This is a genomic window from Novosphingobium sp. BL-A-41-Hi4B-X5A, assembly GCF_055521705.1.
The window spans coordinates 341,677-796,254 of the sequence record NZ_CM145500.1; the positions used below are offsets into that span (position 1 = coordinate 341,677).

General features: G+C 63.1%; 418 protein-coding genes, 15 tRNA genes and 1 pseudogene (2 of these 434 cut by a window edge). 197 read left to right on the forward strand and 237 right to left on the reverse strand.

Annotation, left to right across the window (positions count from 1 at the left end; all coding sequences use genetic code 11):
* Positions 1-135, forward strand: partial view of a lysine--tRNA ligase gene (locus ACZ1JY_RS01455; RefSeq protein WP_465130126.1) — the 3' portion only. It extends 1,488 nt beyond the left edge of the window; the window shows 135 of its 1,623 coding nt (coding positions 1,489-1,623); the start codon falls outside the window, past its left edge; it ends in the stop codon at positions 133-135.
* A 15-nt stretch (positions 136-150) separates the two neighbouring features.
* Here ACZ1JY_RS01455 and ACZ1JY_RS01460 read toward each other — a convergent pair whose 3' ends face one another.
* Complete coding sequence (locus ACZ1JY_RS01460; protein WP_118074119.1) at positions 151-2,013, reverse strand: DUF885 domain-containing protein; 1,863 nt, start codon at positions 2,011-2,013, stop codon at positions 151-153.
* The gene (locus ACZ1JY_RS01465) at positions 2,004-2,696 is read right to left on the reverse strand and encodes a prolyl hydroxylase family protein (RefSeq protein WP_465130127.1); all 693 of its coding nucleotides are present in this window, start codon (positions 2,694-2,696) and stop codon (positions 2,004-2,006) included. Before ACZ1JY_RS01465 ends, ACZ1JY_RS01460 begins: the two co-directional genes overlap by 10 nt.
* Positions 2,697-2,945: 249 nt before the next feature.
* Here ACZ1JY_RS01465 and ACZ1JY_RS01470 point away from each other — a divergent pair, with 249 nt between their 5' ends.
* Positions 2,946-3,314: a MarR family transcriptional regulator gene (locus tag ACZ1JY_RS01470; protein ID WP_168903148.1), complete on the forward strand. Its 369-nt coding sequence runs from the start codon at positions 2,946-2,948 to the stop codon at positions 3,312-3,314.
* 58 nt (positions 3,315-3,372) lie between these two features.
* Here the strand turns inward: ACZ1JY_RS01470 and ACZ1JY_RS01475 are convergent, their stop codons facing one another.
* Positions 3,373-4,314, reverse strand: coding sequence for an RcnB family protein (locus ACZ1JY_RS01475; protein ID WP_465130128.1), 942 nt, complete (start codon positions 4,312-4,314; stop codon positions 3,373-3,375).
* A 191-nt stretch (positions 4,315-4,505) separates the two neighbouring features.
* Between ACZ1JY_RS01475 and ACZ1JY_RS01480 the strand changes: the two genes are divergently transcribed.
* Both ACZ1JY_RS01480 and ACZ1JY_RS01485 read left to right on the forward strand, forming a co-directional pair.
* Entirely contained in the window at positions 4,506-5,093 is a 588-nt protein-coding gene (locus ACZ1JY_RS01480) for a flavin-binding protein (protein ID WP_465130129.1), read from the forward strand.
* A 29-nt stretch (positions 5,094-5,122) separates the two neighbouring features.
* Positions 5,123-5,596, forward strand: a complete 474-nt coding sequence (locus ACZ1JY_RS01485; RefSeq protein ID WP_465130130.1) for a DUF6265 family protein — start codon at positions 5,123-5,125, stop codon at positions 5,594-5,596.
* Positions 5,597-5,933: 337 nt separating this feature from the next.
* Here the strand turns inward: ACZ1JY_RS01485 and ettA are convergent, their stop codons facing one another.
* Positions 5,934-7,607: an energy-dependent translational throttle protein EttA gene (gene ettA, locus ACZ1JY_RS01490; RefSeq protein WP_039331432.1), complete on the reverse strand. Its 1,674-nt coding sequence runs from the start codon at positions 7,605-7,607 to the stop codon at positions 5,934-5,936.
* 136 nt (positions 7,608-7,743) lie between these two features.
* Here ettA and ACZ1JY_RS01495 point away from each other — a divergent pair, with 136 nt between their 5' ends.
* The gene (locus ACZ1JY_RS01495) at positions 7,744-9,072 is read left to right on the forward strand and encodes a M28 family peptidase (RefSeq protein WP_465130131.1); all 1,329 of its coding nucleotides are present in this window, start codon (positions 7,744-7,746) and stop codon (positions 9,070-9,072) included.
* Positions 9,073-9,178: 106 nt separating this feature from the next.
* On the opposite strand, the gene ACZ1JY_RS01500 is transcribed toward ACZ1JY_RS01495, so the two are convergent.
* Both ACZ1JY_RS01500 and ACZ1JY_RS01505 read right to left on the reverse strand, forming a co-directional pair.
* Entirely contained in the window at positions 9,179-10,183 is a 1,005-nt protein-coding gene (locus tag ACZ1JY_RS01500) for a sensor histidine kinase (RefSeq protein WP_465130132.1), read from the reverse strand.
* A 120-nt stretch (positions 10,184-10,303) separates the two neighbouring features.
* A complete protein-coding gene (locus ACZ1JY_RS01505) occupies positions 10,304-11,551 on the reverse strand; it encodes an acetyl-CoA C-acetyltransferase (RefSeq protein ID WP_465130133.1) in 1,248 nt (415 codons plus the stop codon).
* A gap of 136 nt (positions 11,552-11,687) precedes the next feature.
* Between ACZ1JY_RS01505 and ACZ1JY_RS01510 the strand changes: the two genes are divergently transcribed.
* From ACZ1JY_RS01510 to trxB, 6 genes are all read left to right on the forward strand, one after another.
* On the forward strand, positions 11,688-12,890 hold the full coding sequence (locus tag ACZ1JY_RS01510; RefSeq protein WP_465130134.1) for a M20 metallopeptidase family protein: 1,203 nt from the start codon (positions 11,688-11,690) through the stop codon (positions 12,888-12,890).
* On the forward strand, positions 12,887-13,321 hold the full coding sequence (locus ACZ1JY_RS01515) for a hotdog fold thioesterase (protein WP_118074109.1): 435 nt from the start codon (positions 12,887-12,889) through the stop codon (positions 13,319-13,321). Before ACZ1JY_RS01510 ends, ACZ1JY_RS01515 begins: the two co-directional genes overlap by 4 nt.
* Before the next feature lie 74 nt (positions 13,322-13,395).
* Positions 13,396-14,505 (forward strand): PAS domain-containing protein, encoded by a 1,110-nt coding sequence (locus ACZ1JY_RS01520; protein WP_465130135.1) that lies wholly within the window; start codon positions 13,396-13,398, stop codon positions 14,503-14,505.
* On the forward strand, positions 14,502-14,888 hold the full coding sequence (locus ACZ1JY_RS01525) for a response regulator (RefSeq protein WP_118074107.1): 387 nt from the start codon (positions 14,502-14,504) through the stop codon (positions 14,886-14,888). The genes ACZ1JY_RS01520 and ACZ1JY_RS01525 overlap by 4 nt, the downstream gene beginning before the upstream one ends.
* A gap of 39 nt (positions 14,889-14,927) precedes the next feature.
* Positions 14,928-15,794 (forward strand): tyrosine-protein phosphatase, encoded by an 867-nt coding sequence (locus ACZ1JY_RS01530; RefSeq protein WP_465130136.1) that lies wholly within the window; start codon positions 14,928-14,930, stop codon positions 15,792-15,794.
* Positions 15,795-15,891: 97 nt separating this feature from the next.
* Positions 15,892-16,866: a thioredoxin-disulfide reductase gene (gene trxB, locus ACZ1JY_RS01535; protein ID WP_465130137.1), complete on the forward strand. Its 975-nt coding sequence runs from the start codon at positions 15,892-15,894 to the stop codon at positions 16,864-16,866.
* Here the strand turns inward: trxB and ACZ1JY_RS01540 are convergent.
* The 4 genes from ACZ1JY_RS01540 to ACZ1JY_RS01555 are packed head-to-tail and all read right to left on the reverse strand — an operon-like array spanning position 16,863 to position 19,614.
* Complete coding sequence (locus ACZ1JY_RS01540; protein ID WP_465130138.1) at positions 16,863-17,651, reverse strand: hydrolase 1, exosortase A system-associated; 789 nt, start codon at positions 17,649-17,651, stop codon at positions 16,863-16,865. The two genes, trxB and ACZ1JY_RS01540, sit on opposite strands and share 4 nt — an antisense overlap.
* A complete protein-coding gene (locus ACZ1JY_RS01545; RefSeq protein WP_465130139.1) occupies positions 17,648-18,319 on the reverse strand; it encodes an alpha/beta hydrolase family protein in 672 nt (223 codons plus the stop codon). Before ACZ1JY_RS01545 ends, ACZ1JY_RS01540 begins: the two co-directional genes overlap by 4 nt.
* Positions 18,316-18,573, reverse strand: coding sequence for an acyl carrier protein (locus tag ACZ1JY_RS01550; RefSeq protein ID WP_465130140.1), 258 nt, complete (start codon positions 18,571-18,573; stop codon positions 18,316-18,318). The genes ACZ1JY_RS01545 and ACZ1JY_RS01550 overlap by 4 nt, the downstream gene beginning before the upstream one ends.
* Before the next feature lie 36 nt (positions 18,574-18,609).
* Entirely contained in the window at positions 18,610-19,614 is a 1,005-nt protein-coding gene (locus tag ACZ1JY_RS01555; protein WP_465130141.1) for a GNAT family N-acetyltransferase, read from the reverse strand.
* 17 nt (positions 19,615-19,631) lie between these two features.
* On the opposite strand from ACZ1JY_RS01555, the gene ACZ1JY_RS01560 reads away from it, so the two are divergent.
* The 13 genes from ACZ1JY_RS01560 to ACZ1JY_RS01620 all read left to right on the forward strand — a co-directional run bounded on the left by ACZ1JY_RS01560 (position 19,632) and on the right by ACZ1JY_RS01620 (position 37,701).
* Positions 19,632-21,158, forward strand: a complete 1,527-nt coding sequence (locus tag ACZ1JY_RS01560) for an acyl-CoA ligase (AMP-forming), exosortase A system-associated (protein WP_465130142.1) — start codon at positions 19,632-19,634, stop codon at positions 21,156-21,158.
* On the forward strand, positions 21,155-22,381 hold the full coding sequence (locus ACZ1JY_RS01565; protein WP_465130143.1) for a pyridoxal-dependent decarboxylase, exosortase A system-associated: 1,227 nt from the start codon (positions 21,155-21,157) through the stop codon (positions 22,379-22,381). The genes ACZ1JY_RS01560 and ACZ1JY_RS01565 overlap by 4 nt, the downstream gene beginning before the upstream one ends.
* Positions 22,382-22,590: 209 nt before the next feature.
* A complete protein-coding gene (locus ACZ1JY_RS01570; RefSeq protein WP_168903162.1) occupies positions 22,591-23,238 on the forward strand; it encodes an XrtA/PEP-CTERM system exopolysaccharide export protein in 648 nt (215 codons plus the stop codon).
* 10 nt (positions 23,239-23,248) lie between these two features.
* Positions 23,249-24,766 carry an XrtA system polysaccharide chain length determinant gene (locus tag ACZ1JY_RS01575; RefSeq protein ID WP_465130144.1) on the forward strand — a complete coding sequence of 506 codons (1,518 nt, stop codon included), beginning with the start codon at positions 23,249-23,251 and terminating at the stop codon, positions 24,764-24,766.
* An 11-nt stretch (positions 24,767-24,777) separates the two neighbouring features.
* Entirely contained in the window at positions 24,778-25,716 is a 939-nt protein-coding gene (locus tag ACZ1JY_RS01580) for an AAA family ATPase (protein ID WP_465130145.1), read from the forward strand.
* Positions 25,717-25,721: 5 nt separating this feature from the next.
* Complete coding sequence (locus ACZ1JY_RS01585) at positions 25,722-27,422, forward strand: porin family protein (protein ID WP_465130146.1); 1,701 nt, start codon at positions 25,722-25,724, stop codon at positions 27,420-27,422.
* A gap of 18 nt (positions 27,423-27,440) precedes the next feature.
* Complete coding sequence (locus tag ACZ1JY_RS01590; RefSeq protein ID WP_465130147.1) at positions 27,441-28,691, forward strand: XrtA/PEP-CTERM system-associated ATPase; 1,251 nt, start codon at positions 27,441-27,443, stop codon at positions 28,689-28,691.
* Positions 28,692-28,714: 23 nt separating this feature from the next.
* Entirely contained in the window at positions 28,715-29,602 is an 888-nt protein-coding gene (locus tag ACZ1JY_RS01595; RefSeq protein ID WP_465130148.1) for an XrtA system polysaccharide deacetylase, read from the forward strand.
* Positions 29,599-30,654, forward strand: coding sequence for a FemAB family XrtA/PEP-CTERM system-associated protein (locus ACZ1JY_RS01600; RefSeq protein WP_465130149.1), 1,056 nt, complete (start codon positions 29,599-29,601; stop codon positions 30,652-30,654). The genes ACZ1JY_RS01595 and ACZ1JY_RS01600 overlap by 4 nt, the downstream gene beginning before the upstream one ends.
* On the forward strand, positions 30,651-31,880 hold the full coding sequence (locus ACZ1JY_RS01605) for a TIGR03087 family PEP-CTERM/XrtA system glycosyltransferase (protein ID WP_465130150.1): 1,230 nt from the start codon (positions 30,651-30,653) through the stop codon (positions 31,878-31,880). The genes ACZ1JY_RS01600 and ACZ1JY_RS01605 overlap by 4 nt, the downstream gene beginning before the upstream one ends.
* Positions 31,867-33,435 (forward strand): exosortase A, encoded by a 1,569-nt coding sequence (gene xrtA, locus ACZ1JY_RS01610; RefSeq protein WP_465130151.1) that lies wholly within the window; start codon positions 31,867-31,869, stop codon positions 33,433-33,435. Before ACZ1JY_RS01605 ends, xrtA begins: the two co-directional genes overlap by 14 nt.
* An 11-nt stretch (positions 33,436-33,446) precedes the next feature.
* Positions 33,447-35,336: an XrtA/PEP-CTERM system amidotransferase gene (locus ACZ1JY_RS01615; RefSeq protein WP_465130152.1), complete on the forward strand. Its 1,890-nt coding sequence runs from the start codon at positions 33,447-33,449 to the stop codon at positions 35,334-35,336.
* 82 nt (positions 35,337-35,418) lie between these two features.
* Positions 35,419-37,701 (forward strand): EAL domain-containing protein, encoded by a 2,283-nt coding sequence (locus ACZ1JY_RS01620; protein ID WP_465130153.1) that lies wholly within the window; start codon positions 35,419-35,421, stop codon positions 37,699-37,701.
* 270 nt (positions 37,702-37,971) lie between these two features.
* On the opposite strand, the gene zapE is transcribed toward ACZ1JY_RS01620, so the two are convergent.
* The 3 genes from zapE to ACZ1JY_RS01635 are packed head-to-tail and all read right to left on the reverse strand — an operon-like array spanning position 37,972 to position 40,368.
* A complete protein-coding gene (gene zapE, locus ACZ1JY_RS01625; protein ID WP_465130154.1) occupies positions 37,972-39,105 on the reverse strand; it encodes a cell division protein ZapE in 1,134 nt (377 codons plus the stop codon).
* On the reverse strand, positions 39,102-39,581 hold the full coding sequence (locus ACZ1JY_RS01630) for a PaaI family thioesterase (protein ID WP_465130155.1): 480 nt from the start codon (positions 39,579-39,581) through the stop codon (positions 39,102-39,104). Before ACZ1JY_RS01630 ends, zapE begins: the two co-directional genes overlap by 4 nt.
* 4 nt (positions 39,582-39,585) lie before the next feature.
* Complete coding sequence (locus ACZ1JY_RS01635; protein WP_118074092.1) at positions 39,586-40,368, reverse strand: succinate dehydrogenase iron-sulfur subunit; 783 nt, start codon at positions 40,366-40,368, stop codon at positions 39,586-39,588.
* 520 nt (positions 40,369-40,888) lie between these two features.
* On the opposite strand from ACZ1JY_RS01635, the gene ACZ1JY_RS01640 reads away from it, so the two are divergent.
* Positions 40,889-42,544: a family 43 glycosylhydrolase gene (locus tag ACZ1JY_RS01640; protein WP_465130156.1), complete on the forward strand. Its 1,656-nt coding sequence runs from the start codon at positions 40,889-40,891 to the stop codon at positions 42,542-42,544.
* A gap of 274 nt (positions 42,545-42,818) precedes the next feature.
* On the opposite strand, the gene ACZ1JY_RS01645 is transcribed toward ACZ1JY_RS01640, so the two are convergent.
* The 3 genes from ACZ1JY_RS01645 to ACZ1JY_RS01655 all read right to left on the reverse strand — a co-directional run bounded on the left by ACZ1JY_RS01645 (position 42,819) and on the right by ACZ1JY_RS01655 (position 47,604).
* The gene (locus ACZ1JY_RS01645; RefSeq protein ID WP_465130157.1) at positions 42,819-43,451 is read right to left on the reverse strand and encodes a class I SAM-dependent methyltransferase; all 633 of its coding nucleotides are present in this window, start codon (positions 43,449-43,451) and stop codon (positions 42,819-42,821) included.
* A 74-nt stretch (positions 43,452-43,525) separates the two neighbouring features.
* Positions 43,526-44,662 (reverse strand): ThuA domain-containing protein, encoded by a 1,137-nt coding sequence (locus ACZ1JY_RS01650; protein WP_465130158.1) that lies wholly within the window; start codon positions 44,660-44,662, stop codon positions 43,526-43,528.
* Between the two features lie 140 nt (positions 44,663-44,802).
* Positions 44,803-47,604, reverse strand: a complete 2,802-nt coding sequence (locus ACZ1JY_RS01655; RefSeq protein WP_465130159.1) for an Rne/Rng family ribonuclease — start codon at positions 47,602-47,604, stop codon at positions 44,803-44,805.
* A gap of 543 nt (positions 47,605-48,147) precedes the next feature.
* On the opposite strand from ACZ1JY_RS01655, the gene ACZ1JY_RS01660 reads away from it, so the two are divergent.
* From ACZ1JY_RS01660 to ACZ1JY_RS01685, 6 genes are all read left to right on the forward strand, one after another.
* A complete protein-coding gene (locus ACZ1JY_RS01660) occupies positions 48,148-49,125 on the forward strand; it encodes an N-acetylmuramoyl-L-alanine amidase family protein (protein WP_465130160.1) in 978 nt (325 codons plus the stop codon).
* A gap of 62 nt (positions 49,126-49,187) precedes the next feature.
* Positions 49,188-51,722, forward strand: a complete 2,535-nt coding sequence (locus ACZ1JY_RS01665) for a penicillin-binding protein 1A (RefSeq protein ID WP_465130161.1) — start codon at positions 49,188-49,190, stop codon at positions 51,720-51,722.
* Positions 51,723-51,786: 64 nt separating this feature from the next.
* Complete coding sequence (locus ACZ1JY_RS01670) at positions 51,787-52,332, forward strand: peroxiredoxin (RefSeq protein ID WP_118074086.1); 546 nt, start codon at positions 51,787-51,789, stop codon at positions 52,330-52,332.
* A 110-nt stretch (positions 52,333-52,442) separates the two neighbouring features.
* Positions 52,443-53,570 carry a peptide chain release factor 2 gene (gene prfB / locus ACZ1JY_RS01675; RefSeq protein WP_465130162.1) on the forward strand — a complete coding sequence of 376 codons (1,128 nt, stop codon included), beginning with the start codon at positions 52,443-52,445 and terminating at the stop codon, positions 53,568-53,570.
* Entirely contained in the window at positions 53,570-54,340 is a 771-nt protein-coding gene (locus tag ACZ1JY_RS01680) for a class I SAM-dependent methyltransferase (protein ID WP_118074084.1), read from the forward strand. Before prfB ends, ACZ1JY_RS01680 begins: the two co-directional genes overlap by 1 nt.
* Entirely contained in the window at positions 54,340-55,749 is a 1,410-nt protein-coding gene (locus ACZ1JY_RS01685) for an NAD(P)H-dependent flavin oxidoreductase (RefSeq protein WP_118074083.1), read from the forward strand. The genes ACZ1JY_RS01680 and ACZ1JY_RS01685 overlap by 1 nt, the downstream gene beginning before the upstream one ends.
* Positions 55,750-55,799: 50 nt before the next feature.
* Here ACZ1JY_RS01685 and ACZ1JY_RS01690 read toward each other — a convergent pair whose 3' ends face one another.
* From ACZ1JY_RS01690 to ACZ1JY_RS01710, 5 genes are all read right to left on the reverse strand, one after another.
* Positions 55,800-56,348: a hypothetical protein gene (locus ACZ1JY_RS01690; protein WP_465130163.1), complete on the reverse strand. Its 549-nt coding sequence runs from the start codon at positions 56,346-56,348 to the stop codon at positions 55,800-55,802.
* 111 nt (positions 56,349-56,459) lie between these two features.
* On the reverse strand, positions 56,460-57,026 hold the full coding sequence (locus tag ACZ1JY_RS01695; protein ID WP_465130164.1) for a YkgJ family cysteine cluster protein: 567 nt from the start codon (positions 57,024-57,026) through the stop codon (positions 56,460-56,462).
* 384 nt (positions 57,027-57,410) lie between these two features.
* Positions 57,411-57,953, reverse strand: a complete 543-nt coding sequence (locus ACZ1JY_RS01700; RefSeq protein WP_118074080.1) for a YkgJ family cysteine cluster protein — start codon at positions 57,951-57,953, stop codon at positions 57,411-57,413.
* A 73-nt stretch (positions 57,954-58,026) separates the two neighbouring features.
* Positions 58,027-59,337 carry an ammonium transporter gene (locus tag ACZ1JY_RS01705; protein WP_465130165.1) on the reverse strand — a complete coding sequence of 437 codons (1,311 nt, stop codon included), beginning with the start codon at positions 59,335-59,337 and terminating at the stop codon, positions 58,027-58,029.
* 150 nt (positions 59,338-59,487) lie between these two features.
* On the reverse strand, positions 59,488-60,507 hold the full coding sequence (locus tag ACZ1JY_RS01710) for a 2-hydroxyacid dehydrogenase (RefSeq protein ID WP_465130166.1): 1,020 nt from the start codon (positions 60,505-60,507) through the stop codon (positions 59,488-59,490).
* Positions 60,508-60,622: 115 nt separating this feature from the next.
* On the opposite strand from ACZ1JY_RS01710, the gene ACZ1JY_RS01715 reads away from it, so the two are divergent.
* Entirely contained in the window at positions 60,623-61,111 is a 489-nt protein-coding gene (locus ACZ1JY_RS01715) for an SH3 domain-containing protein (protein WP_465130167.1), read from the forward strand.
* 89 nt (positions 61,112-61,200) lie between these two features.
* Here ACZ1JY_RS01715 and ACZ1JY_RS01720 read toward each other — a convergent pair whose 3' ends face one another.
* Positions 61,201-62,397, reverse strand: a complete 1,197-nt coding sequence (locus tag ACZ1JY_RS01720) for an acetyl-CoA C-acyltransferase (RefSeq protein WP_118074076.1) — start codon at positions 62,395-62,397, stop codon at positions 61,201-61,203.
* Positions 62,398-62,524: 127 nt separating this feature from the next.
* Between ACZ1JY_RS01720 and ACZ1JY_RS01725 the strand changes: the two genes are divergently transcribed.
* From ACZ1JY_RS01725 to ACZ1JY_RS01840, 24 genes are all read left to right on the forward strand, one after another.
* A complete protein-coding gene (locus ACZ1JY_RS01725; RefSeq protein WP_465130168.1) occupies positions 62,525-63,310 on the forward strand; it encodes a prepilin peptidase in 786 nt (261 codons plus the stop codon).
* Between the two features lie 24 nt (positions 63,311-63,334).
* A complete protein-coding gene (locus ACZ1JY_RS01730) occupies positions 63,335-64,768 on the forward strand; it encodes a coniferyl aldehyde dehydrogenase (RefSeq protein WP_465130169.1) in 1,434 nt (477 codons plus the stop codon).
* A 161-nt stretch (positions 64,769-64,929) separates the two neighbouring features.
* On the forward strand, positions 64,930-65,304 hold the full coding sequence (locus tag ACZ1JY_RS01735) for an NADH-quinone oxidoreductase subunit A (protein WP_039331365.1): 375 nt from the start codon (positions 64,930-64,932) through the stop codon (positions 65,302-65,304).
* Entirely contained in the window at positions 65,301-65,855 is a 555-nt protein-coding gene (locus ACZ1JY_RS01740; RefSeq protein WP_039331362.1) for a NuoB/complex I 20 kDa subunit family protein, read from the forward strand. The genes ACZ1JY_RS01735 and ACZ1JY_RS01740 overlap by 4 nt, the downstream gene beginning before the upstream one ends.
* Before the next feature lie 13 nt (positions 65,856-65,868).
* Entirely contained in the window at positions 65,869-66,741 is an 873-nt protein-coding gene (locus tag ACZ1JY_RS01745) for an NADH-quinone oxidoreductase subunit C (protein ID WP_465130170.1), read from the forward strand.
* Positions 66,738-67,949 (forward strand): NADH-quinone oxidoreductase subunit D, encoded by a 1,212-nt coding sequence (locus ACZ1JY_RS01750; protein WP_168903189.1) that lies wholly within the window; start codon positions 66,738-66,740, stop codon positions 67,947-67,949. The genes ACZ1JY_RS01745 and ACZ1JY_RS01750 overlap by 4 nt, the downstream gene beginning before the upstream one ends.
* Positions 67,946-68,296: a nuclear transport factor 2 family protein gene (locus ACZ1JY_RS01755; protein ID WP_465130171.1), complete on the forward strand. Its 351-nt coding sequence runs from the start codon at positions 67,946-67,948 to the stop codon at positions 68,294-68,296. The genes ACZ1JY_RS01750 and ACZ1JY_RS01755 overlap by 4 nt, the downstream gene beginning before the upstream one ends.
* Positions 68,293-68,490 (forward strand): hypothetical protein, encoded by a 198-nt coding sequence (locus ACZ1JY_RS01760; protein ID WP_465130172.1) that lies wholly within the window; start codon positions 68,293-68,295, stop codon positions 68,488-68,490. The genes ACZ1JY_RS01755 and ACZ1JY_RS01760 overlap by 4 nt, the downstream gene beginning before the upstream one ends.
* A complete protein-coding gene (locus ACZ1JY_RS01765) occupies positions 68,483-69,151 on the forward strand; it encodes a complex I 24 kDa subunit family protein (protein ID WP_465130173.1) in 669 nt (222 codons plus the stop codon). The genes ACZ1JY_RS01760 and ACZ1JY_RS01765 overlap by 8 nt, the downstream gene beginning before the upstream one ends.
* A gap of 1 nt (position 69,152) precedes the next feature.
* Complete coding sequence (gene nuoF, locus ACZ1JY_RS01770; RefSeq protein ID WP_465130174.1) at positions 69,153-70,448, forward strand: NADH-quinone oxidoreductase subunit NuoF; 1,296 nt, start codon at positions 69,153-69,155, stop codon at positions 70,446-70,448.
* Positions 70,448-72,457: an NADH-quinone oxidoreductase subunit NuoG gene (gene nuoG, locus ACZ1JY_RS01775; RefSeq protein WP_465130175.1), complete on the forward strand. Its 2,010-nt coding sequence runs from the start codon at positions 70,448-70,450 to the stop codon at positions 72,455-72,457. The genes nuoF and nuoG overlap by 1 nt, the downstream gene beginning before the upstream one ends.
* Positions 72,454-73,497: an NADH-quinone oxidoreductase subunit NuoH gene (gene nuoH / locus ACZ1JY_RS01780; protein WP_465130176.1), complete on the forward strand. Its 1,044-nt coding sequence runs from the start codon at positions 72,454-72,456 to the stop codon at positions 73,495-73,497. The genes nuoG and nuoH overlap by 4 nt, the downstream gene beginning before the upstream one ends.
* The gene (locus tag ACZ1JY_RS01785; protein WP_465130177.1) at positions 73,494-74,018 is read left to right on the forward strand and encodes a hypothetical protein; all 525 of its coding nucleotides are present in this window, start codon (positions 73,494-73,496) and stop codon (positions 74,016-74,018) included. Before nuoH ends, ACZ1JY_RS01785 begins: the two co-directional genes overlap by 4 nt.
* Complete coding sequence (gene nuoI, locus ACZ1JY_RS01790) at positions 74,015-74,500, forward strand: NADH-quinone oxidoreductase subunit NuoI (RefSeq protein WP_465130178.1); 486 nt, start codon at positions 74,015-74,017, stop codon at positions 74,498-74,500. Before ACZ1JY_RS01785 ends, nuoI begins: the two co-directional genes overlap by 4 nt.
* A gap of 12 nt (positions 74,501-74,512) precedes the next feature.
* A complete protein-coding gene (locus ACZ1JY_RS01795; protein WP_465130179.1) occupies positions 74,513-75,130 on the forward strand; it encodes an NADH-quinone oxidoreductase subunit J in 618 nt (205 codons plus the stop codon).
* Complete coding sequence (nuoK, locus tag ACZ1JY_RS01800; RefSeq protein ID WP_011445933.1) at positions 75,130-75,435, forward strand: NADH-quinone oxidoreductase subunit NuoK; 306 nt, start codon at positions 75,130-75,132, stop codon at positions 75,433-75,435. Before ACZ1JY_RS01795 ends, nuoK begins: the two co-directional genes overlap by 1 nt.
* Positions 75,436-75,439: 4 nt before the next feature.
* On the forward strand, positions 75,440-77,488 hold the full coding sequence (nuoL, locus tag ACZ1JY_RS01805; RefSeq protein ID WP_465130180.1) for an NADH-quinone oxidoreductase subunit L: 2,049 nt from the start codon (positions 75,440-75,442) through the stop codon (positions 77,486-77,488).
* Positions 77,485-79,032: an NADH-quinone oxidoreductase subunit M gene (locus tag ACZ1JY_RS01810; protein WP_168903196.1), complete on the forward strand. Its 1,548-nt coding sequence runs from the start codon at positions 77,485-77,487 to the stop codon at positions 79,030-79,032. Before nuoL ends, ACZ1JY_RS01810 begins: the two co-directional genes overlap by 4 nt.
* Positions 79,032-80,495: an NADH-quinone oxidoreductase subunit NuoN gene (gene nuoN, locus ACZ1JY_RS01815; RefSeq protein ID WP_465130181.1), complete on the forward strand. Its 1,464-nt coding sequence runs from the start codon at positions 79,032-79,034 to the stop codon at positions 80,493-80,495. Before ACZ1JY_RS01810 ends, nuoN begins: the two co-directional genes overlap by 1 nt.
* 4 nt (positions 80,496-80,499) lie before the next feature.
* Positions 80,500-81,231: a biotin--[acetyl-CoA-carboxylase] ligase gene (locus ACZ1JY_RS01820; protein WP_465130182.1), complete on the forward strand. Its 732-nt coding sequence runs from the start codon at positions 80,500-80,502 to the stop codon at positions 81,229-81,231.
* The gene (locus ACZ1JY_RS01825; protein WP_118074058.1) at positions 81,215-82,000 is read left to right on the forward strand and encodes a type III pantothenate kinase; all 786 of its coding nucleotides are present in this window, start codon (positions 81,215-81,217) and stop codon (positions 81,998-82,000) included. The genes ACZ1JY_RS01820 and ACZ1JY_RS01825 overlap by 17 nt, the downstream gene beginning before the upstream one ends.
* Entirely contained in the window at positions 81,997-83,649 is a 1,653-nt protein-coding gene (locus tag ACZ1JY_RS01830) for a ribonuclease J (RefSeq protein WP_465130183.1), read from the forward strand. Before ACZ1JY_RS01825 ends, ACZ1JY_RS01830 begins: the two co-directional genes overlap by 4 nt.
* 4 nt (positions 83,650-83,653) lie before the next feature.
* Entirely contained in the window at positions 83,654-83,926 is a 273-nt protein-coding gene (locus tag ACZ1JY_RS01835) for a DUF1467 family protein (RefSeq protein ID WP_465130184.1), read from the forward strand.
* Between the two features lie 2 nt (positions 83,927-83,928).
* A complete protein-coding gene (locus tag ACZ1JY_RS01840; RefSeq protein WP_465130185.1) occupies positions 83,929-85,434 on the forward strand; it encodes a glycosyltransferase family 39 protein in 1,506 nt (501 codons plus the stop codon).
* Between the two features lie 3 nt (positions 85,435-85,437).
* Here ACZ1JY_RS01840 and phoB read toward each other — a convergent pair whose 3' ends face one another.
* The 10 genes from phoB to recJ all read right to left on the reverse strand — a co-directional run bounded on the left by phoB (position 85,438) and on the right by recJ (position 94,942).
* On the reverse strand, positions 85,438-86,127 hold the full coding sequence (gene phoB / locus ACZ1JY_RS01845) for a phosphate regulon transcriptional regulator PhoB (RefSeq protein WP_118074054.1): 690 nt from the start codon (positions 86,125-86,127) through the stop codon (positions 85,438-85,440).
* A gap of 74 nt (positions 86,128-86,201) precedes the next feature.
* Positions 86,202-86,888, reverse strand: coding sequence for a phosphate signaling complex protein PhoU (phoU, locus tag ACZ1JY_RS01850; RefSeq protein WP_039331329.1), 687 nt, complete (start codon positions 86,886-86,888; stop codon positions 86,202-86,204).
* A 9-nt stretch (positions 86,889-86,897) separates the two neighbouring features.
* On the reverse strand, positions 86,898-87,713 hold the full coding sequence (gene pstB, locus ACZ1JY_RS01855; protein ID WP_062342130.1) for a phosphate ABC transporter ATP-binding protein PstB: 816 nt from the start codon (positions 87,711-87,713) through the stop codon (positions 86,898-86,900).
* Position 87,714: 1 nt separating this feature from the next.
* On the reverse strand, positions 87,715-88,971 hold the full coding sequence (gene pstA, locus ACZ1JY_RS01860) for a phosphate ABC transporter permease PstA (protein ID WP_465130186.1): 1,257 nt from the start codon (positions 88,969-88,971) through the stop codon (positions 87,715-87,717).
* Between the two features lie 7 nt (positions 88,972-88,978).
* Positions 88,979-90,361 carry a phosphate ABC transporter permease subunit PstC gene (gene pstC / locus ACZ1JY_RS01865; protein WP_168903202.1) on the reverse strand — a complete coding sequence of 461 codons (1,383 nt, stop codon included), beginning with the start codon at positions 90,359-90,361 and terminating at the stop codon, positions 88,979-88,981.
* Between the two features lie 22 nt (positions 90,362-90,383).
* On the reverse strand, positions 90,384-91,424 hold the full coding sequence (locus ACZ1JY_RS01870; protein ID WP_465130187.1) for a substrate-binding domain-containing protein: 1,041 nt from the start codon (positions 91,422-91,424) through the stop codon (positions 90,384-90,386).
* 89 nt (positions 91,425-91,513) lie between these two features.
* Positions 91,514-92,698, reverse strand: a complete 1,185-nt coding sequence (locus ACZ1JY_RS01875; RefSeq protein WP_118074050.1) for a sensor histidine kinase — start codon at positions 92,696-92,698, stop codon at positions 91,514-91,516.
* Between the two features lie 172 nt (positions 92,699-92,870).
* A tRNA-Glu gene (locus ACZ1JY_RS01880) sits at positions 92,871-92,945 on the reverse strand.
* A 60-nt stretch (positions 92,946-93,005) separates the two neighbouring features.
* Positions 93,006-93,080: transfer RNA gene (locus tag ACZ1JY_RS01885), tRNA-Glu, on the reverse strand.
* 80 nt (positions 93,081-93,160) lie between these two features.
* Positions 93,161-94,942, reverse strand: coding sequence for a single-stranded-DNA-specific exonuclease RecJ (gene recJ / locus ACZ1JY_RS01890; RefSeq protein WP_465130188.1), 1,782 nt, complete (start codon positions 94,940-94,942; stop codon positions 93,161-93,163).
* Between the two features lie 147 nt (positions 94,943-95,089).
* On the opposite strand from recJ, the gene ACZ1JY_RS01895 reads away from it, so the two are divergent.
* The 4 genes from ACZ1JY_RS01895 to ACZ1JY_RS01910 all read left to right on the forward strand — a co-directional run bounded on the left by ACZ1JY_RS01895 (position 95,090) and on the right by ACZ1JY_RS01910 (position 98,200).
* Positions 95,090-96,331 (forward strand): hypothetical protein, encoded by a 1,242-nt coding sequence (locus ACZ1JY_RS01895; RefSeq protein WP_465130189.1) that lies wholly within the window; start codon positions 95,090-95,092, stop codon positions 96,329-96,331.
* A gap of 3 nt (positions 96,332-96,334) precedes the next feature.
* The gene (locus tag ACZ1JY_RS01900; RefSeq protein ID WP_465130190.1) at positions 96,335-96,823 is read left to right on the forward strand and encodes a flavodoxin family protein; all 489 of its coding nucleotides are present in this window, start codon (positions 96,335-96,337) and stop codon (positions 96,821-96,823) included.
* Positions 96,824-96,926: 103 nt separating this feature from the next.
* A complete protein-coding gene (locus ACZ1JY_RS01905; RefSeq protein WP_465130191.1) occupies positions 96,927-97,667 on the forward strand; it encodes a hypothetical protein in 741 nt (246 codons plus the stop codon).
* A 53-nt stretch (positions 97,668-97,720) separates the two neighbouring features.
* Positions 97,721-98,200 carry an AHH domain-containing protein gene (locus ACZ1JY_RS01910; protein WP_465130192.1) on the forward strand — a complete coding sequence of 160 codons (480 nt, stop codon included), beginning with the start codon at positions 97,721-97,723 and terminating at the stop codon, positions 98,198-98,200.
* 7 nt (positions 98,201-98,207) lie between these two features.
* Here ACZ1JY_RS01910 and ACZ1JY_RS01915 read toward each other — a convergent pair whose 3' ends face one another.
* The 3 genes from ACZ1JY_RS01915 to leuA all read right to left on the reverse strand — a co-directional run bounded on the left by ACZ1JY_RS01915 (position 98,208) and on the right by leuA (position 102,100).
* Positions 98,208-99,188: an NAD(P)H-dependent flavin oxidoreductase gene (locus ACZ1JY_RS01915; protein ID WP_118074044.1), complete on the reverse strand. Its 981-nt coding sequence runs from the start codon at positions 99,186-99,188 to the stop codon at positions 98,208-98,210.
* Positions 99,189-99,256: 68 nt separating this feature from the next.
* Positions 99,257-100,303: an amidohydrolase family protein gene (locus ACZ1JY_RS01920; protein ID WP_118074043.1), complete on the reverse strand. Its 1,047-nt coding sequence runs from the start codon at positions 100,301-100,303 to the stop codon at positions 99,257-99,259.
* A gap of 126 nt (positions 100,304-100,429) precedes the next feature.
* A complete protein-coding gene (gene leuA, locus ACZ1JY_RS01925) occupies positions 100,430-102,100 on the reverse strand; it encodes a 2-isopropylmalate synthase (RefSeq protein ID WP_465130193.1) in 1,671 nt (556 codons plus the stop codon).
* A 208-nt stretch (positions 102,101-102,308) separates the two neighbouring features.
* Between leuA and ACZ1JY_RS01930 the strand changes: the two genes are divergently transcribed.
* Complete coding sequence (locus ACZ1JY_RS01930) at positions 102,309-103,442, forward strand: epoxide hydrolase family protein (RefSeq protein WP_465130194.1); 1,134 nt, start codon at positions 102,309-102,311, stop codon at positions 103,440-103,442.
* A 4-nt stretch (positions 103,443-103,446) separates the two neighbouring features.
* Here ACZ1JY_RS01930 and ACZ1JY_RS01935 read toward each other — a convergent pair whose 3' ends face one another.
* Positions 103,447-104,106, reverse strand: a complete 660-nt coding sequence (locus ACZ1JY_RS01935; protein ID WP_118074793.1) for a YceI family protein — start codon at positions 104,104-104,106, stop codon at positions 103,447-103,449.
* Positions 104,107-104,204: 98 nt separating this feature from the next.
* Positions 104,205-104,411 carry an I78 family peptidase inhibitor gene (locus tag ACZ1JY_RS01940; protein WP_465130936.1) on the reverse strand — a complete coding sequence of 69 codons (207 nt, stop codon included), beginning with the start codon at positions 104,409-104,411 and terminating at the stop codon, positions 104,205-104,207.
* Between ACZ1JY_RS01940 and ACZ1JY_RS01945 the strand changes: the two genes are divergently transcribed.
* The gene (locus tag ACZ1JY_RS01945; protein ID WP_465130949.1) at positions 104,319-104,528 is read left to right on the forward strand and encodes a hypothetical protein; all 210 of its coding nucleotides are present in this window, start codon (positions 104,319-104,321) and stop codon (positions 104,526-104,528) included. The genes ACZ1JY_RS01940 and ACZ1JY_RS01945 overlap by 93 nt on opposite strands.
* A gap of 152 nt (positions 104,529-104,680) precedes the next feature.
* Here the strand turns inward: ACZ1JY_RS01945 and ilvC are convergent, their stop codons facing one another.
* The 5 genes from ilvC to miaA all read right to left on the reverse strand — a co-directional run bounded on the left by ilvC (position 104,681) and on the right by miaA (position 109,332).
* Entirely contained in the window at positions 104,681-105,700 is a 1,020-nt protein-coding gene (ilvC, locus tag ACZ1JY_RS01950; protein WP_118074039.1) for a ketol-acid reductoisomerase, read from the reverse strand.
* Between the two features lie 47 nt (positions 105,701-105,747).
* On the reverse strand, positions 105,748-106,263 hold the full coding sequence (gene ilvN, locus ACZ1JY_RS01955) for an acetolactate synthase small subunit (protein WP_118074792.1): 516 nt from the start codon (positions 106,261-106,263) through the stop codon (positions 105,748-105,750).
* Between the two features lie 17 nt (positions 106,264-106,280).
* Positions 106,281-108,029 carry a biosynthetic-type acetolactate synthase large subunit gene (gene ilvB / locus ACZ1JY_RS01960; protein ID WP_465130195.1) on the reverse strand — a complete coding sequence of 583 codons (1,749 nt, stop codon included), beginning with the start codon at positions 108,027-108,029 and terminating at the stop codon, positions 106,281-106,283.
* Positions 108,030-108,097: 68 nt separating this feature from the next.
* Complete coding sequence (locus ACZ1JY_RS01965) at positions 108,098-108,310, reverse strand: hypothetical protein (RefSeq protein ID WP_465130196.1); 213 nt, start codon at positions 108,308-108,310, stop codon at positions 108,098-108,100.
* Between the two features lie 59 nt (positions 108,311-108,369).
* A complete protein-coding gene (gene miaA, locus ACZ1JY_RS01970) occupies positions 108,370-109,332 on the reverse strand; it encodes a tRNA (adenosine(37)-N6)-dimethylallyltransferase MiaA (protein WP_465130197.1) in 963 nt (320 codons plus the stop codon).
* Here miaA and serB point away from each other — a divergent pair.
* Positions 109,325-110,209 carry a phosphoserine phosphatase SerB gene (serB, locus tag ACZ1JY_RS01975; protein ID WP_118074790.1) on the forward strand — a complete coding sequence of 295 codons (885 nt, stop codon included), beginning with the start codon at positions 109,325-109,327 and terminating at the stop codon, positions 110,207-110,209. The genes miaA and serB overlap by 8 nt on opposite strands.
* Here serB and ACZ1JY_RS01980 read toward each other — a convergent pair.
* A complete protein-coding gene (locus ACZ1JY_RS01980; RefSeq protein WP_465130198.1) occupies positions 110,188-110,790 on the reverse strand; it encodes a hypothetical protein in 603 nt (200 codons plus the stop codon). The two genes, serB and ACZ1JY_RS01980, sit on opposite strands and share 22 nt — an antisense overlap.
* Before the next feature lie 147 nt (positions 110,791-110,937).
* Here ACZ1JY_RS01980 and ACZ1JY_RS01985 point away from each other — a divergent pair, with 147 nt between their 5' ends.
* A complete protein-coding gene (locus ACZ1JY_RS01985) occupies positions 110,938-111,744 on the forward strand; it encodes a Coq4 family protein (protein ID WP_118074789.1) in 807 nt (268 codons plus the stop codon).
* A 75-nt stretch (positions 111,745-111,819) separates the two neighbouring features.
* Here the strand turns inward: ACZ1JY_RS01985 and purL are convergent, their stop codons facing one another.
* Both purL and ACZ1JY_RS01995 read right to left on the reverse strand, forming a co-directional pair.
* Positions 111,820-113,979 carry a phosphoribosylformylglycinamidine synthase subunit PurL gene (gene purL, locus ACZ1JY_RS01990; RefSeq protein ID WP_168903214.1) on the reverse strand — a complete coding sequence of 720 codons (2,160 nt, stop codon included), beginning with the start codon at positions 113,977-113,979 and terminating at the stop codon, positions 111,820-111,822.
* 42 nt (positions 113,980-114,021) lie between these two features.
* Complete coding sequence (locus tag ACZ1JY_RS01995) at positions 114,022-114,417, reverse strand: DUF2177 family protein (protein WP_118074035.1); 396 nt, start codon at positions 114,415-114,417, stop codon at positions 114,022-114,024.
* A gap of 71 nt (positions 114,418-114,488) precedes the next feature.
* Here ACZ1JY_RS01995 and ACZ1JY_RS02000 point away from each other — a divergent pair, with 71 nt between their 5' ends.
* The 6 genes from ACZ1JY_RS02000 to ACZ1JY_RS02025 all read left to right on the forward strand — a co-directional run bounded on the left by ACZ1JY_RS02000 (position 114,489) and on the right by ACZ1JY_RS02025 (position 119,259).
* Entirely contained in the window at positions 114,489-114,752 is a 264-nt protein-coding gene (locus tag ACZ1JY_RS02000) for an exodeoxyribonuclease VII small subunit (protein WP_118074034.1), read from the forward strand.
* A gap of 14 nt (positions 114,753-114,766) precedes the next feature.
* On the forward strand, positions 114,767-115,663 hold the full coding sequence (locus ACZ1JY_RS02005) for a polyprenyl synthetase family protein (protein ID WP_465130199.1): 897 nt from the start codon (positions 114,767-114,769) through the stop codon (positions 115,661-115,663).
* Complete coding sequence (gene coaD, locus ACZ1JY_RS02010) at positions 115,663-116,175, forward strand: pantetheine-phosphate adenylyltransferase (protein ID WP_118074033.1); 513 nt, start codon at positions 115,663-115,665, stop codon at positions 116,173-116,175. The genes ACZ1JY_RS02005 and coaD overlap by 1 nt, the downstream gene beginning before the upstream one ends.
* An 80-nt stretch (positions 116,176-116,255) precedes the next feature.
* Positions 116,256-116,936, forward strand: a complete 681-nt coding sequence (locus tag ACZ1JY_RS02015; RefSeq protein WP_118074788.1) for a peptidylprolyl isomerase — start codon at positions 116,256-116,258, stop codon at positions 116,934-116,936.
* A 41-nt stretch (positions 116,937-116,977) separates the two neighbouring features.
* A complete protein-coding gene (queA, locus tag ACZ1JY_RS02020; protein WP_465130200.1) occupies positions 116,978-118,006 on the forward strand; it encodes a tRNA preQ1(34) S-adenosylmethionine ribosyltransferase-isomerase QueA in 1,029 nt (342 codons plus the stop codon).
* 62 nt (positions 118,007-118,068) lie between these two features.
* Positions 118,069-119,259, forward strand: coding sequence for a cytochrome P450 (locus ACZ1JY_RS02025; RefSeq protein ID WP_465130201.1), 1,191 nt, complete (start codon positions 118,069-118,071; stop codon positions 119,257-119,259).
* Here ACZ1JY_RS02025 and ACZ1JY_RS02030 read toward each other — a convergent pair.
* Positions 119,256-120,038, reverse strand: coding sequence for a TSUP family transporter (locus ACZ1JY_RS02030; protein ID WP_465130202.1), 783 nt, complete (start codon positions 120,036-120,038; stop codon positions 119,256-119,258). The two genes, ACZ1JY_RS02025 and ACZ1JY_RS02030, sit on opposite strands and share 4 nt — an antisense overlap.
* A gap of 62 nt (positions 120,039-120,100) precedes the next feature.
* Between ACZ1JY_RS02030 and tgt the strand changes: the two genes are divergently transcribed.
* Positions 120,101-121,225 (forward strand): tRNA guanosine(34) transglycosylase Tgt, encoded by a 1,125-nt coding sequence (tgt, locus tag ACZ1JY_RS02035; RefSeq protein ID WP_118074030.1) that lies wholly within the window; start codon positions 120,101-120,103, stop codon positions 121,223-121,225.
* Here tgt and ACZ1JY_RS02040 read toward each other — a convergent pair.
* Entirely contained in the window at positions 121,222-121,419 is a 198-nt protein-coding gene (locus ACZ1JY_RS02040; RefSeq protein ID WP_118074029.1) for a hypothetical protein, read from the reverse strand. The genes tgt and ACZ1JY_RS02040 overlap by 4 nt on opposite strands.
* Before the next feature lie 148 nt (positions 121,420-121,567).
* On the reverse strand, positions 121,568-122,179 hold the full coding sequence (gene rpsD / locus ACZ1JY_RS02045; RefSeq protein WP_118074028.1) for a 30S ribosomal protein S4: 612 nt from the start codon (positions 122,177-122,179) through the stop codon (positions 121,568-121,570).
* Between the two features lie 205 nt (positions 122,180-122,384).
* Between rpsD and ACZ1JY_RS02050 the strand changes: the two genes are divergently transcribed.
* Positions 122,385-122,687 carry a chorismate mutase gene (locus tag ACZ1JY_RS02050; protein WP_168903221.1) on the forward strand — a complete coding sequence of 101 codons (303 nt, stop codon included), beginning with the start codon at positions 122,385-122,387 and terminating at the stop codon, positions 122,685-122,687.
* Between the two features lie 3 nt (positions 122,688-122,690).
* Here ACZ1JY_RS02050 and ACZ1JY_RS02055 read toward each other — a convergent pair whose 3' ends face one another.
* Genes ACZ1JY_RS02055 through rpiB form a run of 5 tightly spaced genes read right to left on the reverse strand, consistent with a single transcriptional unit; the run spans position 122,691 to position 125,886 of the window.
* Complete coding sequence (locus tag ACZ1JY_RS02055) at positions 122,691-123,443, reverse strand: RNA methyltransferase (protein WP_465130203.1); 753 nt, start codon at positions 123,441-123,443, stop codon at positions 122,691-122,693.
* 2 nt (positions 123,444-123,445) lie between these two features.
* Entirely contained in the window at positions 123,446-123,910 is a 465-nt protein-coding gene (gene nrdR / locus ACZ1JY_RS02060; RefSeq protein WP_039331266.1) for a transcriptional regulator NrdR, read from the reverse strand.
* A 3-nt stretch (positions 123,911-123,913) separates the two neighbouring features.
* Complete coding sequence (locus ACZ1JY_RS02065; protein ID WP_118074025.1) at positions 123,914-124,120, reverse strand: hypothetical protein; 207 nt, start codon at positions 124,118-124,120, stop codon at positions 123,914-123,916.
* Between the two features lie 4 nt (positions 124,121-124,124).
* A complete protein-coding gene (gene glyA, locus ACZ1JY_RS02070; RefSeq protein ID WP_039331262.1) occupies positions 124,125-125,435 on the reverse strand; it encodes a serine hydroxymethyltransferase in 1,311 nt (436 codons plus the stop codon).
* 13 nt (positions 125,436-125,448) lie between these two features.
* On the reverse strand, positions 125,449-125,886 hold the full coding sequence (rpiB, locus tag ACZ1JY_RS02075) for a ribose 5-phosphate isomerase B (protein ID WP_039331261.1): 438 nt from the start codon (positions 125,884-125,886) through the stop codon (positions 125,449-125,451).
* 200 nt (positions 125,887-126,086) lie between these two features.
* On the opposite strand from rpiB, the gene ACZ1JY_RS02080 reads away from it, so the two are divergent.
* Positions 126,087-127,379: a flavin-dependent oxidoreductase gene (locus ACZ1JY_RS02080; protein WP_465130204.1), complete on the forward strand. Its 1,293-nt coding sequence runs from the start codon at positions 126,087-126,089 to the stop codon at positions 127,377-127,379.
* Positions 127,376-127,831, forward strand: a complete 456-nt coding sequence (locus ACZ1JY_RS02085; RefSeq protein ID WP_465130205.1) for a DUF3237 domain-containing protein — start codon at positions 127,376-127,378, stop codon at positions 127,829-127,831. The genes ACZ1JY_RS02080 and ACZ1JY_RS02085 overlap by 4 nt, the downstream gene beginning before the upstream one ends.
* Positions 127,832-127,855: 24 nt before the next feature.
* Here the strand turns inward: ACZ1JY_RS02085 and ACZ1JY_RS02090 are convergent, their stop codons facing one another.
* The 4 genes from ACZ1JY_RS02090 to ACZ1JY_RS02105 form a co-directional block, all read right to left on the reverse strand.
* The gene (locus tag ACZ1JY_RS02090; RefSeq protein WP_465130206.1) at positions 127,856-128,560 is read right to left on the reverse strand and encodes an FkbM family methyltransferase; all 705 of its coding nucleotides are present in this window, start codon (positions 128,558-128,560) and stop codon (positions 127,856-127,858) included.
* Between the two features lie 122 nt (positions 128,561-128,682).
* On the reverse strand, positions 128,683-130,686 hold the full coding sequence (gene rpoD / locus ACZ1JY_RS02095; RefSeq protein ID WP_465130207.1) for an RNA polymerase sigma factor RpoD: 2,004 nt from the start codon (positions 130,684-130,686) through the stop codon (positions 128,683-128,685).
* Between the two features lie 64 nt (positions 130,687-130,750).
* Positions 130,751-132,613 (reverse strand): DNA primase, encoded by a 1,863-nt coding sequence (dnaG, locus tag ACZ1JY_RS02100; protein WP_465130208.1) that lies wholly within the window; start codon positions 132,611-132,613, stop codon positions 130,751-130,753.
* A gap of 7 nt (positions 132,614-132,620) precedes the next feature.
* Positions 132,621-133,076 (reverse strand): GatB/YqeY domain-containing protein, encoded by a 456-nt coding sequence (locus ACZ1JY_RS02105; protein WP_465130937.1) that lies wholly within the window; start codon positions 133,074-133,076, stop codon positions 132,621-132,623.
* 159 nt (positions 133,077-133,235) lie between these two features.
* Between ACZ1JY_RS02105 and carA the strand changes: the two genes are divergently transcribed.
* From carA to greA, 3 genes are all read left to right on the forward strand, one after another.
* Complete coding sequence (carA, locus tag ACZ1JY_RS02110; protein ID WP_465130209.1) at positions 133,236-134,408, forward strand: glutamine-hydrolyzing carbamoyl-phosphate synthase small subunit; 1,173 nt, start codon at positions 133,236-133,238, stop codon at positions 134,406-134,408.
* Positions 134,409-134,648: 240 nt separating this feature from the next.
* Positions 134,649-137,972 carry a carbamoyl-phosphate synthase large subunit gene (gene carB / locus ACZ1JY_RS02115; RefSeq protein WP_465130210.1) on the forward strand — a complete coding sequence of 1,108 codons (3,324 nt, stop codon included), beginning with the start codon at positions 134,649-134,651 and terminating at the stop codon, positions 137,970-137,972.
* Between the two features lie 130 nt (positions 137,973-138,102).
* Positions 138,103-138,579, forward strand: coding sequence for a transcription elongation factor GreA (gene greA, locus ACZ1JY_RS02120; protein ID WP_011445873.1), 477 nt, complete (start codon positions 138,103-138,105; stop codon positions 138,577-138,579).
* A gap of 64 nt (positions 138,580-138,643) precedes the next feature.
* Here greA and ACZ1JY_RS02125 read toward each other — a convergent pair whose 3' ends face one another.
* From ACZ1JY_RS02125 to ACZ1JY_RS02145, 5 genes are all read right to left on the reverse strand, one after another.
* Positions 138,644-138,865, reverse strand: coding sequence for a DUF4170 domain-containing protein (locus ACZ1JY_RS02125; protein WP_196274563.1), 222 nt, complete (start codon positions 138,863-138,865; stop codon positions 138,644-138,646).
* Between the two features lie 91 nt (positions 138,866-138,956).
* The gene (locus ACZ1JY_RS02130; protein WP_465130211.1) at positions 138,957-139,469 is read right to left on the reverse strand and encodes a hypothetical protein; all 513 of its coding nucleotides are present in this window, start codon (positions 139,467-139,469) and stop codon (positions 138,957-138,959) included.
* A 1-nt stretch (position 139,470) separates the two neighbouring features.
* A complete protein-coding gene (locus ACZ1JY_RS02135; RefSeq protein ID WP_118074012.1) occupies positions 139,471-139,755 on the reverse strand; it encodes a hypothetical protein in 285 nt (94 codons plus the stop codon).
* Positions 139,752-140,132 carry a phage holin family protein gene (locus tag ACZ1JY_RS02140; RefSeq protein WP_465130212.1) on the reverse strand — a complete coding sequence of 127 codons (381 nt, stop codon included), beginning with the start codon at positions 140,130-140,132 and terminating at the stop codon, positions 139,752-139,754. The genes ACZ1JY_RS02135 and ACZ1JY_RS02140 overlap by 4 nt, the downstream gene beginning before the upstream one ends.
* Positions 140,133-140,160: 28 nt before the next feature.
* Complete coding sequence (locus tag ACZ1JY_RS02145) at positions 140,161-140,739, reverse strand: hypothetical protein (RefSeq protein ID WP_118074010.1); 579 nt, start codon at positions 140,737-140,739, stop codon at positions 140,161-140,163.
* 222 nt (positions 140,740-140,961) lie between these two features.
* Here ACZ1JY_RS02145 and eno point away from each other — a divergent pair, with 222 nt between their 5' ends.
* Positions 140,962-142,248, forward strand: coding sequence for a phosphopyruvate hydratase (eno, locus tag ACZ1JY_RS02150; RefSeq protein ID WP_168903235.1), 1,287 nt, complete (start codon positions 140,962-140,964; stop codon positions 142,246-142,248).
* Between the two features lie 63 nt (positions 142,249-142,311).
* Here eno and ACZ1JY_RS02155 read toward each other — a convergent pair whose 3' ends face one another.
* Complete coding sequence (locus tag ACZ1JY_RS02155; RefSeq protein ID WP_370073142.1) at positions 142,312-142,770, reverse strand: MarR family transcriptional regulator; 459 nt, start codon at positions 142,768-142,770, stop codon at positions 142,312-142,314.
* Between the two features lie 301 nt (positions 142,771-143,071).
* The gene (locus tag ACZ1JY_RS02160; protein ID WP_465130213.1) at positions 143,072-143,323 is read right to left on the reverse strand and encodes a hypothetical protein; all 252 of its coding nucleotides are present in this window, start codon (positions 143,321-143,323) and stop codon (positions 143,072-143,074) included.
* 23 nt (positions 143,324-143,346) lie between these two features.
* Here ACZ1JY_RS02160 and ACZ1JY_RS02165 point away from each other — a divergent pair, with 23 nt between their 5' ends.
* From ACZ1JY_RS02165 to ACZ1JY_RS02180, 4 genes are read left to right on the forward strand one after another with little or no spacing between them, the layout of a single operon-like run.
* The gene (locus ACZ1JY_RS02165; protein ID WP_465130214.1) at positions 143,347-144,555 is read left to right on the forward strand and encodes a phosphotransferase family protein; all 1,209 of its coding nucleotides are present in this window, start codon (positions 143,347-143,349) and stop codon (positions 144,553-144,555) included.
* A complete protein-coding gene (locus ACZ1JY_RS02170; protein WP_465130215.1) occupies positions 144,555-145,649 on the forward strand; it encodes an Rv3169 family protein in 1,095 nt (364 codons plus the stop codon). Before ACZ1JY_RS02165 ends, ACZ1JY_RS02170 begins: the two co-directional genes overlap by 1 nt.
* 19 nt (positions 145,650-145,668) lie before the next feature.
* Positions 145,669-146,235, forward strand: coding sequence for a DUF1214 domain-containing protein (locus ACZ1JY_RS02175; RefSeq protein ID WP_465130216.1), 567 nt, complete (start codon positions 145,669-145,671; stop codon positions 146,233-146,235).
* Entirely contained in the window at positions 146,232-146,759 is a 528-nt protein-coding gene (locus tag ACZ1JY_RS02180; protein WP_465130217.1) for a DUF1254 domain-containing protein, read from the forward strand. The genes ACZ1JY_RS02175 and ACZ1JY_RS02180 overlap by 4 nt, the downstream gene beginning before the upstream one ends.
* A gap of 4 nt (positions 146,760-146,763) precedes the next feature.
* Here the strand turns inward: ACZ1JY_RS02180 and ribH are convergent, their stop codons facing one another.
* On the reverse strand, positions 146,764-147,183 hold the full coding sequence (gene ribH / locus ACZ1JY_RS02185) for a 6,7-dimethyl-8-ribityllumazine synthase (RefSeq protein ID WP_118074004.1): 420 nt from the start codon (positions 147,181-147,183) through the stop codon (positions 146,764-146,766).
* A 365-nt stretch (positions 147,184-147,548) separates the two neighbouring features.
* Here ribH and ACZ1JY_RS02190 point away from each other — a divergent pair, with 365 nt between their 5' ends.
* Positions 147,549-150,479: a TonB-dependent receptor gene (locus tag ACZ1JY_RS02190; RefSeq protein ID WP_118074003.1), complete on the forward strand. Its 2,931-nt coding sequence runs from the start codon at positions 147,549-147,551 to the stop codon at positions 150,477-150,479.
* Positions 150,480-150,549: 70 nt separating this feature from the next.
* Here ACZ1JY_RS02190 and ACZ1JY_RS02195 read toward each other — a convergent pair whose 3' ends face one another.
* The 8 genes from ACZ1JY_RS02195 to ACZ1JY_RS02230 form a co-directional block, all read right to left on the reverse strand.
* A complete protein-coding gene (locus ACZ1JY_RS02195) occupies positions 150,550-150,891 on the reverse strand; it encodes a putative quinol monooxygenase (protein WP_162896066.1) in 342 nt (113 codons plus the stop codon).
* A 91-nt stretch (positions 150,892-150,982) separates the two neighbouring features.
* A tRNA-Lys gene (locus ACZ1JY_RS02200) sits at positions 150,983-151,058 on the reverse strand.
* A 46-nt stretch (positions 151,059-151,104) separates the two neighbouring features.
* Positions 151,105-151,180: transfer RNA gene (locus ACZ1JY_RS02205), tRNA-Lys, on the reverse strand.
* Positions 151,181-151,258: 78 nt separating this feature from the next.
* A complete protein-coding gene (gene rodA / locus ACZ1JY_RS02210) occupies positions 151,259-152,374 on the reverse strand; it encodes a rod shape-determining protein RodA (RefSeq protein WP_118074001.1) in 1,116 nt (371 codons plus the stop codon).
* Positions 152,374-154,455 (reverse strand): penicillin-binding protein 2, encoded by a 2,082-nt coding sequence (gene mrdA / locus ACZ1JY_RS02215; protein WP_465130218.1) that lies wholly within the window; start codon positions 154,453-154,455, stop codon positions 152,374-152,376. The genes rodA and mrdA overlap by 1 nt, the downstream gene beginning before the upstream one ends.
* A gap of 2 nt (positions 154,456-154,457) precedes the next feature.
* The gene (locus tag ACZ1JY_RS02220) at positions 154,458-155,009 is read right to left on the reverse strand and encodes a rod shape-determining protein MreD (RefSeq protein ID WP_240344675.1); all 552 of its coding nucleotides are present in this window, start codon (positions 155,007-155,009) and stop codon (positions 154,458-154,460) included.
* Positions 155,009-155,941: a rod shape-determining protein MreC gene (gene mreC, locus ACZ1JY_RS02225; protein WP_240946581.1), complete on the reverse strand. Its 933-nt coding sequence runs from the start codon at positions 155,939-155,941 to the stop codon at positions 155,009-155,011. Before mreC ends, ACZ1JY_RS02220 begins: the two co-directional genes overlap by 1 nt.
* 50 nt (positions 155,942-155,991) lie before the next feature.
* Positions 155,992-157,038 (reverse strand): rod shape-determining protein, encoded by a 1,047-nt coding sequence (locus tag ACZ1JY_RS02230; protein WP_039331208.1) that lies wholly within the window; start codon positions 157,036-157,038, stop codon positions 155,992-155,994.
* Positions 157,039-157,226: 188 nt separating this feature from the next.
* On the opposite strand from ACZ1JY_RS02230, the gene mutL reads away from it, so the two are divergent.
* Together mutL and ACZ1JY_RS02240 are read left to right on the forward strand one after the other, a co-directional pair.
* Positions 157,227-159,026, forward strand: coding sequence for a DNA mismatch repair endonuclease MutL (gene mutL / locus ACZ1JY_RS02235; RefSeq protein ID WP_465130219.1), 1,800 nt, complete (start codon positions 157,227-157,229; stop codon positions 159,024-159,026).
* Positions 159,026-159,520 (forward strand): hypothetical protein, encoded by a 495-nt coding sequence (locus tag ACZ1JY_RS02240; protein WP_465130220.1) that lies wholly within the window; start codon positions 159,026-159,028, stop codon positions 159,518-159,520. The genes mutL and ACZ1JY_RS02240 overlap by 1 nt, the downstream gene beginning before the upstream one ends.
* A gap of 4 nt (positions 159,521-159,524) precedes the next feature.
* On the opposite strand, the gene ACZ1JY_RS02245 is transcribed toward ACZ1JY_RS02240, so the two are convergent.
* The 3 genes from ACZ1JY_RS02245 to ACZ1JY_RS02255 are packed head-to-tail and all read right to left on the reverse strand — an operon-like array spanning position 159,525 to position 161,642.
* Positions 159,525-159,971 (reverse strand): MaoC family dehydratase, encoded by a 447-nt coding sequence (locus tag ACZ1JY_RS02245; RefSeq protein ID WP_118073997.1) that lies wholly within the window; start codon positions 159,969-159,971, stop codon positions 159,525-159,527.
* Between the two features lie 43 nt (positions 159,972-160,014).
* On the reverse strand, positions 160,015-160,911 hold the full coding sequence (locus tag ACZ1JY_RS02250; protein WP_465130221.1) for a DUF1206 domain-containing protein: 897 nt from the start codon (positions 160,909-160,911) through the stop codon (positions 160,015-160,017).
* Positions 160,881-161,642, reverse strand: coding sequence for a MauE/DoxX family redox-associated membrane protein (locus ACZ1JY_RS02255; protein WP_465130222.1), 762 nt, complete (start codon positions 161,640-161,642; stop codon positions 160,881-160,883). Before ACZ1JY_RS02255 ends, ACZ1JY_RS02250 begins: the two co-directional genes overlap by 31 nt.
* Before the next feature lie 44 nt (positions 161,643-161,686).
* Here ACZ1JY_RS02255 and ACZ1JY_RS02260 point away from each other — a divergent pair, with 44 nt between their 5' ends.
* Positions 161,687-162,082, forward strand: a complete 396-nt coding sequence (locus tag ACZ1JY_RS02260; RefSeq protein WP_465130223.1) for a MerR family transcriptional regulator — start codon at positions 161,687-161,689, stop codon at positions 162,080-162,082.
* Between the two features lie 3 nt (positions 162,083-162,085).
* Here ACZ1JY_RS02260 and ychF read toward each other — a convergent pair whose 3' ends face one another.
* A complete protein-coding gene (gene ychF / locus ACZ1JY_RS02265; protein WP_465130224.1) occupies positions 162,086-163,186 on the reverse strand; it encodes a redox-regulated ATPase YchF in 1,101 nt (366 codons plus the stop codon).
* 113 nt (positions 163,187-163,299) lie between these two features.
* Between ychF and ACZ1JY_RS02270 the strand changes: the two genes are divergently transcribed.
* Positions 163,300-164,805: a tetratricopeptide repeat protein gene (locus tag ACZ1JY_RS02270; protein ID WP_465130225.1), complete on the forward strand. Its 1,506-nt coding sequence runs from the start codon at positions 163,300-163,302 to the stop codon at positions 164,803-164,805.
* A gap of 58 nt (positions 164,806-164,863) precedes the next feature.
* Here the strand turns inward: ACZ1JY_RS02270 and ACZ1JY_RS02275 are convergent, their stop codons facing one another.
* Positions 164,864-165,580 carry a cistern family PEP-CTERM protein gene (locus tag ACZ1JY_RS02275; RefSeq protein WP_465130226.1) on the reverse strand — a complete coding sequence of 239 codons (717 nt, stop codon included), beginning with the start codon at positions 165,578-165,580 and terminating at the stop codon, positions 164,864-164,866.
* 252 nt (positions 165,581-165,832) lie between these two features.
* On the opposite strand from ACZ1JY_RS02275, the gene ACZ1JY_RS02280 reads away from it, so the two are divergent.
* On the forward strand, positions 165,833-167,278 hold the full coding sequence (locus ACZ1JY_RS02280; RefSeq protein ID WP_465130227.1) for a tetratricopeptide repeat protein: 1,446 nt from the start codon (positions 165,833-165,835) through the stop codon (positions 167,276-167,278).
* A 13-nt stretch (positions 167,279-167,291) separates the two neighbouring features.
* On the opposite strand, the gene ACZ1JY_RS02285 is transcribed toward ACZ1JY_RS02280, so the two are convergent.
* The 7 genes from ACZ1JY_RS02285 to ACZ1JY_RS02315 all read right to left on the reverse strand — a co-directional run bounded on the left by ACZ1JY_RS02285 (position 167,292) and on the right by ACZ1JY_RS02315 (position 172,138).
* Positions 167,292-167,651 (reverse strand): PEP-CTERM sorting domain-containing protein, encoded by a 360-nt coding sequence (locus ACZ1JY_RS02285; protein WP_168903251.1) that lies wholly within the window; start codon positions 167,649-167,651, stop codon positions 167,292-167,294.
* A 154-nt stretch (positions 167,652-167,805) separates the two neighbouring features.
* Entirely contained in the window at positions 167,806-168,375 is a 570-nt protein-coding gene (pth, locus tag ACZ1JY_RS02290; protein ID WP_168903252.1) for an aminoacyl-tRNA hydrolase, read from the reverse strand.
* A gap of 305 nt (positions 168,376-168,680) precedes the next feature.
* Entirely contained in the window at positions 168,681-169,286 is a 606-nt protein-coding gene (locus ACZ1JY_RS02295; RefSeq protein WP_118073987.1) for a 50S ribosomal protein L25/general stress protein Ctc, read from the reverse strand.
* A 119-nt stretch (positions 169,287-169,405) separates the two neighbouring features.
* Complete coding sequence (locus ACZ1JY_RS02300) at positions 169,406-170,323, reverse strand: TraB/GumN family protein (protein WP_465130228.1); 918 nt, start codon at positions 170,321-170,323, stop codon at positions 169,406-169,408.
* Complete coding sequence (locus tag ACZ1JY_RS02305) at positions 170,320-171,237, reverse strand: TraB/GumN family protein (RefSeq protein ID WP_465130229.1); 918 nt, start codon at positions 171,235-171,237, stop codon at positions 170,320-170,322. The genes ACZ1JY_RS02300 and ACZ1JY_RS02305 overlap by 4 nt, the downstream gene beginning before the upstream one ends.
* 60 nt (positions 171,238-171,297) lie before the next feature.
* A complete protein-coding gene (locus tag ACZ1JY_RS02310) occupies positions 171,298-171,957 on the reverse strand; it encodes a hypothetical protein (protein ID WP_465130230.1) in 660 nt (219 codons plus the stop codon).
* Complete coding sequence (locus tag ACZ1JY_RS02315) at positions 171,935-172,138, reverse strand: helix-turn-helix transcriptional regulator (protein WP_039331181.1); 204 nt, start codon at positions 172,136-172,138, stop codon at positions 171,935-171,937. The genes ACZ1JY_RS02310 and ACZ1JY_RS02315 overlap by 23 nt, the downstream gene beginning before the upstream one ends.
* A gap of 141 nt (positions 172,139-172,279) precedes the next feature.
* On the opposite strand from ACZ1JY_RS02315, the gene ACZ1JY_RS02320 reads away from it, so the two are divergent.
* The 3 genes from ACZ1JY_RS02320 (at position 172,280) to ppdK (ending at position 178,306) form a co-directional block, all read left to right on the forward strand.
* On the forward strand, positions 172,280-173,197 hold the full coding sequence (locus tag ACZ1JY_RS02320) for a glycine--tRNA ligase subunit alpha (protein ID WP_465130231.1): 918 nt from the start codon (positions 172,280-172,282) through the stop codon (positions 173,195-173,197).
* Positions 173,194-175,578, forward strand: coding sequence for a glycine--tRNA ligase subunit beta (glyS, locus tag ACZ1JY_RS02325; protein ID WP_465130232.1), 2,385 nt, complete (start codon positions 173,194-173,196; stop codon positions 175,576-175,578). The genes ACZ1JY_RS02320 and glyS overlap by 4 nt, the downstream gene beginning before the upstream one ends.
* A gap of 64 nt (positions 175,579-175,642) precedes the next feature.
* Positions 175,643-178,306, forward strand: a complete 2,664-nt coding sequence (gene ppdK / locus ACZ1JY_RS02330) for a pyruvate, phosphate dikinase (protein WP_465130233.1) — start codon at positions 175,643-175,645, stop codon at positions 178,304-178,306.
* A 68-nt stretch (positions 178,307-178,374) separates the two neighbouring features.
* Here ppdK and ACZ1JY_RS02335 read toward each other — a convergent pair whose 3' ends face one another.
* A complete protein-coding gene (locus ACZ1JY_RS02335; RefSeq protein WP_465130234.1) occupies positions 178,375-179,106 on the reverse strand; it encodes a class I SAM-dependent methyltransferase in 732 nt (243 codons plus the stop codon).
* A gap of 122 nt (positions 179,107-179,228) precedes the next feature.
* Here ACZ1JY_RS02335 and ACZ1JY_RS02340 point away from each other — a divergent pair, with 122 nt between their 5' ends.
* The 4 genes from ACZ1JY_RS02340 to ACZ1JY_RS02355 all read left to right on the forward strand — a co-directional run bounded on the left by ACZ1JY_RS02340 (position 179,229) and on the right by ACZ1JY_RS02355 (position 183,141).
* Positions 179,229-180,014 carry a double zinc ribbon domain-containing protein gene (locus ACZ1JY_RS02340; RefSeq protein WP_465130235.1) on the forward strand — a complete coding sequence of 262 codons (786 nt, stop codon included), beginning with the start codon at positions 179,229-179,231 and terminating at the stop codon, positions 180,012-180,014.
* Positions 180,015-180,442: 428 nt separating this feature from the next.
* Positions 180,443-180,802, forward strand: a complete 360-nt coding sequence (gene hisI / locus ACZ1JY_RS02345; protein WP_465130938.1) for a phosphoribosyl-AMP cyclohydrolase — start codon at positions 180,443-180,445, stop codon at positions 180,800-180,802.
* A gap of 31 nt (positions 180,803-180,833) precedes the next feature.
* Entirely contained in the window at positions 180,834-181,310 is a 477-nt protein-coding gene (locus ACZ1JY_RS02350) for a MerR family transcriptional regulator (RefSeq protein WP_205525190.1), read from the forward strand.
* Between the two features lie 28 nt (positions 181,311-181,338).
* Positions 181,339-183,141: an acyl-CoA dehydrogenase C-terminal domain-containing protein gene (locus tag ACZ1JY_RS02355; protein WP_465130236.1), complete on the forward strand. Its 1,803-nt coding sequence runs from the start codon at positions 181,339-181,341 to the stop codon at positions 183,139-183,141.
* On the opposite strand, the gene ACZ1JY_RS02360 is transcribed toward ACZ1JY_RS02355, so the two are convergent.
* The 7 genes from ACZ1JY_RS02360 to ACZ1JY_RS02390 form a co-directional block, all read right to left on the reverse strand.
* Positions 183,138-183,434 carry a hypothetical protein gene (locus ACZ1JY_RS02360; protein WP_465130237.1) on the reverse strand — a complete coding sequence of 99 codons (297 nt, stop codon included), beginning with the start codon at positions 183,432-183,434 and terminating at the stop codon, positions 183,138-183,140. The two genes, ACZ1JY_RS02355 and ACZ1JY_RS02360, sit on opposite strands and share 4 nt — an antisense overlap.
* Positions 183,431-184,138 carry a dienelactone hydrolase family protein gene (locus ACZ1JY_RS02365; RefSeq protein WP_465130238.1) on the reverse strand — a complete coding sequence of 236 codons (708 nt, stop codon included), beginning with the start codon at positions 184,136-184,138 and terminating at the stop codon, positions 183,431-183,433. Before ACZ1JY_RS02365 ends, ACZ1JY_RS02360 begins: the two co-directional genes overlap by 4 nt.
* A gap of 5 nt (positions 184,139-184,143) precedes the next feature.
* Complete coding sequence (gene cysK, locus ACZ1JY_RS02370; RefSeq protein WP_168903262.1) at positions 184,144-185,061, reverse strand: cysteine synthase A; 918 nt, start codon at positions 185,059-185,061, stop codon at positions 184,144-184,146.
* 55 nt (positions 185,062-185,116) lie between these two features.
* On the reverse strand, positions 185,117-186,412 hold the full coding sequence (locus ACZ1JY_RS02375; protein ID WP_465130239.1) for an MFS transporter: 1,296 nt from the start codon (positions 186,410-186,412) through the stop codon (positions 185,117-185,119).
* Between the two features lie 96 nt (positions 186,413-186,508).
* The gene (locus tag ACZ1JY_RS02380; RefSeq protein WP_465130240.1) at positions 186,509-186,847 is read right to left on the reverse strand and encodes a PilZ domain-containing protein; all 339 of its coding nucleotides are present in this window, start codon (positions 186,845-186,847) and stop codon (positions 186,509-186,511) included.
* Between the two features lie 143 nt (positions 186,848-186,990).
* Entirely contained in the window at positions 186,991-188,220 is a 1,230-nt protein-coding gene (gene tyrS / locus ACZ1JY_RS02385; protein ID WP_168903264.1) for a tyrosine--tRNA ligase, read from the reverse strand.
* A gap of 65 nt (positions 188,221-188,285) precedes the next feature.
* Positions 188,286-188,861, reverse strand: a complete 576-nt coding sequence (locus ACZ1JY_RS02390; protein ID WP_465130241.1) for a hypothetical protein — start codon at positions 188,859-188,861, stop codon at positions 188,286-188,288.
* 35 nt (positions 188,862-188,896) lie between these two features.
* Here ACZ1JY_RS02390 and ACZ1JY_RS02395 point away from each other — a divergent pair, with 35 nt between their 5' ends.
* Both ACZ1JY_RS02395 and ACZ1JY_RS02400 read left to right on the forward strand, forming a co-directional pair.
* Positions 188,897-189,427, forward strand: a complete 531-nt coding sequence (locus tag ACZ1JY_RS02395; protein ID WP_118073978.1) for a DOMON-like domain-containing protein — start codon at positions 188,897-188,899, stop codon at positions 189,425-189,427.
* A 2-nt stretch (positions 189,428-189,429) separates the two neighbouring features.
* A complete protein-coding gene (locus ACZ1JY_RS02400; RefSeq protein WP_465130242.1) occupies positions 189,430-190,626 on the forward strand; it encodes an exo-beta-N-acetylmuramidase NamZ family protein in 1,197 nt (398 codons plus the stop codon).
* Positions 190,627-190,642: 16 nt separating this feature from the next.
* Here ACZ1JY_RS02400 and ACZ1JY_RS02405 read toward each other — a convergent pair whose 3' ends face one another.
* Positions 190,643-191,917: an MFS transporter gene (locus ACZ1JY_RS02405; protein ID WP_465130243.1), complete on the reverse strand. Its 1,275-nt coding sequence runs from the start codon at positions 191,915-191,917 to the stop codon at positions 190,643-190,645.
* A gap of 75 nt (positions 191,918-191,992) precedes the next feature.
* Positions 191,993-192,484, reverse strand: coding sequence for a twin-arginine translocation pathway signal protein (locus tag ACZ1JY_RS02410; protein ID WP_465130244.1), 492 nt, complete (start codon positions 192,482-192,484; stop codon positions 191,993-191,995).
* A gap of 379 nt (positions 192,485-192,863) precedes the next feature.
* On the opposite strand from ACZ1JY_RS02410, the gene ACZ1JY_RS02415 reads away from it, so the two are divergent.
* The gene (locus tag ACZ1JY_RS02415) at positions 192,864-194,045 is read left to right on the forward strand and encodes a sulfotransferase family 2 domain-containing protein (RefSeq protein WP_465130245.1); all 1,182 of its coding nucleotides are present in this window, start codon (positions 192,864-192,866) and stop codon (positions 194,043-194,045) included.
* Between the two features lie 4 nt (positions 194,046-194,049).
* Here ACZ1JY_RS02415 and ACZ1JY_RS02420 read toward each other — a convergent pair whose 3' ends face one another.
* The 3 genes from ACZ1JY_RS02420 to ACZ1JY_RS02430 are packed head-to-tail and all read right to left on the reverse strand — an operon-like array spanning position 194,050 to position 196,247.
* A complete protein-coding gene (locus tag ACZ1JY_RS02420; protein WP_168903268.1) occupies positions 194,050-194,268 on the reverse strand; it encodes a hypothetical protein in 219 nt (72 codons plus the stop codon).
* Positions 194,269-195,048, reverse strand: coding sequence for an enoyl-CoA hydratase (locus ACZ1JY_RS02425; protein WP_465130246.1), 780 nt, complete (start codon positions 195,046-195,048; stop codon positions 194,269-194,271). It lies immediately after the preceding gene.
* Positions 195,049-195,065: 17 nt separating this feature from the next.
* Positions 195,066-196,247: a vWA domain-containing protein gene (locus ACZ1JY_RS02430; RefSeq protein ID WP_118074780.1), complete on the reverse strand. Its 1,182-nt coding sequence runs from the start codon at positions 196,245-196,247 to the stop codon at positions 195,066-195,068.
* A gap of 136 nt (positions 196,248-196,383) precedes the next feature.
* On the opposite strand from ACZ1JY_RS02430, the gene ACZ1JY_RS02435 reads away from it, so the two are divergent.
* On the forward strand, positions 196,384-197,259 hold the full coding sequence (locus ACZ1JY_RS02435) for a L,D-transpeptidase family protein (protein ID WP_168903270.1): 876 nt from the start codon (positions 196,384-196,386) through the stop codon (positions 197,257-197,259).
* 63 nt (positions 197,260-197,322) lie between these two features.
* On the opposite strand, the gene ACZ1JY_RS02440 is transcribed toward ACZ1JY_RS02435, so the two are convergent.
* On the reverse strand, positions 197,323-197,745 hold the full coding sequence (locus tag ACZ1JY_RS02440) for a GFA family protein (protein ID WP_465130247.1): 423 nt from the start codon (positions 197,743-197,745) through the stop codon (positions 197,323-197,325).
* Positions 197,746-197,837: 92 nt separating this feature from the next.
* Between ACZ1JY_RS02440 and ACZ1JY_RS02445 the strand changes: the two genes are divergently transcribed.
* A complete protein-coding gene (locus ACZ1JY_RS02445) occupies positions 197,838-198,581 on the forward strand; it encodes a glutathione S-transferase family protein (protein ID WP_162896062.1) in 744 nt (247 codons plus the stop codon).
* 30 nt (positions 198,582-198,611) lie between these two features.
* On the opposite strand, the gene ACZ1JY_RS02450 is transcribed toward ACZ1JY_RS02445, so the two are convergent.
* Positions 198,612-199,028, reverse strand: coding sequence for a GFA family protein (locus ACZ1JY_RS02450; protein WP_168903273.1), 417 nt, complete (start codon positions 199,026-199,028; stop codon positions 198,612-198,614).
* An 11-nt stretch (positions 199,029-199,039) separates the two neighbouring features.
* Positions 199,040-199,885: an AAA family ATPase gene (locus ACZ1JY_RS02455; RefSeq protein WP_039331145.1), complete on the reverse strand. Its 846-nt coding sequence runs from the start codon at positions 199,883-199,885 to the stop codon at positions 199,040-199,042.
* Positions 199,886-200,124: 239 nt separating this feature from the next.
* On the opposite strand from ACZ1JY_RS02455, the gene ACZ1JY_RS02460 reads away from it, so the two are divergent.
* Positions 200,125-200,904, forward strand: coding sequence for a hypothetical protein (locus tag ACZ1JY_RS02460; protein ID WP_465130248.1), 780 nt, complete (start codon positions 200,125-200,127; stop codon positions 200,902-200,904).
* Between the two features lie 49 nt (positions 200,905-200,953).
* The gene (locus ACZ1JY_RS02465; RefSeq protein ID WP_465130249.1) at positions 200,954-201,253 is read left to right on the forward strand and encodes a putative quinol monooxygenase; all 300 of its coding nucleotides are present in this window, start codon (positions 200,954-200,956) and stop codon (positions 201,251-201,253) included.
* 4 nt (positions 201,254-201,257) lie between these two features.
* Here ACZ1JY_RS02465 and parE read toward each other — a convergent pair whose 3' ends face one another.
* Positions 201,258-203,258, reverse strand: a complete 2,001-nt coding sequence (gene parE, locus ACZ1JY_RS02470; protein ID WP_465130250.1) for a DNA topoisomerase IV subunit B — start codon at positions 203,256-203,258, stop codon at positions 201,258-201,260.
* Positions 203,259-203,338: 80 nt separating this feature from the next.
* Complete coding sequence (locus ACZ1JY_RS02475) at positions 203,339-204,505, reverse strand: penicillin-binding protein activator (RefSeq protein WP_168903475.1); 1,167 nt, start codon at positions 204,503-204,505, stop codon at positions 203,339-203,341.
* A gap of 50 nt (positions 204,506-204,555) precedes the next feature.
* Between ACZ1JY_RS02475 and rsmI the strand changes: the two genes are divergently transcribed.
* Entirely contained in the window at positions 204,556-205,392 is an 837-nt protein-coding gene (gene rsmI, locus ACZ1JY_RS02480) for a 16S rRNA (cytidine(1402)-2'-O)-methyltransferase (protein ID WP_465130251.1), read from the forward strand.
* Positions 205,389-205,745, forward strand: coding sequence for a YraN family protein (locus ACZ1JY_RS02485; RefSeq protein ID WP_465130252.1), 357 nt, complete (start codon positions 205,389-205,391; stop codon positions 205,743-205,745). Before rsmI ends, ACZ1JY_RS02485 begins: the two co-directional genes overlap by 4 nt.
* A gap of 7 nt (positions 205,746-205,752) precedes the next feature.
* Here ACZ1JY_RS02485 and ACZ1JY_RS02490 read toward each other — a convergent pair whose 3' ends face one another.
* Positions 205,753-205,941 carry a hypothetical protein gene (locus tag ACZ1JY_RS02490; protein WP_118073964.1) on the reverse strand — a complete coding sequence of 63 codons (189 nt, stop codon included), beginning with the start codon at positions 205,939-205,941 and terminating at the stop codon, positions 205,753-205,755.
* A 113-nt stretch (positions 205,942-206,054) separates the two neighbouring features.
* Here ACZ1JY_RS02490 and gshB point away from each other — a divergent pair, with 113 nt between their 5' ends.
* The 3 genes from gshB to ACZ1JY_RS02505 all read left to right on the forward strand — a co-directional run bounded on the left by gshB (position 206,055) and on the right by ACZ1JY_RS02505 (position 207,964).
* Positions 206,055-207,002 (forward strand): glutathione synthase, encoded by a 948-nt coding sequence (gene gshB / locus ACZ1JY_RS02495; RefSeq protein WP_465130253.1) that lies wholly within the window; start codon positions 206,055-206,057, stop codon positions 207,000-207,002.
* A 60-nt stretch (positions 207,003-207,062) separates the two neighbouring features.
* Positions 207,063-207,665, forward strand: a complete 603-nt coding sequence (locus ACZ1JY_RS02500; RefSeq protein ID WP_465130254.1) for a DedA family protein — start codon at positions 207,063-207,065, stop codon at positions 207,663-207,665.
* A gap of 80 nt (positions 207,666-207,745) precedes the next feature.
* Positions 207,746-207,964, forward strand: coding sequence for a hypothetical protein (locus ACZ1JY_RS02505; RefSeq protein ID WP_162896061.1), 219 nt, complete (start codon positions 207,746-207,748; stop codon positions 207,962-207,964).
* A 55-nt stretch (positions 207,965-208,019) separates the two neighbouring features.
* On the opposite strand, the gene accC is transcribed toward ACZ1JY_RS02505, so the two are convergent.
* From accC to ACZ1JY_RS02535, 6 genes are all read right to left on the reverse strand, one after another.
* A complete protein-coding gene (gene accC / locus ACZ1JY_RS02510) occupies positions 208,020-209,366 on the reverse strand; it encodes an acetyl-CoA carboxylase biotin carboxylase subunit (RefSeq protein WP_118073960.1) in 1,347 nt (448 codons plus the stop codon).
* Between the two features lie 10 nt (positions 209,367-209,376).
* Positions 209,377-209,865, reverse strand: a complete 489-nt coding sequence (gene accB / locus ACZ1JY_RS02515) for an acetyl-CoA carboxylase biotin carboxyl carrier protein (RefSeq protein WP_465130255.1) — start codon at positions 209,863-209,865, stop codon at positions 209,377-209,379.
* Positions 209,866-209,966: 101 nt separating this feature from the next.
* Positions 209,967-210,419, reverse strand: a complete 453-nt coding sequence (gene aroQ / locus ACZ1JY_RS02520; RefSeq protein WP_062347933.1) for a type II 3-dehydroquinate dehydratase — start codon at positions 210,417-210,419, stop codon at positions 209,967-209,969.
* 75 nt (positions 210,420-210,494) lie between these two features.
* Positions 210,495-210,863: a hypothetical protein gene (locus ACZ1JY_RS02525; RefSeq protein ID WP_168903281.1), complete on the reverse strand. Its 369-nt coding sequence runs from the start codon at positions 210,861-210,863 to the stop codon at positions 210,495-210,497.
* Positions 210,864-210,917: 54 nt separating this feature from the next.
* Positions 210,918-211,331 (reverse strand): holin family protein, encoded by a 414-nt coding sequence (locus tag ACZ1JY_RS02530; protein ID WP_465130256.1) that lies wholly within the window; start codon positions 211,329-211,331, stop codon positions 210,918-210,920.
* A gap of 116 nt (positions 211,332-211,447) precedes the next feature.
* A tRNA-Pro gene (locus ACZ1JY_RS02535) sits at positions 211,448-211,524 on the reverse strand.
* Between the two features lie 228 nt (positions 211,525-211,752).
* Here ACZ1JY_RS02535 and yajC point away from each other — a divergent pair.
* Genes yajC through secF form a run of 3 tightly spaced genes read left to right on the forward strand, consistent with a single transcriptional unit; the run spans position 211,753 to position 214,710 of the window.
* On the forward strand, positions 211,753-212,082 hold the full coding sequence (gene yajC, locus ACZ1JY_RS02540; protein WP_118073955.1) for a preprotein translocase subunit YajC: 330 nt from the start codon (positions 211,753-211,755) through the stop codon (positions 212,080-212,082).
* A gap of 27 nt (positions 212,083-212,109) precedes the next feature.
* Positions 212,110-213,717, forward strand: a complete 1,608-nt coding sequence (secD, locus tag ACZ1JY_RS02545) for a protein translocase subunit SecD (protein WP_465130257.1) — start codon at positions 212,110-212,112, stop codon at positions 213,715-213,717.
* 15 nt (positions 213,718-213,732) lie between these two features.
* Positions 213,733-214,710, forward strand: coding sequence for a protein translocase subunit SecF (gene secF, locus ACZ1JY_RS02550; RefSeq protein WP_465130258.1), 978 nt, complete (start codon positions 213,733-213,735; stop codon positions 214,708-214,710).
* 35 nt (positions 214,711-214,745) lie between these two features.
* Here secF and ACZ1JY_RS02555 read toward each other — a convergent pair whose 3' ends face one another.
* From ACZ1JY_RS02555 to ACZ1JY_RS02565, 3 genes are all read right to left on the reverse strand, one after another.
* Complete coding sequence (locus ACZ1JY_RS02555) at positions 214,746-215,933, reverse strand: glycosyltransferase (protein ID WP_465130259.1); 1,188 nt, start codon at positions 215,931-215,933, stop codon at positions 214,746-214,748.
* Position 215,934: 1 nt separating this feature from the next.
* The gene (locus tag ACZ1JY_RS02560) at positions 215,935-216,507 is read right to left on the reverse strand and encodes a helix-turn-helix domain-containing protein (RefSeq protein ID WP_118073953.1); all 573 of its coding nucleotides are present in this window, start codon (positions 216,505-216,507) and stop codon (positions 215,935-215,937) included.
* Between the two features lie 97 nt (positions 216,508-216,604).
* The gene (locus tag ACZ1JY_RS02565) at positions 216,605-218,407 is read right to left on the reverse strand and encodes an ABC-F family ATP-binding cassette domain-containing protein (RefSeq protein WP_465130260.1); all 1,803 of its coding nucleotides are present in this window, start codon (positions 218,405-218,407) and stop codon (positions 216,605-216,607) included.
* 111 nt (positions 218,408-218,518) lie between these two features.
* Between ACZ1JY_RS02565 and ACZ1JY_RS02570 the strand changes: the two genes are divergently transcribed.
* The 3 genes from ACZ1JY_RS02570 to ACZ1JY_RS02580 all read left to right on the forward strand — a co-directional run bounded on the left by ACZ1JY_RS02570 (position 218,519) and on the right by ACZ1JY_RS02580 (position 221,016).
* Positions 218,519-218,815, forward strand: coding sequence for a PepSY domain-containing protein (locus tag ACZ1JY_RS02570; protein WP_062344478.1), 297 nt, complete (start codon positions 218,519-218,521; stop codon positions 218,813-218,815).
* Between the two features lie 115 nt (positions 218,816-218,930).
* Positions 218,931-219,608 carry a response regulator transcription factor gene (locus tag ACZ1JY_RS02575; protein WP_039331476.1) on the forward strand — a complete coding sequence of 226 codons (678 nt, stop codon included), beginning with the start codon at positions 218,931-218,933 and terminating at the stop codon, positions 219,606-219,608.
* 82 nt (positions 219,609-219,690) lie between these two features.
* A complete protein-coding gene (locus tag ACZ1JY_RS02580) occupies positions 219,691-221,016 on the forward strand; it encodes a sensor histidine kinase (protein WP_465130939.1) in 1,326 nt (441 codons plus the stop codon).
* A 4-nt stretch (positions 221,017-221,020) separates the two neighbouring features.
* On the opposite strand, the gene ACZ1JY_RS02585 is transcribed toward ACZ1JY_RS02580, so the two are convergent.
* Genes ACZ1JY_RS02585 through rph form a run of 4 tightly spaced genes read right to left on the reverse strand, consistent with a single transcriptional unit; the run spans position 221,021 to position 224,462 of the window.
* A complete protein-coding gene (locus ACZ1JY_RS02585; RefSeq protein ID WP_465130261.1) occupies positions 221,021-221,914 on the reverse strand; it encodes a tyrosine recombinase XerC in 894 nt (297 codons plus the stop codon).
* Complete coding sequence (gene hemW, locus ACZ1JY_RS02590; RefSeq protein ID WP_465130262.1) at positions 221,911-223,062, reverse strand: radical SAM family heme chaperone HemW; 1,152 nt, start codon at positions 223,060-223,062, stop codon at positions 221,911-221,913. Before hemW ends, ACZ1JY_RS02585 begins: the two co-directional genes overlap by 4 nt.
* Before the next feature lie 9 nt (positions 223,063-223,071).
* Positions 223,072-223,746 (reverse strand): RdgB/HAM1 family non-canonical purine NTP pyrophosphatase, encoded by a 675-nt coding sequence (rdgB, locus tag ACZ1JY_RS02595; RefSeq protein WP_465130263.1) that lies wholly within the window; start codon positions 223,744-223,746, stop codon positions 223,072-223,074.
* Positions 223,746-224,462, reverse strand: coding sequence for a ribonuclease PH (gene rph, locus ACZ1JY_RS02600; RefSeq protein ID WP_084276843.1), 717 nt, complete (start codon positions 224,460-224,462; stop codon positions 223,746-223,748). The genes rdgB and rph overlap by 1 nt, the downstream gene beginning before the upstream one ends.
* Positions 224,463-224,539: 77 nt before the next feature.
* Here rph and ACZ1JY_RS02605 point away from each other — a divergent pair, with 77 nt between their 5' ends.
* Genes ACZ1JY_RS02605 through grpE form a run of 3 tightly spaced genes read left to right on the forward strand, consistent with a single transcriptional unit; the run spans position 224,540 to position 226,829 of the window.
* Positions 224,540-225,211: a hypothetical protein gene (locus ACZ1JY_RS02605; RefSeq protein ID WP_465130264.1), complete on the forward strand. Its 672-nt coding sequence runs from the start codon at positions 224,540-224,542 to the stop codon at positions 225,209-225,211.
* Positions 225,208-226,272 carry a heat-inducible transcriptional repressor HrcA gene (gene hrcA / locus ACZ1JY_RS02610; protein ID WP_465130265.1) on the forward strand — a complete coding sequence of 355 codons (1,065 nt, stop codon included), beginning with the start codon at positions 225,208-225,210 and terminating at the stop codon, positions 226,270-226,272. The genes ACZ1JY_RS02605 and hrcA overlap by 4 nt, the downstream gene beginning before the upstream one ends.
* On the forward strand, positions 226,269-226,829 hold the full coding sequence (grpE, locus tag ACZ1JY_RS02615; RefSeq protein ID WP_118073946.1) for a nucleotide exchange factor GrpE: 561 nt from the start codon (positions 226,269-226,271) through the stop codon (positions 226,827-226,829). The genes hrcA and grpE overlap by 4 nt, the downstream gene beginning before the upstream one ends.
* A 143-nt stretch (positions 226,830-226,972) precedes the next feature.
* Here grpE and ACZ1JY_RS02620 read toward each other — a convergent pair.
* Positions 226,973-227,648: pseudogene (locus tag ACZ1JY_RS02620) on the reverse strand (cysteine hydrolase family protein).
* Between the two features lie 165 nt (positions 227,649-227,813).
* On the opposite strand from ACZ1JY_RS02620, the gene ACZ1JY_RS02625 reads away from it, so the two are divergent.
* Positions 227,814-228,074 carry a YMGG-like glycine zipper-containing protein gene (locus tag ACZ1JY_RS02625; protein ID WP_039331092.1) on the forward strand — a complete coding sequence of 87 codons (261 nt, stop codon included), beginning with the start codon at positions 227,814-227,816 and terminating at the stop codon, positions 228,072-228,074.
* Here the strand turns inward: ACZ1JY_RS02625 and ACZ1JY_RS02630 are convergent, their stop codons facing one another.
* Together ACZ1JY_RS02630 and ACZ1JY_RS02635 are read right to left on the reverse strand one after the other, a co-directional pair.
* Complete coding sequence (locus tag ACZ1JY_RS02630; protein WP_465130266.1) at positions 228,075-228,569, reverse strand: vgr related protein; 495 nt, start codon at positions 228,567-228,569, stop codon at positions 228,075-228,077.
* Positions 228,566-229,132 (reverse strand): copper chaperone PCu(A)C, encoded by a 567-nt coding sequence (locus ACZ1JY_RS02635; RefSeq protein WP_465130267.1) that lies wholly within the window; start codon positions 229,130-229,132, stop codon positions 228,566-228,568. The genes ACZ1JY_RS02630 and ACZ1JY_RS02635 overlap by 4 nt, the downstream gene beginning before the upstream one ends.
* A gap of 168 nt (positions 229,133-229,300) precedes the next feature.
* Between ACZ1JY_RS02635 and dnaK the strand changes: the two genes are divergently transcribed.
* Positions 229,301-231,208, forward strand: coding sequence for a molecular chaperone DnaK (gene dnaK, locus ACZ1JY_RS02640; RefSeq protein ID WP_465130268.1), 1,908 nt, complete (start codon positions 229,301-229,303; stop codon positions 231,206-231,208).
* Positions 231,209-231,278: 70 nt separating this feature from the next.
* Positions 231,279-232,409 carry a molecular chaperone DnaJ gene (dnaJ, locus tag ACZ1JY_RS02645; protein ID WP_118073942.1) on the forward strand — a complete coding sequence of 377 codons (1,131 nt, stop codon included), beginning with the start codon at positions 231,279-231,281 and terminating at the stop codon, positions 232,407-232,409.
* A 51-nt stretch (positions 232,410-232,460) separates the two neighbouring features.
* Here dnaJ and ACZ1JY_RS02650 read toward each other — a convergent pair whose 3' ends face one another.
* Positions 232,461-234,770: a patatin-like protein gene (locus ACZ1JY_RS02650; RefSeq protein ID WP_465130269.1), complete on the reverse strand. Its 2,310-nt coding sequence runs from the start codon at positions 234,768-234,770 to the stop codon at positions 232,461-232,463.
* Positions 234,771-234,898: 128 nt separating this feature from the next.
* Between ACZ1JY_RS02650 and ACZ1JY_RS02655 the strand changes: the two genes are divergently transcribed.
* The 6 genes from ACZ1JY_RS02655 to ACZ1JY_RS02680 all read left to right on the forward strand — a co-directional run bounded on the left by ACZ1JY_RS02655 (position 234,899) and on the right by ACZ1JY_RS02680 (position 242,983).
* Positions 234,899-235,171, forward strand: coding sequence for a hypothetical protein (locus tag ACZ1JY_RS02655; RefSeq protein ID WP_118073941.1), 273 nt, complete (start codon positions 234,899-234,901; stop codon positions 235,169-235,171).
* A gap of 201 nt (positions 235,172-235,372) precedes the next feature.
* On the forward strand, positions 235,373-236,758 hold the full coding sequence (locus tag ACZ1JY_RS02660) for a TIGR03013 family XrtA/PEP-CTERM system glycosyltransferase (RefSeq protein ID WP_168903297.1): 1,386 nt from the start codon (positions 235,373-235,375) through the stop codon (positions 236,756-236,758).
* Positions 236,759-236,770: 12 nt separating this feature from the next.
* Complete coding sequence (gene prsK, locus ACZ1JY_RS02665) at positions 236,771-238,906, forward strand: XrtA/PEP-CTERM system histidine kinase PrsK (RefSeq protein WP_465130270.1); 2,136 nt, start codon at positions 236,771-236,773, stop codon at positions 238,904-238,906.
* Complete coding sequence (gene prsR, locus ACZ1JY_RS02670; RefSeq protein WP_118074775.1) at positions 238,906-240,282, forward strand: PEP-CTERM-box response regulator transcription factor; 1,377 nt, start codon at positions 238,906-238,908, stop codon at positions 240,280-240,282. Before prsK ends, prsR begins: the two co-directional genes overlap by 1 nt.
* Positions 240,248-241,843: a tetratricopeptide repeat protein gene (locus ACZ1JY_RS02675; RefSeq protein WP_465130271.1), complete on the forward strand. Its 1,596-nt coding sequence runs from the start codon at positions 240,248-240,250 to the stop codon at positions 241,841-241,843. The genes prsR and ACZ1JY_RS02675 overlap by 35 nt, the downstream gene beginning before the upstream one ends.
* 72 nt (positions 241,844-241,915) lie before the next feature.
* Complete coding sequence (locus ACZ1JY_RS02680) at positions 241,916-242,983, forward strand: CaiB/BaiF CoA transferase family protein (RefSeq protein ID WP_465130272.1); 1,068 nt, start codon at positions 241,916-241,918, stop codon at positions 242,981-242,983.
* 4 nt (positions 242,984-242,987) lie between these two features.
* On the opposite strand, the gene ACZ1JY_RS02685 is transcribed toward ACZ1JY_RS02680, so the two are convergent.
* Positions 242,988-244,055, reverse strand: a complete 1,068-nt coding sequence (locus ACZ1JY_RS02685) for a DUF475 domain-containing protein (protein ID WP_168903301.1) — start codon at positions 244,053-244,055, stop codon at positions 242,988-242,990.
* Positions 244,056-244,096: 41 nt separating this feature from the next.
* Complete coding sequence (gene panB, locus ACZ1JY_RS02690; protein WP_465130273.1) at positions 244,097-244,966, reverse strand: 3-methyl-2-oxobutanoate hydroxymethyltransferase; 870 nt, start codon at positions 244,964-244,966, stop codon at positions 244,097-244,099.
* A 205-nt stretch (positions 244,967-245,171) separates the two neighbouring features.
* Here panB and ACZ1JY_RS02695 point away from each other — a divergent pair, with 205 nt between their 5' ends.
* Complete coding sequence (locus ACZ1JY_RS02695; protein ID WP_118073934.1) at positions 245,172-246,710, forward strand: amino acid permease; 1,539 nt, start codon at positions 245,172-245,174, stop codon at positions 246,708-246,710.
* Positions 246,711-246,786: 76 nt separating this feature from the next.
* Here the strand turns inward: ACZ1JY_RS02695 and ACZ1JY_RS02700 are convergent, their stop codons facing one another.
* Complete coding sequence (locus tag ACZ1JY_RS02700) at positions 246,787-247,269, reverse strand: pyridoxamine 5'-phosphate oxidase family protein (RefSeq protein WP_118073933.1); 483 nt, start codon at positions 247,267-247,269, stop codon at positions 246,787-246,789.
* A 161-nt stretch (positions 247,270-247,430) separates the two neighbouring features.
* Between ACZ1JY_RS02700 and ACZ1JY_RS02705 the strand changes: the two genes are divergently transcribed.
* Positions 247,431-248,201, forward strand: coding sequence for a hypothetical protein (locus ACZ1JY_RS02705; protein ID WP_240344658.1), 771 nt, complete (start codon positions 247,431-247,433; stop codon positions 248,199-248,201).
* Complete coding sequence (locus tag ACZ1JY_RS02710) at positions 248,095-249,687, forward strand: DUF6504 family protein (protein WP_465130274.1); 1,593 nt, start codon at positions 248,095-248,097, stop codon at positions 249,685-249,687. The genes ACZ1JY_RS02705 and ACZ1JY_RS02710 overlap by 107 nt, the downstream gene beginning before the upstream one ends.
* Before the next feature lie 4 nt (positions 249,688-249,691).
* On the opposite strand, the gene ACZ1JY_RS02715 is transcribed toward ACZ1JY_RS02710, so the two are convergent.
* Positions 249,692-250,588 carry an alpha/beta fold hydrolase gene (locus ACZ1JY_RS02715; RefSeq protein WP_465130275.1) on the reverse strand — a complete coding sequence of 299 codons (897 nt, stop codon included), beginning with the start codon at positions 250,586-250,588 and terminating at the stop codon, positions 249,692-249,694.
* Positions 250,589-250,713: 125 nt separating this feature from the next.
* On the opposite strand from ACZ1JY_RS02715, the gene ACZ1JY_RS02720 reads away from it, so the two are divergent.
* Genes ACZ1JY_RS02720 through ACZ1JY_RS02730 form a run of 3 tightly spaced genes read left to right on the forward strand, consistent with a single transcriptional unit; the run spans position 250,714 to position 256,828 of the window.
* Positions 250,714-251,976: a putative DNA modification/repair radical SAM protein gene (locus tag ACZ1JY_RS02720; protein WP_465130276.1), complete on the forward strand. Its 1,263-nt coding sequence runs from the start codon at positions 250,714-250,716 to the stop codon at positions 251,974-251,976.
* The gene (locus tag ACZ1JY_RS02725; protein ID WP_465130277.1) at positions 251,973-253,412 is read left to right on the forward strand and encodes a UdgX family uracil-DNA binding protein; all 1,440 of its coding nucleotides are present in this window, start codon (positions 251,973-251,975) and stop codon (positions 253,410-253,412) included. Before ACZ1JY_RS02720 ends, ACZ1JY_RS02725 begins: the two co-directional genes overlap by 4 nt.
* On the forward strand, positions 253,412-256,828 hold the full coding sequence (locus ACZ1JY_RS02730) for an error-prone DNA polymerase (RefSeq protein WP_465130278.1): 3,417 nt from the start codon (positions 253,412-253,414) through the stop codon (positions 256,826-256,828). Before ACZ1JY_RS02725 ends, ACZ1JY_RS02730 begins: the two co-directional genes overlap by 1 nt.
* Positions 256,829-256,837: 9 nt before the next feature.
* Here the strand turns inward: ACZ1JY_RS02730 and ACZ1JY_RS02735 are convergent, their stop codons facing one another.
* Positions 256,838-259,045, reverse strand: coding sequence for a coiled-coil domain-containing protein (locus ACZ1JY_RS02735; RefSeq protein ID WP_465130279.1), 2,208 nt, complete (start codon positions 259,043-259,045; stop codon positions 256,838-256,840).
* A 419-nt stretch (positions 259,046-259,464) separates the two neighbouring features.
* Here ACZ1JY_RS02735 and ACZ1JY_RS02740 point away from each other — a divergent pair, with 419 nt between their 5' ends.
* The 4 genes from ACZ1JY_RS02740 (at position 259,465) to ACZ1JY_RS02755 (ending at position 263,518) form a co-directional block, all read left to right on the forward strand.
* Entirely contained in the window at positions 259,465-259,770 is a 306-nt protein-coding gene (locus ACZ1JY_RS02740) for an Hpt domain-containing protein (RefSeq protein WP_465130280.1), read from the forward strand.
* A gap of 73 nt (positions 259,771-259,843) precedes the next feature.
* Positions 259,844-261,130 (forward strand): glycosyltransferase family protein, encoded by a 1,287-nt coding sequence (locus tag ACZ1JY_RS02745; RefSeq protein ID WP_465130281.1) that lies wholly within the window; start codon positions 259,844-259,846, stop codon positions 261,128-261,130.
* A gap of 9 nt (positions 261,131-261,139) precedes the next feature.
* Positions 261,140-262,114 (forward strand): hypothetical protein, encoded by a 975-nt coding sequence (locus ACZ1JY_RS02750; protein ID WP_465130282.1) that lies wholly within the window; start codon positions 261,140-261,142, stop codon positions 262,112-262,114.
* Positions 262,115-262,138: 24 nt separating this feature from the next.
* Positions 262,139-263,518 carry a sensor histidine kinase gene (locus ACZ1JY_RS02755; protein ID WP_465130283.1) on the forward strand — a complete coding sequence of 460 codons (1,380 nt, stop codon included), beginning with the start codon at positions 262,139-262,141 and terminating at the stop codon, positions 263,516-263,518.
* A gap of 3 nt (positions 263,519-263,521) precedes the next feature.
* On the opposite strand, the gene ACZ1JY_RS02760 is transcribed toward ACZ1JY_RS02755, so the two are convergent.
* The 3 genes from ACZ1JY_RS02760 to gltX are packed head-to-tail and all read right to left on the reverse strand — an operon-like array spanning position 263,522 to position 266,537.
* Complete coding sequence (locus ACZ1JY_RS02760) at positions 263,522-263,713, reverse strand: hypothetical protein (protein WP_118073927.1); 192 nt, start codon at positions 263,711-263,713, stop codon at positions 263,522-263,524.
* A gap of 27 nt (positions 263,714-263,740) precedes the next feature.
* Positions 263,741-265,027 carry a citrate synthase gene (locus tag ACZ1JY_RS02765; protein WP_168903311.1) on the reverse strand — a complete coding sequence of 429 codons (1,287 nt, stop codon included), beginning with the start codon at positions 265,025-265,027 and terminating at the stop codon, positions 263,741-263,743.
* A gap of 46 nt (positions 265,028-265,073) precedes the next feature.
* Positions 265,074-266,537, reverse strand: a complete 1,464-nt coding sequence (gene gltX / locus ACZ1JY_RS02770; protein ID WP_465130284.1) for a glutamate--tRNA ligase — start codon at positions 266,535-266,537, stop codon at positions 265,074-265,076.
* A 29-nt stretch (positions 266,538-266,566) separates the two neighbouring features.
* On the opposite strand from gltX, the gene ACZ1JY_RS02775 reads away from it, so the two are divergent.
* Entirely contained in the window at positions 266,567-268,867 is a 2,301-nt protein-coding gene (locus tag ACZ1JY_RS02775; RefSeq protein WP_465130285.1) for a ComEC/Rec2 family competence protein, read from the forward strand.
* Between the two features lie 194 nt (positions 268,868-269,061).
* On the opposite strand, the gene ACZ1JY_RS02780 is transcribed toward ACZ1JY_RS02775, so the two are convergent.
* From ACZ1JY_RS02780 to moaC, 4 genes are all read right to left on the reverse strand, one after another.
* Positions 269,062-269,730, reverse strand: coding sequence for an energy transducer TonB (locus tag ACZ1JY_RS02780; RefSeq protein ID WP_465130286.1), 669 nt, complete (start codon positions 269,728-269,730; stop codon positions 269,062-269,064).
* A 255-nt stretch (positions 269,731-269,985) separates the two neighbouring features.
* Positions 269,986-270,687, reverse strand: coding sequence for a transcriptional repressor LexA (lexA, locus tag ACZ1JY_RS02785; RefSeq protein WP_465130287.1), 702 nt, complete (start codon positions 270,685-270,687; stop codon positions 269,986-269,988).
* Positions 270,688-270,806: 119 nt separating this feature from the next.
* Positions 270,807-272,012 carry a molybdopterin molybdotransferase MoeA gene (locus ACZ1JY_RS02790; protein WP_465130288.1) on the reverse strand — a complete coding sequence of 402 codons (1,206 nt, stop codon included), beginning with the start codon at positions 272,010-272,012 and terminating at the stop codon, positions 270,807-270,809.
* Positions 272,009-272,482, reverse strand: a complete 474-nt coding sequence (gene moaC / locus ACZ1JY_RS02795) for a cyclic pyranopterin monophosphate synthase MoaC (RefSeq protein WP_118073921.1) — start codon at positions 272,480-272,482, stop codon at positions 272,009-272,011. Before moaC ends, ACZ1JY_RS02790 begins: the two co-directional genes overlap by 4 nt.
* Before the next feature lie 133 nt (positions 272,483-272,615).
* Here moaC and ACZ1JY_RS02800 point away from each other — a divergent pair, with 133 nt between their 5' ends.
* On the forward strand, positions 272,616-273,455 hold the full coding sequence (locus ACZ1JY_RS02800) for an NYN domain-containing protein (RefSeq protein ID WP_162896057.1): 840 nt from the start codon (positions 272,616-272,618) through the stop codon (positions 273,453-273,455).
* Between the two features lie 61 nt (positions 273,456-273,516).
* Entirely contained in the window at positions 273,517-274,698 is a 1,182-nt protein-coding gene (locus tag ACZ1JY_RS02805) for a serine hydrolase domain-containing protein (protein ID WP_118073920.1), read from the forward strand.
* Between the two features lie 10 nt (positions 274,699-274,708).
* Here ACZ1JY_RS02805 and ACZ1JY_RS02810 read toward each other — a convergent pair whose 3' ends face one another.
* Positions 274,709-275,062 (reverse strand): DUF952 domain-containing protein, encoded by a 354-nt coding sequence (locus ACZ1JY_RS02810; protein WP_118073919.1) that lies wholly within the window; start codon positions 275,060-275,062, stop codon positions 274,709-274,711.
* Positions 275,059-277,815: a DNA gyrase subunit A gene (gene gyrA, locus ACZ1JY_RS02815; RefSeq protein WP_465130289.1), complete on the reverse strand. Its 2,757-nt coding sequence runs from the start codon at positions 277,813-277,815 to the stop codon at positions 275,059-275,061. Before gyrA ends, ACZ1JY_RS02810 begins: the two co-directional genes overlap by 4 nt.
* Before the next feature lie 316 nt (positions 277,816-278,131).
* Here gyrA and ACZ1JY_RS02820 point away from each other — a divergent pair, with 316 nt between their 5' ends.
* Positions 278,132-279,442, forward strand: coding sequence for a tetratricopeptide repeat protein (locus ACZ1JY_RS02820; RefSeq protein ID WP_465130290.1), 1,311 nt, complete (start codon positions 278,132-278,134; stop codon positions 279,440-279,442).
* A gap of 74 nt (positions 279,443-279,516) precedes the next feature.
* On the opposite strand, the gene ACZ1JY_RS02825 is transcribed toward ACZ1JY_RS02820, so the two are convergent.
* On the reverse strand, positions 279,517-280,167 hold the full coding sequence (locus ACZ1JY_RS02825) for a carbonic anhydrase (RefSeq protein WP_465130291.1): 651 nt from the start codon (positions 280,165-280,167) through the stop codon (positions 279,517-279,519).
* Positions 280,168-280,233: 66 nt separating this feature from the next.
* On the opposite strand from ACZ1JY_RS02825, the gene lipA reads away from it, so the two are divergent.
* Together lipA and ACZ1JY_RS02835 are read left to right on the forward strand one after the other, a co-directional pair.
* Entirely contained in the window at positions 280,234-281,172 is a 939-nt protein-coding gene (lipA, locus tag ACZ1JY_RS02830; RefSeq protein WP_465130292.1) for a lipoyl synthase, read from the forward strand.
* Positions 281,173-281,179: 7 nt separating this feature from the next.
* Complete coding sequence (locus ACZ1JY_RS02835) at positions 281,180-281,641, forward strand: type II toxin-antitoxin system RatA family toxin (protein WP_465130293.1); 462 nt, start codon at positions 281,180-281,182, stop codon at positions 281,639-281,641.
* Here ACZ1JY_RS02835 and ACZ1JY_RS02840 read toward each other — a convergent pair.
* The 3 genes from ACZ1JY_RS02840 to ACZ1JY_RS02850 are packed head-to-tail and all read right to left on the reverse strand — an operon-like array spanning position 281,602 to position 283,847.
* Positions 281,602-282,105 (reverse strand): CinA family protein, encoded by a 504-nt coding sequence (locus ACZ1JY_RS02840; RefSeq protein ID WP_156135681.1) that lies wholly within the window; start codon positions 282,103-282,105, stop codon positions 281,602-281,604. The two genes, ACZ1JY_RS02835 and ACZ1JY_RS02840, sit on opposite strands and share 40 nt — an antisense overlap.
* Positions 282,106-282,114: 9 nt before the next feature.
* The gene (locus ACZ1JY_RS02845) at positions 282,115-282,666 is read right to left on the reverse strand and encodes a hypothetical protein (protein WP_465130294.1); all 552 of its coding nucleotides are present in this window, start codon (positions 282,664-282,666) and stop codon (positions 282,115-282,117) included.
* 20 nt (positions 282,667-282,686) lie between these two features.
* Complete coding sequence (locus tag ACZ1JY_RS02850; RefSeq protein ID WP_465130295.1) at positions 282,687-283,847, reverse strand: bifunctional 2-C-methyl-D-erythritol 4-phosphate cytidylyltransferase/2-C-methyl-D-erythritol 2,4-cyclodiphosphate synthase; 1,161 nt, start codon at positions 283,845-283,847, stop codon at positions 282,687-282,689.
* 103 nt (positions 283,848-283,950) lie between these two features.
* On the opposite strand from ACZ1JY_RS02850, the gene dusB reads away from it, so the two are divergent.
* The 7 genes from dusB to hflX all read left to right on the forward strand — a co-directional run bounded on the left by dusB (position 283,951) and on the right by hflX (position 293,370).
* Positions 283,951-284,994: a tRNA dihydrouridine synthase DusB gene (gene dusB, locus ACZ1JY_RS02855; protein WP_118073911.1), complete on the forward strand. Its 1,044-nt coding sequence runs from the start codon at positions 283,951-283,953 to the stop codon at positions 284,992-284,994.
* Positions 284,991-286,106, forward strand: a complete 1,116-nt coding sequence (locus tag ACZ1JY_RS02860) for a two-component system sensor histidine kinase NtrB (RefSeq protein WP_465130296.1) — start codon at positions 284,991-284,993, stop codon at positions 286,104-286,106. The genes dusB and ACZ1JY_RS02860 overlap by 4 nt, the downstream gene beginning before the upstream one ends.
* The gene (locus ACZ1JY_RS02865) at positions 286,106-287,545 is read left to right on the forward strand and encodes a sigma 54-interacting transcriptional regulator (RefSeq protein ID WP_465130297.1); all 1,440 of its coding nucleotides are present in this window, start codon (positions 286,106-286,108) and stop codon (positions 287,543-287,545) included. Before ACZ1JY_RS02860 ends, ACZ1JY_RS02865 begins: the two co-directional genes overlap by 1 nt.
* 140 nt (positions 287,546-287,685) lie before the next feature.
* Complete coding sequence (locus ACZ1JY_RS02870) at positions 287,686-289,860, forward strand: sensor histidine kinase (protein WP_168903329.1); 2,175 nt, start codon at positions 287,686-287,688, stop codon at positions 289,858-289,860.
* 13 nt (positions 289,861-289,873) lie between these two features.
* A complete protein-coding gene (gene ntrX / locus ACZ1JY_RS02875; protein ID WP_168903330.1) occupies positions 289,874-291,259 on the forward strand; it encodes a nitrogen assimilation response regulator NtrX in 1,386 nt (461 codons plus the stop codon).
* A 189-nt stretch (positions 291,260-291,448) separates the two neighbouring features.
* A complete protein-coding gene (gene hfq / locus ACZ1JY_RS02880; RefSeq protein WP_205525184.1) occupies positions 291,449-292,024 on the forward strand; it encodes an RNA chaperone Hfq in 576 nt (191 codons plus the stop codon).
* Positions 292,021-293,370, forward strand: coding sequence for a GTPase HflX (hflX, locus tag ACZ1JY_RS02885; RefSeq protein WP_465130940.1), 1,350 nt, complete (start codon positions 292,021-292,023; stop codon positions 293,368-293,370). The genes hfq and hflX overlap by 4 nt, the downstream gene beginning before the upstream one ends.
* Here the strand turns inward: hflX and mazG are convergent.
* Positions 293,347-294,132, reverse strand: a complete 786-nt coding sequence (mazG, locus tag ACZ1JY_RS02890) for a nucleoside triphosphate pyrophosphohydrolase (protein WP_465130298.1) — start codon at positions 294,130-294,132, stop codon at positions 293,347-293,349. The genes hflX and mazG overlap by 24 nt on opposite strands.
* Positions 294,133-294,303: 171 nt before the next feature.
* Between mazG and ACZ1JY_RS02895 the strand changes: the two genes are divergently transcribed.
* The 3 genes from ACZ1JY_RS02895 to ACZ1JY_RS02905 are packed head-to-tail and all read left to right on the forward strand — an operon-like array spanning position 294,304 to position 298,117.
* The gene (locus ACZ1JY_RS02895) at positions 294,304-295,518 is read left to right on the forward strand and encodes a tyrosine-type recombinase/integrase (RefSeq protein ID WP_010890944.1); all 1,215 of its coding nucleotides are present in this window, start codon (positions 294,304-294,306) and stop codon (positions 295,516-295,518) included.
* Complete coding sequence (locus ACZ1JY_RS02900; RefSeq protein ID WP_010890943.1) at positions 295,509-297,641, forward strand: tyrosine-type recombinase/integrase; 2,133 nt, start codon at positions 295,509-295,511, stop codon at positions 297,639-297,641. The genes ACZ1JY_RS02895 and ACZ1JY_RS02900 overlap by 10 nt, the downstream gene beginning before the upstream one ends.
* Positions 297,638-298,117, forward strand: coding sequence for a hypothetical protein (locus tag ACZ1JY_RS02905; protein ID WP_011445585.1), 480 nt, complete (start codon positions 297,638-297,640; stop codon positions 298,115-298,117). The genes ACZ1JY_RS02900 and ACZ1JY_RS02905 overlap by 4 nt, the downstream gene beginning before the upstream one ends.
* Before the next feature lie 202 nt (positions 298,118-298,319).
* Here ACZ1JY_RS02905 and ACZ1JY_RS02910 read toward each other — a convergent pair whose 3' ends face one another.
* The 9 genes from ACZ1JY_RS02910 to ACZ1JY_RS02950 are packed head-to-tail and all read right to left on the reverse strand — an operon-like array spanning position 298,320 to position 306,402.
* Positions 298,320-298,490: a hypothetical protein gene (locus ACZ1JY_RS02910; RefSeq protein WP_162896055.1), complete on the reverse strand. Its 171-nt coding sequence runs from the start codon at positions 298,488-298,490 to the stop codon at positions 298,320-298,322.
* Positions 298,491-298,501: 11 nt separating this feature from the next.
* The gene (locus ACZ1JY_RS02915; RefSeq protein WP_465130299.1) at positions 298,502-299,269 is read right to left on the reverse strand and encodes an MBL fold metallo-hydrolase; all 768 of its coding nucleotides are present in this window, start codon (positions 299,267-299,269) and stop codon (positions 298,502-298,504) included.
* On the reverse strand, positions 299,266-300,042 hold the full coding sequence (locus ACZ1JY_RS02920) for a TatD family hydrolase (RefSeq protein WP_465130300.1): 777 nt from the start codon (positions 300,040-300,042) through the stop codon (positions 299,266-299,268). The genes ACZ1JY_RS02915 and ACZ1JY_RS02920 overlap by 4 nt, the downstream gene beginning before the upstream one ends.
* Positions 300,042-301,607: a methionine--tRNA ligase gene (metG, locus tag ACZ1JY_RS02925; RefSeq protein WP_465130301.1), complete on the reverse strand. Its 1,566-nt coding sequence runs from the start codon at positions 301,605-301,607 to the stop codon at positions 300,042-300,044. The genes ACZ1JY_RS02920 and metG overlap by 1 nt, the downstream gene beginning before the upstream one ends.
* 36 nt (positions 301,608-301,643) lie before the next feature.
* A complete protein-coding gene (locus ACZ1JY_RS02930) occupies positions 301,644-302,612 on the reverse strand; it encodes a DNA polymerase III subunit delta' (protein WP_465130302.1) in 969 nt (322 codons plus the stop codon).
* Positions 302,609-303,244, reverse strand: a complete 636-nt coding sequence (gene tmk, locus ACZ1JY_RS02935) for a dTMP kinase (protein ID WP_465130303.1) — start codon at positions 303,242-303,244, stop codon at positions 302,609-302,611. The genes ACZ1JY_RS02930 and tmk overlap by 4 nt, the downstream gene beginning before the upstream one ends.
* Complete coding sequence (locus ACZ1JY_RS02940; RefSeq protein WP_465130304.1) at positions 303,241-304,434, reverse strand: D-alanyl-D-alanine carboxypeptidase family protein; 1,194 nt, start codon at positions 304,432-304,434, stop codon at positions 303,241-303,243. Before ACZ1JY_RS02940 ends, tmk begins: the two co-directional genes overlap by 4 nt.
* 35 nt (positions 304,435-304,469) lie before the next feature.
* Positions 304,470-305,375, reverse strand: coding sequence for an SPOR domain-containing protein (locus tag ACZ1JY_RS02945; RefSeq protein ID WP_465130305.1), 906 nt, complete (start codon positions 305,373-305,375; stop codon positions 304,470-304,472).
* Positions 305,359-306,402, reverse strand: coding sequence for a lytic murein transglycosylase (locus ACZ1JY_RS02950; RefSeq protein WP_465130941.1), 1,044 nt, complete (start codon positions 306,400-306,402; stop codon positions 305,359-305,361). Before ACZ1JY_RS02950 ends, ACZ1JY_RS02945 begins: the two co-directional genes overlap by 17 nt.
* Before the next feature lie 113 nt (positions 306,403-306,515).
* Between ACZ1JY_RS02950 and ACZ1JY_RS02955 the strand changes: the two genes are divergently transcribed.
* From ACZ1JY_RS02955 to ACZ1JY_RS02965, 3 genes are all read left to right on the forward strand, one after another.
* A tRNA-Ser gene (locus tag ACZ1JY_RS02955) sits at positions 306,516-306,605 on the forward strand.
* A 172-nt stretch (positions 306,606-306,777) separates the two neighbouring features.
* Positions 306,778-308,046 (forward strand): tyrosine-type recombinase/integrase, encoded by a 1,269-nt coding sequence (locus ACZ1JY_RS02960; RefSeq protein WP_465130306.1) that lies wholly within the window; start codon positions 306,778-306,780, stop codon positions 308,044-308,046.
* Positions 308,047-308,610: 564 nt separating this feature from the next.
* A complete protein-coding gene (locus ACZ1JY_RS02965) occupies positions 308,611-311,253 on the forward strand; it encodes a zinc dependent phospholipase C family protein (protein WP_465130307.1) in 2,643 nt (880 codons plus the stop codon).
* A gap of 550 nt (positions 311,254-311,803) precedes the next feature.
* Here the strand turns inward: ACZ1JY_RS02965 and ACZ1JY_RS02970 are convergent.
* From ACZ1JY_RS02970 to ACZ1JY_RS02980, 3 genes are all read right to left on the reverse strand, one after another.
* Complete coding sequence (locus tag ACZ1JY_RS02970; RefSeq protein ID WP_465130308.1) at positions 311,804-312,373, reverse strand: hypothetical protein; 570 nt, start codon at positions 312,371-312,373, stop codon at positions 311,804-311,806.
* A 180-nt stretch (positions 312,374-312,553) separates the two neighbouring features.
* Positions 312,554-312,742: a helix-turn-helix domain-containing protein gene (locus ACZ1JY_RS02975; RefSeq protein WP_465130309.1), complete on the reverse strand. Its 189-nt coding sequence runs from the start codon at positions 312,740-312,742 to the stop codon at positions 312,554-312,556.
* A 137-nt stretch (positions 312,743-312,879) separates the two neighbouring features.
* Positions 312,880-313,452 (reverse strand): hypothetical protein, encoded by a 573-nt coding sequence (locus ACZ1JY_RS02980; protein ID WP_465130310.1) that lies wholly within the window; start codon positions 313,450-313,452, stop codon positions 312,880-312,882.
* Positions 313,453-313,595: 143 nt separating this feature from the next.
* Here ACZ1JY_RS02980 and ACZ1JY_RS02985 point away from each other — a divergent pair, with 143 nt between their 5' ends.
* The 6 genes from ACZ1JY_RS02985 to ACZ1JY_RS03010 all read left to right on the forward strand — a co-directional run bounded on the left by ACZ1JY_RS02985 (position 313,596) and on the right by ACZ1JY_RS03010 (position 321,710).
* On the forward strand, positions 313,596-316,319 hold the full coding sequence (locus tag ACZ1JY_RS02985; protein WP_465130311.1) for a class I SAM-dependent DNA methyltransferase: 2,724 nt from the start codon (positions 313,596-313,598) through the stop codon (positions 316,317-316,319).
* Positions 316,316-317,464 (forward strand): hypothetical protein, encoded by a 1,149-nt coding sequence (locus ACZ1JY_RS02990; protein ID WP_465130312.1) that lies wholly within the window; start codon positions 316,316-316,318, stop codon positions 317,462-317,464. Before ACZ1JY_RS02985 ends, ACZ1JY_RS02990 begins: the two co-directional genes overlap by 4 nt.
* Positions 317,461-318,816 carry a DEAD/DEAH box helicase gene (locus ACZ1JY_RS02995; RefSeq protein WP_465130313.1) on the forward strand — a complete coding sequence of 452 codons (1,356 nt, stop codon included), beginning with the start codon at positions 317,461-317,463 and terminating at the stop codon, positions 318,814-318,816. Before ACZ1JY_RS02990 ends, ACZ1JY_RS02995 begins: the two co-directional genes overlap by 4 nt.
* 117 nt (positions 318,817-318,933) lie before the next feature.
* Positions 318,934-319,533 carry a pseudomurein-binding repeat-containing protein gene (locus tag ACZ1JY_RS03000; protein WP_465130314.1) on the forward strand — a complete coding sequence of 200 codons (600 nt, stop codon included), beginning with the start codon at positions 318,934-318,936 and terminating at the stop codon, positions 319,531-319,533.
* Positions 319,526-320,704 carry a GIY-YIG nuclease family protein gene (locus tag ACZ1JY_RS03005; RefSeq protein ID WP_465130315.1) on the forward strand — a complete coding sequence of 393 codons (1,179 nt, stop codon included), beginning with the start codon at positions 319,526-319,528 and terminating at the stop codon, positions 320,702-320,704. The genes ACZ1JY_RS03000 and ACZ1JY_RS03005 overlap by 8 nt, the downstream gene beginning before the upstream one ends.
* Before the next feature lie 415 nt (positions 320,705-321,119).
* The gene (locus tag ACZ1JY_RS03010; RefSeq protein WP_465130316.1) at positions 321,120-321,710 is read left to right on the forward strand and encodes a hypothetical protein; all 591 of its coding nucleotides are present in this window, start codon (positions 321,120-321,122) and stop codon (positions 321,708-321,710) included.
* 219 nt (positions 321,711-321,929) lie between these two features.
* Here the strand turns inward: ACZ1JY_RS03010 and lpdA are convergent, their stop codons facing one another.
* Genes lpdA through ACZ1JY_RS03025 form a run of 3 tightly spaced genes read right to left on the reverse strand, consistent with a single transcriptional unit; the run spans position 321,930 to position 325,065 of the window.
* Positions 321,930-323,342, reverse strand: coding sequence for a dihydrolipoyl dehydrogenase (gene lpdA, locus ACZ1JY_RS03015; RefSeq protein ID WP_465130317.1), 1,413 nt, complete (start codon positions 323,340-323,342; stop codon positions 321,930-321,932).
* Between the two features lie 13 nt (positions 323,343-323,355).
* Entirely contained in the window at positions 323,356-323,742 is a 387-nt protein-coding gene (locus tag ACZ1JY_RS03020) for an acyl-CoA thioesterase (RefSeq protein WP_039332329.1), read from the reverse strand.
* 36 nt (positions 323,743-323,778) lie between these two features.
* A complete protein-coding gene (locus tag ACZ1JY_RS03025; protein WP_465130318.1) occupies positions 323,779-325,065 on the reverse strand; it encodes a pyruvate dehydrogenase complex dihydrolipoamide acetyltransferase in 1,287 nt (428 codons plus the stop codon).
* A gap of 172 nt (positions 325,066-325,237) precedes the next feature.
* Between ACZ1JY_RS03025 and ACZ1JY_RS03030 the strand changes: the two genes are divergently transcribed.
* Complete coding sequence (locus tag ACZ1JY_RS03030; protein ID WP_039332326.1) at positions 325,238-325,696, forward strand: universal stress protein; 459 nt, start codon at positions 325,238-325,240, stop codon at positions 325,694-325,696.
* Here the strand turns inward: ACZ1JY_RS03030 and ACZ1JY_RS03035 are convergent, their stop codons facing one another.
* The 9 genes from ACZ1JY_RS03035 to radA all read right to left on the reverse strand — a co-directional run bounded on the left by ACZ1JY_RS03035 (position 325,697) and on the right by radA (position 336,791).
* Positions 325,697-327,976, reverse strand: a complete 2,280-nt coding sequence (locus tag ACZ1JY_RS03035) for a ribonuclease R family protein (protein ID WP_465130319.1) — start codon at positions 327,974-327,976, stop codon at positions 325,697-325,699.
* A 39-nt stretch (positions 327,977-328,015) separates the two neighbouring features.
* Positions 328,016-329,335: a M28 family peptidase gene (locus ACZ1JY_RS03040; RefSeq protein ID WP_465130320.1), complete on the reverse strand. Its 1,320-nt coding sequence runs from the start codon at positions 329,333-329,335 to the stop codon at positions 328,016-328,018.
* Positions 329,336-329,414: 79 nt separating this feature from the next.
* Positions 329,415-330,962, reverse strand: a complete 1,548-nt coding sequence (proS, locus tag ACZ1JY_RS03045) for a proline--tRNA ligase (protein ID WP_118073895.1) — start codon at positions 330,960-330,962, stop codon at positions 329,415-329,417.
* A 68-nt stretch (positions 330,963-331,030) separates the two neighbouring features.
* Positions 331,031-331,582: a polyhydroxyalkanoate synthesis repressor PhaR gene (gene phaR, locus ACZ1JY_RS03050; protein ID WP_118073894.1), complete on the reverse strand. Its 552-nt coding sequence runs from the start codon at positions 331,580-331,582 to the stop codon at positions 331,031-331,033.
* A gap of 79 nt (positions 331,583-331,661) precedes the next feature.
* Positions 331,662-332,720: an alanine racemase gene (gene alr / locus ACZ1JY_RS03055; RefSeq protein WP_465130942.1), complete on the reverse strand. Its 1,059-nt coding sequence runs from the start codon at positions 332,718-332,720 to the stop codon at positions 331,662-331,664.
* Between the two features lies 1 nt (position 332,721).
* Positions 332,722-334,338, reverse strand: a complete 1,617-nt coding sequence (locus tag ACZ1JY_RS03060; protein ID WP_465130943.1) for an MFS transporter — start codon at positions 334,336-334,338, stop codon at positions 332,722-332,724.
* 88 nt (positions 334,339-334,426) lie between these two features.
* A complete protein-coding gene (locus tag ACZ1JY_RS03065; RefSeq protein WP_465130321.1) occupies positions 334,427-334,855 on the reverse strand; it encodes an iron-sulfur cluster assembly scaffold protein in 429 nt (142 codons plus the stop codon).
* A gap of 1 nt (position 334,856) precedes the next feature.
* Complete coding sequence (locus ACZ1JY_RS03070; protein WP_465130322.1) at positions 334,857-335,411, reverse strand: CvpA family protein; 555 nt, start codon at positions 335,409-335,411, stop codon at positions 334,857-334,859.
* Positions 335,412-335,423: 12 nt separating this feature from the next.
* A complete protein-coding gene (radA, locus tag ACZ1JY_RS03075) occupies positions 335,424-336,791 on the reverse strand; it encodes a DNA repair protein RadA (protein ID WP_465130323.1) in 1,368 nt (455 codons plus the stop codon).
* A gap of 119 nt (positions 336,792-336,910) precedes the next feature.
* Here radA and ACZ1JY_RS03080 point away from each other — a divergent pair, with 119 nt between their 5' ends.
* A complete protein-coding gene (locus tag ACZ1JY_RS03080) occupies positions 336,911-337,432 on the forward strand; it encodes a hypothetical protein (RefSeq protein WP_465130324.1) in 522 nt (173 codons plus the stop codon).
* 4 nt (positions 337,433-337,436) lie between these two features.
* Here the strand turns inward: ACZ1JY_RS03080 and ACZ1JY_RS03085 are convergent.
* The 3 genes from ACZ1JY_RS03085 to efp all read right to left on the reverse strand — a co-directional run bounded on the left by ACZ1JY_RS03085 (position 337,437) and on the right by efp (position 338,952).
* Positions 337,437-337,520: transfer RNA gene (locus ACZ1JY_RS03085), tRNA-Leu, on the reverse strand.
* 40 nt (positions 337,521-337,560) lie between these two features.
* Complete coding sequence (locus ACZ1JY_RS03090) at positions 337,561-338,385, reverse strand: inositol monophosphatase family protein (RefSeq protein ID WP_118073889.1); 825 nt, start codon at positions 338,383-338,385, stop codon at positions 337,561-337,563.
* Positions 338,386-338,388: 3 nt separating this feature from the next.
* Positions 338,389-338,952 carry an elongation factor P gene (gene efp / locus ACZ1JY_RS03095; protein WP_039332301.1) on the reverse strand — a complete coding sequence of 188 codons (564 nt, stop codon included), beginning with the start codon at positions 338,950-338,952 and terminating at the stop codon, positions 338,389-338,391.
* 107 nt (positions 338,953-339,059) lie between these two features.
* Between efp and ACZ1JY_RS03100 the strand changes: the two genes are divergently transcribed.
* Positions 339,060-339,437: a hypothetical protein gene (locus ACZ1JY_RS03100; RefSeq protein ID WP_206065541.1), complete on the forward strand. Its 378-nt coding sequence runs from the start codon at positions 339,060-339,062 to the stop codon at positions 339,435-339,437.
* On the opposite strand, the gene ACZ1JY_RS03105 is transcribed toward ACZ1JY_RS03100, so the two are convergent.
* The 3 genes from ACZ1JY_RS03105 to thiE form a co-directional block, all read right to left on the reverse strand.
* A complete protein-coding gene (locus tag ACZ1JY_RS03105) occupies positions 339,429-341,381 on the reverse strand; it encodes an OPT family oligopeptide transporter (protein ID WP_465130325.1) in 1,953 nt (650 codons plus the stop codon). The two genes, ACZ1JY_RS03100 and ACZ1JY_RS03105, sit on opposite strands and share 9 nt — an antisense overlap.
* A gap of 64 nt (positions 341,382-341,445) precedes the next feature.
* Positions 341,446-342,618 (reverse strand): L,D-transpeptidase family protein, encoded by a 1,173-nt coding sequence (locus ACZ1JY_RS03110; protein WP_465130326.1) that lies wholly within the window; start codon positions 342,616-342,618, stop codon positions 341,446-341,448.
* A 55-nt stretch (positions 342,619-342,673) separates the two neighbouring features.
* The gene (gene thiE / locus ACZ1JY_RS03115) at positions 342,674-343,318 is read right to left on the reverse strand and encodes a thiamine phosphate synthase (protein ID WP_118073886.1); all 645 of its coding nucleotides are present in this window, start codon (positions 343,316-343,318) and stop codon (positions 342,674-342,676) included.
* Between the two features lie 80 nt (positions 343,319-343,398).
* Between thiE and ACZ1JY_RS03120 the strand changes: the two genes are divergently transcribed.
* Positions 343,399-343,761: a hypothetical protein gene (locus ACZ1JY_RS03120; protein WP_118073885.1), complete on the forward strand. Its 363-nt coding sequence runs from the start codon at positions 343,399-343,401 to the stop codon at positions 343,759-343,761.
* Between the two features lie 72 nt (positions 343,762-343,833).
* Here the strand turns inward: ACZ1JY_RS03120 and ACZ1JY_RS03125 are convergent, their stop codons facing one another.
* From ACZ1JY_RS03125 to tkt, 5 genes are all read right to left on the reverse strand, one after another.
* A complete protein-coding gene (locus tag ACZ1JY_RS03125; RefSeq protein WP_465130327.1) occupies positions 343,834-344,739 on the reverse strand; it encodes a fructose bisphosphate aldolase in 906 nt (301 codons plus the stop codon).
* A 175-nt stretch (positions 344,740-344,914) separates the two neighbouring features.
* Positions 344,915-346,102, reverse strand: a complete 1,188-nt coding sequence (locus ACZ1JY_RS03130) for a phosphoglycerate kinase (RefSeq protein WP_168903354.1) — start codon at positions 346,100-346,102, stop codon at positions 344,915-344,917.
* The gene (locus ACZ1JY_RS03135; RefSeq protein ID WP_465130328.1) at positions 346,099-346,569 is read right to left on the reverse strand and encodes an MOSC domain-containing protein; all 471 of its coding nucleotides are present in this window, start codon (positions 346,567-346,569) and stop codon (positions 346,099-346,101) included. Before ACZ1JY_RS03135 ends, ACZ1JY_RS03130 begins: the two co-directional genes overlap by 4 nt.
* Before the next feature lie 11 nt (positions 346,570-346,580).
* A complete protein-coding gene (gap, locus tag ACZ1JY_RS03140; RefSeq protein ID WP_168903356.1) occupies positions 346,581-347,588 on the reverse strand; it encodes a type I glyceraldehyde-3-phosphate dehydrogenase in 1,008 nt (335 codons plus the stop codon).
* 21 nt (positions 347,589-347,609) lie between these two features.
* Positions 347,610-349,577, reverse strand: coding sequence for a transketolase (gene tkt / locus ACZ1JY_RS03145; protein ID WP_465130329.1), 1,968 nt, complete (start codon positions 349,575-349,577; stop codon positions 347,610-347,612).
* Between the two features lie 220 nt (positions 349,578-349,797).
* Between tkt and ACZ1JY_RS03150 the strand changes: the two genes are divergently transcribed.
* The 5 genes from ACZ1JY_RS03150 to ACZ1JY_RS03170 all read left to right on the forward strand — a co-directional run bounded on the left by ACZ1JY_RS03150 (position 349,798) and on the right by ACZ1JY_RS03170 (position 351,833).
* The gene (locus tag ACZ1JY_RS03150; protein WP_162896051.1) at positions 349,798-350,004 is read left to right on the forward strand and encodes a hypothetical protein; all 207 of its coding nucleotides are present in this window, start codon (positions 349,798-349,800) and stop codon (positions 350,002-350,004) included.
* A 24-nt stretch (positions 350,005-350,028) separates the two neighbouring features.
* Complete coding sequence (locus tag ACZ1JY_RS03155) at positions 350,029-350,382, forward strand: cell division protein ZapA (protein WP_118073878.1); 354 nt, start codon at positions 350,029-350,031, stop codon at positions 350,380-350,382.
* A gap of 202 nt (positions 350,383-350,584) precedes the next feature.
* On the forward strand, positions 350,585-351,166 hold the full coding sequence (locus tag ACZ1JY_RS03160) for a 5-formyltetrahydrofolate cyclo-ligase (protein WP_465130330.1): 582 nt from the start codon (positions 350,585-350,587) through the stop codon (positions 351,164-351,166).
* Positions 351,167-351,168: 2 nt separating this feature from the next.
* Positions 351,169-351,387 carry a DUF2842 domain-containing protein gene (locus tag ACZ1JY_RS03165; RefSeq protein ID WP_465130331.1) on the forward strand — a complete coding sequence of 73 codons (219 nt, stop codon included), beginning with the start codon at positions 351,169-351,171 and terminating at the stop codon, positions 351,385-351,387.
* A 68-nt stretch (positions 351,388-351,455) separates the two neighbouring features.
* The gene (locus ACZ1JY_RS03170) at positions 351,456-351,833 is read left to right on the forward strand and encodes a limonene-1,2-epoxide hydrolase family protein (protein ID WP_118073875.1); all 378 of its coding nucleotides are present in this window, start codon (positions 351,456-351,458) and stop codon (positions 351,831-351,833) included.
* A gap of 55 nt (positions 351,834-351,888) precedes the next feature.
* Here ACZ1JY_RS03170 and ACZ1JY_RS03175 read toward each other — a convergent pair.
* The 9 genes from ACZ1JY_RS03175 to thyA form a co-directional block, all read right to left on the reverse strand.
* Positions 351,889-351,965: transfer RNA gene (locus ACZ1JY_RS03175), tRNA-Asp, on the reverse strand.
* Between the two features lie 42 nt (positions 351,966-352,007).
* Positions 352,008-352,084: transfer RNA gene (locus ACZ1JY_RS03180), tRNA-Asp, on the reverse strand.
* 138 nt (positions 352,085-352,222) lie between these two features.
* A tRNA-Asp gene (locus ACZ1JY_RS03185) sits at positions 352,223-352,299 on the reverse strand.
* A gap of 104 nt (positions 352,300-352,403) precedes the next feature.
* Positions 352,404-352,976 (reverse strand): YdeI/OmpD-associated family protein, encoded by a 573-nt coding sequence (locus ACZ1JY_RS03190; RefSeq protein WP_465130332.1) that lies wholly within the window; start codon positions 352,974-352,976, stop codon positions 352,404-352,406.
* A gap of 29 nt (positions 352,977-353,005) precedes the next feature.
* Positions 353,006-354,340: a dihydrolipoamide acetyltransferase family protein gene (locus ACZ1JY_RS03195; protein WP_465130333.1), complete on the reverse strand. Its 1,335-nt coding sequence runs from the start codon at positions 354,338-354,340 to the stop codon at positions 353,006-353,008.
* A 5-nt stretch (positions 354,341-354,345) separates the two neighbouring features.
* The gene (locus ACZ1JY_RS03200; RefSeq protein WP_465130334.1) at positions 354,346-355,401 is read right to left on the reverse strand and encodes an alpha-ketoacid dehydrogenase subunit beta; all 1,056 of its coding nucleotides are present in this window, start codon (positions 355,399-355,401) and stop codon (positions 354,346-354,348) included.
* Positions 355,398-356,693 (reverse strand): thiamine pyrophosphate-dependent enzyme, encoded by a 1,296-nt coding sequence (locus tag ACZ1JY_RS03205; protein WP_465130335.1) that lies wholly within the window; start codon positions 356,691-356,693, stop codon positions 355,398-355,400. The genes ACZ1JY_RS03200 and ACZ1JY_RS03205 overlap by 4 nt, the downstream gene beginning before the upstream one ends.
* Before the next feature lie 238 nt (positions 356,694-356,931).
* Entirely contained in the window at positions 356,932-357,954 is a 1,023-nt protein-coding gene (locus ACZ1JY_RS03210; RefSeq protein WP_465130336.1) for a VOC family protein, read from the reverse strand.
* A 145-nt stretch (positions 357,955-358,099) separates the two neighbouring features.
* Positions 358,100-359,044, reverse strand: coding sequence for a thymidylate synthase (gene thyA / locus ACZ1JY_RS03215; protein ID WP_465130337.1), 945 nt, complete (start codon positions 359,042-359,044; stop codon positions 358,100-358,102).
* A gap of 152 nt (positions 359,045-359,196) precedes the next feature.
* Here thyA and ACZ1JY_RS03220 point away from each other — a divergent pair.
* Positions 359,197-359,273: transfer RNA gene (locus ACZ1JY_RS03220), tRNA-Pro, on the forward strand.
* Between the two features lie 204 nt (positions 359,274-359,477).
* The gene (locus tag ACZ1JY_RS03225; protein ID WP_465130338.1) at positions 359,478-360,083 is read left to right on the forward strand and encodes a hypothetical protein; all 606 of its coding nucleotides are present in this window, start codon (positions 359,478-359,480) and stop codon (positions 360,081-360,083) included.
* A gap of 59 nt (positions 360,084-360,142) precedes the next feature.
* On the opposite strand, the gene recG is transcribed toward ACZ1JY_RS03225, so the two are convergent.
* Positions 360,143-362,200: an ATP-dependent DNA helicase RecG gene (recG, locus tag ACZ1JY_RS03230; protein ID WP_465130944.1), complete on the reverse strand. Its 2,058-nt coding sequence runs from the start codon at positions 362,198-362,200 to the stop codon at positions 360,143-360,145.
* A gap of 146 nt (positions 362,201-362,346) precedes the next feature.
* Between recG and ACZ1JY_RS03235 the strand changes: the two genes are divergently transcribed.
* From ACZ1JY_RS03235 to mfd, 3 genes are all read left to right on the forward strand, one after another.
* A complete protein-coding gene (locus tag ACZ1JY_RS03235; RefSeq protein ID WP_118073805.1) occupies positions 362,347-362,733 on the forward strand; it encodes a host attachment protein in 387 nt (128 codons plus the stop codon).
* 114 nt (positions 362,734-362,847) lie between these two features.
* Positions 362,848-363,129 carry an FAD assembly factor SdhE gene (locus ACZ1JY_RS03240; RefSeq protein ID WP_118073804.1) on the forward strand — a complete coding sequence of 94 codons (282 nt, stop codon included), beginning with the start codon at positions 362,848-362,850 and terminating at the stop codon, positions 363,127-363,129.
* A gap of 27 nt (positions 363,130-363,156) precedes the next feature.
* Positions 363,157-366,651 (forward strand): transcription-repair coupling factor, encoded by a 3,495-nt coding sequence (mfd, locus tag ACZ1JY_RS03245; RefSeq protein ID WP_465130339.1) that lies wholly within the window; start codon positions 363,157-363,159, stop codon positions 366,649-366,651.
* On the opposite strand, the gene ACZ1JY_RS03250 is transcribed toward mfd, so the two are convergent.
* On the reverse strand, positions 366,648-367,928 hold the full coding sequence (locus ACZ1JY_RS03250) for an EAL domain-containing protein (RefSeq protein ID WP_465130340.1): 1,281 nt from the start codon (positions 367,926-367,928) through the stop codon (positions 366,648-366,650). The genes mfd and ACZ1JY_RS03250 overlap by 4 nt on opposite strands.
* 151 nt (positions 367,929-368,079) lie before the next feature.
* On the opposite strand from ACZ1JY_RS03250, the gene ACZ1JY_RS03255 reads away from it, so the two are divergent.
* Positions 368,080-368,859, forward strand: coding sequence for an NAD kinase (locus ACZ1JY_RS03255; protein WP_465130341.1), 780 nt, complete (start codon positions 368,080-368,082; stop codon positions 368,857-368,859).
* An 80-nt stretch (positions 368,860-368,939) separates the two neighbouring features.
* Positions 368,940-369,014: transfer RNA gene (locus ACZ1JY_RS03260), tRNA-Asn, on the forward strand.
* A gap of 76 nt (positions 369,015-369,090) precedes the next feature.
* Here ACZ1JY_RS03260 and ACZ1JY_RS03265 read toward each other — a convergent pair.
* The 6 genes from ACZ1JY_RS03265 to ACZ1JY_RS03290 all read right to left on the reverse strand — a co-directional run bounded on the left by ACZ1JY_RS03265 (position 369,091) and on the right by ACZ1JY_RS03290 (position 386,003).
* Positions 369,091-369,414, reverse strand: coding sequence for a hypothetical protein (locus tag ACZ1JY_RS03265; RefSeq protein WP_118073800.1), 324 nt, complete (start codon positions 369,412-369,414; stop codon positions 369,091-369,093).
* 112 nt (positions 369,415-369,526) lie between these two features.
* Positions 369,527-372,610: a CHAT domain-containing protein gene (locus tag ACZ1JY_RS03270; protein WP_465130342.1), complete on the reverse strand. Its 3,084-nt coding sequence runs from the start codon at positions 372,608-372,610 to the stop codon at positions 369,527-369,529.
* Positions 372,607-380,943, reverse strand: coding sequence for a hypothetical protein (locus ACZ1JY_RS03275; RefSeq protein ID WP_465130343.1), 8,337 nt, complete (start codon positions 380,941-380,943; stop codon positions 372,607-372,609). The genes ACZ1JY_RS03270 and ACZ1JY_RS03275 overlap by 4 nt, the downstream gene beginning before the upstream one ends.
* Positions 380,943-382,640 (reverse strand): ShlB/FhaC/HecB family hemolysin secretion/activation protein, encoded by a 1,698-nt coding sequence (locus ACZ1JY_RS03280; RefSeq protein ID WP_465130344.1) that lies wholly within the window; start codon positions 382,638-382,640, stop codon positions 380,943-380,945. Before ACZ1JY_RS03280 ends, ACZ1JY_RS03275 begins: the two co-directional genes overlap by 1 nt.
* A 257-nt stretch (positions 382,641-382,897) precedes the next feature.
* A complete protein-coding gene (secA, locus tag ACZ1JY_RS03285) occupies positions 382,898-385,633 on the reverse strand; it encodes a preprotein translocase subunit SecA (RefSeq protein ID WP_168903383.1) in 2,736 nt (911 codons plus the stop codon).
* A 103-nt stretch (positions 385,634-385,736) separates the two neighbouring features.
* On the reverse strand, positions 385,737-386,003 hold the full coding sequence (locus ACZ1JY_RS03290) for a hypothetical protein (RefSeq protein ID WP_118073793.1): 267 nt from the start codon (positions 386,001-386,003) through the stop codon (positions 385,737-385,739).
* A 124-nt stretch (positions 386,004-386,127) separates the two neighbouring features.
* Here ACZ1JY_RS03290 and argJ point away from each other — a divergent pair, with 124 nt between their 5' ends.
* Positions 386,128-387,354, forward strand: coding sequence for a bifunctional glutamate N-acetyltransferase/amino-acid acetyltransferase ArgJ (gene argJ, locus ACZ1JY_RS03295; RefSeq protein WP_465130345.1), 1,227 nt, complete (start codon positions 386,128-386,130; stop codon positions 387,352-387,354).
* Between the two features lie 32 nt (positions 387,355-387,386).
* Positions 387,387-388,160, forward strand: coding sequence for an inositol monophosphatase family protein (locus tag ACZ1JY_RS03300; protein WP_465130945.1), 774 nt, complete (start codon positions 387,387-387,389; stop codon positions 388,158-388,160).
* Positions 388,161-388,200: 40 nt separating this feature from the next.
* Here the strand turns inward: ACZ1JY_RS03300 and trxA are convergent, their stop codons facing one another.
* From trxA to ahcY, 8 genes are all read right to left on the reverse strand, one after another.
* The gene (gene trxA / locus ACZ1JY_RS03305) at positions 388,201-388,521 is read right to left on the reverse strand and encodes a thioredoxin (protein WP_118073791.1); all 321 of its coding nucleotides are present in this window, start codon (positions 388,519-388,521) and stop codon (positions 388,201-388,203) included.
* A 60-nt stretch (positions 388,522-388,581) separates the two neighbouring features.
* The gene (gene addA / locus ACZ1JY_RS03310) at positions 388,582-392,130 is read right to left on the reverse strand and encodes a double-strand break repair helicase AddA (RefSeq protein ID WP_465130346.1); all 3,549 of its coding nucleotides are present in this window, start codon (positions 392,128-392,130) and stop codon (positions 388,582-388,584) included.
* Entirely contained in the window at positions 392,097-395,069 is a 2,973-nt protein-coding gene (locus ACZ1JY_RS03315; protein ID WP_465130347.1) for a PD-(D/E)XK nuclease family protein, read from the reverse strand. The genes addA and ACZ1JY_RS03315 overlap by 34 nt, the downstream gene beginning before the upstream one ends.
* A 1-nt stretch (position 395,070) precedes the next feature.
* A complete protein-coding gene (locus tag ACZ1JY_RS03320) occupies positions 395,071-395,793 on the reverse strand; it encodes a nucleotidyltransferase family protein (protein ID WP_465130348.1) in 723 nt (240 codons plus the stop codon).
* The gene (locus ACZ1JY_RS03325; protein ID WP_465130349.1) at positions 395,790-396,773 is read right to left on the reverse strand and encodes an aminoglycoside phosphotransferase family protein; all 984 of its coding nucleotides are present in this window, start codon (positions 396,771-396,773) and stop codon (positions 395,790-395,792) included. The genes ACZ1JY_RS03320 and ACZ1JY_RS03325 overlap by 4 nt, the downstream gene beginning before the upstream one ends.
* Entirely contained in the window at positions 396,764-397,213 is a 450-nt protein-coding gene (gene tsaE / locus ACZ1JY_RS03330) for a tRNA (adenosine(37)-N6)-threonylcarbamoyltransferase complex ATPase subunit type 1 TsaE (protein ID WP_168903389.1), read from the reverse strand. Before tsaE ends, ACZ1JY_RS03325 begins: the two co-directional genes overlap by 10 nt.
* Positions 397,210-399,558, reverse strand: coding sequence for a sensor histidine kinase (locus ACZ1JY_RS03335; protein WP_465130350.1), 2,349 nt, complete (start codon positions 399,556-399,558; stop codon positions 397,210-397,212). Before ACZ1JY_RS03335 ends, tsaE begins: the two co-directional genes overlap by 4 nt.
* A gap of 137 nt (positions 399,559-399,695) precedes the next feature.
* Entirely contained in the window at positions 399,696-401,105 is a 1,410-nt protein-coding gene (gene ahcY, locus ACZ1JY_RS03340) for an adenosylhomocysteinase (protein ID WP_465130351.1), read from the reverse strand.
* Between the two features lie 231 nt (positions 401,106-401,336).
* On the opposite strand from ahcY, the gene ACZ1JY_RS03345 reads away from it, so the two are divergent.
* Complete coding sequence (locus ACZ1JY_RS03345) at positions 401,337-401,816, forward strand: peroxiredoxin (protein WP_039332231.1); 480 nt, start codon at positions 401,337-401,339, stop codon at positions 401,814-401,816.
* A 47-nt stretch (positions 401,817-401,863) separates the two neighbouring features.
* Here the strand turns inward: ACZ1JY_RS03345 and ACZ1JY_RS03350 are convergent, their stop codons facing one another.
* From ACZ1JY_RS03350 to ACZ1JY_RS03365, 4 genes are all read right to left on the reverse strand, one after another.
* Positions 401,864-402,610, reverse strand: a complete 747-nt coding sequence (locus ACZ1JY_RS03350; protein ID WP_118073785.1) for a TorF family putative porin — start codon at positions 402,608-402,610, stop codon at positions 401,864-401,866.
* A gap of 14 nt (positions 402,611-402,624) precedes the next feature.
* Positions 402,625-403,074 carry a hypothetical protein gene (locus tag ACZ1JY_RS03355; RefSeq protein WP_465130352.1) on the reverse strand — a complete coding sequence of 150 codons (450 nt, stop codon included), beginning with the start codon at positions 403,072-403,074 and terminating at the stop codon, positions 402,625-402,627.
* Between the two features lie 114 nt (positions 403,075-403,188).
* On the reverse strand, positions 403,189-403,803 hold the full coding sequence (gene folE, locus ACZ1JY_RS03360) for a GTP cyclohydrolase I FolE (RefSeq protein ID WP_465130353.1): 615 nt from the start codon (positions 403,801-403,803) through the stop codon (positions 403,189-403,191).
* 12 nt (positions 403,804-403,815) lie between these two features.
* Positions 403,816-405,333 (reverse strand): phospholipase D-like domain-containing protein, encoded by a 1,518-nt coding sequence (locus ACZ1JY_RS03365; RefSeq protein WP_465130354.1) that lies wholly within the window; start codon positions 405,331-405,333, stop codon positions 403,816-403,818.
* A 139-nt stretch (positions 405,334-405,472) separates the two neighbouring features.
* Here ACZ1JY_RS03365 and ACZ1JY_RS03370 point away from each other — a divergent pair, with 139 nt between their 5' ends.
* On the forward strand, positions 405,473-406,219 hold the full coding sequence (locus ACZ1JY_RS03370) for a class I SAM-dependent methyltransferase (protein ID WP_118073782.1): 747 nt from the start codon (positions 405,473-405,475) through the stop codon (positions 406,217-406,219).
* A gap of 27 nt (positions 406,220-406,246) precedes the next feature.
* On the opposite strand, the gene ACZ1JY_RS03375 is transcribed toward ACZ1JY_RS03370, so the two are convergent.
* The 5 genes from ACZ1JY_RS03375 to grxC all read right to left on the reverse strand — a co-directional run bounded on the left by ACZ1JY_RS03375 (position 406,247) and on the right by grxC (position 409,266).
* Positions 406,247-406,555, reverse strand: a complete 309-nt coding sequence (locus ACZ1JY_RS03375) for an FtsB family cell division protein (protein ID WP_118073781.1) — start codon at positions 406,553-406,555, stop codon at positions 406,247-406,249.
* A gap of 1,010 nt (positions 406,556-407,565) precedes the next feature.
* Positions 407,566-407,642: transfer RNA gene (locus ACZ1JY_RS03380), tRNA-Arg, on the reverse strand.
* A 45-nt stretch (positions 407,643-407,687) separates the two neighbouring features.
* Positions 407,688-408,164 (reverse strand): DUF1178 family protein, encoded by a 477-nt coding sequence (locus ACZ1JY_RS03385; RefSeq protein WP_465130355.1) that lies wholly within the window; start codon positions 408,162-408,164, stop codon positions 407,688-407,690.
* Complete coding sequence (locus tag ACZ1JY_RS03390; RefSeq protein WP_255418776.1) at positions 408,161-409,003, reverse strand: carbon-nitrogen hydrolase family protein; 843 nt, start codon at positions 409,001-409,003, stop codon at positions 408,161-408,163. The genes ACZ1JY_RS03385 and ACZ1JY_RS03390 overlap by 4 nt, the downstream gene beginning before the upstream one ends.
* Positions 409,000-409,266, reverse strand: coding sequence for a glutaredoxin 3 (grxC, locus tag ACZ1JY_RS03395; protein WP_118073779.1), 267 nt, complete (start codon positions 409,264-409,266; stop codon positions 409,000-409,002). The genes ACZ1JY_RS03390 and grxC overlap by 4 nt, the downstream gene beginning before the upstream one ends.
* 172 nt (positions 409,267-409,438) lie before the next feature.
* Here grxC and ACZ1JY_RS03400 point away from each other — a divergent pair, with 172 nt between their 5' ends.
* Positions 409,439-409,900, forward strand: a complete 462-nt coding sequence (locus ACZ1JY_RS03400; protein WP_039332216.1) for an Hsp20 family protein — start codon at positions 409,439-409,441, stop codon at positions 409,898-409,900.
* 58 nt (positions 409,901-409,958) lie between these two features.
* On the opposite strand, the gene ACZ1JY_RS03405 is transcribed toward ACZ1JY_RS03400, so the two are convergent.
* The 4 genes from ACZ1JY_RS03405 to tpiA all read right to left on the reverse strand — a co-directional run bounded on the left by ACZ1JY_RS03405 (position 409,959) and on the right by tpiA (position 413,761).
* The gene (locus ACZ1JY_RS03405) at positions 409,959-410,648 is read right to left on the reverse strand and encodes a Crp/Fnr family transcriptional regulator (protein ID WP_118073778.1); all 690 of its coding nucleotides are present in this window, start codon (positions 410,646-410,648) and stop codon (positions 409,959-409,961) included.
* A 72-nt stretch (positions 410,649-410,720) separates the two neighbouring features.
* Entirely contained in the window at positions 410,721-412,352 is a 1,632-nt protein-coding gene (locus tag ACZ1JY_RS03410) for a CTP synthase (protein WP_168903395.1), read from the reverse strand.
* Positions 412,353-412,505: 153 nt separating this feature from the next.
* Complete coding sequence (gene secG, locus ACZ1JY_RS03415; RefSeq protein ID WP_465130356.1) at positions 412,506-412,901, reverse strand: preprotein translocase subunit SecG; 396 nt, start codon at positions 412,899-412,901, stop codon at positions 412,506-412,508.
* An 89-nt stretch (positions 412,902-412,990) separates the two neighbouring features.
* Positions 412,991-413,761 (reverse strand): triose-phosphate isomerase, encoded by a 771-nt coding sequence (gene tpiA / locus ACZ1JY_RS03420; protein ID WP_465130357.1) that lies wholly within the window; start codon positions 413,759-413,761, stop codon positions 412,991-412,993.
* A gap of 296 nt (positions 413,762-414,057) precedes the next feature.
* Here tpiA and ACZ1JY_RS03425 point away from each other — a divergent pair, with 296 nt between their 5' ends.
* From ACZ1JY_RS03425 to trpC, 5 genes are all read left to right on the forward strand, one after another.
* Entirely contained in the window at positions 414,058-415,998 is a 1,941-nt protein-coding gene (locus ACZ1JY_RS03425; protein ID WP_465130358.1) for a peptidylprolyl isomerase, read from the forward strand.
* 5 nt (positions 415,999-416,003) lie between these two features.
* On the forward strand, positions 416,004-417,542 hold the full coding sequence (locus ACZ1JY_RS03430) for an anthranilate synthase component I family protein (RefSeq protein ID WP_465130359.1): 1,539 nt from the start codon (positions 416,004-416,006) through the stop codon (positions 417,540-417,542).
* Positions 417,539-418,126 (forward strand): anthranilate synthase component II, encoded by a 588-nt coding sequence (locus tag ACZ1JY_RS03435; protein WP_465130360.1) that lies wholly within the window; start codon positions 417,539-417,541, stop codon positions 418,124-418,126. The genes ACZ1JY_RS03430 and ACZ1JY_RS03435 overlap by 4 nt, the downstream gene beginning before the upstream one ends.
* On the forward strand, positions 418,123-419,112 hold the full coding sequence (gene trpD / locus ACZ1JY_RS03440; protein ID WP_465130361.1) for an anthranilate phosphoribosyltransferase: 990 nt from the start codon (positions 418,123-418,125) through the stop codon (positions 419,110-419,112). The genes ACZ1JY_RS03435 and trpD overlap by 4 nt, the downstream gene beginning before the upstream one ends.
* 74 nt (positions 419,113-419,186) lie before the next feature.
* Entirely contained in the window at positions 419,187-419,975 is a 789-nt protein-coding gene (gene trpC, locus ACZ1JY_RS03445; RefSeq protein ID WP_118073774.1) for an indole-3-glycerol phosphate synthase TrpC, read from the forward strand.
* 3 nt (positions 419,976-419,978) lie between these two features.
* Here trpC and ACZ1JY_RS03450 read toward each other — a convergent pair whose 3' ends face one another.
* Positions 419,979-420,716: a lysoplasmalogenase gene (locus ACZ1JY_RS03450; RefSeq protein WP_465130362.1), complete on the reverse strand. Its 738-nt coding sequence runs from the start codon at positions 420,714-420,716 to the stop codon at positions 419,979-419,981.
* Here ACZ1JY_RS03450 and trmFO point away from each other — a divergent pair.
* Positions 420,708-422,075 carry a methylenetetrahydrofolate--tRNA-(uracil(54)-C(5))-methyltransferase (FADH(2)-oxidizing) TrmFO gene (trmFO, locus tag ACZ1JY_RS03455; protein ID WP_118073772.1) on the forward strand — a complete coding sequence of 456 codons (1,368 nt, stop codon included), beginning with the start codon at positions 420,708-420,710 and terminating at the stop codon, positions 422,073-422,075. The genes ACZ1JY_RS03450 and trmFO overlap by 9 nt on opposite strands.
* A 4-nt stretch (positions 422,076-422,079) precedes the next feature.
* On the opposite strand, the gene ACZ1JY_RS03460 is transcribed toward trmFO, so the two are convergent.
* Both ACZ1JY_RS03460 and ACZ1JY_RS03465 read right to left on the reverse strand, forming a co-directional pair.
* Positions 422,080-422,550: an EF-hand domain-containing protein gene (locus ACZ1JY_RS03460; protein WP_118073771.1), complete on the reverse strand. Its 471-nt coding sequence runs from the start codon at positions 422,548-422,550 to the stop codon at positions 422,080-422,082.
* 78 nt (positions 422,551-422,628) lie between these two features.
* Complete coding sequence (locus ACZ1JY_RS03465) at positions 422,629-423,216, reverse strand: hypothetical protein (RefSeq protein ID WP_465130363.1); 588 nt, start codon at positions 423,214-423,216, stop codon at positions 422,629-422,631.
* A gap of 174 nt (positions 423,217-423,390) precedes the next feature.
* On the opposite strand from ACZ1JY_RS03465, the gene ACZ1JY_RS03470 reads away from it, so the two are divergent.
* The 6 genes from ACZ1JY_RS03470 to ACZ1JY_RS03495 all read left to right on the forward strand — a co-directional run bounded on the left by ACZ1JY_RS03470 (position 423,391) and on the right by ACZ1JY_RS03495 (position 429,229).
* Entirely contained in the window at positions 423,391-424,980 is a 1,590-nt protein-coding gene (locus tag ACZ1JY_RS03470) for a pilus assembly protein TadG-related protein (protein ID WP_465130364.1), read from the forward strand.
* Positions 424,981-425,030: 50 nt separating this feature from the next.
* Positions 425,031-425,453, forward strand: coding sequence for a TadE/TadG family type IV pilus assembly protein (locus tag ACZ1JY_RS03475; RefSeq protein WP_465130365.1), 423 nt, complete (start codon positions 425,031-425,033; stop codon positions 425,451-425,453).
* A complete protein-coding gene (locus ACZ1JY_RS03480; protein ID WP_118073767.1) occupies positions 425,450-425,902 on the forward strand; it encodes a TadE/TadG family type IV pilus assembly protein in 453 nt (150 codons plus the stop codon). The genes ACZ1JY_RS03475 and ACZ1JY_RS03480 overlap by 4 nt, the downstream gene beginning before the upstream one ends.
* A gap of 146 nt (positions 425,903-426,048) precedes the next feature.
* Positions 426,049-427,968: a pilus assembly protein TadG-related protein gene (locus tag ACZ1JY_RS03485; protein ID WP_465130366.1), complete on the forward strand. Its 1,920-nt coding sequence runs from the start codon at positions 426,049-426,051 to the stop codon at positions 427,966-427,968.
* The gene (locus ACZ1JY_RS03490; protein WP_168903406.1) at positions 427,968-428,558 is read left to right on the forward strand and encodes a TadE/TadG family type IV pilus assembly protein; all 591 of its coding nucleotides are present in this window, start codon (positions 427,968-427,970) and stop codon (positions 428,556-428,558) included. Before ACZ1JY_RS03485 ends, ACZ1JY_RS03490 begins: the two co-directional genes overlap by 1 nt.
* Complete coding sequence (locus ACZ1JY_RS03495; protein ID WP_465130367.1) at positions 428,555-429,229, forward strand: TadE/TadG family type IV pilus assembly protein; 675 nt, start codon at positions 428,555-428,557, stop codon at positions 429,227-429,229. Before ACZ1JY_RS03490 ends, ACZ1JY_RS03495 begins: the two co-directional genes overlap by 4 nt.
* A gap of 57 nt (positions 429,230-429,286) precedes the next feature.
* Here ACZ1JY_RS03495 and ACZ1JY_RS03500 read toward each other — a convergent pair whose 3' ends face one another.
* The 5 genes from ACZ1JY_RS03500 to ACZ1JY_RS03520 all read right to left on the reverse strand — a co-directional run bounded on the left by ACZ1JY_RS03500 (position 429,287) and on the right by ACZ1JY_RS03520 (position 432,701).
* Entirely contained in the window at positions 429,287-430,675 is a 1,389-nt protein-coding gene (locus ACZ1JY_RS03500; RefSeq protein ID WP_465130368.1) for a pyruvate dehydrogenase complex E1 component subunit beta, read from the reverse strand.
* Position 430,676: 1 nt separating this feature from the next.
* Entirely contained in the window at positions 430,677-431,744 is a 1,068-nt protein-coding gene (gene pdhA / locus ACZ1JY_RS03505; protein WP_370073132.1) for a pyruvate dehydrogenase (acetyl-transferring) E1 component subunit alpha, read from the reverse strand.
* 305 nt (positions 431,745-432,049) lie between these two features.
* A tRNA-Arg gene (locus tag ACZ1JY_RS03510) sits at positions 432,050-432,126 on the reverse strand.
* Between the two features lie 62 nt (positions 432,127-432,188).
* Positions 432,189-432,265, reverse strand: a tRNA-Arg gene (locus tag ACZ1JY_RS03515).
* A 28-nt stretch (positions 432,266-432,293) separates the two neighbouring features.
* Positions 432,294-432,701 (reverse strand): (deoxy)nucleoside triphosphate pyrophosphohydrolase, encoded by a 408-nt coding sequence (locus ACZ1JY_RS03520; protein ID WP_465130946.1) that lies wholly within the window; start codon positions 432,699-432,701, stop codon positions 432,294-432,296.
* A gap of 99 nt (positions 432,702-432,800) precedes the next feature.
* Between ACZ1JY_RS03520 and ACZ1JY_RS03525 the strand changes: the two genes are divergently transcribed.
* Together ACZ1JY_RS03525 and ACZ1JY_RS03530 are read left to right on the forward strand one after the other, a co-directional pair.
* Positions 432,801-432,983: a Flp family type IVb pilin gene (locus ACZ1JY_RS03525; protein ID WP_465130369.1), complete on the forward strand. Its 183-nt coding sequence runs from the start codon at positions 432,801-432,803 to the stop codon at positions 432,981-432,983.
* A 100-nt stretch (positions 432,984-433,083) separates the two neighbouring features.
* Entirely contained in the window at positions 433,084-433,263 is a 180-nt protein-coding gene (locus tag ACZ1JY_RS03530) for a Flp family type IVb pilin (RefSeq protein WP_465130370.1), read from the forward strand.
* Between the two features lie 93 nt (positions 433,264-433,356).
* Here ACZ1JY_RS03530 and ACZ1JY_RS03535 read toward each other — a convergent pair whose 3' ends face one another.
* The 5 genes from ACZ1JY_RS03535 to ACZ1JY_RS03555 form a co-directional block, all read right to left on the reverse strand.
* Positions 433,357-434,838 carry a M48 family metalloprotease gene (locus ACZ1JY_RS03535; protein WP_465130371.1) on the reverse strand — a complete coding sequence of 494 codons (1,482 nt, stop codon included), beginning with the start codon at positions 434,836-434,838 and terminating at the stop codon, positions 433,357-433,359.
* 119 nt (positions 434,839-434,957) lie between these two features.
* The gene (locus tag ACZ1JY_RS03540) at positions 434,958-435,902 is read right to left on the reverse strand and encodes an acetyl-CoA carboxylase carboxyltransferase subunit alpha (protein ID WP_168903413.1); all 945 of its coding nucleotides are present in this window, start codon (positions 435,900-435,902) and stop codon (positions 434,958-434,960) included.
* Positions 435,903-435,934: 32 nt separating this feature from the next.
* Positions 435,935-436,774: a tyrosine recombinase gene (locus ACZ1JY_RS03545; RefSeq protein ID WP_465130947.1), complete on the reverse strand. Its 840-nt coding sequence runs from the start codon at positions 436,772-436,774 to the stop codon at positions 435,935-435,937.
* A 46-nt stretch (positions 436,775-436,820) separates the two neighbouring features.
* Positions 436,821-438,713: a hypothetical protein gene (locus ACZ1JY_RS03550; RefSeq protein WP_465130372.1), complete on the reverse strand. Its 1,893-nt coding sequence runs from the start codon at positions 438,711-438,713 to the stop codon at positions 436,821-436,823.
* A gap of 8 nt (positions 438,714-438,721) precedes the next feature.
* Complete coding sequence (locus ACZ1JY_RS03555) at positions 438,722-438,865, reverse strand: hypothetical protein (protein ID WP_168903414.1); 144 nt, start codon at positions 438,863-438,865, stop codon at positions 438,722-438,724.
* Positions 438,866-438,962: 97 nt separating this feature from the next.
* Here ACZ1JY_RS03555 and ACZ1JY_RS03560 point away from each other — a divergent pair, with 97 nt between their 5' ends.
* Complete coding sequence (locus ACZ1JY_RS03560; RefSeq protein WP_465130373.1) at positions 438,963-439,544, forward strand: shikimate kinase; 582 nt, start codon at positions 438,963-438,965, stop codon at positions 439,542-439,544.
* Positions 439,535-440,641 (forward strand): 3-dehydroquinate synthase, encoded by a 1,107-nt coding sequence (gene aroB / locus ACZ1JY_RS03565; RefSeq protein ID WP_465130374.1) that lies wholly within the window; start codon positions 439,535-439,537, stop codon positions 440,639-440,641. The genes ACZ1JY_RS03560 and aroB overlap by 10 nt, the downstream gene beginning before the upstream one ends.
* On the opposite strand, the gene ACZ1JY_RS03570 is transcribed toward aroB, so the two are convergent.
* The 11 genes from ACZ1JY_RS03570 to ACZ1JY_RS03620 all read right to left on the reverse strand — a co-directional run.
* Positions 440,638-441,084, reverse strand: a complete 447-nt coding sequence (locus ACZ1JY_RS03570; protein ID WP_465130375.1) for a DUF488 domain-containing protein — start codon at positions 441,082-441,084, stop codon at positions 440,638-440,640. The two genes, aroB and ACZ1JY_RS03570, sit on opposite strands and share 4 nt — an antisense overlap.
* A gap of 39 nt (positions 441,085-441,123) precedes the next feature.
* Positions 441,124-441,906, reverse strand: coding sequence for an enoyl-CoA hydratase-related protein (locus ACZ1JY_RS03575; protein WP_465130376.1), 783 nt, complete (start codon positions 441,904-441,906; stop codon positions 441,124-441,126).
* A gap of 165 nt (positions 441,907-442,071) precedes the next feature.
* Positions 442,072-443,040: a glucokinase gene (locus tag ACZ1JY_RS03580; RefSeq protein ID WP_465130377.1), complete on the reverse strand. Its 969-nt coding sequence runs from the start codon at positions 443,038-443,040 to the stop codon at positions 442,072-442,074.
* A gap of 25 nt (positions 443,041-443,065) precedes the next feature.
* Positions 443,066-444,889, reverse strand: a complete 1,824-nt coding sequence (edd, locus tag ACZ1JY_RS03585) for a phosphogluconate dehydratase (protein WP_465130378.1) — start codon at positions 444,887-444,889, stop codon at positions 443,066-443,068.
* Positions 444,886-445,512, reverse strand: coding sequence for a 6-phosphogluconolactonase (locus tag ACZ1JY_RS03590; protein WP_465130379.1), 627 nt, complete (start codon positions 445,510-445,512; stop codon positions 444,886-444,888). Before ACZ1JY_RS03590 ends, edd begins: the two co-directional genes overlap by 4 nt.
* Positions 445,505-446,953, reverse strand: a complete 1,449-nt coding sequence (zwf, locus tag ACZ1JY_RS03595) for a glucose-6-phosphate dehydrogenase (protein ID WP_118073753.1) — start codon at positions 446,951-446,953, stop codon at positions 445,505-445,507. The genes ACZ1JY_RS03590 and zwf overlap by 8 nt, the downstream gene beginning before the upstream one ends.
* A 191-nt stretch (positions 446,954-447,144) precedes the next feature.
* Positions 447,145-449,193, reverse strand: coding sequence for a glycoside hydrolase family 97 protein (locus tag ACZ1JY_RS03600; protein ID WP_465130380.1), 2,049 nt, complete (start codon positions 449,191-449,193; stop codon positions 447,145-447,147).
* Positions 449,193-450,827, reverse strand: coding sequence for an alpha-glucosidase (locus tag ACZ1JY_RS03605; RefSeq protein WP_465130381.1), 1,635 nt, complete (start codon positions 450,825-450,827; stop codon positions 449,193-449,195). The genes ACZ1JY_RS03600 and ACZ1JY_RS03605 overlap by 1 nt, the downstream gene beginning before the upstream one ends.
* On the reverse strand, positions 450,824-452,647 hold the full coding sequence (locus ACZ1JY_RS03610; protein WP_465130382.1) for an alpha-amylase family glycosyl hydrolase: 1,824 nt from the start codon (positions 452,645-452,647) through the stop codon (positions 450,824-450,826). Before ACZ1JY_RS03610 ends, ACZ1JY_RS03605 begins: the two co-directional genes overlap by 4 nt.
* Positions 452,640-454,166, reverse strand: a complete 1,527-nt coding sequence (locus ACZ1JY_RS03615) for a tryptophan halogenase family protein (RefSeq protein ID WP_465130383.1) — start codon at positions 454,164-454,166, stop codon at positions 452,640-452,642. The genes ACZ1JY_RS03610 and ACZ1JY_RS03615 overlap by 8 nt, the downstream gene beginning before the upstream one ends.
* A gap of 113 nt (positions 454,167-454,279) precedes the next feature.
* On the reverse strand, positions 454,280-454,578 hold the end of the coding sequence (locus ACZ1JY_RS03620; protein WP_465130384.1) for a TonB-dependent receptor. The gene runs 2,419 nt beyond the window's last position; 299 of the gene's 2,718 nt are visible here — the last part of the coding sequence; its start codon lies beyond the right edge, outside the window; its stop codon occupies positions 454,280-454,282.

Consider the following 454,578-nt stretch of genomic DNA (forward strand, 5'->3'; position numbering starts at 1 on the left):
CAACTCCGCGACTGGTTCAAGTGCCTCTATGAAACCCTGCTCGGCTCCAGCGCGGGCCCTCGCATGGGCAGCTTCATCGCACTCTATGGTGTCGGCAATACCCGCAAGCTGATCGCCGAAGCGCTGGGCGATTGATCTAGGGTCCTGACCCTAACGGGCAGCGCGGGTGCGAGCGATCCACCCGCGCACCTTGCCTTCCAGCACCTTCATCGGCAGCGCTCCCGATCCCAGCACCTGATCGTGGAATGCGCGAATGTCGAATTTGCGGCCAAGCGCGTTTTCGGCCTCCTTGCGCAGCCGCTGGATCGTAAGCGCTCCGATCTTGTACGATAGCGCTTGCCCCGGAATTGCTATGTAGCGGTCCACTTCCGCCTCGGCGTCGCTGCGGCCCATGCCCGAATTGGTCAGCATGTAATCCACCGCCTGATCGCGGGTCCACCCTTTCGCGTGCAGCCCGGTATCCACCACCAGCCGCATCGCACGCAGCATCTCGTCGTCCAGCGTGCCCCAATGCTGCATCGGGTCCTTGTAGAGGCCCATCTCGAACCCCAGCGTCTCGGCGTAGAGCGCCCAGCCTTCGATGTAGGCGTTGTTGCCGCCAAAGCGCTGGAAATCCGGCAGGGCTGTGTTCTCCTGCGCAAGGCTGATCTGGAAATGATGGCCCGGCGCGCCCTCGTGCAGGTAAAGCGTGGTCACGCCCGTCAGGTAGCGGCTCTTGAGGTCGTATGTGTTGAAGAAGAACGTTCCGGGCTGCACGCCATCGGGCGTCCCTTGCGCATAGCTGCCGCCGGCTTCGAACTTTGCGCGATAGGCAGGGTAGGGCTGGATCTGCAGAGGCGTGCGGGGCAGATGCAGGAAGTAGTGCGGCGCCAGCGCGTCAACCTTGCGGCCGACAGCGCGAAATCCATCCGCTAGCTGTTGCTCGGTCTTGGGGTGATAGCGCGGATTGGTCCGCAGATCGTCGAAAAACCCACGCAAGGGCCCGGTATAGCCCAGCTCCGTCTTGACCTGCTCCATCTCGGTCTGGATCCGCGACACTTCGCCCAGACCCATGGCGTGTACGGTCTCGGGATCAAGATCGAGCGTGGTATAGGCCCGGATCAGCTCGCGGTAGAGCGGGCCGCCTCCGCGCAAGGCCGAAAGGCCCACCTGCTCACGCGCTGCAGAGCGGTAATCGTCTGCCAGAAACCGGCGGAGCTTGCGGTAGGCCGGATAGATGTCGCGCCGGGTGACGGCGTACAGATCCTTGCGCAGTCGCAGCTTTTCCGCGTTCGAAAAGCTGCTCGGAAAGCTCCGCGCTGGACTGGTGAAGGGCGATCGCTCGACCGGCTGGGCCAGCAGCGCATCGATCTGCGCGATCATGTTGTCCACCGTCAGCCGGGGTTCAGTCACGCCGCTTGCCATTCCCTCGCGGAAACGCGCAGTAGCCTGATCGAAGACGCGCCCGAGCACGCGGTGCCGTGCGATCAGCAACTCGTAATCGCTTGTGGTCTCCAGGGCGATACCGCTGCCCGGCGATGAAAGTTCGGGGTAGGAAACGTGGAAACCGCCGAAGTGATTGAACGGGCGGACCTCGGTCAACGCCAGGAGGTCGGGTTGCAGCAGTGCGGCGTCGGCGCTTTTTGCATCGATCAGCACTTCGCGCGAAAGGCGGTGCGGCTCGTCCAGTTTGCCGGGGGTGATTTGCCGCAACCGTGCCAGCACTTGCGCATTTGCCTCGCGCCGCGCCCTTGCCAGTTCGGGCGAGAACAGCTGGAGGAAAGCCTCGACCGAAACGCGCTGGCCTTGCTGCAGGGCGCCAACCGGGTCGAGCGCGAAACCTTGCCGCATTTCATCGGCAAAGATCCGCTCCAGCTGGGCGTTTTCGGAAAGACCGCTTTGCGCCTGCGGGCCATTGTCGATCTGCGCCGCGACAACGGAAGGGGCTGCTGTCTCAGCTGCAGCATGGCTCATGCCCGGCTGCAGCAAAGCCAGAGCGATCAGGCCGTGCCAGGCCCCCCGTTTCAATGCCATGGGCGCGACCTGTACCACTTCGTCAGGACATACTTCTTTCCGCGCACGACCGGGGTTCCGGCGTGCAGGGCATCGGGATTTGGTGTGCCATCGGGCTTCATGTTGTTCCAGAGCAACAGCGCACCCGGTTGCGGCGGGATGGAAAGGTTGACGCGGGTGAAGTCGGTCGTCCCGCCTTCCTCCACGGCGTTGAGATACGCCATGGCCGTCCAACTACGCTGGCCGCCGCGTTTCTGTTCCGTATCCCAGAAATGCTGCGAAGGCAGAAAGTGGTCATAATGGCCACGGAACTCCTGTCCCGGTTCATACCGCTGCCCCTGGATCGTCTCGCCGAACGCCGGATCGATGCCAGTCAGGTCGTCGATGCGACGCTGCAGCATCAGGATGAAAGGGTCAAAGGGATCCACGTCCCCGGTATAGCTGGTTCGGCCGGTCGCGTCCGTGCCTTTGTAGGTGGGGGAAGGGCGCGCCACCTTGTCGACCATGGCGATCAGCCTTTCGCACTCGGCGGCTGAAAGGAAATCGGCCACGCCAAAGATCTCGAGCCCATCCACCGGGATACGATAGGCGCCAGAGTCGTTTGCGAGACGGTTGCGGACTGTCTCCCCGATCGAACGCAGCGCCGAGGTCTCTGCATATGACTGACTCTTCTTTGAAAACAATCCCATGTTGCGCGATCTCATGTTCGAATCGTCTCGTCACCGCCACCCAGTTCAATTGATCCGAACCGGACTAATACTATGGATTTGGCGAAGCTTTCTGCAGTCCTTTGCGTTAACCAAACTTCCTTATGAGGTCATCTCGGGTCACCAATAGATCATGAATGCTGTCAGACCTTCAAGGGTCGGGATCTGCACAGTCGCAATGCCATTTGTCGGCTTCGGGTGCCAGCATGCTTCTCGTGATTTCTTGTCGCTCGCATGGAGCATTGCTTGGACGCTTACGTAGATCCCAACGCCGAAACCCTTCGGCTCGCCAAAGCGCTCTACAACCTGCGGCGCAAGCGCGACGAGGCGAGCGGACGGCCCGGCCTGTTCGCAGAACCCGGCTGGGACATCCTCCTCGACCTGTTCATCGCCGATTGCCGCCGCACCGATATCCAGGTGTCGAGCGTGTGCCTCGATGCAGGCATCCCGTCGACCACGATCCTGCGCTGGATCGCCCGTCTCGAGGATGAAGGACTGATCTTCCGCGAACCCGATACGACCGACGCGCGCCGCCGCTACGTGCGGCTGACCGGGCAGGGTCGGGAAATGATGCTCAACGTGCTGCGCACACTGGCAGAGCACACACAGGCCTGACCGGCCAAGAAAAAGGCCCCCGCACCGCGTGGTGCAGGGGCCCGATGGGTTGGACGCCTTACCAGAAGAAATCGTGGATCACGTCCACCACTTCACCGGAATAGACGTCGACCAGTAGCACATCGTCCCAATAGCGCACCCAGCGATACGGACCGTATGCAGGCGGCAGGCGGTAGGCCCAGGGATCGTTGATCCAGTAGTTCTGGCCATAGAAGCCAGAGTTCAGGAAAATGCCGATCGACAGGCGGCTGTAATTGTACCCGCGATAGGGCGAGTAGTACCGTGGCATCCGATAGATCCCGCGGTTCACGCTGCGGTAGTGGTTCCAGTTATAACGGTTGTCCCGCCGCCAGTCGTTGCTCCACCGGCGATAGTCCCCGCGATAGCTGTTGCGCCAGTTGTCGCTGCGGCGATCGTCGCGCCGCCAGTTGTCGCGGTTCCAGTCACGACCGTCGCGGTTCCAGGTCCGGCCATCGCGATCGCGGCTCCAGTTGCGCCCGTCCCGATCCCGGTTCCAGTCACGACCGTCCCGATCCCGATCGCGGTTCCAATCCCGCCCGGCGTTCTGGTTGCCGGGGTTGGTCCCGTTCCACTGCCTGCCGTCCCAGCCGCGCTCGGGCACGGCGGGCCGGCCGGCGTTTTGTGCCGGTGCCGGACGGTTCACGGTGCCCGATTGCCAGTCGCGGCCCTGCGAGCGGCCCCAGTCCCGCTGCGAACCCTCGGTCCGCCCACGCCATGCCGGACGTGACTGATCTGGCCGTGCCTGCTCCGGCCGCGCCTGGGCCTGCGGATTGCTGCCGCCCCAGGCCGGCCGCTGCACTTGTGGAGTCTGCGGCCGCTGGACCTGCTGGTTGCGGAAATCGCCGCCACCGCGCCAGTTGCCACCACCACGGTTCTCGCCGCCGCCACGGCTTTCGCCACCGCGCTGCCAACCGCCGCCACGCTCTTCGCGCTGCGGCTGCTGGGCAAACGCCGTCGAGGGAATTGCTGTTGCGGTCATGGCCACAGCCAGTGCGTAAAGTGCACTGCTTCTGAAGATTGACTTGCCGGACATCGTGACCGACCCTTTCCCGATATGAAGAGCCGCGACACCCTTCGCAGCTTTAATACGATGGTAATAAACGATTCGCGCTGTCCGATATCTGAACCGGCTTGGTAGCCTTTCGTTCAGGTTCGCATGGGGAAAGATGAATGGAGTTGACGCTCGATAGCGTTCTTGCCGATGCCACCGATCGCCTCGCCAAGGCTGTGAAGCAGCGCCGCAGCGCGATGCATACGCCCGTCGTCGGCACCTCTGACGGCGATCTCAGGATCATGGTCCTGCGCGAGGCTACACCGGACCTGACCCTGCGTTTCCACACCGACCTGCGCAGTCCCAAGTGTGCCCTCATTGCAACTGGTGCCCCGGTCAGCGTCCTCGCTTACGATCCAGAAACCCGCATCCAGCTCCGCATGCGCGGAGAAGGGCGCATTGAACATCACGGCGCCGCCGCCGATGCCGCGTGGGAGCGCGCCACGGCCTCCAGCCGCCGCTGCTACCTCGCCGGCACCGGCCCCAGCGCTGAGGTGGAATCCGCCGGCCCGACCATTCCCGAACACCTCCGCCACCGCTCGCCGAGCATCGAGGAAACCTTGCCCGGCCGCGCCAACTTCGCCGTCTTGCTGGTCGAGGTGCGCTGCCTCGACTGGCTGCAACTCACCCACGAAGGTGGCACCCGCGCCCGCTTCACCCGCGCAGATGCAGCCTCGCCGTGGGAGGCGACTTGGCTCGCGCCGTGATGTAACCTGCGATCAAAGAGGGGACAGCCATGATCAGACCGCTCGTCACATTCGCCGCCGCCATCCTTACGATCACCGGCGCCATGGCCGCACCGCCCGCCACACTGGCCGACGTTGCCTGGCTGCAAGGCTCCTGGGAAGGCGAGGGTATCGAGGGCGCACCCGCGCTCGAAGCCTATGCCCCGCCGGCAGGCGGCCAGATGGTGGGCCACTTCCGCCAGCTGAACAAGGACGGCACGGTGATGTTCTACGAACTCATCACCATCGTCGAAGAGGGCGGCTCGCTCGCTTACCGCCTCAAGCACTTCAACGGCGATCTCACCGGCTGGGAAGAAAAGGACAAGGTCGTGTCCTTCCCCCTGACCGACCGCGAGGGCGACCGGCTGGATTTCTCCGGCCTCGTCTACGAACGCACCGGCGTCGATACGATGAAAGCCTCGGTCAAGGTCAGCGAAGGCGGCAAGACCGAAACCCTCGTCTTCCGCTTCCGCCGCAAGGGCTGATCCGAAAGCAGGATAGTTCACGCAGAGGCGCGGAGAAGAAAGGGAGACGCGGAGGATCAGCGCAGGCGACGAAGCCGCTCCGAAGGTTCAACGTTTCCGCAAACTGCCACGTGAGATTGTAAGATCGGCTTCGCCGCAATCGGGACCTCTCTGCGTCTCCCTTTCTTCTCCGCGCCTCTGCGTGAAACAGAAAACACCCCGCCAGCCGCATTGACCGACGGGGTGTCTCAATCACCAATCTGCGAAAAAATCAGCGCGTGCGCTTCTTGCCAAAGCGCGTCAGCGCGTCAGCTTCTTGCCAAAGCGCGTCAGCGCGTCAGCTTCTTGCCAAAGCGCGTCAGCGCGTCAGCTTCTTGTACGCCAGCGCAGTCGGACGATCCGCCGCATCGCCCAGACGGCGGCGCTTGTCCTCTTCATAGGCCGCGAAGTTGCCTTCGAACCATTCGACGTGGCTGTTGCCCTCGAACGCAAGGATGTGCGTCGCCAGACGATCAAGGAAGAAGCGGTCGTGCGAGATGACCACGGCGCAACCGGCAAAGTTCTCGATCGCGTCTTCCAGTGCCGCCAGCGTTTCGACGTCAAGGTCGTTGGTCGGCTCGTCCAGCAGCAGCACGTTGCCGCCGGCCTTGAGCATCTTGGCCATGTGCACGCGGTTGCGCTCACCGCCCGAAAGCTTGCCGACGTTCTTCTGCTGGTCCGGGCCCTTGAAGTTGAACGCGCCGACATAGGCACGCGTCGACATGTCCTGCCCGTTGACCTTCATGTAATCGAGGCCGTCCGAGATTTCCTGCCACACGTTGTTGGCCGGGTTCAGATCGTCGCGGCTCTGGTCGACATAGCCGAGGTGGACGGTCGAACCGATTTCCACGGTCCCGCTGTCGGGCGTTTCCTTGCCGGTCAGGATCTTGAACAGCGTGGACTTGCCCGCACCGTTCGGCCCGATAACGCCGACGATGCCACCGGGCGGCAGCATGAACGACAGGTCTTCGAACAGCAGCTTGTCGCCATAGGCCTTCGAGATGTTCTTCACCTCGATCACCTTGCCGCCAAGGCGCTCTGGCACTTGGATGACGATCTGCGCCTTGCCGACTGGGCGGTTGTCCTGGGCGTTCTGCAGTTCCTCGAACTTGCGGATACGCGCCTTTGACTTGGTCTGGCGCGCGGCCGGGGTCTGGCGGATCCACTCGAGTTCGCGCTGCAGCGCCTTCTGCTTGCCGCTTTCCTCGCGCTCTTCCTGGGCCATGCGCTTGGCCTTGGTCTCGAGGTAGGTCGAGTAGTTGCCCTCGTAGGGGAAGTACTTTCCGCGGTCGAGTTCGAGGATCCAGCCCACCACGTTGTCAAGGAAGTAGCGGTCGTGGGTGATCATCAGCACCGCGCCGGCATAATCCTTGAGGTGGTTTTCCAGCCATTCGACGGATTCTGCGTCAAGGTGGTTGGTCGGTTCGTCCAGCAGCAGGATCGAAGGCTTCTGGATCAGCAGGCGGGTCAGCGCGATACGGCGCTTTTCACCGCCCGAAAGGCTCGCCACCGACCAGTCGCCCGGCGGACAGCGCAGCGCTTCCATCGCGATTTCGAGCTGGTTGTCGAGCGTCCAGCCATCGACGGCGTCAATCTTGTCCTGCAGCTCGGCCATCTCGGCGCCCAGCGCGTCGAAATCGGCGTCTTCCTCGGCCATTTCCATGCCGATCTGGTTGAAGCGCTCGACCATGTCGGCGATTTCGCGCGCGCCGTCCTTGACGTTTTCAAGCACGGTCTTGCTCTCGTCGAGCTGCGGCTCCTGCTCAAGGTAGCCGACGGTGATGTTCTCGCCCGGCCACGCCTCGCCGGTAAAGTCCTTGTCGATCCCGGCCATGATCTTGATCAGAGTCGATTTACCGGCACCGTTCGGGCCGACGATGCCGATCTTTGCGCCCTGATAGAACTGCAGGTTGATATTGCTCAGCACCGGCTTTTGCGCGCCGGGGAAGGTCTTCGTCATGTCCTTCATGACGTAGGCGTATTGGGCAGCCATCTCGGGTCCTTGGGTAGAAGGCAAAAACTGTTGCGCGCCCTCTATCCGAGCGCGAAGGGTCGGGCAAGCGGGGCTTGTGCGACAAGGGCGGCGGGCAGGGCTTGGCAGGCGGTGGGCCGGGCGATAGCACGGTTGCATGAGAAACCAAGCTCGCGCCCTCGCGCTCACCGCCACCCTATTCGCTTCAACCGCTTACGCCCAGGATACGAATGGCGATGTCGCGTGGGACCTGCTCGCCGGGCTCACCAGCGAAGTCGGCCCGCGCATGCCCGGTTCCGAAGCGGAAGCCCGCGCCCGCGTCTGGGCCGAAGCGCGACTGAAGGCGCTGGGCTTCAGCAAGGTCGCCGTCGAACCCTTCAGGATCCGCGGCTATGTGCGCGGGCGTGACGAAGCCAGCCTCCTTGCGCCCATCCCGTTCAGGCTCGCGGTCACGGCGCTGGGCTACAGCGGCACCACGACTGAAAAGGGCATCGAAGGCGAAGTCGTCTATTTCCCCACGCTCGATGCCCTCAGGGCCGCGCCAGCAGGCTCGCTCAACGGCAAGATCGCCTTCATCGACCACGCCATGAAGCGCAACCAGGACGGCAGCGGTTACGGTCCTTACGGTCAGGTCCGCCGCGCCGGTCCCGCCATCGCCTCGGGCAAGGGCGCGCTGGGCGTCGTGATCCGCTCGATCGGCACCGACAACCACCGCAACCCGCACACCGGCGGCACCACGTTTCCCGACGGAGTAAAACCGATCCCGGCCGGCGCGGTTTCCAACCCCGATGCCGATCTGATCGCCCGCATCGCCCGCAGCGGCAAGCCGATCCGCCTGTCTTTGACGCTTACCGGCAAGACCACCGACAACTTGCCCTCGGGCAACGTCATCGGCGAACTTCCCGGCCGCGATCCCTCACTCCCGCCGATCCTGCTCGGCTGCCACCTCGATAGCTGGGACCTCGGCACCGGTGCGATCGATGATGCGGCCGGCTGCGCCATCATCACCGCTGCCGCGCTGAAGGCGCAGGAAGGCGGGGCGCCGTTGCGCACTATCCGCGTCCTCTGGGCGGGCTCGGAGGAACTCGGCGGCTTCGGGGGCAAGGCCTACGCCGAAAAGCACACCGAACCCCACGCCCTTGCCATGGAAAGCGACTTCGGCGCCGCCCGCGTCTGGCGCGTCCAGTTCAACATGGCTGACAAGGCGCTGACCGATCGCATCGCTGCCGTACTGTCACCGATGGGCATCGTTCGCGGAAGCGGCAAGGCCGATGGCGGGACCGACGTCGAACCGGTGATCGAAAGGCAGAAGCTCGCCGTCGTCGATCTCAACCAGGACGGCACCCACTACTTCGATCTCCATCACACCCCGGACGACACTCTAGACAAGGTCGATCCCGCCGAATTGGCGCAAAATGTCGCGGCTTGGACCGAAGTTCTCAAGGTCGTCGCCAACGAGGCGGGGCCGATCGCTGCGGCACCCTGAAGGTGCATGGGCTAAGCCTCGCCGAGTTGGGGCTTTGCCTGCACGAATGGAGGGAGAGTTGGGGTAGAGTTATGGGGGAGTTGGGGTAGAGTTGGAAATGCTCTCCTCAGCCCTCCGGGAACTCCACCACGGTGGTTACGCCGTTGCTGCCGTCGACGGAAATCGTCCCGCCCAGCTGGGTTGCAAAGCCCTTGGTGATCGCGGTGCCAAGGCCATTGTGACGCGCGGTTCCGGTAGCCTCAGGTGTCAGGCCTTTGCCGTTATCGGCAATCGTCAGACGCAGACGCCCCGCCGCGACGCGATCCAGCGTCAGCCGCACTTCACCGGCTGAACCCTCTGGAAAAGCGTGCTTTATCGAGTTGTTGAGGACCTCGGTGATGAGCAGCATCAGCGTCATCATCCGGTCAATCGCAAGGCGTGCATCGACGGCGCTGACGATCACCGTGACATGGCTGGCACCGGCAACGTCCTGCGCCTGCGCGACCACATTTTCGATCTGCTCGGGCAGGGCCAGCTCGCGCGCGGCCGGGTCGTAGAGCTGGCGGTGCACACGGCCCATCAGCTCGATCCGTTGATCGGCGCTCTCAAGCAGTGCCGGGGCGGTCTCCGGCGCGCGTTCTATTTGGCGCCGCTTGATGCGCAGCATGGCCGAAACCGAGGCAAGATTGTTGGCGACGCGGTGCTGAAGTTCCTGAAAAAGCAGGGTTTGCTGGTCGGCCATGGCGGCAAGCTGGCGCTGGCTTTCGACCAGTTTCTCCTGCCGCTGCTGCAACCCGTCGATCAGAAGGACATCCACAATCACCACTGCTGCGAAGAATAGCAGCGCGGTCGCCACTGGAGCAGAGAGCACAAAAGTATTCGCTGGCGGAATGAAAAAATACCATGAAGACAACAAACTAAGCACGCCACAGAGCGCGCCGGGGCCGCGTCCGGCAACAAATGCGGTGACGATCACGGCGGGAAAGAACGTCAGGAATGGGAAGCCGGGAGGTAGAAGATTGTCGGCTGCCTGCCTGAGTATCGTGGCGATTACCGCAAGGCCAATCGCTACGGCGTAGCCGGACAGCTTACCACGCAGGGGTCTGACAAGAGTTCGCGGAAATGCGGGCATATTAGCTCGACAAATGCCAGCGCTGGCGACGTATTGCAACGTAACATTTGCAACTTCTTGAAAAACAATGGCCCGGCATTCGATCGCCGGGCCACTAATTGTCTCGAGTATTTACTTTGGTTAAATGCGCTCGATAATGATCGCTGGCGCCATGCCGCCCGCAGCACACATCGTTACGAGGCCGTAGCGTCCGCCCGACCGCTCGAGTTCGTCGAGCGCGGTGCCGATCAGGATCGAACCGGTCGCGCCGATCGGATGGCCAAGCGCCATCGCGCCGCCGTTGATGTTCACCTTCTCGCGATCGAGTTCGAGATCACGGATGAACTTTTCGGCAACAACGGCAAAGGCTTCGTTGATTTCCCAGACGTCGATGTCCTCCTTGCTGAGGCCAGCCTTGGCGAGCACTTTCTTCGCCGCAGGCACCGGCGCGTTGAGCATCAGCGTCGGGTCGTCGCCCTGGTTGGCATAAGCGACGATGCGGGCGCGCGGCTTGAGGCCATGCTTTTCGGCATAGGCGGGCGAGACGATCAGCAGCGCCGCCGCGCCATCGACCACGCCCGAGGAATTGCCGGCATGGTGGAAGTGCTGGATTTCCACGTCCGGGTAGCGGCGGTTGATCTGCTTGCGGAAGCTCGTGCCGCCGAGATCGAAGTCGGCAAGACCGGCAAAGCTCGGCTTCAGCGCGGCGAGGCCTTCGGCAGTGGTTTCAGGACGGGGGAATTCCTCGCGGTCAAGCGCAACCGAACCGTCCTCGTTCAGGACCGGCACGACCGACTTGTTGAAGCGGCCTTCCTTGATTGCCTTGTCGGCGCGCTGCTGGCTGACGAGGGCAAGCGCGTCGAGCGCTTCGCGGCTGATGCCTTCGATGCTGGCGATGGCATCGCCGCACACGCCCTGGTGCGACTGCGGGTGGATTGCGTCGAGCGCCATGTTGCCCGAACCCATGCCCAGAGGCTTGATCCCGGCATTGGCCTGTTCCGCGCCATGGGCGCCGGTGAAGCTCATCATCTCGGTGCCACCGGCGATGACGCAGTCTTCCATGCCCGACATGACCGAGGCGCAGGCAAGGTTCACCGAGGTGATGCCACCCCCGCAGAAGCGGTCAAGCGTCGTGCCCGATGCCTTGATGTCATACCCCGCGGCCAGCGCCGCCATGCGGCCGAGGTCGCCGCCCTGCTTGCCGACCTGCGACGAGGTCGACCAGATGATGTCGTCGACCGTCGCGGTATCAAGGTTGTTGCGCTCCTTGAGCGCCTTGAACACCGTGGCGGCAAGATGCTGCGGGTGCAGGTGCGACAGCGCGCCCTTGCCGGGCTTGCCGACCCCGCGCGGAGTGCGAACGGCATCGATGATATAGGCTTCGGGCATCGGGACTCTCTCCGTCATTGGGCTATTTAATCGACCGATTAACGCGTCCTGCCCGCTGGTGCAAGTCCAAAGCGGAAGGCTCGACACAGGCGCGGCGACGTGTCAGCTTGGTCAGATTCCAGCCATAGAGGCCCAGATGCTCCACCACGAACTGCTCGAACAGGCGCGCGGCTATTCCGATGCGATCGTCACGCTGCGACGCGCGATCCATGCCGAACCCGAACTCGGCCTGCACACGCCCAAGACCCGGGACAAGGTCCGCGCCGCGCTCGCCCATCTGCCGCTGACATGGCGTGAGGGGCCGTCGACGACCGGGCTGGTGGCCACGCTGAAAGGCGGGGCCGGGCCAGGACGGCGCGTTCTGCTGCGCGGAGACATGGACGCGCTGCCCATGACCGAGGAGACCGGGCTCGACTTCTCCTCCACCATCCCGGGCGCAATGCACGCCTGCGGACATGACACGCACACCGCCATGCTGGCAGGTGCCGCCGAACTGCTTTGCGCCCGGGCTGATGACCTTGCAGGCGAGGTGCAGTTCATGTTCCAGCCGGGCGAGGAGGGCTTCCACGGCGCTCGCTTCATGCTCGATGACGGGCTGATCGATCCGCTGCCCGATGCTGCCTTTGCCCTGCACATCATGCCCAATAGCCCGCATGGCCTGGTGGCCGGTCGGGCAGGGCCGTTGCTCGCTTCGGCAGACCAGTTCGACATCGTCGTGCACGGCCGGGGCGGCCATGCCTCGATGCCGCACGACGCGCTGGATCCGGTGCCAGTGGCTTGCGATATCGTCACCGCGCTCCAGACGGTCGTCACGAGGAAGTTCCCGGTCAGCGATCCTGTCGTGGCCACCGTGGCGAAGATAGAGGCGGGAACGGCCCACAACGTGATCGCCGATCGGGTCGCCATGCGCGGCACGTTGCGCACGCTCTCTGCGGGCAATCGTGCGCGCCTGCATGAAGCGCTGCGGCTGGTGGCGACGAACATCGCCGCGGCCCACGGCATGACGGCCGAAGTGACGATCACACCGGGGTTCCCTGTCACCGTGTGTGATGGACGTGCTGTCGACCTCGGGGAGAAGGTTGTTCGCGATCTTACGGGCGATAGTGGCTTCCACCGGTTGGACGCCCCGATCATGGGGGCGGAAGACTTCTCCTATGTACTCGAGAAAGTGCCCGGAGCGATGTTCTTCCTGGGCGTGGCCCACGAAGGCGCAGACTGGCGCTCTTGCTGTTCGATCCACTCCACCAGGATGATGGTGGACGAAAGCGTGCTGCCGCTCGGCACTGCGGTTCTGGCAGGGTGCGCCGTGCGGTTCCTGGCTGAGGGATTTGCAGCTTGATCTGGTGGAATGGCGAAAGGCCCTCGATCGAGCGGCTGACGAAATTGGGCAGTTCCTCGATGCCGGCCCATCTCGGCATCGAGTTTCATGACTGCGGCGACGACTGGATATCGGCGCGCATGCCGGTCGACCACCGCACGCATCAGCCTTTCGGACGGTTGCATGGGGGCGCATCAGTTGCGCTGGCAGAAACGATCGGCTCGATGGCCGGAGCGATGGTGGTGGACCCTGACCGGTTCGCTTGCGTGGGCATGGAAATCAATGCCAACCACTTGCGACCGGTGCGCGACGGCTGGGTCTATGCGACCGCGCGGCCGGAGGCATTGGGGCGCAGCACCCACGTCTGGTCTATCCGCATCGTCGACGAATTGGACAAGCTGGTCTGTATATCCCGTCTGACACTCGCCGTCATTCCGCTGGAACGGAAATGACACCCATGAATTTATTACTTTTTTCCGGAACCAAGCAGTAGGAACTGCATTTTCGGTGGCAGGTAGCCACTGATATGAACCGTAACACTTCAGATGAAATTCCTGGGTCTGGTCCGATCGATCAGGCCCATACCGTGTTCGATCCGTCCGTAGCGCGCTTTCGGGCGCAACACCCCGAAGACACGTTCGCCGGGGCATCCGGCGTGCTGTTCGAGCAGGCCATGGCGCAGACGCGCATGGCAATCTGCCTGTGCGACCCTCATCAGACAGATATGCCCATCGTCTTTGCAAACCGGGCGTTCCGACATCTTACCGGATATGAAGAAGACGAGATCGTCGGTCGCAATTGCCGTTTCCTGCAGGGCCCCGAAAGCGACCGCTCTTCGCTGGGGAGGATCCGCAACGCGCTCCAGCGCGAGGATGTGACGGTGGTCGAACTGCTCAACTATCGCAAGGACGGCAGCTCGTTCTGGAACGCTCTCCATCTTGGCCCGGTCTATGACGCCGAAGGCAAACTGGTTTATTTCTTCGGCAGCCAATGGAACGTATCGGACGTGCGCGCGGCGCGTGCCGACGAATTGCACGCACGCGAACTGGCGCGCGAACTGTCCCATCGCATGAAGAACATGTTCGCCGTGATCGGCGGCATCGTGAACTTCACCGGCAGGGCGCGCGGCATCGAGGTCGAGGCGCGGGAAATCAACGATCGCATACAGGCGCTGGGCCGGGCCTATGAGACCACACTCGACGATTCACACCGGGGAACGGTCGAGGTGGGCCAGGCCATTCGTGCCGTGCTTGCACCTTACGATCCGGACGGAACGCGCATCCTGTTCGAGGGCAATGGGCTTCGATCGGATTTTGCGTCGGTCTCGGTGCTCGGATTGTCCCTGCACGAACTCGCGGTGAACGCCATCCGGCATGGCGCGCTCAGTCGGGACGACGGACGCGTTACGGTTGGCTGGCAGCGCAATGGGTCGGCAGAGAGCCCGGCGATACGGATTGATTGGGTAGAACATGGGCGCGGAACTGGCTCGCTGCTGGAAGCGGCGGCGAACTCGGGCGCGGCAGACGGCATCGTGGATCGCATGCTCGGCATGGCGAGGGGAGGAATCGTGAGAGAGTTGAAGCGCGAGGGGCTACATGCCCGTCTCAGCATTCCCTTGAGGGATGCCGCAGAATGAGCGGGATGCATCATGCTTCGTCCGAGCCGTGCCGGGTGCTCGTGCTCGACGATGAACCATTGATCCTGCTCGACCTGGAATTTGCGGTCGAAGATGCCGGGTGCAAGCCGTTGACTGCGCTTGATCTCATGGAAGCGCTGTCGATTGTGCAGAACAATGCGATTTCCGCAGCCATCCTCGATGTTTCGCTCGGCCAGGGGCAGACCTGTGAACAGGTGGCGCGGACGCTTGCGGCGATGGGTGTCCCCTATGTGCTGCACACCGGCGATCTCGATCGCATGGACGAGGCTGTCCGGCGGCTGGGCGGGACTCTTGTGCCCAAGCCGACACCTGCCGCGGTGGTCGTCGCCCGCGCGCTCGAACCGCTGGCCGTTCGGCAATAAACAGCTTTCGTTCTGCCGGTCCGGTGTTGCGGATACCACGTGAAACGTCAGGCGGACAGGCTTGCACGCTGGGACGAAGCTGCCATTGCTGTGCGCAGCAAGGACGGTGACATGAGCGAGCAGGAATACGCCCGGGTACTGGCGATGACGGGCATCCACAATTTTCGGGACTACGGCGGCTATGGCGCACGCAACGGGCAGTTGCGCAAGGGCGTGTTGTGGCGCTCGGGCCAGCATAGCGAGGCAACGACTGAGGATCTCGAAAAAGTCCACGCCTTGCAGATTGCCACCGTTATCGACCTGCGCGGCGACAGCGAGCGCGCTGCCAACCGTTGCCTCAGGCACCCAGAGTTCGAGGGCAGCGTGCTGTTCCATCCCGGCGAAACCGCAAGCGCGGCCGGGCGCGCGGCGCACGAAGAGATGGCCCGCGATGTGCGCACCGCCGACGATGCGCGGCAGGCCATGCTCGCTCTTTACGAGACGCTGCCGTACCGGCCGGTTCTCGTGGGCACTTATCGCCTCTACATGCGAACCCTGGCGGAGCAGCCGTCGCCAAGCTTGCTGCACTGTCTTGCCGGGAAGGATCGTACCGGCGTGGCGGCGGCGTTGGTTCACGCTCTGCTGGGCGTTCACCGTGATGACATCGTCGCGGATTACCTGCTTACCAACAGCGCCGGCAATGCCGAGGCTCGTATCGAGGCAGGAGCGCGGCACGTGCGGGAAGGGTTCGGCATCCGCATGGATGATGCTGCCGTCCGCGTGCTGATGGGGGTGGAAGCACCGTTTCTCGAGCGCGCCTTCGCCGCGATCGAGGCGCGCCACGGCTCGGTCGAGGCCTATGCCGAGGAAGTTCTGGGGGTGACGCCGCAGGTGCTCGCCGCGATGGAAGCCAACCTCGTCGAATAAAGAAAATCTGTCCGATAGCTGCGGAAAAAGCGGGGGGCGCGGACTGGCTTTTGGCCCGCGCGCTGCTTATCTCGCTGGCGACTGGAGGACTTTTCCCATGGCGACCACGCACAAGACCCGCATGCTCATCATCGGTTCCGGCCCGGCCGGGCTTTCTGCCGCGATCTATGGCGCGCGCGCAGGGATGCAGCCGATCGTGGTGCAGGGGCTGCAGCCCGGCGGCCAACTGACCATCACCACCGATGTCGAGAACTATCCCGGCTTCCGCGATGTGATCCAGGGGCCGTGGCTGATGCAGGAAATGCAGGCCCAGGCCGAACATGTCGGCACGCGGATGATGTGGGACACGATCCTCGAAGTGAACATGGACGGCAGTCCGTTCCGTGCCGTCGGCGACAGCGGCGACATCTATGAAGGCGATGTTCTGGTCATTGCCACCGGCGCGCAGGCCAAGTGGCTGGGCGTTCCGGGCGAGCAGGAGTTTTCTGGCAAAGGCGTTTCGGCCTGCGCTACCTGCGACGGGTTCTTCTATCGCGGCAAGAAGGTCGTGGTGATCGGCGGCGGCAACACCGCGGTCGAGGAAGCGCTCTACCTTACCAACCATTCGCCCGACGTGACGCTGATCCACCGCCGCGATTCCCTGCGCGCCGAGAGGATCCTGCAGGATCGCCTGTTCGCGCACCCCAACGTCAAGGTGTTGTGGAACGCCAAGGTCGACAGCTTCGTCGGCGAGGCGGGCAAGGGCCTGACCGGCTTGAAGGTAGTAGATACCGTTACGGGCGCGGAAAGCGTGGTCGAGACGGACGGCGCGTTCGTGGCGATCGGCCATGCTCCGGCGACCGAACTGTTCAAGGGCAAGCTGGAGCTCGACGAGAGCGGTTACATCGTGGTCGAACCCGGCACGCCGAAGACTGCCATCCCGGGCGTTTTTGCCTGCGGTGACGTGATGGACCACACCTACCGCCAAGCCGTGACGGCGGCGGGGACGGGTTGCATGGCCGCGCTCGATTCCGAGCGCTTCCTTGCCGAACTGGACTTCAAGGCCGCCCAGGCGGAAGTCGCAGCGGTTTAAGGCCTGAGCACTTCGATCAGCCGCGCGTGAAGCCATTCGCGCGCGGCTTTGTCTGAAAAGCTGTGTGACGCGCTGTCGATGCGCTGAATGCGCGGGTCTGCGTTGTCCCACACTTCGCTGAACATCTGCGCCGTACGGTCGCGGCTGGCGAGGAGGATCGTTGCAGGGCCGTTGAAAGCTGCCAAGCCGGTCTTCATCTCGTCGACAAGGCCAGCGGGCGCCGGGTCTGACGAGGCCGCAGTGCGCAATCCTTTGGCCAGCTTCCCGAGGTTCACCCCGCCGGTGAGCAGCCGCCAGACCTCACGCGGGTTGGCGAGCTTGGCGAGATAGCGGCTGCGGATGGCCGACGCGGGCATGGCGTTTGGCGCTTCCTCGCCATCTATCGTCCAAGGGTTGGCGAGAACGAGGGCATCAGCTGCCAGTGCAGGCGCATTGAGCATCAGCGCTGCGGCCGCATCGCAATTGCCGAACGCGACGATGCGCGAAACGTGCGGTGCCGCTGAACGGAATGCGGCCAGCGCTGCTGCAATATCCCGCCCGGAGTGGCGGAACGAACGATTCTCGCCCTGGCTGTCACCGACGCCGCGCCGGTCATAGCGAAACACCGGATAGCCTTCGCTGGCGATCCGGGCGGCCAGTTGCGCCTGTCCGCTCCAGGCGCCTGAGCGCAGTTCACTGCCGCCCGAGACGATCAGCAGACCGGTCGAGTGACTTGCGGCCTCGCGGTCCAGCGTGCCGATCAGCGTCGCGCCCTCGCAGGTGAAGGTGAGGTGGCGCCGGGTCACGCGTCGATCTCGGACAGGATCACGCGGGCGAGGGCGGCGGACTGTTCGGGCGCTGCTGCAGGCTCCGCGCGCAGCCACAGCCCACTACCGCCCAACTGGTTTTGCGCAATGAGGTGATGCCCTTCGACCTGCGGCAAGGCGTTCTCCAGCCCGGCGATAAGCGACGCACCGCAGCGCCACCCGGTGAGTTCCAGTCCTTCGCTGCGGCCGAGTTGGAGCAACGCCGCGCTGTCCTCATTCACGCCCGCTTCGCGTGAGGCAATTACGCGGGCGCGGATCATCTGGCGCAGGATCGTTGCGCCCTTCGCGGGTTCCAGCGCCCAGCCCGGCAGCGCATTGGGAAACACCAGCGCGCCGCCGCGCACCGCCAGCACGTCGGTCGCACGGAAGTGACTTGAAGCCAATTGCATCGCGCTGCGCCAGCCGTGGAGGCTCTGTGCCTCGAATTGCTGCAGGCTTTCATGGCAGCCGGGCAGGTCGGGCAGGAACGTGTCGACGCCTGCGTCATCCAGCAAGCGCATGGCATCGACCAGCATCCGCCGCATGCGGTTGGCTTCATCGAACAGGGGCGGGACGATCAGCAGCCGTTTCTCGCGGCCGCGATCGAAGGCAAGCGCATACTCCTCGCTCTGGCCTTCGGGGCCGGGGCAAGGCCAGCGCGCAATCACGCCGTGACTTTGGCGTCCAGGAAAGATCGCAGATTGCCGAAGGTCTCGAGCAGTTCGCCATCGACCTCGTCGTCCTCGATCACGATGTCGAGCCGGTCCTCGATCTCGGTAAGCAGGCCGGCCACGGCCATCGAATCAAGCTCGGGCAGTTCTCCGAACAGGCCGGTGGACGCATCGAAAGCGGCCACGCGCTCGGCCGTGAGGCCAAGAACGTCCTTGAGGATCGCGCGCAGGGTGCTGTCGGTGTCGCTCATCAGTGTCCAGCTGCCGTTATCAGTTTCATCGGGCCCTTAACCATGGTGGTTCCGGGAGACAAGGGGGCGCAGCCTTTGCGCTGCCAGAGCACGGATCAACGAAGGCCAATGACGGACCGACGACTTTCTCCATGCCCGAACCCGCCAGCGCACCCGCACAGCGTCCATCCAGTCGCGCTTGTACGGATCATCCCCTGTGCCGAAATCAATCAGCGACACGCCATCGCGGTCGATCACATGCTCGAACATGGCCGCGCTGAGCAGGGTCCCCGGCGATTGCTTGCGGAAGCGTTCATCATGCGCGAGCTTGTGAATGAACGCGGTGCCGCCCTCGACCGTCCAGAATTGCGCGGCAACTGGTTGGCCGGCAACCTCGGCAATGCCAAGTCGCAAGCGACCAGCCTTGCCTTCCATTTCGGCCCAGGCCCGCAGGAAATCCGGCGACCCTTCGCCAGGCTTCCAGCTCAACCTGTAGATTGCCTCGTAAGCATCCCAATCGGTTTGGGAAAATTGCGTGACGAGCCTCAGGTTCACTTCGCCCTTGCGGCTCTTGCGGCGGACGGTTTCGCGCAGCGCGCCGGGACGGTCGGTCCAGTATTCGGCGAAACTGCGACCATTGACTGCAAGGATGTGGTTGCTGTCGCAAGGCTCGACCAGTGCCATCCAGCCCGCCTTGCGGAATGCCTCAGCAAGGGCAGCGGCGTCATCCTCGGGCAAGGGGGCGAACAGCGCTCGGCCATGAGGCAGTCTTCGCACGATCTCCGAAAGACGAATCTCATCTCCCAGAAATCCAACGAAAAAGTTGTACCAATTGGCAAGCGCAGTGATCCGCCCTTTGCCTTCGAGCCAGGGCAGGGCGGTACATCCCTGCGCATCCGCAGCGATGGTGACCCGCGCTTTTGTCTCGTCGAGGCAATGCGATGTGAGCAAGGCCAGCCAGTCGAGCCGCTCGAACGGCGAAGCGCCTTGCACCGCGATCACGCGCGGGTCCGCTTGCGCTTCCTTAAGACTGGCGTGATAGACGTCCAACGCTTGTACCATTCCCTATCGAGAACCGAGTGCCCGAAACGCCCGATCCCACTGTGTATCCGCTCGACCACCTTGCCCTGCGCGGCGAGCGAAATGCCCCTGCACTGGTGCTCAAGGACCGCACGCTTAGCCATGAAGCGTTAAATGCGCGTGTAGGAACCCTTGCGAAGTGGTTGAAATCGCGCGTCGGCGAAACGGGCGCGCGGGTGGCGACGTGGCTGCCCAAGACCGAACTCGCCTGCCTGATGCCACTGGCAGCTGTGCGAGCAGGGTTGGTCCACGTACCGGTCAATCCGCTGCTGAAGCGCGCGCAGGTCGCGCATATTCTCGCCGACAGCGGAGCGGCGCTGCTGATTGCGAACAAGGGCCGGATCGATACGCTGGAAGAGTGCGACGCACCTTGCCCGGTGATCGAGGAAGCCGCGCTCTGGGCTGAAGTCGAAGCCGATGGTGGCGAGCTTCCGCCGTCCGGTGCAGAGCCCGATAGTCTTGCCGCCATCCTCTATACCAGTGGCTCTACAGGGCGTCCGAAGGGTGTGATGCTCAGCCAGGCCAACCTCTGGCTGGGGGCAGTGAGCGTTGCGCACTACCTGAAGGTCAGGCCGCAGGACCGCGTGCTCGCCGTGCTACCGCTGGCGTTTGATTACGGCCAGAACCAGTTGCTTTCCACATGGTACGCCGGGGGCAGCGTGGTGCCGCTGGATTACCTCACGCCGCGCGATGTGGTGAAGGCTGTGGCCCGGCACGGCATCACCACCATTGCTGCCGTGCCACCACTCTGGCTGCAACTGGTGGAACTGGACTGGCCGCGGGACGCCGCGCAATCGCTGAGGCGGCTGACAAACAGCGGCGGAGCATTGACGCCATCGCTGGTCCGAGCGTTGCGGGCGAAGTTTCCAGCGGCCGACCTCTATCCGATGTATGGGCTGACCGAAGCCTTCCGATCGACTTATCTCGATCCCGCGCTGGTGGACGAGCATCCAACCTCGATCGGTAGCGCAATCCCCTTTGCAGAAGTGCTGGTCGTCAATGACTTGGGGGACGAAGCTCATGCCGAGGAGGAAGGCGAATTGGTCCATGCCGGGCCGCTCGTCGCGCAAGGGTATTGGCAGGATGCTGAGCGCACGGCGGAGCGTTTCAAGCCCGCGCCTGCATGCTCCAAGCTTGGCGGCATGGCCGTCTGGTCGGGAGACCGGGTGAAGCGCGATCCCCAAGGACTGTTGCATTTCGTCGGGCGGCGCGACGCCATGATCAAAACCAGCGGCAATCGCGTGAGCCCGCAGGAAGTGGAAGAAGCCGCAGTTGCCACCGGGATCGTCGCTGAGGCCGTCGCGCTCGGCTTGCCGGATCCGCAACTTGGGCAAGCAATCCATCTCGTGGCGCGCGCGATGCCCGGTGCCGACAAGGATGGCCTGGTTCCGGCGCTGACCCGCGCCTTGCCGAACTTCATGGTGCCGCGTCACGTACATTGGCGCGAGGTAATGCCCGTCAGTCCCAATGGTAAGCTAGACCGAGTTGCACTGGCCGCTGAACTGGCCGAGGAGATGCAGCCATGAAGCCGCTTGGCCCCATTCCTTCGGGTTACACCTCTGTCGACGGGGTGCTGGCAGTCGCCGGGCGCAAGGTGACAGAGCTCGTCGCCGAAGCAGGCACGACGCCTCTGTTCGTGTATTCGCACGAGCTGTTGACGGCGCGGGTTGCGGCATTGCGCGCAGCGATGCCGGACCGGCTTTCCATTCATTATGCTGTCAAAGCAAATCCTTACGAACCTTTGCTAAAGCATATGCTCGGGTTGGTCGACGGCTTCGACATTGCATCGGGCGGCGAACTCGCAATCGTCCGGGAGGCGGGGATCGACCCGGCGCTGGTCAGCTTTGCCGGACCGGGAAAGCGTGACGCGGAGCTTGAAGCCGCTATCCTGGCAGGGGTGACGCTGAACCTCGAATCCGAGGGTGAGGCGAGCCGCGCGCTGGCCATTGCTGAGCGGTTGGGCCTTCGTCCGCGGCTTGCCATTCGGGTCAATCCGGATTTCGACCTCAAAGGGTCGGGCATGAAGATGGGCGGCGGGGCCAAGCCGTTTGGCATAGATGCGGCCCGAGTACCGGCGCTCGCACGCAAGCTGATCGCTGCGGGGGCGGACTGGCAAGGCTTTCACATCTTTGCCGGAAGTCAGGCGCTTTCGGCCGATGCGATCATCGAAACGCAGGGGCAGACCCTGGCACTGGCCGCGCGCCTGGCCGAGGAAACCGGGGTGACGCTGCCGAAGTGCAATCTCGGCGGGGGTTTTGGCATTCCCTATTTTCCGGGGGATGAGCCGCTTGATATCAACGCAGTCGGCGCCGCCTTGGCCGAGCGCTTTGCCGATCTGCCGGAAGTTCTGCGTGACACGGCATTCTGCATCGAGCTCGGTCGCTATCTTGTTGGCGAAGCGGGCGTTTACCTGGCGACCGTGGTTGATCGCAAGGAGAGCCATGGCGAGATCTACCTCGTCACCGATGGCGGACTGCACCATCAACTCGCCGCCTCGGGCAACTTCGGCACGGTGGTCCGGCGCAATTATCCCAGTGCCATCGCCACGCGCTTCGATGCGGCGGCGGATGAGGAGGCGAGCATCGTCGGATGCCTGTGCACGCCGCTCGACCGGCTGGCCGACAAGGGCGGTTTTCCGCGGGCTGACGTCGGCGATATTGTCGCCATATTCTGCGCCGGTGCCTATGGCGCGAGCGCCAGCCCGGCGATGTTCCTGGGCCAGGGTCCGGCTGCGGAAATGCTTGTCTGACAAGAGCATAGGTTCCGGCCGTTAACGGATGACGCCATGCCAGTCCCGTTACGGGACGGCGGCGAATGGGCGCTTGGCGTCACGCCTTCAAGCAATCAAGGCTAACGCAATCTTCACCCTTTTTGGCGATAGCCAGCGGTGATTTGCGGACCCGTGCCCGTTGCCGACAAGGCAGATGGGCGGGGGCACCGCAGCAAGAAGGACTGTCCATGCCGTTCAATTCCCGCCTGACCCGTATGCTTGCCGGAACGGCCATGTTGAGCCTTGCCCTGACGGGTTGCGGCGGGGTTGGGGCGGGGCCGCAGTTGCCGCCCGCCTCGTTCGTGGCGCTGCAGGAGGGGCCGGGCGAGGAATACGTGATCGGCCCGCTTGACGAGTTGACCATCTTCGTCTGGCGCAATCCTGAACTGGGCGCGAGCGTGCAGGTTCGGCCGGACGGGCGCATCACCACGCCGTTGATCACCGACATGCCGGCCGTCGGCAAGACGCCGTCAATGTTGGCCGAGGACATCAAGCTCCAGCTTTCGCAGTACATCCAGGAACCGATCGTCTCGGTCATCGTCAACAAGTTTGCCGGGACCTTCAGTCAGCAGGTGCGCATTGTCGGTGCCACCGAAAAGCCGGCCTCGATCCCGTTCCGCGCGAACATGACGCTGCTTGATGCGATGATCGCAGTGGGCGGCCTTTCGGAATACGCGGCCGGCAACAAGGCGCGGCTGGTGCGGTTCGACAAGCAGTCGGGCGCGCAGAAGGAATATGCGGTGCGCATCGGCGATCTGCTGCGCAAGGGCGATACCAAGGCCAACGTGCTGCTGATGCCCGGTGACGTGATCATCATCCCCGAGAGCACGTTCTGAGCGCGCCCCGATGACCAGCATCTACGAAGAAGTGCGCATAGCGCTCCACGGCATCTGGCATCGCCGCTGGATTGCGCTGGGAGTTGCCTGGGCGGTGTGCCTGCTTGGCTGGCTGGTTGTGGCGATGGTGCCCAACAGCTATGAATCCAAGGCCCGCATCTTCGTACAGATCGATGACGTGCTGGCCGACCAGATCGGCATCGGTGGTGACCGCAAGCGCGATATCGAGCGTGTGCGCCAGACCCTGACCAGCGCGGTCAACCTTGAGAAGGTGGTCCGCGCCACGCGGCTTGGCGACAAGGTCACTACCGACAAGCAGATGCAGTCTGCGGTCGAGAGCCTCGGCAAGCAGGTGACGGTGGTCAGCCAGCAGGACAACCTGTTCGAGATTACCGGCACGGCGGGTGGTGGCGGCCGCAACGACGCGGAGAATGCCAAGCTCGCGCAGGACGTTGTCCAGAAGATGATCGACATCTTCCGCGAGGAGAACCTTGCAGGCGGTCGTGGCGAAATGACCGACACGCTGGCCTTCATGGACCAGCAACTGGCCGACCGTAAGAAGGCGCTGGAAGAAGCCGAGCTCAAGCGCACCGAGTTCGAATCGAAGAACGCCGGCTTCATCCCCGGTGCCGGTTCGCTCACCACCCGGCTTGAAGCGGCGCGCAACCAGATGCGCGATGTCGAATCCAACCTGCTTGCGGCGCAGAGCGCGCTGGCCTCGATCAACGGCCAGCTTTCGGGCACGCCGCAGACCATTGCCATTCCCGGGGTTTCGGGCGGGGCCAAGGGCGCTCTGGCTCAGGCCATGTCGGATCTTGGATCGATGCGCGCGCGGGGGCTGACCGACAGCCACCCCGACGTGATTTCGGCCAAGGCGCAGATCGCCAACCTGCAGAAGGCAGCGGCGGGCGAGGGCGGTGGCGGCGGCGCGCCGAACCCGGCCTACAGCTCGCTGGTATCGATCAAGGCCGACCGCGAGGCCAGCCTCGTCTCCCTCCAATCGCGCCGCGCATCGCTGCAGGCCGAAATCTCGCAACTGACCGCGCAGCAGTACACCGAGCCGACCGTGGCTGCCGAAGCCGCGCGCATCAACCGCGATTACGATGTGCTCAAGGAGCAGTACGACAAGCTCCTGCGCGACCGTGAACAGCTGCGTCTGCGCGGCCAGGTCGAGACCGAGCGTGATGCTGTGAAGTTCGAGGTGATCGATCCGCCGACGATGCCGCGCGGCCCTGCGGCGCCAGACCGGCCGCTGCTGCTGTTCCTTGTGCTGATCGTCGGCATTGGCGCGGGCTGTGGCGGCGCGTTCGCGCTGGGCCAGCTCAAGTCCGCCTATTCGACCACCGGCCAGCTTGAGCGTGCCACCGGCCTGCCCGTGCTCGGCGCGATTTCCGAGGGGATCACGCGCGATATGCGGGCCCTGCGCGCCAAGCGCCTGAAATACTGGGCGGGCGGCGTGGCGGGCTTGTTCGTCGTCCTCTTCGTCCTGCTCGGCGTCGAGATGCTCAAGCGTGGCATGGTGGCCTGAGGAGAGATGCGATGACCGATCAGAGCAAGATCCCTCTCCCGGCAAGCGGCCCCTCGCTGATCGAGCGTGCCTCGGGGACGTTCGATTTCCGCACGCTGACGCGCCCGGTTGTGCCGGACCTGCCGCCTGCGCCGGTGCCGAAGGTCGTGCCAGTGGCCAAGCCGATGGCCGAACCTGTCATGCCGGAACCGGTCGTCAGGTCCGAACCACCGGTGCGCCCGTTCACCGGGGAGCGCCACGCGATCGACCGTGCGCATTTGCGCGAGCAGTGCCTGATCGAACCGGAGGGCGGTGTCACTGGCCTGCTCGAGGAATTCCGCATCGTGAAGCGCCAGCTGCTGCGCACCGCTGCGGATGAGCGTGTCGAGCACGGCGAGCGCATCCTCGTCGCGTCGGCCCATCCGGGCGAGGGCAAGACGTTCTGTGCGGTCAACCTCGCGCTCTCGATGGCGGCGGAGAAGGACACCGAAGTCCTGCTGGTCGATGCCGATTTCGCCAAGCCTTCGGTTCTCTCGACTCTCGGCCTGCCGGGCGGGAAGGGCCTGATGGACGCGCTGGCCGATCCGGACATTGCCGTGGAAGACTGCGTGATCGGCACCGACATCGCCGGGCTCTACGTCCTGCCTGCAGGCAATGCGACGGGGTCGGACACCGAGTACCTCGCGTCGGCTCGGACCGAGGATGTGCTGGCCCGGCTTACGGCCCACGCCCCCAACCGCGTGGTCATCTTCGATTCGCCGCCGGTGCTGGCCGCTTCGCCTGCCAGCGTTCTGGCCAACCATGTCGGGCAGACCGTCATGGTGGTGCGGGCCGATATGACCGGCGAGGCCGCGCTGCGCGATGCGGTGAGCCTGCTTTCGGCATGCGATGACATCAAGCTCCTGCTTAACGGCACCCGGTTCTCGACCACCGGGCGCCGCTTCGGCACTTACTACGGATACAAGGAATGACCCGGATGCGGCTTCCTGTGCGCCTGCTCGCGCTGGCCGGAGCCATGCTCGTGGCTGGCCCGCTTCAGGCGCAGTCGCTCGATTACGAGAGTGTCGATGGCGATGCGCCGTCGGGCAAGGCCGATGCTCCGCGAAAGGGTGGCGGCCTGACCTCGCGCGGGGCCGGGGGCGGCCCCCGCGCCACGATCACACCCTACATCGAAGCGACGCAGAACGTCCTGTGGGAACTCTCGCCCGGCGACGAAGTCCTGACCTACAGCACCATCGCGGCCGGCGTCGACATGACGCTCAGCGGTCGCCGCACCCAGGGCGCCGTGTCGGTCCGCTACGAGAGGCGCATCTCGCAGACTGATCGCGTGCGCGATGGCGATACGCTGTCCGGCCTTGCTCGCGTCAAGCATGACCTGATCCCGCGCACCCTCTCGGTCGAAGCTGGCGGGCTTGCCGCCCGTACCCGCGTCGAGGGCAGCGGCGCATCGACGCTCAATCCGATCGCCGCCAACGACGCGGTGAGCCAGGTCTACTCGCTCTACGCCGGACCCGCCGTTTCGACCCATGTGGGCGATGTCGCGCTCTCCGGCTCCTATATCCTCGGCTATACCAAGGTGCAGCAGAAGGACGCGCTGCAGCTGGCGACAGGGCAGGCACTGACCGACATCTTTGACGATTCCGTGTCGCAGTCCGCGCAAGTCTCGGCAGGCGTAGCACCTGATACCGTGCTGCCGGTCGGTATCACCGCCAGCGGATCGTACTATCAGGAAGACGTCACCAATCTCGACCAGCGCGTGCGCGACATGCGCGCCGGGGTACAGGTGACATATCCCGTCACCATGGAACTCGCACTGGTCGGGGCGGTCGGTTACGAGGACGTCGAAGTGTCGGCCCGTGACGCAGTGCGCGATGCCAATGGCGATCCGGTCATCGGCAGCAATGGCCGCTATGTCACCGACAAGTCGCAAGCGCGCAAGCTGGCTTACGACACTGAAGGTTTTACCTGGGATGCCGGCGTGATGTGGCGGCCGAGCCGTCGCACCGCGCTCTCTGCTTTCGTCGGTCGCCGCTATGACAGCACGACCTACTACGGCAGCTTTTCCTACAACCCGAACGTGCGCAGTTCGCTGACCGTTGCGGTTTACGACAACGTCTCGGGCTTCGGCGGGCAGGTGAACCGTGCACTGCGTGATCTGCCGACCGATTTCCAGGTCAACCGCGATCCGTTCAACGGCCAGATCAGCGGCTGCGCGATCGGTTCCGAATCCGGTGGCTGCGTCAACAACGCGCTGTCCTCGGTCGCGAGTTCGGTGTTCCGCGCGCGCGGCGTGAACGTCACCTATGCCCACCGCATCGGCCGCCTTCAGGCCGGGGTAGGCGCAGGCTACATCCGCCGGAAGTACATCGCGCGTGAGGACTCCGTTCTTGGCGCTGCAAACGGCGTGGTGGACGAAAGCTTCTATGTCGACGCCGGGCTCAACGGCCCGATCGACCGCCGGTCGAGCTTTGGCGTGTCGGCCTATGCCGCGTGGTTCCAATCGGGGGCGTCAAGCCTCGGTGACGTGACCACTGTCGGCGTCAACGCTGCCTACTTCCGCAACCTGACAGACCGCCTCGTGGCGACCGCAGCGGTCGGTTTGGACAGTGTTAACCGTAAAGTGATTGAAGACGAAGTAATCGCATCGGGCCTTGTTGGCCTGCGCTATTCCTTCTGATGCCCGGAGACGGCTTCGATGTACGATGAATTTTATGGACTTACCGGCCGTCCGTTCCAGCTTACGCCCGATCCGCGCTTCTATTTTGAGAGCGGAACGCACCGTAAGGCCTTGTCTTACCTCGGTTATGGCCTCGCCCAGGGGGAAGGCTTCATCGTCATTACCGGCGAGGTCGGCGCGGGCAAATCGACCCTCGCGGCGCACCTCATGGCGACGGTTGACCGCCAGCGACTCACCGCCGCCCAGATCGTAACTTCCGCGCTCGATGGCGAGGAACTGATTCATGTCGCCGCGCGCGCCTTCGGGCTGGAAGTGGCCGGCCATGACAAGGCCACCGCCCTCGCACAGATCGAGGCGTTCCTTCATCACGAAGCCCGCGAGGGCCGTCGCTGCCTGCTGGTGGTCGACGAATCGCAGAACCTTTCGGTCGAAGCGATCGAAGAGCTGCGCATGCTTTCCAACTTCCAGTTGGGCGCGCACCCGCTGCTGCAGATCCTGCTGCTCGGCCAGCCCGAATTCCGCATGCTGATCCAGACCTCGCCCGAGCTCGAGCAACTGCGCCAGCGCGTCATCGCCTCGCATCATCTTGACGCGATGGAGCCAGCCGAAGTCGGCAGCTATGTCGAGCATCGCCTTGCTCTGGTCGGCTGGCAGGGGCGTCCGCAGTTCGATGCGCGCGTCTATGCCGATCTTGCCAAGGCCAGCGGTGGCGTGCCCCGCCGGGTCAACCAGATCGTCAACCGTCTGATGCTGATGGGCGCGGTCGAACAGCGCGATCATATCGACGCGGCGATGCTGCAAGCCGTGCTGGCAGACCTTGCCGGCGATGGCGCATTCGGCAAGCCGCAAGTCTCGGTAACACCTGCTCCCTTGGCCGAAGTGCCACAGGTTGAACTTGCCGCTGCTCCTGCTGCCGTTGACGTGCCGGCCATCGACGAAAGCGCGTGGCGCGCGGCTTTGGCCGAGCGTGACGAACAGATTGCCGAATTGCAGCAAGCGATCATCGAACTGGCCGACATGCGCGCCGCGCCGGTCGCGCCACTGCCGGACTTCGATCTCGCCGCGCAGCTCGAGGAAGCCAACCGCCGTATTGCCGCTCTCGAAGCGCGTCCCGGCGATGAAGGCGTTCTGGCGGCGCTTGCCGAAGCGCAGCGCACGATTGCCGCGCTCGAATCGCGCACCAGCGAGCAGGAGCAGGCGATCCGCCATACGCTGACCATGCTGATCGAGTGGATCGAAGCTGAAGACTTCCATCGCGCCGCTGCTTGAGCGTTGCTGCAAGGGGTAGAGCAATGTCGTCCGGGGTGCTGAACGGCCGGGTACTCAACGGACTCTCGGTCGACGTCGAGGACTGGTTCCAGGTCGGCGCGTTCGAAACCGTGATCGATCGCAAGGACTGGGACGGGCTCGCTTGCCGCGTCGAGCGCAATTGCCAGCAGATCCTCGCGCTGTTCGACGAAGCTGGCGTGAAGGGCACATTCTTCACCCTCGGCTGGATTGCCGAGCGCTATCCCGCGATGATGCGCCGGATCGCTGGGGCAGGGCACGAGATCGCCAGCCATGGCTGGGATCACGAGCGCGTCTTCTCGCTGGGCCGCGAAGCTTTTGCCGCCGATATCGAGCGCGCGCGCAAGGTGCTGGAAGACACCACCGGGCAGCGCGTCACTGGCTATCGCGCGCCGAGTTTCTCCATCGATGCCCGCACCCCCTGGGCGCATGAAGTGCTGGCAGAGCAGGGCTACGCCTATTCCTCCTCGGTCGCGCCGATCGTGCATGACCACTATGGCTGGCGCGAGGCACCGCGCTTTGCCTTCCGTCCGGTCGCAGGCGCTGACCTGATCGAGATTCCGGTCACGACTGCCGAAGTCGCCGGCCGTCGCATGGCGGCGGGTGGTGGCGGTTTCTTCCGGCTGTTGCCTTATGCCGTTTCCCGGTGGGCGATCCGGCAGGTCAACGAACGCGATTGCCGCCCGGCGGTGTTCTATTTCCACCCCTGGGAAATCGATCCGGATCAGCCGCGTCCGCCGGTTGCGCCGCTCAAGTCGAAGCTGCGGCACTATACCAATCTCGACGTCATGGCCGCCAAGTTGGCGCGACTGGTGCGAGAGTTCCGCTGGGGTCGGATGGACGAGGTTGCGGCCAGCGAAGCTGCGCGCATTCCGGAAAGCCGCGCGGCATGAACGCGCCGTTCTTTCCTTCAAGTTCTGTCGTTCGCCTAGGCGATCCCGGTGACAGTGCGGCCATCGCCCGCTTTCTCGCGGACCATCCCGATACCACCGCGTTTCACCGGCCAGAATGGCTGGACGCGGTCGAGCATTCGACCGGTCACCGCACCCATACCCTGATTTCGGAACAGGACGCTGCGATCCGCGCCGTGCTGCCCATGCATGAAGTCCACTCGCCGTTGTTCGGTCGCGCGCTGGTCTCTACCGGCTTTGGTGTCGGCGGCGGCGTTGTCGGCGAGAGCGGCCCGGCGCTGTTCATCGCCGCGCAGGAACTGGCAGTACGGCTGAATTGCCCGACGCTGGAGCTTCGCGGGGGGCCTTTGCCGGAAGGTGAGGGCTGGCACGTCAAGACTGACAGCCACGCGGGCTTCGTTACCGCGCTCGCCTCCGACGATGAAGCGCAACTGCTCGCCATCCCGCGCAAGCAGCGCGCCGAAGTCCGGCGCGGCCTTGGCCACGGCATGGAAGTGCGGACGGGTAACAGCGCCGATGACCGCGCCATGCACTACGCGGTCTACGCGGAGTCTGTGCGCAATCTCGGTACGCCGGTCTTTCCGAAACGCCTGTTCGATGCGGTCATGGAAGCTTTCGCTGACGAGGCCGATATCCTGACCGTGCTTCACGAAGGGCAGCCGCTTGCCTCGGTCTTGAGCCTGTATCATCGCGGCGCAGTCATGCCCTATTGGGGCGGCGGCACTTTCGCGGCGCGGACGATGCGCGCCAATGACGTGATGTACTACGCGCTGATGAACCACGCCCGTGCGCGTGGGTGCGACCGGTTCGATTTCGGCAGGTCAAAGGTCGATACCGGCGCCTACCACTTCAAGCGCAACTGGGGCTTCACGCCAGAACCGCTGGCCTATGCGACGTGGACAGCCGACGGGCAGGCCCCGCGTGACGTCAACCCGCTTAGCCCGCGCTACAAGGCCAAGATCGCATTGTGGCAGAAGCTGCCACTTGGCTTCGCCAATCGTGTCGGCCCGCTGATCGCGCAAGGCCTGGCATGAGCGAGGTCCTGTTCCTCGCCCATCGCATCCCGTTTCCGCCCGATCGCGGTGACAAGATCCGCTCGTGCCATGTCCTGCGACACATTGCTGGCCTCGCACCGGCTCACGTCGCGTGCTTTGCCGATGACGAGGGCGACATGGGGCACGAGCCGGACCTTGCCACCGTCGCCGCTTCGTATTGCCTCGTCCGGCGGTCGCGCTCGCTGAAGATCGCTGCGCTTGAGGCGCTGGCGTCGGGCAAGCCGGTCAGCCTGACGGCCTTCGCGGACAAGCGCATTTCGGCTTACGTGGCGACAGTTCTTGCCGCCCGCCCGATCTCGGCGATCTACGTTTTTTCCAGCCAGATGGCGCAGTACGTCCCTGCGGACTTTCCGGGCCGCGTCGTGATGGACTTCGTTGACGTCGATTCGGCCAAATTCGAGGCCTACGCGCAGCAGGCACGCTTTCCGCTTGGCCTGCTCTACTCTCGCGAAGCCCGGCTACTGTCCCGCTTCGAAAGCGATGTTGCCCGCCGTGTCAGTGCAAGCCTGCTGGTGACGCCCGAGGAAGCCGCGCTGTTCCGCCAGCGTCTTTCGCCGGGTGCGAATCCAACGGTCCTCGCGCTGGGCAACGGCATTGATACCGATTTCTTCGATCCCGAAGGGATGCCAAAGGCGCCCGAGCTTGAAGGGCAGGGGCCGCAGCTGACCTTCACCGGCCAGATGGACTATCCGCCCAACGTCGCCGCCGTCGAAATGTTCGCCCGTGAAGTCATGCCGCAGATCCGCGCGGTCTTCCCGCAGGCCCGCTTCAATGTTGTAGGCCGCGCGCCGACCCTCGCCGTTCGCGCCCTTGAAGGCGTTCACGGCACTCGCGTGACCGGTGCAGTCATCGATGTGCGCCCGTGGCTTGCCGGAGCCGACCTCGTCGTTGCACCGCTGACCATCGCGCGCGGGGTACAGAACAAGGTCCTTGAAGCCATGGCCATGGCCCGCCCGGTGCTGGCCACGCCCGAAGCCGCTACCGGAATCCCTGCGCGCGATGGGCAGGAACTGGTCGTCGCCAATGGTGCCGACGCTTTGGCAAAGGCCGCGCTCAGCCTGCTTCACGACAAGGTTCGTGCCGGGACCATCGGCCAGTCCGCCCGCGCTTTCGTCGTGGAGAAGTGTGGCTGGGCAGGGGTCCTCGCCCCGCTCGCTGGATTGCTCGGCCTTGCGGGGCCTGAGGGTTCACGTGTCGCAGCCTGATCTGACCCTGAACGCCCCGCTCCAGCGCAGGTGGGCAAATCTGCCCGCAACGTGGCGGCGCGCGCTCGCTTGCCTTGCCATTGCCTGGGCCGGCAACGTCGCACTCTTCGCTTCCGACTGGCGCGAGATGTTCCTGCAGTGGTGGGACAGCTCGACCTATAATCACGTCCTCCTCATCCCCTTCATACTCGCGTGGCTGATCTCGCTGCGCTGGCGCGAGGTGGTGAAACTTGAGCCGCAGGGCTGGTGGCCCGGTCTGGTCTTCTTCGCAGGGTCGGCGTTCCTGTGGCTGCTCGGGACGTTTGCGGGCTTGTCACTAGCCACGCAGCTCGGCGTCGTCCTGATGGCGCAGGCGAGCGCTGTGGTGCTGCTCGGCCCGAGGGTCTGCGCGGGCCTGCTTTTTCCGATCGCCTACATTCTCTTTCTGGTCCCGGCCGGCGACGAGTTGATCCCATACCTGCAGACGATCACCGCACACATGACAATGGCTCTGCTCGACGCAAGCCAGGTCCCGGCGCACATCGAAGGCGTGTTCATCACCACGCCGGGCGGCTATTTCGAAGTGGCCGAGGCCTGCTCGGGCGTCAAATTCCTCATCGCGATGATCGCCTATGGCGCCTTGGTCGCCAACGTCTGCTTCGCTTCGTGGAGCCGACGCATCGCCTTCATGGCGCTGAGCATCGCCATGCCGATCCTGGCGAACGGGGTGCGGGCCTGGGGCACCATCTTCATCGCCGAACACCGCGGCATCGAATTTGCCGCCGGGTTCGATCATATCTTCTACGGCTGGATCTTCTTCGCGCTGGTCATGGTCATGGTCATGGTCATCGCCTGGCGCTTTTTTGATCGCGCGATCGACGACCGCATGATCGATGCCGAATCCATCAAGGCCAACCGTCTGCTGAGCGCGCTTTCCCAGTATCGGATCGGGCCGCAGAGAGCGTTGGCGGCGCTTGCTGCTCTGGCGCTGATCTTCACCGGGTGGAGCGCATGGGCCGGTCGGCTTGAGGCGACAATGCCCGCGCGCATAGAGTTTGCCCCGATCCCGGGCTGGCAGCAGATCGATTATTCACCTCAGGCGCCGTGGAAACCGCTGCACACCGGCGCATCGCACGTCCTCCTCGGCCGCTTCCGCGATGGTTCAGGCCATGTCGTAGACATCTCGTTCGCGCTCTACGCAGCGCAGGCAGATGGCCGCGAGGCGGGTGGCTTCGGTCAGGGCGCAATTCCTCTCGACAGCGGTTGGGCGTGGGAAAGGTCCGCCGTTCCGCTCGCCGGGGGCCATGCCGAGCGCATCCAGGCGGCAGGCCCGGTGCATCGCCTTGCCGAGACCTACTATCGCTCGGGTCCGCTGTTCACCGGCAGCAACACCCGCCTCAAGCTTGGCAACATCGCCGATCGCCTGCTGCTGCGGACCCGCAGCACGGCCGCGCTGATCCTGTCGGCGGAAGACGGGGTTCCCGGCCAGCCACCTGCCGAAGCCTCCCTCCGCGCAGCCATTGCCACGATCGGGCCGCTCGAAGCGTGGATGGACCGCACGGCCACAGGGCGCTAGGTCACGTTCGCATGTGCGGAATAGCCGGAATCATCCATACCGAAGGGCTCAAGCCTGTCGACCCGGAAAGGGTCCGGCGGATGTGCGATGCCATTGCCCACCGCGGGCCTGATGGCGAAGGCGTCTGGACGGCGCCGGGCGTGGGCCTCGGCCATCGCCGCCTGTCCATCATCGACCTCGCCGGATCGCCCCAGCCGATGCTTGCCGCTGAAGGCGATGCGGTCATCGTCTTCAATGGCGAAATCTACAACTACCGGGAACTTCGCGCAGATCTGACAGCGCTCGGCGCAAGCTTCCGCACCGATGGCGATACTGAGGTCATCCTCCAGGCGTGGCGGCATTGGGGCGTCGCTTGCCTCCCGCGTCTTCATGGCATGTTCGCCTTCGCGCTGCACGACTTGCGCCGGCGCAGCACCTTGCTGGCGCGGGACCGCTTCGGCGTAAAACCTCTGTTCACGGCGCGCCTGGCCGATGGCGCCGTCATCTTCGGTTCGGAACTCAAGGCGCTGCTCGCACATCCATCGCTGCGGCGCGAGATCGATCCGCTCGCTGTCGAAGATTACCTTGCCTGGGGCTATGTCCCCGATCACCGCTCGATCCTCAAGGGCGTGCAGAAGTTGGCTGCCGGGCATTACCAGTTGCTTCGAGCCGATGCGCCGCCGTCGCCGCCGGTTCAGTGGTGGGACGTGTCCTTTGCCGATCGTGCCACCGGCAGCCAGCAGGATCTCGAAGCCCATCTCCTTCACCATATGCGCGAGGCTGTCACGTCGCGCATGCTCGCCGACGTGCCCTTGGGCGCATTCCTTTCGGGCGGGGTAGACAGTTCGAGCGTCGTGGCGCTGATGGCCGAGGCAAGCACGGCACCGGTCAAGACCTGTTCGATTGGCTTCGATGTCGCCGCGCTCGATGAAACCGCCTATGCTGATCGCATCGCAGCGCAGTATCGCACCCAGCATTGGAAACGCACGGTTTCGCCCGAGGATTTCTCGCTGGTCGATCGGCTAGCGCAAATGTTCGACGAGCCTTTCGCCGATGCTTCGGCGCTGCCGACATTCCGGGTCTGCGAGCTGGCGCGCGAGCATGTGACAGTCGCCCTGTCCGGCGACGGCGCGGACGAGGCATTCGCCGGTTACCGCAGGCAGACGTTCCAGCACCGCGAGGAACAGGCGAGGGGCCTGTTGCCAGCGGCAGTACGACAGCCGGTGTTCGGGACCATGGGGCGCCTATGGCCGAAGGCCGATTGGGCGCCGCGCCCCTTTCGTGCAAAGACAACGCTGCTCAGCCTCGCCGGCAGCGGCGAAGAAGGTTACGCACGTGCTCTTGCGGTAACCTCGGCAGACCTGCGAGACACGCTGTATACCCCGGATTTCATGACACTGCGCGGCGAATACCGCGCCGAACAGCCGCTGATGGAATTGATGCGCAAGGCTCCCGCCCGCTCGGGCCTTGACCGCGCCCAGTATGCCGACCTCAAGTTCTACATGCCCGGCGACATCCTGACCAAGGTCGATCGCACCAGCATGGCGGTAAGTCTGGAAGCGCGCGAACCGTTGCTCGATCATCGGCTTGTGGAGTTCGGCGCACGCCTGCCGGAGCGAATGCGCGTGCGCGGCAGCACCGGCAAGTGGCTGATGAAGCAGACCATGCGCCGGTATCTGCCGCAGGACGTCCTGTTCCGCCCGAAAATGGGTTTCGTCACGCCGATTGCGCAGTGGCTGCGCGGCCCACTGGCGGGAGAAGCGCGCGGTCTTGCCGCCAGCGGTTCGCTGGCTGCCACGGGCTGGTTCAACAGCACGCGTATCGACGCGCTTGCCGAAGCCCATATTGCGGGCCGGGCGGATCACTGCCGATTGATCTGGCAACTTCTCATGCTGCGGAAATCGTTGGATCGCCTTGGTTGACCGGCCATTAAGTCTATTTGCTTGGTAAGGTGATCTTCACCATTGCGGACTAATCGGGTGTGGAAACAACGCCCGTGGGTCCATGCTGAAGAAACTGCGCACCCCCCTGTATCTCGCGCTGCTGATCCCGGCGTTGCTGGCGCTTACCGATTTTTTGACGCCAATTGATCACGGTTATTGGAACGTCAGGTACAAACTGAACCAACACCAAGCCAACGGCTCCACGGTCATCGTCGAACTTGAGAGTGACAGTGGCCACCCCGATTCTGATACGGTTGCTACCCCCAGGCTTGCCCGGGTACTTCAGCAACTTCGTCCCCAGATGCCCTATCGGGTCTATGTCGACGCACCAGTAAAGTACGGCACGGATGCTGCCGGCGATCGACTGTTGGCTGAAACAATCAGTTCGTTCGGGCCAGGGGTCTCGCTGGTGGCGCGTGGCCAGACGGTCGGGAGTCTCGGCCACCAGTTCACGCTCCGCGATGTGCGCATGCCGCCCAAGGCGCTGGCGGACGTGGCGCCAGTTGTTGTCTCTGTGTGGAACGGCAACTTTATCGATTATGCTGTGTCGTCTCCGTACTCGGTGAATATCGCCGGACGCGAATACCCCACGTTTGCGGCATCCCTTGCTGGCAAATACTCCGGGCTTCAGGACACATTCGAACCCGATTTCCTGGTCGAGCCGGACACGATCCCGAAAGTCAGCGAAAGGATGCTGCTCAGTGGTGCCTACACGCCTGGGCTGCTGACCGGTCGTACCATCGTGGTCACGCAGTCCCAGAATGTCCCGACAATCGGTTATTACGGCAAGGGACGCATTCACCCTCTGGCCGTCGATATCGCCGGGGCATCCGGGCTGGCCAAGCCGATCTCGCTTTCTCTCGGGCAACTTCCGCTGCTGGTCATCGTATGGTTGCTGATCAAAGCGGGATCTCGAGCAAGTTCACGCAAGTCGAAGTTCGCACTGCATGCTCTTGCAGCGCTGGCGCCTTTCGTAGTTGCTCCGGCTCTCCAGCTTATCGGTATCACTGTCGATACTGGCGCGGCGTTCTTGTCGCTCGTGATCTATGGCTGTGCTCGCGTCTGGCAATTGCGCGTGCGCCGCGTCCAGCATACCAGCACGTCGGGCCTGCCCAACCTTTTGGCGCTTAGCGCGCAGCCTTTCGAAGTCGGACGCGACGTCATCGTCGCTGTCATCGGTCGCTACGAGGAAATTCTCGCAACCTTGCCCCGCGATCTTCATGGAGAATGCGCTCGCCAGATTGCGAGGAGATTGTCAGTCGGCTCGGGCATCGAGACGATCTTCAACGGTGAAGGTGGTCATTTCGCGTGGACCGAGGAAGCGCGTCCACTCGAGATGCAGCTGAATCATCTTGAAGGTTTGCGAGCGCTTTTTTCGGCGCCTTTGCAGATCGGTACCTACACGTTTGACACCAACATCCATTTTGGCCTCGATCGAAATGAAGGGCTGGATGCTCAAACTCGCGTGAATTCGGCCCTCGCGAGTGCGAACGATGCGCTGAGTTCTGGCCGCTCTGTGGAACTGTTCGAAGCGGAACGGCTTGCCGAAGCGAGTTGGGAGCTTTCGCTCCATGCCCGCATCGATGAGGGACTGCGCAACGGCGAGATCTGGCTCGCGTATCAAAGCCAGTGGGACATGCGACTGGGTGGCCCTTGCGGTGCTGAGGCTCTGATTCGATGGAATCACCCCACCCGTGGTCCGATCGCGCCCGATGCGTTCATACTGCAAGCCGAGCGCGCCGGGCGAATTGATGCCCTGACCTATTGGGTGGTGGACGAGGCGATCACGGCTGCACTAGCTCTGAACGCAGCCGGTCGGCCTTTTCAGATGAGCATCAACCTGTCGGCGCAGATGGTGGACAAGCCGTCCCTTGTCTCGAACTTTGTCGAGATAGTCCGTCGTCGAAACATCGATGCCAGGCTTTTGACGATCGAAGTGACAGAAACGTCGAGCGTGCGGAATCGTCCCGCCGCAGTTCAGAACCTGTCCCAACTTCGGGCCATGGGCTTCCGCCTCTCGATTGACGATTTCGGGACCGGTGAGGCGAGCCTCGCGTACCTTGCAGATTTGCCGAGCGACGAACTCAAGCTTGATCGGCGCTTCGTCTCGCGCCTGCTGACTCACGATCGCGAACGCAGCATCATCAGCGCAACCATTGGTCTGGCACATGCTCTTGGCCAAACCGTCGTGGCAGAGGGAATCGAGGATGAAGCGACCTACCGCGCCCTCGTCGATCTGGGGTGTGACGTGGGGCAGGGCTACTTCCTTGGCCGGCCGCAAGCTTTTCCAGAGTTCTATCAGGGGCTTCTCAAAATGGGACAGCGCCGAATTGGTGTCGTTTAGAAGTTGTTAACCATCCAAGTCGGTGTTAACCATGTGTCTCCAATCGTGGATGGAGGCACGAATGTCCGCTGTAAACGCCGTTATCGAAATCCTGCGCTGGATCTTCCAGTAATGTAATTTCGGCCCTGGTTTTCTTTGAAAACAAGGGGTTAAACGAAAAGGCGCTGCCCGCTTCCTAAGCGGCAGCGCCTGTTTCATTTTAGCGACCGCGAAGTCTGAACCGATTCGTGGTTAACAGCCTGCGCGTCAATGGTTGACGCTGCCGACCCGTCAGCCTTCGCCGTGGCCTAGCGCCAAATAGTCCTGGCTCTGCATTTCGATCAGGCGGCTGACCGTGCGATCGAACATGAACCGGCCTTCGTCGTCGCCCTTTCCGCCCCAGTCGTAAAGCTCCGCCGGTTCGGCGTCGGCCGTGGCGATCAGCTTTACCTTATGCTCGTAAAGCGCGTCGATGAACGTGATGAAGCGCGCTGTCTCGTTGCGCAGTTCCGGGCCCAGACGCGGTATCGCAACAACGATCACGGTGTGGAAGTTGCGGGCGATTGTCAGATAATCCGCCGCTCCACGCGCTTCGCTGCACAATTTCTTGAAACTGAACACACCGACGCCCTTCAGGCTCTTCGGTACGTGCAGTTTGCGGCCGCCGCCGACGTCGAGGTCGCAAGACGGGACATGCTCGCTGTCCTCGGGCGGATAGTCCGTCAGCCGGAAGAATGCTTCGCGGACCTTTGCCGTCGATTCCGGACCCACCGGCACGTGCCAGGTGCCGACGCCCTTCATGCGTTCGAGCCGGTAGTCCGTAGGCCCGTTCAGGGTCAGCACGTCGAGCTTGCTCCCGATCAGTGCAATGAACGGCAGGAAGTGTTCGCGGTTGAGACCGTTCTTGTAGAGATCCTGCGGCGCGCGGTTGGAGGTGGTGACAACTGTTACACCGCCCTCGACCATCAGCGCGGTAAACAGGCGGCTCATGATCATGGCGTCGGCGCTGTTGTTGACGACCATTTCGTCGAAGCACAGCACGCGCGTTTCCGCGGCGATTGCCGCGGCCACGGGCAGGATCGGATCGCCGCCTTCCTTCTTGCGCTCCTCGCGCAGGCGGGCGTGGACGTCGAGCATGAACTCGTGAAAGTGCGCACGGCGCTTGGCGGGCAGGTTCAGGTTGTCGTGAAACAGGTCCATCAGCATGGACTTGCCTCGGCCGACGCCGCCCCACATGTATACCCCGCGCGGCGGCGGCGCGGGCTTTGCACCGAAGAGCTTGCCGAACAGGCTGGGCGCGGGCGGCGGCGTTTCCAATTCCTGCTGCAGCGCGTCTAGCCGAGCCGCAGCGGCGGCCTGCTCAGGGTCGGGCCGCAGTTCACCCGCGGCAACCAGCTCGCGGTAGCGGGACAGGACTGATGTCATCGTCCGATCGACTTTTTCGGACTCGGCTTGCGGATCGTGCCGTTGTAGGCGGCGATGGTGTCCTGGCCCTGGACGACGAGACCGCGCAAGAACACCAGGCGCCCGGTTTCGCGCAGCACTTCCGTTACCGCATCGAGAGGCTCGCCGATTCGGCCTGCGCCAATGAATTGGCTGGACAGGTCGAGAGTGACAGAGCCTGCAGCGTCGCCAGACAGGAGCGTGCGCATGGCGGCGAAGAGTGCGATGTCCATGAGAGCGAGCGTGACGCCGCCGTGGACGGCATCGAGCAGGTTGGAGTGCCGGCGCTCCGGGAACATGCGCAGGCGGGCGCGGCGGATGCCGTCGGCGCCTTCCTCGATCCGCGTCAGCATCCGGCCCATCGTCTGGGCGTTGAAGCGGGTCTCGTCGGTCAGGTTCCAGGTGAACCAGCCGGGGTGATCCTCGGCCGGTTCGTAACGGAAAGCTTGCGCACTCACCGGATCAGACGAGACGCTCGGCCTGCATCTTCTTGATTTCGGCGATGGCACGCGCGGGCGACAGACCCTTCGGGCAGACGTTCGCGCAGTTCATGATGGTGTGGCAGCGATAGAGACGGAAGGGATCTTCCAGCTCGTCAAGACGCTCACCGGTCATTTCATCGCGGCTGTCGGCCAGCCAGCGGTAGGCCTGGAGCAGGATGGCGGGGCCAAGGAACTTGTCGGAGTTCCACCAGTAGCTCGGGCAAGAGGTGCTGCAGCAGGCGCACAGGATGCACTCGTAGAGACCGTCGAGCTTTTCACGCTGTTCGGGCGACTGCAGGCGCTCCTTACCCGAAGGCGTGGGCGACACAGTCTGCAGCCACGGACGGATCGAAGCGTACTGCGCATAGAAGTGGGTGAAATCGGGGACGAGGTCCTTGATCACTTCCATGTGCGGCAGCGGGGTGATGCGGATTTCGCCCGAGAGGTCCTCGATCGCGGTGGTGCAGGCAAGGCCGTTGCGACCGTTCATGTTCATCGCACAAGAACCGCAGATGCCTTCGCGGCAGGAGCGGCGGAAGGTGAGGGTGGGGTCCTGTTCACCCTTCATCTTGATCAGCGCATCGAGCACCATCGGACCGCACTGGTCGAGATCGATGTCGAACGTGTCGTAACGCGGGTTTTCGCCGCTGTCGGGATCGTAACGATAGACCTTGAACTTGCGGATCTTGCCGTTGGTGGCCGACGCGTGGTGGCGGGCCTTGCCGGTGATCGTGGAGTTCTTCGGGAGCGAGAAGGTCGCCATCGTTCTGTCCTGTGTTGCGTGCTTTGCGGCTTGCTGAGTCGTCCTTAGCGATTGCAGCGCGGGGGGCAAGAGGCTCTGAACTGCCCGTTGGTAGAGGTGCGGCTCTTCATGGATGCGAAAAGGGGTTTACGGGGTTTACACTGTTCAGGGAAATTCGGTGTGGGCCGGTCCCGGGCGGTTTCGGGGGATTCCTGACGCGGCGTTCAGGTTTTGTTCGCATATGTGAAGTGGAGTTTGGGGTGGTCCCCCCCCGTCAGTCGCTGGGGCGACTGCCCCCCCCCATTTGTCCTTCGGAAAAATGGGGGGGATCCTTGCGAGAGGTTTCGGGCCGGAAGGCAGGCGGAGAGGGTTGGGCGCTCATTTCGCCACCATGCCATTTCGCCGTCGTGTAGGACAGCAAAGAGGGTCGGCTGTCTCCATTTGCAAAGACGCCGACCAGTTGTTCGAGGAATGTCCTTGTCGGATTGCAAGGCTCTCCACTATGAAATAGAATGTGCATCCTAATTTCTGGGAGTGGGTCGTGGAATCGCGCAGAACGTTGATAAAGCTTGCCGCAGCAGGTGTCTTGGGATCAATTGCAGGCTTGCCCGGGTCTCGCGCCAGCGCTTCCGCCAAGTCCGCGGGGGCATGTTCCGCTGGCAAATCCAAGCCTGCAGCCTCACCCGTGTGGCGAACTGGTATCGAAGGCCAGCGCATCGCAGACCTGGGTGATGGCCGTTATCTGAACCCGATCCTGTCGGGCGATTACGCCGATCCGTCCGTGCTCAAGGACGGCGACGACTACTACATGACGCATTCCTCGTTCGATTCCGCACCGGGGTTGCTGATCTGGCACTCGCGCGATCTGGTGAACTGGCGTCCGGTCGGCCCGGCTCTGGCCAAGCCACTGGGGACGGTATTCGCGGTCGACATCGCGAAGCATGACGGGCGCTATTTCATCTACATCCCTTTCATGAAAGCGCCATGGTCGCCCGATCTCCCAAGTTTCGCAAACACTTACGTGATTCATGCGCCTTCGATGGCCGGCCCTTGGAGCGATCCGATCGACCTCAAGGTTGGCGGACTGATCGACCCGGGCCACGTCGTCGGCGAGGACGGCCACCGCTACCTATTCTTCAACGATGGCAAGCGCGTTCGCCTCACCGCCGATGGCCTTGCCACGGCCGGCCCGGTCGAGACCGTCTACGAGGCCTGGCGATATCCCGATGACTGGATCACCGAGGCGTGGTCTCCTGAAGGCCCGAAGCTGTTCCGCAAGGGCGGCTATTTCTATCTGGTCAACGCGGTCGGCGGCACCAGCGGCCCGGCCACCGGTCACATGATCGTCGCGGCGCGGTCGCGCTCGATCAACGGACCGTGGGAGCATTGCCCGCACAATCCGATCCAGCGCACGCTTTCGAAGGATGAAATGTGGTGGTCACGCGGGCACGCCACGTGCGTCGAAGGGCCGGGCGGCAAGTGGTACATGATCTACCACGGCTATGAGAACGGCTATCACACGCTCGGCCGCCAGACCCTGCTCGAACCGATCGAATGGACTGCCGACGGATGGTTCCGCGCGACGGGCGGGGACCTTTCGAAGCCGCTGCCCAAGCCTGCGGCTGCGGCGCAAGTGCATGGGATGCCGCATTCCGACGCCTTCGAGAGCGACCGTTTCGGCACGCTGTGGAGCCTTTACGGTAGCACGCCTGCCGAGAAAGCCCGCATCGCCGTTGCCGATCGCACACTTTCGCTGACGGCCAAGGGCACCGGTCCGTCGAACGGCGTGGTCGTCACCCAGCAGGTCGGTGACCGCGCCTACGAGGTGACCGTGGATGTCGAACTTCAAGGCCAGGTCACCGGCGGCCTTCTGCTGTTCTTTGACGACCGGCTTTACCTCGGCATGGCCATCGATGGCACGCGGATGACCAGCTATCGCGGTGGCAAGGCGTCCTATTGGCCGGAGCCTGCACCACCGGCCCGCCGCATGTTCATGCGCATCACCAACCGCGATCAGGTGGTGACTTTCTACTATAGCCTCGATGGCAAGAACTGGACCCGCCACGGGGTACGCTCGGAAGTGACCGGTTATAACGCCAACACTGTCGACAACCTGCTGAGCCTGCGGCCTGCGCTTTTTGCAGCCGGCGACGGGCGCGTCCTGTTCCGCGACTTCCGTTACCGCGCGTTGGAGTGACGGACGTGCCAGCCTGTTGCGAGTTTCGGGCTGGCGCGCCCTGGATGTGCGGGAAATCTTCCGCCTAACAGACGTCGCATGATCCTTCGATAGGCGCAGGATTAGCGGGACGGGACGTGCGGGTGTGTGGTCTTGCGAGTGCCCCTCCACCACCTGCGGTGGTCCCACTCCCCGGGGCGGGGAGGAATTGAAGCGGGGTTGCCCCTCTACCATCTTCGATGGTCCCTCTTCCTCCCGGCCTCCGCAGGGACAGGCGCACCGGGGAGGAATGGGGTCAGCGCAGTTTGGTGGCGGCGCCCCATTCCATCCACGCCGCCCATTTCGGCATGCCGGGCATGTACTGGTGGCCGGGGTGTTCGAGCTGGAAGCCAGCGCCGAGGACCGGGGCGGTGACCGCGCGGGAGAGGTGGCAGCCGCCCATCAGGGGTTTCCAGACAGGCTCGACCCGGCGCTGCCATTTCGCCACGTCGGCATCGGGGCTGAGGCCGTGCTCGAGGAAAAGCAGGGTGCCGCCGGGCCTAAGGATGCGGCGCAGTTCGGACAGGACCTTGGCCGGATCATCGACCGAACAGAGCGTGTAAGTGCAGACGGCGGTGTCGAAGGTCTCGTCACCGAAGGGAATGTCCTCGCCCACGCCTTCGCGGATGTCGGCCTGCCAGCCCTTGCGGGCGGCGGCTTCGCGCGCATAGTCGAGCAGTTTGCCTGATGGGTCGATCCCGGCAAATCCGGTGACGCGGGCGGGATCATAGAACTGCTGGTTGAGTCCGCCACCGCAGCCGATCTCGAACACCCGGCCCTGCGCGCGGGGCACGACGCCGGCGCGAAGCTCCATGATGTTCGGCGAAGCACAGGCACACTTGATCATGCGCGGAACGACGTGCGCGTCCCAAACGGCTTTCAGTCCCATCCCGTTTCCCCGTCTGTTATCCGAGCAGACTGGCAAAGAGAGCGGCGCGGCGCAATTGGCCGCGCCCGGGGGTTTCACTTTGTGGTGCAGCCTTCCGTGCTGAGTCCCATGGCCCAGAGGATACCCTGATCGAGCAGTTGCAGGCTTTCGGGCTGGCTGTAGTTTTCGGGCCGGTGGCCGATGGCGGTGTAGAAACTGCGGCCACGGCCCAGGCAGCGGGTCCACGCGATGGGATGGTCACCCATGGCCATCTTGCGACCGAAGCCTTCGCCCGGGTTGTAGGTGCTTTCGTCGAGCGAGGCGAGGACGCGGGTGCGTGGCAGGGCACGCACGCTGCGATCGAAGGAATACCATTCCTCGGTCATGCGCCATTCGGCGGGCAGGGCATGGGCTGCCGGGTGGGCACGGTCTTCCATGACGACGCGGGCCTGCTGGAACTGCGGGGCCATGGGATGGCCGATGAAGCGCGCGCCGATCAGGGTATCGGCATACCAGTCCCAGAAGAACTGGGGATCGCCGCCCGAACCGTGGATGCCGGCGTAGCCGCCGCCGTTTTCGATATAGCGGCGGAAGGCAGCGCGCTGAGGCAAGGTCAAGGCATCGCCGCTGACGTTGTTCCACACCACGGCATCGAAGCGGGCAAGGTCGCCTGCGTTGAACACGCCGCCGCGGTCGGTGAAGACGATGCCCCAGCCATGGCGTGCGGCAATGCCCTTGAGCGCGGCCTCGGCAGCGTTGACCGAGGGAGAATCGCGAAAGCCGGTGATCTTGCCGAAGACGAGGATGGCCGGGCGAGGCAGGTCTGCGGGGATGGCGGGACGGTCATGATCGTAGGTACGGCAGCGGGCGGCGACGTCGGCCGTGGTCAGCCGCACTTTGGCAAGGTCCTTGTCGAGGCGGGCGGCAAGCGCGGTATCGCCTTTGCCGATCATGCTCAGGACCGATCGCGGCGTGACGATACGTTCGAAGCCGGGGGGCAGGGCGTTGCCGTTGAAGGGGTGCATCATGGCGTCGGACAGGCCGGGGGAAGCCGCCTCGACGACGGCCTTCGCTGCCGGGACGACCAGGACGTCACCCAAAGGGGACTGCGTCGACAATGGCTGCCGCCCCAGCGGGCAATCCAGCACCGGCGCGGCATGGGCCGTCGCGCTCAAGCCCAGTCCAAGGGCCAATTCGACAGCTGCCGCCGTGTGCAGGAATCCTTTGCGCATGTCCGTCTCCCGAATGCTGTTTGCGTTACCATGACGGGGCCGACAGCGCCGGTCAACAGCGTGAGGTGGTGCGCTTACCCGATAGCAAAAGGCCCCGCCAAGACTGGCGGGGCCTTTCGGTTTGGGGCCTTGGCTTGTTGTCAGGCGCCGAAGGTGCGCTGCCACCAGCCGCGACGCGGTGCAGACTGTTCGCCTGCCTCCGCTTCGGATGCGGCGTCTTCGGCAACCGGAGCTTCGGCGCTGACCGTTTCGGCCGGAGCAGCTTCGGAGGCGACAGCGTCGGCCTTCTTGCGGCGGGTGCGCTTGGGCTTTTCTGCCGGGACTTCAGCTTCGGCTGCAGGGGCTTCGGCGGGAGCAGCTTCAGCTTCAGGTGCAGGCGCTTCGGGAGCGGCTTCAACCTTCTTCTTGCGGGTCCGCTTGGGCTTTTCCGGCGCAGGTGCGGCGGCTTCCTCGACCGCTGGTGCAGCGACGGGAGCTTCTTCGGCTGCCGGGGCAGCTTCGGCTTCTACCGCGACGTCAGCCTTCTTCTTGCGGGTGCGCTTGGGCTTGGCCGGTGCTGCTTCTGCGGCAGGAGCGGCTTCGGCCTCGACTGGCGCTGCGACCGGTTCGGCGACGACCGGCTCGGCAACGACCGGCTCGGTAGGGGCGGGGTCTGCCGAGATTTCGGTAGGCTCGGCCTGCTCGGCACCATCTTCGGCCTGATCGCCTTCAGCGTGTTCGCCAGTGCCCTCGCCGTTTTCACGGCCACCGCGCCGACGACGACCGCGACGGCGGCGCTTGCGTGGACCACGCTCGTTGCCATCATCGCCTTCATCGGTGCGAGCGCCTTCGGTGCCTTCGGCTTCGCCGCCTTCAGCCTCTTCGCCTTCGGCATCGTCAGCTTCTTCGGCCGAGCCTTCGCTCTCCCCATTTTCCTCACGACGATCGCGGTTGCGACCACGGCGGCGCTTGCGGCGCTTGCGGCGGCCTTCGCGGTCACCTTCCTCACCATCGCGCGAGCGCTGGCGGGGCTGATCTTCGGCTTCTTCCTCGTCATCGAAGTCCTCTTCGACCAGATCGTCCTCTTCAGGTTCGATGATCGGTTCGAAGCGGGGGACGAATTCCGGCTTGGGCCCGCGCGAGGCGACGCGCATCTTGGCGCCTTCGTTCTCGCCTTCGGGGATCACTTCGACAGTGACGCCATAGCGCTCCTCGATCTCGGCCAGATCGCCGCGCTTGGCGTTGAGGACGTAGATCGCGGCTTCCTGCGACGCATAGAGGGTGACGACGTTGCCCTTGCCCTTGGCGGCTTCGTCCTCGATCAGGCGCAGCGCGGACAGGCCGGCGGACGAAGCGGTGCGGACGAGGCCCGAGCCATCGCAGTGCGGGCAGGCGCGGGTGGTCGCTTCGAGCACGCCGGTGCGCAGGCGCTGGCGGCTCATTTCCATCAGGCCGAAGCCCGAGATGCGGCCGACCTGGATGCGGGCGCGGTCGTTCTTGAGCGCGTCCTTCATCGCCTTTTCGACCTTACGGATGTTCGACCCGTATTCCATGTCGATGAAGTCGATCACGACGAGGCCGGCCATGTCACGCAGGCGCAGCTGGCGGGCAATCTCGCGCGCGGCTTCGAGGTTGGTGGCAACCGCGGTCTGCTCGATGCCGTGCTCCTTGGTGGAGCGGCCCGAGTTGATGTCGATCGAGACGAGGGCCTCGGTCGGGTTGATGACGAGGTAGCCGCCCGACTTGAGCTGCACGACCGGATCGTACATCGCGGTGAGCTGGTCTTCCGCGCCATAGCGCTGGAACAGCGGCACCGGATCGGCATAGGCCTTCACGCGCTTGGCGTGGCTCGGCATCAGGAGCTTCATGAAGTCCTTGGCGGCACGGTAGCCATGCTCGCCCTCGACCACGACTTCCTCGATCTCGCGATTGTAGATGTCGCGGATGGCGCGCTTGATCAGGTCGGAGTCCGAGTGGATCAGTGCGGGCGCGACCGAGCGCATCGTGCGTTCGCGGATCTCGTCCCACAGGCGGGCGAGGTAGTCGAAATCGCGCTTGATTTCGGGCTTGGTGCGCTGGAGGCCGGCCGTGCGAACGATGCAGGACATCGAGCGCGGCAGTTCCATTTCGGAAATGATCGTCTTCAGGCGCTTGCGATCAGCCGAGGAACTGATCTTGCGGCTGATGCCGCCGCCGTGGCTGCTGTTCGGCATGAGCACGCAGTAGCGGCCGGCGAGGCTGAGGTAGGTGGTGAGGGCGGCGCCCTTGTTGCCACGCTCTTCCTTGACGACCTGGACGAGCAGCACCTGGCGGCGCTGGATCACGTCCTGGATCTTGTAGCGACGGCGCAGTGCCATGCGCTTGGCGCGCAGCTCGTCGGCTTCCTTGCCCTGCGAGCGACCGCCCTGACGGCGACGGCCCTGACGGCCGCGGCGGCGGTTGCTGTCGGCCTCTTCGCCTTCGTCCGAAGCTTCCGAGGTTTCCTCGCCTTCGTCGCCCTCTTCGCCTTCGTGGTCGAAGCCGTTTTCGACGACGCCGCCTTCGATGGTGGCGACCTGGTCCTTCTCCGACGTGTCGACTTCGGTCACGCCCTCATCGGAGTCGTAGCCTTCGCCATCGGCGTAGTCTTCGTCCTCGGCGTCCTCGGCGGCGCGCAGGGCGGCCTCTTCCTCGGCGTGGGCGGCCTCTTCGGCCAGGAGGGCCTCGCGGTCCTCCTTGGGGATCTGGTAGTAGTCAGGGTGGATTTCGCTGAACGCGAGGAACCCGTGGCGATTGCCGCCGAAATCGACGAACGCCGCCTGAAGCGAAGGTTCTACGCGGGTTACCTTGGCGAGGTAGATATTGCCCTTGATCTGCTTGTGATCCGCAGATTCAAAGTCGAATTCCTCAATCCGATTGCCCTTCAGCACCGCCACCCGGGTTTCTTCCTGGTGGCGCGCATCGATCAGCATGCGCGTGGTCATTACAAATACTCCAGCCGCGCCGCCGCTGGATTGCCTCTGGGGCTACCAATGCGTTTCTGGCGCGGTTCGTTTGGGATGCACGAATGGCAGTTGCACGGATCGCTCCGTTGCCAATGCCATTCGCGAATGCGGGTTTGCCGGATCGGAGCGTTGTGGCGCGCAGCGTATCGACTGCCTTGCCCTGTCGCTCGCCGCCCGGCGGCGGTTGGTTTGTGTCTGCTGTGAAGACAACTCGCGGCGAAGTGCGCGTGCCGGCAAGCGTCCAAGCCGCGACCGCCCCGGTGGGGCAGCTAGGCAGGAACGAAACGCGGCTCATCATCACGGCATCAACCTTGTCGCGTGGAGGAGGGCGCTTGCGCTTCTTTCTCTCCACGTTGGCGGGATCTTCACCAGCGGGCCTTCCCTCGCCCACCGCGGCGCAAATGTGCGCTTTCCGGCGGTTTCGGCGTGGATGCGCCGGTGCTGGCTTGCCCCGGTAGATGGGTGCTAGCACCCCAATTGCAAACCGGCAATTAAAACAATGCCGGGAACGACCCGTTAACCATGCGCGCCTTTTCGGTCTGGACCGGCAGGGGTGGGGCGGGGCATAGACCGGAGAAGATGGAGAACAAGGGGGTCCTGATCGCGGTCTTTGCCGCGCCGGTTGCGGCGGCGGCGCTGATGTGGGCGGCGTTTTCATCGGGTCTTGCCGAGATCGAACCGCGTTCGGTGCTGCGGCTGGACATGCCGCCGAGCGGCGGGCGCGTCGGGCTTCCGCCGGTTGAAGGGCCGGCCGATGTCAGCCGGCCTCTGGTGGTGATCGACGCCGGGCATGGCGGCCATGATCCCGGCGCGAGCGGTTCGGCGGGAGAGCGTGAAAAGGACCTGACGCTGTTGCTGGCGCAATCCCTGCGCGATGCCCTGCTGGCCGAGGGCAAGGTGCGGGTGGCGATGACGCGGAACTCGGACCGGTTTCTGGTGCTGGAAGAGCGCGCCGACATCGCGCACCGCCTTGCCGCAGACCTGTTCATATCGGTCCATGCCGACGCTGCGCAGAATGACTCGGCGCAAGGGGCGACGGTCTACACGCTTTCGGACAAGGCATCGGACGGCGTTGCCGAGGCGCTGGCGGCGCGGGAGAACAAGGCTGATACCGTCAATGGCGTGAACCTCGACGGGCAGGGGGTGCAAGTATCCTCGATCCTTGTCGATCTGGCGCGGCGGGAAATGCGGGGACGGTCGTTGCGGTTCGGGCAACTGGTCGTCAGGGAAGGGCAGGACACGGTGCGCTTTCACCAGACGCCGCAACGCGAGGCGGCGTTTGTTGTCCTGAAGTCGTTGGACCTGCCATCAGCCCTGATCGAAGCAGGCTATATCAGCAACGTGGACGATGCCCAGAAAATGCGCGATCCGGCGTGGCGGCGGGTCTTTTCCGGTTCGGTAGCGCGCGCGATCGCGATTTTCCTTGCCGAGGGCCAGGCCGGTACTTCTCAGGCTAACGTGCCTCAGGCGGGCACATCTGAGGGTCCTGCCACTCGCTGAGCGGATTGGCGGCAGGTTGGCTCTGGCTTGGCAGGGCGCGAGCGTGCTAGAGGCCCTGCAACATGGCCGAAGAGACGTCCCAGCAATCCCGGTTCAAGCTCATCCGCGCGGAAGGCCGCGCCCGGTGGGGTAACCTGTCCCGGTGGTATCGCGCAAAGTGGGGCGCAAGCCGCCGCTTCCGCTTTCTGAACTATGCCGTCGGCGCGATTCTAGTCGGCTGGTTCGTGCTGTGGGCGGCGGTGATCCGCACGATGCCTTCGGCCGACATGCTGCTGACCTATCAGCCGCCGCTGCCGACGATGGTGCGCGGCAACGATGGCGAGATCGTCTCGAGCTATGCGCGCGAGCGGCGCGTGCAGCTGCGCTTCGTCGATTTCCCCGAGCCGCTGATCAACGCGTTCCTTTCCGCCGAGGACAAGACGTTCTGGACGCATGGCGGCATCGACTACCTCGGCTTTGCCGGGGCGGTGGTCGATTATGCGAGGAAGGCTGGCTCGGACGAGCGGGCCAAGGGCGGCTCGACCATCACGCAGCAGGTCGCCAAGAACATCCTGCTGGGCGACGAATACTCGATCACCCGCAAGCTCAAGGAAATGGTGCTGGCCCGCCGGATCGAGGGCGTGCTGACCAAGCAGCAGATCCTCGAACTCTATCTCAACGAAATTCCGCTGGGGCGGCAGAGCTTTGGCGTGCAGGCGGCGGCGCGGGCCTATTTCGACAAGGACGTGGGCGACCTGCAGCTGCACGAGGCGGCGTTCCTGGCGATCCTGCCCAAGGCGCCGGAACGCTATGGCCGCGCCAAGTTCGAGGACAAGGCAATCGAACGGCGCAACTGGGTGCTCGACCAGATGGTCAAGAACGGTTGGGCGACGCCGCAGCAGGCTGCCGCCGCGCAAGCCATGCCGCTGGGGCTCAAGCCGCGTCGCGCCGAGAATTACACAGCCGATGCGGGCTATTTCCTTGAAGAAGTGCGCCGCCAGCTGATCGAGAAGTTCGGCGAGAAGGCCGAGGATGGTCCGCACAGCGTCTATGCCGGTGGCTTGTGGGTGCGCACGTCGCTCGATACGCAATTGCAGACAGCTTCGCAGAATGCGCTGCGGGCGGCGCTGCTGCGCTATTCCGGGGGGCGGGCGTGGCATGGGCCGATTGCGCGGATCGATGTCGACGGCGATCGCTGGCAGACCGAGCTGATCACCAGCAATATTGCGATCAACTATCAGAACTGGCGGATCGGCGTGCTGCTGTCGCGCAGTGGTTCTTCGGGCAAGGTCGGTTTCTCCGATGGCAAGACTGCGAGCCTGATCGGGCTGCCGGACAGCATGAAGCCGGGTGACGTGACGGCGGTGGCGCCGGTCAATGGCTCGACTTACGCGGTGCGCACGGTGCCCGAGGTTTCGGGCGGGATGGTGGTGGAGGACCCGCAGAACGGGCGCGTTCTGGCGATGCAGGGCGGGTTCGACGCGCGGCTCGGCTCGTTCAACCGCGCGACGCAGGCCAACCGCCAGCCGGGCTCGACAATCAAGCCGTTCGTCTATGCCACTGCGCTGGACAACGGGATGACGCCGGCCTCGATGGTCGTCGATGGCACGTTCTGCGTCTATCAGGGCGCGGCACTGGGCGAGAAGTGCTTCCGCAACTTCGGCAACGAGGGCGGATCGGGCAGCCACACCATGCGCTGGGGGCTTGAGCAATCGCGTAACCTGATGACGGTGCGTGTGGCCAACGACGTGGGCATGGACAAGGTCGTGCGCACGATCCGGAATGTCGGGATCGGCGAGTACGAGCCTTACCTGTCGATGGCGCTGGGTGCGGGTGACACGACGGTGATCAAGATGGTCAACGCCTATGCGGCGCTGGCCAACCAGGGGCGCCAGCACAATCCGAGCCTGATCGACTATGTTCAGGACCGCAACGGCAAGGTGATCTGGCGCGCCGACAACCGCCGCTGCGACAACTGCGCGATGCCGCAGTGGGACGGCAAGCCGATGCCGCGCTTCAAGCCGACCGGCAAGCAGGTGATGGATGCGCGCACGGCCTATCAGGTGGTGCACATGCTCGAAGGCGTGGTGGTGCGCGGCACCGCGGTGACGCTGCGCGACCTGAACCTGCCGCTGTTCGGCAAGACGGGGACGACATCGGGCCCCACCAACGTGTGGTTCGTTGGAGGATCGCCAGACATCATCGCGGGCGTCTATATCGGTTACGACCAGCCGCGCAGCCTGGGTGGCTATGCGCAGGGCGGGCGCATTGCCGCGCCGGTGTTCAAGCAACTGGTACAGGAGACGCGCGCGCGCTGGAAGGACGTGCCCTTCGCGGTTCCCGAGGGCGTCCGCATGGTCAAGATCGACCGTGTTTCAGGCAAGCGCGTGTTCGGTGGAACGCCCGAGAACGACGTGGCCAAGGCTTCGGTGATCTGGGAAGCGTTCAAACCCGACACCGAACCGCGGCGCACGGCGCGCGAAGGCGAAGTCAGTGCCAATCAGGCGGTGATCGACGCCTTGCGCAAGGCGCGTGCCGCACGCGGCATCCCCGAAGGTGGCGCCGAGGAAGCGCCGGTCGAGCAGGACTTCCTGGAGGAACAGGGCGGGATCTACTGATCGTTGTGCGGCCTGTCCTCAAAGGCATTGGCTAGTTCGGAGAAGCTCTGTTAGCCTCCCTGCCATGACGATCCGCACCCTTGCCGCTGCCGCCGCAGCCATCGCCCTTTCCGTTTCCGCCCCGGCCTTTGCCGAATTGCCGACCGGTGCGCGCGCGCCGGATTTCGCAGCGTCAGGAGCGCTGGCGGGCAAGCCGTTCTCGTTCAAGCTGCAGCAGGCGCTGAAGAAGGGGCCGGTTGTGCTGTACTTCTACCCCAAGGCCTTCACGCAAGGTTGCACGCTGGAGGCCCACGCCTTTGCCGAAGCGACGGCGCAGTTCAAGGCGGCGGGCGCCACGGTCATCGGCATGTCGAACGACGACGTGGCGACGCTGCAAAAGTTCTCGACCGAGGCTTGCCGCGACAAGTTCGCGGTGGCCAGCGCCAGTCCCGCCGTGATCAAGGCCTACGATGTGGACCTGCGCAAGCCCGATGGCTCGTCGACCGGGCTGACCAAGCGCACCAGCTATGTCATTGCCCGGAACGGCAAGATCGTGATGGTTCATTCCGACATGGACTATCGCGACCACGTGAAGATGACGCTGGCCGCGGTGCGCAAGCTCAAGGGCTGAACGCGCACCCTGCTTAACCACTCGGCTTTTCACGCTTGGGCTTTACATGCCTGCCCGCTTCGCTAAGCGGCGCAGTTCGTTCTTGTTCGAATTGACCGGAGTTCAGCCCCATGCGTGCCGAAGGGCAGGCCCATATCGACCGCATCAACGCCGCGCTGGCGCTGGTGCGCAAGTTCCTCGACTGGGATCGCGCCGTGCGCCGTCTCGACGAGTTGAACGCCCGCGTCGAGGACCCGAAGCTGTGGGATGATCCCAAGAAAGCCGAAGAGGTGATGCGCGAGCGTCGGCGCCTCGAGGCGTCAGTCGGGACGGTGAACGAGATCGGGCAGGAAATGGCCGATGCCATCGAATTCATCGAGCTCGGCGAGATGGAAGACGACGAGGCCACGGTGAACGAAGGTCTTGCCACGCTGGCCGCGCTGGCCGACCGCGCCGACAACGACAAGGTTCAGGCCCTGTTGGCAGGCGAGGCCGACGCCAACAACTGCTTCCTCGAAGTTCACGCCGGCGCGGGCGGCACGGAAAGCCAGGACTGGGCGGAAATGCTGCAGCGCATGTACACGCGCTGGGCCGAGCGCCACGGGTACAAGGTCGATCTGGTCGATTACCACGCCGGCGAAGCGGCGGGCATCAAGTCTGCCACGCTGCTGATCAAGGGCGAAAACGCTTACGGCTATGCCAAGACCGAGAGCGGCGTGCACCGTCTGGTGCGCATCAGCCCCTATGACAGCTCGGCGCGGCGGCACACCTCGTTCAGCTCGGTCTGGGTCTATCCGGAGATCGACGACAACATCGAGGTCGAGATCAATCCGGCCGACCTGAAGATCGATACGTACCGTGCTTCGGGCGCGGGCGGGCAGCACGTCAATACCACGGACTCGGCAGTGCGCATCACCCACGTTCCGACCGGGATCATTGTTGCCAGCCAGAACGACCGCAGCCAGCACAAGAACCGTGCGACCGCTATGGGCATGCTGAAGGCGCGCATCTACGAGGCCGAACTGGCCAAGCGCGAGGCGGCGGCCAGCGGCGAATATGCCGCAAAGACCGAGATCGGCTGGGGCCACCAGATTCGCTCCTACGTGCTGCAGCCGTACCAGCAGGTGAAGGACCTGCGCACCGGCGTGGTCTCCACGAACCCGACCGAAGTGCTCGACGGTGCGCTCGATCCGTTCATGGCAGCGGCGCTGTCGCAGAAGGTGACCGGCGAGAAGGTGGCCGTCGAGGACGACGATTGATGCGGCGGGCTTCGGCCCATTGTTCAGTCGCTTTCGCCGTTCTGGCATTGCTGGCGCTTGGCGCTTGCAAGCCGCAGGTGGACGACAAGCGCCCTGAGACTGCGCGCGAGTTTCCGACCGCCGACCGTCCCGTTTCCGGCGTGGTCAGCAATGCCTTTTCCAACGAGCAGGAACGTGACCGCCTGGGCGAGGCGGACATGGTGATGAACCTTGCCGGGATAAAGCCCGGCATGAGCGTGGCCGACATCGGCGCAGGCGAGGGGTACTATACCGTTCGTCTTGCCGAGCGCGTCGGGGACAAGGGACGTGTGCTGGCGCAGGACATTGACGGCGATGCCTTGCGGCGGCTGGGATCGCGTGTGGAGCATGACCGGCTCGACAACGTCTCGATCAAGCCGGGCGGTGTTGACGATCCGCGCCTGCCCGAGCGCAGCTTCGACCGCGTGTTGCTGATCCACATGTATCACGAAGTGACCGAGCCTTACGCCTTCGCGTGGCGGATGTGGCCATCACTGAAGGCCGGAGGCAAGATCGTGGTGGTCGACCTCGATCGTTCGACTGATCGCCACGGCATTCCGCCGGCGCTGCTGATCTGCGAACTGGAAGCCGTGGGCTTTCGCTTGGATGAATTTCACCGTAAACCAGAGATTGCGGGATATTATGCCCAGTTCGTCGCGGCGAAGAGCCGTCCTGAGCCGGGCGAGATAAAGCCGTGCCGTCTGAAGACGGCCAAGGGTGCGAGCGCGACAAGCGCGTTGAAAGGAAATTGATGTCTGCGTTCAAGGGGTTGAAGCCGATTCTCTACGGTGGCCGCGAGGTTTGGCCACTGGTTGAGGGCGGCAAGGGTGTTGCGGCAACCAATCACATGAGTTCGGGCGCGTGGGCTGCTGCCGGGGGGATCGGCACGGTCAGCGCGGTCAATGCCGACAGCTACGATGCCGAAGGCAAGATAATTCCACAGGTTTATAACGCCCTCACCCGCAAGGAGCGCCACGAAGAGCTGATGCGCTATGCCATCGATGGCGCAGTCGAGCAGGTGAAGCGCGCGCACGACATTTCGGGCGGCAAGGGCGCCATCAACATCAACGTGCTGTGGGAAATGGGCGGGGCGCAGCCGATTCTGGAAGCGGTGCTGGAGAAGACGCCCGGTCTGGTGACCGGCGTGACCTGCGGCGCCGGAATGCCCTACAAGCTTTCCGAGATCGCCGCGCGCTTCAACGTGTATTATCTGCCAATCGTTTCGTCAGGCCGCGCGTTCCGTGCTCTGTGGAAGCGGGCCTACCACAAGGTCCCGCAGTTGCTGGGCGCCGTGGTTTACGAAGACCCCTGGCTGGCAGGCGGCCACAACGGGCTTTCCAACGCAGAAGATCCGCGCAAGCCGGAAGACCCGTTCCCGCGGGTGAAGGCACTTCGCGATGTCATGCGGGCAGAAGGCATCGCGGACTCGGTGCCGATCGTGATGGCCGGTGGCGTATGGTTCCTGCGCGAATGGAACGACTGGATCGACAATCCTGAACTGGGCGCGATTGCCTTCCAGTTCGGCACGCGCCCACTGCTGACCGAGGAAAGCCCGATCCCCCAGGGCTGGAAGGACCACCTGCGCACGCTTGAGCCGGGTGACGTGCTGCTGCACCGCTTCTCGCCCACGGGCTTCTATTCCTCGGCCGTGCGCAATCCTTTCCTGCGCTCGCTCGAAGCGCGGTCCGAGCGCCAGATTCCGTACTCGCGGGTCGAAGCGGGCGAGCATACCGCTCAGCTTGACGTTGGTGTGCGCGGCAAGAATTTCTGGGTGACGCCGAACGACCTTGCCCGCGCGCGCGAATGGCATGGCGCGGGGTTTGTCCATGCGCTGCGCACGCCGGATGACACGATGGTGTTCGTGACGCCGGAAGAGCGCGACGAGATCCAGCAGGACCAGAAGGACTGCATGGGGTGCCTTTCGCACTGCGGTTTCTCGTCGTGGAAGGACCATGACGATTACACCACCGGGCGCCTCGCCGATCCGCGCAGCTTCTGCATCCAGAAAACGCTGCAGGACATCGCGCACGGCGGCGACATCGACAAGAACCTGATGTTTGCAGGCCATGCCGCCTATCGCTTCAAGCAGGACCCGTTCTATTCGAACAACTTCACCCCGACGGTGAAGCAACTGGTCGACCGTATCCTTACCGGGGACTGACCGTTTCCGGCCAACGGGGCGTCCCGCGCTTTGCCAGCGCGGCGCTCCGGTCAGGCCGGGGTGCTGGATGTGCTGGCAGCGGGTAGATGCCCCTTGTCGGCCTTGCGGAATTCTAGATCCAGGAATCGTTCGAGCACGAACATCTTGACTGCGAAGCGGGCTTCGATCGGCGAAAGGTCGGGCTGCCTTGCCGCGATGCGCGTGAAATGGTGACGCGCTTCGACGATGGGCATGCCGTCGGGCAGCACTGCCTTGACCTCGGTGACCAGTTGGCGAGCCGCTGCAATCTTTTCGAGAGCCTGCCCTTCGGTCAATTCGCCTGCGCGCGCCCTTTGCTGGACCCTGCAGAAGAATTTTGAACAGACAGATGGGCGCCATTGCTCGTAGCGGGTGCAACAGGCGCCATCGAGGTAGTGGCAGGCAAATACGAACGTGGGATGGCCTTGCGCATTGCGCGAAGTTGTCAGGCCGATGCTTTCGACATCGCTGATTTCGTCTTCGCGGATCTTGGCATCCTCATAGAGGGTGCCGTCACAACACAGGCCGCATGCCAGGCAAAGCCTGCTTTCCAGCGTGAGATCAGGTGCGGCGGCAGACATTCCTGCTGGAATACAGGCGACGTCGGCGTGGCGCCACTTGTCGGAAGGCAAGCGCAGCGGGGAAATTAGTCACAAAGCCGGGATAACTTTCGGCAGGAATCGACCGCAAGTTCAACTTTGCAAGGCAGCGCCATGCTGGGACGCCTGCCGCTTTTCCGCGCCGCGAAGATGCGCACGTTTGGCTCCTCTGAACTCGCTGTCGAGAAAGCGTTCGAGCACGAACATCTTGACCAGGAAGGTGGCTTCATCTGGCGCAAGATCGGGCTGCTTTGCAGCGAGATCCTTGAAGAGCCGCCGCGCTTGCGAGATTGGCACTCCGGGGGGCAGCAAGGCCTTGATCTCATCGGTCATCTGCCTGGCCCGGGCAATCATGCTGAACGCTTTTTCCTCGGCGAGTTCGTGCTTGCGCACGCGCTTCTGGACCTGACAGTAGTAGTCGCCGCAGACCGACGGTCGCCAGGACTGGTAGCGCGTGCAGGCCGTGCCATCGAGATAGTGGCACCCTAGCCGGAATGCCGGCTCATCATTGGTCGTGCGGAAGGTTTGCAGACCGATCGCGGCCGTGTCCTCGACCTCGGATTCCTCGATCAGGGCAAAGCCGAAGACCGTGCCGTCGCAGCAAAGGCCACAAGCGAGACAGAGCTTGCTTGCGATGGAGAGTTCGTCAGTTTCGGCCATTTGACGGGATGATACCGGCGGCAAAGCAGCCTTGCTATCTACCGAAGGTCATGAGCTTCAGGAAATTTTAGCTAGGAACAGTTATAACCAAGGTTAGTGATTGGCGGCTTGCAACAGACTAGGCGGCGTGGACAAATTTCACAGCGCCACGGCTGGAGGCAAAAACCGCCAGTTCAAGGAGGCGAGGAAGCGCAATATCGGGAATATTGTGCGACGAGCCGACGCCGAAATGGCGGTTTTTGGTCCAGCCCCGCAGGGGTTGCCCTGTAAAAGGCCTTGGCAGCGTTGCTCGGCCTTGAAAGAGGCCCACTCTTCCTGCGCCCTCGCGCCTCGCCAAGGCCTTTTACAGGGCAACCGTGGCGTTGTGGAATTTGTCCACGCCGCCTAGGCCGCCGCCTGACCTGACGACCTTTGAAGAAACATCGCCTTGCGAGAATCCCGGAAGTAGCGGTCGAGCAGGAGGTCGAAGGCTGTCAGTTTAAGCAGGAAGGCCGTTTCGACCGCCGTGCGCTCGGGCTTGGCGGCGATGTGTGCGCGGCGATCGCGTGCGGCGTTGAGCGTTTCCCCTGCGATCAGGAATGGCTGCAACTGCTCACGCGCCTTCAGCATTTCGTCCACGCGCCGAAAGGCCTCGGCACTCTCGATCTCGCTGGCGCGCATGGCCTTCAGTGTCTTGCAACGGAAGGTGCGGCAGGTTTCGGGGCGCATCGCATAGATCTGGCAGCTCTGGCAAACAGAGTGCGGGCAGGGCTGAAAGAAGATCGCATCGGTTTCGCGCGATTGCATGGCGAAGCGATGGCCAAGTGCCTGCTCCTCGTCGCGGGTTACTTCGACATGGGTGAACAAGGTGCCGTCGCAGCATGCCGCGCAGCCCGTGCACAGATCCTGTTCGAGCAGGGGCGGGGCGTCGGCCTCAGGTACGGTCATGGCACCTGATTATGGCTGTGCGCTGGCCGGTGCAAGGCGCGACTTGACGAAGCCGCGCCTTGCCTGCGTCCGATCAGTCGAATTCCCAGGCGCGTTCGCCGTGGCTGGTGATGTCGAGGCCTTCGCGTTCCTCGTCTTCGCTGACGCGCATGGGGATGACCATGGAAACCATCAGCGAGCAGACGACGGTGGCGATGCCGCTCCATACCGCCACGATGCCGACGCCGGCAACCTGGGCCACGATCTGGCGGCCCAGTGTCATGCCCTCGGCAAAGCCAGTCCCGCCGAACGAAGGCGAGATGAACACGGCCAGCAGCAGGGACCCGATCATGCCGCCAACACCATGGACGGCGAAGACGTCGAGCGAGTCGTCGATCTGGAGCCGCTGCTTGACCAGCTGGATCATGGGATAGCAGACGGCCGCAGCGACTATGCCGAACAGCATGGCAGAACCCGGGGCGATGAACCCGGCGGCAGGCGTTACGGTGGCGAGGCCGGCAATGGCGCCGGTGGCAAAGCCGACCGAGGTGGCCTTCCCGACGCTGAGCTTTTCGATGCCGATCCAGACGAGCGCGGCGACGCAGGCGGCAAGGTGAGTGTTGATGATCGCCGAGGCGGCATCGTCATTGGCGGCGAGGGCAGAGCCTCCGTTGAAGCCGAACCAGCCGACCCAGAGCAGGGCGGCACCGGCCATGGTGAGGGCAGGGCTGTGTGGCAGCATCAGCGTCTTGGGAAAACCGGCGCGCTTGCCAAGCAACATCGCTACGATCAGCGCCGATACGCCTGCGGTGGTGTGGACGACGATCCCGCCGGCGAAATCCAGCGTGCCGAAGCGGGTTGCCAGCCAACCGCCGCCCCAGATCCAGTGCGCTACCGGTGCGTAGACCAGAAGGCTCCACAACGCGGTGAAGGCGACGACCCAACCGAAGCGCGCGCGATCGACCCATGCGCCGACCATCAGGGCGGGCGTGATCAGCGCGAAGCACATCTGGAACAGGGCAAAGGCGCTTTCCGGGATCGCGGTATTGGCGCGGACGTTGCCGAGGTTCAGGAGCATCCAGGCGTTGCCTGCGCCGAGCCAGCCGCCCGACACGTCGCCAAAGGCCATGGTGTAACCGACCATCACCCAAAGCACCGAGGCGACTGCCGCGATTGCACCCACCTGCACGAGCACGGCAAGGAAGCCCTTGGCGCGGACGAGACCGCCGTAGAACAGCGTCAGGCCCGGCATCGCCATCATCAGCACGAAGGCTGAAGACACCAGAATCCAGGCGGTGTCTCCGGTATCGGCAACATCCTCGACGCTGACGGCGCCTTGGGCATGGGCCAGTCCGGGCAGCAGAATCGCTCCTGCGGCGCAGGCCATCGCCAGTAGTTTACGCATGCGTGACTCTCCCCCTCGCGCAGTGGTGCTGCGCCAGATCCTCTCCGCGCGGGGCTTTAGAGCAACATTGCGGCAGCGCACAAGCGCGCCGACAACCGTTTGTTGTGCGAAACGCGACGAACGGTTCCAGTTTCGGACAGTGGCTTGGCGTTAAACGAGGCCTTCAAGCACCTGGTCTGGCGGGCGATGACCATCCGCCCAGAAGCGGATGTTGGCGATGACCTTGTCGCCCGAAGCAATGCGGCCCTCGAACGTGGCGCTGCCCATGTGCGGCAGGATCGCCACATTGTGATGGGCCAGCAAGCGCGCATCGACCTGCGGTTCGTGTTCGAACACGTCGAGCCCGGCGCCGCCAATGCGGCCATCGACCAAGGCTGCAATGAGGGCCTCTTCCTCGATCAACTGGCCGCGGGCGGTGTTCACGATGTAGGCGTGCGGTTTCATCAGGCCGATGCGTCGCGCGTCGATCATGTGATGCGTTTCCGGCGTGGCCGGGCAATGCAGCGTCAGAATGTCCGCCTCGGCGACCAGCCTGTCGAGATCTGGTTCGAAATTTGCGCCGAACATCGTCTCGAGCGCTTCGGGCAGGCGGTGGCGGCTGTTGTACAGGACATTGAGCCCGAAAGCCCTTGCCCGATGCGCGACGGCCTGGCCGATGCGACCCATGCCGATGATGCCCAGCGTCTTTCCGGCGAGGCGGTGGCCCAGCATCGTGGATGGTGCCCAGCCTTCCCATTTCCCGGCGCGCAGGGTGCGGCCACCATAGTTCAAGCGGCGGGCGACCGAGATGATCAGGGCGATCGTCATGTCCGCAGTGTCGTCGGTGAATACGCCGGGCGTGTTGGTGACGATGATCTTGCGGGCGCGCGCGGCGGCAAGGTCGATATGTTCGGTGCCCGCACCGAAGTTGGCGATCAAACCAAGTTGCGGACCAGCTTCGGCGATCATCGCCGCATCGATCCGATCCGTTACCGTGGGGACGAGGACATGGGCCGATTGCATCGCCGCGACAAGCTGGTCACGCGACATGGCGCGGTCTTCAGCGTTCAGGGAGACGTCGAAAAGCTCGGTCATCCGCGCTTCCGTTTCCGGGAGCAGGCGGCGGGTGACGGCGACGCGCGGGGTGCCATCGACGCGGCGGGTCGGGCGATAGTCGGCGGAACTCGGCATGGCTGCAAAGCTAGGCCGGGGGTGGGGCAGCGGTCAAGCGCGGTAAGGCCCTGCCATCGTGGACAGAGCGCTGTGCGGTGTTGCTCTTGCCGGTCATTTTTGCGACGGCTGGGACATGATCAAGAGCTACAGTCGTGCCCCTGCTGCCTTCCTTGCGTCAGTTGCCTGCACCCTGCTTGCGCCGACAGCCGTTGCGCAGGACGCAGACGCGGGTGTGCCGTACTGGGTATCGACCCGCAAGGACACTGCGAACATGCGCGTGGGCCCGGGTCGGGAATATCGGATCAACTGGACCTACACCCGCAAGGGCGTGCCCATGAAAGTGTTGCGCGTGATGGGGGGCTGGCGTCTGGTCGAGGATCCCGATGGCGCGCGGGGCTGGATGCTGGCGCAGTTCCTGAGCAGGGACCAGACCGGTATCGTCAAGGGCTCGATCACCGGCCTGCGCGAAAACAAAGACGGATCAGGGCGTCTGCTCTGGCGCGTGGCCCCCGGAGTCATGGGCAAGATCGGCGATTGCAAGGCCGGCTGGTGCAGCTTCGACGTTGACGGTCGCAAAGGCTTTATCAAGGCGACGGCGGTGTGGGGGGCGGGCAAGCCCTGACGGCGATGGCCGGTTCGTGATGCGAAAAGACCCCGGCCTTGCGGTCGGGGTCTTTCGTTGTTCCGGGCGTTGTGCCGGACTGTTGCGGTTCAGACCAGTTCGATGGCCAGGGCCGTCGCTTCACCGCCGCCGATGCAGAGGCTGGCAACGCCCTTGGTCTTGCCATGCTTCTTGAGCGCGGCGATCAGCGTGGTGACGATGCGGGTGCCCGACGCGCCAATGGGATGGCCGAGTGCCGTTGCGCCGCCATGGACGTTGATCTTCTCGTGCGGGATGCCGAGGTCGTGCATCGCGAACATGGCAACGCAGGCGAAGGCTTCGTTGACTTCGAACAGGTCGACATCGGCGATCGACCATCCGGCCTTGTCGAGAACCTTCTGGATCGCGCCGACCGGGGCAGTGGTGAAGTCCTTCGGTTCCTGCGCGTGGGCGGCAAGCGCGATGACCTTTGCGACAGGGGCGAGGCCTGCAGCCTTAGCAGTGCTCTCACGGGCGAGGACAACTGCTGCCGCACCGTCTGAGATCGACGAGGAGGTGGCGGCGGTGATCGTGCCGTCCTTGGCAAAGGCGGGCTTGAGCGACGGGATCTTGTCAGGACGGCCCTTGCCGGGTGCCTCGTCGGTGTCGACGATGACTTCACCGGCGCGCGTCTTCACGGTGACGGGGGCGATCTCGTCCTTGAAAGTCCCGTCCGCAACAGCCGTCTGGGCGCGGCGCAGGGACTCCACGGTGTAGGTGTCCTGCTGTTCGCGGGTGAGCTGATAGGCGTTGGCGGTGTCCTGCGCGAAGGTGCCCATGGCGCGGCCAGCCTCGTAGGCGTCTTCCAGACCGTCGAGGAACATGTGGTCATAGGCCGTGTCGTGGCCGATGCGCGCGCCCGAGCGGTGCTTCTTGAGAAGGTACGGCGCATTGGTCATCGATTCCATGCCGCCGGCGACGACGACATCGACGCTGCCCGCAGCCAGCGCTTCGGCGCCCATGATGATGGTCTGCATGCCCGAGCCGCAAACCTTGTTGACCGTGGTTGCCTGGACCGACTTGGGAAGACCGGCCTTGATGGCCGCCTGGCGGGCAGGAGCCTGACCAAGGCCTGCCGGAAGCACGCAGCCCATGTAGATACGGTCGATGCCATCGGGCGAGACGCCTGCGCGCTCGACCGCAGCCTTGACGGCGGTGGCGCCGAGATCGGTGGCAGAAACGTCTGCCAAGGCTCCCTGCATCGCGCCCATCGGGGTGCGGGCATAGGACAGGATGACGACGGGATCGGCTGACGAGAACTGTGCCATGTCTTGACTGACCTTTGCATTTGGCCCTTGTGTCTGGGCGCTGATGCGCGGGCTTGTGTGCTCCCGCGTTCATCTGCGTACATAGTGCTGCACTGCAGCGAACGCAAATGGGGCATTGGTCGAACAGATGCTGGAACCTGCATTTTCGAGCCTGCCTGCAGGCGTTCCGCTGGTCGGTTCGGCCATTCTGGGCGCAATTGTCGGGAGTTTTCTGGGCGCTGCTCTGGAACGGTTGCCGTCGGGCCGTTCGATCGTGAGCGGCCGGTCGGCTTGCGACGGGTGCGGCAAGGCTCTGACGGTGGTCGAGCTGGTTCCGGTCCTGTCGTGGCTGGTGCAGGCGGGGCGTTGCCGGACCTGCGGCTCTCGGATCGGCGGATGGCAACTGGCCTGCGAACTGGGCGGCGCGGGCATCGGCGTGGCATCACTAACGCTTGCGCGCGATGGGCTGGCGCTCGCCGCGATGCTGCTGGGATGGCAGCTGCTGCTGCTGGCTTTGCTCGACTTGAGGCACTTGTGGCTGCCGCGGCTGCTGGTCGGCTGGCTGGCGGCCAGCGGGCTGCTCGTTGCGTTCGCGCGGGCGAGGGTGACCGACGACGCCGGGGTGATCGGAACAGCCCTTGCCGGGGGCGTGCTGGGTTATGCAATGCTGTGGCTGATCGCGCGGTTCTATCTCAAGGCTCGTGGGCGCGAGGGGATGGGCTCGGGCGATCCGCCGCTGCTTGGCGCTATCGGGCTCTGGCTAGGGCCGCTCGGCGTGGTCGAGACCATGCTTGGCGCGAGCATCATCGGCATTGCGGCGGCTATTGTCATGCTTGTCAGCAAGCGTAAGATCGATGCCGACACGGCCCTGCCGCTGGGGACCTGCCTTGCCGCTACGGCATGGCTGCTCTTCCTGCTGCAGGGACCAGGCTGAGAACGATTCGGGGAGCGGGGCGACATGTTCAAGGAAACGGCGCGCGACGACATGATGACTGCGCTGGGCAAGCAGCGCGAGGCGTTCACGGCAGCGCGGCCCGAGCCGCTCTCGACGCGAAATGACCGTTTGGAGCGGTGCGCCAGAATGCTGCTGGCACATGGGGAGGACTTCGCCCGGGCTATGAGCGCCGACTTTGGCCATCGCAGCCACGAGCAGTCGATGCTGACCGACATCATGCCTTCGATCAGCCTGATCCGCTATTCGCAGAAGCGCATGAAGGCGTGGAGCAAGCCTGAGAAGCGCCACGTCAACTTCCCGCTGAACCTGCTTGGGGCGCGGGCCGAGGTGCGGTACGAGCCCAAGGGTGTGATCGGCATCGTCGCGCCGTGGAATTTTCCGGTGGGGCTGACGATGGGGCCGCTGGCGCAGGCCTTCGCGGCAGGCAACCGCGCAATGCTGAAGCCCAGCGAGTTTACCGAGCGGACCTCGGAACTGATGGCCGAGCTGTTTCCGAAGTTCTTCGGCGAGGAGGAGGTAGCGGTGATCCTTGGGGGACCGCAGACGGGGCAGGACTTCTGCTCGCTGCCGTTTGACCACCTGCTGTTCACCGGGGCGACCTCGATTGGAAAGCATGTGTTGCATGCGGCGGCCGACAATCTGGTGCCGGTGACGCTGGAATTGGGCGGCAAGTCGCCGACCATTCTCGGTCGCAGTGCCGACGTTGCCAAGGCGGCGGAGCGGATCGCGCTGGGCAAGATGATGAACGCCGGGCAGATCTGCCTTGCACCAGACTACATGCTTGTGCCCGAGGAACTCGAGCACAAGGCCATCGGCGCGGTGCAGGCAAGCGTGGCGCAGATGTACCCGACGCTTCTGGCGAATGATGACTACACCTCGGTGATCAACCGCCGCCACCGCGACCGGCTGGCGGGCCTTGTCGATGATGCCGTTGCCAAGGGCGCCGAGGCCATCGTCGTCAATCCGGGGAACGAGAACTTCGAGGGATCGAACGGCAACAAGATGCCGCTGACGATCCTGCGCAACGTCAACGATGACATGAAGGTCATGCAGGACGAGATCTTCGGGCCGGTGCTGCCGGTGAAGACCTACTCGCGGATCGAACAGGCCATCGACTATATCAATGCGCATGACCGTCCGCTGGGGCTCTACTACTTTGGCGAGGATGCGGCCGAGCGCGAGACGGTGCTGACCCGGACGATCTCGGGCGGGGTTACCGTCAATGATGTTATTTTTCATGTCTCGGCCGATGACCTGCCGTTCGGCGGGGTGGGGCCTTCGGGTATGGGCAGCTACCACGGTGTGGAAGGTTTCCGTTCGTTCAGTCATGCCCGCGCGGTCTACAGTCAGCCGAAAATCGACCTTGCCAAGATTGCGGGCCTCAAGCCGCCTTATGGTGCTGCCACGGCGCGCACGCTCAAGATGCAGCTGAAGTAAGCAAGGCATACGAATGGCAGGGCGGCGCATGTGCGTCGCCCCACGGTGCAAGACGGGGAAAAGGGCGGGCAATTCCGCCCTTAGTGCAATGCACCCCACTTGCGTACGGGCGCGGTCGGGACTAGGGCGCAGGCGAACCTGCAGCTTCGCGAGTCAGCCCTTTGGTCGATCTGTCTCAATACCTGCCGATCCTGATCTTCCTCGGGATCGCCTTGGCGCTTTCTTCCGCATTCGTGTTCCTGCCGATGGGCGTGTCGCGCCTGACCGGCGCTCACAATCCCACCGCGGAAAAGCTCAGCGAGTACGAATGCGGCTTCCCCGCGTTCGAGGATCCGCGCAGCCAGTTCGACGTACGGTTCTATCTCGTCGCGATCCTGTTCATCATCTTCGATCTCGAAGCCGCGTTCCTGTTTCCCTGGGCCGTCAGCCTGAAGGAAACCGGTTGGGCCGGGTGGACGACCATGATGGTCTTCCTCGGCGAACTGGTGATCGGCTTCATCTATGCCTGGAAGAAGGGCGCGCTGGACTGGGAATGAGCAATATGGCCACTAACCCGCTCGTTACTGCCAATGCCGGTGCCGTGACGGCGCCGGACCAGGCGTTTTTCGACAGCCTTAATGCCGAGGTGAATGACAAGGGCTTCCTCGTCACCAGCACCGAGGAACTGTTCCAGTGGGCCCGCACCGGCTCGCTGTGGTGGATGACCTTCGGCCTTGCCTGCTGCGCGGTCGAGATGATCCACGTCAACATGCCGCGCTATGACATGGAGCGCTTCGGCGTCGCCCCGCGTGCTTCGCCGCGCCAGTCGGACGTGATGATCGTGGCCGGCACGCTGTGCAACAAGATGGCCCCGGCGCTGCGCAAGGTCTACGACCAGATGTCGGACCCGAAGTACGTGATCTCGATGGGGTCGTGCGCCAATGGCGGCGGCTATTATCACTACAGCTATTCGGTGGTGCGTGGCTGTGACCGCATCGTGCCCGTGGACATCTATGTCCCCGGCTGCCCGCCGACCGCCGAGGCGCTGCTCTATGGCGTGATGCAGCTGCAGCGGAAGATCCGCCGCGCCGGCACGATCGAGCGCTGAGGAGCAAGGGATTATGACCGTTCTCCACTCCGCGCCGCGCTGGTCCTCGAACGAGAGTGTGAAGGATGCGCTGGCGGCTTCGCTGGGCGCGATGCTGGTCTCGGCTGACGAGGAGCATGGCGAAATCCTGCTCACGGTGGCGCGTGATAGTGTCGCCGATGCCATGCGCCTGCTGCGTGACGAACACGAATACCAGCAGCTGATGGACATCGCGGGCGTCGACTACCCGCAGCGGGCTGAGCGCTTCGACGTGTGCTATTGCCTGCTTTCGGTTACGAAGAACCACCGCGTGATCGTGAAGGTTTCGACCGACGAGGCGACGCCGGTGCCGACCGTGACGACGCTCTGGCCGAATGCCGGCTGGTACGAGCGTGAAGTCTACGACATGTTCGGCGTGTTGTTCGCGGGCAATTCGGACCTTCGCCGCATCCTCACCGACTATGGCTTCCAGGGGCATCCGTTCCGCAAGGACTTCCCGCTGACCGGCTATGTCGAGCTGCGCTATTCGGAAGAAGACAAGCGCGTGGTCTATGAGCCGGTGCAGCTGGCGCAGGACCTTCGCCAGTTCGACTTCATGAGCCCATGGGAAGGCGCGGACTACGTGCTGCCGGGTGACGAGAAGGCCGCGACGCCGCCGCCTGCTCCGGCTCCGGTCGCGACCAAGCCTGAGACCAAGGGCGATGCCAAGGCGGACGTGCCGAAGACGACCGATAGCAAGGCTGATACCGGCGCTGGCGAAAAGGCCAATGCCGAAGCGGCCAAGTCGGTTGCCGAGGCTGCGGCGCCTGTCGTGACCAAGGCGGAAGAGCCTGCCGCGCCCGAGCCGACCGAGGATCGTCCGGCCCGCAAGCCGCGCAAGAAGAAGACCGATGGAGAAGGCGCATGAGCCTGAGCCTCGAACAGTCGCCGACCACCGGCGACGAGGTCATCACCAACTACACGATCAACTTCGGGCCGCAGCACCCGGCGGCACACGGCGTGCTGCGCATGGTGATGGAGCTTGACGGCGAGATCATCGAGCGCATCGATCCGCACGTCGGCCTGCTCCATCGCGGCACCGAGAAGCTGATCGAGCACAAGACCTACCTGCAGGCGCTGCCGTATTTCGACCGGCTCGACTACTGCTCGCCGCTCGGCATGGAGCACTCCTACGTGCTCGCGGTAGAAAAGCTGCTGAACATCGAGGTTCCGCTGCGCGCCCAGTACCTGCGCGTGCTGTTTGCCGAGCTGACCCGCATCTGCAACCACATGCTCAACCTCGGGTCCCACGTCATGGACGTCGGCGCGATGACGCCGAACCTGTGGCTGTTCGAGATCCGCGAGGACTGCCTCAACTTCTTCGAGCGTGCATCGGGCGCGCGCATGCACTCGGCATGGTTCCGCCCCGGCGGCGTCCATCAGGACGTGCCGCTCAAGCTGCTGACCGACATCGCGGACTGGATCGACGAGCGTCTGTTCCCGCTGTTCGAAGACGCGATGAGCCTCGTCGTCGACAACCGCATCTTCAAGCAGCGCAATGTCGATATTGCCATCGTCTCCAAGGAAGATGCGCTGCGCTGGGGCTTCTCCGGCCCGATGATCCGTGGTTCGGGCATTCCGTGGGACTTGCGCAAGAGCCAGCCCTACGACGTCTATGACCGCATGGACTTCGCCGTGCCCGTGGGCACCAACGGCGATTGCTATGACCGCTTCATGGTCCGTGTCGAGGAAGTGCGCCAGTCGGCCCGCATCATGAAGCAGTGCATTGCGCAGATGCCCGAAGGCCCGGTGGCCAGCACCGACCGCAAGGTCGTGCCGCCCAAGCGCGCCGAGATGAAGCAGTCGATGGAAGCGCTGATCCATCACTTCAAGCTCTACACCGAAGGGTTCCACGTTCCGGCGGGCGAAGTCTACGTGGCAACCGAAAGCCCGAAGGGTGAATTCGGTGTCTATCTGATCTCGGACGGCTCGAACAAGCCGTACCGCTGCAAGATCCGCCCGACCGCGTTCAGCCATCTCCAGGCAATGGACTTCATGAGCGTCGGCCACATGCTGCCCGACGTGACCGCGATCATCGGCGCGATCGACGTGGTGTTCGGGGAGTGTGACCGGTGAGCAATCTCGAAACAGCCAAGGCCATGATCGCCGCCTACAATGCTCAGGACGTGGATACCTACGTCTCGTTCATGACCGACGATGCCTGCGAGGCGAACTATCGTGGGGATGTGGTGCGTGAGGGCAAGGAGGGCACGCGCTCGGGCCTTGCTGCCGCGTTTGCGCGCTGGCCGCAGAACCATGCCGAGATCAAGGAAGCGCAGGCCATCGGCAACTACGTGCTGATGCGCGAGCATGTGACACGCGGGCCCGCCACCGATGGTTCGGCACTGGTCGAGCCGTTCGACGTGATCGCAGTCTATTCTTTCGAGGGCGACAAGTGCTCTCGGGTGGAGTTTATCCGGTGAAGTCCACGTTTGACCTCATGCGCCTGTGGGCCATGCTGACGGGCCTCGTGCTCGCCGCGTGGTACTTCGGCGAACTCTGGCTCGGCGCGAAGGCGACCGAGTCGCTGCCCATGCTGATCGCCGCCATCGGTGGCTTCGAGCTGTTCCACTATGCGCAGGACATCCTGATCAAGCGGGGGCGGAGCAATGGCTGATCGCTATATCGAACCGGACAGCCCCGAACTGCGCGCCCGCTGGGGCGACTTCGCGTGGACTTCCGAGAATGCCGAGAAGGCCAAGCAGATCGTCGCGCGCTATCCGGCGGGGCGCCAGCGCTCGGCGGTGATGCCGCTGCTCGATCTGGCACAGCGCCAGGTGGGTGCCGAGCTGAACACGCAAGGCTGGTTGCCGATCCCGGTGATGGAATACGTGGCCAAGTACCTCGACATGCCGGTGATCCGCGTGGTCGAGGTGGCGACATTCTACACGATGTACAACATCGCCCCGATCGGCCGCTTCCACGTGCAGGTCTGCGGCACCACGCCGTGCATGCTGCGCGGGTCTGATGACATCCTCGCTGCCTGCAAGGGCAAGGGCCTGAAGAAGGGCCACACCACGCCGGACGGCATGTTCACGCTCACCGAAGTCGAGTGCATGGGCAACTGCGCTTCGGCCCCGATGGTCCAGATCAACGACGACAACTACGAAGACCTCACCGCCGCCGACATGGAGCGCATCCTTGACGAGCTGGCCGCGGGCAAGCAGCCCAAGACCGGCACGCAGCTTCCGGGCCGTCACACGGTGGAACCGGCAGGCGCGCTCAGCAACCTGACGGCGATGGTTGATGCCAACCACGACTATCGAGGGGAGTGGTAAGATGGCCCTTCAGGACAAGGACCGCATCTTCACCAACGTCTACGGCTTCCAGCCTTGGAACCTCGCCGCTGCGCGTGCGCGCGGGGATTGGGACAATACCAAGGCCCTGATGGAGCGCGGGCAGGACGCGATCATCGAGGAAGTCAAGGCGTCTGGCCTGCGCGGCCGTGGCGGTGCGGGCTTCCCCACCGGCATGAAGTGGTCGTTCATGCCCAAGGAGAGCAAGGACGGCCGTCCGAGCTTCCTGGTGATCAACGCCGACGAATCCGAGCCGGGTTCGTGCAAGGACCGTGAGATCATCCGCCACGATCCGCACAAGCTGATCGAGGGCGCGCTGATCGCGGGCTATGCGATGCGTGCGCGCGCCGCCTACATCTACATTCGCGGCGAATATATCCGCGAGGCCGAGACGCTGTTCGCCGCCGTGCAGGAGGCCTATGACGCCGGTCTGATCGGCAAGAACGCCTCCGGGTCAGGCTACGATTTCGACGTCTTCGTCCATCGCGGTGCGGGCGCCTACATCTGCGGCGAAGAGACCGCGATGATCGAGAGCCTCGAAGGCAAGAAGGGCCAGCCCCGCCTCAAGCCGCCGTTCCCGGCAGGCGCGGGCCTTTATGGCTGCCCGACCACGGTCAACAACGTGGAATCGATCGCGGTTGCGCCAACGATCCTGCGGCGCGGCGCTTCATGGTTCTCCTCGTTCGGGCGCGAGAACAACAAGGGCACCAAGCTCTTCCAGATCAGCGGCCATGTGAACCGGCCCTGCGTGGTCGAGGAAGAGATGAGCATCCCGTTCAGCGAGCTGATCGAGAAGCACTGCGGCGGCATCCGTGGCGGCAAGGACAACCTGCTCGCCGTCATCCCTGGTGGCTCGTCCGTTCCGCTGGTTCCGGCCGCCGAGATCTGGGACGCGCCGATGGACTTCGATGGCCTGCGCGCGCTGGGTTCGGGCCTTGGCACTGCCGCCGTCATCGTCATGGACAAGTCGACCGACATCGTCCGCGCGATCAGCCGCCTGTCGTACTTCTACAAGCACGAAAGCTGCGGCCAGTGCACGCCGTGCCGCGAAGGCACCGGCTGGATGTGGCGCGTGATGGAACGCCTGCGCACGGGCGATGCGGATGTCGAGGAAATCGACATGCTGTTCAACGTGACCAAGCAGGTCGAAGGCCACACCATCTGTGCCCTGGGTGACGCGGCCGCTTGGCCGATCCAGGGCCTGATCCGCCACTTCCGCCCCGAAATCGAACGTCGCATCGCCGAACGTGCGGGCGATGTCCGGGAGGCAGCAGAATAATGCCCAAGGTCAAAGTCGACGGCGTAGAACTCGAAGTCCCGGCAGGCGCTACCGTCCTGCAGGCGTGCGAGCTGGCCGGCAAGGAAATCCCGCGCTTCTGCTATCATGAGCGGCTGAGCATTGCCGGAAACTGCCGCATGTGCCTTGTCGAAGTGAAGCCGGGGCCGCCCAAGCCGCAGGCTTCGTGCGCTCTTCCGGCCAGCGAAGGCCAGGAAATCCGCACGGATTCCGAGATGGTCAAGAAGGCGCGGGAAGGGGTGATGGAGTTTCTCCTCATCAACCACCCGCTCGACTGCCCGATCTGCGATCAGGGCGGCGAATGCGACCTGCAGGACCAGTCGGTCGCCTATGGCCGTGGTGCCTCGCGCTATCACGAGAACAAGCGCGCGGTGACCGAGAAGTACATGGGCCCGCTCATCAAGACGACGATGACGCGCTGCATTCACTGCACCCGCTGCGTGCGATTCAGTGAAGAAGTGGCGGGCGTGGACGAAATCGGCGCGCTCTATCGCGGCGAAACGATGCAGATTTCCACCTATCTGGAAAAGGCTGCGGCGCACGAGCTTTCGGCCAACGTGATCGACCTTTGCCCGGTCGGCGCGCTGACCTCGCGTCCTTATGCGTTCGAAGCGCGTCCATGGGAGCTGAAGAAGACGCTGTCGATCGACGTTTCGGACGCACTGGGCTCGAACATCCGGCTCGACAGCCGTGGCCGCGAAGTGCTGCGCATCCTGCCGCGCGTCAACGATGACGTGAACGAGGAATGGCTGTCCGACCGTGGCCGCTACATGGTCGACGGCCTGACCCGCCGCCGCCTCGACAAGCCGTGGCTGCGCCGTGACGGCAAGCTGGTGGCGGCGACTTGGGCCGAGGCGTTCGAGGCTGTCGCGAAGATCAATCCGGGCTCATCGGTGGCGGTGATCGCGGGCGATCTGGTTGATTGCGAGACGATGTTTGCGGCCAGGAAGTTGGCGGGCGCCTTGGGTTCGTCGCTGCTCGAAGGTCGTCAGACCGGCTTGGCCTATGACACGTCGAACCTTGCGGCGGTGAACTTCAATTCGACGCTGGCGGGCATCGAAGATGCCGACGCCGTGCTGATCGTCGGCTCGATGATCCGCGACGAAGCGCCGTTGCTCAACACCCGCCTGCGCAAGGCGGTGAAGAAGGGCGCGAAGGTCTTCATCGTCGGCCCGCAGTGGGACCCGACCTATCCGGCGACCTTCCTCGGCGACGATCTGGCGGTGCTGGGCAACCTGCCTGCAGACGTCAGCGATGCGTTCGGCGCGGCGCAGAAGCCTGCAATCATCATCGGTGGTGCGGCTCTGGGCAAGGGCGCGCTGGGTGCGGGTCTCGCCTTTGCGGATCAGTTCAACCTCGTGCGCGAGGGCTGGAACGGCTTCAATGCGCTGCACATGGCGGCGAGCCGCATGGGCGGACTGATGCTCGGTTACGCTCAGGCCGGTGGCATTGCCGATCTGGTTGCGGCCAAGCCGAAGATGGTCATCTCGCTCGGCGCAGACGAGGTGGACTTCACCAGGTTTGCCGACAGCATGATCGTCCATATCGGTCACCATGGCGACAAGGCTGCACACGCTGCCGACGTGATCCTGCCGGCCGCCGCGTTCAGCGAGAAGGACGGCACTTACGTCAACACCGAAGGCCGCGTGCAGTACGCCGAGAAGGCCGTGTTCGCGCCCGGTGATGCCCGCGAGGACTGGACGATCCTGCGCGCCATGGCCGATGCGCTGGGCGTTTCGGTCGGGTTCGACAGCTTCGAGCAGCTTCGCGCGGCAATGGTTGCCGAAGTTCCGGCGCTGGGCGTGGAAGGCTTGGCCGATTACGGCGCGCTGCCTGCCGCTCCATCTGGTGCCAAGGCCGAGGGCGTTATCGCGGGCTATCCGATCAAGGACCGCTACCTGACCAACGCCATCGCCCGTTCCAGCCCGACGCTGCAGCGCTGCTCAGCGGAACTGCTCCACGGTGAAAGCTTCGCGGAGGCCGCGGAATGACCGAGTTCTTCATGGGTCTTGGCCTCTCGTACGAGTGGGCCTGGGGCATTGCCACCATCTGCGGGATCCTGCTGATCGCGTTTCCGCTGATGCTTGGCGTTGCCATGATCATCTATGCCGACCGCAAGATCTGGGCGGCGATGGCGCTGCGCAAGGGGCCGAACGTGGTGGGGCCGCTCGGCCTGCTGCAGTCGTTCGCCGACGGTCTGAAGGTGTTCCTGCAGGAAACCATCATCCCTTCGGCGGCGAACAAGGGCCTGTTCCTGATTGCGCCGATCATCACCTTCACCGTTGCACTGATGGCCTGGGCAGTGATCCCGTTCAACTCGGGCGCGGTGCTGGCCAACATCAACGTCGGCCTGCTCTACGTGCTCGCGATCTCGTCGCTCGGCGTTTACGGCGTGGTGATCGCGGGCTGGTCGTCGAACTCGAAGTATCCGTTCTTCTCGGCGATGCGCGCCTCGGCGCAGATGATCTCCTATGAAGTCTCGATCGGCTTCATCCTGATCTGCGTGGTGCTGTGGGCGGGGACGTTCAACCTGAACGACATCGTCAAGGCGCAGCAGAGCCACGTGTGGATCATCAACGGCTTCGTCGCGAACCCGCTGCTGTTCCCGATGTGGGTGATGTTCCTGATCTCGGGCATGGCCGAAACCGCACGCGCGCCGTTCGACCTGACCGAGGCGGAATCGGAACTGGTTGCGGGGTATCAGACCGAATACTCGTCGATGGCCTTCGCGCTCTACTGGCTCGGCGAATATGCCAACGTGCTGCTGATGTGCGCGCTGAACGCCGTGCTGTTCTGGGGCGGATACCTGCCACCGCTCGACATTCCGGTGCTCTACCTCGTGCCGGGCTTCGTGTGGCTGGTCTCCAAGATCCTGTTCTTCTTCTTCATATTCAGCTGGGTGAAGGCGACCGTCCCGCGCTATCGCTATGACCAGCTGATGCGCCTGGGCTGGAAGATCTTCCTGCCCGTATCGCTGCTGTTCGTGTTCCTCGTCAGCGGCTACCTCATGGCTACGAGGTACGGGGCATGAGTTTCGCCTTGGCCATCACGGTCGCTGCTCAGGCGAGCGTTGAACTCGCGCCGCCTTCATCTGTTACTGCAGGTGACATGACTCTCCCGGTTTCGATTTATGATTGCGAACTCGCAGACGTGAGGGGCGAGCACCGTTCGTTCTCCATCGAAATCAGAGGATGGCGCGCGTTTGAGACCGAAAGCGGTATCTATCACACGGACTCGCAAATTCGGGTTTTAGATGATCCCGGAAAGATTTTTGGAGGTTACGTGCTGGACACGTTTGATGGGCAAGAATTTCGAGGGGTTGCTAATTCAGGTAGCAGACCCTTCGGTAAAGCCTTTCAAGCAAGAATTCAGCAGGCTGATCAGACCCTGTCTAACGAATTCAAGGGTCGTGTTCTCATGACTATCGGAGAGTTCCGAGAGCCCAAACTCGGGCTCGATCCGTATTACACTAACGTGGGATTTTGCGACGTCGTTAGAACACCGCAAAGTCCGCTCTCGGACGATGAAGTTGCGGAGTTTACAAAGCAATGACCGCCGCCCAACTCATCAAGAGCTTCACCCTTTGGGAGTTCGTGAAGGCGCACTGGCTGACGTTGAAGTATCTCTTCAAGCCCAAGGCGACGATCAACTACCCGTTCGAGAAGAACCCGCTCTCGCCGCGCTTCCGTGGTGAGCATGCCCTGCGCCGTTATCCCAACGGCGAGGAGCGTTGCATCGCGTGCAAGCTGTGCGAGGCGGTGTGCCCGGCGCAGGCGATCACGATCGAAGCCGAACCGCGCGAGGACGGCAGCCGCCGCACCACGCGCTACGACATCGACATGACCAAGTGCATCTTCTGCGGCTTCTGCCAGGAAGCCTGCCCGGTCGATGCCATCGTCGAGGGGCCGAACTTCGAATATGCGACCGAAACGCGCGAAGAGCTGCTCTACGACAAGGCCAAGCTCCTTTCCAACGGGGACAAGTGGGAGCGGGCGATTGCCGCGAACCTTGAAGCCGATGCGCCGTATCGCTAGGGGGCCGCGCCAATGATTCAGGTATTTGCCTTCTATCTCTTCGCCACGCTCTGCATCTTCAGCGGTGCGGTGACGATCCTCGCGCGCAATCCGGTGCATTCGGTGCTCTGGCTGATCCTTGCGTTCTTCAACGCTGCCGGCCTGATGGTGCTGGTGGGTGCGGAGTTCATCGCGATGCTGCTCGTCATCGTCTATGTCGGCGCGGTCGCGGTGCTGTTCCTGTTCGTGGTGATGATGCTCGACATCGACTTTGCCGAATTGCGCGCCGGGTTCGTGAAGAACTTCCCGCTGGGCCTCGCGCTCGCAGCGGTGCTGTTCGTCGAACTGTTCGTCGGCCTGATCGTGCGCGGTGCAGGGTCGGTGGCGCTGGGCAAGGCGGATGGCTCGGCTGCGCAGGCAACTGATGCCTCGAACATCGAGGCGATCGGTGCGCTGCTCTACAGCCGCTACCTCTTCCTGTTCGAAGCGGCGGGTATCGTCCTGCTGGTTGCGATGATTGGCGCGATAGTGCTGACCCATCGCCAGCGCAGCGATACGCGCGGCCAGAACATCTCGAAGCAGAACGCGCGTCGTCCTGAAGAGGCGACCGTCAATCTCCAGCCGGAAGTGGGCAAGGGGGTCCAGATCTGATGATCGGCATCGAACACTATCTCGTCGTCAGCTCGATCCTGTTCGTGCTCGGCGTGCTCGGCATCTTCCTCAACCGGAAGAACGTGATCATCATCCTGATGGCGATCGAACTGATCCTGCTTTCGGTAAACCTCAACCTCGTCGCGTTCAGCGCGTTCCTGCACGACCTTGTCGGCCAGGTCTTCGCGATGTTCGTGCTGACGGTGGCTGCGGGCGAAGCGGCGATCGGGCTTGCCATTCTCGTCATCTATTTCCGTGGCCGCGGCACGATTGCCGTCGACGATGTCAACCGGATGAAGGGCTGAACACATGTCTTCCATCCTGATCATCGTATTTCTGCCGCTTCTGGCAGCGATCATCGCAGGGCTCGGCAACAAGAAGCTGGGTGCGGTTCCGGCCAAGGTCGTGACCACCGGCGCGTTGTTCATCTCCTGCGCGCTGTCCTGGCCGATCTTCCTCTCGTTCCTTGGCGGCACTGCCGAGGCGAGCGTGACGCCGGTGCTGCACTGGGTGAAGTCGGGTGCGCTCGACTTTTCGTGGGCGCTGCGGGTCGACACGCTGACCGCCGTCATGCTGGTGGTCATCACCAGCGTCTCGGCGCTCGTCCACCTCTACTCGTGGGGCTACATGAGCGAGGAGCCGGATTGCCCACGCTTCTTCGCCTACCTCTCGCTGTTCACCTTCGCCATGCTCATGCTGGTGACGGCGGACAATCTTGTGCAGATGTTCTTCGGTTGGGAAGGCGTAGGCCTTGCCTCGTACCTGCTGATCGGCTTCTGGTTCCGCAAGCCCTCGGCCAACGCTGCCGCGATGAAGGCCTTCGTGGTCAACCGCGTCGGTGACCTCGGCTTCATGATGGGCATTTTCGGGACTTTCCTGGTGTTCGGCACCGTGTCGATCCCGGCGATCCTCGAAGCCGCGCCCGGCATGGCCGGATCGACAATCGGGTTCCTTGGGGCTCGTTTCGACACGATGACTGTGCTGTGCCTGCTGCTGTTCATCGGCGCGATGGGCAAGTCGGCGCAGCTTGGCCTGCACACCTGGCTGCCCGACGCGATGGAAGGCCCGACCCCGGTGTCGGCGCTGATCCACGCAGCGACGATGGTGACGGCGGGCGTGTTCATGGTCTGCCGCCTCTCGCCTATGTTCGAGGTCAGCCCGACGGCGCTGTCGTTCGTGACCTTCATCGGGGCGATGACCTGCATCTTTGCGGCAACCGTCGGCACGACGCAGACCGACATCAAGCGCGTGATCGCCTATTCGACCTGTTCGCAGCTGGGCTACATGTTCTTCGCGGCGGGCGTCTCGGCCTATGGCGCGGCGATGTTCCACCTGTTCACGCACGCCTTCTTCAAGGCGCTGCTGTTCCTTGGTGCCGGATCGGTGATCCATGCGATGCACCACGAGCAGGACATGCGGTACTACGGAGGCCTGCGTAAGAGCATTCCGCTGACCTACTGGGCGATGATGATGGGCACGCTGGCGATCACCGGCGTCGGCATCGTCGACGTGTTCGGCTTCGCCGGGTTCTACTCGAAGGATGGGATCCTTGAGGCGGCCTATGGCAAGGGCACTGAACTTGGCCACTTCGCCTTCTTCCTCGGCATCTTCGCGGCGCTGCTGACCAGCTTCTATTCGTGGCGTCTGGTGTTCCTGACCTTCTTCGGCAAGCCGCGCTGGGAGCAGTCGGAGCACATCCAGCACGCGGTGCATGATGCGCACGGCCATGACGATCATGCCCATGGTCACGACGATCATGCGCACGCCGATCATCATGACGAGCACAGCGACGGCACGGCGGGCTATCACCCGCACGAAAGCCCGCTGAACATGCTGGTTCCGTTGGGCGTGCTGTCGCTGGGTGCGATCTTCGCGGGGTACGTGTTCCACCACGCCTTCATCAGCGAAGGCACGGGCGAGTTCTGGAAGGGTTCTCTGGTCTTTGCCGAGCATACGCTCCACGCGATGCACGGCGTGCCGACCTGGGTGAAGTGGGCGCCGTTCGCGGTCATGGCTACTGGCCTGCTGATTGCTTGGTATGCTTACATCAAGAACACGAAGTTCCCGGCGGCGTTCGTCGACCAGTTCGGGTTCCTCTACAAGTTCCTGCTCAACAAGTGGTACTTCGACGAACTCTACCACTATGTCTTCGTCGTCCCCGCGATGTGGCTGGGCCGCGTGTTCTGGAAGGTTGTCGACCAGGGCGTGATCGACCGGTTCGGACCGAACGGTGCCGCATGGGTCGTCGCCCAGGGCAGCCGCGCCGCCGCCAAGCTCCAGTCGGGGTATCTCTATAGCTATGCGCTGGTCATGCTCGTCGGCCTTGTCGGCGCGATCAGCTGGGTGATCGCACAATGACCGGTTTTCCGATCCTCTCGCTGATGCTGCTGGTGCCGCTGGTTGCGGCAGTGGCCTGCCTTGTCGTGCCGCGCGAACAGGCGCGCTCCGTTGCGCTCGTCGCCACGCTGATCGACTTCGTGCTGGGGGTGATCCTCTGGGCGAATTTCGACATCGGCGGCGCGCAGTGGCAGTTCACGGAAAGTGCTGCGGTGTTCTCGGGCTTCTCGTGGAAGCTCGGCATCGATGGCATTGCGCTGCTGCTGATCGCGCTGACGGTATTCCTGATGCCGATCTGCATCGGTGCCAGCTGGACCTCGATCGACAAGCGCCAAGGCGAATATTACGCGGCGTTCCTCCTGATGGAGACGCTGATGATCGGCGTCTTCGCAGCGCAGGACCTGTTCCTGTTCTACATCATGTTCGAAGCCGGCCTGATCCCGATGTACCTGATCATCGGCGTGTGGGGCGGTGCTGAACGCATCTACGCCAGCTACAAGTTCTTCCTCTACACGCTGCTCGGCTCGGTGTTGATGCTGATCGCGATGTTCTGGATGGTGAACGAGGCGGGCACGACCGACATCCCGACGCTGATGGCCTACAACTTCCCGGTTCAGGCGCAGACCTGGCTGTGGCTGGCTTTCTTCGCGAGCTTTGCGGTGAAGATGCCGATGTGGCCGGTTCACACCTGGCTGCCCGACGCACACGTTCAGGCACCAACCGGCGGTTCGGTCATCCTCGCAGGCGTGCTGCTGAAGATGGGCGGCTACGGCTTCATCCGCTTCTCGCTGCCGATGTTCCCCGAAGCCTCGGCGCAGTTCGCGCCGCTGATCTTCGGAATGTCGATGGCTGCGGTGGTGATCACCTCGCTGATCGCGCTGGTGCAGCACGACATGAAGAAGCTGATCGCCTATTCGTCGGTCGCCCATATGGCGATCGTGACGATCGGCCTGTTCGCGTTCAACCAGCAGGGTCTTGAAGGCTCGATGCTGATCATGCTGAGCCACGGCCTGGTCGCAGGCGCGCTGTTCCTCAGCGTCGGTGTGATCTACGACCGCCTGCATACGCGTGAAATCGCCCGTTACGGCGGTCTTTCGATCAACATGCCGTACTATGCAGTGTTCCTGCTGTTGTTCACGATGGCATCGATCGGCCTGCCGGGCACGAGTGGTTTCGTGGGCGAATTCCTGTCGCTGATGGGAGTCTACCAGATCTCGAGCTGGGTGGCGCTGATCTGCACCACCGGGATCATCCTCGGTGCGGCTTACATGCTCTACCTCTATCGCCGCATTGCCTATGGCGAACAGAAGAACGCCGATGCCGCCGCGATGCTCGATCTCGACAAGCGCGAATGGGCGATGATGGTGCCGCTGGCCGCCGTGGTGCTGTGGATGGGCGTGTACCCGGAAAGCTTCATCGCGCCGATGCGCAAGGACATTGCTGCGCTCGATGCGCGCCTGGCGCAGGCCAAGCCCAAGGGCGATGCGCAACCTACTGCTGGAAAGCCGATGGCTCCCGAACACGCTATGACTGAACATGCTGCCGCGCACGGGGAGGCACACTGATGGACTTCGCCCGTTCGCTCGCGCTCACTTCGCCCGAAATCCTGCTTTCGATCTCGGGCCTGGTGCTGCTGCTGATTGCCGCATGGGGCGGTGACAAGGCCTCGCGCCTGATCTCGATCCTTGCCGTTGCTGTCCTTACGGTCTGCGCGATCCTTACTGCGCCCGCGCTGTGGGGTCAGGCTATGGGGCCGGACGTGGCTGCGTTCGGTGGCCAGCATCGTGCGGATGCTTTCGCGGCATTCGGTAAGTTGCTGATCTACGCCAGCGCTGGCGTCACGCTGATCGTCGCGCAGTCGTTCTTCGACAAGTCGCGGGCGATGCGCGCCGAATTCCCGCTGCTGGTGTTGTTCGCCTCGCTCGGCATGGGCATGATGGTCTCGGCGGGCGACCTGCTGGCGCTTTACATCGGTCTCGAACTGAACAGCCTTGCGTCGTACGTCATGGCGTCGATGCTCCGCAATGACGAGCGTTCGGCGGAATCCGGCCTCAAGTACTTCGTGCTGGGTTCGCTGGCTTCGGGTATCCTGCTGTTCGGCATGAGCCTGACCTATGGCTTCACTGGTACGACGAGCTTTGCCGGGATCAACGCGGCGCTTTCGGGCGGTCTGTCGACCGGAGCAACTTTCGGCCTGATCTTTGTGCTGGCCGGCCTTGCCTTCAAGATCAGCGCCGCTCCGTTCCACATGTGGACGCCTGACGTCTATGAAGGTGCGCCGACCCCGGTGACGACCTTCTTTGCCACGGCCTCGAAGGTCTCGGCGCTCGGCTTGCTTATGCGCGTCAGCTTCGAGGCATTCGGCAGCCAGCCGCATGCCTGGCAGCAGGTGGTGATCTTTGCGTCGCTGCTTTCGATTGTGATCGGTGCGCTGGGGGCGATCGGCCAGAACAACATCAAGCGCCTGATGGCCTATTCGTCGATCAACAACGTCGGCTTCATCCTGATCGGCCTCGCCACGGCGACACGTGCAGGTGCGTCGGCGATGCTGGTATACATCGCGATTTATGTTGCCATGTCGGTGGCAGGCTTCGTTGCCGTCCTGCTGCTGCGTGACGAGAATGGCGAGCAGGTCGAGGCGATCTCGGACCTTGCGGGCCTTTCCAAGACCCGCCCGTGGATTGCTCTGGCGATGGCATCGGTGATGTTCAGCCTGGCTGGCATCCCGCCGCTGTTCGGCTTCTGGGGCAAGTTCGTGGTGTTTCAGGCAGCCGTGCAGGCCGACCTGATCGTGCTTGCCGCGATCGGTATTGCAGCTTCGGTTATCGGTGCGTTCTACTACCTCAAGGTCGTCAAGGTGATGTACTTCGACGAACCGGCCGACGTGGTGAAGGGGGCGGGCGAGACTTCGCACACCGTGCTTCTGGTGCTTTCCAGCCTTGCAATCTCGCCGCTGGGCTACCTTGGCACCAAGTGCCTCGGCACTCTGGCGAACTACGCTGCCGCAGCGCTTTTCCCGGTCGGCTGATCACTTGATCGAGACTGTCGCCGAAATTCCCTCGACCAATGGTGCGCTACTTGCGCGCCTTGGCGGGGAAGAGGCCTTGGCCGAGGGTGACTGGCTGATTGCTGATCGGCAGAGCGCCGGACGTGGGCGAGCAGGGCGTGCATGGAGCGACGGCTTCGGCAACTTCATGGGGTCGACCGTCATCAATCTGCGCGGTTCCGATCCCTTGCCGCAGACGCTGGCGCTGGTTGCTGGGCTGGCTGTGCACGAGACGGTTGGTGCCGTCGCCCCGGCATTGGCCGATCTCTATCTGAAGTGGCCGAACGACCTGCTTGTCGGTGAGGCCAAGTTGGCGGGCATCCTGCTCGAGCGCCAACGCGATGCCGTGGTTATCGGTATTGGCGTGAACCTCGCGCGAGCACCGCAAGTGCCTGACCGTACCACAGTTTCGCTGCGCGATCTGGACATCGTCATTTCTCGCGACCAGTTTGCCGCTGATCTTGCGGCCCGGCTGCGCGATGCGATCGACCGGTGGCACTTTGGCGAATGGCCGCTGTTGCGCCAGCAGTGGATTTCCCGAGCCTTGCCCACAGGGACGCTTGTCTCGGTCAAGGATAGCGACCACGGCACAATCATGGGGGCTTTTGCCGGAATCGATGATGACGGTGTTGCCCTTCTTCGCTTGGCGGACGGGGCGGTCCGTGCCATCCACGCGGGCGACATAGATATGGTGGGGTCCCATGCTTCTGGCGGTTGACGTCGGCAATACCAATATCGTCTTCGCACTGTTCGAAGGCCGCGAGATCAAGTCGCGCTGGCGCGTGGCGACCGATCCGCGCCGAACGGCCGATGAGTACGCGGTGTGGCTGCTGCAACTCATGCAGTTGCAAGGCTTTGACCGGAATGCGGTGAGCAAGATCATCATCTCGACTGTGGTGCCGCGCGCGCAGCACAACCTTGAGGTGCTCTCGCAGAAGTATTTCGGGCTTGATCCGCTGATCGCCGGACAGGCGCCGGTGGAGTGGGGTTTCGAGGCGGACGTCGATGAACCACGCTCGCTGGGGGCGGATCGCGCAGTTAACACTGTCGCGGCACATGCGAAGTATGCCGGGGACCTGATCGTGGTCGATTTCGGCACGGCCACGACCTTCGACGTGGTAGACTTCAACGGCGCCTACAAGGGCGGGATAATCGCGCCGGGGATCAACCTGTCGCTCGACGCGCTGGTCACGGCGGCGGCAAAACTGCCGCGCATCGCAATCGCGCCACCGCAGGGCAATGACCGCCGGGTCATCGGTCGCAATACCGAAGACCAGATGCAGATCGGCGTGTTCTGGGGCTATGTCGCGATGATGGAAGGCCTGATCGCGCGACTGCGATCCGAGATCGGTCGCCCTGCCCGGATCATCGCGACGGGCGGCCTTGCCGTGCTGTTCGATGAGCATACCGAGATTTTCGATCACGTTGACACCGACCTTACGCTCGATGGCCTCGCGATCCTTGCTGAAAGAGTGCCTGTTTCGTGAAGCCTGCCAAGGAACTCCTTTTCCTCGCGCTCGGCGGATCGGGCGAGATCGGGATGAACGTCAACCTCTATTGCTGTGACGGCAAGTGGCTGATGGTCGACCTCGGCATGACTTTCGCCGACCCCTATTATCCCGGGATCGATCTGGTATTTGCCGACCTCGATTTCATCGAGCAGCGGCTCGATGACCTGGTGGGTATCGTGCTGACGCACGCGCACGAAGACCATATTGGCGCCGTGCCGTACTTTGCGCAGGACCTCGGCGTGCCGCTTTATGCGACGCCTTTCACGGCCAAGCTGGTCCATGAGAAGCTGGTCGAAGCTGGGATCGATGACGAGGTCGAACTCAACGTCATCGACCATCTCGACAGGTTCGAACTCGGCCCCTTTGGCGTTCGCTACGTGCCGCTGGCGCACTCGATTGCTGAAGGCAATGCGCTGCTGATCGACACGCCGCACGGCCGTATCTTCCATACCGGCGACTGGAAGCTGGACGACGAGCCGCGCATCGGTACTCCGGCGACCGAAGAAGAGTTGACCGCCATCGGTGATGAGGGCGTTCTGGCGCTGGTCTGCGATTCCACTAACGTGTTCAATCCCAAGCCATCCGGTTCGGAAGGTGAAGTGCGGGCAGGGCTGCTCGAAGCCGTTGGTGCGCAGAAGGGGCGCCGTGTTGTCGTAACCACCTTCGCTTCCAACGTGGCGCGTCTGCAGACGCTGGGCGAAGTGGCGGAAGCGACCAATCGCAAGCTGTGCGTTGCAGGGCGGTCGCTCGATCGGATCATCCGCGTCGCGCAGTCCTGCGGTTATCTCAAGAACTTCCCTGACCTCGTCCACATGGATGATGCCATGGACGTGCCGCGCGGCGAACTGCTGGTGCTGGCGACTGGAGGACAGGGTGAGCCGCGCGCTGCTCTGGCACGCATTGCCGGCGATCAGCATCCGGTGCGGCTCGAGAAGGGCGATGTGGTGCTGTTCTCCAGCCGCCAGATCCCCGGAAACGAGCTCGCCATCGGGCGCATCCAGAATGCTCTGGTAGAGAAGGGCGTGCGGATAGTGACCGACAGGCAGTCGATGATCCACGTTTCCGGCCACCCCGGTCGCCCTGAACTGGTGGCGTTGTATAACTGGATCCGGCCGGAGATCCTTGTGCCGGTCCATGGCGAGATTCGCCACATGGCCGAGCAGGCGCAGCTTGGGCTGGATGAAGGGATTCCCAAAACGATCCTGCAGAAGAATGGCGATCTGATCCGGCTTGCACCGGATGGTCCAAAGAAACTGTCTGAAGAACGCTCCGGGCGGCTGGTGCTTGACGGCGACATTATCGCTCCCGCCGATGGCGAGGGCGTAGTCGCGCGGCGCAAGCTTTCGCAGAACGGGCTGATCACGGCGGCGCTGGCAGTGCGGCACGATGGGCAACTGGTTTCCGATGTCGAGATTGCCTCGATCGGCATCCCGCTGGACGAAGACATGGAAGCCTTCGTGGCCGAGGCCAAGGTCGAGGCGGCGCAGGCCGTGCGCAATCTCAAGGGCGATCGCAAGCGTGATCGGGTGGCCGTGGCGGAGACCGTGAGGCTGGCGGTGCGCCGCACCGGACAACGCTGGTCGGGCAAGAAGCCGGTCGTGCAAGTGCTCCTACGGGAAAGCTGATGCCATGAAGATCACGTCGATCATTGCGATTTACGGCCTGTTCTGGGTCATGGCGGCGTTCATCGTCCTGCCCTTCGGCGTGCGTACGCATGACGAGCTCGGGCAGGAGAAGGTGCTCGGCCAGGCTGACAGCGCGCCCGGCAACTTCGCCCCACGCAAGATCGCAATCCGTGCGACGATCCTATCGGCGGTGATGTTCGGGTTCTTCTATGCCAACTATTTCAATGGCTGGATCACCGTGGCCGACCTCGATTTGACGACATATTTCCCGCACTGACTGTGGCTGGGGGGGCTGGCGAGAGTGGGGAGATAAGGCAGCGTCGGATCGACCCGGCGCTGGCGTGGTTGCTGGTCCTCGCGCTTGGCTTCCGCATTCCGAACTCGCTGTTCACCGTCTATCACCACGCTGACGAGATCTGGCAATATATCGAGCCGGCTTACGGCCTGATCACCGGCGACTGGATCCGTACATGGGATATCCGGCTGGGTATTCGCAGCTGGTTGATCCCGCTGGTAATGGTCGGGCCGGTCTGGCTTGGCCATGCGCTCGATCCCGCGGGCGAATTGCATCTGGTGCTGCCGCGCCTGTGCATGGCTCTTGCATCGCTGGGAACGGTCTGGGCCGGGTGGTCGCTCGGCCTACGGATCAGTCGGACACATGCGATAACCGCTGCGTTCGTTGCCGCGGTCTGGGTGGACTTCGCTTACTTTGCCTCGCGCACGTCTAGCGATACCTTTTCCGTTCTCGCCATCCTTCCCGGTCTCGCCATGCTGGTGCGCTTTCGTGACCAAGGCAATCGCCGCGACGCGCTGATCGGCGGGTTCCTCCTGGGTCTTGGCTTCATTACGCGGTTTCCGCTTGGCCCGGCCTTGGCAATCCCTTTCCTTTGGACCGGCCGGACTGATTTCCGTCGCGCCTGGCCACCGCTTGTGCTCGGCGCGGCAGGAGGCATCTTGTGCGATGCCTTGGCCAACCTCGCGATGGGCGAAATTCCACTGGTGTGGATCTACAACAACGTCTTTGCCAACGTGGTGGCCAATCGCAGCCATGCCTATGGCGTAGAGGCGCCGGAGTGGTATCTTCAGGTGCTGATCTGGCAGTGGCAGTGGATTGCGGTGCTGCTCGTGCCGTCTGCGCTGCTGGGATTGAAGCGATATCCGATGCTTGGCGCGACGGCGATTGCCGTGATCGCAATACACTCGGCGATTGGCCACAAGGAGTATCGCTTCATTTTGCTTGCGGTTCTCTTGATCGTGCTGTTGTCGGCGATCGGCTCGGTGGATCTGGCGCGGCTGATCGCAACCTGGCGCAAGCGGGAGCTTGGCCGGATGGGCGTTGGTCTCATGCTCGGCCTGTGGCTGGCGGCATCGGTTCAAGTGGCCGCGACCGAGCCTTTCGTCATCAATTGGGGCGTTGGCAAGGCACCGCTCCGGGCGATGCGGACCGTGCGCGGCCAGCCGAACTTCTGCGGCCTTGCGACCTATCGCATCCGTGACGTCCCTTTCGTGTCGCGCGCGGTCCTCAACCGCAAGGGGCAGACGCTCCTGATCGAGGGTCGACAAGCGCCTCGTATCGCGGAGCAGGCGCAGGCGCGCTATAACGTCGCTGTGGCGCCGGCAGAGCACATGGGCGAGCTGCCCCCGGCCTATCGGTTCGTCGGCTGCATGTCTCCGAAGAAGCCGCTGTTCGAGCAGCAGTATTGCGTGTTCAGGCGGGAAGGGCCGTGTACCGAACCGGCGGGCGATCTCGATTACAACGCCGTGCTGATCCGCATCGACAAGTAGCGATCAGACGCCTTCCAGCGCATATCCTGCCGAGCGTACGGTGCGGACCGGATCGGCGGCACCGGGGATGGCGATGGCCTGACGCAACCGGCGGATGTGAACGTCCACCGTGCGCAGTTCGATGTCGCTGCCGCTGCCCCATACCGCGTCGAGCAACTGCCCGCGCGAGAACACGCGACCGGGATGTTCCATGAAGTGCTTCAGAAGGCGAAACTCGGTCGGACCGACCTTCATCGGCATGCCGCGACGCATCACGCGGTGAGCGGTCGGGTCAAGCGACAGGTCGCCGACAGTGATCGTCTCGCCGGCAAGGGCCGGGCGTACGCGGCGCAGTACCGCTCCGACGCGCGCGATCAGTTCGCGCGGGGAGAAGGGCTTGGTGACGTAATCGTCAGCGCCGATCTCCAGCCCCCGAATGCGGTCGTCCTCGTCCGAACGGGCGGTGAGCATGATGATCGGAACGTGCGCCGTTTCCTTGTTACGACGCAGGCGACGGCAAACTTCGATTCCGCTGGTGCCACCGATCATCCAATCGAGCAGCACGAGGTCGGGCGCATCTTCGGCGGCAAGGAGCAAGGCCTCGTCGCCATCATCGGTGGTGCGCACATCGTAGCCTTCGCCGCGGAACCGGTATTCGACCAGTTCGGCGAGGGCGGTGTCATCTTCAACCAGCAGCAACTTCGGAGCAGGCACGCAAACCTCCTTGACGGTCAGTTTGCCAAGACACGACCAATGTTACCGCCTTGTGACGAAACCCGAAAAGGGATTCACGCTGGCGGCAGCACTTCCTCACGGTCCGGCAGGTTCATGCCCGTTGCGGCGTAGTAGACCATTTCGGCGATATTGGTGGCATGGTCGCCAATGCGCTCGATATTGCGTGCGACGAACAGGAGCTGTGCGGCGCTGCTGATCGTGGCGGGGTTTTCGACCATGAACGAGACGAGGTTGCGGAAGATCGAATCGTAGAACGCATCGACCTTGGCATCACGCTGGACGATCTCCGCCGCGGCAACCGGATCACGCGCGGCGAACGCTGTCAGCACATCGTGGACCATTTCGGCCGCGAGGTCGTTCATGGCCGGGATCAGCGTCAGCGGCTCGAAGCGCTTGCGCCCTTCGATGATGCCGACGCGCTTGGCGATGTTCTTGGCGTAATCGCCGATGCGTTCGATCACGCCGGCGATCTTGAGTGCAGCGATCACTTCGCGCAGGTCGTCAGCCATGGGCGCGCGCAGGGCAAGGACGCGGATTGCAAGTTTGTCCACCTCGGCCTCGAGCTGGTCGATGCGCTTGTCACGGGCGATCACGCCAGCGGCAAGGTCATGGTCGCCGCGCAGCAGCGCATCCATGGCTTCTGACACGGACAATTCAGCGAGTCCGCCCATTTCCGCGACCAGGCCACGCAGCCGGGTGATGTCCTCGTCGAATGCCTTGACGGTATGTTCGGCCACCATGTCTTCCCCTTACCCGTAACGCCCGGTGATATAGTCCTTCGTCCGTTCCTCGCGCGGATTGGTGAAGATATCCGAAGTCTTGCCGTATTCGACGATCTTGCCAAGGTGGAAGAACGCCGTACGCTGCGATACGCGCGCGGCCTGCTGCATCGAGTGGGTGACGATGACGATGGCGTAGCGGCCGCGCAGTTCGTCGATCAGTTCCTCGATGCGCGCCGTGGCGATGGGGTCAAGCGCCGAGCAGGGTTCGTCCATCAGGATCACTTCGGGGTCCACCGCGATGGCGCGGGCGATGCACAGGCGCTGCTGCTGGCCACCGGAAAGCGCGGTGCCGCTGTCGTTCAGGCGATCCTTGACCTCGTCCCACAGGCCGGCCCGGCGCAGCGACTGCTCGACGATTTCGTCAAGTTCCGCCTTGCTGCCGGTGATGCCGTGGATCTTTGGGCCGTAGGCGATGTTCTCGTAGATCGACTTGGGGAAGGGGTTCGGCTTCTGGAACACCATGCCGACGCGCGCGCGGAGCTGCACCACGTCCATTCCCGACTTGTAGATGTCCTCGCCGTCGAGCAGGATGTCGCCTTCGACCCGTGCGCTGGCGATAGTGTCGTTCATCCGGTTGAGCGTGCGCAGGAAGGTTGATTTGCCGCAGCCCGAGGGGCCGATGAACGCGGTGACATAGCGCTGCGGGATCTCGATCGAGACGTCGTCAATCGCGCGCTTTTCGCCGTAGAACACCGAGACGTTCTTCGCGCTCATCTTCGACGGTGCGTCGAAGTAAGGCTTGTCGTCCTGCTTCACTGCAGTCTGGATCGCTTCAGCGTTCATTTTACCACCGCTTTTCGAAACGGTTGCGCAGGTAGATCGCAAGGCCGTTCATAAGGAGAAGGAAGACAAGCAGGACGACGATCGCGGCGCTGGTGCGCTCGACGAAGCCACGGTCAATCTCGTCGGACCACAGGAAGATCTGCACCGGCAGCACCGAAGACGGCGCGGTGAAGCCCGAGGGCGGACTGGCCACGAATGCGCGCATGCCAATCATCAGCAGCGGCGCGGTCTCGCCCAGCGCACGGGCCATCCCGATGATCGTACCGGTGAGGATGCCGGGCAGGGCAAGCGGCAGGACGTGGTTGAACACCACCTGCACCTTGCTCGCGCCGATCGCGAGCGCGGCATCATGGATAGAGGGCGGGACGGCCTTGATCGCGTTGCGACCCGAGATGACGATGACCGGCATGGTCATCAGCGCCAGCGTCATACCGCCGATCAGCGGGGCAGAGCGATAGTGCGGGAAGAGCGCGAGGAACACGGCGAGGCCAAGCAGACCGAATATGATCGAGGGCACGGCAGCGAGGTTGTTGATCGAAATCTCGATCCACTCCGTCCAACGGTTCTTCGGCGCATATTCTTCAAGATAAAGCGCCGAAAGCACGCCGACCGGGAAGGCCAGGATCAGCGTGATGAACATCGTCAGGATCGAGCCCTTGAGGGCGCCCCAGATGCCCACCGATTGCGGGCTTGTGGCATCCGACCGGCTGAGGAAGCCCTTGTCGAACGTGCGGACCAGTTTGCCTTCCGATACGAGCCTCTTCGCAAGCTGCTGCATGGCCGGCTCGCCTTCGCCACGCTGTGCTGCGGCAAGGTCATCGCTGGCTGGAAGCGAGGCGCTGTAGGTGCCACCCAGCAAAGAGGGGTCCTCGACAATGGCAGTGGCCACTTCGCGCCAGGCTCCTTGTCCGACAAGGTCATCGGCTTCGGGGCCGAGCGCCGCCTTCGCGGCGCCCTCGACCACCTTTTCGAGTCCGGCAAGTTCGAGGCCGCCCATGGGATCAGGCTGGGCTAGGCGCTTGGCATCGATCTGCATCGCGCCGGCTAGCGGAACGTCAAAGCGCACCTCGCTGCGCTGGAAACCGGCAATGCCGGCAGAGCTCATGTTGATCAACAGGAATGCCAGCATCAGCGCCGAAAAGGCGACTGCGGCAAACCCGAGCCAGCGGAAGCGCCTGTCAGCGGCGCGGCGGCGCGCCAGCCCCTTGTCCATCAGCGCCCGCCTGCGCGCCTGCACGTTAGAAGTGGTCTCGGTCATTGCAGGCTCACTCATAGGCTTCGCGGTAGCGCTTCACCACGCGCAGTGCGATGAAGTTCAGCGTCAGGGTGACAAGGAACAGGACCATGCCAAGCGCGAACGCGGAAAGCGTTGCGGGATGGTCGAAGCTGCCTTCGCCGGTCAGCATGGCGACGATCTGGAACGTCACCGTGGTCATGCTTTCGAACGGGTTGGCGGTCAGGTTGGCCGAGGCGCCTGCGGCCATGACAACGATCATCGTCTCGCCAATGGCGCGGCTGACCGCGAGCATCACACCTGCGACGATGCCGGGCAGGGCGGCCGGGATCAGCACCTTGCGGATCGTTTCCGAAGTGGTCGCGCCCATTGCAAGGCTGCCGTCGCGCATAGCCTGCGGCACGGCGGCGATGGAGTCATCCGCCATCGAGGAGACGAAGGGGATGATCATCACGCCCATGACGAGGCCTGCCGCCACCGCGCTTTCGGTCGATGCGCTGGATATGCCGATGGCCTGCGCGGCGTCGCGCACCATCGGAGCAACGGTGAGTGCCGCGAAATAGCCGTAGACCACCGTCGGCACGCCCGCGAGGATCTCGAGCAGGGGCTTCAGCACCTTGCGCACGCCATTGCTGGCATATTGCGTGAGGAAGATCGCGCTCATCAAGCCGAGCGGGATAGCGACGATCATGGCGATGATCGCGCCGATGTAGATCGTGCCCCAGAACAGCGGAATCGCGCCGTAGTCGGCTCCATCCGGCGTGCCCGAACTCATCGGGTCTGGCGACCAGTGCGTGCCGAACAGGAAGTCCAGCGGCGAGACCATGCCGAAGAAGCGCACGGTCTCGAACACGAGGCTGACGATAATGCCGATCGTGGTGAGGATCGCCACCAGCGAGGCGATCAGCAGCAAGCCCATGACCGCGCGTTCGACACGGGTGCGGGCGGTGAAATCGGGCTTGAGGCGCAGGAAAGCAAAGGCTCCGCCAGCAAACGCGACGAGGATCGTGACGACCAGGCCGATCGAATCATAAAACGTGATGGCTTCGCGGTATGGGGCGATGAGGCCCTGCGCTTCTTCATTGAAGACGCCGAAGGCCCGCCCTTCGGCAACGGCGCGGGCTTCAGCCAGCATCGTCTCGCGCTCGAAGCCGAAGCCCGGCAGCAGTGATGCAGCAGGGTCGGCCATGACCTGGCTGGTGATCAGCATCGGGCTGATCGCGTTCCACAGCACGGCGAAGAGCAGGGCTGGGACGCCGATCCAAAGGGCGACGTACCAGCCGTGAAAGTTGGGCAAGGAATGTAGGCGGACGCCGGGCGCAGACTTGCGGAACGCCCAGGCGCGGGAGCGTGCCGCCAGCCAACCGAACAGGCTCAGCCCGAAGGCGAGCAAAAGCAGGATGGATGGCGACATGACCCCCGACTTACTCCAATTCTTACTTCAGCTGCGAACCATCAAGAACGGGAAGGTCGTTAACAGCCTTCGCGCTCCCCGCAAGCACATCGTCAGGTGCAACCACCATGCCGAGCTTGGCAAGTGCGCCATCCTTGCCCCAAAGCTTTGACCATTCGGTGACAAAGCCCTGCAGGCCAGGAATTGCCTTGAGGTGTGCCTTCTTGACGTAGATGTAGAGCGGACGCGCACCCGGATAACTGAAATCCGAGATCGTGGCATAGGTCGGCTCGACCCCCTTCATCGTCAGGCCCTTGATGCGGCCCTTGTTCTCTTCGAGATAGGAATAGCCGAAGATGCCGATGGCCTTCGGGTTCGCCTCGATCTTCTGGACGATCAGGTTGTCGTTCTCGCCCGCGTCGACATAGGCGCCATCGTCACGCACTTCGCTGCAGACCTTGTCGTGCTTTTCCTTGTCGCTGTCCTTGAGCGCCTTCATTTCGGCGTTCTCGTCGCAGCCCTTGGTCAGGATCAGTTCCTTGAGCGCGTCGCGCGTGCCGGAAGTCGACGGCGGGCCGTAGACGAGGATTGGCTCGTTAGGGAGCGACGGATTGACGTCCTTCCACGTCTTGGCGGTGTTGGGCTTGCCATAGGGGTTCTTGGCGAGCGCCTTGTAGACGTCTTCCGGGGTCAGCGCGATGCCGGGGCCGCCCTGCGCCTCGGCGAAGGCCACGCCGTCGAGACCAACCTGGATCTCGACGATGTCCTTGACGCCGTTCTTTTGGCAGTCCTCGAACTCGGACTTCTTCATGCGGCGCGAGGCGTTCTCGATGTCGGGGTGCTGGGCGCCGACGCCGGCGCAGAACAGCTTCATGCCCGCGCCCGTGCCGGTCGATTCGATGATCGGCGACTTCAGCGACGGATCGGACTTGGCGAGCGATTCGGCGACGGCCTTCGCAAAGGGGTAGACGGTGGACGAGCCGACCGCGCGAACCTGGTCGCGGGTGGCCGCTTCCTGGCTGCCGCAACCGGCAAGAGCAATTGCGCCGAGAGCGGCGGCGGAAAGCGAAATGGTGCGAATCATCGACATTTGTCCTGAGCCTTCATCCGTGTTGGCAAGGGCCCAATGCGACGGTTCCGTGACAGGTTTATGACAAGGCTGGAAACGCGCGGTCAATCTGCAGAAACATTCGCCGCTGGCGCAAGCGGGATGCGCACCGTGACGGTCGTGCCGACACCCAAGGTCGAAGCAATATCCAGCTTGCCGCGATGGCGTTCGACAATGTGCTTGACGATGGCGAGGCCGAGGCCGGTGCCCCCTGCCGCCCGGCTGCGGCCGGGATCGGTGCGATAGAAGCGGCGAGTCAGGTAGGGCAGATGATCGGGGTGGATGCCTTCGCCGCTGTCGGTCACGACGAGTTCGACCTCGCTGCCATGGACGGCAAGATCGACACTGACCGGCTGCGCCGGGTCGCCATATTTCAGGGCGTTGTCGATCAGGTTGCGGACAAGCTGATCGAGTTGCTGACGATCGCCAAGGACCACACCTTCGTCGGCACGCACCACGACACGGCCTTCGCCGATGGTCATGGCCGTTTCGCTGGCGATGCTGCCGACCATCTGGCCCAGATCGATGCGGTCGCGCGGAAGTTCGTGCTTTTCGGCTTCGATTCGCGAGAGCGACATCAAATCTTCGACGAGGCTCTGCAGTCGGCGAGCCTCGCGCAGCACGGTCGCGTGGAATCTGGCGGCCGTCGCTTCGTCCACCTTCGCGTCCGGGTCGGCCAGTGTTTCGATGTAACCGATGATCGAGGCGAGCGGCGTGCGCAGCTCGTGGCTGGCGTTCGCGACGAAATCGGTGTGCGAGCGGCTGATGTCCGCTTCGGCAGTGCGGTTGACCATCTCGATCAGCGAGAACCGCTCGTCGATCGGCACGCGGCTGACCTGCCAGATCGAACGTGCGCCGGTCAGCCCCCGAACCAGCGCTCGCCCTTGTGGCTTCTTGAGCAGGTCGATGGCCTCGGGGTGGCGTAGCGCGACGCGCGCGTCCTGCCCGACGATGTGTGCGCCCAGTTCCTCGCGCGCGGCGGCATTGGCGGCTGCAATGCGCTGTCCATCAAGCATGAGGACGGGAAGGCCGAAGGGCTCGACCAGTTCCACCATGGCCTGGCGTGACACGCTACCATCGTCGCGGTCGAGCGTTTGGACCACGGGCTCGGGGCGCGCCAGCCACAGTGTTGCCAGCCAGACGACCAGCACGGCGAGCGACATCCAGAAGCCTGCCCCGCCCAGAAACATGACGACGCTCGCGCACAGGGCGACGAAAATGCTGGGAAGTGGCAGCGACAAACCCTTCATCGAATCATGCCGTGTGGATTGTTGTTGCCCGCGAATCGCCGATCCATGTGTCGGCTTCGTTGCAGCGCGGATAGGCGAGAGCAGGCAGGGCGCGCAAGCGCGGGGCGTGGTAAGTCACAATTGGTCTGTGAGATGTGCCTGCTGAGGAACTTCAAAATTCAACCACAAACGGTGGTGACCCCTACGGGAATCGAACCCGTGTTTCAGCCGTGAGAGGGCCGCGTCCTGACCGCTAGACGAAGGGGCCATTCCGCTGGAAGGCCTTTGCGTTGCGCCGCCGCTTCACCTCCCGAAGGAGGGAAGCAAGTGGTGACCCCTACGGGAATCGAACCCGTGTTTCAGCCGTGAAAGGGCCGCGTCCTGACCGCTAGACGAAGGGGCCACTGGGCTTGCGCCGCTGGGCAGGTCCGCGCCTCTAAGGGGAGGATGGCGGGGCGTCAAGCGGCGAATTGCAGAAAAATTTCAGTCGGCGAATGCGGCGTCCTCCACATGGAGTTCTGCAGCGGGGCGGCTGCCCCAGTCGTCGATCTTTGCACGCCCGGCCAGCCAGAACTGTCGGCCCCGCGAACCGTGCAGCAATGCCTGGCCCATTTCGCTCTGCGCGGCGCGAAATGCGATCGCCTTGAACGAGTGGCCATCCGCGCCTGCCGCCACCATGCGCACATGATCGGTGCCGACCAGATCGCATTTCACGAGCCTTACGGGACCAACGGCGACACGCGGGCCGGGCCAGCCTATTCCGAAGGGGCCAGCAGCGTCGAGCGTTTCGACCAGCGAGGGACGCAAGCCGCCGGGCGCCAGCGACAGGTCCAGCAGCAACGATTGCGCGCCTCGCGCCCCCGTCACGTCGCGCGCGAGTCGCTCGTCCAGCCAGTCCGCCAGCGCATTGAGCCGCGCCGGATCGATCGTCAGCCCGCAAGCCATGGCATGGCCGCCGCCTGCGACGAGCAGCCCGGCCTCGCGCGCTGCTATCACTGCAGCGCCCAGGTCGACCCCGGCGATGGAGCGGCCCGAGCCTTTGCCCATGCCTGCCTCGTCAGCATCGAGAGCGATCACCAGCGAAGGCTTGCCGGTCTTTTCCTTTATTCGCCCCGCCACGATGCCGATGACGCCCGGATGCCAGCCGCGCCCGGCCAGAACCATGACGGCACGGTTATGCTGCGCCGCGATCTGTGCCTCTGCCGCTTCCTGCACTTCCTGTTCGATCGCGCGCCGTTCATCGTTGAGGCGGGACAGCTGCGCCGCAATCTCCCGAGCCTCATCGGGGTCCTGGGTGGTCAGCAGGCGCACGCCAAGCGTGGCTTCACCCACGCGGCCGCCGGCGTTGATTCGCGGGCCTAAGGCAAAGCCGAGGTCGCTGCATGTCGGCGCGCGCGACAGGCGGCTGGCGTCGATCAATGCGGAAAGACCGATGTTTTCCCGGCGAGCCATGATCTTGAGGCCTTGCGATACCAGCGCGCGGTTAAGGCCCTTGAGTTGAGCCACGTCTGCCACGGTGCCGAGTGCCACAAGGTCGAGCAGGCCCATGAGGTCCGGCGCCTTGCGGCTGTCGAAGTATCCGCGTCCGCGCAGTTCGCGGACCAGGGCCACGGCCAGGAGAAAGGCCACGCCTACGGCAGCGAGATGGCCATGGGCAGCAGCCTCGTCGCATTCGTCGAGGCGATTCGGGTTCACCAGCGCAGCAGCCCGCGGCAGCTCAGGCGAGCATTTGTGGTGGTCGACAACGATGACGTCGACCCCAGCCTGCGCTGCCGCGTCAAGGGCTTCATGCGCCATTGCGCCGCAATCGACGGTAACGATCAGCTGGCTGCCCTGCTGGGCGAGACGGACGAGCGCTTCGCCTGAGGGGCCATAGCCTTCGAGCAGCCGGTCCGGGATATAGTGGCCGGCGCTAACACCAAGATCGCGCAGCAGCAGGATCAGCAGTGCTGCGCTTGTTGCGCCGTCTACGTCGTAGTCCCCGTAGATCGTGATCTTCTCGTTGCGCAGGATGGCGTCGGCCAAGCGCCCCGCAGCTGCGTCCATGTCCCGAAACAGCGAAGGGTCGGGCAGGAAATCACGCAGGGTAGGGCGGCGATGACGTTCGAGATCGTCGGGGGAGACACCACGCGAAAGCAGCAATTGCGTGACAATGGCTTCGTCGCCGTCTCGGCCACTGCCGCTCTGCCCGAAATCCATGTTGCCGCCGCGCCAGCGCCAGGCCTGGCCCGAAAGGGATCGTGTAATCGCAGTGACTGGAATCATCCGTTTGCGCTATACCATGGCGCTCTCTGCGGAAAGGGGAAGGGAGTGTGCGGTGCCGCACCGGCCTGTACGAATCCCCGACGCATAAGGTCGCATCGAATCCGTGGCGGCAGTTCTCTGTCGCAAGTCCTTGAGGAGGATGCAGGAATGCGTGTGATAACCGGTTCTGTGATGGCAAGCGGACTGATGCTTGCGGGCGTTGCTGCGGGAGTGGTGGCGCAACAGGCAACCGCCCCCGTCGCCAGGTACGAGATGCGCGCCGAGACGATGTCCGGTTTTGGCGGTATGGGTGGCGGTGGCGGCGTCGGCGCGGCCATGGCGATGGCCATGGGAGGCTCACCAAAGGCGCAGCACATGCTCTGGCTCGATCTCGGAACATCGCGTGCCGCGGCAGATGGCAAGCCGAAAGCCGAGCATTTCATGCCGGCAGGCGCAAAGCTCGGGAAATCGGTCCTGCTCAAGACACCGGTGAGCAAACCTGTCGAGCCGGGAACGACCGATTTCCAGCGGCCCAAGGGCCGAATGCTGATCTTCTGGGGGTGCGGGGAACACGCGCCGAAGGGGCAGCCCGTCGTCATTGATTTCAGCAAGCTCGCCGCAGGGCAAGTCCCGCCGGGCCTCTGGACCACCACCGTTCCCGTCGACCGCTGGGTCTCGCCTTCGTCTTCGCGGACCTACGGCACGTGGCCCAGCGATGACGGCAAGTCCGCCAAGCCGGATTCGTCGCTATTGGGCGCGCACCGTATCGTATCGAACTATTCGCCGGAGCTGTCGTTCAGCCTGGCCAAGGACTTCATGAGCCCGCTCAATGCGTCGAACAGTGCAATGGGCAGCGGCGCCACTGTGCTGCGCTGGGGCGCAATTCCCGACGCTACGGGTTACTATGCCATGATCATCGGCGGAAAGCAGGCGCCCAAGGGGCAGGATATGATGGACATCGTCTGGTGGTCATCGAGCGCTGCGCGTCAATTCGGCGGCGGACTGTCGGACTGGCTGGCTCCGCAAATGGTGGCGAAAATGGTGGCTGACAAGACGGTCATGTCTCCGCAGACCACAACCTGCACCGTTCCTGCAGAGGTAAAAGCGGCGGCGCCCGACTACATGTTCGGCACGCTCCATGCCTATGGGCCGGAAGAATCCTTTGCCTATCCTCCCCGCCCGGCGGACCCGAAAGTCAAATGGGTGCCGGAATGGACCGCACGTATGCGCCATCGTTCCACCACGGGCTTCCTCGTTGGAGTCGAAGGCTTTGGTGGCGCGTCCGCTGCGAGCCAGCAGGAAGCGCCCAAGCCGCAATGCAAGCCCAAGAAGAAAGGGCTGGGCGGATTGCTCGGAGGCGCAATCGGCGGCGCCATCGGCGTGCCGACGTCTGGCGGGGATGGCTGCTGAGGGATGGCAGGTGGCCTCGCCATCATCTGGCACAGTCGCACCGGCACAGCACGGGCGATGGCCGAAGCTGCTGCCGGTGGGGCCGAAGCCGAAGGTGCCTGCCGACTGATCGAAGCAGAGTTTGCGGTGCCTGAGGACTTGCTCGAGGCGGCGGGCTACCTGTTTTGCTGCCCTGAAAACCTTGGTTCGATGACCGGAGAGATGAAGGCGTTCTTCGATCGCTGCTATTACCCACTGCTCGGCCGGATCGAAGGTCGAGCCTATTCGGCGATGGTTGCGGCCGGCACGGATGGAAGCGGCGCGGAGCGTCAGCTTGACCGAATCGTCACCGGTTGGAGGCTCAGGCGGGCGGCAGCAACGCTGATCGTCAAAACAGGCGCGCAGACTCCCGAAGAGATCCTTGGCACCAAGCGCGTGCCGGAGGCACTTTTGCAGGATTGTCGAAATCTGGGACGGGCCATGGCGGCCGGTCTGGCGTTGGGAGTTTTCTAAAGCTTTCGAGCTTATGGACCAAAACCAAGCTTTCCCGGATGCAGCGTGACTCGACGCATCCTGAGGACTGTGCAAATTGGGGCCGTGGCTGAAAGGTGGGCAAGTGGACGCGAGTGACCGGTCTGCAGTTTGCGCACCCCTTGCAGCACTTCTCTACCGGGCCGAAGCGCTGCCAGCTCTGGCTGATGTCCTGAATGGGTCCAAGCGCGGCTTCGGATATTCGGTATCGCATGCGCCCGATGCTTCGGAAGGCTGGGTTGAACTGCTAGCCAGCGGACTGACATTCGATCTGCACGGGCTGAAGGACGGGCCTTCCGCACCAGCATCACCCATCGCCACTACGATCGGCCTGTCCCAACCAGATATCGGCGAGATGCGCTGGCTTACGCTTGCTCCAGGGCCGCATCTCGCCGGTGCCGGCGGCCTCTTGCCGGTTATCCGAGTCGCGGCGATGCTTCTGATCGAGCTTGCGGAAATGAGCCAAGCGGAAGGGATTTCGTGGATTCCCGCCCATCTGGTTCTAAAACCGGGATTATTCGGGCAGGCCGTGCTGCCGTGGCTGGAGGGCGGACCTTTCCCGGCTCCGGCATTTGTCGCGATGCATCGACTGGATGATGGCTCCATGGCTTCCAGAGGGCTTAATCTATTGATGGGGCAGGAGTTTATACTGCAGCCAGGCAAATCCGAAGATGCTTCGCTGCTGGCTCGCACCGCCGTTCGGCTGGTTGACTGGCTGGTTGCGCACGGCCCCGTCCTGCAACCGACGCGGGCAATTCTTGCCGGAACGGGGGCAGTCAGTCTTGAGGCGCAATTCGGGAGTCCTATCCTTGCGCGGTGCGACTGAAACGGAACCAATCTCAACCTGAAAGGGCCTGTCTGCCGTTCGGCAGCGTCAACGTGCCTGGCCAGGCAGGATATTGCCCGGACCAGCAGCGTCATCACCTCGTTCCTCGTCAGGTCCTGAGCTTTCCGGCTTTCCGGAAAATGATCGACACGCTTGGCCACGATCGGCTCGGGGTTCACGACTTTCGCCGCAACGGACAACTGTTGCCGGGGTCCGAGCATGCCGCGCTGCGTGCCGGTCTGCCCCTCCATCGCGGCCCTCACCGTGCCTACAACGAACTGGTTATCGAGCGAATCGGGCAGATCGAGGCGGACTGGTCCCAAGCGCGACGCAAGGGGTCGGTGACGGCCGATTTCACGGCCCTGATGCGCTTTGACTTGCTGCAGCGTGCCTTGCGCCGACGCTTTCTCGATCCACGCAATTGGTCGCGCTTGCCGTTGAACACACGCGACCCGTCGCTCGATTTCAGCCATCTCGATGACATGGCCGAGCTGTTCTGGACAGATACTGCGGCCGTGCAGCGGGCGAACTAAACCTGCGTCAGCGCAGGAACGATGCAGAATTCTCCGTCAGTCTTGCCGCTGCCTCACGATATTCGCGCTCGAGACGGTCCACTCGGCTCGCGACCGGTTCTACAGCAGTGACGGCGCCGATGCCTTGGCCGGAACCCCAGATATCCTTCCAGGCCTTGGCGTCAGTATTGCCGCCCGATCCAAAATTCATCTTGCTCGGATCACTTTCGGGAAGGTTGTCAGGATCGAGCCCTGCGTTGACGATCGAAGAGCGCAGATAGTTGCCGTGCACGCCGGTGAAGAGGTTCGAGTAGACAATATCGTCCGCGCGGCTGTCCACGATGGCCTGCTTGTAGGCAGCATTGGCATTGGCTTCTTCGGTCGCAATCCAGGCAGAGCCGATGTAGGCAAAGTCAGCGCCGAGCGCCTGTGCGGCAAGCACCGAACGTCCATGGGCAATCGCGCCCGACAGTGCGACGAGGCCGTCGAACCACTCGCGGATTTCCTGCATCAGCGCGAACGGGGATTGCGCCCCTGCATGGCCGCCTGCGCCGGCGGCAACCGGGATGAGGCCATCTGCGCCCTTTTCGATTGCCTTGCGGGCGAAGCGATCATTGATCACATCGTGCAGGACAATGCCACCCCAGCCATGGGCCGCGTTGTAGACATCCTCTCGCGCGCCCAGCGACGTGATGAGCATCGGCACCTGCCACTTCGCACAGAGCGCCATGTCTTCGTCGAGGCGGTTGTTGGTCTTGTGGACGATCTGGTTCACGGCAAACGGGGCAGCCGGGCGGTCGGGGTTAGCGCGGTTGTGGGCGGCCAGCTCCTCGGTAATCTGATGCAGCCATTCGTCGAGCTGGCTGATCGGGCGCGCATTGAGCGACGGGAACGACCCAACGATGCCTGCCTTGCACTGGGCAATGACCAGCTCCGGGCAGGAGATGATGAACAGGGGCGATGCAATAACAGGCAAGCGCAGGTTAGCGAACAGCGGAGGCAAGGGCATTCGGCTCGTGTCCTTCAACGGAGGCTTAATCGAACGGTTAAAGTGCTAGGTGATGACAAGCCGCCTGTCTAGGGGAGCATGTCCTCAATGCCGTAGAAGCGGGCCGCAGTGCCGGCAAATAGCGCGCGCTTCTCGCTCTCGGGCGCGCCTTGGGCCAGCCGCTTGAAGGCGTTCCACAGCACGGTATAGCTGGCACCCCATTTGTCGACGGGGTAATTGCTCTCGAACATCGCACGCTCCGGGCCGAATGCCTCGATGCAGGTCTCGATGTAAGGGCGCCACATGCCGGCCAGCGTCTCCGAAGACAGCCCCGCCATGGGACCCTGTTCCGGCAATGCGCAGAACGACATGGCAAGGCCGCCAAGCTTGATCGAAACATTCGGGCATTCGGCAATCTGCCGGATCATGTTGCGCCAGCCATCGAAGCGTTCGTGCAGTTTGCCGTGATAGCTCGCCGTGCCAAGCGGTGTGCCGCAGTGATCGAGGCAGATCGGCTGGTCCGGAAAGGCGCGGGCAAGGCTGAGCACGTCACCCAGTTGCGGCTCCAGCAGCCAGGCATCGAAAGTGAGGCCAAGCTCGCCGAGATGGCGGAAGCCCTCACGGAACTTGTCCGAGAGATAGAGTTCCGGCGGCGCGTGGAACGGCGGACCTAGCACGTCCGAATTCGCGTCCCAGGCACCTTGGTGGCGGATGCCGCGAAAGCGCCCGTTTCCTGCCTGCATGAGCGCTTCGAGGACAGGGCGCGCGGCATCGCCCAATTGCAAGTCGGCGTGGCCGATGATGGCGGCACAAGGACGGAAGTCTCCATAGAGACCGCTCGCACCCTGTGCGGCGACGCCGTTGACGTACTCGACTTCGCCCACCGGCTTCATCGCCGGTTCGGCACTGGCGCGGTAGAAGGCACCACATTCCATGTAGACGGTGGCCACCACGTTGTGCCCACCACGCGCATCGGCCAGCAGTTGGTCGAACGTGTAATAGGCCGAATGCGTCAGCGTTTCGATGAAGGGATGGCGGGGTTGCGGAAACGCTGCGATCAGCGGGCGCAAGTCCCACAAATGGTGATGCGGATCGATGATTGGCAGTTCGGGTTCGAGAATCGCTTCGTCGGCCATGCTGTCCTGTCCCGTTGCGCGCCTCTTGCGGGCACGGACGGAACTATGGCGCAAGGATTGCTGCGAGCAAGCTGGTATTTAAGCGATCGGTTGAACGGGCGGCTGCAGAGGCCGCCCGTATAACGATCATGCTGCAGCGTTTGCTGCGCTCAGAACTGCACGAACCGATGCGGTCGCCACGTCCTCGTCGATGCCAACGCCCCAGATGGTGCGGCCATCGGTGGTCTTGCATTCGACATAGGCCGCCGCGCGGGCGTTACTGCCGGCGCCCATGGCGTGTTCCGAATAGTCGGTGATGTCGATGTCGACGCCGAATCCATCCTTGAGCGTGGCGACGACCGAAGAGATCAGGCCGTTGCCGCGGCCCGAGACCGACTGGACCTTGCCATCGACTTCGATCTTGCCAGCGAAGATGCGCGTGCCATCCGGGCCGCGCGCTTCCTCGTAGTCGACCAGTTGCAAGTGCTGTGGTGCATCAAGGCGATAGGCCTTGCGGAACACGCCCCAGATATCTGCCGCCTGGAGTTCGCGACCGAGTTCGTCGGCCAGTTCCTGGACATGGCGGGAGAAATGCGCCTGCATCTTCTTGGGCAGCTTCAGGCCCTGGTCCTGTTCCAGCACCCAGGCAAAGCCGCCCTTGCCGGATTGCGAATTGACGCGGATCACCGCTTCGTAGCTGCGGCCGAGGTCAGCCGGATCGATCGGCAGGTAGGGGATCGCCCAGAGCTCGTCATTGCGCTGTTCCTGCGCGGCGAAACCCTTCTTGATCGCATCCTGGTGGCTGCCGGAAAACGCGGTGAAGACCAGTTCGCCGCCATAGGGGTGGCGGGGATGGACAGGCAGCTGGTTGCAGTATTCGACCGTCTGGATCACTTCGTCGATGTCCGAGAAGTCCAGCTCAGGGTCTATCCCCTGCGTGTACATGTTGAGGCCAACGGTGACGAGGCAGCAGTTGCCGGTACGCTCGCCATTGCCGAACAGGCAGCCCTCCACGCGATCGGCCCCGGCCATCAGGCCAAGTTCGGCCGCTGCGACGCCAGTGCCGCGATCGTTGTGGGTGTGCAGGCTGATCACCGCTCGATCGCGGTTCGGCAGGTTGCGACAGAAGTACTCGATCTGGTCGGCATAGATGTTGGGCGTTGCCGCCTCGACCGTGGCCGGCAGATTGAGGATGATCGGCTTGTCCGTCGTCGGCTGGAGAATCTCCATCACCGCCTCGCAGCACTCGATGCTGAAATCGAGTTCGGCGGTCGAGAAGGTCTCCGGGCTGTATTCGAAGTGCCAGTCGGTCTGCGGGAAGCGTGCGGCCTGATCGCGCAGGTGCTTGGCTCCGGCGATGGCGATCTCGCGCACGTCCTCGCGGTCCATGCCGAAAACCACGTTGCGCCACAGCGGCGATACCGCGTTGTAGACGTGGACGATTGCCTGCTTGGCTCCGGCCAGGCTTTCGAACGAGGTCTTGATCAGGTCCTCGCGCGATTGAGTCAGGACCTGGACGAAAACGTCATCTGGAATGCGGCCGGCATCGACGAGGCCACGGATGAAATCATACTCGGTGGCCCCGGCAGAGGGGAAGCCGACCTCGATTTCCTTAAGGCCAACCTTCAGCAGGAGATCGAAGAAGCGGCTCTTCTTTTCCGCATCCATCGGATCGATCAGCGACTGGTTGCCGTCGCGCATGTCGGTAGATAGCCAGCGCGGCGCCTTGGTGATCGTCTGGCTGGGCCATTGGCGATTGGGCAGGTCAATCTGCGGGAACGGACGGTACTTGGCCGAAGGGTTCTTGAGCATGGTCATGAAGGTGCACTCGAATTTTCTGGATTTTGGCGGTTGTGCTTCTGATCCCCTGGGCGCCGTGCGCGCCGGGAGATCCCGCGCGTCAGCTCACGCCCAAGGGCGGATAAGTCGCAGGGTAAGGTCCAGTCGAGCGGTCATGCCACAAGCCTATGGTGAATCGTGGGCCACTTGTCCAGAATGAATGCAAGCAGACAGGGAGAGGAAGGCCATGAATATTGCGCCGTTCACCGTCGAGATACCGCAATCCGCGATCGCAGACCTGAATCGGCGCATCGACATGACGCGGTGGCCCGAGAAGGAAACCGTCGACGACTGGTCGCAAGGTGTGCCGCTTGCCGCCCTGCAGGACTTCGTTGCCTACTGGCGGCATGGCTACGATTGGTACGCCTGCCAGCAGATGCTGAACTACTGGGGCATGTTTGAAACCGAGATTGATGGCCTGAAGATCCGGTTCATCCATGTACGCTCGTCCAACGCAGGCGCGCGGCCGCTGCTCCTGACCCATGGCTGGCCCGGCTCGATCCTCGAGTTTCGCCGCTGCATTGCCCCGCTGACTGAGCCGGAGCAGCATGGCGGTTCGGTGCAGGATGCCTTTCATGTCGTGATACCCTGCCTGCCCGGCTACGGGTTCTCTGGCAAACCCGTGACCAAGGGCTGGAGCGTCCAGAAGATCGCGCAAGGCTGGGGTGAATTGATGAAGCGGCTGGGCTATGACCGGTGGCTGGCGCAAGGTGGCGACTGGGGCTCGGCCGTGACGACTGCGCTCGGCGTGCTGAAGGTCGAAGGGTGCGCCGGCATCCATCTCAACATGCCGATTGCAAGACCGCTGCCCGAGGATATGGCCGCGCCGCAGCCCGACGAGGTGAAGGCGCTCGAGCGTTTGCAACATTACCAGGACTGGGATTCAGGCTACTCCAAGCAGCAATCCACGCGTCCACAGACGGTCGGCTACGGACTGGTGGATTCGCCTGTCGGCCTCGCTGGCTGGATTTACGAGAAGATGTGGGCCTGGACCGACAATGCCGGGCGTGCCGAGGACGCCCTCAGCCGCGACGACATGCTCGACAATCTCATGCTTTATTGGCTGCCGGCTGCCGGGGCATCATCAGCCCGTCTCTACTGGGAGAGCTTTGGCAGCTTTGCCCCCGCGCAGATCGACATCCCGGTCGCTGCTACGGCGTTTCCGAGGGAAATCATCCCCGCCCCGCGCAAGTGGTTCGAGCGTACATGTTCGAATCTGGTCTATTGGGGCGAGCAGGAGAAGGGCGGGCACTTCGCTGCCTGGGAGCAGCCCGAAACTTTCGTGAAAGAGCTTCGGGCTGCGTTTTCGCTGATGCCTTGAGAGTTTACTTCTTTTCGAAGGCAACGGTGATATCGAGCTTCACTTCATCCGAGACGAACGGAAGGCCGTACTTGACGTTGAAGTCCGAACGCTTGAGCGTTGCCTTGCCGTGGAAGCCCAGCGTGGCTGCCTTGCTGAAGGGGTTGGTTCCAGCACCGGCAAACGTTGCGTCAATGGTTACCGGCTTCGTGACGCCATTAAGGGTCAGGTCGCCGGTGATCTTCGCGCTCATGCCATCGGCGCCAGGTGCAACACTGGTCGAAACGAACGTGGCGTCGGCAGGGGCTGCACCGAAAAAGTCGGCGGGCTTGCCGTCAGCTGCCGGCTTGAGCAGGTGGGCGGTAAGTCCGGTGCTGGCAGTCATGACCTTGCTGACCGGAATCTTGACCGAAACCTTCGCAGCGGCGGGATTGGCCGGGTCGATGTCAAGCGTGCCCGAAACGTCGCCGAACAGGCCGAAGTAGTCGTTGAAGCCGAAATGGCTCACGCGCCACCCTACCAGCGAGTGGCCGGCATCGGCAGTGTAGGAGCCAGCCACGACACGCGCCTTGTCGGCCTTGCCGGGAACTTCGGGCATCTGCGCAACCATCGGCGCAGCCGCAGCGGCGAGAGCTAGAGGAAGGGCAAGCATGAGGGCACGCGGCATACGCGAGAGCTTCGGCATCGGGATCTCCTTGGGGAGGATGAGGAGCACCTTGGTTGCCAAAGTGCTACGACCGAAGCAAGCAAAACTCCGGCTATCGTAGGGTAAACCCGGCCGCTCTATCCGCAGCGCGCTGCCACGAGTCGTCCGGAATCGTCCACGATCAGGTTGAGGCGGTCCGGGCGCACGTCTTGCGTGATCACGGCGCCGGGGCGAACGATGCGCATGCGGTCATGCCTGATCGACTTCTGCAATTCGGTACGAGCTTGTGGCGTGACAACCAGGCCTATCAGGCGCTGTGCCGCTTGCTGACCGCACGTGTCCAGCTGCGCCCCATCATTGCGGTTGACTGGCTGCATTGGCCTGGACGCCATTTCCTTGCCGCCGGCAACCATGGCGGCTGGCGTCAGGCACAAGGCTGCCGTGTAAAGCAGCAGCCGTGACGAAGGGCGAGATAGTGTGATCATTGTCTCCGAAACGGAGTGATATAGATCACAATCTTTTCGTCTACTCCATTCGTCGACGGGATTGGTCTGTTAATGGAAAGGGCGGCCGCAGCCGCCCTTTCACGTTTTTGCAATCAAACCGACCGGGATCAGTTCTTCGACTGATCGACCAGCTTGTTGGCACCGATCCACGGCATCATCGCGCGCAGCTTGGCGCCGGTTTCCTCGATCTGGTGGCGCTTGGCGAGGCCGCGGGCGGCCTTCAGCTCAGGCTGGCCGGCGCGGTTGTCGAGCACGAAGTTCTTCACGAAGCGACCCGACTGGATATCTTCCAGCACGCGCTTCATTTCCTTCTTGGTCTCGGCGGTGATGATGCGCGGACCGGTCGTGATGTCACCGTATTCAGCCGTGTTCGAGATCGAATAACGCATGTTGGCGATGCCGCCTTCGTACATCAGGTCGACGATCAGCTTCAGTTCGTGAAGGCATTCGAAGTAGGCCATCTCAGGGGCGTAGCCAGCTTCGACCAGCGTTTCGAAACCGGCCTGGACGAGGTGCGTCGCACCACCGCAGAGAACGGCCTGCTCGCCGAACAGGTCGGTTTCGCATTCCTCGCGGAAGTTGGTTTCGATGATGCCGCTGCGGCCACCGCCAACGCCCGAGGCATATGCGAGGGCGACATCATGGGCGTTGCCCGTCACATTCTGGTGAACGGCAATCAGGCAGGGCACGCCGCCGCCACGCTGGTATTCGCTGCGCACGGTGTGGCCCGGGCCCTTCGGCGCGATCATGATCACGTCGATGTCGGCGCGCGCTTCGATCAGGCCGAAGTGGATGTTGAGGCCATGGGCGAATGCGAGCGCAGCACCCGGCTTCATGTTGGCGTGCAGGTCCTCGGCGTAGATCGCGGCCTGATGTTCATCGGGAGCAAGGATCATGAGCACGTCGGCCCATGCTGCCGCGTCGGCATTGGCAAGGACCTTGAAGCCGGCGGCTTCGGCCTTCTTCGCGCTGGCCGAACCCGGACGCAGCGCGATGGCCACTTCCTTGATGCCCGAATCGCGCAGGTTCTGCGCATGGGCGTGGCCCTGCGAACCGTAACCGAGGATCGCGATCTTCTTGTCCGTGATGAGGTTCAGATCGCAGTCTGCGTCGTAATAGACCTTCATGTCGTTCCCAATCTTTGATGAATTCGTGAAAGGATAAGCGGTGAAATTCAGGCGGCAGTGGCGCCGCGGATCATGCCGACGATGCCGGTGCGACCAACCTCGACCAAGCCAAGCTCCTTCATCAACGCGACGAAGCTGTCGATCTTGTCGGGAGCGCCGGTCAATTCGAAGACAAAGCTCGAGGTCGTGGTGTCGACCACCTTGGCGCGGAACACATCGGCCAGGCGCAGCGCCTCGACGCGGTTCTCGCCCTTGCCGGATACCTTGACCAGCGCCAGCTCGCGCTCCACGAACGGGCCCACTTCGGTAAGGTCGGTCACCTTGTGCACCGGCACCAGCCGCTCGAGCTGCGCGCGGATCTGGTCGATTACTGGCGGCGGACCGTGCGTCACGATGGTGATGCGGCTGACGTCGTGTCCGTCGGTGATGTCGGCCACGGTCAGGCTGTCGATGTTGTAGCCGCGCGCGGTGAACAGGCCGGCAATCTTGGCGAGAATGCCGGCTTCGTTATCGACCGTAATGGTGAGGACGTGGCGCTCCTGCGCCTCCTGAGCGATGTGCATCATTGTTCCAGTGTCCCTCAGACCAGCGCCTTGGCTTCGTCGTCCATCGTGCCGGCGACTTCGTCCCCGTAGAGAATCATGTCGGTATGCGCAGCCCCCGACGGGATCATCGGGAAGCAATTGGCTTCCTTGGCAACAAGGCAGTCGACGAAGACCGGGCCGTCATGGTCCATCATCGCCTGGATGCCTGCGTCCAGCTCGCTCTCGTCGGTGATGCGGATGCCCTTCCAGCCATAGGCTTCCGCCAGCCGCACGAAATCGGGCAGGCTGTCCGAATAGGAGTTGGAGTAGCGGCTCTCGTAGGTCAGCTCCTGCCACTGGCGGACCATGCCCATCCATTCGTTGTTGAGCACGAAGACCTTGACCGGCAGGCGATATTGCGTGGCCGTGCCCAGTTCCTGGATGTTCATCTGGATCGACGCATCGCCAGCGATGTCGATGACCAGCGTGTCGGGGAAGCCGGCCTGCGCGCCGATCGCGGCGGGGAGGCCGTAGCCCATCGTACCGAGACCGCCCGAGGTCAGCCACTTGTTGGGCTTCATGAAGTGGAAGTACTGCGCCGCCCACATCTGGTGCTGGCCGACCTCGGTCGAAATGATCGGCTCACGATGCTTGGTCAACTCGTAGAGGCGCTCGACCGCGTACTGCGGCATGATCGCCTTGGACTTGCGCGGGTAGGCGAGGCTCTTCTTGCCACGCCAGCCATCGATGCGCGCATACCAGCCCGTCAGGTCCTGCGCCTTGTAGCCGCGTTCCAGCCACGCTTCGATCAGCTGCCCGAGAACCTTGCCGCAATCGCCTATCACCGGCAGGTCGACCGCCACGGTCTTGTTGATCGAGGCGCGGTCGATATCGATGTGGATCTTCTTCGAATTCGGCGCGAAGGCATCGAGGCGGCCGGTCACGCGGTCATCGAAGCGCGCGCCCACACAGACGATCAGGTCCGCCTGGTTCATCGTCAGGTTGGCTTCGTAGGTGCCATGCATGCCAAGCATGCCGAGCCATGCCGGATGATCCGCCGGGAACGCGCCCAGACCCATCAGGGTCGAGGTGACCGGCGCGCCGGTCAGCGCTTGCAGCTCGCGCAGCAGGCGCGCAGCTTCCGGTCCGGAATTGATCACGCCGCCACCGGTGTAGAACACAGGCGCCTTGGCCTTGGCGATCATTTCGATCGCCTCGGCGATCTCGCTGGCGCCGCCTTCGGTCTGCGGAGCGTAGCGATTGCGCTGCTGCGGTGCCGCGCTGCTCCACGTCGCGGTTGCGATCTGAACGTCCTTGGGAATGTCGATCACGACCGGACCAGGACGCCCTTCGGTGGCGATGCGGAACGCCTCGTCCATCGTCGCTGCTAGCTGCGAGGGGTCCTTCACCAGATAGTTGTGCTTGGTGCAGTGGCGCGTGATGCCGACGGTATCGGCTTCCTGGAATGCGTCCGAGCCGATCAGGCCAGTCGGGACCTGCCCGGTGATCACGACCATCGGGATCGAATCCATGAAGGCATCGGCAATGCCGGTGACGGCATTGGTTGCGCCCGGACCAGATGTGACGAGCACGACGCCGGGCTTGCCGGTGGCGCGGGCGTAGCCTTCGGCGGCGTGCGCTGCGCCAGCTTCATGGCGGACGAGGATGTGGCGGATGCGTTCGTCGCCGAACAGCGCATCGTAGATCGGCAGTACCGCGCCGCCGGGATAGCCGAACACGAATTCGACGCCCTTGGCGACAAGGCTTTCGACCAGGATCTCGGCGCCGCTGCGCTCGCTTGTCACGTTACTTCATCCTTCTTCGCGTGGCCGGGCCGATAGACCCGATGCTTCGCTGAAAAAACAAAAAACCATCAAAAATTTCTGCCCGGCTGTAGCTTGGCTGCGCCGGCCAAAAACCATAAAAAGTTTCTGCCCGGCTGTAGCTTGGCTGCGCCGGCCAGAACCTTCAAAAATTTCGGCCCGGCTGCAGCTAGGCTGCGCCGGCCAAAGCCTTCAAAAATTTCGGCCCGGCTGCAGCTAGGCTGCGCCGGGCCGTCTCTCCCTCTCGAGTGCTTGATCGACATGCAACATGGATCAGGCAATTGACGGCCTGCTACTTGACATAAAATGTGGTGTCAAGCGGCTAAGTGCGCAATAAACTTGCTGCATAGTCGAAGTCAATGGAATTTTCGTACGCCAAGCGGGGCCAGTAGCCGGGATTCTGGTTCTTCAGCCAGGTGTACTGCCGCTTGGCGTAGTTGCGCGTCGCCTGCTGCCCCGCGGAAATGGCCTGGTCCCGAGACATTTCGGCACGCAGGAATGCCGCGATCTCCGGCACGCCGATGGCTCGCATGACCGGAGCCGATTCGGATAAGCCCCGCGCGAGAAGGGCTTTTACTTCGTCCAGCGCGCCACCTTGCCACATCAGTTCGAAACGCAGATCGCACCGGCGATAGAGCCACTGCCGCTCGGGCAGGAGAATGATCGGCGCGAGGTCTACCGTCTCGCCGATGCCGCCGACACGCTGTTGCTGCCAATGCGCCAGCGAATGCCCTGTCGAACGCACCACCTCCAGCGCGCGGGTCACCCGTTGCACATCGGCGGGGCCAAGCAGGGCAGCGCGCGCCGGGTCCTCTACGCGCAACGCAGCATAGGCCGTCTCGACAGGCAAGGCCCGCACTTCCGCGCGAACGATCGGGTCGATTTCCGGCACCGGCGCAATGCCGTGGAGCAGCGTATTGATGTACATGCCGGTCCCGCCGACCAGGACCGGCAGCGCATTCCGCGCATGTGCCGCAGCGATCTCGGCCTTGGCCGCATTCGCCCAGTCCGCCGCCGAACAGGCCTGCGCGCCATCCCACGCGCCGAACAGGACATGCGGCACGCCCTGCATCTCTTCCTCTGACGGCCGTGCACTCAGCACGCGCAGATCTGCATAGACCTGCGCGCTGTCGGCGTTGATAATCACCGCCTCCCTACCTTGCTCTCGCAGCCGGAGGGCGAGTTTCACTGCGAGATCGCTCTTGCCGCTTGCCGTCGGCCCTGCGATTAGCGCCACGCGCGGGCAGTGCCCCGCGCTTTCAGAAAAGGATTCCCCGTTGATCATCGCGCGCCTGATAGCAGACCCGGAGACGCTTGGTGACAATCTCTCGCTTGCGATGGAAATGATCGAGGCGCGCGATTGGGAAGTGGCAGGCGCCGGCATGCTCGACTTCTGTGAGGACGTGCTCGAACTCGAAGTGGTCGAGGGTAATCCTGCAGGCATCCGCAAGATCCTCGACCAATGCTTCCCCGATAGCGACCTGCTGCTCTCCAATGGCCTTATCGAAGTGCCCAACCTCTTCGTGTCCGACATGGATTCGACCATGATCGAGCAGGAGTGCATCGACGAACTGGCTGACTTCGCCGGGCTCAAGGACCGCATCGCTGCGATCACCGAACGCGCGATGCAGGGGGAACTCGATTTCGAATCCGCTCTGCGCGAACGCGTCGGCCTCCTGAAGGACTTGCCTGAGGCCGCAATCGCCCAGTGCCTTGATGAGCGCATCCGCCCGATGCCCGGCGCCCGTACGCTCGTCTCCACGCTCAAGTCCCGCGGCTGCCATACCGTGCTGGTCACCGGCGGCTTCCACTCCTTCGCCGATCCGGTGGCTGAACTGCTCGGGTTCGATCGCGTGGTCGGCAACCGCCTCGGCCTGCATGAAGGCATGCTGACCGGCGGCCTGGTTGGCGGGATCGTCGACAGTTCGGTGAAGAAGAAGGTCCTGCTCGAAGAGACCGAGCGGCTTGGCGCTGAGGTGTTCAGCCTTGCCACCGGCGATGGCGCCAATGACATTCCGATGATCGAAGCCGCAAGCTACGGCATCGCCTATCGCGCCAAGCCCAAGGCCCGTTCTGCGGCGGACGGCTGGATCGACCGGGGTGACCTGACCTCGATCCTGTCGCTGCTGGGCATTGCCCGTCAGGACTGGGTCTTCGACTGATCAGGCGAATGCATGCTGCGTCGTCTGTACGCCATCACGCGCAGCAGCAGCGCTGCCGAAGCGAAGGTCGTCATCGTCAGCCCGACGGCGCGTGTCTCCGGCACCGGAATACGCTTGGCATAGGCCAGCGTGAAGATCAGCCAGATCACGTGAATGCCCACCGTGTGCAGCCGCTTCCAGTTCCGGCCAAGCGCGCGCATCGCTGCGTTGCTCGATGTCAGCGCCATGGCAAGGATGAACAGGTAGGCGAGGCCGCCCGGCACCAGCGATGCCAACGTGCGTGGTTCCGGATCGAGGCTGACCGCCACGACCAGCGCCACGAGGTGGATGGAATGGCTTACCGCAAAGCCGAGGCCCCACCACCTGCGATCACGCGCCAGCGCCCGGCTCCATGGGGCAGGGGACAGGCGAAAGAGCGAGGAGGCGAGGTAAGTCAGCAGAAACACCGGGAAGCCCACGCGCGCGGTCCATCGTGCTGCCAGGTGCCAACTCTCCAGTTGAGTCGTCCCGGCCGCCAGACCCGCAGCCAGTGCCAGCAAGGAAAGCGCCAGCCCCAGCGCCATCGGCCACCTGCGTGCCATGTTTCCGTTCTCCCCCTGTGTTTTTGCAAGTCTGCACTGCACCGTCGCCGCTGGCAAGCAGTGCTCCGGGCAGGGCGATTGACGATCTATTTACAGTGCTGTTAGTATTTGCCGGACACGAAGACCGGGAGAATCGACGTGAACGCCATGACCGGTGCGTTGAGTGCCGACCTGCCAATCTACGACGAGCGCCGTCCGCAGATGCGGATGCAGCCGCTCAAGGCATGGCACCATTTCCAGAACCTCCTGAAGGACAAGGAAAACACCGAGGAGGTGTTCCACATCTTCGAGGCGCTGCCGTGGCGGAACCTGCGTGAGCGGGCAGAGGCTTTCCTGCGCAGTGAGCGCGGCCAGGCCCTACGTGTGACAGAGCCCTATCTCCCGGCGATTCTCGACGATCACGCTGCCCTGCGCCAGACGCCCAAGGGATCTCTGGCCCACGCCTACTGCGATTTCATGGAGAGCGAGGGCTTGACCGCCCAAGGTCTGGTCGACGAGTTCGATCGTTTCGCCGCCAAGCGTGAGCGTTTCGAGGACCAGTTCCTGTGGTACCTCAACCGCATGCGCGATGTGCACGATATGCTGCACGTGCTGACCGGCTACGGCCGCGATGCGCTGGGTGAGGCCTGCGTCCTCGCCTTCACCTACAGTCAGCAGCCAAGCCCGGCACATCTGTTCATCGGCTACATGGCTGGCATGAACATCAACCGTCAGACGAAGCGCAGCGCTCCGGTGCTGCGTGCGGTGCGGGAAGGCCAGCGCCTCGGCAAGGCCTGCCCGCGCCTGTGCGAGCAGTCGATCAGGGAACTCCTGCCGCTACCGATCGAAGAGGTCCGCGCGCGCCTGAACATCACCCCTGCCGCGCGCTACAAGCAGGCGCATGGCATCTGGCGCGGCATGGGCATCGACCCTTATGACCTGCTCGGCAAGAACGCCGCCAAGCTCGCGGCCTGAAAACATCTTGATCCTCCCCGTTTTTCCGTTGGACAAACGGGGAGGTGGGCTGCCGCAGGCAGGTCGGAGGGGCTGTTAAGCCTCCATCCAGTCCCGGAAGAACGCCTCGTTCGCTTCACGCAGCACGGCAAGTTCGACGCCCGCCACCTGTGAGCCACCGACCGTACCAAGCTTGGTCGCGCCTTCGAGCACTTCGCCGGCCTTGGTTGTGACCACATAGCGCGACTGGTCCTCGCCGAACGCCGCAGCCGTAGTCAGGCCCACGTCAAGCGTGCAACCCTTGCCTCCAGCCAGCGCCATCTCGGTCAGCGCCACCAGCAGGCCGCCATCCGAGATGTCATGGACAGCGGTCAGCATCCCGGCAGCGATCCAGTCGCGCACCTGCTCGCCATTCTTGCGTTCCACCGCCAGATCGACCGCGGGCGCCTCGCCGTCTTCGCGGCCAAGCACTTCGCGCAGGTACAGCGACTGGCCCAGATGCGAACCTTCGCCACCGACCAGCCAGATCACGTCGCCCTCGTTCTTGAATGCGACCGTGGCCATCACCTCGTGATCGAGCATCAGGCCGACGCCGCCAATCGCCGGCGTCGGCAGGATGGCCGAGCCACCACCGGTCGCCTTCGATTCGTTGTAGAGCGAGACGTTGCCCGAAACGATCGGGTAATCGAGCGCGCGGCACGCATCGCCCATGCCGTTCAGGGCCTGGACGATCTGCGCCATGATCTCGGGGCGCTGCGGGTTGGCGAAGTTGAGGCAGTTGGTGATCGCCAGCGGGCGCGCACCCACCGCGCAGATGTTGCGCCACGTCTCGGCCACGGCCTGCTTGCCGCCTTCATAGGGATCGGCATAGCAATAGCGCGGCGTGCAGTCGGTGCTGATGGCCAGCGCCTTCTTCGAACCATGGATGCGCACTACAGCAGCATCGCCACCAGACTTCTGCAGCGTATCGGCACCGACCTGCGAGTCGTATTGCTCGAAGATCCAGCGACGGTTGGCGAGGTCCGGGCAGCCAATCAGCTTGACCAGATCAGCGCCAATGTCCGCGCTCTCCGGTACCGATCCCAGTGGAGCGACATTCGCCCAGGCCTTGTAGTCTGCCAGCGACAGGGCAGGGCGGTCATAGAGCGGCGCGTCTTCGGCAAGCGGCCCGAGTGGAATATCGCAGACCGTCTCGCCCTTGAACTTCAGCACCATGTGGCCGGTGTCGGTCACTTCGCCGATCACGGCAAAGTCCAGCTCCCATTTGCGGAAGATCGCCTCGGCCATGGCTTCCTTGCCGGGCTTGAGCACCATGAGCATGCGCTCCTGGCTTTCCGAGAGCATCATCTCATAGGGCGTCATACCCTCTTCGCGGCACGGCACCTTGTCCATGTCGAGGATGATGCCGGCCTTGCCGTTGGTCGCCATTTCGACCGACGAGGAGGTCAGGCCCGCAGCGCCCATGTCCTGAATCGCGACGATGGCATCTGTGGCCATCAGCTCGAGGCAGGCCTCGATCAGCAGCTTTTCGGTGAAGGGATCGCCCACCTGCACGGTCGGGCGCTTCTCGTCCGACTTCTCGTCAAAGTCAGCCGAAGCCATGGTCGCGCCGTGGATGCCGTCACGGCCGGTCTTGGAGCCGACGTAGACGATCGGGTTGCCGAGGCCCGTGGCGGCCGAATAGAAGATCTTGTCGGTATCGGCCACGCCCACGGTCATCGCGTTGACGAGGATGTTGCCGTCATAGGCCTTGTGGAAGTTGGTCTCGCCACCCACCGTCGGCACGCCGACGCAGTTGCCATAGCCGCCGATGCCCGCGACCACGCCCTGCACGAGGTGCTTCATCTTCGGGTGATCCGGGCGGCCAAAGCGCAGCGCGTTCATGTTCGCCACCGGGCGCGCGCCCATGGTGAACACGTCGCGCAGGATGCCGCCAACGCCCGTCGCCGCGCCCTGATAGGGCTCGATGTAGGAGGGGTGGTTGTGGCTTTCCATCTTGAAGATGGCGGCCTGCCCGTCACCGATGTCGATCACGCCCGCATTCTCGCCAGGGCCACAGATCACCCAAGGCGCCGAAGTGGGCAGCTTCTTGAGGTGGATGCGGCTCGACTTGTAGGAGCAGTGCTCCGACCACATCACCGAGAAGATGCCGAGCTCGACAAGGTTCGGCTCGCGCCCGAGCGCGTTCAGGACGCGCTGGTACTCTTCCTCGGACAGCCCATGGGCGGCGACGACATCTGGCGTGATTTCGGACATGGCGCGCGCCTTAGCGATGTGGGCGCGTGTAGGCTAGTCCTGTCAGGCGAATTTGAGCGCAACCCATGTCGCCGCCGTAGCGGCCACCGTCGTCGCGAACGTCCCCCAGATCACGTCGATCACGGTAACGTGCACCGGCCAGCGTGCCAGCACGGCTTGGCTGGTCAGATCGTAGGTCATGTAGCACATCGCACCGAGGATCGCGGCGTTCAGCGCCGTGGCGCCCAGACCTTGCGACAGGCCCGGCCGCACCGCGAACCACATCATGCCGGCAAGGTAGAGCAGGTAGAACACGATCGCTGGCCCCGCCCGAAATTGCGGCGCCAGCAGATCGCCCAACGCCGGACGATAAAGCTTCGACCCGGCCCAGCCCAGCCACACGGCATCCATGGCGCCGAACACCACGGCGGCTGCCACATAGGCGATTACGTATTGCATGAAGTGCAGGTCCCCGGCTTGTTGCGGATCGAAGCTTGACCGCGCCCCATGGCCCCGTCAATGCTGCCCCAATGGGAACCGCACCTGATATCGCATCAAGCATCGCTGGCCTCAGCTTCGAAGAGGCTCTGAAGGAACTCGAAACAGTCGTGCGGCGGCTGGAAAGCGGCGATGCCCCGCTCGATGAATCGATCGATCTCTATGCGCGCGGCGATGCCCTGCGCGCCCACTGCCAGGCGCGGCTGGATGCCGCGCAGGCACGGATCGAGGCCATCGTGGCCGATCGTGACGGCAAACCGCAGGGCCTTCGCCCGTTCGACGAAACCCAGGGCTGATCGGAGCTTCCGCCATGGCCGATACCGGTCTGCTAAAGCCTGCGCTCAAGGCGATTGCCGAGGACATCGACAACAGCTTCGACCTGCTCCTGCCCATTCCCGGTGACCCGCGCGACAGGCTGGTGGAGGCCATGCGCTATGCCACCATCGGCGGTGGCAAGCGCGTCCGCCCACTGCTGGTCTGCGCAACGGCTGCACTGTTCGGCGTGTCACGTGAAGCGGCGGTCCGCGTCGGCACCGCGATCGAGGCAATCCACGTCTATTCGCTGATCCATGACGACTTGCCGTGCATGGACAATGACGCCTTGCGGCATGGCAAGCCCACCGTGCATCTCGCTTTTGACGATGCTGCGGCAGTGCTTGCTGGCGACGCACTCCACGATTTCGCGTTCGAGGTTCTGTCGGATCCTGCCACCAGCGGCGATCCATTCACCCGTATCGAACTCATCCGCACGCTTGCCACAGCCAGCGGCATGAACGGCATGTGCGGCGGGCAGATGATGGACATCGTCGCCGAAACTTCGAGCTTCGATCTGCCTACAGTCACGCGCCTGCAGCAGCTCAAGACGGGGGCGCTCCTGTCCGCCTCGGTCGAAATGGGCGCAATTCTCGGCAAGGTGCCGCCTGAAGGCCGCACGCATTTGCGCGGCTATGCCCGCGACATCGGCCTTGCATTCCAGATCGCCGACGATCTGCTGGATGCCGAGGGCGATGAAGCGGCTGCCGGCAAGGCGCTGCGCAAGGATGAGGCCCAGGGCAAGGAAACCTTCCTGTCGCTGCTGGGTGCAGACCGCGCTCGCGAACAGGCGCGCATTCTGGTCGATCAAGCGATCGAGTTTCTGGCGAGCTACGGCCCCGAAGCCGATCTTCTGCGCGAACTTGCGCGCTTCATTGTCGAGAGGAATCACTGATGGCGCAGCGTATCGGCGTCTATCCGGGCACGTTCGACCCGATCACGCTCGGCCACCTCGATATTATCCGGCGCGGGGCCAAGCTGGTCGACAAGCTGATCATCGGCGTCACCACCAATCCTTCGAAGAACCCGATGTTCACGCCGGATGAGCGCATGGCCATGGTCAGCCGCGAAGTTGCCGATCAAGGCATCGATAACGTCGAGGTCGTGGGCTTCAATGCGCTGCTGATGAAGTTCGCCCGTGCGCAAGGCGCTTCGGTGATCGTGCGCGGACTGCGCGCCGTGGCCGACTTCGAGTACGAATACCAGATGGCCGGCATGAACCAGCAGCTTGATGCCGAGATTGAAACGGTGTTCCTCATGGCCGACGTCAGCCTGCAACCGATCGCATCGAAACTGGTCAAGGAAATTGCCCTGTTCGGCGGCGAGATCGCCGATTTCGTGACTCCGATGATCCGCGACGAAGTTGTCGCCAGGGTCGAGGAGCGTGGTCGTCTGGGCGACTACTGAAACAGAACGGCAATCGTTCATTGCAGCGACAGCGCGAGAAGCCTATCGGCGCTGCAGGCTATCCGGAGTTCGACTGTTCCATGGTTTCGCGCTTTCTCACCGCACTTGCGCTTGGCGCTGCCCTGATTGCCTCGCCGGCGATGGCGAAGGACAAGCAGGAAGAAGCTGCCGCGCCCGCGCCAAAGCCCTTGAACTACGTCGTGAACGCCGACCAGACGGCGGATCGCGAGAACATCCTTTATCTCGATCTTTCCAATGGTGGTCGCGTTGCCATACGGCTCATGCCGGAGTGGGCGCCCAGCCACGTCGAGCGGATCAAGACGCTGGTCCGCGAGGGCTTTTACAACGGCGTTATCTTCCATCGCGTGATCGATGGCTTCATGGCGCAGACCGGCGATCCGACGGGCACAGGGCAGGGCGGTTCGCCACTTCCTGACCTCAAGGCCGAATTCAACGCGGTCCCGCACGTCCGCGGCACCGTGTCGATGGCCCGCACGAACGAGCCGGATACGGCGAACAGCCAGTTCTTCATCGTGTTCTATCCGCGCTTTGCGCTCGATCACAAGTACACCAACTTCGGTCGCGTGATCGCTGGCATGGACTATGTCGATGCGATCGTGCGCGGGGAACCGCCGCAGAACCCGACCAAGATCGTCCAGGCTTCGATTGCCGCCGACAACAAGGCGGCCCCGGCTCCGGTCGCGCCAGCAGCGCCGGCTGCGATCACGGCGGACATGCTCAGCAATTCTACGTCAAACTAAGAGGTCTCGAATCCTCGCCCGATTGCGGCTAGGGCGCGCCCATGCGCGTTGACCTCTTCGACTTCGAACTGCCTCAGGAAAACATTGCCCTGCGTCCGGCGCGGCCGCGTGATTCGGCGCGGCTGCTTGGCGTCGGCACAGACGGGCCGTTCCGCGACCTTACGGTGCTAGATCTGCCCACGCTGTTGAATCCCGGCGATGTGCTGGTGTTCAACGACACGCGTGTGATTCCGGCCCAGCTTGAAGGGCAACGCGGTGAAGCACGCATCGGCGCAACACTCCACAAGCGGATCGACCTGCGCCGCTGGCAGGCCTTTGTCCGCAACGGCAAGCGCTTGCGCGAGGGCGATGAAATCATGTTCGGCGCCGGCGTGACCGCCTTTGCCGAAAGCCGCTTTGCCGATGGCAGCTGGACGCTGTTCTTTCCCGGCGAAGAGCCTGTCGAGGTCCTTCTGGAGCGGGCAGGGCAGATGCCCCTGCCGCCCTATATTGCCGGCAAGCGCCCGACTGACGAGCAGGACCGCGAAGACTACCAGACCATGTTCGCTGCCAAGGACGGCGCTGTAGCGGCTCCCACTGCCGCACTGCACTTCACCTCGCGCCTGATGGATGCGATCGCCGCACGGGGTATTCGCACAGAAACGCTTACCCTCCATGTCGGCGCGGGCACGTTCCTGCCGGTCAAGGCCGACGACACGGCCGATCACCAGATGCACGCCGAATGGGGCACGATCGACGCTGCCACGGCAGACCGTCTCAATGCCGCCCGCGCTGCAGGCAACCGCGTGATTGCGGTGGGGACAACCTCGCTGCGACTGCTGGAAAGTGCGGCGGGCGAGGACAAACGCATCCGTCCGTTTGAAGGCGACACCGCAATTTTCATCACCCCCGGTTACACTTTCCGCGCCATCGACGGGTTGATGACCAACTTCCACCTGCCCAAGTCCACGCTGTTCATGCTGGTCTCCGCGCTGATGGGGTTGGAGCGGATGCAGGCGGCCTATGCCCATGCCATTGCCAGCGGCTACCGCTTCTATTCCTACGGCGATTCCAGCCTGCTCCTGCCATAAAGCGCAGTTTGCGCCGGCCTTCCTCGCGCTAGCCTTGCCTCCAACAAGATTGGGAGGATGACATGATTCCGGCGCACGTTCCGACCGACCGCGTGGTGGATTTCGATATCTTCAATCCGCCCGGCGTCGAGACCGACTACTTTGCTGCCTGGAAAACGCTGCTTGATGGCCCCGGTCTGGTCTGGACCACGGCCAATGGCGGCCATTGGATCGCTGCGCGGGGTGATATTGTCCGCCAGCTCTGGGGCGACGCCGAAAGGCTCTCCAATCAGTGCCTTGCCGTCACGCCGGGGCTTGGTGAAGTCATGCAGTTCATTCCGCTGCAGGAAGACGGCGCAGCGCACAAGGCCTATCGCATGCCCGTGATGAAGGGCCTCGCCTCCCGCTTCGTCGTCGCGCTTGAACCCAAGGTGCGCGAAGTGGCGCGCGAATTGATCGAGGGTCTGCGCCCGCGCGGCGAGTGCGATTTCGTGAGCGACTTTGCCGAAATACTCCCGCTCAACATCTTCCTCACCCTGATCGACGTCCCGCTGGAAGACCGTCCCAGCCTGCGCCAACTCGGCGTCCAGCTTACGCGCCCTGACGGCTCGATGACGGTGGAGCAGCTCAAGCAGGCGGCTGACGACTATCTCTGGCCGTTTATCGAGAAGCGCATGGCGCAGCCCGGCGACGATCTGTTCAGCCACATCCTGTCGGAACCGATCGACGGCAGGCCGTGGACAGTGGACGAAGCGCAGCGGATGTGTCGCAATCTTCTGTTCGGTGGGCTCGATACAGTGGCGGCGATGATCGGGATGGTTGCCTTGCATTTGGCGAGGCACCCCGAGGACCAGAAATGGATGCGCGACAACCCCCGGGAGTTGCCCGGAGTTGCCGATGAGTTGATGCGTCGCTACCCGACAGTCGCCGTGAGTCGCAATGCAGTTGGAGATATCCAAATTGACGGCGTGACCATACGCACGGGCGATCTCGTCTACCTTCCCAGCGTGCTGCATAACCTTGATCCGAAAAGCTTTTCTGCTCCGGAGGAGGTGCGGTTCGACCGTGGCATGGCGCCGATCCGGCATACCACGATGGGCGTCGGCGCCCACCGCTGCGTCGGTGCAGGCCTTGCTCGCATGGAAGTGATTGTTTTTCTTGAGGAATGGCTTGCGGGCATGCCCGAGGTGAGGCTCGATCCAACCAAGCCGGTCACCATGAAGGGCGGCAACGTTGGCGCCTGCACCGCAATTCCGCTGGTCTGGAATCCCTAGGAAAACCAACCCCATACAAGTCGAACCGTAAGCCCGATGCTAACTATGACGAGCAGCGGGCGAATGACTTTCGCCCCAAACTTGGTGGCATAGTGCGAGCCGATCCACGCGCCGGTCATGGCGCCCACGCCCATGCAAGCCCCAAGAATCCACATTGCCTGGCCGCCGATGCTGAACACGATCACACTGGCTATGTTGCTGGTGACGTTGAGAAATTTCGTCAGGCCGGTGGCGCGGGTGAGTCCCATGCCGCGCAATCCCACCAACGTCGTCGCGAAGAACTGCCCCGCGCCGGGACCGAAGAATCCATCGTAGAAGGCGACCCCGGCGCCCACAGGCATGTAGCCGCGCTCTGACAGGTGGCCGTGGCGATCCTCGTCGGTCATGCCCGGCGAAAAGACCGTGTACAGGGCTACCGAGATCAGCAGTACAGGCACGACCAGCTTCAGGACATCGGCGCTAAGATGTTGAATTGCCAGCGATCCCACCATCGCTCCCACAAAGACTATGGCCGCCGTTGGCGCGTTCTTGCGGAAGCTGAACAGGCCGGCCTTGTGATAGCGCCAAGTCGCCATCGAGGTGCCGCACATCGACTGGATCTTGTTGGTCCCGAGCACAACGTGCGGGGGCAGGGGAGTGGACAGCAGCACCGGCATCATCACCAGCCCGCCGCCGCCCGCCACGGCGTCGATAAAGCCTGAAAGCACCGCCACGCAGGTCAGCGCCGGATAGAACCAGAGGTCGAGGTGGGCAGGTTCAAACATCAGCAGGTCTGGCATTTGCGCGCTTTGGCGATTGCGCCTAAGGGCCGCAACACTCTTTTTGCCGAGATCTCCGCACGATGACCCGTTTTGCCTTCGATATCCACGCCACCGACGGAAAAGCGCGTACCGGCACGATCCGCATGATGCGCGGCGACATTCGCACGCCGGCGTTCATGCCGGTGGGTACTGCCGCGACGGTCAAGGCGATGAAGATGGAGGACGTGCGCGCCAGCGGAGCGGACATCATCCTTGGCAACACGTATCACCTGATGCTCCGGCCCGGAGCAGAGCGCGTCGCGCGGCTTGGTGGCCTGCACAAGTTCGGCGGCTGGGACCGTCCGATACTGACCGACAGTGGCGGTTACCAGGTCATGAGCCTGTCGGACTTGCGCAAGATCACCGAGGAAGGCGTGACTTTCGCCAGCCACCTCGATGGCTCGCGTCACCTGCTGAGCCCGGAACGATCGATGGAGATCCAGCGCCTGCTCGGGTCCGATATCGTGATGTGCTTCGATGAGTGCCCGCGCGCTGACCAGCCGCGCGATGTGATTGCCAAATCGATGGAAATGTCGATGCGTTGGGCAAGGCGCAGCCGTGACGCGTTCAATGCCGGCGGCGAACATGCCGAACGCTCGGCGCTATTCGGCATCCAGCAGGGTGCGCTTGACGAACGCTTGCGCAAGGACAGTGCTGACGCCCTGACCGATATCGGTTTCGACGGCTATGCCATCGGTGGCCTTGCCGTGGGCGAAGGGCAGGAAGCCATGTTCGCCACGCTCGAATTCGCGCCGCAGCAGTTGCCTGCAGATCGGCCGCGCTATCTGATGGGCGTTGGCAAGCCCGACGATCTTGTCGGCGCGGTCGAGCGCGGGGTCGACATGTTCGACTGCGTCCTGCCGACGCGTTCCGGTCGCAACGGGCAGGGCTTTACCTGGAATGGCCCGGTGAACATGCGCAACGCCCGACATGCGGAAGACACCGGCCCTCTCGACGAACGATGCCCGTGCCCGACCTGCACCAAGTACAGCCGCGCCTATCTGCACCACCTCCACAAGTCAGGCGAGATGCTGGGCGCCATTCTGCTGACCGAGCACAACCTCTGGTTTTACCAGCAGCTCATGGCAGGAATGCGTGCGGCGATTGCAGAGGGGCGCTTTACGGCCTTTGCGGCTGATTTCAGGCGGGACTACCTCGCGCGTTAGGCGGCAAGGTCCTCCGCACCGTTCTGCATCATCGGATCGTGCGTCTCCAACCGCGTGTCCTTGTAGGCGTAGAATTCGCCTGTTCGCTCATCGAGGAAGCCTGCTCCGATTGCGAAGGCCTGGCGCTGTGCGGTAAGGAGGTCCGGGTACCATTTGCCGATGCGATGGGGGGTGACGAAGCGATAGAGAGACATACTTTTCTAATCGCCACGGGCCTTCATAGTTCCCCGCGCAATCGCAAATTTTGCCCGCAAAACAGAACGCAACAGCCTGTTTAAAAACGCGAAAAAGGCGGAGCTTGCGCCCCGCCTTCGTCGTGTTCTGCAGTGGTTCTGAAACCGATCAGCGCGAATAGAATTCGACGACCAGGTTCGGCTCCATCTTCACCGGATAAGGCACTTCGTCCAGCGTCGGAACGCGGGTGAAGGTGGCCTTGTCGCCTTCGGTGGCGACATAGTCGGGAACTTCACGCTCGGGCAGCGACTGTGCTTCGGCGATGAGAGCCATTTCCTTGGCCTTCTTGCCGAGGCTGATCACGTCGCCGGGGCGAACGCGACGCGAAGCGATGTTGCACTTCACGCCGTTGACGTAGATGTGACCGTGCGAAACGACCTGACGGGCCGAGAAGATGGTCGGCGCGAACTTGGCGCGGTACACGACCATGTCGAGACGCTGTTCGAGCAGGCCGATCAGGTTCTGACCGGTGTCGCCCTTCATCTTCGACGCTTCCTGATAGGTGCGCTTGAACTGCTTCTCGGTCACGTCGCCGTAATAGCCCTTGAGCTTCTGCTTGGCGCGGAGCTGGATGCCGAAGTCCGAGACCTTGCTCTTGCGGCGCTGGCCGTGCTGGCCGGGGCCATACGAGCGGCGATTCACCGACGACTTGGGACGACCCCAGATGTTCTCGCCAAGACGGCGGTCAATTTTGTACTTGGATGCCTTGCGCTTGGACATGCGCTGCCTTTCAATTTGCAGTACACCGGCAAACGCGCCGATGCTTCAAGTCCCGGACACGCACCATTCCACCGATTGCGAAATGCGGCCGCCGCTTCACCGGGAGTGCGAGGCCAATTGCGAAGCGCGGCCAAGAACAGACAATTAGCGCTTTGTCAAGGGCAGCGGCCATAGACAGGGTAGTGATTTTAAGGTGCTATCGAAAATGATGCACGAAGGGCCGCCTCGTCCTGACCAGTCGCAGCCGTTGGAATGTGCTTCCGGCGGCCTGGAGGCGATCGACCTTCAAATACTTTCGCTTTTGTCTCAACGGTTTGGATTGGCTGCAAGCACTGCGGCCCAACGAGAGCTTTCTGATGATGAGCGCAAAGCCCAGCTCACGGTGATTCGTCGCCGCGCGTTCGAGCTCGGTATCCCGGTCGGGCTTGTGACCGATTTCTGGGACCGGCTGATCGACGCCGCAGATGCCATACAAGCCCAGCGCAGCAACCGAGCGATCAACGACTGAAGGTCAACTGCGCGGCTCGTCGCCCGGCTTCGAGCCTTCCTTGCGGCGAAGAGCGCTCAACACTCCGCGCATCGTGCGCACTTCGAGATGGTTCCAGCCCGGCTTGGTCAGCATCGTGCGCAATGTGCGCCGCGTGGCGGCCGCCCGAGCCTCAGGCTCGAAATAGCCACGCGGCTCAAGCATCGTGCAAAGCTGTTCGAACATGCCTTCAAACTCCTCCTGCGGAGCAGGGGGCAGCATGTCCTCTACAGTAGGCTGAACCAGATCGACGTGCTTGGACCACTCGTAGGCGCACAGGATGACAGCCTGCGCGAGGTTGAGCGATCCGAATTCGGGGTTGATCGGCACTGTGATGATGGCGCGGGCAAGTGCCACGTCGTCCGTTTCAAGGCCTGACCGTTCCGGCCCGAAGATGATCGCGCTGCGGCCCTGCGCGGCAATGATGTCCTTCGCGGCCTGCTCCGGCGTCAAAACCGGCTTGGTTACGCCACGTTTGCGCACGGTGGTGGCGTAGACGTGGCTGCAATCGCTGACGGCGTCGGCGAGTGTCTCGAAGACCTGTGCCTTCTCGAGAACCCTGTCGGCACCAGCGGCGGCGGGACCGGCGGATGGATTGGGCCAGCCATCGCGCGGAGATACGAGCCGCATCTCGGTGAGGCCGAAATTGAGCATGGCGCGGGCGGCCTTGCCGATGTTTTCGCCCAACTGAGGGCGGACCAGCACGATGACCGGTTGGCGCTGTTCTGTGTCACTCATGGTCAGGCGCGGCCGCTCATTTCCTGGACGCTCGAGGCGAATTCCTCAAAGTCGCGCGCTTCGGTGAAGTCGCGGTAGACGCTGGCAAAGCGGATGTAGGCCACGCTATCTAGCTGGCGCAGGCCTTCCATGACCATCTCGCCGATGACCTTGGACGGTACTTCTGAATCGCCCATGGTCTCGATCTGGCGCTGGATGCCCGAGACGAGCTGGTCGAGCCGTTCCTGCGCGACCGGACGCTTGCGGCAGGCGAGCGACACCGACTGTTCGATCTTGAAGCGGTCGAACGGTTCACGTCGCTCTCCGCTTTTCACCACGACGACCTCACGCAACTGCACGCGCTCGAACGTGGTGAAGCGCGCCCCACAGCCTTCACACTGACGGCGCCGGCGGATCGAGGTGTTGTCCTCGCTCGGCCGGCTGTCCTTTACCTGGCTGTTGTCATGGGCGCAGAACGGACAACGCACGGCTTAGCGCTTGATCCTCTGCCAGAAGGCAACGCCAGCACCCACGGCAAGGCCGAGTGGCAAGGAAACGACCGGGAGGAGAACGCCCGCGACCGCGCCGATTGCCGCACCGGTGAGCACCGGCTTGGTCGATGGGTGGGCAAGCCCCTGCTTGGCCATACCGGACAGTTCGTCCTTGGCGCGGGCGGCGAGATCGTTCTGGTCGTTCATAGGCTTACAGCTCCGGATAGATCGGGAACTGCGCGCAAAGCTCCGCGACGCGATCGCGCACGCGCTGTTCGACCTGACCATCGCCCTCATCGCCATTGCGCGCAAGGCCATCGACGACTTCGACGATCAGCTTGCCGATGGTGCGGAACTCTTCCTCGCGGAAACCGCGGGTGGTGCCGGCCGGCGTGCCGAGGCGGATGCCCGAAGTGACGAAAGGCGAGCGCTTGTCGAACGGAACGCCGTTCTTGTTGCAGGTCAGCCAGGCGCGATCGAGGCCCTTTTCGGCGGCCTTGCCGGTCACGTCCTTCGCGGTCAGGTCAACCAGCATGAGGTGGTTGTCGGTGCCGCCCGAAACGATGCCCAGGCCGGCGTCCTTGATGCTTTCGGCAAGCGCCTTGGCATTGGCGACGATCTGGTGGGCATAGGCCTTGAATTCAGGGCGCAGTGCTTCACCAAAGGCAACGGCCTTGCCTGCGATAACGTGGACCAGCGGACCACCCTGGAGGCCGGGGAACACGGCAGTGTTGAACTTCTTGGCCAGATCCTCGTCATTGGTGAGGATCACGCCGGAACGCGGGCCGCGCAGGCTCTTGTGCGTCGTGGTGGTGACGACGTGAGCGTGCGGGAAGGGCGAAGGATGCGCGCCACCGGCAACGAGACCCGAGATGTGCGACATGTCGACCAGCAGCCATGCGCCGATTTCGTCGGCGATGGCGCGGAAGGCAGCCCAGTCCCAAGTGCGCGAATAGGCGGTGCCACCGGCGATGATCAGCTTGGGCTTGTGCTCGCGGGCGAGGCGGGCAACCTCGTCCATGTCGATCATGTGATCGTCAGGGCGTACGCCGTAGGGGATCACATTGAACCACTTGCCGCTCATGTTGACTGGCGAGCCGTGGGTGAGGTGACCGCCCGAATTCAGGTCGAGGCCCATGAAGCTGTCGCCGGGCTGCAGCAGGGCGAGAAACACGGCCTGATTCATCTGGCTGCCCGAGTTGGGCTGGACGTTGGCGAAGTTGCAGCCGAACAGCTGCTTGGCACGCTCGATCGCCAGATTCTCGACGATGTCGGCGTACTCGCAGCCACCATAGTAGCGCTTGCCCGGATAGCCTTCGGCGTACTTGTTGGTGAAGACCGAACCGGTTGCCTCGAGCACGGCGCGGCTGGTGATGTTTTCAGATGCGATCAGCTCGATCTTGGTCTGCTGGCGGTGCAGTTCGCCCTTGATCGCGGCGAACACTTCGGCATCGGCCGTTTCCAGATGCTCGGTGAAGAAGCCGGCTTTGCGGATTTCCGGCGCTGCTGTGGCGGTGGTCATCTCTGGGGCTCCTTCAGATTGCGGGGTTGGAAAGCTTTTCGACGCGGCCGGCATGGCGGCCACCGCCGAATTCGGTGGAGAGAAATGCGTCGAGGCAGGCCTTGGCCATGTCCTCGCCAGTCAGGCGTGCGCCCATCGCGATGACGTTCGCGTCATTGTGTTCGCGTGCGAGCGCAGCAGAAAGCGGTTCGGAAACCAATGCGCAGCGGCAAGCCGGTTCGCGGTTTACCGCGATCGAGATGCCGATGCCTGATCCGCAAAGGGCAACGCCACGCTCGGCAATGCCCTCGGCGACTACCGAGGCCAGCTTGTAGCCATAGTCAGGATAATCGACGCGATCGGCCGTCTCGGGACCCAGGTCGGCAACTTCATGGCCGAGGCCGATGAGGTACTCACGCAGGGCGGCCTTCAGGTCGACAGCGGCATGATCGGAAGCGATGGCGATACGCATGGGGATCGTTACTCGACAACGGTATTCGGGGATTCGTTGGCGCGCCTTTAGGCTCTTGCAGCGCAACAAGCCACCGCAAATCGCTGCGGGAAATCTGCCCGATGGGGCTCATCCTAACAGCTGGGAGCGTCATCGCGGTTGCGACCGGATCGTGCGATGCGTAAAGGCCCGGCAATCAGGATCGGACGGGACGAACGGAAATGCCGCAGGAACACGTGCTCATCGCCGGGGGCGGCATTGGCGGACTCACGCTTGCACTGACCCTGCACCAGATCGGCGTCTCTTGCACGGTTTTCGAATCCGTTCGTGAGTTGAAGCCGCTTGGCGTCGGCATAAACCTCCAGCCCAACGCCGTTCGGGAACTCGAGGACCTCGGCATTGGTGAGGCGGAGATGGATGCAGTTGGCATCCCGGCGCGGGAGTGGGCTCTGGTCGGTCTCAATGGGCGAGAGATATATTCCGAGCCGCGTGGGAAGCTGGCGGGATACAACTGGCACCAGTATGCGGTGCATCGGGGCGAATTTCATTTGCTGCTCTACCGCAAGGTGATCGAGCGCATTGGCCCACAGGCGGTGAGACTGGGCAGCAAGGTTACCGGCTATCGCAAGGAAGCGGATGGATCGGTTACCGCGCTGGTCGAGGACCGTTCGGGCAAGGTCGAGGAGGTGGCGGGAACGCTGCTTTTCGGCGCCGATGGCATACATTCGGCGATCCGTGCGCAGATGCACCCCGATCAGCCGCCGATCCATTGGGGTGGGACGATCATGTGGCGCGGGACCGCCAAGGGCGTGCCGATCCGTTCGGGTTCCTCCTTTGTCGGCCTTGGCACGAGCCGGCATCGCGTGGTGATCTACCCGATCTCGCACCCGGATGCTGACGGCTTGTCCGATATCAACTGGATCGCCGAGCAGACTTACGACACCAGTCATGACTGGACCAAGTCGGGGTGGTTCAGGCCTGTCGAGATGGCGGAGTTCGCGCACGAATTCGACGGGTTCGTCTACGACTGGCTTGATCTGCCGGCGTTGCTGGCAAAGTCTGACATGGCTTACGAGAACCCGATGATCGATCGCGATCCCTTGCCGACCTGGGTCGATGGACCCGTTGCGCTGATCGGGGACGCGGCGCATCCGATGTATCCCACGGGGTCCAACGGCGCGTCTCAGGCAATTGTCGATGCTCGCCAGATCGGGCGCATCATGGTGGAGCGGGGCGTTACGCCCGATGCGCTTGCCCAGTTTGACGGCGAGTTCTGTGGCCCGATCGGGCAGGTGGCGATGCGCAACCGCGGGGCTGGGCCCTTTGGTTTGCTGAATATGGTGGACGAACGCTGCGGCGGACAGTTCGAAGATATCGACGATGTCATTCCGGCGGCGGAGCGCAGCGCGTTCATGCTGGCCTATCAGCAGGCTGCAGGCTTTGCCAAGGACCGCCTGAACGGTGCGCCAAGGACGATCCCTGAAGGTGCCCAAGTTGCCCGGGTGCCCGCGTGAGCATTGCGTTGACCCATGTGACCGATCTGGTTGTCGAACTGTCCAAGCCCCATGAGATGGGCGAATGTCCAATGGGTGCCCGGCGGATCATCCCGATTGTGGGGGGTAACGCGGAGGGTCCGCTGCTCCGCGGTCGCATTTTGCCGATCGGGGCCGACTGGCAGACCGTCTCTCGCGAAGGGATTGCAGAACTGGACGCGCGCTATGCGGTCGAGACCGAAGACGGCGCAGTGATCGAAGTCATCAGCCAGGGCATTCGGCATGCAACGGCAGAGGTGCATGCGCGCATCGCCGGGGGCGAGGAAGTCAACCCGGCCGAGTATTACATGCGCACAGCAATCCGGCTCGAGACCGGTCATGCCGGATACGATTGGGTGAATCGAGCCCTGTTCATCGCAAAGGGCGGGAAGGTCGGCAATACTGTGCGCCTTGCGGTCTACAGGATTGACTAGCAGCCTTGGCTACCGGTCCGGAAGTCAATCCAGCAAGGCGCTGTGTCGGCCGGAGAGGAAGGTCGCGTTTTTCCGGGTGAGATCGCCTGGCACGAGGCGTTTCCCGTTCCAGCCATAAGGCGCCAGGCCCAGCTTGCCGAGGACTGCGACAGCAGACGCCTCGGGCCGCTCGATGATGATCGCAGGCTGATGCGTGGCGATCGTCTTGAGGCCACCGCCGATGACTTGCGATTCGAAGCCCTGAACGTCGATCTTGATGAGATCAGGGGCCAGTTCCAGCACGTCGAGCGTCTCGATCCTTACCTTGTGGCTGTCGACCACAAGCCGATCTGGTGTGAACCGCGCCATCCGCCGCTCATCAAGCCAATGAAGCGCAGCTTCGCGGTCTAGCGAGGCAATGCCGTCATAGATGAAGTTGCGATAGCGCGGCACGTGGATGTGCTGTTCGCCGCTCGCCGGACCGAGCGCCATTTCCCGCACATCCACGCCGCTGTCCCGGGAAAACTGCTGGCGAAGTTGCTGCGCCAGCGTGGGGATCGGTTCGATGGTGATGATCTTTCGAGGCCGTGCATAGCGCTGCAAGGCGACGACGCTCTGCCCCCAATTGCCGCCTACGTCGATCGCGAGGCCCAACGGGGCAAGCTTGCGCAGCAGGCGAATCTCGGGGTCAACAAACAGGCCAAGGTGGCGCGTAGCCAGGTTATAGGCCGAGAACTTTGCGCGACGCATCGCGGGAAAATGCGTCTGCAGATCCCGCAACTGCCGCCGCAGCTCGCGCATTGGCCAACTTTCGGGACGATACCCCCATTCCAGAACCGGTCCGGGGGCAGCGCCTTCCATCAGCGGATTGCTTACTGGTCGAGGAACGAGCGCATCTTGCGCGAGCGCGACGGGTGTTTGAGCTTGCGCAGCGCCTTGGCCTCGATCTGGCGGATACGTTCGCGGGTGACCGAGAATTGCTGGCCCACTTCTTCCAGCGTGTGATCGGTGTTCATCCCGATGCCGAAGCGCATGCGCAGCACGCGTTCCTCGCGCGGCGTAAGGCTGGCCAGGACGCGCGTGACCGTTTCCTTGAGGTTGGCCTGGATCGCCGCGTCGACCGGGATGATGGCGTTCTTGTCTTCGATGAAATCGCCGAGGTGCGAATCTTCCTCGTCGCCGATCGGCGTTTCGAGCGAGATCGGCTCCTTGGCGATCTTCATCACCTTGCGAACCTTTTCCAGCGGCATCGAAAGGCGCTCGGCCATCTCTTCCGGGGTCGGTTCGCGGCCCTGTTCGTGGAGGAACTGGCGGCTGGTGCGCACAAGCTTGTTGATCGTCTCGATCATGTGAACCGGGATGCGGATGGTCCGCGCCTGATCCGCAATCGAGCGTGTGATCGCCTGCCTGATCCACCAGGTCGCGTAAGTCGAGAACTTGTAGCCGCGGCGGTACTCGAACTTGTCGACCGCCTTCATCAGGCCGATGTTGCCTTCCTGGATGAGGTCGAGGAACTGCAGGCCGCGGTTCGTGTACTTCTTGGCGATGGAGATCACGAGGCGCAGGTTAGCCTCGACCATTTCCTTCTTGGCAATGCGCGCTTCGCGCTCGCCCTTCTGGACCATGTTCACGATGCGGCGGAATTCGCCCAGCGACATGCCGGTGGCGGCTGCGATATCGGCGATCTCGGCGCGAATGCGTTCGACCGGAGTGGCTTCGTTTGCGGCAAACGCAGCCCACTTCTTGTCGCGACCAGCCAAGGCCTGCAGCCAGCCGTCGTCAAGCTCATGCCCGACGTACATGTCGAGGAAGTCCTTGCGCGAGACCTTGTGGCGCTCGGCAAGGCGCAGCATCTGGCCGCCCAGCGTCGTCAGGCGACGGTTGAAGGCGTAGAGATTGTCGACGAGGTATTCGATCTTCGAGGCGTGGAACTGCACCGATTCGACCTGCGCAGTCAGGTCTTCGCGCAGCTTCTGGTACTGCGCTTCCTTGGCGGCGGGGAAATCGTTGCCCATGCCGAGCGCGTCGAGACGCTCTGCCTGGACCTTTTCGAAGGCACGGAACAGCGAGGTGATTTCGGCAAAGCGTTCAAGCGCGGCCGGCTTCAGCTGTGCTTCCATCTGGGCGAGGCTGAGAGTGTTGTCTTCTTCCTCTTCCTCAGCCGGACGGGCACGGCGCTCGCGCAGTTCGTCGTCCTCGTCGTCGGAGGTTTCTTCCTCCTCGACGTCCTCTTCTTCCTTGAAGGTCGGACCGGCGGTAGCTTCGCTGATCTCGGGCTCGGCCTCTTCACCGTCCTCGGAAAGGTTTTCGGGCTGAGGCTCCTTCGAAAGCATCGCGTCGAGATCGAGGATCTCGCGCAGCTGCATTTCTCCGGCGTTGAGCGCGTCGGACCACTGGATGATGGCGTGGAAAGTGATCGGGCTTTCGCACAGGCCCATGATCATGGTGTCACGCCCTGCTTCGATGCGCTTGGCGATGGCGATTTCGCCTTCGCGGCTGAGCAGTTCGACGGCGCCCATTTCGCGCAGGTACATGCGCACAGGGTCGTCGGTCCGCTCGACCGTTTCCTTGCGCTTGATGACGTCGGGGCGATCTTCGACGGTCTCGGCTTCGTCGAGCTCGTCGTCCTGCGCCTTCTCTTCCGGATCGACGGCGTCCTCGTCACTCTCGACGATGTTGACGCCCATCTCGGAGATCGCCGCCATGATGTCCTCGATCTGCTCGGAAGACATCTGGTCCTGGGGGAGGGCCTCGTTCAGCTCGTCATACGTGATGATCCCGCGGCGCTTGGCGCGCGCGATCAGCTTCTTGATCGATGCATCGTTGAGGTCGATCAGCGGAGCGTCGCCGCTATCGGTCTTGTCGTTCGAAGCCATTTAACCCAGGTACCACCATCTGAGAGCCGGGCCTTGGCAGACCCGGTTGCGCCTATTGCTTTAATTATAACGCAGCACGAGCACGGCCCATTTGCCCCAAACGGGCACGCAACGCCATACTCCGCGCGATCAATCTTTGCTGTTCAGCGAAGTTTTCTTCCGAAAGTTCGGTTTCGACGCGCTTGTTTGCCTCTGCAAGCGCCTCTTCAACCGCCGGCCACTCGACCAGAATGGCAATTGCCTCGGCCAGTTCGTCTCCCGCCGAATCACCACCACTGACCAAAAAGCCGAATCGCATTCCGGCATAGTCCTGCGCTGACGGGGGCCGAAGCCCTCGTTCCAGCAATATGGTGCGCAGGGTCTTGCTTTCAAGCGGTTGCCCCGCATCGGACAAGACGAGCAGGGCATCAATAAGGGCGCAAGTATCTGGATTGTCTGGCTGAAGCCGCGCGAGCGCGTCCGCGTGGCGCGAAATGTGCTGGGGGTGGCAGATCAGGCCGTCCAGTACCGCAGCGAGCAGGCTGCTGCTGGGGCCGGTTCCGATCCGCAGCATCCGCGCCTTGTCCTGTTCCGCAAGGGGGGCGGGCGCAGGCTTCCACGGCTGGCCCTTGCCGCGTGGGCCGGTGCCTTGCCGCGACTGGAACGGCGCCCGCTCTTTCCGGGCAAATGCCAGTTCGCCAAATCGTTCGGTCAGCTCGCGGCGGTAGAGCAACTTGATGTCGGGGTGCTGGATCGTCTCGCAATGCGCGAGCAGCCGTGCCTTGAGGCCTGCCTTGTCTTCGGGAGTGGTGAGGGGCGCAGAGTTGCGTTCGGCTTCCCACAGGACATCGACCAGACTGCGCGCTTCGGCGAGAAGCTGTTCCATCGCTGCGGGGCCTTGCTTCTTGACGACATCGTCCGGGTCCATGCCGGCTGGCAGGGTGACAATGCGCAAGGAATGGCCGGGGCGCAGCAGGGGCAGGGCGCGGGTGATGGCGCGCATAGCCGCACGCTGCCCGGCGCTGTCCCCGTCGAAACACAGAGTGGGCGTTTCGACGAGGCGCCACAGACGCTCGATCTGATGCTCGGTAAGCGCGGTGCCGAGCGGGGCGACGGCCTCGCCGATGCCTGCCGCTGCCAGGGCGACGACGTCCATGTAGCCTTCGACCACCACGACGCGCCCGTTCTGGCGTGAGGCAGGGCCGGCACGGTGCAGGTTGTAGACGGTGCGGCCCTTGTCGAAGAGCGGGGTATCCGGCGAGTTAAGATACTTCGGCGCGTCAGTCTTTTCGGCTGTCAGGATGCGGCCGCCAAAGGCGATCACGCGTCCGCGCGGATCGAGAATTGGCAGCATGAGGCGTCCGCGAAAGCGATCGTAGGGTTCCTTACCCTCGACCACGATACGCAGGCCGGCTTCGATCAACATTTCGTCCGGAAACGCCGAGAGCGCTTCCTTGAGCGCTGTGCGGCTGTCTGGTGCAAACCCAAAGCCGAAATCGCGCACGATCTGCGCAGGAAACCCGCGCGAGGCGAGATAGCGCCGGGCCTCGCTGCCGCGATCCTCCGCAAGGCAGCGCACGAAGAAGTCTTGCGCCGCCTGCATCACGTCGTGCAGCGACTTCTGCTGCTCGGCTTTCTTGGCGGCGCGCGGATCGGGGGCAGGGACTTCCATGCCCGCCTGCAGCGCCAGCTCCTTCACCGCATCCAGGAAGGGCAGGCCCTGATGGTCGGTCATCCAGCGGATCACGTCGCCATGCGCACCGCAACCGAAGCAGTGGTAGAAGCCCTTTTCGTCGTTGATCGTGAAGCTGGGCGTCTTCTCGTTGTGGAACGGGCAGCACGCCTTGAACTCTCGCCCCGCCTTGGTCACGCGAACGCTCCGCCCGATCACGCCCGAAAGCGAGATGCGGGAGCGGAGTTCGTCCAGCCATTGCGGGGTGAGGCTCATGGCTGGGTCAGGCCGAAAGCGCCGCCTTCACCAGCCCGCTCGCCTTGCCCATGTCGAGCTGCGTCCCGTGCTTGGTTTTCAGCGCAGCAACCACTTTGCCCATATCCTTCATGCCTGCAGCGCCACTTTCGGCAATGATGGCGGCGATGGCCGCCCGAGTGTCGTCCTCGCTCATCTGCTGGGGCAGGAATTCCTCGATCACCGCGAGTTCGGCCTTCTCGACGTCAGCCAGTTCCTGCCTGCCGCCCTGTTCGTAGAGCGTGATCGATTCGCGGCGCTGCTTGGCCATCTTCTGGAGGACGTCTGTAACCAGCACGTCGTCTTCCGGCACTGCGGAGGCCGTGCGCAGTTCGATGTCCTTGTCCTTGAGCTTGGCGAGGATCAGGCGGACGGCGGCGAGGCGGGGCTTGTCGCCCGCTTTCATGGCAGAAACCTGCGTGGCCTTGATGGTATCGCGGATCATGTAATCGTATTTCCCGTGGAGTTGTCCGCCGTGATGGCGGAAACCTTCCATGTAGGCCAAACTTTCGGGAATCGCTAGGTTGACGCTGCGTCGAGTCGGGTCTAGCAGCCGCCCCTTAGCAACATCGCCAGAACACCTGCCAACGGAGCGCCCCATATCATGGCCGACCCCGCACTTTCGCACGCGCCTCAACCAGATGGCGCGACGGGAGTCCTCGTACTTGCCGATGGGTCTGTTGCCTGGGGACGTGGTTTCGGCGCAGCCGGTGCAGCCGTAGGCGAGGTGTGCTTCAACACCGCGATGACCGGCTATCAGGAAGTGATGACCGATCCGTCCTACGCGGCGCAGATCGTGACCTTCACCTTCCCGCATATCGGCAATGTCGGCACCAACCCCGAAGACATGGAAAGCCATGACACGCCGGGCGCCGTCGGCTGCGTGGTGCGCGAAGACGTGACCGCACCCGCCAACTTTCGCAGCGCCGGAACCTTCCAGCAGTGGATGGAAAAGCAGGGCAAGATCGGCATTGCCGGGCTCGATACCCGCGCGCTGACCCGCCGCATCCGCATGAGCGGCGCGCCCAACGCCGTGATCGCCCACGATCCCAAGGGCGAATTCGATATCCCCGCATTGATCGAGCGCGCCAAGACCTGGCCCGGCCTTGAAGGCATGGACCTCGCCCGCGTCGTCACGCGTGACGGGCAAGAGGCTTGGGAAGGCTCGGTCTGGCATCTCGGCAAGGGCTTCGGCCGCAGCCCCCATGACAAGCGCCCGCACGTCGTCGCCATGGACTTCGGCGCGAAGGACAACATCTTCCGCAACCTCGTGAAGGCAGGCGCGGCGGTGACGGTGGTTCCGGCCGAGACCTCGGTGGAGACGATCCTCGAACTCAAGCCCGATGGCGTGTTCCTGTCGAACGGTCCGGGCGATCCGGCGGCGACCGGAGCCTATGCCGTGCCGGTGATCCAGAAGCTGCTCGAGATGGACATGCCGATCTTCGGCATCTGTCTCGGCCACCAGATGCTGGCGCTCGCCGCCGGCGCCCGCACCACCAAGATGCACCAAGGCCACCGCGGCGCGAACCACCCGGTCAAGCGCATCGAGGACGGCGTCGTCGAGATCACCTCGATGAACCACGGCTTCGCGGTGGACAACGCGCCGGGCGCGCTGGGCGACAACGTCATCGAAACCCACGTCTCGCTGTTCGACGGCTCGAACTGCGGTATCGAGGTGAAGGGCAAGAAGGCCTTCGGTGTGCAGTATCACCCGGAGGCTTCGCCGGGACCGCAGGACAGTTTCTACCTGTTCGAGAAGTTTGTGGGGATGCTCTGAATCAACGGAGGAAAACATGGCTGTCGTTCGCGAATTCACTGAGAAAGAGTTGGATCGATCGAGCACCCATTCCGAAGTTGAAGCAACTATTTCGCTAGTCGAAGTGGACGGAGAAAAGTTCGTCCAAATCGACACATATGGATCAAAGAACCGAGCAATGCCTGGGAAAGTCTCCCAGAGCCTACGCCTATCCAAGTCGGCGTATGAACAGCTCCTGCAACTCGCGGAAAAGCACTTCTAATGCCCAAACGCACTGACATCTCCTCGATCCTGATCATCGGCGCCGGGCCGATCATCATCGGCCAGGCTTGCGAGTTCGATTATTCGGGCACGCAGGCGGTGAAGGCGCTCAAGGAAGAGGGCTATCGCATCATCCTGGTCAACTCGAACCCCGCGACGATCATGACCGATCCGGACATGGCGCACGCGACGTATGTCGAGCCGATCACGCCCGAAGTCGTCGCCAAGATCATCGAGAAGGAGCGCCCCGATGCGCTGCTCCCCACGATGGGCGGGCAGACCGCGCTCAACACCGCGCTGGCGCTGTTCAACGATGGCACGCTGGAGAAGTACGGCGTCCAGATGATCGGCGCCAATGCCGATGCGATCGACAAGGCCGAAGACCGCCAGCGCTTCCGCGAGGCGATGGACAAGATCGGCCTTGAATCCGCGCGCTCGGGCGTGGCGCACACCATCGACGAGGCGCTCGAAATCCTCGAGCGCACCGGCCTGCCTTCGATCATCCGCCCCAGCTTCACCATGGGCGGCACCGGCGGCGGCATTGCCTACAACAAGGAAGAGTTCGTCAAGATCGTGAAGGGCGGCCTCGAAGCTTCCCCCACGACCGAAGTCCTGATCGAGGAATCGCTCCTCGGCTGGAAAGAATACGAGATGGAGGTTGTCCGCGATAAAAAGGACAACTGCATCATCATCTGCTCGATCGAGAACGTCGATCCGATGGGCGTCCACACCGGCGATTCCATCACCGTCGCCCCGGCACTGACGCTGACCGACAAGGAATACCAGATCATGCGCAATGCATCGATCGCGGTCCTGCGGGAAATCGGCGTAGAGACCGGCGGTTCGAACGTGCAGTTCGCGGTCAATCCCAAGGACGGTCGCCTGATCGTCATCGAGATGAACCCGCGCGTCTCGCGCTCTTCGGCGCTGGCCTCGAAGGCCACCGGATTCCCGATCGCCAAGGTCGCGGCCAAGCTTGCGGTGGGCTACACACTCGACGAGATCATGAACGACATCACCGGGGCCACCCCGGCGGCGTTCGAGCCGACCATCGACTACGTCGTCACCAAGATCCCGCGCTTTGCCTTCGAAAAGTTCAAGGGTGCTGAGCCACTGCTCGGCACCGCCATGAAGTCGGTCGGCGAGGTCATGGCGATTGGCCGAAACATCAAGGAATCGATGCAGAAGGCCCTGCGCGGGCTGGAAACCGGCCTCGATGGCTTCAACCGCGTCGTCGGCCTTGAAGGTGCGAGCCGTGACGAGATCACCGCCGCGCTCGCCCGTGCCACGCCCGATCGCCTGCTGGTGATCGCACAGGCCTTCCGCGAGGGCCTCTCGGTCGACGAAGTCCACGCCGTCACCAAGTACGAGCCGTGGTTCCTGCGCCATATCCACGAGATCGTCGAGGCCGAGGGCGCCGTGCAGCGCGATGGCCTGCCCAACGATGCGGCTGGCCTGCGCCGCCTGAAGGCGATGGGCTTCTCCGACAAGCGCCTCGCCACTCTGGCCGTGCGCGGCATCGGCGTTGCGGGCGGTCTGGGCGAGACCCAGGCCAAGCGCTCGGGCCTGCTGCATGACGCCCTGCGCGCCATGGCCGGTGCCACCAGCGAAGCCGAAGTGCGCGCGCTGCGCCACAAGCTCGGCGTGCGTCCCGTTTTCAAGCGTATCGACAGCTGCGCCGCAGAGTTCGAGGCGGTCACGCCCTACATGTACTCGACCTACGAAGGTGCGTTGTTCGGTGAGCCGGAGAACGAGGCCGCGCCGACTGATGCCCGCAAGATCGTCATCCTCGGCGGCGGTCCGAACCGCATCGGGCAGGGCATCGAGTTCGACTACTGCTGCTGCCACGCCTGTTTCGCGCTGGGCGATGCCGGGTTCGAGACCATCATGGTCAACTGCAACCCGGAAACTGTCTCGACCGACTACGACACCTCGGATCGTCTCTACTTCGAACCGCTGACGGCCGAAGACGTGCTGGAGATCCTCGCGGTAGAGCAGTCGAAGGGTGAACTCGTCGGCGTGATCGTGCAGTTCGGCGGGCAGACCCCGCTGAAGCTGGCGCAGGCGCTGCAGGATGCGGGCATCCCGATCCTCGGTACCTCGCCGGATTCGATCGACCTTGCCGAAGACCGTGAGCGTTTTGCCGCACTGGTCGCCAAGCTTGGCCTCAAGCAGCCGCAGAACGGCATCGCCCGCAGCCGTGATGAGGCCGTCGCGGTCGCCAGCCGCATCGGCTACCCGGTGCTGATCCGCCCGAGCTACGTGCTTGGCGGGCGTGCCATGGAAATCGTCGACAGCCAGGCACAGCTTGATGACTACATCGCCACCGCCGTGCAGGTCTCCGGCGACAGCCCGGTGCTGATCGACCAGTACCTGCGCGATGCGATCGAGTGCGACGTCGATGCGCTGGCCGATGGTGACGACGTGACCGTTGCCGGCGTCATGCAGCACATCGAGGAAGCAGGCATCCACTCGGGCGACAGCGCCTGCACCCTGCCGCCCTACAGCCTTCCGCCTGAGATCATTGCTGAGATGGAGCGTCAGGCGGTCCTGCTCGCGCGTGGTCTCAACGTGCGCGGGTTGATGAACATCCAGTTCGCGATCAAGGACGGCGAGGTCTACCTCATCGAGGTCAACCCCCGCGCCAGCCGCACCGTGCCGTTCGTTGCCAAGGCTGTGGGCACTCCGATCGCCAAGCTCGCCGCGCGGGTGATGGCTGGCGAAAAGCTTGCCAACTTGCCCGCAATCAAGCGCGAGATCGATTACATGGCGGTCAAGGAAGCCGTGTTCCCGTTCGCACGCTTCCCCGGCATCGATCCGGTGCTTTCGCCGGAAATGAAGTCGACCGGTGAGGTCATGGGCGTCGACAAGACCTTCGCGGTCGCCTTCGCCAAGTCGCAACTGGGTGCTGGCACCAAGCTGCCGCAGGGCGGGACGATCTTCGTCTCGGTCAAGGACAGCGATAAGCCGGTGATTCTGCCCGCCGTGCGCAAGGCTATCAGCCTCGGCTTCAAGATCGTCGCGACCGGTGGCACGGCGCGCTATCTGCAGGATGCCGGTGTGATCGTCGAACGCGTGAACAAGGTGGCCGAGGGCCGTCCGCACATCGTTGACCGGATCATCGATGGCGACATCGCGCTGATCTTCAACACCACCGAAGGCTGGCAGAGCCACAAGGACTCGCAGTCGATCCGTGCTTCGGCGCTCAATTCGCGTGTTCCGTACTTCACTACAGCGGCGGCTTCTGTCGCGGCGGTGGAGGCGATCGAGGCGCTCCGCTCTGCCGAACTTGAAGTGCGTTCGTTGCAGGACTATTATGCTTGAACCTTATTAGTCCCCCGGCATTGTCATGAGACTGGTCCGGCTCGGCGCATTCGGCGCCGGTCGGCGAGGGCAGGTTTTCCCTCGGGTGCCGTAACGGCAACCGGGGTGTGACAGGAAAGTGAGTTTGCGAATGGCGAGTGTGGAAAAGCTGCCGATGCTTGCGGAAGGCTACGAAAAGCTGACTGCCGAGCTGAAAGCGCTGCGCGAGGAGCGGCCGCGGATCGTCGACGCGATCGAGGAAGCGCGCGCCCATGGCGACCTTTCGGAAAACGCGGAATATCATGCGGCCAAGGAGCGTCAGGGCCAGGTCGAAGCGACGATCGCCGATCTCGAGGATCGCGTCAGTCGCGCGCAAATCATCGACCCGACGACCCTTTCGGGCGACAAGATCATCTTCGGCGCCACTGTCACGCTGCTTGACGACGACGAGAAGCCGGTGAAGTACCAGATCGTCGGCCCTTATGAGGCGGACGCGAAGAAGGGCATGATCAGCTACAACTCGCCGCTGGGCAAGGCTCTGATCGGTCGCAAGGTCGATGAGGAAATCGAGGTGACCGTGCCCTCGGGCGACAAGTTCTATCTCGTCCAGAAGATCGAATTCATCTGAGGGATTGGTTGCGACAAACGAAAAAAGGCCCCGGAGCGATCCGGGGCCTTTTTTGTTAGCTTGCTCAGTCCTTCGGCAGTGCCGGTTCGAGCAAACGATGAAGATGCACGATCACGTAGCGCATCTCGGCATCGTCCACCGTCTTCTGGGCAGCCCCGCGCCAGGCTTCTTCAGCGCTGGCATAGTCGGGGAACACACCGACAACGTCGATAGCCTTGAGGTCTTGGAATTCGAGGCCCTGGGGGTCTTTGACCCGCCCGCCCATCACGAGGTGCAGCTTTTGCATTGGCGACTTTCCTTTGGGGAGGATTCGTGTGCGCCACTGACAAAAAGACGAGCCGCGCGCAAGTCATGCGAACGGCTCGCACGAGCCCTTTTTAAGGCTTGATGCGCGAAGTGAGCTCGTTCACCTTGCGCAAGGCCGCTTCGCTGGCCTCGATGGCGGCAGAGCGAACGATCTCGGACAAGTCGACAGCCTTGCGGCGGGCCTCGTCACTGCCGTCGGCAATTCTCTCGCCAACCGTGCCACTGAGTTCCTCGACCTTGTGCAGCCCGTCACGACCAGCTTCCCGCGCGCGGGTCGCATAGTCTATGGCCAGCTTGCCGGCGACTGCCGCCAGCCCTGAGGCACTCTTGCGCAGCGAACTGGCCGCATCCTCGGCCGCACCTTTGGTCTTGTTACTGCTCCGGCCCACAGAGGGCAGCGCCTTGGCAACGAGCGCGCCAAGAAGAATGCCCGCCGCGACGGAAGCCACCGGGTGTTCTTCAATTAGCCCCTTGACGGTCTGGACCGATTTGGAACTGGCAGTGCGTTCCGCCAGACGGGACTTGGCCGCGTCAACCTTTTCACGCAGGGTCTCTGCGCCGTTCACTTGCAGTTCTTCGCTCATCTCAATCTCCGGATCGGACTTTGTCGATCACGCGCTCGGCCAGTTGCTGGAGTGGCTCGCGGAAGAACCATCCAAAGAGTGCAGCGACGGTTACGCCGATGACCACCTTGTTCTCGTCGGCAACTGCACGAGCGCTGTCGAGCATTTCAACGGCTTCCTCCACCGCGCGTTCCTTCACGCGCCCTGGAGAAAGCTCCAGCTTGGCAATTTCCAAGTCGCCCTTGACCACAATCAACGCTTCATCACGAAGCGCCCTTGCGGCAGTCAGCTCGAGAGGAGCAGTCATGGCTTCCCTCCCGCGCTGAGCGCCGCCTTGGCAGCGCGGATGCGCTTGCTCGCTTGCGCCAGACACACGATGGCCAAAAGCGCCAGCGCCCCGCCGACGATGGCGAGTGCTCCCCACACGCCGACGTAGTGGGCAAGGGCAAGCAGCAGCCCGACGACGATTGCCAGCAGCGTGAAGAAGCCGAATGCCAATCCGAGAAGCAGAAAGACGATGATCGCCTTTGCTTCGGCCAAGCCATATGTAGCCTGGGCTTTCCTGTAAGCGATTTCGGCTTCGAGGAGAGTTTGCCCGTCTTCAATCAGGGCCTTGATGGCCGCGCCGATCCCCGCCTCAGACGGTGAGGGATCGGGCGTCCAGGTGGAGTTATGCTCGCTCATCGGGCCATTACCGCCGCGTTCTGCGCGGTCAGTCGTCCGATCCGCCCGACAACAAGCGCGCGATCGCAAAGCCGGCCACTGCGGCAACGCCGATCGCGACACCCGGGCTCTTGCGCACGAATTCCTTCACATCGTCGCCCAGCTCACCAAGGTCCTTGGCCTCAAGCTTTGCCGCGGTCTCCTGGATCGAACGCGCTGCGCTGCGGGCATAGTCGCCGTACTGCACGCCCAGCTTTTCATCGATGGTTGTCGCAGTGTCCGAAATGGTCTTGCCGAGCACTCCGAGTGCGTCGCTCGCGCGGGCCTTGCCTTCAACGGCAAGAGCAGCGCCTTTTTCCTTTGCCTGTCCGGCGTAAACCTTGGCTTCATCGACCCAGTCAGCGGTCGTACCGCTTACCTTGGCCTTGTAGGCAGCGCCCTTTTCCATTGCTTCACCCTTGAGCGCTTCAGCACCGGCCTTCGCTTCCTCGATCGCCTTGGTAAAGCGACCCTTCGCAGAATCTGAGGTGCTCTCGCTGGTTTCAGTTACTGTGGCGACGACATCGTCTGCCGCCTTCGAAGCGCGCTTCTTGGGGGCGTCGGCGGGGGTCATCGTTGTGTCGGCCATGTTTGTTTCCCTTCGGCAATTCGCGCGGGTTCTGGACCCTCGATATGGGCGGTCTTGCGCATCTTGCTAGACCCTCGTGGTTGAAAGCAAGAGCCTTGGCGCACAAGACCAGCCCGGATAGGTATGTTGCACTGCAAACGCGGCTTGCTTGCCACGGTTCCAGCCGATAGGAGCCGCGCCAACCTTGGCGCTCAATTCTCGCCGAACTGCAGGGAGCAGATTATGACCGCGATCATCGACATCCATGCGCGTGAAATTCTCGACAGCCGTGGCAATCCCACCGTTGAAGTAGACGTTCTGCTGGAAGACGGCAGCTTCGGTCGCGCCGCAGTTCCCTCGGGCGCTTCGACCGGCGCGCACGAAGCGGTCGAACTGCGTGACGGCGACAAGGCCCGCTACCTTGGCAAGGGCGTCACCAAGGCGGTCACCGCGGTCAACTCCGACATTGCGGAATGCATCCTCGGCATGGATGCCGAAGACCAGCGCGATATCGATCTCGCCATGATCGAGCTGGACGGTACCGAAAACAAGGGCCGCCTCGGCGCCAATGCGATCCTCGGCACCAGCCTTGCCGTTGCCAAGGCAGCTGCCGACGCACGTGGCCTGCCGCTGTACAGCTATGTCGGCGGTGTTGCTGCTCACGTGCTCCCGGTGCCCATGATGAATATCATCAACGGCGGCGAACACGCCGACAATCCGATCGACTTCCAGGAATTCATGATCATGCCGGTCGGCGCACCGTCGCTGGCCGAGGCCGTGCGCTGGGGAGCGGAAGTGTTCCACACCCTCAAGAAGGGTCTTCATGAAAAGGGCCTCGCCACGGCAGTCGGAGACGAGGGCGGGTTCGCTCCGAACCTCGCCAGCACGCGCGATGCGCTCGACTTCGTGATGGCCTCAATAGAGAAGGCAGGTTTCAAGCCTGGCGAAGACATGATGCTCGCACTCGACTGTGCCGCAACGGAATTCTTCAAGAACGGCAAGTACGAAATCAGCGGCGAAGGCCTTTCGCTCTCCCCCGAAGCCATGGCTGACTATCTCGCTGCGCTTTGCGATGCCTATCCGATCATCTCGATCGAAGACGGTATGAGCGAGGACGATTTCGAAGGTTGGGCCGCACTCACCGCCAAGGTCGGCAAGCGGGTCCAACTGGTTGGCGACGATCTGTTCGTGACCAATCCGAAGCGCCTGGAAATGGGCATCGGCAAGGGGCTGGCAAATTCACTGCTGGTGAAGGTCAACCAGATCGGCTCGCTCACCGAGACGCTGGAAGCCGTGTCGATTGCACAGCGTAACGGCTACACCGCTGTGATGTCGCACCGTTCGGGTGAGACCGAAGACGCCACCATCGCGGATCTCGCGGTTGCCACGAACTGCGGCCAGATCAAGACGGGATCGCTCGCCCGCTCGGATCGTCTCGCCAAGTACAACCAGTTGATCCGCATTGAAGAGGAACTGGGCATTTCGGCGCGTTATGCTGGAAAGGCTGCCTTCGGACGTCTTGGTGCCTGATTGCTGAGTTAGCGTGGAGGGAGGGGGAGCCTCAATATGCAGGCTGCGCCTCCCACACCTGAGTTATTGCGCTATTTTCAGTGAGCGCTGCACGATGTCCTCGTCACTCTGCATGTCGCCAGCGACATTCGAGAAATAGGCCACCATCTTTTCGTAACCATCGCTAGAAAGTCTTACGAACACCCGGCGAGCATCAGTCGAGTCGGCTTCACGGACGATTAGGCCTTTGTCTTCCAGCACGGTGAGCCAGCGCAATGCAGTGGTGGCAGGCACGGCAGCGCCGATGCAGGCGCTGGTCACGGGCAGGCGCTTGCGTTCTTTTGCTGCGATGAAAAGATCCAGCATGATGTCCCACGCCGGTTCACCGAACAGCGTCGCGTCTGCAAAGATATCCGACCGCCTGCGCCTGTCGCGATAGGCGCTTCGAGCCACTTCTGCCCACACATGACTGTCCTTCGGGATCGCGATTGGCTCCCGGTCGGACTGGGGATCACCCTCTTTCAATTCCAGTTCATGCGCCATCGCGAGCAATTCGTTGGCGACTGAAATCAGTCGTCTTGCCCGCGACCTCATTTGTTCTCTGCCCATCCCTTAACCCCTGTTGTGCGCCCCCAAAGCGCTTCACGGGACCGGTCCGCCATCGGTCTTGTTAGCGTACTGAAATGGCAGGCGCGCGTGGTGCGGCCATTCGGCGCTCCACTAAGGGTTTGCTCTTATCGGCTTGGTGAAGTCCGCAAGAATCAGGACGTTTCAATCACATGCCTCTGGGGACATGCCGATCATTCCTCCGTAGTCGAACCAGAATGGAGCAGGTTGATCGGGCTCATGACGACCGTTTGCGCGCGGGTGAGATCAGATAGCGCCAGACTCCCCAGGCGTTGATGATCAACAGGGCTCCGTTCTGTATGACAAGCGAGCTGGAATTGCCCTTCACGCCTGATATGATCCACGTGATGGCCACGGCCATGAACAGGACGAATCCCCAACCTGTCCAACGCCGCCCAAGGTCAGCGGCCACGAGACTTGCTGCGAGAATCGTGCCCATGGCTGCAAACCATTCGAGAGGGCCATCCACGTCTCTGTCCTTTCTGGTCCTTCTTGTGTCGGTTTGCCAAAGCAGGGAGTGGCAGGCCGTTCCCTCGCATTGATTTAATCGGTCATTTGAATTGCACTTCCAAAGTCATGCGGTCTCTGTCAGCCTTGCTGCGGGAGAACGAGATGGCTGATTTTCCGACGCGCGCGGACGAGGTCGATGCCGCATGGCTTGAGGTGCAACTCGCCCAGGCTGGCGTGCTGGGTGACGCTCGGATCGCGGAAATCGAGTGGCAGGCAATCGGCACAGGCCAGGTGGGTGATACTGCCCGTTTCTCACTGCGATACAAAAACGAAGCATCTGGAGCGCCTGCCACTGTAGCGGCCAAGTTTCCGTCGAGCGATGCCACGAGCCGCCAGACGGCGGCACTGTTCTCGCTCTATTCGCGCGAAGTCATGTTCTATCGAGAAGTCGCATGTCTCACGCAGATGCGGGTGCCGCAGGTTTATGCTGCCATGCTCGACGGCAACGGTTGCGATTTCGTGCTGCTCTTCGAAGACCTCGGTCCTTGCAGCGCTGGAAACCAGCTTGTGGGATGCACTTTGGCGCAAGCGCAAGCGGCCATGCGGCAGGCTGCGGCATTGCATGCGCCGACGCTGGACCATCCTGTGCTGGACGCCGCGTGGTTGCAGCCCGACCCGCAGGCGAGCCAGATGTTGCGGGACCTTTATCCGAAAGCCCAGGCAATCTTTCGTGAACGCTATGCCGATGCCCTCGCGCCTGATCTTATGGCGGTTTGCGAGGCGTTGAACGAAAATCTCGACCTGTGGTTCGAACGGAAGCATTCGCGCCGGTCCTTCCTTCACGGAGATTTCCGCCTGGACAACATGCTCTTCGGCATAAACGGCGGCCAGCAGCCGATCGCCTTGGTTGATTGGCAGACGGCGGCGGCAGGATGCGGTCTGACTGACGTCGGATACTTTCTGGGCTGCGGCATCGGCTCGGAATTGCGTCGTCCCAATGAGCGTGCCCTGCTCGACATCTACTGCGCCGAAATGTCCCGGCTTGGCGTGCCGCTCAATCTGGAAGATGTCTGGGATGACTACCGCATTGGAGCGCTTCACGGGGTGTCGACTGCCGTATTCAGTGCCGCATTCGTGGTGCGCACGGAACGCGGTGATGCCAACTTCCTGTCGATGGCACGCGGCGCCTGCGAACTCGCTCTTGAACATGACAGTCTGGGGGCGCTGAAGCGCCGGATGGAGCTTTGCTGATGTTGACCAAGGGAGATGACTTTCCGCTGCACCAGACGCCAGAACCGATTGCCTACGCTGGTACGGACCGCAACTTCTACGATCGCTATTTCTTCAACGGCTATGCACCCGACGGCTCCGGCTTCTTCGCCCTTGCGCTTGGCATCTATCCGCACCTGAATGTCGCCGATGCGCACTTCTCCTGCATCCGGGGTGGGGTGCAGTACAATCTCCATGCCTCGCGCGAACTGAACATGGAGCGGTTCGATCTTGCGGTCGGGCCGGTCAGCATTGAAATCGTCGAACCGCTGAAGGTTCTCAGGGTGCGAGTGCGCGGGGAAGGGCTGGCAGCCGAGCTTACCTTCACCGGCCGTGCCTTTCCGATTGAGGAGCCGCGGTTCGTCCATCGCATCGGCCCGCGGACGTTCATGGACTACACCCGCCTGACGCAGAACGGACATTACACGGGCTGGATTGAGGTCGATGGCGAAAGGATTGATCTGGCCGCTGGAACTTGCGGTACGCGTGATCGCAGTTGGGGGGTGCGCCCCGTTGGCGCGCCTGACGCGCAGCCTCATGGGCATGGCGTTGTCTCGTCCTTCTTCTGGCAATGGACGCCTGTTAATCTGCCCAACCGCAGCCTGTTCTTCCATATCAACGCTGATCGCCATGGCGCGCCGTGGAACACGCGGGCCGTTATCGCGCCTGACGGCGGTGACACGGAATCGTTCTTCGAAACCCCCTCTGCCGCTATGGTTTCGCCCATGCAGCCCGCCACGCGTTGGCCCGCCGGCGGGACTTTGACGATCCAGCGACCCGAAGGACCACTGGCGCTGACGTTTGAGCCGCTCGTGAGATTTCAGATGAGGGGGCTTGGCTACACCAGTCCCAAGTGGGGGCATGGCCTTTATCATGGGCCGCTCGCGGTCGAGCGGGAGGACCTTGTTCTGGCTGACCTTGACCCGATGGCTCGAACCCTCGACAATCTTCACGTCCAGATCATCTCCCGCGTGACCACCAGCGATGGCGAGACAGGGATAGGCGGGTTCGAGCAGCTTGTTATCGGGCCGTATGAGCCGTGGGGCCTCACCGAATACTTCGATGCCGGTGCGTAGTCCTGCAGGGATCTTCGGAATGATCGCCGTGGCCACGATCGGTCTTGCGGTCGGTGCTGCTTCGGCTGTTGTGTCGCTAAAGCACGTCGGCATGGGCGGCGAAGAGCACATGGGCTGGAGTGGCAGCCGCGTTACCGGATCGACCGAGGCGGGGCCCGTGCTGCGTGCGAGAGTCGCGTTGACCGGTCTGCTGGCGCTTAACCGCAGCCAGGCCATCTATTTTACTCGCACGGTCGATGATCTCGGTGAGCCTTTGCGGGAGGAATGCCATTACCGGCTGGTCGGCGGGCCGCTGCCGGGGAAATGGTGGTCGATCACTGCTTATGCTTCGGACGACTACCTTCCGCAAAACCAGGACGATGCCCTTTCCGTCGACGCTTCGGAAGTCACGCCGGACCCGCGCGGCCTATGGCAGGCTGAAGTTGCACCATCGCCCAATCCGGCCATGCCCTGGCTGTCGACCAGGCACGCGGGCAGTTTTGATCTCACCTTGCGAATCTACAATCCTTCTCAACAAGCGCAGCAGGACTTCGGCTCGATAGTCTTTCCCAAGGTCGAGCGCATTTCGTGCGGAGACAGCCGGTGAGGGGCGGCCTGCGCTACGCACTGGCCTTCGTCGGCGCAGCCGCCGTTGGTCATGTGGCAACGTTACTTTTGGCGCCGCAGGTCATCATGCACATCGCCATGAACAGACTCTCCGGCGACGGAGACGACGTAAACGTTTTCCGTTTCGCAGATCGCACGACAGCAGCTTCCAGGCAGATCGTCCGGCCATCGCCAGACCTCGCCTACGCCAGCTGTGTCTATGACTTGTCTGCTGGCCCCATACTTGTCGATGTTCCGCCGAGCCCGGACAAGGGCTACGTTTCGGTGTCTGTCTTCGCTGCGAATACCGACAACGTCGCGGTGATGGACTCATTGCGCAGCCCGGAAGGTATCCGTTTTATCCTTCAGCAGGAGCGCAAGCTTGTTCATCCCGGCGACCTGCCGGTCATCTACACGCCAACGGAACGGGGCATCATTCTCGATCGTAGGCTGGCGCCTACGCAGGCAGAATTCGATCGGGCCGACAAGGCGCGCCGCGGGGACCGCTGCGCGCCCGTTGGCTGATCGGTCAGGCCCAGCGCTCACGTAGCGCGAGCAAGGCGAGTGCAGCCTTCGCCGCTTCGCCGCCCTTGTCTTTCTGCGCAGGATCTGCGCGCACGATGGCCTGGGCTTCGTTTTCGACAGTGAGGATGCCGTTACCGATGGCGACGCCATCCATTGTCAGCGCCATGATGCCGCGTGCGCTTTCCCCGGCGACGATCTCGAAGTGATAGGTTTCGCCGCGAATGACCACACCGATGGCGACATAGCCGTCGAAATTGCCCGATTCGTCGGCCAAGGCGATCGCGCCGGGGATCTCGAGGGCTCCGGGCACGGTCAAGACTTCCGCCTCGTGACCAGCGGCCTTGAGCGCGGCCTTGGCGCCTTCAATGAGCATGTCGTTCAGGTGGTCATAAAACCGGGCTTCGACGATCAGAAACTTGGCCATTGGAACTGGATCCTTCAGTGTTTGCACATCTGCGGTGCGCTTGGGCCCGCCTTAATGCGAGCATCGTTCTAGCGCCACCGTCGCCATGCAACGGTTGGCGATTCTCTTTCTGATTCGCCGAGCAGGTCATTAGAGCCTAAAAGCGGCTTTCGCACATCATAATGTCGAGCTGCGCATAGTTTTCATCATCATAATGTCATGCATTTTCATGCAAAAGTCTCAAAATGGTCTCGACTGCAACGAGGTTCCCCTACGGAAACGCCCATTTTTAATTATCCGGTTGACAAAGAATTGCTGAAGTTATGTCCTGTCCACCAGGTCACCCGCGGTTAATGACGGGGGCCGCTGGAGAGAGAGGTCTGACTATGAGGGGCAAGCTTTCCCTGCTTGCGGGCGTGTGTGCCGCAGCCGTCGCAACACCGGTTTTCGCCCAGAATGCACCGCAGTCCGCCGATGAAGGCGTTGGTCTGCAGGAAATCATCGTTACTGCGCAACGCCAGGCCCAGTCGCTGCAGGATGTGCCGATCGCGGTCTCTGCATTCTCGGCCGAAAACCTGACCAAGCAGCAGATTCAGAACTCTTCTGACCTGCAGCTTTCGTTGCCCAACGTCACCTTCACCAAGACGAACTTCACCTCGTCCAGCTTCACGATCCGCGGCATCGGCGATCTTTGCGTCGGCGTCTCGTGTGACTCCGCTACCGGCATCCACCTGAACGATATGCCGATGGTGCAAAGCCGCCTGTTCGAAACCGAGTTCTTCGATCTTGAGCGCATCGAGGTCCTGCGTGGTCCGCAGGGCACTCTGTTCGGTCGCAACGCAACCTCTGGTGTGGTTAACATCATCACCGCCAAACCCGATCTTTCCGGGTTCGGCGCTGCCGGTGAGGCCGACTACGGCAAGTACAATTCTGTCCGCTTGAAGGGCATGGTCAACGTGCCGCTTGGCGAAACGCTCGGCGTTCGCGTGGCCGGCATGTACACGCGCCGCGACGGGTACACCTACAACCTCGGCACCAACAGCCGCATCGACGGGCGCGACATGTACGCGCTGCGCGGATCGCTCCGGTGGGAGCCGAGCCCAGACACCACGATCGATCTGTCCGCCTACTACTTCCGTGAAAACGACAGCCGCAGCCGCGTCCAGAAGCAGCTCTGTCATCGCGATCCAACGGGCATCCTGGGATGCTTGCCCGACAAGCTTGCCAACGAAACGACGAACGCAGACTCCACCTTGGCAGCGCTGCTGACCTCGCGTGAATTCTTCGGCATCGCGGTTTCACCGACATTCCGCCCACTCGGTCTCGGCAGCATCTACGCTGACGATGGCGACAACTTCTCGGGGGCGGTCAATCCGACCGATGTCCGCACTGTCAATATCGACTACCTGCCGACCTATTTCGCGGAAGAAGAAGTCTACCAGGGCAAGCTGCAGCAGGCTCTTGGCGACAGCCTTACGCTCAATGTTACCGCGGGCTATTCGCGAAACGAAGTTCGCAGCCGTACAGACTACAACCTTGCCGTCGAACGCAGCCTCGTTGGCAATCCAGGTTTGTTCGCCCTTGCTGCCTTTGCGCAGAACCCGGCGCTCGGATTCGCATTCGCACCAATTGCTGCTCGCCTGATCCCCAACGGTCCGACTGGCAAAATTTGCCAGTCCGATATCGATCCCAACAACGTTGGCGTTTACGGTGCTGGCAACAAGGCGATCTGCGCCAACACCTCACTCGACTTCGATGAATCGAGCCAGACCTACAAGCAATATGCTGCCGAAGCCCATATCGACTCCGACTTTGACGGGATGTTCAATTTCCTGATCGGTGCGAACTATCTTCGCGGCATCACCACGAACAACAGTTACTATGTGAACTCCTTCGGTCTGGATTACGCCTCCGGCCTTCTTGGAGCCGCTGCGGCTGCAAGTGGAGCGTTCGGTCCACGGGCCGTTTTCCGCCCGTCGCCGTTCTTCCGCAGCAATACCGACCGCGGCACACTCGACAGCTACGGAATCTTCGGTGAGACGTACTTCCAGTTCAACGACAAGGTGAAGCTGACCCTCGGCCTTCGTTACAACCACGACAAGAAGTTCACGCGCGCTCGCACGACCCTGCTTAGCGACGGACTTTCGAGCGAGTTCGCCGGCGGTAATGCGATCTATGCAGTAGTGGGGGCTGAATCACTCGAGAAGGCTTTGAATTTCGCTACGGCTGACTTTGACAAGGGCACCCCGCTTGTCCAACCGTTCCAGGAGCGTTCCGTCAGCTTCGGACGCTTCACCGGACGCGCCGTGCTTGATTACCAGATCAGTCCGGACAACCTCATCTACCTGTCGTACTCGCGCGGCTATAAGTCAGGTGGTATCAACCCGCCGCTTTCGGTCGGCTCGGTAAATGACTCGTTCAAGCCGGAATCGGTCGACTCCTTCGAAATCGGTTCGAAGAACCGGTTCGGCGCGCTGCAATTGAACCTCTCGGCGTTCTATTATCGCTACAAGGATCTGCAGCTCAGCCGCATCACAGCGCGTACATCGGTCAACGACAACATCGACGCCAACATTTACGGTCTAGAAGCCGAAGCTATCATGGCGCCAACGCGCAACTTGCTGGTCAACGTGTCGGCAAGCTACCTCAAGTCCAAGGTCGTTGGAGATCAGTTCTTCGTTGATACCCGCGATGTCTCGGCCGGCCGTTCCGATACGGTGATTATCAAGGACATTACGCTTGGTTCGAACTGTGCCGTTACCGGGGCTAGTGCAGCTGCCGCGAACGGCTTCGTCAATGCGGTCAACGCTGGCGTCGGTCTACGGCCTACAACACCTATACCGGGCACCAACACCACCGGTGCCTTCTCGATCTGCGGTGCTCTTGCGGGTGCGGCAGCCGGTCCGGCGGGCGCTGCTTTCGGCGGCATCCGCGTCAGCTCAGGCATCGAAAAGAATGTCCGTGGTAATCAGTTGCCGCAGGCGCCGGAGTTCAAGTGGTCGGCCGGTATCCAGTACACGATCGAGATGGGCGATATGTCGATCGTGCCCCGCTTCGACATCAACTACACCGGTGAGAGCTACGGCACGATCTTCAACGGCAACATCAACCGGATCAAGGGCTACGAGGTCATGAACGCCCAGATCCAGCTCAACGGCCGTGACGATCGCTGGTACCTGCGTGGCTACATCCAGAACATCACCAACAACAACGCGACTACCGGTCTCTACGTGACCGACCAGTCTTCCGGTCTGTTCACCAACATCTTCACGCTGGAACCGCGCCGCTACGGTGTGGCTGCCGGTTTCAAGTTCTAAGCTTCGACGTCGAACCAGACGCGAAAACCTTGCGCCGGGACCTGCGGGTTCCGGCGCTTTTTATTGAAAATCAGTCGAACGCCGCCTGCGGGACCCCGCTGCCGTCATACACCGGCTGCTTCTGGATCACGCGATACTTGTCGACTTCAGCGCCGGTCATCCCCGCTTCCGCAAGGTAGCCCGCCATGGAACGGTAGAGCGGCCCTTCAAGGTGCTCGGCAAGCGCATCGACGCTATCCCACTCCTCGAATACCCAGATACGATCAGGCTTCAGCGGATCGGCGTTCCAGACATAATGGATGCATCCGCGTTCTTCGTACGTCGGCAGTATGAACTGCGCGCCGCCCCGGACAATCGCTGCCGCATCCCGGCCTTCAAAGTCTATCCATCCCCACAGTGTCACCCGCTCCACGCTTGCTCTCCTTGTTCGTCATGACAAGAAGCTACGCGTACGCACGCCAAGGCGGAATTGGCGTTTCCAACAGGTTTGATTGGCTGGGAGGTGGTGGACGCACTAGGGCTCGAACCTAGGACCCGCTGATTAAGAGTCAGCTGCTCTACCAACTGAGCTATGCGTCCGTACCCGGCAAGAAACCGCTTGGTGGCGGCGAGGGGAAGGCGATGGTGGTGGACGCACTAGGGCTCGAACCTAGGACCCGCTGATTAAGAGTCAGCTGCTCTACCAACTGAGCTATGCGTCCATGCCATCAGGCATTCCCGTTCGGGAGCCGCCCCAATAACGATTTTCTCAGCCCTGCCAAGCCCCAAATTTGCGTTTTTCAGGACAGGCTTCGCGGACCCGACCGGCTCCAGCGTTCAACCGCCATGATCGATCCTATGCAGATCATGTTTGTCATCATGGACGACCCGCCATGGCTCATCCAGGGCAGCGGAATTCCGACCACCGGTGCCAGGCCCATGACCATCATCAAATTGATGCACATGTAAAAGAAGATCGTCATCGTCATGCCGGCAGCGAGCAGGCGCGAGAAGCGATCCGGCGCCCTGTTGGCAACCTTCAAGCCCCAGCGGAAAATCAGGCCAAACACGATGAGCACGAACAGGCCGCCCAGCATGCCCCACTCTTCCGCCATCGTCGCAAAGACGAAATCTGTGTGCGCTTCCGGCAGATAGTTCAGGTGGCTCTGCGATCCGTTGCCAAATCCCTTGCCGAAGATCCCGCCCGAACCAATCGCGATCTTCGACTGCGTGATGTGATATCCCGTGCCAAGCGGGTCACTTTCCGGATCAAGGAATACCAGCACGCGGTTGCGTTGATAATCGTGCAGCAGGAAAAAGAAGGCGATTGGCGCGGCAACAAGACCGGCCGCACCTGCGCCAAGGAACCAGCGCAACGGCAGGCCAGCCAGAAACATCACAATCACTGCGCCGAAACTGATCGCCAGGCCGGTACCAAGATCGGGCTGCAGCATGACAAGGCCTGCCGGGACAGCAAGCAGGATCACTGCGGGCAGGAGTCCCCGCCAGCCTTGGGTTTCGCCGATGGGCAGAACGGAATAGAACCACGCCAGAACCAGCACGATGCCGGGCTTCATCAGTTCCGAGGGTTGCAACGTCATGAAGCCAAGGTTCAGCCAGCGCTGGCTGCCACCGCCGACGCCGCCGATCAGTTCGACGAGAACCAGCAGCAGGCATAGGACCACGTAGACCGGCATGGCCATGCGCCTGAACAATTCCTGTGGCAGACGGGCGATGACCATCGCCATGATGAGGAAGACTGCAAAGCGCAGCAAGTGCGACATCGACCAGATTTCGAAGCGCCCTCCCGCTGCCGAATCCAGCACCGCCGCACCGAAGGTGACCAGAGCAATCAGGGGAAGCAGGACGCCCCATGGTTGCCTGGCAATCGCCGCCGGTACGTAAGCGCGAGGCATCACTGTCCCCCTGTCGTTACGGGGGGCCCAGCGGTCGGCGCTGCCGGTTGCATGACAATCATGGGCGCGGGCTGTTCAGGCTCCGGCCGGGGCGCCGCAGCGTCAGTCTGTGCCGTTGCGGGCTCTTCGGCTGTCTTGCGGCCATCCTCTACCTGTTCGGTCAAGGCCTCGTCGTCCGGGACGGTCTTCGGCGCGGTCTCACCATACTTGGCGGCAAACGCGTTGTATCGTGAAGCCATGCGCTGCTGGACGTTGCCACCCCACTGCTTCTCGAATTCCTCGAGCACGGCCATCGCCTTGTCCGGGGCGAAGATGTACGTCATTACGTCTCGTGCGATGGGATAGGCAGCCGCCGAACCGCCGCCGTGTTCGATCACCACTGCGCAGGCGTATTTCGGCTTGTCGAACGGTGCGAAGCAAATGAAGTGCCCATGGTCGCGGTACTTCCAGGCCCCGCTCTTCCCATTGGCGATGTTGAGACCGACGACCTGCGCTGTGCCGGTTTTGCCGGCAAGGAGCACATCGTCAACCGGCAGCCGTGCTCTGCCAGCCGTGCCACGGCCGTTGACTACTTCGCTCATGGCAGCGTGGATGTAATCGAGGTGCTCCTGCGAGAAACCCATTGACTTCACAGGTGGCGCATTACGATCCAGCAACAGCCGCGGCATGACCTCACGCCCTGATGCAATGCGCGAAGCCATGACGGCCTGCTGAAGCGGATTGACCAGCATATACCCTTGGCCGATCGTCGCGTTAACGGTGTCGTAGAGGGCCCATTCCTTCTTGTATTTGCGAAGCTTCCACGCGGGATCGGGAACCGTGCCATAGGATTGGCCGGGGTAGGGCATCGGGAACTCCTGCCCAAGTCCCAGCCTGCGTGCCATCGTGGCGATCTTGTCCATCCCGATCTGTTGGGCGAAATGGTAGAAGTACACGTCGCAGGACTGGTAGATGCCCTTGGCCATGTCGACCGTGCCGTGGCCGCGCCGGTTCCAGCAGTGGAACACGCGATTGCCGACGCGAAGGCCGCCACCGCACCCAACGCTCGCATTGGGATCCAGCCCGGCTTCGAGGAACGAGAGTGCCACCATCGGCTTGACGGTCGATCCCGGCGGGTACAGTCCGCGGAGCACCTTGTTGCGCAGCGGCACGTGGTCATCCTCGGACAGCATCTTCCATTCGACACGGCCGATGCCGTCAGAGAAGCTGTTGGGATCGAAGCTTGGCATCGATGCCATGGCAAGAATGTCGCCAGTCTCGCAATCCATGACCACGACCGATCCGGACTCCAGGCCGATGCGCCGGGCTGCGTAGTCCTGAAGGCCCGCGTTGATCGTCAGGGCTATCGGCTTGCCGGGCACATCTTCTCGCGTGCCGAGATCGCGTACGATGCGTCCTGAAGCGGTCGCTTCGACACGACGGGCTCCGGGGACACCGCGCAGCCTCGCCTCGAAGTGCTTTTCCAGACCATCCTTGCCGATCTTGAAGCCCGGAGTGATCAGGAGCGGATTGCGCTCCTTCTCGTAATCCTCTGCCGATGCGGCGCCCACATAGCCTACTAGGTGTCCTACCGAAGCGCCGGCGGGGTAATACCGGGAGTAGCCTCTCTGTGGGATGACGCCGGGCAGTTCCGGCAGACGGACCGAAACCGCTGCGAACTTGTCCCAATCAAGACTGGAGGCGACTTCGACGGGCTGGAACCCCCGCGCCTTGTCAAGCTTGTCGCGGATATCGCGCACCTTGTCAGGCGGGAGAGACAGCAAGCCGGCCAAGGTGGCCATTGTCTTGTCCGGATCGTCCACGCGGTCAGGAATGAGATCGACGCGAAAATCCGCGCGGTTGGCGGCAAGGGCCTTGCCGAACCGATCCAGCACCCAACCCCGGCGTGGTGGGATGAGCGTGAGGTTCACGCGGTTGCTCTCGGATGCGGCCTGATACTTCTCGTTCTGCGCCACGGCCAGATAGCCCAGCCGCGTCGCCAACAGCAGGCCCACGCCACCTTGCAGCGCACCCAGCACGAAGCTTCTTCTCTCGAACCGGTTGGCCAGGATCGCCGAGGTGACCGGCAGCTTTTGCCGCATGGTCAGATCCTCTTCAGCGGAAGCAGGCGGATGCGGTCTAGCAACGCCACCAGTCGCGTAATGACCGGATACAGCACCACCGAAATCAGCAACTGGGGCACGATCACGGTCGGCAGAGGATAAGCGACTGCAAGGCCTGCCAACGTGGATGTCAGGAACAGATATGCGGCGATCAACGCGCTCGCGGCCAGCCAGTCCTGCACAAAGCCACGCCACAGGAACTTTTCGTCAATCAGTTCCATGACGAGCATCGTCGCAGACCACAGAACGATGCCCGATCCGAACGGCATGCCCGAGTACAGATCATCGACAAGTCCCAGCGGCAGGCCGGCCCACAGTGGCAGCATGCCGGGGCGCATCATGCGCCAGGCAAGCAGCATCATGTAGGCGAATGGCGGCATTACCGGCGCTGAGGCTATAACTGGCGAAAAACTCGCCATCGAAGCCAGCATGATCGTGGCCCATGGAAGCCCAATTGCGAGGACCGGCCAAGGCTCGCGATTGATCCGCTTGCGCGCGATCTCTTCGGGCGTTCCGCGCAGCGGGCCGAGCACTATGGCTCCCCTGCGGCGCTCTTGGCGCCACGTTCCTCGATTGCTTCCATCTCTGCACGAGCAGCCGCGCTGTAGGCGGGCTCGACAATGACGAATTCGTTGTCCGCGGGATCTGCGGCAAGGTGCCCGATAGCGCCGTCGCGATGCGGCTCTGTTGCCACCGCCACCGGGATGCCGGGCGGATAAAGGCCGCCGGATCCCGACGTCACGAATACATCGCCAGCCTTGACCGGATTGATGCCCTGATTGATCAGGCGGATGTCTATCCGGCCGTTGGAGGCCCCCTGGACAAAGGCGGTCAACCCATCGCGGGCCCTCTTTACGGGAACGACGTTTTCGGGATCGGTGACGAGCAGAACGCGGGCCGTGCCCGGACCAGCTTCCACCACGCGGCCGATCAGGCCTGACGCCGCCCGTACCGGAAGCCCTGGGCGCACACCACTCGATGTTCCGGCATCGATGATGGCATAGCGCCGCGTGCTCGCCGCGGTCGATCCGATCAGCCGCACAGTCGCGACGGGTTTGCGTTGCGGATCGACGATACCAAGCAGTGACTTGAGCCTGCGGTTCTCATTCTGCAGCGATTGCATCGAAACCGCGTTTGCTCGTGCTTCCTCCACCTCCCGGCGCAGCTCGGCATTTTGGCGACCGGCATTGAAGTAGGCTCCAATCGCAGCGAACACGCCCTGACCGGTTGTGCGCCCGGTCGCGCCGGCCCTACCGACTGGCCGGGCGACTTCGGCAGCCGCGCTTCGTGCAAAGGAGAATGCATCCGGATTTACGAGCGAAGTGACTAGCACGGCAACACCCGCCACGACGCCAAGAATGGCGACAACGTAGCCGGTGAAGATTCCGTACTGCGCCCTGCGCGAATAGCCCGGGCGCCGGTCCTGCGACCGCGCCATCCGTTCAACCCCTTCAATCCGGCGCATGGAACCGCGCCGCGATGCAACCCATGTGTGTCAGCAATACCTGAATTGCCTCAGGCGGTCATCAGCACGCCGCGGTAGATCTGGTCTTCCATGGCGCGCCCGGTGCCGAGAGCCACGCACGACAGCGGATCTTCAGCGACGCTGACAGGCAGGCCGGTTTCCTCGCGCAGATGCTCATCGAGACCGCGGATCAGTGCACCGCCACCAGTGAGCACAATGCCTTGGTCGACAATGTCGGCGGCAAGTTCGGGCGCCGTGTTTTCGAGTGCGATGCGCACGCCTTCGACGATCGCGCCGATCGGTTCGGACAGCGCTTCGGCGATATTCGCCTGCGTTATCGTGATCTCCTTCGGCACGCCATTTACCAGATCTCGACCCTTGATGTGGATCGTCTCGCCGATTCCATCGGCCGGGGCCGTGGCGATGCCGTAGTCCTTCTTGATGCGCTCCGCCGTGGCTTCACCGATCAGCAAGTTGTGATGACGGCGGACGTAGGACACGATCGCTTCGTCCATCTTGTCGCCGCCCACGCGTACCGACGTCGTATAGGCAAGACCACGCAACGAAAGTACGGCAACCTCGGTGGTTCCACCGCCGATGTCGACAACCATCGAGCCGACTGGCTCGGTCACGGGCATGTCCGCGCCGATCGCAGCCGCCATTGGTTCAAGGATAAGGTAGACCTGGCTCGCACCGGCATTGCTGGCCGCGTCACGAATGGCGCGGCGTTCCACGCTGGTAGAACCCGATGGCACGCAGATCACGATTTCGGGGTAGCGCAGGAGGCTCTTGGATCCGTGCACCTTGCGGATGAAGTGCTTGATCATTTCCTCGGCGACTTCGATGTCGGCGATCACGCCGTCCCGAAGCGGGCGGATGGCTTCGATGTTGTCGGGTGTCTTGCCCATCATCATCTTGGCGTCGTCGCCCACGGCCTTGACCCGCTTGATCCCGTTGATCGTCTCGATGGCGACGACTGAAGGTTCGTTCAGCACGATGCCGCGATCCTGCACGTAAACCAGTGTGTTGGCCGTGCCGAGGTCGATCGCGATGTTCTGGGAACCGAACTTGAAGAATCGGGAAAAGATCGAAGCCATCTAAGAATCCGTGATAATCTGCGGTTTGGCGCACGGGCACGCGCCAGACCCCTCCAGAAAGTGCGCCCGGGAAGGCGGCTTCCTAGCAGGCGGTTGTCGCAAAGCCCATGGGTTTGTGCGGGATTGGACGGATAACTTCACCGCTTGTCTCGAAATAAATCGGCTTCGGCGCTAGTTGTGACAGGACCATGCGAGTCATCCGCCGCCTTCCCGAAACGCTCATCAACCGCATTGCTGCCGGAGAGGTGGTCGAGCGCCCCGCAAGCGCGCTCAAGGAGCTGGTTGAAAACGCCATCGACGCAGGCGCAAGCCATCTCCACGTGCGCTTGTCCGAAGGCGGATTGGCCTTGATCGAGGTGTCCGACGACGGGTGCGGCATGCGCCCCGACGAGATCGAGCTGGCACTCGAACGCCATGCCACGTCCAAGCTTCCGGACGAGGCGATCGAGATGGTCGAAACCCTCGGGTTTCGAGGAGAAGCCTTGCCGTCGATCGCCTCGGTCGCCCGCGTCACCATCGAATCCCGGCCGCAAGGCTGCGCCGAGGGCTGGAAGCGCGTGGTCGACAATGGCACGCTCGTGGCAGAAGGACCCGCGGCGCTTCCCCCGGGTACCCGAGTGCGCGTGGAGCAACTGTTCGAGAAGATTCCTGCCCGCCGCAAGTTCCTGCGCAGCCCGCGTTCGGAATGGGCGGCCGCGTCCGACGTTGTTCGTCGCCTCGCCATGGCCCGGCCCGATCTCGGCTTCACGCTCGAACACGATGGGCGCCGGGCGCTGCATGTGCAGGCCGGAGACACGCTCGAAGCGCGCGTGGCTCAACTTGTTGCCCGAGAGTTGTCCGGTAATTCCGTCGAGGTAGACCTGTACCGGGGCGACTACCACCTCACTGGCATTGCCGGGTTGCCGACCTACAATCGCGGTGTTGCCGATCACCAGTACCTGTTCGTCAATGGTCGCCCGGTGAAGGATCGCCTGCTGATCGGTGCAGTGCGCGGAGCCTATGCCGACATGCTCGCACGCGATCGCCACGCGGTGCTCGCACTGTTCCTGCAGGTCCCGGCGACCGAAGTCGACGTCAATGTCCATCCCGCCAAGTCCGAAGTCCGCTTCCGCGATCCGGCGCTGGTTCGCGGTATGGTGGTTTCAGGCCTGCGTCATGCCTTGTCGACTGGCGACCAGCGTAGTGCACAAGCCCCTGCGGCGAGCGCGATGGCGGCATGGCAGGCGGAGCCGATCGTGCCGTCACCATCACCTGGCTCCCAGGCAAGCATGTTCTCGCAACAATGGCATCCCGAGCTGCGCGTAAGCGAGGCTGGACAAGCGTGGCGTGGCTACGAGCAATCCGTTCTCGCGCCGCCACAGGCGCGAGCCGAAGTCGCCATCGAGCCGGTTACCGAATCCGCGCAGCACCCCCTTGGCGTTGCCCGGGGACAGATCTCCAACACTTATATCGTCGCAGAGGCGGAAGACGGTCTTGTAATTGTGGACCAGCACGCGGCGCATGAACGTCTCGTGCTCGAGCGGCTGCGCGCGGCCGGGGCGGGGCAGGGCACCGCGCCTGCCCAAGCGTTGTTGATCCCGGAAGTTGTGGAACTCGAAGAAGTCGCGTGCGACAGGCTGGAAGAAGCTGCTCCCAAGCTTGCCGAGTTCGGTCTCGCGCTGGAGCGCTTCGGGCCGAACGCCATGCTGGTCCGCGCGGTGCCTGCGGCTCTGGCAAAGGGCGATCCGGCCAAGCTTGTTGCCGACGTGGCTGACGATCTTGCGCATCATGGCGACGCATTGCTCCTGGGCGAAAAACTCGACTTGGTCCTCGCCACCATGGCTTGCCATGGCTCCGTCCGCGCAGGCCGCCAGCTTTCGGTTGCCGAAATGAACGCCCTGTTGCGCGAAATGGAAGTGACGCCGCGCTCCGGGCAATGCAACCATGGTCGCCCGACGTGGGTGAAGCTGGCGCACGGTGACATCGAGAAGCTGTTCGGGAGAAAGTGATGCTGCACCGACGTTTGGCCTTGATTTCGCTGTTGTTTCTCGGCTTGGCAGCCTGCTCCGAAAAGGAGCCGACCGACGCCGAAGCTATTGCCGCCGTCAACGCCGCGCAGGACGGTAAACCTCCAGTCAAGGCATTGGATCTGCAGCCGATCCTTTATCCTGACATCACCATCAACAAGCTCCACGGCACCGGCTGCGCTTTTGTCGCCGATGGTGGCGGTCTCGGCGCAGTGCTTCTGGCGCAGGACAAGCGAGGCGTGATCAAGTACGGCGATCACGTTCAGGTTCTCGCTCCGGATGCCGGTTCGGCGAAGCTGCCCAAAGGCAGTTTCTCCCGCTACACCGGCAAGGAGAACGCTGTCACACTGACCACGGTCGGGCCGGTCACGCCGGTCGGCACGACCGAGCAGTTCAAGGGAAAGATGGTCGTGACCGACGCCTTCGAGCGCCCGGTCTACGAGGCGACGGGGGACGTCCAGTGCAAGGCGATTTGAAGCCTCAGGCTTCTCTGGTGCGGATCAGGCCAATCGACTTCATAGTCATCACCACCACGCCGTCCTGATTATATACCCTGACGTTCGAGCGGAAGCTCCCCATTTCCGGCCTCGACGAGCTCCGCTTCTTGTCGACAATCTCGGTTTCGACGCTGAGCGTATCGCCGGGATAGACCGGCTTGAGCCAGCGGATCTCGTCGAGGCCCGGCGAGCCAAGCCCCGCCTGCTTGCGCTCCTTCAGGTTCTCCACCAGCATCGCCATCGTCATGGCGCAAGTATGCCAGCCGCTGGCAGACAGCCGACCGAAATGGGTCTCTGCTGCTGCCTCGTCGCTCAAGTGAAAAGGCTGCGGGTCATATTTTGACGCAAATTCGATTACTTCTTCGCGGTTGACGGCATAGCTTCCAAACCGCTGGACCGCGCCGGGTTCTATATCTTCGAAGTACATCATTCGACGAGGTTCGCTGCATGGAAGTCCAAAGTCAATCGCGCGCTTAAATCGTGATCGCCCGCAGACCCTTGGCAGGCGGGGTAGGGTCTGGGATGATCCGGTATCGCGCGGTGATGATGCTGAAGATGCCGAAGAGCAGAAGTCCTGCTGCCACGAACTGGAAGCCAGTCTCCATGTCTCGCAGATTGTTGATGGCTTTCCCCAGCGAGACGACTTCTTGGCTCTCGCCGAACCACGCGGTGCGCAGCAGTGACCACCCGATCAGGACCATAACCACAGCTCGCGCAGCATGCCCGGCACGGCCGATCCAGCATGTGAAGCTGGGCGCGTGTGGGGAAATGTGGCGCATAAAGCCCGCCGTCACGGCGCTGCGTGCCTGGAATATTGCTGCAATCAGGATACCCACGCCGATAATGCCCAAAAGAGTGCTGCCGAAGGGGAAATCAAGCACGCCACCAGCCATCTGTGCGGACGAATCTTCACCTGCGCCACGTGCGCCGCTGGCGATCCGTGCGGCTGTCCAGGCAAGACCGAGATGGATCACAGCGCTGGTGAGATAGCCCACTCTCGATGCACGCCCCTTCCAGGAAGTGCCCTTGCGCTCGATATCGAAGAGCGCCGCAGAAAGCCGATACATCGCGTAACCTAGCAGGCCTGCTGCTGCGACATACAGGACAACCGGGCCACCCGGGATCGCGTTCAGCACCCGAAAGATATCGCCGGCGCCATCATCGATGTCAGACTTTTCCGCTGTCAGCGCGAGATATCCCAACAGGACGTAGACGAGGCCGCGTGCGGCAAATCCCACTCGCGCCAGCCACACCACTTTCTCCGACTTGTCGACCACCAGCGCGTTCCTTTTTCCTGTTCGGGCATGGAACGCGCCGGAGGCCAACCGGTGCCGGGCAGTCAGCTCATCGTCGGCATGAACAGCATCCACAAAGCCATGCCAACCATCACCACATTTTCGGTGAGCGAAACAAACCCCAGCGGAACGCGCCCCGACCCGCCTACGCAGGCACACTTGAGCTCGCGCCGCTGGACATAGACTGCGTAGAAGACCGAGATGCCGCCGATGGTACCGATGAACAGGGCAATCGGAATGGACAGCCAGGGCAGTGCTCGCGCCGCCATCAGAACGCCAGCAAGCGCTTCCCCAAATGGATAGAGATAGGCGTAGGGCACCCATCGCCGCGCCAGCAAGTCGTAACCCAGGAACATCGTTGCAAACCGGTCGACGTCCTGCAGCTTGAGCATGGCGAGAAGGGCCATGGCGAAGGCAATGAACCATTCAATCGCCCTTTGTGTGAAGGGCGTGCCGAAAGTCGCATGACTGACGGCAAGAGCCAAGGCCCCAGCGATCGCGAAAACGGCCAGGACGGGAACGTAACTCGTCGCATCAGGATCGGCCACTTTCAGGCCAAGGAAGCGCTGCGTATCGTCGTGCCCGCCAATGCGTTGTCCGTTGATGAACACTTGCGGAGTAGTCTTGACGTCATGTGCCTGCTTGAAGGCATCGGTTTCTTCTCGTGTCCGCAGCCAGTGGTCTTCCACCTCATAACCTTGGCGCTCGAGCAGGTGCTTCACCTTCACGCCATAGGGGCAGATGTGTTTGGGCATGACCATGCGATAGAGCACGGCGGTTCGAGTCGGGGTCTGTGCGTTTGTCATGCAAGGACCTATAACCTGCGTACCATGGTACGGAGTCAAGCGATATGGCGATGACGATTTCCGAGCTCGCCAGAAGCGCCGCCGTCGGCGTCGAGACGGTACGCTTCTATCAACGCAAAGGCTTGCTGGACGATCCCCGGCCAACCCGCAGCGGCAGGGAAGGCCACAGGCATTACGGCGAGGACGATCTGCGGCGCCTCCGCTTTGTGCGCAGCGCCCAAGGCGCCGGCTTCACGCTGTCGGAGATCGCCGAATTGCTCGCTCTCGATGCCGGACACGACCGACCGCGCGCGCGACAGATGGCAAAAGCTCGTCTCGAGGCGATCGAGCATGAGATCGCGCGGCTGGAGGCAGCGCGACAATCGCTTCGCAAGCTTGCCCGCGAATGTGCGAAAGGCGGCGCCGGCCCCTGTCCGATCATCGCCGCCTTCGAAAATTGAGGCTTAGACGTTGAATTTGAAGTGGAGGACGTCACCGTCCTTCACCACGTATTCCTTGCCTTCCTGCCGCAGCTTGCCTGCGTCGCGCGCCGCACTTTCGCCCCCGAGGCTGACGAAATCGTCATAGGCGATGGTCTCGGCGCGGATGAAACCGCGCTGCATGTCGGAGTGAATTTCGCCCGCCGCTTCAGGAGCCTTGGCGCCGAGATGCACGGTCCAAGCGCGCGCCTCCTTGGGGCCGACGGTGAAGAAGGTGATCAGGTGCAGCAACTCATACCCGGCGCGGATCACGCGGGCGAGGCCGGTTTCGTGCAGGCCCATTTCCTCGAGAAACACCGACCGCTCTTCCGGATCCATTCCCACAAGTTCGGACTCGATCGCGGCCGAAACGATCACCGCATTGGCGCCCTCGGCCTTTGCCTTCTCGAACACCCGGGCGGAGAAAGCGTTGCCCTCCGCTGCGCTCTCTTCCTCGACGTTGCAGACATAAAGCACCGGCTTGGCGGTCAGCAGCTGGGCCTGCTTGAACACGCGGGCTTCCTCGTCATCCTTTGGCTGGGTCAGCCGGGCAGGCTTGCCTTCGCGCAGAAGTTCGAGCGCTTGACCCAGGACCGAGGCAATGACCTTCGATTCCTTGTCGCCCGCCTTGGCCTTCTTCTCGGCAGCTGGCACGCGCTTCTCAAGGCTCTCGAGGTCCGAAAGCATCAGCTCCGTCTCGACCGTTTCAGCGTCCGAGATCGGGTCGACCTTGTTGTCGACATGCTGGATGTCATCGTTCTCGAAACAGCGCAGCACGTGAACGATGGCGTCCACTTCACGAATGTTGCCGAGGAACTGGTTGCCAAGGCCTTCGCCCTTTGACGCGCCACGCACGAGGCCGGCAATATCCACAAAGCCCAGTTGCGTCGGAATGATCTTCTGGCTGCCCGCAATCTTGGCGAGAGTGTCAAGACGCTGGTCGGGGACGCCCACGTTGCCGACGTTCGGCTCGATCGTGCAGAACGGATAATTCGCCGCCTGCGCCGCCTGCGTTTCGGTCAGTGCGTTGAACAGCGTCGACTTGCCGACGTTGGGAAGGCCGACGATCCCGCAACGAAAACCCATCTTCAAACTCCTTGGCTGGCCGCGCCTTTAGCGGGGCGCGGCGGATTTGGAAACCTTCACGGAAATTTCAGGGATTGAGCGCAGTAAGCGCTTCAAGCGTGGAGAGATTTGCGATGAAGAAGCTGGCGTTCCTGACCTTGCCGCTGCTGCTGGCAGCCTGCACCGACAGTCCGCAAGAGCGAGCCGATCGCGCGCGCAAATCTTTCCAGGCCCATGACTATCGCGCCGCGCAGGTCGATCTGGCGGCTGCACTCGAAGCAAATCCACAGGATCCTGCGCTCCTTGAACTTCATGCCCGCAATGCCCTTGCCATGGGCGATGGCATTGCCGCTGGCGCTTCGTTGGGGAAACTCCCCGAGAGCCGGCGCCCCGCTGATTTTGCGCTGCTTATGGCCGAGGCGATGCTGCTGCGCGGTCTTCCGGATGAGGCAATGGCGGCTTTGGGTACGGACACTTCGGCTGCCGCTAACCGCATTCGCGCTCTTGCCCTGCTGGGTAAGGACGACCGGGAGGGGGCTGCGAAAGCCTTTGCAGCGGGGGCTGCGGGCAAGGCCGATGCGCGCCTGCTGGCAGATTATGCGCGCTTCAGCCTGATGGGCGGAGATATCAAGCAGGCTCGCTCATTGGTGGATCGCGCGAAGGCGGCGGACGGCGCGATGATCGATGTTCTTCTGGCAGAGGCTGAGGTGGCAACGGCCGAAGGCAGGCTGGCTGAAGCGCTGGCGGCATACGACACGGCAACCAAGGCTTACCCGGGCAATCTTGCCGCTCTTGCTGGCAAGGCCGCAGTCCTCGGCGATCTCGGGCGTGCGAAGGAAATGGACGAGGTCCTGAAGTCGCTGGCAGAAGTGAAAGGCGGGGGGCAGGTCGCCTACCTTCAGGCGCGTGCCGCCGCATCGCGCGGTGATTGGGGCGCTGTCCGAAGCATTCTCCAGGCAAATGAAAGCCAATTGGCCGACAAGGAAGAAGCGACTGTGCTTTACGCACAAGCACTCGTAGCCTTGAAGCAGCCCGAGCAGGCGCGGGCCAAGTTGCAGCCGTTGCTCAACCGCAATCCCGGCAGTGCAACACTCCGTCGTGAACTCGCCAAGGCGCAACTGGCTGCTGGCGACGCTCGTGGCGCAGTCGAGACGATGCGCCCCTTCGCCGAAATCCAGACAGCCGACGCCGAAGATCTGCGTCTTCTGGCGAAAGCTGCAGAGGCTTCGGGTGACCCGGCAGCGGCCAGGCTGGCGGAAAAGGCGAAGTTTCCGTCAGCACAGGCGCTGGCGGCAACGCTGGCTCAGGCCGACACGGCAATGAAGCAGTCCAACTGGGGCAATGCCATTGCCGCCTACGAGCGTCTGCTTGCCGTGACGGATGGGAAGAACCCGCTGATCCTCAACAATATGGCCTATGCCCAGGGGATGGTCGGCAACAAGGCCAAGGCGATAGAGTTTGCCGAGCGTGCCTACAAGGCCGCGCCGACGAGTGCATCGGTCCTCGATACGCTGGGCTGGCTTCTGGTCGAGAGCGGCAAGGACCGTTCTCGCGGGCTGACCCTTCTGCGCGAAGCCGCCGCCAAGGCTCCAGACAATGCCACCATTGCAGGGCACTTGCGCAGCGCCGAGAAGGGCTGAACGCAAACGAAAAGGGAGCCCGCGTCTGCAGGCTCCCTTCCGCGAATTTCCGCTGCTGTCAGGCTGCGAGCGCGAGACGGCGCGGCGCAGTCTGGCGACGGCGTGCCATGGCGAGGCCGACGAGTCCGATGCCAAACAGGCCCAGCATGCCCGGCTCGGGAACAGGTGTACCGCCCGTAGATCCGCCCGTGCTGCTCAGCGTGCCCGATCCGCTGGCCGAGCTGATGCCCGGTACGCCGCTGATCGACTGGTAGCGCACATAGAAGTCGCTGAGCGTCAGCGAGCTGACCGGCTGCGAGAAGCTCAGCGTGAACGAACCGGTGCCGGTTTCGCCAAGCGTCAGACCGCCGCTGCCGCCGCCGGCACAGCTACCGGTCTGGGCATCCTTGAAGCACACGTCGACGGTGCCAATGCCGTTCGGATAGTTCGAGTTCAGCGTTGTGTACGAGAATGCACCGGTGCTGGCGGCCGACGAGATGGTGGGATCGGTGTTGAACGCAAAGCTCGAGATGCGCGAATCCGTCACCGGCGATGAGCTGGTGTTGGAAACGCTGTAATCGAACGTGTAATCGTTGCCGGAGATGCCGGTCAGCTTGAACGTGGTCGAGCCGGTAAGGCCGTTGATCGTTGTCCCGCCGGAGAAACCGTCATAATTCAGCGTGAAGCTGTTGCCGATATCGCCCGAGCCGAGCGTAACGGAATCGGCAAAGGCAGGTGCGGCTGCCATCATTGCTGCGCTGGCAGCGAGGCCCGCGAGAACTTTTCTGAAGGTCATCGAAACTGCTCCCCTGAACCGAAATTCGGTTAATTGTCAGGAAAGCAATCACTGTGCCAATTACGGATTTCAGCCATTTGTAATGATTAACAACTACGTGGTCGTAAGATTTCTCGACAGGCGCGACCATCGAACCTCCTCCACTTTCACCAAAGATTCAGCGGTGCATGGCATCTAACGCTCATGACGTCCCGCCTCGCACTTGCCCTCCTTCTTGCCCTCACTGGTTGCGGCGATGATGTCGCTGATCGTTTGGCTCGCGCAGAACGTGAGATTGCGGGAATGGAACTGGGCGCAGCCAAGGTTGACCTCACGGCGGCTCTGGCCGAAGCTGGTGACGATCCGGCAATTCTTCGCATGCTGGCTTCAGTGCAGCTCCGGTTAGGCGATGGCGAGGGAGCAACCGCCACGGCCTCACGCTTGGAACGCTCGGGCGGATCACAGGCCGAATTGTCGCTGATCCGTGCCGAGGCGGCCGTCTTGCGTGGCAATGTGGACGAGGCGCTGGCACTTCTCGGGCAGGATGCGTCGTCTGCCGCAGAGCGGGTCAGGGCCGCCGCGTTGTCTGTCAAGGGAGACACAGCGGGCGCGTTCGCTGCTTTGCAGCGGGGCGCAGCAGCGGGGGGCGATGCGCTTCTCCTTCGCGACTATGCGCGCTTCCTCATCACAGCGCAGGATCTCGACGCGGCATCACGGCAGGTCGAAGCTCTGTCGAAGTTGGATGCAGGGGCATTCGATGCATCGCTGATCGGCGCTGACATCGCGGTAAGACGGGGCAAATTTGCAGAAGCGCACGCAGTTCTCGAACAGATGGCCGAGAAGTACCCGCGCGTGCCCGACCCATGGATTGCAAGGGCATACGCTTTCGATCTTCAGGGAAAGCTCGACGATGCGCTGGCCATGACTTCGCGGGCCGCTGCGATTGCGCCAGATGATCCGCGCGTGCGGGATCTGCAGGTGCAGTTTGCGTCGATGAAAGGCGAATGGGAAAAGGTTCGTTCGCTGCTGGCAAAGCAGGAGCGGGATCTTGATCCCCTGTCCGCCAACGGGCTCAGCTATGCCGAGGCGATGTTGCGGACCGGACATCCCGAACAGGCCAGAGCGATGTTCAAAAGGGCACTCACGCGGTCGCCGAACAATCCTTTTGCCCGCATCATGCTGGCCGAAGCGCAACTGGCGACCGGAGATTCGCTTGCCGCTTTCGGAACGGTACGGCCTCTTGCCGCCAGCCAGTTGGCTGGTCCGCGCGAGCTCGAGCTGGCGGCAAAGGCGGCCGAGGCAGCGGGTCTTGTTGATGCAGCGCTGCTGCGCGCGCGGTTGCGTGCCGCCCAGGCGGGACAGATCAAGACATTGGCAGCTGAGGGTCAGGCGGCATTGGCGCGTGAAGATTGGAGTGCCGCTGCGGAGGCCTATGCGCAGCTCGCGCATTCAGGTGACGACGCAGAAGTCCTCAAGCGACTGGCGCTTGCCCTCAGCCATGTCGGGAAAGGCGAGGAGGCGATCAAGGCTGCGGACAAGGCTCGCGCCTTGCGTCCCGATGATCCTGATACGTTGTACATGGCAGGCTTGGTCCGCGCCCGGGCTGGAAGGGATATGCCCACGGCAATCGACCTGCTTCGCAAGGCAAGTTCGGCCGAGCCGACCAACGCCGTATTTCGCAGCACTTTGGCCCGCTATCAGGCGCAGACCGGCACCTGATAGCGGGATAGCGTCAGGCGCGGGGCTTGTTCTTGCGCGAGCGTGCAAAACCGATGCCGAGCAGGCCGAGAGTCATCATGCCCAGCATGCCCGGCTCCGGCACTGCCGTACCGCCCGAAGTGGTGGTCGTGCCGCCCGAGGTCGTCGTGGTGCCACCGGACGTAGTGGTGGTGCCGCCCGAAGTCGTTGTGGTGCCCCCCGAAGTGGTGGTCGTACCACCTGAAGATGTCGTGCCCCCGCAGAGCGAGGAACCGCCGCTGTGCCCGCAGTTGCAATAGTGCTTGTGCGTAAGCCACCAGGTCGCGTTTGCCGGCGAAGCGGCAGACAGGCCCGCAGTTGCTGCAATGGCGATGGCGATTGAGCGAATGTTCATGTTAACCCCCGTTGGTTAATTGCAGTCTGCACCTTGCTAAGCAAAACCGGTGCCAACTTCATATTTACAGGGCGTGGCGTGGTTAACGGCCTTTGGGCCGACGGAAGATGTAAAGAGGGACGACGGAATGTGTTTCCCGTTTGTTTCCAGACAGTCACCCCTTCTGCCGCATGGCAACGTCGTTCATGAAACGAACGTCATCTTTCGAAGCAAGCCAGCCCGCTTCAGAAGCAATGGCTCCCAGCATCTCGATCAGGTCATCCTGCTCTGCCTTGGCAAATCCGCCCAGCACATACCCGGTTACGCGGTCCTTGTGCCCAGGATGGCCGATGCCGAGCCTTACGCGCCGGAAATCGGCCCCCAGATGCTGATCTATCGAGCGCAGGCCATTGTGGCCGGCCGTGCCGCCGCCCTGCTTCACCTTCACCTTGAATGGCGCAAGATCGAGCTCGTCATGAAACACCGTCAATGCGTCCATGCCCAGCTTGTAGAAGCGCATCGCTTCGCCCACGGATCGCCCGCTCTCGTTCATGAAGGTCGCGGGCTTGAGCAGCAGGACCTTGTGGTTGCCAATCCGGCCTTCCTGCAGCCAGCCCTGAAACTTCTTCTGCACCGGCCCGAAGTTGTGGACCTCGGCGATCGTGTCGAGCGCCATGAAGCCGACATTGTGGCGATGGAGCGCATATTGCGGTCCAGGATTACCGAGGCCAACCCAGAGTTGCATGTGCGTGGGGTTCCTTCGTTCGATAGTGCTTGAGCGGCGAGCATGCCCACCCCGTCCGACTAAGCCTTGCTGCGCAAGGCCAAGTCTCCCAGCCCTCCCGCTTGCGGGAGGGCGTATCGGCAGAGCACTTATACCCCTCCCGCAGGCGGCAGGGCACCATCTTCTTCACCCCTCCCGCAGGCGGGAGGGGTTGGGGGTGGGCATGGGCATAGCGCAAACCCGTCACCCAAAAAAGAACCCCTCCCGCGCGCAGCGAAAGGGGTATCTCTTTAGCGCGCCTGCCGGAGCAGGGCCAAGTCGGGCTATCAGCCTTCCTTCGTGGTGTCGCCTTCTTCGCTCTTCAGCGAGGAGGGGGCCACGATCGTCGCGATGGTGAAGTCGCGGTCCGAGATCGCGGGCTTCACGCCTGCGGGCAGGGTGACGGCGCTGATGTGGATCGAATCGCCAACTTCGTAGCCGGCAACGTCAACGATGATGTCGTCGGGGATCGCGTCAGGAGCGCAGATCATTTCCAGCTCGTGACGGACGACGTTGAGGATGCCGCCCTTCTTGAGGCCCGGCGACTTCTCTTCGTTGATGAAGGCCACCGGCACGTCCACGTGCACGACCGAGTCCTTCGAAACGCGCAGGAAGTCTGCGTGCTGCGGACGGTCGGTCACTGGGTGGAAGGCGACGTCCTTGGGGAGGGTGCGGATGGTCTTGCCACCGACAGTGAGCTCGACGACCGAGTTGAAGAAGTGGCCGGTGCCCAGCGCCTTGTTCAGCGCCTTTTCTTCAAGGTGGATCGCGATGGGTTCTTCGTTGCCGCCGTAGATCACGGCGGGGGTGCGGCCTTCGCGACGCAGAACACGGGAGGCTCCCTTGCCAGCCCGTTCGCGCGTCTCGGCCGACAGATGCAGCGTTTCGCTCATTGTCAGTACCTTCAGCTGAGTTAATCACACTTCCTCCGCCACGCCTCCAGGGATGACCATGACAGGGAAGCGGCGGCCCTTAGCGGGTTTGGGCGGAAATGCAAGGAATCAATGGAAGCTCAAGGCACCCGCCTGATCGTCCACCCACGCGCCATCATCAGGCGCTGCAAGCTGTCAGACCCCGCCAGATGCGCCGCGCCGACTGCCACGAAGGGCTTGGCACCCCCCTTCAACATCGCGTCCAGCTGATCGGCCCAGTCCCGGTTGCGATCGGTCAGCAGCGCCTGATGCAGGCCGGCATCCGCCAGAAACCCCTCGTTCGCTTCGCGCGCGATGCCAAGGTCGTCGCCCTTGAGCCAGAGCGCGACCATGTCGGCCTCCTCGTCCTTGTCGCTCGCCGCTTCGACCGTCACTTCCTGCAGCAGCACCTGTTGCTGACGCGCGGGCAGGGTGTCGAACACGCCGAACTGGCTGTGGATCGTCTCGAACCCTGCAACGGGCTTGTTTCCGGCCAGCTTGCGCAAGGCAGGTTCTGCCCCGCTGTCCGGATCGGCCCCGGCCTTCTGCCCGGCAATCGCCGCCAGTTGCAGCGCCACCGCCCAGCTTTCGGTATCGGCAAAGTCCGCATCCGACAGGCCCAGCTTGCGATAGACCTCGGCCAACTTGTCTCGGTACGCCGGGGCAAGCCGCTGCGAAGGCGGTGGCAGCCCCTCGGTCCCGGCAAGATCCGCCAGCGCCTCGCCCGCCACCGTCTGGTTCAGCGGCTCGGCAATTTCCAGCACCAGCCGGTCCGCCTTGGCCAACGCCTCGCCGATAGCAGGCCGCAGCCATTGCGTTTCCGGCGGCAGGGCATGGACGGTGCCGAACATATATCCGCGCACCGTCCCGGTCTTGTCCTCGATCTGCCACAGCGCCACGCGTGTGTCCGGCGCAGGCGCAGGCTTGCCACGCTCGATCCAGGCTACAGCCATGCCCAGCAGCAATGCCGGTATCACTGCCCACAACAGGCGCGGGACGTAGCGCAACAGCTGCATCATTGGACGCGGGTGCTGACCACGCCCTGCTGCTTCAGCACATCCTGCACGCTGTTCACACCGGCGAGATGCCCTGCGCCCACAGCGATGAACACGGTCCCAGGCTGTTCGAGCCGCTTGCGGACCCACGAGGCCCAGTTGCGGTTGCGCTGGTAGAGCAGGGCTTCAGCCAGCTCCGGATCGTCCATGTTCTCGTTCATCAGCTTGCCCAGACCTTCAGGGTCACCCGTGCCCCACTCGTCGGTCATCGAACCGATAATGGCAAAGCTCTTGTCGAAATCGCGTACCGCTTCGCCAAGAAACTTGAGCTGCGCCTCGCGCGGCAACTGGTCGAACAGGCCAAGTTGGAAGTCCACCGTTTCGAGCGCGCCGAGCTTTTTGCCCTTGGCCACTGCAGTCTTGCGCAGCACAGCCTCCGCGCCGCTGTCGGCGCCGTAACCCGCCATGGCATAGGGCATGACGCCCAGCGTGATCCCGGCAAGCCATGGCTCGAGCGGATCGAAGGCCTCCGCCGGTATCTTCAGCTTCGTCAGCAGCGCTTCATAGGCCGCACGGTCGTTATCGTTCATCAACGAACGGAGGGTTTCCCCCTTCAGCAGTCCGATGGCCATGACGGACTTCTGCTGTTCGGCTGCCGGAATCTCCGGAATCTCGGTGACGAGTTCTTCCGAGCCATCCAGCGCTTGCCCGATCGGCCCGTCCAGCCAGACCAGGCCCTTCGGCAGAGCATGGATCGTGCCGAACAGGTAGATGGTGGTGTCGGCATCGGCCACTTTCCACAACGCAGGCTTCAACTGCCTTGGCGCAGGTGCCTCCGCTGCAGGCTTGGCAGCAGGCGCCTCGGCTTGGACCGTTCCGGCAAAGGCGAAGGCGGCGAGGGCGACCGTGGCGGCGAATGTACGATGGGCGCGTTTCATCATCAGGCTCCTTGTGCCCGTAAACAGGTTGCAGGGAAATGAAGGTGTGAAGGTGCGGCGTCAGAGATGGCGCTGGCGGAACCAGACCACACCCCAAATCGACATGGTGGCAAGGTAGATCGCCATTCCATCAACCGGCGGCAGAAACCCGCCGCGATGGCCCAGCCACCAGATCGGCGCTGCGGCGCTGTAGAAGTAGAGCGCGATCAACGCCCCGGTGCGATAGGATTGCTCCTCGTGCTCGTCGATGTTGCGGTGCCAGAACCACGTGATCGGCGCGATCACTAGCACGATGATGGCGATAAGTGCGGCAGCAACGCTCGGCTGCAGAGGCCCGGCGGCCTCATCAAATGGCTGGCTGTTCACATCGCCCGCCACGCTCATCCACATCCCCAGGACGAGGCCGATACCGCTTGCCGCTATGGCGCTGATCGTTGCGCGACGGGCGCGAGGCGTGAGAGGACCATTCTCGCGATAATACCGGCGCGCACTGACCCAGGCGAACCAGAATGCGGCCACGGTCAGGGTGGCAAACACGCCCATGATCACCCATCCGATCGGCTTGACCGGCTCTTCCTTGCCAAGCGCGCCGATCAGGCCAGCCGCCGCGCCGGAGAAGAACACAGCCGCCACCGTCGCGCCGAACATGCGCATGGCAAGAGTGCCAAGGCTCATGGTCGGCGGGTCAGTCTGATCGTCAGTCATGTTGGAAACCATCATCGAAGATCTCCTCGATACGAAGTTGGAACAAGCGCGCGATGCGGAAGGCAAGGGGGAGCGAAGGATCGTGCTTGCCCGTCTCGATCGCGTTCACCGCCTGGCGTGACACGTCGAGTTTCAGGGCAAGATCAGCCTGGCTCCACTGTCGCTCGGCGCGCAAAACTCTCAATCGGTTGTTCATGTCATGCTGACCTGTCCATATGTCAGGTTAGGCTGACAATATGTCGTGATTCGCTGACTGTGTCAAGAAGACCTGACATAGCAGTTGGCGTGGCGCTTCCCGGTTGATTTGGGCGTGCGCATCGGCCAAAGCCGCGCGACCATGGCCGACACAAAACTCATGCCTCCCCGCGCCCCCCTGAGCCTGCAGGACATGATCCTGCGCCTTCATGCTTTCTGGAGCGAACAGGGCTGCCTGATCCTTCAGCCTTATGACATGCGCATGGGGGCAGGGACCTTCCACAGCGCCACCACCCTGCGCGCATTGGGCCCCGAGCCATGGAACGCGGCCTTCGTGCAGCCCTGCCGCCGCCCGACCGACGGCCGCTACGGAGAAAACCCCAATCGCCTGCAGCACTACTACCAGTATCAGGTGATCCTGAAGCCAAGCCCGGAGAACTTGCAGGAACTCTACCTGCAATCGCTGGTCGAGATCGGCATCGATCCCTTGGTCCACGACATCCGCTTCGTCGAGGACGACTGGGAATCCCCGACATTGGGCGCATGGGGCCTCGGCTGGGAAGTCTGGTGCGATGGCATGGAAGTCACCCAGTTCACCTATTTCCAGCAGATGGGCGGCTTCGATTGCAAGCCCGTCGCGGGCGAACTGACCTACGGCCTCGAACGCCTCGCCATGTACATCCAGGGCGTCGACAACGTCTACGACCTCAAGTTCAACAACCACGGCGTTACCTACGGCGATGTCTTCCTCGAAAACGAGAAGCAGATGTCGAAGTGGAACTTCGAAGTCGCAGATACCGACAGCCTGTTCGAAGGCTTCCGCCGCGCCGAGGAAGAGTGCAAGCGCAGCCTAGATGCCGGCGTTCCCATCGCCGCTTACGAGCAGGCGATCGAGGCCAGCCACCTGTTCAACCTGTTGCAGGCGCGCGGCGTGATCTCTGTGCAGGAGCGCGCCAGCTACATGGGCCGCGTTCGCGATCTCGCCCGCGGTTCGTGCGAGGCCTACATGGAAAAGAACGCCGATCAGTGGGCGGCCAAGTATCCGGAGTGGAGCAAGTGACCGATTTCCTTCTCGAACTGCGCAGCGAGGAAATCCCGGCCCGCATGCAGTTAGGCGCCCGCGCCGATCTCGAAAAGCTGTTCCGCAAGCAGTTGGACGCCGCTGGCCTCAAGGCAGGCGAAATCACCGTCTGGTCCACCCCACGCCGTCTCGCGCTGATCGCCCGCGATTTGCCATTGGCGACCGAGGCCGTATCCGAGGAAACCAAGGGTCCGAAGACTTCCGCGCCCGAACAGGCGCTCGAAGGCTTCCTGCGCAAGACCGGCTTGCCCCGCGACCAGCTGACCGAGCGCGATGGCGTCTGGTTTGCAGTGACCGAAAAGCCCGGCCGCGCCACCAAGGACGTGCTCGCCGAAGCCATCCCCGCGATCATTCGCGCTTTCCCCTGGCCCAAGAGCCAGCGCTGGGGCGCAGCCTCGCTCTCCACCGAGAGCTTGCGCTGGGTGCGCCCGCTCTCCGGCATCGTCGCCATCTTCGGCGAGGATCTGGTCGAGTGCGAGATCGGCAGCGTAAAGTCCGGCTACGCCACGCGCGGCCACCGCTTCCATTGCCCCGGTGAAATCACCATCGGAAGCGCCCATGACTACGCCGAAAAGCTCCGCGCCTGCCACGTCATCGTCGACCATGTCGAGCGCGAGGCGATGGTGCGTGAAAAGGCCAAGGCTGCCGCAGAGGCCGCCGGCCTCGCGCTGGTCGAGGACGAAGGTCTGGTGATCGAGAACGCCGGCCTCACCGAATGGCCGGTCCCGCTGCTCGGCCGCTTCGACGAGGCTTTCCTCGACGTTCCGCCCGAAGTCATTCAGCTCACCGCGCGCGTCAACCAGAAGTACTTCATCTGCCGCGACAGCGCAGGCAAGCTCGCCAACGCCTTCGTCTGCACCGCGAATATCGAGGCCAAGGACGGCGGCGCCGCCATCGTCGACGGCAACCGCAAGGTCCTCGCCGCGCGCCTGTCCGATGCCCGCCACTTTTGGCTCGGCGATCAATTTGAGCGTGGCTCTCGTGGCGAAATCGATCCAACCAAGCGCAGAACCTTGGCCAATCATGCAAAGGGTCTTGAGCGCATCACGTTCCACGAGAAGCTCGGCACGGTGGCCGACAAGGTCGAACGCGTCGCCAAACTGGCCCGCTGGCTGGTGGAAGAAGGCATCGTAAAGCCCTCTCCCCTTGAGGGGAGAGGGTTGGGAGAGGGGGAGGCGCGCGCCACCCTCGCCGACCAAGCCGAACTCGCCGCCCGCCTGTGCAAGGCCGACCTCGTCACCGAAATGGTCGGCGAATTCCCCGAACTCCAGGGCCTGATGGGCGGCTACTACGCCCGCGCCGAAGGCCTGCCGGATGCCGTAGCCGATGCCATCCGCGATCACTATAAGCCCGTGGGGCAGGGCGATGAAGTGCCCACCGCGCCGGTGACGGTGGCCGTGGCGCTGGCGGACAAGCTGGATACGCTGGTTGGCTTCTTTGTAGAGGGAATGGAGCCGACTGGATCGAAAGATCCGTTTGCACTTCGGCGGCAAGCTCTAGCAGTTATCAACCTAATCGTTAAAAACGGTTTGTCTGCAAAGTTGGCTTTCGTAATGATCGAGGCCGCGGGATATTATTCTGACAGGCAAGTTAGACTAGGCTTCGCGGGTGTACGGAACTTTTTGCATGAGTTGGTAAAAAGGGCGGGCGAAGTCACACCTGCACTCGTCGAAACGGTTCTGGAGAACACCAAGGCAGAGGTTGAAGTTCAGAAACTTGGCCAAAAGTACGGCCAAGGCATGATAAAGCTTTATGAGTTTTTCATTGACCGCCTCAAAGTCCAGCAACGCGAAGCAGGCGTCCGCCATGACCTGATCGACGCCGTGTTCGCGCTCGGTGGCGAGGACGATCTCGTTCGCCTGCTCGCCCGCGTCCACGCCCTGCAGGCCTTCGTCGGCACCGAGGACGGCACCAACCTGCTCGCTGGCTACAAGCGCGCCGCGAACATCCTCAAGAAGGAAGGCTTCGCCGCCAACCCCAACGCCGGGTCCGAAGGCGAGGGCGTCGTGCCCCCAACTGGCGAGGAAGACCCGCTTGTGCTGGTCGATGATCCCGCGCTCGAAGGTGTCGCGGCGCAGTTTGCGCATCCCGAATGCAACTATGCCCGCGAGCCTGCCGAACAGGCACTGGTCGATGCGCTGAACTCGGCGGAACCGCAGGCCACTGGCGCTATTGCTGCAGAAGATTTTACTGCAGCAATGGCGGCACTGGCCACCCTGCGCGGCCCGATCGATGCGTTTTTTGATCAGGTGACAGTCAATGATGCAGACGCGAACAAACGGGCAAGCCGTCTCGCGCTGCTTGACCGCTTCCGTGCTGCAGTGCACAAAGTTGCGGACTTTTCGCGCATAGAAGGCTAAGAGCGGGCCGACTCCGGGCCCGTTCCGGCAAGAACAAGCACACGCAGGGAGCCTCGTTGGCGGCATGAGCGCATACGTATTCCATTTCGGCGGCGGCGCATCGTCTTCGGACGCGCGGGCCAAGGACAAGACCATCGTTGGCGGCAAGGGCGCGAACCTCGCCGAGATGGCGGGCATCGGCCTGCCGGTACCCCCGGGCTTCACCATCAGCACCGAAGTCTGCACCGCCTACAATGCGAGCGGCAAGACTTTCGACGATGCCTTGCGTGCAGGCGTCGCCAATGGCGTTGCGCATATCGAGAAGGCCACCGGCCGCACCTTCGGCGATGCGACGAACCCGCTGCTCGTCTCGGTCCGCTCGGGCGCGCGCGTCTCGATGCCGGGCATGATGGACACCGTCCTCAACCTCGGCCTCAATGACCAGACCGTCGAAGGCCTCGCCGCAGGCTCCGGCGATCCGCGCTTTGCCTGGGACAGCTACCGCCGCTTCATCCAGATGTATTCCGACGTGGTGCTCGGCCTCGATCACCACCGCTTCGAGGACGCGCTGGAAATCGTCAAGGAAGACAACGGCTTCTTCAACGATGTCGAGCTGGGCGCAGAGCACTGGCAGGCGCTTGTCGGCGAATACAAGGCCATCGTTGCCGAACAGCTCGGCCGCCCGTTCCCGCAGGACGTCCACGAACAGCTCTGGGGTGCCATCGGCGCCGTGTTCGACTCCTGGGAGTCGGATCGCGCCAAGGTCTACCGCAAGCTCAACGACATCCCGCATGACTGGGGCACCGCCGTCAACGTGCAGGCGATGGTCTTCGGCAACATGGGTGATACCTCGGCCACCGGCGTCGCCTTCACCCGCGATCCCGCGACCGGCGAGAAGGCCTATTACGGCGAATGGCTGGTCAATGCCCAGGGCGAGGACGTCGTCGCCGGCATCCGTACCCCGCAGTACCTGACGCTCGCCGCGCGCGAACGGGCAGGGGCCAAGCCGCTGTCGATGGAAGAGGCGATGCCTGCGGCCTACGCCGAACTCGCCGCCGTCTTTGAACTGCTCGAAAAGCACTACAAGGACATGCAGGACATCGAGTTCACCGTCGAGCAGGGCAAGCTGTTCATGCTGCAGACCCGCTCAGGCAAGCGCACCGCCAAGGCCGCGCTCAAGATGGCGGTGGACATGGTGGCCGAGGGCCTGATCGACGAGGCGACCGCGATCAAGCGCATCGACCCGATGGCGCTCGACCAGCTGCTGCATCCCACGCTTGACCCGAAGGCTCCGCGCGATGTGCTGACCAAGGGCCTCCCCGCATCGCCGGGCGCGGCTTCGGGCGCAGTGGTGTTCGATGCCGATACCGCGCAGGCCCGCGCCGAGCGCGGCGACGCCGTCATCCTCGTCCGCGTCGAAACCTCGCCGGAAGACATCCATGGCATGCATGCCGCCAAGGGCATCCTCACCGCGCGTGGCGGCATGACCAGCCACGCCGCCGTGGTCGCGCGCGGCATGGGCCGTCCTTGCGTCTCGGGCGCCTCGGGCGTCTCGATCGACATGGCCAGCCGCACCGCCCGCATCGGCAACCGCGAGGTCAAGGAGGGCGACGTGATCACCCTCGATGGTTCGAACGGTGATGTCATGGCAGGCCTTGTGCCCACCGTGGAGCCCGAACTTGTCGGCGATTTCGGCACGCTGATGGTCTGGGCCGACAAGCACCGCCGCATGAAGGTGCGCACCAACGCGGAAACGCCGCTCGATTGCCAGGTCGCGCGCCAGTTCGGCGCCGAGGGCATCGGCCTGTGCCGCACCGAGCACATGTTCTTCGAAGCAGGTCGCATCAGCGCGGTGCGCCAGATGATCCTCGCCGAGGATGAGTCTGGCCGCCGCGCTGCCCTCGCCAAGCTGCTGCCCGAGCAGCGCAGCGACTTCCAGTCGATCTTCGAGGTCATGGCGGGCTTGCCCGTCACGATCCGCCTGCTCGATCCGCCGCTGCACGAATTCCTGCCCCACGCCGATGCCGAGTTTGCCGAACTTGCCGAAGCCACCGGGCTTGGCGTCGAGCACCTCAAGCGCCGCGCCGGGGAACTCCACGAATTCAACCCGATGCTCGGCCACCGCGGCTGCCGCCTCGGCATCACCTTCCCGGAAATCTACGAGATGCAGGCCCGCGCCATCTTCGAAGCGGCCTGCGACGTTGCCGAGAAGAGCGGCGACGCGCCAATCCCGGAAGTGATGATCCCGCTGGTCGCCACGCGCAAGGAGCTGGAAATACTGCGCGCGCTGGTTGACCGGGTCGCGCTTGAAGTCTTTGCCGAGAAGAGCCGGACTCTGGAGTATATGGTCGGCACCATGATCGAACTGCCGCGCGCTGCGCTGATGGCGGGCGAGATCGCCGAGGAGGCCAAGTTCTTCTCATTCGGTACCAATGACTTGACGCAGACGACCTTGGGCGTGAGCCGCGACGATGCCGCGCGCTTCCTCAACCCTTACGTCGACCAGGGCATCTACCCGCGTGACCCGTTCGTCAGCCTCGACATCGAAGGCGTCGGCCAACTCGTTGAATTGGCTGCAGAACGTGGCCGCAAGACGCGGCCTGACATCAAGCTCGGCATTTGTGGCGAACACGGCGGCGATCCGGCCTCGATCGCGTTTTGCGAGAAGACTGGCCTCGATTATGTCTCTGCCAGCCCCTATCGCGTGCCGATTGCACGGCTTGCAGCGGCGCAGGCGGCGTTGGGCTGATAACCTATCTGGAGTGTTTCCCCGGGGAAACACTCCAGCATGGCGTTCTCTTCAGTGGGTGGGCGCGCTCAAAACTTGGGCGGGCGTACCGCCTTTGCCCAGCCGCTCAGCGTCAAGATCTCGAACCGCTCGGTCACCTTGCCGTCCGCATCCCGGCGGGCATCGAAAGCCTCCTGCGCGCGAGCGCGAGCCGCTTTTCCCAGCGTGTTACCTGGGCGGGCGAGGCAATTGCCAAGGCCTTGCGCCCGCAAGTCTGCGATCATCCCGGCGAATGAGCGGAAGCGCACGTCGATGTGGTGGCTGTCGATCACCGGGTCGGCGAACCCGGCCCGCTGCAGCAGCTGCCCGCCGGCGCGGACATCGACTTGCGGATGGATGCGCGGGGAAGGGCGCTCGCCATCCGCTTCCAGCATGATCTGACGCAGAACCGGCAGCGATCCGGCGCCAAGGAAGCAGGCGATCATCAACCCGCCATCGGCAAGGGCACGGCGCAGGTGTACCAGTGCGCCCGGCAAGTCATTGACGGTATCGAGCGTGCCGAGGCTGGCGATGAAATCGTAACCGGCGGGCGCTGGGTAGGGCAGCTCTTCATCAACCAGGAGCTGTCCCAGCGCTGGATCGCGGCTGTCGACAGTCGCGCCCGCGGCCGCCAATGCCGCACTGATCGCGTTGGTCCAATCACCGATCATGAGCGCCCGACGGGGTTCGTGGCGGAGGAATGACAGGCGTTCGAGCACGTCCTCGACCATGTCGTCGATGACGTAGCGCGGTGCATCCGGAGCCGATTGCAGCTGGACCATGCGGCGGCGTACGGCATTCCGCCGATTTCGAGCAAAAATAACAGGGGGAGTAGTGGCCATTCCCGGGCAGTGCCCGTGTCCGCCGGTCTTGCCAAGAGGGGCGTTCGTGCGACGATGCAGTGATGCCAATGTCTGCCGCGCAGCTTTCCGCAGTGTTGACGCCAATCGTCGACTTCGTGTTCCCGCCGCGCTGCCCACTGTGTGGCAGCCCCGTCGCGGCGCATGGCGGGCTTTGCCTGGCATGTTGGGCCAAGATCGTCGTGCCCTCCGGCACCTGCTGCAAGCTGTGCCAGCGCCCGATGGGTGAACTTTATGGTGCAGAGGCAGAAATGGTCTGCGCGCCGTGCATGGCAGAGCCGCCCAAGCATTCCGGCATCGCCGCTGCCACGCTCTACAACGAACCTTCACGCGCGCTGGTGCTGGCTCTCAAGCATGGGCGGCGGATCGGGCTGGTGCCGATGATGGCGCGGATGATCCTGCCAAGGCTCGGCGGGCTTGAAGGAGACTGGCTCGTCGTGCCGGTGCCGCTCCACCGATGGCGGCTGATGCGGCGCGGGTTCAATCAGTCGGCCCTGCTGGCGCGGGAGCTGGCAAGGCTGACAGGCAAGCAACTGATGGTGGACGGACTTGTCCGCCCGAAGGCAACGCCGTCACTCGGCGGTCTCAATCGCAAGTCTCGCGCCCGGGTGTTGACCGGCGCAATCCAGCCAAATCCGCGCCTCGCACATCGCCTGACCGGAGCGCGTGTACTGTTGGTCGACGACGTGATGACCAGTGGCGCTACCACTGATGCCTGCATGTTGGCCCTGCGCCGTGCCAAGGTGGCAGAGGTACAGATAGCCTGCTTTTCGCGCGTGCTTGACGAAGCTCTCGATGGTCTGCGCGTTTCGCCGGAGCCGGACGCATAGACTGACGTGCGCCCGAAAAGGAAACGCCCGAAACCGAAGTTCCGGGCGCCCTCGTGACGAAATTGCGCGGAGTTCGCGTTGAGCGCGATACCGACGGCCCCCTGACCGTCCCGCTTTTTACCCTCACCATCCGGTCTCGCTTCGCGCGGCCCCTTTGGGCCTGCTGCGAGGCAGCCAACCGGCCCCTCATCAAGTGTCCCTGAACATTGGCGCTACGTCCACTGCCGCCCGGTTGCGGGCTGGCGGTTCAGTTCGCGGTTCCCTCAAACCGCTGAGCCTTAATCACCCATTCATGCTTCCGACGGAAGCGGATTGTGCGCGGTGTTATGGATTTTACCCGCCTGTGTGGTTATCCTGCAACAAATCCGCCACGAAGCGGCAATCCGGAAAAGGCAGCGACCACTTTGTCAACCACCAGCGACACCGCTTTGCGCGAGCAGGGCACTGAATTGATGCCGAAGTTCGACTCCAACGGGCTACTGACGGCTGTGGCGGTGGACCATGGCACGAATGCACTCCTGATGCTGGCGCACATGAATCGCGAAGCTCTGGATCAGACGCTGGAGACCGGCTTCGCGCACTTCTTCTCACGCTCGCGGGGGAAGCTGTGGATGAAGGGTGAAACTTCGGGGCACGTGCTAAAGATCGTCGAGATTCGCGTGGATTGCGATCAAGACGCGCTGGAACTGCGTGTCGAGCCCGCAGGTCCTGCCTGCCACACGCTGGCGCCGACCTGCTTCTATCGCCGCATTACAGCGGAAGGCTCTTTGCAACGCATCGTCGATTGACGCTTACGTAAAGGTTAGATAGCTTGGTGACATGTCACAGCATGCCGCCACAGCGACTCGCGATCCGTCTGCACAGAACGAGCACACCGGGCATCTCGATCAGCCCGATGCGCTCAAGCGTGACCAGTTCACCATTTCCGACCTCTCAGGCGAGTTCGGGGTGACGGCGCGCGCGTTGCGTTTCTACGAGGACGAAGGCCTGATTGCGCCCGAGCGTGTCGGTCTTTCGCGCATTTATTCCAAGCGGGACCGTGCGCGGCTCGCCTGGATCATGCGCGCCAAGAACGTGGGCTTCAGCCTCGCAGAAATCCGCGACATGATCGATCTTTACGACATGGGCGACGGCCGCGCGGAGCAGCGCCGCGTCACCATTGCCAAGTGTCGTGAGCGGATCGAGAACCTGCGTCGCCAACAGGCGGACATTGCTGCGACCATCGACGAACTGACCAGCTTCGTCGATCTCGTCATCGCCAAGGAGCGGTCCGAAGGCCGCGATCCAACGGCCTGAAGGCCGAACGCTTAAAGGGACAGGACAAATGCCGATCTATAACGCGCCGACCCGCGACACCCGTTTCGTCGTCAACGAACTGATCCGCCTTGAAAGCTACGGCAACCTGCCCGGCTTCGAAAGCGCTACGCCCGACATGACCGATGTGATCATCGAGGAAGCAGGGCGCTTTGTTTCAGAAGTCATCGCTCCGCTCAATCTCTCGGGTGACAAGGAAGGTTGCACGCGTCACGCCGATGGCAGCGTCACCACGCCGACCGGTTTCAAGGATGCCTACCGTCAGTATGTGGAAGGCGGTTGGGGCACGCTCTCTGCGCCCGAGGCATATGGCGGTCAGGGCCTGCCGCACGTGATGGGCTTCATCATGGAGAAGTACCTCGCCACCGCCAACCAGGCTTTCGCGATGTACCCGGGTCTTGCCAACGGAGCGATCTCGGCGATCATCGCCAAGGGTTCGCCCGAGCAGCAGGCGAAGTACCTGCCGAAGATGGTGACCGGCGAGTGGCTCGGCACCATGAACCTGACCGAGCCGCATTGCGGCACCGACCTCGGCATGATCCGCACCCGCGCCGAACCGCAGGCCGATGGGTCCTATGCGATCACCGGCACCAAGATCTTCATTTCGGCGGGCGACCATGACCTGACCGAGAACATCATCCATCTCGTGCTCGCCAAGACGCCGGGGGCGCCGGAATCGAGCAAGGGCATCTCGCTGTTCATTGTCCCTAAGTTCATCGTCAATGACGATGGCTCGTTGGGTGAGAAGAACGGCGTTTCGGTCGGCTCCATCGAAGAGAAGATGGGCATCCACGGCAACGCCACCTGCGTCATGAACTACGATGGCGCAAAGGGCTGGATGGTCGGCGAGGAAAACAAGGGTCTCGCTGCCATGTTCATCATGATGAACGCGGCGCGCCTTGGCGTGGGCATGCAGGGGCTGGCACAAGCCGAAGTCGCCTACCAGAACGGCCTCGCCTATGCGCTCGACCGCCGCCAAGGCCGCGCGCTGACCGGGCCGGTCGATCCGCAGGCCAAGGCCGATCCGATCATCGTCCATCCCGACGTGCGCCGCATGCTGATGGACGCCAAGACGTTCATCGAAGGCATGCGCGCGTTGTGCCTGTGGGGTGCCTTGCAGGTCGACCTGTCACACAAGGCGGCAACGGCGGAAGAGCGCCAGATGGCCGACGACCTGATCAGCCTGCTGACGCCGGTGATCAAGGGCTATGGCACCGACATGGGCTATAAGGTCGCCACCGACATGCAGCAGGTGTGGGGTGGCCACGGCTACATCGCCGAGAACGGCATGGATCAGTTCGTGCGCGATGCGCGCATCGCAATGATCTATGAAGGCACCAATGGCGTGCAGGCGATGGACCTCGTGGGCCGCAAGCTGGCGCAGAACGGCGGCCGTGCGATTCAGGCGCTGTTTGCGCTGATCGACGCGGAATGCGCCGAAGAGTCATCCGACGAGGCGGTGAAGCTCGTCGCCGAGCGTCTTGCCAAGGCCAACGGCGAACTGAAGGCCGCGACGATGTGGTTCATGCAGAACGCCATGGCCAATCCGAACAACCTCGGCGCCGGCGCCTATGCCTACATGACGCTGACCGGCATCGTGTCGCTTGGCCTGATGTGGCTGCGCATGGCCAAGGTTGCGGCTGCGGCCATTTCGGGCGGTGCCGAAGACAAGGCGTTCTACGAGGCGAAGCTGACGTGCGCGCGCCATTGGGCGACACGCTACACCACCGAAGCCGGGGCGCTGCGCCGTCAGGTGGAAGCCGGTGGCGAGACAATCATGGCGCTGACGCCGGAGCAGCTGGCCATCGCTTAATCCCGCTTTGGCGGGACAAGCAGCCAGCCAAGCAGGAAGATCAAGCTGCCAAGCAAGGCGGTGATGCAGAGGAACAGGATGAGGCCGAAGCCGTCCATCAGTCCTCCATCACCGCCAAGCATTGCGTATCCGCCGATCGTCAGAAGGCACCACGCCAGCCATGACAGGAACATCAGCGGAGGCTTCAGCCAGCCATTGCTGATGTCCCGCCAATGCCAAACGGCATAGGCACTGCCGAAAATGACCAAGCCTTGGACGCAGGCGATGGCAAGGGCGAGAAGTCCGAAGCTCAAGCTTCGAGCACTTCGTCCAGCATCTCCATCAGCGCTGCCCAGCTCTGGCGGTCGGCGCTGGCGTCGTAGCCGATTGCGGCCATGCCGCGCTCGTCGCTGCCCGGGTCGGTGAAGCCGTGCTTTACGCCACTGTAGCTGTGGAAGTGCCAGTTGGCTCCGGCGGCGTCCATCTCTTCCCAGAAGGCATTGACTTGCGAGCGCGGGACCATGGGGTCGGCATCGCCGTGGCAGACGAGGATACGTGCTTTCACTGCCCCGGGTGAGGCGGGGGCTTGCGTATCGAGCAGGCCGTGGAAGCTGGCTGCGAGGACAATGTCGGCCCCATCGCGCGCCAGTTCGAGTGCGGCTTGCCCGCCCATGCAGAAGCCGATGGCTGCAACCGGCAGGCCTTGTGCCTCAGGTAGTGCGGTCAGCGCAGCCAGGCCTGCGTGCAGGCGCTGGCGGTAGCCATCGGCGCTGGCGCGCAGAGGTCCAGCGAGTTCGCGCGCATGGTCGAAATCGCGGACCTGCACGCCGTAGAAATCGGCAATCATCGCCAGATAACCCGCCTGCGCCAGCATGTGGGCACGGCGGATCATCGGCGTGTTGCAGTTGGCGATCGTTGGCAGCACCAGCACTGCGGCGCGGGGGTGACCCTCAGGCTTTACGAGAAAGCCGGTGAGGGCCACGTCATCATCGGCGTAATCGAACTGTTCGACCGCCATCGCATTTACTCCGGCAGGAAGTCCGGCACCGAGAGATAGCGTTCGCCGGTGTCGTAGTTGAAGCCGAGCACGCGGCTGCCGACAGGCAGGGTTTCAAGCTTCTGGGCAATCGCTGCCAAGGTCGCGCCTGAAGAGATGCCGACAAGGATGCCCTCCTTGGCCGCGCACTGGCGAGCCATTTCCTTGGCGTCGGCCGGATCGACGGTGATGGCGCCGTCGATCGACTTGGTATGCAGGTTGCCCGGGATGAAGCCAGCGCCGATGCCCTGGATCGGGTGGGGGGCAGGCTGGCCGCCGGAGATGACCGGCGAAAGCGTCGGCTCGACAGCGTAGGCCTTCATCGAAGGCCAGTGCTTCTTCAGCTCCTCGGCGCAACCGGTGAGGTGGCCGCCCGTGCCGACGCCGGTGATCAGCGCGTCGATCGGTTCGCTGGCGAAGTCCTTGAGGATTTCCTGCGCGGTTGTCCGCACGTGGATGGCGACATTGGCAGGATTGTCGAACTGCTGGGGCATCCACGCGCCCTCGGTCGATTCGACGAGTTCGCGGGCACGTTCGATCGCGCCCTTCATGCCCTTTTCGCGAGGGGTGAGATCGAAGGTGGCGCCATAGGCGAGCATCAGGCGGCGCCGTTCGAGCGACATCGATTCGGGCATGACGAGCACGAGCTTGTAGCCCTTGACCGCCGCCGCCATGGCGAGGCCGATGCCGGTGTTGCCCGAGGTCGGCTCGATGATCGTGCCGCCGGGCTTGAGGCTGCCGTCAGCCTCCGCAGCCTCGATCATGGCGAGGCCGATCCTGTCCTTGATCGAGCCGCCGGGATTGGCGCGCTCGTTCTTCACCCATACCTCGTGGTCGGGAAACAGGCGGGACAGGCGAACATGCGGGGTGTTGCCGATAGTGGCGAGGATGGAATCCGCTCTCATGTCGCTTGCTCCTTGTGGTGAAGGGATTGGTTGGAGTCTTGAGGACAACCTAGGACTATCTGTACCGCGCTGCAAAGGTTCGCGCGTTCTTCAGTTCCGGGAAAAGGAAAAACCATGCCGCTGTCACGGCGATGGCGCTGATGCCGCCGAAGATCACGGCGCCGACAGCACCGATCAGGGCGGCAGCCACACCCGATTGCATCTCGCCCAGTTCGTTGGATGCGGAGATGGCGAGGCCGGAGATGGACGAGACTCGTCCACGAACGTCATCCGGGGTGTGCAGCTGCACGAGCGTGCTGCGGATGAATACCGAAACCATGTCTCCTGCGCCGATGCCGACGAGCATCAGCAGCGACAGGTAATAGTTCGTAGAGATGCCGAAGCCGATGGTGAACAGGCCGAAGATGACGACGCCCAAAAGCATCTTGTTGCCAACATTCTGGGTGATCGGCTTGCGCGCCAGGACGAACGCGACCAGCGCCGCGCCGAGACCCGGCATTGCGCGCATCAAGCCGAGACCATCGGCGCCAACTGGTTGCCCGTCGATGAAAAGAATGTCTCGGGCGAAGACTGGCAACAGGGCGGTGGCCCCGCCAAGGAGTACGGCAAAAAGATCAAGCGTGACGCAACCAAGCAGGAACCGGTCATTCCACACGAACGAGAGGCCTTGGAGAATCTGGCGCAAGGGATGCGTGTTGCGGTTGCTTTCCGGCGGCGGAATCCTGCGGATGCCGAAGATGCAAAAAGCGCCCAGCGCGAGGAGCCCGGTCGACAACCAATAGGGCAAGGACGGGTGCCCTGCAAAAAGCAGCCCTGCGATCGCCGGCCCGCCGACCGAGCCGGTCTGCCACGCCATTGAATTGATCGCCACGGCCTTTGGCATCAGTTCTGCAGGTACGACATTGGGGGCAATGGAGGACAGCGCAGGGCCGATAAAGACGCGCGCGGTTCCATGGAGAGCGCCAAGCCCGAACAGCAGCGGTAGCGACAGGACATCGGCATAAGCGCAGGTTGCGAGTGACAGGGCGACCATCAGGTCGATGCACATCGCAAGCCCGGCGACGTTGCGCCGGTCGAACCGGTCGGCAACCACTCCTGCCACGGGCGTCAGCAGAAACAGCGGCAGAAACTGCGCAAGTCCAAGCAAACCAAGCTGAAATGCGGCTTGGGCGATCGACATCCCGTATTGTCCGCGGGCGACGTCATAAAGCTGGTATCCCAGGATCACCACCATTCCCGATGTCGCAAGCACCGAGAAGAAGCGGGCGATCCAGAAGCGCCGGTAATCGGGAATGGCAAGCGGCGAGGATGGTGAAGCCGAAGTTGCGGAATCAGGAGAAGCTGTGGTCACGGCCGGTGCAATGCCAGCCGACCGTGAAGTTGCCAAGAAAGCAAAATTTGGGTCCGGCGCAGCAACTGGGCTGCGACGCGTCCCAAGGGCGCTACGTCAGCCCTGGCTGCGCGATCGGGGGCCGGGCTGCATGGCGCGGATCAGCTTGTTGAAATCATCAAGTCGGATGATTCGTTCGAACTGGAAACCGGCGCGATCGCCGTCGGTCCACACGAGAAAGGCCTCGATGCGTCCGATGACCGGGAGCCGCACCGTAACGCGTTCGCCCCGGCTAAGATCACTGCAGCCAGTGGCCATAAACCCGGTTGTCGAGATATTCGCGAGGTGAAGCATGATATCGCCGCGCGCGCGATGCTCGCCGATGATCGGCAGATTCACGGGGTGCCGGGTCGAACGACGCAGGTCGGTGACTGAAAGCTGTGCTCCGCCGCGCATCGTTCCTCCTGGCGCATGAGTGACTATGCCGGAAGATATAGAACCGAAATGGCGAACAATTCGTAAAGCCGCGGCAAAGGCTTGCCGGAACCGGCAAGCCTTTGCCGTTATTCATCCCGTAAGGTTGACGGCTGGGCGTGTTTTCAGGCGCGGCGAAGGATGCCGTGCTTCTTCTTGCCCGACGAAATGCGGATCTCTTCGGACGACAAGGCAATGCGATAGCTGTCGTCGGTCACAGACTCGCCTGCGACTTTCGCCCCGCCACCGGCGACAAGGCGCTTCGCTTCCCCTCGGCTGTTCGCAAAGCCAAGCCCCACAAGCGCGTCGATGATCCCGATGCTGTCTTCCGTTGTTGCGAAAACGGGAAGATCCTGGCCGAGTCCGCCGCCAGCGAAGGTTGCCGATGCGGTTGCTTCGGCGGCCTTCGCAGCTTCTTCGCCACGCACCAGACGGGTCACCTCGTTGGCCAGAACCACCTTCGCGGCATTGATCTCGCTGCCTTGGAGTGCCTCGAGCCGCTTGATTTCGTCGAGCGGAAGATCGGTGAACAGACGCAGGAACTTGCCGACATCGCGGTCATCCGTGTTGCGCCAGAACTGCCAGAAGTCCCAGGCGGGCAGGGCGTCCTCGTTAAGCCACACCGCGCCCGCCGCAGTCTTGCCCATCTTCTTGCCATCGGCAGTGGTGAGCAGCGGCGTCGTCAGGCCGAAGACTTCCTTGCCATCCTTGCGGCGCGTCAGTTCGATACCGTTGACGATATTGCCCCACTGGTCCGAGCCGCCCATCTGCAGGCGCACGCCCATGTCCTTGTTGAGGTGGCGGAAATCGTAGCCCTGCAGGATCATGTAGTTGAATTCGAGGAAGGTCATCGGCTGTTCGCGCTCAAGCCGCAGCTTGACCGAATCGAACGTCAGCATGCGGTTGACCGTGAAGTGCGTGCCAACTTCCTGGAGCAGCTCGATGTAGCCGAGCTTGCCCAGCCAATCGTGGTTGTTGACCATCACGGCGTCGGTCGGGCCATCGCCGAACTTGAGCAGCTTCGAAAAAACCGTGAAGATCGAGGCGATATTGTCCTCGATCGTCTGGTCGGACAGCATCTTGCGGCTCTCGTCACGTCCGGTGGGATCGCCAATGCGGGTTGTGCCGCCACCCATCAGCACCACCGGCTTGTGCCCGGCCTGCTGCAGGCGGCGCAGCATCATGATCTGCACGAGACTGCCGACATGAAGCGACGGCGCCGTCGCGTCGAAGCCGATATATCCCGGCACCACGCCCTCGTTGGCCAACTTGTCGAGCCCTTCGGCATCGGTCAGCTGATGGATGTAGCCGCGCTCGTCGAGCAGGCGAAGGAGGGTGGAGCTGTAGTTCGTCATAGTGCGGCGCGCCTAGCACGCCGGCACGAGCAAACAAAGTGCCTGGCTTGGGTTCGAGGCCCGGATTACTGGCCGCCAGCTTCGAAGATGGCGGCAACCGCTTGCTGATGACTGGCGCTCTCGCAGCTTTCAGAGGCGATCGAGACGTTGTGGATCGCCGCGCCGAGCCGGATGGTGCCGGTGGTGACGCAGCCTGTGGGGTAGCCTGGTGCGACGTTTAAACCCGCCCCAGGCCTGGGATGGAGCGTGACATAGGCCCGCACCGTATCACCCTTGCGATGGATCGTCGGAACAGGCTGTTCTTCAGCGGCCTGTGTCCCGTAGATCGTCTTGGCGGCTTTCACGACGTTGGCGCCGTCGTCGACCGCGATGTCCTTGGCTGGCTTGTCGGTCTTGAACTTCATGTAGGACACGAGCACCCCTGTGCCGGGTCTGCGCAGACGGCTTTCGGTGGCTTCGTCCATCAGGTCTTTCATGCCGCCGAACTTCATTGCCGGATTCTGCATGGAAGTTCCGGTCCACGTTTCGTCGAGTGTGACACTGATCCCGCCGCCGATGGAAAAATCGCGCGCGCTGGCCTTTCCTGCAACCAACAACACCGCGGCCATGCCGAGAATAGTGCTCCTGCGAAGTGCCGTCATTGCATTCCCTCCCGTGCAGCGGTTAGTCCGGCTTCATGCCGAACTTGTCTAGCCACCCCGCGCATCCCCCTGCAACCGTAACCTCCGTCGAGGCCCGAATCCTGTCGGTCGACAACGTCTGGATGACGCTGCGTTGGCGGGTGGAGGGCACGCAGCGGCTTGTCGTCCCACCCTTCGCGGGCAAGGTTCGCGCCGATGGGCTGTGGCAGACGACCTGTTTCGAGCTGTTCGTGAAGCCGGCCGGCGGCGATGCCTATGCCGAGTTCAACTTTTCACCGTCGCAGGCGTGGGCGGCCTACGATTTTTCCGGCTATCGCGACGGGATGATTGAGCGCGCCGTGCCCCGTCCACCGGTCTGCACGCCACGCCGGGGACAGTCAGTGCTGATCTTCGATGTCGCGCTGCCCACCGCGGCTTTGCCCGCGCTGCCGTTCGCCTATGGGTTGACCGCGGTGATCGACGAGGAAGGTGGGCACAAGTCCTACTGGGCCATCGCGCACCGCGAGGATCGACCAGACTTCCACCACGCATCTTGCTTCGCAGCCTCGCTTGAGGCACCGCGCTAACCATGAAATTCGGCATCGACCGGCTGCTCGCCGACCCCGCACTCAGAAAGCCACTCGAAGGCAAGCGCGTCGCGCTGGTCGCCCATCCCGCCTCGGTGACCGAGGGTCTGGTTCATTCGCTTGATGCGCTCGTTGCTGCCGGGGTGAACATCACCTCGGCATTCGGTCCGCAGCACGGCCTCAAGGGCGACAAGCAGGACAACATGGTCGAGACCGCCGACGAGCTCGACCCGACCTACGGCATCCCGGTGTTCAGCCTCTACGGCGAGGTGCGCCGCCCGACGGCAGCCATGATGGACACGGCAGACGTCTTTCTGTTCGACCTGCAGGACCTTGGCTGCCGCATCTACACCTTCGTGACCACGTTGCTCTATCTGCTTGAAGCCACCAGTGGCACCGGCAAGGCGGTGTGGGTGCTAGACCGACCCAATCCCGCCGGGCGCCCGGTCGAGGGCACCACTCTGCTGCCGGGTTGGGAGAGCTTCGTCGGTGCGGGGCCGATGCCAATGCGGCACGGCATGACGCTGGGCGAGATGGGCGCGTGGTTTGTCGATCACTTCAAGCTCGACGTCGACTACCGCGTGATCACGATGGAAGGGTGGGAGCCGGAAGGCCCCGGCTTTGGTTGGCCGCCGAGCCGGATCTGGATCAACCCTTCGCCCAACGCGGCCAGCCTCAATATGGCGCGAGCCTATGCCGGGACGGTGATGATCGAGGGCGCGACCTTGTCCGAAGGGCGCGGCACGACGCGGCCGCTGGAAGTGCTTTTCGGTTCGCCTGACATTGATGCCAAGGCTGTCCATGCCGAAATGCGCAGCTTCGCGCCGCAGTGGATGCAGGGCTGCGCGATCCGTGAATGCTGGTTCGAGCCGACATTCCACAAGCATGCCAAGAGCCTGTGCAGTGCGCTGATGATCCATGCCGAGGGCGCATTCTACGATCACCACGCGTTCCGTCCGTGGCGGCTGCAGGCGTTGGCGTTCAAGGCAATCCGCAGGCTCTATCCGGATTACCCGATCTGGCGCGATTTTCCCTACGAGTACGTGTTCGACAAGCTGGCGATCGACGTGATCAATGGGGGCACGGCGCTGCGCGAGTGGGTGGACGACGCGGCCAGCGCTGCGGGCGATCTCGACGCCTTGGCGGGAGCCGATGAAGCGGCGTGGATCGAAGAGCGGGCGCGCTTCCTGCTCTATTGATTGGTGGGGGGGCGGATCAGGCGGAGGCCGCCGCTGCTTTCCTCGGCGCGCTTTCGTGAATGAGGAACATCGCGAGCAGGGCCACCGCGGCGGCTGATACCATGTACCATGCGACCGCCATCGGTTCTCCGGTGACCTTCAGCAGCCAGGTGATCACCAGTTGAGTCGATCCGCCGAGGAACGTGACGGGCAGGGCATAGACCAGCGCAAAGGTGCGGGCGCGGCTTGCCTTGGGAAGGCTTTCGGCAACTGCGGCATAGACGGCCCCGCTGGGAAGGGTCGAGACGAAGGCGAGCAAGCCGTTGACGACGATGAACATCACCGGGTCATGCGCGCTGGTCAGGGTGATGTAGGCGGGAACGATGGCCAGGGTGAAGGCCAAGGTTGGCCAGATCATCAGCGGCCGCCGCCCGAACCGGTCGCTCATCCAGCCGCCGAGCAGGATCGAGAAGAACCGCGCAACATTGACCGCCAGCGTGCTGCCCAGCGAGATGCTGGCCGAATAGCCGAGCGTGTTCTGGCCATAGGTCGCCATATAGTTAAGCAGATAGGTGGCGATGGTCGCGCCCGAGATCATCATCGCGCCGAGGATGACGGTGCGCGACACCCCGGCAGGAACATGGCCGGCAGGCAAGTGGTCGGGCGCGTGGATCGTTTCTGGCAAGGACCGGCGGATCAGCAGCGAGAACGGCACGATCACCGTGCCCAGCAGCAGTGCCACTCTCCACCCCCAGTCGGTCAACTGGTCCGGCGTGAGGACAAGGCTGAGGCCAAGCCCGACGAGCGATCCGCCCGAGGATGCGATGGCCTGGCTGGCGCCCTGCCAGCTGATCGACCAGCCGCGCCGATGTGCTTGCGCGGTTTCGAGCATGTAGGTCGTGGCCGAGCCCACTTCGCCACCCAAGGCAAACCCCTGCAGCAGGCGCGCCAGCACGACGATCACCGGTGCAGTGGCGCCGATGGTGGCATAGGGCGGCGTGAGTGCGAGGACGGCGACCGAGACGCCCATCAGGGTCATGCTCAAAAGCATTGCGGGCTTGCGCCCGTGCCGGTCTGCCCATGCGCCGATCGCCCAAGCGCCAAGCGGGCGGCCGATAAAGCCGACGCCGAATGTCGCCAGAGAGGCCATCAGGCTGACGAATGGATCTTCCGTCGGGAAGAATACCTTGCCGATCTGGATGGCAAAGAAGCTGAACGTAATGAAGTCGTAGAATTCCAGCGCGTTGCCGGTTGTGGCGGCAATCACCGCGCGGCGGGCAAGCTTACGCTCTTCAACGGTATACCCTGCCACGATCACCCCCGCCGATCGGTTCCCGCTCAAACGCTGGCAGATGCGGGGCCGGTGTCAAGGATTTCGCAGACAACTTCAGTTTGCCTTGGCCGGGACAAGCGCGTCCCACTTTTCCCAACTGATCGTGCGGCCGGGGTAGGCCACCTTCTTGAATGGCCAATCACGGGCAATCCATTGCATGACCCACGCCTGCAGGTCCTTGTCGAAGCCGGCATCGTACTCTGTCTTGGTTACCCACATCAGAACGGCGGCATCATAACCCGCGACCGGGCTGGGCTGCACATAGACACACCCACGCTCGCGCTTGCCATCGGGCGTGAGCACGGCGTAGGCAAACGACTTGCGCTGCGCGAAACGGGCCTGCTCGGTCTGCATATCAGTCATCGCCTCGGCGTCGGTTATCCCGGCGTGCGGCCATGACGTGCTGCGCGTAAAGGTCTTCTGCAAATGCTCGATCGACGACATGTAAGCATCGTAGTCGATCTTCACGAGTTCGGGGCCGAGCGGAACGAGCTTGAAGTCTGACGTTTCGACCCGGAGCGGGGGCGCAACGCCTTCAGGTAGCAAGACAGTTGTCCGCGCTTCTATGGTCGTTTCTTGCGCGTTGGCACATGGCGAAAATCCAGCAGCTGCGATGAGGGCGGCCAAAACCAGCGATACCTTTTCAATGCGTGGCAAGGCTCGTCTCCATGTGGTGAATGCGCGCGATTCTCGTGCTTGATGCTCTGCGCGACGAAACTGGGAAATACGCTTTTCGCGTCAAAAGGAGCCGTGTGGAATCGATGCGTCCGCGCAGAGAAGCGTCTGGTCCGGATGTTATGCGGATCTATCGCGGCGAAGGTTATGTCCGCGTGCTAACAGAAGTTCGAAAGTCGGCGCGGCTGGCCATCTTGTCGAGACATTTCCGAACTGGCGCAGCTGACTGTGGTAAAACAGGGATTGCTGAATGGCGCTGCGCGGTTGGGTTTTGCAAATCGTACATTATGGGACCGTGCTGACGATCTTGAGCGTTCTAGTGATCGGTGGCTTCCTGACATTGCTGAAATTGGGCGGGCATCCGCAGATTGCTCTCCTGGCTAGCAGGCTGCTCGGACTGCCGTTCGACTTCGCGATGTGTCGCAAGGTTACTTTCGTCGACGGATCGTTTTCGAAGCGTCGTTATCTGCTCGCGTACGGGGGCACTTGCGCTGTCTCCGGTTTGGCGCTCGAAACCTTGGGGGGGGCTTTTGGCGACGTTCACCTCGTTGGCATGGCCTCGATTGTACTCGGACAAGGTCTGCATTTGCTTGCCATGCGCAAGGTTGTGGTGCGGGCAAGCTATCCCAGCATCGATCTTGATGCGTTCACCCCCTATCCCATCCACTGGCATGACAGCCCGGAGTGGGTGCTGTTTATCAAGGACATGATCCGGGACACCGTGCTCAGCCTTGGGCACCGGTTGGTTGAGCTTCCTCTGCTATGCAGTCTTTGGCGCGTCCTGTTCGGCCTGAAACTCGAAAGCAGCATTTTGCGCGCAGGGATGCTTTTCGTGCACATCCCAAAGGCGGCGGGGACATCGGTTTCGGCTTTGTTATATGGCCGCAATCTGCCGCACCTGCCGATGATATCGTTGCGTCGTCGGTTGCATCCGGACGTAACCGCGCTTCCAAGCTTTGCGATCGTCAGGGATCCGGTCGACAGGTTTCTCTCGGCCTACCACTTTACACTGATGGGCGGCACGGAGCTCATGCTGACCTCCCGATTTGAGCGTTGGCGCCTGGGGCGGATGATGCCGCTTGACCGTTTTCTCGACACGCTCGAGGCTTCACCGAAGCTTCTGCACACGGTCAAGCAATTCATTCCGCAAGTGGATTTCGTTCTCGACGCCACAGGCGAGCTCGCGGTTGACCGGCTGTTTGCGATCGGTCGCGATGGACAGTTGCCGGCAAGTCTGTGGACATGGCTTGAAGTGGACAAACTGCCCCGACTCAACAGTACTCCGCAGGCCATGCCTCGCCTGTCTGCTGCGACCCGCGAAAGAATAATCAGGCTCTATCGGGCCGATGTTGAGTTGTATGAACGGGTCTTGCGTTCGGGTTCGTACCTGACTGCCGGGAGCGGATCAGATTATCGTGCAGAGGTTGCCTGACAGCTTACTGGTACGCTGACAGACTTGAAAATCCGTGCTTCTGGCAGGTGATTTCGCGCATGACCCCGTCGATTCCTTCGAGAGTGAGGGAATACATGCTGCCACCGATCACGACGGTGATGGCCACCAACTGTGCAACCGTGCCCAAAGTCGCAGCCTTGTTGGGGAGAACGTCGCGGCGGACGAAAGCCGATGGACCAGCGGGCGCCTTGGCAACTGGCACTCAATTCCTTCGCCAGACTGGTCTACGCTTTTCGAGAAAAGCATTGATCCCCTCGTCGGTGTTTTCGTCCATCATGTTTTGCGCCATGACTTCGCAGGCGAGAGCATATGCTTCGGTGCGGGAACACTCGCGTTGGGCGTTGAACAGGGCTTTGCCACGGCGGATCGCATCGGGGTTCTTGGCGAGGATCGTGCCAACGAGATCGTCCGTGGCAGCATCAAGCGCCTCGGCTGGAACGACGGTGTTGACAAGGCCCCAGTCCGAGGCGGTTCGGGCATCGATGAACTTTCCTGTCACCAGCATCTCGAACGCACGCTTGGCAGGCACGTTGCGGCTGAGTGCCACGGCGGGGGTTGAGCAGAACAAGCCGACGTTGATGCCCGAAACGGCAAAGCGCGCGCTTTCGGAGGCGACGGCGAGGTCACAGGCCCCGACCAGTTGGCAACCTGCGGCGGTCGCAACGCCATGAACCTTGGCGATGACCGGCACGGGGAGGGCAGTGATGGCCTCCATCACTTCGGTGCAGGCGGCAAACAGCGCGCGGTAGACGGCGAGATTGCGGTCAGCCTGCATCTCGGCGAGATCATGTCCGGCGCAAAATGCCTTTCCGGTACCGGACAGCACGACGACGCGCGCGCCCCCGTCTGCCGCGATGCCCGAAAGCTCGGCCAGCAGTTCGGCAAGGAGGGCTTGCGACAGGGCATTGAACTTGTCGGGGCGATTCAGCACGAGGTCGTAGCGACCCTCTGCCGTCCGCTGCGCGAGGATCGTCTTGCCCATCGTCTGCCTCCTTGGAGTCAGTGCTTCTTGCGGGTGAGTTCGCGCATGGCCCCGTCGAGTCCCTCGAGAGTTAGGGGGTACATGCTGCCACCGATCAGGTCCTTGATCATCTTGGTGGATTGCGAATAGGTCCACTGCTTCTCGGGTACGGGATTGAGCCAGACCGTGGCGGGATAAGTCTGCGCCACGCGATGCATCCAGACAGCCCCCGCTTCCTCGTTGAAATGTTCGACGCTGCCGCCGGGGTGGCTGATCTCGTAGGGGCTCATTGCCGCGTCGCCAACGAATACCACTTTGTAATCGTGGCCGAACTTGTGGAGGATGTCCCAGGTCTTGGTGCGTTCCGACCAGCGGCGCTTGTTGTCCTTCCACACACCTTCATACAGGCAGTTGTGGAAATAGAAGAACTCCATGTTCTTGAATTCGGCGGTTGCCGCGCTGAACAGTTCCTCGACGAGCTTGATGAACGGGTCCATCGATCCGCCGACATCGAGGAATAGCAAGAGCTTGACCGCATTGCGCTTTTCCGGCCGCATCCGGATGTCCAGCCAGCCCTGGCGCGCAGTGCCTTCGATCGTGCCGTCGAGATCAAGTTCATCAGCCGCGCCTTCACGCGCAAAGCGGCGCAGGCGGCGCAAGGCGATCTTGATGTTGCGGGTGCCGAGTTCGCGGGTGTTGTCGAGGTTGGCGAATTCGCGCTTTTCCCAGACCTTTACCGCACGCTTGTGCTTGCTCTCGCCGCCGATGCGGACGCCTTCGGGGTTGTAGCCGGAATTGCCGAACGGGCTGGTGCCGCCCGTACCGATCCACTTGTTGCCGCCCTGGTGGCGCTTTTCCTGCTCTTCGAGACGCTTCTTCAGCGTCTCCATGATCTCCTCCCACGAACCGAGGGACTTGATCTTCTCCATTTCCTCTTCGGACAGGAACTTCTCGGCCACGGCCTTGAGCCAGTCCTCGGGGATATCAACCGGACGCTGTCCGTAGTCGGTGAGCAGGCCCTTGAAGACCTTGTTGAACACCTGGTCGAAGCGGTCGAGCAGCCCTTCGTCCTTCACGAACGTCGCGCGGCTCAAGTAATAGAAGGCCTCCGGGGTCTGCTCGATCACGTCCTTGTCGAGCGCTTCGAGCAGGACGAGGTGCTCCTTGAAGCTCGCCTGGATGCCTGCGGCACGCAACTCGTCGACGAAATTGAAAAACACGGGCCGCAGCTCCTCTGACTTAACCGAGTGATTAAGCGCTGTGGCAGCGATCGGCAAGGGCTGTTGCACGATAGGCGGTTGAGCGGAAGCGGCAAACGGGTAAGTCATGAAGAAACATGGTTAAGGGCAGTTTACCATGAGTCGCGTCACGAGTGCGCTTGCTATCCTTTTGCTTCTGCTGGGTGTGGCAGGTCTGGGCCTGACGTTGCTCGGCCGGGAGGCGCGGGCGGATGCGCAGGAGGCGGTGATCCAGCAGATCGCGCCACCGGCCATCTTCCAGCCAATTGTGCAGCCTGTCCGTCCACAATCGCCTCCGCCGGTGCCGGACGTACTGCAATCGGGCGTGCTTGTCGTGGTAAGCAAGGCGTCGCAGCGGATGCACGTGTTCAAGAACGGCGAACATTGGGGTTCCTCGCCGGTCTCCACCGGCAAGCGCGGGCATTCGACGCCGGCGGGGGTTTTCCCGATTCTGCAGAAGCGGGTGTTTCACCGCTCCAACATCTACAGCAACGCGCCGATGCCCTACATGCAGCGGCTGACCTGGCGCGGCATTGCGATCCATGCCGGCCATGTCCCGGGCTATCCGGCCTCGCACGGCTGCATTCGCTTGCCACGCAGCTTTGCCAAGGCGCTGTTCGACTTGACGCGGGCAGACCGGACGACGGTGGTGGTCACGAACGCGCCCCTTCGATCGGAGGAGGGAGCGGTGGCGCTGGCGCTCAATTCGCAAGCTCCGGCGGGACAGCCCGCAGCAGTCCCGAGCGTAGTGATGGCTGCAGCAGCACCGGTCCAGACGATCCAGCTCGCCGCAGCGCTAAGCCCTGCCGAGGCAGATGCGCATTGGCAGGGGGCGGTCGCGATGTACCCGCAACTGGCGAGCTTCCAGAAGGCCGTGGTTCCGGCAGTGGTCGGACAGCGTCGTTATTGGCGGTTGCGAGCCAGTGCTCCCGGCGCGCATGCGGTGTGCGGGTTGCTGAAGCGTGCGGGGCAGGACTGCTTCAACGTGATCTGACTTGAGCAGTTGTTGGCCTTGAACTGCCCTAAGACCATGCCAACCCCTGAAGGCGTTGATGCCTTAACCGACGGGCGGCGGGGCAGGGGGCTGTCGCGGCCAGCTTTCGAGCGAAGGGTCAAGCATGGCCCAGGGCGGCGCATCCTCGGTCCAGATGATCGCTTCGGGACGCAGGCCGTGGCCCGCGTCAAGGGCACCGAGGCGCACCGTCTTGAGGTGGAGGCGCGCTGAGCTTTGTGCAAGGATCTGCGTGCCGCAGGCGGGGCAGAAGTGAAACGTCAGGGTATTGCCACTGGCTGCCTTCCATTCGCAATGGGCGAGCGTTCCAGTGATGCTGACGTTTTCCGCCTTGAAAATTGCGTTGTTGGTCGGGCCTCCGGCGGCAATCTGCTGGCACTGGCGGCACCAGCATTGGCGCGTCGCAATGGGTTCCCCGGCGATCTTGATCAAGACGCAACCGCAAGCACATTGACCGGAATAGGGCATGGAGGTGTGCTTCCTTCTGGTTTTTCGCGATTGGGTATTGTTAGTGTTACATACAATTGTCTATGGTGCTTCCACTTGGAGAGGATAACGCCATGACACTCAAGCTCTACAGTTTTGGACCGGCTGCCAACTCGATGAAACCGCTGCTGACGGTGTTCGAAAAGGGTCTCGATGTCGAGAAGCATAGGCTCGATCCCGCCAAGTTCGAGCATCACACTGACTGGTTCAAGGCCATCAATCCGCGTGGTCAGGTTCCAGCGCTGGTGGATGGCGACAAGGTCGTCACGGAATCGACGGTCATCTGTGAATACCTCGAGGACGAATATCCGACCGAGGTGACACTGCGTCCGGCGGACAGCTTTGGTCGCGCGCAGATGCGGATCTGGACGAAGTGGGTAGACGAATATTTCTGCTGGTGCGTCTCGACCATTGGCTGGCACCGCTATGTCGGCAACATGGTCAAGGGCCTCAGCGACGCCGAGTTCGAGGAGAAGGTGAAGGCGATCCCGGTGGTCGAGCAACAGGTGAAGTGGCGGCGTGCCCGCGAAGGCTTCCCGCAGGACCTGCTCGACGAGGAAATGCGCAAGATCGGCTACTCAGTGCGAAAGCTGGACGACCATCTGGCCAATCACGAATGGCTGGTGCCGGGGCAATATACCCTCGCCGACATCTGCAATTTCGCCATCGCCAACGGCATGCCTTTTGGCTTCAAGGAATTGGTCAACAAGGAGGATACGCCTCATCTCGTGCGCTGGATCGACCAGATAAACGAGCGGCCGGCAGTAAAGGCGATGTTTGCGCAGGTGGAACTGGAGAAGCTGGGCCCGCGGGAGTGAAAGGCCCTGCCATCTGCAAGGTCTGCACGCTCAACTGACCGGCGGCGGACCTTTCGGGTGACGCGGGAGATCTTCAGGAATTGGCGCCCAACTCGGTGCGCTGTCGGCCCAGATGATTGCTGTCGGCGGCGCGAGTTCGGGGTCGTCGAGCGTGCCGGCACGGATGCGCATCGGCAGGCCGGTCGGCGAAACAGTGCGACTGTAGATTTGCGCGCCACAGGCCTTGCAAAAGCCGCGTTCCACAGTGTTGCCGCTGTCGGCAATCATCGAGAACGATTCGAGTTCGCCTTCGATCGCCACGGCGGCTTCCGGAAACAGCACGTTAACCGTAGCCGATCCGCTGGCGATCCGCTGGCAATCGCGACACCAGCACATGCGCGCGCCCAACGGGTCGGCGGAGATCGCATAGCGCACTGCGCCGCAGAGGCATCCGCCGACGTGGGGCATGGCAATCTTCCTCAGTTGCCCGGACGACGGGCCATGAATGCGAGGCGCTCGAACAGCATGATGTCCTGCTCGTTCTTGAGCAGGGCGCCGTGCAGTGGCGGAATGGCCTTGGTCGGGTCGCGGTTCTGGAGGACGTCCAGCGGCATGTCCTCGTTCAGCAGAAGCTTCAGCCAGTCGAGCAGTTCGGATGTGCTGGGCTTCTTCTTGAGGCCAGGCACTTCGCGGATTTCGTAGAACACTTCCATCGCCTTGCTCACCAGCGTCTTCTGGATGCCGGGGAAGTGGACGTCGATGATCGCCTGCATCGTGTCGCGATCGGGGAACTTGATGTAATGGAAGAAACAACGGCGCAGGAAGGCGTCGGGGAGTTCCTTCTCGTTGTTCGAGGTGATTACAACGATCGGGCGTTCCCGGGCTTCTATGCGCTCCTGCGTCTCGTATACGTCGAAGCTCATGCGATCGAGCTCCTGCAGGAGGTCGTTCGGGAATTCGATGTCGGCCTTGTCGATCTCGTCGATCAGCAGCACGGGCAGGGTCGGGCTGGTGAAGGCCTCCCACAATTTGCCCTTCTTGATGTAGTTGCGGATGTCGTGGACACGCTCATCGCCGAGCTGTCCGTCGCGTAGGCGGGCGACGGCGTCGTACTCGTAAAGGCCTTGCTGCGCCTTGGTCGTGGATTTCACGTTCCATTCGATGAGCGGCGCGTTCACCGCCTTGGCGATTTCATGCGCAAGCACGGTCTTGCCGGTGCCGGGCTCTCCCTTTACCAGAAGCGGACGGCGCAGCAGGACGGCTGCGTTGACGGCGACCTTGAGATCTTCGGTAGCGACGTAATTGCTGGTGCCTTCAAAGCGCATCGGCGGTTCCTGTGTGCTTAATCGTTCGGTTAAGCGATAAGGCTGTGGTGCGTTCGGCGCAAGGGGGTTGCTGAACTGACGCCTGCGTCACTTATCCCATGAATACTTGACGCGCTAGTCAGGTTGGCGGACAGTAGTTGACGCGGCGGTCAGGTATGTGGCGTGTCAAATTGTCGCTACTGCGTGGGCAATAATCTCGGCGATTGAAGTGCCAGTGGCCCCCGTGTAGCGAGGCGGGAATGGTCGCATCCCGCAATGTCATGGCGAAGCAAGGCTATCAGGCATCGCCGCGGGAGCGGGCCGGAGCGATGGCGTTTGCCGCCGTCACGACCTTGCTGGTGTTTTTGATCATGTGGCGCATGGGTGCCGTAACCGGCTTTGGCGATGGCAAGGGCACTCGTCTGACCGCGATCGACCTTTCCGCTGAAGGTCAGGACGAAAAGAAGGCACAGAAGCAGGACCAGAAACAGCAGAAACAGGCGCAATCGGCCGAGGCCGCAGCGAGCCAGCCGGTCACCGCGCCGCCTCCCGTGCCGGTGCCTGGCAAGGTCGAATGGCCGGAAGGATTCATCGAGCTTTCGCGCAACGACTATCGCTCGACCGACATAAGCAACATGAAGCGGGCGGAATCCGGTGGCGGGCAGCAGGCGAGTGCGGGAAGTCCTGGAGATTCGGCCAGCGTCGGGCAAGGTCCGGGCGGCGTGCGGCTCTACGCCGCACAATGGTATCGCGAACCCACCGATGCCGAAATTGGCCCCTATCTGCCACAGCGCAGGATGCAGGGCGATTGGGCAATGATCGCGTGCAAGACCATCGAGAAGTACCACGTCGAAGATTGCCAGGAGCTCGGCGAAAGTCCACCGGGATCAGGCCTGGCGCGCGCCATCCGGCAGGCCAGCTGGCAGTTTCTGGTACGGCCACCGCGCGTGAACGGAAAGCCGCAGATCGGAGAATGGGTGCGGATACGCTTTGATTTCAGGGCGAAGAAGAGTGACACAGCTGTCGAAGCGGCAGGCTGAGCTTGGGAGGCAATGGTCTGCCGCAAAGCCATTTTTCGGGGAGGGACGCATGATCATTGTCACCGGCAGCGCAGTTGTTCTGCCCGATCGGCTTGATGAGGCGCTTGCGGTTGGGATTGCGCATTCGGTCAGGTCACGGAGTGAGCCCGGCTGCCTGGATCACAACTGTCATGTGGATGCTGAGGACGAGAACCGGATCGTCTTCGTTGAATACTGGGCTGACATGGCGGCGCTCCAGGCGCATTTCGCCGTGCCGGAATCAAGTGCCTTCGTGCGCCAGATGACAGCTCTTGCGGTCGCACCACCGAAGATCCAGCTGTTCCAGGCTAAGGAAATACCGATGGGCTGACACCTCAGGCGTCAATCAATTCCGGATCGATCTCGCTCGCGCGGTTCTGGATGAACATGAAGCGCTGGGCGGGATCGCGGCCCATCAGGCGGTCGACGAGTTCCTTCACTGCCGCGCGGCCTTCGTATTCTGGGGGCAGCGTTATGCGGATCAGGCTGCGGGTGGCGGGCGCCATGGTGGTTTCGCGCAGCTGCTGCGGATTCATTTCGCCGAGGCCCTTGAAGCGGGCGACTTCAACCTTCTTGCCCTTGAACTTGGTGGCTTCCAGCTCGGCACGGTGGGCGTCGTCCTTGGCGTAGGCCGAGGTGCTGCCGCTGGTCAGCCGGTAAAGCGGAGGCTGGGCGAGGTAGAGGTGGCCGCGGCGGACGAGCTCGGGCATTTCCTGGAAGAAGAACGTCATCAGCAACGTGGCGATATGCGCACCGTCGACGTCGGCATCGGTCATGATGATCACGCGGTCATAACGCAGCGCATCGGGATTGCAGTCCTTGCGCATGCCGCAGCCCAGCGCAAGGGCGAGGTCGGCGATTTCCTGATTGGCGCGAATCTTGTCAGCCGTGGCGCTGGCGACGTTGAGGATCTTGCCGCGGATCGGCAGGATCGCCTGCGTCTTTCGATCGCGCGCCTGCTTGGCGCTGCCGCCTGCCGAATCACCCTCGACGATGAACAGTTCGGTCTCGCCTTCACCTTCGCCCGAGCAATCGGTGAGCTTGCCGGGAAGGCGCAACTTGCGGGCGTTGGTGGCGGTCTTGCGCTTCACTTCGCGCTCCGCCTTGCGGCGCAGGCGTTCGTCCATGCGCTCCATCACCGCGCCGAGCAGGGCCTTGCCGCGCTCCATATTGTCGGTGAGGAAATGGTCGAAATGGTCGCGCACGGCGGCCTCGACCATGCGCGCGGCCTCGGGGCTGGTGAGGCGGTCCTTGGTCTGGCTCTGGAACTGGGGATCGCGGATAAAGACCGAGAGCATGATCTCGCTACCGGTGATCATGTCCTCGGGCGCGATGTCCTTGGCCTTTTTCTGGCCGATAAGCTCGGCAAAGGCGCGGATGCCCTTGGTCAGCGCGGCGCGCAGGCCCTGTTCGTGGGTGCCGCCATCGGGCGTGGGGATGGTGTTGCAGTACCAGCTGTATGAACCGTCAGACCACAGGGGCCAGGCGATGGCCCATTCGACGCGGCCATTCTCTTCCCCGTTGGGGCCGAGCGGGAAGTCCTGTCGCCCGGCGAAAGGCACCGAGGTGACGCATTCACGGCCAGAGACCTGTTCGGCGAGGTGATCGGCAAGGCCGCCGGGGAACTGGAACACCGCTTCGGCCGGCACGTCCTCGCTGGCGAGTGACGGGGCGCACTTCCAGCGGATCTCTACACCTGCGAACAGGTAGGCCTTGGATCGGACCAGCCGGAACAGGCGGGCTGGCTTGAACTTCGCGTCCTCACCAAAGATTTCAAGATCCGGGATGAAGGTAACCTGCGTGCCGCGCCGGTTGGGGGCATTGCCGATCTTCATCAGCTTGGTCGTCGGGTTTCCGCGCGAGAACTCCTGCGCGTAAAGCTCCTTGTTGCGCGCGACTTCGATGCGGGTGAGCGAGGACAGCGCGTTGACCACCGAGACGCCGACACCGTGCAAACCGCCGCTGGTGGCATAGGCCTTGCCGGAGAACTTCCCGCCTGAGTGCAGCGTGGTGAGGATCACCTCGAGCGCGGACTTCCCGGGATACTTGGGATGCTCGTCCACTGGGATGCCGCGACCATTGTCCGAAATGGTCAGGCGGTTGCCTTCCTCCAGCTGCACTTCGATGCGGTTGGCGTGGCCGGCGACCGCCTCGTCCATCGCATTGTCGAGCACTTCGGCAGCGAGGTGGTGCAGCGCACGCTCGTCCGTGCCGCCGATGTACATGCCGGGGCGGCGGCGGACCGGTTCAAGGCCCTCGAGAACTTCGATGGCGGAGCCGTCATAAGCCTCGGCTGCGCTGGTGGCGGGGAGCTTGTCGAAAAGGTCGTCGGACATGCGAACGGGTATAGAACACGCGCTTGCCTGCGCAAGCGGGGATGGCGCCTTATCCGGCGAAATCCCCCGCTTTCAGGCGTTCAGAACTTGGGCGGCGCGGGTGATACGGTGGCGAAGGTGCCAGCGCCGACCTCGCGCACTTCCATTGCCCGCTCAGCCATGCCGCTTGCGGTGAAGCGGAACACACCGTCGAGCCCGATGAAGCCCTGCGGGTCGTAAAGCTTTGTGGTAGGGAAGGTCGTGCCCGGCTTCCATGTCCGCGCGATGTTGAGCGTCAGCAACACACTATCGTAGCCCAGGGTCGCGAGGCGCGATGGCGTTGCGCCAAACCGCGTGGCATAGCTCTTTTCAAATTGGCCGAAGCGCTGGTCGGAAACGGCAGCGAACCACGCGCCGCGCATGGCGGCAGATTTTGCGATTGCGCCTTCACCGCTCCACAATTCGGTGCCCAGAAGCTTGACGCCTTTTCCGGCGAGCGGACCTGCCTGAAGCGCGATGCGGCTACCATCCGCGATCAGCAGAGCATCGAAACGCCCCTTGTCCTTTGCCCGGCGTACGGCGCTGGCAACGGATGTATTGCCGCGATCATAGGTCTCGATGGCGGTGACGGTGACGCCGTTGGCCCGCGCTGCCTCGGTCAACCCTGCGGTGGCCCGCTGTCCGTAATCACCGGTCGGGATGATTGCGGCAACGGATTTGATACCACGCGACTTGGCGAAACCGAGAACGCGGGTGATCGATTGGCCGGGAGCCTGCCCCATGACGAAGACATCGCGCGAGGCGACGGCACTGTCGTTCGAATAGGTAATCATCGGGACTTTGGCCGGGCGTGCGACATTGGAGACCAGCACGACATCATCGGACAGCAGGGGGCCGAGGATCAGCTTGTTGCCATCGGCGATGGCGCGGGCCGCCGCGCTGCCAGCGCCCGTTGCAGTGTCATAAGTCGTGATGCGCAGGTTCGCCGCGCTTGTATCGAGCACGGCCATCGTTGCGGCATTGGCTATTGATTGACCGACGGATGCATTGGGCCCTGTCATTGGCACCAGCAATGCGACGCGGTGGCGACCGGCATCGGTAGGCAGGACGTTTGCGTCAGGCGCTTTTTCAGTCGGCTCGGCAATCGGGCCGGTGCCCTTGGGGATGACAGTGCAACCTGCCAGCAGGGCCAGCGTGCCGGTGACAAGCCATCTGCGGGAGCGGCGCAAGCCAGTTTCGCGCCAGTCGCCCGATTGTCCCTCGATCATTCCCTGCACACCCTCTTGTCGCTCTGTCATCGCCGGTCCATGGAAATGCCATGGATACGTCGCCTCTTGCACCCGGTCTCTATATTGTTGCCACGCCTATTGGCAATCTTGGTGACATGACCCGTCGCGCCACAGACACGCTTGGGCGCTGTGATCTGGTAGCCTGCGAAGATACGCGGGTGACAGGGAAATTGTTGAATCTGCTTGGCCTTCACAAGCCGATGCGGCGCTATGACGATCATGCCAGCGATGGCGCAAGGGAAGCGCTGCTGGCGGAAATGGCAATCAAGGCGGTTGCACTGGTGTCGGACGCAGGAACGCCGTTGATTTCCGATCCGGGGTACAAGCTGGTGCGAGAAGCGCGGGCGCGTGGTGTCACTGTCACCTCGCTGCCGGGCGCGAGCGCGGTCGTGACGGCATTGTCGATGGCGGGGCTGCCTACGGATCGGTTCCTGTTTGCGGGGTTCCTGCCGAACAAGGAGAAGGCGCGAGGCGATGTCCTGACCGAACTTTCCGGCGTTCCGGCTACGCTGGCGTTCTATGAGACGGGGCCGCGCCTTGTCGCTTCGCTAGAAGCAATCGCCGAGCGCTTGCCAAGGCGCGAAGTTGCCGTTGCACGAGAGCTGACCAAGCTGCACGAGGAGTGCCGGACCGGCTCTGCGGCGGAACTTGCGACGTATTATTCGGCACAGCCGCCGAAGGGTGAGATCGTGCTGCTCATTGCTCCGCCCGGTGAAGCCGAGGCGCCCGATGATGATGTCATCGACGCAGAGCTGCGTGCAGCGCTCACCGGGATGTCGACATCGCAGGCGGCGGGCAAAGTGGCCAAGGCGCACGGGCTGGACCGCAAGGCGCTTTACGCACGGGCCATGGCACTGAAGGAATGAAACGGGCCGAGGCCGAGCAGCGGGGGCGACGGGCGGAAGTGCTGGCGGCGTGGTGGCTGCGACTTCTCGGCTGGAGTATTCTGGCGCAGCGGGTGAAGCTCAAGGCAGGCGAGGTGGATCTGATCGCGCGAAAGGGGCGGACGGTTGCGTTCATCGAAGTTAAGTGGCGCAAGGACGCCTGGCAACTCGGCGCGTCGATTGATGCTCACCGCTTGCGCCGTGTGGCAAGGGCTGCGGAGGTGCTCGCCGCAAAGTATGCCGGGCCGGGGGACGATCTCCGGATTGACGTGATCCTGATGGCCCCGGGAAAGTGGCCGCGCCGGATTGCCAACGCCTGGCAACCCGGCGCCTGACCGATGCTTAGTGGGCGGGCTTGTGCTCTTCCTTGTGCTCGCCGTCCTTGTGCTCGTCGTGATGCTCGTCTTTCTTGTCTTTCTTGTGATCGTCATGCGGGGCCGAGGTCGGGTGCGGATCGGGGTTGGCGATGCCTTGCGACGACCAGCCGAGAACGGCGATTCCAGCAACGGCGACAGCGAACAGTTTGCGCATCAATGGCTCCTGAGTGGTGAGGCGCCCGGTTGGCGCGCAGTGAAAATGGTCGCGCAGCCGATAAAGTGGCTTTAAGGCGCTGGTGAGAGAAACCCCTGAGGATCGGTGCAAGCATGACACTCCGCGTCGCGGTTCAGATGGACCCGCTCCACTCCATTAATATTGCTGGAGATTCCAGCTTTGCACTGATGCTTTCGGCGCAGGAGCGCGGGCACGAGGTTTACCATTACGACGTTGGCTCACTGACGCTGGACGAAGATGACCGGCTGATTGCCCATGCCCGCCCGGTCACGGTGCAGCGCGTGGAAGGCGACCACTACAAGACCGGCGACCTGCGGCGGCTCGATCTTGGGCGCGATATCGATGTGGTCCTCATGCGGCAGGACCCGCCGTTCCATATGGGTTACATCACGGCGACGCATCTGCTTGAGCGGATCGAGGGCGAGACGCTGGTCGTCAACAACCCCCGCAGCGTTCGGAATGCGCCTGAAAAGGTCATGGTGCTGGACTACCGACGCTTCATGCCGCCGACCATCGTGACCCGCTCGGTCGAGGAAGTGCGGCTGTTCCAGAAGAAGCACGGCGCGATCGTGGTGAAGCCGATCCACGGCAATGGCGGCAAGGCGATCTTTCGCGTCGGACCTGAAGGGGAAAACCTCGGCGCGCTGTTCGAGGTGTTCAACCAGACCTGGCCCGAACCGCACATGGTGCAGGCATTCCTTCCCGAAGTTGCCAAGGGCGACAAGCGCATCGTCCTGGTCGATGGCGAGATTGCCGGCGCGATCAACCGCAAGCCGGGTGAGGGTGAGTTCCGCTCGAACCTTGCTGTCGGCGGCTATGCCGAAAAGACCGAACTGACGCCCGAAGAGCAGGAGATCTGCGCCGCACTCGGGCCGGAACTGAAGCGTCTCGGCCTGATATTCGTCGGCATCGATGTGATCGGCGGCAAGTACCTGACCGAGATCAACGTCACATCGCCGACCGGTATAGTCGCAATCGACAAGTTCAACTGCACCGATACGCCGGGAATGATCTGGGACGCGATCGAGGCGCGGCTCTAATCGGGAGGCATAGCGCTCCGGTGCAGGAGCTTTTGACCGCTTGCAGGCGTTACCCTTCTCATGAATGACTGGATCGTCCACCTGATCGAAGGCGGTGGCTATTGGGGCATCGCGTTCCTGATGGTCATTGAAAACGTGTTTCCGCCGATACCGTCCGAAGTGATTATGGGCCTGGGCGGCATTGCTGTTGCGCGGGGGCGGATGGAGTTCTGGCCGCTGATGCTGGCAGGAACGGTCGGCTCTACGTTGGGCAATTACTGCTGGTACCTGCTTGGCCGATCGCTTGGCTATCAAAGGTTGCAACCGTTCGTGAATCGGTTCGGGCGATGGCTTACCGTGGAGTGGGAGGATGTCGAGGCGATTGTCCGGTTCTTCCGGCGCCATGGCCAGTGGGTCGTGTTTGCTGTCCGGTTTGCGCCGTTCATGCGAACGATGATCTCCTTGCCAGCGGGCCTCACGCGCATGGGGCATACCCGTTTCCTGCTGTTCACTTTCGCAGGCGCGGCGATCTGGAACGCAATCCTCAGCGGTGCGGGCTATTACCTCGGCCGCAATTTTGGCGAGATCGAGAAGTACACCGGCCCGATTGCCACGGCGACACTGGTTATCGTGGCAATAGCCTATGTGTGGCGCGTGCTGACCTGGAAGCCGCGTGGGGGTTGACTAACCGCGGCGAGGCGGCTTGACCTTGCCCTCCGCTTCGTGCGGTCTGTGCTGTCAATCTATCAAACCAAGGTATTCCAATGGCTGTAAAAGCGATGTGCATTGTCACCAGAAGCGAGGAAGGGCGCGGTGCCTATGCCGTGCGCATGGACAACGACGAGAACGTCTATTTCCCGCTCAGCGTGACCGAAGCGCTCGAACTCGAAGAGTTCGACGAGGTGGAGGCGATACTGGTGAAGAACGATCGGCCCGAGCCGGCCTGGCGGGCTATTCGCGCGCGATTGCCGGTCGTTGACTGAGCAGAACTGAAAAGCCCCCGCACTGCGGGGGCTTTTTGTTTGTGCCGATGGTGGCTCAGGCGTCCTTCGCCAGCCACTCTTCCAGCCATTTGATGGTATAGTCGCCAGAAAGGAAATCCGGCTCGTTCAAAAGACGCTGGTGCAGCGGGATCGAAGTCTTTGGGCCTTCGATGACCATTTCCTCGAGCGCCCGCTTGAGGCGCATGATGCAACCCTCACGGGTGCGGCCGTAGACGATCAGCTTGGCGATCATCGAGTCATAGTAGGGCGGGATCTTGTACCCGGCATAGAGCCCGGAATCGACGCGAACGTGCATGCCGCCTGCCGCGTGATAGCTCTTCACTAAGCCGGGCGAGGGCGCGAACGTGAACGGGTCTTCCGCATTGATGCGGCACTCGATCGCGTGGCCCTTGAACTCGATCTCGTCCTGGCTGACCGACAGCGGCTTGCCATCGGCAATGCGGATCTGCTCGCGCACCAGATCGACGCCGGTGATAGCTTCGGTAACCGGGTGCTCCACCTGCAGGCGGGTGTTCATCTCGATGAAGTAGAACTCGCCGTTTTCCCAGAGGAACTCGATCGTGCCGGCGCCGCGATAGCCCATGTCGGCCATCGCCTTGGCAACGATGCCGCCCATGCGGTTGCGCTCTTCGGCCGAAATGACCGGCGAGGGCGCTTCTTCCAGCACCTTCTGGTGGCGGCGCTGCAGCGAGCAGTCACGCTCACCAAGGTGGATCGCGTTGCCATTGCCATCACCGAAGATCTGGAATTCGATGTGGCGCGGATTGCCGAGGTATTTCTCGATATAGACCGTGGCATCGCCAAACGCGGCCTTGGCCTCGCTACCGGCCTGCTGAATCAGCGTTTCGAGCTGCTCCGGACTGTTGCAGACCTTCATGCCGCGACCGCCACCGCCCGAAGCGGCCTTGATGATCACCGGATAGCCGGCCTTCTCGGCAATCGCCCTGGCTTCTTCGAGATCCGAAACCGCGCCGTCCGAGCCGGGCACGAGCGGCAGGCCGAGCGCGCCAGCAGTGCGCTTGGCCTCGATCTTGTCGCCCATCGTGCGGATGTGCTCGGGCTTGGGGCCGATCCAGGTGATGTCGTGCGCTTCGACGATCTCTGCGAACTTGGCATTTTCCGAAAGGAAGCCGTAGCCCGGGTGGATCGCGTCAGCGTGGGTGATTTCGGCTGCCGAAATGATCGCCGCGACGTTGAGGTAGCTGTCCTTGGCCGCGGGCGGACCGATGCACACCGCGTGGTCTGCCAGGCGAACGTGCATCGCGTCGGCATCGGCGGTGGAGTGCACCGCCACCGTCTCTATGCCCATTTCGTGCGCGGCGCGGTGGATGCGCAGCGCGATTTCGCCGCGGTTGGCGATGAGCAAGCGCTTGATGGCCATCAGCGGACCTTTACGCGATCACGACCAGCGGCTGGTCGAACTCGACCGGCTGCGCGTTCTCGACCAGGATCGCCTTGACCACGCCAGCGGCAGGGGCAGTGATCGGGTTCATCACCTTCATCGCCTCGATGATCAGCAGGGTGTCGCCTGCCTTCACAGTCTGGCCAACCGAGGCGAAGTTCGGTGCGCCCGGTTCGGCGGCGAGGTAGCAGGTGCCGACCATGGGCGACTTCACGGCGTTGGCATGGTCGTCTGCCGGAGCCGCGGCGGGCGCAGTGGGTGCCGCTGCCGCAGCAGGGGCAGCCGCCGGAGCCGGAGCCGCAACCGCAACCTGAGCGACAGGCGCAGCTGTCAGCTGACGGGCGACGCGGATCTTGCGCTCGCCATCCTCGACTTCGATTTCAGAAAGTCCGGTTTCGGCAAGAAGCTCTGCCAGTTCGCGCACAAGCTTGCCGTCGATCGCCATGTTTTCGGCCTTGTCGCCGCGTTCGTGACCCATTTGAATTTCCTCGCGGGGTAAGAATTCTGACCGCGCGCCATGCCCCCAAGACGATGGACTGGCAAGTGGCAGCGATCAGTGAAAGTGGAAAAACGCCCGTTTCAAAGGCGCGAAACGGCATCCAATGCCGCAAGGTAGCTGTTTGCGCCGAAGCCGCAGACAGTCCCAAGCGCTGCCATGCCGACATAGGAATGGTGGCGGAATGCCTCGCGCTTGTGCGGGTTGGACAAGTGAACCTCGATTACCGGCACCTTGATCGACTTGATCGCATCATGGATCGCCACGGAGGTATGGGTGTAGGCGCCGGCATTGAGCAGCACAGCCTTTACGCCTTCGGCCTGGGCCTCGTGCAGCCAGTCAATCAGGTGGCCTTCATGGTTTGACTGGCGCATGTCGATCTCCAGGCCGAGGTCACGACCACGGTCTTCCAGCATGCCCGCAATGTCATCCAGCGTCTGCGAACCGTAGATTTCCGGCTCGCGCAGGCCGAGCAGGTTGAGATTGGGGCCGTTGAGCACGTAAACGGTTGTGCCTTGGCCGGAAGCTTGTGTCATCAGATCCCCCGATCGCGAATGCCTGCCGTGATAGACGTTGCAGGCAAAGTCGCAAGGGCCAGAGGGGAATGCCCTTTAAAAGCCGGGAGCGATCGGTGGTCCGGCAGGTGCCTCGATGGTGTTTTCGTATATCGCGCTGTCAGCCGAGCCATCGGTGACTTCATCCGACGATGAAGGCTCGCCGAAGCTGTCGGTCGTCCCGCTCTCGACAACCGGGGCGGGATTGTTCGTCGCCGCCATGCTCAAAGCTTGCCGCGAGCGCTTTTCTGCCGCGTCTGCCTTGGCTTCGAGCGCTGCCAACCGTGCCTCAAGCTTTTCGTTGTCAGATGATCCGCATCCGCCAAGCGCAAGGATCAAGCCGAGCGGCGCGAGGCCGGCCACAAGCGGCGAGAGCCTGCCTGCGGCCAGCGATTGCGATGATAAGCGGTCCAACCTCGATCTCATGCCTGCTTTCATATCAGGCGGAGGTTACCAGAAACTAACCAAGGTGTTGCGCATTCAGCGGTCGGTTCCCCGGGCCTTTCCCCACTGCCGCGCAGCAGTATAGCCAAGGTAGCCGGTGCCGAACAAAGCGTAGAGCGGTTCGGGCAGTCCCTTGAGATAGGCGCTCGTCGCAGTCATGATCGCCTGTGCAGCTACTGGATTCAATCCGGCCAGCAGGCCCATGGGCAGGGCCCACAGGATCACCGCATACATCACATAGAGAAAGCCGGGGCGCGCTCTCCGAGTCCAGGGATCGTTAGCACTGGATTCTGCGAGAATCGCCGAAATGCGGGTCTTCAGCGGCTTGAATTCTCGTGCGCTCTCAAGGCGAAGCAGTTCGAGCTTTGCCTGATCGCGCAGGCCGGCATCGGGGATGATCTTGTCGATGATTGCGGAGACCGATGAAATCAGGGCTTCGGAGTTTGCCATGCTTGCGTCCTTCCGAGTTATGGGACGCAGGGACATATAACCACAAGGCGCGGTGTAGGAAAATGAACACAGCAAAAAGGCCCGCGAGCGCAAAGTGCTTCGCGGGCCTTTTGAATTGGTCGGGACGAGAGGATTCGAACCTCCGACCCCCACACCCCCAGTGTGATGCGCTACCAGGCTGCGCTACGTCCCGACCGGAAGCGCGCCTATAGGCAGCACTTTTCAGGATGGCAAGCGCGAGATTGGCGAAAGGTTCGGGGGACCGGCTGCGGCGTGCCGAGGCGCTCTGCCGGCGCCTCAGATTGCCTTGCGCAATTCAAACTGCTAACCGCGCCGCTTGTCCATGCCGGAGCAACGAAAAGCGGGTAAACCGCAGTCGCTCCGGTTGTAATCCCTGCCTTGCGATCCCAGAAACGGACCCATGATGCTGAGCACTCTTTCCGCCGCCGCCGCCAATGCCGGTCAGCCGCCTGCCTGGATGACCTTCATGCCGCTGGTGGCGATGGGCTTCATCTTCTGGTTCCTGATCCTGCGCCCGCAGATGCGCCAGCAGAAGGAGCACAAGGCCAAGATTGCCGCGATGAAGAAGGGCGACATGGTCGTTACTGCCGGTGGGCTGATCGGCAAGGTCATCAAGCTCGATGATCATTACGTGGAACTCGAACTCGGCCCGAACGTCCGCGTCAAGGCCGTGCGCGCCACCATCGGCGACATCGTGCCGCCTGTCGGCTCCTCGCCTGCGAACGACTGATCTCACTTTCCTGAAGGCTGAACGCCCATGCTCGAATTTCCGCGCTGGAAGGTGATCTGGCTTTGGCTGATAACGCTGGTTTGCGTTGCTGCCGCGATCCCGTCGCTTACTGCTACCATGGGCCTGAATTGGCCGACGTCGCTCCCCGAACCCAAGGTCAACCTCGGGCTCGACCTTGCGGGTGGCAGCCATATCCTGCTCGAAGCCGATCCTGCCCAGGTGCGCCAGCAGCGCATCGAAGGCATGGAGGAATCTGTCCGCAACAAGCTGAAGCAGGATGGAAAAGACATTCGCATCAGCGACATTTCAAACCGCGATGGCGCGCTGACGTTCGTTGTTGCCGATGCCTCGCAGGTCGATGCGGTGCGCGAAGCGGTCTTGCCACTGACCAACGGCGCCGGGCTTACCGGCCAGCGCGATTGGGACATCAACGTCGTCGATGGCAACCGCTTCGTCTTGAAGCCGACTGATGCCGGTGTCCAGCAGGCCGTTACGCAGGCGATGGACACAGCCGTCGAAGTCGTGCGCAAGCGTATCGACGCCCTCGGCACCAAGGAGCCGACGATCATCCGCTCCGGCCCGACGCGCATCGTCGTGCAGGTCCCCGGCCTGCAGGACCCGCAGGCGCTCAAGAACCTGCTGGGGCAGACCGCCAAGCTCGAGTTCAAGCTGGTAGACACTTCGGCGCTGCCTTCGGACGTGGCGCAAGGCATCGCGCCTCCGGGCAGCGAGATCGTGCCTTTTGTAAGCCCGGCAGAGGGGGGCGGCGTACCATCGATCGCTGTAAAGCGCCTAGGTGGCATCCGCGGCGATCAGCTGACCAACGCGCAGCAGACAAACAACCAGCAGACCAACGAGCCCGTCGTCAACATCACCTTCAACACTGATGGTGGCGCAAAGTTCGCGAAGCTGACCACGCAGAACGTCGGAAAGCAGTTTGCCATCATCCTCGACGGCAAGGTCCTTTCCGCGCCGACGATCAATGAACCGATCCTCGGGGGCAGCGCGATTATCTCGGGCCGCTTTACCACCGAAAGCGCCAATGCATTGGCCATCTCACTGCGTTCGGGCGCGCTGCCGGTGGATCTGAAGGTTGTGGAAGAGCGTACTGTCGGACCTGACCTCGGTGCGGATTCGATCCGCAAGGGCGCAATCGCGATGGGTGTCGGCACGCTGGCGCTCGCCGTTTTCATCCTCGTCACCTACGGCCGCTTTGGCGTCTATGCGAACCTCGCCGTGATCATCAACGTGATCATGATCCTCGGCATCATGGGCATCATTGGCACCACTCTGACGCTGCCGGGCATCGCCGGCTTCGTGCTGACCATCGGTGCCGCGGTAGACGCCAACGTGCTCATCAACGAACGCATCCGTGAAGAACGACACCGTGGGCGCAAGGTCGTCCAGGCGGTGGAGCTGGGCTACAAGGAAGCCAGCCGCGCGATCTTCGACGCCAATATCACCAACGTCATTGCCGCCGTGCTGATGTTTGCCTTCGGTTCGGGGCCGGTGAAGGGCTTTGCGGTGGTTCTGATGATCGGTATCGCGACATCGGTGTTCACCGCCGTCACCCTTACGCGCATGTGGGTTGCACAGTGGCTTCGCCGCGCCCGTCCCACCGACATAGCCCTTTAAGAGGAGGACAGACCGATGAAACTCCTCAAGCTCGTACCCGACAACACCAACATCCATTTCCTCAAGTGGCGCGTGCCGTTCTACGTCGTCAGCATTATCCTGATGGCGGCATCGTGGGGTCTGGTGCTGACCAAGGGTCTCAATCTCGGCGTCGATTTCATCGGCGGCCAGATGATCCGCGTGACGTTCGAACGCAGTGCCGAAGCTCCAGTCGGCGAATTGCGCGAGGAAGTCGCCAAGCTCGGATACGGTGAGCCGATCATCCAGCGCTACGGCAAGCCCAACGAAATCTCGATCCGCATGAAGCTGCCGGAAGGCGCAGGCCAGGAAGCGGCGCTTGCCGACAAGATGGCCCGCACCATCACTGCAGACATCAAGAAGAACCATGCCGACGCCCGCATCGATGGTGTCGATTCGGTTTCGGGGAAGGTCTCCAAGGAGCTTGGCTGGGACGCGTTCAAGGCGCTTGGCCTGGCATCGCTGGCAGTGGCAGCCTACATCTGGTTGCGCTTCGAATGGCAGTTCGGCGTGGGCGCACTGTTCGCGCTGGTTCACGACGTAACCTTGACGCTAGGCCTCTTTGCCGTGACCGGCATGGAGTTCGACCTGAACATCGTGGCCGCGCTCCTGACGCTGATCGGCTATTCGCTGAACGATACGATCGTGGTCTATGACCGCATCCGCGAGAACATGAAGAAGTATCGCCGGATGCCCATGCCGGAACTGCTCGACCTTTCGGTCAACGAGACGCTGCACCGCACGATCGTGACCTCGCTGTCGATGCTGATCACACTCGTGGCCTTGCTGCTGCTTGGCCCCGACGTGATCTTCGGCTTCACCGCGGCCATCACGCTCGGCATCTTCGTCGGCACCTACAGCTCGATCTACATGGCAGCGCCGATCCTGATCTGGCTGAAGGTCAACCCGAACAGCTTTGTGCCGACTGAAACGGCGCTGGAAAAGCAGGAGCGGATCGCGCGCGAAGGCGTTTGATCCAGCGCAGACCAACAATTCGGCGGCGGTGAAGCTTAGCGCTTCGCCGCCGCTTCTGCGTACATGGCGGCGAGCGCACTGGCATTGGCTTCCCAGCTGAACCGCGCAGCATTTGCCGCAACCGCATCCTGCGTTGGCGGAGATTGCAGCAGTTCGCTCACGGCTTCGGCGATGGCTTCCGGGGTGCGGTCCGCAATCCGACCGGCGCTGCTATCGGCGACCACCTCACGCGCGCCGCCGATGTCGGGGATCACGACAGGCGTTCCACATGCGAGCGATTCGATCCAGGCATTGGCCAGCCCTTCGCGTTCGGATGGCAGTACCATGGCATCGGCAGCGCACAGCAAATGCGGAAGGATGTCGTGTTCCACAGAACCGAGGAAATGGACCCGCGATTCGAGGCCGAGTTGCTGAACCAGCCGCTTCAGGACGGTTTCATCCGCGCCGGTGCCGGCAATGGCCAGTCGGACATCATCCGGCAGCAATGTCATCGCGCGGATTGCCAGGGCCTGTCCCTTGATCGCAATCAGCGCGCCAACGCACAGCAGCAGACGGCCCTCTGACCAGATCTGGAGGGACGGCAAGGCCGATACCAGTTGCCGCGCCGCCTGGCGCTCAAGCGGGCGGAAGCGCGATCGGTCGAGGCCCGTGTAGTGGACCTTGATACGGTCAGCCGGCATGCCCAGCGCGATCATGTCGTTTGCCAAAGCCTGGGAAACGGAAAGCAGGACGGACGATTGCCGTGCGGCTTCTATCATCTGGCGGCGCGGCCATGACCGCTGTCCCCACAGATGGATGTCCGATCCGCGCGCTTTTATGGCCAGCGGCACTTCAAGGGCGCGCGCGACTTTGGCTGCGGCAGGTCCGTCAGGATAGAAGAACTGCGCATCGATCATGTCGAAGGGCTGCTCGGCATGAAGTCGTTTTGCCAGCGGCAGGACCGCGTGGGCGATCAGCGCCGGGTTGATCGGTCCGGACAGGCCGGGAATCAGGAGAAACCGCGGGTGATGGATCGTGACCGCGCCCTGTTCCTGCACTTCCGGCACGCCTTTAAGCGTCGCGTGACGCTTCATCGGCACTGGTGGCATGCCAATCGGATTGACGACCGTGACCTCCCAGTCCCCCCGTTCGGCCAGGGCTTGCATCTGACGGCTGACAAAGCGGCCGAAGCCGGGACGGCCCGTTGCAGGATAGAGCGTGGAGATCGAGAGGAGGCGCCTCACGTCAAAGTTTGCGCACGAGCATTTCGGCAACGCCAAGCCATGCCGGCCGATCGATCACGACCTGTCTTTGGCCAGGCCCCGGCGGAAGCAGGGCAACCCGTCCGTCACGCTGATCGATCAAGCGGCCGAATGCGAACCTACCGGCAGTGCGTGGCGCGAGGACATCGCGGTTGAATGCGCGGGCGAAGTCGTCCGGATCGATCTGGCGCAGCCAGACCTGATCGCCTGCACGATACTCGCCAGCGCTCGCCTCAACGGACAGCGCGAGGAGGCGTGCAGAACCGTCGAGCGCTACCGGAAGGATGGCGTCCATCGGTTTGGCGAGGGCTTCGGCGCCATTGGGTCCAAGCCGGGCGACGAGATGGGTGGGGGTATCCTCCTCGGCCTTTACCAGCAATTGCGGCTCGACTCCGAGTGCGGCGCCGATGCGGTTCATCCACGTCAGCGACAGGCTGCGCGTGCCGGTCTCAAGGCGGCCGATCGTCTGCGCGGTGGTCGGTGGATCGCAGCGCGCAGCCACGTCGGCCAGCGTCATGCCCTTCTGTCGGCGAATATCGCGGATTCGGTTGATCATGCGCGCGACCCCTGTTCGTGACCGTCTTAACCGTAACGGTGATTTTTTGCTTACCTACAAACTGCAGGACGAAGCAAGGGCTTTGCGCGTAGGGACTTCACCCCTCGACCATCTCCGCCAGTTCCAGCCAACGCTCCTCGGCCGCATCCTTCTCCGCCCGGACCTTTTCCAGTGCAGCCATCAGGGCATCGAATTTCTTGGGGTCCTTGGCATAAAGATCGGGATCGGCCAGTTGCGCTTCGCCTCGCGCAATCGCCGCGTCGAGGTCCTCGATGCGCTTGGGCAGCAACTCGTAGTCGCGCTGATCCTTGTACGAAAGCTTGCCCTTTTTCGCAGGCTGGGCAGGCGGGGGTGGGGGCGCTGCCGCTTCCGGCTTGTCCGCCCCTGCGGACCGGGCAGCCGGCTTGCCCGCTTGCCTCTGCTTGCGGATCTTTTCCCAATCGGCATAGCCGCCGGCAACGATATCGACCTTGCCTGTACCATCCATGCCCAGCGTGATCGTCACGGTTCGGTCGAGGAAGTCACGATCATGGCTGACGATCAGCACCGTGCCGTCGTAGTCCGAAATCACTTCCTGCAAGAGATCGAGCGTCTCGAGGTCGAGATCGTTGGTCGGCTCGTCGAGAACCAGCAGGTTCGAAAAGCGCGCGAACTCACGAGCCAGCAGCAGGCGCGAGCGCTCACCGCCCGAAAGCGTGCCGATGCGCGCTTCGACCAGCCCCGGATCGAACAGGAAGTCCTTGAGATAGCCCTGAATGTGCTTGCGGACGCCGCGCACGTCGATCCAGTCGCTACCATCGGCCAGCACGTCGCGCACGCGCTTGTCCGGTGCCATCAGGCTACGCTGCTGGTCGATCATGATACCCTGCAGCGTCTTGGCAAGCGTGATCGTCCCGCTGTCCGGCTCCAGTTCACCGGTCAGCAGCTTGAGTAGCGTCGTCTTGCCCGCGCCGTTCGACCCGACCACGCCGATGCGGTCCTTGCGCGTGATGCGCAACGTGAAATCCTTGACGATGGCGCGATCGCCGAACGACTTGTTGACGTGGTCGGCAACGATCACCGCCTTGCTCTTGGCATCGTCACTGGCGATGGCCAGCTTCGCGGTGCCCTGCGGAGACAGCATCGCCGCCCGCTGTTCGCGCATCTCGTAGAGCTTTTCCAGCCGTCCCATGTTGCGCTTGCGCCGCGCCGTGACCCCGCGCTCCAGCCAATGCGCTTCGATCTTCAGCTTCGCGTCAAGCTTGTCGGCAGCGCGCGCTTCCTCGGCATAGACCTGTTCCATCCACGCCTCGTATCCGCCGAAGCCGATATCCTTCCGGCGTAGCGAGCCCCGGTCGAGCCACAGTGTTGCCTTGGTCAGCCGCTCAAGGAAAGTGCGGTCATGGCTGATGACCACGAAGGCCCCGCGATAGCGCTGCAGCCAGTCTTCCAGCCAGTCGATGGCGGCAAGATCAAGGTGGTTGGTCGGTTCGTCGAGCAGCAGGAGGTCCGGCTCACTCGCCAGTGCGCGGGCCAGCGCAGCGCGACGGCGTTCACCGCCGCTGGCGCTGTCGGCCTTGCGGGTCATGTCGATCCCGAGCTGCCCGGCAATCGATTCCACTTCATGCCGGGGCGGGGCGTCCTTACCCGAAAGGGCAAAGTCCATCAGCGTATCGAAGCCGGTGAAGAACGGGTCCTGCTCAAGCGTGACGATCTTCGTCCCCGGCTGGATCGAGCGCGTGCCCTTGTCGGCATCGACTTGTCCGCCCAACAGCTTGAGCAGCGTCGTCTTGCCCGCGCCGTTGCGCCCGATCAGCGCAAGCCGGTCACGCTGCTGGATATGGATGTCGAGATCCTGGAAGAGCCAGCCATTGCCCTGGACAAGGCCGAGGCCTTCCCAGCTGAGTATCGGTGCCGCCATGGCCTGCCGCTTAGCCGCACCGTTGCCCTCGCGCAACGCCCGACGCTGAACGATAACGCGGCTTCGCATTCACCGCTTGTTCAATGCCCTCGGCTTATGCATGCGCACATCATGAACCGCGCCATTGCCCTCCTTGCCGCATCGCTGGCCCTCCTGCCCGTAACGTCGCACGCCCAGCAGCGGCCTGACGAGCAGAACGAGGCGCGCCGCGATCTTCGCGCCGGCAACGTCCGCTCGCTGCGTGACATCGAACGCCGCGTGCTGCCGACCAAGCCGGGCATGCAGTACCTCGGCCCGGAGTACGATCCTTCGGCGATGGTCTATCGCCTGAAGTTCATCCGCGACGGTCGCGTTGTCTTCGTGGATGTCGATGCCCGCACAGGGCAGGTGCTTGGCGAGAGCCGCTAAGCGAAACAGCGGGTGAACGCAGGCTTTCTCGCCAGTTCCTTGACCGTTCAGGTTTCACGCCCCATCTAGCCGTTCAGGTTACCGCGCCGCAAACGCGCGCAACAAGGGGCAAGTGATGCGCATTCTGATCGTCGAGGACGAACCCACTCTCGGCAAGCAGCTCAAGAACACGCTCGAACAGAACGGCTATGCCGTCGATCTTTCGGTCGATGGCGAAGACGGGCATTTCATGGGCTCGACCGAAGAGTATGACGCGGTCATCCTCGACCTAGGCCTGCCCGAGATCGACGGCCTGACTGTGCTCGGCATGTGGCGCAAGGAGGGGCGCAAGTTCCCGGTGCTCGTCCTCACCGCCCGCGACAGCTGGTCCGACAAGGTCGCCGGCCTCGATGCCGGTGCCGATGACTACCTGGCCAAGCCCTTCCAGACCGAGGAACTGATCGCCCGCCTGCGCGCGCTGATCCGCCGTGCCTCGGGCAATTCCTCGTCTGAACTCACCGCCGGCGACGTGCGTCTCGATACGCGTTCGGGCCGCGTCACGCTCAACGGTGAGCCGGTCAAGCTGACGGCGCAGGAGTACAAGCTCCTGTCCTACCTGCTGCATCACAAAGGCAAGGTCGTCAGCCGTACCGAACTGATCGAACACATCTACGATCAGGATTTCGACCGCGATTCCAACACGATCGAAGTCTTCGTCACCCGCATCCGCAAGAAGCTTGGCCCCGACGTGATTACCACGATCCGCGGCCTTGGCTACAGCCTCGACGATCCGGCTGAACCCGGACGTGGGTAATCTGCGCAGGCAATAGGTGCCGGAGAAGGGTAGCAACGACACGCCGCAGCCAGCGCCGCATACCGGTTCGCTGGCGCGGCGCATGTTGCTCATCGCGGCAGGCTGGATCAGTGTCCTCCTGCTCGGCGGCGGTCTCGCGCTTGACCAGACACTGACCGGTCTCGTCACCCGCAATTTCGACGAGCAGCTTGGCTACATGTTGACCGCAATGGTCGCCTCGGCCGAGATCGGCCCTGACGGCGAGGTGTTTTTCAACCGCCCCCTCGGCGACCAGCGCTTCCTTGAACCGAACAGCGGCCTGTACTGGCAAATTTCCGGGCAGGGCCACGAAGACTTCCCCTCGCGCTCGCTGTGGGACCGTTCACTCCGCACCGATCCCGATCAGAACTACGTCGAACCGAAGATCGATGACAGCGACCAGTTCGAGGGTGAACGCCTGCGCATCATCAAGCGCTCCGTCATCCTACCGGGCGCCAATACGCTGTGGGAGTTTCAGGTCGCCGCCAGCCGAGGCGAGATCGACGCGCAGATTCGGCGCATCCGCTCGATCTTGATCTGGTCGTTCCTTGCGCTTGGCCTCGGGCTGTTCACGATGGCGGGCTTGCAGACCTTCTACGGCCTTGGCCCCTTGCGCCGCGTGCGCCTTGCCATTGCGCGGATGCGTGAGGGCGGGGCAAGCCGGGTGACGGACCCGTTGCCGCTTGAAGTCCAGCCGCTGGTGGTCGAACTCAATGCCCTGCTCGAACATTCCGAGCGGCAAGCCGAGGAAGCCCGCACCCACGCCGGCAATCTCGCCCATGCGCTGAAGACGCCGCTCACCGTGGTGATGAACGCGGCAACCGCCAAGGCCGATGATCTGGCCGATACAGTGATCCGCGAAGCTGCGGTCATGCGCCGCCAGGTTGACCACCACCTGGCCCGCGCCCGTGCTGTCGGTCGCCGCGCCGTCGGCATGTCGCGCGCACAGGTGTGGGAAAGCGCCGAGGCGGTGGAGCGCGCGGTCGTTCGGCTCTACCCGCAGGTGCGCTTCGACATGGACGGCAACCGCTCGGCCGAAGTATCGATCGAGCGGCAGGACCTTGACGAGATCCTCGGAAACCTGATCGAGAACGCAGCCAAGTATGGCGGCGGGTCCGTGTTCATCACCGTCGATGCCGCGCCGACGGATCCCAAATTCTGCGAGATCTGGGTGGAGGACGACGGCATGGGCATCCCCGAGGAGGCGCGCACCCGCATCTTCGACCGCGGTGCCCGGCTCGATACCGGCAAGCCCGGCACCGGCCTCGGGCTTGCCATCGTCCGGGACGTGGCCGAAATCTACGGCGGCAGCGTCGAGCTCATGGAAAGCGAAGACCTCGGCGGGTTGCTTTCGGTCCTGCGCTTGCCGCGTTCACCAACCGCAAAATAGCCCGTCACGCCCTCGGATGGGCATTCCTGTAAACGTCCAGCAGCGTTGCTGCATCGACGCGGGTGTAGATCTGCGTTGACGACAGGCTCGCGTGGCCGAGCAGTTCCTGCAATGAGCGCAAGTCTGCCCCGGCGCTCAGCAGGTGCGTGGCGAAGGAGTGGCGCAGGGCATGCGGTGTCGCCGTGGCGGGCAAGCCGAGCGCGGTGCGCGCCCTCGCTACCGCACGTTGCACCATGCCTTGCGCCAGCGGTCCGCCCTTGGCGCCGCGAAACAGCGGTTCATCCTTGGAAAGCGGCCAAGGGCATTGCGCCACGTAGTCGGCAACACCCTCGCGCACGATCGGGAGCAGCGGTACGACCCGCTGGCGGCCACCCTTGCCGGTGATCACGACAGTCTCGCCCAGCGGCAAGGCCGACGCGGGCAGCGCCAGCGCTTCGGCTATGCGCATTCCCGCACCATAGAGCAGGAGCAGGACGGCGCGGTCGCGCGCGGCGATCCACGGTACGCTGGCGTCGTCGGCAACCATTTCGGCAAGATTGACGGCTTCATCCGGCGTTACTGGGCGCGGCAAGCCCTTCTTGACGCGCGGACCGCGCAATCGCGGGCGGCTGGTGTCAGCTTCGCCAGCCTGCTCGCGGGCAAAGGCGATGAAGGACTTGAGCGCCGAGAGCTCGCGCGCCGCCGAGACATTGCCGAGGCCATCGGCACGGCGCTCCGCCAGATGGTTGCGCAAGGTCGTGGCGTCGATGCGGGCGAGCGTGGTCCAGCTTTGGCCTTCCGGCAGGGCATGGAGCAGGCGCGCGACGGTTGCGCCATAGGCGCGCACGGTATGGGGTGAACGCCGCCGGCCCAAGGCCAGGTGGTTGTGCCACGCCTCCAAGAACTCGGCCGTGATCATGCGCTTAGCAGCGTGGCGGGCACCAGCTCTGCCAGCAGCGCTTCGAGCAGTGGCGCCCCCTGTTCGGTCACGCGCAGACGGTCGCCATCCTGCGCGAGATGGCCGATCCGCAGGTAGAAGTCGCGCTTGGCAGGGTCGATCAGGTCGGTTGCAGCCAAGCCGAACCGACCAGCGAGGGCGGCCGGGGCAATGCCCTCTGTCAGGCGCAGGCCCATAAGCACCGCTTCCATCGCCTGATCAGAGGGGATCAACTGGCGTTCCTCGGCAATGCCATGGCCATGCCCGCTTACCGCGCGGAGGAAGTTCTCGGGCTTCTTGTGCCGCACCGTCGCAGCGCCGAGCCTGCGGCCATGCGCGCCGGGGCCGATGCCGACATAGTCCTGATAGCGCCAGTAAGTGAGGTTGTGGCGGCTTTCCTCGCCCGGGCGAGCGTGGTTGCTGGTCTCGTAGGCTGGAAGACCGGCGGCTGCCGTGATGTCACGGGTGAGGATGAACAGGTCTGCGGCCTGATCGTCGTCGAGCGGAGTCAATTTCCCTTCGCGCACCAGCGTGGCGAAGCGGGTGCCGGGCTCGATGGTCAACTGGTAGAGGCTGAGGTGTCCGGTGCCGAAGCCCAGCGCGCGTCGAAGTTCAGCCTCCCATTGCTCTGGCGTCTGTTCCGGCCGCGCATAGATCAGGTCGAAACTGACGCGGCTGAAATGCGACTGCGCAAGGTCCAGTGCAGCCAGACTTTCGGTGACGCCATGCAGGCGGCCAAGAAACTTCAGTGCCTTGTCGTCGAGCGCCTGCAGGCCGAGCGAAACACGGTTGATCCCGGCGCTTGCGAGCGCAGCAAAATTTGCCGCCTCGACCGAACTCGGGTTGGCCTCCAGCGTGATCTCGATACCGGGCGCAAAGCCCCACAGTGCTTCGGCCTCGCGCAGCAATCGTTCGACCAGCGACGGCGGCATCAACGAGGGTGTGCCCCCGCCGAAGAAGATCGAGGTCAGCTTCCGGCCCGGCGTCAACTGCGCTTCATGGCGCATGTCGGCCAGCAGCGCGGCTTCCCATGCGGACATGTCCGTGCGTTCGCGCACGTGGCTGTTGAAGTCGCAGTAGGGGCACTTTGCGAGGCAGAAAGGCCAGTGGATGTAGAGGGCTAGCGCCATGCGCCTGCCTTAGGCGGAAAACTGATCCGCCACCAGCTTGGCAAATGCATCGGCGCGGTGGCTGATCGCGTGCTTTTCGGCAGGATCGAATTCGGCAAAGGTGCGGGTATCGCCAACCGGCACGAACACCGGGTCATAGCCAAAGCCCAGCGTGCCGCGCGGAGGCCACGTCAAAGCGCCGTGTGCGCGGCCTTCGTAGACGGCGTGGGAGCCATCGGGCCAGGCGATGGCGAGCACGCAGGCGAAGTGGCAACTCCGATCCAACTCTCGCGGACTCTCCCCGGACTCTACCGCAACTCTCGCGAACTCGGCCTCGACTCCGGCAAGCTTTCCCTCAACCTTGCCCATCGCCATGTACCAGTCGCGACCGGGTCCGCCCTCGAACCTGTCCGCCTCGGCCCAGTCCGCCGTATAGACCCCCGGCGCACCGCCAAGAGCATCGACGCACAAGCCGGAGTCGTCCGCAAGGGCGGGGATCTGCGAAGCCTCCGCCGCCGCCCGCGCCTTGATCAGCGCGTTCTCGATGAAGGTCGTCCCCGTCTCGGCAGGCTCCGGCAGGCCGAGCGCGCCGGCGGACAGGCACTCGATCCCGTAAGGAGCGAGAAGGGCCTGAATTTCCTTGAGCTTTCCGGCGTTGTGCGTGGCGATGACTAGTTTGCCGGTGCCGAGACGGGGCGAAGTCATCAGCCGCGAACCGCCTTTTCCTGCGCCGCAAAGATTTCGTTGCAGCCGATGCGGGCGAGGCGGAGGAGGCGCAGGAGACCTTCCTCGTCGTAGGTCGCGCCTTCGGCGGTGGCCTGTGCCTCGGCGATCTTGCCGCCTTCGATCAGGACGAAGTTGGCGTCGGCATCGGCGGAGGAATCCTCGATGTAGTCAAGGTCGAGCACTGGCTGGCCATTGACGATGCCGCAGGAGATTGCGGCGACCTTTTCGGTCAGCGGGTCTTCCTTGATCGCGCCGCTGTCCATCAGCTTCTGCACGGCGAGGCGCAGGGCGACCCATGCCCCCGAGATCGAGGCGGTGCGGGTGCCGCCATCCGCCTGGATCACGTCGCAGTCCAGGGTGATCTGGCGCTCGCCCAGCTTCTTGAGATCGGTGACGGCACGCAGGGAGCGGCCGATCAGGCGCTGGATTTCCTGGGTGCGGCCCGACTGCTTGCCCTTGGCGGCTTCGCGGCTGCCGCGGGTGTGGGTGGCGCGGGGGAGCATCGAGTATTCCGCCGTGACCCAGCCTTCGCCCTTGCCGCGCAGGAACGGCGGAACGCGCTCTTCCACTGAGGCGGTGACGAGCACCTTGGTATCGCCGAAACAGATCAGCACCGAACCTTCGGCATGCTTGGTGAAGGCGGTTTCAATGACGATGGGGCGCATTTCATCGGGCGCACGGCCGGAAGGTCGCATGGATTTTCCCTCAAAAGTTTGGTCAGCCTCTGGCGCATCGGGCTTGCGCCCGCAAGGGGCGGGATTAGATTGGCGGCATGAAAGGCAGATACATCGCCGCTTTGTGCTCGTTGCTCTTCGTTGGAATTGCCGTTCTTGCTTATCATCCCGTCGCGGCACGAGCGTGCATCGTCGATCCGGCGGGCACCGTTCACTGGTCTGCAATTCGATTTACAGCCTTATCCAGATCGGACTGTGATCCTTGGCGCCTTGTGGAGGTTGAGAGGCAAATACAGTCGTTGAATGTTGTCTATACCAACGCAGGCTGGGGTTCGCGTTCCCGGCAATTGCTGGTGGAGCGCAACGGTCACGTTGCTCTGATGCGGGAAGAACGACCCATGTTGGGAGAATGGCGAGTTGATCGTGAAATCCAAGATCCGGCTCTAAGTCGACAATTCCTCGATCAGCTTGGCCCTCTCACCAGCTTTAACCGTTACGATCTTCAGAGCTTCGAGGCTAACCCTGATGCGCCTTATATGCCAGGTTCTCCTCGTATTCACTGCGACGGGAAGGCGTCAGACGGAGGCGGGTTTGACTTCGAAGTTGTGGCTGTCGGAGGTGGGAACTGGTGGAGTTCAATCAGCGGCGGCTGCGTATCAAGGTCAGTTGACGTTGCTAAAGAAAGACTGGCTGATGCATTTGCTTTGGCAGCAAAGCGCACCGGTGCCGGTCCTGCCAAGGGTGAAACCTTCTACATGCCATTGCCATGACAGGGCCCAACCTTTCCGATCTGACCGACCGCGCGCGCGAGATTTTTCGTCTCGTGGTGGAGGGGTATATCGCCAGCGGGCAGCCGATGGGGTCGAAATCGCTGGCGGGGCCGGGGGGCGTGAATCTTTCGCCCGCTTCGATCCGCTCAGTGCTGCAGGAGCTTCAGGACGCGGGGCTTCTCGCCGCGCCGCATACCAGCGCGGGGCGGATGCCCACCGAGGTGGGCTTGCGGCTCTTCGTCGACGGGATCATGCAGGTAGCAGAGCCGACCGTGGCGGAGCGCGCACAGATCGAGCGGGGGCTGGCGCATGGGGGAACCATCGAGAATGCGCTGGCGGCGGCGAGTTCGGCGTTGTCGGAGCTGTCGGCGGGGGCGGCGGTGGTGATGGTGCCCAAGCGCGAGCCTCGACTGGTGCAGATTTCGTTCGTTCCCTTGTCTCCGGTGCGGGCGCTGGCGGTGCTGGTCAGCGAGGATGGCGGGATCGAGAACCGGGTGATCGATCTGCCCGAGCCGGTCGGAGCTTCGGTGCTGGAGCAGGCTGGCAATTATCTGACGAGCCGCCTGCAGGGGCGCACTTTGGGCGAGGCGTCCGGCGTGGTGCGCGCCGAGATCGCGGGTGGGCGATCGGCGCTCGATGCGGCGAGTGCAGATCTGGTGCAGCGCGGGCTGGTGGTTTGGACGCAAGATGCGGCGGCACGGCCAGTGATGGTCGTGCGGGGGCAGGCCAACCTGCTCGACGAGGCCGCGCTAAGCGATATCGAGAGGGTCAGGCAGCTTCTGGAGGAGCTGGAAAGTGCCGAAGCGATCGCGCGGGTGCTGGATGCAGCGCGGGAGGCACAGGCTACGCGCATCTTCATCGGTAGCGAGAACCGTCTGTTCTCGCTTTCGGGCTCTTCGGTGATAGCCTCGCCATGGCGTGACAGCGAGGGGCGGGTGGTCGGCGTGGTCGGTGTGATCGGTCCAACGCGGTTGAATTATGCGCGCGTCGTCCCCATGGTTGATTTCACCGCCCAGACGCTGGGCAGATTCATCGGACAAGACGGATTTTCGAGAAAATGAGCGATAACGAGACGCGCCCCACTGACGCTGAAGTCGAGGCGGAACTGAAGGGTGTGCCCGAGGACATGATCGACCAGACTTCCGCCAGCGATGAAGCAGCCAAGCTGCGCGAAGAGCTTGAGGCGGCCAAGCAGGACGTACTTTATGCCAAGGCCGAGACGCAGAACGTCCGCCGCCGCATGGAGAAGGACGTGGCCGATGCCCGCGCCTATGCCGCGACCGGCTTTGCCCGCGATATCCTCTCGGTGGCCGACAATCTTGCGCGCGCTCTGGAATCGATCCCGGCGGACCTGCGCGAGGACGACAAGTTCAAGAACCTCGTCGCCGGCCTCGAAGCCACGGGGCGCGAGATCGAGAAGGTCTTCGGCAGCCACGGCATCACCCGCATCGCGGCGATGGGCCTGCCGCTCGACCCGCATCAGCACCAGGCGATGATCGAGATGCCCTCGGCCGACGCCGAGCCGGGCACAGTGATTTCGGAGCTGCAGGCCGGCTACATGATCAAGGACCGGCTGCTGCGTCCGGCGATGGTGGCGGTGGCGAAGAAGCCGGACTGATTTTGACGGTTCGGCGCTTTCGCGGGTAACGATGCGACGGCGATAGTTCATGGGCCCCGGCCTTCGCCGGGGCGACGAAGACCTATCGGGCAAATGATTGTCACCCCGGCGAAGGCCGGGGGACATTCGCGTGTGGACTGGTGCTACGCCTCCAGCAAATCGACGACCTCATCAGTCGAGTAAAGATCGGCAAACACGAACGCCATGTTGTGCAGGGTGGCGGCGTGTTCCTCGTCTGACAGGGCGGCGTTGGCATCTGCGATCATGATCACGCGGTAGTTGTGCTGCATCGCGTCGCGGGCGGTGCTTTCGCAGCAGCAGTTGGTGAGCGTGCCGGTGATCAGCACGATGTCGATGCCCTTTGCCTTCAGGGCTTCATTGAGCGTGCAGGTGCCGGGGGTGAAGCCGCTGAAGCGGTGCTTGTCGATTACGGTGTCTGCCTCGCTCACGTCGAGTGTCGGCCAGAGCTGCCAGCCGTGGTTGCGGCGTGAACGCCTCTTGGTGGCCTTGCGCACTGGCGCCCATGCGAACCATGAAGTTTGACCAGCTTGGGCCGCCATCGGGCGGGGTGGTGTAGCGCAGGAACACGTTGTGGCCGCCGCTGGTACGAACTGCGGTGCTGATGCGGTTGATGTTGTCGACGATGGTACGGGCCATCGGCACTTCCACCGGCGCGCCTTTCTCCATGAAACCGTTCTGCATGTCGACCACGATATGGGCGAGCCGGGTGGGATCGATATCGTGGAAGATATTGCCATCACCGCCGCGCGTGGCGGCGAAGCGGGCGAGGATGTCGCGATGATCTACGGCATGGGGCATGGCGGTCAGGTCTCCTGCTGCAGGCCATTCTGCCTGCTGTCCTCTTGACTGTCCTCAACAGGCTTTGAAGATTTCGGCAGGAGAAACGCTGGATCCAACGCTTCATCGCAAGGCGTGGAACGCGAAGATAACCGGCGCGTCGTCTCCGGGAAACGGAGATAGATTATGCGCAAGATCATCATTGCATCGCTTATCATGGGTTCGGCCGTCACGCTGGGCGGCTGCGCACGCAACTATGCGGGCGAGGGCGCTGCCGTTGGTGCCGCAGTTGGTGCGGGCATTGGCGCGGCGACCGGCGGCGACGTCGTGCAGGGTGCTGCCATCGGCGGTGCAGTTGGCGCGGTGGGCGGTTCGCAGATCAGGAAGCGTGACAACCGCTGCTATCAGGTCGACCGCTACGGTCGCGAATACGAAGTCCGCTGCTGATCAAGCGGGGCTGAACGGCACCAGCGCTTCGAGCGCTGGCAATGGCGGGGCGACCGGTGACGGTGCGCCCCGTTTTGCCATGAACCAGTGGCGGACAAGCTCGGCCTGCTGTTCGATACCGTAGCGCTCAAACGGGCGGCCGGGATCGTAGGTGTAGCTGTAGCGACAGAACGGGTGACGCATCAGCGGCAGCCACCAGCGGCCACGTTTCTGCGCTTGCCAGACATGAACCATCTCATGAATGAACAGGCTTTGCGCAGGCAGTGAAGCTTTAGCGAAATCGTGTTCGTAAAGCGGGCTGGTGGCAGCGAAGTGGAGGTGGCCCATCGGCGCCATGACCGTGCCTGTCGGCTGGAATGGAAACCAGCGGCGGCGGCGGATGCGTACCGGTGATGTGTCTATGGCCGCACCGAAAACTTCGGCGACGAGAGCGCATTCGTCCGCCGTCAGCGCGCGCTCCCCACCGGGCGGGCAGGGAGCGCTTTCACTTCTCACATCTTGCTCATGTCATGACCGCTCATGTCATGGCCGGAATGATCCATGCCTTCCATCGCGTCATCGTCGTTCGCTCCGCCAAGCGCTTCGACCTTGGCGGGCACGCTCACCTTGTCGCCATTGTCGAGCGTGATGGTGAGTTCCGTGGTGGTGCCAACCTTGAGCGTGTCTGACACGTCGAACAGCATCACGTGCAGGCCGCCCGGTTTGAATGCGGCGCTCTTGCCCGCTTGGAGTGCCACGTCCTTGACCTGCTGCATCGAGGAAATGTCATTTTTCGTAACGGTTTCGTGCATTTCGGCGCGCTGGGCGCCTTCGACATAGACCGAGACGATCTTGCGCGGGGCGCCGCTGCCCTGCGAAACGGTGAAGTAGGCCGCGCCCGGTGTACCCGGCACTGCGGGCAGGCGGACCATCGCGTCGGTCACGGTGACGCCGGGGGCGTTTTCCGGCCCGGCTGCGGCGCTGCTGCTGGCCTGAGCCGCCGGATCTTCCGCCTTCTGGCCGCAGGCGCCAAGCGACAGGGCGAGGGCGGAAAGTCCAATGATTGCAAGCTTGCGCATGAAGGGCGACTCCTGTTGCCAATATGTGTCCCGAGGTAAGCGCGCGGGGGCCTTGTGCCAAGAAGAAGCGCACCTATATCGCGGACAATCGAGCCGCACATGGCGGTCTGCCCGGCAGGGGGATCGCTTTCCCACGCGGTGTCTTGAATGGAAGGAACTGGGGAACTCATGGCTAAAGTTATCGGCATCGACCTTGGCACGACCAACAGCTGCGTTGCTGTAATGGACGGGGGCACGCCCAAGGTCATTGAAAACTCGGAAGGTGCGCGCACCACGCCGTCGATCGTCGCTTTCACCAAGGATGGTGAGCGCCTGATCGGCCAGCCGGCCAAGCGCCAGGCTGTCACCAACCCGGACAACACGATTTTCGCGGTCAAGCGCCTGATCGGCCGCCGCTTTGACGATCCGCTGACCCAGAAGGACACGGAACTCGTCCCCTACACGATCACCAAGGGCAAGAACGGCGATGCCTGGGTCAAGGCCGGTGGCCAGGACTACAGCCCGTCGCAGATCTCGGCCTTCACCCTGCAGAAGATGAAGGAAACCGCCGAGGCCTATCTTGGCGAGACCGTGACGCAGGCAGTGATCACCGTCCCCGCTTACTTCAACGACGCGCAGCGCCAGGCGACCAAGGATGCCGGGCAGATCGCGGGCCTTGAAGTGCTGCGCATTATTAACGAGCCGACTGCGGCGGCGCTGGCCTATGGGCTCGACAAGCAGGACGGCAAGACGATCGCGGTCTATGACCTTGGCGGCGGCACCTTCGACATCTCGATCCTTGAGATCGGTGATGGCGTATTCGAAGTGAAGTCGACCAACGGCGATACGTTCCTGGGCGGCGAGGACTTTGATACGGCGCTGGTGGAATTCCTGGCCGACAAGTTCAAGTCGAAGGAGAACATGGACCTGCGCGGCGACAAGCTCGCCCTGCAGCGCCTCAAGGAAGCCGCGGAAAAGGCCAAGATCGAGCTGTCGTCTGCCCAGACGACCGAGATCAACCTGCCGTTCATCACCGCCCGCATGGAAGGTGGCAGCACCACCCCGCTCCATCTGGTGGAGACGATCACCCGCGCCGATCTGGAAAAGCTGGTTGCCGGCCTGATCCAGCGCACGCTCGACCCTTGCAAGAAGGCTCTGGCTGATGCCGGTCTTTCGGCCAAGGACATCGATGACGTGGTGCTCGTCGGCGGCATGACCCGCATGCCCAAGGTCCGCGAAGTGGTGAAGGACTTCTTCGGCAAGGACCCGCACACCGGCGTGAATCCGGACGAAGTTGTCGCCATGGGCGCGGCAATCCAGGCCGGCGTGCTGCAGGGCGACGTCAAGGACGTGCTGTTGCTCGACGTCACCCCGCTTTCGCTGGGCATCGAGACGCTGGGCGGCATCATGACCAAGATGATCGACCGCAACACCACGATCCCGACCAAGAAGAGCCAGGTCTATTCGACTGCCGAGGACAACCAGCAGGCGGTGACGATCCGGGTCTTCCAGGGCGAGCGCGAGATGGCGCAGGACAACAAGCTCCTCGGCCAGTTCGACCTCGTCGGCATTCCGCCCGCACGGCGCGGCGTGCCGCAGATCGAGGTGACGTTCGACATCGACGCCAACGGTATCGTGAACGTGAGCGCTAAGGACAAGGGCACCGGCAAGGAGCAGCAGATCCGCATTCAGGCGTCTGGTGGTCTGTCGGACGCCGACATCGACCAGATGGTCCGCGATGCCGAGAAGTTCGCAGAAGAGGACAAGAAGCGTCGTGCCGAGGCGGAAGCCAAGAACAACGCCGAAAGCCTCATCCACGCGACCGAGCGCCAGCTTGAAGAGAACGGCGACAAGATCGACGCCTCGCTCAAGTCGGAGATCGAAGCTGCCATCGCCGAGGCCAAGACGGCTGTCGAAAGCGGCAACGCGGACGAGATGACCGCGAAGACGCAGGCGCTGACCGACAAGGCCATGAAGATGGGCCAGGCGATCTACGAGAAGGAGCAGGCTGCTGCTTCATCGCCGGGTGCGGACGCGCCGAAGGCCGATGACGATGTGGTCGACGCCGAATTCTCGGAAGTCGACGACAACAAGTGATGTTGCGATGAAACCGGCCCGCCGCTTGCGTTCATGCGCTGGCGGCGGGTCTTCGCGTTAGGGAAGCGCAATGTCGGCGGAAATCGATTTCTACGAACTGCTCGAGGTTGAGCGGACTGCGGACGAGAAGGTCCTCAAGTCTGCATACCGCAAACTCGCCATGAAGTTCCATCCGGACAAGAATCCGGGCTGTGCCGAAAGCGAGGCCAAGTTCAAGCAGATCAACGAGGCTTATGCCTGCCTGTCCGACCCGCAGAAGCGGGCGGCCTATGACCGCTATGGCCATGCCGCGTTCCAGCAGGGCGGCGGCGGTGGCCAAGGTGGTTTCGGTGGCGGAGACTTCGGCGATATCGGCGATATCTTCGAGACGATCTTCGGCGGCGCGTTCGGTGGCGGTGGCCGTCAGCAGGCGCGGCGTGGCGCGGACTTGCGCTACGACATGGAAATCAGCCTCGAGGATGCATTCCACGGCAAGGAGACCGAGATCGCGGTCGAGGTTTCGCAGAAGTGCGAGCCTTGCAGCGGATCGGGCGCCACGCCGGGCACTTCGGCGCGACGCTGCAACCTTTGCGGCGGGCACGGCAAGGTGCGGGCGCAGCAGGGCTTCTTCATGGTCGAGCGGGCCTGCCCGAACTGCCATGGCCGCGGCGAAGTGATCGAAAGCCCGTGCAAGAATTGCCGCGGTGAAGGCCGCGTCGACGCCGAGCAGCGGCTTCAGGTCAACATTCCCGCAGGCGTCGACAACGGCACGCGCATCCGCCTTGCCGGCAAGGGCGAGGCAGGTCCCTTCGGAGCGCCTCCGGGCGACCTTTACCTGTTCCTCCACATCCAGCGCCACAAGGTGTTCGAGCGCGAGGGCACGACGCTGCTGACGCGCTGCCCGATCAGCTTCACGACTGCCGCGCTTGGTGGCGAGATCGAGATTCCGGGGCTGGACGGAAAAGTCCACGCCATCGAGATTCCGGCCGGCATCCAGTCGGGCAAGCAGTTGCGCAAGCGCGGCGGCGGCATGCCCGTGCTGCAGGGGCGCGGGATTGGCGATCTGGTGGTGGAAATCCACGTGGAGACGCCGACGAAGCTTTCTTCGCGCCAGAAGGAACTCCTGCGGGAGTTTCAGTCTACCGAGACCGGCGAGGAGTGCCCGCAGTCGAAGGGCTTTTTCGAGCGCATCAAGGATGCTTGGACGGATCTGACGGAGTAAACTTGCTGTACCCCCGCGCAGGCGGGGGTGCAGTTGGTTTATATCGCGGCGCTATTCGAAGGCTGCGACGACTTCGGCGCGCACCCGCTCGACCAGTCCCGGTTCGGCGACCAGTCGGCCCTGTTCCTCTTCCAGTATCGCCAGGAAGGCGTCGCGCTTGAAGGCGGCGATCACTTCGGCGGGGAGCGTTTCCTCTACCGTCGAGCAGATCAGGTCGATCATGCGTTCGGCGCCGTGGAGGCGGCCCCACAGATAGTCGTTCTCGCGATAGGCGCGGCTGAAGAACGCGCCGAAGTTGAAGAATTCGACCCCGCGCAGGCAGGCGAACGTGCCGCCCTTGCGGATGGACGTGGCATCATCGGGTGAAATGCGATCGACCTTGACGGGGTCGAACTCGCCCATTCCTTCGCCCTGCAGCAGGGGGAGGGTGGCGGTATCGTAGAACGGGAAGCCGAGATAGGCGTGGAGGAACCGGCGGCGCAGCGGCTTGCCCATCCTCTCAAGCGCCGTCACGAGCATCGAATCGACCTGCAGGTCCAGCCCGACGAGATCGCGACGCGTGGCGATGGCGTTGAGCACCGCACCGGGATCGACCGTGGCAAGGGCTGCGGTTTCGGCAAAGCCGGGGCCGAGGCCCTCGAACGTCTCTCTACCCTGATAGAGCGCTTGGGCGCGGTAGACAGCATCACGTGCAGCTTCGCGGTCGGCAATGCTGACGCTTTCACCTTCCTCCCAATCGTGCGTCAGCCGGCGGGCCAGCAGCTTGAGGCGGCGGATGCGAAAAGACAGATCGTGGGTGCGGAAGAAGACGATGGCCTTGTCGGTTGCTCCGCCGCGCAGGGCCGAAAGCCGATCAAGCCCGGTGCTGGCGAGATGGTCCCACAGCGCAGCCTCGACCTTATCCAGCGAGGCGGCGGCAGGCGCCGCTTCGTGGATCAGCGCCGCAAGATCGGTGACGATCCCAGCCAGCTTGGTCTGGGCATAGCCGTGGAAAGCGTAGCCAGCGCGTTCAGCGGCGGCTTGCTGTGCCTTGTTGCGCCAGGCGGTGAGCCGTCGCTGGTTGGGGTGATCGAAAAACAGGGTTCGCCCGAACAGACCTTCGACGGTCTCCTCGATCTCGGGGCGCAGGGCATCGACGATGGTGCGGAGGCGATGCCGCTGCCGTGATTGCCGTTCGAGCGATTCCAGATTGTCGCGGATCGGCTGTTCGCGCGGGATCGATGAGAGCGAGCCGAATATGGCTGAAAAGAAGCCGATCGTGCGTCCCCCCTTGGGCGCAATGCGCATGTGATCGGGGCTGGGATCGACGTAGACGAAGCGGCGATCGACCTCACGCCGCGCCGGCCTGTCACGAAGGACACCGATAGCTTGGGCGAAAGGGCGATTGACGAGCACGGCGCCGTCGACGAGCGCCACGCCGTCAAGGTCTCCGCGCTTCCAGTGGCTGGGCATGATCCGCTGGAGAAACTGCGTGCGCCCCGGCCAGGCGGAGCGGCGCTCGGCAACAAGCTGATCGATCTCGTCGATGACAAGGGGCGGGAACGCGCCGGGGAAACTGGCCGTCGATCGCGCCGCAAGGACCAGTTCGGGGCAGGGTGCAAGTTCCCTGTTGCCATGCCTGCTGGTCGATCGGCGGAAGCCTATCGAAAGGCGGTGCTCGCTTTCGACGACAATTTCCGGGCTGTTGAGGCGCAGTTCTTCAAGGTGGCCGTTGAAGTCGGTCGCCGTGACCAGCAGGTCCATGGGGTGACCTTCGGGCAAAAGCGGATCGCCCATGGGGGTGGCTGCCATCGCGTCAAGCGCGTCGGCAATCATCCGCGAAAAGCCGATTCCGCTGAACGGCGGTGCGAACCAGCGCGCGCGGATCAGGCGCGAGACCTTGCGGCGCACTTCGGAGCGCGTCTCTGGCGCGACCGTACTGCTCACGACATTGCCCGGCCGCTTCAGCACGAACCAGACGAGAGGTTGCGCCCAGAACTTGGCGAAGCGGCTCCACGGCTTTGCGTCGGGATCGAGCAGCACGTCGATATCGGCGCGTTCGAGCCACATGGCCGTGAGCGGTTCAAGGCTTTGTCCGGTGGCAATGGCCTGCGCGAGGAACACGCCGTTTATTCCGCCGGCACTGGCCCCGGAGACGATATCTGGCAGAAGACGCAGCCGCAGGTCACGGGTAAGCGCAATCTCTTCGAACAATCTCAGGTAAACCGCCTCGACACCGCCGGGGCTCGGTTCGTCCGGGCAGTGAAAGGCCCGGCTGGCGCGGGTGGCGTGCCAGAGTTCTTTGGTTACTCCATGCATGTACACGGCAAGGCTGATGCCGCCGTAGCAGATGAGGGCGAGACGCAGTTCCTTCTGCCGCATGGTGGTATTTTGGCACGGCAACGCGTTGCGAGCCAGAGGCTTTGGCAGGAAGGTGCAGATGTGGATGAAAGGAACGTCATGTTTGCCTGCGCGTTGGACGGAAAAGTTTCATCAGAAGGGACGAAACCATGGTCGAGCAACGTACGGTCGAAGTGCGTGAACCTGACGGGTCCGCACACACGCACACGACAGTCTATGACGAACGCCCGCGCAGCGGTGGCAGTGGCTGGCTGATTGCCGTTATCCTTTTGATCGCGCTGGTCGTGGGCGGCTATTTCCTCATGCAGATGTCGGACAGCCGCGCGAGCCGCGACAACGCCATCGAGCGTGCCGCCGACAACGTGGGGAGCGCGGCCAAGGACATCGGAGACGCCGCAAAGGACGTTGCCGACGGCAAATAGATCGCTTCCGATAAGCCAAAAATGTAAACTCCGCCGACAGATTGATTTTGTGGGTGGAGTTTTTTCTATTTATATCAGATAGATGTGAACTCCGGAATATGAGCTTGCCGGTGTCAGAGTAACCGACGCTTTACTCTTTGCGGTGTAAGATTGCCCCATAGGGCCATTCCGTGCCCACGTGGGGTGACGAGTGCCGGGCATATGATCCGCCTGTTCAAGCATTACATACCGCATTCGGTTCTGCTGCTGGGCCTGCTGGACTTTGTCCTGCTTATCGGCGCCGGCGAACTGGGCTGGCAATTGCGCGCGCACCAGATCGGCATCGATCCGGGCATGGTGCCCATGCGGTTGACGCCCTTGCTGCTGTTTGCGGTGCTGGTGCAGACCGCGATGATCGCGGTCGGCGTCTACGGATCGGACGCGCTGCGTTCGATGCGTTATGCCACGGCACGGCTGATGGTGGCGGTAAGCCTCGGGATCATTGCCCTTTCTGTTGTCTACTTCATGCTGCCGGGGCGAACGCTGTGGCGGTCCAACCTGTTCTACGCGATGTTCATTGCCATGGCGTTCCTGGTGCTCATCCGGCTGCTGCTGGGTGGTCTTCTTGGGACATCCGCATTTCGGCGGCGCGTGCTGGTGCTGGGCGCTGGCGCGCGAGCTGACCGCCTGCGCAAGCTGGGCGAGCGGCCCGAGGCAGGTTTTGCCATTGTCGGATACATCGGCATGAGCAGCGCCGCGCCGGTTGTCGAAGAGGCAATCCATCGCGACGCGATCAACAACCTCACGCGCTATGTGGAAAATCTGGGTGTGAGCGAAGTGGTGCTGGCGCTGGAAGAGCGCCGCAACGCGCTGCCGCTGAAGGATCTGCTGCGGATCAAGACCACTGGCGTACACGTCAACGACTTCTCGACGTTCATGGAACGCGAAACGGGGCGTGTGGATCTCGACACGGTCAACCCGAGCTGGCTGATCTTCTCGGATGGGTTTTCATCGGGTCGTGCCCTGTCAAGCGCCGCCAAGCGCATCTTCGACATTACCGCGAGCCTGCTGTTGCTGGTACTTACCCTGCCGGTGATCGTGCTGTTCGCCCTGCTGGTAAAAATCGACAGCAAGGGGCCGGCCTTCTTCCGCCAGCGCCGCGTCGGCCTGTATGGCGAGCCGTTCGATGTGATCAAACTGCGTTCTATGCGCACCGATGCCGAGGTGAACGGGGCGCAGTTCGCGCAGGAGAACGACCCGCGCGTGACCCGGATCGGGCGCTTCATCCGCAAAGTGCGGATCGATGAGCTGCCGCAGACATGGTCGGTGCTGAAAGGCGAGATGAGCTTCGTCGGCCCCCGTCCCGAGCGCCCCGAGTTCGTCTCGGACCTCGAGGAAAAGCTGCCGTATTATGCCGAGCGCCACATGGTGAAGCCCGGCATCACGGGCTGGGCGCAGATCAATTACCCTTATGGGGCATCGATCGAGGATTCGCGGCACAAGCTCGAGTACGACCTGTACTACGCCAAGAACTACACCCCTTTCCTGGACTTGCTGATCCTGCTCCAGACCCTGCGCGTCGTGCTCTGGCACGAGGGTGCACGGTAAGGGGGCGTCGGCATGCAGACTCCCCTGTCATGGATGGGCTTCGGGCAATGGGCCTTTCTCATTGCCGCGTTCTGCTTCCTGATGCTCACGGGCTGGCGCTGGGAGCGTCGGCGTAACGCGCAGGAGGGCCCGGCCCGGGCCGAGCTTGGCGCATTCATCGTCAGTGGTGCCTGGGCGCTTGTGGTCGCCGGGACCGGATACGCGACACTGGTTGCGCAGGTGTTCGAAAGTTTCCGCACTTTCGCCTGGCTCAGCCTCGCGTTCGTGCTGTTCACCCGCGACGGGCGCCATACGAGCGTTGCACCGATCAGGCCGGTCATGGCGGCGCTGATCTTCGTCGAGACGCTGCAGTTCATCCTGCTCATGATGAACGTGCGGTATGGTGGCAACGCTGCGGCGCAGGCGATGATCTTCCAGATCTCGATGCTGTTCCGGCTGCTGGTTGCCACGGGCGCGCTGGTGCTGGTGCATAACCTCTACGCCGGGGCCATGGCGCAACAGCGCGTTGCGCTGCGCTGGACCTGCATCGCGATGGCGACAGTCTGGGGGTATGACCTCAACCTCTATACGATCGCCTATCTCGCGCGGGCCTTGCCGGTCGAACTCGAAGCCATGCGCGGCGTGGCGCAGATCGGCGTTGCCTTGCTGCTTGCCATCGGTGCGGTGCGAGGGCGGTCGGCTCTACGGTTCTCACCGTCACGCGCCGTCGCTTTCCAGTCGCTCTCACTTCTGGTGATCGGTGCCTACATGATCGTGATGGTCGGTGCGGCGCAATCGCTGGCGTGGCTTGGCGGCGATGCCGGGCAGCTAGCGCAGCTGGGCTTCGTGTTCGTGACGAGCGTGCTGGTGCTGGCCATTCTCCCGGCGGGACGCCTGCGTGGCTGGATGAAAGTCATGCTCGCAAAGCACTTCTTCCAGCATCGTTACGACTATCGCTCGGAGTGGCTGCGCTTCACCCGCACCATCGGCCGCGGCGGTACGCATGCGCCATCATTGCATGAGCGCGTGGTCCAGGCGGTCGCCGACATCACCGACAGCTCTGCCGGCCTGCTGCTGTGCCAAGGCGAGAATGGCGAGATGGTGCTATCGGCTCGCTGGCAATGGCCGACTGCCGATGTTCCAGCCGAAGCGCTGTCGATCGACCGGGTCGCCTTTTTCGAGAGGCGCGGCTTCATTGTCGATCTCGACGAACTGCGCGCCGGCGTGAACCATCAGGGCGAGGATGCTGCGGTACCGAAATGGCTGGTGGAAGAGCATTCCGCCTGGGCTCTGGTGCCTCTGCTGCACTTTGATCGCCTGGTCGGTCTGGTCGTGCTCGGGCGTCCGCAAGTGGCGCGAAAGCTCGATTGGGAGGATTTCGACCTGCTGCGCGTGGTGGGCATGCAGCTGGCAAGCTACCTTGCCGAGCATGCCGGCCAGTCGGCGCTGCTCGAAGCGAGCCGGTTCGAGGAATTCAACCGTCGCATGGCGTTTGTCATGCACGACATCAAGAACCTTGCCAGCCAGTTGAGCCTGCTTTCGCGCAATGCCGAGAAGCATGCGGAAAACCCGGCATTCCGGGCGGACATGCTGATCACGCTGCGCAATTCCGCCGACAAGCTCAACGCTTTGCTGGCGAGGCTTTCGCGTTATGGCGGCAATGCTGCAGAGCGCGTCGAGGACGTTGATGCGAGCGACGTGATCCGCGCCGTGGCCAATCGCTATAACGCTCCCGGACAGCTGCAGGTCCACGTGACGCACGATGCGCCCTGCCGCGTCTTTGCCAACCGTGAAGTGCTCGAACAGGTGGTTCTGCATCTGGTGCAGAACGCGATCGACGCCAGCGCCGAGGGCATGGCGGTGTTCCTGCAATGCAACGTGGATGGCCTCTACGGTACGATCGAAGTGATCGACACCGGTTGCGGAATGAGTGCGGAGTTTATCCGCAATCGCCTGTTCCGGCCGTTCGTATCGACCAAGCAAGGCGGTTTCGGCATCGGTGCATACGAGGCGCGCGAAATGGTGCGGGCCATGCGCGGCAAGCTTGAGGTTGAAAGCCGCGAAGGGCTGGGCAGCCGCTTTACGGTGCGCCTGCCGCTGGCAGCCGCGCAAGGATTGATCAGTTCGATTGAGGGGGAAAGCACCCCCCATGGGAAAAAGGTGGCATGATGAGTGATGCAAAGTCCGGACAGCGGCCGGTGCTGCTGATCGTCGAGGACGATCCGGGTCTGCAGGCTCAGCTCAAGTGGGCCTATGAGGATTTCGACGTCGTGATTGCGGGCGACCGGGCCACGGCGCTGACGCTGCTGCGGTCGGAAGAGCCGGCTGTGGTGACGCTCGATCTCGGCCTCCCGCCCGATCCGGATGGCACAACCGAAGGGTTCGCCGTGCTTGACGAGATCATGGCGCTGCGTCCCCAGACCAAGGTCATCGTCGCCAGCGGACACGGCGCGCGGGAATCCGCCCTGAAGGCGATCGAGAAGGGCGCCTACGATTTCTACCAGAAGCCGGTGGACATCGACGCGCTGGGCCTGATCGTGCGACGCGCGCTGCATCTTTCCCAGATCGAGGCTGAAAACCGTGTCCTGGCAACGCGGGCCTCGTCAGACAACAAGGTGCTCGGCCGCATGATCACGGCTGCGCCCGAGATGATCAAGGTCGCGCGCACGATCGAGCGCGTGGCCAACACCAATGTCTCGGTCATGCTGCTGGGTGCCAGCGGTACCGGCAAGGAGCTTCTGGCGCGCGGGCTGCACGATTGTTCAAGCCGGGCACAAGGCGCTTTCGTCGCGATCAATTGCGCGGCCATCCCCGAAAACCTGCTGGAAAGCGAATTGTTCGGGCACGAGAAGGGCGCGTTCACCGGCGCGGTCAAGACGACCGAGGGCAAGATCGAACTGGCGAGCGGTGGCACGCTGTTCCTCGACGAGGTTGGCGACATTCCGCTGCAACTGCAGGTGAAGCTGCTGCGCTTCCTGCAGGAGCGGACCATCGAGCGGATCGGCGGGCGGCGCTCGATCGAAGTCGACACGCGCATCGTCTGCGCAACGCACCAGAATCTCGAGGCCATGATTGCCGACGGTCGTTTCCGCGAGGACCTGTTCTATCGCCTTGCCGAAATCGTCGTGCGCATTCCGGGTCTGGCCGAGCGCCCGGGCGATGCGACGCTTCTCGCCAAATCGTTCCTGCTGCGCTTTGCCAAGGAGATGAATCCCTCGGTCAAGGGCTTCGCCCCCGATGCGCTTGCCGCCATCGACGGATGGAACTGGCCGGGCAACGTGCGCGAGCTTGAGAACCGGGTGAAGCGTGCGGTCATCATGGCCGACGGGAAGCTAGTCTCTGCGGCCGACCTTGATCTGCCGACGGGCGAGACGCAGGAAGCTTCGCCCCTTAACCTCAAGACCGCGCGCGAAGTGACCGATCGCAAGGTCATTCGCCATGCCCTTGCGCGAAGCGAGGGCAACATATCCAGTACCGCGCGACTGCTCGGCATAAGCAGGCCCACGCTATATGACCTGCTCAAGCAGTACGATCTCCATAACTAGGTTCACCGCAGCCGCGTTGGTCGCACTGGTCCTTGGCGGACCGGTGCGCGGCGACGTGCCAGCGGACCTCCTCGCCAAGGCGCGCGATGCCATAGCAAAGCGCGATGGCATCGCCGCCGAGGCACCGCTGCGCGCGGCGATGCGGAAGGGCGCGTCTGCGGACGACGTGAGGGCGGAACTTGGCGAAGCACTGCTCCTGCAGGGTGACCGACGCGAGGCGCGCAAGGTGCTTTATGGCGGGGACTTCCGGGCTGACAGCGCTGCGCACGGCTGGCAACTGCGCGGGCGCATCGAGCTTATGGATGGCCGGCTGGCAGCGGCTGGGCAAGCGCTGGACCAATCCTATCGCCTGTCACCGGACAACGCTTCGCTGTGGGTGGACATTGCGCGGCTGCGCTTCAGCGGCGGCGAACAGGCCCAGGCGATCGAGGCTGCAGAGCGTGCGGTAAAGCTGGCCCCGCAAGATCCGCGCGCGCTCGAATTGAGGGGGTTGCTGGTACGCGAACAGTTTGGCCTGCAAGCAGCCCTGCCTTGGTTCGAGGCCGGGCTTCGTGCTGCGCCAAACGACGTCGGGCTGCTGGGCGAGTATGCCGCGACGCTGGGCGACATGGGCCAATACCGGGCGATGCTGGTCGTCTGTCGCAAGCTGGCCAAGGTCGATCCCGGCAATGTCCGCGCGCTCTATCTTCAGGCGGTGCTGGCGGCGCGGGCGGGGCAGACCGATCTGGCCCGCAAGATCCTGCTGCAGTCCGGCACAGCCTTGCGCGATATGCCGGCAGCGATGCTGCTCAACGGCATTCTCGAATATCGCGCCGGGAACGCCAACCTTGCCGTCGGCCATTTTGACCGGCTGCTGCGCGTGCAGCCCGATAACCTGCAGGCACGCATGCTGCTGGTACGGGCTCTGGAACGCCAGGCGCTTCATCAGCAGGCGAGCGAGATTGCGGCAGCCTGGGCGAGGCAGGACTTCGCTCCGCCTTACCTTCTGGCCCTTGCCGCGAATGCCGAGGCGGGACTTGGGGACAAGCTCGCCGCCGCGACACTTCGGCAAAGATCGACCGCAGCAGGCCAACGCTCTGCGCTGGTCATTTCTGCCGACCAGCCATTGCCGGTTCTGGCGTTGGCCTATGGCGATGCGCCGAACTTCGCTGCGAACGCCGTGCCCTATATCCGCGGACTGATCGCGAGCGGTAATGCTGGTCAGGCCGTGGTAGTGGCGGACCGTCTGCGGCTTGCCAATCCGGGCGCAGCGGAAGCGTGGCTGCTGGCGGGCGACACCCGGCTCATGGCGGGGGACCGCGTCGGAGCGCTTGACCAGTATGGCCGAGCAGCGCTCATTCGCTTCAACCTGCCGACGCTGCAGAGAATAGACTACGCCTTGCGCGCACTGGGGAAGCCCGTGGAGGCAAACGGCGTTCTCGCCCGCTACCTGCGGCAGAACCCCGGCAGTCCTCAGGCATTGAAGCTGCTGTCTGCGGGACGCGCTGCATTGGGCGACAGTGTCGGACAGGCGGCGATCGAAGGCTTCCTGCAGCAGCGAGCCTTGCGCAATCCGTCATGAACTCTGTTCTCGACAGAGGAGCGCCGTCGCCTTAATCCGAATTCAATCGAACGATTAAATGCGGAGAAGGACATGGCAGGGGCGCTCGAAGGGCTGACGGTACTTGAATTCGCAGGGATCGGCCCCGGGCCGTTCGCCTGCATGATGCTTGCCGACCATGGTGCGCGCGTCATCCGTATCGACCGACCGGCCAAAGGCGACCGGGTTGGTGACAGCGGCAACCGCGACATCCTCAACCGAAATCGCGAACGGATCGAGCTCGATCTCAAGGACCCTGCCGCGATCGCCCGGATCCGCGAACTGGTGAAGGACGCCGATGCGATTGTCGAAGGCTATCGCCCCGGCGTGATGGAGCGGCTCGGTCTGGGGCCGGACGTACTGCTCGCCGACAATCCCAGGCTCGTCTACGGGCGCATGACCGGGTGGGGGCAGGAGGGGCCGATGGCTCCGCTTGCCGGGCATGACATCAATTACATTGCACTGGCCGGTGCCCTTCACAGCTTTGGGCAGGCGGGTGGAAAGCCACAAGTCCCGGTCAACCTAGTCGGAGACTTCGGCGGGGGCGGGATGCTCATGGCATTTGGCGTGATGGCGGCGGTGTTCTCGGCGCAGCGGACCGGAAAGGGCCAGGTCGTTGACTGCGCAATGGTGGATGGCGCGGCGATCCTTTCGGCGATGACCTACACTTTCCTCGGCCTTGGCCGCTGGAAGGACGAGCGCGGCGTCAACCTTCTGGATGGCGGTGCGCACTTCTATGACACCTATGAAACCAGCGACGGCAAGTGGATTTCGATCGGTTCGATCGAGCCGCAGTTCTACGCGCTGCTCCTGGAAAAGACCGGTTTGAAGGATGATCCCGCCTTTGCTCCGCAGATGGACCCACGCGTCTGGCCGGACCTGAAGGCGCGGCTGACCACCTTGTTCCTGACCAAGACCCGCGACGAATGGTGCGCGATCATGGACGGCACCGACATCTGCTTTGCGCCGGTGCTGAGCCTGCGCGAGGCGCCAAGGCATCCTCACAACACGGCGCGTGAAACCTTCGTTGAAGATGATGGGATGATCATGCCGGCGCCCGCGCCGCGCTTCGTTGGCACGCCCGCGCCCAAGCCATCGCTGGCCGGGCGCAGCGAGAGCTGAGGTTTCAGTCTGCCCGGACGGCGGCGTCGATCTCGCTGTCCGGGTACTTGCGCTTGTGGCGGACCGACCACCAAAGCGACAGTCCGATCAGCGCAGCGCCGATCAGGCCGGTGACGGTTTCGGGGATGTGGAACTTTGCCGACAGCAGCATGATCGCGCCAAGCGCGATGATGGCCCAGAACGCGCCATGCTCAAGGTAGCGGTATTCCGAGAGCGTGCCCTTCTTTACCAGCATGATCGTCATCGAACGGACGAACATCGCGCCGATCGACAGGCCAAGGGCGATGATCACCATGTTGTTGGACAGGGCAAATGCGCCAATCACGCCGTCGAAGCTGAATGAAGCGTCAAGCACGTTGAGGTAGAGGAAGCCGCCAAGGCCCGAGCGCACCACCACGCCTGCAGCCTTCTGTGCCTCGTCGCGCATCTCCAGAATCGTCCCCAGCGCTTCGACGGCGATAAAGGTGACCAGGCCAAGCACGCCCGAGACAATGAATGTCAGCGCTTCTGCATCCGACAGCAGCAACGATATGCCGTAGAGGCCAAGCAGCAGCACGGCGATTTCGGCTGCCTTGACGTTGGATACGACGGCCAGCTTTTCCTCGACCCAGCGGATCCAGTGAACTTCCTTTTCGCCGTCGAAGAAGAAGGACAGGCCCACCATTGCCAGGAACGCGCCGCCAAAGCCGGCGATGCCGACATGAGCGCTGCTGACGATCTCTTCGTAGCGCTTGGGATCGTTCAAGGAGAGGTTCAACGCCTCTACCGGCCCCAACCCCGCTGCAATCGCCACGATGGCCAGCGGAAAGACAATGCGCATGCCGAATACGGCAATGATCATGCCCCAGGTCAGGAAGCGCTTCTGCCAGATTTCGTCCATTTCCTCGAGCACGGCCGCATTGACCACCGCGTTGTCGAACGACAGCGAGATTTCGAGAATGGAAAGGACGAACACGATCCAGAGCAGTGACATGGTGCCACTGGCAGTGCCGGTCTGCATCCAGCCGTAGGCAACGGCCAGTGCCAGGCAGACCAGCGTAAAAAGGATCGAACCCTTGTAGAAGCGGAGCAAACGGAATTCCCTTGTTGGCGTGCCGTGCGTGTCGTGGCGCGTTACTTTGGCTGATAGGTCTGTTCAATACCGGGGAACGCACGAGAGCGCACTTCGGCAGCATAAGTGGCGGCAGCGCCGGAAATCGTGTCCGCAATGTTCTCGTAGATCTTCACGAAACGCGGCACACGCTCGAACATGCCGAGCATGTCCTCCGTCACCAGCACCTGCCCGTCGCACTGCGCCGATGCGCCGATGCCGATGGTGGGGCAGGGCACTGCTTGCGTGATGGCGATGGCGATGGGCTCCACTACCCCCTCGATCACGATGGCAAAGGCGCCGGCATCGGCCAGCGACTGCGCATCGCCGACAATCTTGGCAGCCTCGGCCTCGCTGCGGCCGCGCGCGTTGTAGCCGCCGAGCACGTTCACCGCTTGCGGAGTGAGGCCGACGTGGCCCATCACCGGAATGCCGCGCCGGGTGAGGAAAGCGACGGTTTCGGCCATCGCCTCGCCGCCTTCGAGCTTGACCGCTGCGCAGCCTGTTTCCTTGAGCAGGCGCGAGGCGCTCTCGAATGCCTGCTGCGGCGAGGCTTCGTAGGAGCCGAACGGCATGTCGACCACGACGGCGGCATGGTACGACCCGCGCACCACCGCCGCGCCATGCGCTGCCATCATGTCGAGCGTGACCGGCACGGAGGAGGGCAGGCCATAGATCACCTGACCCAGCGAATCCCCCACCAGCAGCAGGTCGCAATGGGCGTCGAGCAACTGCGCCTGCCGCGCGGTATAGGCGGTGAGCATCACCACCGGTTCCTGTGTCACGCCGTCCTTCTTGCGCTGGCGGATCGCCGGGATCGTCAGCCGCTTCATCGGTGCGGGCGTCGGGTTCGCGCGGCTGGTGGCGGTGTCGAGCTGGAAGGTCGTGGACATCGTTGCGCATCCTCTGAAGCGGGCAGACGCTTCTACTTGCTTGTCGAAAACCCGCAAGATGGCCCGATATTTGACAACCCTTTGATGCAAGTCTGGGGAAAAATGGCTTGCGCGTTAGGCCGTTCCCGCTAGCGTTGCGGCGCATAACCTGGTTTCCGGCGCAACCGTTTTGGTTTCAGGTGCCGGACCAAGGCGGGAGAATTTCATGTTCGGTCGCGTCAAACCGCTCGACGCCATTCTAGCAACTGCTGAAAAGAAATCGTTGCATCGCTCGCTGGGCCCGGTCCAGCTCACCCTGCTCGGCGTCGGCGCCATCATCGGCACCGGCATCTTCGTGCTTACGGCCGAAGCTGCGCAGAAGGCCGGGCCGGGCATGATCTGGAGCTTCATCATCGCCGGTTTTGTCTGCGCGGTGGCGGCACTGTGCTATTCGGAACTGGCATCGATGGTGCCTGTTTCGGGGTCAGCTTATACGTACACTTATGCCGTGATGGGTGAATTGCTGGCATGGATGGTCGGCTGGGCGCTGATCCTCGAATATGCGGTGGCAGCTTCAGCGGTCTGCGTGGGCTGGTCGGGCTATTTCGTCGGACTCTTGCGAGATTACATAGGGTTGGAGATACCAGCGACGCTGGCCAACGGTCCTTTCGCGGGCGGCGTGGTCAACCTGCCGGCGCTGGTTATCGGCCTGCTCGTTACCTGGCTGCTGATGATCGGCACCTCGGAAAGCGCCAAGGTCAACGCGGTGCTTGTTGCGATCAAGGTCGGCGCGCTGACCCTGTTCGTGTTCGCCACGTTCAAGTACCTGAACAACGGCCCGAACTTCACTCCATTCACGCCTAACGGCTGGGGCATCATCGGCGTTGGCGGTGCAGCGGCTTCGATCTTCTTCGCCTATGTCGGCTTTGATGCGGTCTCGACCGCGGCCGAGGAAACCAAGAACCCGCAGCGCAACGTGCCGATCGGGCTGATCGGCAGCCTTGCGATCTGTACGGTGTTCTACATCCTCGTCGCAGGCGGCGCGATTGGCTCGATCGGTGCGCAGCCCGTTTCAGGTCCTGCCGGTGAAGTCCTCGCTCCGGGCTCCAAGGCTCTGGCAGACCAGTGTGCGTCGCTCGCCGCGCTCGGCAAGGAGCCTCTGGCTTGCTCGAAGGAAGCCCTGGCCCACGTTCTCAAGGAGATCGGCTGGACCAAGCTTGGCGGTGTGATCGGCCTTGCTGCCGGTCTTGCCCTGCCGTCGGTCATCCTGATGATGCTGTTCGGTCAGACTCGCATCTTCTTCGTGATGGCGCGCGATGGTCTGCTGCCGGAAAAGCTCGCCACGATTCACCCCAAGTGGAAGACGCCGCACATCGTTACCGGCATTACCGGCGTGTTTGTCGCTGCAGCGGCTGCGTTTCTGCCGGTGGGCAAGCTGGCCGACATCTCGAACTCGGGTACGCTGTTCGCGTTCTTCATGGTGGCCATCGCGGTGCTGGTGCTTCGCCGGACCGAGCCGAACCGTCATCGTCCATTCCGCACGCCGCTGATCTGGCTGACGGCGCCGCTCGCCATTGTCGGGACTTTCGCGCTCTACCTGCTGCTGCCGTTCGACGCCAAGATGGTGCTGCCCGTGTGGGGTGCGCTGGGCCTGCTGATCTACTTCGGCTACAGCCGCAGCCGCAGCCATGTCGGCCGTGGCCTCGTGGAAGTGCATGAGGAAGACGCTGACGCGCCGCCGCAGCCGGTGCCGCCGATCAGCTGATCGGTTGCAAGGGTTGAATAAGAAGGGCCGCTCCTTTCGGGGCGGCCCTTTTCGTTTGGTTGGCGGGTGACAGTGCTTACAGCTTGGTGTCGGTGTAGCCGCCCTTGACGTCGTTGGTGACGTCCATACCCAGCGCCATCTTGGCCGTGCCGATCAGGCCGAGTTCACCCGCCCAGATCGAGGCATCGCCGAGGTTCATGCGCAAGAACAGCAGGTTGGGCGAATCCGGCCCGCCCGGAAACCAGGCTTCCACGAAGTTGTTCCAGTGCTCTTCCAGCACCGCGCGATCGGTTTCCTCGACCAGCACGCCATGGAAGCGGGCAAACACATCGTGCCCCTTGGAAGAGAACGTCGCGGTGGCTCCGCCCATCTTGGCAAAGCGGTTGTCACGGCTGGTGAAGAACCAGATCGCGCTGTTGGCGTCCTTGTCGAGCTGCGCGGTCATCGGCGCGGCCGAATCCGGATCATTGTCGAGCTGGAGCATGACGTAGGGCGATGAAGACATCGCCTTCCAGAATTTTTCGCGTAGCTCTTCGGGATTGCCCTGATCGTACTTCATTGCTCGAATGTCCTTTGCTTGTCGGCAGTTGCCTGATGAACGGGACGGAGCGGGTGAAGTTCCCCCCAGGTTTTTCCCCAAGGCTGTGCACATAAGGGAAACGACAGACGGATTGCGCGTTCCCTGAAATGGAACATAATAAGAACAAAGGAACGAATCGCATGATCGAACACGCCCCTATCCGTGATCCTGTCGCCTTGGCTCCAGGCCTTGCGCGCGGTATCGGCACCTCCGCCCGCACGCCCCGCTGGCAGCCGGGGCTGGCCCTCGATTGCGCTCATGCCGAGTTGTTCGCACCTGCGCGCGACGCCTGCGGAGCGGGAATGGCGCTGGCGCTGGCCCGCGATGCCTTGCGCCAGCAGCAAGTCGCAGAATTGCCCGATCGTCGCCCGTTCCTATGGGTGCAGGACAAGGCGGCACTGCGTCTTTCCGGCCGGCCTTACTTGCCAGGCCTGCCAGCCGACTTGCGCCATCGCCTCATCCACGTTGCCGCCGCCACGCCCGAAGATGCGCTGTTCGCGCTGGAAGAGGGATTGCGCTGTCGTGACATGGCTTTCGTGATGGGCGAGATCGGCGGCAATCCTCGCGCGCTCGATTTCACCGCCTCGCGCCGTCTCAGCCTTGCTGCAGAAAAGCACGGCGTGCCGTTGTGGCTCGTGCGGCTCGATGCCCGGCGCGATCTCGGCGCGGCGCGCATGCGCTGGGAGGTGGGACCCGCACCTTCACCCCGGCCGCGCTGGAATGCCCACGCCCCGGGCACGGCCACCTGGCGGGCCGATCTGTTTCGCGCCCATACCTTCCACCCCGGACAATGGACCTTGCGCGATGACGACGCTCTCCTCGTCGCCGAACCTGCTCTCCCAGAATCCCGGACGCCGGATCATGGCGATCTGGTGCACGGATCTGGCGATCGATCGCTGGCGACTGGTTGAAGGCCTGAAGTACGGGGAAGGGCTCGACGCCGCCCCGCTCGCGCTGATCGAGGACACCGCCCACGGCCCGCGCATTGTCGCCGCCAACGCTGCGGCCCGCGCGGCGGGGGCTGCGCCGTCGATGCGCCTCACCGATGCGCGCACGCTTTGCCCCGCGCTTGTCGTGCGCCCTGCCGATGCTGCGGGCGACCTTGCGTTCCTTGAGAACCTTGCCCTGTGGGCACAACGCTGGGGCCCTTGGAGCGCGCTCGATCCACCCGATGGACTGCTGGTGGATACCAGCGGCGTGGCGCACCTGTTCGGCGGCGAGCAAGCCCTGATCGCTGATGCGCTGGCCCTGCTGAACAAGCGTGGCTTGACGGCACGCGCTGCGCTTGCACCCACGGCAGGCGCGGCCTGGGCACTCGCCCGCCATGGACCGACAGCTGCAGTCCAGCCTGCGGAAGCGGACCCGCGCACCTTTCTCGCCGATCTCCCCGTCGCCGCGCTGCGTCTCGACGCCGATGTGATCCTGCTGCTGTGCCGCCTCGGCCTCAAGCGATTGGGCCAGATCGAAGGGCTGACGCGCGAGAACCTGGCGCGCCGCTTCCGCAATCATCGCTCGGCCGCCGCCAATCCGCTGCTGCGGCTCGACCAGATCTTCGGCCTGCGGCCCGAACCGCTGCTGCCCGTCGTGGGCGTGCCTGCCCCGCTGGTCCAGCGCCGACTGATGGAGCCGATCCGCCACCGCCCCCTTCTCGATCGCGTGGTCGAGGACCTCGCCGCCGACATGGCGCGCCTGCTCGAAGGGCTGGGGCAGGGGGCACGTCGCCTTGAGCTGGGGATGTGGAAGGTCGATGGCGAGGTGATTGTGCGGCGGCTCGAGATGGCTGCCGCCTCCCGCGATCCGGTCCATATCTGCCGTCTCTTTGCCGCACGGCTCGATGATCTCGATGCGGGGTTTGGCATAGAACTTGTGCGCCTGCGCGTGCCGTGGGCGGAACCCTTGCACCTGTCGCAGGCCGATCTCGACGCCGCGGCCGAGCGTCATGGGACCAGTCTGGCCGCCTGTATCGATCGCCTGACCGTGCGCCTTGGGCCAGAAGCGGTACAGCGTCCGGTCGCTCACGCCAGTCATCTGCCCGAACGCGCCCAACGCTGGCAGCCACCGCTGGCGGATATGCCCTCTTCACAGGAAGAATTGCGTTTCCATCACAGACCACTGAAACTTCTCGATAAACCGGAGTCTGTCGCGGTCATCTATGAAACCCCGGACGGCCTGCCACGTCAGTTCCAATGGCGCGGCCAGTTGCACAAGGTCGCCCGAGCCGAAGGGCCAGAGCGCATTGCCCCGGAATGGTGGCGCGAACGCTCCACCGTGCGCCTTCGCGATTATTACCGGATCGAGGACGAGACCGGTCGCCGCTACTGGATCTACCGCCACGGCGTGATCGGGGACGGGCGCGGTGGAGCCCCTGAATGGTTCATCCAGGGGCTCTTTGCCTGAAGCATCAGATCGATGGCGCTACAATGGTCTGTGCGGTCAGCGTGTCGATCACTTCCTGCGGCATCGTTTCGGCGGGACGGCCCGAGACAAAATCGAGCAGGTCCTTGGTCAGCCGCTCGGTCTGCGTTGCGAACACCCCGTGCGGCTCGCCATCGTACTCGATCAGCGTTGCGTGCGGCACGGCTCTGGCCACGGCGCGCCCGGTTGCCTCGATCGGCACAGTCGCATCGGAGGTGCCGTGGATTACCAAAGTCGGCACGCGGAACGAGGGCATGTCCCCGCGGAAATCGGTAGTGGCAAAAGCCTTCGCTGAGAGCAGCGTCGGCCTCAGGCCCGCCTGCATCGCTGTTGCCCAGGACAGCTTCAGCGTCTCGTCGCTCACCGGCCTGCTCAGCATCCCCACGCCATAAAAGTCGCGGAAGAAGCCGGTGAAGAACCTGGCCCGGTCCTCCAGCATGCCGCCGGTCATTTCATCGAACGTCGACTGCGGAACGCCGTCGGGATTGTCGTCGGTCTTGAGCATGTATGGCACGACTGATGACACCAGCGCCACCCGCGAAACCCCGCGACCGCTATGGCGCGACATGTAGCGCGCGATCTCGCCGCCGCCCATCGAGAAGCCGACCAAAGCCACGTTATCGCCCACACCCATTGCCGCCATGACGTCAGCCAGATCGTCGGCAAAGGTATCGTAATCATAGCCGCCCGAAGGCTGGTCCGAACGTCCGAAGCCGCGCCGGTCATAGGCAATTGCGCGGAAGCCCGCATCGGCCAGCGCATTGCTCACCGGGTCCCAACTGTCGCCGGAAAGCGGCCAGCCGTGGATCAGCACCACCGGCGGCCCATCACCCCACGACTTGGCATAAAGGCGGGTCCCGTCGCGGGTCTCGATCATCGGCATCAAATTGTCTCCTCAGGCCCCGCCCGTGTGGTGCCTGAACGGCTCGTCCCGTTTCGCGTTCCTTCCCTCGGCCTGTCCACAGGTACGGGCTGGCGCAGGATGCTGAAAGAACATATAAGGAACGAATGCCGCAACTTACCGTTCTCGAACGCCTCGAAATCCTGGCCGATGCTGCCAAGTACGATGCCTCCTGCGCTTCGTCGGGTACTACCAAGCGCAACAGCAAGGGCGGGCCAAATGGACCAGGGCGCGGCATCGGGTCGACCGAGGGCATGGGTATCTGCCATGCCTATGCGCCCGATGGCCGCTGCATCTCGCTGCTCAAGATCCTGCTGACCAACCACTGCGTGTTCGATTGCCACTACTGCGTGAACCGCAAGAGCTCGAACACTCGCCGTGCGCGCTTTACTCCGCAGGAAGTGGTGGACCTGACGCTGTCGTTCTACCGCCGAAACTATATCGAGGGGCTGTTCCTCTCCTCCGGCATCGTCAAAAGCTCCAGCCACACGATGGAGCAGTTGATAGAAGTCGCCCGTATCCTGCGGGAAGAACACGATTTTCGGGGGTACATCCACCTCAAGACAATCCCCGAGGCCGATCCCGAACTGGTTGCCCAGGCCGGGCTCTATGCCGATCGCGTCTCGATCAACGTCGAATTGCCCACGGTGGCCGGCCTCACTCGCCTTGCGCCCGACAAGTCCGCGCCGCAGATCGAAGGAGCGATGGGGTCGCTGAAAGAAGCGATTGTCGAGGCTAAGGACGCCCGCAAGCGCTTCCGCCATGCGCCGAAGTTTGCTCCCGCCGGCCAGTCCACCCAGATGATCGTCGGCGCCGATGCTGCGACCGATGCCGATATCGTCGGTCGCGCCAGCACGCTTTACGACCGCTTTCGCCTGCGCCGCGTCTATTACTCAGCCTTCAGCCCGATCCCCGATGCCAGCGCGGTCCTGCCGCTGAAGCGTCCGCCCTTGATGCGCGAACATCGGCTCTACCAGTCCGACTGGCTGATGCGCTTCTATGGCTTTGCCCCGCACGAGGTGCAGCAGGCAACCGGCAACGATGGCATGCTCCCGCTCGATATCGACCCCAAGCTCGCCTGGGCCCTGCGCTTTCGCGGGGACTTTCCGGTCGACGTCAACCGTGCCCCGCGCGAAAAGCTGTTGCGCGTGCCGGGGCTGGGGGTGAAGGCCGTCAACGCCCTGGTCGCCGCCCGCCGCCAACGCCGCCTGCGCCTGGCCGACGTTGGCAAACTGACCGTCTCTGTTGCCAAGGTGCGCCCGTTCATCGTCACCGAGGACTGGCGCCCCATACTTTTGACCGACCGGGCCGATCTGCAAAGCCTTCTGGCCCCCGCCGTCAAGCCCACCCAGATGGAACTCTTCGCATGAAGCCGTTCCGTGACATGCGCCTGGCCGAAGCGTTCCGCATCCAGCTTGCCGCGCCGGACGATTTCGAGGGGTGGCGTGATGCCGCGCGCCGCATGGTCCGCGCCGATGTGCCGCCAGACCGGGTCACCTGGGAATCCCCTGCCGATCAGGGCGCGGACCTGTTCGCGCATGGTGACCGCCGCCTGCCATCGCCGCCTGACGATGCCCCACAGCCCCGCGTTTCGCGAGACTTCTTGCAGCTTGCACAAAGCGTGATCCTTCATTCTGATTCTACGCGCTTTTCATTGCTCTATCGCACGTTGTGGCGTCTGCAGTCACGCCCCCGCCTGATGGAGGACAAGGCCGATCCCGACGTACGCGCCATGGAAGACCTCGCCCGGCAGGTCCGGCGGGACATTCACAAGATGCGCGCTTTCGTCCGCTTTCGCAGCGTGGAGAACGAAGAAGGCGAGCACTACGTCGCCTGGTTCGAGCCCGAGCACCATATCCTGCGCGCCAACGCCGGGTTTTTCGTGCGTCGCTTCACCACCATGCGCTGGTCGATTCTCACCCCGCGCGGGACCCTGCATTGGGATGGCGAGGCGCTGCAGGAAGGCCCGCCGGCCACCCGTGCAGATGCTCCTTCGGGCGATCCGGTCGAGGCGCTGTGGCGCAAGTATTATGCGTCGATCTTCAATCCCGCGCGTTTGAAGGTCGGGGCCATGCTCAAAGAAATGCCCCGCAAGTACTGGAAGAACATGCCCGAAGCGGCGCTCATCCCCGAGTTGATCGCAGGCGCACAGGCACGCGAGGCGCAGATGGTGAAGGCGGGCGAACAGGACTTCGGCGAACGGCCGCAAAGCCTTGGCGCGATTGGCGAGGCAATCCTCGGCTGCCGCCGTTGCGAGATCGGCTGCAACGGTACCCGTGCCGTCATGGGCGAAGGGCCTGCATCCGCCGCCTTGATGATCGTGGGCGAGCAGCCGGGCGATACCGAGGAGGAGCAGGGCCGTCCGTTCGTCGGCCCGGCCGGTCGCTTGCTGCGCTCGCATCTCGAAGAAGCGGGTATTTCGGACGAACGCACCTACGTGACCAACGCGGTCAAGCACTTCAAGTTCGTTCCCCGTGGCAAGCGCCGTCTCCACCAGAATCCCACCGCCAAGGAAATTGATATCTGCCGCTGGTGGCTTGATGGCGAACGCGCGCTGGTCCAGCCCCGGCTCATCCTCGCCTTGGGCGCAAGCGCGGCACGCAGCCTTCTGGGCAAGACGGTCAGCGTGCAAAAGGTGCGGGGCGAGCCACATTTGCTCGACGATGGCAGCGAACTGTGGATCACCACGCATCCCAGCTATCTGCTGCGTCTGCAAGATCACGGTCGCGCCGAGGAAGAAGACAAGTTTGCGAATGATTTACGCCGGGTAGCGGATAGACTTTCGGAACTTTCTGGCGCAGTCTGATGCCCGAACCTGCGCTGACGCCGCCGCGGCGCCATGTCGCGCCATTCGAAGGTCCGCCACATTCACCGGCGGCCTTTGTCGAACTGGGGCTGGCAACCTGCTTCTCGTTCCTGCGCGGTGCCTCGGACGCCCAGGATCTGGTCAGGACGGCACGCGAACTGGGCTACGATGCGCTGGGCATTGCCGATGCCAACACCCTGGCCGGTATTGTACGTCTGCACACCGAAGCCGATGGGGCGGGCATGCGTCCCGTTATCGGCTGCAGGATCGAAACCGTCGAGGGCCTGGCCTTTCTGGCCTATCCGCAGGACCGCGCCGCGTACGGTAGGCTGTGCCGCCTCATTTCGGCTGGGCGAATGCGCACGCTCACTGGAGAGTGGCAGGCCAAGGGCATCTGTGAGATCGATTTACCCATGCTGGCTGCCCATGCCGAGGGCATTCACCTGATCCTCGTTCCCCCAGCTGATCTGGATCAGATGTTTACGGCGGAAAGCGAAAGCAATGTCTATGCTTTTCCAAGTGGGGAATCCCCAGTTCTTCCACCGATTACGAACAGCCTTTCCCTGTCTTTTCCCGAGCTTCTCCTCAAGCTTGTCCACAGCCTGCCGACCATGCGCCATCTGGCCGCGAGCTACCTTTACGTCGGCGATGACATTGCCCGGATCGAACGGCTGAACGGTCTAGCTCGGAGCAATGGCCTTGGCCTGCTGGCTACCAACGAAGTGCTCTACGCGACGCCAGACCGCCGTCCGCTTCAGGACGTGATGACGGCAATCCGTCACAAGACCACCGTGGCCAAGGCCGGGCATTTGCTCGAACCCAATGCCGAACGGCATCTGAAATCCCCTGAAGAGATGGTCCGTCTGTTCGAGCGCTGGCCCCAGGCAATCAGTGCCACGCGCGAAGTGGCGGACTCCTGTCAGTTCAGCCTCAAGGAGCTAAGCTACGAATACCCTGAAGAAATCTGCCCCGAAGGCCACGATCCGCAATCCTGGCTCGAAATGCAGACGTGGGAAGGTGCACGGGGGCGCTATCCGGATGGCGTGCCGGAGAGCGTTGCCGATACTCTGCGCCGGGAACTCGACCTGATCGGCAAGCTGAACCTTGCAACCTACTTCCTGACCATCAAGGATATTGTTGATTTCGCACGTAATTGCGATCCTCCGATCCTGTGCCAAGGGCGTGGCTCAGCTGCCAATTCCGCGGTCTGCTTTTGCCTCGGGATAACCGCCGTTGATCCCGCCAAGCACGCACTGCTGTTCGATCGCTTCATCTCGGAGGAGCGCAAGGAGCCGCCCGACATCGACGTCGACTTCGAGCATGAACGGCGTGAGGAGGTCATTCAGTATATCTACCGCCGTTTTGGCCGTGCCCGTGCAGGGCTTTGCGCCACGGTCATCCACTACCGCCCGCGCATGGCGATCCGCGAAGTGGGCAAGGCCATGGGCCTGTCCGAAGACGTGACCGGCGCGCTCGCTCGCACCGTCTGGGGTAGTTGGGGCACCGAGGTGGGGGAGAAGAACGTCAACGAAAGCGGGTTGGACGGCACCGATCCTTACCTCAGGCGTGTTATCGCAATTGCCCAGCAAATGATTGGAATGCCGCGCCATCTTTCCCAGCACGTTGGCGGTTTCATTCTCACTCAAGGGCCGCTGACCGAAACCGTGCCGATCGGCAACGGCGCGATGGCCGATCGCAGCTTCATCGAATGGGACAAGGATGACATCGACGCGCTCGGCATCCTCAAGGTCGATGTGCTGGCGCTCGGAATGCTCACCTGCATCCGCAAGTGCCTTGATCTGCTGGGCTCGCACCACGGCCGCGAACTGACGCTGGCCACGGTCCCGCGCGAGGACCCGGCGGTCTACGACATGCTGTGCAAGGGCGATTCTCTCGGCGTGTTCCAGGTGGAAAGCCGCGCGCAGATGAACATGCTGCCGCGCCTGCGCCCCCGCCAGTTCTACGATCTGGTGATTCAGGTCGCCATCGTGCGTCCCGGCCCGATCCAGGGCGATATGGTCCACCCCTATCTCAAGCGCAGGCGGGGTGAGGAGGGGGTAGAGATCCCTGCGCCCGGACCCGAACATGGCCCCGCCGATGAGCTGAGCTCGATCCTCAACCGCACGCTGGGCGTGCCGATCTTTCAGGAGCAGGCGATGAAGATCGCGCTCGATGCGGCGCGGTTTTCCAGCCTCGAAGCCAATCGCCTGCGCAAGGCCATGGCCACGTTCCGCTCCCGCGGGATGGTGCACGAACTTGAGGACATGATGGTCGGCCGCATGGTCAAGCGCGGCTACGATCCGGATTTCGCCGAACGCTGTTTCAACCAGATCAAGGGTTTCGGCGAATACGGCTTTCCCGAAAGCCATGCCGCCAGCTTCGCCCACCTCGTCTATGTCTCGTCATGGCTGAAGTGCCACTATCCGGCGGCTTTCGCCTGCGCCTTGCTCAATTCGCAGCCGATGGGCTTCTATGCCCCTGCGCAGATCGTCGGCGATGCGGCGCGGCACGGCGTGCCGGTGCTGCCGGTCGATGTGAACCATTCGGACTGGGATTGCACGCTGGAGCAGGGCGGAGGCGCGCTCCGGCTTGGCCTCAGGCAGATCGATGGCTTTCCCGAACATGCGGCTGCCATGCTTGTTGCGGCGAGAGGCGAGGGTGGTGTCTTTACCGATGCCGCCAGCCTGAAGGAACGGGCAGGGCTGTCTCCGGCACTGGTCGAGCGGCTTGCCGCAGCCGATGCGCTCGGCTCGCTTGGTCTCTCGCGCAGGCAGGCGCTGTGGGATGCCCGCAGCCTTGTCGCGCCCAGGGAACTGCCGCTGTTTGCCGCCATGACGTCACGCTCGGAAGGCGAGGAGCGCAGTCGTGCCGTCCTGCCGATGATGCCGCTGTCGGAGGAGGTCGTGGCCGATTATCAGACGCATCGCCTGTCGCTGAAGGCCCATCCGTTGGCGTTTTTGCGGCCGATGCTGGGCGAACGCGGCTTTGTCCGGGCGGCAGACCTCAGGAGCCACAAGTATCGCGCCACGGTGCAGGTTGCCGGCGTGGTGCTGGTGCGTCAGCGCCCCGGCAGCGCCAAGGGTGTCTGTTTCATCACGCTCGAGGACGAGACTGGCGTGGTCAATCTGGTGATCTGGCCCGACCTGATGGAGAAGCAGCGCAAGATCATCATGGGCGCACGGCTGATGGAGGTGCGCGGGCGTGTCGAATACGACGACGAGGTCATCCATGTCATCGCCATGCACCTGACCGATGCCAGTGCGAGTCTGGATGCGCTGTCCGATGCCGACCGGCTTATGCCGCCGATTGCGCGGGCGGACGAGTGCAACAGGCCGATCCCCGAACGCGCCGGTCCCGGTGCCCGGACACACCCGCGTGACGTGAGGATCATCCCCAAGTCACGCGATTTTCATTAGGCCTCAAGCTCAGGTACGCAGGCGCTCGATCCCCTGCGCCAGTGCGACATAGAGCTTGCCCATGTCGGACGAGAGCAACGTAACGCCCAGAGCGTTACCGTCACGGGTCGAAAGCAACTGGCGCAGCATGGATTCGAAATCGTGGATGTAGCGGTTCACATGCTCGCGGAACTCGCTCTCAGCTTCGTAATGCGCCTGTACCGCCTTGGCCTCGGCACTTTCCAGCAGCGACACGGCGCGGCGGGTGAAGATGCCGCGGTCCCCGCGCAAGTACGATGCCCAAGCGGTTTCCGAAACATCCGTCGACAGCGCCTTGGCAATGTCGATGGCGGACGAGTTCAGCGATTCCGTGATCAGGGCCGCGCGACGGGCAAAGTCGTTATCGACCTTCTCCTCTGCCTTCTCGCGAACGCGATCGACCCGCGCCTCAAGATTGCCGGCCAGTTCATCGACCTTCGCCAACTGGTCACGCATCTGGATTGCGGTGTCGCGACTTGCTGCCGCTGCGGCATCGATGGCTTCCTCAAGACGCCCCACAAGTTCGGCCGCGCGCCCCTGAAGCACCCTCGCGATCGCGGCACTGCTCTGTTCGCCAAGCCTTTCGGCGAGGCTTTCGATTTCACCCGCAGTGCTGACGCGCAGGTCTTCACCAGCCTTGGTTGCAGCCTCGTTCAAGCCGCCAATTGCTCCTGACAGTCGGCTCTCGATATCCTGTGACAGTGCATCGCTTTCGGCGCGCACCCCGGCCAGCACGTCGCGCAGAGCCGAAAGTTGCTGCTCATGCTCTGCCGCCTGCTCGGACAGGGTCTTTTGCGCCTTCTGCAATTCCTTGATCGTGCTCGAAACTTCACTGCGAGCAGAACCAACCGTCTCGGCAAGGCTGCGCCCGCCATCGCCTGCTTCGCGCAAGGTATCGCGCAAGGTGAACACGCGATCCTCCAGACCCTTCAGCCCGGCTTCAGTACTGCGCAGGGCTTCCGGAATCTGGGTGCGCGTGTGGTCGCCACCGGCCTGGATCAGCTCGAGAAGCCGCACAGCAGAATCGGTCAATTCGCCGATCTGCAAGTCCGTGCCGGAAAGCGCGTGGCGCATTTCACCCAGTCGCGCGGTGAGATCGGCCATTGCCTTGTCAACCTGCGACGCTGTCTGTGCGCCTTGTTCGCCAGAGTTGCGAAGGACTTCGGAGAAGGCATTGACCTTGCCTCCGATTTCCTCACATCTGGAAGCAAGCTTCTCAGCCTCGACAATTTGCGTGCTGCGCTGCGCCTCGATCGCCTGATCAAGCTCGGCCAGCTTTGACGCCAAACCTTCGGCGGCAGAAGCGGCGGCGCGCTCCATCGCAGAGCGACGCTCGGCAACGGCCTCGTCGATTTCGGCAAGACGGTTTTCGAGAGCCGCGCGCTGTTCCGCGGCGCCAGCTTCGGCAGAGGCGCGCCTGCGCGCCAGTTGTTCGTCAAGATCGCGGCCCTGGATTTCGAGCATTGCCGTGAGCGAACGCGCGGCCTCCTCAAAGCGTGCCAGGCGTCCCGCCGAGTCCGCGATAAGTCCCTCGTGCGCCTCGCCGAGTTGGACGAGAGTTTCCTTGAGTGATGCCGCATGGGCATCGCTGCGCTTCCGCCAAGCCGCAAGCGCAGCCTCTTCCGCCTCGGCAGCCATTGCCGCCTGATCGACGCTGCGCTGCGTCAGGGCATCAAAGCGATTTTCGGCCAGAAGGCCGAGGTCTTCGGAAGCCTTGGCAAATCCCTCCAGCGCGCTCTCGACCCGGTCACGAAACGACACGACCTGCCGTTCACTGGCAAGGCCGAACTCGTTGAGGCGCTGAAAGCCCGAGACCAGCTCTTCAAGCTGCAGATGCGCGGTGCGTCCGGCATTGCCGATGTTGTTGGTCACGTCCTTGGCGGCATTGGCAATGACCGGCAATTGCCCCCGCAGCTTCTCCATGTTGTCGAGAGCGGCCGCTGAAACTTCAGCGATCCTGTCGATCTGCGTGCCGTTCCGGCTGATCAGCCCATCCAGCTGCGAGGCACTGCCCGAAAGCCGATCGACCGCAACCCGGCCCAACGATTCAAGATCGCGGCCTTGCGCGGCCATGAAGTCGCGGGCGAGCGCCAGTTCGGTGTTGATCGAAACAAGGCGCCGCTCAAGGTAAGCCGATTCGTTCGACAGCAGGCGTGCCGCCTCGGCGAAGCGGGCCGCTTCCCGCCGGCTTGTACGCATGACTACGAGCAGCAGAACAAGCACCAGCAAGACGGGCACGCTCCATTGCGTCAACCACCATGCCCATTGCTCTGCAGACGCGGGCGTTGGCTGTGCAAGGATCACAACCCAAACGAAGAATGCCGTCCAACCAGCAATCGCACCGCCAGCCAGCACAAGCGCGGGCCAGGATTTCTTGAGCGCAGGGATTTCTGCGCTATCCCAGTCGCTTGCCGATGCTTTCTCAAGGAAAGCTGGAGGCATATATGCCAGCTCGGCATCCTCAGACGCAGTTGGCCCGGCCATGCTTGCCTCACCGGCGTCCTCATTGGCGCCATCGATCGGAATGATCCGTCTTCCCCCGTTCATGACGCTGTCATATCACGATTTCGATCCATCCATAAACCCCGCCTTAACGCTTCGGCCCGTAGCGGTTTCATATGGCCTACGAAGGCGCCTCCCTTGATGCGAACCTTGCCGCTGCTGCCGGGCACGATCCCGAACTCGTGCGCGAATTGCGTGCGGCATTCATCGAAAGTGCCGAACGGCAGGTGGATCTGCTCGGCCGCGCTCGCTGCGATGGGAACTGGCACGTTGCAGCCTTGCGGTTGAAAGGTCTTGCGGCAAGCTTTCATGCCGAAGGCCTGATCGAACTTGCCGAGGAAGCGCTGGACGGCGCGCCCGGTGATCCGGCGATCCTTCGTCGCCTGCACCAGATGCTGGCCGATCTGGCGATAGACGCCTAATCCCCGACGCTACAGCGGTCCGCCTTGGCACGACCGTCGCCAGTCCCTACGATGGTGCGACAGGAGGCAATTCTTGCGGGTCGCAGTTCTTTCCCTGATTGAAACTTCCCATCCGGCACAGGCTGCGGGTGTGCCGGCAACGGTGCCTGCAGGACTTCGCGGGTATCTGCCGATCGGCGGACGTTCGCTGCTGCGCCATCAGATCGGGTTGGCCCTCTCGCTGGGCGCAAAGCGCGTCGTCGTGATGGCAGAGGGGATCAGCGGCGAGCTGGTCGCGCTCCAGCACGTTGTCGAGGCTGGCGGAGCCCAGTTTCATGTCGTGGCAACAGCGCGTGCACTTGTGCCCTTGCTTGCTCCTGAAGACGATGTGATCGTCGTGGGCGATGGCCTGATTGCCATGCCCGACGTGTTTCGGGATCTTATCGAGGCAGGTCCGTGCGTTCTCACGCTTCCGGCAGAAAACGCCTTGCCGCTCGGTTTCGAGCGCATCGATATCAACCATGCATTCGCCGGAGCAATGCGCTTCCAGGGACGGATCGCGGCTGGCCTTGCCGATTTGCCGCCCGAATGGAACGCGCAATCGGCGCTGCTGCGCCTCGCCGTACAGGCCCGCTTGCCATTGCGCGGCGTGTCTGCGGCCATGCTGGGTGATGGCCGTTGGACCATGGTCCGCAGCGAACAGGAAGCCCACACCGCAGAACGTCAGTGGCTGAGGCTGCATACTGCTAGCGGTGGATCGGCAGTAGGTTCTCCAGGGGTGCTGCTGGCCATGGCCTTTGTCCGCAGGTTCGGGCCGGCCATGCTTCATGCAGGAACCCGGCCTGCGCTGATCGGACTTGCTGCCGGGATACTGGGACTGCTCGGTCTAGGGCTTGGCTGGCTTGGCAATGCCGCCACGGGTTTTCTGCTGATCGGACTGTCCTGGCTGGTGGAGCGCGTGGCCAGTCTGATGGGGCAGGTGGAGCGTGATTCGCTCCTCGCCTCGGGCCTTGAGCGCAGGACCGTGGCCCTGTTCCATCTTCTCGTCGATGCTGGACTGATAGCGCTTGCCGCTTGGCGCAGCGAACTGCCTTACACCAGCGCAATTCCTTTTGGGCTCAATTGGTTCGCCCCGATTCTGCTTATCGGTGGAGCGCGCCTTGTGCGCCTTGCCCTGCCGCGTTTCCCCCGATCCGCCTGGCTGGAAGACCGATTGGCCTTCGGCCTTGTGCTCGCCATCGCCAGCATCACGCTGCCATTCGATGCAGCGATCGGCGTTGCGGTTCTGACGCTCCTTGGCACGTGCCTGCTGCTGCTCCAGTTCGGGACAACGCCGCCAACCGACAGATCGCCTAACCCGCAGTTAACCAGTCGGCCGTAAGAGCGACTTATGGCACTGACCGTACCTTTCCCCCCCGATCCCGGCGCGATCGAGGCGCTTCTGCGCGATGACCTGGTTCATGCCGATCAGGTCATGGTCCACATGGGGCCAATTCTCCGGCATCTTCTCCAGAACGACGATAACTCGATCTTCAGCGACGAGATCATCGCCCGCGTCCGAGGCATGCTGTCAGATATTGCCAGACAGCTTGTGCAGGCGGTTGGTGAAGCTGCCGGTCACGACAATTCTGCCGCCTGGGCGCGAGAGGCAGGCGATGGCCTGGCGGATTTGCTCGCCGGCAATCAGGCCCTGCTGAATCATCTGCACATGCTTGCGGTCGAGTGGCAACTTACCGAGAAGATGCAGGGCAGGCTGGGACTCGATCCCGTGCTCACCCCGCTTCTTCAAGACATCATTGCGTCGCGCGATCCCGATCTGGCCGCGCGTGGGATGAATTTGCTCGCCGCGCAGGCGCGATTCGGACAGTTGATGCGGCGCATGCAGATTCCACTTTCGGAACTGCCCGGCGATCTTCACCATATCGCTCTGATGACCATGCAGGCCTACGTTGCAGATGATCCGTCCGGACTGGCTGCTGCCGGCGCGGCGGAAAGTGCATTGCGCCAGCAACGCGTAGCCGCAGCATCGCGTCTGGAGCTACTCGACCACGTCATTCGGCAATTGGCAGGTGATTCGGCCCGGGGGCTGCAAATCGACTCCGCCGGGATTGCGCTTTTCCTGTCGAGCCTCGCCTCGGGGGCCGGAATGTCGCGCGAAATGGCGATCATGTGCACGACCGAGAGCCAGATGGCGCGATTGGCGCTTGCACTGTCGGCCGCAGGTGCTGACCGCACGAATCTGGTCACCACTTTCTCAGCCCTGCATCCGCAAACCAGCCTGCCAGAGGGCATTGATCAGCTCGTGCCCGATGCCGCAGCAGCGATGCTGGCCTCTTCCTTGATGCGCCGTGAGGCGTTCGGATAATGATCGGCCGATGAGGGCGCACCAGTGACCACCGCAGGCGTGATCCGCGCCCGCTGCGACAGCGCAGACCGGTTGGTCGAGTCCGATGAGACCCTGGCGGCGCTGCAGATACGGCTCGGCGGCGCATACCCCGGTGTGATCGCGCTGCCGGGTCTGTTGGCGCTGGTGCGCCGTGCGCGATTGGCGGGGGCTCCGCTATCCGCAGCCATGACCGTGACCGACGAAGGGCAACCGCTCTCGTTTTCGGCGCGCGCCATTCCCGATGGGTCCGGCACAAGGATCGAGATCAGCGACTGGAAAGTCGCCGCGGATGCCTGGCAGGGCGATGAAGCGGCAGCGACCGACGAAGCACTTATCCGACAGTTGGCCGAAGCACACATTGTTCTGGACGCCGAGCAGCGCATCGTCTCGGGTTCCGCCACGGCACGCGATCTTGTCGACCTGGCATCGAGCCTGCAGCAAGGCTTTGGCAGATACTGGACCGATCTCGTAACGCTTGAGGGCAGCGCGCACCGCCAACCTCTGCACTGGCGATTGCTCGACGAAGCCCAGGTGGCCGTGCCCGGCTCGTCCCGTGTGTGGAAAACGCGTATTCTGCCGTTGCGAGCAGGCGGGTTCGAACTGCTTCTGGTGGCGGAGTCCGTGCTAGCGGAAGCCCCGAGCATGACGGTTTCGGCTGTGCCGGAACCCCTTGCACATCCAGACTGGAAGGGCCTGCTGGGGCGCAAGCTGGCGCCGGCACTGCGTTTGCCGATCAACCGGATTGTCGCCAACGCCGAAACCATCCGGACACGCCTCGCCGGTCCCTTGGCTGAACAGTACGTAGGGTATGCCGGGGATATTGCGGAAGCCGGACGGCACCTGCTGTCGTTGGTCGAAGACCTGGCCGATCTTGAGACGGTGGAAGACGAAGGGTTTTCGCCTGCTTCCGATCACATCGATCTTGTCGATTGTGCCCGGCGTGCAGCAGGCATCCTGGGCGTCCGGGCGCAGGAACGACGCATTGCCTTCTTGCTCCCCGCGCTCGATGTGGCAGCGCCGGCCATCGCGGAATTCCGCCGCGTGCTGCAGATCCTCCTCAACCTCATCGGCAACGCCGTGAGATATTCGCCGGAAGATACCCGGATCGAGGTCGAATGCGGTATCGATGGCGAGTTCGCCTGGATCACCGTGCAGGATCAGGGGCAGGGCATTGCCCGGGATCAGGCCGAGAAGGTTTTCGAGAAGTTCGAGCGGCTCGGTCGCAGTGGCGATGGAGGAAGCGGACTGGGCCTCTATATCTCGCGCAGACTGGCGCGAGCGATGGGCGGGGATCTCACTGTCCAGCAGGCGCCAAAGGGCGGCGCGAAATTCGTGCTGTTGCTGCCGGCTGACAGAGCCGCGCAGGCGAGCGCAGCGGGCTGACGCTCAGCGACGTCGCGATGCGCGCCAGATCGCGATGGCGCCGATCAACATCAACCCCGCGCCGATATAGGCCCATTGCGTCTGGGCAAGCATGAAGCTCGATGAAGGCCACATGATCAGGCCCAACCCTTGGCCGACCCACAGGCCGCCCATCAAAAGGGCGACGATGCCGAAAATCCTGAGAACCATCGTCATCGTCGCCCTCCTCTGTCGTTCAATCGATCAGCGGTCGCTCAGCGGAATGTAATCGCGCTCGTTAGGACCAGTGTAGAGCTGGCGAGGACGCCCGATCTTCTGGCCAGGATCGCTGATCATTTCGTTCCACTGCGCCACCCAGCCGACGGTGCGAGCGAGGGCGAAGAGCACGGTGAACATCGTGGTCGGGAAGCCGATCGCCGAGAGGATGATACCCGAATAGAAGTCGACGTTCGGGAACAGCTTCTTCTCTGCGAAGTACGGATCGCTGAGCGCGATTTCCTCGAGGCGAAGGGCGGTCTCGAACAGCGGATCGTTGACCTTCAGCGCGTCGAACACTTCGCGCACGGTCTGCTGCATCACCGTCGCACGCGGATCGTAGTTCTTGTAGACGCGGTGACCGAAGCCCATCAGGCGGAACGGATCGTTCTTGTCCTTGGCGCGATCAATGTAGTGCTGGATGCGATCGGGGGTGCCGATCTCCTTGAGCATGTTGAGCGCTGCTTCGTTTGCGCCGCCATGCGCCGGGCCCCACAGGCAGGCGATGCCCGCTGCGATGCACGCGAACGGATTTGCGCCCGAGGAACCGGCCAGACGCACGGTCGAGGTCGAGGCGTTCTGCTCGTGATCGGCATGGAGGATGAAGATGCGGTCCATCGCCTTTTCGACGGCGGGGATAACTTCGTACTCTTCAGCCGGGACGCCGAAGGTCATCTTCAGGAAGTTGCCGGTGTAGGACAGCTTGTTGTCCGGATAGACGAAGGGCTGGCCGACGGAATACTTGTAGGCCATCGCCGCGATCGTCGGCATCTTGGCGATCAGGCGGTGCGAACTGATCTTGCGATGCGTCGGGTCAGCAATGTCGGTGCTGTCGTGATAGAATGCCGAAAGCGCGCCGACGACGCCGCACATGATCGCCATCGGGTGCGCATCGCGACGGAAGCCGCGATAGAACGTGGCGAGCTGCTCGTGCAACATGGTGTGGCGGGTGATCGTGCGGCTGAAGTCCGCAAGTTCCTGCTGGCTCGGCAGTTCGCCGTTGAGCAGCAGGTAGCTCACTTCCATGAACGACGAGTGCTCGGCCAGTTGGCCGATCGGGTAACCGCGGTGCAGCAGCACGCCTTCATCACCGTCGATGTAGGTGATCGCGCTGTCGCAGCTCGCAGTCGAAGTGAAGCCCGGGTCATAGGTGAACATGCCCGTCTGGCCATAGAGCTTGCGGATGTCGATGACGTCCGGCCCGATGGTGCCGCTCTTGATCGGCATGTCCACGCTGTTGCCGCCTGCGGTCAAAGAAGCCTGGTTTTCGCTCACGCCTAAGCCCTCCTGTTTCTTCTGTCTTTACGTTCTATGCCCGGGTTCAAGCCAACTGATCGCGGATACGCGCCAGCGACTCGTCCTTGCCGAGCAGTGCCAATACGTCGAATATTCCCGGCGAGGTAGTCTGTCCCGTCAGGCTCGCGCGCAACGGTTGGGCAATTTTGCCCAAGCCTATCCCAAGCTCCTCGGCCATTTGTTTCAAAGTGGCCTCCAGTCCCTCGATTGTCCAGCCGTTTTCAGCGTCGAGCGCAGCCACCACTTTGGCCAGTATCGCGCGCGAATCGTCGGTCAGCAGTGCCGCAGCCTTTTCCGCCATGGGCAGGGGACGCTGTGCAAACAGGAACACCGACGAAGCTGCCAGCTCATTGAGGTCGGCAGCGCGCACCTTGAGCACCGGCATCGCGCGGGTCAGCAGGTCCATGCCCGCTGCGCCATCGAAGCCCGGCTCCAGCACAGCCAGACGCGGTGCGACCAGCCCGGCGAGCCGTGCGTCGTCAGCCTCACGGATGTAGTGGCCGTTGAGGTTCAGCAGCTTCTTGAGATCAAAGCGCGATGCGCCCTTGTTGACGTTGCCGATGTCGAACCATTCCACCGCCTGGTCGCGGCTGATGATCTCCTCATCGCCATGACCCCAGCCGAGACGCAGCAGGTAATTGAACACCGCTTCAGGCAGCAGGCCCATCTCGTCGCGATAGGCATCGATGCCCAGCGCGCCATGACGCTTCGACAGCTTCGCGCCATCGGCCCCGTGAATCAGGGGGATATGTGCGTAGATCGGATCGGGCCAACCGCTCTCGATCTCGTTCATCGCACGGACAATCACGAGCTGGCGGAAGGCGTTGTTGATGTGATCGTCGCCGCGGATCACGTGCGTGACGCCCATGTCATGATCGTCGACCACGACCGCGAGCATGTAAGTCGGCGTGCCGTCCGAGCGCAGCACGATGAAGTCGTCGAGCTCGCTGTTCTGGACGGTGATCGAGCCCTGCACGCGGTCAGGAATCGTCGTCTCGCCCTCACGCGGGGCCTTCATGCGCACCACGTACGACTGGTCTACCGGCCACTGATCCGGCGTCGCATCGCGCCATTCGCTGTCAATGCGGAAGGGGCGGCGCTCGGCCTGTGCCTTCTCGCGACGTGTCGCAAGTTCTTCCTGCGTCAGATAGCAGCGGTAGGCGTGTCCGGCCTCCAGCATTTGGTGCGCCACCTGCGCGTGCCGTTCCGAGCGTGCAAACTGGAACACCGGCTCCTCGTCTCCGCCCAGACCCAGCCAGTTCAGCCCGTCGAAAATGGCTTCGATCGCCGCATCGGTCGACCGCGCACGGTCGGTGTCCTCGATCCGCAGCAGATACTTGCCGCCGTTGTGGCGAGCATAAAGCCAGTTGAACAGCGCCGTACGCGCGCCGCCAATGTGCAGGAACCCGGTGGGCGAAGGGGCGAAACGGGTGACGACCGGGGCGTCGCCGGGCGATCCTGCAGAAACGGTGTCAGTGGCGCTTGCCATCGGCCGCGCTTTCCTTTGCTTTGAATGTCATGGCGTCTCCGGCTGCAGATCGGCCAGCGGCAGACTATCCCGCCGCCGAACCGGTCCCTGAACCGGGTGAACGCGCGCGGCATTGGGACATCCGCGCGCGATTGTCCAGCATGCTTGATGGTCGGATCGACGCGGCAGAGCGCTTCCTCGATGCACACCCGTTCGAACGCGGGCTCTGGCTGGTGGTCGCCTTTGCCGCGGGCATTGTCCTGTGGGTGGCACTCCCCTCCCGCCCTGACTGGATCGCCGCACTGCTGGCACTCGGGGCAATCGCCATCCTCGGCTTGCTGACGGTCAATGCCGAGACGCGGCCCCACCTGCGCCTTGCTGTGGCAGGCGTGGCGATCATGGTGGCTGCGGGCGAGGTCACGATATGGACTCGCTCCACGCTTGTCGGCCAGCCAGGCATAGCAAGGCCGCAGGTTTCCGCTCTTTCAGGAGTAGTTCTGGAGCGAAGGGAAGAGCCGGCCAAAGCGCGCGCCCGCCTTGTCCTGCGCGTGGCGCTGGAGGCTTTGCCCGATCCTGTCCGCGTGCGGGTCAACCTGCCGTATGACAAGGATCCGGGCGAAGTGACGGAAGGCGCCCGGATCGCCCTGCGCGCCCGGCTCATGCCACCGGCGGCTCCCATGCTTCCGGGGGCGTACGATTTTGCTCGCAGGGCATGGTTTGATGGCCTTGCCGCGACGGGAACGGTGCTTGGCGATGTGCGGGTAATCGCAAGGTCGGATCGTGATACGACACTGCGCAGCCTGCAGAGGTCGCTGGCCGAGCACGTCCGCGCCCGGTTGGGCGGATCTTCAGGGACAATCGCCGCCGCATTTGCCAGCGGAGACCGCGGGGCGATCGCGACTGCTGATGAAGACGCCATGCGCGATGCGGGCCTGACGCACCTCCTGTCGATCAGCGGCCTGCATGTCAGCGCCCTGGTCGGGGCCGTTTACTGGCTGGTCGCGCGCCTGCTCGCGCTTGTTCCCTGGGTCGCACTCAGGATTCGGGTGCCTCTCGCGGCCGCCTTTGCAGGCGCCCTCGCAGGACTTGGCTATACCTTGCTGACCGGGGCGGAAGTGCCCACCATCCGGTCGTGCATCGGGGCATTGCTTGTTCTTGGCGCGCTGGCCTTGGGACGCGATCCCCTGTCGATGCGCATGGTGGCCGTGGGCGGCTTTATTGTCATGCTGTTCTGGCCCGATGCGGTCCTCGGCCCCAGCTTCCAGATGAGCTTTGCCGCCGTGATCGCGATCATCGCCTTTCATTCGGCAGGCCCCGTTCGCTCGTTCCTTGCCGGTGAACACCACGGGCCGGTCGTCCGCGCCGCTCGTAGCCTGATGATGTTGCTGGCCACCGGTGTGGTCATCGAACTCGCGCTCATGCCGATAGGCCTGTTCCATTTCCATCGCGCTGGCGTCTATGGCTCGCTCGCCAATGTCATCGCCATTCCGCTGACCACTTTCGTGACCATGCCACTGATAGGCATGGCCCTGCTGCTTGATCTGACGGGGCTTGGCGGACCGGTGTGGTGGCTTGTCGGCAAGTCGCTCGATCTGCTCCTGGCGCTGGCACACTTCGTGGCGTCGCAACCCGGAGCCGTCACGGCAATGCCTCCGTTCGAAGCGTGGAGCTACGTTCTGTTTGTCGGCGGCATGCTGTGGCTTGCGCTCTGGGCGGGCAAGGTGCGCCTTCTTGGCGTCCTGCCGGCCGGACTCGCGGTGACGGCCATGGTGCTGACCCCCACGCCCGATCTGCTGATCACGGGCGATGGACACCATGTCGGGATCGCAAACGAAGGTCCGGACCTGATTGTCCTGCGCATTGGCCGGGGCGATTACATGCGGGACAACCTGCTCGAACTGGCCGGTATGGAGGGCAACCTCCGCCGCCTTGATGAATGGCCAGGCGCCCGCTGCAATGACGATTTCTGCGCGGCCGTCGTGCAACGGGGCGATCGGCGCTTCACGCTCCTGATGGCCCGCAGCCGCAATTACATTGACGACATGGCACTTGCCGCAGCCTGCGAGCGGGCCGACATCGTCATCGCCGATCGACGCCTTCCTGCATCGTGCCGCCCCCGCATGCTCAAGGCAGATCGGTCCTACCTTGCCCAAACGGGCGGCATATCCGTTGATCTTGCCTCAGGCCGAACTCGCACCGTTGCGGAAACGCAAGGCCAGCATGGATGGTATCGCTGGCCGGAGCCCCATTTACGATCCCATGACATGCAACGCCGCGATGCCATTCGCACAGCGCCGGGATGGCAGAACTTAGTTGGAGAGGCACCGGCGCCGTCGGCTCAAGAGCGATAGGCATGGTCAATGCCGACCCGGGATTCATCGCGCACCGAGGCGTCTGATTTCCGCCGATCCTGAGAGTGGAGGATAGGGAGTTCGTCGTTCCGTCCGCAAGCGCCGGAAGCAGAACTGACGCTGCCGCGGAGGCTGCCTCAATCACACTGGGAGAGGCTGGCCGGGCGAGCCTGAGCGTCGACCGGCCAAATTCATCAGGGCAGGTCCCAGCGTACCGAACCTGAATAGCTTCCCACCGTCGGCATGCCGTCGCTGCCAAGCGCCGGGACGAACCGTGCTCGCGCGCTGACCTTCATGCATGTGGCGGCATCAAGGTCTGGCGATCCGCTCGAACTGGTTATCTCGCACCCCGTCACGCGCCCATCCACACCGATCGAAAGACGAAAACGGGTCAATCCTTCCCGTTCTTCCCTGATCGCGGCGGAGGGATAGTCGCGGTCCGAGACCCAGGAACCTGGCGATACCTTTGGCGATGCCGTGCGCACGGCGAAGCTGGGCGAGGGAGAAGGGCGAGGTTCGGGCAGGATGCCGGGAGCAGGTTCGACCGGCGTGATCGGCGTGATCTCGATATCGCGGACCGTGCTTGAAGGATCGGCGGGCGTGATGGCAATATCGGGACGTGGGGCAACCAGCGAACGGTTGTCCGGCTTGGGCGAGGGCTTCACGTCAGGGGGCGGAACAACCGGGGTTACCTTGACCTCTTCGTCTTCCCATTGCTTGGCGGGAAGACGGTCGGTCAGGATTGTGACCATGCTGTTGGCGAAACCTGAAGCGATCGCCCAGATCGCCACGCCATGAAGCAGTCCGACCGCGATGAAGGTCTGTGTCTGCCTGCGTCTCGTATTTTCGATTGCATAAGCCATTGGCAACACCTCTTCCGTTGCCGACGCCCCATGTTCTGGCGGGCCGTCCCGGAAAGGGGCGCCCCGTAGCGGGGCATTCGGTAACGGTGGATACTATACCTCTGCGGGGAGTAGCTCCAGAGAAATCTCAACCAAATCGATTGATATTTGCCATAACACGCTCTGACGGAAAAGGCCGCCGCGCAATTTCTGCGCGGCGGCCTTGCAATTCCAACGCAGGTCTGCCGAACAGGCAGAGCGCTGCTTGAACCGTCGTCAGTGATAGCGCCGCAGCAAACCCGCCAGCTTGCCCTGTACCGCAACCTCTTCGGGGCGATAGAACTGAGGATCGTACGCCGCGTTGGCGGGATCAAGGCGGATCATGCCCTTTTCACGATGCAGGTACTTGAGAGTCGCCTCTTCACCCCGCACCAGCGCAACGACGATCTCGCCATCACGGGCCACATCGGTCTTGCGGACCAGCGCGTAGTCTCCATCGAAGATGCCAGCTTCAACCATCGAGTCGCCAGAGACTTCAAGCGCATAGTGCTCACCAGCGCCGAGCAGGGCGGCAGGGACAGGCAACGTCGCTGCTGTTTCCATTGCCTCGATCGGCACACCTGCCGCGATCTTGCCGTGCAGTGGCAGTTCGATGACGTCGTTGGCAGGCGCCGGCGACGCCGCCTTGGCTGCAGTGCGGAGCGGTGTAATCACGGAATTGGTGTTTGCCGCTTCGCGCGCCGCCGCCGGCTTGCTTGCTGCACTGTCAGGCTGCTTCAGAACTTCGAGAGCGCGGGCGCGATTGGGCAGGCGGCGGATGAAGCCACGCTCTTCCAAGGCAGAGATCAGGCGGTGAACGCCAGACTTCGACTTGAGATCGAGCGCTTCCTTCATTTCCTCGAACGAGGGGGAGATCCCCGAACCCTCCAGGCGAGTCTGGATGAAGGTGAGCAGTTCGTGCTGCTTGCGCGTCAACATCGGCGGCCACTCCGCATTGCGCAGCTTCAAAGCAAAGCCGCTGATCTTTCATGGACCGGGGCGGGATGTTCCACACCGGCGAACGAATGCGGAACGGATAAGCAACCTTCAACGACTCGTCAAGCAATTCCGCCATTTTCGAGCAGGTAGACCGGAACATCCATTCCAGCTTGTCTGGCCTCCGCGCCTGCTTCCCGCACAACCAGCGCGTTTGCCCGCGAAAGCGGCGAGAGTGCTCCGGAATCCTGGAGCGGGTCGAGCCTGACCGACGCACCGTCCCAGACCGCGCGCAGGAACTCCATCCTGCTTCCGCCCCGTGCCAGCGGCTGCGCAAGCCTGGCTGGAATGGCTTTCGGCAAAGGCGCGCTGGCCCCGAGCATCGCCCGCAGCAGGGGGAGCATGAACAGGTAGGCCGTGACGAAGGCGGAGGCAGGATTGCCGGGCAGGCCGAGAATGATCTGTTCCCCGCGCGTGGCTACCAGCAGCGGCTTGCCCGGCTTGATGCCGACCCGCCAGAAGTCGATCGATGCGCCAACCGCTTCGAGCGCAGGGCGAACGAGGTCATGATCCCCCACCGACGCCCCGCCGCTGGTGACGATGATGTCGGAAGTGTCGGCTGCATCCAGCGCGCGAACCAGTTCATCGAGTTCATCCGCCACCGGACCGGCATGGCGAATCTGGACCGGCAGGGAAGCGGCCATCGCGCAAAGCATCGGGCCATTGCTGGCGGGAAGCTGGTGCAGGTCAGGCAGGTGGCCCGGAGGCACCAGCTCGTCGCCACTGTCGATGACGGTCAGGCTGACGCGGCGGCGCACGGGGAGATGGCTGTGGCCGCCGGCAATGGTGAGCGCGATCTGTGCAGGGCCGATGCGAGTGCCGGCAGCGATCAGGGTCTCTTGCGAACTGAAGTCCATGCCGGCGGGGCGCACATGGCGCGAAGGTGGCTGCGGTGGCTCGCCGGTCAGGCGCAGCTCGGCGCCCTCGCGGGCGCTGTCTTCCTGAAGCAGCACCATGTCCGCGCCTGAGGGCAGCATTGCCCCGGTGCTGATGCGGGTGGCTTCACCGGGGCCGACCTGCCCGGAGAAGGGGTGTCCGGCCGCGCTCTCGCCGATCACGCGCCATGGCCCCGGAAGATCGGCGCTGCGCAGGGCATAGCCGTCCATCGCCGACAGGGCTGCTGCTGGCTGCGTGCGCCGGGCGTGGAGGTCCTCGGCGAGGTAGTGGCCGAGGCATTCGGTGACCGAGCGATGCTCGACGGGCAGCGAAGGGGCCAGCGCGAGCAACCGGCTCTGCGCTTCGGCGAGCGGAAGGGGCGGCGCTTTCATTCCGGAGCGCGCCAGGTTCCGGACTTGCCGCCGCGCTTCTCGATCAGGCGGACGCTTTCGATCACCATGCCTTTGTCGAGGGCCTTTGCCATGTCGTAGATCGTCAGCAGCGCAAGGCTCACGGCGGTCAGCGCTTCCATCTCGACGCCGGTGCGGCCGCTGAGCGAGGCGGTTGCGGTGCATTCAATGCCGTCGGCTGCGAAAGCGAAGTCGACGTTGACGGCATCGAGCGCAAGCGGGTGGCACAGCGGGATCAAGTCGCCGGTCTTCTTCGCCGCCATGATCCCGGCAATGCGGGCGGGGCCGAGTACGTCGCCCTTTGGTGCATTGCCGCTGCGGATCGCTTCGAGCGTGGCGGCCGACATGCGGATCAAGCCCCGCGCAATCGCCACGCGATGCGTCTCGGTCTTGCCGCCGACGTCGACCATGCGGGCGGTGCCGGACGAATCGAGATGGGAAAGATCGTTCATCGTTCTCCCTGGAATCCTGAATGGGGGTTTACGGGGTTTACACTGTCCAGAGAGAACTGCGGAAAGGGGTTTCGGGCGTAGCTGTGGCGCGGTTTTGCGGGGCGTTCAAGGTGCTTTGCGGGCGAGTGCAACCATGGCGAAATCACGCAGTGTAGGAAAGCATTTCGATCCGATGTGGTGGCTTGTTGGGAAATCATTAGGCTTCATCCGCAATAGTCATTGGATGATTACTGAAGTGACCAAGAAGCGCGTGGCCATCATGATTGATGGAGAAAATTTGCCAGCGAGCGTTTTGCCGAAGATCGAGAGAGTTGCAATGGCGCTCGGCGATATTCAGGTGCGCCGGGTCTACGGAAACTTTGCTTCTGGCGCGCATTCTGAATGGATAGTCCACGCTCAAAACCATCCACTAGACGTGAGGCAGGTGACGCCCTCGAAGCATGGCAAAAATGCAACGGACATAACCTTGGCCGTAGAGGCGGTTGAAATCATGCTGCGCAAGGGGTTCGAGTGCTTGTGCATCGCGTCTGGAGACCGCGACTTCCAGCCTCTGGTCAGTTTTATCCGCTCAGAGGGCCGTGAGGTTCACGGTTTCGGCAGTGATGCTGCGGACCAGAAGCTGCGGAATAGTTGCACAAAATATCATGTTGTTCTTGCAGCAAGTAAGTCATCTGCGAATTCTTCAAAGGTTGGAACCAAGGTCAAAGCGACGCCCACCAAGCCAGAAGAAGCCCGCAATTTGCCAAGAACAGACGACGCGCACTGGTCCAAAGTCCGTGAAGCGCTGAGCGCGATCGCAAAGCAGCGGGAATGGGTCCCATTACCTGAACTCGCAACCGTTCTGGGCCAAGCGAAGCTGCAACCTGCTACATTCGGATCGAAAAGCTGGTTGCAGGTTTTCAAGAAGGACAGCCGCTTCGTCGTGGAAAAGATTGCGGGCTCAACGCAATCGCAGATTCGGATCGCGGCCTGACGTCTCTTGCCGCCCAGCCAGCGCTCGCTATTGTCCCGAGTGTCAATAACGGGAGCGATGGATGCGGAAGCGCTGGGTTTTGGTGGGGGCGGCGTTGCTGGCGGGGGGCGCCGGGTTTGCCTCGCTCGACAAGGAAACGCGCGGGATCCTGCTGGCTTTGCCGACCAATGCCGACGTGCTTTCATGGCGGGAAGGGCAGCGTGATGCGGCTTTCCGGGCGATGGACCGGCTGCCGTTTCTGGCCAAGGCCAACACGATCGCGCCTTCGGCTACGGCTTTGCCGCTCCCTGCCGGCAAGCCTCTGACAGTACCGGGGCTCGATGATTTCATGGACCACCAGCGCACGGCGGGGCTGGTCATTGTGCAGGACGGCAAGGTGCGGCTCGAACGCTACGGGCTGGACTTCGATGCGAAGGGCCGCTGGACGAGCTTTTCGGTGGCGAAATCCTTCACCTCGACGTTGGTCGGCGCGGCGTTGCAGGATGGAGCAATCAAGAGCCTCGACGACAAGGTCAGCCAGTATATCCCCGGCCTCAAGGGCAGCGCCTATGATGATGTGAGCGTGCGGCAATTGTTGACGATGTCATCTGGCGTGCGCTGGAACGAGGATTACGAAGATCCGAATTCGGACGTTGCCGAGTTCAACCGCGCCAAGCCGGAAAACGGGCTCGATGCGACCGTCAGCTATATGCGCAAGCTGCCGCGTGCCCATCCGCCCGGCGAGGTGTGGCATTACAATACCGGCGAGACCAACCTGATCGGCGTGCTGGTCAGTTCGGCCACGGGCAAATCGCTCTCAGCCTATCTGCAGGAGAAGGTGTGGCAGCCGGCGGGAATGGAGGCCGAGGCGACCTGGCTGCTGGGCAAGACGGGTCTCGAAATCGGAGGATGCTGCCTGCAGGCGGCGACGCGCGACTATGCCCGCTTCGGGATGTTCGTCATGGGCGGTGGCAAGGGGCGCGATGGCAGGCAGATCGTGCCGGCGGACTGGTTTGCGCAAGCCACGTCAAAGCAAAAGGACATTGGCCGAGCGGGAAGAGGCTATGGTTTCCAGTGGTGGACCAACGACGACGGCACTTTCGCCGCCCAAGGCATTTTCGGGCAGGGCATCTTCATCGATCCCAAGCGCAAGCTGGTGATTGCCACCAACTCCGACTGGCCGCGCGCCAGTGCCGGACCGCAGCCCGAGGAACGCGAAGCCTTCTATCGCAAGGTACAGGTGTTGATCGACGCGGGCGAGTGAGCCCGGAAGGTCAGCTTGCGATCGGCAACCTGACCGTTCCGTCCTCGTCCCGCTCCAGCGGAGAATAGGCGACGACCGCGTTCAACGGCAGATCGGCGTAGATGTGCGGGAACAACTGGCCGCCGCGTGACGGCTCCCACTTTACCGCAGCGCCAAGCGCGGCGAGATCGACGGCGGCGACGTGGAGATCGTCTTGCCCGGCGAAGTGCTTCTCGACCGTCTCGGTCAACTGCGCCTCGGTCGACAGATGGATGTAGCCATCCGCCAGATCGACCGGAGCACCCTTGAACACGCCATCCGCCTCGAGCTGCGCCATCTGCGGACCGGTCAGGACCTTGTAGGCGAGGAGGGGGAGGTCAGTCATTCGGCAGTGCCGCCTTCCCGTGCCGCGGGTGCTGCGCTTTCATTGCCGTTGCTGGCCTCGGTCGCCTCGGCATCGTCGCCTTCGCCCTCGGCAAGGCGGACAGCACTGACAACGTGCTCGTCACCCGAGACGTTGAACAGGCGCACGCCTGCCGAGCCGCGACCGATCACACGCAGGGAATCGAGCGGCAGGCGGATGAGCTTGGCCTGATCGGTGACGAGCATGAGCTGGTCGGCCTGAGTTGCCGGGAAGCTGGCGACGACCGGGCCGTTGCGGCCGATGTTGTCGATATTGGTGATGCCCTGACCGCCACGGCCGGTGCGGCGGTACTCGTAAGCCGAGGACATCTTGCCATAGCCGTTGGCACAGACGGTGAGGATGAACTGCTCGCGTGCCTGAAGTTCGGCGTAGCGCTCGGCCGACAGGGCAGGTTCGCCTTCCTTCTCGCCCTTCCACGGCGCGAAGCGGACGTAGTCCTCGCGCTCGTCAGGCGTGGTGCCAACGCGGTGCAGGATCGACAGCGAGATGACCTCGTCGTCACCCTTGAGCGTCATGCCGCGAACACCAGTCGAGGTGCGGCTGGTGAATTCGCGCACTTCGTCGCCGGCAAAGCGGATGGCCTTGCCCGAACGGGTGGCGAGCAGCACGTCGTCGCTGGCTTCGAGCAGGGCGACGCCGATCAGGCGATCCTGGCTGTCCTCTTCGAACTTCATCGCGAACTTGCCGTTCGACGGGATGTTGGCGAAGGCGTCCATCGAGTTGCGGCGGACGTTGCCCTTGGCCGTGGCGAAGACGACCGAGAGCTTGCCCCATTCTGCCTCGTCCTCGGGCAGGGGCAGGACGGTGGCGATGGTCTCGTCCTTGTCGAGCGCTGGGAGCATGTTGATGACCGGACGGCCGCGCGTGGTCGGCCCGCCTTCGGGAAGACGCCAGACCTTGAGGCGATAGACCTTCCCTGCGGTCGAGAAGAACAGCACCGGCGTGTGGGTGCTGGTGACGAACATCGTCGCCACGGCATCCTCGTCCTTCGTCGCCATGCCGGAGCGGCCCTTGCCGCCACGGTTCTGGGCGCGGAAGGTGGAGAGCGGGGTGCGCTTGATATAGCCGTCAAGCGTGATGGTGACGACCATGTCCTCGCGCTCGATCAGGTCCTCGTCCTCGATCCCGTCGGCAGGCGCGGTCAATTCCGAGCGGCGCGGCGTAGCGAAGGCCTGGCGGACTTCGAGCAGTTCCTGGCGCATGACGCCGTAGAGCTTCACGCGGTCTGCCAGGATCGAGAGGTATTCCGCGATGGCGGTGGCGAGGCCTTCGAGCTCCTCGCCGATCTCGTCACGGCCCAGCGCGGTGAGGCGGTGGAGCCGCAGGTCGAGAATAGCGCGGACCTGGATTTCGGACAGGCGATAAGTGGCGGCATCGGCGACGCCAGCGTCCTCGATTGCCTCGACCAGCTTGATGTAGGGCGCGATCTCACCCATCGGCCATTCGCGGGCGAGCAGGGTCTCGCGCGCGGTGGCGGGGTTGGGCGAGCCGCGGATGATGCGCACGACTTCATCGAGGTTGGTGACGGCAATGACGAGGCCGAGCAGGATATGCGCCCGGTCACGCGCCTTGTTCAGTTCGAACTTGGTGCGGCGGGTGATGACCTCCTCGCGGAAGCGGACGAATGCCTCGATGATGTCCTTGAGGTTGAGCACTTCCGGGCGGCCGCCACGGATGGCCAGCATGTTGGCCGGGAAGCTCGACTGCGCAGGGGTGTTGCGCCAGATCTGGTTGAGGACGACTTCGGGCGTGGCATCGCGTTTGAGATCGATGACGACGCGCACGCCTTCGCGGTTGGATTCGTCGCGAATGTCGGAGATGCCCTCGATCCGCTTGTCCTTGGCTGCTTCGGCGATCTTTTCGACAAGGCCGGACTTGCCGACCTGATAGGGGATGGAGGTGAGGACGATCGAGCGGCGATCGCCCCGGCCTTCCTCGATCTGGTGGCGTGCGCGCATGATGATCGAGCCGCGGCCTTCGTGATAGGCCTTGCGGGCACCAGCGGTGCCGAGGATCAGCGGGGCAGTGGGGAAATCGGGGCCGGGGATGATCTGGATCAGCTCGTCGATCGAGATCAGCGGGTTGTCCATGTAGGCAAGGCAGCCGTCGATCACTTCGCCCAGATTATGCGGCGGAATGTTCGTGGCCATGCCGACGGCGATGCCGCCTGCGCCGTTAACCAGCAGGTTGGGGAAGCGCGCGGGCAGGACCTGCGGTTCATGCTCCGAACCATCGTAATTCGGGATGAAGTCGACCGTGTCCTTGTCAATATCGGCGAGCAGCGAATCCGCGACCTTGGCAAGGCGCGCTTCGGTGTAGCGCATCGAGGCCGGCGGATCGGGGTCCATCGAGCCGAAGTTGCCCTGACCGTCGATCAGCGGCAGGCGCATCGACCAATCCTGCGTCATGCGCGCAAGGGCGTCATAGATCGCGGCGTCACCGTGCGGGTGATATTTGCCCATGCAATCGCCGACGATACGGGCGGACTTGCGATAGGCCTTGGTCGAGACGAAGCCGTTTTCATGGCTGGTCCACAGGATGCGACGATGGACCGGCTTCAGGCCGTCGCGCACATCGGGCAGCGCGCGGCTGACGATCACGCTCATCGCGTAATCGAGATAGCTGGTCTTCATTTCGTCGACGATGTCGATCCGCTGGAACTCGCCTTCCGGGGCGGGGACTGGGGGGTCGATGATCGTGGTGTCGTCGCTCACGGGAACTGCTTTTCGTTATAGCTACAAGGGATGAAAGATGGCCCTAGGCCAATTGCCGCACGATAGCCAGCAATCGGGCTGCCGTGGTCCCTAAACGACACCGGTTTTCCACACCTGCGACCAGATGCATGAATATTGGGACGAGGCGCCATTCAAATGGCGTTCACCGTGAAAAGGATAGTGCGCAAACCGTTGCCAAGGGCCCAATTCCGCGCCACTAGCGGGATCGACCAGAGGTGAGAGGACACCGGGGTGCGAAGGTGTCGGGGCAGGGTCGCTCCCGCTGATGCATCCGGTCGAACAGGAGACGATTTCTATGCGTGCTACTTTCGGACTGATTGGCAAGACGGCGATGGCCCTCGTGCTTTCGGCCGGCGCACTGTCGGTCACGTCGACCGCGGCATTCGCCAAGGAAAAGGAAGCCAAGGCCGAGAAGGCCAGCTATTCCAAGGAATTCGTGGCTGCTGCTGGCCCGATCCAGAAGACCGTGACCGCACTTGACGAAGCCAAGAAGAAGGGCGCCGATGCCGCTGCGCAGAAGGCGCTGCTGGCCAACGCTCCGGCTGAACTCGCTGCGGCTGAGGCTGCGATCAAGACCCCGCTCGACCGCATGGCGGCCGGTGGCTGGGCCGTCAGCATCGGCGGTACGCTGAATGACATCGCAATGCGCCAGCGCGGCATCCAGAACATGCTCGACAGCGGGCAGGTTCCGGCTGCGAACGTGACCGAGTACCAGTTCTACCTCGGCAACTTCGCCTATTCGAACAAGGACTACGCTACCGCCGTCAAGGCGCTGACCCCGGTCGTTCAGGCGAACTACAAGGACGACACCGCGGCAGAGCTGCTGGCAGACTCGTACTCGCAGCAGGGCCAGAATGCCGAGGCGCTGACCGCGCTGAAGATGGCGGTCGATGCGCGCAAGGCTGCCGGTGCCGAAGTGCCGGAAGGCTGGTTCAAGCGCGCCAACCTGATTGCCTACAAGAACAAGCTCGGGCCGCAGGCGATCGAATGGTCGACGCTGATGGTCGAGAACAACCCGACCCCGCTGAACTGGCTCGGCGCCGGCCAGCTGGTGCGCGAGTTCAGCCAGTTCACCAACCAGGAATCGCTGGACCTTGGCCGTCTTTTGATGCGTTCGGGAGGGTTCCAGAACGATCCGAAGTACGTCGAGCGTGAATACGTCGAGTACATCGAAGCGGCCGACCCGCGCCGCCTGCCGGGCGAAGTGCTGAAGGTTGCCAACATGGGCGTGCAGGCTGGCGTGCTGAAGGCCAACGACGCCTTCGTGAACGATGCTATCTCGCAGGCCAAGGGCCGCATTGCTCCTGACAAGGCTTCTCTGCCGGCGCTCGACAAGGAAGCGCGCGCTGCCAAGGACGGCAAGAGCCCGATGGCCATGGCTGACGCCTATCTTTCGTATGACGAAGCCGCCAAGGCGGAAGAGTTCTACAAGATGGCGATCGAGAAGGGCGGCATCGACAAGGACCGCGCGCTGACCCGCCTCGGCATCGCGCAGCTCGACCAGGACAAGTTCGCCGACGCCAAGGCGACCTTCGCTCAGGTCGGCGGTGCCCGTGCGACGCTCGGCCGCCTGTGGCTGGCTTTCGCCAACACCCAGGCCAAATAAGCCTGAGGCTTTCTGCAAACGAAAAGGGCGGCCATCGCAGGCCGCCCTTTTTGCATGTGGAGCGGTTCCCCCGATCAGTTGACCGGAGCAAATTCTCCGCTGGGTTCGTCCAGCACGTGCAGCACGCCGTCTAAAATGGCGAAGAATGCACCACGCAGCTTGAGCTCGCCACTCGCCTCCTTGCGGCGGACGCATGGGAACGTGCGCAGGTTGGCAAGGCTGGCGCGAACGCCGGCCTGCTCCATTGCGCGCTCGGCTTCATGTCCTTCGGTCCCGAAGTGGGAGACGACGTCCTCTCGCGCATCATCGAGCAGCGAAATCCAGTCTGCCACGAAGCCGCCTTCACCGGGTTCGGTGCCCTTGAGGCTTTGCGTCAGGGCGGCCTTGCAGCCGCCGCACATGCCGTGGCCCATGACCACGACTTCCTTGACCTTCAGTACCTGAATCGCAAATTCGAGCGCCGCCGAGACGCCGTGATGGCCGGGATTGGTTTCGAACGGTGGCACCATGGCCGCGACGTTGCGCACCACGAAGATTTCGCCCGGATCGACATCGAAGATCTGCGCCGGGTCGACCCGGCTATCGGAGCAGGCAATGATCATCACCTGCGGTTCCTGGCCTTCGCGCAATTCGCGCCAGCGCTCCAGCTTCGGAGTCCAGCCGCTTTCGCGGAAGCGGCGATAGCCTGCGATGAGGCGGTCTAGTTCGGGGGAAGCCTGGGTCATGGCCTGTGCTAATGACCACATAGATTGGGTCTTTCAAGTGCTGGCGTAACGGCCTATCTGGGCGGCATGACCGAACCGGCCCAGAACCTCCGCCCCGAACGTCAGCGCAAGCCCGACTGGATCCGCGTCAAGGCTCCGACCAGCAAGGGCTATGGCGAGACCCGCGCCCTGATGCGCGAGCTTGGCCTGAACACCGTATGCGAGGAAGCGGCCTGCCCCAACATCGGCGAATGCTGGACCAAGAAGCACGCCACGGTGATGATTCTCGGCGAGGTCTGCACCCGCGCCTGTGCGTTCTGCAACGTGAAGACCGGGATGCCCCGTGCCGTCGATCCGATGGAACCGATGAACGTGGCGACGGCGGCAGCGAAGATGGGCCTGGAGCACATCGTCATCACCTCGGTCGACCGTGACGACCTGCCGGACGGCGGCGCCAGCCACTTCGTCAAGGTCATCAAGGCCCTGCGCGAACTGACGCCCAATACCACGATCGAGATTCTGACGCCTGACTTCCGCAACAAGATGGAAGCCGCCGTCGAATCGATCGTCGAGGCAGGGCCGGACGTCTATAACCACAATCTCGAAACGGTGCCGCGTCTCTATCCGACGATCCGCCCCGGCGCGCGCTACTATGCTTCGCTGCGCCTGCTCGAACAGGTCAAGCGCCACGATCCGCGCATCTTTACCAAGTCGGGCATCATGCTTGGCCTTGGCGAAGAGCGCCTCGAGGTTCACCAGGTCATGGACGACATGCGCTCGGCGCAGATCGACTTCCTGACCATGGGGCAGTATCTGCAGCCGACGCCGAAGCACGCCAAGGTGATCGACTTCGTGACGCCCAAGGCGTTCGAAGCCTATGGCTCGATCGCGCGCGCCAAGGGCTTCCTGCAGGTGGCGGCGAGCCCGTTGACCCGATCCAGCTATCATGCTGGCGATGATTTCCGGGCCATGCGCGCCGCGCGCGATGCCCAGTTGGCAAAGGCCGCTGCCAAGGTCGGACTGTAGGCCCGACTTGCCGAGGATAACCGAAACCCGCACGCTGCAATGGTCGGCCGAACAGATGTTCGACCTTGTGGCCGACGTGCGCCGTTATGCGGAGTTCCTGCCGTGGGTGGTGGCCACCCGGATCAAGTCCGACAGTGAAGGCGAGATGATCGCCGACATGCTCGTCGGCTTCAGCGCGCTGCGCGAGAAGTTCACCTCGCGCGTGGTCAAGGACCGGCCACGGTCGATCAAGGTCGAATATATCGACGGTCCGCTCAAGCGGCTCGAGAACGACTGGACCTTTCGGGATGGACCCGACGGCGGCTGCGTGATCGACTTCTGCGTCGATTTCACTTTCCGCAGCGCGATCTTCGAAAAGCTCGCCGGCCAGTATCTCGACGCGGCATTCCGCAAGATGGTCGCCGCGTTCGAGAAGAGGGCCGAACAGCTTTACGGCAGCAAGAGCTCCAGCGCGGTCAGTGTCGCCTGAAAGCGCACTTCGGCGCGCGTGCTGGCGCTGTCGAACAGCTTGAGCTCGGCATTGGTTGCTTCCGGATCTTCGCCGCGCTTGGCGCAGGCGAAGACGACGGTGCCGACCGGCTTCTGTTCCGATCCGCCATCGGGGCCAGCGACGCCGGTGATGGCTACAGCAACATCGGCACCGGACTTCTTGAGCGCGCCTTGCGCCATTGACCACGCGACCGCGATCGATACCGCACCGAACGTATCGATGAGATCTTCCGACACGCCGAGAAGCTGGTTCTTGGCCTCGTTGGAATAAGTCACGAAGCCGCGATCGAGCACTGCGGAGCTGCCAGGAACTTCGGTAAGGGCGGCCGCAACAAGGCCACCGGTGCAGCTCTCGGCGACGGCGACCTTGCGGCCGAGGGCGGCATTTTCGGCAATCACGCGACGCGCAAGATCGCCAATCTCTTCAGGAAGCAGGCTTTCCATCGGCATTGATCAGGCCGCCGGCTTGCAGATTGGGAACGACGAGGCTTTGCCGGGCTTCGGCTTGTCGGCCATGACCAGGATGAAAGTCACCAGCTCTGCGGTGTTTTCCGGCGGAAGGGGCGCAAGAATGCGCACGCCGCGTTCGATCGCAGTGCACTGGTCAGGCTTGATCTCGCCGCTGACCATTTCGCTGACCATGGCCTCGACAAACGGCTGTACGGCGTTGTCCGGCAGGTTCTGCATCATGTCTGCCATCTTGGCGTCCTTCGAACCGCCAAGCTTGAGGAATGCGGATTTTGCGAGCGGCCAGTTCTGGTCCTTGCGCGCGGCATAGCGGTTCAGGAACTCGGTGCCGCGAGTGGCGAAGTAGCCGTTCGCGGACAAGTGCGGCTTGCAGCCCTTCATCGTGCCGTCGATGACCGAGGGCAGGGCGTAGCCGACCAGCGCGGTCACTTCGTTTTCACTGAGGCAGGGTGCCGTCGCAGTTGCCGCCTGGGCCATCTGGGCCTGCATGAGCGCTGCACCTGCAAGCGCGGCGAAAAGAACACGGGAAGAGACCATAACGTCTTTGCTCCTGCGGATCAGCGGGGGACGACCGTCGCCACCGCTTGTGCCGCGATACCTTCGCCCCGGCCGGTAAGGCCAAGGCGTTCCGTAGTCGTCGCCTTGACCGAGACCGCACCTGAGTCAATCCCGAGAATCCGGGCAAGGGCCTCGCGCATCGCGAACTTGTGCGGGCCAATCTTCGGGGCCTCGCAGATAATGGTGACATCCACGTTGCTGATCTCGTACCCGCCTTCCCGGACGAGATGTGCAGCGTGGGCGAGGAAGCGGTCGGACGATGCGCCCTTCCACTGCGGATCGGATGGCGGGAAGTGATCGCCGATATCGCCCATGGCGACGGCACCAAGCAGCGCATCGACCAGCGCGTGGATCGCAACGTCGGCGTCGGAATGGCCCGACAGACCCTTGCTGTGCGCGATCTTCACGCCGCACAGCCAGAGCTCTTCGCCCTCGACAAGGCGGTGCACGTCAAAGCCCATGCCGGTGCGGGGCAATCGGGTCATGTCCTGTTCCTCGAGGTCGGCGGCAAAAGTGATCTTGCGCAGCACTTCATCGCCATTGGCAAGAAGCACATTAATGCCCGCTGAGGCAGCAACCTGGGCATCGTCGCCCGCGTCGGGTTCGCCCGTCCACGCCCGGTGCGCGGCAAGGATTGCGGCGTAGTCGAAGGCTTGCGGAGTCTGGACGCGGAACAGCTCCTCGCGGTTGACCTTTTCGGCCATTGCGTCGTCGATGCCGCGGATCATGCTGTCGACGACCGGGAGCACCGGGATTGCCGCGAGGCCCCGGTCGAGAGCACCGAGCAGCGCGGCGATCACCGCCTGTGGCAGCGCGGGGCGGGCCGCGTCGTGGATCAGCACACGCGCAGGCGCATCATGCTCCAGCGCTTCCAGGGCAAGGCGGACGGAGTACTGCCGCGTTGCGCCGCCGTGGGTGAAGCGGATGCCAGGCAGGCCCGAGAGCGCCTGCGCGGCCTCGGCCTCGAACCCCTGCGGGATAGCCACGACAACAGGGGCAATGCCGGCCTCGACCAGTGCCTCGACCGAATGGCGCACGAGCGGCTTGCCGCGCCAGGCAACGAACTGCTTGGGCACTCTGCCGCCGGTGCGCAGCCCCTTGCCTGCGGCCACGACGACGGCGGCCACCGGCCCGGTGCGGGAGGGAAGGGGATCGCTCATTCGCGGCGCCTCTACCAGCGCTTGGGGGCCATGAGCAACCGTCTTGCCGTTTCACCTGTAATCGACTAAGCGCCTGCCTGTTTTTTAGGCAGATTTGATCCCGATGTCCGAAGCTCCCGTTCCGCCCGTGCTCAAGCCCATTCAGGTCGGCCCTGTCACGGTCGATTGCCCGGTCGTGCTTGCGCCGATGACCGGCGTTTCGGACCTGCCGTTCCGCACGATCGTGCGCCGGTTCGGCTCGGGCCTCAACGTGACCGAGATGATCGCCAGCCCGGCTGCCATCCGTGAGACGCGCCAGTCGATCCAGAAAGCGGCGTGGCACCCGATGGAGGAGCCGGTTTCGATGCAACTGGTCGGCTGCGATCCGGCGCAGATGGCCGAGGCAGCCAAGCTGGTCGAGCAGCAGGGCGCGGCGATCATCGACATCAACATGGGCTGCCCGGTGCGCAAGGTGGTAAACGGCGATGCCGGTTCTGCCCTGATGCGCGACATTCCGCTCGCCACGCGCCTGATCGAGGCGACGGTCAAGGCGGTTAAGGTGCCGGTGACCGTGAAGATGCGCATGGGTTGGTGCCATGACAGCCTCAACGCGCCGGAACTCGCGCGGATTGCCGAAGATATCGGTGCCAAGATGATCACGGTCCATGGCCGCACGCGCAATCAGATGTACAAGGGCAATGCCGACTGGGGCTTCGTGCGCAGCGTGAAGGACGCGGTATCGATTCCGGTCATCGTCAATGGCGATATCTGCGCGATCGAGGACGTTGCCGCCGCAGTGGAACAGAGCGGTGCCGATGGGGTGATGATCGGTCGTGGCTCCTATGGGCGGCCGTGGCTGCTCGGTCAGGTCATGCATTGGCTCGAAACGGGCGAGCGCCTGGCCGATCCGACCCTGCCCGAACAGTACGCGCTGATCGTCGAACATTATGAGGCGATGCAGGAGCATTACGGCACGGTCACCGGGGTCAACATGGCCCGCAAGCATATCGGGTGGTACACCAAGGGCCTCCACGGTTCGGCCGATTTCCGCAACAAGGTCAACTTCATCGACGACCCCAAGGCGGTGCTCGCCAACCTTGCCGATTTCTATAAGCGCGCGATCGAGCACAGCCTCTCGGCGCAAGTGGGGCAGCGCGCGGCGGCATGAGCTTGCTGCCCGACTGGCGCAGGACCGAGCCCGGGCAGAAGCCGGATCCCAAGCGCGTCGTCGCCAGCCTGCCGCTGGCGCTGCTGCAGCTTGATCCGGAACTGGTGGTGGCCTCGGTCAATCCGGCGGCCGAGCAGTTGATGGGCCAGAGCTATAGGCGGCTGGTGGGCAAGTCCGTGGCTGAACTGTTCGAGTTCGAGGAACCGCTGATCCTCGGGCGACTGGCAGATGGCGAGGCCAACCTGTTCGCACGCGGGGTAGGCGTGCGGATCATGGGGCAACCGGTCCGGACGTTCGACGTGATGACAAGCCCGGTAACCCACTGCCCGGGCTGGCAATTGCTGATGCTGCACGAAGGCGTGGGCGTCGAGGCGCTCACCGGCGACGGGCGAGGGGCTGGCGGTGGCGAGGGCGTTGCCCTGCGCGCGCCGGAGGTGCTGGCGCACGAGATCAAGAACCCGCTGGCCGGCATCCGTGGCGCGGCGCAACTGCTCGACCGCAAGCTGAGCGAGCGGGACCGGGCAATGACCGGGCTGATCACGGCTGAGGTCGACCGTATCGCCAAGCTGATCGACCAGATGCAGTCGCTCTCCCGCCGCAGTGCCGAGCCGGCGCAGGAGTGCAACCTGCATGAGGCAGTGCGCCGCGCCGAGGCGGTGCTGGTTGCGGGGCACCCCTCGAACGTGGTGATCGAAGAGGAGTTCGACCCTTCGCTGCCGCCGGTGACAGCCAATGCGGATTCGCTGGTACAGGTCCTGCTCAACCTGCTGAGCAACGCGCGGGAAGCCTGCCAGCAACAGTTGCAGCCACGCATTTCGGTGCGTACGCGCTTTGCCAGCGGTATCCAGCTGCATGTCGGGCCGGGCGGAAAGCCATTGCGCCTGCCGATCGAACTGCGCGTGTCCGACAATGGTCCGGGCATCGACCCCAAGCTGCGCGATCACATCTTCGAGCCGTTCGTGACCGGCAAGAAGAGCGGGCAGGGCCTTGGCCTTGCGCTGGTACAGAAGCTGGTGCGCGAGATGAACGGGCGCATCACGCATGACCGGGACGAGGCCAATGGCCTGACCCATTTCCGTATACACCTCCCCGTTGCCGGATCGGTGCCCTGATGACCAAGCGCGTTCTTCTGGTCGAGGACGATGCTTCGATCGCCCTCGTCATCACTGCTGCCCTTGAAGCCGAAGGCTTCGACGTGGATCACTGCGATTCGGTGGCCGGGCGTGACCGGCATCTTGCGGGCGCCGACTACCGCCTGTTGCTGACCGACGTGATGCTGACCGACGGCGACGGGATCGAGACGCTGGCATCGGTACGCGATGCGCATCCCTCGATGCCGATCATCATTCTTTCGGCACAGAACACGCTGGATACGGCCGTGCGTGCCAGCGAGACCGGGGCGTTCGAATACTTCCCCAAGCCATTCGACCTCGAGGAACTTGTCCGCACGGTCACGCAGGCCATCGGCAAGGCCGAGGCCGCCGAGATCGACGTGCCGCAGGACGTGACGCAGGGGCTGCCGCTGGTTGGCCGCAGCGCTGCAATGCAGGCGGTCTACCGCATGATCACGCGCGTCCTGCGCAACGATCTGACAGTGCTGATCCTGGGCGAATCCGGCACTGGCAAGGAGCTGGTGGCAGAAGCGATCCACCAGCTCGGCAACCGCCGGGCAGGACCGTTCATCGCCGTCAATACTGCTGCCATCCCCGCCGAGCTGATCGAGAGCGAGCTGTTCGGCCACGAGAAGGGCGCGTTCACCGGCGCCGTCGCTCGTTCGATCGGCAAGTTCGAACAGGCAAGCGGCGGCACCTTGTTCCTCGACGAAATCGGCGACATGCCCATGCAGGCCCAGACGCGCCTGCTGCGCGCGTTGCAGTCGGGACGGATCCGGCGCGTTGGCGGGCGTGACGAGATCACGCTGGATTGCCGGATCGTCGCCGCCACGAACCGCGATCTCCTGCCGATGATCGCCGCAGGCACGTTCCGCGAGGATCTCTACTACCGCCTTGCCGTCGTGCCGATCGAACTGCCGCCCTTGCGCGAACGGGCCGACGACATCGAAGCGCTGGCCCGCCACTTCCTCGCCAATGCCGCCGCCGAAGGCTTGCCACGCCGCCAATTGACCCAGTCCGGCGCCGAGCTGCTTTCGCGCCAGCCGTGGCGGGGCAACGTGCGCGAACTGCGCAATTTCATCTACCGGCTCGCCCTGCTCGCCCGTGATGAGATCATCGACGCCACGGCGATCGAACCCCTGCTGGTCCACGCGGAAGGCGGCTCTGCAACCCAGGAGCTGCAGGACACGACCGGCTCTGCACCAGGTGACCTCGCCTCGGCCGTCGAGCACTGGCTTTCGAGCAACAGCCCGGCACCGGGAGACGTCTATGACGCAGCGCTTGCAGCGTTCGAACGCCCCCTGTTCGCGGCGATCCTCAGCCAGACTGGTGGCAACCAGCTGCGCGCCGCACAGATCCTCGGCATAAATCGCAATACGTTGCGAAAGCGGCTTTCGGAGCTGGCCATCACCGCAGAGGACTTTGCCCTACGTGACTGACGGTAGGTGACGCTTGTCGCCTGCGGCCAGACACTCGTCGGTTTCCTCTTGCATTTCTGCAACAGTGGTGTTGTGACCATGCAACGATGACGCAGGAGCCAAGAGTCACGGTCCGCAGGATGCCGCGTTGGGTACGGCGAATGGCCGTCGGCCTGCGTCGGGCAAACGTGTTCTTCCTGCTCGAAGTTGCCGCCTCTACGGTCCTGGCGTTGATGCTGGCAGTTAGCTGGCTGACAGTCACCAGCAGCGGCAGCGAAGGCCAGATCCTGCCTTCGCGCCTCACATCGAGTCTGCTGATCGGAACGCTTGTTCCCGCAATGGCCCTGCAGATCCTGTGGGGCCGACGGCTTGCGATCAGACGCGCAGCACAAAGCGTGCTCGGCTCGAGCGGACGCTTGCACGTCCGGCTGGTCTGGTTGTTCTCGTTGATCGCGGCAATTCCGACTCTGCTGGTCGTGATCTTTGCCTCGTTCCTGTTCCAGTCCGGCGTGGAATTCTGGTTCTCGGACAATTCCCGCGGCATGCTGGAAAATGCGAACAAGCTGGCGCGGGGGTATTACGAGGACAAGTTGCGCGACGTCGGCAACGAGACGGTCACCATGGCCGGGGACATCCGTGACTACCTGGACCAGGCGCCGATCACCTCGACCGAATTTGCCGAAGGCTACTCCTTTCAGGTTCTCAGCCGCCAGCTCAACGAATCCGCCATTCTCGAACGCGCAGGCGACGGCACGCTTCGCACGGCCGCGATTGTCGATCCCGAAAAGACCGACCGCCAGCAGCGCGTCACGCAGGCAGACCTGAAACGGCTCGATGCCGGCGAGGCAGTGGTCGTGCGCGCATCGGCAGAACGGATCGAAGCGGTAACGCCCATCGACAAGGGCCGAGGCATCTATCTCTTCGCCGCGCGGACTTCGAACGCACTCGCGCTTCAGCAATGGGAGCGAGCGCAGACCGTGCTCAAATCCTATGACATGCTGACGACCCGGGCGAGGGCGCTGCAATTGCGCTTCAATCTCGCCCTGTTCGGCGTCAGCCTCGCGCTGGTTGGCGTAGCCGTCTGGGCGGCCTTGCGCTTTGCCGACAGGCAGGTGGCGCCACTCGCCGAACTCGTATCCGCCGCCCGCACGATCGGCAGCGGAAACTTTTCGATGCGCGTGGCCCAGAACAGCGGGACCGACGAGGTTGGCCTTCTGGCGCGTGCGTTCAACCGCATGACCCAGCAGCTGGAAGGTCAGACCCAGGCACTCGTTACCGCAAACGCGCAGCTCGAGGTGCGCCGCGCGTTCATCGAGGCGGTTCTTGAATCGATCACCGCGGGCATCGTGTCGATCGGGCGGGATGGCGCAGTTCAGTTGATTAACTCGTCCGCACAGCGCGTGCTTCTTGCAGACGCGGCGCATAACCCCATCGGCCGCCCTCTCGCGGATGTTTCGCCGGTTTTCGCGCAGCTGGTGACCTCGGGTCAGCCCAACAACGTCATCCAGTATCCGCTCGGCGGTGATCTGCGCACGCTGGCGGTGCGCGTCGTGCAGGACAGCAACGGGCATGTCATCACGTTCGAGGACATTACCCGGCAACTGCTCGACCAGCGCCGCGCCGCATGGTCGGACGTTGCCCGAAGAATTGCGCATGAGATCAAGAACCCGCTGACCCCGATCCAGCTGGCCACCGAACGGCTGCGTCGCCGCTATGGCCGCCAGATCGAGAACGATCCCGAACTGTTCGAAGAATTGACCAGCACCATCATCAGGCAGGTGGGCGATTTGCGGAAGATGGTGGACGAGTTTTCCTCATTTGCCCGGCTTCCCAAGCCGGTTTTCCGGGCCGAGGACGCCAGCGATCTCGTTCGGCAATCGCTATTCCTGCAGGAAGTGGCGCATACGGGAATCGACTTCAGCTTTGCCTGCGATGCTGCATCCATGCCCTTGCAGTGCGACCGCCATCAGTTCGGCCAGGTGATGACCAATGTGCTGAAGAACGCGGTCGAAGCTATTGAAACGCGGGCAAAGGGCGAGGAAGTCGACTATCGCGGGCGCATTGCGGTAACCTTGGCGGGAGACCACGACACGGTCACGGTAAGCGTCACCGACAATGGCATCGGTCTGCCGGCTGAGCGCGAGCGCATTCTCGAACCCTATATGACCACGCGGGAAAAGGGCACGGGCCTGGGCCTGGCCATCGTTCACAAGATCGTCGAGGAGCACGGCGGCGAGATGGCCTTCACCCCCGAACCCGGCGGAGGGACGCGCGTGACCATGCGCTTTGCCCGCGACCCGCTTTCCACTTCAAGCGCAATGGCCGAACAGGACTGACAGGACCCAAGCAATGGCACTCGATATCCTCATCGTAGACGACGAACGCGACATCCGCGAACTGGTCGCAGGCGTTCTCTCCGACGAAGGCTATGGCTGCCGGCTTGCGGCTGACAGCACTTCAGCCCTCGCCGCGATCGACGAGCGCCGTCCGAGCCTCGTTTTGCTGGACGTCTGGCTCCATGGCAGCCCGATGGACGGGCTGGAAGTCCTCGACGAAATCAAGAAGCGCGAGCCGGAACTGCCGGTCATCATCTTCTCAGGCCACGGCAACATCGACACCGCGGTTTCCGCGATCAGCCGCGGGGCCATGGATTTCCTCGAAAAGCCCTTTGAGGCAGAGCGTCTGTTGCTGTTGGTGGAACGGGCGACCGAGACCGAGCGCCTGCGCCGCGAGAATGCCCGCCTGCGCCAGGGATTTGCCATGGCCGAGGAGTTCACCGGCAACAGCTCGGCGATCAACCAGGTCCGCGCGACGCTCAAGCGCGTGGCCAATACCGGCAGCCGCCTGCTGATCACTGGCCCGGCCGGTTCCGGCAAGGAAGTTGCGGCGCGCCTGCTTCATTCATGGAGCCCGCGCGCGCAGAGCCCGTTCATCACGGTAAATTCAGCCCGCATCACGCCCGAGCGCTTCGAACAGGAGCTGTTCGGCGAGGAGATCGACGGCAAACTGGTGAGGGCGGGGCTGCTCGAGATGGCGGACGGGGGGACGCTGTTCCTCGACGAAGTGTCCGACATGCCCGCGTCGAGCCAGGCGCGAATCCTGCGCGTGTTGACCGAGCAGTCCTTTGCCCGCGTTGGCGGCCATCGCCAGTTGCGCGTGGACGTTCGCGTGGTCTCGTCCTCGTCGCGCCCGCTGGAAAAAGAAATCGCCGAACGCCGCTTCCGCGAAGATCTCTATTACCGGCTCAACGTGGTTCCGGTGGCGATCCCGTCGCTGACCGACCGGCGCGACGATATCCCGCCGCTGGTCGATCACTTCTTTGCCCGCTACGCCAGCGAGCAGGGCGTGGCGCCGCCTGCAATCTCGCCCGAGGCGATGGCGGCCCTGCAAAGCTATGACTGGCCCGGCAACGTGCGCCAGTTGCGCAATGTGGTCGAGCGGACGGTGATTCTGGCACCGCGTGACCGATTGGCGCGGATTGACTCCGACATGCTGCCGTCGGAGATCGTCAGCACTCCGATGGGCGGAGATTCCGCAGGTTCTGCCCTGATGGGCGTGCCGCTGCGCGAGGCGCGCGAGAACTTCGAGCGCGAGTATCTGAAGGTCCAGATCAGGCGGTTTTCCGGCAACATTTCAAAGACTGCAAGCTTCATCGGCATGGAACGCTCGGCCCTGCATCGAAAGCTCAAGCTGCTCGGCATGGCGGAACGGCGCGAGGATGAAGACGAGGATTGATCGCAAAAGATATTGAATTGGCGCCTGTGAATACGCATTAATTCGGAACCCTGTGCAAATTCCCATGTTTACGGAACGTGCGGGGGGACTTAAACTCGTCAATGAACCCGGCCGGAGTGTGATCCGCACGAAGGCCAGATCGCGAAAGCCCCCGCAGGGCTGAGCCAATAGAAAACGGAGTCACGTGAAATGACCGGAAAGACCTTGTCTGCCCGCCCTCGGCCCAAGCCCGAACCCGCTCCCGTTGTGGAGACTTCGGCGCCCGTAACCGGCCCGAGCGGTGGCAAGGGGCAGAACCTTCAGGACCTTTTCCTCAACCACCTACGCAAGAACAAGATTCCCGTCACGATGTTCCTCGTGAAGGGTGTCAAGCTGCAGGGCATCGTCACGTGGTTCGACAACTTCTCGATTCTGCTGCGCCGCGATGGCCAGTCGCAGCTGGTCTACAAGCACGCGATCTCGACGATCATGCCCGGGCAGCAGCTTTCGGTTGCGCACTTCCAGACAGGTGGTGAGGAAAACGGCAAGAAGGCCCGCCTGCTGCAGGAAGTGTTCCTGTCCAGCGTGCGCGATTCCGGCGTGCAGGTGACTATGTTCCTGGTGAACGGCGTCATGCTGCAGGGCAAGGTCGCGTCTTATGATCTCTTCTGCATGCTGCTCGAGCGCGAAGGCTACGTCCAGCTCGCCTACAAGCATGCCGTTTCGACAATTCAGCCTGCCGGTCATGTTGATCTCACCGGCGACTGGGATGGTGAGGATTCCTGAGTACTTTTGAATTTGGCAACAACACCGGCGAGATTGCCGGTGAAGTCACCCGTGGCGCGCGCGCCGTTGTCGTCCTCCCCGATATCAAGCAGCGGGGAGGGGGACTTGGTACCGATGCGGAAAGCCGCCTTGAAGAAGGGCAGGGCCTCGCTCGTGCCATCGGCATCGAAGTGGTCGATGCCTTCATCCTGCCGATCCGTGCCGTCCGTCCTGCGACCCTGTTCGGTGAAGGGCAGGTCGAACGCATCGGCGTGGCCTGCAACCTGTCAGACGCCGAGCTGGTCATCGTTGACGGTTCGCTTTCGGCGATCCAGCAGCGCAACCTCGAGGAAAAGCTCAAGCGCAAGGTCATCGACCGGACGGGCCTGATCCTCGAAATCTTTGGCGAGCGTGCGGCAACCGCCGAAGGCCGGCTGCAGGTCGAGCTGGCGCATCTCGATTACCAGGCGGGGCGGCTCGTGCGGTCATGGACCCACCTTGAGCGTCAGCGCGGTGGCTTCGGATTCCTGGGGGGGCCGGGTGAAACCCAGATCGAGGCGGACCGTCGCCAGATCCGCGGGCGCATGGCGCGGCTGCGCAAGGAGCTCGAACAGGTGCGGCGCACGCGCGGGCTCCATCGCGAGCGGCGCCAGCGCGCACCTTGGCCAGTGATTGCGCTGGTCGGCTACACCAACGCCGGGAAGTCCACGCTGTTCAACCGCCTGACCGGCGCTGACGTCATGGCGGAAGACCTCCTGTTCGCTACGCTTGACCCCACGATGCGGGCAATTCGTTTGCCGGGCGTCGAGAAGGCCATCCTTTCGGACACCGTGGGTTTCATTTCCGAACTGCCAACGCAGCTTGTGGCGGCTTTCCGCGCAACGCTTGAGGAAGTCACTGCGGCGGACGTTATTGTGCATGTGCGCGACGTGTCCAATCCGGCAACGGCGGATCAGAAGGCGGAGGTCGAGCAGATCCTCGCCGATCTTGATGTGATCGGGGAAGGGGGCTCGAAAATTCCCATCGTCGAGGCATGGAACAAATGGGACCTGCTCACCGATGAAGAGCAAGCTATGCGGCAGGACCTGATCTCGGCGCGGATTGCCGAGGTTCCGGTGGTGCCCATTTCCGCGCTGACTGGTGCGGGCGTCGAAGCCCTGCTTGAGCAACTCGGCCAGATGCTGACGGGCGGAGCGCAGACGCTGGAGTTCACCATTCCGCTGTCGGATGGACAGCGTCTGGCTTGGCTCCACGCCCATGGTGATATCCAGGACGAAGCCGAGGCGGAGACTGCCGAAGGCGAGCCGGCGCTGCGCATCAGGGTGCGATTGACCCAGCGTGAACTAGGCCGTTTCACCGCGCTCTGAGGCTTTTACGGACTGCCAGAGTTCTTCTTGCTGGTCGAGGGTCAGCTGCGCAAAGCGGCCCTCGGCCAGTTGCTCCATGCCCCTGAAGCGCCGCTCGAACTTGGCGTTCGCCTGGCGCAGCGCTTCCTCGGGTGCGACGCCATGCTTGCGCGCGAGGTTGACCGCAGCGAAAAGTAGGTCACCGGCTTCCGCAACGCGCTCTGCGTCTGAGGATGCATCGGCAAGTTCCTGTATTTCCTCATAAACCTTGGCGGCCGCGCCGGAGGGATCGGGCCAGTCGAAGCCTTGCCTGACAGCCCGCTTTTGCAGCTTTTCAGCCCGCATGAGTGCTGGAAGCGCCAGTGCAACGCCGTCCATGGCGCTGGTCGCACCCTTTGACGAACGTTCAGCGGCCTTGGCGCTTTCCCAGCGATCCTCACGCGATTGACCTTCGTCGCTTTCATCTCCGAAGACATGGGGATGCCGCGCTTCCATCTTTGCCGAAATCGCAGCGGCAACGTCGTCAAACGAGAACAGGCCGAGTTCTTCGGCCATCCGCGCGTGAAACACGACCTGGAGCAGCAGGTCGCCAAGTTCTTCCTTCAATCCAGCCATGTCGCCGCGGGCAATGGCGTCATCGACTTCGTAAGCTTCCTCAATCGTGTACGGTGCGATCGTTGCGAAAGTCTGCGCGCAATCCCATTCGCAACCGCGCGCAGGATCACGCAGGCGCGCCATGATGGCGAGGAGCCGCGAGAGATTGGGCGTGGAAGCTGCGCTCATGGTCATTTCCCGGTTATGTTGACTTGGGTTGGGACGGCGGCCGACCCGTCAGATCAGATTTGATAATAATGATTATGTAAATACCGATACCATAACTGTCCATGTAAACTGTGTCCAGTGTGATGGCGAAAGGCTTGCAGTCACGGGGGTCTTTCAACAGTATCAGCGACCGTGTCCACTCCGTTCGCTACGACGCCCTGGCAGGCTGCGCGCATCGAAATGCCCGGCGGTCGCCGGTCGTGGACGGTATTGGATGATGACGGCGATGTCGTCGAGTGCCTTCGTCACTGGATCGTCCATCTCGAACAGACCCATGCGTCACCAAACACGATCCGCGCTTATGTTCGCCACGTTGTGGACTTCGCTAGCTTCCTCGGCGCAAACGGCGCCGGCATCCATGAAGCCACGGTTGCGCTGTATGACAGCTTCCTTGCCTGGCGGCTTGCCCGCCGAAAGGATGCGCTGCCAAGTCCTCGGCTGATCCTGCTACGCAAGCAGGAAACGCGGATTCTGGCACCATCGACGCGCAACCAGATCCAGCTCGCGGTCAAATCGTTCTACCGCTTTTACAACGGCACTGACGACTTCGCGGTCGATACGACCGAGGTCACAAAGGCCTATGACGGCCACCGGATCTACAAGCCGTTCCTTGAGCATATCAGCCAGCGACGGACGACACGGCGCAAAGACCGTTATCTCTCGGGCGATCCCGGCCGGGTCCAGCAGCAGGTGCTCAAGAAGCGGCTGACGCCGAGCGAGGTTCTGCGGCTGATCGAGGCCTGCGGGCTCGCGCGCGACGCCTTCCTGGTCGTGCTGCTCTACAACACCGGCCTTAGGATCGGTGAAGCGCTGGGCCTGCGCCATGTCGATATCGATCTCGCCGAAAAGGTCATCTGGGTCGTTCCGCGCGAAGACAATGCCAATGAGGCCCGTGCGAAATCGGGCCGGACGCGCGGTGTGCCGGTGCACGACTACGTGCTCAACATGTACGTCGATTACATCACCAGCGACGAATATCTGCCAGCCTTCGAGTCCGGCGCCGAGTACGTCTTCACCAATGTCAAAGCCGGCGTCATCGGGCACGCCATGAGCCTGTCCTACGCGCAGAAGCTCGCGGGCCTGCTGGAGCAGCGCACCCATATCGCCTTCAGCTGGCACATGTTCCGCCACAGCCATGCATCCGAGGCGATCGCGGCGGGATACAGCCTGCTCGAAGTGGCCGACCGGCTCGGGCATGCCAGCCCGCAAACGACAGCGGCGTTCTATCAGCACCTGTTCGCCTCGGAAATCCGCAGGCTTTACCTCACAGGACCCGACGAGGTGCATGAAAGGCTTGAGAAACTTCGCGAGGCTGAGCTGCTCGGAAAGGATCTGCGATGGGCCTGACGCCGCTGGCGCTCGTCGGCGGCACGCCGCACGATACCGATCGCTACAACAACTGGCTTGAGGGGCGCCTCGCGGAGATATCCCCCCTCCTCGTCGCCAATCCCATTTGGTCGGACGCCATGATGGGTGAGGTGTTCGGCCATCCCTGGCTGAGCCAGACATACGCAAGCTTGCCGCTTCAGGCTGCGGTTCCGGTACTCACCAACGAGATCAAGGCTTACCTGGCGGTATCCGTTCTCGACGATCGCAAGGCGGACGCCCACTGGTTCCAGCGCCGGATCCCGGTGATCCGCTATCTGGTAGAGGAAGGCGCGGACCTGCTTGGTCACTTTGAGGCGGGCTGCCTTGCCGACATCCCTCACCCCGGCTTCGCGCCATCAGATGACGAGGGTGCGCGCAAACGGAACCACCACAACGATGCAGTGCTGGAGTGCTACGCCGCCTGGTATGGCGCGAATTATGGACGGCGCAGGCAAAGCCAGACCCGCCAGTGGATCCGGGGCGGCAAGATCGTCACCAGCGAGTTCCGCTCACCGGAAGTGCAGCTGTTCGGTGATATCCATCGCTTCGCGATCATCAACCGGGCGCAGATGGCACCGATGCATGACCGCGACATCATCCTGCTCAACGATCTCTACAGCGAGGAGGACACACGCTTCCGCGATCGGCAACGGCGAAGCGACACCTATATCAACTTCCTGAACTTCGAGCCGTGGCTGCGCCCGCTGATGCGCGGCTTCCTGCTCGACAAGGTCGCACATGGGGAATTTGCGCCAAGAACGGTGATCGCGATGCGATCTCGGTTACGGCTGTTTGCGCAGTTCCTCCACGAAGAATCCGTCGCTGGTCCTGCGAAGATCAACGAACTAACGATGGAGCGCTATCTTGCATGGGGAAACGCGCGCAATGCCGCCGGCAAGAACTGGTACACCGACATCGTCCAACTGATGCGGGCAGCACCGGTGCTACTGCCGGGGGAATGGCCGCGGATCGCGCTCGACAAGCGCGCGGCGCGGCGCATCCGTTACAAGCAGGCACCGGATGACCCGCGCAACCGGCTCTACGCTTCGCGAGAGGGCGCCAACCGGGCGGCGCCTCCTGAGGCCTTGGCCGCGATGATGGCCAGGCTCGATGAACTGCCTGCCCCTATCCCGGTAATCTTCATGATCGGGATCACCACCGGTGCGCGAGCCGAAGACCTGCATGCCTTGCTCTTCGACTGCCTGCGGCCCGATCCGCACGACAAGCGGTTCATGCTGTTCACGTTCTGGCAGAACAAGGTCAGCCGCTGGAACACCAAGCCCTTGCTGGCGACCGATCCCGCGCACCGGGCCATGATCGAGTTGATCGAAGCCCAGCAGGATCGCGTCCGGCAGCGTTACGGGCGCGCCACGAAATACCTGTTCCCCGTCTTTTACGGCAAGCGGGAATCGTTCCTCGGCTACAACTGGACCTTGCAGGAGCTCAGGATGCTGTGCCTCAGGCACGGGATCGTCGATGGCGAAGGCAAGCCGTTCGACTTCTCATGGCATCCGTTGCGCCACCATCGAGGGACACAAATGGCGGCCGAAGGCCACGACATCCTGAGCATCATGTTCGAGCTCGGCCATGCCTCGCCGGATATGGCGTCGATGTACGTCAACAAGCGTCTCGATCTCAAGAAGAACGCCTTGCTGCGAAAGGGTGGCGGCCAGTTCTTCACAATCGCGGGCAAGGTCGACGAAGCGGTCGGCGATCTCCTGCTGCGCAAGGAAACCATGCTGGCCACGCGGGTCTGCGGCGGCGCCTGCACGCTGCCAGGGCAACTCGGCGAATGGTGCGAGCACGCCCACGCCTGCCTGACCTGCCGGTTCTTCCGCGCCGATGGCGGCGACGTGGAGCACTTCCGCTGTGAACGGGCCGGACTTTACGCCGCGATCGAAGGGCTCGAGCAGGAAGCGCAGAACTACGAGGAAGGCGGACAGACCCGCATGGCCGACATCACGCGCAAGCGCCTGCAACGCAATAAGGATGCGGTCCACAACACCGACACCATCATCCGCTCCATCGAGGAGCACGGCCTCTACAAGGGTGAAAAGCAGCGCTACAGGCCGGCCACTGCTCGAGAGGAAGCGACGTCATGACCATGGGACCGGATCTGCGGATCGCAACACTCAACGATGCCCGCAGCCGTCGTAGCGCAGAGAAGCGCGCTGCAGTCGAGGATGCGATCATGCGGCTGCGCGACACCAGGCAGGCTGTGACGTTCGTCTCGGTGGCACGTGAAGCAAAGGTCAGCCGCCAGTACCTCTACAACAACTTCGCCGACGAGATCGGCGAGGAACGCGTCGAAACCCGCGCGGAAACCGAGGTGATAGACGGCAAGAAGGTCCCGCTGCGAACGCCCGAGGAATATCGGCACATCGAAGCGGCACTCCGCAACAAGATCGAGCGCCTTGAGACCGAGCTCCGGGATGCCCGTGCCGAAAGGGCTAAGGCGGACCGAACGGCCGAGCGTGAGCGCGGTAAGGCGGAACACTGGCGTCAGCTCTACACGGCTGTCCTAGCTCGCGTATCACCGGGACAGTCGCCCGAGCCGCTGCCCTCCTCTGAAGACTGAACCGTCACGCTGCGATCGGGTTACGATCAAGCGAGTAGGAAGTGAGCCGCCTACGGCGTCTTGCACTTCCAACTCCCTTGATCGTCCAAATTATGAGCGAAACACAATGGACAGGTTTATCGCCTGCAAACCATTGAAACTAGGACACAAGACACGAATTGGTGTTGATATATGTTAACTAAGGCTGCACTGGGTTGTGTCGTCACCACCTCAACACGGTAAATATCAGAGCCCCCACGATAAAGAGAAAGGCCCATAATGCCGCCATCCTCAGCCCGTCGGACAGTCCGATCTCACGGCCTTTGAAATTAGCAATGGCCAGGACCAGCGCCATGGATATGCCGATGATGCGCACTGTATCGTAACTGTCCATGCCGCACCGCCTTAGAGGTTTACTTCGAGCCCGTCGTAAGCAGGTTCGACGTGGTCAGGCGTTTCGGCACACAGTGTCCGGTAATCCATCGACTTGTCGAGATGTGTCAGGATGCCATGTCCGGCTCTGGTCGCTTCGATCAGTTCCAGAGCCATGCCGAGATGCGAATGCGTCGGATGCGGTTGCCGCCTCAGGCAATCGACGACCAGAATGTCGACCTTGTAGAACAGGTCGATCATCTCGCTGGTAATCTCGCTGAAGTCCGTGGCGTAACCGATTGTTTTGCCTGCCTGATCGAAGCGAAAGGCCGTAGATTGCGCCGGACCGTGCGGCATTTGGCAGTGTCCAATACCAATGCCGCTCAACATGCGAACCCGGTCAAGGTTATCGAGTTCGACAATGGTGTGATAGCCGTGCTGCCCGGCAAACACGTAACCGAAGCGCTGGCGCAGGCGGCGGACAGTCTCGCTTGCCGCATAGCCCGGAATGGGGCCGCCGCGACCGTAACGCAGCGGTCTGAGGTCATCGATACCGTGGCAGTGGTCGGCGTGGTCGTGGGTCCATAGCACGCCGTCAACGCGATCTATGCCGCAAGTCAGGAACTGCTGCCGCAGGTCGGTCGGCGTGTCGACCAGCAAGCGGCTACCGTCGTCGCCCTCGACGATGATGGCGACGCGAGTGCGCCGGTTTCTCGGCTCGTTCGGATCGCATTCGCCCCAATCGTTGCCGATGCGCGGCACGCCCGTCGATGTGCCGGACCCGAGGATCGTCAGCTTCACAGGCTGGCCTTGCTGAAAAGCTTGAAGAAGTTGGCACCGGTGCGATCCGCTAGGGCTTCCTGTGACGTGCCGCGCAGGCCGGCAACGAATGCGCATGTGTCGGAGACGAATGCCGGCTCGCAGGTCTTGCCCCGGTGCGGCACTGGCGCAAGGAACGGCGCATCGGTTTCGACCAGAACGCGATCTTCAGGCAGGTTGGCTGCAATCGCCTGCAAGTCCTTGGCATTCTTGAAAGTTACGATACCGGAAAGCGAGATCGACAGACCAAGTTCCAGCATTCTGGCGGCAAATGGCGCGGATGCGGTGAAGCAGTGGATCAGGGCGGGGAAGGCCCCCTTCCCCATTTCTTCCTCGATGATCCGCGTCGTGTCGTCCTCGGCATCGCGCGTGTGGATGATCAGTGGCAGGCCGGTTTCTCGGGACACGCGAATGTGGACCCGGAACAGGTCCTGCTGAACTTGCCGGTCCGAATGGTCGTAATAGTAGTCGAGCCCGGTCTCGCCGATACCGATCACGCGCGGGTGCGCAGCGGCTTCCAGAAGCGCGGCCTCGCCCAGATCGGCATGACCATCGGCCTCGTGCGGATGGATGCCGATACTGGCCCAGACATCGCTCTCACGCTCGGCCGTGGCGACGATGTCGGCCCATTCGCGCTGGCGGGTCGAGATGTTGAGAAATCCGCGCACGCCCGTCTCGCGCGCGCGCCCGAGAACCTCGGCCTGATCTTCGACCAGGCCCTTGTAGTTGAGATGGCAGTGTGAATCGATCAGCATCATGCCGAGGCAGGCTCTTCGGGCAATTCAAGGCGCGGGAACGCCGGCACCGGTTGTGCGAGCTTTTCACCTGTGGCTACGCGCGCCACGTACCAATCTGCGTCGGTCAGCGCTGCAAATCCACGAGCGTCACCGGGCACGCCAAGCTGGTCGAGGACCTTGGCAGCAGCGGCCGGGACGACCGGCGCAATCGCGATTGTGAGATCCCTGATGGCCATGAACAGGGTAAGCAGCACCGCCTTCATTCGTTCCGGATCGGTCTTGCGCAGAGCCCAAGGCGCTTGCTCGTCCACGTAGGCATTGCAGGCGAAGACGGCGCGCATCCACGCATCGATACCGGTCGAGAAGTTCAGCGCTTCGAATTCGCGCGGCAGTTCTTCGCGGCAGGCGGTGAACACTGTCGCGAGCAGGGCATCGTCTGCTTGGGCGCTCGCAAACTTTTCAAGCGTGCCGTCCATATTCTTGAAAATCATGGAAAGTGTGCGTTGCACGAGGTTGCCGTAGCTGTTGGCCAGTTCGGCGTTGCAACGCGTGACGATCGCTTCTGGTGAGTATGATCCGTCCTGCCCGAAGGCCACTTCGCGCATCAGGAAATAGCGCAGCGGATCGACGCCGAAACGCTCTGCCAGTTCGAGCGGATCGGTCACGTTGCCAAGCGACTTGGATTCCTTCTGCCCGCGATTGAGCAGGAAGCCATGGCCGAAGACCTGCCTGGGCAGGGCGATGTTCGCGCTCATCAGGAAAGCCGGCCAGTAGACCGTGTGAAACCGGACGATGTCCTTGCCGATCAGGTGGAGGTTTGCCGGCCAATACCTTGCGAAGTCGCCCGATTCCTCGGGGAAACCGAGGCCGGTGATGTAGTTGGTCAACGCATCAACCCATACGTACATGACGTGGCCGTCGCTGCCCGGCACCTTCACGCCCCAGTCGAAGCTGGTGCGCGAGACCGATAGATCGCGCAGGCCGCCTTCCACGAAGCGCATGACTTCGTTGCGACGGCTGTCCGGTTGGATGAACTGCGGGTTCTCGTTGTAGAGCTTCAGCAGCGGCTCGGCATACCTGGACAAGCGGAAGAACCAGGATTCCTCGACCGTCCATTCGACCGGTGTTCCCTGCGGCGAGAGCTTCTCGCCCCCTTCCCCTGCGACCAGTTCGCTCTCGTCGTAGAAAGCTTCGTCGCGGACCGAGTACCAGCCTTCGTAGCGATCAAGATAGAGATCGCCGCTGGCTTCCATGCGCCGCCACAAATCTTGCACGGAAGCGTGGTGGCGCTCTTCCGTGGTCCGGATAAAGACGTCATACGAAACGTTGAGTTCGTCACACATCTTGATGAAATGTGAAGACATTTCGTCAGAAAGCTCACGCGGCGTCACGCCCAGATCACGGGCCTTCTGCGCCATCTTCAGGCCGTGCTCGTCGGTGCCCGTCTGGAAGCGCACGTCACGCCCCATCGCCCGCTGGAAACGCGCGATGACGTCAGCGGCAATCGCTTCGTAAGCGTGGCCGATGTGCGGCTTGCCGTTGGGGTAGGAAATGGCGGTGGTGATGTAGAAGGGTTCGCCCATCGGGCCGGTCGCTTTCTCAAAAGGAATCTGAAAGGCTTATCGCGCGCCTTCCCTAGTCGGCGCGGCCGATGCCAGCAAGGAGCCGATTTCCATGGTAAGCATTGCCGGATCGAAGTTGTAGATTGGTGCTTCCCCGGCCAGCCTGACCAGACGCGCATGCGTTTCGACAAGGCGCACCTTCGCGGCATCGTCTGCGTGATCGAGCGCGCCGACGACGGTCATCCGCGCGGCCTCGATCGCAGCGGCAATCCGCTCACGATCGGGCCTTGTGCCCAAAGCACCTGCAAGCGCGCCCCGCAGCGAAAGGTCAGGATCGCCCTGTTCGACGATCCGCGCGAACAACGCCTGCGCCTTGCCCAGGTCCTGCGCGGCAAAGGCCAGTGCCGCACCGGGTGAGCCCCCCGCGACCGCCAGCGCACCTTTGCGGGTTTCAGCATCAAGCTCTGGCGCAGCGTCGTCCAGGGCACGGGCTACTTCGACCGGCGAAAGGGGATGGAACCGCACGACCGTGCAGCGCGACCGCACAGTTGGCAAAAGCCGTCCGAGCGCATGGACAACAAGCAGGAAGAAGGTGCCAACCGGCGGCTCTTCAAGGCTCTTGAGCAAGGCGTTGACGGCGCTCTTCTCGAGCAAGTCTGCCGAATCGATGATGACCGCGCGCCTGCGTCCCAGCGTCGGCCGGGTAGTCAGCCTGCGTTGCAGGCCGCGCACCTGATCAACCGAGATACTGCGTTTCAACTGGTAGGGCTTGCCCTCATCGCGCTTCTTGGCTTCGTCGTCGTTGGCCGGAAGCGGGGCAAGAGTCAGGATGTCGGGATGCGCTTCAACCGGCGGTTGCGGCACTCCGGGTTCGGCAACAAGCTCTGCAGCCGCTGCGCGCGCGAAGTTTGCCTTGCCGAGGCCCTCGCGCCCGGCGAGGATCCAGCCATGGTGCATACGTTCGCCGGAAATGGCCGCGCGCCAGATACGCCAAGGTCCGTCATGCCCGATCATGCGCTCGCTCATGGGAGCAAGCCTGCAAGCCGGGCCATGATCCGTGAATGGACGTCTGCGGGCGATCCCACGGCATCGATCTCGGCGAAGCGGTTCGGCGCCTGCGCGGCGAAGCTGCGGAACGCCTCGGCCACGCGTGCATGATAGGCCGCGCCGCGGCTTTCGATACGGTCGCCGACACCGCCATCGCGCATGGCGAGGCGCTGCGCCGACACCTCAGGCGGCACGGTGAGCAGGACGGTCAGGTCCGGCAACAGGCCCTCGCTGCCGATGCGGTGAAGGTCGAGAACTTCCGCGTCTGAAAGCCCGCCGCCTCCGCCCTGATAAGCGCGGCTGCTGTCGACGAAGCGGTCGCAGATCACCCACGCTCCGCGCGCGATGGCCGGGCGGATGAGCTTCTCGACGTGATCCGCGCGGGCGGCGGCAAAGAGGAGAGCCTCGGCGCGGGCGCCCCACCCCTCCCCTTCGGTGCTGAGCAGCATTGCGCGGATGGCCTCGGCGCCCGGCGTCCCTCCAGGCTCTCGCGTCGTCACGACCTCAAGCCCCCGGGCGCGCAAGGCATCGGCCAGCATGCGTCCTTGCGTCGATTTGCCGACGCCTTCGCCGCCTTCAAGGGCAATGAACTGTCCCGGCAGCCCGGTCACAGCCCAACCAGTCCCAGCGCACCATTACGCAGCCGCGCCAGCACGCCGCCGCGTGGCACATCCGATCCGGCAACAAGCGGCAGCACGTGCACCGCCTCGCCCGGTACGCGCACCAGCAGGCTGGCGACAGTCTCGCCTTTGCGGATCGGAGCCTTCAGAGGCCCCTTGTAGCGCACCGAGAGCGTGTAGTTACTCGTGGTCCCCTTGGGCATGGTCAGGCTGAGATCGTGCGGGGCGACCAGCGTGACCTCTCGTGCCTCCCCGCCCTGGACCACCGCCGTGCCAACATTGGCGCCGCGGCGATAGAGCGCCTTGGCGTCCCACGCTGCAAAGCCCCATTCGATGAAGGCGCGCGATTGGTTGGTGCGGTCAATCGGACGGTCATACCCTCCAAGCACCATCACCAGACGGCGCCCCTGACGCTGGGCGGAACCAACGAAGCCATAGCCCGCCTCGTTGGTGAAACCGGTCTTGACCCCGTCCGCCCCTTCGGTGTGGCCGTAGAGCGGATTGTGGTTGGGCTGCGTGATCCCGTTCCAGGTCATCTGGGAATGACCGTAGAAGCGACGATAGAGATCGGGAAAGCGCGTCATCAACGCGCCGCTCAGGGTGGCAAGATCGGCGGCGGTCACATAAGTCTCGCCTTCGTCCATCCAGCCATTGGGGGTGTTGAAGTGGCTGTCGCGCATGCCAAGTTCGGCTGCGGCTGCGTTCATCAGCGCTGTAAATGCCGGGACCGATCCCGTCGCGCCTTCTGCCAGGACGACACAGGCATCATTGGCCGAGACCGTAACGATGCCCTCGATCAGTTCGGCAACGGTCGGCTGTGCCTCGGCGGGCAGGAACATCGTGCTGCCAACGTTGCGCCACTTGCGGAATGTTTCCGGGCGGATCAGAATGCGCTGGTCGAGACGCAGTTTGCCCTTCGAAATCAGATCGAAAGCGACATAGCTGGTCATGATCTTGGTGATCGATGCCGGCACGAAGCGCCGGTGCGGATCACGGGCATAGAGCACGCGGCCAGAACCGACATCGAGCATCAGGGCGATCGGCGCATCGATCCGCGGCATTGTGGCAAGAGGATCGAGACTGACCGGTTTTGGGGCCGCCTTGGGGGCAGCGGCCTGCGCAGGCAAGCCCGCCAGCACCATCGACAAGCCAACCGTTACAACCTTCAAGCGCAAGTGCATTCCCCGGACTCTGCCGGTCGTCCCTGCGCCCGGGATCAAGGCGCGGTCACGACCCTTGCATCGGCATAGCCGCCCGCGCGAACCTTCGCCAGCGCCGCATCGGCTTGTCCACGATCCTTGTGCGGCCCTGTGCGTACGCGCCACAAGTTGCCGGTGGGAGAGGCCGCTCCGCCGGTGGCCTTGGCGGCCGCTTCGGCCCGGGCTTTCGTAGAATAGGCCCCGACCTGTATGTAATACGCCTTTGTCGGCCCGCGCGCCGCGATCTTCGGTGCCTCTTTGGGTGCCTCAGCTTTCGGTGCGGGTTTGGCTGGCGCTTTTACTTCCTTCGAAGCCGGTACGGGTGCGGCGACGGCAGCCGGCCCGGTCGGCACGGAAGGCCCGGCTGTCACCGGGGGGACGGGTGCGATACCCAATTTGCGCTTCAAGGCCGCGAGCAGGCCGGAGGGTGTGTCCATCCGGGCCGGAGCCTGGCCACCGGTACGGAGCAAGGCGCGTTCTGCTTCGGGCGGATTGACGCGCCTGACACGCACCGGCAGACGGCTGCCTGGCGCGGCGCCCAGTTGCGACCATGCTCCTGCGGACAGCGCGACCAGATCGCTGCCGGTCATCGGCCCGCGTTCGGTCAGGCGAACGAGGATGGTCCGGCCGGTTTCGAGCGAAGTCACTTCGACATAGCTCGGCAAAGGCAGCGTGCGGTGCGCGCCGGACACGCCATCCCCGCCAGACATCTGGGCATAACCCACCGAATCGTAGTTCAGCGTGTCTGCCGGGGTGTAGGTCACACCTTCAACCTCGAAAGGCGCGCCCAACACCATCGGGTAGTCGCCCGCCGGCCCGGCCATCGAAGCACCTGAAGCCGTTGAAACACCGGCATTCGCGCTACCGCAGGCGGTCAGCAGCAGCGTGGCGACAAGCGCGAAACGGTTAACGGGATATCTCATCTGCAAGAAGTCCTACGGACAGGGCGTAAAAGTTCGAGCAGTTGTAATCGAGGATAACCCTATAATTTCCGGTTAGCAGATAGGCCGTCCGCCCGCGCCCATCGGGTTCGAGCAAGCTGGCCATGACATTGTCGGCGGGCCAGTTTCCGGCGCGGGGCACTATGCCGAGCGCGCGCCATTCAGCCATTGTCTTCCATCCGGTGTGCCGATCGAACACGCGCGGGCAGCGCGGGCTTTTCAACGTGGTGCCGAGGCTGGCGCGATCAAGCCCATCCGGCACGCTTACGGCAACGCCCCAAGGCTGGCCCGGGCGCCAACCGGCATCGCGAAAGTAGTTCGCAATCGAAGCGAGCGTATCGGTGCGGTTGTTCCAGATGTCGGCAAAACCATCGCCATCGCCGTCTTGCGCCACGCGGAGATAGACCGACGGCAGGAACTGCGGATTGCCGAAAGCGCCAGCCCAGCTGCCGACCAGCTTCGAACGCGGGACGCCGCGATCGACCATCTTCATCGCCGCGACGAATTCGTCGGCAAACAGCTCCCGCCGCCGTCCTTCGTAAGCGAGACTTGCCAGCGCACGCGGCAAATCGAAATTGCCGGTATAACCGCCGTAGTCGGTTTCATGCCCCCAGATTGCCATGAGGACCGGACCGGGGACGCCGTATTGTCGTTCGATCCCGCCGATCTGACCGGCCGCGGCGGCGTACTGTCGCCGCCCGCGCATGATGCGTGCCGAATCGACATGCTGCCGACGGTAAGGCTCAAACGCCGGTATGGTGCCCGAGGAAGATCCCGGCTGCGCACGGTCAAGCTGGATCACACGCTGGTTGAGAGTGAGCCCGGAAGTCATTGCCGCAATTGTCGATTCGCGCACACCTTCGGCGCGTCCGCGCGCGGCAAGAAGCTGCAGATACCCCTGAAAGCCTGCCTCTTCCTCATCGACCTGCCCGGCAGCAGGGCCTGCCGCAAGCAGCGCCATGGCAGCCACGCCAAACGCCCGGATCGCCTTCGCATTCTTCAGAAACATCATGAAACCGATGTCGCACGGAACACCATGGATGGGAATCCCCTTTGCGACCGACGCCAAACCCGCTAACGGCGAGCCGAGCCAGCATCGCCATCAGGTAATGCTAGCCGTGCGGACAGGTGGCCGAGTGGTTTAAGGCAGCGGTCTTGAAAACCGCCGTGGGTGGAAGCTCACCGTGGGTTCGAATCCCACCCTGTCCGCCAATTTACCTTGCCACCTCATGCCATCCCATGCCAAAAACCCTAGGAATTGCTGGGGTTCTGTCTCATTGAGACGTGCGCGGTGTGCCATCGCGTGCCATCAATGGACCGGACCCAAGGGGGTAGTTAAGGGGGTACCGCTCTAGAACGATACCCCCAAGGCAGGGGTATCGCGATGCTCTCCGACACGAAGATCCGCAAAGCCGCACCAGCCGAGCGAGACTATAAGCTCGCTGACGAAAAGGGCTTGTTCCTACTCGTGCGCAAAAACGGCGGCAAGCTATGGCGCATGAAGTACCGCGTTGCCGGCAAGGAAAAGCTCCTCTCGTTCGGCCCCTATCCCGACGTCACCCTGATCCACGCACGCGAGAGACGCGACGCAGCCCGCCGCCTGTTGCGCCAAGGCATCGACCCGAGCGCCGAGAAGCAGCGCGAGGCCAAGGCCGCCAGATTGGAGGAGGCGCATTCGTTCGAATCGGTCGCGCGCGAATGGCACGATCTCAACAAGGGCCGTTGGACCGAGGTTCACCAAGCCGACGTCCTGCGCTCGCTTGAGCGCGACGTGTTCCCGACGCTGGGCAAGCGGCAGGTCAACGACATTGAGGCCCACGACGTCCTCGACATGCTCCGCAAGATCGAGAAGCGCGGTTCGGTCGAGACGGCCAAGCGCATCCGGCAGCGCGTCAGCGGTGTTTTCGTGCTGGCAATCTCCAAGCGCATCGCCCGCGACAATCCGGCCAAGGATCTGAATGCTGCGCTCTTGCCAAAGAAGAAGGCCAAGAAGCAGCCAGCCGTGCTCGATCTGGACGAGCTGCGCGACTTGCTGACCAAGACCGAGCAGTCGGGCGCGTCGCCGGTCACGCTGCTGGCGTCGCGCCTCCTCGCCCTCACCGCCGTTCGCCCTGGCGTTGTCCGCGGTGCGCGTTGGGACGAGCTCAAGGATCTCGAAGGCGAGGAGCCGTACTGGCACATTCCCGCCGAGCGCATGAAGCTCACCCTCGATCGCAAGGATGAGCAGGCTTTTGACCACGTCGTTCCCCTCGCCCCGCAAGCCGTCGACGTTCTGCGCGCCGTCCATCGCCTGACCGGGCGCGGCGAACTGGTATTCCCCGGTCAGCGCCACGCTCATATCTCTCTGTCCGAGAACGCGATCGGCTACCTCTACAACCGGGCAGGCTGGCACCGCCGGCACGTCCCGCATGGCTGGCGCGCGGCTTTCTCCACGATCATGAACGAGCGCGCCAAGCTCGCCGGGATAGCTGACGATCGCGCGGTGATCGACCTCATGCTGGCGCACGTCCCCGAGAACAAGGTGGAGAGCGCCTACAACCGCGCCGAGTTCATGCCGCGCCGGCGGGAGATCGCGTGCGAGTGGGCAGACCTGCTGCTTGAAGGCATGCGGCCCGCAGATGATCTGCTGACTGTTGCGAGGCGCCGCACCTAACGTTTCACTTCTCAGACAGGAGGCGAAGGAGCCTCGAGTGCTGCGAAGCTTTTGGTTACGCAAGCTCTAAAAGTCCTTGCGAGAACTAAGCATGACTATGCTGGCACGGATCGACGATCGATACCGGTGCTCTGAACGGCCGGCTCTGTCGGCGGCATTTGCCAGCCCGCTGGCCTTCTCCGCAGCGGTCGCTCCCGATCAGACCCGGTCGCTCAGATCAGTAGTCTCGAACGTCTTCTTTGACGAAAGCGGTCAGTCGGCGTGGGCCAAGCTGAAGGTCAGCAAAGCGCCCCATTTCGGCCACGCATCCAGGTTTGGGGTGTACCTGAAGGCGGACGCGGCTAATTCTCAGCATCTCCAAGATAAATTGGTAGTCCGATGCTTCACGGCTCGCCAATACGCCGTCCACCCCCAAGTATTGCTGTGACGCCAAGTAGCTATGTCGGTAGATCTCACCCTTACAGCGACGCACATTTCAAACATCTGCATGAGCGAGGGCGTGCGTCGAAAAAGTGATTGACTAATCCAACGAAGTCCGGGCACCTGACTTTGGGGGTATAGAAAATGCGATATTGGGCATGGATCGGCGGGAGCTTGCTTGGGTTATTGTCGCCACAAGATGCGCAGGCATTTGGGCTGAAGACCCATTTATGGATCGGCCAGCGGATTATCGAGGATCTAGAACGCGATTGCAAAGTGGAGGTCGCGGGCAATCGCGAGGCGGTGGATCCGGAGTTGTGCCGCAGCATCCTGGATAACCAGCAGAGCTTCCTGGCGGGCGTGATTGGGCCCGACGGTTTCCCCGACCTGATTACAGGCCAGACCACTACCCACCCGGGCATCGCGTCCGATTGGCAGACCAGCGACTGGCTCAGGCATCTTTACACGGACGCGCCGGCCGGTGAGCGCTTGGCGTTCGCGGCGGGCTATGTGGTCCACGCCGGCAGCGACACCTTCGCCCATTCCTACGTCAACGCCTATGCCGGCGACATATTCGTCCTGACCGACGAACGCGCCGTCGAACTGCGTCATTTCCTGCTCGAAAAATATATCGACGCGCGGTTGCCTGCGGGCACGCCCGATCCTGCGGCGCTGCGGGTACCGGCCGAGTTTGTGCGCGACCGGCTGATCTACAATGACGACGCGGCGCGTGTGTCGGGCAAGGCCGGCGCGCTGCACATACCGGCGATGCACGGGATGCGGCGCGGCGTTGCCGCGCTGACCAAGTCGCTCGACGATATCGAGGCAGAGGCGGGTCGGATTTTGGCCGACGTCGTGACTGAAGGCTTGGATCTGCAGGTCAAGCTGGCCGACGGCGAACTGGCGCTGACTGCCGCCGAAGTGTCGCTCAATGGGGCCGAAGCCAGCCTGACGGCACAACGCCAGGCACTCGACCTGGCCAAGCGCGCGCTCGACGGCGCGATCGACGCGGTCCGCCGTAACGACCTGCTGATCGTGAAAAGCGAGGCCGAGGCAAAGGCCGCGCGGGCGGCGATCGATGCAGCCGAGCGGGCCGCGAGCGATGCGTTGGGCAGGCTCGAGAAGCTGGAGGGATCAGTCGCGGACATCAGACGGCGCCTGCGGACCATACCTCGGACAGTGCCGCAACGCATTTGCCGTAATGTCACGCGCGAGGTTTGTCGCTGGGCTGGACCGTTGAGAAAGCTCTGTGACGACGTAACTGAAACGGTCTGTGCAATTGCCAACGTTCCCAATGAAGCATGGGGGCGAGTCAACGATGAGTTAGACCGCGCCGAAGGCCGGCTCCGAGACGCGAAATACACGATCGCCCAGCGAGCGGTCATCGTCGCCGCAGAGGGCGCGCGCGAGGCGAACGCGCTGCAGGCTAAATTGCGTGCAGAAGCGGCGCAGGCGCAGCTGAACGTGGCCCAAGCCGCGGTCCAGGCGGCCTATGATGTCGAAAATGCCAAATATGATGCGCAGCTGGCGGCAACCCAGACCGCGCGCGAAAAGGTCGTTGCGCTGCGCGCCGAGATCGAGCGCTTCCGCAATCGGATCGTCGACCTAAATGCAATCCGGACCGAAATCGCCAAGCTGGTCGCGCAGTCCAATGCCCTGTCCGCGTACTCCCGCAACTGGGAGAAGGGCCTGGACGTCGCCGGCGCCAAATACATCGAGGCCGGGCTCGACGCCGGACGCAAGATGGCGAACACGGAGAGCGGCCTGCTGGACGTCTACAGGCGTTGGCTGACGTGTTACGGCGGCGCCTTCACGCCGGTTCCCTATCAACTCGGCGAGTTTGGCTGTGCGGCCGAAGATTACTACAAGCAGGTCAACGACCAGGTGCGCGGGTTTGTCTTGCGCAACTTGCCCGAACCGTTCCGCAGCCTTTACGAGCGATACGGCGACATCCGCGCACTGATCCAGCAGCGGATCGATGCCGAAGCGCAAAGGGCCGTCATCGAGCTTGCCAAGCTGGCCTCGCCGGACGACAGCACCGACCTGTTCATTGAGCTTCTGATCGATCCACAGAGCGCCAACGCAGCCAAGCTGCGCGACGCCTATGCCCAGGTGGGCGATGCCGATGGCAAGGCACTGTTGACGTTTCCGGACGTCACGCAACAGATCGACAGCGACATCGGGCTGACAAACGGCACGCTGGTCCCGCAACGGTTCTACGCGATGGATTACGCTTTGCGGCTGTCCAAGCTGGCGCTTCTCGACCAGGCGGGCATGCGGCGGCTGGTTTGGCGGCTCGGCGGCGATCCGAACAGGGTTGGAGGAAGAGGCGCAGGCCGCTGGTCGATCCTGACCAGGAGCCTCCGCTCGATTGACGGCAACCAGCAGTGGCAGCCCTATGGCATCCCGTACGCGCGGAGCAATACGCCGCCCGAACCGGCCGACCCCGAAAAGCGCCGCTACGGATGGGGGCCGGCCGATGCAGCCGGCGGGCTGAGCCTTTTTGTGGACCCCAATCTACGTACTACGGTCTTTAGCCGGATATTCCCGAATCCGGTCGCGGGGGCCATTACGGCCAGGCCGGAACTTTCACCGCAGGCATTTCCGTTCGCTTCCTGCCCCGCAAATCCGTTTCCTGTTACCTTTGCTCCTAATGGTACTCCAGTAGCCGCTGACAATCGCTGTGCTCAGCCGAATTCGGAACGGCGCCATGCCGACTCTTTCGGACTCAAGCTCAAGAGGATCTTTCGCAGCATTATCGGTGCATTAGGTTTTGGACCCAAATGAATTCTGCAATGTTTCATTATGTATTTCAGCGTATCGCAGAGAGATTATATGCATGACAATCAGCCTGATCTGGAACGTTGCATACAGTCATTATAGTTTCACTACAGCGTGGTATAGTGATATTAGTCGGGTGTTGAACTCTATACGTCGCCGTTTCCACCTTAATTGTTAAGGTTAGCTTTGTGCAGCCATGTTCCGCAAACAGCCTGTAGGCTCACGGCCATTGCGGCCGTAATTCTTGGCCCGAAGACTGACTACTGAGTGTCGCATTTTGGTGATGAACCTGCCGCTGGACAGGTCACACAGGAATGACCGTAAAGTCCCAAGAGTGTTTGGACCAAAGTTCATATGAGGGAGCGCGCCCAATCGGGCGCGTCTCGATCTTGCTCCAAAATTTGTTTTCGCTTTGGCATCCGCCGGACCTGTAGCGAGGTGCACTCGGCAGTCTGCAAAATCCTGGCCAATTTCGCGACGGCGCTCGTGCACCCATGGTGCAGCTGTATGGTGGTGAAATTCCCCCATGATGCTTTTTCGCGGATTTTAGCCATTTTCAGAATTGGACATGGTGGATTCCACCATCGTTAACGTGGGTGTCAGGTGACAACATGGTGGAATCCACCATCGGCATTTTCCCTTCCGACTTCGCCTTCCTGAATTTTTTGAGTGCTCGCATGCCCCGTTCCATTCTCACTCGGGCCGTCGTTTTCGGCTGGGCCTCATGTGCCAGAAAATCCATGCTCGGCCCTCTTCTCCCCGGCCCTGCCTCCCAGTTTAGCCGCCACGTACGAGCACGAGAGGTCTCGGATGTCTTCACGTGGAAATGCGCCTCTGCAGTCTTGGTGATGAAGCCCAACTCCTGCAGTTCATTGAAAGCGGCTGTCACAGTGTGATGGTCACCCAGTCCGAGCCGGCATTTTGCATCTTCGACACTGAGGAAAATTCCCCCGTTGTTCGAGCCGTTGTAGAGCATGCCGAGTTCTACCAGCAGGCAGCGCGCTTTCAGGGACAGGCTGCGGTAGGCGCAGCTGTTCAGAATCAAATGCGGGAGCCGGACAAAGCGATCGGTGTTACTGCGTCCCGTAACATTGGGCTTCCGTCCCCGTGATTTCCTAGCAGGCATCCCCACCTCCTTGGCCAAACGCCAAAGCTGCGAACATTGCTGCCATTTCCGGTCTCACCTGGTGCGCGATGATCAGAAGTTGCAGCTGCAGTGCTTGGGAGATAACTTGCTGAGGAAGGCTGATGAGGCTTTTGCGTGGGGCCCGCGCTGCAACGCGGGCCTTGCTTTTCTCGTCCATCGTCAGGCGTCTCCCCGGATCAACGCGTGGAGACTTTCAGCCGGGATCACTGTCCGGCCGCCGATGCGAACTGCCTTCAGACGTCCGCTGGCTATGTGGTTGTAGATGGTGGACCGCGCGAGGCTCGTCGCACGGACGGCCTCCCTCACGCTGTAGGCAAGTTTGGTGGTGACGTCGGGCTTGGTTGACATTGGATGCCTCCGTTCTTGGCTGGAACGGGCATTCAGGTATCGAGGTAGTGCCGCTCAGGTTACCTAATTGGGCGGGCTGAATTAGGTTGCAGCGTTAGCGGGACGTTGCCGGTCGAGCATCCCAATGGGCAAACACGTTAACGGCTATGCGTGCCCTCCGCCTGCTGGTGCAGTTGGTCGAAGTAGCCAACCAGTTCCGCTAGCGCTGGCAGAGTATCATTCAGTAATTTCTCGGGCCTCTGCCTTTTCACCGCGGCATAGATGTATGCCAGTTCCAACATCTCGACCGTTAGCCCACGCGCTCGTTTTTGACCCTTCACTTTGGCAATCCAGGCATCGATTCGGCGTGCTTCGGTAACCGCAGCCTCAATGGTCTTTTCGCCAACCAGCGCCGATGCAGCCGCCCGCTGGATTGCTGATCTTATGTTCGAGCCCTTCGGCAGTCGGACGATGGGACGCACCAAGGCTATGCGCCGTCGTCTGAGCATGAAGCTCCTGAGAGCCTTGGTCGACTTCTTGGCGTCGGACTGAAGGGTGATGCCGTGGCCTGTGCCCAGAAGAGCTGCGGCCAAGGCAAGGCGCGTCTCTGGCTCGATCGGCTGGTGCGATGTCAATAACCGGGCAATATCGCGCTCCGGGGTGTCAGAGAATCCTCCAAGCGCAAGTCGCGCTTTCAAGTTCAGATCGATCTGGGTAAGGCCATGGCGCATGTCGGAGCTCCCACGTATCGGGCAAGAGCTTACCCATGGTTCCAACTCCGTCCAGCCGGGGTCAGCGCTATCCACAACGGCTACTTGATAATAGCATTCCCAAGCACTTCCCCTTTGCGCTGCCCTTGGCATAGGGTGCGGTCATGAACCCCGTAGAGATCGAAGAAGCCGTATCCGCCCTCGCGCTCGAGCCGTTTGATCGGGCGGAGTTTCCCTTCCAGTTTCTGCGTGCCTTCGGGAACAAGGATACCGCGATCCAGCGCCTGCGGGCGGGCAATACGAACCAGTCCGATGTTCCCGGCGCCGTGCTGCAGCGTGGGCACATCCACATTGCCACCTGCGATCAGGGTGCGGTGGACGAGATGCTCGTCGCCCTGCGGCAAAGCCCGAAGACGGCATCGCAGAAGGCCAAGTTCATCCTTGCGACCGATGGCGTGGCCTTCCAGGCAGAGGACATGGCCAGTGGCGAGACGGTCGCCTGCGATTACGCCACGTTCCCGGACAAGTTCGCCTTCTTCCTGCCGCTGGCTGGCATCACCACGGTTCAGCAGATCCGTGAGAGCAGCTTTGACATCAAGGCGACTGGCCGGCTCAACAAGCTTTATGTCGAGCTGCTGAAGGACAACCCTGACTGGGCCAGCAGGCGCGAGGACATGAACCACTTCATGGCCCGCCTGATCTTTTGCTTCTTTGCCGAGGATACCGACATTTTCGTCGGCGAAGGCCTGTTCAGCCGCACGGTCGAGCAGATGAGCGCGCGCGATGCGTCTGACACGCATGTGGTCATAGCCGAGATCTTCCGGGCGATGGACACCAGGCTGGCCGATCGCGCCGCTGCCGGGATCAAGAGCTGGGCCGATGTCTTTCCCTATGTGAACGGGCAGCTCTTCTCGGGATCGACCGAATGCCCGCGCTTCAGCAAGATCGCGCGGTCCTACCTGCTGCACATCGGCAGTCTCGATTGGCAGAAGATCAACCCGGACATCTTCGGCTCGATGATCCAGGCCGTGGCCGACGACGAGGAGCGCGGCGCGCTCGGCATGCACTACACCAGCGTGCCGAACATCCTGAAAGTGCTGAATCCGCTGTTTCTGGATGACCTGCGGACGAAGTTGGAGGAAGCGGGCGACAACAGCCGCAAGCTGCTCAACCTGCGCAACCGCATGGCCAGGATCCGGGTGTTCGATCCCGCCTGCGGATCGGGCAACTTCCTCGTCATCGCCTACAAGCAGATGCGCGAGCTTGAGGCCGAAATCAACCGGCGGCGCGGCGAGCCCGACCGGCGTAGCGACATTCCGCTGACCAACTTCCGCGGCATCGAACTGCGCAATTTCCCCGCCGAAATCGCGCGGCTGGCGCTGATCATCGCGGAGTACCAGTGCGATGTGCTCTATCGGGGGCAGAAGGAGGCGCTAGCGGAGTTCCTGCCGCTGGATAGCCAGAACTGGATTACTTGCGGGAATGCGTTGCGGCTGGATTGGCTCAGCATCTGCCCGCCGACCGGCACCGGAGTAAAGGTACAGGCAGATGACCTGTTCAGCACGCCGCTGGATCAGGCGGAGATTGATTTTGAGAATGAGGGCGGGGAGACGTATATTTGCGGAAATCCCCCCTTTACTGGTGCGCGCGAGCAATCAAAGGAGCAAAAAGAAGATTTTCGTCACGCGATGGCAGGTTTTTCCGGTGCAAATAGCTTGGATTATGTATGCGGATGGGTATGGAAAGCTGTTCAATTTAGTAAATCAGTCGCATCATCCTCGGCGTTTGTTGCTACTAATTCACTATGCCAAGGCCAATCTATCCCTCTGTTCTGGGGACGAGCCTTGCAGTACTCAAAGATCGCCTTCGCCCATCGGACGTTCCAATGGCAGAATAACGCCACCAATAATGCCGCAGTTCATTGTGTCATTGTAGGCTTAAGCCAGAGTGAACGCGTCAAAAAGATGATATATGACTCGGGAGTGGCCGTCGAAGTCAATAACATTTCCCCCTATCTTACCAATAATCAAGATGTGATTGTCGAAAAGAGAATGACTCCTATCGATGGACGACCTGAACTTGTTATGGGAAATCAGGCTATTGAAGGCGGAAATCTCATTGTTGAAAAAGATAAAAAGGACATAATCTGCTCAAATTATCAAAATGCACAAAAATTTTTCCGCCCTTTGTATGGAGCCGAGGATTTTGTTAGGAATACTCCACGTTATTGTATTTGGGTCAATGAATTACAGCTTGGAGAGGCGTTGGGAATACCGGAATTCAGGGAAAGGTTTGAAAGGGTAAAGTCCTACAGGTCCGGCGCTGGCGAAGTCGCAAGTAGTCTCGTCAATGTGCCGTATCGATTTCGATATACTCACGAACCCAAGAAGTTCATGATTATTATTCCGAGAACTACCACCGAGCGCCGTGAATTTCTTCCAGTTGGAATGTTAAGTGCGCCTTCAATCGTAACCGACGCGGTACAGGTCATTTATGATCCAGAGATTTACATATTAGGCGTGCTCGCTTCTCGGCTGCACATGAGCTGGATTAAGGCGGTTGCTGGTCGATTAAAGTCGGACCCCCGCTACTCTGGCACACTCGTGTACAACACCTTCCCAGTCCCCACTCTGACCGACCAGCACAAGGCCGACCTCACTCGCTGCGCCGAGGACATCCTCCTCGCTCGCGAGGCGCATTTCCCGGCGACTATCGCAGACCTCTATGATCCCGACACCATGCCTGAAAACCTGCGCGCCGCGCACGACCGCAATGACGAAGTCCTCGAACGCATCTACATCGGCCGCCGCTTCCGCAACGACACCGAACGCCTCGAAAAGCTCTTCGAACTCTACACCAAGATGACCTCGAAGGGGAAAGCGGCATGAGCGAAAGGGATCGGTCCCCCGGATGGGACAAACGCGCGATCAACAGGATCGCGGCGCAGTGTTATGGCGGACTGCTACCAATGTTTGCCGCGCATGGATGGTCTACGGATGGCAGAGTTGTCAGTCAGGTTGCCCCGACCCACGTCAAAAAGACGTACGGCAGCGTAGCAGCGTTTGAGAAGTGCCATGATCATGGCGTCGAAGGGAACGCGCTACTCGATCCTCGGGTCGCCATCACAGGAGTCGAATCAGACGTCTGGCTGAGCGAATTTATCGACTTTTCGCCGGAAACGCAGGGTTACGACGCCTACATGGAGAAGTCGTGGCGCGACCATTTCATTGAGCGTAGCCAACCAGGCGCTCTGATGGTCGCCTACCACCAGTCTCGGGGCAAAAGCCGGATTTGCGGAGTACTTCAGCTCACTCACGTCACGGGTGGGAAGCAGGAGTTTGCTACAGGGAACTCAGCCACCGCTGAAGATGGGTGGGAGTTCGCTGTTAAAGCAATTAGGGCTTGGAAGGTTGAAGAGGATGCTCAGCCAGCTGTCGAGGACTTCGCACCGGACACTTTCACTGAAGAAAACAGGGCGCAAATTGATTGGCAGGGCATGAAGCTGACAAGACAGGAGGCGCTTAAGGTGCTCGACCTGCCATTGCGCGAGGTCGACGTTGCTGGCGACAAGCTCATTTCAGCGGCGCTTCCCGGTCTCTGCGATGAGGTATTGCGCCCTTCACGGCCTGGTCCAGTGTCGCAATCCCCACGTGTCGTGATGGAAGCGGAAGGCCCTAAGCACCTTTACATCTTGCAGCTTGAAGGAGATGCAGACGCCTTCCTCGGCAAGAATGCTAACGGCGGCAAAATTGTCAAAGTGGGTTTCTCGGTCAGCCCCGTAACTCGACGCAACGCGCATAACAGAGCTTTGCCGAAGTGCGCATTCAAGTGGACGCTCTTACATTCGACCTACGACGAAGGAATGGAACCCTTTCAATCTTCCAAGCATGCTTTAGCGGGCGAAGATTCGATGAAGAGTTATCTAGATGCCCATGGCAAGTCATTGAGTGGCGAGTTTTTTCTGGCCCCTGATGAAGCCGTCAAATCAGCCTGGCGTAATGCAATTACCGCGGCAAAAAGCTGGAAAGCATGACCACCGCAAAGCCCATCCCCGCAGTCAGCTTCAAGACCGCCCGCACTGGCGCCTCGGCCAAGGCCAATGCGCTCGGCATGCGCGTGATGCAGGAACGTGCCTACAACAAGCGGGGCGAGCAGTACCTGCTGATCAAGTCACCGCCGGCCTCGGGCAAGAGCCGCGCGCTGATGTTTATCGCGCTCGACAAGCTGCACAACCAGGGGCTGAAACAGGCAATCATCGCAGTGCCGGAAAAGTCGATCGGCAGCAGCTTTGCCGACGAGCCGCTGAGCGCCCACGGCTTCTGGGCGGACTGGACGGTCAAGCCGCAATGGAACCTGTGCAATGCGCCCGGCGCTGACGAGGAGCGGGTGGATTCCTCGAAGGTCAAGGCGGTCGGCCAGTTCCTTGAAAGTGGCGATCCGGTGCTGGTCTGCACCCACGCCACGTTCCGTTTCGCGGTCGAGGCCTATGGCATCGAGGCGTTCGACGACCGGCTGATCGCGGTGGACGAGTTCCACCACGTCTCCGCGAGCCCGGACAACCGTCTGGGCAGCCAGCTTGCCGCGTTCATCGCGCGCGACAAGGTGCACATCGTCGCCATGACCGGCAGCTATTTCCGGGGCGACGCCGCGCCCGTCCTCACGCCCGAGGACGAGGCGAAGTTCGAGACGGTGAGCTTCACCTACTTCGAGCAGCTCAACGGGTACGAGCACCTCAAGGCGCTCGACATCGGGTATTACTTCTACACCGGGCGCTATCTCGAGGCGATCGAGCATTGCCTCGATCCCTCACGCAAGACGATCGTGCACATCCCCTCGGTCAACGCGCGGGAGAGCACGAAGGACAAGATTGCCGAGGTCAACGAGATCCTGCACTACCTTGGCAAGTGGCAGGGGGCCGATCCCGTAACCGGCTTCGAACTTGTCGCTTTGCCCGATGGCCGCGTGCTGAAGATCGCCGACCTTGTCGACGACAGCGATCCTGCGCGCCGGGCGAAGGTTCTGGCGGCGCTGAAGGACCCTGCGCACAAGAACGATCGCGACCATGTCGACATCATCATCGCGCTGGGCATGGCCAAGGAAGGCTTCGACTGGATCTGGTGCGAACACGCGCTGACCGTCGGCTACCGGTCGAGCCTGACCGAGATCATCCAGATCATCGGCCGCGCCACGCGCGATGCGCCGGGCAAGTCCGTTGCCACCTTTACCAACCTTATCGCTGAACCAGATGCTTCCGAAGCAGCCGTGGCCGATGCGATCAACGATACGCTGAAGGCCATTGCTGCCAGCCTGCTGATGGAACAGGTGCTCGCGCCCCGCTTCACCTTCAGCCCGAAGAACAACGGGCCGCTGCCGAACTTCGACTAAGGCGAAGGGGGATACAAGGAAGGGCAAACCAACGTCGGCTTCAACGAGGAGCGCGGGCAGTATCACTTCGAGATAGCGGGCCTCGTCACGCCCAAGAGCCCTGAGGCGACCCGCATCGTGCAGGAGGACCTCAACGAGGTCATCGCCGCATTTGTGCAGACCAAGACCGTGGCCGAACGCGGCATGTTCGACGAGGAAACCCCGGCGCAGGAACTCACCCAAGTCGCCATGGGCAAGATAGTGCGCGATCGTTACCCCGACCTTTCCGCCGAGGATCAGGAGTCTGTCCGCCAGCACGCGATCGCGGCGCTGAACCTGACGCAGAAGGCGAAGTCTCTAGCCATGGGAGTCGCTGACACTACCGATGGTGAGCAGCGCGCAAATACGGCGCTGCTGGATGGCGTGCGCCAGTTTGCCATGGATGTCCGCGAACTCGACATCGACCTTATCGACAGCATCAACCCCTGGCAGGCAGCTTATGCCGTGCTGGCCAAGTCGATGAGCGAAAGCACGCTCAAGCAGGTTCAGGCGGCAATCACCGCCAAGCGCACCAAGATCACCCCCGAGGATGCCAAGGACCTCGCTGCCCGCGCAGTCCGCTTCAAGAAGGAACGGGGACGGCTGCCGTCGATCACATCCGCCGATGCCTGGGAACAGCGCCTCGCCGAAGGGGCCGCCGCATTCATGCGCTTCCGCGAGGAGGGTCGCTATGAGTGACTTCAACCTCGACGATCTGGCCGACGAACTTGCGGACTTCGCGCCGGCCAAGAAAAAGCAGGCCACCTATACGGCGCGCGAGGAACGGATCATCGCCGGGTTTGAGGACATCGAGCGCTTCTTCGACGAGCATGGTCGCCTGCCCCAGCATGGCGAGGACCGTGATATCTTCGAACGCCTCTATGCCGTGCGGCTGGATCGCTTGCGTGCGCAGGAAGACTGCCGGACCCTGCTGGCAGACTTCGACAAGCACGGACTGCTTGATCGCGTAGAAGCTGATCTCGTGGACGCAGACGAGCTTGATCTGGACCATCTGGCCGCTGAGCTAGGCGGGCTTGGCGAGGGTGGCGACATCACCCAACTCCGACACGTTCGTTCAACTGAGGAAAAGCGTGCTGCCGACGAAATTGCCCGCCGCGAGAAGTGCCCTGACTTCGAAAAGTTCGCCGGGCTATTCAAGCAGGTCAAGGACGACCTTGCCAGCGGCGCACGCGTGACTCGCCCATTCGAACTCAAAGCCGAAATCCGCCCCGGCGCCTTCTTCATCGTCGGTGGCCTGATCAGCTATGTGGCAGAGATGGACGAGGTCTTCGTCAACGCGCAGGGCCGCACCGATGCGCGCCTCCGCGTGATCTTCGACAACGGCACGCAAAGCGGGATGCTGATGCGATCGCTACAGCGCCAGCTCAATGAAGATGATGCCGGGCGGCGCATTACCGACCCCGCGCCTGGCCCCCTGTTCGCCGACAAGGCGGAGGACGGCGAAGCCGAAACGGGCACCATCTATGTGCTACGGAGCAAGTCGGATCATCCATTCGTCACGGAGCACCGGGACGTAATCCATAAGATCGGCGTGACCAGCGGCTCGGTCGAAACACGCATCTCCGGAGCGGAGAAGAGCTCGACTTATCTGCTTGCCGGCGTGGACATAGTGGCGACCTACAAGATTTACGGCGTGAACTGCCAGAAGCTCGAAAGCTTGATACACAAGGTTTTCGCTGCTGCGCAGCTCGATCTGACCATACCTGATCGCTTCGGTCACTTGGTCAAACCTCGGGAGTGGTTTGTCGTGCCGCTGCAGGTGATTGACGAAGCGGTCGAACGAATCAGAGACAGAACCATAACCGAGTTCCGCTATCAGGCTGCCGAAGGCCGTCTGATCCGAACCTGATGCGAGGACAGCGCAGGGCAAAGAAGTCTCGGTTCAAGAAAATTGTGGGCACTTGGGGGTAACATTGGGAGTATCGTTTCTGGCAAAGATTAGGAAAATGGCTTAAATCGCCCATTTTTACGGCATTGTTCGACGGCCACCCTGTCCGCCAATACTTTTCGTTGCCAAACGAAATGAGAGCACTACGGATTGCCTATGATGTTTCGCCGGTAGTTGTCGGCGCGATCGCCCCTTCGTTGTATGATCTAATGGTAACTATTTCCCCTTCATTCTAAATCTAGAAACGAGCGATTCGATTTGCTCAGAAACAGGGGAACAAGACATGCGGACCTTAGCTCTCGTGGCCTTCTTGGCTGCGCCATCAATGCTGCTAGCACAAAGTACTTCGGCCCCTCCGACTACCGCGCCTGCACCCATGGTGCTTTCACTCCCGCAGACTCAGAGCAATATTGCGGTGCTACCTGCTAATACCGAGATTACGGTTGCGCTCAACGACACTATCACAACCAAAGGAAAGCGCTGGAACGAAGGGGATACCTTTAATCTGACCGTAACCCATGACGTACTACTTGGCCAATACGTCGTCATACCAAAGGGCGCACGCGGCGTGGGACGTATCAGCTGGCTGACCAACAAGGGTGCCTTTGGAAAGTCAGGAAAGATGGAAATTGATCTTGAGTACGTTGAGGTAAGTGGCAGGCGTATTCCAATTAGCGGGCACTACCGTCAGGAGGGTGAAGGAAACACCGTAGGAACAGTCGCAGGTGTCGTTGCTGCAGGGGTTTTTGCGGGTTTCGTAACCGGAAAGTCTGGAGTAATTCCAGCAGGAAGAGAGTTGGTTGCCCATACGAAAGACGATTTACCTGTAGCGTTCGCCGGACCTCCGCCAAGCAACGCCCCGGCTCCTCTCGTCGTTGGTCAGGCACCCTCACCTACGACGGCAATTTTGCCCCTCGCGGCACCGGCGGGCGGTGTCGCAAGCGGTACAACCACGACAATCCAGTAACCCTACGCTAGCAGGCTGGCCTTGCTGGCCTGCTAACTATTGTATGACCTTCTCTGACCTCCGTCCTCCAAGGTCCTATTTGACACCGCAGATCGGTAAGCAACGCTCGCACCATAACAAGCCTCGCAAACTCAAGGTTTGCGATGTGCTGCGCAAATGAAAAGGTGCGGACAGTTTAGCCCGCACCCTTTCTAACTGACAGTTCGACGATGGACTTGATCAGATGTGGATAGCGCGCCCGTAAGCCGCCAGGACGCTTTCGTGCATCGATTCGCTGATCGTCGGGTGCGGGAAGACGGTGTGCATCAGTTCGGCTTCGGTCGTCTCGAGCGTCTTGCCGACGACGTAGCCCTGGATCATCTCGGTCACTTCCGCGCCGATCATGTGGGCGCCGAGCAGCTCGCCGGTCTTGGCGTCGAACACGGTCTTCACGAAGCCTTCCGGCTCGCCCAGCGCAATAGCCTTGCCGTTGCCGATGAACGGGAAAGTCCCGACCTTCAGTTCGTAACCGGCTTCCTTGGCCTTCGCCTCGGTCAGGCCGACGCTGGCGATCTGGGGGTGGCAGTAGGTGCAGCCCGGAATGTTGGCGCGGTCCATCGGATGGGGATGGACGTCCTTGTTGCCGAGTTCGGCGGCAATGGCTTCGGCGGCGATCACGCCTTCGTGGCTCGCCTTGTGCGCCAGCCATGGACCCGGCGTTACGTCGCCGATGGCCCACAGGCCCTTCACATTGGTGCGGCCATAGCCGTCGATGGCGATGATGCCGCGCTCGGCCTTCACGCCCAGCGCTTCAAGTCCTATGTTTTCGGTGTTCGGCACGATGCCGACGGCGACGATGACATGGCTGTAGTCGGCCTCGGCAACCTTGCCGTCCTTGCCCTTGATCTTCGCCTTGACGCCCGATCCTGAGACGGCAAGGCTCTCGACGCCCGCGCCGGTCATGATCTTCATGCCCTGCTTGGTCAGCGCCTTTTCGAGGAAGGCCGAAACGTCAGCATCTTCCACGGGAACCACGCGGTCCATCATCTCGACGACCGTAACTTCGGCACCCATGTCATTGTAGAAGCTGGCAAATTCGATGCCAATGGCGCCCGACCCGATGACCAGCAGCTTGGTCGGCATCTGCTTGGGCGTCATCGCGTGGCGATAGGTCCATACGCGCTCGCCATCGGCCTTGGCGAACGGCAAATCGCGCGCGCGGGCGCCGGTGGCGACGATCACATGCTTGGCCGAGATTACTTCCGTGCCCTTCTCACCGGTAACCTCGACCGAGGTTGCCGACTTCAGGACACCATTGCCCATGTGCACGGTGATCTTGTTCTTCTTCATCAGGTGCGTCACGCCCTGATTGAGCTGCTTGGCCACGCCGCGCGAGCGCTTGACCACCGCATCGAGATCGGCGCGAATATTGTCGGCAGCGAGACCATAGGCAGCGGCGTGCTTCATGTGATTGAGCACTTCGGCCGAACGCAGCAGCGCCTTGGTCGGGATGCACCCCCAGTTAAGGCAGATGCCGCCGAGGTTCTCGCGTTCGACAATGGCGGTTTTCAGGCCGAGCTGCGCGCAGCGGATCGCCGCGACATAGCCGCCGGGGCCCGATCCGAGGACGATGACGTCGTATTGGTCAGCCACGCAAATGCTCCTGTCAGTCTGTCTGCGGCAAAGGCCGCGGTTTGCGTTCGTCGTCGATGGCGACGAAGAAGAATCGTGCTTGGGTCACCTTCTGGCGGTCTTCGCCGGTCCGCGCGCGGCGCCAGGTTTCCACATCGATGGTCATCGAAGTGCGTCCCGCCTTGGCAAGAGAGGCATAGACCGAGACCTCGTCACCCACATGGACCGGGTGATGGAAAGTCATGCCCTCCACGGCAATCGTGGCAGCGCGGCCCTTGGCCCTTCGTGCCGCGACAATGCCTGCCGCCATGTCCATCTGCGCCATGAGCCATCCGCCAAAGATATCGCCGGCGGGGTTCGCATCAGCTGGCATCGCCGTGATGCGGATGGCCGGTTCGCCCTGTGGTAGCGGATCGGCCATCATTGCACCCCTGCGACTTGTTTCAGGCGATCAGGCTCAGGCCACCAGACCCAGCGGGTTCTCGATCAGGTTCTTGAACGCCTGCATCAGCTCGGCACCGTCGGCACCATCGATGGCACGATGGTCGAAGCTGCCGGTGGCCGACATGACCGTGGCGATGCCCAGCGCGCCGTCGATCACGTAAGGGCGCTGTTCGCCCGCGCCGATAGCCATGATCATCGCCTGCGGCGGGTTGATCACCGCATCGAAGCTCTTGATCCCGAACATGCCGAGGTTGGACAGCGAAGCCGTGCCGCCTTGATACTCGTGCGGCTGCAGCTTGCCTTCACGCGCCTTGCCGGCCAGGGTCTTCATTTCCGTGGCGATGGCCGAGATCGACTTGTTGCCGGCATCGACGATGATCGGCGTGATCAGGCCCGAAGGCGCAGCGACGGCAACCGAGATATCGGCACGGCTGTAAGTGCGCAGTTCGTCGCCCGCGAAGCTGACGTTGCACTTGGGCACCTGCACCAGCGCCTTGGCCAGAGCCTTGATGATCAGGTCGTTGACCGAGAGCTTCACGCCCTGCACCTCGAGCGCCTTGTTGAGCTGGCCGCGCAACTTGAGCAGGGCATCGAGCTGGATGTCGACGGTGAGGTAGATGTGCGGGATCGTCTGCTTTGCCTCAGTCAGGCGGCGAGCGATCGTCTTGCGCACGTTGTTGAGCTTGGTTGCCTCGTACGGAATGCCGAAATCGGGCACGGCTGCAGGAGCCGGAGCCGCGGCAGGCGCTGCTGCCGGTGCTGCAGCGGCGGCGGGTGCAGCGGTAGCAGGCGCGGCTGCGGCGGGCTTCGCACCTTCGACGTCGGCGCGAACAATGCGGCCGTTGGGGCCCGAACCGGCCACACCGGCAAGATCGATGCCCTTGTCCGCGGCGATGCGCTTGGCCAGCGGGCTGGCGATCACGCGGTCACCTTTCGGAGCGGGCGCTGCGGCAACGACCGGAGCAGGCGCCGCTGCTGGCGCAGATGCTGCTTCGGCCTTGGCAGCAGGTGCTGGTTCGGCAGGCTTTGCAACCGGCGCGGGCGCGCTGGCGTCTTCGTCCTCGCCCGCGATCATCGCGATCACGGTGCCGACCTTCACGCCTTCGGCACCTTCGGCAACGTCGATCGAAACGATCGTGCCTTCATCGACAGCCTCGAACTCCATCGTGGCCTTGTCGGTCTCGATCTCGGCCATGATGTCGCCAGAGGAAACCTTGTCACCCACCTTGACCAGCCACTTGGAAAGCGTCCCCTCTTCCATGGTGGGGGAGAGGGCGGGCATCTTGATGGCGATGGGCATGGGCGTGTTTTTCCGTGTCCTGATGGCAATAAAGCGAAGGGGTCGTAGCGGAAACCACCCCTGCATCTTTTGTCAGGCCCATTTCACCAGTCTGGCGCGTCGGGTCAAGTGGCTTGCCGCTTGCGCCGCATACGAATTTGCCGATACGTGTGCGTCGAGAGGACAATTCGCCATGTCGCAGCGCATATATCTGGTCATCATGGACGAGACTGACGAAGCCAAGGGCGCCTTGCGCTTCGCGGCAAGGCGCGCGGTGCGCACCGATGGCACTGTCCACATTCTTGCCCTGGTGCCGCAGCAGCAGTTCGTTGCGTTCGGCGGGGTCCAGGCCACGATCGAGGAGGAAGCGCGCGATCGCGCCGAAGTCCTCGCCATGACCGCTGCCGGAAGTCTTGCCAGCGAGTCAGGCCTTTCTCCGCAAATCTCGGTACGCATGGGCGATGGCCCGAAAGTGGTGCGCGAATACCTGGGCGAGCACCCGGAAGTCTCCGCGCTGGTGCTGGGCGCAGCCGGAGGCGGCAATCCCGGGCCTCTGGTCAGCCACTTCGCCGGAATTGCCGGCCAGCTGCCCTGCCCGCTGATGATCGTCCCCGGCGCGATCTCGGACGAGGAAATCGACCGCTTCAGCTGATCATTTGCGCTTGCCCTGGTGCCGGATGTTCGATGGGCGGCCGCGCTTGCCGGCGATGTAGTTTCCCTGCCGCTTGGGCTTGTGTTCCATCTTGCCCCCGCGACGTTCGATCCGCTGCACGCCCTCGGCCACGTCCACCGGCTCGAACTTGAGCGCGCCGGTCAGCGGGTTGGCCTCGGCAAGGCGCAGCTTGAGGATCTGGCCCATGGCAAATTCCTCGCCGCTCAACTCCCCGATCAGGCGTTGCGCCTTCTCGTCATAGTTGAAGCGCTCCGCCCCCAGCGTGGAGACTGGCACGAGGCCATCGCCACCTAGGCCGATGATCGTGGCGAACAGGCCAAACTTCTGGACGCCAGTGATTCGCGTATCGAAGACCTCACCGACCTTGCCCGAAAGCCAGGCCGCGACGTAGCGGTCAATGGTGTCGCGCTCGGCCTCCATCGCACGGCGTTCGGCATTGCTGATGGCTTCGGACACGCGCGCCAGGTCGCCCCGGTCGCGGTCGGACAAGCCCGACGTCGGCGGCAGGTCGGCCTTGGGCCGCGGCTGCTCCAGCCCATAAGCATCAACCAGCGCGCGATGCACCAGCAGGTCGGAATACCGCCGGATCGGCGAGGTGAAGTGAGCGTAAGACCCGAGACTGAGGCCGAAGTGCCCGGCATTGCGCGGGCCATAATAAGCCTGCGTCTGGCTGCGCAGCACCGCCTCCATGATCAGCGCCTTCTCCGCCTCGTCAGCGATGTCCTTGAGCATGCGGTTGAATAGCGAAGGCGTGATGACCTGCCCCAGCGAAAACTTGCGATCGAATGTCGCCAGATAGTCCTTCAGCGCCACCAGCTTTTCCCGGCTCGGCGGTTCGTGAATGCGATAGACCACCGGCGCGACCTTCGCCTCCAGCGCCTTGGCCGCCGCAACGTTGGCCGCGATCATGAAGTCCTCGACGACGCGGTGCGCATCGAGCCGTTCGCGAATTGCGATCTCTGCAATCTTGCCCTGTTCGTCGAGCACCACGCGGCGCTCGGGCAGTTCGAGGTTCAGCGGATCGCGCGCATTCCGCGCCTTTTCCAGCAGTCGCCACGCGTCCCACAAGTTGGCAAGATGCGCCTCGGCTTCACCCGCATCGATGCGCCGCTGCGCTTCTTCGTAGGCGATCACTTCGGCGATCCGCACGATCGCACGGGTAAAGCGCCAGTCCTTGATCCGGCCCTCGCTGTCGATCGACATGTGGCAGGCCATTGCCGCGCGGTCAGCGCCCGATTTCAGCGAACAGACGTCCGCCGACAGCACTTCGGGCAGCATCGGCACGACGCGGTCGGGGAAGTAGACCGAGTTGCCGCGCTTGCGCGCCTCGCGGTCGGTCTGCCCGCCTGGGCGGACATAAAAGCTGACGTCAGCAATCGCGACGAGAGCGTTGAAGCCGCCCTGCCCGTCCGGCTCGGCCCAGATGGCGTCGTCATGGTCGCGCGCATCGGCCGGGTCGATCGCCACGATCGGCAGGTGCCGCAGGTCCTCGCGCTTGTCTTCGCTCAGCGGCAATTTCGCTGCGTCCTCGGCCTCGCGGATCGCGGCTTCGGGGAACACGAACGGAATGCCGTGCTTGTGGATCGCGATCAGGCTGAACGCACGCGGCGCCAGAGGATCGCCGAGCACGGCCACAACCTTCATGCCCGAGCGCGGCGAACGCCCGGCAGGCTCGGCCAGCACCAGTTGCCCCGCCTCGGCCCCGCCAAGGTCCGAGATCGGCACGGCATTGCGCACGCGCTTGTCGACCGGCGCGAGCCAGCCCTTGCCAGCGCCGTCCAGTTCGACGACGCCCATCAACTGCTCTTCGCCGCCCTGGAGCTTCTTCATCGGATGGGCGAGCCAGCCCTTCCCCGCTTCCTCGGTGCGCGCCAGAATGCGATCGCCGACGCGCAGCGCCGGGCCGCGCTCCCGCGCCTTGCCCCGGGGCTCCACCACGCGCAGGCGCGGCGGCGGGCTTGCGTCCTCAGGCTGCCAGCTGTCGGGGATGGCGACCGGTTCGCCCTCGTCGATTTCGACAATGCGCAGCACTGTAACGCGCGGCACGCCGCCCATCGCGTGGAAGGCGCTGCGGTTGCCATCGATCAGGCCTTCCTCGGCCATGTCCTTGAGCAGCGTCTTCAGCGCGATCTTCTCGGTGCCTTTCAGGCCAAAAGCCTTGGCAATCTCGCGCTTGCCCGCAGGCTCGTCCGATTGTGCGATAAAGTCCAGCACCTGCTGGCGCGTCGGGAGCCCTTGCGGAAACTTGTTCTTGGCCATTGGCGGCATGTGGTCGTTATGGTCGCGTATGGCAAGAATTTAAGGCTTCGGAAGCGGGGCGAACTGACCGCCTGGCACCGCCGAAGCGATCGGGCTTTCATTGCCATCTGCTGCCACTGCACTGACGCCGAACAACCAGTCGTCCGCGCGCACACCCGGCAGGCTTGCTTTGACGTCCGAGGTTTCGAGCAACCGCGTCTCCCACATCGGCGCATCGGTACGGCGCTGCCACAGCACATAGCGCGCTGCCCCCGCCACAGGCTGCCACGCGATGTCCGTGCTCGCCTGCACTGCGCCCTTGACGACGGGAACTGGCGGCATTGGTGTCCGTGCCAGCTTCGCCAGCGCGCGCACGTTCAGTCGCGTCACCTTGGCGAGGTAGGGAAAGTCCATTTCGTCGATAGTATCTCCGAACTTCACGCCGCCCTCGGTGCGCAGGTCCTGATGCTGGTGTTCGTAATCCTCGACCGCCACGGTGAAGCGGATCGCGGGGTAGCCCTTGTCCGAGAACGGCAACTGATCACCGCCACGGCCGAGCCGATCAGCGCGCCAGATCTGGCGCACGGCAAGCCCGGCGGCGTCCCTCTCGGCAAGCTTGGCAACCCAGCGGGAGATGTTGCGCGACGGGCTGTCATTCTCACCGCCATAGCGGCGCATCTGGGCGCGCAGGGCATCGGTGGCATCGGCGCGCGGGCCTTCGGACAGGACGCGAACGTGCGCGTCGTCCTTGTAACCGTCTGATCCGGTCGAGCCGCCGACGATATCGTTGTTGAGCACTCCCTTCACCGTCCAGCCCTGCTGTGCCGCATAATCGGCAAGCAGCTTGCCGCCGAGCAATCCCTGCTCTTCACCGGAAAGCACAGCGTAGACGATGGTGGTCGGAAACTTCTCCCTCGACAGCACCCGCGCGGCCTCGATCACCAGGGCGGTGCCCGAGCCGTCATCGTTCGCGCCCGGCGCATCCTTCGTCGCATCGAGCACGTCCGATACGCGACTGTCGATGTGGCCCTGCACGATCACGACCTCGTTGGGGCGTTCCGCGCCGCGCTGGATCGCTACCACATCGACAAGGCGCGTCGGCACCGGCACCCGATCGCCGCTTACCACCGTTTCCGGCAGCACGATCTCCAGGCAGTTGCCGCAGGCGGCCGTGCTCTTGCGAAACTCCGCTTCGGCCCATTTGCGCGCCGCACCGATCCCCCGCTTCGGGTCGGTCTGCGAAGACAGCGTGTGGCGCGTGCCGAAGCCGACCAGCTTTTCGACATCGGCGCGAAGCCGTGCCTCGGAGATGGCGTCCTCGGGCGCGGCCAGGGCGGCGGTCGAACAAAGCAACGGAGCCAGGTAAAGCGCGTATCTCATCCTGCCGAGACTAGCGCCAAGGCCGGCAACGCCAAGGCCCCTTGCAAAAAGGGTGGCAGTTGCCTGCCACCCCCTTCGATCAGTAAGCCCGTGCGATCAGGATCTTCTCGATCGCCGGCTCGCCCGTGAACGGGCACATCCCGTCCGGCTTTGCAGCATCCAGCGGCGTGTTGCGGATCGTCAGCTTGAGCGCCTTGAGCTGCTCGACCACCTTGTCAAGCGCCGCGCCGGTAGGCTTGCTCCAGCCCATTTCCACCCAACCGGGGTACTTGTTGCCCTCGGCGAAGTAGGTCTTCAGGCCGTCAAGGTCGGTCACGTCACGCACGATCTGCGCATCGCGGCGTTGGCGCGCTTCTTCGTAGAGCGAATTCTGTATAGCCTCGAGTTCCGCTGCAGCCGAGGCAATGAAGTCGTCCTTGGCCTGCCCGATGAAGTTGGGCTTGGCATCCTCGCGCCACAGCCTGTCGCGACGCAGCGCCGAAACCTGCCCGCCTTCGGCATCGCGGCCGCCGATCTCGAGGATCAGCGGCACGCCGCGCTTCACCCAGGCCCAGCGCTTCTGCGTGGCCTTGCCCGGACGCTTGTCGAGCAGGACGCGCACGCGCTCGCCAAAGGCGCTCTGCTTGGCCAAGGCCTTGCGGATGTCTTCGCAGTACGCCAGCAGCGCCTCGTCGCCGTCGTTGTCGCGCAGCATCGGCAGGATCACGATCTGCTGGGGCGCCACCTGAGGCGGCACGCGAAGGCCGTCGTCGTCGCCGTGGGTCATGATCACGCCACCGATCAGGCGCGTCGAAACGCCCCACGATGTGGTGTGCGCCAGCGCTTGCTGGCCTTCCTTGTCCTGATAACGGATGCCCGCAGCCTGGGCGAATGTGGTGCCAAGGTAATGCGAAGTGCCGGCCTGAAGCGCCTTGCCGTCCTGCATCATGGCTTCGATCGAGAAAGTCTCGACCGCGCCGGGGAAGCGTTCGTTCTCGGGCTTGGGCCCAGCGATCACCGGCATCGCCAGCGGGCCTTCGGCAAAGGCGCGATACATTTCGAGAGCGCGCAGCGTCTCGTTCATCGCATCGGCTTCGTCGGCGTGCGCGGTGTGGCCTTCCTGCCAGAGGAACTCGCTGGTGCGCAGGAACATGCGGGTGCGCATTTCCCAGCGCACGACGTTCGCCCACTGGTTGACCATCAGCGGCAGGTCGCGCCACGACTGGACCCAGCGCGCCATTGCCGCACCGATCACCGTTTCCGAGGTCGGGCGAACGACCAGCGGCTCTTCCAGCTTGGCCTCGGGATCGGGCGTCAGTCCGCCCTTGCCGTCAGAGATCAGGCGGTGGTGGGTGACGACCGCCATCTCCTTGGCAAAGCCTTCGACGTGCTCGGCTTCCTTGGCGAAGTAGGACAGCGGGATGAACAGCGGGAAGTAGCAGTTCTCGACGCCCGCTTCCTTGATCTCCGCGTCCATCAGCTTCTGGATGCGCTCCCAGATGCCATAGCCCCACGGCTTGATCACCATGCAGCCGCGCACGCCGGATTCCTCGGCAAGCTCGGCCTCCGAAATCACGGCCTGATACCATTGGGCGAAGTCGTCAGCGCGCTTGACGTTGAGCGCGTGCTTGATTGCGGGCTTGTTCATGAGGGCGCGTTAAAGCGCAAAAGCGCTTCCCGCAATGCCGTCATAGGCATCACGGGAAGGAAAGCTGCTTACTTGGAAAGCTCGTCGAGCTTCTTCTGCATGTCTGCCATCTGCTTGCGCAGGACATCAAGGTCATCGCCTTCGGCAGCAGGAGCAGTCTCGTCCTTGGCCGTCGCGCCCGGAACGAAGGCGGCGGCCGCAGCCTTGAACATTTCCATGTTGCGCTGCGCGATCTGGGCGAGCGGATTGGCGCCGATGCTTTCCTCGATCGCCTTGCGCATCTTGGCCTGGTTCTCGCGGAAGTGCTCCATCGAAGCTTCCAGATAGCCCGGCAGGAATGCCTGCATCGAATTGCCGTACATCGAGATCAGCTGTCGCAGGAAATTGGTCGGCAGCATCTGCTCGCCGGCGGATTCCTCCTCCATGATGATCTGCGTCAGGATCGCGTGCGTCAGATCCGCACCCGTCTTGGCATCGATCACCTGAAAGTCGACATTGTCCTTAACCATCTGTGCAAGATGGTCGAGCGTGATGTAGCTTGAGGTACTGGTATTGTAGAGGCGACGGTTTGCGTACTTCTTGATTATAACCGTGCCGCTGGACTTGGATTCACTGGCCATGGTTTGGGCCCCCACTGCGACGTGCCGATAGTATTAGCATGTGCAGCATGTGCGGCGCAACAAATCTTAACAACCCCCGTCAGAATCCATTTTGGCGAGAGAAGCGCTTGCCCATCAGAGTCAGCAATTCGTACTGCGAAAGCCCGCTTTGTGCGGCTGCGTCCGGAAGCCGGTAGTCCGCCGTTAACCAGTCGCCCTCGTGGCAATCGGGCATTTCCGCCAGATCGACGATCGTCAGGTCCATCGACACCCGCCCCAAGACCTGCGCCTTTCGTCCCTGCCAAAGAAACGTGCCGATGCCGGACCAGCATCGCAGGTATCCGTCAGCATAACCGAGTGAAATGATCCCGATCCGCATCGCGCGATCGGCGGTGAACAGTGCATTGTATCCCACCCGGTCACCCGCCTGCAGCGTGCGAGTCTGCAACAGCGCCGCTTCGGGCCGAACCACCGGGCGGATGTGCGGCACCAGTTCGGACCGGGCAATGCCGCCATAAAGGGCGAGGCCGGGCCGCGTCAGATCGGCATGATAGGCCTCGCCAAGCGCAATGCCCGCGCTGTTGGCGAGGCTGTAACGCCGGGCTGGAATGCTGCGGCGGACCGCATCGAACAGCCGCAGCTGCGATTCGTTCTGCGGGACGTCTTCGTCCGCACTCGCCAGATGGCTCATGCACAGGTCGATCTGGAGCGCGCCGATTTCGGGATCGCCAAGGCAGTCAGGCGGCACGCCGAGACGGTTCATCCCGGTATCGACCATCAGGTGGCAAGGACCTCCTCCGCCACTGCTCCAACGCCGCGCCTGCTCCATGCTGTTGATGACAGGGCGGACACCTGTTGCTCGGGCAAATTCGCTTTCCTCGCAGGTCAACGGTCCATGCAGGACTGCAATGGATGCGGCAGGCACAAGAGGCAGAATCTCTGCCGCTTCTGTCCAATGCGCCACGAAGAAGGTGTCACATCCCGCCGCAGCAAGCACCGGAACAACCCGCGCCGCACCCACGCCATAAGCATCGGCTTTCACCGCAGCCCCGGCGCGCGCCCGGCCGGACAGGGCATCGAGCGCGCGCCAGTTGGCGGCGAGCGCCTCGGCATCGAAGCCGAGGCGGAGCGTCGGGGCTGGCGGGGCAGGAAAGGTGATGTCAGTCGTCCGTGAAATCAGCGGGCAGTCCTGGCTTCAAGCCCCACAGCGAGACCAGAAACGCAACGAGGACGATTACCCAAGTGTACCACAAGCCAGCGTAGGGATCGCCGGTCCGGGCGACGATGTAGCTTGAAATCAGTGGCAGGAAACCCCCGAAATACCCGGTGCCCAGATGATAGGGGATCGACATCGAACTATAACGTATCCGCGGCGGGAACATCTCGGAAAGCAGCGCGGCGACAGGGCCATACGTCGCGCCCGACATGGCCATGAGCAGCAGCAGCGCGCCGAGGATCAGGGCAAGGCGCAGCGGCGAAGGCTTCACCTTGGCAAAATCATAGCCGAAGAGTGCCAGTTCGGTCTGGAGCGCCTGCGCCCGGACGGACGCCTTTTCTGTCCATGGATAGTTTGCCAGAGTCAGCACCTGGCCCCCGACAGTTACGGCGAAGTTGCCCTTCTGCTTCAGAGAGTAGGAAATCCCGGAAGCCGACAGATCGGACAGGAGCTTGCCGCACTTGCTCGCCTGCTCGCCCTTGAATGGACTGTAATCGCACTCTGCTCCGGAAACGACGACAGGATTTCTTTGCGCGGCCGCAGCAAGCTCGGGATTGGCTGCGGAACCCAGAAGCCAGAACGTGGGGAACAGCAACAGGAGCGTGAGCGCATATCCGATCACGATGGGCTTCTTGCGCCCGATCCGGTCCGAAAGTGCGCCTGCCATCAGGTAGAACATCATGCCGATCGCGCCGCCGATGCCGACGATGATCTCGGCCCAGGTATCGTCAAGCCGCATGGCAGACTTGAGGAACGCGAGGCTCGAGAACATCGCGGTGTACCAGATCACGGTCAGCCCAGCAGCGATGCCGAACAGCGCGATGAAGATCCGGCGCTTGTTGCCCGGATAGGTAAAGCTCTCGACAAAGGGATTGCTTGCGAGCTCACCCTGTTCCTTCATCGCCTTGAAAACCGGGCTTTCCGACAGCTTCAGGCGCATCCACAACGACACCGCCAGAAGAGCGAGGCTGACCAGGAATGGCACGCGCCAGCCCCACGTATTCCAAACCGCCTCGCTCATCACGCTCTTGCTGGTCAGGACCACGATGAGGCTCAGCACGAAACCGCCGACCACGCTCGCCTGGATATAGCTGGTGTAGTAACCCCGCCGTCCGCCGGGCGCATGTTCCGCCACGTAGACCGCAGCGCCGCCGTATTCGCCGCCGAGCGCAAGGCCCTGCAAAATCCGCAGAAGAATGACGATGGCGGGCGCGACAAGACCGATGCTGTCAGCCGAGGGAATAAGGCCAACACCTGCCGTCGCGATGCCCATGAGCGTTACGGTAACGAGGAACGTGTACTTCCGGCCGAGCTTGTCGCCCAGGAAACCGAACAGCACAGCGCCCAGAGGACGAAAGCCGAAGCCCACAGCAAACCCTGCCCATACCAGCAGCAACTGAAGCGTTGCGTTGTCGGACGGGAAGAACGTCTTGCCGATGATCGCGGCAAGTGTGCCGTAGATGAAGAAATCATACCATTCGAACACGGTACCCGCTGAACTTGCGGCGATGACGAGCCGGATGTCGGAAGCGCTCGGCTCCACGGCTCCCCCGTGCTTCATGGTATCTGGCACTCGATTTCCCCCGCGTCACTCTTATCGAACGGTGCTGTAGCCAAGCGGCATCGCCTGCGGCAAGCCCCGCATTCGATCAGGGGCAGACTTGCTCTGGCAGAGCGTCCAGCGCAGCATCCCACGCCAGCAGGATCGCTGCATGCCGGGCGGGATAGGCGAGCGCCGGTTCCAGCAGACCAACGCCCGGCCACGCGGGCAGCTTGCCCTCTCCCGCCAACCATGTCGCCAGAGAGGCGCGTGCCATCGCAATGTCAGATCGCGAGCAGCCAAAGGCATGCTCGGCAAACACTGCGGCCGCAGCCTGACCCACGGCGCAGGCGTGGGGGCGAACGCCGATTGTTTGAATTGCGCCCGCAGCGTCGGTGCCGAGCGAAAGCTCGATCGAGCTACCACAACTGCGTGACCGCGCCGCGCCGTGATACGGCGCATCCGACACCCACGGATATCGGGCCAAGGCCATGGCCTGCCCGAGGACTTCGGGCGTGTAGAGCCCGCGCCCGGACATCCTATTCGCCCAGCAATTGCTTGCGCGCCTTGCGCTTGGCAACCTCACGTGCCTGATCGGCGGCCTGTTCACGACGCTCGGAGATCAGTGTCAGCAATTCTTCACTGGCAGCATTGAGGAAGGGATAGGCGCGCGATTGCACGATCCACTGCGGCCGCCCGTCCTCGCCCCAGACCAGATCATAGCCGAAGACGATGATCGAATAGCCCAATACGACGATGATGAAGCCCTTGACGGCTCCGAACCCGAATCCAAGCACGCGATCAATCGGTCCGATCGCCGAATCCCGACTGGCCGAGCCCATCCGACGGGCAATCATGCGGGTCAGAAAATAAGGGAGCAGCAGCAACAGGAAGAAGGCGAGGACCCCAGCCCCGGTCTCGGTCGGTAAATGTCCTGCCAGCCAAATCGTCAGCGGTGCGTGGAAATAATGCACTGCCAGCAAGGCAATGCACCAAGCGGCCAGTGAAAGCACTTCCTCGATGAAGCCACGCATGAATCCGCCGACGGCACCGATGCCGAGGAAGATCAGAACGACATAATCAAGACCGGTCATTGTGCCGGGAACCTATGAGGCGCCCATTATGCGGTCAATGAGATTTGGCAGCAGCTTGAGCGGAGAGTAGCGCAGGCCGTCGACCTTTTCGGCGCCAGCTTCGGGTCCGCAGCCGAGGCTGAAGCCCAGTTTGGCCGCTTCGCGCAGGCGGACGGGCGTGTGAGCCACCGGTCGGACTTCGCCAGCCAGCGAAACTTCCCCGAACCAGATCGAAGCGGCAGGCAGCGGACGGTCCGACAAGGCCGAGATCAGGGCTGCGGCTACGGCAAGATCGGCGGCAGGGTCGGTCAGGCGGTAACCGCCGGCGACATTGAGATAGACTTCCGCGGTGGAGAAACTGAGCCCGCATCGAGCCTCGAGCACCGCCAGCAACATGGCAAGTCGGCCGCTGTCCCACCCGACCACGGCGCGCCGCGGGGTGGCCCCGCTCGCCAGCCTGACTGTCAGCGCCTGAATTTCGACCAGAACGGGCCTGGTGCCTTCGAGGGCCGGGAACACGGCGCTGCCAGCAACCTGATCCTCGTGCCCCGAAAGGAACAGCATCGAGGGATTGCCGACTTCTTCGAGCCCTGCCCCGGCCATGGCGAAGACGCCGATCTCGTCCACAGCGCCGAAGCGGTTCTTGATCGCGCGAAGGATGCGGTACTGGTGGCTGCGCTCCCCTTCGAAGCTCATGACCACGTCGACCATATGTTCGAGCACGCGGGGGCCGGCGATCGAGCCATCCTTGGTCACGTGGCCGACCAACACCAGCGAGACGCCGGTTTCCTTGGCATAACGGATAAGTTCGAACGCGCAGCCGCGGACCTGGCTGACCGTCCCGGGCGCACCTTCGATCTGGTCGGAATGCATCGTCTGGATCGAATCGATCACCAGCAGCGATGGCGGGTTCATCGAGCCAAGCGTGGTCAGGATATCTCGCACTGACGTCGCCGAAGCCAACTGGATTGGTGCTTTGCCGAGGCCGAGGCGGTCAGCCCGCAGGCGAACCTGGTCCGACGCTTCTTCGCCGCTGATATAGACAGCCTCGCCGCCTGCCATCGCGATCTTCGCCGCGGCCTGGAGGAGCAAGGTCGACTTGCCGATGCCGGGATCACCGCCCATCAGCACAGCACAACCGGGAACGAGCCCGCCGCCCAGCGCCCGGTCGAACTCGGCAATGCCAGTGGATCGCCGCACGGGAAGCGCGACGGGCGCATCAAGCGGAACGAACGCAACGCGGCGTCCCCCGCTCGACAAGTCATGCTTGGCCGAGAAGATCGTTTCCGGAGCTTCTTCCGTCAGCGTATTCCATTCGCTGCAATCGACACATTGCCCCTGCCAGCGGGTGGTGACGCTGCCACAGGCCTGGCAGACGAAGCGACGTTTGGGTTTGGCCATGCCATGCGATTACCAGAACATAGGCGGAACGCAAGCGCATCCCCGCCATTTCCGTAGCACTTTGCTAACCACGATGTAGGGCAGCATCCTTAACGGCAGATCAGGTATGTCCCTTAGCCATGGCCGCGCCGTCCGATCATTTTCTTGGTATCCAGCCCAAGATGTACCGCCACTTTGCGGTCATCACCGTTGCCCTGTCGACCGTCATCGCCGTGTTCGCGAACGGCGATGCGCAAGAGGCGATGGCGCAGGCCGACAACCATGCCGAGCGCCAGGCCGCCAAGGTGCGGAGCGGCAAGGCCAAGCTGGTCGATAACCGCTCAAGCCAGCGAAGATCGTCGTCTGGACAGGGTGGCTACACCGGTCAATTCGGCGCACCCATGGATGGCAGCGGGGGATCAGGCGGCAACAGCGGTATCATTCCCGAAGGAATGACGACCGGGCCGAGCGCAATCATCATAGAAGTTGACCAGGCGGCGCTCGCCCGAATGACGCCCGCACAACGCGCGGCCTATCTGCGCAAGCTTGAGGAAGAACGGAAGAAGCGCCTGGAACAAGGGCAGATAACGCCGACGCCCGAGCAGATCAGCGCACTTGCGGCGCAATCGGCGCTACGATCCGGCTCGGATGCTGTCGATTAGGGAATGGTGCCCCTGGCCCGACTCGAACGGGCACGTATTTCTACAAACGATTTTGAGTCGTTCGCGTCTACCATTCCGCCACAGGGGCACTGGACGGCACCGGCCTTAGCCAGCGCCGTCCCGAAAGGTCAAGCGTTACGGAGCGCGCCGGCAAGAAGCTTGTGGAGCTTCGAGTGCAGCGCATCGTTACCGGCGAGAATCGTCTCGTCGCAGATCGGCTGCGAGCGGCCCTTGTAATCGGACACGAAACCGCCAGCTTCGCGCACGAGCAGGCACCCAGCTGCCGTATCCCAGGGATAGAGACCGGATTCCCAGAACCCGTCAAAACGGCCTGCGGCGACCCAGGCAAGATCGAGCGAGGCGACGCCGAAGCGGCGGATGCCGGCAATGCGGGGGCCGAGTTCGCTGTAGATGCGAATCCATTCGCCCATGTCGCCCCGACCGGAGAACGGGATGCCGGTGGCGATCAGCGCCTCGTCGAGATGACGGCGTGCCGAAACGCGCAGGCGGCGGTCCTGCAACCATGTGCCTTGCGACTTTTCGGCCCAGAAGCTCTCGTCGGTGATCGGCTGATAGACCAGCGCAGCGGTGACTTCGCCCCAGCCCTTCCCGTCCAGCGTCGGTTCCTGCACGGCGATCGAGATCGCGAAGTGCGGAATGCCGTGGAGGAAATTGCTGGTGCCGTCGAGCGGATCGATGATGAAGCGCGGCTTGCCCGGCTCACCGGCGATCTCGCCACCTTCTTCCATGAGGAAGCCCCAGCCCGGACGCGCTGCACGGAGTTCATCCCACAGCGTGCGTTCGGAGTGCTGGTCTGCCTTGGAGACGAAGTCTGCCGGGCCCTTCTTGCTGACCTGAAGATGCTCGATCTCGCCGAAGTCGCGGCGGAGGCGGCCACCCGCCTTGCGCGCCGCGCGCTCCATCACGCGCATCAGGCCGGAAATGGCTGCCATCGATCAGTTCGCCTTGCCGACGTAGCTGCGCTCATACACGTCGACGACGATGCGCGTGCCGCTTTCGATATGCGGCGGCACCATCACGCGCACGCCATTGTCGAGGATGGCGGGCTTGTACGACGAAGAGGCGGTCTGGCCCTTCACCACGGCGTCGGCTTCGACGATGGTGGCTTCGACCTGTTCCGGCAGCTGCACCGAAATCGGGCGCTCGTCATACATTTCGAGGAGCACGGTCATGCCATCCTGCAGGAACGCGGCGGCATCGCCGAGCAGGTCCTTGGGCAGGTTGATCTGGTCGTAGGTTTCGACGTCCATGAACACCAGGTCCTCGCCCTCGGCGTAGAGGAACTGGAAGTCCTTGGTGTCGAGACGGACGCGCTCGACAGTGTCGGCGCTGCGGAAGCGGACGTTGGTCTTGCGGCCGTCGATGAGGTTCTTCATCTCGACCTGCATGAAGGCGCCGCCCTTGCCGGGCTGGGTATGCTGGGTCTTTGCGACCTTCCAGATGCCCTTTTCGTATTCCAGGATATTGCCCGGACGGATGTCCACGCCGCTGATCTTCATGATGGAAAGAGCCTTACCGTGAGTAGGGAAGCGCGGCCCTTAGCGGTTCAGGCCCAAAGCTTCAAGCGCGATTGCCCAACGCGGCCGCCACGTGCTAGCGCAGGGGCATGAAGCGCATGGTTGTTTTCGCAGTCGGAGTTCTCGGTCTTGCCGGCGTTGCCCAAGCGGTGCCGGGTGGCAGGCTCATGGTCCTGCCCAAGGGCGGCTGGACTTGCGAAGTGCCGGGCGATGCTGCGGTGATGCCGGTCGTGAAGCCTGAACTGGGGTTCGAAACGATCCCGGATTCGAGCTACATCGCGCCAGATGGCTCACGCGGGACCTATCTGCGCCTGGCAGACAAGGTGACGATGACGAGCGGCGTGTTCGCCGGCCGCCGGTTCCAGATGGACGGCGAGGAAATCATGCGCGAACTGGCGACGGACGACAAGCCGTTGAACCTGCGTTGCGTCCACGCCGGGCCGGTCAACCTTTCGGCCTCAGGCTAATCCTACCGCGCTGTCACGGCGCATGCGCCAGTAGGCGTAGGCGATGATACCGCCGAACGCGATCACACCAAACGGCAGCGCCGCCGGGAAATCCTCGACCACGGCCAAGGCATCCGGATTGTCGGTCGCCGCGACGATTGCGGCGTAGGCAATGTTGAACAGGCTATCGCCGACGATCAGGCCGGTGGCGGTAAGGACTCCCATGCGCTCGGCAAATTCGGGCGCGGACTGACGCGCGGCCCAGCCATTGTAAAGGTGGCCGAGGACCGCGCCGACGATGACCATGATCGTTACCGAAGTTGGCAAATACATGCCCATGCCGACGGCAAGCGGCGGGAGCGAGCGGTTGCCGTTACGCTTCAGGATCTCGTCGACGAAGATAACGCCCACGCCGATCGCTGCGCCGAGACCGACGAGGTTCCAATCGAGATTGCCGCCCAGTACGCCTTGGGCAATGGCGGAGATCAACGAGGCCTGCGGGGCCGAAAGCGCGTTCTCGCCTGCGCCGGGCGCTCCTTGGAAGCCGAAAGTGGAGTTGAGCAAGTCGAGGATCGGCGGGATCACTAGCGCGCCGAACAGCACACCCAGGACGAGAGCGACCTGCTGACGCCACGGCGTTGCCCCGACGAGCTGGCCGGTCTTGAGGTCCTGAAGGTTGTCGTTCGAGATCGTTGCGACGCCGAACACGATGGCGGTGACGAACAGTGCGAAGGCGACGAGCGCCTTGGTGTCGTCCTCGCCCAGCCCGCGCCCGAACAGCCCGAGCAGAAGGAGCGAGATGCCGAGCGCGGCGAGGATGCCGACGCCGGAGATCGGACTGTTGGATGCGCCGATCAGGCCGGCCATGTAACCGCACACTGATGCGATGATGATGCCGGCGACAAGGACATAGAGCACCGACGCGACCAGCGACAGGCCAAGAGCGCCAGCAACCGGGCCTCCGGTAGCAAAGTCTGCCAGCAGCAAGGCAATCGGGATCATCGCCGCAAGTATGGTGCCGCCGACGATGCCGATGGGAATGTCTCGCTCGGTCAGGTCGAGGCTGTCCATCCCGGCTCCGCTGCGGGCGCGATTGGCAGCGATGGCCGCCGTCACGCCCTTCACGATCGGGCCGATCACCCGGAGCAGGGTCCAGATCGCCGCGACGCCGATCGTGCCCGCGCCGATGAAGCGGATCTTCTGGCGGAACACGGTGCCAACGAAATCGGCAAGCTCGGTGCCGGCTGGCACTCCGCCTTCAGTAAGTTGTGGGAGCAGGATGCCGAAACTGATGACGATGCCGACGAGCATGGCGATACCCACAGCGAGGCCGACAAGATGACCAACGCCGACGAGTGCAAGCGACAGTCCGCCAGTCAACATCGAACCGCCGGTGCCGACCTTGAACGCGCCGCCCACTTCTTCAACCGCCAGCTTCATCTTGGCGAGCAAGGGGTAGAGCGCAGCTAGAAGGCCGCCCGCGGTTACTGCAGCAAGGCCCTTCCGGTTCTCTTCCGCACCACCAACCCCTGCCCCAACCTTGAGAACTTCAGCAGCGGCGACACCTTCGGGATAGGGAAGGTCGGAGCCGGTCACCAGAGCGCGACGCAGCGGCACGGAATACATCACGCCAAGGATACCGCCGACGGCAATGACCGCGACCGACTCCCAGTAAGGGAAGTCCGCCCACCATCCGACCATGACGAGGCCGGGCAGCACGAACACGATTGCAGACAGCGTGCCTGCCGAACTGGCGATCGTCTGGACAATGTTGTTTTCCTGGATCGTCGCGCCCGAAAACGCGCGCAGAACCGCCATGGAGATGACAGCCGCCGGGATCGATGTCGCGAAAGTCAGGCCGATGCGCAAGCCAAGGTAGACGTTGGCGGCCGTGAACACGATCGTCAGGATCGCGCCCAGCACCACGCCGCGAATTGTCAGTTCCCTTGGGGCCATGCCGCTCATTTCTGCTCCATCCGGTGTAAACGGTGGACTGTCTTGCACGACGAAGCACGCATGGGAAGCGGCATCAGCTTACAAACGAAACCTTCGTCGCGCCCGTTACCATCTGTGCAAGCCGCGCTGCGTCCCAGTTCGTCAGGCGCACGCAGCCATGACTTTCGGCGCGTCCAATGGTCTGTGGCTCGGGCGTTCCATGGATGCCGTAGTGTTCCTTGGAAAGGTCGATCCATACCACACCGACGGGGCCATTCGGGCCGGGCGGCAGGAGATGTTCGCCCTTGCTGTCGGGCACGTCCCAGAACAGGCTGGCGTCATAGGAGAACTCGGGGTTGTAGGATTTTCCGTTGATCTTCCAGTCGCCGAGCGGCAGCGGATCGTGGGATGATCCGGTGGTGACGGTGAAGACGGCCACCAGCTTCTCGGACTTGTCGTAAGCTTCAAGGATTCCCTTGGACTTGCTGACGACGATGCGGGCCGCTTCGGGCTGGGCGTCGCTTACACCCAGGTTCGCCAGTGTCGAGAGCCAGCCCTTGTTGTCGACCTTGTCTGGATCGATCCGGTCGCCGCCAATGTTGGGCACGCGAAGCTGCATTCCGGCGCGATACGCTTCGACCGGGGGCGTGTCGGCCGTTGGCGGATTGCGGGTCTGCCGTTCCTTCATGGCGGCTTCTCGCGCTGCGGCAACTTGTGCCAGAGAGGGGTTCAATCCGCGCAGAACCTCGGGCGTAGTATGAAAGCGCTCGGCAAGCTTCTCCTCCAGCGAGGTGTAGCCCATTGCCGGAAGCTTGGCCTGCTGCGCCGGGTCTTTCGGCAGCGGTTCGTAGTGGCCTGCTGCAAACTCTTCGGGAATCGTGACGACGCGTGTTGCGGCAATGTTCGACCAGCGCGACAGCGCCTTCATCGTCACATCGTCAAACTTGCCGGTAACGGGCAGGCCGTTGGCCTTCTGGAAGCCGCTCACGGCATTCGTGGTTGATAGGCCGGTCTTGCCGTCGATGATGCCGGCAGAGAACCCGAGCCGTTCCAACACCACTTGCGCCTGCATCACCGGGCGCGCCGCGTCTTCCTGCTGAGGCGGCTGCCCCGGCGCAGGATCATTTGACGCCATCGGCACCGTGAACGCGGGTGCGCTTGCCACGGTCTCGCTGGGGGTTGGCTCAGGCTTGTTCGAATTGCAGGCGCTGAGGCCCACCACGCCGAGAATAAGGAAAGACGATGCGGCTAGATTGAAACGGGACATTGGCGCTCCGGAGACATTGCCTCTCCAGAACCCCCTGCCCTCGCCGCCGGTTCCGTCAGGAGTCCTCGTTCAGTCGCGGATTTGCGCGGATTGCGTCAAAGAAGGCCGCCACATTGGCCGCCTCGTCGCCACTCCACACGGCATTGCTGACGGCCAGAAAGTCGGCGCCGGCCTGGATCAGCGGCGCGCAGTTCTGCGGCGTGATGCCCCCGATCGCAACGCAGGGCAGTTCAAAGATCGACTGCCACCATTCAAGCAGGTCCAGCCCCGCGACGTGCTTGGTGTCCTTGGTGCTGGACGGGAAGAAGGCGCCGAACGCAACGTAGTCGGCCCCCGCCTCGCCTGCATCCATGGCGAGGTGGCGGCTGTCATGACAGGTAACGCCGATCTGCGCGTTGCGGCCAAGACGGTCACGCGCGTCCTTAACGTCGCCATCGTCCTGCCCGAGGTGCACGCCATCGGCGCCAAGGCGCCTGGCCAGGCTGATCGAATCGTTGACGATGAAGGCGACCTCGCGGTCCGCGCAGATGCGCTGAAGCGGTTCGGCAAGACGCGCAGCCTCATGCTCGTCCACGCCCTTCACCCGGAACTGGAATGCTGCCACGGGCCCTGCATCGAGCGCGCGGGCGAGCCGTTCGGGAAAGGTGCCTGCAACATCGAGCGGCGAGATCAGGTAGAGTTCGGAGGAAAGCTTTGCCATGCCGGGCGCCTTATCGGTAAGCCGCCGCCGCTGCAACTTCGGTTCCGGAACGGTTCATCCGGCGAGAGCATTGTCGAGGGATGACCAAAGCCTTCCTTGCCCTCATCCCGGCGGTTGCTCTTGCCGCTTGTGCAACAACCACGAAACCCGAACGCACTGATGGCCACGCGATGGTTGGCCAGACAACGCTTGTCGGTGCTGACAAGGTGCGTGTCGATTCGCTGATTGAAGACAGCCGCTGCCCGATGAATGCGCGCTGCGTGTGGGCCGGTCGCGTGATTGTCGAAGCAACGCTGCAACGCGGCGGCATGTTCGAGACCAGACGTTTCACGCTGGGTGAGCCGAGTGAAGGTATCATGCTCGATAGAGTCGAGCCCGGGCGCCTTGCCGGCAAGAAGCTCAAGCCGTCGGACTACCTGTTCCACTTCAGCGTCGCGCAATAACCCCGCACAATAAAACACCCCGCCCCGGCTGTGCCGGTGACGGGGTGGCCTTTCCGTCCTCTCAAACGGGGATCAGGCGGCGACGAGAGTCTTCTGCGTCGAACCCGTGTAGATTTCGTCGATTGCCGCGGCCAGCGAGGCATCGAATTCCGCATCGGTCATCTGGTGACGCAGGTCTTCGAGCAGGGCGCGGCTGAAGCTGGCGATGATGCCGGTATTCTTGGCCAGCTCGACGCAAGCCTCGGGACGCTTGTAGCCACCCGACAGGGCGACGACACGCAGAACCTTCGGATGGTTGACCAGCGGGTCAAACGTGCACGGCACGATCGGCAGCGAAAGCTTGAGCATGACCTGCACACCGTCTGCCAGCGCGTCGAGGTTCTTGAGGGTTTCCTCGAGCAGGATCGCGTCGCACTCGGCGCGGGTCTCGCTCTTGATGTTCACTTCGGGCTCGATGATCGGCATCATGCCGTGGCTGAGGACCTGCTTGCCGACTTCGAACTGCTGCGCCACCACGGCCGCAATGCCTTCACGGTTGGCCGAGTTGATTACCGAACGTTCCTTGGTGCCATAGACACCCATCGCCTTCGAACGGGCCAGCAGATCGTCCAGCGTCGGCATCGGCTTCATCAGCTGAACGCCATTGGCTTCGTCTTCCAGACCCTTGTCGATCTTGATGAAGGGGACCACGCCCTTCTCGATCAGCGCCTGTGGGACAGGCTTGCCATCAACCTTGCCATCCATCGTACGCTCGAACAGGATGGCGCCGATGACCTTTTCGCCGGAGAATGCGTCCGAACGGATGATGCGGGCGCGCATTTCGTGGATCAGGCCGAACATTTCCTCTTCCGAGGCCCACGCACCCTCTTCGATGCCATAGCCCTTGAGAGCCTTCGGCGTCGAACCGCCCGACTGGTCAAGTGCGGCAATGAAGCCGTTGCCGGAGGCCATCTTCGCGGTCATTTCGGTCGTGTTCATCTGCGGGTCCTGTTCTGCGCAGAAACGGCGGAATTCCGTCTCCGCATACCTATGCGTAAAAGCGCTTTTGAAAGACGCTCCCGAAATTCGAAGAGCGTCTGAAAGGGCGCATACCTATGCGGATATGCGCCATAAAGGAGCGCGTGCCGCAGTGCAACACGCGCTCCTGAATTTTTTAGCCTTCGAGGGCTGCCACGCCCGGCAGTTCCTTGCCTTCCATCCATTCGAGGAAGGCACCGCCCGCCGTCGAAATGTAGGTGAAATCGGCAGCAACGCCCGCGTGGTTGAGCGCGGCGACGGTGTCGCCACCGCCCGCCACCGAAACCAGCGAACCTTCCTTGGTCAGGGCAGCGGCCGTCTTTGCCAGGGCGACCGTGGCCGCATCGAACGGTTCGGTCTCGAAAGCACCCATCGGGCCGTTCCACACCAAAGTACGGCAGGTCTTCAGCGCATCGCCCAAAGCTTCGACCGCTGCTGGCCCCACGTCGAGGATCATCTCGTCCTCGGCGACCTCATGGACGTTGCAGGTGCGCAAGCTGGGCGGATTGGCTGCAAATTCCTTGGACACGACCACATCGTAAGGCAGGTGCACGGTGCAGCCGGCCTTGTCGGCATTGTCGAGGATTTCCTCGGCGGTTGCCTTGAGATCATGCTCGCACAGAGACTTGCCAACGTTGACGCCACGCGCCGCTAGGAACGTGTTAGCCATGCCGCCACCGATGATCAGGTGATCGACCTTGGTCACAAGATGCTTTAGCACGTCGAGCTTGGTCGAGACCTTTGCGCCGCCGACAACCGCCGCGACCGGACGTTCCGGCTCGCCCAGAGCCTTCTGCAAGGCTTTGAGTTCGGCCTCCATCGCGCGGCCAGCGAAGGCTGGCAGCACATGGGCGAGACCCTCGGTCGACGCATGTGCGCGGTGGGCGGCCGAGAAGGCGTCGTTGACGTAGATATCGCCGAGGCTGGCGAAGCGCTCGATCACGGCCGGATCGTTCTTTTCCTCGCCGCCAAAGAAGCGGGTGTTTTCGAGCACCGCGATGGCGCCCGGTGCCAATGCCGCAACCGCAGCCTTGTCGCCTTCCCAGTCAATATAACTGACGGGACGGCCAAGCACGTGCGAGAGCGGTGCAGCGAGCTTCTTCAGCGAGAACTCTTCCGAAGGCTGCCCCTTGGGACGGCCGAAATGGGCCAGAACCAGAACCTTGGCCCCCTTGTCCGACAGTTCGTTCAGAGTCGCGACGGTAGCACGTAGGCGGGTGTCATCGGAAACGGCGCCGTCGGCCATCGGCACGTTGAGGTCTTCTCGCACGAGCACGGTCTTGCCGGTCAGGTCGCCGATATCGTCCAGAGTCTTGAAGCTCATTCCTCGATCCTCACTTCGTCGCCGATCGCGATTTCGCCATCGGTCAGCACCCGGCCGAGCACCCCGCCGCGCCAGTCTGGCATCAGCGCGAGTTTCAGGCCGGGCAGGATTTGGTCCATGCGGCTGCACGGGTCGCATTCGCAGGTGGTCTCGATCCGCAGGCTCTTGCCGATGGCGATGATCTTGCCCGCCTCGCGGGGCAAGCGGATACCGTGGACCAGCAGGTTTGCCCGGCGGACGTGCCACGGCAAATCATGATCTGGCGCAGGGCGTAGTTCTGCGACAGCAGCAGCCCAGCTTTCCGCCTCGATAAGCGAAATCTGTCTGCGGCCGGATTTGCCGGGGCGCACCGCACCGCGCAAGTCGCCACGGACCCCAAGCTCGCGGGTAACCGAAACGTGATCGAGCGTCTCAATGGCCCCGCGCGGCCGATCATGCCGTGCAATGCCTCCGAGACGCCCGCTCACTTCAGCGTACCTTAGAGAAACTTCGCCATCGCGCCCGCAGTGTCGAGCATGCGGTTGGAGAAGCCCCACTCGTTGTCGTACCACGACAGGACGCGGACCAGCTTGCCCTCGAGCACGGCGGTCTCGAGGCTGTCGATGGTCGACGAATGCGGGTCGTGGTTGAAGTCGATCGAGACCAGCGGCTCTTCGGTGTAGCCGAGCACGCCCTTCAGCGCGCCTTCGGCCGCAGCCTTGAGCAGGCCGTTGACTTCTTCAACGGTCGTGTCGCGCTTGGGCGTGAAGGTCAGGTCGACGACCGAGACGTTCGGGGTCGGCACGCGGATCGACGATCCATCGAGCTTGCCCTTGAGGTCGGGCAGAACTTCCCCGACGGCAACGGCAGCGCCGGTGCTGGTCGGGATCATGTTCATCGCAGCGGCGCGGGCGCGGCGCGGATCCTTGTGGATCTGGTCAAGGATCTTCTGGTCGTTGGTGTACGAGTGGATCGTGGTCATCAGGCCACGCTCGATCCCGATCGATTCATGCAAGACCTTGGCCATCGGCGCGAGGCAATTGGTGGTGCATGAAGCGTTCGAGACGATCAGGTGATCACCCGTCAGCTTGTCGTGGTTCACGCCGAAGACGACAGTGAGATCGACACCCTTGGCCGGAGCCGAGATGAGCACGCGCTTGGCGCCTGCATCGAGGTGCTTCTGGCCGCCCGCACGGTCGGTAAAGAAGCCGGTGCATTCCAGCGCAATGTCGATGCCATTGGCGGCGTGCGGCAGGTTGGCCGGATCCTTTTCGGCCGTGACCTGGATGCGCTTGCCGTCAACGATCAGGTCATTGCCATCGACCGAAACTTCGCCCGCGAATGCGCCGTGGACGCTGTCGCGCTTGAACAGCAGGGCGTTCGCCTTGGCATCGGCCAGGTCGTTGATCGAGACCAGCTCAAGGCCGCAATCGGGCCGTTCGAGGATGGCGCGGGCGACGTTACGCCCGATGCGTCCGAAACCGTTGATTGCAACCTTGATCGCCATGTCAGGTATCTCCTGTTTGAATTACGAAACCCGCGAGAGGATCTGCGGGACAATCTTTTCGGCGGTGAGGCCGAAGTGATCATAAAGGGCGTCGATCGGAGCCGATGCGCCGAACGTGTCGATGCCGATCGACAGCCCATCGCCGACATACTTCTGCCAGCCCAGGGTTACGCCAGCCTCGATCGAGACCTTGAGCGCGTCGGCTGGCAGCAGGTCTGCCTTGTAGGCCGCGTCCTGCTCGTCGAACAGTTCCCAGCACGGAACCGAGACGACGTCGGCGCCAAGGCCCTTCTCTTCAAGCGCTGCAGCGACCTTCATCGCCACTTCCACTTCGGAGCCGGTTGCCAGAAGCACGACCTTGCGGGCCGAGGACGACGCGACGAGACGGTAGGCGCCCCTGGCGCTCTTCATCTCGGCGTCGAAACGGACTGGTGGCAGGTTCTGGCGAGTGAGCGCGAGGACCGACGGACGGTCCTTGTTGGCCAGAGCGAGCGCCCAGGCTTCCGCTGTTTCGATGGCGTCGGCCGGGCGGAACACCAGCAGGTTCGGGATCATGCGCAGGGACATGACATGCTCGACCGGCTGATGGGTCGGGCCGTCTTCGCCAAGGCCGATCGAATCGTGGGTGAACACGTAGATCGCACGGACATGCTGCAGGGCCGACATGCGCACGGCATTGCGGCAATAGTCGGAGAAAACCAGGAAGGTGCCACCGTAGGGGATGATCCCGCCGTGCAGCGCCATGCCATTCATCGCGGCGGCCATGCCGAATTCGCGGATGCCGTAGTAGACATACCGCCCGTCATAGCTTTCCGGCGTGAACGGTGCGGTCGACTTGGTCTTGGTGTTGTTCGAACCGGTAAGGTCGGCCGAACCACCCACCATCTCGGGCACGTTGGCGGTGAACGCTTCCAGTGCCATTTCGCTCGACTTGCGGGTCGCAACCTTGGGCGGCGTGGCGATCAGCGACTGGATGTAGGCATCGAAACCGGTTTCGGCCGGAAGGTCGCCATCCATGCGGCGAGCGAGTTCGGCAGCCTGCGGGTTGGCAGCGGCGCGCTTTTCCCACTCGGCGCGAGCGGCCTTGCCGGCTTCCGAAGACGAGCGCCAGTTGGCGAGAATGTCAGCCGGGATTTCGAACGGAGCCGAAGTCCAGCCCAGATATTCGCGCGCAGCGGCGATTTCGTCAGCGCCAAGCGGCGCGCCATGGACGTTGTGGCCACCCTGTTTGTTCGGCGCGCCCTTGCCGATCACCGTGCGGCAGGCGACCAGCGACGGACGCGGATCGGCCTTGGCCTCGGCCAGAGCGCGAGCGATATCGGCGAAGTCATGACCGTCGCACGACGTCACGTGCCAGCCCGACGCGGTGTAGCGGCCGAGAATGTCCTCGGTGGTCGAAAGCGAGGTATCGCCGTCGATGGTGATCTTGTTGTCGTCCCATAGGACGTTGAGGCGCCCGAGCTTGAGCGTTCCGGCAAGGCCCACGGCTTCATGGTTGATGCCTTCCATCAGGCACCCGTCGCCGGCGACAACCCAGGTGTGGTGATCGACCAGGTCGTCACCGAACTGCGCGTTGAGGTGACGCTCGGCCATGGCGAAGCCGACGGCCATGGCAAGGCCCTGACCCAGCGGGCCGGTGGTGCATTCCACGCCCGGGATCAGGAAGTTCTCGGGGTGACCGGCGCAGACGCTGTCGATCTGGCGGAACTTGCGGATGTCTTCCATCGTCGGGCTTTCGTAGCCCGTCAGGTGAAGCAGCGCATAGATCAGCATCGAGCCGTGGCCGGCCGACAGGATGAATCGGTCACGGTCGGACCACTTGGGCGCCGCAGGATCATGCTTCAGGAACTGCGTCCACAGCACCGTTGCCACGTCGGCCATGCCCATGGGCATGCCGGGGTGACCGGAATTGGCTGCCTGAACCGCGTCCATGGCAAGCGCACGGATCGCGTTGGCCATGGGAGCCAGCGCGGTGGAATCGCGTGTCATGCTGAAAAAGCCCTTCCCTGCGAGCGGCCGAACGGCTGTGGCCGCATGAATCCGGTGATTCGGAGCGGGGTCTCTTTGGTCACCATGGGGCCGAGGGTCAAGGCTGGCGCGGCGGCTTCTTTATTGCAGGTGCACAATATGAGCTTCTGCGCCCGACTTTCCCCGGCGCAGACGTGCCACGGTGTTGCGCGCCCTTGCGATTGTGCTAGCGTGCCATGCCATGGCGACGGAAGCACTCGGCGCCGCTCTGGACCGGCTTGAGCAGGCGCTCGCGCGGGTCGAAGGAGCGGTCGCGCAACAGGGAACCCCAGGGGCTGCAGCGGGCGAGGAGCTGGCGCTGCTCAAGGTCCGTCATCGGCGCCTGAAGGACACGGTCGCCCAGGAATTGCGCCAGCTCGATCTGCTGCTGGCAGGCCTGCCGAAATGAGCCTCCGAACATGAGCCCCCTGGCATGAGCAACGTCAGCCTTCCGATCGGCGGCCGGAACTTCGCCGTCTCCTGCGCCGATGGCGAGGAAGCCCACATCGAGATGCTTGGTCGCATGGTCGACGAGCGCGCCCGCAAGATTGGCGGCCAGCAAAGCGAGACGCGGATGCTGCTGTTCGCGGCATTGATGATGGCAGACGAGTTGCACGAAGCGCACAAGGTTGCCCCTGCCCCTGATGCAGCACCGGCAATCGCGCCCGCTCCTGCGCAGATCGATAGCGCCGAAATTGACCCTGCCTTGGTCGATCGGGTCAACGCACTGGCAGAACGCATCGAAAAACTCGCTGCCGCCCTTGAGCAAGGGCCGGTCAGCGCCTAACTAGGGCGTGACGGGATCTGCCCGGCACGAGCCGCATGAACATCCCTGAGGCTATAAGCAATCCAAGGGGGCTGCCCCTGCCTGGGACCCTGGTCCCGGGTAAGCGGTCCCCACCTGACGTCGAGGCGTCAGAGGATTTTCCGAGCAACCGACCCATGGTGGGCCCGTCACCCCCTTCACTTTCCTGATTCCGGAGCACCTCGTGGAAGCCAAGAATGCGCTGCGCACCGAATTGAGAGCGCGGCGCAATGCTCACGTCGCAGCGCTTGATCCCCGCGTGAAGGCCCTGATGTTCCGCCGCCCGCCCTCGCCGGTTCTGGCGATGATCCCCGAAGGTGCGACCGTCGGGCTCTATCTCGCCGGCCCGGCAGAGGCTCCGGCTACCGCCTATGCACAGGTCCTGCATGAGGCAGGGCACAAGATAGCACTGCCGTGGTTTGCCGACCGCTCATCGCCGATGGTATTTCGCGAATGGGCATCACCGTGGGTGGATGAACTGCTCAAGCCCGGCCCTTGGAAGGGCATCGTGCAGCCGGCACCAGAGGCCGCCGAGGTCGTGCCTGAGGTGCTGTTCGTTCCCCTCGTCGGTTTCAGCGCCGATGGCGCGCGTCTCGGCCAAGGTGGCGGTCATTACGACCGCTGGCTCGAGGCGCATCCATCTACCCTGCCGATCGGCCTTGCCTGGGACTGCCAGCTTGTCGAGCACCTGCCCCGTGAGGCGCATGACGCCCCGCTGCATGCCGTGGTAACCCCGACACGAATCTACGGTCCCTGGGAGCGCTGAGGGTGAAGGAAGATTACAAGCCGACCTGGCGCAAACCGATTGGCATTCTTGGTCTGGTCGTGGGGCTGGTCATCTATGCGCTGGGCGTCGCAGCATTATCCGGCGTCATCGGGCAATGGCATGTCCTGCTGCAAACTGTAGCCTATGTCGTGCTCGGGACGATCTGGCTCCTCCCGCTGCGACGCTTCCTGATCTGGATGGAAACCGGCCGCTGGGGCTGAGCGCTAACGGTATTGGACAGCCCCGTCTAATCGCTTACCCTTTTGCCCAAAGCAATGGGGAGAGTGCGATGCCTGGTCCAATTGAAACCGTCGAAACCTTCTGCGCGATGTGGGAGCAGCCCGGCGGATTTGCCGCCTCGATCCGCGAGTACTTCACCGAGCAGACCGATTACGAGAACGTGGGCATGACCCATACCATCGGCATCGAGCAGGGCCTTGCACTGGTCGCGGGGTTCGAGAACGACATGGGGATTGCACGCATCAAGGTCGACATGCTGGCGATTGCCGCCAATGGTGACACGGTCCTGACGGAACGGGTGGATCACATGATCAACGCCGCTGGCGAGACTTTCGTGTCATTGCGGCTGATGGGCATCTTCGAACTGAAGGATGGCAAGATCGCAAAGTGGCGGGATTACTTCGACACCGCACCGTTCAAAGGATGACGTTGCCCTGAACGCGAAAGGGCGCCCTGTGGCGCCCTTTGCATTGCATCTGACGTGGCGCGAGTGACGGGGCTCGAACCCGCGACCTCCGGCGTGACAGGCCGGCACTCTAACCAACTGAGCTACACCCGCGTAACGTCAAAAGGTGTGCCGCGAAGACACTTTCCCAAGTGGTGGCGCGAGTGACGGGGCTCGAACCCGCGACCTCCGGCGTGACAGGCCGGCACTCTAACCAACTGAGCTACACCCGCGTACCTCTTGGAAGCCGCGCCTCTATGGCAGGCGGTGTGGACTGTCAACGGGCTTGGAAACGGGAATTTTTCCACAACGGGGCGCAGCATTGCGCGCAAAGAAAAAGGCGCCCGGAGGCGCCTTTTTCGTCATCCCAATGGCGCGAGTGACGGGGCTCGAACCCGCGACCTCCGGCGTGACAGGCCGGCACTCTAACCAACTGAGCTACACCCGCTCGCCGTTGGGAGCGCCGCCTCTATGGCAGGTTTTGCAGGCTGTCAACGCTCAACCGCGCGCATTTAAGCCCGATCACCATTTTCTTGGGCCATGCCCGAGCCCTCAGCAATTCTGGTACTTCCAGCTGCGGCTCTTGCCTTCGCCGATCCACTCCACCGCCTGTGCGGTGCGTTTGTCCCGTGTGGGCTGCGTCTTTGCCTCGACGATCCATTCGATGTACTCCCGGCGCTTGCCCGGAGGCATCGCTGCGAAGCGCTCGGAATGCCCTGCGGCTTCCAGAGCAGCGCTGAAGGGCTCGGGCAATTCGGGCACTGGCTTCCGGGAAGCGAGCGGCACTTTCGCCTTCGGCGCGGCAAGCCGCGCGATGGCCGAGCGCAACCTTTCGACGATGACGGCCTCGTCCGGAAACTCGTCGAGCGAGGCGATCTTGCGAAACGGCCCGGTCCCGCCTGCTTGCTCGTTATTATGGAAGAAGATCGAGACATGCGCCTTGAACGCCGCCATGCCGGCCAGATTCTTACCGCCCACCGTAAAGTGCGGCATGCCCCACTTGATCGCTTCGACGCAGGCGGGCACTTCGCGATGGACGAGCGCCCGGAAGCGATCGAGGATCGGACGGGCAAACTCGCCAGCGTTCGCGATATGCTGATCGATGCGCGGATCGGTAGTCGGCATGGGCACCTCCGATCCGCACATCTATCACATCAGTCGGCCAACAGCAGCACCGGCGTTTCGATCAGCTTCTTGATCGCCTGAACAAAGCTGGCGGCATCGTGGCCGTCGACCACGCGATGGTCGCAGCTGATCGAGATATTCATCAGCTTGCGCTTCTCGATCCGCTCGCCACCCATGCCGTCAGGCACGAACATGGGACGCTCGATGATCCGGTTCGGGCCGATAATCGCCACTTCCGGACGGTTGATCACCGGGGTCGTCGCCACGCCGCCCAGGGGGCCGAGCGAAGTGACGGTGAGCGTCGACCCCGAAAGCTCTTCCGACTTCGCGCTGCCGCTGCGCGCGGCTTCCGCAAGACGGCCGATCTCGCGCGCCAACTGCCACAGATTGAGGCTCTGCGCGTTGCGGATTACCGGTACCATCAGCCCGGCAGGAGTCTGCGCCGCCATGCCGAGATGGACCGCGCCATAGCGGGTCACCACCCCTGCTTCGTCATCATACCGGGCATTGATCATCGGGAACTTCGGCAAGGTGCGGCAGATCGCGGTGATCAGCAGCGGCAGCATCGTCAGCTTCGGCTTGTCGCCACGGCTGCTGTTGAGCTGTTCGCGCATGACTTCGAGTGCAGTGACATCGCATTCCTCGACATAGGAGAAGTGCGGGATGTGGCGCTTCGACGCCGCCATGTTCTCGGCAATGCGGCGGCGCATGCCGATAACCTTGATCACCTCGTCGCCGCGCTCCGCACCCGCCGAGCGGTAACCGCCAGTGGCGTTGTAGGCGAGGAACTGGTCAAGGTCGGCATGACGCACGCGGCCCTCCTCGGAAGGGCGCACTTCCGACAGGTCGATGCCGAGGTCCCGCGCACGCTGACGCACGGCCGGGCTGGCGAGGACCTTGGCGTCAAAGCCGCGCCGGACTTGCTCTGCCGCTTGTGCTGGAGCAGGCTTGGTGGCTACCGGCGGTGGCGGTGGCGGTGGCGAAGGAGGAGGTGCAGCAGCCTCTACCCGCGCCACATCCGCCTCGTCGGGTGTCTCGACCTCGATCCGCTCCTCAACAACCTCTGCCGTCGGAGCAGGCGCCTCAACTGGCGCCGCAGCAGGCGCGTGCGCCTCCCCTTCCCCGTCGGTTTCGATCACGACCAGCGCCGACCCGATCGCCACGACATCGCCGACTTCGCCAGCGATCGAAACGACCTTGCCCGCAACCGGGCTTTCCATCTCGACAGTGGCCTTGTCGGTCATCATGTCGGCCAGACGCCCGTCTTCCTCGACCATGTCGCCCACGGCGACGTGCCAAGCGACGATTTCAGCCTCGGCGATACCTTCACCGATATCGGGCAGGCGGAATGTATAGGTTCCCATGGTGCTCAGGCTTTCGTCAGGCGGTCGATGGCCTCGCCGATGCGGACCGGGCCGGGGAAGTAGGCCCATTCGAGGCTGTGGGGATAGGGGGTGTCAAAGCCGGTCACGCGTTCGATCGGGGCTTCGAGGTGGTAGAAGCAACGCTCCTGCACCAGCGCCGAAAGCTCGGCACCAAAGCCGGAAGTGCGCGTCGCTTCGTGGACGATCAGGCATTTGCCGGTCTTTTCCACCGACTTTTCCACCGTCTCGATGTCGAGCGGGACCAGCGTGCGCAGGTCGAGGATCTCCGCATCCACGCCCTTCTCGGCGCAGACAGCGGCTGCGACGTGGACCATCGTTCCATAGGCCAGCACAGTGAAGGCATTGCCGGGGCGGACGATGCGCGCCTTGCCCAACGGAATCGAATAGTACCCTTCCGGCACCGCGCTGTCGGCATGCTTCGACCACGGCTCCACCGGCTTGTCGTAGTAGCCGTTGAAGGGGCCGTTGTAGATGCGCTTTGGTTCGAAGAAGATGACGGGATCATTGTCTTCGATGGCCGAGATCAGCAGGCCTTTGGCGTCATGCGGATTGCTGGGCACGACCGTTTTCAGACCGGCAACGTGCGTGAACAGAGCCTCGGGGCTCTGGCTATGCGTCTGTCCGCCAAAGATGCCGCCACCAAAGGGCGAACGTACCGTCATCGGCGCGATGAATTCTCCCGCCGATCGATAGCGCAGGCGTGCCGCCTCTGACACGAGCTGGTCGAGCCCCGGATAGATGTAATCGGCAAACTGGATCTCGGGCACAGGCCGCAGGCCATAGGCACCCATGCCGACAGCCACGCCAATGATCCCGCATTCGCTGATCGGCGTATCGAACACGCGGGTCTTGCCATGCTTCTTCTGCAGGCCCGCCGTGGCGCGGAACACGCCGCCAAAGTAGCCCACGTCCTCGCCCATCACGACAACATTGGGATCGCGCTCCATCATGATGTCGAGCGCATCGTTGATGGCCTCGATCATGTTGAGGCGGCGGGTCGGAGCCTCGGCGAGGCTGACCGGTGATTCTTCGTGGGTCATGGCTGCTTCCCCTCTTCCGACCACTCTGGCCACTTGACCCGACGCTCGTGGATTGCCTGCTCGCTCTGTTCCCGAAGGTGCCAGGGCAGGTCTTCGAACACGTCCTCGAACATGGTGTGGAACGGGTGATGCAGGCCGTGGCCGAGGATGCCGTTCTTTTCGGCTTCCTTGGTCGCCGACTTGACCGTCTCCATCAGTTCGCGGTCCATCTCGGCGTGCTGGTCTTCTGACCATTCGCCAAGCGCGATCAGGTGCTGCTTGAGCCGGTTGATCGGATCACCGAGCGGCCATTCCTCACGCTCGTGCGCCGAACGGTACTGGCCCGGATCGTCCGAGGTCGAATGCCCCTCGGCGCGATAGGTGAAGTGCTCGATCAATGTTGGTCCAGCGTTGGAACGAGCGCGATCCGCTGCCCACTTGGTTGCCGCATAGACGGCCAGCGGATCGTTGCCGTCCACCCGCAGGCCGGCCATGCCGTAACCAATGGCGCGGGCGGCAAACGTGGTTCGCTCGGCCCCGGCAAAGCCCGAAAAGCTCGAGATCGCCCACTGGTTGTTGACGACGTTGAAGATGACCGGTGCGTTATAGACGGTCGCAAAGGTCATTGCCGAATGGAAGTCGCCCTCGGCCGTCGATCCTTCGCCGATCCAGGTCGCGGCAATCCGGGTGTCCCCCTTGATCGCGCTGGCCATCGCCCAGCCCACCGCCTGCGGATACTGCGTGGCAAGGTTGCCGCTGATCGTGAAGAACGATGCTTCGCGCGCCGAATACATGATCGGCAGCTGACGGCCCTTCAGCTTGTCCGCCCGGTTAGAGTAGATCTGGTTGATCATCTCGACGATCGGGTATCCGCGCGAAATCAGGATGCCCTGCTGGCGGTAGCTCGGGAACACCATGTCGTCCGCGGCCAGGGCCATCGCCGGGGCAACCGAAGTTGCCTCTTCCCCGGTACACTTCATGTAGAAGCTGGTCTTGCCCTGCCGTTGCCCGCGATACATGCGGTCGTCAAACGCGCGGGTCAGCGCCATGGTGCGAAGCATCCGCCGCAGGGTTTCGGCATCGAGCTTCGGATCCCACGGCCCGACCGCGCGATGGTCCTCGCCCAGCACGCGAACCAGGTCGAAGCACAGGCCCTGCGTTTCCGCGGCAGGGCACTGCTCGTCAGGGCGCGGCTGCGCACCAGCAGGCGGGATCTCGAGGTGCGAATAATCGACCGCATCACCCGGCCGAAACTTCGGTTCCGGCACATGCAGCGCCAACGGCGGCATGTTGCCGCGCACGCTTCCGCTCATGCTGCAAACACCTGCATCTGAACTCTCCCACATCGAATCACGCTTTCCATATGGAAAAGCATGACTGACGCAAAGTTATATACGCTTGTTATTTTATTTCACAGAGCTTTTCTCGCTCCCTTGTCCTGGCCCGAGGATCATCTCCAGACCCCAGGGTCAGGCTAACGTTTGCTCCAGATAGCACAAGGCGCTGGAACCAAAGCGGTTCCAGCGCCCTGCCTTGCAGCGTTCTGCGACCTTACTCGGCAGCCTCGGCCAGTTGCCGAGGTTCAGCCGGGTGGTAGTGCAACTCGTCCGGGCCGGCGTACCGAACATCCCAGTTGGGCTCGCCTTTCATGAAGTCCGGCAGGTTGGTCATGTAGATCGCCGTTCCGAACGCACCGTCCCAGATGCGGGGCTTCCAGCTGTCATCCACGCAATCGCAATCTGCGCCGTATTCCGCCTCGCCACCTGCCGGACACGGCACGTACAGGAACGCAGCCGACGTCAGCCGGTGCCGTCCGAAACCCCAGTTCCAATCACCATAGGCATAGCCGCGCCGGTCAAGATAGTTCTTGGCTACCATCAGTTCGTCGATGTCCTCGACTTCCCAGTTGGCGTGGTGGAACTTCAGCGTCCCGTTGAAGCCCGGCATCGGCGCATGCGCGTCGGCCAGAAACACGTTGTGATGTTCGTAGCAGCCGTCCGCCCGCATGTAGACGCCGAAACCCTTCTGGATGTCGGTGATGCGGAAGCCAAGGACGTCACGATAAAAGGTGACCGCCTCCTGCACGTCCGGAAAAGTCCAGACGCAATGGTGCGTGCGCTTCGGCACGGCCCGATCGATCCATTTGCGTGGCTGGTTGAGGCGGGCAATCCGGCCGACCGTGTTCTGCGGGGTCGGCGCGCCAAACACGGCGCGCGGTTGCCACACTTGCAGCCCGATCGCCTGCCCGAACGGCGTAACGAGGTGAACCACGCCCTCAGCATCAGTGGTCAGTTCCGCGAGGCCGTTCAAGCGCGCCTTCAAGCGTTCCAGCCCCACCGCGTTGTCGACCGCCCAGACGCATTCATGGACGCCTTTGGTCGTTTGCGCCGTCCCCTTGGGCAGTTCGGGGTGGCCACGTTTCAGGAACAATGACTGTGAGCCGTCGGCCGCTTCGAAAAGCGCCGAGACATCGTTATGCTCGATCAAAGTCAGCCCGAAGTCGCGGAAGAAGCGAACACAAGGTTCGACCTCTTCTACCATCCATGTCAGCCGCCTGATGCCAATGATCGCCACGTCAATTCTCCTGCCTTGCTGGCAGGGGAATGGCGGCGTTCTCACCAAAGGATATTGCGCCAGATCAAATCTGGTTCATGAATTGTTTAAAGGCGATGCATCAATTTCATAAATAAAAACTGGCAAAGCTTCGCCCAGTGCCACTTCAGACCGCAACCTCGGCCTTGATAACGCCCTGCGGGGCATAACCGGTCACTTCAAAATCCTCGATCCGGTAATCGAAGATCGAGTCCGGTCGGCGCAGGATGGCAAGTCGGGGCTCACCCTCCGGCGTGCGGGCCAGCTGGGTTTCAACCAACTCGGCGTGGTTGAGATAGAGATGCGTGTCGCCCCCCATCCACACCAGTTCACCCGGCTCCAGATCGCACTGCTGCGCCAGCAGACGGATGAACAGCGCCGCGCCCCACAAGTTGAATGGCAATCCGAGCGCAACGTCACAGCTGCGTTGATAGAGCAGTCCGTTCAAGCGATTGCCGCTGACGTGGAACTGGTAGGTCTTGTGGCAGGGCGGCAGCGCCATCGCGTCAAGCTCGGCCACGTTCCAGCCTTCAACAATATGGCGCCGACTGCCGGGATTGGTCCTCAGCGAGCGGACCACGTCGGCTACCTGGTTCACGCCCTGATCGCGCTGGCGAAACAGGCCATCGCCTGCCGGTTCATAGACCGGCCAGTCCACCCACTGCTTGCCGTAGACTGGACCAAGATCACCCCATTCACGAGCGAACGCCTCGTCCGCGATAATACGCGCGGAAAAATCGGCGCGGGAAATGTCGTCGCCGGAAGCCTTGCGATATTTCTCCAGCGGCCAGTCGGTCCAGATCTCGACACCCTGCGCGCATAGCTTGCGGATGTTGGTATCGCCCGTCAGGAACCACAGGAACTCGCGGGTCGCCGTTTTCCAGTAGACACGCTTGGTCGTCAGCAAGGGCATGCGCCCGTCGGCAAGGTCGAAGCGCAATTGCGCGCCGAAGACAGAACGGGTGCCAACACCGGTACGATCGACCCGCTCGTCGCCGCACTCCCAGATCTCGCGCATGAGGTCGAGATACTGCTGTTCGAAATGGCGGGCGGAATCGGCGCGTTCAGGCATGGCTCCGCTTCTAGCTGCGCAGACGGGCGTGAGCAAAATCGCCGCCGAAATTTCCCGGCGAAAAAACTTGGCGTTACCCGCTTGCCAGCCTCGGAACTGCCTCGTATAGGGCGCCCCTGCCTCGCAGCCGGGTCACCGGTTGGCGGATCGGTCGGGGAATAGCTCAGCCTGGTAGAGCACTGTCTTCGGGAGGCAGGGGCCGGAGGTTCGAATCCTCTTTCCCCGACCATTTCACCTTCAAAAGGTGATCGAAAGGGCGGCCTTCGGGTCGCCCTTTTCGTTTGTTCAAGCAGCTCAGTTCGTCGCTCGCCTGCCACAACTCCTTCATTTCGCCCGCAATTCCGTCTCGCAAAGTCGCAAGACGGGTTCCGCTGGGGAACAACAACGACGACCTTGTCCGGGTTAGCCAATCAACTGGACAGGAACTTTACTCGTGACAATCCGCAAGCTGACCGTTGCCCTTCTCGTCGCCACAGTCCCCCTTGCCACCGCAGCAAGCGCACAAGACGCAGCCGCTGGCACCGAAACCACCGCCGGAGCCGCCTCGGCAGCGCCGACGGCGGCCACGCCGACCGTCGGCGCCGTAGTCTACGACGCCGCAGGAGCCGAAGTCGGCAAGATCAAGAGCGTAAACGCGCCCAACTTCGTGATCGACACCGGCAAGAACACTGCCACCTTGGCGCTGACTGCACTCGGCACCGGCCCCAAGGGTCCGGTCCTCGGCATGACCAAGGTTGAACTCGACGCCGCTGCCGAAAAGGCTGCCGCAGCCGCAAAGGCTGATACGGCTGCCGCAATCGTCGTCGATGCCCCGGTCTATGCGTCCGACGGCACCACCCAGCTCGGCAAGGTTGCTGAAGTGACCGATACCGAGTTCGTGCTCGACGCTGGCGCAGTTCGCGTCAAGCTGCCGAAGACTTCCGTCGCCAAGGGCGCCTCCGGCCTGATGATCGGCATGACCGCCCAAGCCTTCGCTGACGCTACCAAGAGCGCGGGCCAGAGCGCGGATGCAGCGGCCGCGAAGCCCGCTGGCAAGTAAGCCATTCAGGGAGCGGGCGGCGTGTTTCCCCCTTTTTCGCGCCGCCCCAACCCGTTCCCTCAACCGCCCCTGAGCAGCTGCACGCCCCAATCGCGCTCGAACAGATAGAGCAACACACGGGCCGCTTCGCCTCTTGGCGACGACAGCCCGCCATCGCGCTCCATCAGCAATCGGGCGTCGTCATGCGCCAGCGGCAGCAACCGCGAGATCTGTTCGAAGTCCGCCACTTTGAACGGCGTGTCGCCCGATTGCCGGGTGCCGAGCAGCTCCCCACCGCCACGCAACCGCAAGTCTTCCTCGGCCAGGCGAAACCCGTCCTGAGTCTCCCGCATCAGCGCGAGTCGCTCGCGCCCCGTCTCCGACAGAGCCTCGCCCCGCAGCAGCAGGCAGGTCGATTGCTGGCTGCCGCGCCCGACGCGCCCGCGCAGTTGGTGCAACTGGGCAAGACCGAAGCGCTCGGCCTGCTCGATCACCATCAGCGTCGCGTTCGGCACGTCGACGCCGACCTCGATCACCGTCGTCGCCACCAGCAACTGCGCGTCCCCGCGGGCAAACTGCTCCATCGCCGCGTCCTTGGCTTCGGGCCGCAACTGGCCGTGGACCATGACCACGGTATCCCCGAACCGCTCTTTCAGCGCAGCATAGCGTGCCTCTGCTGCGGCTATGTCCTCGGTTTCCAGCTCGCGCACCATCGGACAGACCCAATAGGCCTGCGCCCCCTTCGCAATGTGCCGCGCAACCCCCTCGACCACATCGGCAAGACGCTCGGTGGAAATCACGCGGGTGTCGATGGCCTGGCGCCCGGGCGGCATTTCATCAAGCCGCGAGACGTCCATCTCTCCATATTGCGCCAATGTCAGCGTGCGCGGAATCGGCGTTGCCGTCATGGCAAGGCAGTGCGGCGTGCGCCGTGCTTTCTGCGTCAGCATGAGCCGCTGCCCAACACCGAAGCGGTGCTGTTCATCGATCACCACCAGCGCCAGATTGCGATAGGCCACAGCGTCCTGAAAGATCGCGTGAGTGCCGACGCAAATGTCGATCGATCCATCGAGCAAGCCCATCAGGATCGATTCGCGCGCCTTGCCTTTGTCGCGTCCTGTCAACAGCGCGATGTTCACGCCTGTGCCCGCTGCCATCCGCGTCAGGGTCTCGGCATGCTGGCGCGCCAGGATCTCGGTCGGCGCCAGCAGCGCCGCCTGTCCGCCCGCCTCCACCGCGATCAGCATGGCGTTGAGCGCCACTGCAGTCTTGCCCGATCCGACATCGCCTTGCAGCAATCGCAGCATCGGCGCGCCTTGCGCCATGTCGTTTTCGATCTCGGCAATTGAGCGCTTCTGCGCGCCGGTCAGTTCGAACGGCAGATTGAGCATTGCCCGCAGCCGCCCGTCGCCATGCAGCGGCGTGCCCTTCTTCGCGCGATTGCTCTCCCGCACCAGCATCAGGGCAAGGCTGTTGGCCAGCAGTTCGTCATAGGCGAGCCGGTCCTTTGCCAGCTTGTCCTCGGCCTTGTGTGCAGCCTGAAGCGCTGCGTCCCACGTTGGCCAGTCCATCCGCGCCATAAGGCCCGGCTCGATCCATTCCGGAAGCCTGGGCAGGTGCGCCAGCGACTGCGCCACCAAGGCTTGAACCCGCCCCTGCGTCAGCCCTTCCGAAAGCGGGTAAACCGGCTCGTTCAGCTGGCCGAGCATGCCCGCACTGTCCTCGCTGACATGATCGGGATGGACGATCTGCCACGTCTGCCCGAACTGGTCGAGCCTGCCCGCCACCCAGCGCTTCTCACCCAACGGCAGCTGCTTCTTGGCGGTGTAGGCCGCTCGCCCGAAGTAGGTAAGCGCGACATAGTTGCCCACGGCATCCTCGGCCATGACCCTGAACGGCCCGCGTCCGGCCGACTGCCGGTAGTCCCGAACCGTCAGCGGCAGCACGATCTGCTCCCCCACCCCGGCCTCGTCGAGATTGGCGACCGCCCGCCGCAACACCCAGCGATCGGGCAGATGGTAAGCGATATCCTTGACGCGGGTCAGCCCCAGCTTCTCGAGCGGGCGTGCCAGACCAGGCCCCACGCCTTTGAGGCTGGAGCTTTCCGCGAACAGGGGATTGAGCAGGTCAGGACGCATCGCCCGCTCGACATAGGCTGCAAGACCATGTTTCGCCAATGCCGCCCAAAGCGAAATTCACGGCCATTTTTGACCCAGCGCATGGTTGAGGCCCGGCGCTGGTGCTTGAGTCGCTTGCGAAGACAACGAAAGCAGGAGCACAACAGATGCTGATCCCTCATGGAGCCGTCATTGCCGTCGTTGATGGCAAGGCTTGGGAGCTCTACCGCAACGCCGGAACCGACGCCGCCCCCGACCTCGCGGCCATGGAAACGCCCGCGCTCGTGGAGCACAACCACTCGAGTGGCGGCAGCCACGCATCGCCGCACCAGCAGGATGAGACCGCCCACTGCGCTGCCGTGGCAGATTGGCTCAACCGGCAGGTCCAGAGCCACAAGATCGCCCAGCTCGTGCTGATCGCCCCGCCGCGCGCCTTGGGCGAACTGCGCCACCAGATCGGCAAGGGCACCCAGAACGCCATAATCAAGGAATTGGCCAAGGACCTGGTCGGTCGCCAGCCCACCGAGATCATCGCCGCGCTGCGGGGCAAGTAACGCGCGCGGCCAAGCGATGGGGCATTCCGGCGCGGGGAAGGACGGCGCCGGGATGCCCTTTCGCATGGGGCTTGCACCCTTGTTTCGCCGGGCTGATCGGCCTAACGGCAAAGCATGACCGAGCCTGCTGCCATCGCCCCCGAAAGCCTTCGCCGCCTGCACTTCCGCGCCTGGCACCGCGGCACGCGCGAAGCTGACTACATGATCGGCTGCTACTTCGACCGCTACCACGCCAGTTGGACGGCCGAGCAGGTCGCCTGGTTCGAAGACCTGATCGAGGAAGACGACGTCGAGATCATGGCATGGGCCCTCGGCACGCAGCCCGTGCCCGAAAAGTATGCCGGTGCGATGATGGATGCCATGCGCAAGCTGGACTACGTCGAGATCCCGCGCTGATTTCGCCTCTCGCGCGTTAAGCCTGCCATGTCCGATCTGACCCGCATCCTCTCGGCCAATACGCCGCTCACGCTTTCGTCCGTCGCGCGTGGTGCGCAGCCCCTCGTTCTGGCCGATCTTGCCCGCGCCGCCAAAGGCCGCGCCGTTTTCATCGCGCCCGACGAGGCCGCGATGCGCGCCATTGTCGAAAGCGCCGCATTCTTTGCGCCGGACCTCGAGGTCATTGACTTTCCGGCATGGGACTGCCTGCCGTTTGACCGTGCCTCCCCGGCGCTGTCTGTCAGTTCCCGCCGCCTCGCCGCGCTACAGCGGCTGCAACGCAAGCGCAGCGGCCCGCAACTGCTTGTCACGACGATCAACGCTGCGCTCCAGCGTGTCCTCACGCCGTTCCGCATCCGCGAATCCACCCGCCTGCTTTCGCCGGGCACCGAAATCGGTCGCGAGAGCCTGATCGCACTCCTCCAGCGTCAGGGCTATTCGCGCACCGATACGGTCGTCGACGCGGGCGAATACGCCGTGCGCGGCTCGGTCTTCGACATCTATCCTTCGGGGCTCGACCACGGCCTCCGTCTGGACTTCTTCGGCGACGAGCTTGAAACCCTGCGCCTGTTCGATCCGAACACGCAGCGCTCGGTGCAGCCGGTCGAAACGCATCTCCTGCTGCCGGCGAGCGAAGCCCTGCTTGACGACGACAGCATCAAGCGCTTCCGCAGCCGCTACCGCGAACTGTTCGGCGCCAACGCCACCGGCGATCCGCTCTATCAGGCTATCACCGACGGCCGTCGCCTCGCCGGCATGGAGCACTGGCTCCCGCTGTTCGAGGACCGGTTGGTCACGCTGTTCGACCACTTGGCCGAGGGCGACCTCGTCCTGATCGACACGACAGCGATCAAGGCTGCCGAACAACGCTTTGCCGACATTGCCGACTATCATCAGTCGCGCCTCGATTCCTCGTCCAAGGCTCCCGGCAGCTACCGCCCTCTGGCAGAAACCGCGCTTTATCTTTCGCGTGATGAGCTGGACCGGGCGCTTGCCGGTTGGCCCGTGCACCGCACCACGATCTTTGCTGAACCGGAATCGAAGCAGGTTGTCGATTTCGGCTTCAGCTCTGCCCACGATTTCACGCCGGAACGCGCTGCCGCCACTTCAGGCGGCACCAACATCTACGAAGCGGCCGCCAAGTACATTGCGGCGCTGGGCACGCGCGGCAAGAAGCCGATCATCGCGGCCTATACCGCCGGCTCCCGCTCGCGCCTCGCCTCACTACTGGCCGAAGCCGGCAAGTTCACGCCGCAGATGGCCGATTCCTGGCAGGAAGCGCTCGGCCTTGCCGCCACGGGCAAGCCTGCTGCCGTGGTCCTGCCGCTGGAGCAAGGCTTTGCCAGCGACGATCTGGAACTGCTGACCGAGCAGGACATCCTTGGCGACCGTCTCGTCCGCCGCAAGAAGAAGCGCAAGGACGCCGACGCGTTCCTGGCCGAATTGTCCGCGCTCACGCCGGGCGACCTCGTCGTCCACATGGACCACGGCATCGGTCGCTACCTCGGCCTCGAAGCCATCGGCGTCGGCGACAGCCCGCACGATTGCGTCCAGCTCGAATACTCCGGCGGCGACAAGCTCTATATCCCGGTCGAGAATCTCGACGTCCTCTCGCGCTATGGCTCCGATGCCGATGGCGTCGCGCTCGACAAGCTAGGCGGTGAGGCGTGGCAGCGTCGCAAGGCCCGGATGCGGGAACGCATCCTTGAAATGGCGGGCCACCTCATGGCCACGGCCGCCCAGCGCGCCCTGCGCCAAGGCACGGTGCTTCCCGTCGACCCCGCCAGCTACGGCCCCTTCGTCGATCGCTTCCCATGGGACGAAACCGAGGATCAGGAACGCGCAATCGGCGATGTCCTCGGCGACATGGCCGAAGGCAAGCCGATGGACCGCCTCGTCTGCGGCGACGTCGGCTTCGGGAAGACCGAGGTTGCCCTGCGCGCGGCATTCGTCGCGGCCATGCAGGGCGTGCAGGTTGCGGTCATCGCGCCGACGACCCTGCTCGCACGCCAGCACTATTCGAACTTCGTCGAGCGGTTCAAAGGCTTCCCGCTGGAAATCGGTCGCCTTTCGCGCCTCGTCCCCGCCAAGGAGGCAAGCGAGACCAAGGCCGGGCTTGCCAGCGGACAGGTCGACATCGTCATCGGCACCCATGCGCTCCTGTCCAAGTCGGTGGAGTTCAAGCGTCTTGGCCTTGTCATCGTTGACGAGGAACAGCGCTTCGGCGTCACCCACAAGGAAAAGCTCAAGGAACTGAAGGCGGACGTTCACGTCCTTACCCTCACCGCCACGCCAATCCCGCGCACGCTGCAGATGGCCATGTCAGGCCTGCGCGAGCTGTCCACGATCCAGACCCCGCCGGTCGACCGCCTTGCCGTGCGTACCTATGTCATGCCGTGGGACGACATGGTCATGCGCGAAGCCTTGCTGCGCGAACACCAGCGCGGCGGACAAAGCTTCATCGTCGTGCCGCGCATTGCCGATATGCCCGAACTCGAAGAGTGGCTGCGCCTGAACGTCCCCGAGGTCCGCTTCGTGACGGCCCACGGCCAGATGAGCCCGACCGAGGTCGAGGACCGCATGGGCGCGTTCTACGAAAAGAAGTACGAAGTCCTGCTTTCCACCACGATCGTCGAGAGCGGCATCGACATTCCCTCGGCCAACACGATCGTTATCCACCGCGCCGACCGCTTCGGGCTCGCCCAGCTCTACCAGCTGCGCGGACGTGTCGGTCGGGGCAAGATCCGTGCTTACGCCTATCTCACCGTGCCAGAGGACATGGCCCTGTCTGAAGTCGCTGAAAAGCGGCTCAAGGTCCTCGGCGATCTCGACAGCCTCGGCGCCGGCTTCCAGCTTGCCAGCCACGACCTCGACATTCGCGGCGCCGGCAACCTGTTGGGCGACGAACAGTCTGGCCACATCAAGGAAGTCGGCTTCGAACTTTATCAGTCGATGCTCGAGGATGCGATCCTTGCCGCCAAGGCTGGCGACATCGGCCTTGCCCGCGAACGCGAGGCGCTGAGCCCGCAGATCACGCTCGACGCACCGATCATGATCCCGGAGGATTACGTCCCCGACCTTGCCGTGCGCATGGCCCTGTACCGCCGCATGAACGACGCCGAAGGCCCGGACGCCGTCGAGGCCCTCGCCGCCGAAATGATCGACCGCTTCGGCCCCCTGCCCGCCCCGACGCAGAACCTGCTGCGCCTGATCGAGGTCAAGCGCCAGGCCATCGCCGCCAACATCGCCAAGATCGACGTCGGCCCCAAGGGCGCGCTGGTCAGCTTCCACAAGGATACCTTCCCCGACCCGGTCGGCCTCATCGGCTATGTCGAGCGGCTCAATGGCGTTGCCAAGCTGCGTCCCGACAACAAGCTGGTCATCACTCGCGCATGGGGCACCGCAGAAGGTCGGCTCAACGGTCTGGTGCAGATGACCAAGGGTCTGGCTGCGATCGTGAAGCGGGCCAAGAAGGCGGCCTAAAGCAGCGCACTGACCTCTGCGGCACTGATTGGCCCTGATCGCAGGAAACCCTGGAACGTGTCGCAGCCCTCTTGCTGCAGCACCGCCAGCTGGCTCTCACGCTCGACGCCTTCGCACACGATCTTGAGCCCGAGCGCACGCGCCATCGCAACGATCGCCGTCAGGATCGCCCTGTCGCGCGGATCGCTGTCCACGTCTCGGACCATGGATGCGTCGAGCTTGATCGTATCGAGCGGCAACGACTTCAGCGTGCGGAAGTTTGCATAGCCCGTCCCGAAATCATCGAGCGCGATGCGCACGCCCGCGGAAGCCAGCTCCGCCAGTGCCGCTGCCGATTGGGCGAAGTCCGCCACCAGCGCATGCTCGGTCACTTCCAGTGTAAGCCTCGTCGGCACGAACCCGGTTCCGGTCAGCAACTCGCGAAAGTCCACCGCGAACGCGTCGCTTGCGAGATCCTCTGCGGTTACGTTGAGCGACAACGCCAGCGTGTCCCAATCCACCGCCGCCGCCAATGCCTTGCCCGCGATATGCCGGGAGAGCTGCGCCACATGATCGCCACGCTCGGCAATGGCGAACAGCGTCTCCGCTCCGATCCGGCCAAGCTGGGCATGGTCCCACCGCGCCAGGGCCTCAACGCCAACAAGCGCACCGTCAGCCACCCGATACTGTGGCTGGAACACAATCCCGATCTCGTCCCGCGCCATGGCCCCGATCAGATCGGCTTCAAGCCGCGCCGCGCTCCGCCCCCGCGCCCGATGGGAGCCATCGGCCCAGAGAATGCGGCGTCCCGCTTGCTGCTGCACTGCGCCGAGCGCCTGATCCAACCGGTCGATCATCGCCGCGCCGGCCTCGCCCGGGACTCCGCGCAGCAGCGCTGTGCGCGGAACCAGATGCAGCACCTCGCCCCGCACCGGCAGACCGCGCGAGATGCGGCGCGTCAACGCTTCGGCCAGCCATTGCCAGCGCTCGCGACTGATAGTGCCGTCGCTGGCAATCAGGAACTCCCCGCCCCCCACACGTGCTACCATTGATCCCGGGTCCAGTTCCTCGACTGCAAAATCGGCGATTCGTCGCCCTATTTCAGCCAGCGCGATGTCTCCGCCCGCATGGCCATAAGCCAGGTTGACCGAACTCAGGCGGTGCAGACCGACCAGCATGGCATGGACAAAGTCCGGCTCATGCCGCGCCAGCCACGATCTCGCCGCAGCCAGTCCCGGCAAGCCGGTGAGGGCATCCCGGCCAGCATCGGCATCCGGCAAGGTCAGGCGGTGAGGCATCCGGCATCGAATAGCAGCGGAACCTTGCCAAAGCGTTCCCCGTTCGCGGCGGGCCGCCGCTCCAGTGCTTTTGTGCATTGCGCGGCCAAGGTTCGCCCCATATCCCCACTGCGGTACGATGCAGTCGCGTCAGATAGGGGCTTTGATACTGATGCCGGACTTCACCCGCCTAGCGCTTGTGGCCTCGCCCAGCGAGCGCGCCCAGGACGCCTATGATGGCCTGCTCAAGAGCCGAAGCTGGGTTCCTCTCGATCAGGCCGAGGCAGCCGTGGTGATCGGCGGCGATGGCTTCATGCTGCAGACCTTGCACCACATGCTCGATATCGATCACGTCGTGCCGGCCTTCGGGCTCAACCTTGGCACGGTCGGCTTCCTGATGAACAAGTACCGGTCGAGCCGCGGCATCGAAGAGCGGCTGGCGAAGGCCACCCAGATCTCGGTCTCGCCCTTGCGCATGACCGCCATAACCAATTCCGACGAAGAACATTCCGTCTGCGCGATCAATGAAGTCTCGATCCTGCGCGAAACCCGCCAGACCGCCAAGCTCGAGGTCAGCGTCAACGGCAAGGTGCGCATGCCCGAACTCGCCTGCGACGGCGTGCTCGTTGCCACGCCCGCCGGCTCCACCGCCTACAACCTGTCGGCCAATGGCCCGATCCTGCCATTGTCGTCCAGCATGCTGGCGCTCACGCCGATCAGCCCTTTCCGTCCCCGTCGCTGGCGCGGCGCGATTCTGCCCGACACTTACGAGATCGTGTTCAAGGCGCTCGAATCGGTGAAGCGGCCGGTGCTGGTCGTGGCCGACCAGAAGGAAGTGCGCGACGTGCGCGAAGTGCGCGTGAAGGCCTGGCCCGAACACCGCCTGACCCTGATGTTCGACCGCGGGCAGAGCCTCGAAGACCGCATCTTCGCCGAGCAATTCATGGTCTGAGCAAAAATCTCGAAACAGGTGCTTGCCAAACCGGAATCGCCTGTTATTAGCGCGCTCCTGCCCCGGGGAACTGGGGCTGCTCCCTGATAGCTCAGCGGTAGAGCTCTCGACTGTTAATCGAGCGGCCGTAGGTTCGAATCCTACTCAGGGAGCCATTTTCCTCCAGACAATTCAGCGGCATGGCTCACCCCTCCATCGGGGCGCCGGACGTGTGTCGGCTTTGCCTTTGCCTCAGTGGAAAGCGCCCAATCGGCCCTGCAGGATGGCATCGAGCACTGCGGGATGAAATGGTTCGACGAACCGCAGCCTGATCCGGAACGCTGCACTTTCCTCCACGATCGCCGCCCGTGATTCGAGACCCGTGAAAGTCAGCCAAACCATGGTGCCCGGGCTCGGATTCTCCAGGCATTCGATCTGCGCGTGCGTGCTGGTCAATTCGTGGGCGTTAACCTTGGCCCTGAAGATGCCGCGGCGATAGGCCGCCGGGATCGGGCTTTCAGGAACGGCCGGAGACCACGGAGAGCGGCGTGCCGTGCCGTTGTTCTCAAGCCACATTGCGCATCTCCGATCCTGTGTTTCCGACAGGATTGAGGACGGCCCGTTAACCGCAAAGTTCAGCCCGCAGGATCACCTGCGGGCCTTTACGTAGCGGAAATGAAAGCTGCACTTATCGCGAGGCTTGCGTCGCCATCGGTGCATTGCCGGTTACCAGCGGCTTAGCGCCGTCGCCCACGATGATGAATGCAGCCCAGTAGAATGGATGGGAAGTGTTCGGATCGTCCATCAGCTTTTCCTGAGCTCCCTCCAGAGCACTGGCGAGCTCCTGTCCGGGCTTTGAATCGATCACACCGCCGATCAGGCGCTTCGTGGCGTCGAAGTCGTCCGGCACCGGCCAGTGGCTGGCAATCACCGAACGCGCACCCGCGCCGACGAAAGCGCGCACCAGGCCGTCGAGCGCATAATTGCCGCCCGTGGTGACGCCTGCTTCCCGGCTGGCGGCAACCGTTGCCATCCCGGCCGTATCGCAGGCAGACAGGATCACAAGATCGGCATTCAGCTTCAGGTCGAAGATTTCCCGGAAGCTGAGCAAGCCATCGGAGCCCATGTCCCCGAAACTGGTCACCAGAGCCGGGCGTGCCGGACAATCCGCGCGCGGAGCCGTTACCAAGCCGTGCGTTGCAAAGTGCAGCACGCGATACTGATCGAGGTCACTTTCGCTCAGCAGGGCACTGTCGCTGAACTGCGCATCGGTCTTCACCGCGCTACCGCCAAGGCTGAGCTTCTTTTGCGCGAAGAACAGCTCGTCGGCAGAGATCGGGTTCTGCCACGTGGCCAGTGGCCAGTCGCACTCGTCCGCGACCGCTGCCATCGGCCGCTGCGCCGGCTTGGCATTATGCCCCAGCCCCAGATAATTGCGCGGCGCCCCGGAGGCTGCGAGCTTGCGAATGTCGAGAAATCCGCGTGGGCTCACCGCAATCGAAACCTCGCGGCCACGGCCCAGCCATTCAACCCCGGTAAAGTCGAAGGGATCGCCATCCGGGCTCTCCATTCGCTTCTTGTAGGCCTCGATGCCCTTGTCGCCGGTTACCAGAACCGTAGGCGGAAGCTGCAGCATCGCACCATCTGGTTCGAAGATCAGATGACGCGTGCCGGGCAGCAGATCCTCAACCTGTCCGAACACCGCCTTGTAGAGCGCGCGGGACTTGTCGAGGTCGAAGGGATAGTTGACCTGCTGGCCGTTCTCGACCTTCACGATCGTATCGCGAATGTCCTGAACCTGCTTGGCCAAGGCCGCTGGCGTCAGGCCAAGGTCCACGACGCGGGCATCGCCGCTCGTCGCAAACAGACCATAAGCGCGGTCCCCCACCAGCATCAGCTTGTAGTAGGATTCTCCGGGCTTGAGCGCGGCCTGCAGTTCCGCCAGTTCAACGCCACGCGGGGCCAGCACGTTGTAGCGAGGAAACGCCGCCAAGCGGCTCACCAGCGCCGTCTGATCCCGCCGCAACGAGGCAAGGTTGTCCTGCGCGGAAACCAGCTGCGCCTTCTGCGCTTCGTCAGGCATGGCGACCGCTGAAAGCTGTTCGACCAGAGCCTCGGTACGAGCGATATCGCGGGTGCGAACCAGCGACAGGCGGAACAGAGCCGCCGCCTCGTCATTGCCTTCGGACATCTGGCGCGCCAACACGGCCTGCGTCTGCGCAACGCCCGGACGCTGCAGAACTTGCGAGGCCGCGAAGGTCGCCTTGGCTGCGTCTGGTCCGTTGCTCTTTGCCAGCAACCCGAAATAGGGGCCAAGCAGATCGCGCAGTGACGTGCCGGCGTCAGGCACGGACAGGCTGTCCTCGACGACCTTGCCATAAAGTGCCAGGGCCCCGGCCTCATCGCCGCTGCGGCCAAGCCACGCCGCCTTCCGCGCCTGCGTCGCCAGCAAGGCAGGTGATTGCGGGAAGGATGCGCCGATCAGGGAAATTGCCCGGTCGAAAGCCGCACCGCTGTCCGCCTTGCGCCCCTGCGCTTCTGCCAGAAGGGCCAGTTCGATCTGGATTTCCGCACGCAGCCACCCGGCCGATGCCACGCGCCCTCCCCTGACCGCCTCGAGCCTGCGGCCAGCGCCTTCGAACCCCGCCACGGCTTCATCCAGCCGGCCTTGCACGCGCGCTGCCGTTGCCTTCAGGGCGTCGGCTTGCGCATCGAGGATCTCTGCGCGCTCGAGGTCTGTCAGGCCGGGATCGACCGCCCCCAGCCGCTTGAGCGACGAACTCTCGCGGTTGATCTGTTCAGCCAGCGGGGCATTGATCAACCCGGCCTGCAGGCTGGGCCGGTCATAGACGTCGCCAACTGCGGTCACGGGCGCGGCAAGTTCCTTCAACGCAGCCGTTGCCTTCCGCTGGTTGAGCCGGTTGATTGCGCGATAGTTGCGGATCAGGCGCTGCGTCACGCCATCGCCGCGCGAAAGTGCTCCCACGGCTTGTGAAAGCAGGCGATCAGCCGCCGTGAAGTTGCCAAGGTTCGATTGTTGCAGGCCCTGGTTGGCCAGGGCCTCTGCCAGCCCGGCCCCACCGGTAGAGCGATCGCGACTGGCCAGCGCCTCGAAAAACTCCGAGGATTCGGCAAAGCGACCGCCATTGTTGCGCAAATAGCCTTCGTCGCGCGCACCCAGACGGTCGAGTTGCCCCGCCTGCACGCGCGCGAAGGCCGCTGGATCGCTGACCTCCGTTGTCGCCACACGGATTTCGCCCAGCACCGGACTGTCACTGACAATGCTTGCAAGCGCCAGTCGCAGCGCCGGATCATAGCCAGCCAGCCCTTCGACGAAGAAGGTCGTCCCACCGCGCTTCACCGCATAGCGCTTGTACTCCACATTCGCGTTCTGGTCGCGGCAGTTCACTGCGCTGACCCGGCCCAGCGTTTCGATTGCAACGCTGCCCTCGCCTCCGCAGGCCAAGGTCACACCGGGAAGGCCGGTCGGCTCGCTGCCCATGGCAATGTCGCGCCTGACAGCGATGAGACTGCCCACTGCGCCAGCAGCGTCGCGACAGCTGACCCGGTAACCACGATCGAAGATCCCGCCCAGTCGCTTGTCCAGCGGAGCATTCTGCGCGGTGCAGGTGACACCGGAACTTCCGACGCGGAACGAGTTGCGGATCGAAAGCGGCTGCTGCCGTTCTGCCGCCTGCACCGGTGCCGCCACCGACGCCATGAGTGCCGCCACCATGGCGCTGCTGCGAATTGCCTTGATGCGCGCGTTCACTGGGCCTCTCCTTCCGCGCTGTTTTCGTTCACGATCGACCCGATCAGGGCCGGATTGCCACTGCCGGCCACCGGTTGTTCGATTTGCCCCACGGGATCGAGAGGCTTGCTGTCGATCAGCTGTGGTGGCGGAGCGATGGGGCTGGAGGCCGCATCTTCCCCTTCGGTCGCCCGCTCCTCCTGCTGTTGCTCTTCCTGCGCGGGATCATCGCTTTCCGCATCGGAAGTCGGCGCAGATGGTTCCTCGACAAAGGCCGGCGTGCTGCCCAGCGTTTCGGTAGAGATAATCGCGATCTGGCCCGAAATGGCCCCAATGGTGTCGGGGCCTTCCATGGCAGAAGCGCATGACGCCACAGAGAACAGGCAGCCGTTGATCTGACTGTCAGTCGTGAAAGGCGTGAAGTCGGCGTCGGGCGAATTGACGACAAGTCCGTGCGCCGCCGCTCCGGAAACGATCCCTCCGGGAGTCTGGAAAGCACCGTTGACGACAACCGAAATCGATCCGGCCGCAGCGCTTGCCGGCGCCGTCACATCCGTCAGGTCGGCGTCTGCAAGGAACCCTGCGGGATTGAGCGCCGTGCCGGTGTTCTGGATATAGAGCGTGCCGGTAGGATAAAGATCCAGCCCCAGACTGCGCAGCACCCCTTCCGGCCTTTGAACCGAAGCTGGCGCATTCAGTTCGGCTATCCGGCCTTCGTAGAGTGGGTCAGCCGCAAGCTTCTCGAGAATGCTTCCCGACGCCACGTGGATATGGTCTGCATTGATCTCCAGCACGCCCCCCAGCGGGGCAGTGGCGCCGGCCTGGCTGGCCGAGGTGAGGTTGATCGCCCCCGTTGAAGCATCAAGCTCGAAACGACCGGTGGTGAACTCAAGAATGTTCGACTGGGCAAAACCGGTGCCGGAAATCGTGCCGACCACACGGATCGCCCCGCCAGGCGTCTCGGTCAGAAGGTCGCCCGAGGCAAAGACGATCTTGCCGGCCGTGCCAGCCGCATTGGTCGACCCGATGGCGCCGCCCGCTACCAGCGAGACATTCCCGATCAGCATGTCGGTGGCATTGGCAGAGCGATCCACCGCAGCGATGAGCAACTCGCCGGTCGAGACAAGCCCGATCTCGGCATTGCTGAGCGCGTACCCGCCATTCGCCGTCAGCCCGTCCCCGATCAGCGCGGTTCTGGTCGAGTTGGAGATGAGATCGACAAAGCCGGTATCCGTCGTCTGGATCCCCGAAAGGATCGTCTGGCCGGTCGGAAGCGTCGCATTCCCGTTGTCGATGATCGAAATATCGCTGGAAACGATGCGCACCTGATTGGCCAACCAGCGCCGTCCAACGGTGACGGTGCCGACCGCTTCGATCTTGATATCACCAAACGCGCGCATGCCGGCGCCGAAGAAGTCACCATCGGTTGCAACGGCTATCCGGCCGGCAATCGCGGCATTGCCAATGGTCACATCGCTACCGGTGATGATCGGAGTTGCCGCAAAGATCGCCGCATAATCGATGCTTCCGGGCTGAGCCGTGACTGGGAGCATCGAGTTGTCAGCAATCAGCAGGCGCCCGACAGCGTTGGTGATCTGACCTGTTGCCGTGAAGATGGCCCCGGCCAGAACCGTCTGCACCGACACGGTACCGCCCGAAAGAAGCACCACATCCCTGCCCCTGACCGTGCCGAGATTGAGCGACGAGGTTCCGCTCGCGAGAATGTCACTTCCCGAAATAAGCGATGCCGCCGTTATCGACTGGCTTCGCGTGATCAGTTCGATGCGATCGGTCTGGGCCTGAAGGTTGCCAAAACTCATCGCCCCATTGGCCGTTATACCGATGCGCCCACCAGAAAACACGTTGGCGGTCGTCACACCGGTTCCAGCGGCGATCCGCAGCGAGCCGACGCTCGAGTTATTGGAAATCGTCACCGACCCGGACAGCGCCACTGGCGTCGCGCCGAACACCAGTTCCTTGTCGAACCCATTTGTCGTCTGCCCCAGCGCCTGCATCGACCGGTCAGCAATGAGCACGCGGTTGACGACATTGAGACCGCTCACGGAAACGTCGCCGACGGAACCGAGCAGGACATCATATCCAACTACGGTACCGGTGCTCAGGCCACCTCCGGACGCGACCCGGACGTCGCCACTCGAGGTCAGGTTGCCGGTGCTGACATTGCCGTCGGACGCGATCGAAATCAGGCCGCTCCCGCTGGCAGTTGGCGTACCCGAACCTGCCGAGAGTTGCCCCAGAGTTACGCTTCCGCCCGCTGCAAGTCTCAGAGAGTTGGAAAGCGACAGGTTGCCGGTTGTCAGATCGCCGCCCGCAGCGACCGTAAGGCTGCCGGAGCCGGATGCGTTGGTGATCTGGACCGGTCCTCCGGTCGCGACGGGTGCGGCTGCAAAGACGAGCTCCTTGTCGAACCCGTTCCCCGTCTGACCAAGCGTGGCCATCGAAGCGTTTGCGATCAGCGTGCGATTGATGACCGAAAGGCTGTCAACCGTGACACCAGAACCCGCCAGCAGAAGGGTGTCAAACGCGCGGACAAATCCCGTTGAAATGCTGCCAACGGCACTGATCCCAGCGTCCGAAGCGGCAAAGATCGAGCCTGTCTGGACGCTGCCCCCGGAAGTTATCCCGACCGAATAGAGATCGCCATTGCTGCCATTCGGCGTGCCCGTTCCGGCCGAGATATTGCCGGTCGTCACGCTGCCTGCCGACTGCACCGTAACGGACGTTCCCGCCACCATGTTGCCGGTCACGGTGACGCCCAGGGTCTCGAGATCGATAGAGTCGCTCGATGCCAGGTCGCCAAGACTGATGTCCCCGCCCGCCGTCACATCAATCGCGCCGACGGCGAACAAGGAACCCAGATCGATCCGTCCCAGTGCCTGCAGCGTGAGCGAGCCCTGAGTCGAAAGGTTGGCATAGCCAACGATGTCTTGGGCCGAAGAAAGGCTCAGCGAATTCGTGCCGGTCAAAGTCCCGACGCTTGCCGGAGCTGTCCCCGGAAGCACCCAGTTGCCTGCGTCAATCGCCACATTGGCGGCAGTCAAGGTGGACTGATCGAGCAGAATCGAGAAGGCGTTGGGCGTTGAAAAGAAAAGGCTGCCCGAAAGGTTCGCCGTCGAATTGGTCAACGAAACATAGTCTGCAAGCGCATTTGCAGCGACATTATCGGCAATAGCAACGAATGAAGCATTCGTGCCAGTGAAGCTGCCACCAACCATCTCCAGATCGATGGCGTCGCCGATGATGGTGCCAATTCCATTCGTCGCGCCCGCGCCGCCAGAGGCAATTGCACTGAAGTTCAAGTCGCCGGCACTAAGGCTGCCCGTTTGGCTTGGCTGCTGGAAACGGTTGGTAACCGCCAAGGCGACACCCGAAACCAGGTTGGTCGCGCTATTGTTACCTACCGTCGCGTTACCACCGGTACCTCCGGTTGCGCCGTCACCACCGTTGCCGCCTGTTCCATGGGCGTTGAAACTGCCGATGCCGGTGATGGTCACCTGGCTGCCGCGCACGAGCAAGGTCGATCCACCTGCTGCCCCAAGGCCACCATTGCCGCCCGTTCCGAACGAAAGATCACCCGCACCGCCGTCCCCGCCGCCGCCCGAAGCGCTGGTGAGCACAGAACCGAAGGTTGCCGATCCGGTGTTGATCGCCCCTGTATCAAGGCCACTGCTGGTTCCAAGCTGGACGCCACCGCCTGTGCCGTCTCCGCCTGCTCCGCCAGTCAGTCCATCACCGCCGCCGCCGCCGAAGCCACCGGCGGAGGCGTTGACGGAAGTGATCTGCAACTGGCCATTGCCTGCAGTGCCAAATATCAGAACCGTGCCGCCAGCAGCATCGCCACCGGCGCCACCATTGCCGGTCGGTGACGACGCCAAACCGCCGAAGCCCCCGAATGCCGACGAATCCGCATTGAGATTGCTGATGGTGACGGAACTTGCGCCTTCGAGCGCGCTGTTGGCGAACACCTCGATTTCGCCACCTTGCGCAGCGCCGCCCGCTCCGCCGAACTGGCCGAAGCCGCCGAATCCGTCAACTGTTGCGAATGTCTGGCCGAGGGCAAGCGTTCCCTGCCTTGCCGAGATGCCCACAAAACCGCCGGTACCGATGCCACCTGCAAAACTGTCGCCACCGGTGCCTTCCGACGTGACGAACGTGAATCCGCCGATGTCGATGCTGCCGTTGTTGCCAATGGCGTCAGGCGTACCGACCGTAAGCAAAGCAGTGCCGCCAGCGCCTGCACCGCCAAGGCCGCTAGGTCCGTTGAGGAACCCGGCACCACCAAAGCCGCTCGCTTCGATCGTTGCCCCTCCTGCAATGGTTATGGTGCCGCCATCGCTGTAGAGGCGGCTGGTGCCACCCGTTCCGATACCACCGTTGGCTCCAACATCCCGGCCATCGCCACCCGTGCCGTCCGAGTAGATTGCCAGCGTGCCCGAGATCGTGGCAGTGCTCGTCCCCGAGGCAATGAAGGATGCGTTGCCACCCGTGCCATTGCCACCGCCGAGGGACGTGAACTGATCGCCGCCCTCGCCCGTTACCGAAATCGTCACATCGTCGGCAGCGAAGGACAGACCCGATCCAAGCCGGGCGACGACGTTACCGCCCGCTCCATCGCCACCTGCCGCACCGTACGATCCGCCACCGCTGCCGAACGCTGAAAGATTGAGGCCTCCGGTGAACGATACTGCGTTGTCGCTGGTCGCGCCGTTCGAGACCAGATTGATGGAGCCGCCCACTGCGGCTCCGCCAGCGGCGCTGCAAGTGATGCCGCAACTTCCGCTGTTGCCGCCGGTGGCATCAGCAAGCGCATTGAACCCATCAGTGGACGAGAGGAGACTGCCGCCACGGTCGAACAACAGGTTGATCGTCCCCCCTGTCGCAGAGCCGCCACTGCCGCCAGCACCCGGCGTCGGGCCTTCGCCCCCGTTTCCGCCTGCGCCGCCAAGCGCCCCCGCGTTGAGGACGGCAAAACCGAGATCGTAGCCACCTGCTCCACTTCCGCCTGAAGCTGCGACGGAATTGAGATTGATCTGTCCGCCAAGCGCAGCGCCGCCGTTTCCACCGCTATCGCCGTTGGGAGAATTCATCGTCCCCAAAGCGCCGCTGCCGCCAACGCCGGACGCATTAGCAAAGATCTGGCTGGTACTGATCAAGCCACCATCGACAGCCGCATTCAGATTGATCGTGCCACCCTGCCCAAGGCCACCGTCACCGCCGGGGTTTCCGATCGTGGGGGCAGTTCCCCCCGCTCCGCCACGGCCGACGGTGCTGATCGAGATTGACGGCGCTGAAACAAGAGTAGGGGCAGTCAGCGCCGCATTGGCATTGACGGTGATCGTTCCGCCGCGTCCGGCTCCACCGGTTCCGCCAGCCCTGCTCGTGCTGCCGAACCCTTCGGAAAACAGGTTCAAGCCATCAAAGGAATCGACCGTAGAGCTTCCGGCCGTGAAGCTGATGGTTCCACCTTGCCCCACGGCGCTGGACTGGCCACCACCGGCAAACCCGGTTGCCTCGAAGGAGACGCTGCCGGTCTGGCTGAGGTGGACCGTGCTGCGGTTGGCATTGAACGTGATCGTCCCGCCTGTCGCCCCGCCAGCACTGCCACCGGAACCGAAGCTGGTATCGTCGCCGCCCGATCCGATCGCGCCGATATAAGAGATGCCATTGGTCACGAAACTGGCGTCAGAGATCGCAATATCGACCACGCCACCCTGACCGGAACCGGCAAACGTCCCGCCACCGCCGTAACCTTCGGCGACAAACGAGAACGCAGCACCGCCGGACAACTGTCCACCCGTCATGACAATCTGCGCAGTACCGCCAGTGCCCGAGCCGCCCGCTCCCGTCCCATCTGACGCATCACCGCCGCGCCCTGTGGCCGCAACGGAGATATCCCCGCTCGCCGCAAGTACCCCTCCGGGCGACACGCGCAGCCGAGCAAGGCCACCGGTTCCATCCCCAGACGGTCCGAAGCCAAACTGAGTGCCACCGCTGCCATTGGCAGACACGAACAGGTCGGTAGTCTGCACAGTGCCGCCGTTGGCGAAGACATCGACAGTACCACCGGTCGCATCGCCTGCGTCGGCTGTGTCCCCGGTTACAGCGCCGGTCGCGTTCGCGGTGAGGGAGATACCCGCAGACGCTGAAAGAGTCGCCCCGTTGCGCGCCTCGGCGGTGACAAACCCGCCCGTTACCGGCGATGCCAGGCCTGTGGCGGAGGCGCCCGAAGCAGCTGCCGTTACGTCGAGCAGGTCCGTGATCGTTATGCTTGTGGTGTTGGCAAACAGATTGACCGAACCGCCGGTTGCACTGCCCGACGATCCAACCGATCCGAAGCCATTGCCGCCGAAAGCCGAAGCGTCGAGACGTGCCTGCCCGTTGATGACTACACCGGGTCCGCTGGTTGCGCTGGTGGAGAGCGAAACATTGCCGCCAAGCGCCGAACCCCCGGCAGTCGTACCATCTCCCGCGATCGCGTTTGCAAATCCACTGATGGCGTGAAGCGACAGTGACGCGGTATCGAGTGCAAAAACGCTGATCTGGCCACCCGTGGCGTTGCCGCCAGAGACATTCGCCGAACTGCCGGCCTGCGCTTGGGCCGTGAGGTTCGACGAGCCGCCAATCGCAATCGCAGAATCGCCATTGGCGCGGATTGCCGCAAGCCCGCCAAAAGCGCTGCCGCCATCAAGGGTGCAGGTGACGCAGCCATTGCCGTCGTATCCCCGGCCCGAGGCGTCAAGTAGCGCTGCCCCCTGGATGTTGACTTGCGATCCGCCAGTCCTGGTTGAAAGGATCCATGCGGTGCCGCCCGTCCCTGTACCGGCACCGGTATTGACGCTCTGCGTCTGTCCGCCAAAGCCGATGGCATCGAGTTGCACATCGCCGCTGATGGTGATGGCACCGCCGTTGTTGGACTGGACTTTTGCGAATCCGCCCTGCCCATTCCCGGCGCTGGTACCGGGGGAGATCGCTGCAGCACCATAGCCATTGGCGCTGAGGTGAACGTCACCCGCGACGTCGATGGTGCCGCCATCGGTGGCGTAGAGTTCCGCCTGACCGCCAACAGCCGCTACCGCAGGATTGCCCGAACTGCGGTCCGCATAGAACTCGACATTGGCGGCGAAGTTTACCTGTCCCCCCGCATTCGCGAATATGCTGACATCGCCACCGCTCGAACTGACGAAGACATTCGAGGCGAAGTTCAGACCCGCGCTCGTGCCCGATCCGAGCTGAAACTGCCCAGTCAGACGGGCTTCGAGGTTCGACGTGACATCAGCATCCCCGCCCGAGATGCCTGCCAGCCCGGTCCCGCCTCCGCTCGACGCGAAATTCTGTGCGCTGCCGCCGACCACGTTATTGCCGGCAGACAGCACGATCGTATTGCCGCTGACATCGGCAGCCCCCGCGATGTCAAAGCCCAGCGAACTGCCGGCGCCGATTGCCATCGTGATCGCATCGTTCTTCGGAACGGCAACCATGTAGATGCGATGGAGAAACGACGGGTCCGTCGCCGCAGGGCCGGTGATGGTCCCGTTGTTCGCTGCGACAGTACCGGTTGCGCTTGTGCCGGAATCGACCTGAATGTCGAACAGGCCGCTCGGCGAGAAGGTGATCGTCGCAGCATCGGCCGCAACAAGTGCTGCCGAACCATTGACGGTAATCGTGCCGTTGTTGACCACCGATGGCGCGACCATGGCGATGTATGAGCCGTCGGTCGTTGCGCCAAGCTGCGCCCCGGCGCTTACGACGATCTGGGAACCGGCCACGCTGGCTGGCTGGAAGACATAGGCGCCGCTGGTGTCGAAACTGCCGTCGGTCGTATTGTAATTGAGGTCGGAGGTGGTCAGCACCAGATTGCCGACATCGAACACCGATGATGCACCGATCAGGATGCCGCCGGGGCTGTAGAAGAACACCGTCCCGCCTGCAGCAGAGCCACCCGCCGCTGATTGAAGACGCGAAACGACCGTACCATCGAACTGGATCGGCCGCGTCGAGCCGGACGGGATGATGCGGTTGAGCACCGCAAAGTCGCTGTTCGATGCAGGGTTGTTGCTGAATGTCGCCGTTGTGCCGGCCGACTGGAATATGATCGGCCCGCCTGTGGTTGCGGTATCGGTCGGCGTCCAGTTGATGACGGCGCTGGGGCTGGACACGACGATATCCGTCGTGCCCGAACCCTGGTTGATCGAGACAGAGCCGAACGTCGAGGTCGGTGTCGCCTGGAACGATTGCGCCTGAACGGCAGAGCCCGATGCAGCAAGAGCGGCAGCAAGCGCAATGCCGGATGCCGAAAGCAGTTGCTTGCGGGGAGCCTTTACAAGAGCGCGCATCAGAAGTTCCTCCACGGCAGCAGTCGCGTGGTCAAAGTCATGAGAAAGCGGGGTTTTGAACGGCTGGCCTGCAGCCCGACCTTCTCAAGCGGCACGGCCAGCGTCGCCTCCAGACGGAAGCGGGAGCCGATGTCTGACCGGAACCCGCCACCGGCAGAGGTCAGGCGATCTGATCCGGATATACCCTTGTTCCAGACCCACGCGGCATCGGCGAAGACGAACGGCTGAACGCGGATTTCCCGGCTGCTGCCGATCGGCAGGCGCGGCCCCCTGAGTTCCGCCGTGGTGCCGACGGCGCTGTCCCCGATCAGCTCGCCAGGATCGAAGCCGCGACCGATCGTGAAATTGCCGGTCGAGAATTCCTCGAACGCAAACAGCGGCTTGAAAGCGTATTGGGCACGAGGGGCGAGCAGGAAGGACAGCTTGCCAAACGCGCGCTCGTATTCGCCCTGCCAGCGCACGACCGTTGCGGTTGGCGAGGCGTCGGCACGGCTGGCGGGTAGTGCCGTGGCGCAGGCAGCGCCCGCGCATGGCCGCGTTGCATCAAGGATGGCGAGGCCCTGGCGCGCTTCAAACGAAGACGCGAGCCGCCATTTCGGCTGGGTGTGGGACGTGTCGACGGCGTCCACGTCCAGTCGCCCCCATGCCACGCGGATCTTGTCCTGCGTGAGTAGCACGATCAGGTCGACGTCCTGGTTTACCAGATCGAAGCCCCCGCTGAGCCAGATGTTTCGGGCAAGCGAGCGCTGGAGAGGGTAGCGGGCATGGAGGCTGGCGTAGAGCGTTCGCGCATCGAGCGAGACATTGGCCGGAAGCCCCGGAACATCGGGTTTGGTCCAGGCATAGGTGAACTGACCGCCAACCACCAACCCACGAGAACCGGGGCGGAATTCGTGACTGCCCTGCAGGATATGCTGCTCTGAAAAATCCGACGTCGCATAGTAGGACAGCGTCGTGACATCGCCCATGCCCGTCAGCCCGTAGAACTGGCCGCGAAGCTGTCCGCCGAACCGACCGGTGGCTTCGGACGAAAGGTTCTGGATCGTCAGGTCGAGAGCATAGGGTTCGCGCAATACGCTGACTTCGGCCACGAGATCGCCCGCGCCAGTGCCGGCGGGCTTGAGCGTCAGCTGAACGTTGTACCCCGGCAGATCGCGGGCAAGCAGAAGATAGCGTTCGGCGCGGCGCTGATTGAACACTTCCTCGCCGGTCAACGCGCCCAGATACTGCTGCAGCTTCTTCTCGGCTCCTTCCGTCTCACCACGGGCCCTGACAGTGGTGATCCGGGCGTAGATCACTTCCATCCGAACCTGGCCGTTCTCGATCTTCTGGGTCGGCACCTGAACGGCGGCAAGGTAGCCCTTGTTGCGCAGCATGGTTCCGGCAGCGTCGCGGATCTGGCACAGGACAGAGACCGGCTGCGGCGTCCCCGCAAGCGGCTTCCACGTTTCGGAAAGCTCGTCCGGTGCGATCTCCTTCAGGTTGTTGAAGGTCACTTCGCTCAAGGTGACCTTGATGTCCGCATATTGCGCGTCTTCGAGCGGACAGGGCGAACGCTCGATCTCGTTCCTGACGGAAAGGCGCGGTGCAGATTCGGGAGGCCGCCCGGTAATACCGCGAAGTTCATCTCGCGATGGCGGAGTGGTGACTTGGCCGGGTGCCGATTGCGCGAGCGCCGGAAATGGAGTGGATGCCATCGCTGCCAAGGCAAGAATGCCTCCGCCAGCCAGCAAGCCCCGCTTGCGCATCTCCCTGAACGTCATGCTGTAAGTGCCCCCGTCGGATAACTCGTCGACGCGGCCCGTTCTGTTCTGTTTATCGCTAGTTCATGTTTAGCAACAAATGCGGATCGTGCAATCGCCGAGGACCGGCGATTGCACAATAACATTTGTTTCAAGCATTTGAATCAAATCGACTTGACCGAGGTAGCCTCGGTCAAGTCCGAAGGCTGCGGTCAGGCCGCAACGCCGTGGCAGTGCTTGTACTTCTGGCCCGAGCCACATGGGCAGGGCGCATTGCGGCTGATCCCTTGGCCGGCATAGGGATCCACCGCCGACGACCCGAGGGTCAGCCCGCCGCCCGCTTGTGGCGGCAGCGCACCGAACATCGCCGGCGCAGGCGCCAGCGGGGCCGCGTCGTTCTCCCCCGTGAAGGGATCGATATGGCTGGTCAGGAAGTCCGGCAGTTCGGGAAGCTGGAATTCCTCGGACGGACGGAGGCGGATCTCGCTGGTGGTGAGAATCCGGGTTACGTCCTCGCGGATGGCGTCGAGCATCTTCTCGAACAGGCCGAAGGCTTCCTGCTTGTACTCGTTGATCGGCGTCTTCTGTGCGTAAGCGCGCAGGAAGACGACCTGCCGCAGCGCATCGAGCGTTGCAAGGTGCTCCTTCCAGTGGTGGTCGAGCCGCTCGAGCAGGATCGACTTCTCGAGGCTGCGCCACGCTGTGGGATCGATCTCGGCGATCTTGCGGTCCATATGCTCGTCGGCAAGCGTCTGGATACGCTCCTCGATGGTATCCGGCTCGATCGCCTCTTCCTGCATCCAGTCCTCGATCGGGATCTCAAGCCCGATCACGTCCCGCACGCGGGCCTTGAGGCCTTCCACGTCCCACTGTTCCGGGTAAGAACCCGGAGGGCAGGCATCGCCGACGATGGCATTGACCGAGTCATGCCGCATGTCGGTGACGACATCGCCCACGGCTTCGGCGTCCATGATGTCGGCGCGCTGCTCGTAGATGACCTTGCGCTGGTCGTTCATCACGTCGTCATATTCGACGACCTGCTTGCGGATGTCGTAGTTGCGCGCCTCGACCTTCTTCTGCGCAGTCTCGATCGCCTTCGACAGCCACTTCGAACCGATCGCCTCGCCATCGGCAAGATTGTTGTTCATCATCTTGGCGAACAGCGTGTCGGGGCCGAAGATGCGCAGCAGATCGTCCTCAAGGCAGAGGTAGAACTTGCTCATGCCCGGGTCACCCTGACGCCCCGAACGACCGCGCAGCTGGTTATCGATGCGGCGGCTTTCGTGGCGTTCGGTGCCGATCACGCAAAGGCCGCCAGCGGCAAGCACCTTGGCCTTCTCCTCGGCCACTTCGGCCTTGATCCGGGCAATCCCGGCATCGCGCTCCGGGCCTTCCGGCAGATCGCGCAACTCGTCTTCGATGCGAAACTCGACATTGCCGCCAAGCTGGATGTCGGTGCCGCGGCCCGCCATGTTGGTGGCAATCGTCACCGCGCCAAGACGGCCCGCCTGCGCCACGATGTGCGCCTCCATCTCGTGGAAGCGGGCGTTCAGGACGTTGTGCTTCACGCCTTCCTTGGTCAGGAACTCGGACAGCAGCTCCGACTTTTCGATCGATACGGTGCCGACCAGCACCGGCTGCCCGTTCTCGTACTTGTCGCGGATCAGCTTTGCGATGGCCGCGAACTTGTCCATCGTGTTCTTGTAGAACTCGTCCTCGTCGTCGATGCGCTGCACCGGCACGTTGGTCGGGATCGAGACGACGTTCATCTTGTAGATGTCGAAGAATTCCGGCGCTTCGGTGGCAGCCGTGCCGGTCATGCCCGAAATCTTCGGGTACATGCGGAAGTAGTTCTGGAACGTGATCGAGGCCATCGTCTGGTTCTCGGGCTCGATCCGCACGCCTTCCTTGGCCTCTACCGCCTGGTGCAGGCCGTTCGACCAGCGCCGACCGTCCATCATGCGGCCGGTGAACTCGTCGATGATCACGACCTTGTCGTCCTTGACGATATAGTCGATGTCGCGCTTGAACATGACGTTTGCCTTGAGCGCCTGGTCAAGGTGATGGACCACCATCGTGTTCTCGACGTCATAGAGGTTCGAACCGACCAGCAGCCCTGCTTCCTCGAACGCGCGTTCGACCCACTCGACGCCATCTTCGGTCAGCGTGATGTTCTTGGTCTTCTCGTCGGCCTCGTAGAGATCGGGCTGGATCTGCTTCACGATGGCATCGACCGAGATGTAGAGATCGCTCTTGTCGTCGGTCGGCCCCGAAATGATCAGCGGCGTGCGCGCCTCGTCGATCAGGATCGAGTCCACTTCGTCGACGATCGCGAAGTTGAACGGACGGTGCACCATCTGCGTCCGCTCGTGCTTCATGTTGTCGCGCAGGTAATCGAACCCGAGTTCGTTGTTCGTCGCGTAAGTGATGTCGGAGTTGTAGGCCTCGCGGCGCTGCTCCTCGTTGAGGTTCGGCACGATTACGCCAACCGTCAGCCCGAGGAACTTGTAGAGCACGCCCATCGTCTCGGCGTCGCGCCGCGCGAGGTAGTCGTTCACGGTAACGACGTGAACGCCCTTGCCCTCAAGCGCATTCAGATAGACCGCGAGTGTTGCGACGAGGGTCTTGCCTTCGCCAGTGCGCATCTCGGCGATCTCGCCGCGGTGGAGCACGATGCCGCCGATCATCTGCACGTCGAAGTGACGCATGCCGAGCGTGCGAACCGATGCCTCGCGGACCGTGGCAAAGGCTTCGGGCAGGATGTCGTCGAGCGTCTTGCCCTCGGCCAGCATCTGGCGGAACTTCGGCGTCTGGGCGGCCAGTTCCTCGTCCGACAGAGCCTGAACATGCGGTTCAAACGCTGCGATCTGGCGGACAGTCTTGTCGAGGGACTTGACGTAACGGTCGTTGGACGAGCCGAACAGGGCCTTTGCAATGGAGCCGAACATGGGCGGATTTTCCTGTTGAATCTGTGATTTAGATGGCCGTGCGCGTCATCGGCGCGCAGCGTCGGGCAGTATTCGTGCCGGTAAGGGTATGCTGTCCGTGGCGCTATTCGCGCGCGCGGTCAGTCAGTTCAATGCCGCAAGGCCGGATCAGTGCCGGGGCGGGCAGCCACACCGTCTTGCGGCGGGCATTCGTGCGCTTTTGCGGAACTGCGCCACCGCGAGCCGCGCAGCGCTGCTGGCGCTGCTCGACAGAGGTTGTAGCGCCAGTCGCCATGCCCGCTTCGGCCACTTCCGTGCGCGAGACGGCAAGCGCCACCTCGGGCAAGGAGAGCCCCGTAATCAGGGCCAGAAGGGCAAGCAGCATGCGCATTGCCGCAACAGATAGGCATTCTGTCGCGGTTCGTCCATCTTGAAAACGAACCCTTTTGCCGCAAGCCCTGCCAAGGCCAGTGTGCGGTTGAACCGCAGGCCCCGGCGCGCTAGGCGCTTGCGCCATGTCCGACGCCGTTTCCCCGCTCGCCTCGCCCTTCCCCGCCCTGCCGCACATTGCAGGCGTCACTCCGCGCGTCGCGCGCGCCGGGTACAAGGACTGGGGCCGCTGCGACCTTACTTACGTCGAACTGGACGAGGACACGGCGGTTGCCGGCGTGTTCACGCGCAACGTCTGCTGCTCGTCGGAAGTGGAACTCGGTCGCCAGAACGTGCAGCAGGGCCGCGCCCGGGCACTGGTGGTGAACGCCGGGAATTCCAATGCTTTCACCGGCTATCGCGGGCGCGAGGCGGTCGAACAGATCATGGCACAAGTGGCCGAACATCTCCGCTGCCCCAAGGAAGAGGTTTTCGTTTCCTCAACCGGCGTCATCGGCGTGCCCCTGCCCAAGGACAAGGCGCACGCGGGCATCGAAGCCGCGTTGCAGGCCGAAACTTGCACATGGGAGGACGCCGCCCGCACCATCGGCACCACCGATACCTTTGCCAAGGGCGCGACTGCTTCGGCGATGATCGGCAAGACCCGCGTGACGTTCAGCGCCATCATCAAGGGCAGCGGCATGATCGCGCCCGACATGGCGACCATGCTCGGCTACATCTTCACCGACGCCGCCGTCAGTCCGGCATTCCTGCAGGAGTGCCTCTCTGCCGCCAACCGCCGGACCTTCTCCTGCATCACCGTCGACAGCGACACTTCCACCAGCGACACCGTCCTCGCCTTCGCCACCGGCAAGGCCGGGAACGCCGAACTGACTGGCTTCGACAGCCCCGGCGCCGATGCCTTTGCCGCCGCGCTCGAACAGGTCTGCCGTGAACTCTCGCAGCTCGTCGTCAAGGATGGCGAAGGCGCGCAGAAGTTCATCGCCGTGTCCGTAACCGGCGCTGTGTCGGACGAAAGCGCCCGCAAGGTCGGCCTTGCCATCGCCAATTCGCCGCTGGTCAAGACCGCCATCGCCGGTGAAGACGCCAACTGGGGCCGCGTCGTGATGGCCGTGGGCAAGGCTGGCGAACCAGCCGACCGCGATCGCCTGTCCATCGGCTTCGGCGGCATCTGGGCGGCGCGCGATGGGCAACCGCTGGCAGACTATGACGAAGCTCCAGTCGCGGCGCACCTGAAGGGTCGCGAGATTTCCATCGAGGTCGATCTCGGCCTGGGTGAAGGCTCGGCCACCGTGTGGACTTGCGATCTGACCCACGGCTACATCTCGATCAATGCGGATTACCGGTCTTGAGCCGCGCGCTTGATGCCGCTGTTGCCGCACTGATGCGGGAGACGGCGGAAAAAACGCTGCTCAAGCACTATCAGCGGCTCGGCGCGGACGAGGTCAGCAACAAGGCCGCGGACGACGTCGTCACCATTGCCGACACGGAAAGCGAGATCATGCTGGCGGAAGGGCTGGCGAAGATCCTGCCGGAGGCGGCGATCGTCGGCGAAGAGGCTGCCCATGCCGATCCCGCCATTTTCGAGCGCCTGTCCGACAAGCTGTGCTGGATCATCGACCCGCTCGACGGCACCAACAATTATGCGGTCGGCAAGCCGCCGTTCGGCATCCTGATTGCTCTTGCGCAGGGCGGGGAGACAGTCGCAGGCTGGATCTACGACCCGCTCTCGGGCCGTCTGTGCACCGCGCATCGCGGCCAGGGCGCCTGGGTCAACGGCGAGAAGCTCTCCGCACAGGGCAGCGGTAACGACACCCCAATTGCCGCGATCTCGCTGGTTTTCGTCGACAAGAGCAAGCGGGCGTCACTGATGGAGCATATCGCTCCGCACTACACGCTGGTCGACATCCCCCGCTGCGCCGCCGAGCAGTACCCCCGCATTGCGCTGGGCCAGAACGACGTCTCCCTCTTCGAAAAGACGCTGGCGTGGGACCACGCCGCAGGCGTGCTGTTCCTGAACGAGGCTGGTGGCAGGGCGGCACGACCTGACGGTTCAGCCTACCGCGTCGATCGCCATCTTGAGCCGGGCCTGATCGGCGCTGCCAGCCCCAGGCTGTTCGACGAATTGGCCGAGCGTCTTTCGCGCATGCCGGCCTGATACAAGAACCCCCGCTTTCGCGGGGGCAATTGCTTCGAAATCAGAGAACGCTCTCGAGCCAACCCTTGATCTGGCTCTTGGGCGCCGCCCCCAGCTTCTGGGCAACCGGCTGACCGTCCTTGAACAGGATCAGCAGCGGGATCGACTGGACGCCGAACTGGCTGGCGATGTCGGTGTTCTCCATGATGTCGACCTTGGCGATCTCGACCTTGTCGGCCAGCTCTTCCGAGATCTCTTCGAGTGCGGGGGCGATCATCTTGCACGGACCACACCAATCCGCCCAGAAGTCGACGAGGACAGGCTTGCTGCTGCCCAGAACTTCGGAGGCAAAAGTGGCGTCGGAAACGGCCTTGGTCGACATTGCGTGAAACTCCTGTGTGGTTGATGGCAATCTAGGCACTCGCGCGCGCGGTGCAACAGATCAGCCGGACAAGGATTCCTGAACCCCGGCAATGCGCAGCTTTTGCGCTGCGATCAGGCCATCGGGAATAACGAACAATTGCGGCGTGTGCGTATAGAGCAGCGCCGCTTCGACCGGCAATCCGGGGTGGATAGCCTCAAGCGCAGCAACATAGGCCGCCATCTGCCGGATATAGGCCGAAGGAATCTCCTCGAGCGTGGCCGGAGGGCGCCGCGCCGTCTTGAAATCGACGATCCTTATGCCCTTGTCCGAGATGACCAGGCGGTCGACCGTGCCACTCACCACCCGGCCGCCGACAACCGCTGCGAGCGGCACTTCGGCGAGGGAATCCGGGCCGAACACATCGTTCCAGCCTGGCTGGTCAAGCACCGCGATGGCGTCCGACACCATGCCCACGTGGTCCGACCTGTCGAAATCGCTCGCCATCCGGGCAAGCCAGGCAAGACCGGCGTCATGTCGCTGCTCGACCGGCAATTCCGGCAAACGCTCGATCAGACGGTGCAGCAGCGTTCCGCGTCTTGCCGCCAGCATCGCATGCGGTCCGGGTGGCGCCGGCGGATCCGGGGCCTCGTCCTCGCCCAACGATGAAGGTGCGAGCGGGCGCGGTGGGCGCGGTTCAGGGCCGACTGCGGTGCGCAAGACCTGCGGAACCGCAATTCGCACAGAAGATTCGGACCGTTCGGCCGGCGCCTTGGTCAGGCTGGCAGGACCGCCAATCTGCTTGACCGCACCCCACAGCGGATTGCTGCGCCAATCGTCCGCAAACAGCGGCTCGAGTTGTGCATACCAGCTGTCTTCGGGAAGCTCGCCTGCCCCCTTCCGGCGCTTCTTGCCCTTGGCCCCGGCGATGAACAGGGCTTCCTCGGCGCGGGTCATCGCCACATAGAGCAGGCGCCAATGCTCCTCGCGTTCGGCGCGCTTGGCTTCGGCCTCGGCCTCGAGAACAGCCGGTGCCTTCTCCTCCTTGCGAAGCGGCGGGAGCGGGACCTTGCGCACGGACCCCAGAACGTCTTCGACAAGCTCAAGCCCGCGGGGCGGGGACAGGTCCGGATCATCCGCCGCATCGGCAAGGATCACGATCGGCGCCTGCAGCCCTTTCGATCCATGCACGGTCATCACCCGCACCAGCCCGTCGGCCTTGCCTGCCTCGCGCTTCAACTCGCCCTCGCCCGCATCGAACCACTGCAGGAACCCGATCAGGCTAGGCACATTGGCGCTGGAAAACGCGATCGCTGCATTGAGCAGTTCGTCGATGGGATCGTTGGCCTCGCGACCAAGCCGCGCCACCAGCCGGCCACGGCCATCCCACGGACCGACCAGCAGCCAATGCAGCAGGACGTGCGGAGGATCGTAATCGGCCCGGGCCAGCAGGCTGCGCAGTCGGTCCATCGTGGCGAAAGTCTGCGGCCCTTCATTCTGCCGCAGCCAGTCCCACAGACGGACGCCCTGCTTGCGGTAACCATGCTCCAGCAGGTCTTCCTGGCTCCATCCGATCAGGGGAGAAACCAGCAGGGCAGCCAGGTTCAGGTCATCCAGCGGCTGCGCGGCAAACCGCAGGGCCGCAACAAGATCCTTCACGGCAAGCGGCGCCCCCAGACGCAGCCGGTCCACGCCCGCGACGGGCACGCCGCGCGCATGGAGTCTGGCCACGATCAGCCCCGCCAGTTCCTTGCGCTTGCGGACAAGAACCATGACATCGCCGGCATCGGCATGGCGCTGCGTCTTGCCAAGGGGAAAACCGCTGTCGAGCCACGCCTTCACCTGCAGGGCGATCTGGTCGGCCAGCTTGCGATCCGGGCGCGACAGCCAGGCTTCCGCGCCTTCGTCGCCCCGCCCCCCCCCGCTCCCGGCACTTTCGTTTCCGGCTCCTTCGCCGTCCTCCTCGTCGCCATCCTCGGCCAGATCATCGCTCACGACCTTCCACAGGCCGATGGTGCCGGGAATGTCCAGTCCGACGTGGCGCTCAGGCTTCTGCTCCAGCCCCAGCCTGTCCCATCCCAGATGGTCGATCGCGCGGTCGACGAAATCGAGGATCGGTCTTGACGTGCGGAACGACTGGCCAAGCCCCAGATCCAGAAGTTCGCGATCAGGGTCGTTCAGAACGGCCGCCATCCGGGCAAGTTGGGCCTGAACTGTCAGCTTGGCTGCGGCGAAGTTCTCGGGACTTGTTCCCTGAAAGCCGAAGATGGCCTGTTTGTAGTCACCAACCACGAATAGCGTCCGGGCAACCTGTCCCCGTTGCCCCTCACCGGTGAAGAAATCTTCGACCAACCCTTTCAGCACGATCTCCCACTGTGCGGCGTTGGTGTCCTGCGCTTCATCGACAAGGATGTGATCAAACTGGCGATCGAGCTTGAAGCGGATCCATTCGGCGCTGGTGCGCTTGGTCAGGAGGTCGGCGGCAGTGCGGATCTGGTCATCGAAATCGATGAAGCCCTCACGCGCCTTGGCATCGCTCCATGCCAGGGCAAAACGGCGCCCGATGGTAAGCGCCGTTTCGAGCAAGTCAGCCAGATCGAGCTGTGCCTTGCGCGCCTTCACCGCCTCGATGCAGGCAATGACCCGGGCGGCATAGCCGGCATAGCCGGGCTGCTTCTTCTCGATATTCGTCGTCGACCTCGGTTCATCCTTGGACGTGAGGAACTGGCTTTTCAGCGCGGCAAAGGCATTCAGGCGCGCTTCGGGGCTGGCCGCCAGCCAATCGCCGAGTGCATTTGCCGCATCGATACCGCCCTTCGTCCCCCAGGCGCTGTTCATCTCCATGCAACGCCGGACGGACTCGCAATCGAACCCATCGTCGGCGCACATGGCGGCAAGGCTGTCAGGCCCATCACTTTCGCCAAGGCCGATAACGCGATTGATACGAGGCCGTAGTGGCGGTTGCCACGCCCCTGGCCCGGTCCACAGCTCCAGCGCCCCTGCACAACGCAGCAGGAAGGCCTCGACCTGATCCTCGCTCATCCGGCGCGAGAGCGAGGCGAGCCCGTCGATCAGTGCCTCGTCGCCGTCGAGTTCGGCCGACACCAGCAGTTCGGCCAGCACTTGCCGGACCAGCAAGGCCCGGTCGCGGTCTTCCATCGCCCGCGTGCCCGGTCGCAGGCCTGCCTCCACGGGAAACGACGCAAGCAGCCACTGGCAGAAAGCGTGAATGGTCTCGATCCTGAGCCCACCCCCCGGGCAATCGAGCACGGCGGCAAAGCGGCTGCGCGCGCGGGCCACGGTTTCGGGGCCAAACGGCGCGCCGATCGCCTTCAACTGCGCGGCAAGCTCTATCTCGGGAAGGCGCACCCAACTGGCGAGCACCTCGTTCACGCGGGTCGCCATTTCGGCAGCGCCCGCCTTGGTGAAGGTGAGGCAGAGGATCTGTTCCGGCTCCACGCCCTCTTGCAGCAGCAAGCGCAGCACACGCGCCGAAAGCACCTGCGTCTTGCCGGTCCCTGCCGATGCCGAGAGCCAGACGGTGCGCTGGGGATGGACGGCGTGCGCCTGATTGTCCCTGAGCGGATAGACCTTGCTCACTGACTGCCTTCCTCTTCGCGGCCTTGCCATTCGTCGAGGCGCATCAACTGGTCGAAATCACTGTATCCCGGGAGGTCGGGATTGAGCCGCGCCGTGAATGGCTCGCTGCCCAGCAGCCAGCGCGCAATCGCTTCACGCAGGAAACGCTCGGTTTCGGGCAAGAAGTCTTCAAGCAACAGGCCGGTCTGCCGCGCCGTTTCCTTGACCGGCGACTTCATGTAGCCAAAGCCGCGATCCTTGTTGCGGCCAAGCGACCAGTACTCGAACTTAGCCGGCTCGCCCGCGACGCCCTCCATGCCGCCACCCCGGGCAATCATGCCGATGAGGCCAAGCTGAAGGGCGTACCCTTGCGCCACCATCTTGCCCGATGGCGGCGTCCCGGTCTTGTAATCGACTACGGCCAGCGTTCCGTCGGCCAGCCTGTCGATACGGTCGGCCCGGCCATGAATGCGGATGCCGTCGACGATGATTTCGCCCTTGCGCTCGATCGCCAGAACGTCGCGCCCCTCCCCGGCCAGCCGGTCCGTTTCCTCCTCGATCCACAGCAAGGCATCGATCAGGCGCGGCTTCCACATCGCGCGCATGAAGGGGTGTGCGCTCATCTCGTCGAACATGCGTTCGGCAAGCGGCACCAATTCGCCGGGACGCCCGCCGCCATCGTGCCAGGCTTTCAGCACGTCGTGAACCGCGGTGCCTTTCCAGGCTGGCGACGGATCGGCATCGACCGGATCGAGGCGACGCAGGCCAAGGATTGCCGAGGCGTAGAACTGGTACGGATCGCCGCGCAGCCGATCCAGCGCCGTTACCGCAATCGGCACGCGCCGCTGCTCCGCGCTCGGCATCGGGTGTGGGCGTGGGTGTGGCAGCTCCGGTTCCGGGTCGGCCAGCGCCCGCGCCAGGTTGACCGCGCGCGTCTCGCGCCGCAACTGCTCGCCAAGCATGGCGTGAATGCGCAGCAGGAAGCGCGAAGGAATGACCGGGCCGGTCGCGTCGCGGTGCGCATGGCTGAGCACAACCTCTGGCGCTCCCAAGGCAGCGGCAAGATCGTGTGCAGAAAGGCCGATGCGGAAATCGGCACCGGGGATGCCCAATGCGCGGAGAATGGGCGGTGCCAGCAGCGGATCAGTCGCCGGGCTTCCGGGCCAGGAGCCTTCTGTCAGGCCTGCGCAGATGACGAGATCGGCCCGGCTCATCCGCGCTTCGAGCAAGCCGTAGATCGCCAGACGCGGATGCCCGCCGTAGGGCGGACGCACGGAGACTTCCTCCATGGCATCGCGCAACACTGCCGGCAGTTCTTCCGGCGGCAGCAGGCCCGGATGCTCCGAAGCAGCTTCGCGCCAGCTTTCGACGAACTGGGCAAGGCAGCGCCCATCGGCCTGCGCCCACAGCCCCTGTCCGCACAGCGCCTCACCCACTTCGGACAGCGCGATCAGTGCCGCATCCAGTGACACTTGGCCATCAAGCGACAGCAGCGGAAACAGCAGGTCCTCGACCCCCGACCACCAGTCGGCAAGCCCGGGATGGCGCTTGTCCTGCTCCTGCGCCTTGCCCCGCACGGCGGCCAGTCCGGGGCCGGGTCGCGGACCACGCAGCACCAGGTCCAGCTGTCGCACCCGCTCGAGCCACTGCGCCCTGCCCTCGCCTGCCCGAACCAGCGGGTGGCCGAGCAGGGCGAGCAGCGGAACCGGCGCGGCCCGCTCGGCAACGACTTCGGCCAGTTGCAGGATGATCCTGCCGGCCGCCGTCTGCGGCAATGGCCGACCGGCCGTATCGTCCGCGCCGATGTTCCAGCGGCCAAGATGCGCCACGACCCGCGCCGCCAGACTGCGATCGGGCGTGATCACCGCCACGCGGCGTTCCGGCTCGTCGAGCGCTTCGCGGACCAGCACGGCAATCGCCTGCGCTTCCTCCTCGGGGTTGGCGCTCTCCATGATGCGTACGCCGGAAAGGCGACGCTCCCTCGCTTCGAGCGAAGCCCACGCCGCACTGGCTTCCGGCGGCAGGAACAGGTTCGAGATGGCGCGGCTGCGTTCCGGCGGCGCGGGTGCCAGGCCGGAGCGGTGCCACGGTTCGACCTCGCCCCGTCCGATGCCCATGCGGTTCAGCAGCAGCTTCAGGTGATATTGGGGATGCGTGACGACATCCCCTCGCTCAAACACCTTGCCGTCTGGCCCGCCGGCAAACCCGAGCGCGTCCCAGACCGAAGCCTCCATGGCAAGATCGAGATCTGGCAGGATGACGCCGCCATCCGGCAGATCCGCAATCACCCGCAGCAGGTTGGCGACGGCCGGCGATGCCGAGGTGACGCCCGCAGCGATCACCGGATGGGCTGGTGGCGCTTCACGCCATACCTGCGCGGCATGCGCCAGCAACAGATTGCGCCGTTCGGGCGCATCGATCCTGCCCAGCCGCGCCAGTTCGTCCTGCCACTTGAAGAACACCGTGGCGAACAGCTTCGTGCTTTCCCGCCAGTGCTCCGACAGTTCCGACGACAGGCCGAGGACGCCCTCATCAAGCATGTCCTCGGGACGCACACCCTCGACAAGTAGCCGGTCGATGCTCTGGCCCAGGCTTCTGGCCTGTCGCAGCAAGGCCGCCTCGCCGGGGGCTTCGGCACCAAGCTCGTCAAGGATCAGCGCTGAAAGTTTCAGCAGCCGGTGCACCGGATCGACAGCCTCGGGAATCCCAGCTCCGGCGCCGATCGGGTCGAGCAGTGGCCCAAGCGTCTCGTCGAGATCCAAGTCGCCCACCACCGCCATGCGTGGCAGCAGCAGACCCTGCCCGCTGACCCGCACGAAAGCTTCGGTTACCGTGCGGATTGCGCGCTGGCTCGGCAGCAGCAGCGTCAGGCGCGCAAGGCCGAACCGATCCTCGCGGTAACGCGGGATCAGGCCCGCAACCAGGGCGTCGGCAAAACCCCGGTGCGCCGCGATCGACCAGACACGCGGGCGGGTGGAGCGCTCGGCCATGTCAGTCGCGCTTCAGCGCAGCCTCGGTCGGGGCGATCATCTGCGGTTCGCCCACTTCGTACCACAACCCCAGGTGCGACAGGCCGTAGAGCCGCCCTTCCTCGATGGCCCTTTGCCACAGCAGCATGGTCCCGAACGGTCCCTCGGGTGCGTCGCGCAGCAGGCGGTGCGAAACGATCTGGATGCCGCTGTAGATGAACGGCGCGACACGGCCGGTCCGGCGCCGCGAAATGCGGCCCATGGCGTCCATGTGGAAATCGCCCTTGCCGCGATAGTTGAACGCCCGCGCATGGGGCACGAGCAGCAGCAGCGCATCCATCCTGTCGGCATCCCAGTGATCCGAAAGATGCGCGAAGACGTTGCGTGGCCCGTCGAGCCAGATATTGTCGGAGTTGAGGCAGAAGAACGGATCGGTGCCGATCAGCGGCAGCGCCTTGACCATCCCGCCACCGGTTTCCAGCAACTGATCGCGTTCGTCCGAAATCGCGATGGCCGGGCTTTTCCGCTGCGCAAGGTAAGCCTCCATCGCATCGGCAAGGTAATGGACGTTGACGACCGCGCGGGCCACGCCGGCTTCATCAAGCTTGTCCAGCGCATGGTCGATCAGCGGCTTGCCCGCCACCTGCACCAGCGGCTTCGGGCGCGTTGCCGTGAGCGGACGCATCCGCTTGCCCAGTCCTGCCGAGAGTACCATGGCCACGTCGCTGACAAGGGGCTTGGTCATACCGTAAACGATCCGCCCATGCTGGCCCGCAGTTCGGCCGGGATATTGGCATCGAACCACGCGGCCACCGGAGCCAGCGCCGGATGCGCCAGATCGCGTTCCAGCAGAGCCCAGACGCGCGGGATGTAATCGAGGTATCGCGGTTTGCCATCACGCTTCCACAGCCGCACGAAGATGCCCACGATCTTGGCATTCCGCTGCGCGCCAAGCCGGGCGTAATCGGCCAGGAACTCGTCACCTTCGCCGGTCTTCTGCAGGTAATAGTCCAGCATGCGCGCTTCGAGTTCCGGCGAGACATCCCTGCGCGCATCCTGCAGCAGCGAGACCAGATCGTATGCCGGGTGGCCGTTCAAGGCATCCTGAAAGTCCAGCAGCCCCTGCCGATCGAGGCCGTTGAGCAACATGATGTTCTCGGCATGATAATCGCGCAGGACAGTAACCCCGGGGCGCTGGCGCGGCAGCAGGTGCGACAGGACCTCTTCCCAAGCCGCGTTCCAGCCCCGCCCGTCGACATAGAGCGACTGGGTCGGCACGTACCACTCGATGAACAGCCGCGCCTCGCGCTGATACTCGGCGAGCGTGTATCCCGTGAATGGCCCTGCCGGCAGCTTGCGCAGCTGCAGCAGGGCGTCGATGGCATGGCGATAGACCTCTTCCTCGTCCTGCGGCCAGGCATCGAGGTATTCGCGCATGCGCACCTCACCGAAATCTTCCAGCAGAACAAAGCCCTGCTCCGGGTCCTCGGCAAGGACATGGGGCGCGCGCAGCCCATTCGCGTCGAGCCACTTGGCAGCTCGCAGGAACGGCTCAGGGTCTTCATTGGGCGGCGGCGCGTGCATCAGCATGGCATTGCCCGCTGTCCGGCGAATGCGGAAATAGCGGCGGAACGATGCATCGCCAGGCAGTGGCTCGACAGTAGCGCCGATCCAGCCCGCCTTGTTCAGGAAGGCATCGAAGCTCGGAGGGATAGTCAGGTCCATGGCACTCGCTCTATCCAATCGCGCCCCGGCGTTACAATGGCCCGCCTGCCGTTTTCCGTGGATTCCAGCAGGATCGAGAGGCACCCCGGCTCATGCGCAAAGCCCCCGGCGTGTTCCGGCCACTCCGCCAGAAGCGCCGCACCTTCGCGGTAATCATCCAGCCCGATCTCCTCGGCCTCGGACGGGTCGTCCAGACGATAGAAATCGGCATGAACCAGCGGTAGCCGCACCGCCGGCGGATCGTAAATCTCGATTATGGCAAAGCTGGGACTGGGCACTTCGCCAGTGTGCCCAAGTGCGGCGATGATCGACCGCGCGAGCGTTGTCTTGCCCGCGCCCAAGCCGCCGGACAGCGCAATCACGTCGCCCGGACGCAGCTTCGCCGCGATCTCGCGGGCAAGGACAGCCGAACTGTCCATGTCTGGCAATTCGAAGATCACGGCAGCACCACGATGGCACTGGTGCCAAGGCCGGTCTCGGACACCAGCTCCAGCGTTCCGCCATGCGCTTCGACCAGTTGGCGAACCAGCGGCAGGCCCAAGCCCTGTCTGCGCTCCACCGCCTTGCCTTCGGCATCGAGCTTCAGCCCATCCAGCGCGCGGGCGAGGACGGCAGGCTCCATGCCGCGGCCATTGTCGGACACGACCACCTGAACCGGCCCGCCCTTGCTGCGCGAAGCCACGACGAGGATGCGGCCGCCCTCGGGCGTGGCGGCCACGGCATTGTCCAACAGTTGCCCGAAGGCGCGGCGCAACCTGCGTGCATCGCCAATCACGGTTCCCGCGCTCCTGTCCCCGCGCAGATCGAGCGCAAGCCCCGCAGCCGTGATCCGTTCCTCGCGTTCCTTGACGACTTCGGTCAGCAACGGGAAAATCTCCACCGGCTCCTGTTCCAATGGCAGCGTTCCGGCCTCGCTCTGCGACAGGTCGAGCACGTTCTCGATCTGCTCGCCAAGCCGGTCGACCGACGTGAGGATTGCCGAGACATACTCGTCCTGCTGCGGCGTCAGTTCACCGGCAATGCCACTTTGCAGAAGCTCGGCAAAGCCCCCGATAGACGTCAGCGGCGTGCGGAATTCGTAGCTCATGTTGGCGATGAACCGCGTCTTCACCGCGTCAGCCTCGACCAGCGCGGCATTGCGCTCGCGCAGTGCCGCCTCGGCCTTCTGGCTGTCGGTGATGTCCAGAACCGTCAACATGCCGTTGCCGTCCGGGAGCGGCACGCCAGCGAGGGCAAAATGGCGCCCATCGGAAAGCGTCAAGCGGCCGGAACGCTGCTTGCGCTCAAGTGTCGCGGCCTGGATGACCTGCGCGATCGTGCCGATCTGCGCGGGACGTTTCAGTTGCCCCGCCAACCTGTTCAACAGAACGTCGACCCGCGGATGGGTGGTAAGGAACTCTTCCTCAAGCCCCCAGTCGGCCGCAAACCGGCGGTTCCACAGCTGCAACTTGCCATCGGGCGCAAACACCGCGAGCGATTCGAACAGATTGTCGAAGGTCGCCGTTCGCGTTCGCAGCAGGGTGTCGCGGGTTGCCGAGAGCTGGAGCTGTTCGGTGCGATCCTCGAAGATCATCAGCAGCCCGCCATCGGGCATCGGCTGACCGACCACGCGCAGATGCGTCCCCCCGGAAAGATGCCACGATTCCTCGATCGGCACGCGGGCGAGGAACCAGGCCTGCCGTTCGCGGCGCCATTCGGGGAAATCGCGGACTTCCGGCAAGCGACCGGCATCGCGCATCCGGTCTATCACGCGGTCGAACGGCGGGGTGTCAACGACCCAGGCCTTGGGCACACCGAAGATGCGCAGGAAAGGCTGGTTGGCGAACACAAGGTTCCGCTTCTCGTCAAACTGCGCGATGCCTGCCGAGAGCGTATCGAGCATTTCGCGCTGCGCTTCGCGGAAGCGGCGGAACTGGCGGATAAGCTCCTCCATTTCCTCTATATCGACGACGTATCCGGCAATCCCGTCCTCGCCCAGCGGCAGGTCCGTCACTCGCACCGCACGGCGCTGCCCCTTGATCGTTGCCAGCAGCGAACGTTCGATCGGCACCTTGCGCGACTGTGCCTGACGGGCCACTTGGGGCGCGCTTAGACCGTCAACCGGTTCGATCAGTTCGATGCCTTGCGCGATCACTACATCGGCATTCGCGGCGCCAACGGCTTTCACATAGGCGCTGTTGACAAGGCGCAGCCGCAGGTCCGGCCCACGGAACCACATGGGCAAGGGCGCTGCTTCGATCAGGCCTGAAAGCCCGGCAAAATCGGCCCGTGCCGCGGTCGTCTCGCTGCGCAGCCGGACAAGCTCTTCCTGGCTTTCCGAAAAGTCGAAAAACCACACAAGTGCCGCACCCCCCGGAGAAATCTGCGGGTCCGCCAGGTGCCCTTGCGCAGAAAGCGCGCGCTTGCCGTCCTTGGGCGTGAGCGCCAACCTGAAGGACGCGCCGGTCTTTTGCGCCTTGCGCACAGCGTCGCTCAACTGCGAAAGCTGCACCTCGTCAAAGCCTGCACCCTCTGCATCCAGTTCGGTCAGGTAGCCGGGCATTGTCTCGAAGCCGAACCATCCGGCAAGCCGCGCAGGGCCTTCGATCCGGCCATCGGCGCGCACCAGCAACGGCAGGGCGGGCGACTCATCCACCATCTTGGCCAGGCGGCGCGCTTGCCGTTGCACCGCCTCCCCCTTGCGCGCGCGCCCTCTGGCGACAAGCACGAGCCAGCCTGCCCCTGCCGTCCAGGTGGCAAGCAACAATCCGATCAACACCATGATGGTCTGGTTGAGCAGCGGCATCATCCTCTCGCTAGGGCCTACCCCGGTGAAATACAATCCGGCGCTCTACAAACCGGCATCGAGCGGCCCGATCCGGAAAGGAAAAGGGCGGCGTGGCATCCCACACCGCCCCATTTCCAGTTTGATCGCGCCGAGGATCAGTAGCGATAATGATCCGGCTTGAACGGACCTGATTCCGGCACGCCGATGTAGTCGGCCTGCTTCTTGCTGAGCTTGGTCAGCTGCACGCCCAGCTTCTCGAGGTGAAGCGCAGCCACCTTTTCGTCGAGGTGCTTGGGCAGGACATAGACCTCGTTCTTGTAGTTCTCGGCCTTGGTGAACAGCTCGATTTGCGCCAGCGTCTGGTTGGTGAAGCTTGCGCTCATCACGAAGCTCGGGTGGCCGGTGGCGCAGCCCAGGTTCACGAGGCGGCCCTTGGCAAGGATGATGATCTGCTTGCCATCAGGGAATTCGACGAGGTCGGTGCCCGGCTTCACTTCGGTCCAGTTGTAGTTGTCGAGCGCGGCGATCTGGATCTCGCTGTCGAAGTGGCCGATGTTGCAGACGATCGACATCGGCTTCATCGCCTTCATGTGCTCGGCGGTGATCACGTCCTCGTTGCCGGTCGCGGTCACGAAGATGTCGCAGCGCTTGACCGCTTCTTCCATCGTGACAACTTCATAGCCTTCCATCGCCGCCTGCAGAGCGCAGATCGGATCGACTTCGGTGACCATGACGCGCGCGCCACCCTGGCGCAGCGACGCTGCCGAACCCTTGCCGACGTCGCCGAAGCCGGCAACGCAGGCAACCTTGCCGGCAAGCATGACGTCGGTGGCGCGACGGATCGCGTCGACCAGCGATTCCTTGCAGCCATAGAGATTGTCGAACTTCGACTTGGTAACGCTGTCGTTCACGTTGATCGCCGGGAAAGGCAGCTTGCCGTCCTTGGCGATCTGATACAGGCGGTGGACGCCGGTGGTCGTCTCTTCCGAAACGCCCTTGATGTTCTTGACCGACTGCGTGAGGTAGCCCGGCTTCTTCTTGAGGAAGGCGTTGAGCGCGCGGACGAACTCGATTTCCTCGGCGTTCGAAGGTTCGAACAGCTTCTCGCCCGCTTCCACGCGCGCACCCCACAGCGCGAACATCGTGGCATCGCCGCCATCGTCGAGGATCATGTTGGCGGTCTGGTCGTCACCCCAGTCGAAGATCGAACCGACATAGTCCCAGTATTCAGCCAGGCTTTCGCCCTTGATCGCGAAAACCGGGATGCCGGCCGCAGCGATTGCGGCGGCAGCGTGGTCCTGCGTCGAGAAGATGTTACAGGTGGCCCAGCGCACTTCGGCGCCGAGGGCAACCAGCGTCTCGATCAGCACCGCAGTCTGGATCGTCATGTGCAGCGAGCCGGTGATGCGTGCGCCCTTGAGGGGCTGCGCAGCGCCGAATTCCTCGCGCAGGGCCATGAGGCCGGGCATTTCGGTCTCGGCGATCCTGATTTCGGCGCGACCGAAGTCGGCAAGGCCGATATCGGCGATCACGTAGTCGTTCTTGGCGTCAAGCACGCTGGCCACGAAGCTTTCTCCTGAAAAATCAACTGCGCGGCAGACCATAGTACCGGCGCGCCTCCTGAGGCCCCATAGCGTGCCCGACCCCACTCTGCAAACTTAATATAAAGATGTCTTTATATCGCCATTCGGGAATACCCTAGCGCCGGACAGTTGCAGACCACCGCGGCGCACCTATATCCAACGCGCCATACTCGACCGGGCCCCCTCGCCCGGCGCAACGAAAGGAAGATGGGGATGACAATCGCTGTTGGAGACAAGCTGCCCGACGTCAAGATCGTCAAGGCGACTGCCGAAGGTCCGGAAGCCGTGCAGTCGGCCGATTACTTCAAGGGCAAGCGCGTGGCGCTGTTCTCCGTCCCCGGTGCCTTCACCCCGACCTGCTCGGCCAAGCACCTCCCCGGCTACGTTGAAAAGGCCGCTGACCTGAAGGCCAAGGGCATCGACGAGATCGCCTGCACCGCCGTCAACGATCCCTTCGTGATGAAGGCCTGGGGCGCAGCTTCGGGCTCGAGCGACGTGACCATGCTGGCAGACGGCAACGGCGACCTCGCCGAAGCGCTCGGCCTTACGATGGACGGTTCGGGCTTCGGCCTCGGCAAGCGCGGCCAGCGTTTCTCGATGGTCGTCAACGATGGCGTCGTCGAACAGCTGTTCGTCGAAGCTCCGGGTGACTTCAAGGTCAGCTCCGCCGAGCACATGATCGAGAACATCTGATCGATCGAAAGGCCCCCGTATCTCCGGGGGCCTTTTTCATGGTGCTTTCAGAACGAAAGACGCACGCGCCCCAGTACCCGGTCGCCAGCATGCTTGAGATCGGCATAGGGCGAAACCGAGACGCCCGATGTGTCGATATCGGTGCCCGCATAGTCGAGCCCGATGGTGAACGGAAACTGGTTGTATTCCACGCCCAGCCGCCAGTCGGCATAATCCCCGGCTGGTCGCAGCCGGGCCGAGCGTGCATCCTTCGTGTCTCCGGTGGTATAGCCCAGCGAAGCGGAGAGACTGATCGGCAGCGCCGGCACGCCAAAGTTCGCTGATCCTCTCAGGTAAAGATTGTCCCCGCCGATCGCGTCCTGCTTTGGCGCATAGAAGGCATCGGCCCGCACTTGCAGCGGCCCGATCGAATACCGCGCACCAAGGCCCACCTCGCCATAATCGGCACCGATGTCGGCGCCGCCGAAGAAGTGCCCGATGGCCTCCGTCCGCAGCGTGATCGCCCCGGCTTCCCAATCCTTGCCGATCGCCACGTCGCCCACGACATCGGCATTGGCATGACGGTCAGACTTGCGCAGCGCCGCCATTCGCACCGAGGCATCCAGCCCGGCAAAGCCGACGCTGGCATCAGCCGAGGCGGAGATTTCACCGTCACTCCAGCTGAGCCCGCGCCGGACTTCGTCCGTGGTTGCCTCCACACCCGCATCCACCGATTGAGCCATCGCTTGTGGCGCCTGCACCGCTGCGATCGCGCCAAGAACTGCCAGGCCATTCAGATAGTGGATGCGGGTCATGTACTCATTTCTCCTCAGCCCTCGCGCTGCCTGGCGTGGGCTCCTTCTGCTTCAACGAGGATCACTTCGCGATCCTGCGCAACCATGGCCATCATCGCACTGCGCAAGTCGTCACGTCGCGCCTCGATCACGCGGTCGATGCCATTGCCGCGCTCCGAGCACCAGCCCGGCGATGACCCCGTAAGCACGTCATCGCGCAGCATCGAACGCCTTGCCTGCATGTTTGCGCCGACCTGTGCCTGCCGCTCGACCGAAAGCGACACAGACCACTGGCAGCGCAACGAGGAAGCCCGCCCCGCTCCGCCGGCCGAGCCGATCTGCTTCATCTCGACCCGTGTCTTTCCACTGTAATCGGCGGTGATCGGGCCGGCCGCATGCTCGATGACGGTCGAGTGCTCCATGCCCATTGCCGGGGCGCTGAACCCCAGCGCAACGGCAAGACCTGCAAAGCCAAGCGTCTTCATGTTGTGTCTCCTGCAAACGTCCCGGCTTTTTTCCGGTGACATGAGCAAGATAGAACCCCGATTGTGTGCAACCAACCGACGGACTTGTAATGTTTCTTTGCTGGGGCGCTGCCCTCAGTAGCCCATCAGGCTGAGCACTTCCTTGCGGCTTCGCGTATCGTCGAGGAACGTGCCCATCATCCGGCTCGTCACCATGCCCACGCCAGGCGTCCGCACGCCGCGCGCGGTCATGCAGGAATGGCTCGCCTCGATGACCACCGCCACCCCATGCGGCTTGAGGTTGTCCCAGATGCATTGTGCCACCTCGGCGGTCAGGCGCTCCTGGATCTGCAGGCGACGCGCAAACCCCTGAAGGACCCGCGCCAGCTTGGAGATGCCGACGACCTTGTGCCGCGGCAAATAGGCAATCGCCGCCTTGCCGATGATCGGTGCCATGTGATGCTCGCAATGGCTCTGGAAAGGAATGTCCTTCAGCAGCACGATCTCGTCATAGCCGCCCACTTCCTCGAACTGTCGCGACAGATGGCTCGCCGGGTCCTCGCCATAGCCGAGGCAATATTCCTTCCAGGCACGCGCGACGCGCTTGGGCGTATCAAGCAGTCCCTCGCGTGATGGATCGTCGCCCGACCACCGGATCAGCGTGCGAATAGCGTCCTGAACGTCTTCGGGAACAGGTGGCTTGCCCCGGGCCAGATCGTCGTCTTCATCGGGCCCTACCAGACTGCTCATCACGTTCCTCCGCTACCTTGCAGGCCGTCGCAGGAAGCGACTCCTGAACAGACCCCGGCGATAGAAGGACAGCATTTCCTCCGGACGCTCTGGGTCGAGTACCTCGTTGTCGGCCAGCGCCTTCTCCGCATCGGTAAGGTCGTGCGGCACGAACCGCCCCAGTCTCTTGCCCTCCTGCGGAGCAGCAGCGATGGCCGCAGCCATCGAACCGTGCTGGTCCAGAAGTTCCGCTACCCGCTCCGGCCCGATACCGCAATGCTCGGCCAGAAGGGAAACGCGCAACCGACGGATTGCCTCGCCACAGTGGCCATTGGCAGGCCTTGCACAGTCGATGAACACATCGCACTCGCTGTCGAGGCCCATCGAGCGGTTGTTCAGGTTCGCCGACCCGATCCTCAGGATCTCGTCATCCACGATGGTCAGCTTGGAATGCACGTAGATCGGCGTGCCTTTCGCCGTGAAGGGATGCCAGACCGAGAAGCGACCTGCGTGATCGACCTGCTCGATCGCTCGCACCAACCGGATGCGCGCCCCGTCCATCGCGGTCTGCTCCAGCCAGCCATCGGAACTTTGCGGATTGATCAGCACGATCTCGGGAGGATCGGGCTCTTCCATCCGCCTGACGATGGCTTCTGCAATCTTGCGCGATGCAAAATACTGGTTCTCGAAGTAGATGAACTTCTTCGCCCGCGCGATATGCTCGAGAAACAGCGCTTCCACTTCGCGCACCTCGCGTGCCTCGGCAAAGTGTGATCGCGTGCGCGCGATGCCGATCTCGACATTGCGGAATTCGGCCTCGACGCTCGTGGGCCAGGGCGATGCCCTTTGCGGTTCGCAAGGCTCGAACGGCTTTCCCTTCGCCTGTTCCCACCGCTTTCGGCCGAACGCCCCGAGCACTGCGGCCGCCTCGCCTTCCATCAGCATCGTACAGTCGTGCCACGGGCCATAGAGCTTGCCGCCGGGCCGCCTGCGCCGCTTGTCGTCGTCGAGGTGCTGGCGCGTGTCCCAGCGGTCGCCGGCCATGTCGATACCGCCGCACACGGCAAAACGATCGTCGATCACTGCAATCTTCTGGTGGTGGCTGCACCCCAGCGGATGCGCGCTGTCGAGCTTGAACACGATCCGCGGATGCCGCCACCACCGCAACAGATCGAGCATCATCGAGCCGCGAAAGACGGCCTTCAAGGCGCCGAAGTTCCACTTGAGCACCCTGACATCAAGCTGCTTGCGACGATTGGCCAGCCACACGACGAAAGGACCAAGCCGCGCCGGCGAAACACGCTTTCGCGGCAAGTTCCACCACCGCCGACCTCCGCCGATGATGATCCGGGTGTCGAAATCCCACCCTATCAGGAAGATCCGCTGCTGCGCCCGCATCATCGCTTCGCGCATCAGGGCGAAGTAATCGGCAGCATCGATCACCGCATGCGCCCTGTCGGCCATCGCATAACGCCAGACCGATTCGGATTCGGACTGAATCCGGGCGAGGTCTCCGGCCTGTTGCTCGGTCACCGCTTCGGGTTCAGCCACAAAAACTTACTTCCATTATGGTACCAGCACACACCACCGACATTCCCCTGCCTACCGATAGATTGCTATCTTATTGTCACTTGTAAGGAAAAGTCCGTTTTGGCTTTACCGTGGCGGATTCAACCGCAATCCCGACACCATGGCAAGCGGTTCAACCCTGATATCGTCCCTACGCACCGGGCTGCTTGCAGTTCCACAGGTGCGTTCGGCGATCGACCGGATCAGGGACCTGGCAGACCCTGATCGCCGCGCCATCGCCCGCATGAAGCGCACCCATTCCAACGCCATCCTGCAACCATGGCCAACCACCTGCGAGGATCGCTACCCCGAAATATTCACCGCGCTCGACGCGCATCTGTGGACTCTCGATGCCCCCCGCATCCTCTCCTTCGGATGCAGCGATGGCAGCGAAGTTCGCAGTCTGCGGCGGTGGTTCCCCAAGGCCCGCATTGTCGGGCTGGACCCCAATCCGGCGATGATCCGCATCGCCAGGGCCCATCTTGCGCTGCATCCCGATCCCAACATTTCCTACATCGAGGCCGCCGACGTCGGGATGCTTGAAGGCCATACATTCGACGCCATCCTGGCCATGGCGGTGTTTCGGCACGGCACCCTCGAAAGCCAGGCACCCGCGTCCTGCTCCACCCTGCTGCCGTTTGCCCGCTTTGCGCAGACGGTTTCCGCACTGGACCGCCATCTCGCCCCGGGTGGTTGGCTGACGATCTGGAACGCGCACTTCCGCTTCTGCGATACGCCCGTCGCTGCGCGCTACCATGCACGATCCCTGCGCTTCACCCGCGCCGATCCGATGACCCTGCTCTACGGGCCTGACAATGCGCGCATGGAAGGCAGCTACAGCGACGCAATGTTCCTCAAGCAGCGGTAAACTTCCGCCGCCAAGGCAAGGATCGGCTCAATCCTTGAGCTGCATCACCACGTCGTCAGGATGCGTCACGTTGAGATTGCTGTGCAGCAATTCCCCCACAAGATCGGGGTCAGCGTGGCGAGGATCGAGCAGATCGACCCGGTTCTTCATCCGGTCCCGCTCAGCCGTCAGCGAAGCGATCTCCTTCTGCCGCTGTTCGAGCACCCGTGCATTCTCGCCCCAGGCCAGCAGACCGCTTGGGCCTGCCACGCCGACCGCAGCAAGCACAAGCAGCACGACCAGCGCCATGGACTGCGCAAGGCTGTCTTTCGGAAGAAGGGGACGACGGCTTTTCATGTCATGACTGAATCACAAATCCCACGCCGTTTCAAGAACCTTCACCTCCACCCGCAGCACAATCGGCAAAACCGCACAGACAAAAACGCCATCTGCCCACCACCCACTAACCACCAACCCAAACACCCCCGTCGCCCCGGGCTTGACCCGGGGGCCCGCTTTTCTTCCTGCACGGTCTCGCAACAAGGAAGCGGGTTCCCGGGCCAAGCCCGGGATGACGGAAGGATGGGACGGCGAGCACTTGACAAAACGAACCATATAGGTTATACGCCCCGCCCACAGGTCAGGAGAGGGCAAAAGGCCAACCCGCTCCTCTCCCTTCGGAAGCTGATGCTGTGTGCAAAGGCTTCCGGCGCGATCGGTGCGGCAGGTGCGCGTGGGTTCAACGAGGGGCGTAAAGCCCAAGACCCACCGGGCAATCCTTCGTCGTTACCCAAGGACAGACAGGACACCCCAGGGCTGATAGCACGGCGCCGAACCCTGAGCGACGCTGCGGATGCGGAACCCGCCTGACTTGCGTGACAGTGTCTGCGCAAACGACAGGTTCTTTTCACGCAGCCGCTTGCCAGAAGCCAAGGCAGCCCGCGAGCCGCTGCCAACGCTTCGTCCCGTCAAACATGTCCGCCCTCAGGCTGAGCCGACAAGGGGCACGGAACCGCCCCCCGGCCACTCGCAACCGGTCCCGCGCCCCATCCCTTGCGTGCCGCAACGGCACCGCACCGGTCGCGCGATCTGTGCTTTCCCACCGGCGTTACCGTCCGCATTCGCCAGCGGATGATCTTCTGTATCAAAGCGTGGAATGGTTCACGCAGAGACGCAGAGGAAGAAGGAGAGACGCAGAGCTAATAAGAGCGCCTGCGGCCCAGCCGCCTCAAACTCTCTTCTCTCCTCCGCGTCTCCCCTTTCTTCTCCGCGTCTCTGCGTGAAACAAAAAAGGGCCGCGTCGCCGCGTAGGCAGGGACCTCGAAATCCTTGCGAACTACGGGCATACCGCCAATGCTATCGAAAAATGGTGCGCCCGACGGGATTCGAACCCATGGCCCCCAGATTAGGAATCTGGTGCTCTATCCTGCTGAGCTACGGGCGCCCGCGCATTCCTTTAGGCAGGGGCGTGGGCGCTGGCAACGCTCTTTCAGTTGGCTTCTTCCGGGGGCACCACGGGAATGAGCAAGGGGGCGACCGCAATGCCCTCGTCAAGCAGTTCGCGCGCCTCATCGGGCGTCGCGCGGCCGTGGATGGCGCCTGCATCCTTTTCGCCGTAGTGCATCGCGCGGGCATCTTCGGCGAACTTGTCGCCCACCCAGGTCGATGACTTGATCGCCTCGGCCTGAATCGCAGCGACGGCCTTGAGCATGGCCACGGCCTCTGGCGGCAACGGGACATTGGCGACGGGCGCGGATTCTGCAGGCTTTGCCAGTGCGGGTGCCGCAAGCTGGTTGCCCTTGCGGCCAACATTGGGCGCCATCACTGCCTTGCTGACATCAGGCGATCCGCATGAGGGACAAGATACCAGCCCCCTCGCCTGTTGACTTTCATAGTCCTGCGAGGAGCCGAACCAGCCCTCGAAGCGGTGTCCGTTCGGCCCGCATTGCAGATCAAAGACAATCATGCCGCCGATCTAGGGATTTCGCGCTTGTTGGCAAGACTGGGAAGCTGCGCTCGAACCTCGCCCGTTCGGGCAGGATCGATAATGGCGAAGCCCAGCGAACTGCCCTCTCCGCCATCGTAGACAACCTCGCCCCAAGGATCGACCACGAGCGAGTGCCCAAAGGTCTCGCGGCCGTCCTGATGCTCACCGCCCTGTGCTGCCGAAATGACCCAGGCGCTGGCTTCCACGGCGCGGGCGCGCTGCAGGAGGTGCCAATGCGCCTTGCCGGTCGGCACGGTGAATGCAGCCGGAATGCGGATCGCGTCGCAACGGCGGCGGCCCAGTTCCTCGAACAGGGCCGGAAAGCGGATGTCGTAGCATATGGCGAGTCCGAGGCGGCCAAGCGGTGTCTCGACCGTCACCACCGCATCGCCCGGCGTGTAAGCGGCAGATTCGCGCCAGGTCTCGCCCGTTGCAAGATCGACATCGAACATGTGGATCTTGTCATAGCGCGCCGAAATCTCACCGTCGGAATCGATGATGAAGGCGCGATTGGCCCACTTGCCGTCATCGCGCAGCACCGCCAGCGACCCGAGATCGATCCACAGCCCCAGATCACGTGCAGCAGACCGCGCGGCGGCAAGGACCGGGTTGTCCGCTTCGGGCACGATGTGCCGGGTTGCCCTTGACCGGTCACGATCGAGCAGCCCGCACATCTCGGGGGTGAACACCATCGCCGCCCCCTCGTCCGCCGCCTTTCGCGCGGCGCCCGCTATCGCGTCTGCATTGGCCAGCGGATCGATCCCGCTGGTCATCTGGAACAGCGCGATCTTTACCGGCCGGACTTCCGCGGCACTCACTTTCCGAGCATCATGTCCAGCTTGCCTTGCGCGTTGAGCGCGGCAAGATCGTCGGAACCGCCAACGTGAATGCCGTCGATGAAGATCGAGGGCACGGTGGTATGGCCGGGAGCACGATCGAGCATTTCGGCCTTCTTCGGTCCGCCCATCGTCACGTCGAACTCTTCGTAGGACACGCCCTTGCTGTCCAGCAACTGCTTGGCACGCATGCAGTAGGGGCAGCCCCACTTTGTATAGACTTCGACCTTGGGCGTATCGGACATCGGTACCTCTTTCTGGGTCTTGAAAAGCGGTTTTCGCTAACACACATGGGTTTTCGTGTCATGCGCCGCAAGTCGGGCGTGATCACGAATACGAGTGTAAAACCGCCAATGCGGGTGCCGGGTTCCGGGTTCGCAAAGGCAAGTGCAGATTGCTCAATCAGAGGATATTGCCATGAACCGTTTTGACTTTACCCCCTATCGCCGCACCACCGTGGGCTTCGACCGCCTGTTCGACCTGCTCGAACGCCAGGCCCGCGCCAATGCCGGCGACAATTATCCGCCCTTCAATATCGAGCGTAGCGGCGAGGATGCCTACCGCATCACGCTGGCAGTCGCCGGGTTCAAGGCCGAAGACATCGACATCACCGCCCAGCAGAACCTGCTGGTGGTCAAGGGCCAGCGCCCCGAACCGCAGGATCGCGAATTCCTGCATGTCGGCATCGCCAACCGCGGGTTCGAGCGTCGCTTCGAACTGGCCGATTTCGTCCGGGTAGAAGCGGCAGACCTTGCCGACGGCCTGCTGACCATCGATCTCGTACGCGAAGTGCCCGAGGCGATGAAGCCCAAGAAGGTCCTGATCGGCGCGCAGAACCAGCTCAAGGTGATCGAAGGCGACAACACCGCCGCCGCCTGATCTCTCTCGGTAAAGAAAAGCATGGAAGAGCGGACCACATCGGTCCGCTCTTTCCGCATCACCAGGCTTCGGCCACGTCGATCAGCGCCTCGCGATCAAGAATGGTCACACGCCCGCCTTTCAGGGCAATGATGCCATTGTCGACCCACGCGGAAAGCTGGCGATTGATCTGTTCGCGCGACATGCCGGCAAAGTTGCCGAGTTCGCCCTGGCTCAGCGCAATCTTGAGCTGATTGCCGGCGTCGGATGTATCGCCCATCATCAGCCGCAGCAGGAAACGGGCCAGCCTCGGCCCCGATGTGTAAGCGCGGTCGGCCTCGATCACGGCGTTGTTCTGCCGCAGCCGGCGCGCCATCGCCTTGAGCAGGCGCAGGGCCAGTCCCTTGTGCTTGTCGATGATATCGGCAAAGGCTCCCCGGGTAAGGATCAGCGCCTCGACCGGTTCGATCGCTTCCACCGTGGCCGTTCGATCCCCGCCATCGAGAAATGCGATCTCGCCCAGGACATGGCCGGGCTCGGCATAGTCAAGAATGATCTCGCGCCCGTTTGCCGCCAGCATGCTGACCCGCGCGAGGCCCTTGAGCACGATGAACAGGGTCTTGCCCTCTTCACCCTGCGCCATGAGTTCCTGCCCCGGCTTGAACTGGCGAACCTGGCCACGCGCGATGATATCGGACAGCTCGGCCGGTTCGCAGTCCGCGAAAAGACTTTGTGCCGTCAGCGCTTCAGCCAGCTTGGCCGCATCCATGTCGAGGTCCCCCAGATTGCTGCCGCGCAGATAATCAGGGAAACCTCGCAATTGCCAGCCCTTTAAGGACCTTTAAACCAGACGCGCCTGCTTGACCGCCGCAGCGATGAAGCCCGCAAACAGCGGATGGGGTTCGAACGGACGGCTCTTGAGCTCCGGATGGAACTGCACGCCGATGAACCAGGGGTGATCGGGGCGCTCGACGATTTCCGGCAGGAGACCATCGGGAGACATGCCCGAGAAGACCAGACCGCCCTTCTCGAGCCGCTCCTTGTAGGCGACGTTCACTTCGTAGCGATGGCGATGGCGCTCGCTGATTTCGCTTGCACCATAGATGTTGGCGACATGGCTGTTGCCGGCAAGCTTCGCCTCGTAGGCGCCAAGCCGCATGGTGCCGCCCAGATCGCCGCCTTCGGAACGCTTCTCGAGGCCCTCGGCAGTCATCCATTCGGTGATGATGCCGACCACAGGTTCATCGGTCGGCCCGAATTCGGTGGACGAAGCGCCGGCAATCCCGGCCGTGTTGCGCGCACCTTCGATGCAGGCCATCTGCATGCCGAGACAGATGCCGAAGAACGGCACCTTGCGTTCTCGCGCGAAACGGACGGACGCGATCTTGCCTTCGGTGCCACGCTCGCCAAAGCCACCCGGCACGAGGATGCCGTGCATCGGTTCGAGATGCGCTGCGATTTCCGCATCGTCCTTCTCGAACAGCTCGGCGTCGAGCCACTTGATCCGCACCTTGACCCGGTTGGCCATGCCGCCATGGACCAGCGCTTCGTTGAGCGACTTGTAGGCATCCTGAAGGCCGACATACTTGCCGACGACGCCGATGGTCACTTCGCCCTCGGGGTTCTGGTGCCGATCGACGATGTCGTCCCACCGCGTCAGGTCAGGCTCGGGCGCGGTCAGGCCGAAGTGGCGCAGCACTTCACTGTCGAGGCCCTCGGCGTGATACTGCAGCGGCACGGCATAGATGCTCGAAGCATCGAGCGCCGGGATGACTGCAGACTTCCGCACGTTGCAGAACTGCGCGATCTTGGCGCGCTCGCTCTCGGGCAGCGGCTTCTCGCAGCGGCACAGGAGAATGTCGGGCTGAATGCCAAGTCCGGTGAGTTCGCGCACCGAATGCTGCGTCGGCTTGGTCTTCAGTTCACCGGCCGCTGCGATGTAGGGCACCAGCGTGACGTGGACGAAGCAGGTATCGTTGCGGTCGAGTTCGTTGTGCATCTGGCGCAACGCCTCGATGAAAGGCAGGCCTTCGATGTCGCCCACCGTCCCGCCGATCTCGCACAGCACGAAATCCAGATCCTCGGTTTCGGCCTGCGCAAAGTCCTTGATCGCGTCGGTCACGTGCGGGATCACCTGCACCGTCGCGCCAAGGTAGTCGCCGCGGCGCTCCTTTGCGATGATATCGCGGTAGATGCGTCCCGAGGTGATGTTGTCCGCCTGGCGTGCCGAAACGCCGGTAAAGCGTTCGTAGTGACCAAGGTCGAGATCGGTTTCCGCGCCGTCGTCAGTCACGTAGACTTCGCCGTGCTGATAGGGGCTCATCGTCCCCGGATCGACGTTCAGATAGGGATCGAACTTGCGGATGCGCACGCGAAAACCGCGTGCCTGCAGCAAAGCCGCCAAGCTTGCTGCCATGAGTCCCTTGCCGAGCGAGGAAACCACGCCGCCGGTGATAAAAATGTACCGCGCCATGGGATTCGGGCCTTAGCGTCAGAAGTTGCAATTAGGCAAGCGGTTGCGGCTGCAATCTTCGCCGCAATCCACAAGCCGTGGACGAAAGCAAAACGACAGCCGACCCGCGACCTGTCCGGTCGCGGGGCGGCGGGCCGCTTTTTAGTATTCGAGTTACTGGCCGGCGGCGCCGTTCAGCGGATCGTTGGCCGGGGCCGGAACCTGCTGGGCGGGAGCCGCGCCAGGCTGCGCGCCTTGGGCCGGAGCCAGCGGGTCATTGGCCGGCGCGTTCTGCACGGGCGTGTTACGCTCAAGCGAGGTATCGATCTCACGGCTCGAGTTCGTGCCAACCGCGAGCGCTGCCAGAGCAATGCTGAGCACGACGAACGCCGTTGCGAGAATCGTCGTCAACCGGGTCATGAAGTCAGCCGCGCCGCGCGCCGACATGAAGCCAGCTGGGCTTCCGCCCACGCCAAGCCCGCCGCCTTCCGACTTCTGCATCAGGATCACGACCACCAGCAACGCGGCGACAATGGCCTGGACCACGGTAAGAAAAATGAACAACGACATGAATCACACCTCGTGCGCGATACCGCGCGGGAACCTTGGGCGGCATGTAGGCTTGCTACGGCGTCCGCGCAACCCGCGCGTTGCCGCGCTCAAGCCTCTCCGTTATCGGCGGCGGCCACGATCGGCAGGAAAGCTTCAGCCGTAAGGCTCGCCCCGCCGACAAGCGCACCGCCCACGCCTTCTGCCGCCAGCAGGTCGCGTGCGTTGCCGGCGTTGACGGAACCGCCGTAAAGGATGCGCACCTTCGCACCGGCATCGCCGTAGAGAGCAAGCAGTTGCTGGCGAATCTGCGCATGCATGGCGATAACGTCGGCCACTTCGGCGACGCGTCCGGTACCGATCGCCCACACCGGTTCATAGGCAACCGCCACCTTGCCCGACGCTACCGCGTCCGCCGCAGCATCGCTATCGGGCATCGAGGCAGTGACCTGCGCGGAAACGACTGCTTCCGCCTTCCCGCCATCGCGCTCTTCAAGCGTTTCGCCCACGCAAACGATGATCCCGAGGCCGGCCGCCAGCGCAGCTTCGGCCTTCGCCTTGATCAGGACGTCGCTTTCGCCGTGGTCCTTGCGGCGCTCGCTGTGCCCGACGATCACGAAGTCGGCGCCGGTATCGACCAGCATCTGCGCCGATACGTCGCCGGTGTGCGCGCCCTTTGCGTTGACATGGCAATCCTGCCCGCCAACCCCCATTGCGCTCACTGCCTCGCGAAGGGCGCCGATCAGAGTAAAGGGAGGAGCGATGGCGACCTGAACGTCAGGATAGCGCCCCGCCGCACGGTCTATCGCCCGCGCTTCGGCGAGCATGGCGCGCGTCCCGTTCATTTTCCAGTTGCCTACAATATAAGGACGGTGCGGCATGATCGGCGCGTTCCCCTGAATTTCGCAAATACAATTCGCAGATACAATCGGTCTGTCAGGGCATCCATCGCCCTGCTTCGTCGGCGCGGCTATCAAACCCGGACTGATTCTGCAAAACACCTGATCGCATAAGCGGGCATAGACCCACTTGCCGCAGGCGCGCGTGGCGCAGGCGGCCTGTTGCGCGACGATCGTTGGCATGGAGCCATTGCGAGAATTGCGTTTGCCTCCTAAGGCAACCGCTAACCGAACCTTCGGGTGCGTTGCCGTGCCCAGACGAGAGACGAACTACACAAATGCTCGGCTTTTTCCGCTCGTTCCTCAAGTCGCGCATCGGCGTCGCCGTTGCCCTGATCTTTCTTGGCCTGATCGCTCTTGCTTTCGCCAGCGCCGATGTCACCGGCAGTGGCTTTGGCGGAATCGCCGGTGGCGATCGCGCTGCCAAGGTCGGCTCCAATCGCCTCGGCACAGCTGAACTCGGCAAGGCGCTGACCAATGCGTTCGAGCAGGAGCGGCAGAAGCAGCCCGGCCTGACGATGAAGCAGTTCCTTGATGCCGGCGGCATGGAAACCGTGCTCACTGGGCTGACCGACCGGCTGGCCATAGCCGAATGGGGCCGCGAACATGGCCTGGTGGCCGGTGATCGCCTGATCGACAGCGAGATCACCAAGATCCCGGCATTCCAGGGTCCTGACGGCAAGTTCAGCCAGTCGGCCTATGAACAGCTGCTCGCCCAGCGCGGCCTGACCGACAAGGACGTGCGCAAGGACCTCGGTCAGGGCCTGCTGGCGCGGCAGATGCTCTTGCCGGCAGCGTTCGGCGCCCAGATGCCTGACGAGGCCGTGCAGCGCTATGCCGCTCTGCTGACGGAAAAGCGCGTCGGCACGATCATCTCGGTGCCATCGCTGGCCTTTGCGCCGACTTCCCCTCCGGCTGACAGCACTCTTGCGACGTTCTACAACGCGAACAAGAGCCGCTACATGCAGCCCGAACGCCGCACGATCCGCTACGCCATCGTCGACGAGGCGAGCCTGAAGACCGTGGCAGCGCCCAGCGACGCCGAAGTGGCGCAGCGCTACAAGCTCAATACCGCAGTCTACTCGGCGTCCGAGCAACGCTCGGTAACGCAGGTCATCGTCCCGACCGAGGCCGCCGCAAAGGCGCTGGCCGCAGAAGTCGGCACCAGCGGATCGCTTGACAATGCCGCGCGCACCAAGGGTCTGGTCGCCAGCAAGCTTGCCGATCAGACGCGTGAGACCCTCGCCAACCAGACGTCACGTGCCGTCGCGGACGCCGCATTCGCCGCAGCTTCGGGCACTCTGGCAACGCCTGCAAAGTCGGGCCTGGGATGGCACGTTCTGAAGGTCGACGCAGTCAAGCGTAACGCCGGAAAGACTCTCGAACAGGCGCGCCCCGAAATCGTCGCGGCCCTGACCCTCGAGAAGCGCCGTGCCGCGCTGTCCGACCTTGCAGCGCAAGTCGAGCAGGAAATCGACAATGGCACCGGCCTTGCCGATATTGCCAAGTCGCTCAACCTGACCGTCTCGACCACGCCGCCGCTGACCGCGAATGGCAGCGTTTTCGGAAAGCAGGACGAGAAGGTCGCTGCCGATATCGCGCCTCTGGTCCAGGCAGCGTTTTCGATGGAGCGCGAAGGCGAAGCCCAGCTCGCAGAGATCAAGCCCGGCGAGAAGTTCGCCGTCTATGATGTCGGGCAGCTCGTTGCCGCAACGCCCGCCCCGCTCGATCAGATCAAGAGCGTCGTTGCCCGGGACTGGGCCGTCCAGCAGGGCGCAGCCAAGGCCAAGGCCGCCAGCGACAAGATCCTGGCCGCCTTGAACAAGGGCACGCCGCTGGCCGAAGCTCTCAAGCTCGCCGGCGCCGCCCTGCCCGCTCCCCAGGCCGTTGACCTGCCGCGTCAGGCGCTCACCCAGATGCAGGGGCAGGTTCCGGCTCCGCTCGCGCTGATGTTTGCCATGGCCAAGGGCAGCAACAAGCGGCTCGAGGGGCCGAACAACGGCGGCTGGTATGTCGTTTCGCTCAAGGACATCGTCCTCGGTCAAGTCAAGCGCGGCGATCAGATCTTCCAGCAGGCCGCCCGTTCCTTCGGTCAGGATGCTGGCGGCGAATATGCCGAGCAGCTCCGCCTCGCGATCCGCAAGGATGTCGGGGTGGAACGCAACGATGCCGGGATCAAGGCCGTGCGTGACCAGCTGACCGGCAGCAACGCCCAGTAAATCCCATGACCAGCGACCTCGCAGAACCCGCCTTCGCGCTCCCCGAGAACCACGAGGCTGCGCTTGCGCAGCTGTCTGCCGGAAAGCCCGCGCTGATCTGGCGCAAGCTGATTGTCGATACCGAGACTCCCGTGGGCGCCGCGCTGAAGCTCATGGAAAACGGTCGGGGCGATTTCCTGCTCGAATCCGTGCAGGGCGGCGAAGTGCGGGGACGGTACAGCCTGCTCGGCATCGATCCTGACCTCGTCTTCCGCGCCACCGGCACACGCGCCGAGATCAATCGCATCTGGCGGCACGACAAGGCCGCCTTCGCTCCGCTTCCCGGCGACGCGCTGGCTGAGCTGAGGGCGCTTGTCGCTGCCTGCCGGATTGATGTTCCTGCCGCGCTTCCGTCGGCGCTGGCCTGTCTGGTCGGGTATTTCGGCTACGAGACGATCGGCCTTGTCGAGAAGCTGCCGCGCGCGCCGCAGAGCGACCTCGTCCTGCCCGACATGTTGTTCACCCGGCCGACCGTGGTGCTGGTGTTTGACCGCCTGTCCGACGAATTGTTCGCCATCGCCCCGGTCTGGGCCGAAGGCGGCGCTCCAGAACGCCTGCTCGAAGCCGCAGCCGAACGCATCGACAATGCCTTGCGCAAGCTGGCGGAGCCTGTCCCGGCAGATGCGCGCCTGGCCGAGGCCGTGGACGTTACCCCCCAGCCCGTCATGCCCGCTGCCAACTACGCGCAGATGGTCACCCGGGCGAAGGACTACATCGAGGCGGGCGACATCTTTCAGGTTGTGCTGGCCCAGCGCTTCACCGCGCCCTTCCCGCTGCCGCCGATTGCGCTCTACCGCGCCCTGCGCCGCATCAACCCCTCGCCGTTCCTCTATTTCCTCGACATGCCGGGCTTCGCGCTGACCGGATCGAGCCCGGAAATCCTCGTGCGCATCCGCGATGGCGAAGTCACCATCCGTCCCATCGCCGGCACCCGCCCGCGCGGCAAGACTCCGGAAGAAGACCGCGCCAACGAACTCAGCCTGCTCGACGATCCCAAGGAGCGCGCCGAACACCTCATGCTGCTCGATCTCGGCCGCAACGATGTCGGCCGCGTGGCCAAGGCAGGCACGGTCAAGGTCACCGAGAGCTACACCGTCGAGCGCTACAGTCACGTCATGCACATCGTCTCTAACGTGGTCGGCCAGCTTGACACGAACCGCGCCGACAGCGTCGATGCCCTGTTCGCCGGCTTCCCCGCAGGCACGGTCAGTGGCGCGCCCAAGGTCCGCGCGTGCGAGATCATCACCGAACTCGAACCCGAAACCCGCGGTGCCTATGCCGGCGGCGTCGGCTACTTCGCCCCCGATGGCTCGGTCGACAGCTGCATCGTCCTGCGCACCGGCGTGATCAAGGACGGCGTCCTCCACGCACAGGCGGGCGCCGGGATCGTGGCCGACAGCAACCCCGAATACGAACAGCGCGAATGCGAGCTGAAGTCAGGCGCCTTGTTCGCAGCGGCGCGTGAAGCTGTGCGGGTGGCAACAGAAGCGAAATTTGGCCAATGATCCTCGTCATCGACAACTACGACAGCTTCACCTGGAACCTCGTCCACTACCTGATGGAGATGGGCGCGGAGGTTGAAGTCGTGCGCAACGACGCGCTCACCGCCGAGCAAGCGATCAGGACCGGCGCGCAGGGGTTCCTGCTTTCGCCCGGCCCTTGCACGCCGAATGAGGCGGGGGTGAGCCTTGATCTGGTCGGCGCTGCGGCGGATGCCACGCTGCCGCTGCTCGGGGTGTGCCTCGGCCACCAGTCGATCGGGCAGTATTTCGGCGGCAAGGTCGTGCGCGGCGGGCTGATGCATGGCAAGACCTCGCCGGTCACGCATGATGGCACCGGCGTGTTCGAGGGCCTGCCCTCGCCCTTCATCGCTACCCGCTATCACTCACTGATCGTGACCGACATTCCTGACTGCCTCGCGGTCAACGCGCAGTCGGACGACACGCACGTCATGGGCTTCCGCCACACCGCGCTGCCGATCCACGGCGTGCAGTTCCACCCGGAAAGCATCGCCACCGAGCACGGGCACGCCATGGTCGCGAATTTCCTCAAGCTGTGCGGCATCAAGACCAACCCGCTGCCAGCATGAGCCTGCCCGACATTTCCCATCCGCTTGAGGAAGCCGAGGCCGAAGCCGCGTTTGCCGCAATCCTCGACGGCACCGTGGCGGACGACGCCATCGCGCAGTTCCTTTCCGCCCTGTCCGACCGGGGCGAGACGGCGAGCGAAATCGCGGGAGCTGCACGTGCAATGCGGGCGCGGATGATCCCGGTCAACGCGCCAGCCAACGCCATCGACGTCTGCGGCACCGGCGGCGATGGCCACCACACGCTCAACGTCTCGACGGCGGTCAGCCTCGTTGTTGCGGCCTGCGGCGTGCCCGTTGCCAAGCATGGCAATCGCGCGGCGAGTTCGAAGGCAGGCGCGGCCGATACGCTCGAAGCATTGGGCCTCAATCTCGATCGCGCAGGAGAAACGGCTGAGGCCACGCTCAACGATCTTGGCATCTGCTTCCTCTTTGCCGCGCGCCACCATCCGTCGATGGGCAGAATCATGCCGATCCGCAAGGCGCTGGGCCGCCGCACGATCTTCAACCTGATGGGGCCGCTGGCCAATCCCGCAGGCGTTCGCCGTCAACTCGTCGGCATCGCCAGGCCTGCCTACGTTCCAATCTATGCCGAAGCGATCCGCCGCCTCGGCACCGATCACAGCATGGTCATCTCTGGTGACGAGGGCCTCGACGAGCTGAGCCTTGCCGGTGGCAATGAATTGGCCGAGGTGCTGGGCGACGAAGTTTCGATGCGCCGCGTCTCCCCTGACGACATCGGCTTGCCACTGGCGCCGGTCGACGCCATCCGCGGCGGAGACGCAGCCTTCAACGCCGCCGCGCTGCGCGCCTTGTTGCAAGGCGAGGAAGGCCCCTACCGCAACGCCGTGCTGTTCAACGCGGCCGCTGCGCTGATCGTCGCCGGTGAAGCGCGCGACTGGCATGAGGGCATCGAGGAAGCCGCAGAGGCACTCGACAAGGGCCTCGCCAATGCCCTGCTAGACTGCTGGATCGCCGCGCTGAAGTAGCGCGCTTTGCGGGGCATGCGTATCGAAGGACACACTTGCCCCCATGCGTCCAAACTCGCTAAGGCGCCCCTGCCATGACCGACAAGCTCACTGAAATCTGCGACACCAAGCGCAGCGAAGTCGCCGCCCGCAAGGCCGCTGTCAGCACCAGCGAACTGGCGGCGCGCGCCGCAAAGCAGAGCGCCCCGCGCGGGTTCGAAGCGGCGCTGCGTGTCCGCGCGGAGACCGGTTATGCCCTGATTGCCGAGATCAAGAAGGCCAGCCCGTCCAAGGGCCTGATCCGTGCCGATTTCGCACCTGCCGACCATGCCCGCGCCTATCAGGCCGGGGGCGCGGCTTGCCTCTCGATCCTGACAGACGCGCCCTACTTTCAGGGCCATGAGGACTATCTGGTCGCGGCCCGCGCTGCCTGCACGCTGCCGGTGATCCGCAAGGACTTCATGGTCGATCCGTGGCAGTGCCTTGAGGCGCGCGCCATCGGCGCCGATGCCATCCTGATCATCGCCGCCTGCCTTTCCGACAGCCAGATGGCCGAGATCGAAGCGGCTGCCCGCGAACAGGGCATGGATGCGCTGGTTGAAGTCCACAACGAAGCGGAAATGGAGCGGGCCGCGCGGCTGAAGTCGCGCCTGATCGGCGTCAACAACCGCGATCTCAAGCGCTTCGTCACCGATCTCGGCACGACCGAGCGCCTTGCACCCCTAGCTCCGGAAGGCACCTTGCTTGTTGCCGAAAGCGGCATCAACACCCACGCAGACATCCTTCGCCTCGAAAAGTGCGGCGCACGCACCTTCCTGGTGGGCGAAAGCCTGATGCGGCAGCATGATGTCGAGGCGGCGACCCGCGCTCTGCTGCAGGGCTGAACCTTACCGGACGGCCCGGAACTCGCCCCTCGTCCGCAAAGCCGCGATCACGCCGGTGCAGATCATGAACTGGCCGAAGTAGTAGAGCGGCCAGATCAGCAGCCCCGGGACCGCGCTCTGCGCCAGCGGTCCCATCCGCGCGAAGATCAGCAGGTCCGATGCGACGAACATCGCCGCGCCTAGCGCCACGCGGCTGCGCGGAAAGTCACTGGCAAATGCGGCCATCGCCATGCCGCCAAGCATCAGCGCATAGCCGGCAACGTCTGTCCGGCCGGAAAGCGCCCACGACAACGCGGGAACGCCGAGGAGACAGACCACCGCCACAGCCTTGTCTGATCCTGAAAGGCTGGCGCGCGGATGGCGCAGATATAGCGCGATTGCGGCAATGTGGCCGGCGAAGAAGGCCGCGGCACCGCCGGTGAAGTCCACTTCCAGCACCATGTCGCCAATCGCGCCCAGAGCCATGACGAGCGCAAGCAGGTGGGCACTGCGCGAGGGATGATGCGCCCAGGCATAGGCCGCGAGCAGGGCAACGCCGGCGCCTTTCCAGACGATCAGCCAAAGGCCCGGCACCTGCCCCTTTGCGGCCAGCCAGTAGCTCGTTCCGGCAATCAGACTGGCGACGAGCCAAGGCCGTTTCTCGATCAATGCGCGTCCCGGCACCCGGCGTCTTCTCCCTTTGCCCTGCGGACGGTCTTGCCGCAGCGGCGCGGCAATGCCAAGGGCAAGCGCATGACGCATCAGGTCCATATCATCGGCGGCGGCATGGCCGGAAGCGAAGCCGCCTGGCAGCTTGCCCGTCGCGGCGTTCGCGTGCGCCTGTCCGAAATGCGCGGCAGCGGCGACACCACCCCTGCCCACAACGGCGACGGTCTTGCCGAACTGGTCTGCTCCAATTCCTTCCGTTCGGATGATGACGAGAAGAACGCGGTTGGCCTGCTGCATCACGAAATGCGCCAGTGCGACAGCCTGCTCATGGCCGCGGCCGCCAAGGCGCGCGTGCCCGCTGGCTCTGCGTTGGCCGTGGACAGGGATGTGTTCTCGGCGGAAGTCGAAGCCGCCTTGCGCGCGCAGCCGACGCTGGAGATCGTGCGCGAGCGGGTCGATACGCTCCCCGTCGAGGGACTGACGATCGTCGCGACCGGCCCCCTCACCGCCCCCTCGCTTGCCGAAAGCATCGGCGGTGCAACCGGCGCCGACAGCCTTGCCTTCTTCGACGCCATTGCGCCGATCGTCTATCGCGATTCTATCGATATGGGCGTGGCGTGGATGGCCTCGCGCTGGGACAAGGGCGCCGAGGCCTCGCTGGCCATGGGTGGCGACGGGCGCGACTACATCAACTGCCCGATGACGCGCGACCAGTACCTTGCCTTCCGCGAGGAACTGCTGGCAGGCGAAAAGACCGAATTCAAGGAGTGGGAAGCCAACACGCCCTACTTCGATGGTTGCATGCCGATCGAGGTGATGGCGGCGCGGGGTGAGGAAACCTTGCGTTTCGGGCCGATGAAGCCGGTCGGGCTCGACAATCCGCATTGGGCCACGCCCGAACATCCCAACGGCCGCTGGCCCTACGCGGTCGTCCAGCTGCGGCAGGACAACAAGCTCGGCACGCTGTGGAACATGGTCGGTTTCCAGACCAAGCTGAAGCATGCCGAGCAGGTCCGCGTGTTCCGCACCATCCCCGGTCTTGAGAACGCCGAGTTTGCGCGGCTGGGTGGCTTGCATCGCAACACCTTCCTCAACTCGCCAACGCTGCTCGATCGGCAACTGCGCTTGAGATCGGCGCCGCACATCCGCTTTGCCGGCCAGATCACCGGCTGCGAAGGCTATGTCGAGAGCGGCTCGGTCGGCATGCTGGCCGGGTTGATGACCGCTGCCGAAATCGCCGGACGTACCTGGACGCCGCCTCCGCAAACCACGGCGCTGGGATCGCTGTTGTCGCACATAACCGGCGATGCCGATGCCGAGAGCTTTCAGCCCATGAATGTCAACTTCGGCCTCTTCCCGCCCCTGCACGACGTGAAGAAGAAGGCGCGCAAGGAAGCCTATACCGAACGGGCCAAGGCGGACATCGCGCCCTGGATCAGCGCGCTGGCTTGAGAGTCTATTTGCACGAGCATTTCTGCTTTGGCTTGGGCTTCACCTTGGGACGCGTCGTGGCGAACTCCTCGCGCGTGAGGAACAGGTCTCCGTTTCCGTCGGCAGACTTGAACTTGTCGACGGTGACATAGGCCCATTCTTCGAACGTCAGCAGGTTGTTGCCGTCCTTGTCGAGCTTGCGAAAGGCCGATGCGCGCAGGCTCAGCATTTCGGTGCGGCTGATCCGGTTGTCCCTGTCCTTGTCGACAAGATTGAACCGGCGGGTCTCCTTGCCGACAGAGGTTGCCTCTGGCGGGGCGACACCGGTGAGCCCTTCGATATCGGCGCTCGGCAGGCTCTCCGGAGCGACGGCGGCTTCGGCAACCGGCAGTGGCGGGGCAGCTCCTCCCCGTGTCTCAGCGCGCCCCTGCCACCAGAATATGCCTGCAGCGCAAAGCATCAGCGCAGCCAGTCCACCGAGCAAGACACGAACCATCTCCGACCCTCCGTCATCAAGGGTCTAACGCCGCAGCGCTATCGCGGCAGGGGTAGATGCTACCGCTTTGGCACGAACTCAGAAGCCCAGCGTTCCGGCGCGGACCACCCGCAGGAATTCGACAAGTCGGCGGCCCTTCCCGAGGTTACCGCCGCTGTCCCTCATGGCAGACAGCACGGCAAGCGGCCTCATCGCCCGCGGCAATGCGCCCCTACGCCCAACGAGGGTTTCCCGACCCGCAAGATGACGTGCATGAGCCTCGATCGCGCCGGTGTCTCGAACTGCGAGCACCTCGGCCAAGGCGAGATAGGCATTGGTCAGCGCCTGTGCGAATTCGTCTTCCTGATCCTCGCCCAGAGCGCGAGCCTCCCAGCTGTCGACCAGACCCACCAGTCGGCCGTGCTGCCCGTTCCACGCCCTCAGCGATGCCAGCGCCGGTTCGCTTACCGGCCAAGCCGCGCCGCTCTCCTTCAGGCGATCGCGCCACCATGACAGCCGCAACTGGATCATCAGGGGTTCACGTCCCGGGCGGGCCGTCTCGGCCAGTTTCTGCTCGAGCATGAACAACGCCAGCCACGCCGGTCGCGCCTTGGCAGGAGCATAGGCAAGGGCAATTCTTCGCGAAATATCGAGGGTTTCGGCGGGTTCCGATGGTAACTTCGACATTAAGAAACAACTCTCGCAATTCCCGTATTGTTTAACGGGCCGTCAACCAGATGGCTTCAAGATGAACTTACCACGACAATCTACTTAACGAGTCGCGGGGATTGGCATCGGCAGCCGCCGACGGGATGAGATAACGGTAGCAGCATGCTCTCAGCATTTCGATCACTCTCGGGATTGATCCACCTTTGCAAGCGCCTGGCGCGGCACAAGGGCGGCAATGCTACGCTGCTCCTTGCCCTGGGCATGCCCGCGTTCATTGGCGGAGCGGGATTCGCGGTCGATACCGCACAGTGGTACATGTGGAAGCGCGAACTGCAGTTCGCCGTGGACCAGGCCGCTCTGGCCGGCGCCTGGGCCCGAACGCAGAGCGCAACGCGCGCCATCTACTCGGACCGCGCGCTTCAGGAATTCAACGCCAACATATCGACCGTTTCGGACATCACCGTCGGACCGCCTTCGGTCACGTTGTCGAGCTATGCCGGTGGCAGCAACAACAGCGTCACGGTGAGCGCGACGGTTCGCGACACCCTGCCCTTTTCAAGCTTTCTGACCGGTAAAGGCACCACGGTCACGGCATCGGCCCAAGCGGCGTACACGGCGGGCACATCTTTCACGTCGTGCCTGCTGGCACTTGATGAAGACGACAGCGGCGCGGTCACGATCGGCGGCACTTCCGTGCTGAAGGCCAAGTGCGGTATCGCGGCCCTTTCGACCTCGGAATCGTCCATTCTGGTTGACGGCAATCCCGACATCGATGCCGGCTGGGTGCTTTCCCGCGGCGGCATCGACGAGTGGTTCAGCACACATACGGACGACGAGGTCCACGACTACCTCGAAGGCCTGTTCGATCCCTATGCCAACCTTTCGCCGCCCAACCCGGCCGAGAGCCAGGTGGCGCGAAATTACTACTGCGTGCAGGGCACCACGACCACCCGTGCCGACCGCAACAAGAAGACAACCGTCACCTATACCTACTGGAAGGGTGCGACGTGGCAGACTGCGACTGAGCAGGTCAGCAATAACAAGAACGCCAAGAAGGACTATTCGACCGAGAACAACGACAGCTATGTCATCGTCGAAAACACCGTGGTGGCGGGCACGACCTACACGACCACAGTGGTGTGGACCCAGACCAACAACGGTTCGGGAAACAACATCGTCTGGGAAAAGATGGAAACGGTGGTGGCCACGACGCTGTCCAACATCAGCAAGACCACGACTGCCGACCTGGCCTCTGTACTGCCGGGCACATATGCCGGTGGCATCAAGGTGTCCTGCGCTACGGCTTTTGCGCCCGGCGTCTACGTCATTGACGGGGGCGGTGTCGAGATCAGCGGGCAATACGCCGTGGTTGGAAGCGGCGTGATGTTCGTGCTGAAGAATGGTGCGTACATCAAGATCAATGGCGGTTCGAACATCAACCTCACGGCCATTCAAGCTTCGGAACTGGTCAGCCGTGGGGTATCGGAGACGAACGCCAACGCACTTGCCGGCATGCTGGTCTTCGAGGATCGCACCTCAACCGGCACCGACCGCAGCAAGATCAATGGTGACTCTTCTACAGTCCTCAACGGTACGATCTACCTGCCGAACAGCGGCATCGACTTCACCGGGACAGCAAGGGTCACAAGCCAGTGCCTGATGATCGCGGCTGACACGATCACGATTTCCGGCACGGCAAACATGAGCTCATTCTGTCCGCCCGGAGTGACCGAAGACACCGTGGTTGCCAAGGAAGTCAGCAAAGTGAAGCTGATCGTATGATTGCAGCCAGATCACTTCTGAAACGCATCACAATTGACACATGCGGGGCGATGGCCGTCGAGACGGCGATCATCGCCCCGCTCATGGTGTTGTTCAGCCTTGGCGCCTATCAGGTGAGCAGCCTCGTTGCGCGGCAGAGCGAGTTGCAGAGCGCCATGACGCTCGCCGAATCCGTCGCGCTTGCAACTGACCCGGACACGGCCGACGAACTGACCGCGCTCAAGAACGTCGTGATTGCGACCGCCGGACTGGAGTCCGAACAGGTGACCGTGGCGGCCGCCTATCGTTGCAACTCTTCCAACGCCTATGTCGCCCTGGAAAGCACCTGCGCGACAGGCGACAACGTCTCACGCTATGTGCAGGTCACGCTGACATCCGATTTCGTGCCGATCTGGACAGAGTTCGGCCTCGGCTCGACCATTTCGCTCCAGGTCAATCGCTATGTTCTTTACGGCCAGAGGACCAAGGCATGACCGCCAAGGGCATGATCAGGGCAATGCGTGCCTTGCTGCGGCAGAAGCAAGGGTCCGTGGTGACGGAGTTTGCCCTTCTCGCGCCCACAATCCTCGCCTTGATGCTCGGCGTCTTCCAGATCGGCATCGGCATGCAGAACTACAACGCGATGCGTTCGGTCGCGTCAGACGTGATGCGCTACGCCGTGGTGAATTATCAGACCGGGAATGAGCTTACCAACGATCAGATCCGATTCTATCTGCGCTCTATCGCGATCAAAAGCCCTTATCTGTTGGAAAGCTCGCGTCTGGCGATCACCGTCACGAATGTTGCCACGCCCCGTATTGCAGGAACGGTCGAGAAGACCGTGACCATGACTTACAGCATCCCGACTGTTCTTTCGTTTATCGGCGTGGATGCATTTCCGATCACATACTCCCAACCGCTTTTCCTGATGGAAAGTACCTGAGGCACAACTGACCAGTCCGATTGCTGCCAAACACTTGGATTAATCATGCCTTCCACAACATCGCGGGGCTATTTCGGTATTTTAAGACATATTTTACGATGAAAGTTATCCTTGATATTAGGGGTTTCTGCGTAATCGCATAGAATATGTCGTCAGGCGCTCCTCTTTCCCGTTGCCACTCCTGGCTTCGAACGCAGTATCGTTCGACGGTCGACTGCCTGCGCGGTCTCTGCCGGGATGAATCCGGCAATGCCCTGATCATGCTCGCAATCTCTGTCGTTCCGCTGCTTGCGCTGGTCGGCTCGAGCATCGACATGGGCCGCGCATATCTCGTCGAATCCCGGCTTCAGCAAGCCTGTGATGCCGGCGTGCTCGGCGCCCGAAAGGAACTGGGTGCGATCGTCGACTTCGACCCTGACGTCGACGGCGCAGCTGTCGTCAGCAAGGGCACGCGCTTTTTCAACGCGAACTTTGCCGACGGCATCTACAACTCCATCGACAGGGACTTCGTGATGACCCTGGAGGACGATCAGTCCGTCGGCGGCATTGCGTCGGTCATCCTTCCGACCGACATCATGCAGTTCTTCGGCAAGGACGAAATCGCCATATCCGTCAATTGTCGCGCCGAACTGAACGTGCCGAACACCGACATCATGATGGCCCTCGATGTCACTGGCTCGATGGCCGAAAGCAACCCCGACGACACCTCGCCCAAGATTGCCGTGCTGAAATCGGTGGTGAAGGGCTTCTACGCCACAATGGAAGCCAATCGTCAGCCACAAAGCCGGATTCGTTATGGCTTCGTTCCCTATTCCACGAACGTGAACGTCGGCGGCTTGCTCAAGGACGAATGGGTCGTCCCACAGTGGCGCTATCCATCGCGGACCCTGGTGGGCACGAGCGGAAGCGGCGGGCTTTATGGATACTACAGTGCCGTCTCTCCGGTATCCGGGACCTATCACACAACCACCTCGACATTTGCTGCGACGGAGGCCGGTGGCACATACTCTTGTGCTGCACCGGCAAACACGCTGACGACGTCGACTCAGCTTGTTTCCACGACGACCGCCGCAGTGACCGACCCCTCCGGCACGAGGACGACCTACACTTACAACCGCACGAGGAACGGCAACACCTATTCCGTCTCTCAATCCGGCACGACCTGCACGCTCTCGACGACGACTTATGCGAGCTATGTCGACACCTTCAAGTACATCACCGAGCCCAGTCTCGCCTCGGGCAGCTCCTGGCTCTACAAGGATGTCCTGAGGGACACGAGCGACTGGCGCACGGCGTCGAACGGCTGCATTGAAGAGCGATCGACCTACGAGATCGACGACTACGGCAACGTCGATCTCGATCGCGCGCTCGATCTCGATATCGATACGGTGCCCACCTCCGGCGCTCCCGACACACAGTGGCGGCCGATGTATCCTGCGATGATCTACGAACGTGCCAGGCGTTGGGACGGCTCGGGCAGCTTCACCACCAGCGAGGTCACCACCAACAGCGAGTTCCTTGCTCCTGGCATTGCCGGATTCGCCGCCTGCCCCACTTCAGCGCGCAAGCTGCAGGTGTGGGACCAGAGCGCATTCGACGGCTACATCGACGGCCTGGTTGCCGCCGGCAGTACGTACCACGACATCGGCATGATCTGGGCAGCGCGTCTACTGTCTCCGAAGGGACTCTTCGCGGCCGAGAATGCCGATGTCTCTGCGCGCCAGCGGACCAGTCGCCACCTGATCTTCCTGACCGACGGGCAAACGTCCTCGCTGGACATCAGTTACAGCTCCTACGGCGTGGAGCCGATCGCACAGCGGCGCTGGAGTCCGACATCGCCGATCACGCTCACGCAGACGATCGAAAAGCGGTTTTCCTTCGTCTGCGAGGAAGTGAAGAAGCGCAACATCACTGTCTGGTTCGTCGCGTTCGGCACCGATCTCAACCCGATCATGACCGATTGTGCCGGCAGCGGCCACTACTTCAGCGCGAAGAATGCCGGAGAACTGCAGAATGCCTTCCGGAAGATCGCGCGCTCGATCGGCGACCTGAGACTGGCCCAGTGATGAGACGCAATTTGCACAACCTCGGCACCGATGCGGAAGGCGCAACGGCGGTGGAGTTCGCGCTTGCCTCTCCTGTGCTGGTGCTCCTGCTGATGGGACTCTTCGACATGGGATACTCGGTCTATGCCAACACGATGCTGCAAGGGGCACTGCAACGCGCCGCGCGCGATTCCACCGTCGAGGGGGCAGCAAGCACTTTGACCGTGCTCGATGACGCGGTGAAGTCCGAGGTCCTTCGCGTCGTTCCCGATGCCTCCATCGCGTTTTCGCGCAAGGCCTACGCCAACTTCACGGATATCGGGTTGGAGGAAGACTATACCGACGCCAACGAGAACGGCGTCTGCGATGACGGAGAGCCTTACGAAGACGCCAATGGCAGTGGCACATGGGATCGCGACAGGGGCGCCAATGGCCTCGGCGGGGCGCGCGACGCGGTCGTCTATACCGCGACCATGACCTACAACCGCAAGTTCCCGATGGCGTCCCTGATCGGCCTCAGCGAAACGGTGACCAACAGCGCCAGCACGGTGCTGCGGAACCAGCCTTACGATGCCCAGAAGAGCCGGGCAAAACTCGGGAACTGCACGTGAAGCGGATTGTCGAGCGCCTCGCTGGGCTGGTCCGCAACACGTCCGGCGTTGCGGCGGTCGAACTCGCGCTCGGGGCGCCGCTCGTGCTTACGCTCGGGCTGTGGGGAGCGGAACTGGGCAATCTTGCCATCACCCACATGCGTGTCAGCCAGCTAGCCATGCAACTGGCCGATAACGGCTCGCGCATCGGTGACGTGTCGATGCTCGAAAACCTCAAGATCTACGAAAGCGACATCAACGACCTGCTGGTCGGCGCCAACATCCAGGCAGGCAAGCTCGATCTGTTCGAGCACGGCCGGGTGGTCATCAGCAGCCTTGAGGTCGTGCCCGGCACCGAAGACACCCAATACATCCACTGGCAACGCTGCAAGGGTAAGCGGAACTTCCAATCGTCGTACGGCGGTGAAGGAACAGGAACCGATGGCTCGCTTTCCGGCATGGGACCGGCCGGCGAGGAAGTGACCGCAACCGAAGGCGATGCAGTCATCTTCGTCGAGATCGAGTATGCGTACCAGCCCCTCGTCAGCCAACGCTTCGTGCCCGATGCGGTAGTTCGCACAACCGCAACCTTCAACGTCCGTGCTGACCGGGATCTGACCCAGATCTACCAGCGCAACGGCGCGGCTCCCGACCCCATCGCGCAATGCAATGTCTATAATGGTTACGACTGAATGTGAAAGGGCGCCGGATCGCTCCGACGCCCCTGCACTTTCAGCCGATCAGGCAACTCAGCGGTAGCAGACCTTCCGCACGGCGGCCGCGATCTTGCTGGCGTCGATCAAGGCCAGCTTTTCAAGATTCGCCGCATAAGGCAGCGGCACATCCTCGTCGCACACGCGCAGAACGGGGGCGTCGAGGTGATCGAAGCCCTCCTCCATGCAGATCGCGATGATTTCGGACGCGATGGAGCAGACCGGGAAGCCTTCTTCGGCCACGACCATGCGGTTGGTCTTGGCCAGAGAGGCAAGGACCGTTTCCTTGTCGAGCGGGCGCAGCGTGCGCAGGTCTATCACTTCCGCATCGATGCCCTCGGCGGCAAGTGCTTCGGCCGCTTCGAGTGCGAAGCCGACGCCGATCGAGTACGAAACGATCGTCACATCCTTGCCAGGACGGACGATGCGTGCCTTGCCGATCGGCAGCACGAAATCGTCGATCTGCGGCACGTCGAAGGTGCGGCCGTAGACCAGTTCGTTCTCGAGGAAGACAACCGGATCCTCGCTACGGATGGCCGCGCGGAGCAAGCCCTTGGCGTCGGCGCTGTCATAGGGCGCGATGACGACAAGGCCAGGCACGTTGGCATACCACGGGCCGTAGTTCTGGGAGTGCTGCGCACCAACGCGACTGGCAGCCCCGTTGGGGCCACGGAACACGATCGGGCAGCGCATCTGGCCACCGGACATGTAGTTGGTCTTGGCGGCAGAGTTGATGATGTGGTCGATCGCCTGCATGGCGAAGTTGAACGTCATGAACTCGATGACCGGGCGAAGGCCGCCCATGGCAGCGCCAGCGCCGATGCCGGCAAAACCGTACTCGGTGATCGGCGTATCGATCACGCGCTGCGGGCCGAACTCCTCGAGCAGGCCTTGGGTGACCTTGTAGGCGCCCTGGTACTCGGCCACTTCCTCGCCCATCACGAACACGCGATCATCCGCGCGCATTTCCTCGGCCATGGCATCGCGCAGGGCTTCGCGGACCGTGGTCGGCACCATCGTCGTTCCGGCGGGAAGTTCGGGATCGGCGGCCGGCTTAGCATCGCTCTTGGGCGCGATGGCTGCCGCGGCCTTCGCCTTGGCATCCTGCCCGGCAGGAGCTTCGCTTTGCGCGACCTTCTGTTCCACCACCGGCGCGGCTGCAGGTGGCGCATCGGACGAATCGTCTTCGCCCTTGATCGTCGCGATGACGGTGCCGACCTTCACGCCTTCGGTGCCCTCAGCCACCAGAATCTCGCCGATCGTACCCTCGTCGACGGCTTCGAATTCCATCGTTGCCTTGTCGGTCTCGATCTCGGCGAGGATGTCGCCCGATTTCACTTCATCGCCGGCCTTGACCAGCCACTTGGCAAGGGTTCCCTCCTCCATGGTCGGGGAGAGCGCGGGCATCTTCAGTTCGATGGCCATCTCAGTAGTTCTCCACCAGCACGTCGGTATAAAGCTCGGCCACATCGGGCTCGGGCGATGTTTCGGCGAAATCTGCCGATTCGGCGACGACCTGACGAATGCGCTTGTCGATTTCCTTGATCCTCTCCTCGGTCACGCCGCGCTTGAGCAGCTCGGCCTTGGCACCTTCGATCGGATCGTGATTGTCGCGCATTTCCTGCACTTCCTCGCGACTGCGGTACTTTGCGGGGTCAGACATGGAGTGGCCGCGATAACGATAGGTCTTAAGCTCCATCAGCACCGGACCATTGCCGGCGCGGACGTACTCAAGCGCAACTTCCGCTGCCTGACGGACCTCCAGAACGTCCATGCCGTTCACGTCCATGCCCGGGATCCGGAACGCGGTGCCACGGCGATAGAAGTGCGTTTCGGCCGAACCGCGCTTTACCGCCGTCCCCATCGCGTAACCGTTGTTCTCGACCACGAAGATGATCGGCAGCTTCCACAGCGCCGCCATGTTGAAGGTCTCGTAAACCTGACCCTGGTTCGAGGCACCGTCGCCGAAGTAGGCCATGCAGACGCCGCCATCGTTGCGATACTTGTGGGCAAAAGCCAGGCCCGCACCAAGCGGAACCTGCGCCCCGACGATACCGTGCCCGCCGTAGAACTTGTGCTCGGTGCTGAACATATGCATCGAGCCGCCCTTGCCGCGCGAAATGCCCGCGCCTCGGCCGGTAAGCTCGGCCATGATCACCTTGGGATCGATGCCGTAAGCAAGCATGTGGCCATGATCACGATACCCCGTGATCACGCTGTCATGCCCTTCCTTGAGGGCAGACTGGAGACCAACGGCGACAGCCTCCTGCCCGATGTAGAGATGGCAGAAACCGCCGATCAGGCCCAGACCGTAAAGCTGGCCCGCCTTCTCTTCGAAGCGGCGAATCAGCACCATCTGCTCGTAGAACTTGAGCAGTTCCTCATCATTTGCATCGTAGCGCTTGTTGTTCGCGTGCGCCTGCTGGAGACTCCGCAGGGCGAAGGCCGCTTCTTCGGCTACGTCGGACGCAATGACCGGTTCGGCCCCGACCACGGCAGTGGTCGCGCGCTTCGCTGCTGGTTTCGTGGCAGATGTAGTGGCTCTGGGCCTCGGGGACTTCGCCAAGTCTGGGTTTCCTTTTCTGGCAGCCTCGGGTTCCGTAGGGTCAGGAACGCTCTGTCGAGCCTATACCGCAGCGCGGCCCGTTCGCAACGCTGTTCGGTGACTATGAAGCTATTATGGATACCTATGCAAATTCCATGAACCGTTTTGGCTCGCAGTTCGCGGTCGCACAAATGACTTGGCTGCCCGAAACGAAAAGAGCCCGCGGAACGGCGGGCTCTTTCGAGAAACGTTGATGGCGCACCCGGAACGATTCGAACGTCCGACCCTCAGATTCGTAGTCTGATGCTCTATCCAGCTGAGCTACGGGTGCTCACCATCATGTCATGGCCGAACTCGCGTACAGCCTTCCCGTAACACCTTCCCGAGGAAAGGTGGCGCACCCGGAACGATTCGAACGTCCGACCCTCAGATTCGTAGTCTGATGCTCTATCCAGCTGAGCTACGGGTGCTTGGGAGACGCGCCTTTAGGAGGCTGATTCACCTTTGGCAAGCCCCCAGCAGAGGAATTACCGCTTGGGCCAGTGGAATGTCCAAGGGAGGCATCGACAGACCTGCGAGTTCCTCGGCATCGACCCAGCGGATCGCGCTCCCAGCTTCCTTCGCCACCGCCACACCGTCCCAGATTCGGGTGCCGTAGAGCAAAAGAAGGATTTGTCGCGCGTTCGAACCAAGCGCTTCATGCGCAAAGGAAATCGGGAACAACGCTTCTTCGTCGATCGCAAGGCCGAGCTCTTCGTCGATTTCCCTTACAACTGCAGCGCCGAGGGTTTCGCCCGCTTCGAGCTTGCCGCCAGGAAACTCCCAAAGGCCGCCGTGCTGCTTGTTCACGGGGCGTTGCTGCATCAGCGCGCGCCCTTCCCGGTCAAGGATCGCCAACGCAACCACGATCGTGACTGTCGAGAATTTTTCCATTCCGCGCGCCTATCAACCTTTTCTTAGGATTGCCAACGTAGACCAACCTACGCCGCAACCATGGAAACGGAAATGAAGACCCTTCTTCTGAAAATTTTCCGTAACCATAGCGGTGCTACGGCTGTCGAATACGGTTTGCTTATCTCGTTGATCGGACTTGCTGCTACCTTTGGCATGAAGAACTTCACCGAAGCTCTGTATAACCTGTACGTCACTGTAGACAAAAATACCGACCAAAGAACGAATTCGGATTAACCAATCCTTAGTTTTTTGTAGGTAATACTACGAATGCTCGCTCCGGGGACAAAATGGGGCGGGACGGGAAGAATGAAGCACCACCTCTAGGAGACCGAACATGAAGCTTTTCCGTGACCTGCTCGCCAACAACGAAGGTGCCACCGCGATCGAATACGGCCTGATCGCTGCTCTCGTTGCTGTTGCTGCCATCGGCGCCATGACTTCGCTGGGCAACTCGCTGAGCAACACCTTCAACGACGTGTCGACCGACATGGACACCGCTGACAAGGCCAACTAATAGTCGGCGCCTCGTCAGAGGAATTTAAGGGGCAGGTGCCAAGGCACCTGCCCCTTTTCGTTTGTCCAACGATGATGTCAGCCGAAGACCAGATCAATAGACGACCAGCTTGACCTTCTGGCCCGCAACCAGGCGGCTTCCGGAAACGAGACCGTTCAGAACCAGGAAGCGCTGAAGCGGCTGATCGGTGTAAGCCATGCGCTTCGACAGGGATTCGACTGTGTCGCCCGACTTTACAGTTACCACGGACAGACGGCGGGGTTTGACTGCCGATGCCTCGGTTGCACTGATTCTCCGGATAGACCGGAACATCGTATCGAACTGCGAGGCTTGCCCCGCCTGGCTGATAGTCGTGAAGTGGTAGGCTTGCTGCGGGCCGAATTCATATGCGAACACGACGACGTCGACCTGCCCGTTGCCGCTGTTCACCCGGGCCGCACCGTAGACGGCGGGAATGCCGTTGACAGTGGTCCGCTCAAGCGTCGTAGGGGCAAGTTGCTGCTGGCTCGACAGCTTGGTGAAGACCGAGCGCACATAGCTTTCGAGATTGCCACTGTAGGCGGCGGTCGAGAATTCGCCCTTGCCGCTTTGCCCTGAAATTGACACCGCCCGGGTGCCATTCACGAGATAGAAGCCGTTGGGTGCCCGGAAAGCGAGCCTCAGGGACGGATGCACGAAGCTGGAACCATCGACGATGCCTTGAGCTGGATCGTCGCCGTATGTCAGCCCGTTGATGCCAGCGAGAAAGGCATCGCGGTTCGTTCTTCCGGTGGTGTTGCCCGCTCGGGTTAACGCTGCCCGGACGCGCGATGCCGGGTCAGGGTGGGTGCTGGCCCATTCCGGCACCTGATTCGTCGTCCCTTTCACGCTGGCATCAAGTGCGTTCTGGTTGGCAAGGCTTTGCAGAACCGTCGACATCGCGCGAGGATCATAACCTGCCCTCTGCAGATAAGTGATACCCAGGTTGTCCGCTTCGGTTTCCTGGCCGCGCGAGTATTTGAGGGTCAGCAGCTGACTGCCGGTAGAGAAGATCTGCTGGCCAAGCTGGCCAAGGGCACTGTTACCGAGCAAGGCGCCGGACAGGATCGATCCCAGCGCTCCGAGCAAAGAATTGCGAGTCGCCTGGCTTTCACGCTTCGCTGCGTGGCGTGCAGCGACGTGTCCAACTTCGTGACCAAGCACGCCGGCGAGTTCTGCTTCGTTGTTCATGAGCGCTGCGAGCTGGCGGGTAACATAGATATAGCCACCAGGGATGGCGAAAGCGTTGTTGACCGGGGAATTCAACAAGGAGACCGTGAAATCACCTCGCGCGTTGCTGAGCCCGGACTGAAGTGCGATGTTCTTGCCGACCGTCTCCACATAGTTCGCCTGCGCCCCGGTCATCGCGCCACCGAACTCTTGCAGCAACTGCGGGTGCGCCTCGGCGCCCTGCTTCTTGTCTGCCGCACTGATCGACTGCGCAGTGCCCTGCGCGGTTGCCGGACTGCCGGTTTGGCTGACACACGCAGGTAGCGACGACATCGCGATGACCGAGACAGTCAGGAACGCGGCGCGCGAACGGCGGAAAAAAGGCATCGTCAACTCCCCAATGCGAATATCTCACGAACGCGAGTGCATCGCACCCGCCCGCTAAAGGACTGGTGCAATAACCGACTTGTCGCAAATAGAGTTCCCGAGCGCCAGATGGCGCGCGATCAGGCGCCGATGCGCAGGAAGCGTTCCGCCCGAAGCTGGCGAAGCTCGGCCGCCGGCTTTCCAACAAGCGCATCGAGTTCTTCGCCGATAGCCTTCCCGAGAAGCGCACAAGTTGCCTCAGGGTCGCGGTGCGCTCCTCCAACCGGTTCGCGCACGATGCGATCAATCACGCCAAGCGACAGCAGGTCTTGCGCCGTCACCTTCATCGCTTCTGCCGCGTCTGCAGCCCTTTCGGCCGTTCGCCACAGGATGGAAGCGCAGCCTTCGGGAGAAATGACAGAGTAGACGGCATGCTCGAGCATCAGGACGCGCTCAGCACTCGCCAGCGCCACCGCGCCGCCAGAACCGCCCTCGCCCACGATCGTCGCCACCATCGGAACGCCGAGCGCAAGACAGGCCTCGGTCGACCGGGCGATGGCTTCGGCCTGGCCACGCTCTTCCGCCTCCACGCCCGGGAAGGCGCCCGAGGTATCGACGAGCGTCACGACCGGTAGGCCGAATCGGCTCGCCATTTCCATGAGCCGAATCGCCTTGCGATAGCCTTCGGGCTTGCCCATACCGAAGTTGTGGCGAATGCGGCTCTGGGTATCGTTGCCCTTTTCGTGGCCGATGAGCATGACCCGGCGACCATCCAGCTTCGCAAATCCACCAACGATCGCCTGATCTTCTCCGAAAAGACGATCACCGCCCAAAGGCATGAAATCCGTAAAGATCTTCTCGACGTAGTCCTTGAAATGCGGACGCGAAGGGTGCCGGGCAACCTGCGTCTTCTGCCAAGGAGTCAGCGCCTTGTAAGTGCTGGCGAGCAATTCAGCCGACTTGGTTTCAAGCCTCCGAATCTCGGACGAGATGTCGATGTCGCCGCCCTGCGCAGTCTGGCGCAGTTCGGCGATGCGGGCTTCCAGCGCGGCGACCGGCTTTTCGAACTCGAGGTAGGAAATCATGGCCAATCCGCTAGGCGCGAGCGCGGATTTGGTCAACTCCGGGCAAGCGGGTGACGCTGGTTTACGAGGGCCACGAGACGCGCGGAATCAACGTGCGTGTAGATTTGCGTGGTGGCGATATCGGCGTGGCCCAGCAAGGTCTGCAACACGCGCAGGTCGGCTCCGCCTTCAAGGAGATGGGTTGCAAAGGCGTGGCGCAACACGTGCGGGCTGACCTTTTCCGGATCCAGCCCGGCCCGAAGCGCAAGATCCCTGAGCAACTGAAACAGTCGGACGCGCGACAGGAACCCGCCTCGCGGCGAGGGGAACACGAATCGCCCGCCCCTACCCCGCACGGTAAGCCAGTCGGACAAGGCTTTGGTGGCTCTGGCGGACACCGGCACCATTCGCTGGGTCTCTCCTTTTCCCGTAATCGTCAGGAACGGTGCATCACGCGGCACCGCCGCCAAGGGAAGCGAGACCAGTTCGGTAGCACGAAGGCCAGATCCGTAAAGAAGTTCCAGGAACGCCAGCATCCGCAGGCTTTCGGGCGTTCGCGACGCCGCATCCTCTTCCGCTTGTCTGAAAAGCGCGCCCACCTCATCGTGCCCAAGCAGGCGCGGGAGCGGGCGGCGGGTCTTTGGTCGTGGCAAGGCGCCTGACGGATCGTCCGCCCGCAAACCTTCGTCCACGAGAAAGCCATAGAACTGCCGCAATGCAGACGACTTCCGCGCCAGGGAACTCGGCGCCAGTTCCGCAAAGGCTCCGGCAAGCCGCGCAATCTCTTCACGCGTCGCAGTCGACAAAGGCCCGATCGCCTCAGCTGCGCCTGAAAGATCCCGGCGATAGGCGGCGATGGTATTGGGGGCCGCGCCACGCTGGACAGCCAGCATCGACAGAAAATCTTCGACTGCAGGCTCCGCCCTGGCTTTCACCGCCTCAGACGCGAGCGACGGCTTCGGCGGCAATCATGCGCGCCTCGTTGTCGAGCCCGACACGGTGCAGGGCCGAGACGACATGATAGAGGTGCAACGGAGTCATCCGGCCCCAGTCATCGCCCTGCATGCCGAAGGCCGCGAGCAACGCAACCAGGGCCTGGTTGTTCGACGTGGCGGCCTGATCGATTGCCTGGGTCCAGCGGGTCTGCCGGTTGAAATCAACGCCAAGCTTGCCTGCGAAGTCACGCGCGGCGGCCGCGTCGACACGATCCAGCCCCATCATGCCCGCCAGCAGGAAGCGGGATCTGATAGCGTCATCGGAATCGTCATTGTCGGCGAAGGCATTGAGCCCTTCGGAGCCCGTGCGGTTGGCCCGGCCCGGATTTGCCAGGACCAGCAAACCCCAAGCCTCCGTTCCGACCGGACAGAAAGGCGCCCATTTTATGGCGTTCCGATCGAGCCCTGCGGTCAGCATCGAGGAAATCAGGGGCGCCGCGCTATCGGCCAGTGCCTCGGAGGGGATCATCCTCGCCGATGCATGCGATGTGAGGACCAAGCCTGCATAGGCGCGATCAGGGTCGTTGCCATCGCCCCACAGGGTACGGATCGCGTCGAGCCGGTCGTCCTGTGCCTCGGCCACATAGGCGGTGCGCAAGGTTGCTGCCCGCTGCGCCCACTCATCAGCAGAGTCCTTCTCTCCCTCGGCATCCCGCTGGGCGTGGATGGCGCTGTACAGATCGATCATCGCCCGGGACGAAAGCACGCCACGTGCGGCACCCACATCGGCGGCTGCGGCCCGTGAATAGAGCGACAGCATCGGCGCCCGCGCCGCCAGCAGGGCGTAGCTCTCGCCAGCTTTCTTGCGCAGGTCCTCTGGAGGCTCAAGCCCCGTCGCAAAGGACATGCCGATGCTCCAGGGCGTCAGCGCCTCCACATCGTTCCACTCGATCTTGACAGCACGCCGCGCGTTGGTGGCTGCTCCGGCAAACTTCTGTGCCAGCAAGATGTCTATCTTGGCTCCGGTTCCCCTGCGCAACGCCTTGTCCAGCGATGCCATCGCGGTCGAACCTTCGTCGGTGAAGGCGGAACAGATCGCGCGTGAAAGCTCCCAGTCCCATCCGGGCCTGCCTGCGGCCGTGAGCGCAGTGATGGGACACAGCCCCACTGGATCCGCCGTCGCCAGGAAGCTCGCCATCGCGGCATCCTCGAGACCACGGGTGAAATTCCCGCTGTCGACCGATTGCACCATCGCCCGCGCAGCGTCCGCTTCGCCCATGCGCAGCAGGAGCTGCGCACGGATGGCTGCCCAGTCCGCCCCGTTCATGCCGACAGGTGTTGCCAGCCTGCTGGCAACGACCCTGCGTGCGAGGATGTGGCCCCAGCGCGAAACGAAGCGCCCACGCATCTTCGTGATCACGCCCTCGACGAACGGGCCGTTGAGGTAGTGCGTCGAACCAACCGGGAACCCGCCGTCGCTCTGATCAATCACGCCTACGACATCGAGGCTGCGCCGTCCGGCTGGGGGAATGTCGGACTTGGGCCTTGCCGAATCTATCAGCTTGGCGAGCAGTGCCGGGTCGATCGAATCGAGCAATGCCTGATCACTGAGCCCCCCCCCGGCGGTGGCGGCGGGTTGCACAGCGTCAGGCAGGGGCTGCACGACCGGCGAAGCTGTCGGCACGGGAGCGGCCGATCCCGAAGCTGCTGGCCGTGCGGCAACCGGAGCCGCGCTGCGTGCCGGTGCCGGGGCGCTGGAACGCTGTGGCGCAGGGCGTGATGGCGCAGGCGGGTTATCAAAGCCCGGCGGCAGCAGGGATTCCTGCGCGACCAGCGCGCCGGACACTGAAGCAAGTGCAGCAACGCTGCCCAGCCAGATCGCCATCCTTCCGGACACACGCCTGCTCACTGCGCTTTGCTCCCGACCGGAGGTTCGCCGACCGGCTGTTCGACCCACTGCATCGGCTGTGTCCCACCCCTGATCCAGATCACCGTCAACAAGGCCACCACCACAACTGCTGCCAGAGCGACCACGGCAATCCTCTTCATTCAACCACCCGGTACCAGACGCCAAACGCTTTTGCACCGCCATGCAGTCGAGGCGGTGCTTGCAACGGGCACTAGCGCAAGTATAGGCGGCGCGGCAATGGAACATGACGCGCATCCGCTCAGCTCGTCCGAAATCGCCCGTATCGCGCGGCGGATCGCACGACCGTTGGTGCTCGTCGGCATGATGGGCGTGGGGAAGACGACCGTCGGCAGAAAGCTGGCGACGATGCTCCACCTGCCTTTCCTTGACGCCGACGAAGAGATCGAACGCGCAGCGCACATGCCGATCCCCGAGATTTTCGCCACATATGGCGAACACTATTTTCGCGATGGCGAGCGTCGCGTCATCGTGCGCCTGATGGGCACGGGTCAGCATACGGACCGCAAGGTGCTCTCAACCGGAGGCGGCGCTTTCTGCAATGCCGAAACCCGGGCGCTGATCCTTGAAAAAGGCATCGCGGTCTGGCTCGACAGCGACGTCGACACTCTTGTCGAACGCGTTGGCCGGAAGGACAACCGCCCCCTTCTCCGGTCGGGAGACCCGCGCGAGATCTTGTCTCGTCTCAAGGCGGAACGGGAGCCGTTCTACTCCCAGGCCCCGATCCATGTCACCAGCAGTGCGCAGCCGCATCATGTGACTGCCGACAAGATACTCAAGGCAATCGACAAATGGCTGTGATCCCCGTCGCCATCGCTGGCGCCCCTTACGAAGTGCGCATCGAAGCCGGACTGCTGTCCAATGCGGGCGAACACTGCCGTCCTTTCCTGCGCAAGGACCGCGTTGCCATCGTCACCGATGCAAATGTCGCCGCGCATTGGCAGGAAACCGTGACAGCTTCGTTCGCTTCTGCGGGCGTGCAGAGTGAATGGCTCGTCCTTCCTGCGGGTGAAAGCACCAAGAGCTGGGAACACCTCGCCCGTGTTGTCGACTGGCTGCTGCTTCAGGAAGTGGAGCGCAAGGACAACATCGTCGCTCTCGGCGGTGGCGTGATTGGCGACCTGACCGGCTTTGCCGCCTCGATGGTCAAGCGCGGCTGCGGCTTCATCCAGATACCTACAACTCTACTGGCGCAGGTCGATTCCAGCGTCGGTGGCAAGACCGCGATCAATACCCCCGCCGGCAAGAACCTGGTCGGCGCGTTCCATCAGCCTTCACTCGTTCTGGCAGACCCTTCGGCGCTGGATACGCTGCCTCTGCGCGACACGCGCGCCGGCTATGCCGAAGTCATCAAGTATGGCCTGATCGACGACGCTCCGTTCTTCGAATGGTGCGAAGCCAACGGCGCGAAACTGCTTGCAGGTGACAGCTCGGCACGCGCAGCTGCGATCGCCCAGAGTGTTTCGGCAAAGGCCCGCATTGTCGCTGCAGACGAGAAGGAGACTGCAGGGGTCCGGGCGCTGCTCAATCTTGGCCACACCTTCGGCCATGCGCTTGAGGCAGAAACCGGCTTTTCCGATCGCCTGCTCCACGGCGAAGGCGTGGCGCTGGGCATGGTCCTGGCGGCCCGCTTCTCTGCCCGCCTGGGGCTTATGTCTGGCCAGGATGCCCAACGGATCGTCGCACACATGGAGGCGGTTGGCCTGCCGGCATCGCTGCGGTCGCTGGGCCTTGAGTGCAGTGGCCGCCGCCTTGCCGATCACATGCTGCACGACAAGAAAATGGATGCCGGAACTCTGCCGTTCCTGCTCATGCGCGGTATCGGAAAGACGTTCCTGGCAAAGGATGTCGATCTGGACGAAGTCGCCTCGTTCCTCGACGAGGAACTGCGCGGCTAATCCGCCGGCAGAAGATCAATCACGCCAAATTCCGGCAACACGGCCTTCCGCAGCAGCGAGCGATGGCAGCCATGTGCCGCTCGCTCGTAGCAAAGCAGGGCAACGTTCCGTTCCTTTGCCAGATCGGCCAGAATGGCGCCGGCCGCGATTGCCTCGGGCAACTGGAGCTGGCCCTCATAGATCCGCTCGAGCGCGGAATGATCGTTCCGCCTCGCCGCGGCTCGCCCATCGGCGGGCGTGCCGAGCGCCTTGAAGTGAACGTATTCGATCCCGGCTTCGCGTGCGCTTGCAGCCAAGGCAGACTTCGAAAAACCCGGACGGCGCGACAGCGGCAGCGCGCGGACATCCGCAAGAACTTCGACGCCTGCTTCAACCAGGGCATCCATGACCGCCGCAACCGTGGCCTGCTCGTAACCGATGGTCCAGATGTTGCGGGCGGTCATGTCAACTAACGTGGGACTTCTTGCCTGTGGATCAAGGCCTTACTTGCCCGTGAATGCTGCCTTGCGCTTTTCCAGGAACGCCCGGCCACCTTCTGCGGCGTCTTCGCTGTCGCCCGCTTTCCATTGCCCTTCGGCTTCGACAAGCAGGGCACTGGCATAGTCCACCTCGAGAGCCTTCGCGATGTTCTGGCGCATGACGCCAAGCGCCACCGTGGGACCGGCGGCCAGCCTGCTGGCCAGCGCCATGGCTTCATCCTGCAATGCGGCGTCATCGACTGCCTTGTAGATCAGGCCCCAGTTTTCCGCTTTCTCCGCGCCGATCTTCTCACCCAGCATCATCATCTCGGTGGCGCGAGCCTTGCCGACAAGACGGGTGAGCATCCATGACGCTCCTCCGTCAGGCACCAGCCCGATATTCACGAAAGCCTGAAGAAAATAGGCGCTGCGCCCAGCGATGACGAAGTCACCCGCCAGCGCGATCGAACACCCCACGCCTGCCGCCGGTCCGTTGACCGCTGTAACGACGGGGACCGGCAAGCGCGAAAGCGCGAGCATCAACGGATTGTATGCCTGGGTGAGCGCGGTATAGGCGCCCCGCCCCCCGGCGATGGAGCGATCACCCCTCGCCGCGAGATCTGCACCCGAACAGAAGGCGCGTCCTTCTCCGGTGATGACAACAGCACGCGCCCCGGCCAGATCGTTGACGGCGTTTGCCAGTTCCAGTGCCATGTTCGGCGGACAGGCGTTCAAGCGCTCCGGCCGGTTGAGCACGATCTTCAGAACATCGCCGATACGCTCGACACGAATGGTTTCGTATTCCATCTGGGCACCTTCTCCTTCGGCATCCGCATGCATGCTACGCCACACAGCAATACCGTCTCGGCAGAAGGAATCCACCGGAATTAATTGCCCGATTAAAGCGTAGGAAGCGGTCTGGCAGGTGCCACGGATAGGCAACGGCTGTCCAGTTGCCTATCCGCTTAAAGATCAGTCGCGGTAGGTCTGCGCGAATGCAGCGGCAGCACCGAACAGGCCTGGCTGGGGATGGGTGATCAACTTCACGGGGATGGACGCCATCAAGCCTTCGAACCGCCCCTTGGCGCGGAAGCGATCCGCGAATCCCGACCGCACCAGCGTGTCCTTGATTCTGAGGCCCAGGCCCCCCGCCATGACAACCCCGCAAGACCCATGGGCGAGTGCAAGATCTCCCGCTACGCTGCCCAGCGACAGGCAGAAACGGTCAACAGCTGCCGCAGCAAGGCTGTCCTCGCCGGATGTGCCAAGCTCCCATAGCTCACGATCGGTGCGTGGCGTATAGGGACGTCCTTCTAGCAGGGCCAGTGCCTCGTAGATGTCGACGATGCCCGGGCCGGCAACGACCCGCTCGACCGACACGCGCCGATGGCGCTTGCGCAGACCGGCGAGAATCGCGTCCTCGATCGAATCCAGTGGCGCGTAATCGACATGTCCGCCCTCGGTCGGTTGCACGCGATAGCTGCCACCCTCGCGCCACAGTTGCGCCACGCCAAGGCCCGTACCAGGGCCGATGACACTGATGACGCCGGTCTGCGGAAGATTGGTCTCCGGGCCGGACAGGTGGATGAAATGGCTGTCGTCAGCCTGCGCGACGGCATGAGCAACGGCAGCGAAATCGTTGACCACGAGATAGCGCTCTGCACCCAGCTTTTCCGGGATCAGAGCTGGGCGGATGATCCAGGGATTGTTGGTGAACTTGATGATCTCGCCACCCACCGGCCCCGCGACCGCGATGGCCGCGGCCGAGGGCAGCGGCTTGCCAACGATGCGGCCGAAGTCTTCCCAAGCCAGTTGGAACGAGCCATGCTCTGCCGTCTTCAGCGTGACGGCTTCCCCGAGGGACATGACCCTGCCCCCGCCAACTTCGGCAAGCGCGAAGCGCGCGTGGGTTCCGCCAATATCGACGGCAACTACCTGCATTCCAACCCCCTCAAATCCGTTCTTGTCAGAGTCCGGCGGCTGCCAGCATCGCCGAACCGCCGCGTTCCGCTTCATCGGAATGCAGGCGCATAAGCGCGAAGAGTTCGCGTCCTACGCCAAGACCGGCAGGTGGCGCGACAGCTTCTTCGCGTGCGTTCCATTCCTCGGCCGGGACAAGCGCTGCCAGTTCGCCGGTATTGGCGCAGACGCGGACCACGTCGCCATCGCGCAGCTTGGCGAGTGGGCCGCCGGTCTTTGCTTCGGGCGAGACGTGGATGGCGGCAGGCACCTTCCCCGATGCGCCAGACATGCGACCATCGGTGACCAGCGCCACCTTGAAGCCACGGTCCTGAAGGACGCCCAGTGGCGGGGTCAGCTTGTGGAGTTCGGGCATGCCGTTGGCAGCAGGGCCCTGGAAGCGGACCACGACGACCACATCCTTTTCAAGTTCTCCAGCCTTGAACGCCCCGAGCACGTCGTTCTGGTCGTTAAACACCCTGCACGGCGCCTCGATGGTCCAGCGCGAGGGATCGACCGCGCTGACCTTGATGGTTCCACGACCGAGATTGCCCTTGAGGAGGCGGAAGCCGCCCTCGGCCTGGAACGGTGCGGCGACCGGGCGCAGCATCTTCTCGTCGCCCGACGTTTCCGGAGCGGGGTTCCACTTGAGGGAATCGCCATCCATGACCGGCTCCTGCGCGCCCTCTTCGAGCGACTTGCCGTAGACGGTCATGATATCGGCGTGGGCAAGGCCTGCGCCGATCAATTCGCGGATCACGTAGGGCATGCCACCGGCCGCGGCAAAAGCGTTCACGTCGCCTGCACCGTTGGGATAGACGCTGGCGATAAGCGGCACGGCACGGCTCAATTCGTCCATGTCGTCCCAGTCGATCTGGATGCCGGCCGCACGGGCGATGGCGGGCAGATGGATCACGTGATTGGTCGAACCGCCGGTTGCCAGTAGCCCCGCAATGGCATTGACGATGGCCTTCTCGTCCACGCACAACCCGAGCGGGCGATAGTCGTCGCCGTTCCAACCAATCTGGGTGATGCGATGCACGGCTGCCCGCGTCAGCTCCTGCCGCAGCTTCAGGCCGGGCTGGACGAAGCTCGAGCCCGGCATGTGCAGGCCCATCATCTCCATCATCATCTGGTTGGAGTTGGCGGTGCCATAGAACGTGCAAGTGCCCGGGGAATGATAGCTGGCGCTCTCGCTTTCGAGCAGCTCGTCGCGCCCGACCTTGCCCTCGGCATAGAGTTGGCGGATGCGCACCTTTTCCTTGTTGGGAAGCCCGCTCGGCATCGGGCCTGCAGGCACGAGGATCGTCGGCAGGTGGCCAAAGCGCAGGGAGCCGATCAGCAAACCCGGCACGATCTTGTCGCAAATGCCGAGCAGAAGCGCGCCTTCGAACATGGCATGGCTGAGGCCGACGACCGCCGCCATGGCGATGTTGTCGCGGCTGAACAGCGACAGTTCCATCGAATCCTGGCCCTGCGTCACGCCATCGCACATGGCCGGAACGCCGCCCGCAACCTGCGCCGTCGCACCCACTTCGCGGGCGAAGATCTTGATCTGCTCGGGGTAGCGGCCATAGGGTTGATGCGCCGAGAGCATGTCGTTGTAGGCGGTGACGATGCCGATGTTCATCGCCTTGCCGCTCTTGATCAACGTCTTGTCCTCGCCCGAGGCGGCAAAGCCGTGGGCGAGATTGCCACAGGACAGCTGCGGACGGTTGAGGCCCTTGTCGCGCGAGCGCTCGATCAGGTCGAGATAGGCGGCGCGCGTCGGGCGCGAGCGTTCGATGATGCGTTGGGTGACGCGCTCGACGGTAGGATGCAAGGGCATCATTCGCTCCAGTAGATAGTCACAGGCGGGCCGTAGCCGCGCAGGAATTGGGTAACGGGATAGCGGTCGTCACCCGCAAAGGCGCATTCCAGCAACACCTTCTTCGGGGCGCCAGTCACGACGAGGATAATCTCCTTCGTCGCCTTGAGCGCTTTTTCATTCAAGGTGAGCCGATCGAACGGTGCTTCCGACGGCAGCGGGATCGGCGTCGTGGCAATAACCGCCGGTCCTGGCCGGACATGCGCTGTCATTTCCGGGAACAGCGAGGCGACGTGGCCATCCTCGCCCATGCCGAGCCAGACGAGATCGAATGGCGCGACTTGCGCGCCTTCTGCGAGTCGTTCGAACTGCGCGCCGGACTCCCCGAGCGCTGCGTGGATCTTGCCGAAGTTGCTTGCCGGATGGTCGTCAGGCACCCTGCGATCATCAGTCAGGGCGATGGTCACGCTGGCCCAGTCGAGCGGGCGATCCTTGAGCAGGGCCAGCACCTTGATCGGCGTGGAGCCACCAGTGAACGCAATCCGCTTCGCGCCGGGTGCGGAAACCACGCGCGCAATGTGATCTGCCACCGCCGCCGCTTCGCCGGGCTGCGCCCACCGCACGTTCGCCGGCACGAGGTCAGTCATTCCAGCTTCTCCCGTCACGCTCGGTCAGGGCAATGCCGGCGTTCGGTCCCCACGAACCCGCGGCATAGGGGCGGGCTTCCATCGCGGTGTCAGCCCAGACCTTGCGGATAGCGTCGACCCATTTCCACTGTGCTTCCACTTCGTCACGGCGCACGAACAGGGTCTGTTCGCCCTCGATCAGATCGAGCAGGAGGCGTTCGTAGGCAATACGGCGGCGGGCCTTGGCAAAGGCGGTGGTCAGCGACAGGTCGAGGTTCACCTCGCGCAGCACGATGCCACCGCGGTCCAGCCCCGGCTCCTTGGCCATGACCTGCAGGCGCACGTATTCCTCGGGCTGCAGGCGGATTACCAGGCGATTGGCGCGGATACGCCCGCCGCGCTCGGCAAAGACGTTGTGCGGCACCTGCTTGAATTCGACGACGATCTCGCTGCGCCGCTCAGCCAGGCGCTTGCCGGTGCGCAAATAGAACGGGACCCCGGTCCAGCGCCAGTTATCGACGTGCGCCTTGATCGCAACGAAAGTCTCGGTATCCGATGCCTCGCCCAGATCTTCCTGATAGCCAGCAACCGAAGCGCCCTTGACCGCCCCGGTGCGATACTGCCCGCGCACCATTTCCTCGGCCTTCACGGGGCGCAGCGCGCGCAGCACCTTGACCTTTTCATCACGGATCGAAGTGGCATCGAGGCTGGCTGGCGGCTCCATCGCCGTCAGCGCCAGGAGCTGCAGCATGTGGTTCTGCACCATGTCGCGCAGCGCACCGGTATCGTCGTAAAAGCCCTTGCGGCCTTCGAGGCCGACCGTCTCGCTGACCGTGATCTGCACATGATCGATGCCGCCTGCGTTCCACAACGGCTCGAACATCATGTTGGCAAAGCGCAGCGCCATCAGGTTCTGGACCGTTTCCTTGCCAAGGTAATGGTCGATCCGGAAGATCTGTTCCTCGGCAAAGGCGGCGGCTACCGCGTCATTGATGCGGGTGGACGAGGCAAGATCGTTGCCGAGCGGCTTTTCAAGGCCGATGCGCACGTTGGCATGGGCCAGCCCTGCCCGCTTCAACCCTTCGATCGTGGGCTCGAACAGGAACGGGGCGGTCGAAAGGAAGATCGAAAGACCGCACGAAGTGTCCCCGAGCTTCTCGGCCAGCGCGCCGAAGCCATCGACATTCGATGCATCCAGCGTCTGGTATTCGAGCCGATCAAGGAAGCTTGCCAGCTTCTCCTCGTCCCGCCTGTCTTCAGGCAGGAACTCGGCAAGCGCGGCGCGAGCAAATTCCCGGAACTCGGCATCGTCATGTTCTGAACGCGCCGTGCCGACAATCCGCAGATCCGGCCCGATGAGCCCGTCCTCGTGCAAGGCATAGAGCGACGGCAGGAGCATGCGCCGTGAAAGATCGCCGGTGGCACCGAACAGCAGCAGAGCCGAGCAGCTGGTTTCGATCATCGACGTAATTCTCCCTTGGCAATGCGGTCTGCCGAAATCGGCGTCGGACCCGTGCCTTGCACATGGCCCTAGACCCTAAGTGACGCCAGTTCAGCACGCATATGTATGCAGGATAGCTATGCGTGCCAAAGCGACCGGCGACGGTGTGCACTGCACCATGGCCGGCCGCAATCCGCAATCGTGCCGAAAGGCTACTTCCCCGGATGCAAACGCACGGCAAGGCCGCCGCCCGGCGCCAGCCAAGCAGGCATAACGTCGCCCTTCTTTACCTTGAGCGTGGCATAGGCGATGCGGTGACGCGCGTCAGTCTCGTAAGTCGCGCCCTCGCCATCCTTCCACACCGTGGCTGTGTAGGTCTTGCCTGGATCGAGGAAGTCGAGGCTCAGCGAAACGTCGCGCGCCGTTGCATCGTTGACACCGCCGACATACCAGTCGTCGCTGTTGCGGTCCTTGCGCGCGAAGATGGCATAGTCGCCCACTTCACCGGCGATCAGGTGGCTTTCCGACCAGTCCGCCGGGACCTGCTTGATAAAGGCCAATTCCTTCGGGTGCGCTTCAAGGCTTTCGATGAAGTCTGCCGCCATCTGGATCGGCGAATAGAGCGCCAGATAGAGCCCGAGTTGCTTGGTCAGCGTCGAAGCCAGCGGCACGTGGTCTGCGCCCTCGAGGCTCAGGATGCCCGGAGTGTAGTCCATCGGGCCCGAAAGCATGCGGGTATAGACCAGCGTCGGTTCATGGTCCGGTCCGTTGGCGAACTGGCCCCACGCGTTGTACTCCATGCCGCGCGCGCCTTCGCGGTCAATCCAGTTGGGATAGGTGCGGCGCAGGCCGGTGTCCTTCACCGGTTCGTGGGCATTGACGACGATACGGTATTTGGCGGCCGTCTCGACGACCTTGAGGTGGTGCTGCACCTGGCGCTGGCCGTCGTGGTATTCCATCCTGTAGGCGCCTGGCGTGTCGCCGGGGGCGAGAATGCCGCCTGCATCGGCAACGTAGCCGGTCTTCACCGCGCGTACGCCCAGCTTGTCGTAGAGCTTCATCGCGTCTTCTAGCTGCGCCTCGTAGTTGGCGATATTGCCGCCGGTTTCGTGGTGGCCGATCAGCATGACGCCCTTCTTCGCGCCATACTTCGTCACCGCCTCGATATCGAAATCGGGCGTTGCCTGGGTGTAGCTGAAGTCCTTGCCGTTGCCGAACCAGGTGCCGTTCCAGCCCTTGTCCCAGCCTTCGACCAGAACTCCGCCGAAACCGTGCTTGGCGGCAAAGTCCATGTACTGCTTGGTCCGCGCGGTCGTCGCGCCGTGTTTCGGACCTTCCGCCCACGACCAGTCGCCACGGATCATGCCCCACCAGATGCCGATGTACTTCATCGGCTTGAAGTAGGAGACATCGCCGATCTTGTTCGGCTCGTTGAGGTTCAATTCGAGGTCGTTCTCGACCAGCCCCTTGGCACTGTCGGCGATGCGCAGCGTGCGCCACGGGGTGTTGAACGGCACGGCGCGCGTCACCTTCGGGCCACTGGATGACGGTGCCAGGGTAGCACGGAACGAAGTGCCGGTCTGGCGCTTGAGCCACATGCCCGAATAGTCGACCAACGCCGCTTCATGGAATGACAGGTGGGTGCCGTCTTCCAGCTTCATCGTGATCGGCGTATGCGCAGTCGAGACGGCGTCGATCGGTGTCTTCTGGTAGACTTGCTCGTACCGGTTCCATTCGCCGCCAGGGATCCACCACGCTGTGCCGTTCTGCGCCAAGTTGAACTCGGTCAGCTCGTCGGCGATCTTCATCACCTTCATCGCGGGCTGCTCGGGGATCTCGTAGCGGAACCCGAACCCGTCGTCGAACAGGCGGAAGCGCACGTTCATGCGGCGGCCGCCCCAGTCCGGCACCTGCTCGAACCTGACCAGCAGCTCATTGTGGTTGTCGCTGACGTAGCGACGCTCACCCCATGGCTGCTCCCAAGTTTCCTTGCCCGAGGCGGTTTCGCTGCCGATGATCTTCTGGCCGCGCTGCATGGTCGGGCCATCACTGGTGATGAAGCCAAGCATCGAGGAACCAAGCAGCAGCTTGCCCTTGCGGGTCAGGCTGTAGAGCGGGTGGCCATCGTTGTCGGTGGTGACCGAAAGTACGAGGCTGCCATCGGGCGAAGAGGCGGTCACCGTCTCGGCCAAGGCGGGCGAAACGAGGGCGCACGACAGGGACAGCGCCAGCGGCGCTGCTATGTTCAGAAGGTTACGCATCAGATCCTCTCTTCGATCAGCAGCGCGCCGAACGGCGGCAACTGCCCAACAGTGGCGCCGTTGACCGACGCGAGTTCCTTGCCATCCCGCACCAGCCCTTGCGGCCAGACCACCGGGACGGAGGACAGGTTGAAAAGGCCTGCAATCGATTGCTCACCAGAAACGCGCCGAATGGCAAGTAGGCATTCGTCTGCATGGAGCACTTCGAAGGAGCCCAGCCGCAGCGCATCGTTTTCTCGGCGCAGCCGCAGCAAGTCCGAGGTCAGGTTGAGCAGCGATGCCGGGTCGGCTTCTTGCCGGTCTACTGCACGCGCAAGGTTCTCTTCACCCACTGGCAGCCACGGCGAACCGCCGGTAAAGCCACCCTCACCCGCCTGCACCATCCATGGCATCGGCGTCCGCGCGCCATCGCGCGAAAGCGTCAGGGGCCAGTTGGCAATGGCTTCCGGATCCTGCAGCTGCTCGAACGGAATTTCGACCTGCGTCAGCCCGAGCTCCTCGCCCTGATAGACGATGATATTGCCGCGCAGCGATGTGAACAGCATGGCCTTCAGCCGCGCAAACGCGTCGCGATCATCGGGGCTGCACCAGCGCGAAAGCGCACGGGGCGCGTCGTGGTTCTCGAAAGCCCAGCTCGGCCAGCCGATGCCCGGCGTGTCCGGCCACTTGGCAACGGCCTGCTCAACAAACCTGGGCGTCAGCTTATCGGCATAGAGGAAATCGAAGCCATAGGCGCTATTTAGGTGATCCTCACCGGCGGTGAAGGCCTTCATCTCGGTTTCGGCCAGATCGCCGCCCACTTCGGCCACGGTGAACACCGCGCCATATTCATCGCACAGCTTTCGCACGCGCTGGATGAACTTGAGGATGTCGGGGTGCGACTGGTTGTAGATCTTCAGCTGGTAGTCGAACGGCCGCGTCTTGCGACGGCCGTCGTCGGGCGACGGCGGATTGTCGCGCAGCGTCGGATCGTGCATCAGGAAGTTGAGCGCATCGAGCCGGAACCCGTCGACGCCGCGATCCAGCCAGAACCGCATGACGCCAAGCAGCGCATCCTGCACATCGGGATTGTGCGCATTCATCTGCGGCTGGCTGGAAAGGAAGTTGTGCAGGTAATACTGCCGCCTCCGCGCGTCCCACGTCCACGCGGGACCGCCGAACACCGATTGCCAGTTTGAGGGTGGCGAACCATCAGGCTTCGGGTCGGCCCAGACGTACCAGTCGGCCTTGTCGTTCAACTGGTCCTGACGGCTTTCCTCGAACCAGGGGTGCAAGTCCGAAGTATGGGCGTATACCTGATCGATCGTGACCTTGAGGCCGAGTTCATGCGCCCGCTTCACCATGACGTCGAAGTCAGCAAGCGTGCCGAAGATCGGATCGACATCGCAGTAGTCGGCCACGTCATAGCCGAAATCACGCATTGGTGACTTGAAGAAAGGCGAGACCCAGATTGCGTCCACGCCGAGCCGCGCGACATGGTCGAGCCGTTGTGTAATGCCCGGCAGGTCGCCGATGCCGTCGCCGTTGGAATCGCAGAAGCTGCGCGGGTAAATCTGATAGATTGCAGCGCCACGCCACCACGGCGCGTCGGCCTGCGGCATGGGGCTGGCAAGGACCGCTTCTGAAGTCTTCATCGAACAGTCAATTCCGGGGAGGGAGCAACACGGCAGACCATGCTGCCGAAGGCGGGTAGCTCGACAGTAACGCTGCCGGGCGCGGAAACCTGCGCCGGGCATTGCCCGTGGAGCGTCTCAAGGCTTGTTGCGGACGCGCCGATCACGCTTTGCACGGCGATCGGCTTGTCCGAGGTGTTGAACGCGATGAAATATTCGGTACCGCCAACCGGATCGAAGCGGGAGACTGAAAACAATCCGGGCGCTTCCGAATACGTTCGCGTAACTTGCCGTCCCCGCGCAAGCGCAGGGTGGGCCTTGCGCAGTTGGGCCAGTGTCGCGATCAACCTGTAGAAGGGATGCGCAGGATCGAAGTTGGCCGTCGCGGTGGTTGCGGAAGTGCCAAGCAGGCGGTTGTCGTTGTAGCTCGCGACCTTGCTCGCGAACATGTCCTCGCGAGCATCCTGATCGTTGCCATCGCCAACAAAGCCCTGCTCGTCGCCAGAGTAGATCACGGGAGAACCGCGCAGGGTCAGCAGCATCACGTGGGCAAGCTCGACGCGGTTGGTCAGTTCTGCATCCGAAATCCCCGGCATGTCCTTGGCGAGAAGCGTTGAGAAGCGGCCCATGTCATGGTTGCCAAGGAACGTCGGCATCGCGAGCGCAGCTTCTTCGCCACCCTGATAGAGCACGTCGCCATCGAACGTATCAGCGAGGACCTCGGTGCCCCTGCCCTGTCCCAGCACCGCGCGCACCGCGCCCTGGAAGGCGAAGTCCAGCACGGCGGGATAGCCGTCACGGCGTGTGTACCGGGCGATGGTGCCGGGGTCCGAACCTTCGTGCGCTACTTCGCCGAAGATCGTGAAGTTCGGGATGTCGGCTTTCTTCGCCGTATCCAGCATCGCCGGAATGAACGCCTGCCAGAAGCCTGGATCGACGTGCTTGGCGGTGTCGATGCGATAGCCGTCGATGCCGAACCGCCTGATCCAGTCGGCATAGATTTCGATCATTCCGGCGCGAACGCGCGGGTGCTCGGTGAACAGGTCGTCGAGCCCGGCAAAGTCGCCGAAGCGGCTGTTTTCGCCCCGGAACGTGCTGTCGCCGCGGTTGTGGTAATAGATCGGATCGTTGAGCCAGTCGGGAACCTTCACATGCGCCTCGGCAGGCGGCACGAACGGTTCATAGGCCGCGCCGGGATCGGTCAGCCTGGCGAAGTTCGTCGCGCTCGAATCCTCATCGCCAGCAAATCCTGGATTGATCGGCTTACCGTTCAGGCCACCCTTGCGCGAATAGGGCCAGTTCGCCTTGTCGCGATAGGTGTACTGGCCACCCTTGTACTGGATCACATCTGCCGTGTGGTTGGCGATGATGTCCATGTAGACCTTCATCCCACGCGCATGCGCGGCATCGACCAGCGCCTTGAAATCGGCGTTGGTTCCGAAATGCGGGTCGACCCGGGTAAAGTCGGTCACCCAGTAGCCGTGGTATCCGGCGCTCTCCAACCCCGGCCCGCCCTGCACCGGCTTGTTCTTGAAAATCGGCGCCACCCAAATCGCCGTCGCGCCAAGTCCCTGAAGGTAGTCGAGGCGCTGGGTCAGTCCTTTCAGGTCGCCGCCATGGTAGAAGCCCTTGGCCGCAGGGGCGAAGCCGGTCTTGTAGCGGTCACCCTTCAGGCCCCCGAGATCGTTGGCCTTGTCGCCGTTCTCGAACCGGTCAGGCAGCAGAAAATAGATCGTCTCCCCCGCTGCCGGACGCGCCCGGACTTCTGCCAGCGGCACATCGGCCCGCGCAGGTTGCGAGGCGAGCAGCGCCAGCAGGGAGAGACCTATGAACTTACGCATGCACCGGTACCTGCCCGCAGACATGAGCGACGTAATCGGCGTGGGATGGCATTCGGGCAACGTCCTTTGCATAGGCACCGCGAACGGTTTCGAGGAAGGCTTTGAGGCTTTCAGACGCAACCTGATCGGCGAGTGGATGCCAGCGCTGAGGAATCACCCCCTGCCCGATCATCACCTGCGCCCAACCGGGCACGTCAAACAGTTCGTCATGCTCGCGCACGATGCGGCCAGAGGCACGGAACATGGCCAATCGCTCACCCAAAGCCTCGGGGAGTTGTCCTTCCGCTTCCATCTGCCTGAGAGCGTCCCAGAAGGGTTCGCCGTGCCTGCCATTGGCGACATAGTGCAAGATCACGAAGTCGCGGATGCGCTCGATCTCGAACGTTGCCAGCCGGTTGTAAGCATCGCGGTCGGCATCCTGCACAGGGCCGTTGGGCAGGAAATCGACTACGCGACTGATCGCTGTCTGGATGAGATGGATCGAGGTGGATTCCAAAGGCTCGATAAAGCCCGACGAAAGCCCCACCGCCACGACGTTGCGCTCCCAGAACTTCTCCCGCCGCCCAGCCTTGAAGCGGATCGTTCGCGGCTCAGCCAGTTGCTCGCCATCCAGCCTGTCAAGCAAGCGAGCCGTCGCCTCATCCTCGCTCATCATTTCAGAGCAGAAGACGTGGCCGTTTCCGGTGCGATGTTGCAGCGGAATGCGCCAGCACCACCCGGCGGGCTGGGCAATCGAACGGGTATAAGGGACCAACGGCTCGGCGCGCACACAGGGCACCGCCACAGCGCGATCGCACTTGAGCCATTCGCTCCAATCGACATAACCGACGCCCATCTCCTGGCCCAGAAGCAGGCTGCGGAAGCCAGAGCAGTCTACGAAGAGATCGCCTTCAACCACCTCGCCACGCTCGAGCCGAAGCGCCGCAAGATCACCGCTCAGCGCATTGCGGTCGAAACCGACGATCCGACCTTCGATCCGGCGAACGCCGCGACCTTCGGCGTAACGCCTCAGGAATGCGGCATAGAGAGAGGCGTCAAAGTGGTAGGAATAGGGCATTGGCGGCAGCGCGCTGCCTTGGGGGCGGTCGATGTGTGCAAACCTGTTCGCATCGGATGCGACGGCGTTGAGCACGTATTCGCCAAATGGGCCTGCAAGTCCCTGCGCGCGACCGCGAAGCCAGTAGTGATGAAACGGAAGTACGCCGAGGCTGCGCCCGGTCAGCCCGAAACCGTGGATATAACGGTCATCAAAACCGCCCCAGCCCTCGAAAGCGATGCCGAGCTTCCATGTGCCATTGGTCTCGCGCAGAAACTGGGCTTCGTCGATGCCGAGGGTCTGGTTGAACAGGCGGACCATCGGGATGGTCGCCTCACCAACGCCGACCGTGCCGATTTCCTCGGATTCCACGAGAGTGACTTGCCAATGCGGCGCAGCAAGCCGGGACAGCGCGGCCGCAGTCATCCATCCCGCCGTGCCACCGCCCGCGATGACGATCCTGCGCTGATGTGAAGCCGACACGTCCGTTCTCCCGCAGTGAATTCTTTAAAGAGTGCCTTCTGCGGGCACTTCCTGGCAACGTCTCTGTCCCCAAAAGGGTGGAGGGGCGGGATGAGGCCGCCCCTCCGGAGGGATCAGAACTTGTAGTTGAAGCCCGCCATGAAGCGGCGCCCATAGGTCTGGTAATTGCGGATCTGCAGCGGCGCACCGTTGTCGACCGAAACGAAAGGCTCGTCGGTCAGATTCTGGCCCTGCACGAAGAGCGACAGACCGTTGAGCGGGCTGCTTTCCTTGAAGTCATAGCCGATTTGCGCATCGACGATGGTTTCCTTCAGCGCGCGGCGCAGTTCACGCTCGCCGCCGAAGCCAACGAAGATGCCCTGGAACGACGAGCGATGACGGGCCGAGACGCGAGCGTTGAAACCGGCCTTCT

Bases quoted from the DNA above. Each gene is read 5' to 3' on its own strand.
- rsmI (WP_465130251.1), top strand. From the start codon at position 204,556: ATGGATACGTCGCCTCTTGCACCCGGTCTCTATATTGTTGCCACGCCT.
- recG (WP_465130944.1), bottom strand. From the start codon at position 362,200: ATGCGTCCTGACCTGCTCAATCCCCTGTTCGCGGAAAGCTCCAGCCTC.
- ACZ1JY_RS01525 (WP_118074107.1), top strand. From the start codon at position 14,502: ATGAGCGGGATGCATCATGCTTCGTCCGAGCCGTGCCGGGTGCTCGTG.
- ACZ1JY_RS01590 (WP_465130147.1), top strand. From the start codon at position 27,441: ATGTACGATGAATTTTATGGACTTACCGGCCGTCCGTTCCAGCTTACG.
- ACZ1JY_RS02485 (WP_465130252.1), top strand. From the start codon at position 205,389: ATGAAACGGGCCGAGGCCGAGCAGCGGGGGCGACGGGCGGAAGTGCTG.
- cysK (WP_168903262.1), bottom strand. From the start codon at position 185,061: ATGAGAGCGGATTCCATCCTCGCCACTATCGGCAACACCCCGCATGTT.
- ilvC (WP_118074039.1), bottom strand. From the start codon at position 105,700: ATGAAGGTCTATTACGACGCAGACTGCGATCTGAACCTCATCACGGAC.
- ACZ1JY_RS01500 (WP_465130132.1), bottom strand. From the start codon at position 10,183: ATGCCCGCATTTCCGCGAACTCTTGTCAGACCCCTGCGTGGTAAGCTG.
- ACZ1JY_RS02005 (WP_465130199.1), top strand. From the start codon at position 114,767: ATGGCCGATACCGGTCTGCTAAAGCCTGCGCTCAAGGCGATTGCCGAG.
- carB (WP_465130210.1), top strand. From the start codon at position 134,649: ATGCCCAAACGCACTGACATCTCCTCGATCCTGATCATCGGCGCCGGG.
- ACZ1JY_RS01750 (WP_168903189.1), top strand. From the start codon at position 66,738: ATGAGCCTGAGCCTCGAACAGTCGCCGACCACCGGCGACGAGGTCATC.
- ACZ1JY_RS01765 (WP_465130173.1), top strand. From the start codon at position 68,483: ATGGCTGATCGCTATATCGAACCGGACAGCCCCGAACTGCGCGCCCGC.
- phoU (WP_039331329.1), bottom strand. From the start codon at position 86,888: ATGGTGGCCGAACATACCGTCAAGGCATTCGACGAGGACATCACCCGG.
- mreC (WP_240946581.1), bottom strand. From the start codon at position 155,941: ATGCGCCGGATTGAAGGGGTTGAACGGATGGCGCGGTCGCAGGACCGG.
- ACZ1JY_RS01615 (WP_465130152.1), top strand. From the start codon at position 33,447: ATGTGCGGAATAGCCGGAATCATCCATACCGAAGGGCTCAAGCCTGTC.
- ACZ1JY_RS01720 (WP_118074076.1), bottom strand. From the start codon at position 62,397: ATGGCACAGTTCTCGTCAGCCGATCCCGTCGTCATCCTGTCCTATGCC.
- ACZ1JY_RS01620 (WP_465130153.1), top strand. From the start codon at position 35,419: ATGCTGAAGAAACTGCGCACCCCCCTGTATCTCGCGCTGCTGATCCCG.
- ACZ1JY_RS03105 (WP_465130325.1), bottom strand. From the start codon at position 341,381: ATGAGCGGCATGGCCCCAAGGGAACTGACAATTCGCGGCGTGGTGCTG.
- ACZ1JY_RS03240 (WP_118073804.1), top strand. From the start codon at position 362,848: ATGACCGAGCCTGCTGCCATCGCCCCCGAAAGCCTTCGCCGCCTGCAC.
- ACZ1JY_RS02320 (WP_465130231.1), top strand. From the start codon at position 172,280: ATGGCCGACACAAAACTCATGCCTCCCCGCGCCCCCCTGAGCCTGCAG.
- ACZ1JY_RS02475 (WP_168903475.1), bottom strand. From the start codon at position 204,505: ATGATCGAGGGACAATCGGGCGACTGGCGCGAAACTGGCTTGCGCCGC.
- edd (WP_465130378.1), bottom strand. From the start codon at position 444,889: ATGATGCCCTTGCATCCTACCGTCGAGCGCGTCACCCAACGCATCATC.
- ACZ1JY_RS02135 (WP_118074012.1), bottom strand. From the start codon at position 139,755: ATGACTGCTCCTCTCGAGCTGACTGCCGCAAGGGCGCTTCGTGATGAA.
- ACZ1JY_RS03570 (WP_465130375.1), bottom strand. From the start codon at position 441,084: ATGACCGCCCGCAACATCTGGACCATCGGTTACGAGCAGGCCACGGTT.
- ACZ1JY_RS02490 (WP_118073964.1), bottom strand. From the start codon at position 205,941: ATGCGCAAACTGTTCGCTGTCGCCGTTGCTGGAATCGCCGTTCTCGGC.
- ACZ1JY_RS03370 (WP_118073782.1), top strand. From the start codon at position 405,473: ATGGCAAGCGGTTCAACCCTGATATCGTCCCTACGCACCGGGCTGCTT.
- ACZ1JY_RS02970 (WP_465130308.1), bottom strand. From the start codon at position 312,373: ATGCCTGCTAGGAAATCACGGGGACGGAAGCCCAATGTTACGGGACGC.
- ACZ1JY_RS02790 (WP_465130288.1), bottom strand. From the start codon at position 272,012: ATGAAAGCGCCGCCCCTTCCGCTCGCCGAAGCGCAGAGCCGGTTGCTC.
- ACZ1JY_RS02440 (WP_465130247.1), bottom strand. From the start codon at position 197,745: ATGCCCTATTCCGGTCAATGTGCTTGCGGTTGCGTCTTGATCAAGATC.
- ACZ1JY_RS03335 (WP_465130350.1), bottom strand. From the start codon at position 399,558: ATGCCGCTGCTCAACCAGACCATCATGGTGTTGATCGGATTGTTGCTT.
- ACZ1JY_RS01550 (WP_465130140.1), bottom strand. From the start codon at position 18,573: ATGAGCGACACCGACAGCACCCTGCGCGCGATCCTCAAGGACGTTCTT.
- ACZ1JY_RS01740 (WP_039331362.1), top strand. From the start codon at position 65,301: ATGAGCAATATGGCCACTAACCCGCTCGTTACTGCCAATGCCGGTGCC.
- ACZ1JY_RS01930 (WP_465130194.1), top strand. From the start codon at position 102,309: ATGAATATTGCGCCGTTCACCGTCGAGATACCGCAATCCGCGATCGCA.
- ACZ1JY_RS02990 (WP_465130312.1), top strand. From the start codon at position 316,316: ATGAGCGAAAGGGATCGGTCCCCCGGATGGGACAAACGCGCGATCAAC.
- ACZ1JY_RS03010 (WP_465130316.1), top strand. From the start codon at position 321,120: ATGGTGCTTTCACTCCCGCAGACTCAGAGCAATATTGCGGTGCTACCT.
- ACZ1JY_RS02840 (WP_156135681.1), bottom strand. From the start codon at position 282,105: ATGGAAAGCCTGCTTCCTGAAGAGATTGGCGATCTTGCGCGTCGCGTG.
- ACZ1JY_RS03275 (WP_465130343.1), bottom strand. From the start codon at position 380,943: ATGCGCGCTCTTGTAAAGGCTCCCCGCAAGCAACTGCTTTCGGCATCC.
- ACZ1JY_RS01965 (WP_465130196.1), bottom strand. From the start codon at position 108,310: ATGTCGATCAAGCACTCGAGAGGGAGAGACGGCCCGGCGCAGCCTAGC.
- lexA (WP_465130287.1), bottom strand. From the start codon at position 270,687: ATGTTGACGCGCAAGCAGCACGAACTGCTCACCTTCATCCAGACTCGC.
- ACZ1JY_RS02775 (WP_465130285.1), top strand. From the start codon at position 266,567: ATGGCGTCTCCGGCTGCAGATCGGCCAGCGGCAGACTATCCCGCCGCC.
- nuoG (WP_465130175.1), top strand. From the start codon at position 70,448: ATGCCCAAGGTCAAAGTCGACGGCGTAGAACTCGAAGTCCCGGCAGGC.
- ACZ1JY_RS02805 (WP_118073920.1), top strand. From the start codon at position 273,517: ATGCGGAAGCGCTGGGTTTTGGTGGGGGCGGCGTTGCTGGCGGGGGGC.
- nuoK (WP_011445933.1), top strand. From the start codon at position 75,130: ATGATCGGCATCGAACACTATCTCGTCGTCAGCTCGATCCTGTTCGTG.
- secA (WP_168903383.1), bottom strand. From the start codon at position 385,633: ATGTTCGGCTCCATTGCAAAGGCCCTGTTCGGCTCGTCCAACGACCGT.
- ACZ1JY_RS01785 (WP_465130177.1), top strand. From the start codon at position 73,494: ATGAGTTTCGCCTTGGCCATCACGGTCGCTGCTCAGGCGAGCGTTGAA.
- ACZ1JY_RS02695 (WP_118073934.1), top strand. From the start codon at position 245,172: ATGTTCGGTCGCGTCAAACCGCTCGACGCCATTCTAGCAACTGCTGAA.
- ACZ1JY_RS01575 (WP_465130144.1), top strand. From the start codon at position 23,249: ATGACCAGCATCTACGAAGAAGTGCGCATAGCGCTCCACGGCATCTGG.
- ACZ1JY_RS02015 (WP_118074788.1), top strand. From the start codon at position 116,256: ATGGTTTCGCGCTTTCTCACCGCACTTGCGCTTGGCGCTGCCCTGATT.
- ACZ1JY_RS03200 (WP_465130334.1), bottom strand. From the start codon at position 355,401: ATGACCCACGAAGAATCACCGGTCAGCCTCGCCGAGGCTCCGACCCGC.
- ACZ1JY_RS02910 (WP_162896055.1), bottom strand. From the start codon at position 298,490: ATGGACAGTTACGATACAGTGCGCATCATCGGCATATCCATGGCGCTG.
- ACZ1JY_RS03195 (WP_465130333.1), bottom strand. From the start codon at position 354,340: ATGGGAACCTATACATTCCGCCTGCCCGATATCGGTGAAGGTATCGCC.
- ACZ1JY_RS03425 (WP_465130358.1), top strand. From the start codon at position 414,058: ATGCTCGGCTTTTTCCGCTCGTTCCTCAAGTCGCGCATCGGCGTCGCC.
- ACZ1JY_RS03400 (WP_039332216.1), top strand. From the start codon at position 409,439: ATGAACCGTTTTGACTTTACCCCCTATCGCCGCACCACCGTGGGCTTC.
- ACZ1JY_RS01935 (WP_118074793.1), bottom strand. From the start codon at position 104,106: ATGCCGAAGCTCTCGCGTATGCCGCGTGCCCTCATGCTTGCCCTTCCT.
- ACZ1JY_RS02230 (WP_039331208.1), bottom strand. From the start codon at position 157,038: ATGGCTTCGATCTTTTCCCGATTCTTCAAGTTCGGTTCCCAGAACATC.
- ACZ1JY_RS03430 (WP_465130359.1), top strand. From the start codon at position 416,004: ATGACCAGCGACCTCGCAGAACCCGCCTTCGCGCTCCCCGAGAACCAC.
- mazG (WP_465130298.1), bottom strand. From the start codon at position 294,132: ATGAGCGCAGCTTCCACGCCCAATCTCTCGCGGCTCCTCGCCATCATG.
- ACZ1JY_RS02700 (WP_118073933.1), bottom strand. From the start codon at position 247,269: ATGAAGTACGATCAGGGCAATCCCGAAGAGCTACGCGAAAAATTCTGG.
- ACZ1JY_RS01995 (WP_118074035.1), bottom strand. From the start codon at position 114,417: ATGCAATACGTAATCGCCTATGTGGCAGCCGCCGTGGTGTTCGGCGCC.
- ACZ1JY_RS01705 (WP_465130165.1), bottom strand. From the start codon at position 59,337: ATGCGTAAACTACTGGCGATGGCCTGCGCCGCAGGAGCGATTCTGCTG.
- thiE (WP_118073886.1), bottom strand. From the start codon at position 343,318: ATGGCAAAGCTTTCCTCCGAACTCTACCTGATCTCGCCGCTCGATGTT.
- dusB (WP_118073911.1), top strand. From the start codon at position 283,951: ATGTCCGAAGCTCCCGTTCCGCCCGTGCTCAAGCCCATTCAGGTCGGC.
- ACZ1JY_RS02090 (WP_465130206.1), bottom strand. From the start codon at position 128,560: ATGCGTCGCGCAAAGTTCTCGGCCTATAACCTGGCTACGCGCCACCTT.
- ilvN (WP_118074792.1), bottom strand. From the start codon at position 106,263: ATGCACATCGCTCAGGAGGCGCAGGAGCGCCACGTCCTCACCATTACG.
- ACZ1JY_RS02500 (WP_465130254.1), top strand. From the start codon at position 207,063: ATGAATGACTGGATCGTCCACCTGATCGAAGGCGGTGGCTATTGGGGC.
- ACZ1JY_RS03345 (WP_039332231.1), top strand. From the start codon at position 401,337: ATGACAATCGCTGTTGGAGACAAGCTGCCCGACGTCAAGATCGTCAAG.
- tkt (WP_465130329.1), bottom strand. From the start codon at position 349,577: ATGACACGCGATTCCACCGCGCTGGCTCCCATGGCCAACGCGATCCGT.
- ACZ1JY_RS02800 (WP_162896057.1), top strand. From the start codon at position 272,616: ATGGCGAAATCACGCAGTGTAGGAAAGCATTTCGATCCGATGTGGTGG.
- ACZ1JY_RS01585 (WP_465130146.1), top strand. From the start codon at position 25,722: ATGCGGCTTCCTGTGCGCCTGCTCGCGCTGGCCGGAGCCATGCTCGTG.
- ACZ1JY_RS02865 (WP_465130297.1), top strand. From the start codon at position 286,106: ATGACCAAGCGCGTTCTTCTGGTCGAGGACGATGCTTCGATCGCCCTC.
- trxA (WP_118073791.1), bottom strand. From the start codon at position 388,521: ATGTCGACCAAGGCCGTTTCCGACGCCACTTTTGCCTCCGAAGTTCTG.
- ACZ1JY_RS02285 (WP_168903251.1), bottom strand. From the start codon at position 167,651: ATGAACATTCGCTCAATCGCCATCGCCATTGCAGCAACTGCGGGCCTG.
- ACZ1JY_RS02995 (WP_465130313.1), top strand. From the start codon at position 317,461: ATGACCACCGCAAAGCCCATCCCCGCAGTCAGCTTCAAGACCGCCCGC.
- ACZ1JY_RS03465 (WP_465130363.1), bottom strand. From the start codon at position 423,216: ATGTCGAAGTTACCATCGGAACCCGCCGAAACCCTCGATATTTCGCGA.
- purL (WP_168903214.1), bottom strand. From the start codon at position 113,979: ATGTCCGAAATCACGCCAGATGTCGTCGCCGCCCATGGGCTGTCCGAG.
- rpiB (WP_039331261.1), bottom strand. From the start codon at position 125,886: ATGCGTATCGCCATCGCTTCCGATCATGCCGCTGTCGACCTGAAGGCC.
- ACZ1JY_RS02395 (WP_118073978.1), top strand. From the start codon at position 188,897: ATGCCGAACTTGTCTAGCCACCCCGCGCATCCCCCTGCAACCGTAACC.
- ACZ1JY_RS02750 (WP_465130282.1), top strand. From the start codon at position 261,140: ATGGCACTGACCGTACCTTTCCCCCCCGATCCCGGCGCGATCGAGGCG.
- ACZ1JY_RS03560 (WP_465130373.1), top strand. From the start codon at position 438,963: ATGGAACATGACGCGCATCCGCTCAGCTCGTCCGAAATCGCCCGTATC.
- rph (WP_084276843.1), bottom strand. From the start codon at position 224,462: ATGCGACCTTCCGGCCGTGCGCCCGATGAAATGCGCCCCATCGTCATT.
- ACZ1JY_RS03235 (WP_118073805.1), top strand. From the start codon at position 362,347: ATGCTGATCCCTCATGGAGCCGTCATTGCCGTCGTTGATGGCAAGGCT.
- ACZ1JY_RS01635 (WP_118074092.1), bottom strand. From the start codon at position 40,368: ATGGCGACCTTCTCGCTCCCGAAGAACTCCACGATCACCGGCAAGGCC.
- ychF (WP_465130224.1), bottom strand. From the start codon at position 163,186: ATGGGTTTTCGTTGCGGGATCGTCGGCCTTCCCAACGTCGGCAAGTCG.
- aroB (WP_465130374.1), top strand. From the start codon at position 439,535: ATGGCTGTGATCCCCGTCGCCATCGCTGGCGCCCCTTACGAAGTGCGC.
- ACZ1JY_RS02310 (WP_465130230.1), bottom strand. From the start codon at position 171,957: ATGATGGTTTCCAACATGACTGACGATCAGACTGACCCGCCGACCATG.
- ACZ1JY_RS03375 (WP_118073781.1), bottom strand. From the start codon at position 406,555: ATGAAAAGCCGTCGTCCCCTTCTTCCGAAAGACAGCCTTGCGCAGTCC.
- ACZ1JY_RS02145 (WP_118074010.1), bottom strand. From the start codon at position 140,739: ATGGCCGACACAACGATGACCCCCGCCGACGCCCCCAAGAAGCGCGCT.
- eno (WP_168903235.1), top strand. From the start codon at position 140,962: ATGACCGCGATCATCGACATCCATGCGCGTGAAATTCTCGACAGCCGT.
- ACZ1JY_RS01795 (WP_465130179.1), top strand. From the start codon at position 74,513: ATGATTCAGGTATTTGCCTTCTATCTCTTCGCCACGCTCTGCATCTTC.
- ACZ1JY_RS02920 (WP_465130300.1), bottom strand. From the start codon at position 300,042: ATGCTGATCGATTCACACTGCCATCTCAACTACAAGGGCCTGGTCGAA.
- rdgB (WP_465130263.1), bottom strand. From the start codon at position 223,746: ATGACTTCGCCCCGTCTCGGCACCGGCAAACTAGTCATCGCCACGCAC.
- ACZ1JY_RS03405 (WP_118073778.1), bottom strand. From the start codon at position 410,648: ATGGATGCGGCCAAGCTGGCTGAAGCGCTGACGGCACAAAGTCTTTTC.
- ACZ1JY_RS03385 (WP_465130355.1), bottom strand. From the start codon at position 408,164: ATGATTGTCTTTGATCTGCAATGCGGGCCGAACGGACACCGCTTCGAG.
- ACZ1JY_RS03130 (WP_168903354.1), bottom strand. From the start codon at position 346,102: ATGAGCTTCAAGACTCTGGACGATATCGGCGACCTGACCGGCAAGACC.
- ACZ1JY_RS02820 (WP_465130290.1), top strand. From the start codon at position 278,132: ATGCGTGCTACTTTCGGACTGATTGGCAAGACGGCGATGGCCCTCGTG.
- ACZ1JY_RS02730 (WP_465130278.1), top strand. From the start codon at position 253,412: ATGCCCGAACCTGCGCTGACGCCGCCGCGGCGCCATGTCGCGCCATTC.
- ACZ1JY_RS02335 (WP_465130234.1), bottom strand. From the start codon at position 179,106: ATGGTCCAGCTGCAATCGGCTCCGGATGCACCGCGCTACGTCATCGAC.
- ACZ1JY_RS01810 (WP_168903196.1), top strand. From the start codon at position 77,485: ATGACCGGTTTTCCGATCCTCTCGCTGATGCTGCTGGTGCCGCTGGTT.
- lipA (WP_465130292.1), top strand. From the start codon at position 280,234: ATGACCGAACCGGCCCAGAACCTCCGCCCCGAACGTCAGCGCAAGCCC.
- ACZ1JY_RS01685 (WP_118074083.1), top strand. From the start codon at position 54,340: ATGTCTGCGTTCAAGGGGTTGAAGCCGATTCTCTACGGTGGCCGCGAG.
- ACZ1JY_RS03205 (WP_465130335.1), bottom strand. From the start codon at position 356,693: ATGAGCGGAAGCGTGCGCGGCAACATGCCGCCGTTGGCGCTGCATGTG.
- accC (WP_118073960.1), bottom strand. From the start codon at position 209,366: ATGGCCATCAAGCGCTTGCTCATCGCCAACCGCGGCGAAATCGCGCTG.
- pstB (WP_062342130.1), bottom strand. From the start codon at position 87,713: ATGAACGCTGAAGCGATCCAGACTGCAGTGAAGCAGGACGACAAGCCT.
- ACZ1JY_RS03100 (WP_206065541.1), top strand. From the start codon at position 339,060: ATGAAGCGCATGGTTGTTTTCGCAGTCGGAGTTCTCGGTCTTGCCGGC.
- ACZ1JY_RS03450 (WP_465130362.1), bottom strand. From the start codon at position 420,716: ATGCGTCATGCGCTTGCCCTTGGCATTGCCGCGCCGCTGCGGCAAGAC.
- rpsD (WP_118074028.1), bottom strand. From the start codon at position 122,179: ATGTCCAAGCGCAAGGCATCCAAGTACAAAATTGACCGCCGTCTTGGC.
- ACZ1JY_RS03265 (WP_118073800.1), bottom strand. From the start codon at position 369,414: ATGTGGCTTGAGAACAACGGCACGGCACGCCGCTCTCCGTGGTCTCCG.
- ACZ1JY_RS02680 (WP_465130272.1), top strand. From the start codon at position 241,916: ATGGCAGGGGCGCTCGAAGGGCTGACGGTACTTGAATTCGCAGGGATC.
- ACZ1JY_RS01730 (WP_465130169.1), top strand. From the start codon at position 63,335: ATGTTCAAGGAAACGGCGCGCGACGACATGATGACTGCGCTGGGCAAG.
- ACZ1JY_RS03545 (WP_465130947.1), bottom strand. From the start codon at position 436,774: ATGCTGGCTGTCCAGCGTGGCGCGGCCCCCAATACCATCGCCGCCTAT.
- ACZ1JY_RS02030 (WP_465130202.1), bottom strand. From the start codon at position 120,038: ATGCCAGACCTGCTGATGTTTGAACCTGCCCACCTCGACCTCTGGTTC.
- ACZ1JY_RS02960 (WP_465130306.1), top strand. From the start codon at position 306,778: ATGCTCTCCGACACGAAGATCCGCAAAGCCGCACCAGCCGAGCGAGAC.
- nuoL (WP_465130180.1), top strand. From the start codon at position 75,440: ATGTCTTCCATCCTGATCATCGTATTTCTGCCGCTTCTGGCAGCGATC.
- ACZ1JY_RS02435 (WP_168903270.1), top strand. From the start codon at position 196,384: ATGAGTCGCGTCACGAGTGCGCTTGCTATCCTTTTGCTTCTGCTGGGT.
- carA (WP_465130209.1), top strand. From the start codon at position 133,236: ATGGCCGACCCCGCACTTTCGCACGCGCCTCAACCAGATGGCGCGACG.
- nuoI (WP_465130178.1), top strand. From the start codon at position 74,015: ATGACCGCCGCCCAACTCATCAAGAGCTTCACCCTTTGGGAGTTCGTG.
- trpC (WP_118073774.1), top strand. From the start codon at position 419,187: ATGACCGACAAGCTCACTGAAATCTGCGACACCAAGCGCAGCGAAGTC.
- ACZ1JY_RS02355 (WP_465130236.1), top strand. From the start codon at position 181,339: ATGCCGATCTATAACGCGCCGACCCGCGACACCCGTTTCGTCGTCAAC.
- ACZ1JY_RS02715 (WP_465130275.1), bottom strand. From the start codon at position 250,588: ATGCCGATGATCGAGACCCGCGACGGGACCCGCCTTTATGCCAAGTCG.
- ACZ1JY_RS03190 (WP_465130332.1), bottom strand. From the start codon at position 352,976: ATGCCGACTACCGATCCGCGCATCGATCAGCATATCGCGAACGCTGGC.
- tyrS (WP_168903264.1), bottom strand. From the start codon at position 188,220: ATGACGAACTACAGCTCCACCCTCCTTCGCCTGCTCGACGAGCGCGGC.
- ppdK (WP_465130233.1), top strand. From the start codon at position 175,643: ATGAGCGCATACGTATTCCATTTCGGCGGCGGCGCATCGTCTTCGGAC.
- thyA (WP_465130337.1), bottom strand. From the start codon at position 359,044: ATGCCTGAACGCGCCGATTCCGCCCGCCATTTCGAACAGCAGTATCTC.
- ACZ1JY_RS02450 (WP_168903273.1), bottom strand. From the start codon at position 199,028: ATGCCCCACGTCGGCGGATGCCTCTGCGGCGCAGTGCGCTATGCGATC.
- ACZ1JY_RS02570 (WP_062344478.1), top strand. From the start codon at position 218,519: ATGAACCGCGCCATTGCCCTCCTTGCCGCATCGCTGGCCCTCCTGCCC.
- ACZ1JY_RS02940 (WP_465130304.1), bottom strand. From the start codon at position 304,434: ATGCACTTGCGCTTGAAGGTTGTAACGGTTGGCTTGTCGATGGTGCTG.
- ACZ1JY_RS01715 (WP_465130167.1), top strand. From the start codon at position 60,623: ATGATCAAGAGCTACAGTCGTGCCCCTGCTGCCTTCCTTGCGTCAGTT.
- ACZ1JY_RS03435 (WP_465130360.1), top strand. From the start codon at position 417,539: ATGATCCTCGTCATCGACAACTACGACAGCTTCACCTGGAACCTCGTC.
- prsR (WP_118074775.1), top strand. From the start codon at position 238,906: ATGAGTGATGCAAAGTCCGGACAGCGGCCGGTGCTGCTGATCGTCGAG.
- ACZ1JY_RS03600 (WP_465130380.1), bottom strand. From the start codon at position 449,193: ATGCGTAACCTTCTGAACATAGCAGCGCCGCTGGCGCTGTCCCTGTCG.
- ACZ1JY_RS01895 (WP_465130189.1), top strand. From the start codon at position 95,090: ATGCGTGTGATAACCGGTTCTGTGATGGCAAGCGGACTGATGCTTGCG.
- ACZ1JY_RS02930 (WP_465130302.1), bottom strand. From the start codon at position 302,612: ATGAGCGAGCGCATGATCGGGCATGACGGACCTTGGCGTATCTGGCGC.
- grxC (WP_118073779.1), bottom strand. From the start codon at position 409,266: ATGTCCGATACGCCCAAGGTCGAAGTCTATACAAAGTGGGGCTGCCCC.
- ACZ1JY_RS03605 (WP_465130381.1), bottom strand. From the start codon at position 450,827: ATGAAGACTTCAGAAGCGGTCCTTGCCAGCCCCATGCCGCAGGCCGAC.
- ACZ1JY_RS03170 (WP_118073875.1), top strand. From the start codon at position 351,456: ATGCCTGGTCCAATTGAAACCGTCGAAACCTTCTGCGCGATGTGGGAG.
- dnaJ (WP_118073942.1), top strand. From the start codon at position 231,279: ATGTCGGCGGAAATCGATTTCTACGAACTGCTCGAGGTTGAGCGGACT.
- pstC (WP_168903202.1), bottom strand. From the start codon at position 90,361: ATGTCGCCATCCATCCTGCTTTTGCTCGCCTTCGGGCTGAGCCTGTTC.
- ACZ1JY_RS03540 (WP_168903413.1), bottom strand. From the start codon at position 435,902: ATGATTTCCTACCTCGAGTTCGAAAAGCCGGTCGCCGCGCTGGAAGCC.
- hfq (WP_205525184.1), top strand. From the start codon at position 291,449: ATGACCGGAAAGACCTTGTCTGCCCGCCCTCGGCCCAAGCCCGAACCC.
- argJ (WP_465130345.1), top strand. From the start codon at position 386,128: ATGTCCGACGCCGTTTCCCCGCTCGCCTCGCCCTTCCCCGCCCTGCCG.
- ACZ1JY_RS03120 (WP_118073885.1), top strand. From the start codon at position 343,399: ATGACCAAAGCCTTCCTTGCCCTCATCCCGGCGGTTGCTCTTGCCGCT.
- ACZ1JY_RS01870 (WP_465130187.1), bottom strand. From the start codon at position 91,424: ATGATTCGCACCATTTCGCTTTCCGCCGCCGCTCTCGGCGCAATTGCT.
- trmFO (WP_118073772.1), top strand. From the start codon at position 420,708: ATGACGCATCAGGTCCATATCATCGGCGGCGGCATGGCCGGAAGCGAA.
- ACZ1JY_RS02425 (WP_465130246.1), bottom strand. From the start codon at position 195,048: ATGGGCAAGACGATCCTCGCGCAGCGGACGGCAGAGGGTCGCTACGAC.
- pstA (WP_465130186.1), bottom strand. From the start codon at position 88,971: ATGACCGAGACCACTTCTAACGTGCAGGCGCGCAGGCGGGCGCTGATG.
- ACZ1JY_RS01465 (WP_465130127.1), bottom strand. From the start codon at position 2,696: ATGAGATCGCGCAACATGGGATTGTTTTCAAAGAAGAGTCAGTCATAT.
- ACZ1JY_RS01680 (WP_118074084.1), top strand. From the start codon at position 53,570: ATGCGGCGGGCTTCGGCCCATTGTTCAGTCGCTTTCGCCGTTCTGGCA.
- ACZ1JY_RS02380 (WP_465130240.1), bottom strand. From the start codon at position 186,847: ATGCGCGGCGGAGCACAGCTTTCAGTCACCGACCTGCGTCGTTCGACC.
- addA (WP_465130346.1), bottom strand. From the start codon at position 392,130: ATGGCAAGGCCGCGAAGAGGAAGGCAGTCAGTGAGCAAGGTCTATCCG.
- ACZ1JY_RS02025 (WP_465130201.1), top strand. From the start codon at position 118,069: ATGATTCCGGCGCACGTTCCGACCGACCGCGTGGTGGATTTCGATATC.
- ACZ1JY_RS02105 (WP_465130937.1), bottom strand. From the start codon at position 133,076: ATGATCCGCGATACCATCAAGGCCACGCAGGTTTCTGCCATGAAAGCG.
- ACZ1JY_RS02240 (WP_465130220.1), top strand. From the start codon at position 159,026: ATGCTGCACCGACGTTTGGCCTTGATTTCGCTGTTGTTTCTCGGCTTG.
- ACZ1JY_RS03035 (WP_465130319.1), bottom strand. From the start codon at position 327,976: ATGGCCAAGAACAAGTTTCCGCAAGGGCTCCCGACGCGCCAGCAGGTG.
- ACZ1JY_RS03410 (WP_168903395.1), bottom strand. From the start codon at position 412,352: ATGGCGCGGTACATTTTTATCACCGGCGGCGTGGTTTCCTCGCTCGGC.
- ACZ1JY_RS02365 (WP_465130238.1), bottom strand. From the start codon at position 184,138: ATGGCGGTCGAACAGTTCGATTACGCCGATGATGACGTGGCCCTCACC.
- ACZ1JY_RS02065 (WP_118074025.1), bottom strand. From the start codon at position 124,120: ATGAACGACCAGAACGATCTCGCCGCCCGCGCCAAGGACGAACTGTCC.
- proS (WP_118073895.1), bottom strand. From the start codon at position 330,962: ATGAACAAGCCCGCAATCAAGCACGCGCTCAACGTCAAGCGCGCTGAC.
- ACZ1JY_RS03500 (WP_465130368.1), bottom strand. From the start codon at position 430,675: ATGGCCATCGAACTGAAGATGCCCGCGCTCTCCCCGACCATGGAGGAG.
- ACZ1JY_RS03070 (WP_465130322.1), bottom strand. From the start codon at position 335,411: ATGACCGGTCTTGATTATGTCGTTCTGATCTTCCTCGGCATCGGTGCC.
- ACZ1JY_RS02400 (WP_465130242.1), top strand. From the start codon at position 189,430: ATGAAATTCGGCATCGACCGGCTGCTCGCCGACCCCGCACTCAGAAAG.
- miaA (WP_465130197.1), bottom strand. From the start codon at position 109,332: ATGATCAACGGGGAATCCTTTTCTGAAAGCGCGGGGCACTGCCCGCGC.
- ACZ1JY_RS02130 (WP_465130211.1), bottom strand. From the start codon at position 139,469: ATGAGCGAAGAACTGCAAGTGAACGGCGCAGAGACCCTGCGTGAAAAG.
- ACZ1JY_RS02305 (WP_465130229.1), bottom strand. From the start codon at position 171,237: ATGAAACGCGCCCATCGTACATTCGCCGCCACGGTCGCCCTCGCCGCC.
- ACZ1JY_RS03020 (WP_039332329.1), bottom strand. From the start codon at position 323,742: ATGGCCGATCCGCTACCACAGGGCGAACCGGCCATCCGCATCACGGCG.
- ACZ1JY_RS02675 (WP_465130271.1), top strand. From the start codon at position 240,248: ATGACCTGCTCAAGCAGTACGATCTCCATAACTAGGTTCACCGCAGCC.
- ACZ1JY_RS02155 (WP_370073142.1), bottom strand. From the start codon at position 142,770: ATGGCGCATGAACTGGAATTGAAAGAGGGTGATCCCCAGTCCGACCGG.
- ACZ1JY_RS01505 (WP_465130133.1), bottom strand. From the start codon at position 11,551: ATGCCCGAAGCCTATATCATCGATGCCGTTCGCACTCCGCGCGGGGTC.
- rpoD (WP_465130207.1), bottom strand. From the start codon at position 130,686: ATGGCTTCGAACGACAAGACCGATAGCGGCGACGCTCCGCTGATCGAC.
- ACZ1JY_RS01475 (WP_465130128.1), bottom strand. From the start codon at position 4,314: ATGACCGCAACAGCAATTCCCTCGACGGCGTTTGCCCAGCAGCCGCAG.
- ACZ1JY_RS02505 (WP_162896061.1), top strand. From the start codon at position 207,746: ATGGCTGTAAAAGCGATGTGCATTGTCACCAGAAGCGAGGAAGGGCGC.
- ACZ1JY_RS02050 (WP_168903221.1), top strand. From the start codon at position 122,385: ATGATGCACGAAGGGCCGCCTCGTCCTGACCAGTCGCAGCCGTTGGAA.
- ACZ1JY_RS02660 (WP_168903297.1), top strand. From the start codon at position 235,373: ATGATCCGCCTGTTCAAGCATTACATACCGCATTCGGTTCTGCTGCTG.
- ACZ1JY_RS03110 (WP_465130326.1), bottom strand. From the start codon at position 342,618: ATGTCCCGTTTCAATCTAGCCGCATCGTCTTTCCTTATTCTCGGCGTG.
- ACZ1JY_RS03090 (WP_118073889.1), bottom strand. From the start codon at position 338,385: ATGGCAGCCATTTCCGGCCTGATGCGCGTGATGGAGCGCGCGGCGCGC.
- ACZ1JY_RS02625 (WP_039331092.1), top strand. From the start codon at position 227,814: ATGCGCAAGATCATCATTGCATCGCTTATCATGGGTTCGGCCGTCACG.
- dnaK (WP_465130268.1), top strand. From the start codon at position 229,301: ATGGCTAAAGTTATCGGCATCGACCTTGGCACGACCAACAGCTGCGTT.
- ACZ1JY_RS02340 (WP_465130235.1), top strand. From the start codon at position 179,229: ATGCCAATGTCTGCCGCGCAGCTTTCCGCAGTGTTGACGCCAATCGTC.
- ACZ1JY_RS02655 (WP_118073941.1), top strand. From the start codon at position 234,899: ATGGTCGAGCAACGTACGGTCGAAGTGCGTGAACCTGACGGGTCCGCA.
- ACZ1JY_RS02710 (WP_465130274.1), top strand. From the start codon at position 248,095: ATGACGACGCTCTCCTCGTCGCCGAACCTGCTCTCCCAGAATCCCGGA.
- ACZ1JY_RS03460 (WP_118073771.1), bottom strand. From the start codon at position 422,550: ATGGTTCGTGTCTTGCTCGGTGGACTGGCTGCGCTGATGCTTTGCGCT.
- ACZ1JY_RS03060 (WP_465130943.1), bottom strand. From the start codon at position 334,338: ATGAAGCACGGGGGAGCCGTGGAGCCGAGCGCTTCCGACATCCGGCTC.
- panB (WP_465130273.1), bottom strand. From the start codon at position 244,966: ATGTCCACGACCTTCCAGCTCGACACCGCCACCAGCCGCGCGAACCCG.
- ACZ1JY_RS01665 (WP_465130161.1), top strand. From the start codon at position 49,188: ATGGCCGAAGAGACGTCCCAGCAATCCCGGTTCAAGCTCATCCGCGCG.
- tpiA (WP_465130357.1), bottom strand. From the start codon at position 413,761: ATGCCGCACCGTCCTTATATTGTAGGCAACTGGAAAATGAACGGGACG.
- ACZ1JY_RS02780 (WP_465130286.1), bottom strand. From the start codon at position 269,730: ATGGCTTATGCAATCGAAAATACGAGACGCAGGCAGACACAGACCTTC.
- ACZ1JY_RS02980 (WP_465130310.1), bottom strand. From the start codon at position 313,452: ATGCGCCATGGCCTTACCCAGATCGATCTGAACTTGAAAGCGCGACTT.
- ACZ1JY_RS02445 (WP_162896062.1), top strand. From the start codon at position 197,838: ATGACACTCAAGCTCTACAGTTTTGGACCGGCTGCCAACTCGATGAAA.
- trpD (WP_465130361.1), top strand. From the start codon at position 418,123: ATGAGCCTGCCCGACATTTCCCATCCGCTTGAGGAAGCCGAGGCCGAA.
- ACZ1JY_RS01555 (WP_465130141.1), bottom strand. From the start codon at position 19,614: ATGGTACAAGCGTTGGACGTCTATCACGCCAGTCTTAAGGAAGCGCAA.
- ACZ1JY_RS02525 (WP_168903281.1), bottom strand. From the start codon at position 210,863: ATGAGATCGAGGTTGGACCGCTTATCATCGCAATCGCTGGCCGCAGGC.
- ACZ1JY_RS02245 (WP_118073997.1), bottom strand. From the start codon at position 159,971: ATGATGTACTTCGAAGATATAGAACCCGGCGCGGTCCAGCGGTTTGGA.
- metG (WP_465130301.1), bottom strand. From the start codon at position 301,607: ATGGGCGAACCCTTCTACATCACCACCGCCATTTCCTACCCCAACGGC.
- ACZ1JY_RS01580 (WP_465130145.1), top strand. From the start codon at position 24,778: ATGACCGATCAGAGCAAGATCCCTCTCCCGGCAAGCGGCCCCTCGCTG.
- ACZ1JY_RS01600 (WP_465130149.1), top strand. From the start codon at position 29,599: ATGAACGCGCCGTTCTTTCCTTCAAGTTCTGTCGTTCGCCTAGGCGAT.
- ACZ1JY_RS02350 (WP_205525190.1), top strand. From the start codon at position 180,834: ATGTCACAGCATGCCGCCACAGCGACTCGCGATCCGTCTGCACAGAAC.
- ACZ1JY_RS02975 (WP_465130309.1), bottom strand. From the start codon at position 312,742: ATGTCAACCAAGCCCGACGTCACCACCAAACTTGCCTACAGCGTGAGG.
- ACZ1JY_RS03575 (WP_465130376.1), bottom strand. From the start codon at position 441,906: ATGGAATACGAAACCATTCGTGTCGAGCGTATCGGCGATGTTCTGAAG.
- ACZ1JY_RS02270 (WP_465130225.1), top strand. From the start codon at position 163,300: ATGAAGAAGCTGGCGTTCCTGACCTTGCCGCTGCTGCTGGCAGCCTGC.
- ACZ1JY_RS01695 (WP_465130164.1), bottom strand. From the start codon at position 57,026: ATGGCCGAAACTGACGAACTCTCCATCGCAAGCAAGCTCTGTCTCGCT.
- ACZ1JY_RS01485 (WP_465130130.1), top strand. From the start codon at position 5,123: ATGATCAGACCGCTCGTCACATTCGCCGCCGCCATCCTTACGATCACC.
- ACZ1JY_RS02455 (WP_039331145.1), bottom strand. From the start codon at position 199,885: ATGCGCTTTGAAGGCACCAGCAATTACGTCGCTACCGAAGATCTCAAG.
- ACZ1JY_RS02460 (WP_465130248.1), top strand. From the start codon at position 200,125: ATGGTCGCATCCCGCAATGTCATGGCGAAGCAAGGCTATCAGGCATCG.
- zwf (WP_118073753.1), bottom strand. From the start codon at position 446,953: ATGATCGAAACCAGCTGCTCGGCTCTGCTGCTGTTCGGTGCCACCGGC.
- ACZ1JY_RS01875 (WP_118074050.1), bottom strand. From the start codon at position 92,698: ATGAAGGGTTTGTCGCTGCCACTTCCCAGCATTTTCGTCGCCCTGTGC.
- ACZ1JY_RS03315 (WP_465130347.1), bottom strand. From the start codon at position 395,069: ATGGCCGAGCGCTCCACCCGCCCGCGTGTCTGGTCGATCGCGGCGCAC.
- ACZ1JY_RS02040 (WP_118074029.1), bottom strand. From the start codon at position 121,419: ATGTCTCTCTATCGCTTCGTCACCCCCCATCGCATCGGCAAATGGTAC.
- ACZ1JY_RS03485 (WP_465130366.1), top strand. From the start codon at position 426,049: ATGTCGTCAGGCGCTCCTCTTTCCCGTTGCCACTCCTGGCTTCGAACG.
- mfd (WP_465130339.1), top strand. From the start codon at position 363,157: ATGTCCGATCTGACCCGCATCCTCTCGGCCAATACGCCGCTCACGCTT.
- ACZ1JY_RS01725 (WP_465130168.1), top strand. From the start codon at position 62,525: ATGCTGGAACCTGCATTTTCGAGCCTGCCTGCAGGCGTTCCGCTGGTC.
- ACZ1JY_RS02760 (WP_118073927.1), bottom strand. From the start codon at position 263,713: ATGACGATGGTTCTCAGGATTTTCGGCATCGTCGCCCTTTTGATGGGC.
- ACZ1JY_RS03040 (WP_465130320.1), bottom strand. From the start codon at position 329,335: ATGAGATACGCGCTTTACCTGGCTCCGTTGCTTTGTTCGACCGCCGCC.
- ACZ1JY_RS01710 (WP_465130166.1), bottom strand. From the start codon at position 60,507: ATGCCGAGTTCCGCCGACTATCGCCCGACCCGCCGCGTCGATGGCACC.
- ACZ1JY_RS01565 (WP_465130143.1), top strand. From the start codon at position 21,155: ATGAAGCCGCTTGGCCCCATTCCTTCGGGTTACACCTCTGTCGACGGG.
- ACZ1JY_RS02415 (WP_465130245.1), top strand. From the start codon at position 192,864: ATGGCGCTGCGCGGTTGGGTTTTGCAAATCGTACATTATGGGACCGTG.
- secG (WP_465130356.1), bottom strand. From the start codon at position 412,901: ATGTCGTTGTTCATTTTTCTTACCGTGGTCCAGGCCATTGTCGCCGCG.
- ACZ1JY_RS03355 (WP_465130352.1), bottom strand. From the start codon at position 403,074: ATGAAGACGCTTGGCTTTGCAGGTCTTGCCGTTGCGCTGGGGTTCAGC.
- ACZ1JY_RS01460 (WP_118074119.1), bottom strand. From the start codon at position 2,013: ATGGCATTGAAACGGGGGGCCTGGCACGGCCTGATCGCTCTGGCTTTG.
- prsK (WP_465130270.1), top strand. From the start codon at position 236,771: ATGCAGACTCCCCTGTCATGGATGGGCTTCGGGCAATGGGCCTTTCTC.
- ACZ1JY_RS02275 (WP_465130226.1), bottom strand. From the start codon at position 165,580: ATGACCTTCAGAAAAGTTCTCGCGGGCCTCGCTGCCAGCGCAGCAATG.
- gltX (WP_465130284.1), bottom strand. From the start codon at position 266,537: ATGGCAAGCGCCACTGACACCGTTTCTGCAGGATCGCCCGGCGACGCC.
- ACZ1JY_RS01595 (WP_465130148.1), top strand. From the start codon at position 28,715: ATGTCGTCCGGGGTGCTGAACGGCCGGGTACTCAACGGACTCTCGGTC.
- ACZ1JY_RS02605 (WP_465130264.1), top strand. From the start codon at position 224,540: ATGAAAGGCAGATACATCGCCGCTTTGTGCTCGTTGCTCTTCGTTGGA.
- ACZ1JY_RS01700 (WP_118074080.1), bottom strand. From the start codon at position 57,953: ATGACCGTACCTGAGGCCGACGCCCCGCCCCTGCTCGAACAGGATCTG.
- ACZ1JY_RS02850 (WP_465130295.1), bottom strand. From the start codon at position 283,847: ATGAGCGATCCCCTTCCCTCCCGCACCGGGCCGGTGGCCGCCGTCGTC.
- zapE (WP_465130154.1), bottom strand. From the start codon at position 39,105: ATGACATCAGTCCTGTCCCGCTACCGCGAGCTGGTTGCCGCGGGTGAA.
- ACZ1JY_RS01645 (WP_465130157.1), bottom strand. From the start codon at position 43,451: ATGGGACTGAAAGCCGTTTGGGACGCGCACGTCGTTCCGCGCATGATC.
- ACZ1JY_RS02720 (WP_465130276.1), top strand. From the start codon at position 250,714: ATGCCGCAACTTACCGTTCTCGAACGCCTCGAAATCCTGGCCGATGCT.
- glyA (WP_039331262.1), bottom strand. From the start codon at position 125,435: ATGACCACCGCCACAGCAGCGCCGGAAATCCGCAAAGCCGGCTTCTTC.
- ACZ1JY_RS01650 (WP_465130158.1), bottom strand. From the start codon at position 44,662: ATGCGCAAAGGATTCCTGCACACGGCGGCAGCTGTCGAATTGGCCCTT.
- aroQ (WP_062347933.1), bottom strand. From the start codon at position 210,419: ATGACACAAGCTTCCGGCCAAGGCACAACCGTTTACGTGCTCAACGGC.
- ACZ1JY_RS02295 (WP_118073987.1), bottom strand. From the start codon at position 169,286: ATGAGCGAAACGCTGCATCTGTCGGCCGAGACGCGCGAACGGGCTGGC.
- ettA (WP_039331432.1), bottom strand. From the start codon at position 7,607: ATGGCTGCCCAATACGCCTACGTCATGAAGGACATGACGAAGACCTTC.
- pth (WP_168903252.1), bottom strand. From the start codon at position 168,375: ATGCAACTCTGGGTTGGCCTCGGTAATCCTGGACCGCAATATGCGCTC.
- ACZ1JY_RS02575 (WP_039331476.1), top strand. From the start codon at position 218,931: ATGCGCATTCTGATCGTCGAGGACGAACCCACTCTCGGCAAGCAGCTC.
- ACZ1JY_RS03350 (WP_118073785.1), bottom strand. From the start codon at position 402,610: ATGACCCGCATCCACTATCTGAATGGCCTGGCAGTTCTTGGCGCGATC.
- ACZ1JY_RS01985 (WP_118074789.1), top strand. From the start codon at position 110,938: ATGACCGGTGCGTTGAGTGCCGACCTGCCAATCTACGACGAGCGCCGT.
- ACZ1JY_RS03590 (WP_465130379.1), bottom strand. From the start codon at position 445,512: ATGACTGACCTCGTGCCGGCGAACGTGCGGTGGGCGCAGCCCGGCGAA.
- ACZ1JY_RS02530 (WP_465130256.1), bottom strand. From the start codon at position 211,331: ATGGCAAACTCCGAAGCCCTGATTTCATCGGTCTCCGCAATCATCGAC.
- yajC (WP_118073955.1), top strand. From the start codon at position 211,753: ATGATGCTGAGCACTCTTTCCGCCGCCGCCGCCAATGCCGGTCAGCCG.
- gshB (WP_465130253.1), top strand. From the start codon at position 206,055: ATGACACTCCGCGTCGCGGTTCAGATGGACCCGCTCCACTCCATTAAT.
- mutL (WP_465130219.1), top strand. From the start codon at position 157,227: ATGCGAGTCATCCGCCGCCTTCCCGAAACGCTCATCAACCGCATTGCT.
- phaR (WP_118073894.1), bottom strand. From the start codon at position 331,582: ATGGCCAGTGAATCCAAGTCCAGCGGCACGGTTATAATCAAGAAGTAC.
- ACZ1JY_RS03030 (WP_039332326.1), top strand. From the start codon at position 325,238: ATGTCGCAGCGCATATATCTGGTCATCATGGACGAGACTGACGAAGCC.
- rodA (WP_118074001.1), bottom strand. From the start codon at position 152,374: ATGCCTCGCGCTTACGTACCGGCGGCGATTGCCAGGCAACCATGGGGC.
- ACZ1JY_RS02580 (WP_465130939.1), top strand. From the start codon at position 219,691: ATGTTGCTCATCGCGGCAGGCTGGATCAGTGTCCTCCTGCTCGGCGGC.
- moaC (WP_118073921.1), bottom strand. From the start codon at position 272,482: ATGAACGATCTTTCCCATCTCGATTCGTCCGGCACCGCCCGCATGGTC.
- ACZ1JY_RS02845 (WP_465130294.1), bottom strand. From the start codon at position 282,666: ATGGTCTCTTCCCGTGTTCTTTTCGCCGCGCTTGCAGGTGCAGCGCTC.
- ACZ1JY_RS03250 (WP_465130340.1), bottom strand. From the start codon at position 367,928: ATGCCTCACCGCCTGACCTTGCCGGATGCCGATGCTGGCCGGGATGCC.
- ACZ1JY_RS03255 (WP_465130341.1), top strand. From the start codon at position 368,080: ATGCCGGACTTCACCCGCCTAGCGCTTGTGGCCTCGCCCAGCGAGCGC.
- ACZ1JY_RS03005 (WP_465130315.1), top strand. From the start codon at position 319,526: ATGAGTGACTTCAACCTCGACGATCTGGCCGACGAACTTGCGGACTTC.
- ACZ1JY_RS03555 (WP_168903414.1), bottom strand. From the start codon at position 438,865: ATGAAGAGGATTGCCGTGGTCGCTCTGGCAGCAGTTGTGGTGGTGGCC.
- ACZ1JY_RS02190 (WP_118074003.1), top strand. From the start codon at position 147,549: ATGAGGGGCAAGCTTTCCCTGCTTGCGGGCGTGTGTGCCGCAGCCGTC.
- leuA (WP_465130193.1), bottom strand. From the start codon at position 102,100: ATGACCATGCTCAAGAACCCTTCGGCCAAGTACCGTCCGTTCCCGCAG.
- ACZ1JY_RS02905 (WP_011445585.1), top strand. From the start codon at position 297,638: ATGACCATGGGACCGGATCTGCGGATCGCAACACTCAACGATGCCCGC.
- ACZ1JY_RS01510 (WP_465130134.1), top strand. From the start codon at position 11,688: ATGCTCCACCACGAACTGCTCGAACAGGCGCGCGGCTATTCCGATGCG.
- nuoF (WP_465130174.1), top strand. From the start codon at position 69,153: ATGGCCCTTCAGGACAAGGACCGCATCTTCACCAACGTCTACGGCTTC.
- ACZ1JY_RS01670 (WP_118074086.1), top strand. From the start codon at position 51,787: ATGACGATCCGCACCCTTGCCGCTGCCGCCGCAGCCATCGCCCTTTCC.
- gap (WP_168903356.1), bottom strand. From the start codon at position 347,588: ATGGCGATCAAGGTTGCAATCAACGGTTTCGGACGCATCGGGCGTAAC.
- radA (WP_465130323.1), bottom strand. From the start codon at position 336,791: ATGGCCAAACCCAAACGTCGCTTCGTCTGCCAGGCCTGTGGCAGCGTC.
- ACZ1JY_RS03155 (WP_118073878.1), top strand. From the start codon at position 350,029: ATGAGCAACGTCAGCCTTCCGATCGGCGGCCGGAACTTCGCCGTCTCC.
- ACZ1JY_RS02175 (WP_465130216.1), top strand. From the start codon at position 145,669: ATGATCGCCGTGGCCACGATCGGTCTTGCGGTCGGTGCTGCTTCGGCT.
- ACZ1JY_RS02125 (WP_196274563.1), bottom strand. From the start codon at position 138,865: ATGCAAAAGCTGCACCTCGTGATGGGCGGGCGGGTCAAAGACCCCCAG.
- ACZ1JY_RS03325 (WP_465130349.1), bottom strand. From the start codon at position 396,773: ATGGACCTGACTATCCCTCCGAGCTTCGATGCCTTCCTGAACAAGGCG.
- ACZ1JY_RS02860 (WP_465130296.1), top strand. From the start codon at position 284,991: ATGAGCTTGCTGCCCGACTGGCGCAGGACCGAGCCCGGGCAGAAGCCG.
- ACZ1JY_RS02170 (WP_465130215.1), top strand. From the start codon at position 144,555: ATGTTGACCAAGGGAGATGACTTTCCGCTGCACCAGACGCCAGAACCG.
- prfB (WP_465130162.1), top strand. From the start codon at position 52,443: ATGCGTGCCGAAGGGCAGGCCCATATCGACCGCATCAACGCCGCGCTG.
- ACZ1JY_RS02055 (WP_465130203.1), bottom strand. From the start codon at position 123,443: ATGAGTGACACAGAACAGCGCCAACCGGTCATCGTGCTGGTCCGCCCT.
- ntrX (WP_168903330.1), top strand. From the start codon at position 289,874: ATGGCACTCGATATCCTCATCGTAGACGACGAACGCGACATCCGCGAA.
- nuoH (WP_465130176.1), top strand. From the start codon at position 72,454: ATGACCGAGTTCTTCATGGGTCTTGGCCTCTCGTACGAGTGGGCCTGG.
- ACZ1JY_RS02740 (WP_465130280.1), top strand. From the start codon at position 259,465: ATGGCCTACGAAGGCGCCTCCCTTGATGCGAACCTTGCCGCTGCTGCC.
- ACZ1JY_RS02565 (WP_465130260.1), bottom strand. From the start codon at position 218,407: ATGGCGGCACCGATACTCAGCTGGGAAGGCCTCGGCCTTGTCCAGGGC.
- ACZ1JY_RS02735 (WP_465130279.1), bottom strand. From the start codon at position 259,045: ATGCGTACAAGCCGGCGGGAAGCGGCCCGCTTCGCCGAGGCGGCACGC.
- recJ (WP_465130188.1), bottom strand. From the start codon at position 94,942: ATGATTCCAGTCACTGCGATTACACGATCCCTTTCGGGCCAGGCCTGG.
- ACZ1JY_RS03320 (WP_465130348.1), bottom strand. From the start codon at position 395,793: ATGACCAAGCCCCTTGTCAGCGACGTGGCCATGGTACTCTCGGCAGGA.
- ACZ1JY_RS03125 (WP_465130327.1), bottom strand. From the start codon at position 344,739: ATGAACACGACCGAAATGACCGCGAAGATGGCCTCCGGCAACGGCTTC.
- ACZ1JY_RS01980 (WP_465130198.1), bottom strand. From the start codon at position 110,790: ATGGCACGCAGGTGGCCGATGGCGCTGGGGCTGGCGCTTTCCTTGCTG.
- efp (WP_039332301.1), bottom strand. From the start codon at position 338,952: ATGAAGATCAGCGGCGTGGACATCCGTCCGGGCAATATCCTGGAATAC.
- nuoN (WP_465130181.1), top strand. From the start codon at position 79,032: ATGGACTTCGCCCGTTCGCTCGCGCTCACTTCGCCCGAAATCCTGCTT.
- ACZ1JY_RS01835 (WP_465130184.1), top strand. From the start codon at position 83,654: ATGAAGATCACGTCGATCATTGCGATTTACGGCCTGTTCTGGGTCATG.
- ACZ1JY_RS02870 (WP_168903329.1), top strand. From the start codon at position 287,686: ATGGCCGTCGGCCTGCGTCGGGCAAACGTGTTCTTCCTGCTCGAAGTT.
- ACZ1JY_RS01495 (WP_465130131.1), top strand. From the start codon at position 7,744: ATGAGAAACCAAGCTCGCGCCCTCGCGCTCACCGCCACCCTATTCGCT.
- ACZ1JY_RS02080 (WP_465130204.1), top strand. From the start codon at position 126,087: ATGCCGCAGGAACACGTGCTCATCGCCGGGGGCGGCATTGGCGGACTC.
- ACZ1JY_RS03300 (WP_465130945.1), top strand. From the start codon at position 387,387: ATGCGGGAGACGGCGGAAAAAACGCTGCTCAAGCACTATCAGCGGCTC.
- ACZ1JY_RS01915 (WP_118074044.1), bottom strand. From the start codon at position 99,188: ATGCCCTTGCCTCCGCTGTTCGCTAACCTGCGCTTGCCTGTTATTGCA.
- ACZ1JY_RS01690 (WP_465130163.1), bottom strand. From the start codon at position 56,348: ATGTCTGCCGCCGCACCTGATCTCACGCTGGAAAGCAGGCTTTGCCTG.
- ACZ1JY_RS02950 (WP_465130941.1), bottom strand. From the start codon at position 306,402: ATGTTTCTGAAGAATGCGAAGGCGATCCGGGCGTTTGGCGTGGCTGCC.
- ACZ1JY_RS02810 (WP_118073919.1), bottom strand. From the start codon at position 275,062: ATGACTGACCTCCCCCTCCTCGCCTACAAGGTCCTGACCGGTCCGCAG.
- ACZ1JY_RS01655 (WP_465130159.1), bottom strand. From the start codon at position 47,604: ATGACCACGCGCATGCTGATCGATGCGCGCCACCAGGAAGAAACCCGG.
- ACZ1JY_RS02635 (WP_465130267.1), bottom strand. From the start codon at position 229,132: ATGCGCAAGCTTGCAATCATTGGACTTTCCGCCCTCGCCCTGTCGCTT.
- secD (WP_465130257.1), top strand. From the start codon at position 212,110: ATGCTCGAATTTCCGCGCTGGAAGGTGATCTGGCTTTGGCTGATAACG.
- ACZ1JY_RS02650 (WP_465130269.1), bottom strand. From the start codon at position 234,770: ATGCGGCAGAAGGAACTGCGTCTCGCCCTCATCTGCTACGGCGGCATC.
- ACZ1JY_RS02985 (WP_465130311.1), top strand. From the start codon at position 313,596: ATGAACCCCGTAGAGATCGAAGAAGCCGTATCCGCCCTCGCGCTCGAG.
- ACZ1JY_RS03150 (WP_162896051.1), top strand. From the start codon at position 349,798: ATGGCGACGGAAGCACTCGGCGCCGCTCTGGACCGGCTTGAGCAGGCG.
- tgt (WP_118074030.1), top strand. From the start codon at position 120,101: ATGACCCGTTTTGCCTTCGATATCCACGCCACCGACGGAAAAGCGCGT.
- ACZ1JY_RS02585 (WP_465130261.1), bottom strand. From the start codon at position 221,914: ATGATCACGGCCGAGTTCTTGGAGGCGTGGCACAACCACCTGGCCTTG.
- ribH (WP_118074004.1), bottom strand. From the start codon at position 147,183: ATGGCCAAGTTTCTGATCGTCGAAGCCCGGTTTTATGACCACCTGAAC.
- ACZ1JY_RS03280 (WP_465130344.1), bottom strand. From the start codon at position 382,640: ATGGCATCCACTCCATTTCCGGCGCTCGCGCAATCGGCACCCGGCCAA.
- ACZ1JY_RS03580 (WP_465130377.1), bottom strand. From the start codon at position 443,040: ATGCAGGTAGTTGCCGTCGATATTGGCGGAACCCACGCGCGCTTCGCG.
- ACZ1JY_RS01570 (WP_168903162.1), top strand. From the start codon at position 22,591: ATGCCGTTCAATTCCCGCCTGACCCGTATGCTTGCCGGAACGGCCATG.
- ACZ1JY_RS02390 (WP_465130241.1), bottom strand. From the start codon at position 188,861: ATGACGGCACTTCGCAGGAGCACTATTCTCGGCATGGCCGCGGTGTTG.
- ACZ1JY_RS02000 (WP_118074034.1), top strand. From the start codon at position 114,489: ATGGGAACCGCACCTGATATCGCATCAAGCATCGCTGGCCTCAGCTTC.
- ACZ1JY_RS01900 (WP_465130190.1), top strand. From the start codon at position 96,335: ATGGCAGGTGGCCTCGCCATCATCTGGCACAGTCGCACCGGCACAGCA.
- ACZ1JY_RS02560 (WP_118073953.1), bottom strand. From the start codon at position 216,507: ATGATCAACCGAATCCGCGATATTCGCCGACAGAAGGGCATGACGCTG.
- ACZ1JY_RS03535 (WP_465130371.1), bottom strand. From the start codon at position 434,838: ATGCCTTTTTTCCGCCGTTCGCGCGCCGCGTTCCTGACTGTCTCGGTC.
- ACZ1JY_RS02825 (WP_465130291.1), bottom strand. From the start codon at position 280,167: ATGACCCAGGCTTCCCCCGAACTAGACCGCCTCATCGCAGGCTATCGC.
- hemW (WP_465130262.1), bottom strand. From the start codon at position 223,062: ATGGCGCTAGCCCTCTACATCCACTGGCCTTTCTGCCTCGCAAAGTGC.
- mrdA (WP_465130218.1), bottom strand. From the start codon at position 154,455: ATGCGGCAAAAGCTGCCGGTCACCTCGGCGATCCTGGCCAACCGGTTC.
- ACZ1JY_RS01920 (WP_118074043.1), bottom strand. From the start codon at position 100,303: ATGGCCGACGAAGCGATTCTCGAACCCGAACTGCCAATCATCGATCCG.
- grpE (WP_118073946.1), top strand. From the start codon at position 226,269: ATGAGCGATAACGAGACGCGCCCCACTGACGCTGAAGTCGAGGCGGAA.
- ACZ1JY_RS02140 (WP_465130212.1), bottom strand. From the start codon at position 140,132: ATGAGCGAGCATAACTCCACCTGGACGCCCGATCCCTCACCGTCTGAG.
- ACZ1JY_RS02705 (WP_240344658.1), top strand. From the start codon at position 247,431: ATGATCGAACACGCCCCTATCCGTGATCCTGTCGCCTTGGCTCCAGGC.
- dnaG (WP_465130208.1), bottom strand. From the start codon at position 132,613: ATGAGCCTCACCCCGCAATGGCTGGACGAACTCCGCTCCCGCATCTCG.
- ACZ1JY_RS01745 (WP_465130170.1), top strand. From the start codon at position 65,869: ATGACCGTTCTCCACTCCGCGCCGCGCTGGTCCTCGAACGAGAGTGTG.
- parE (WP_465130250.1), bottom strand. From the start codon at position 203,258: ATGTCCGACGACCTTTTCGACAAGCTCCCCGCCACCAGCGCAGCCGAG.
- ACZ1JY_RS02255 (WP_465130222.1), bottom strand. From the start codon at position 161,642: ATGACAAACGCACAGACCCCGACTCGAACCGCCGTGCTCTATCGCATG.
- ACZ1JY_RS03490 (WP_168903406.1), top strand. From the start codon at position 427,968: ATGAGACGCAATTTGCACAACCTCGGCACCGATGCGGAAGGCGCAACG.
- ACZ1JY_RS02900 (WP_010890943.1), top strand. From the start codon at position 295,509: ATGGGCCTGACGCCGCTGGCGCTCGTCGGCGGCACGCCGCACGATACC.
- ACZ1JY_RS03525 (WP_465130369.1), top strand. From the start codon at position 432,801: ATGAAGACCCTTCTTCTGAAAATTTTCCGTAACCATAGCGGTGCTACG.
- hrcA (WP_465130265.1), top strand. From the start codon at position 225,208: ATGACAGGGCCCAACCTTTCCGATCTGACCGACCGCGCGCGCGAGATT.
- ACZ1JY_RS03065 (WP_465130321.1), bottom strand. From the start codon at position 334,855: ATGTCCGGGCGCGGGCTCTACACGCCCGAAGTCCTCGGGCAGGCCATG.
- greA (WP_011445873.1), top strand. From the start codon at position 138,103: ATGGCGAGTGTGGAAAAGCTGCCGATGCTTGCGGAAGGCTACGAAAAG.
- ACZ1JY_RS03025 (WP_465130318.1), bottom strand. From the start codon at position 325,065: ATGCCCATCGCCATCAAGATGCCCGCCCTCTCCCCCACCATGGAAGAG.
- ACZ1JY_RS02965 (WP_465130307.1), top strand. From the start codon at position 308,611: ATGCGATATTGGGCATGGATCGGCGGGAGCTTGCTTGGGTTATTGTCG.
- ACZ1JY_RS03530 (WP_465130370.1), top strand. From the start codon at position 433,084: ATGAAGCTTTTCCGTGACCTGCTCGCCAACAACGAAGGTGCCACCGCG.
- ACZ1JY_RS02260 (WP_465130223.1), top strand. From the start codon at position 161,687: ATGGCGATGACGATTTCCGAGCTCGCCAGAAGCGCCGCCGTCGGCGTC.
- ACZ1JY_RS01605 (WP_465130150.1), top strand. From the start codon at position 30,651: ATGAGCGAGGTCCTGTTCCTCGCCCATCGCATCCCGTTTCCGCCCGAT.
- ACZ1JY_RS01825 (WP_118074058.1), top strand. From the start codon at position 81,215: ATGCTTCTGGCGGTTGACGTCGGCAATACCAATATCGTCTTCGCACTG.
- ACZ1JY_RS01480 (WP_465130129.1), top strand. From the start codon at position 4,506: ATGGAGTTGACGCTCGATAGCGTTCTTGCCGATGCCACCGATCGCCTC.
- ACZ1JY_RS02315 (WP_039331181.1), bottom strand. From the start codon at position 172,138: ATGAACAACCGATTGAGAGTTTTGCGCGCCGAGCGACAGTGGAGCCAG.
- ACZ1JY_RS03480 (WP_118073767.1), top strand. From the start codon at position 425,450: ATGACCGCCAAGGGCATGATCAGGGCAATGCGTGCCTTGCTGCGGCAG.
- queA (WP_465130200.1), top strand. From the start codon at position 116,978: ATGCGCGTTGACCTCTTCGACTTCGAACTGCCTCAGGAAAACATTGCC.
- ACZ1JY_RS02465 (WP_465130249.1), top strand. From the start codon at position 200,954: ATGATCATTGTCACCGGCAGCGCAGTTGTTCTGCCCGATCGGCTTGAT.
- ACZ1JY_RS01945 (WP_465130949.1), top strand. From the start codon at position 104,319: ATGCCTGATCGACTTCTGCAATTCGGTACGAGCTTGTGGCGTGACAAC.
- ACZ1JY_RS03080 (WP_465130324.1), top strand. From the start codon at position 336,911: ATGGCCGCGCCGTCCGATCATTTTCTTGGTATCCAGCCCAAGATGTAC.
- ACZ1JY_RS02945 (WP_465130305.1), bottom strand. From the start codon at position 305,375: ATGAGATATCCCGTTAACCGTTTCGCGCTTGTCGCCACGCTGCTGCTG.
- coaD (WP_118074033.1), top strand. From the start codon at position 115,663: ATGGCGCAGCGTATCGGCGTCTATCCGGGCACGTTCGACCCGATCACG.
- trxB (WP_465130137.1), top strand. From the start codon at position 15,892: ATGGCGACCACGCACAAGACCCGCATGCTCATCATCGGTTCCGGCCCG.
- ACZ1JY_RS02300 (WP_465130228.1), bottom strand. From the start codon at position 170,323: ATGATGCAGCTGTTGCGCTACGTCCCGCGCCTGTTGTGGGCAGTGATA.
- folE (WP_465130353.1), bottom strand. From the start codon at position 403,803: ATGAGCAGTCTGGTAGGGCCCGATGAAGACGACGATCTGGCCCGGGGC.
- ACZ1JY_RS01660 (WP_465130160.1), top strand. From the start codon at position 48,148: ATGCGCGCCTTTTCGGTCTGGACCGGCAGGGGTGGGGCGGGGCATAGA.
- ACZ1JY_RS03610 (WP_465130382.1), bottom strand. From the start codon at position 452,647: ATGCGTAAGTTCATAGGTCTCTCCCTGCTGGCGCTGCTCGCCTCGCAA.
- accB (WP_465130255.1), bottom strand. From the start codon at position 209,865: ATGGGTCACGAACGCGGCGACAAGGCCGAAAACATGGCGATCGACGGC.
- ACZ1JY_RS02725 (WP_465130277.1), top strand. From the start codon at position 251,973: ATGAAGCCGTTCCGTGACATGCGCCTGGCCGAAGCGTTCCGCATCCAG.
- ACZ1JY_RS03290 (WP_118073793.1), bottom strand. From the start codon at position 386,003: ATGCGCATGCTGCTTGCCCTTCTGGCCCTGATTACGGGGCTCTCCTTG.
- ACZ1JY_RS03475 (WP_465130365.1), top strand. From the start codon at position 425,031: ATGGCCGTCGAGACGGCGATCATCGCCCCGCTCATGGTGTTGTTCAGC.
- secF (WP_465130258.1), top strand. From the start codon at position 213,733: ATGAAACTCCTCAAGCTCGTACCCGACAACACCAACATCCATTTCCTC.
- ACZ1JY_RS01520 (WP_465130135.1), top strand. From the start codon at position 13,396: ATGAACCGTAACACTTCAGATGAAATTCCTGGGTCTGGTCCGATCGAT.